Source organism: Pseudalkalibacillus sp. A8 (genome assembly GCF_045920555.1).
Lineage (GTDB): Bacteria > Bacillota > Bacilli > Bacillales > Fictibacillaceae > Pseudalkalibacillus.
Window position 1 is genome coordinate 3,574,298 of sequence record NZ_CP174509.1, and the last position, 461,373, is coordinate 4,035,670.

446 protein-coding genes, 8 tRNA genes, 1 other RNA gene, 9 pseudogenes, 1 riboswitch and 5 other annotated features (2 of these 470 only partly in view) are annotated in these 461,373 nt (G+C 40.4%); of the genes and pseudogenes, 87 read left to right on the forward strand and 377 right to left on the reverse strand.

Annotation, left to right across the window (positions count from 1 at the left end; translation table 11 throughout):
- A protein-coding gene (locus ACJROX_RS18450) for an AAA family ATPase (protein ID WP_408006672.1) crosses the window boundary here: on the reverse strand, positions 1–862 show its 5' portion. 89 nt of this gene lie to the left of the window's left edge; the window shows 862 of its 951 coding nt (coding positions 1–862); its start codon is at positions 860–862; its stop codon lies beyond the left edge, outside the window.
- Positions 837–2,057, reverse strand: a complete 1,221-nt coding sequence (locus ACJROX_RS18455; RefSeq protein WP_408006673.1) for a DNA polymerase IV — start codon at positions 2,055–2,057, stop codon at positions 837–839. The genes ACJROX_RS18450 and ACJROX_RS18455 overlap by 26 nt, the downstream gene beginning before the upstream one ends.
- Positions 2,058–2,152: 95 nt before the next feature.
- Here ACJROX_RS18455 and ACJROX_RS18460 point away from each other — a divergent pair, with 95 nt between their 5' ends.
- Entirely contained in the window at positions 2,153–2,326 is a 174-nt protein-coding gene (locus ACJROX_RS18460; protein ID WP_408006674.1) for a hypothetical protein, read from the forward strand.
- Positions 2,327–2,368: 42 nt separating this feature from the next.
- Here ACJROX_RS18460 and ACJROX_RS18465 read toward each other — a convergent pair whose 3' ends face one another.
- From ACJROX_RS18465 to ACJROX_RS18485, 5 genes are all read right to left on the reverse strand, one after another.
- Positions 2,369–2,839, reverse strand: a complete 471-nt coding sequence (locus tag ACJROX_RS18465) for a MarR family winged helix-turn-helix transcriptional regulator (RefSeq protein ID WP_408006675.1) — start codon at positions 2,837–2,839, stop codon at positions 2,369–2,371.
- Positions 2,840–3,213: 374 nt separating this feature from the next.
- A complete protein-coding gene (locus tag ACJROX_RS18470) occupies positions 3,214–4,344 on the reverse strand; it encodes a M20/M25/M40 family metallo-hydrolase (RefSeq protein WP_408006676.1) in 1,131 nt (376 codons plus the stop codon).
- A gap of 39 nt (positions 4,345–4,383) precedes the next feature.
- Positions 4,384–5,931, reverse strand: a complete 1,548-nt coding sequence (locus ACJROX_RS18475; RefSeq protein ID WP_408006678.1) for an acyl-CoA carboxylase subunit beta — start codon at positions 5,929–5,931, stop codon at positions 4,384–4,386.
- 2 nt (positions 5,932–5,933) lie between these two features.
- Positions 5,934–6,776, reverse strand: a complete 843-nt coding sequence (gene mce, locus ACJROX_RS18480; protein ID WP_408006679.1) for a methylmalonyl-CoA epimerase — start codon at positions 6,774–6,776, stop codon at positions 5,934–5,936.
- A gap of 67 nt (positions 6,777–6,843) precedes the next feature.
- Positions 6,844–8,499 carry a methylmalonyl-CoA mutase gene (locus ACJROX_RS18485; protein WP_408006680.1) on the reverse strand — a complete coding sequence of 552 codons (1,656 nt, stop codon included), beginning with the start codon at positions 8,497–8,499 and terminating at the stop codon, positions 6,844–6,846.
- Positions 8,500–8,660: 161 nt separating this feature from the next.
- Between ACJROX_RS18485 and prli42 the strand changes: the two genes are divergently transcribed.
- The 3 genes from prli42 to ACJROX_RS18500 all read left to right on the forward strand — a co-directional run bounded on the left by prli42 (position 8,661) and on the right by ACJROX_RS18500 (position 10,410).
- Positions 8,661–8,750, forward strand: a complete 90-nt coding sequence (prli42, locus tag ACJROX_RS18490) for a stressosome-associated protein Prli42 (RefSeq protein ID WP_221565450.1) — start codon at positions 8,661–8,663, stop codon at positions 8,748–8,750.
- Positions 8,751–8,950: 200 nt separating this feature from the next.
- Positions 8,951–9,553, forward strand: a complete 603-nt coding sequence (locus ACJROX_RS18495) for an IMEF encapsulin system ferritin-like cargo protein (protein ID WP_408006682.1) — start codon at positions 8,951–8,953, stop codon at positions 9,551–9,553.
- 5 nt (positions 9,554–9,558) lie between these two features.
- Positions 9,559–10,410 (forward strand): family 1 encapsulin nanocompartment shell protein, encoded by an 852-nt coding sequence (locus tag ACJROX_RS18500; protein WP_408006683.1) that lies wholly within the window; start codon positions 9,559–9,561, stop codon positions 10,408–10,410.
- 27 nt (positions 10,411–10,437) lie between these two features.
- Here the strand turns inward: ACJROX_RS18500 and ACJROX_RS18505 are convergent, their stop codons facing one another.
- Complete coding sequence (locus ACJROX_RS18505) at positions 10,438–10,908, reverse strand: hypothetical protein (protein WP_408006684.1); 471 nt, start codon at positions 10,906–10,908, stop codon at positions 10,438–10,440.
- A gap of 137 nt (positions 10,909–11,045) precedes the next feature.
- Here ACJROX_RS18505 and ACJROX_RS18510 point away from each other — a divergent pair, with 137 nt between their 5' ends.
- Entirely contained in the window at positions 11,046–11,429 is a 384-nt protein-coding gene (locus ACJROX_RS18510; protein ID WP_408006685.1) for a 2Fe-2S iron-sulfur cluster-binding protein, read from the forward strand.
- Positions 11,430–11,473: 44 nt separating this feature from the next.
- Here the strand turns inward: ACJROX_RS18510 and ACJROX_RS18515 are convergent, their stop codons facing one another.
- The 14 genes from ACJROX_RS18515 to ACJROX_RS18580 form a co-directional block, all read right to left on the reverse strand.
- The gene (locus ACJROX_RS18515; RefSeq protein ID WP_408006686.1) at positions 11,474–11,974 is read right to left on the reverse strand and encodes a L,D-transpeptidase; all 501 of its coding nucleotides are present in this window, start codon (positions 11,972–11,974) and stop codon (positions 11,474–11,476) included.
- Positions 11,975–12,037: 63 nt separating this feature from the next.
- Positions 12,038–12,991: an aromatic acid exporter family protein gene (locus tag ACJROX_RS18520; RefSeq protein WP_408006687.1), complete on the reverse strand. Its 954-nt coding sequence runs from the start codon at positions 12,989–12,991 to the stop codon at positions 12,038–12,040.
- Positions 12,992–13,717: 726 nt separating this feature from the next.
- A complete protein-coding gene (locus ACJROX_RS18525; protein WP_408006688.1) occupies positions 13,718–14,248 on the reverse strand; it encodes a nuclease-related domain-containing protein in 531 nt (176 codons plus the stop codon).
- A 96-nt stretch (positions 14,249–14,344) separates the two neighbouring features.
- Positions 14,345–14,419, reverse strand: a tRNA-Arg gene (locus ACJROX_RS18530).
- Positions 14,420–14,521: 102 nt separating this feature from the next.
- On the reverse strand, positions 14,522–14,953 hold the full coding sequence (locus ACJROX_RS18535; protein ID WP_408006689.1) for a BrxA/BrxB family bacilliredoxin: 432 nt from the start codon (positions 14,951–14,953) through the stop codon (positions 14,522–14,524).
- Between the two features lie 205 nt (positions 14,954–15,158).
- Positions 15,159–16,118, reverse strand: a complete 960-nt coding sequence (locus ACJROX_RS18540) for a metal ABC transporter solute-binding protein, Zn/Mn family (RefSeq protein WP_408006690.1) — start codon at positions 16,116–16,118, stop codon at positions 15,159–15,161.
- Between the two features lie 196 nt (positions 16,119–16,314).
- Complete coding sequence (locus ACJROX_RS18545) at positions 16,315–17,649, reverse strand: dihydrolipoamide acetyltransferase family protein (RefSeq protein ID WP_408006691.1); 1,335 nt, start codon at positions 17,647–17,649, stop codon at positions 16,315–16,317.
- Between the two features lie 20 nt (positions 17,650–17,669).
- Positions 17,670–18,653 (reverse strand): alpha-ketoacid dehydrogenase subunit beta, encoded by a 984-nt coding sequence (locus ACJROX_RS18550; protein ID WP_408006692.1) that lies wholly within the window; start codon positions 18,651–18,653, stop codon positions 17,670–17,672.
- A gap of 12 nt (positions 18,654–18,665) precedes the next feature.
- A complete protein-coding gene (locus tag ACJROX_RS18555; RefSeq protein WP_408006693.1) occupies positions 18,666–19,658 on the reverse strand; it encodes a thiamine pyrophosphate-dependent dehydrogenase E1 component subunit alpha in 993 nt (330 codons plus the stop codon).
- A 32-nt stretch (positions 19,659–19,690) separates the two neighbouring features.
- The gene (gene lpdA / locus ACJROX_RS18560) at positions 19,691–21,112 is read right to left on the reverse strand and encodes a dihydrolipoyl dehydrogenase (RefSeq protein WP_408006694.1); all 1,422 of its coding nucleotides are present in this window, start codon (positions 21,110–21,112) and stop codon (positions 19,691–19,693) included.
- An 18-nt stretch (positions 21,113–21,130) separates the two neighbouring features.
- A complete protein-coding gene (gene buk / locus ACJROX_RS18565; protein WP_408006695.1) occupies positions 21,131–22,249 on the reverse strand; it encodes a butyrate kinase in 1,119 nt (372 codons plus the stop codon).
- 375 nt (positions 22,250–22,624) lie between these two features.
- Positions 22,625–23,728 carry a branched-chain amino acid dehydrogenase gene (bcd, locus tag ACJROX_RS18570; protein ID WP_408006696.1) on the reverse strand — a complete coding sequence of 368 codons (1,104 nt, stop codon included), beginning with the start codon at positions 23,726–23,728 and terminating at the stop codon, positions 22,625–22,627.
- Positions 23,729–23,799: 71 nt separating this feature from the next.
- On the reverse strand, positions 23,800–24,693 hold the full coding sequence (gene yqiS, locus ACJROX_RS18575; RefSeq protein ID WP_408006697.1) for a phosphate butyryltransferase: 894 nt from the start codon (positions 24,691–24,693) through the stop codon (positions 23,800–23,802).
- Positions 24,694–24,849: 156 nt separating this feature from the next.
- On the reverse strand, positions 24,850–26,901 hold the full coding sequence (locus ACJROX_RS18580) for a sigma 54-interacting transcriptional regulator (protein WP_408006698.1): 2,052 nt from the start codon (positions 26,899–26,901) through the stop codon (positions 24,850–24,852).
- A 136-nt stretch (positions 26,902–27,037) separates the two neighbouring features.
- On the opposite strand from ACJROX_RS18580, the gene ACJROX_RS18585 reads away from it, so the two are divergent.
- Complete coding sequence (locus ACJROX_RS18585) at positions 27,038–27,283, forward strand: DUF2627 family protein (RefSeq protein WP_408006699.1); 246 nt, start codon at positions 27,038–27,040, stop codon at positions 27,281–27,283.
- Position 27,284: 1 nt separating this feature from the next.
- On the forward strand, positions 27,285–27,491 hold the full coding sequence (gene yvfG, locus ACJROX_RS18590; RefSeq protein WP_408006700.1) for a protein YvfG: 207 nt from the start codon (positions 27,285–27,287) through the stop codon (positions 27,489–27,491).
- A gap of 157 nt (positions 27,492–27,648) precedes the next feature.
- Here the strand turns inward: yvfG and spo0A are convergent, their stop codons facing one another.
- From spo0A to ACJROX_RS18735, 29 genes are all read right to left on the reverse strand, one after another.
- Positions 27,649–28,443 carry a sporulation transcription factor Spo0A gene (gene spo0A / locus ACJROX_RS18595; RefSeq protein ID WP_408006701.1) on the reverse strand — a complete coding sequence of 265 codons (795 nt, stop codon included), beginning with the start codon at positions 28,441–28,443 and terminating at the stop codon, positions 27,649–27,651.
- Positions 28,444–29,152: 709 nt separating this feature from the next.
- Complete coding sequence (gene spoIVB, locus ACJROX_RS18600; protein ID WP_408006702.1) at positions 29,153–30,469, reverse strand: SpoIVB peptidase; 1,317 nt, start codon at positions 30,467–30,469, stop codon at positions 29,153–29,155.
- Between the two features lie 121 nt (positions 30,470–30,590).
- Entirely contained in the window at positions 30,591–32,318 is a 1,728-nt protein-coding gene (gene recN, locus ACJROX_RS18605) for a DNA repair protein RecN (protein WP_408006703.1), read from the reverse strand.
- Between the two features lie 16 nt (positions 32,319–32,334).
- Positions 32,335–32,784, reverse strand: coding sequence for a transcriptional regulator AhrC/ArgR (ahrC, locus tag ACJROX_RS18610; RefSeq protein WP_408006704.1), 450 nt, complete (start codon positions 32,782–32,784; stop codon positions 32,335–32,337).
- A 217-nt stretch (positions 32,785–33,001) separates the two neighbouring features.
- Positions 33,002–34,438, reverse strand: a complete 1,437-nt coding sequence (locus ACJROX_RS18615; protein WP_408006705.1) for a UDP-N-acetylmuramoyl-L-alanyl-D-glutamate--2,6-diaminopimelate ligase — start codon at positions 34,436–34,438, stop codon at positions 33,002–33,004.
- 261 nt (positions 34,439–34,699) lie between these two features.
- Positions 34,700–35,524: a TlyA family RNA methyltransferase gene (locus ACJROX_RS18620; RefSeq protein ID WP_408011701.1), complete on the reverse strand. Its 825-nt coding sequence runs from the start codon at positions 35,522–35,524 to the stop codon at positions 34,700–34,702.
- The gene (dxs, locus tag ACJROX_RS18625; protein WP_408006706.1) at positions 35,524–37,416 is read right to left on the reverse strand and encodes a 1-deoxy-D-xylulose-5-phosphate synthase; all 1,893 of its coding nucleotides are present in this window, start codon (positions 37,414–37,416) and stop codon (positions 35,524–35,526) included. The genes ACJROX_RS18620 and dxs overlap by 1 nt, the downstream gene beginning before the upstream one ends.
- A gap of 9 nt (positions 37,417–37,425) precedes the next feature.
- Positions 37,426–38,040: a hypothetical protein gene (locus tag ACJROX_RS18630; RefSeq protein ID WP_408006707.1), complete on the reverse strand. Its 615-nt coding sequence runs from the start codon at positions 38,038–38,040 to the stop codon at positions 37,426–37,428.
- A gap of 815 nt (positions 38,041–38,855) precedes the next feature.
- Positions 38,856–39,743, reverse strand: coding sequence for a polyprenyl synthetase family protein (locus ACJROX_RS18635; RefSeq protein WP_408006708.1), 888 nt, complete (start codon positions 39,741–39,743; stop codon positions 38,856–38,858).
- 2 nt (positions 39,744–39,745) lie between these two features.
- On the reverse strand, positions 39,746–39,979 hold the full coding sequence (locus ACJROX_RS18640) for an exodeoxyribonuclease VII small subunit (RefSeq protein ID WP_408006709.1): 234 nt from the start codon (positions 39,977–39,979) through the stop codon (positions 39,746–39,748).
- Positions 39,979–41,331, reverse strand: a complete 1,353-nt coding sequence (gene xseA, locus ACJROX_RS18645; protein ID WP_408006710.1) for an exodeoxyribonuclease VII large subunit — start codon at positions 41,329–41,331, stop codon at positions 39,979–39,981. The genes ACJROX_RS18640 and xseA overlap by 1 nt, the downstream gene beginning before the upstream one ends.
- Complete coding sequence (gene folD / locus ACJROX_RS18650; protein WP_408006711.1) at positions 41,331–42,197, reverse strand: bifunctional methylenetetrahydrofolate dehydrogenase/methenyltetrahydrofolate cyclohydrolase FolD; 867 nt, start codon at positions 42,195–42,197, stop codon at positions 41,331–41,333. Before folD ends, xseA begins: the two co-directional genes overlap by 1 nt.
- A 14-nt stretch (positions 42,198–42,211) precedes the next feature.
- Positions 42,212–42,604, reverse strand: a complete 393-nt coding sequence (gene nusB, locus ACJROX_RS18655) for a transcription antitermination factor NusB (RefSeq protein ID WP_408006712.1) — start codon at positions 42,602–42,604, stop codon at positions 42,212–42,214.
- A gap of 185 nt (positions 42,605–42,789) precedes the next feature.
- On the reverse strand, positions 42,790–43,200 hold the full coding sequence (locus ACJROX_RS18660) for an Asp23/Gls24 family envelope stress response protein (RefSeq protein ID WP_408006713.1): 411 nt from the start codon (positions 43,198–43,200) through the stop codon (positions 42,790–42,792).
- Between the two features lies 1 nt (position 43,201).
- Positions 43,202–44,584: an acetyl-CoA carboxylase biotin carboxylase subunit gene (gene accC / locus ACJROX_RS18665; protein WP_408006714.1), complete on the reverse strand. Its 1,383-nt coding sequence runs from the start codon at positions 44,582–44,584 to the stop codon at positions 43,202–43,204.
- A gap of 10 nt (positions 44,585–44,594) precedes the next feature.
- Positions 44,595–45,092, reverse strand: a complete 498-nt coding sequence (gene accB / locus ACJROX_RS18670) for an acetyl-CoA carboxylase biotin carboxyl carrier protein (protein ID WP_408006715.1) — start codon at positions 45,090–45,092, stop codon at positions 44,595–44,597.
- A gap of 315 nt (positions 45,093–45,407) precedes the next feature.
- On the reverse strand, positions 45,408–45,941 hold the full coding sequence (locus ACJROX_RS18675) for a SpoIIIAH-like family protein (RefSeq protein WP_408006716.1): 534 nt from the start codon (positions 45,939–45,941) through the stop codon (positions 45,408–45,410).
- A 3-nt stretch (positions 45,942–45,944) separates the two neighbouring features.
- Positions 45,945–46,595: a stage III sporulation protein AG gene (gene spoIIIAG / locus ACJROX_RS18680; protein WP_408006717.1), complete on the reverse strand. Its 651-nt coding sequence runs from the start codon at positions 46,593–46,595 to the stop codon at positions 45,945–45,947.
- Positions 46,596–46,601: 6 nt separating this feature from the next.
- Positions 46,602–47,213 (reverse strand): stage III sporulation protein AF, encoded by a 612-nt coding sequence (gene spoIIIAF, locus ACJROX_RS18685; protein ID WP_408006718.1) that lies wholly within the window; start codon positions 47,211–47,213, stop codon positions 46,602–46,604.
- Between the two features lie 18 nt (positions 47,214–47,231).
- Positions 47,232–48,425: a stage III sporulation protein AE gene (gene spoIIIAE, locus ACJROX_RS18690; RefSeq protein ID WP_408011702.1), complete on the reverse strand. Its 1,194-nt coding sequence runs from the start codon at positions 48,423–48,425 to the stop codon at positions 47,232–47,234.
- A gap of 17 nt (positions 48,426–48,442) precedes the next feature.
- A complete protein-coding gene (gene spoIIIAD, locus ACJROX_RS18695; protein ID WP_408011703.1) occupies positions 48,443–48,832 on the reverse strand; it encodes a stage III sporulation protein AD in 390 nt (129 codons plus the stop codon).
- Between the two features lie 13 nt (positions 48,833–48,845).
- A complete protein-coding gene (spoIIIAC, locus tag ACJROX_RS18700; RefSeq protein ID WP_221565492.1) occupies positions 48,846–49,052 on the reverse strand; it encodes a stage III sporulation protein AC in 207 nt (68 codons plus the stop codon).
- Positions 49,053–49,071: 19 nt separating this feature from the next.
- Entirely contained in the window at positions 49,072–49,584 is a 513-nt protein-coding gene (gene spoIIIAB / locus ACJROX_RS18705; protein WP_408006719.1) for a stage III sporulation protein SpoIIIAB, read from the reverse strand.
- The gene (gene spoIIIAA / locus ACJROX_RS18710) at positions 49,581–50,528 is read right to left on the reverse strand and encodes a stage III sporulation protein AA (RefSeq protein ID WP_408006720.1); all 948 of its coding nucleotides are present in this window, start codon (positions 50,526–50,528) and stop codon (positions 49,581–49,583) included. Before spoIIIAA ends, spoIIIAB begins: the two co-directional genes overlap by 4 nt.
- A gap of 84 nt (positions 50,529–50,612) precedes the next feature.
- Positions 50,613–50,894 carry a YqhV family protein gene (locus tag ACJROX_RS18715; RefSeq protein WP_408006721.1) on the reverse strand — a complete coding sequence of 94 codons (282 nt, stop codon included), beginning with the start codon at positions 50,892–50,894 and terminating at the stop codon, positions 50,613–50,615.
- A gap of 284 nt (positions 50,895–51,178) precedes the next feature.
- Positions 51,179–51,736, reverse strand: a complete 558-nt coding sequence (efp, locus tag ACJROX_RS18720) for an elongation factor P (RefSeq protein WP_408006722.1) — start codon at positions 51,734–51,736, stop codon at positions 51,179–51,181.
- Between the two features lie 18 nt (positions 51,737–51,754).
- Positions 51,755–52,822: a M24 family metallopeptidase gene (locus ACJROX_RS18725; protein ID WP_408006723.1), complete on the reverse strand. Its 1,068-nt coding sequence runs from the start codon at positions 52,820–52,822 to the stop codon at positions 51,755–51,757.
- Positions 52,819–53,262, reverse strand: a complete 444-nt coding sequence (gene aroQ, locus ACJROX_RS18730; RefSeq protein WP_408006724.1) for a type II 3-dehydroquinate dehydratase — start codon at positions 53,260–53,262, stop codon at positions 52,819–52,821. Before aroQ ends, ACJROX_RS18725 begins: the two co-directional genes overlap by 4 nt.
- Positions 53,263–53,617: 355 nt before the next feature.
- Positions 53,618–54,148, reverse strand: a complete 531-nt coding sequence (locus ACJROX_RS18735; RefSeq protein WP_408006725.1) for a YqhR family membrane protein — start codon at positions 54,146–54,148, stop codon at positions 53,618–53,620.
- Between the two features lie 301 nt (positions 54,149–54,449).
- On the opposite strand from ACJROX_RS18735, the gene ACJROX_RS18740 reads away from it, so the two are divergent.
- Together ACJROX_RS18740 and ACJROX_RS18745 are read left to right on the forward strand one after the other, a co-directional pair.
- Positions 54,450–55,409 carry a DUF1385 domain-containing protein gene (locus ACJROX_RS18740; RefSeq protein WP_408006726.1) on the forward strand — a complete coding sequence of 320 codons (960 nt, stop codon included), beginning with the start codon at positions 54,450–54,452 and terminating at the stop codon, positions 55,407–55,409.
- Positions 55,410–55,431: 22 nt separating this feature from the next.
- Positions 55,432–55,824: an SA1362 family protein gene (locus ACJROX_RS18745; RefSeq protein WP_408006727.1), complete on the forward strand. Its 393-nt coding sequence runs from the start codon at positions 55,432–55,434 to the stop codon at positions 55,822–55,824.
- On the opposite strand, the gene ACJROX_RS18750 is transcribed toward ACJROX_RS18745, so the two are convergent.
- Together ACJROX_RS18750 and mntR are read right to left on the reverse strand one after the other, a co-directional pair.
- Positions 55,819–56,751 (reverse strand): patatin-like phospholipase family protein, encoded by a 933-nt coding sequence (locus ACJROX_RS18750; protein ID WP_408011704.1) that lies wholly within the window; start codon positions 56,749–56,751, stop codon positions 55,819–55,821. The genes ACJROX_RS18745 and ACJROX_RS18750 overlap by 6 nt on opposite strands.
- Positions 56,752–56,868: 117 nt before the next feature.
- On the reverse strand, positions 56,869–57,303 hold the full coding sequence (gene mntR, locus ACJROX_RS18755) for a transcriptional regulator MntR (protein WP_225063697.1): 435 nt from the start codon (positions 57,301–57,303) through the stop codon (positions 56,869–56,871).
- Positions 57,304–57,576: 273 nt separating this feature from the next.
- Here mntR and ACJROX_RS18760 point away from each other — a divergent pair, with 273 nt between their 5' ends.
- Positions 57,577–58,875, forward strand: coding sequence for a translocation protein TolB (locus ACJROX_RS18760; RefSeq protein ID WP_408006728.1), 1,299 nt, complete (start codon positions 57,577–57,579; stop codon positions 58,873–58,875).
- Positions 58,876–58,992: 117 nt separating this feature from the next.
- Here the strand turns inward: ACJROX_RS18760 and tnpA (ACJROX_RS18765) are convergent.
- The 3 genes and pseudogenes from tnpA (ACJROX_RS18765) to ACJROX_RS18775 form a co-directional block, all read right to left on the reverse strand.
- Positions 58,993–59,416, reverse strand: a pseudogene (tnpA, locus tag ACJROX_RS18765) (IS200/IS605 family transposase).
- A gap of 180 nt (positions 59,417–59,596) precedes the next feature.
- A complete protein-coding gene (locus tag ACJROX_RS18770) occupies positions 59,597–62,161 on the reverse strand; it encodes a vitamin B12-dependent ribonucleotide reductase (protein ID WP_408006729.1) in 2,565 nt (854 codons plus the stop codon).
- A gap of 358 nt (positions 62,162–62,519) precedes the next feature.
- Positions 62,520–63,386, reverse strand: coding sequence for a biotin/lipoate A/B protein ligase family protein (locus ACJROX_RS18775; RefSeq protein WP_408006730.1), 867 nt, complete (start codon positions 63,384–63,386; stop codon positions 62,520–62,522).
- A gap of 144 nt (positions 63,387–63,530) precedes the next feature.
- Between ACJROX_RS18775 and ACJROX_RS18780 the strand changes: the two genes are divergently transcribed.
- Positions 63,531–63,908 (forward strand): rhodanese-like domain-containing protein, encoded by a 378-nt coding sequence (locus ACJROX_RS18780; protein WP_408006731.1) that lies wholly within the window; start codon positions 63,531–63,533, stop codon positions 63,906–63,908.
- A gap of 193 nt (positions 63,909–64,101) precedes the next feature.
- Here ACJROX_RS18780 and gcvPB read toward each other — a convergent pair whose 3' ends face one another.
- The 3 genes from gcvPB to gcvT are packed head-to-tail and all read right to left on the reverse strand — an operon-like array spanning position 64,102 to position 68,019.
- On the reverse strand, positions 64,102–65,565 hold the full coding sequence (gene gcvPB / locus ACJROX_RS18785; protein ID WP_408006732.1) for an aminomethyl-transferring glycine dehydrogenase subunit GcvPB: 1,464 nt from the start codon (positions 65,563–65,565) through the stop codon (positions 64,102–64,104).
- Entirely contained in the window at positions 65,562–66,905 is a 1,344-nt protein-coding gene (gene gcvPA, locus ACJROX_RS18790; RefSeq protein ID WP_408006733.1) for an aminomethyl-transferring glycine dehydrogenase subunit GcvPA, read from the reverse strand. The genes gcvPB and gcvPA overlap by 4 nt, the downstream gene beginning before the upstream one ends.
- Before the next feature lie 19 nt (positions 66,906–66,924).
- Entirely contained in the window at positions 66,925–68,019 is a 1,095-nt protein-coding gene (gene gcvT / locus ACJROX_RS18795) for a glycine cleavage system aminomethyltransferase GcvT (RefSeq protein WP_408011705.1), read from the reverse strand.
- Between the two features lie 480 nt (positions 68,020–68,499).
- Positions 68,500–68,590: riboswitch (glycine riboswitch) on the reverse strand.
- A gap of 254 nt (positions 68,591–68,844) precedes the next feature.
- On the opposite strand from gcvT, the gene ACJROX_RS18800 reads away from it, so the two are divergent.
- Positions 68,845–70,524, forward strand: a complete 1,680-nt coding sequence (locus ACJROX_RS18800) for a DEAD/DEAH box helicase (RefSeq protein ID WP_408006734.1) — start codon at positions 68,845–68,847, stop codon at positions 70,522–70,524.
- Complete coding sequence (locus ACJROX_RS18805; protein WP_408006736.1) at positions 70,502–71,302, forward strand: YqhG family protein; 801 nt, start codon at positions 70,502–70,504, stop codon at positions 71,300–71,302. The genes ACJROX_RS18800 and ACJROX_RS18805 overlap by 23 nt, the downstream gene beginning before the upstream one ends.
- A 43-nt stretch (positions 71,303–71,345) precedes the next feature.
- Here the strand turns inward: ACJROX_RS18805 and ACJROX_RS18810 are convergent, their stop codons facing one another.
- The 11 genes and pseudogenes from ACJROX_RS18810 to ACJROX_RS18860 form a co-directional block, all read right to left on the reverse strand.
- Positions 71,346–71,522 carry a YqzE family protein gene (locus tag ACJROX_RS18810; protein WP_408006737.1) on the reverse strand — a complete coding sequence of 59 codons (177 nt, stop codon included), beginning with the start codon at positions 71,520–71,522 and terminating at the stop codon, positions 71,346–71,348.
- A gap of 27 nt (positions 71,523–71,549) precedes the next feature.
- A complete protein-coding gene (locus ACJROX_RS18815) occupies positions 71,550–72,059 on the reverse strand; it encodes a shikimate kinase (RefSeq protein ID WP_408006738.1) in 510 nt (169 codons plus the stop codon).
- Positions 72,059–72,439, reverse strand: a complete 381-nt coding sequence (gene comGG / locus ACJROX_RS18820; protein WP_408006739.1) for a competence type IV pilus minor pilin ComGG — start codon at positions 72,437–72,439, stop codon at positions 72,059–72,061. The genes ACJROX_RS18815 and comGG overlap by 1 nt, the downstream gene beginning before the upstream one ends.
- A 108-nt stretch (positions 72,440–72,547) precedes the next feature.
- A complete protein-coding gene (locus ACJROX_RS18825) occupies positions 72,548–72,805 on the reverse strand; it encodes a prepilin-type N-terminal cleavage/methylation domain-containing protein (protein WP_408006740.1) in 258 nt (85 codons plus the stop codon).
- 280 nt (positions 72,806–73,085) lie between these two features.
- Positions 73,086–73,214 (reverse strand): hypothetical protein, encoded by a 129-nt coding sequence (locus ACJROX_RS18830; protein WP_408006741.1) that lies wholly within the window; start codon positions 73,212–73,214, stop codon positions 73,086–73,088.
- A gap of 155 nt (positions 73,215–73,369) precedes the next feature.
- On the reverse strand, positions 73,370–73,534 hold the full coding sequence (locus ACJROX_RS18835; RefSeq protein WP_408006742.1) for a prepilin-type N-terminal cleavage/methylation domain-containing protein: 165 nt from the start codon (positions 73,532–73,534) through the stop codon (positions 73,370–73,372).
- On the reverse strand, positions 73,515–73,850 hold the full coding sequence (gene comGC, locus ACJROX_RS18840) for a competence type IV pilus major pilin ComGC (protein ID WP_408006743.1): 336 nt from the start codon (positions 73,848–73,850) through the stop codon (positions 73,515–73,517). Before comGC ends, ACJROX_RS18835 begins: the two co-directional genes overlap by 20 nt.
- A gap of 22 nt (positions 73,851–73,872) precedes the next feature.
- On the reverse strand, positions 73,873–74,595 hold the full coding sequence (locus ACJROX_RS18845; RefSeq protein WP_408006744.1) for a type II secretion system F family protein: 723 nt from the start codon (positions 74,593–74,595) through the stop codon (positions 73,873–73,875).
- Entirely contained in the window at positions 74,582–74,758 is a 177-nt protein-coding gene (locus tag ACJROX_RS18850) for a hypothetical protein (protein ID WP_408006745.1), read from the reverse strand. The genes ACJROX_RS18845 and ACJROX_RS18850 overlap by 14 nt, the downstream gene beginning before the upstream one ends.
- Positions 74,739–75,311, reverse strand: a pseudogene (locus ACJROX_RS18855) (ATPase, T2SS/T4P/T4SS family); the annotation flags it as partial. The gene ACJROX_RS18850 and the pseudogene ACJROX_RS18855, both read right to left, overlap by 20 nt.
- A 13-nt stretch (positions 75,312–75,324) precedes the next feature.
- The gene (locus tag ACJROX_RS18860) at positions 75,325–75,747 is read right to left on the reverse strand and encodes an ATPase, T2SS/T4P/T4SS family (RefSeq protein WP_408011706.1); all 423 of its coding nucleotides are present in this window, start codon (positions 75,745–75,747) and stop codon (positions 75,325–75,327) included.
- A gap of 199 nt (positions 75,748–75,946) precedes the next feature.
- Here ACJROX_RS18860 and ACJROX_RS18865 point away from each other — a divergent pair, with 199 nt between their 5' ends.
- Positions 75,947–76,192 carry a DUF2626 domain-containing protein gene (locus tag ACJROX_RS18865; protein WP_261129434.1) on the forward strand — a complete coding sequence of 82 codons (246 nt, stop codon included), beginning with the start codon at positions 75,947–75,949 and terminating at the stop codon, positions 76,190–76,192.
- A 38-nt stretch (positions 76,193–76,230) separates the two neighbouring features.
- Here ACJROX_RS18865 and ACJROX_RS18870 read toward each other — a convergent pair whose 3' ends face one another.
- Positions 76,231–77,337, reverse strand: a complete 1,107-nt coding sequence (locus tag ACJROX_RS18870) for an SAM-dependent methyltransferase (RefSeq protein WP_408006746.1) — start codon at positions 77,335–77,337, stop codon at positions 76,231–76,233.
- The gene (locus ACJROX_RS18875) at positions 77,334–77,975 is read right to left on the reverse strand and encodes an MBL fold metallo-hydrolase (RefSeq protein WP_408006747.1); all 642 of its coding nucleotides are present in this window, start codon (positions 77,973–77,975) and stop codon (positions 77,334–77,336) included. Before ACJROX_RS18875 ends, ACJROX_RS18870 begins: the two co-directional genes overlap by 4 nt.
- Positions 77,976–78,095: 120 nt before the next feature.
- Between ACJROX_RS18875 and ACJROX_RS18880 the strand changes: the two genes are divergently transcribed.
- Together ACJROX_RS18880 and ACJROX_RS18885 are read left to right on the forward strand one after the other, a co-directional pair.
- The gene (locus tag ACJROX_RS18880) at positions 78,096–78,572 is read left to right on the forward strand and encodes a hypothetical protein (protein WP_408006748.1); all 477 of its coding nucleotides are present in this window, start codon (positions 78,096–78,098) and stop codon (positions 78,570–78,572) included.
- Positions 78,573–78,702: 130 nt separating this feature from the next.
- Positions 78,703–78,888: a DUF2759 domain-containing protein gene (locus ACJROX_RS18885; RefSeq protein ID WP_408006749.1), complete on the forward strand. Its 186-nt coding sequence runs from the start codon at positions 78,703–78,705 to the stop codon at positions 78,886–78,888.
- Between the two features lie 53 nt (positions 78,889–78,941).
- Here ACJROX_RS18885 and ACJROX_RS18890 read toward each other — a convergent pair whose 3' ends face one another.
- Genes ACJROX_RS18890 through ACJROX_RS18900 form a run of 3 tightly spaced genes read right to left on the reverse strand, consistent with a single transcriptional unit; the run spans position 78,942 to position 80,738 of the window.
- On the reverse strand, positions 78,942–79,244 hold the full coding sequence (locus tag ACJROX_RS18890; protein WP_408006750.1) for an MTH1187 family thiamine-binding protein: 303 nt from the start codon (positions 79,242–79,244) through the stop codon (positions 78,942–78,944).
- Between the two features lie 12 nt (positions 79,245–79,256).
- The gene (locus ACJROX_RS18895) at positions 79,257–80,027 is read right to left on the reverse strand and encodes an ABC transporter permease (protein WP_408006752.1); all 771 of its coding nucleotides are present in this window, start codon (positions 80,025–80,027) and stop codon (positions 79,257–79,259) included.
- A 6-nt stretch (positions 80,028–80,033) separates the two neighbouring features.
- Positions 80,034–80,738, reverse strand: a complete 705-nt coding sequence (locus tag ACJROX_RS18900) for a phosphate ABC transporter ATP-binding protein (RefSeq protein ID WP_408006753.1) — start codon at positions 80,736–80,738, stop codon at positions 80,034–80,036.
- A gap of 215 nt (positions 80,739–80,953) precedes the next feature.
- Here ACJROX_RS18900 and ACJROX_RS18905 point away from each other — a divergent pair, with 215 nt between their 5' ends.
- Positions 80,954–82,477, forward strand: coding sequence for a BCCT family transporter (locus ACJROX_RS18905; protein WP_408006754.1), 1,524 nt, complete (start codon positions 80,954–80,956; stop codon positions 82,475–82,477).
- Positions 82,478–82,625: 148 nt separating this feature from the next.
- Here ACJROX_RS18905 and ACJROX_RS18910 read toward each other — a convergent pair whose 3' ends face one another.
- The 9 genes from ACJROX_RS18910 to ACJROX_RS18950 form a co-directional block, all read right to left on the reverse strand.
- Positions 82,626–82,754, reverse strand: a complete 129-nt coding sequence (locus ACJROX_RS18910; protein WP_408006755.1) for a hypothetical protein — start codon at positions 82,752–82,754, stop codon at positions 82,626–82,628.
- Positions 82,755–82,795: 41 nt separating this feature from the next.
- Entirely contained in the window at positions 82,796–83,038 is a 243-nt protein-coding gene (locus ACJROX_RS18915; protein ID WP_408006756.1) for a hypothetical protein, read from the reverse strand.
- A gap of 105 nt (positions 83,039–83,143) precedes the next feature.
- Positions 83,144–83,353 carry a hypothetical protein gene (locus tag ACJROX_RS18920; RefSeq protein WP_408006757.1) on the reverse strand — a complete coding sequence of 70 codons (210 nt, stop codon included), beginning with the start codon at positions 83,351–83,353 and terminating at the stop codon, positions 83,144–83,146.
- Between the two features lie 165 nt (positions 83,354–83,518).
- The gene (locus tag ACJROX_RS18925; protein ID WP_408006758.1) at positions 83,519–84,709 is read right to left on the reverse strand and encodes a M14 family metallopeptidase; all 1,191 of its coding nucleotides are present in this window, start codon (positions 84,707–84,709) and stop codon (positions 83,519–83,521) included.
- Between the two features lie 213 nt (positions 84,710–84,922).
- On the reverse strand, positions 84,923–86,797 hold the full coding sequence (locus ACJROX_RS18930) for an LTA synthase family protein (RefSeq protein ID WP_408006759.1): 1,875 nt from the start codon (positions 86,795–86,797) through the stop codon (positions 84,923–84,925).
- A gap of 496 nt (positions 86,798–87,293) precedes the next feature.
- Positions 87,294–88,262, reverse strand: a complete 969-nt coding sequence (locus tag ACJROX_RS18935; RefSeq protein WP_408006760.1) for an ROK family glucokinase — start codon at positions 88,260–88,262, stop codon at positions 87,294–87,296.
- Between the two features lie 12 nt (positions 88,263–88,274).
- The gene (locus tag ACJROX_RS18940; protein ID WP_408006761.1) at positions 88,275–88,466 is read right to left on the reverse strand and encodes a YqgQ family protein; all 192 of its coding nucleotides are present in this window, start codon (positions 88,464–88,466) and stop codon (positions 88,275–88,277) included.
- Between the two features lie 105 nt (positions 88,467–88,571).
- Complete coding sequence (locus tag ACJROX_RS18945; protein WP_408006762.1) at positions 88,572–90,032, reverse strand: spore germination protein; 1,461 nt, start codon at positions 90,030–90,032, stop codon at positions 88,572–88,574.
- Positions 90,033–90,343: 311 nt separating this feature from the next.
- The gene (locus ACJROX_RS18950; RefSeq protein WP_408006763.1) at positions 90,344–91,396 is read right to left on the reverse strand and encodes a M42 family metallopeptidase; all 1,053 of its coding nucleotides are present in this window, start codon (positions 91,394–91,396) and stop codon (positions 90,344–90,346) included.
- Between the two features lie 92 nt (positions 91,397–91,488).
- Here ACJROX_RS18950 and ACJROX_RS18955 point away from each other — a divergent pair, with 92 nt between their 5' ends.
- The gene (locus ACJROX_RS18955; protein WP_408006764.1) at positions 91,489–92,364 is read left to right on the forward strand and encodes a hypothetical protein; all 876 of its coding nucleotides are present in this window, start codon (positions 91,489–91,491) and stop codon (positions 92,362–92,364) included.
- A 70-nt stretch (positions 92,365–92,434) separates the two neighbouring features.
- Here the strand turns inward: ACJROX_RS18955 and ACJROX_RS18960 are convergent, their stop codons facing one another.
- The 11 genes from ACJROX_RS18960 to ACJROX_RS19010 all read right to left on the reverse strand — a co-directional run bounded on the left by ACJROX_RS18960 (position 92,435) and on the right by ACJROX_RS19010 (position 104,331).
- Positions 92,435–92,611 (reverse strand): hypothetical protein, encoded by a 177-nt coding sequence (locus tag ACJROX_RS18960; RefSeq protein WP_408006765.1) that lies wholly within the window; start codon positions 92,609–92,611, stop codon positions 92,435–92,437.
- Between the two features lie 150 nt (positions 92,612–92,761).
- Positions 92,762–93,865 carry a M24 family metallopeptidase gene (locus ACJROX_RS18965; RefSeq protein WP_408006766.1) on the reverse strand — a complete coding sequence of 368 codons (1,104 nt, stop codon included), beginning with the start codon at positions 93,863–93,865 and terminating at the stop codon, positions 92,762–92,764.
- Positions 93,866–94,314: 449 nt separating this feature from the next.
- The gene (locus ACJROX_RS18970) at positions 94,315–94,608 is read right to left on the reverse strand and encodes a DUF5316 domain-containing protein (protein ID WP_408006767.1); all 294 of its coding nucleotides are present in this window, start codon (positions 94,606–94,608) and stop codon (positions 94,315–94,317) included.
- Positions 94,609–94,651: 43 nt separating this feature from the next.
- Entirely contained in the window at positions 94,652–94,846 is a 195-nt protein-coding gene (locus ACJROX_RS18975; protein WP_408006768.1) for a hypothetical protein, read from the reverse strand.
- 217 nt (positions 94,847–95,063) lie between these two features.
- Entirely contained in the window at positions 95,064–96,521 is a 1,458-nt protein-coding gene (gene nhaC, locus ACJROX_RS18980; protein WP_408006769.1) for a Na+/H+ antiporter NhaC, read from the reverse strand.
- Positions 96,522–96,860: 339 nt separating this feature from the next.
- A complete protein-coding gene (locus tag ACJROX_RS18985) occupies positions 96,861–97,454 on the reverse strand; it encodes a molybdenum cofactor guanylyltransferase (protein ID WP_408006770.1) in 594 nt (197 codons plus the stop codon).
- Positions 97,455–97,471: 17 nt separating this feature from the next.
- Complete coding sequence (locus tag ACJROX_RS18990; RefSeq protein ID WP_408006771.1) at positions 97,472–98,044, reverse strand: 5-formyltetrahydrofolate cyclo-ligase; 573 nt, start codon at positions 98,042–98,044, stop codon at positions 97,472–97,474.
- A 95-nt stretch (positions 98,045–98,139) separates the two neighbouring features.
- Positions 98,140–98,289, reverse strand: coding sequence for a 50S ribosomal protein L33 (rpmG, locus tag ACJROX_RS18995; RefSeq protein ID WP_221565576.1), 150 nt, complete (start codon positions 98,287–98,289; stop codon positions 98,140–98,142).
- A 186-nt stretch (positions 98,290–98,475) separates the two neighbouring features.
- Positions 98,476–100,887 (reverse strand): sugar phosphate nucleotidyltransferase, encoded by a 2,412-nt coding sequence (locus ACJROX_RS19000; protein WP_408006772.1) that lies wholly within the window; start codon positions 100,885–100,887, stop codon positions 98,476–98,478.
- A gap of 1 nt (position 100,888) precedes the next feature.
- Entirely contained in the window at positions 100,889–103,672 is a 2,784-nt protein-coding gene (locus ACJROX_RS19005; protein WP_408006773.1) for a 1,4-alpha-glucan branching protein domain-containing protein, read from the reverse strand.
- Positions 103,673–103,683: 11 nt separating this feature from the next.
- Positions 103,684–104,331 (reverse strand): DUF4912 domain-containing protein, encoded by a 648-nt coding sequence (locus ACJROX_RS19010; protein WP_408006774.1) that lies wholly within the window; start codon positions 104,329–104,331, stop codon positions 103,684–103,686.
- Positions 104,332–104,659: 328 nt separating this feature from the next.
- On the opposite strand from ACJROX_RS19010, the gene ACJROX_RS19015 reads away from it, so the two are divergent.
- Positions 104,660–104,863: a hypothetical protein gene (locus ACJROX_RS19015; RefSeq protein WP_236311347.1), complete on the forward strand. Its 204-nt coding sequence runs from the start codon at positions 104,660–104,662 to the stop codon at positions 104,861–104,863.
- Between the two features lies 1 nt (position 104,864).
- Positions 104,865–105,350: a hypothetical protein gene (locus tag ACJROX_RS19020; protein WP_408006775.1), complete on the forward strand. Its 486-nt coding sequence runs from the start codon at positions 104,865–104,867 to the stop codon at positions 105,348–105,350.
- A 52-nt stretch (positions 105,351–105,402) separates the two neighbouring features.
- Here ACJROX_RS19020 and phoU read toward each other — a convergent pair whose 3' ends face one another.
- The 7 genes from phoU to ACJROX_RS19055 form a co-directional block, all read right to left on the reverse strand.
- Entirely contained in the window at positions 105,403–106,062 is a 660-nt protein-coding gene (phoU, locus tag ACJROX_RS19025) for a phosphate signaling complex protein PhoU (RefSeq protein WP_408006776.1), read from the reverse strand.
- Positions 106,063–106,075: 13 nt separating this feature from the next.
- Positions 106,076–106,912, reverse strand: coding sequence for a phosphate ABC transporter ATP-binding protein PstB (pstB, locus tag ACJROX_RS19030; RefSeq protein WP_408006777.1), 837 nt, complete (start codon positions 106,910–106,912; stop codon positions 106,076–106,078).
- A 17-nt stretch (positions 106,913–106,929) separates the two neighbouring features.
- Complete coding sequence (gene pstA / locus ACJROX_RS19035) at positions 106,930–107,814, reverse strand: phosphate ABC transporter permease PstA (RefSeq protein ID WP_408006778.1); 885 nt, start codon at positions 107,812–107,814, stop codon at positions 106,930–106,932.
- Between the two features lie 2 nt (positions 107,815–107,816).
- Positions 107,817–108,722, reverse strand: a complete 906-nt coding sequence (pstC, locus tag ACJROX_RS19040) for a phosphate ABC transporter permease subunit PstC (RefSeq protein ID WP_408011707.1) — start codon at positions 108,720–108,722, stop codon at positions 107,817–107,819.
- Between the two features lie 157 nt (positions 108,723–108,879).
- Positions 108,880–109,839: a PstS family phosphate ABC transporter substrate-binding protein gene (locus ACJROX_RS19045; RefSeq protein ID WP_408006779.1), complete on the reverse strand. Its 960-nt coding sequence runs from the start codon at positions 109,837–109,839 to the stop codon at positions 108,880–108,882.
- Positions 109,840–110,125: 286 nt separating this feature from the next.
- Positions 110,126–112,165, reverse strand: a complete 2,040-nt coding sequence (locus ACJROX_RS19050; RefSeq protein ID WP_408006780.1) for a peptidoglycan D,D-transpeptidase FtsI family protein — start codon at positions 112,163–112,165, stop codon at positions 110,126–110,128.
- 103 nt (positions 112,166–112,268) lie between these two features.
- Positions 112,269–113,531: an MFS transporter gene (locus tag ACJROX_RS19055; RefSeq protein ID WP_408006781.1), complete on the reverse strand. Its 1,263-nt coding sequence runs from the start codon at positions 113,529–113,531 to the stop codon at positions 112,269–112,271.
- A gap of 69 nt (positions 113,532–113,600) precedes the next feature.
- Here ACJROX_RS19055 and ACJROX_RS19060 point away from each other — a divergent pair, with 69 nt between their 5' ends.
- A complete protein-coding gene (locus tag ACJROX_RS19060) occupies positions 113,601–113,987 on the forward strand; it encodes a hypothetical protein (protein ID WP_408006782.1) in 387 nt (128 codons plus the stop codon).
- A 200-nt stretch (positions 113,988–114,187) separates the two neighbouring features.
- On the opposite strand, the gene ACJROX_RS19065 is transcribed toward ACJROX_RS19060, so the two are convergent.
- The 10 genes from ACJROX_RS19065 to ACJROX_RS19110 form a co-directional block, all read right to left on the reverse strand.
- Positions 114,188–114,799: a superoxide dismutase gene (locus ACJROX_RS19065; RefSeq protein ID WP_408006783.1), complete on the reverse strand. Its 612-nt coding sequence runs from the start codon at positions 114,797–114,799 to the stop codon at positions 114,188–114,190.
- Between the two features lie 236 nt (positions 114,800–115,035).
- Positions 115,036–115,111 (reverse strand) — tRNA-Phe (locus ACJROX_RS19070).
- An 84-nt stretch (positions 115,112–115,195) separates the two neighbouring features.
- Positions 115,196–115,272: transfer RNA gene (locus tag ACJROX_RS19075), tRNA-Met, on the reverse strand.
- Positions 115,273–115,297: 25 nt separating this feature from the next.
- Positions 115,298–115,390 (reverse strand) — tRNA-Ser (locus ACJROX_RS19080).
- Positions 115,391–115,400: 10 nt separating this feature from the next.
- Positions 115,401–115,477 (reverse strand) — tRNA-Ile (locus tag ACJROX_RS19085).
- A 28-nt stretch (positions 115,478–115,505) separates the two neighbouring features.
- Positions 115,506–115,581 (reverse strand) — tRNA-His (locus ACJROX_RS19090).
- A gap of 16 nt (positions 115,582–115,597) precedes the next feature.
- Positions 115,598–115,674: transfer RNA gene (locus ACJROX_RS19095), tRNA-Met, on the reverse strand.
- A gap of 1 nt (position 115,675) precedes the next feature.
- A tRNA-Asn gene (locus tag ACJROX_RS19100) sits at positions 115,676–115,750 on the reverse strand.
- A 135-nt stretch (positions 115,751–115,885) separates the two neighbouring features.
- Positions 115,886–116,368, reverse strand: coding sequence for a DUF456 domain-containing protein (locus ACJROX_RS19105; RefSeq protein WP_408006784.1), 483 nt, complete (start codon positions 116,366–116,368; stop codon positions 115,886–115,888).
- Between the two features lies 1 nt (position 116,369).
- Entirely contained in the window at positions 116,370–118,001 is a 1,632-nt protein-coding gene (locus tag ACJROX_RS19110; protein ID WP_408006785.1) for a Na/Pi cotransporter family protein, read from the reverse strand.
- Positions 118,002–118,212: 211 nt separating this feature from the next.
- On the opposite strand from ACJROX_RS19110, the gene ACJROX_RS19115 reads away from it, so the two are divergent.
- Positions 118,213–118,992, forward strand: a complete 780-nt coding sequence (locus ACJROX_RS19115) for a DUF1189 domain-containing protein (protein ID WP_408006786.1) — start codon at positions 118,213–118,215, stop codon at positions 118,990–118,992.
- 54 nt (positions 118,993–119,046) lie between these two features.
- Here the strand turns inward: ACJROX_RS19115 and ACJROX_RS19120 are convergent, their stop codons facing one another.
- Positions 119,047–119,913, reverse strand: a complete 867-nt coding sequence (locus ACJROX_RS19120) for a DUF1002 domain-containing protein (RefSeq protein ID WP_408006787.1) — start codon at positions 119,911–119,913, stop codon at positions 119,047–119,049.
- A gap of 282 nt (positions 119,914–120,195) precedes the next feature.
- Here ACJROX_RS19120 and ACJROX_RS19125 point away from each other — a divergent pair, with 282 nt between their 5' ends.
- The gene (locus tag ACJROX_RS19125; RefSeq protein ID WP_408006788.1) at positions 120,196–120,519 is read left to right on the forward strand and encodes a hypothetical protein; all 324 of its coding nucleotides are present in this window, start codon (positions 120,196–120,198) and stop codon (positions 120,517–120,519) included.
- Between the two features lie 100 nt (positions 120,520–120,619).
- On the forward strand, positions 120,620–121,720 hold the full coding sequence (ispG, locus tag ACJROX_RS19130; protein ID WP_408011708.1) for a flavodoxin-dependent (E)-4-hydroxy-3-methylbut-2-enyl-diphosphate synthase: 1,101 nt from the start codon (positions 120,620–120,622) through the stop codon (positions 121,718–121,720).
- Positions 121,721–122,100: 380 nt separating this feature from the next.
- On the opposite strand, the gene ACJROX_RS19135 is transcribed toward ispG, so the two are convergent.
- From ACJROX_RS19135 to ACJROX_RS19170, 8 genes are all read right to left on the reverse strand, one after another.
- On the reverse strand, positions 122,101–122,676 hold the full coding sequence (locus tag ACJROX_RS19135; protein WP_408006789.1) for a nitroreductase: 576 nt from the start codon (positions 122,674–122,676) through the stop codon (positions 122,101–122,103).
- A gap of 126 nt (positions 122,677–122,802) precedes the next feature.
- A complete protein-coding gene (locus tag ACJROX_RS19140) occupies positions 122,803–123,162 on the reverse strand; it encodes a DUF4190 domain-containing protein (protein ID WP_408006791.1) in 360 nt (119 codons plus the stop codon).
- Positions 123,163–123,363: 201 nt separating this feature from the next.
- Positions 123,364–123,576 carry a DUF1540 domain-containing protein gene (locus ACJROX_RS19145; protein ID WP_408006792.1) on the reverse strand — a complete coding sequence of 71 codons (213 nt, stop codon included), beginning with the start codon at positions 123,574–123,576 and terminating at the stop codon, positions 123,364–123,366.
- 58 nt (positions 123,577–123,634) lie between these two features.
- Positions 123,635–124,039, reverse strand: a complete 405-nt coding sequence (locus tag ACJROX_RS19150) for a Fur family transcriptional regulator (protein WP_408006793.1) — start codon at positions 124,037–124,039, stop codon at positions 123,635–123,637.
- Positions 124,036–124,902: a metal ABC transporter permease gene (locus ACJROX_RS19155; RefSeq protein WP_408006794.1), complete on the reverse strand. Its 867-nt coding sequence runs from the start codon at positions 124,900–124,902 to the stop codon at positions 124,036–124,038. Before ACJROX_RS19155 ends, ACJROX_RS19150 begins: the two co-directional genes overlap by 4 nt.
- A 16-nt stretch (positions 124,903–124,918) precedes the next feature.
- Positions 124,919–125,674, reverse strand: a complete 756-nt coding sequence (locus ACJROX_RS19160; protein ID WP_408006795.1) for a metal ABC transporter ATP-binding protein — start codon at positions 125,672–125,674, stop codon at positions 124,919–124,921.
- Positions 125,675–125,871: 197 nt separating this feature from the next.
- Positions 125,872–126,597, reverse strand: coding sequence for a lytic transglycosylase domain-containing protein (locus tag ACJROX_RS19165; protein WP_408006796.1), 726 nt, complete (start codon positions 126,595–126,597; stop codon positions 125,872–125,874).
- A 110-nt stretch (positions 126,598–126,707) separates the two neighbouring features.
- Positions 126,708–127,577: a YitT family protein gene (locus ACJROX_RS19170; RefSeq protein WP_408006797.1), complete on the reverse strand. Its 870-nt coding sequence runs from the start codon at positions 127,575–127,577 to the stop codon at positions 126,708–126,710.
- Between the two features lie 152 nt (positions 127,578–127,729).
- Between ACJROX_RS19170 and ACJROX_RS19175 the strand changes: the two genes are divergently transcribed.
- Positions 127,730–129,004, forward strand: a complete 1,275-nt coding sequence (locus ACJROX_RS19175; RefSeq protein ID WP_408006798.1) for an NCS2 family permease — start codon at positions 127,730–127,732, stop codon at positions 129,002–129,004.
- Between the two features lie 379 nt (positions 129,005–129,383).
- Here ACJROX_RS19175 and ACJROX_RS19180 read toward each other — a convergent pair whose 3' ends face one another.
- Positions 129,384–130,805 (reverse strand): two-component system sensor histidine kinase NtrB, encoded by a 1,422-nt coding sequence (locus tag ACJROX_RS19180; protein ID WP_408006799.1) that lies wholly within the window; start codon positions 130,803–130,805, stop codon positions 129,384–129,386.
- A gap of 207 nt (positions 130,806–131,012) precedes the next feature.
- On the opposite strand from ACJROX_RS19180, the gene ACJROX_RS19185 reads away from it, so the two are divergent.
- Positions 131,013–131,270 (forward strand): DUF2624 family protein, encoded by a 258-nt coding sequence (locus ACJROX_RS19185; RefSeq protein WP_408006800.1) that lies wholly within the window; start codon positions 131,013–131,015, stop codon positions 131,268–131,270.
- A gap of 131 nt (positions 131,271–131,401) precedes the next feature.
- Here the strand turns inward: ACJROX_RS19185 and ACJROX_RS19190 are convergent, their stop codons facing one another.
- Positions 131,402–132,301: a deoxyribonuclease IV gene (locus tag ACJROX_RS19190; protein WP_408006802.1), complete on the reverse strand. Its 900-nt coding sequence runs from the start codon at positions 132,299–132,301 to the stop codon at positions 131,402–131,404.
- 13 nt (positions 132,302–132,314) lie between these two features.
- Positions 132,315–133,589, reverse strand: a complete 1,275-nt coding sequence (locus ACJROX_RS19195; RefSeq protein ID WP_408006803.1) for a DEAD/DEAH box helicase — start codon at positions 133,587–133,589, stop codon at positions 132,315–132,317.
- A 192-nt stretch (positions 133,590–133,781) separates the two neighbouring features.
- Between ACJROX_RS19195 and vrrA the strand changes: the two genes are divergently transcribed.
- The gene (gene vrrA, locus ACJROX_RS19200) at positions 133,782–134,351 is read left to right on the forward strand and encodes a VrrA/YqfQ family protein (protein ID WP_408006804.1); all 570 of its coding nucleotides are present in this window, start codon (positions 133,782–133,784) and stop codon (positions 134,349–134,351) included.
- An 81-nt stretch (positions 134,352–134,432) separates the two neighbouring features.
- Positions 134,433–135,380: a 4-hydroxy-3-methylbut-2-enyl diphosphate reductase gene (locus ACJROX_RS19205; protein WP_408006805.1), complete on the forward strand. Its 948-nt coding sequence runs from the start codon at positions 134,433–134,435 to the stop codon at positions 135,378–135,380.
- Between the two features lie 274 nt (positions 135,381–135,654).
- On the opposite strand, the gene ACJROX_RS19210 is transcribed toward ACJROX_RS19205, so the two are convergent.
- From ACJROX_RS19210 to ACJROX_RS19300, 19 genes are all read right to left on the reverse strand, one after another.
- Positions 135,655–136,779 (reverse strand): Nif3-like dinuclear metal center hexameric protein, encoded by a 1,125-nt coding sequence (locus ACJROX_RS19210; protein ID WP_408006806.1) that lies wholly within the window; start codon positions 136,777–136,779, stop codon positions 135,655–135,657.
- Positions 136,776–137,468: a tRNA (adenine(22)-N(1))-methyltransferase gene (locus ACJROX_RS19215; protein WP_408006807.1), complete on the reverse strand. Its 693-nt coding sequence runs from the start codon at positions 137,466–137,468 to the stop codon at positions 136,776–136,778. Before ACJROX_RS19215 ends, ACJROX_RS19210 begins: the two co-directional genes overlap by 4 nt.
- Positions 137,469–137,670: 202 nt before the next feature.
- On the reverse strand, positions 137,671–138,030 hold the full coding sequence (gene cccA / locus ACJROX_RS19220; RefSeq protein WP_408006808.1) for a cytochrome c550: 360 nt from the start codon (positions 138,028–138,030) through the stop codon (positions 137,671–137,673).
- Between the two features lie 184 nt (positions 138,031–138,214).
- Complete coding sequence (locus ACJROX_RS19225) at positions 138,215–139,855, reverse strand: AMP-binding protein (protein WP_408006809.1); 1,641 nt, start codon at positions 139,853–139,855, stop codon at positions 138,215–138,217.
- Between the two features lie 113 nt (positions 139,856–139,968).
- A complete protein-coding gene (locus tag ACJROX_RS19230) occupies positions 139,969–141,108 on the reverse strand; it encodes an acyl-CoA dehydrogenase family protein (RefSeq protein ID WP_408006811.1) in 1,140 nt (379 codons plus the stop codon).
- A gap of 340 nt (positions 141,109–141,448) precedes the next feature.
- Positions 141,449–142,573 carry an RNA polymerase sigma factor RpoD gene (gene rpoD, locus ACJROX_RS19235; RefSeq protein WP_221565630.1) on the reverse strand — a complete coding sequence of 375 codons (1,125 nt, stop codon included), beginning with the start codon at positions 142,571–142,573 and terminating at the stop codon, positions 141,449–141,451.
- A 22-nt stretch (positions 142,574–142,595) separates the two neighbouring features.
- On the reverse strand, positions 142,596–144,419 hold the full coding sequence (dnaG, locus tag ACJROX_RS19240) for a DNA primase (protein ID WP_408006813.1): 1,824 nt from the start codon (positions 144,417–144,419) through the stop codon (positions 142,596–142,598).
- Positions 144,420–144,483: 64 nt separating this feature from the next.
- Positions 144,484–144,939, reverse strand: a complete 456-nt coding sequence (locus ACJROX_RS19245) for a DUF188 domain-containing protein (protein WP_408006814.1) — start codon at positions 144,937–144,939, stop codon at positions 144,484–144,486.
- Positions 144,940–145,364: 425 nt separating this feature from the next.
- Positions 145,365–146,186, reverse strand: a complete 822-nt coding sequence (locus ACJROX_RS19250; RefSeq protein WP_408006816.1) for a pyruvate, water dikinase regulatory protein — start codon at positions 146,184–146,186, stop codon at positions 145,365–145,367.
- 32 nt (positions 146,187–146,218) lie between these two features.
- Entirely contained in the window at positions 146,219–146,866 is a 648-nt protein-coding gene (locus tag ACJROX_RS19255; RefSeq protein WP_408006817.1) for a helix-turn-helix transcriptional regulator, read from the reverse strand.
- A gap of 208 nt (positions 146,867–147,074) precedes the next feature.
- Entirely contained in the window at positions 147,075–149,156 is a 2,082-nt protein-coding gene (gene glyS, locus ACJROX_RS19260; RefSeq protein ID WP_408006818.1) for a glycine--tRNA ligase subunit beta, read from the reverse strand.
- On the reverse strand, positions 149,149–150,033 hold the full coding sequence (gene glyQ, locus ACJROX_RS19265; RefSeq protein WP_408006819.1) for a glycine--tRNA ligase subunit alpha: 885 nt from the start codon (positions 150,031–150,033) through the stop codon (positions 149,149–149,151). The genes glyS and glyQ overlap by 8 nt, the downstream gene beginning before the upstream one ends.
- Positions 150,034–150,131: 98 nt before the next feature.
- Positions 150,132–150,355, reverse strand: a binding site (T-box leader).
- 49 nt (positions 150,356–150,404) lie between these two features.
- Positions 150,405–151,148: a DNA repair protein RecO gene (gene recO / locus ACJROX_RS19270; protein ID WP_408006820.1), complete on the reverse strand. Its 744-nt coding sequence runs from the start codon at positions 151,146–151,148 to the stop codon at positions 150,405–150,407.
- 32 nt (positions 151,149–151,180) lie between these two features.
- A complete protein-coding gene (locus ACJROX_RS19275) occupies positions 151,181–151,330 on the reverse strand; it encodes a YqzL family protein (RefSeq protein WP_225063597.1) in 150 nt (49 codons plus the stop codon).
- 476 nt (positions 151,331–151,806) lie between these two features.
- A complete protein-coding gene (era, locus tag ACJROX_RS19280) occupies positions 151,807–152,715 on the reverse strand; it encodes a GTPase Era (RefSeq protein WP_408006821.1) in 909 nt (302 codons plus the stop codon).
- The gene (locus ACJROX_RS19285; protein WP_408006822.1) at positions 152,708–153,106 is read right to left on the reverse strand and encodes a cytidine deaminase; all 399 of its coding nucleotides are present in this window, start codon (positions 153,104–153,106) and stop codon (positions 152,708–152,710) included. Before ACJROX_RS19285 ends, era begins: the two co-directional genes overlap by 8 nt.
- Positions 153,107–153,117: 11 nt before the next feature.
- Entirely contained in the window at positions 153,118–153,480 is a 363-nt protein-coding gene (locus ACJROX_RS19290; protein WP_408006823.1) for a diacylglycerol kinase family protein, read from the reverse strand.
- Positions 153,477–153,947 (reverse strand): rRNA maturation RNase YbeY, encoded by a 471-nt coding sequence (gene ybeY / locus ACJROX_RS19295; RefSeq protein ID WP_408006824.1) that lies wholly within the window; start codon positions 153,945–153,947, stop codon positions 153,477–153,479. Before ybeY ends, ACJROX_RS19290 begins: the two co-directional genes overlap by 4 nt.
- A complete protein-coding gene (locus tag ACJROX_RS19300; protein ID WP_408006825.1) occupies positions 153,947–156,148 on the reverse strand; it encodes an HD family phosphohydrolase in 2,202 nt (733 codons plus the stop codon). Before ACJROX_RS19300 ends, ybeY begins: the two co-directional genes overlap by 1 nt.
- Before the next feature lie 177 nt (positions 156,149–156,325).
- Here ACJROX_RS19300 and ACJROX_RS19305 point away from each other — a divergent pair, with 177 nt between their 5' ends.
- Positions 156,326–156,565 (forward strand): hypothetical protein, encoded by a 240-nt coding sequence (locus ACJROX_RS19305; protein WP_408006826.1) that lies wholly within the window; start codon positions 156,326–156,328, stop codon positions 156,563–156,565.
- Here the strand turns inward: ACJROX_RS19305 and ACJROX_RS19310 are convergent.
- The 8 genes from ACJROX_RS19310 to rpsU all read right to left on the reverse strand — a co-directional run bounded on the left by ACJROX_RS19310 (position 156,556) and on the right by rpsU (position 163,049).
- Positions 156,556–157,521, reverse strand: a complete 966-nt coding sequence (locus ACJROX_RS19310) for a PhoH family protein (RefSeq protein ID WP_408006827.1) — start codon at positions 157,519–157,521, stop codon at positions 156,556–156,558. The two genes, ACJROX_RS19305 and ACJROX_RS19310, sit on opposite strands and share 10 nt — an antisense overlap.
- 6 nt (positions 157,522–157,527) lie before the next feature.
- Positions 157,528–158,715, reverse strand: a complete 1,188-nt coding sequence (yqfD, locus tag ACJROX_RS19315) for a sporulation protein YqfD (protein WP_408006829.1) — start codon at positions 158,713–158,715, stop codon at positions 157,528–157,530.
- Between the two features lie 19 nt (positions 158,716–158,734).
- Positions 158,735–159,019, reverse strand: a complete 285-nt coding sequence (gene yqfC / locus ACJROX_RS19320; RefSeq protein WP_408006830.1) for a sporulation protein YqfC — start codon at positions 159,017–159,019, stop codon at positions 158,735–158,737.
- 323 nt (positions 159,020–159,342) lie between these two features.
- Positions 159,343–159,822 (reverse strand): hypothetical protein, encoded by a 480-nt coding sequence (locus ACJROX_RS19325; RefSeq protein ID WP_408006831.1) that lies wholly within the window; start codon positions 159,820–159,822, stop codon positions 159,343–159,345.
- Positions 159,822–160,829: a flotillin-like protein FloA gene (gene floA / locus ACJROX_RS19330; protein WP_408006832.1), complete on the reverse strand. Its 1,008-nt coding sequence runs from the start codon at positions 160,827–160,829 to the stop codon at positions 159,822–159,824. The genes ACJROX_RS19325 and floA overlap by 1 nt, the downstream gene beginning before the upstream one ends.
- A 2-nt stretch (positions 160,830–160,831) precedes the next feature.
- Positions 160,832–162,184: an NfeD family protein gene (locus ACJROX_RS19335; RefSeq protein ID WP_408006833.1), complete on the reverse strand. Its 1,353-nt coding sequence runs from the start codon at positions 162,182–162,184 to the stop codon at positions 160,832–160,834.
- A 229-nt stretch (positions 162,185–162,413) separates the two neighbouring features.
- Positions 162,414–162,857: a GatB/YqeY domain-containing protein gene (locus ACJROX_RS19340; protein WP_408006834.1), complete on the reverse strand. Its 444-nt coding sequence runs from the start codon at positions 162,855–162,857 to the stop codon at positions 162,414–162,416.
- A gap of 15 nt (positions 162,858–162,872) precedes the next feature.
- A complete protein-coding gene (rpsU, locus tag ACJROX_RS19345) occupies positions 162,873–163,049 on the reverse strand; it encodes a 30S ribosomal protein S21 (protein WP_221565661.1) in 177 nt (58 codons plus the stop codon).
- A gap of 175 nt (positions 163,050–163,224) precedes the next feature.
- Here rpsU and ACJROX_RS19350 point away from each other — a divergent pair, with 175 nt between their 5' ends.
- The gene (locus ACJROX_RS19350) at positions 163,225–164,163 is read left to right on the forward strand and encodes a Na/Pi symporter (protein WP_408006836.1); all 939 of its coding nucleotides are present in this window, start codon (positions 163,225–163,227) and stop codon (positions 164,161–164,163) included.
- A 222-nt stretch (positions 164,164–164,385) separates the two neighbouring features.
- Here ACJROX_RS19350 and deoC read toward each other — a convergent pair whose 3' ends face one another.
- From deoC to gpr, 12 genes are all read right to left on the reverse strand, one after another.
- Positions 164,386–165,051, reverse strand: a complete 666-nt coding sequence (gene deoC, locus ACJROX_RS19355; protein ID WP_408006837.1) for a deoxyribose-phosphate aldolase — start codon at positions 165,049–165,051, stop codon at positions 164,386–164,388.
- Between the two features lie 46 nt (positions 165,052–165,097).
- Positions 165,098–166,444, reverse strand: coding sequence for a tRNA (N(6)-L-threonylcarbamoyladenosine(37)-C(2))-methylthiotransferase MtaB (mtaB, locus tag ACJROX_RS19360; RefSeq protein ID WP_408006838.1), 1,347 nt, complete (start codon positions 166,442–166,444; stop codon positions 165,098–165,100).
- A 5-nt stretch (positions 166,445–166,449) separates the two neighbouring features.
- The gene (locus ACJROX_RS19365) at positions 166,450–167,205 is read right to left on the reverse strand and encodes a 16S rRNA (uracil(1498)-N(3))-methyltransferase (protein ID WP_408006840.1); all 756 of its coding nucleotides are present in this window, start codon (positions 167,203–167,205) and stop codon (positions 166,450–166,452) included.
- On the reverse strand, positions 167,205–168,170 hold the full coding sequence (prmA, locus tag ACJROX_RS19370; protein ID WP_408011709.1) for a 50S ribosomal protein L11 methyltransferase: 966 nt from the start codon (positions 168,168–168,170) through the stop codon (positions 167,205–167,207). The genes ACJROX_RS19365 and prmA overlap by 1 nt, the downstream gene beginning before the upstream one ends.
- A gap of 56 nt (positions 168,171–168,226) precedes the next feature.
- The gene (dnaJ, locus tag ACJROX_RS19375) at positions 168,227–169,339 is read right to left on the reverse strand and encodes a molecular chaperone DnaJ (RefSeq protein ID WP_408006841.1); all 1,113 of its coding nucleotides are present in this window, start codon (positions 169,337–169,339) and stop codon (positions 168,227–168,229) included.
- A 653-nt stretch (positions 169,340–169,992) separates the two neighbouring features.
- Positions 169,993–171,828: a molecular chaperone DnaK gene (gene dnaK, locus ACJROX_RS19380; protein WP_408006842.1), complete on the reverse strand. Its 1,836-nt coding sequence runs from the start codon at positions 171,826–171,828 to the stop codon at positions 169,993–169,995.
- Between the two features lie 70 nt (positions 171,829–171,898).
- A complete protein-coding gene (gene grpE, locus ACJROX_RS19385) occupies positions 171,899–172,480 on the reverse strand; it encodes a nucleotide exchange factor GrpE (RefSeq protein ID WP_408006843.1) in 582 nt (193 codons plus the stop codon).
- A 145-nt stretch (positions 172,481–172,625) separates the two neighbouring features.
- The gene (gene hrcA / locus ACJROX_RS19390; RefSeq protein WP_408006844.1) at positions 172,626–173,660 is read right to left on the reverse strand and encodes a heat-inducible transcriptional repressor HrcA; all 1,035 of its coding nucleotides are present in this window, start codon (positions 173,658–173,660) and stop codon (positions 172,626–172,628) included.
- Positions 173,661–173,749: 89 nt separating this feature from the next.
- Positions 173,750–174,892, reverse strand: coding sequence for a radical SAM family heme chaperone HemW (gene hemW / locus ACJROX_RS19395; RefSeq protein ID WP_408011710.1), 1,143 nt, complete (start codon positions 174,890–174,892; stop codon positions 173,750–173,752).
- A gap of 96 nt (positions 174,893–174,988) precedes the next feature.
- Positions 174,989–176,815: a translation elongation factor 4 gene (lepA, locus tag ACJROX_RS19400; protein WP_408006846.1), complete on the reverse strand. Its 1,827-nt coding sequence runs from the start codon at positions 176,813–176,815 to the stop codon at positions 174,989–174,991.
- A gap of 317 nt (positions 176,816–177,132) precedes the next feature.
- Positions 177,133–177,486 carry a DUF3679 domain-containing protein gene (locus ACJROX_RS19405; protein ID WP_408006847.1) on the reverse strand — a complete coding sequence of 118 codons (354 nt, stop codon included), beginning with the start codon at positions 177,484–177,486 and terminating at the stop codon, positions 177,133–177,135.
- 80 nt (positions 177,487–177,566) lie between these two features.
- Positions 177,567–178,670, reverse strand: a complete 1,104-nt coding sequence (gene gpr, locus ACJROX_RS19410) for a GPR endopeptidase (RefSeq protein WP_408006848.1) — start codon at positions 178,668–178,670, stop codon at positions 177,567–177,569.
- Between the two features lie 212 nt (positions 178,671–178,882).
- On the opposite strand from gpr, the gene rpsT reads away from it, so the two are divergent.
- The gene (gene rpsT, locus ACJROX_RS19415) at positions 178,883–179,149 is read left to right on the forward strand and encodes a 30S ribosomal protein S20 (RefSeq protein WP_225063571.1); all 267 of its coding nucleotides are present in this window, start codon (positions 178,883–178,885) and stop codon (positions 179,147–179,149) included.
- Between the two features lie 223 nt (positions 179,150–179,372).
- On the opposite strand, the gene holA is transcribed toward rpsT, so the two are convergent.
- On the reverse strand, positions 179,373–180,413 hold the full coding sequence (gene holA / locus ACJROX_RS19420; protein ID WP_408006850.1) for a DNA polymerase III subunit delta: 1,041 nt from the start codon (positions 180,411–180,413) through the stop codon (positions 179,373–179,375).
- Positions 180,414–180,751: 338 nt separating this feature from the next.
- On the opposite strand from holA, the gene ACJROX_RS19425 reads away from it, so the two are divergent.
- Positions 180,752–180,886, forward strand: coding sequence for a YqzM family protein (locus ACJROX_RS19425; RefSeq protein ID WP_408006851.1), 135 nt, complete (start codon positions 180,752–180,754; stop codon positions 180,884–180,886).
- Positions 180,887–181,141: 255 nt separating this feature from the next.
- Here ACJROX_RS19425 and ACJROX_RS19430 read toward each other — a convergent pair whose 3' ends face one another.
- The 5 genes from ACJROX_RS19430 to ACJROX_RS19450 form a co-directional block, all read right to left on the reverse strand.
- Positions 181,142–181,972 (reverse strand): ComEC/Rec2 family competence protein, encoded by an 831-nt coding sequence (locus ACJROX_RS19430; protein ID WP_408006852.1) that lies wholly within the window; start codon positions 181,970–181,972, stop codon positions 181,142–181,144.
- A 46-nt stretch (positions 181,973–182,018) separates the two neighbouring features.
- On the reverse strand, positions 182,019–182,945 hold the full coding sequence (locus ACJROX_RS19435) for a ComEC/Rec2 family competence protein (protein ID WP_408006853.1): 927 nt from the start codon (positions 182,943–182,945) through the stop codon (positions 182,019–182,021).
- Positions 182,945–183,256 carry a hypothetical protein gene (locus ACJROX_RS19440; RefSeq protein WP_408006854.1) on the reverse strand — a complete coding sequence of 104 codons (312 nt, stop codon included), beginning with the start codon at positions 183,254–183,256 and terminating at the stop codon, positions 182,945–182,947. The genes ACJROX_RS19435 and ACJROX_RS19440 overlap by 1 nt, the downstream gene beginning before the upstream one ends.
- A complete protein-coding gene (locus tag ACJROX_RS19445) occupies positions 183,253–183,831 on the reverse strand; it encodes a ComE operon protein 2 (protein ID WP_408006855.1) in 579 nt (192 codons plus the stop codon). Before ACJROX_RS19445 ends, ACJROX_RS19440 begins: the two co-directional genes overlap by 4 nt.
- A 61-nt stretch (positions 183,832–183,892) precedes the next feature.
- Complete coding sequence (locus tag ACJROX_RS19450; protein ID WP_408006856.1) at positions 183,893–184,309, reverse strand: helix-hairpin-helix domain-containing protein; 417 nt, start codon at positions 184,307–184,309, stop codon at positions 183,893–183,895.
- A gap of 277 nt (positions 184,310–184,586) precedes the next feature.
- Here ACJROX_RS19450 and comER point away from each other — a divergent pair, with 277 nt between their 5' ends.
- Positions 184,587–185,414, forward strand: coding sequence for a late competence protein ComER (comER, locus tag ACJROX_RS19455; protein ID WP_408006857.1), 828 nt, complete (start codon positions 184,587–184,589; stop codon positions 185,412–185,414).
- A gap of 439 nt (positions 185,415–185,853) precedes the next feature.
- Here comER and ACJROX_RS19460 read toward each other — a convergent pair whose 3' ends face one another.
- From ACJROX_RS19460 to ACJROX_RS19495, 8 genes are read right to left on the reverse strand one after another with little or no spacing between them, the layout of a single operon-like run.
- Entirely contained in the window at positions 185,854–186,603 is a 750-nt protein-coding gene (locus tag ACJROX_RS19460) for a class I SAM-dependent DNA methyltransferase (protein WP_408006858.1), read from the reverse strand.
- A 12-nt stretch (positions 186,604–186,615) separates the two neighbouring features.
- Positions 186,616–186,969, reverse strand: a complete 354-nt coding sequence (gene rsfS / locus ACJROX_RS19465) for a ribosome silencing factor (RefSeq protein WP_408006859.1) — start codon at positions 186,967–186,969, stop codon at positions 186,616–186,618.
- Entirely contained in the window at positions 186,966–187,541 is a 576-nt protein-coding gene (gene yqeK / locus ACJROX_RS19470) for a bis(5'-nucleosyl)-tetraphosphatase (symmetrical) YqeK (RefSeq protein ID WP_408006860.1), read from the reverse strand. Before yqeK ends, rsfS begins: the two co-directional genes overlap by 4 nt.
- Positions 187,528–188,112: a nicotinate-nucleotide adenylyltransferase gene (locus ACJROX_RS19475; RefSeq protein WP_408006861.1), complete on the reverse strand. Its 585-nt coding sequence runs from the start codon at positions 188,110–188,112 to the stop codon at positions 187,528–187,530. Before ACJROX_RS19475 ends, yqeK begins: the two co-directional genes overlap by 14 nt.
- 6 nt (positions 188,113–188,118) lie before the next feature.
- Positions 188,119–188,412: a ribosome assembly RNA-binding protein YhbY gene (gene yhbY / locus ACJROX_RS19480; protein WP_408006862.1), complete on the reverse strand. Its 294-nt coding sequence runs from the start codon at positions 188,410–188,412 to the stop codon at positions 188,119–188,121.
- 2 nt (positions 188,413–188,414) lie between these two features.
- A complete protein-coding gene (aroE, locus tag ACJROX_RS19485) occupies positions 188,415–189,251 on the reverse strand; it encodes a shikimate dehydrogenase (RefSeq protein ID WP_408006863.1) in 837 nt (278 codons plus the stop codon).
- Entirely contained in the window at positions 189,229–190,335 is a 1,107-nt protein-coding gene (yqeH, locus tag ACJROX_RS19490; RefSeq protein WP_408006864.1) for a ribosome biogenesis GTPase YqeH, read from the reverse strand. Before yqeH ends, aroE begins: the two co-directional genes overlap by 23 nt.
- Before the next feature lie 3 nt (positions 190,336–190,338).
- Positions 190,339–190,854 carry a YqeG family HAD IIIA-type phosphatase gene (locus ACJROX_RS19495; RefSeq protein ID WP_408006865.1) on the reverse strand — a complete coding sequence of 172 codons (516 nt, stop codon included), beginning with the start codon at positions 190,852–190,854 and terminating at the stop codon, positions 190,339–190,341.
- A 578-nt stretch (positions 190,855–191,432) separates the two neighbouring features.
- On the opposite strand from ACJROX_RS19495, the gene ACJROX_RS19500 reads away from it, so the two are divergent.
- The 8 genes from ACJROX_RS19500 to pssA all read left to right on the forward strand — a co-directional run bounded on the left by ACJROX_RS19500 (position 191,433) and on the right by pssA (position 197,976).
- Positions 191,433–191,576 carry a sporulation histidine kinase inhibitor Sda gene (locus ACJROX_RS19500; protein WP_408006866.1) on the forward strand — a complete coding sequence of 48 codons (144 nt, stop codon included), beginning with the start codon at positions 191,433–191,435 and terminating at the stop codon, positions 191,574–191,576.
- 364 nt (positions 191,577–191,940) lie between these two features.
- Positions 191,941–194,277, forward strand: coding sequence for a Na+/H+ antiporter subunit A (locus ACJROX_RS19505; protein ID WP_408006867.1), 2,337 nt, complete (start codon positions 191,941–191,943; stop codon positions 194,275–194,277).
- A gap of 2 nt (positions 194,278–194,279) precedes the next feature.
- Positions 194,280–194,618 carry a Na(+)/H(+) antiporter subunit C gene (locus tag ACJROX_RS19510; protein ID WP_408006868.1) on the forward strand — a complete coding sequence of 113 codons (339 nt, stop codon included), beginning with the start codon at positions 194,280–194,282 and terminating at the stop codon, positions 194,616–194,618.
- The gene (locus ACJROX_RS19515) at positions 194,611–196,089 is read left to right on the forward strand and encodes a Na+/H+ antiporter subunit D (RefSeq protein WP_408006869.1); all 1,479 of its coding nucleotides are present in this window, start codon (positions 194,611–194,613) and stop codon (positions 196,087–196,089) included. The genes ACJROX_RS19510 and ACJROX_RS19515 overlap by 8 nt, the downstream gene beginning before the upstream one ends.
- A 6-nt stretch (positions 196,090–196,095) precedes the next feature.
- Complete coding sequence (locus ACJROX_RS19520; RefSeq protein WP_408006870.1) at positions 196,096–196,572, forward strand: Na+/H+ antiporter subunit E; 477 nt, start codon at positions 196,096–196,098, stop codon at positions 196,570–196,572.
- Positions 196,569–196,859 carry a Na(+)/H(+) antiporter subunit F1 gene (locus ACJROX_RS19525; protein WP_225063550.1) on the forward strand — a complete coding sequence of 97 codons (291 nt, stop codon included), beginning with the start codon at positions 196,569–196,571 and terminating at the stop codon, positions 196,857–196,859. The genes ACJROX_RS19520 and ACJROX_RS19525 overlap by 4 nt, the downstream gene beginning before the upstream one ends.
- On the forward strand, positions 196,831–197,181 hold the full coding sequence (gene mnhG, locus ACJROX_RS19530; RefSeq protein ID WP_408006871.1) for a monovalent cation/H(+) antiporter subunit G: 351 nt from the start codon (positions 196,831–196,833) through the stop codon (positions 197,179–197,181). The genes ACJROX_RS19525 and mnhG overlap by 29 nt, the downstream gene beginning before the upstream one ends.
- A 255-nt stretch (positions 197,182–197,436) precedes the next feature.
- On the forward strand, positions 197,437–197,976 hold the full coding sequence (gene pssA, locus ACJROX_RS19535; protein ID WP_408006872.1) for a CDP-diacylglycerol--serine O-phosphatidyltransferase: 540 nt from the start codon (positions 197,437–197,439) through the stop codon (positions 197,974–197,976).
- A gap of 48 nt (positions 197,977–198,024) precedes the next feature.
- Here the strand turns inward: pssA and ACJROX_RS19540 are convergent, their stop codons facing one another.
- Positions 198,025–199,806 carry a M3 family oligoendopeptidase gene (locus tag ACJROX_RS19540; RefSeq protein ID WP_408006873.1) on the reverse strand — a complete coding sequence of 594 codons (1,782 nt, stop codon included), beginning with the start codon at positions 199,804–199,806 and terminating at the stop codon, positions 198,025–198,027.
- Between the two features lie 377 nt (positions 199,807–200,183).
- Entirely contained in the window at positions 200,184–200,750 is a 567-nt protein-coding gene (locus ACJROX_RS19545) for an HAD-IA family hydrolase (protein WP_408006874.1), read from the reverse strand.
- Positions 200,751–201,125: 375 nt separating this feature from the next.
- On the opposite strand from ACJROX_RS19545, the gene ACJROX_RS19550 reads away from it, so the two are divergent.
- The 4 genes from ACJROX_RS19550 (at position 201,126) to ACJROX_RS19565 (ending at position 205,007) form a co-directional block, all read left to right on the forward strand.
- Positions 201,126–202,757, forward strand: coding sequence for an amidohydrolase (locus ACJROX_RS19550; protein ID WP_408006875.1), 1,632 nt, complete (start codon positions 201,126–201,128; stop codon positions 202,755–202,757).
- Positions 202,758–202,762: 5 nt separating this feature from the next.
- Entirely contained in the window at positions 202,763–204,208 is a 1,446-nt protein-coding gene (locus ACJROX_RS19555; RefSeq protein ID WP_408006876.1) for a sodium:solute symporter, read from the forward strand.
- A gap of 120 nt (positions 204,209–204,328) precedes the next feature.
- On the forward strand, positions 204,329–204,661 hold the full coding sequence (locus tag ACJROX_RS19560) for a hypothetical protein (protein WP_408006877.1): 333 nt from the start codon (positions 204,329–204,331) through the stop codon (positions 204,659–204,661).
- A 148-nt stretch (positions 204,662–204,809) separates the two neighbouring features.
- Positions 204,810–205,007 carry a hypothetical protein gene (locus ACJROX_RS19565; protein WP_408006878.1) on the forward strand — a complete coding sequence of 66 codons (198 nt, stop codon included), beginning with the start codon at positions 204,810–204,812 and terminating at the stop codon, positions 205,005–205,007.
- On the opposite strand, the pseudogene ACJROX_RS19570 reads toward ACJROX_RS19565, so the two are convergent.
- The 6 genes and pseudogenes from ACJROX_RS19570 to ACJROX_RS19595 form a co-directional block, all read right to left on the reverse strand.
- Positions 205,008–206,671: pseudogene (locus ACJROX_RS19570) on the reverse strand (IS1182 family transposase).
- 173 nt (positions 206,672–206,844) lie between these two features.
- Positions 206,845–207,930, reverse strand: coding sequence for an AI-2E family transporter (locus tag ACJROX_RS19575; RefSeq protein ID WP_408006879.1), 1,086 nt, complete (start codon positions 207,928–207,930; stop codon positions 206,845–206,847).
- A 106-nt stretch (positions 207,931–208,036) separates the two neighbouring features.
- Positions 208,037–208,423: pseudogene (locus ACJROX_RS19580) on the reverse strand (sigma-70 family RNA polymerase sigma factor); the annotation flags it as partial.
- 27 nt (positions 208,424–208,450) lie between these two features.
- Positions 208,451–209,959, reverse strand: coding sequence for a recombinase family protein (locus ACJROX_RS19585; protein ID WP_408006880.1), 1,509 nt, complete (start codon positions 209,957–209,959; stop codon positions 208,451–208,453).
- A 724-nt stretch (positions 209,960–210,683) separates the two neighbouring features.
- The gene (locus ACJROX_RS19590) at positions 210,684–210,998 is read right to left on the reverse strand and encodes an AzlD domain-containing protein (protein ID WP_408006881.1); all 315 of its coding nucleotides are present in this window, start codon (positions 210,996–210,998) and stop codon (positions 210,684–210,686) included.
- On the reverse strand, positions 210,999–211,679 hold the full coding sequence (locus ACJROX_RS19595) for an AzlC family ABC transporter permease (RefSeq protein WP_408006882.1): 681 nt from the start codon (positions 211,677–211,679) through the stop codon (positions 210,999–211,001). It lies immediately after the preceding gene.
- Between the two features lie 185 nt (positions 211,680–211,864).
- Between ACJROX_RS19595 and ACJROX_RS19600 the strand changes: the two genes are divergently transcribed.
- Entirely contained in the window at positions 211,865–212,437 is a 573-nt protein-coding gene (locus ACJROX_RS19600) for a helix-turn-helix domain-containing protein (RefSeq protein WP_408006883.1), read from the forward strand.
- A 185-nt stretch (positions 212,438–212,622) separates the two neighbouring features.
- Here ACJROX_RS19600 and ACJROX_RS19605 read toward each other — a convergent pair whose 3' ends face one another.
- From ACJROX_RS19605 to ACJROX_RS19650, 10 genes and pseudogenes are all read right to left on the reverse strand, one after another.
- On the reverse strand, positions 212,623–212,739 hold the full coding sequence (locus tag ACJROX_RS19605; RefSeq protein WP_408006884.1) for a hypothetical protein: 117 nt from the start codon (positions 212,737–212,739) through the stop codon (positions 212,623–212,625).
- Positions 212,740–213,041: 302 nt separating this feature from the next.
- Positions 213,042–214,013 (reverse strand): NAD(P)H-dependent flavin oxidoreductase, encoded by a 972-nt coding sequence (locus ACJROX_RS19610; RefSeq protein ID WP_408006885.1) that lies wholly within the window; start codon positions 214,011–214,013, stop codon positions 213,042–213,044.
- Between the two features lie 688 nt (positions 214,014–214,701).
- Positions 214,702–214,833 (reverse strand): annotated as a pseudogene (locus ACJROX_RS19615) (epimerase); the annotation flags it as partial.
- A 293-nt stretch (positions 214,834–215,126) separates the two neighbouring features.
- A complete protein-coding gene (locus tag ACJROX_RS19620) occupies positions 215,127–215,306 on the reverse strand; it encodes a hypothetical protein (protein WP_408011846.1) in 180 nt (59 codons plus the stop codon).
- Complete coding sequence (locus tag ACJROX_RS19625) at positions 215,266–215,469, reverse strand: SRPBCC domain-containing protein (protein ID WP_408006886.1); 204 nt, start codon at positions 215,467–215,469, stop codon at positions 215,266–215,268. The genes ACJROX_RS19620 and ACJROX_RS19625 overlap by 41 nt, the downstream gene beginning before the upstream one ends.
- 240 nt (positions 215,470–215,709) lie before the next feature.
- Positions 215,710–216,969: a dihydrolipoamide acetyltransferase family protein gene (locus tag ACJROX_RS19630; RefSeq protein ID WP_408006887.1), complete on the reverse strand. Its 1,260-nt coding sequence runs from the start codon at positions 216,967–216,969 to the stop codon at positions 215,710–215,712.
- Between the two features lie 197 nt (positions 216,970–217,166).
- Positions 217,167–218,195: an alpha-ketoacid dehydrogenase subunit beta gene (locus ACJROX_RS19635; RefSeq protein ID WP_408006888.1), complete on the reverse strand. Its 1,029-nt coding sequence runs from the start codon at positions 218,193–218,195 to the stop codon at positions 217,167–217,169.
- Positions 218,195–219,205: a thiamine pyrophosphate-dependent dehydrogenase E1 component subunit alpha gene (locus ACJROX_RS19640; protein WP_408006889.1), complete on the reverse strand. Its 1,011-nt coding sequence runs from the start codon at positions 219,203–219,205 to the stop codon at positions 218,195–218,197. The genes ACJROX_RS19635 and ACJROX_RS19640 overlap by 1 nt, the downstream gene beginning before the upstream one ends.
- Positions 219,206–219,391: 186 nt before the next feature.
- Positions 219,392–221,227, reverse strand: coding sequence for a sigma-54-dependent Fis family transcriptional regulator (locus ACJROX_RS19645; protein WP_408006890.1), 1,836 nt, complete (start codon positions 221,225–221,227; stop codon positions 219,392–219,394).
- Between the two features lie 1,373 nt (positions 221,228–222,600).
- The gene (locus ACJROX_RS19650) at positions 222,601–222,801 is read right to left on the reverse strand and encodes a hypothetical protein (protein WP_408006891.1); all 201 of its coding nucleotides are present in this window, start codon (positions 222,799–222,801) and stop codon (positions 222,601–222,603) included.
- Between the two features lie 249 nt (positions 222,802–223,050).
- Between ACJROX_RS19650 and ACJROX_RS19655 the strand changes: the two genes are divergently transcribed.
- Both ACJROX_RS19655 and ACJROX_RS19660 read left to right on the forward strand, forming a co-directional pair.
- Complete coding sequence (locus tag ACJROX_RS19655) at positions 223,051–224,289, forward strand: M20 family metallopeptidase (RefSeq protein ID WP_408006892.1); 1,239 nt, start codon at positions 223,051–223,053, stop codon at positions 224,287–224,289.
- Positions 224,279–225,874: an ABC transporter substrate-binding protein gene (locus tag ACJROX_RS19660; RefSeq protein ID WP_408011711.1), complete on the forward strand. Its 1,596-nt coding sequence runs from the start codon at positions 224,279–224,281 to the stop codon at positions 225,872–225,874. The genes ACJROX_RS19655 and ACJROX_RS19660 overlap by 11 nt, the downstream gene beginning before the upstream one ends.
- A 236-nt stretch (positions 225,875–226,110) precedes the next feature.
- On the opposite strand, the gene ACJROX_RS19665 is transcribed toward ACJROX_RS19660, so the two are convergent.
- The 4 genes from ACJROX_RS19665 to ACJROX_RS19680 form a co-directional block, all read right to left on the reverse strand.
- Positions 226,111–226,662 (reverse strand): GNAT family N-acetyltransferase, encoded by a 552-nt coding sequence (locus ACJROX_RS19665; RefSeq protein WP_408006893.1) that lies wholly within the window; start codon positions 226,660–226,662, stop codon positions 226,111–226,113.
- 808 nt (positions 226,663–227,470) lie between these two features.
- On the reverse strand, positions 227,471–227,719 hold the full coding sequence (locus ACJROX_RS19670; protein WP_408006894.1) for an FIMAH domain-containing protein: 249 nt from the start codon (positions 227,717–227,719) through the stop codon (positions 227,471–227,473).
- Positions 227,720–228,384: 665 nt separating this feature from the next.
- Positions 228,385–229,614, reverse strand: coding sequence for a multidrug effflux MFS transporter (locus ACJROX_RS19675; protein ID WP_408011712.1), 1,230 nt, complete (start codon positions 229,612–229,614; stop codon positions 228,385–228,387).
- A gap of 120 nt (positions 229,615–229,734) precedes the next feature.
- On the reverse strand, positions 229,735–230,169 hold the full coding sequence (locus ACJROX_RS19680) for a MarR family winged helix-turn-helix transcriptional regulator (RefSeq protein ID WP_408006895.1): 435 nt from the start codon (positions 230,167–230,169) through the stop codon (positions 229,735–229,737).
- Between the two features lie 524 nt (positions 230,170–230,693).
- Between ACJROX_RS19680 and ACJROX_RS19685 the strand changes: the two genes are divergently transcribed.
- Positions 230,694–232,139: a PQQ-dependent sugar dehydrogenase gene (locus ACJROX_RS19685; RefSeq protein WP_408006896.1), complete on the forward strand. Its 1,446-nt coding sequence runs from the start codon at positions 230,694–230,696 to the stop codon at positions 232,137–232,139.
- Between the two features lie 331 nt (positions 232,140–232,470).
- Here the strand turns inward: ACJROX_RS19685 and ACJROX_RS19690 are convergent, their stop codons facing one another.
- From ACJROX_RS19690 to ACJROX_RS19700, 3 genes are all read right to left on the reverse strand, one after another.
- On the reverse strand, positions 232,471–233,034 hold the full coding sequence (locus ACJROX_RS19690) for a hypothetical protein (protein WP_408006897.1): 564 nt from the start codon (positions 233,032–233,034) through the stop codon (positions 232,471–232,473).
- A gap of 826 nt (positions 233,035–233,860) precedes the next feature.
- Positions 233,861–234,958: an agmatine deiminase gene (gene aguA / locus ACJROX_RS19695; RefSeq protein WP_408006898.1), complete on the reverse strand. Its 1,098-nt coding sequence runs from the start codon at positions 234,956–234,958 to the stop codon at positions 233,861–233,863.
- 314 nt (positions 234,959–235,272) lie between these two features.
- Positions 235,273–236,661, reverse strand: coding sequence for a sigma-54 interaction domain-containing protein (locus ACJROX_RS19700; RefSeq protein ID WP_408006899.1), 1,389 nt, complete (start codon positions 236,659–236,661; stop codon positions 235,273–235,275).
- A gap of 192 nt (positions 236,662–236,853) precedes the next feature.
- Here ACJROX_RS19700 and ACJROX_RS19705 point away from each other — a divergent pair, with 192 nt between their 5' ends.
- From ACJROX_RS19705 to ACJROX_RS19720, 4 genes are all read left to right on the forward strand, one after another.
- A complete protein-coding gene (locus tag ACJROX_RS19705; RefSeq protein WP_408006900.1) occupies positions 236,854–238,089 on the forward strand; it encodes a M20 family metallo-hydrolase in 1,236 nt (411 codons plus the stop codon).
- Between the two features lie 54 nt (positions 238,090–238,143).
- Entirely contained in the window at positions 238,144–239,538 is a 1,395-nt protein-coding gene (locus ACJROX_RS19710; RefSeq protein ID WP_408006902.1) for an aspartate aminotransferase family protein, read from the forward strand.
- A gap of 435 nt (positions 239,539–239,973) precedes the next feature.
- Positions 239,974–241,314 (forward strand): APC family permease, encoded by a 1,341-nt coding sequence (locus tag ACJROX_RS19715; protein ID WP_408006903.1) that lies wholly within the window; start codon positions 239,974–239,976, stop codon positions 241,312–241,314.
- A gap of 60 nt (positions 241,315–241,374) precedes the next feature.
- The gene (locus tag ACJROX_RS19720; RefSeq protein WP_408006904.1) at positions 241,375–243,177 is read left to right on the forward strand and encodes an amidohydrolase; all 1,803 of its coding nucleotides are present in this window, start codon (positions 241,375–241,377) and stop codon (positions 243,175–243,177) included.
- 235 nt (positions 243,178–243,412) lie between these two features.
- Here the strand turns inward: ACJROX_RS19720 and ACJROX_RS19725 are convergent, their stop codons facing one another.
- From ACJROX_RS19725 to ACJROX_RS19810, 18 genes are all read right to left on the reverse strand, one after another.
- Entirely contained in the window at positions 243,413–245,044 is a 1,632-nt protein-coding gene (locus ACJROX_RS19725; RefSeq protein WP_408006905.1) for an amidohydrolase, read from the reverse strand.
- Positions 245,045–245,110: 66 nt separating this feature from the next.
- Positions 245,111–246,454 (reverse strand): APC family permease, encoded by a 1,344-nt coding sequence (locus ACJROX_RS19730; protein WP_408006906.1) that lies wholly within the window; start codon positions 246,452–246,454, stop codon positions 245,111–245,113.
- A 332-nt stretch (positions 246,455–246,786) separates the two neighbouring features.
- Positions 246,787–248,379 (reverse strand): hydantoinase/oxoprolinase N-terminal domain-containing protein, encoded by a 1,593-nt coding sequence (locus ACJROX_RS19735; RefSeq protein WP_408006907.1) that lies wholly within the window; start codon positions 248,377–248,379, stop codon positions 246,787–246,789.
- A gap of 1 nt (position 248,380) precedes the next feature.
- Positions 248,381–249,472, reverse strand: coding sequence for a DUF917 domain-containing protein (locus ACJROX_RS19740; protein ID WP_408006908.1), 1,092 nt, complete (start codon positions 249,470–249,472; stop codon positions 248,381–248,383).
- A gap of 6 nt (positions 249,473–249,478) precedes the next feature.
- Positions 249,479–250,807: a cytosine permease gene (locus tag ACJROX_RS19745; RefSeq protein WP_408006909.1), complete on the reverse strand. Its 1,329-nt coding sequence runs from the start codon at positions 250,805–250,807 to the stop codon at positions 249,479–249,481.
- Positions 250,808–250,854: 47 nt separating this feature from the next.
- Positions 250,855–251,442, reverse strand: a complete 588-nt coding sequence (locus tag ACJROX_RS19750) for a TetR/AcrR family transcriptional regulator (RefSeq protein ID WP_408006910.1) — start codon at positions 251,440–251,442, stop codon at positions 250,855–250,857.
- A 297-nt stretch (positions 251,443–251,739) separates the two neighbouring features.
- Positions 251,740–252,015 carry an FAD-dependent oxidoreductase gene (locus tag ACJROX_RS19755; protein ID WP_408006911.1) on the reverse strand — a complete coding sequence of 92 codons (276 nt, stop codon included), beginning with the start codon at positions 252,013–252,015 and terminating at the stop codon, positions 251,740–251,742.
- Between the two features lie 205 nt (positions 252,016–252,220).
- Positions 252,221–253,264 (reverse strand): TRAP transporter substrate-binding protein, encoded by a 1,044-nt coding sequence (locus tag ACJROX_RS19760; RefSeq protein WP_408006912.1) that lies wholly within the window; start codon positions 253,262–253,264, stop codon positions 252,221–252,223.
- Positions 253,265–253,305: 41 nt separating this feature from the next.
- Entirely contained in the window at positions 253,306–254,340 is a 1,035-nt protein-coding gene (locus ACJROX_RS19765; RefSeq protein WP_408006913.1) for an Ldh family oxidoreductase, read from the reverse strand.
- Positions 254,337–255,224, reverse strand: a complete 888-nt coding sequence (gene dapA, locus ACJROX_RS19770) for a 4-hydroxy-tetrahydrodipicolinate synthase (RefSeq protein ID WP_408006915.1) — start codon at positions 255,222–255,224, stop codon at positions 254,337–254,339. Before dapA ends, ACJROX_RS19765 begins: the two co-directional genes overlap by 4 nt.
- On the reverse strand, positions 255,169–256,206 hold the full coding sequence (locus ACJROX_RS19775; RefSeq protein ID WP_408006916.1) for a hydroxyacid dehydrogenase: 1,038 nt from the start codon (positions 256,204–256,206) through the stop codon (positions 255,169–255,171). The genes dapA and ACJROX_RS19775 overlap by 56 nt, the downstream gene beginning before the upstream one ends.
- A gap of 22 nt (positions 256,207–256,228) precedes the next feature.
- A complete protein-coding gene (locus tag ACJROX_RS19780) occupies positions 256,229–257,527 on the reverse strand; it encodes a TRAP transporter large permease (protein WP_408006917.1) in 1,299 nt (432 codons plus the stop codon).
- Positions 257,528–258,013 carry a TRAP transporter small permease gene (locus ACJROX_RS19785; RefSeq protein ID WP_408006918.1) on the reverse strand — a complete coding sequence of 162 codons (486 nt, stop codon included), beginning with the start codon at positions 258,011–258,013 and terminating at the stop codon, positions 257,528–257,530.
- A gap of 33 nt (positions 258,014–258,046) precedes the next feature.
- Positions 258,047–258,754, reverse strand: a complete 708-nt coding sequence (locus tag ACJROX_RS19790) for a GntR family transcriptional regulator (protein WP_408006919.1) — start codon at positions 258,752–258,754, stop codon at positions 258,047–258,049.
- Positions 258,755–259,308: 554 nt separating this feature from the next.
- Entirely contained in the window at positions 259,309–260,367 is a 1,059-nt protein-coding gene (locus tag ACJROX_RS19795) for an RNA-guided endonuclease TnpB family protein (protein ID WP_408006920.1), read from the reverse strand.
- A gap of 4 nt (positions 260,368–260,371) precedes the next feature.
- Positions 260,372–260,551: a hypothetical protein gene (locus ACJROX_RS19800; RefSeq protein WP_408006921.1), complete on the reverse strand. Its 180-nt coding sequence runs from the start codon at positions 260,549–260,551 to the stop codon at positions 260,372–260,374.
- Positions 260,552–260,581: 30 nt separating this feature from the next.
- The gene (gene tnpA / locus ACJROX_RS19805) at positions 260,582–260,980 is read right to left on the reverse strand and encodes an IS200/IS605 family transposase (RefSeq protein ID WP_408006922.1); all 399 of its coding nucleotides are present in this window, start codon (positions 260,978–260,980) and stop codon (positions 260,582–260,584) included.
- A 311-nt stretch (positions 260,981–261,291) separates the two neighbouring features.
- A complete protein-coding gene (locus ACJROX_RS19810; protein ID WP_408006923.1) occupies positions 261,292–261,762 on the reverse strand; it encodes a nucleoside deaminase in 471 nt (156 codons plus the stop codon).
- A gap of 310 nt (positions 261,763–262,072) precedes the next feature.
- Between ACJROX_RS19810 and ACJROX_RS19815 the strand changes: the two genes are divergently transcribed.
- Together ACJROX_RS19815 and ACJROX_RS19820 are read left to right on the forward strand one after the other, a co-directional pair.
- Positions 262,073–263,638 carry a glutathione ABC transporter substrate-binding protein gene (locus ACJROX_RS19815; RefSeq protein ID WP_408006924.1) on the forward strand — a complete coding sequence of 522 codons (1,566 nt, stop codon included), beginning with the start codon at positions 262,073–262,075 and terminating at the stop codon, positions 263,636–263,638.
- 80 nt (positions 263,639–263,718) lie between these two features.
- Positions 263,719–264,942, forward strand: coding sequence for an amidohydrolase (locus ACJROX_RS19820; RefSeq protein WP_408006925.1), 1,224 nt, complete (start codon positions 263,719–263,721; stop codon positions 264,940–264,942).
- Positions 264,943–264,987: 45 nt separating this feature from the next.
- On the opposite strand, the gene ACJROX_RS19825 is transcribed toward ACJROX_RS19820, so the two are convergent.
- From ACJROX_RS19825 to ACJROX_RS19860, 8 genes are read right to left on the reverse strand one after another with little or no spacing between them, the layout of a single operon-like run.
- Entirely contained in the window at positions 264,988–266,436 is a 1,449-nt protein-coding gene (locus ACJROX_RS19825) for an NCS1 family nucleobase:cation symporter-1 (protein ID WP_408006926.1), read from the reverse strand.
- Positions 266,437–266,467: 31 nt separating this feature from the next.
- Complete coding sequence (locus ACJROX_RS19830; protein ID WP_408006928.1) at positions 266,468–267,763, reverse strand: hypothetical protein; 1,296 nt, start codon at positions 267,761–267,763, stop codon at positions 266,468–266,470.
- The gene (locus tag ACJROX_RS19835) at positions 267,760–268,452 is read right to left on the reverse strand and encodes a helix-turn-helix domain-containing protein (RefSeq protein ID WP_408006929.1); all 693 of its coding nucleotides are present in this window, start codon (positions 268,450–268,452) and stop codon (positions 267,760–267,762) included. Before ACJROX_RS19835 ends, ACJROX_RS19830 begins: the two co-directional genes overlap by 4 nt.
- A gap of 16 nt (positions 268,453–268,468) precedes the next feature.
- Positions 268,469–269,335, reverse strand: coding sequence for a sensor histidine kinase (locus tag ACJROX_RS19840; protein WP_408006930.1), 867 nt, complete (start codon positions 269,333–269,335; stop codon positions 268,469–268,471).
- Entirely contained in the window at positions 269,316–270,311 is a 996-nt protein-coding gene (locus ACJROX_RS19845; RefSeq protein ID WP_408006931.1) for an ABC transporter ATP-binding protein, read from the reverse strand. Before ACJROX_RS19845 ends, ACJROX_RS19840 begins: the two co-directional genes overlap by 20 nt.
- On the reverse strand, positions 270,311–271,327 hold the full coding sequence (locus tag ACJROX_RS19850; RefSeq protein WP_408006932.1) for an ABC transporter ATP-binding protein: 1,017 nt from the start codon (positions 271,325–271,327) through the stop codon (positions 270,311–270,313). The genes ACJROX_RS19845 and ACJROX_RS19850 overlap by 1 nt, the downstream gene beginning before the upstream one ends.
- 16 nt (positions 271,328–271,343) lie before the next feature.
- Positions 271,344–272,264: a nickel ABC transporter permease gene (gene nikB, locus ACJROX_RS19855; RefSeq protein ID WP_408006933.1), complete on the reverse strand. Its 921-nt coding sequence runs from the start codon at positions 272,262–272,264 to the stop codon at positions 271,344–271,346.
- 28 nt (positions 272,265–272,292) lie between these two features.
- Positions 272,293–273,195: an ABC transporter permease gene (locus tag ACJROX_RS19860; protein ID WP_408006934.1), complete on the reverse strand. Its 903-nt coding sequence runs from the start codon at positions 273,193–273,195 to the stop codon at positions 272,293–272,295.
- Positions 273,196–273,476: 281 nt separating this feature from the next.
- On the opposite strand from ACJROX_RS19860, the gene ACJROX_RS19865 reads away from it, so the two are divergent.
- The 3 genes from ACJROX_RS19865 to ACJROX_RS19875 all read left to right on the forward strand — a co-directional run bounded on the left by ACJROX_RS19865 (position 273,477) and on the right by ACJROX_RS19875 (position 277,635).
- Positions 273,477–275,054, forward strand: a complete 1,578-nt coding sequence (locus ACJROX_RS19865) for a glutathione ABC transporter substrate-binding protein (RefSeq protein WP_408006935.1) — start codon at positions 273,477–273,479, stop codon at positions 275,052–275,054.
- A gap of 102 nt (positions 275,055–275,156) precedes the next feature.
- Positions 275,157–276,395: an amidohydrolase family protein gene (locus ACJROX_RS19870; protein WP_408006936.1), complete on the forward strand. Its 1,239-nt coding sequence runs from the start codon at positions 275,157–275,159 to the stop codon at positions 276,393–276,395.
- A 19-nt stretch (positions 276,396–276,414) separates the two neighbouring features.
- A complete protein-coding gene (locus ACJROX_RS19875) occupies positions 276,415–277,635 on the forward strand; it encodes an amidohydrolase (RefSeq protein ID WP_408006937.1) in 1,221 nt (406 codons plus the stop codon).
- Positions 277,636–278,113: 478 nt separating this feature from the next.
- Here the strand turns inward: ACJROX_RS19875 and ACJROX_RS19880 are convergent, their stop codons facing one another.
- The 4 genes from ACJROX_RS19880 to nagA are packed head-to-tail and all read right to left on the reverse strand — an operon-like array spanning position 278,114 to position 281,539.
- Entirely contained in the window at positions 278,114–278,845 is a 732-nt protein-coding gene (locus tag ACJROX_RS19880; RefSeq protein WP_408006938.1) for an SIS domain-containing protein, read from the reverse strand.
- Between the two features lie 24 nt (positions 278,846–278,869).
- Positions 278,870–279,592, reverse strand: a complete 723-nt coding sequence (locus ACJROX_RS19885; protein WP_408006939.1) for a GntR family transcriptional regulator — start codon at positions 279,590–279,592, stop codon at positions 278,870–278,872.
- Between the two features lie 13 nt (positions 279,593–279,605).
- Positions 279,606–280,343, reverse strand: coding sequence for a glucosamine-6-phosphate deaminase (nagB, locus tag ACJROX_RS19890; RefSeq protein ID WP_408006940.1), 738 nt, complete (start codon positions 280,341–280,343; stop codon positions 279,606–279,608).
- Positions 280,340–281,539 (reverse strand): N-acetylglucosamine-6-phosphate deacetylase, encoded by a 1,200-nt coding sequence (gene nagA, locus ACJROX_RS19895; RefSeq protein ID WP_408006941.1) that lies wholly within the window; start codon positions 281,537–281,539, stop codon positions 280,340–280,342. Before nagA ends, nagB begins: the two co-directional genes overlap by 4 nt.
- A gap of 244 nt (positions 281,540–281,783) precedes the next feature.
- On the opposite strand from nagA, the gene nagE reads away from it, so the two are divergent.
- The gene (gene nagE / locus ACJROX_RS19900; protein WP_408006942.1) at positions 281,784–283,700 is read left to right on the forward strand and encodes an N-acetylglucosamine-specific PTS transporter subunit IIBC; all 1,917 of its coding nucleotides are present in this window, start codon (positions 281,784–281,786) and stop codon (positions 283,698–283,700) included.
- A 948-nt stretch (positions 283,701–284,648) separates the two neighbouring features.
- On the opposite strand, the gene ACJROX_RS19905 is transcribed toward nagE, so the two are convergent.
- The 16 genes from ACJROX_RS19905 to ACJROX_RS19980 form a co-directional block, all read right to left on the reverse strand.
- Positions 284,649–285,713 (reverse strand): Gfo/Idh/MocA family protein, encoded by a 1,065-nt coding sequence (locus ACJROX_RS19905; RefSeq protein WP_408006943.1) that lies wholly within the window; start codon positions 285,711–285,713, stop codon positions 284,649–284,651.
- Positions 285,714–285,733: 20 nt separating this feature from the next.
- Positions 285,734–286,600, reverse strand: coding sequence for a sugar phosphate isomerase/epimerase family protein (locus ACJROX_RS19910; protein WP_408006944.1), 867 nt, complete (start codon positions 286,598–286,600; stop codon positions 285,734–285,736).
- Positions 286,601–286,712: 112 nt separating this feature from the next.
- Entirely contained in the window at positions 286,713–286,847 is a 135-nt protein-coding gene (locus tag ACJROX_RS19915; protein ID WP_408011713.1) for a Gfo/Idh/MocA family oxidoreductase, read from the reverse strand.
- A 360-nt stretch (positions 286,848–287,207) separates the two neighbouring features.
- Positions 287,208–288,581, reverse strand: a complete 1,374-nt coding sequence (locus ACJROX_RS19920) for an alpha-L-fucosidase (protein WP_408006945.1) — start codon at positions 288,579–288,581, stop codon at positions 287,208–287,210.
- 59 nt (positions 288,582–288,640) lie between these two features.
- On the reverse strand, positions 288,641–289,513 hold the full coding sequence (locus tag ACJROX_RS19925; protein ID WP_408006946.1) for a sugar phosphate isomerase/epimerase family protein: 873 nt from the start codon (positions 289,511–289,513) through the stop codon (positions 288,641–288,643).
- Between the two features lie 26 nt (positions 289,514–289,539).
- Entirely contained in the window at positions 289,540–290,577 is a 1,038-nt protein-coding gene (locus tag ACJROX_RS19930) for a family 20 glycosylhydrolase (RefSeq protein WP_408006947.1), read from the reverse strand.
- Between the two features lie 61 nt (positions 290,578–290,638).
- Positions 290,639–291,940, reverse strand: coding sequence for a glycoside hydrolase family 125 protein (locus tag ACJROX_RS19935; RefSeq protein WP_408006948.1), 1,302 nt, complete (start codon positions 291,938–291,940; stop codon positions 290,639–290,641).
- Positions 291,941–292,029: 89 nt separating this feature from the next.
- A complete protein-coding gene (locus tag ACJROX_RS19940; RefSeq protein WP_408006949.1) occupies positions 292,030–294,744 on the reverse strand; it encodes an alpha-mannosidase in 2,715 nt (904 codons plus the stop codon).
- Between the two features lie 15 nt (positions 294,745–294,759).
- Entirely contained in the window at positions 294,760–297,897 is a 3,138-nt protein-coding gene (locus tag ACJROX_RS19945) for an alpha-mannosidase (RefSeq protein ID WP_408006950.1), read from the reverse strand.
- A gap of 28 nt (positions 297,898–297,925) precedes the next feature.
- Positions 297,926–300,232, reverse strand: a complete 2,307-nt coding sequence (locus ACJROX_RS19950; protein ID WP_408006951.1) for a glycoside hydrolase family 3 N-terminal domain-containing protein — start codon at positions 300,230–300,232, stop codon at positions 297,926–297,928.
- Between the two features lie 180 nt (positions 300,233–300,412).
- On the reverse strand, positions 300,413–301,996 hold the full coding sequence (locus tag ACJROX_RS19955; RefSeq protein WP_408006952.1) for an extracellular solute-binding protein: 1,584 nt from the start codon (positions 301,994–301,996) through the stop codon (positions 300,413–300,415).
- Between the two features lie 98 nt (positions 301,997–302,094).
- A complete protein-coding gene (locus ACJROX_RS19960; RefSeq protein ID WP_408006953.1) occupies positions 302,095–303,000 on the reverse strand; it encodes a carbohydrate ABC transporter permease in 906 nt (301 codons plus the stop codon).
- Positions 303,001–303,016: 16 nt separating this feature from the next.
- Positions 303,017–304,015, reverse strand: a complete 999-nt coding sequence (locus ACJROX_RS19965; protein WP_408006954.1) for an ABC transporter permease — start codon at positions 304,013–304,015, stop codon at positions 303,017–303,019.
- 391 nt (positions 304,016–304,406) lie between these two features.
- Positions 304,407–306,485, reverse strand: a complete 2,079-nt coding sequence (locus ACJROX_RS19970) for a helix-turn-helix domain-containing protein (protein ID WP_408006955.1) — start codon at positions 306,483–306,485, stop codon at positions 304,407–304,409.
- A 233-nt stretch (positions 306,486–306,718) separates the two neighbouring features.
- Entirely contained in the window at positions 306,719–307,333 is a 615-nt protein-coding gene (locus ACJROX_RS19975; protein ID WP_408006956.1) for a YesL family protein, read from the reverse strand.
- 646 nt (positions 307,334–307,979) lie between these two features.
- A complete protein-coding gene (locus ACJROX_RS19980) occupies positions 307,980–311,057 on the reverse strand; it encodes a beta-galactosidase (protein ID WP_408006957.1) in 3,078 nt (1,025 codons plus the stop codon).
- A gap of 871 nt (positions 311,058–311,928) precedes the next feature.
- Here ACJROX_RS19980 and hutP point away from each other — a divergent pair.
- The 4 genes from hutP (at position 311,929) to ACJROX_RS20000 (ending at position 316,136) form a co-directional block, all read left to right on the forward strand.
- Positions 311,929–312,372 (forward strand): hut operon transcriptional regulator HutP, encoded by a 444-nt coding sequence (gene hutP, locus ACJROX_RS19985; RefSeq protein ID WP_408006958.1) that lies wholly within the window; start codon positions 311,929–311,931, stop codon positions 312,370–312,372.
- A gap of 136 nt (positions 312,373–312,508) precedes the next feature.
- Positions 312,509–314,023 (forward strand): histidine ammonia-lyase, encoded by a 1,515-nt coding sequence (gene hutH, locus ACJROX_RS19990; RefSeq protein ID WP_408006959.1) that lies wholly within the window; start codon positions 312,509–312,511, stop codon positions 314,021–314,023.
- A gap of 149 nt (positions 314,024–314,172) precedes the next feature.
- A complete protein-coding gene (locus ACJROX_RS19995; protein WP_408006960.1) occupies positions 314,173–315,483 on the forward strand; it encodes a Na+/H+ antiporter family protein in 1,311 nt (436 codons plus the stop codon).
- 107 nt (positions 315,484–315,590) lie between these two features.
- Positions 315,591–316,136, forward strand: a complete 546-nt coding sequence (locus tag ACJROX_RS20000) for a PepSY domain-containing protein (RefSeq protein ID WP_408006961.1) — start codon at positions 315,591–315,593, stop codon at positions 316,134–316,136.
- Between the two features lie 106 nt (positions 316,137–316,242).
- Here ACJROX_RS20000 and ACJROX_RS20005 read toward each other — a convergent pair whose 3' ends face one another.
- Positions 316,243–316,413 (reverse strand): hypothetical protein, encoded by a 171-nt coding sequence (locus tag ACJROX_RS20005; protein ID WP_408006962.1) that lies wholly within the window; start codon positions 316,411–316,413, stop codon positions 316,243–316,245.
- Between the two features lie 46 nt (positions 316,414–316,459).
- Here ACJROX_RS20005 and ACJROX_RS20010 point away from each other — a divergent pair, with 46 nt between their 5' ends.
- On the forward strand, positions 316,460–317,764 hold the full coding sequence (locus tag ACJROX_RS20010; protein WP_408006963.1) for a PepSY-associated TM helix domain-containing protein: 1,305 nt from the start codon (positions 316,460–316,462) through the stop codon (positions 317,762–317,764).
- A gap of 377 nt (positions 317,765–318,141) precedes the next feature.
- Positions 318,142–318,285 (forward strand): annotated as a pseudogene (locus ACJROX_RS20015) (IS3 family transposase); the annotation flags it as partial.
- Here ACJROX_RS20015 and ACJROX_RS20020 read toward each other — a convergent pair.
- The 10 genes and pseudogenes from ACJROX_RS20020 to ACJROX_RS20065 all read right to left on the reverse strand — a co-directional run bounded on the left by ACJROX_RS20020 (position 318,282) and on the right by ACJROX_RS20065 (position 329,105).
- The gene (locus tag ACJROX_RS20020; protein WP_408011714.1) at positions 318,282–319,223 is read right to left on the reverse strand and encodes an IS3 family transposase; all 942 of its coding nucleotides are present in this window, start codon (positions 319,221–319,223) and stop codon (positions 318,282–318,284) included. The pseudogene ACJROX_RS20015 and the gene ACJROX_RS20020 overlap by 4 nt on opposite strands.
- Positions 319,145–319,462, reverse strand: coding sequence for a transposase (locus ACJROX_RS20025; RefSeq protein WP_408006964.1), 318 nt, complete (start codon positions 319,460–319,462; stop codon positions 319,145–319,147). The genes ACJROX_RS20020 and ACJROX_RS20025 overlap by 79 nt, the downstream gene beginning before the upstream one ends.
- A gap of 233 nt (positions 319,463–319,695) precedes the next feature.
- A complete protein-coding gene (locus ACJROX_RS20030) occupies positions 319,696–319,821 on the reverse strand; it encodes a hypothetical protein (protein ID WP_408006965.1) in 126 nt (41 codons plus the stop codon).
- A 159-nt stretch (positions 319,822–319,980) separates the two neighbouring features.
- Positions 319,981–321,315 (reverse strand): YjiH family protein, encoded by a 1,335-nt coding sequence (locus ACJROX_RS20035; protein ID WP_408006966.1) that lies wholly within the window; start codon positions 321,313–321,315, stop codon positions 319,981–319,983.
- A gap of 26 nt (positions 321,316–321,341) precedes the next feature.
- Positions 321,342–322,313 (reverse strand): agmatinase family protein, encoded by a 972-nt coding sequence (locus ACJROX_RS20040; protein WP_408006967.1) that lies wholly within the window; start codon positions 322,311–322,313, stop codon positions 321,342–321,344.
- Positions 322,314–322,317: 4 nt separating this feature from the next.
- Entirely contained in the window at positions 322,318–323,574 is a 1,257-nt protein-coding gene (gene hutI, locus ACJROX_RS20045; RefSeq protein WP_408006968.1) for an imidazolonepropionase, read from the reverse strand.
- The gene (gene hutU / locus ACJROX_RS20050; protein ID WP_408006969.1) at positions 323,574–325,250 is read right to left on the reverse strand and encodes a urocanate hydratase; all 1,677 of its coding nucleotides are present in this window, start codon (positions 325,248–325,250) and stop codon (positions 323,574–323,576) included. Before hutU ends, hutI begins: the two co-directional genes overlap by 1 nt.
- A 181-nt stretch (positions 325,251–325,431) precedes the next feature.
- Positions 325,432–326,904 (reverse strand): helix-turn-helix domain-containing protein, encoded by a 1,473-nt coding sequence (locus tag ACJROX_RS20055; protein WP_408006970.1) that lies wholly within the window; start codon positions 326,902–326,904, stop codon positions 325,432–325,434.
- A 348-nt stretch (positions 326,905–327,252) separates the two neighbouring features.
- Positions 327,253–328,373: pseudogene (locus ACJROX_RS20060) on the reverse strand (RNA-guided endonuclease InsQ/TnpB family protein).
- Positions 328,374–328,619: 246 nt separating this feature from the next.
- The gene (locus ACJROX_RS20065) at positions 328,620–329,105 is read right to left on the reverse strand and encodes an Lrp/AsnC family transcriptional regulator (protein ID WP_408006971.1); all 486 of its coding nucleotides are present in this window, start codon (positions 329,103–329,105) and stop codon (positions 328,620–328,622) included.
- Positions 329,106–329,336: 231 nt separating this feature from the next.
- On the opposite strand from ACJROX_RS20065, the gene ACJROX_RS20070 reads away from it, so the two are divergent.
- Positions 329,337–330,251, forward strand: a complete 915-nt coding sequence (locus ACJROX_RS20070) for a DMT family transporter (protein ID WP_408006972.1) — start codon at positions 329,337–329,339, stop codon at positions 330,249–330,251.
- Between the two features lie 68 nt (positions 330,252–330,319).
- Here ACJROX_RS20070 and tnpA (ACJROX_RS20075) read toward each other — a convergent pair whose 3' ends face one another.
- From tnpA (ACJROX_RS20075) to ACJROX_RS20125, 11 genes are all read right to left on the reverse strand, one after another.
- Positions 330,320–330,718 carry an IS200/IS605 family transposase gene (tnpA, locus tag ACJROX_RS20075; protein WP_408006922.1) on the reverse strand — a complete coding sequence of 133 codons (399 nt, stop codon included), beginning with the start codon at positions 330,716–330,718 and terminating at the stop codon, positions 330,320–330,322.
- Positions 330,719–331,010: 292 nt separating this feature from the next.
- Positions 331,011–332,303: an alpha-L-fucosidase gene (locus tag ACJROX_RS20080; RefSeq protein WP_408006973.1), complete on the reverse strand. Its 1,293-nt coding sequence runs from the start codon at positions 332,301–332,303 to the stop codon at positions 331,011–331,013.
- 2 nt (positions 332,304–332,305) lie between these two features.
- Positions 332,306–333,016 (reverse strand): copper homeostasis protein CutC, encoded by a 711-nt coding sequence (locus ACJROX_RS20085; protein ID WP_408006974.1) that lies wholly within the window; start codon positions 333,014–333,016, stop codon positions 332,306–332,308.
- Positions 333,006–334,382 (reverse strand): M17 family metallopeptidase, encoded by a 1,377-nt coding sequence (locus ACJROX_RS20090; protein ID WP_408006975.1) that lies wholly within the window; start codon positions 334,380–334,382, stop codon positions 333,006–333,008. The genes ACJROX_RS20085 and ACJROX_RS20090 overlap by 11 nt, the downstream gene beginning before the upstream one ends.
- 55 nt (positions 334,383–334,437) lie before the next feature.
- A complete protein-coding gene (locus tag ACJROX_RS20095) occupies positions 334,438–335,406 on the reverse strand; it encodes an ABC transporter ATP-binding protein (RefSeq protein ID WP_408006976.1) in 969 nt (322 codons plus the stop codon).
- Positions 335,403–336,395 (reverse strand): ABC transporter ATP-binding protein, encoded by a 993-nt coding sequence (locus ACJROX_RS20100; RefSeq protein ID WP_408006977.1) that lies wholly within the window; start codon positions 336,393–336,395, stop codon positions 335,403–335,405. The genes ACJROX_RS20095 and ACJROX_RS20100 overlap by 4 nt, the downstream gene beginning before the upstream one ends.
- Before the next feature lie 8 nt (positions 336,396–336,403).
- Entirely contained in the window at positions 336,404–337,300 is an 897-nt protein-coding gene (locus ACJROX_RS20105; protein WP_408006978.1) for an ABC transporter permease, read from the reverse strand.
- 232 nt (positions 337,301–337,532) lie between these two features.
- Positions 337,533–338,453, reverse strand: coding sequence for an ABC transporter permease subunit (locus ACJROX_RS20110; protein WP_225064031.1), 921 nt, complete (start codon positions 338,451–338,453; stop codon positions 337,533–337,535).
- 55 nt (positions 338,454–338,508) lie between these two features.
- On the reverse strand, positions 338,509–340,074 hold the full coding sequence (locus ACJROX_RS20115) for an ABC transporter substrate-binding protein (RefSeq protein WP_408006979.1): 1,566 nt from the start codon (positions 340,072–340,074) through the stop codon (positions 338,509–338,511).
- Between the two features lie 15 nt (positions 340,075–340,089).
- Positions 340,090–341,082 carry an asparaginase gene (locus tag ACJROX_RS20120; RefSeq protein ID WP_408006981.1) on the reverse strand — a complete coding sequence of 331 codons (993 nt, stop codon included), beginning with the start codon at positions 341,080–341,082 and terminating at the stop codon, positions 340,090–340,092.
- 3 nt (positions 341,083–341,085) lie between these two features.
- Positions 341,086–342,255 (reverse strand): ROK family transcriptional regulator, encoded by a 1,170-nt coding sequence (locus tag ACJROX_RS20125; protein WP_408006982.1) that lies wholly within the window; start codon positions 342,253–342,255, stop codon positions 341,086–341,088.
- Positions 342,256–342,556: 301 nt separating this feature from the next.
- Between ACJROX_RS20125 and ACJROX_RS20130 the strand changes: the two genes are divergently transcribed.
- Entirely contained in the window at positions 342,557–343,447 is an 891-nt protein-coding gene (locus ACJROX_RS20130; RefSeq protein WP_408006983.1) for an ROK family protein, read from the forward strand.
- A gap of 469 nt (positions 343,448–343,916) precedes the next feature.
- Here the strand turns inward: ACJROX_RS20130 and ACJROX_RS20135 are convergent, their stop codons facing one another.
- The 6 genes from ACJROX_RS20135 to ACJROX_RS20160 all read right to left on the reverse strand — a co-directional run bounded on the left by ACJROX_RS20135 (position 343,917) and on the right by ACJROX_RS20160 (position 349,802).
- A complete protein-coding gene (locus tag ACJROX_RS20135) occupies positions 343,917–345,113 on the reverse strand; it encodes a M20 family metallopeptidase (protein ID WP_408006984.1) in 1,197 nt (398 codons plus the stop codon).
- A gap of 55 nt (positions 345,114–345,168) precedes the next feature.
- The gene (locus ACJROX_RS20140) at positions 345,169–345,858 is read right to left on the reverse strand and encodes an amidohydrolase family protein (protein WP_408006985.1); all 690 of its coding nucleotides are present in this window, start codon (positions 345,856–345,858) and stop codon (positions 345,169–345,171) included.
- A 297-nt stretch (positions 345,859–346,155) separates the two neighbouring features.
- Positions 346,156–346,377: a hypothetical protein gene (locus ACJROX_RS20145; protein WP_408006986.1), complete on the reverse strand. Its 222-nt coding sequence runs from the start codon at positions 346,375–346,377 to the stop codon at positions 346,156–346,158.
- 36 nt (positions 346,378–346,413) lie between these two features.
- Positions 346,414–347,610 (reverse strand): hypothetical protein, encoded by a 1,197-nt coding sequence (locus ACJROX_RS20150; protein ID WP_408006987.1) that lies wholly within the window; start codon positions 347,608–347,610, stop codon positions 346,414–346,416.
- Between the two features lie 53 nt (positions 347,611–347,663).
- Positions 347,664–348,920 (reverse strand): amidohydrolase family protein, encoded by a 1,257-nt coding sequence (locus tag ACJROX_RS20155; protein WP_408006988.1) that lies wholly within the window; start codon positions 348,918–348,920, stop codon positions 347,664–347,666.
- A gap of 156 nt (positions 348,921–349,076) precedes the next feature.
- On the reverse strand, positions 349,077–349,802 hold the full coding sequence (locus ACJROX_RS20160) for an alanyl-tRNA editing protein (RefSeq protein WP_408006989.1): 726 nt from the start codon (positions 349,800–349,802) through the stop codon (positions 349,077–349,079).
- Positions 349,803–349,970: 168 nt separating this feature from the next.
- Between ACJROX_RS20160 and ACJROX_RS20165 the strand changes: the two genes are divergently transcribed.
- Genes ACJROX_RS20165 through ACJROX_RS20180 form a run of 4 tightly spaced genes read left to right on the forward strand, consistent with a single transcriptional unit; the run spans position 349,971 to position 353,288 of the window.
- Entirely contained in the window at positions 349,971–350,432 is a 462-nt protein-coding gene (locus ACJROX_RS20165; RefSeq protein ID WP_408006990.1) for a RidA family protein, read from the forward strand.
- A gap of 11 nt (positions 350,433–350,443) precedes the next feature.
- Complete coding sequence (locus ACJROX_RS20170) at positions 350,444–351,427, forward strand: threonine/serine dehydratase (protein WP_408006991.1); 984 nt, start codon at positions 350,444–350,446, stop codon at positions 351,425–351,427.
- A 2-nt stretch (positions 351,428–351,429) separates the two neighbouring features.
- On the forward strand, positions 351,430–352,647 hold the full coding sequence (locus ACJROX_RS20175; protein ID WP_408006992.1) for an amidohydrolase family protein: 1,218 nt from the start codon (positions 351,430–351,432) through the stop codon (positions 352,645–352,647).
- Positions 352,644–353,288, forward strand: coding sequence for a transcriptional regulator (locus ACJROX_RS20180; protein ID WP_408006993.1), 645 nt, complete (start codon positions 352,644–352,646; stop codon positions 353,286–353,288). The genes ACJROX_RS20175 and ACJROX_RS20180 overlap by 4 nt, the downstream gene beginning before the upstream one ends.
- A gap of 33 nt (positions 353,289–353,321) precedes the next feature.
- Here ACJROX_RS20180 and ACJROX_RS20185 read toward each other — a convergent pair whose 3' ends face one another.
- The 8 genes and pseudogenes from ACJROX_RS20185 to ACJROX_RS20220 form a co-directional block, all read right to left on the reverse strand.
- A complete protein-coding gene (locus tag ACJROX_RS20185) occupies positions 353,322–353,546 on the reverse strand; it encodes an ImmA/IrrE family metallo-endopeptidase (RefSeq protein WP_408006994.1) in 225 nt (74 codons plus the stop codon).
- A 13-nt stretch (positions 353,547–353,559) separates the two neighbouring features.
- Entirely contained in the window at positions 353,560–353,883 is a 324-nt protein-coding gene (locus ACJROX_RS20190) for a hypothetical protein (protein WP_408006995.1), read from the reverse strand.
- Positions 353,884–354,126: 243 nt separating this feature from the next.
- Positions 354,127–355,374: a cysteine desulfurase-like protein gene (locus ACJROX_RS20195; RefSeq protein WP_408006997.1), complete on the reverse strand. Its 1,248-nt coding sequence runs from the start codon at positions 355,372–355,374 to the stop codon at positions 354,127–354,129.
- A gap of 1,270 nt (positions 355,375–356,644) precedes the next feature.
- A pseudogene (locus ACJROX_RS20200) lies at positions 356,645–356,968 on the reverse strand (sigma-70 family RNA polymerase sigma factor); the annotation flags it as partial.
- 285 nt (positions 356,969–357,253) lie between these two features.
- Positions 357,254–358,282 (reverse strand): Gfo/Idh/MocA family protein, encoded by a 1,029-nt coding sequence (locus ACJROX_RS20205; protein ID WP_408006998.1) that lies wholly within the window; start codon positions 358,280–358,282, stop codon positions 357,254–357,256.
- 28 nt (positions 358,283–358,310) lie between these two features.
- Positions 358,311–359,033, reverse strand: a complete 723-nt coding sequence (locus tag ACJROX_RS20210) for a ThuA domain-containing protein (RefSeq protein ID WP_408006999.1) — start codon at positions 359,031–359,033, stop codon at positions 358,311–358,313.
- A gap of 274 nt (positions 359,034–359,307) precedes the next feature.
- Complete coding sequence (locus ACJROX_RS20215) at positions 359,308–360,588, reverse strand: ABC transporter substrate-binding protein (protein ID WP_408011715.1); 1,281 nt, start codon at positions 360,586–360,588, stop codon at positions 359,308–359,310.
- A 96-nt stretch (positions 360,589–360,684) separates the two neighbouring features.
- Entirely contained in the window at positions 360,685–361,668 is a 984-nt protein-coding gene (locus ACJROX_RS20220; RefSeq protein WP_408007000.1) for a LacI family DNA-binding transcriptional regulator, read from the reverse strand.
- Positions 361,669–361,921: 253 nt separating this feature from the next.
- On the opposite strand from ACJROX_RS20220, the gene ACJROX_RS20225 reads away from it, so the two are divergent.
- A complete protein-coding gene (locus tag ACJROX_RS20225) occupies positions 361,922–362,254 on the forward strand; it encodes a DUF3889 domain-containing protein (RefSeq protein ID WP_408007001.1) in 333 nt (110 codons plus the stop codon).
- 141 nt (positions 362,255–362,395) lie between these two features.
- Here ACJROX_RS20225 and ACJROX_RS20230 read toward each other — a convergent pair whose 3' ends face one another.
- The 9 genes from ACJROX_RS20230 to ACJROX_RS20270 form a co-directional block, all read right to left on the reverse strand.
- Positions 362,396–362,545 (reverse strand): hypothetical protein, encoded by a 150-nt coding sequence (locus tag ACJROX_RS20230; RefSeq protein WP_408007002.1) that lies wholly within the window; start codon positions 362,543–362,545, stop codon positions 362,396–362,398.
- 111 nt (positions 362,546–362,656) lie between these two features.
- The gene (locus ACJROX_RS20235; RefSeq protein ID WP_408007003.1) at positions 362,657–362,806 is read right to left on the reverse strand and encodes a hypothetical protein; all 150 of its coding nucleotides are present in this window, start codon (positions 362,804–362,806) and stop codon (positions 362,657–362,659) included.
- 413 nt (positions 362,807–363,219) lie between these two features.
- Positions 363,220–363,894, reverse strand: a complete 675-nt coding sequence (locus ACJROX_RS20240) for a GNAT family N-acetyltransferase (protein WP_408007004.1) — start codon at positions 363,892–363,894, stop codon at positions 363,220–363,222.
- A gap of 203 nt (positions 363,895–364,097) precedes the next feature.
- A complete protein-coding gene (locus tag ACJROX_RS20245; RefSeq protein WP_408007005.1) occupies positions 364,098–364,334 on the reverse strand; it encodes a YrhC family protein in 237 nt (78 codons plus the stop codon).
- 252 nt (positions 364,335–364,586) lie between these two features.
- Positions 364,587–365,723, reverse strand: coding sequence for a bifunctional cystathionine gamma-lyase/homocysteine desulfhydrase (locus ACJROX_RS20250; RefSeq protein ID WP_408007006.1), 1,137 nt, complete (start codon positions 365,721–365,723; stop codon positions 364,587–364,589).
- Entirely contained in the window at positions 365,724–366,647 is a 924-nt protein-coding gene (locus ACJROX_RS20255) for a PLP-dependent cysteine synthase family protein (RefSeq protein WP_408007007.1), read from the reverse strand. It abuts the gene before it with no gap.
- Positions 366,648–366,652: 5 nt separating this feature from the next.
- Complete coding sequence (locus tag ACJROX_RS20260) at positions 366,653–367,123, reverse strand: S-ribosylhomocysteine lyase (protein ID WP_408007008.1); 471 nt, start codon at positions 367,121–367,123, stop codon at positions 366,653–366,655.
- Entirely contained in the window at positions 367,116–367,820 is a 705-nt protein-coding gene (mtnN, locus tag ACJROX_RS20265) for a 5'-methylthioadenosine/S-adenosylhomocysteine nucleosidase (RefSeq protein WP_408007009.1), read from the reverse strand. Before mtnN ends, ACJROX_RS20260 begins: the two co-directional genes overlap by 8 nt.
- Before the next feature lie 12 nt (positions 367,821–367,832).
- Positions 367,833–368,477 (reverse strand): class I SAM-dependent DNA methyltransferase, encoded by a 645-nt coding sequence (locus ACJROX_RS20270; protein ID WP_408007010.1) that lies wholly within the window; start codon positions 368,475–368,477, stop codon positions 367,833–367,835.
- Positions 368,478–368,690: 213 nt separating this feature from the next.
- Here ACJROX_RS20270 and ACJROX_RS20275 point away from each other — a divergent pair, with 213 nt between their 5' ends.
- The 4 genes from ACJROX_RS20275 to ACJROX_RS20290 all read left to right on the forward strand — a co-directional run bounded on the left by ACJROX_RS20275 (position 368,691) and on the right by ACJROX_RS20290 (position 373,521).
- Positions 368,691–369,155, forward strand: a complete 465-nt coding sequence (locus tag ACJROX_RS20275; RefSeq protein ID WP_408007011.1) for a MarR family winged helix-turn-helix transcriptional regulator — start codon at positions 368,691–368,693, stop codon at positions 369,153–369,155.
- Positions 369,152–372,271, forward strand: coding sequence for an MMPL family transporter (locus tag ACJROX_RS20280; RefSeq protein WP_408007013.1), 3,120 nt, complete (start codon positions 369,152–369,154; stop codon positions 372,269–372,271). The genes ACJROX_RS20275 and ACJROX_RS20280 overlap by 4 nt, the downstream gene beginning before the upstream one ends.
- Before the next feature lie 36 nt (positions 372,272–372,307).
- Positions 372,308–372,517: a DUF2536 family protein gene (locus tag ACJROX_RS20285; protein WP_408007014.1), complete on the forward strand. Its 210-nt coding sequence runs from the start codon at positions 372,308–372,310 to the stop codon at positions 372,515–372,517.
- A 158-nt stretch (positions 372,518–372,675) separates the two neighbouring features.
- Positions 372,676–373,521, forward strand: a complete 846-nt coding sequence (locus tag ACJROX_RS20290; protein WP_408007015.1) for a DUF4097 domain-containing protein — start codon at positions 372,676–372,678, stop codon at positions 373,519–373,521.
- A gap of 239 nt (positions 373,522–373,760) precedes the next feature.
- Here the strand turns inward: ACJROX_RS20290 and ACJROX_RS20295 are convergent, their stop codons facing one another.
- Positions 373,761–374,453, reverse strand: coding sequence for a YrrS family protein (locus ACJROX_RS20295; protein WP_408007016.1), 693 nt, complete (start codon positions 374,451–374,453; stop codon positions 373,761–373,763).
- Positions 374,454–374,642: 189 nt separating this feature from the next.
- Here ACJROX_RS20295 and ACJROX_RS20300 point away from each other — a divergent pair, with 189 nt between their 5' ends.
- On the forward strand, positions 374,643–374,879 hold the full coding sequence (locus ACJROX_RS20300; protein ID WP_408007018.1) for a KTSC domain-containing protein: 237 nt from the start codon (positions 374,643–374,645) through the stop codon (positions 374,877–374,879).
- Positions 374,880–374,890: 11 nt separating this feature from the next.
- Here the strand turns inward: ACJROX_RS20300 and ACJROX_RS20305 are convergent, their stop codons facing one another.
- From ACJROX_RS20305 to cymR, 17 genes are all read right to left on the reverse strand, one after another.
- Entirely contained in the window at positions 374,891–376,657 is a 1,767-nt protein-coding gene (locus tag ACJROX_RS20305) for a penicillin-binding transpeptidase domain-containing protein (RefSeq protein WP_408007020.1), read from the reverse strand.
- Between the two features lie 300 nt (positions 376,658–376,957).
- Complete coding sequence (gene greA, locus ACJROX_RS20310) at positions 376,958–377,434, reverse strand: transcription elongation factor GreA (RefSeq protein WP_408007021.1); 477 nt, start codon at positions 377,432–377,434, stop codon at positions 376,958–376,960.
- A 154-nt stretch (positions 377,435–377,588) separates the two neighbouring features.
- The gene (udk, locus tag ACJROX_RS20315) at positions 377,589–378,230 is read right to left on the reverse strand and encodes a uridine kinase (RefSeq protein ID WP_408007023.1); all 642 of its coding nucleotides are present in this window, start codon (positions 378,228–378,230) and stop codon (positions 377,589–377,591) included.
- Positions 378,231–378,247: 17 nt separating this feature from the next.
- Entirely contained in the window at positions 378,248–378,907 is a 660-nt protein-coding gene (locus ACJROX_RS20320) for an O-methyltransferase (RefSeq protein WP_408007024.1), read from the reverse strand.
- Between the two features lie 84 nt (positions 378,908–378,991).
- On the reverse strand, positions 378,992–380,131 hold the full coding sequence (gene mltG / locus ACJROX_RS20325; protein WP_408007025.1) for an endolytic transglycosylase MltG: 1,140 nt from the start codon (positions 380,129–380,131) through the stop codon (positions 378,992–378,994).
- Positions 380,132–380,903: 772 nt separating this feature from the next.
- Positions 380,904–381,191, reverse strand: coding sequence for a DUF1292 domain-containing protein (locus ACJROX_RS20330; RefSeq protein WP_408007026.1), 288 nt, complete (start codon positions 381,189–381,191; stop codon positions 380,904–380,906).
- Between the two features lie 16 nt (positions 381,192–381,207).
- A complete protein-coding gene (gene ruvX / locus ACJROX_RS20335) occupies positions 381,208–381,627 on the reverse strand; it encodes a Holliday junction resolvase RuvX (protein WP_408007027.1) in 420 nt (139 codons plus the stop codon).
- Between the two features lie 9 nt (positions 381,628–381,636).
- A complete protein-coding gene (locus ACJROX_RS20340) occupies positions 381,637–381,909 on the reverse strand; it encodes an IreB family regulatory phosphoprotein (RefSeq protein WP_408007028.1) in 273 nt (90 codons plus the stop codon).
- A 75-nt stretch (positions 381,910–381,984) separates the two neighbouring features.
- On the reverse strand, positions 381,985–384,621 hold the full coding sequence (gene alaS, locus ACJROX_RS20345) for an alanine--tRNA ligase (RefSeq protein WP_408011716.1): 2,637 nt from the start codon (positions 384,619–384,621) through the stop codon (positions 381,985–381,987).
- A 75-nt stretch (positions 384,622–384,696) separates the two neighbouring features.
- Positions 384,697–384,906 (reverse strand) — a binding site (T-box leader).
- Between the two features lie 56 nt (positions 384,907–384,962).
- The gene (locus tag ACJROX_RS20350) at positions 384,963–386,018 is read right to left on the reverse strand and encodes an AI-2E family transporter (protein WP_408007029.1); all 1,056 of its coding nucleotides are present in this window, start codon (positions 386,016–386,018) and stop codon (positions 384,963–384,965) included.
- A gap of 720 nt (positions 386,019–386,738) precedes the next feature.
- A complete protein-coding gene (locus tag ACJROX_RS20355) occupies positions 386,739–386,888 on the reverse strand; it encodes a hypothetical protein (protein ID WP_408007030.1) in 150 nt (49 codons plus the stop codon).
- Between the two features lie 24 nt (positions 386,889–386,912).
- Complete coding sequence (locus ACJROX_RS20360; protein WP_225064065.1) at positions 386,913–387,101, reverse strand: hypothetical protein; 189 nt, start codon at positions 387,099–387,101, stop codon at positions 386,913–386,915.
- A 64-nt stretch (positions 387,102–387,165) separates the two neighbouring features.
- Positions 387,166–389,469, reverse strand: coding sequence for an ATP-dependent RecD-like DNA helicase (locus tag ACJROX_RS20365; protein ID WP_408007031.1), 2,304 nt, complete (start codon positions 389,467–389,469; stop codon positions 387,166–387,168).
- Positions 389,470–389,481: 12 nt separating this feature from the next.
- Positions 389,482–390,159 (reverse strand): tetratricopeptide repeat protein, encoded by a 678-nt coding sequence (locus ACJROX_RS20370; protein WP_408007032.1) that lies wholly within the window; start codon positions 390,157–390,159, stop codon positions 389,482–389,484.
- Between the two features lie 106 nt (positions 390,160–390,265).
- Positions 390,266–391,378, reverse strand: coding sequence for a tRNA 2-thiouridine(34) synthase MnmA (gene mnmA / locus ACJROX_RS20375; RefSeq protein ID WP_408007033.1), 1,113 nt, complete (start codon positions 391,376–391,378; stop codon positions 390,266–390,268).
- A 16-nt stretch (positions 391,379–391,394) separates the two neighbouring features.
- Positions 391,395–392,537, reverse strand: a complete 1,143-nt coding sequence (locus tag ACJROX_RS20380) for a cysteine desulfurase family protein (RefSeq protein WP_408007034.1) — start codon at positions 392,535–392,537, stop codon at positions 391,395–391,397.
- A 364-nt stretch (positions 392,538–392,901) separates the two neighbouring features.
- A complete protein-coding gene (gene cymR, locus ACJROX_RS20385) occupies positions 392,902–393,324 on the reverse strand; it encodes a cysteine metabolism transcriptional regulator CymR (protein WP_408007035.1) in 423 nt (140 codons plus the stop codon).
- Positions 393,325–393,560: 236 nt separating this feature from the next.
- Between cymR and ACJROX_RS20390 the strand changes: the two genes are divergently transcribed.
- Both ACJROX_RS20390 and ACJROX_RS20395 read left to right on the forward strand, forming a co-directional pair.
- On the forward strand, positions 393,561–394,892 hold the full coding sequence (locus ACJROX_RS20390; RefSeq protein WP_408007036.1) for an AAA family ATPase: 1,332 nt from the start codon (positions 393,561–393,563) through the stop codon (positions 394,890–394,892).
- Between the two features lie 113 nt (positions 394,893–395,005).
- Entirely contained in the window at positions 395,006–395,761 is a 756-nt protein-coding gene (locus ACJROX_RS20395) for an RsfA family transcriptional regulator (RefSeq protein WP_408007037.1), read from the forward strand.
- A 183-nt stretch (positions 395,762–395,944) separates the two neighbouring features.
- On the opposite strand, the gene ACJROX_RS20400 is transcribed toward ACJROX_RS20395, so the two are convergent.
- The 5 genes from ACJROX_RS20400 to ACJROX_RS20420 form a co-directional block, all read right to left on the reverse strand.
- Positions 395,945–396,712 (reverse strand): ThiF family adenylyltransferase, encoded by a 768-nt coding sequence (locus ACJROX_RS20400; protein ID WP_408007038.1) that lies wholly within the window; start codon positions 396,710–396,712, stop codon positions 395,945–395,947.
- A gap of 132 nt (positions 396,713–396,844) precedes the next feature.
- Positions 396,845–397,023: non-coding RNA, 6S RNA (gene ssrS / locus ACJROX_RS20405), on the reverse strand.
- Positions 397,024–397,228: 205 nt separating this feature from the next.
- Positions 397,229–399,013, reverse strand: a complete 1,785-nt coding sequence (gene aspS / locus ACJROX_RS20410) for an aspartate--tRNA ligase (RefSeq protein ID WP_408007039.1) — start codon at positions 399,011–399,013, stop codon at positions 397,229–397,231.
- Positions 399,010–400,296 (reverse strand): histidine--tRNA ligase, encoded by a 1,287-nt coding sequence (hisS, locus tag ACJROX_RS20415; RefSeq protein WP_408007040.1) that lies wholly within the window; start codon positions 400,294–400,296, stop codon positions 399,010–399,012. Before hisS ends, aspS begins: the two co-directional genes overlap by 4 nt.
- Positions 400,297–400,390: 94 nt before the next feature.
- Positions 400,391–400,626: a binding site (T-box leader), on the reverse strand.
- Positions 400,627–400,730: 104 nt separating this feature from the next.
- Complete coding sequence (locus tag ACJROX_RS20420; RefSeq protein ID WP_408007041.1) at positions 400,731–400,904, reverse strand: RNA polymerase subunit sigma-70; 174 nt, start codon at positions 400,902–400,904, stop codon at positions 400,731–400,733.
- Positions 400,905–401,059: 155 nt separating this feature from the next.
- Here ACJROX_RS20420 and ACJROX_RS20425 point away from each other — a divergent pair, with 155 nt between their 5' ends.
- The 3 genes from ACJROX_RS20425 (at position 401,060) to ACJROX_RS20435 (ending at position 402,839) form a co-directional block, all read left to right on the forward strand.
- A complete protein-coding gene (locus ACJROX_RS20425) occupies positions 401,060–401,338 on the forward strand; it encodes an SH3 domain-containing protein (RefSeq protein ID WP_408007042.1) in 279 nt (92 codons plus the stop codon).
- Positions 401,286–401,987, forward strand: a complete 702-nt coding sequence (locus ACJROX_RS20430; RefSeq protein ID WP_408007043.1) for an SH3 domain-containing protein — start codon at positions 401,286–401,288, stop codon at positions 401,985–401,987. The genes ACJROX_RS20425 and ACJROX_RS20430 overlap by 53 nt, the downstream gene beginning before the upstream one ends.
- An 81-nt stretch (positions 401,988–402,068) precedes the next feature.
- Entirely contained in the window at positions 402,069–402,839 is a 771-nt protein-coding gene (locus ACJROX_RS20435; protein WP_408011717.1) for an N-acetylmuramoyl-L-alanine amidase, read from the forward strand.
- 225 nt (positions 402,840–403,064) lie between these two features.
- Here the strand turns inward: ACJROX_RS20435 and dtd are convergent, their stop codons facing one another.
- The 9 genes from dtd to ACJROX_RS20480 all read right to left on the reverse strand — a co-directional run bounded on the left by dtd (position 403,065) and on the right by ACJROX_RS20480 (position 413,562).
- Positions 403,065–403,517, reverse strand: coding sequence for a D-aminoacyl-tRNA deacylase (gene dtd / locus ACJROX_RS20440; RefSeq protein ID WP_408007044.1), 453 nt, complete (start codon positions 403,515–403,517; stop codon positions 403,065–403,067).
- A gap of 13 nt (positions 403,518–403,530) precedes the next feature.
- Complete coding sequence (locus tag ACJROX_RS20445; RefSeq protein WP_408007045.1) at positions 403,531–405,702, reverse strand: RelA/SpoT family protein; 2,172 nt, start codon at positions 405,700–405,702, stop codon at positions 403,531–403,533.
- 258 nt (positions 405,703–405,960) lie between these two features.
- Complete coding sequence (locus ACJROX_RS20450; RefSeq protein ID WP_408007047.1) at positions 405,961–406,473, reverse strand: adenine phosphoribosyltransferase; 513 nt, start codon at positions 406,471–406,473, stop codon at positions 405,961–405,963.
- A gap of 4 nt (positions 406,474–406,477) precedes the next feature.
- Positions 406,478–408,838, reverse strand: coding sequence for a single-stranded-DNA-specific exonuclease RecJ (recJ, locus tag ACJROX_RS20455; RefSeq protein WP_408007048.1), 2,361 nt, complete (start codon positions 408,836–408,838; stop codon positions 406,478–406,480).
- Between the two features lie 65 nt (positions 408,839–408,903).
- Positions 408,904–409,248 carry a lipopolysaccharide assembly LapA domain-containing protein gene (locus ACJROX_RS20460; protein ID WP_408007049.1) on the reverse strand — a complete coding sequence of 115 codons (345 nt, stop codon included), beginning with the start codon at positions 409,246–409,248 and terminating at the stop codon, positions 408,904–408,906.
- A 2-nt stretch (positions 409,249–409,250) separates the two neighbouring features.
- A complete protein-coding gene (locus tag ACJROX_RS20465; protein WP_408007050.1) occupies positions 409,251–410,162 on the reverse strand; it encodes a cation diffusion facilitator family transporter in 912 nt (303 codons plus the stop codon).
- A gap of 220 nt (positions 410,163–410,382) precedes the next feature.
- Positions 410,383–412,629 (reverse strand): protein translocase subunit SecDF, encoded by a 2,247-nt coding sequence (gene secDF / locus ACJROX_RS20470; RefSeq protein WP_408007051.1) that lies wholly within the window; start codon positions 412,627–412,629, stop codon positions 410,383–410,385.
- Positions 412,630–412,725: 96 nt separating this feature from the next.
- Complete coding sequence (locus tag ACJROX_RS20475; RefSeq protein ID WP_408007052.1) at positions 412,726–413,022, reverse strand: post-transcriptional regulator; 297 nt, start codon at positions 413,020–413,022, stop codon at positions 412,726–412,728.
- Positions 413,023–413,076: 54 nt separating this feature from the next.
- The gene (locus ACJROX_RS20480; RefSeq protein WP_408007053.1) at positions 413,077–413,562 is read right to left on the reverse strand and encodes a COG2426 family protein; all 486 of its coding nucleotides are present in this window, start codon (positions 413,560–413,562) and stop codon (positions 413,077–413,079) included.
- 134 nt (positions 413,563–413,696) lie between these two features.
- Here ACJROX_RS20480 and spoVB point away from each other — a divergent pair, with 134 nt between their 5' ends.
- Positions 413,697–415,244, forward strand: coding sequence for a stage V sporulation protein B (gene spoVB, locus ACJROX_RS20485; RefSeq protein WP_408007054.1), 1,548 nt, complete (start codon positions 413,697–413,699; stop codon positions 415,242–415,244).
- A gap of 47 nt (positions 415,245–415,291) precedes the next feature.
- Here spoVB and ACJROX_RS20490 read toward each other — a convergent pair whose 3' ends face one another.
- Both ACJROX_RS20490 and ACJROX_RS20495 read right to left on the reverse strand, forming a co-directional pair.
- The gene (locus ACJROX_RS20490; RefSeq protein ID WP_408007055.1) at positions 415,292–415,957 is read right to left on the reverse strand and encodes a DUF421 domain-containing protein; all 666 of its coding nucleotides are present in this window, start codon (positions 415,955–415,957) and stop codon (positions 415,292–415,294) included.
- Between the two features lie 73 nt (positions 415,958–416,030).
- The gene (locus ACJROX_RS20495; RefSeq protein ID WP_408007056.1) at positions 416,031–417,320 is read right to left on the reverse strand and encodes an ArsB/NhaD family transporter; all 1,290 of its coding nucleotides are present in this window, start codon (positions 417,318–417,320) and stop codon (positions 416,031–416,033) included.
- Between the two features lie 134 nt (positions 417,321–417,454).
- Here ACJROX_RS20495 and ACJROX_RS20500 point away from each other — a divergent pair, with 134 nt between their 5' ends.
- A complete protein-coding gene (locus ACJROX_RS20500) occupies positions 417,455–417,832 on the forward strand; it encodes a TIGR04086 family membrane protein (RefSeq protein ID WP_408007057.1) in 378 nt (125 codons plus the stop codon).
- A 90-nt stretch (positions 417,833–417,922) separates the two neighbouring features.
- Here the strand turns inward: ACJROX_RS20500 and yajC are convergent, their stop codons facing one another.
- The 10 genes from yajC to safA form a co-directional block, all read right to left on the reverse strand.
- Positions 417,923–418,195 carry a preprotein translocase subunit YajC gene (gene yajC / locus ACJROX_RS20505; protein ID WP_408007058.1) on the reverse strand — a complete coding sequence of 91 codons (273 nt, stop codon included), beginning with the start codon at positions 418,193–418,195 and terminating at the stop codon, positions 417,923–417,925.
- Positions 418,196–418,228: 33 nt separating this feature from the next.
- Positions 418,229–419,368, reverse strand: a complete 1,140-nt coding sequence (gene tgt, locus ACJROX_RS20510; RefSeq protein ID WP_408007059.1) for a tRNA guanosine(34) transglycosylase Tgt — start codon at positions 419,366–419,368, stop codon at positions 418,229–418,231.
- Complete coding sequence (gene queA / locus ACJROX_RS20515) at positions 419,365–420,417, reverse strand: tRNA preQ1(34) S-adenosylmethionine ribosyltransferase-isomerase QueA (RefSeq protein ID WP_408007060.1); 1,053 nt, start codon at positions 420,415–420,417, stop codon at positions 419,365–419,367. The genes tgt and queA overlap by 4 nt, the downstream gene beginning before the upstream one ends.
- A gap of 56 nt (positions 420,418–420,473) precedes the next feature.
- On the reverse strand, positions 420,474–420,665 hold the full coding sequence (locus ACJROX_RS20520; RefSeq protein WP_221566209.1) for a DUF2905 domain-containing protein: 192 nt from the start codon (positions 420,663–420,665) through the stop codon (positions 420,474–420,476).
- Positions 420,662–421,666 carry a Holliday junction branch migration DNA helicase RuvB gene (ruvB, locus tag ACJROX_RS20525; protein WP_408007061.1) on the reverse strand — a complete coding sequence of 335 codons (1,005 nt, stop codon included), beginning with the start codon at positions 421,664–421,666 and terminating at the stop codon, positions 420,662–420,664. The genes ACJROX_RS20520 and ruvB overlap by 4 nt, the downstream gene beginning before the upstream one ends.
- A gap of 17 nt (positions 421,667–421,683) precedes the next feature.
- A complete protein-coding gene (gene ruvA / locus ACJROX_RS20530; protein ID WP_408007062.1) occupies positions 421,684–422,277 on the reverse strand; it encodes a Holliday junction branch migration protein RuvA in 594 nt (197 codons plus the stop codon).
- 318 nt (positions 422,278–422,595) lie between these two features.
- Positions 422,596–423,147 carry a BofC C-terminal domain-containing protein gene (locus tag ACJROX_RS20535; RefSeq protein WP_408007063.1) on the reverse strand — a complete coding sequence of 184 codons (552 nt, stop codon included), beginning with the start codon at positions 423,145–423,147 and terminating at the stop codon, positions 422,596–422,598.
- 101 nt (positions 423,148–423,248) lie between these two features.
- Positions 423,249–423,995: a YebC/PmpR family DNA-binding transcriptional regulator gene (locus ACJROX_RS20540; RefSeq protein ID WP_408007064.1), complete on the reverse strand. Its 747-nt coding sequence runs from the start codon at positions 423,993–423,995 to the stop codon at positions 423,249–423,251.
- 104 nt (positions 423,996–424,099) lie between these two features.
- Positions 424,100–424,666, reverse strand: a complete 567-nt coding sequence (locus tag ACJROX_RS20545; protein ID WP_408007065.1) for a YhcN/YlaJ family sporulation lipoprotein — start codon at positions 424,664–424,666, stop codon at positions 424,100–424,102.
- Between the two features lie 75 nt (positions 424,667–424,741).
- A complete protein-coding gene (gene safA / locus ACJROX_RS20550) occupies positions 424,742–426,406 on the reverse strand; it encodes a SafA/ExsA family spore coat assembly protein (RefSeq protein ID WP_408007066.1) in 1,665 nt (554 codons plus the stop codon).
- Positions 426,407–426,608: 202 nt separating this feature from the next.
- Here safA and ACJROX_RS20555 point away from each other — a divergent pair, with 202 nt between their 5' ends.
- Positions 426,609–427,154: a transcription repressor NadR gene (locus tag ACJROX_RS20555; protein WP_408007068.1), complete on the forward strand. Its 546-nt coding sequence runs from the start codon at positions 426,609–426,611 to the stop codon at positions 427,152–427,154.
- Between the two features lie 55 nt (positions 427,155–427,209).
- Here the strand turns inward: ACJROX_RS20555 and ACJROX_RS20560 are convergent, their stop codons facing one another.
- From ACJROX_RS20560 to ACJROX_RS20635, 16 genes and pseudogenes are all read right to left on the reverse strand, one after another.
- Positions 427,210–427,659: an ACT domain-containing protein gene (locus ACJROX_RS20560; protein ID WP_408007069.1), complete on the reverse strand. Its 450-nt coding sequence runs from the start codon at positions 427,657–427,659 to the stop codon at positions 427,210–427,212.
- 105 nt (positions 427,660–427,764) lie between these two features.
- Complete coding sequence (gene obgE, locus ACJROX_RS20565) at positions 427,765–429,051, reverse strand: GTPase ObgE (RefSeq protein ID WP_408007070.1); 1,287 nt, start codon at positions 429,049–429,051, stop codon at positions 427,765–427,767.
- Positions 429,052–429,072: 21 nt separating this feature from the next.
- Positions 429,073–429,606: a Spo0B C-terminal domain-containing protein gene (locus ACJROX_RS20570; RefSeq protein ID WP_408007071.1), complete on the reverse strand. Its 534-nt coding sequence runs from the start codon at positions 429,604–429,606 to the stop codon at positions 429,073–429,075.
- Between the two features lie 138 nt (positions 429,607–429,744).
- A complete protein-coding gene (rpmA, locus tag ACJROX_RS20575) occupies positions 429,745–430,035 on the reverse strand; it encodes a 50S ribosomal protein L27 (RefSeq protein WP_221566230.1) in 291 nt (96 codons plus the stop codon).
- Positions 430,036–430,055: 20 nt separating this feature from the next.
- Positions 430,056–430,379: a ribosomal-processing cysteine protease Prp gene (locus ACJROX_RS20580; protein WP_408007072.1), complete on the reverse strand. Its 324-nt coding sequence runs from the start codon at positions 430,377–430,379 to the stop codon at positions 430,056–430,058.
- Between the two features lie 2 nt (positions 430,380–430,381).
- Positions 430,382–430,690 carry a 50S ribosomal protein L21 gene (rplU, locus tag ACJROX_RS20585; protein ID WP_408007073.1) on the reverse strand — a complete coding sequence of 103 codons (309 nt, stop codon included), beginning with the start codon at positions 430,688–430,690 and terminating at the stop codon, positions 430,382–430,384.
- Between the two features lie 13 nt (positions 430,691–430,703).
- Positions 430,704–430,939: a sequence feature (ribosomal protein L21 leader region), on the reverse strand.
- Between the two features lie 53 nt (positions 430,940–430,992).
- Complete coding sequence (locus ACJROX_RS20590) at positions 430,993–432,450, reverse strand: Rne/Rng family ribonuclease (protein WP_408007074.1); 1,458 nt, start codon at positions 432,448–432,450, stop codon at positions 430,993–430,995.
- Positions 432,451–432,510: 60 nt separating this feature from the next.
- Positions 432,511–433,353 carry a M50 family metallopeptidase gene (locus tag ACJROX_RS20595; protein WP_408007075.1) on the reverse strand — a complete coding sequence of 281 codons (843 nt, stop codon included), beginning with the start codon at positions 433,351–433,353 and terminating at the stop codon, positions 432,511–432,513.
- Complete coding sequence (locus ACJROX_RS20600) at positions 433,353–434,087, reverse strand: peptidoglycan DD-metalloendopeptidase family protein (RefSeq protein WP_408007076.1); 735 nt, start codon at positions 434,085–434,087, stop codon at positions 433,353–433,355. Before ACJROX_RS20600 ends, ACJROX_RS20595 begins: the two co-directional genes overlap by 1 nt.
- A 369-nt stretch (positions 434,088–434,456) precedes the next feature.
- Positions 434,457–435,254 carry a septum site-determining protein MinD gene (minD, locus tag ACJROX_RS20605; protein ID WP_408007077.1) on the reverse strand — a complete coding sequence of 266 codons (798 nt, stop codon included), beginning with the start codon at positions 435,252–435,254 and terminating at the stop codon, positions 434,457–434,459.
- A gap of 17 nt (positions 435,255–435,271) precedes the next feature.
- A complete protein-coding gene (gene minC, locus ACJROX_RS20610; protein ID WP_408007078.1) occupies positions 435,272–435,961 on the reverse strand; it encodes a septum site-determining protein MinC in 690 nt (229 codons plus the stop codon).
- Between the two features lie 62 nt (positions 435,962–436,023).
- The gene (gene mreD / locus ACJROX_RS20615) at positions 436,024–436,542 is read right to left on the reverse strand and encodes a rod shape-determining protein MreD (RefSeq protein ID WP_408007079.1); all 519 of its coding nucleotides are present in this window, start codon (positions 436,540–436,542) and stop codon (positions 436,024–436,026) included.
- The gene (gene mreC / locus ACJROX_RS20620; protein ID WP_408007080.1) at positions 436,539–437,432 is read right to left on the reverse strand and encodes a rod shape-determining protein MreC; all 894 of its coding nucleotides are present in this window, start codon (positions 437,430–437,432) and stop codon (positions 436,539–436,541) included. Before mreC ends, mreD begins: the two co-directional genes overlap by 4 nt.
- 12 nt (positions 437,433–437,444) lie before the next feature.
- The gene (locus ACJROX_RS20625; protein WP_408007081.1) at positions 437,445–438,488 is read right to left on the reverse strand and encodes a rod shape-determining protein; all 1,044 of its coding nucleotides are present in this window, start codon (positions 438,486–438,488) and stop codon (positions 437,445–437,447) included.
- A gap of 74 nt (positions 438,489–438,562) precedes the next feature.
- Positions 438,563–439,297: pseudogene (gene radC / locus ACJROX_RS20630) on the reverse strand (DNA repair protein RadC).
- Positions 439,266–439,859, reverse strand: a complete 594-nt coding sequence (locus ACJROX_RS20635; protein ID WP_408007083.1) for a Maf family protein — start codon at positions 439,857–439,859, stop codon at positions 439,266–439,268. Before ACJROX_RS20635 ends, radC begins: the two are co-directional and overlap by 32 nt.
- 151 nt (positions 439,860–440,010) lie before the next feature.
- Here ACJROX_RS20635 and ACJROX_RS20640 point away from each other — a divergent pair, with 151 nt between their 5' ends.
- Entirely contained in the window at positions 440,011–440,208 is a 198-nt protein-coding gene (locus tag ACJROX_RS20640; RefSeq protein WP_408007084.1) for a hypothetical protein, read from the forward strand.
- 279 nt (positions 440,209–440,487) lie between these two features.
- Here ACJROX_RS20640 and ACJROX_RS20645 read toward each other — a convergent pair whose 3' ends face one another.
- The 15 genes from ACJROX_RS20645 to ACJROX_RS20715 form a co-directional block, all read right to left on the reverse strand.
- The gene (locus tag ACJROX_RS20645) at positions 440,488–441,519 is read right to left on the reverse strand and encodes a hypothetical protein (RefSeq protein ID WP_408007085.1); all 1,032 of its coding nucleotides are present in this window, start codon (positions 441,517–441,519) and stop codon (positions 440,488–440,490) included.
- Positions 441,520–441,680: 161 nt separating this feature from the next.
- Entirely contained in the window at positions 441,681–441,932 is a 252-nt protein-coding gene (locus ACJROX_RS20650; protein ID WP_408007086.1) for a hypothetical protein, read from the reverse strand.
- 98 nt (positions 441,933–442,030) lie between these two features.
- Positions 442,031–442,237: a hypothetical protein gene (locus tag ACJROX_RS20655; protein WP_408007087.1), complete on the reverse strand. Its 207-nt coding sequence runs from the start codon at positions 442,235–442,237 to the stop codon at positions 442,031–442,033.
- Complete coding sequence (locus tag ACJROX_RS20660; RefSeq protein WP_408007088.1) at positions 442,234–442,395, reverse strand: hypothetical protein; 162 nt, start codon at positions 442,393–442,395, stop codon at positions 442,234–442,236. Before ACJROX_RS20660 ends, ACJROX_RS20655 begins: the two co-directional genes overlap by 4 nt.
- 48 nt (positions 442,396–442,443) lie before the next feature.
- Positions 442,444–442,602, reverse strand: coding sequence for a hypothetical protein (locus tag ACJROX_RS20665; protein WP_408007089.1), 159 nt, complete (start codon positions 442,600–442,602; stop codon positions 442,444–442,446).
- Positions 442,603–442,632: 30 nt separating this feature from the next.
- Entirely contained in the window at positions 442,633–442,764 is a 132-nt protein-coding gene (locus tag ACJROX_RS20670; RefSeq protein ID WP_408007090.1) for a hypothetical protein, read from the reverse strand.
- An 83-nt stretch (positions 442,765–442,847) separates the two neighbouring features.
- Positions 442,848–443,504 carry a type IV pilus biogenesis protein PilM gene (pilM, locus tag ACJROX_RS20675; protein WP_408007091.1) on the reverse strand — a complete coding sequence of 219 codons (657 nt, stop codon included), beginning with the start codon at positions 443,502–443,504 and terminating at the stop codon, positions 442,848–442,850.
- A 111-nt stretch (positions 443,505–443,615) separates the two neighbouring features.
- Positions 443,616–443,801, reverse strand: a complete 186-nt coding sequence (locus ACJROX_RS20680) for a hypothetical protein (RefSeq protein WP_408007092.1) — start codon at positions 443,799–443,801, stop codon at positions 443,616–443,618.
- Positions 443,802–443,816: 15 nt separating this feature from the next.
- Positions 443,817–444,551, reverse strand: a complete 735-nt coding sequence (locus tag ACJROX_RS20685; RefSeq protein ID WP_408007093.1) for a prepilin peptidase — start codon at positions 444,549–444,551, stop codon at positions 443,817–443,819.
- A 324-nt stretch (positions 444,552–444,875) separates the two neighbouring features.
- Positions 444,876–445,040, reverse strand: coding sequence for a type IV pilin protein (locus ACJROX_RS20690; RefSeq protein WP_408007094.1), 165 nt, complete (start codon positions 445,038–445,040; stop codon positions 444,876–444,878).
- Positions 445,041–445,055: 15 nt separating this feature from the next.
- Positions 445,056–445,352, reverse strand: coding sequence for a type II secretion system F family protein (locus ACJROX_RS20695; RefSeq protein WP_408007095.1), 297 nt, complete (start codon positions 445,350–445,352; stop codon positions 445,056–445,058).
- A 232-nt stretch (positions 445,353–445,584) separates the two neighbouring features.
- Positions 445,585–446,115, reverse strand: coding sequence for a hypothetical protein (locus ACJROX_RS20700; protein ID WP_408007096.1), 531 nt, complete (start codon positions 446,113–446,115; stop codon positions 445,585–445,587).
- Between the two features lie 60 nt (positions 446,116–446,175).
- Positions 446,176–447,873 carry a sensor domain-containing diguanylate cyclase gene (locus ACJROX_RS20705; RefSeq protein WP_408007097.1) on the reverse strand — a complete coding sequence of 566 codons (1,698 nt, stop codon included), beginning with the start codon at positions 447,871–447,873 and terminating at the stop codon, positions 446,176–446,178.
- Between the two features lie 112 nt (positions 447,874–447,985).
- Positions 447,986–449,284, reverse strand: a complete 1,299-nt coding sequence (locus ACJROX_RS20710) for a bifunctional folylpolyglutamate synthase/dihydrofolate synthase (RefSeq protein ID WP_408007098.1) — start codon at positions 449,282–449,284, stop codon at positions 447,986–447,988.
- Positions 449,285–449,345: 61 nt separating this feature from the next.
- A complete protein-coding gene (locus ACJROX_RS20715; protein ID WP_408007099.1) occupies positions 449,346–451,994 on the reverse strand; it encodes a valine--tRNA ligase in 2,649 nt (882 codons plus the stop codon).
- 119 nt (positions 451,995–452,113) lie between these two features.
- Positions 452,114–452,341, reverse strand: a binding site (T-box leader).
- A 158-nt stretch (positions 452,342–452,499) separates the two neighbouring features.
- On the opposite strand from ACJROX_RS20715, the gene ACJROX_RS20720 reads away from it, so the two are divergent.
- On the forward strand, positions 452,500–452,697 hold the full coding sequence (locus tag ACJROX_RS20720; RefSeq protein ID WP_225064121.1) for a hypothetical protein: 198 nt from the start codon (positions 452,500–452,502) through the stop codon (positions 452,695–452,697).
- Positions 452,698–452,878: 181 nt separating this feature from the next.
- On the opposite strand, the gene ACJROX_RS20725 is transcribed toward ACJROX_RS20720, so the two are convergent.
- The 9 genes from ACJROX_RS20725 to hemA form a co-directional block, all read right to left on the reverse strand.
- Positions 452,879–453,880 (reverse strand): spore coat protein YsxE, encoded by a 1,002-nt coding sequence (locus ACJROX_RS20725; RefSeq protein WP_408007100.1) that lies wholly within the window; start codon positions 453,878–453,880, stop codon positions 452,879–452,881.
- Positions 453,877–454,788 (reverse strand): hypothetical protein, encoded by a 912-nt coding sequence (locus tag ACJROX_RS20730; RefSeq protein ID WP_408007101.1) that lies wholly within the window; start codon positions 454,786–454,788, stop codon positions 453,877–453,879. Before ACJROX_RS20730 ends, ACJROX_RS20725 begins: the two co-directional genes overlap by 4 nt.
- 12 nt (positions 454,789–454,800) lie before the next feature.
- Positions 454,801–455,904: a stage VI sporulation protein D gene (spoVID, locus tag ACJROX_RS20735; RefSeq protein WP_408007102.1), complete on the reverse strand. Its 1,104-nt coding sequence runs from the start codon at positions 455,902–455,904 to the stop codon at positions 454,801–454,803.
- 282 nt (positions 455,905–456,186) lie between these two features.
- On the reverse strand, positions 456,187–457,494 hold the full coding sequence (hemL, locus tag ACJROX_RS20740) for a glutamate-1-semialdehyde 2,1-aminomutase (RefSeq protein WP_408007103.1): 1,308 nt from the start codon (positions 457,492–457,494) through the stop codon (positions 456,187–456,189).
- A 20-nt stretch (positions 457,495–457,514) separates the two neighbouring features.
- Positions 457,515–458,492: a porphobilinogen synthase gene (gene hemB / locus ACJROX_RS20745; protein WP_408007104.1), complete on the reverse strand. Its 978-nt coding sequence runs from the start codon at positions 458,490–458,492 to the stop codon at positions 457,515–457,517.
- Positions 458,489–459,277 carry a uroporphyrinogen-III synthase gene (locus ACJROX_RS20750; RefSeq protein ID WP_408007105.1) on the reverse strand — a complete coding sequence of 263 codons (789 nt, stop codon included), beginning with the start codon at positions 459,275–459,277 and terminating at the stop codon, positions 458,489–458,491. Before ACJROX_RS20750 ends, hemB begins: the two co-directional genes overlap by 4 nt.
- Positions 459,277–460,212, reverse strand: a complete 936-nt coding sequence (gene hemC / locus ACJROX_RS20755) for a hydroxymethylbilane synthase (protein ID WP_408007106.1) — start codon at positions 460,210–460,212, stop codon at positions 459,277–459,279. Before hemC ends, ACJROX_RS20750 begins: the two co-directional genes overlap by 1 nt.
- Positions 460,213–460,310: 98 nt before the next feature.
- Complete coding sequence (locus tag ACJROX_RS20760; RefSeq protein WP_408007107.1) at positions 460,311–461,138, reverse strand: inner membrane protein YpjD; 828 nt, start codon at positions 461,136–461,138, stop codon at positions 460,311–460,313.
- Between the two features lie 27 nt (positions 461,139–461,165).
- Positions 461,166–461,373 carry the 3' end of a glutamyl-tRNA reductase gene (hemA, locus tag ACJROX_RS20765; RefSeq protein ID WP_408007108.1) on the reverse strand. Its footprint extends 1,163 nt past the window's final position, so the window shows 208 of its 1,371 coding nt (coding positions 1,164–1,371); its start codon lies off the right edge, out of view; the stop codon is at positions 461,166–461,168.

The following is a 461,373-nucleotide window of genomic DNA, read 5'->3' on the forward strand; positions in this document are numbered from 1 at the left end:
CCTCCATCGATAAAACGAGGCGGTGTGCCAGCACGAACGGTGCGAGCTTCTTACAATCCTCCGGAATGACATAATCTCTTCCATTGAGCCAAGAATAAGCTTGTAATGCTCTCATAAAGGCTAACGTTCCTCGCGGGCTTACACCTACTTCAATATTTTTTGATCGTCGGGTTTCAAGGATGATCCTTAGTATGTACTCCTCAATTTCCTCGGATAATCGGACTTCTTTAATCATCTTCTGCATTAATATGATTTCTTCTGTTGTAAAGACAGGCTCTAACCTTTCAATCGGCTCTTCATTCCGATAAGCCCTCATCATTTTTTGTTCCTCATGTAAAGAGGGGTAACCGACATTCAATTTTAGTAGGAATCGATCCATTTGCGCTTCAGGCAATGGGAAAGTTCCATGTGATTCGATCGGATTTTGTGTAGCTAATACGATAAATGGATCTGGGAGGCCATTCGTCACTCCATCAATTGTTACCTGTCTTTCTTCCATCACTTCTAGCAGACTCGATTGTGTCCTTGGTGTAGCACGGTTGATTTCATCAGCAAGAAGGACATTCGTCATCACAGGACCGAACCTTGTTTCGAATTCTCTCGATTTCGGGTTAAGGTATTGAATCCCCGTAATATCTGAAGGCAAAACATCTGGTGTAAATTGAATCCTGCCGAATGAGCCTGCAATCGATTTTGCGATGCTTTTCGCGAGCATCGTCTTACCGGTGCCTGGCACGTCTTCCATCAACACGTGTCCTCGCGCCAATAAAGCTACTAAGATCAATTCAACGCTTTCTTCCTTGCCGATCAATACCTTCCCGATCGACTCCTTCACTTCATTCAGTTTCATTTTCACTTCCATTACCGACATCCCCCTTTTTCTCTACACCTCTTCGAATTAATCGATTACCATACTTACGATTAAGACGGTCCAGCGTTTCGAAAAGTTGCTCATCTTTCGTATGTTCTTTATATGAAAACAAGTCCAATTGTCTGGTGGCACTGCTTTTATCAATAACCTGGGTGGCAGTGATTCCTAACAACCGGACTGGTCGTTCATCCCAATGTTCTTTGAACAGTTTATTGGCGATTTCAAATATTTCTTCTTTCTGCTGGATTGGATTAGAAAATGTCTGGCTCCGGGTGATTGTTTTGCGGTTTGCATAACGAATGGTGATTTGGATCGAGGTAGTAACGACTTTCTTTCGTTTCAATCGTTGTTCGAGTGACTGTGAAAGCTCTCTTAGAACTTTTGCAGCTTTATCGACTTGTACTATATCTTGAGGTAAAGTCGTGGACGTCCCTACTGACTTGAATTCATTTGAGGCCTCTGGGTCTACAAGTCGATCATCAATCCCTTTTGATCTGTTCCATAACTTTTCTCCATTTTTGCCAAGTTGTAATTTGACTTCTTGAAGATTCTTGGATGCAAGGTCGCCAATTGTATATATGTTCACCTTATGGAATTTTTCCATCGTCTTCTTTCCTACACCATGCATTTCTTCAATCGGTAACGGCCAAAGTTTTCTAGGCAGTTCTCTTTTTCTTAATATCGTAATTCCGAGGGGTTTCTTCATATCAGATGCCATTTTAGCTAAAAACTTATTCGGCGCGATTCCAATACTGCAGGGTAAATGCAGTTCATCCATCAACCGGCTCTGAATTTCCTTCGCCATTTCGATTGGTGAATGATCAGAATACCTTTCTGTAACATCCATATATCCTTCATCAATTGATATCGGTTCGATTAGATCGGTATACTCTAATAACAAATTGAACATCTTTCGAGATGCATTACGGTATCGTTCAAAAGATGGCGGCATAACGATCAGGTCTGGACATTTTTGTTTCGCCTCCCAAACCGTCATAGTTGTACGTACACCTTGTGCTCTTGCCTCATAACTGCTTGTAACAACGATTCCTCTTCTCTCCTCGACATTTCCAGCTATTGCAAGGGGTTTTCCACGTAAACTCGGATCAAGAGCACATTCTACTGAGGCGTAGAAACTGTTCATATCAACATGGAAGATTATTCTAGCTGTTTTTGCCTTTTTCAACATGAACCACCTCACCTCGGTACAAAACGCCGAATATTTCGAATGTTCTACAAAATAGTGATAAAAGAAGCTATAAACGGAGGGAGGAAATTTTTATGTACAATCGAATTCGACATTATTCATGTACGCCTTACCCAGCTGTTCAGTCGAAGGTTTTCGATTCTTATGAACACCTGAGGTTCCTCCATCAACGCTCCCCCACGATTTATGAGCTTTCCATCCCTGTCGGCAAATCAGTTGAACGGATCATTGATGCAATGGAGTTTTAGTGGTTAATATTCGAAGACTCTCCGTATGATCCACTATTGTCATTAACTACCCTTTTTCATCGCTTTTGCAGTCTGTTCTGTCCACTCTATGAATTCACTTCCATGGAAATGCCTATTCAATTCCCGATGAAATTTCAACAAATCTTCAACAAACTTTTTGTTTTCATTTGAATCTTCCCTGAAGTCTTCAAGATACTCGTATAATTTATACGAAAATTGCTTGGATTCTTCGTGTTTTTCTTGGCCTTTATCTGTTAATACAGCATAGGAGACCCTGCGGTCAGAACTCTTTTTGATGAGCGTGATGAGGCCTTTTTGTTTGAGACGTGTGATGACTTGCATGACAGTTGATACATCCCACAATCCAATCGTTGCGATTTTCGTTATGGTTGCTTCTTTTTCTAGGTGTACAATCCAAAGTACGTGTTGTTCTGCCTGTGTAAGTCCGATGCTTCTCGCTGATTTCTGCCACTCTTCTTCTAGTATTTTATAAGTTCCTCTCAGATAATTCATCATGATATGTAGATTAGGTATATTCACTACCAGCGCCTCGCTTTCTATATTCTATTTCATAGGCATTAAAAGGTAGTTTAATATTAACATATATTGTAAAAGCCGACACCTTTCAATGCTTATCTTACAAAATTCGCTGCTTTAGGCCTGAATTTGCCTAGAACTATGGAAGGATATAAAATAAGCTGTTAAATAGGAGAAAGTAAACTTAATACGTTTACAGTTACATCCATAGTACCCCGTTACTTTCATTATAAGCAAAGTCTGTTTTCCTTCATTGTTGATATTTACGAAATCCACTCCCAACGCCTAAGCAAAAAAAGAAGCTGACCGGAGGAGGTTTTTACTCCGTCCAGTCAACCATTATCGATGTATTACTTTGAACTGCCAACCTCTTCAATTATCCTGACGACCAACTCAGATGTTTTGACAAGCTCTTCAATCGGCATGCGTTCATTTGTCGTGTGAATCTCTTCGTATCCTACAGCTAAATTTACAGTTGGAATACCGAAGCCAGCAATAATATTTGCATCACTTCCGCCGCCGCTTTGTTGAAGCTCTGGTTTTCTCCCTACTTTTTCAACAGCTTGTTTCGCTACTTCAACGACATGGTCACCATGATCATATTTGAATCCTGGATACATGACGATTATTTCGATATGTGCTTGTCCACCCATTCTCTCGGCTGTGCTTTCGAACGCATCCTTCATCTTTTGAGCTTGAGCTTCCATTTTTTCAGGAATCAATGAGCGGGCCTCAGCTAAAATATCGACATGATCGATGACGATGTTCGTATTGGTTCCTGCACCGCCTTCAAATCTACCGATATTCGCTGTCGTTTCTTCATCAATTCGACCAAGCGGCATTTTTGCGATTGCCTTAGCAGCAATCGTGATCGCGGATACTCCTTTTTCTGGTGCAACCCCTGCATGTGCAGTTTTACCTTTAATCGTTGCCTTGATTTTAGCCTGGGTCGGTGCCGCAACGATGATATTCCCGACTTTCCCATCTGAATCAAGTGCAAATCCGTATTGAGCATCAATATGGGCCGGGTCAAGCTCCTTCGCCCCCACAAGTCCAGATTCTTCTCCGACTGTAATGATGAATTGTATCTTACCATGAGGGATTTCCTGTTCCTTTAACACTCTGATCGCTTCGAACATCGCTGCCAGTCCTGTCTTGTCATCTGCACCAAGGATTGTTGTCCCGTCACTCTTTATATATCCATCTTCAACGGATGGTTTTACCCCTTTGCCTGGAAGCACTGTGTCCATATGAGAAGTAAAATAGATCGAGTCGGCTTTTTCGTTTGTAGCTGGTAACGTGCAAATCAGATTACCAGCTCCATGGCCTGTCTTTTCTTTTGATTCATCTTCAATTACTTCTAAGCCTAGATCGGAAAATTTCTTTTTAAGAATTTTTGAGATTTCTTCTTCATGTTTTGTCTCAGAGTCGATTTGAACCAATTCTAAAAACTCCTCGACGATTCGGTCGTGGTTTATCATGTATGTCTCCTTTCGCAAGTATCCAAAATAAATCACTCTTTATAGAGGGATGTTTCCATGCTTTTTATAAGGGCGGTTCACTTTTTTGTTACGGAGCATATGTAATGCCTGTGTAAGTTTGATTCGGGTTTCTCTTGGATCGATGACATCGTCTACCATCCCTCTGGCTGCAGCGACGTAAGGATTCGCAAATTTCTCGCGGTATTCTGCGATCTTTTCCTGTCTTGTCTGCTCAGGATTTTCACTATTGTTGATTTCTCGTGCAAATATGATGTTCGCTGCTCCTTCAGGTCCCATGACAGCGATTTCCGCATTCGGCCAAGCGAACACAAGATCCGCCCCGATTGACTTGCTATTCAGCGCCACATAGGCTCCACCATATGCTTTCCGGGTGATCACGGTAATTTTCGGAACAGTAGCTTCTGAATAGGCATACAGAATTTTAGCTCCATGTCTTATGATACCGCCATGTTCCTGTTTAATGCCAGGAAAAAAACCTGTTACATCCTCAAATGTGATCAACGGAATATTGAAACTGTCACAGAAACGGATGAATCGCGCTACTTTGTCAGAAGAATCGATATCTAAACCTCCAGCCATCACCTTAGGTTGGTTACAGATCAAACCGATCGCTTCACCGTTTATTCTACCGAACCCAACAACGACATTTTTCGCAAAATCCTTGTGCACTTCCATAAACGAGTCTTCATCGACAATCTCCAGGATAACATTTCTTACATCGTAAGGGCGAATCGTCTCGAAGGGAACGACATCGGCAAGGTGTTCTCGGTAGTCGGTTTCGTTTTCCACTTGTTTCGGTTCGGGCTTCTCCTCACTGTTTTGAGGTAGATATTCAAGTAGACGACGTACTTCAATCAGTACTTCTTCTTCAGTAGGTGCTGTAAAATGGGCATTACCGCTTTTCGTCCCATGTACCTTTGCGCCTCCTAAGTCTTCCGAACTGATTTTTTCTCCTGTTACCGTTTCGATCACTTTTGGGCCAGTGATAAACATTTGGCTCGTTTTTTCGACCATGAAGACGAAATCAGTGATGGCAGGGGAATAGACGGCGCCTCCAGCACACGGCCCTAAGATGACAGAAATTTGTGGGATGACCCCAGAATAAATGGAGTTTCTATAAAAAATCTGACCATAGCCATCTAAAGAAACGACCCCCTCTTGAATTCGAGCCCCGCCTGAATCATTTAGGCCGATAAAGGGAGCGCCGTTTTCTGCCGCTAGATCCATCACCTTGGCTATTTTTTGCGCGTGCATCTCTCCGAGTGCTCCACCGAAAACGGTAAAGTCTTGTGCGAAAAGATAGACGGATCGCCCGTGTATCGTTCCATATCCTGTTACGACCCCTTCTCCTGGTGCATGGTTTTTATCCATGCCGAAATCCGAGCTGCGATGTTCTATGAACGGGTTGATCTCTACGAAGCTCCCTTTATCAAGAAGCAGGTCGATCCGTTCCCTTGCCGTCAGCTTCCCTTTTTCATGCTGCTTTTCAATTCGTTCATCGCCGCCGCCCATCTCGACCCTGCGGCGTCGATCATATAGCTCATTGATTTTATCATAGATGTCCATTCCTACAAACGCTCCTTCGATGGTTTCTCACATAACTCAAAAAGTACACCATTTGTTGATTTTGGATGCATGAATGCAATGGAGGCCCCACCTGCACCAGGCTTAGGCGTATCATGAATCATCCGGATGCCCTTTTGCTTGATTTCATCTATCCGGTCTTGAATGTTTTCTACTCCAAAAGCCACGTGATGAATTCCAACTCCGCGTTTTTCTATAAAGGATTGGATAGGACTTGTTTTTGAGGTCGGCTCCAACAACTCCAGCTTGACGTTGCCTGCATCAACAAACGCCACTTTCACTGATTCTGAAGCAACCTCCTCAATACCTTCTAACTTCAGTTGTAGTGTTTCTAAATAAAAAGGCAATGATTCGTCGAGAGACTGGACAGCTATACCTATGTGATCGACTTTTTCAATCAAATCCACAGGGTGTTCAAGAGAAATCCCATCACGTTGGCACACGACTTTCTCAATGTATTTAGCGGTTTCAATGGAAGGTGTCCCTGGCGTAAAGATTTTTTTGATACCTTGCTCCTCTAGAAACGGAATGTCTTCCCAAGGAATAACACCTCCGCCGATGACGATGATATCACCCGCCCCTTGCGCTTTCAAGCCTTTTACGATTTCAGGGAAAAGTTCATTGTGAGCACCCGATAAACAGGACAAACCAATCGCATCGACATCTTCCTGTATAGCTGAAGCGACGATCTGTTCGGGCGTTTGTCTTAACCCAGTGTAAATAACCTCCATGCCATAATCACGCAATGCCTGTGATATGATCAAAGCTCCACGGTCATGACCATCCAGACCTGGCTTTGCAATCAATACACGTATTTTCTTTTTCATCTCCACTACCTCCGTATCCCTGCGTATAATTTATTTGTGCAGGTTTAATCACAGTTGTGCACCTGTATTAAATGCCTGTAAACTCTCCGAATTCTTCACGTAAAACGCCGCAAATCTCACCGATCGTACAATAGGAACGGACACATTCCACAATATGAGGCATCAGGTTGTCTGAGCCTTGGGCGGCACTTCGGAGCCTTTCTAACTGAGCGCTCGCTCGTCGTTGATCTCGCCTGGACCGTACTTCATCCAATTTTCTTATCTGATTGGCACTTAGTTCTGGGTCAAGTCGATGAAGTTCTGGCTTCGGCTCATCATCTAATTGATATGCATTCATGCCGACGACAATCTGCTCGCCTTTTTCGATGGCCTTTTGCATTTCGTAAGCGGTATGATGTATTTCACGCTGCATATATCCTTGTTCGACAGCAGATACAGCACCGCCTAAATCGATTATTTTATCTAAATAACGGTTCGCTTCTTTCTCTAAATCATCTGTTAAAGATTCTACAAAATATGAACCAGCAAGCGGGTCTACCGTATCCGCTACACCGCTCTCATGCGCAAGGATCTGCTGTGTCCTTAAGGCTATTCTAGCAGATTCCTCTGTCGGAAGCGCGAGCGCTTCATCTCGTGAGTTCGTATGCAAGCTTTGTGTTCCCCCAAGAACCGCAGAAAGTGCTTGCACAGTGACACGGACGACATTGTTGTCTGGTTGCTGGGCAGTCAGTGTCGAGCCGCCTGTCTGTGTATGGAACCTTAGCTGCCAGCTCTTCGGGCTCTTCGCATGATACACTTCCTTCATGATTTTAGCCCACATTCTCCGGGCAGCCCGGAATTTTGCGATTTCTTCAAAAAACTCATTATGTGCATTGAAGAAGAATGCTAAACGAGGCGCAAACTGATCGATATCCAATCCGGCTTCAAGGGCTGCTTCTACGTATGCCTTCCCGTTCGCGATGGTGAAAGCTAATTCCTGAACTGCTGTCGCACCTGCCTCACGAATGTGATAGCCTGAAATACTGATCGTGTTCCATCTTGGTACGTGTTCCGCACAATAGGCGAAGATATCCGTAATCAATCTCATGGAAGGCTTCGGTGGAAAAATATACGTACCTCTAGCAATATATTCTTTTAAGATGTCATTCTGGATCGTGCCCGAGATTTTGTCTGGCGATACTCCCTGCTGTTCGGCCACAACGATGTACATCGCTAAAAGGACAGCGGCTGGAGCATTGATCGTCATTGACGTACTTACTTTATCTAACGGGATATCTTTCAACAAAGCTTCCATATCTTCCAGAGAGTCGATTGCAACACCGACTTTACCTACTTCCCCCTTTGACATGGCATGATCTGAATCGTATCCGATCTGAGTAGGAAGGTCGAACGCTACCGATAACCCAGTCTGTCCTTGATCAAGAAGGTAACGGAACCGCTTATTCGTTTCTTCAGCAGAACCGAAGCCCGCATATTGGCGCATCGTCCAATGCCTTGCACGATACATTGTAGGTTGGATCCCTCTCGTATAAGGGAATTGGCCAGGAAAACCTAACTTCTCCATATATGTTGAATCTAATTGTTCTGGGAGATATAAACGCTCTATATCAATGTTGGAAGAAGTTTGGAACGCTTCCTTCCGTTCAGGAAATCGATCCATCAACTTTTTTGTCGTATCTTGCCATTCTTTAAACAATTGTTTAAACTCATTTTCATGTTCCATTCTAGAAGCCTCCTTTTGCATACATGTTTACCATCTATTTCACTTCTCTATGAAAGCGGTTAACTCCTGCATTTTCACAAAAAAACTCGACACGCTTTGCGCTTGTACCGCCATCTGTTTCTCTGTACAATAGGATGTAAGAATCCTAGGAGGTAATATCTATGCGCAATAAATGGATGAAAATCATGATTTATTTGATGATCATCGCCATGTGTATTTCACTTCTTGCAAATGTGGCATTCATGTTTTGATACTGGTCGTTTTCAACCCTAAATCTCGACAAGGATGAAGGATAAAAAGAGATGAAATTGGAAATGATGGTTGAATATGGAGAAATCTTTAAAGAAAACGTGGCAAAGACTAGCCTTTTGCGTAGGCTGAGCCATAGATACCCTTTTTTGAAGAAAGTATTTTATACTTTCTTTAAATGTAAAAAGGAAGGTGAGAAGCAATGTCTGAAAACTTCCAAGAGTTGAAAAACATATTTTCGAGAACTGAGGATGCATTGAAAGTTTTCATGGGTATCCTTGAACCGACAATCGAAAATGCTAAAGATGAACATGAACGACTTTATTTTCATCATATTTATGAAGAAGAAGAACACCGTCAGGACCGACTGGCGATGGTGAATCCTAAGCTTGATTATTTTATCGGTAATCCTGAGGCTTCCCATTCATCCAATCATGAATTCATCAGGCTTTTACAAGATATCAGTCTTGAAAAATTCGGCCTTCATAATTTCTTAGAGCACTTGGATCTCGCTTTGTTTCAATTCAAAGATACGGAGCATGAAGCAAGCTTGAAAAGCTTACGAGATATGACGTATGAGGATTATCAAACGATCAAGGCGATGCTGAATGATTTGAATGATCAGTTCGAAGGAGTAGTGAGCACTCGGGCATCGATTCCGACTGATGAAAAGGAAGATAAAGCAGAACATTTGAAAGTGGAATTGTATACAGACCAACCTTCACACCAGAACCCAAGAAAACCATCATCACCCGCAGGACGTAATAAAAAAGGATTGACAATAGGAAGCCTTAAAGGGAGGTAAATAAAATGAACAAAATTGACGTATTTGCAGATTCCCCGTTAAGTGATCGCGATTGGCAGCAATTAGATTCGACGATTATGGACAGCATCAAACGACAGCTGATTGGCAGACGATTCATCGACATTTATGGTCCTCTAGGCCAAGGGGTACAAACGGTAACAAACGATGTATATGAAGATAAAGAAATCGGTTCAATGGGCTATCATGGTGAGAACCTCCAGCTTTCTGAACCGACCAAACGTGTCAATCTCACCATACCTTTGCTTTATAAAGACTTCATCCTCTACTGGAGAGATATCGAACAAGCGAAAACGCTGGACATACCAGTCGATTTTTCTGCAGCTGCAAATGCTGCAGCACAATCAGCTCTTCTTGAAGATGATATGATCTTTAACGGTGCAAAAAGATTCGATCTAGAAGGATTGATGAATGTAAAAGGACGGCTGACCCACATTCGTGAAGATTGGATGAAATCAGGCAATGCGTTCTCCGATGTCGTCGAGGCGAGGAACAAACTTTTGAAAATGGGACATAGCGGTCCGTACGCTTTGGTGTTATCCCCTTCCCTTTATGCGTTGATCCATCGTGTCCATGAAGGAACACACGTATTGGAAATCGAACATATCCGTGAATTAGTGACGGATGGGATCTATCAGTCACCTGTCCTCAAAGAGGATTCTGGCGTTTTGATCGCTACCGGCCGAGAAAACCTGGATCTTGCGATTGCAGAAGATTTTGATTCAGCGTTCATGGATACTGAACATATGAACTATCTTTTCCGTGTTTATGAAAGTTCAGTGCTCCGGATCAAACGTCCTTCGGCGATCTGTACACTCGATTCCCCAACCAAAAAGTAGAATCCTGAATGGGATTCTACTTTTTTACTAAGCGATTTTGAATGAATTTTTAAGCGGCTGTTTCTTCAAGTAGGTCAGTTCCGCATCCTGGTAAATGGCATCTTCACCGATATCATTGATGATGGCTGCAACCTCTTCTTCAAATATCGGTGTACAAGCACCTTCGTTAATTTCGCATAAACGTTTCAAATATTCGATCCGTTGACTTGTTTTTTGTTCTTTATAGTGGCTGTTTTTCAATTCTTTTATCGGACAATGGCGACAAGAGGCCATCATACTAATATCCTTAACGTTCACAATGTATTTCTCGCCATCATCGGTAACGAACCCGACCGAATAAAACGTCGAGCCAGAAAAATCGATGTTCGTAATGACTGGATATGTAAATTCTTCCCCAGTGCTCAAACGTATACGACTTGCTTCAATTGCTCCACCAATTTTCCGCTCATTTGTCAAAAGTGTATGCATATCAGTGAAGCCATTTACATCGTAACCCATTTGAAAAGCCTCCTATAGTAATTATGATAATCATTCTCAACGGTATTTAATTTCATTGTAAGTGAAAATGATTCTCAGGTCAATAACATTTTTGGGCGAAAATATTTGATTATTAAGAAATGGAGGATTGTTTTATTATGAAAAAGGCTTTGACTGTCGGTTCTTTGAAAGAGGATTCCGCCACATTGAAAAAAACAAGTCACGGAAAATTTCAGGCGAAGAAGTCTTCTGGCATTGATATCGAGCAAAACAAACCCACTAACATAACTAATATTTATCTTATTCAAAAAGGAAGGGCATATTCGGTAAAGCCTGAGCAAAATATGACTTTGCTCGATTCAGCGCTGAAACAAGGAAATAGACTTGATTTTAAATGTAAAAAAGGGACTTGCGGGAGATGCAAAGTCCTCGTATTAAAAGGGGGCTCCTTCCTGATCGAGCCTAACGATCAGGAAAAAGCGAAGTTTGACGGCCAGGTTGATCAAGGATTCCGTCTCGCTTGCCAGACCCAGTTTAATTAAAGACTCTTTATAGTGGTAACAAGATGTATTTATTGCAAAACGTTCTAGTCGTTTGCTATTTTATCAAACGGTTTATCAGTTGTAACGATAAGAACTTTCGTGCCAAGTGGAACATGGTCATACAGCCATCGGATGTCATCTTCATAAAAGCGGACGCAGCCTGCTGTAATGAATCGCCCAATTGCCTTTGGCGTATTCGTACCATGCAGACCGTAAGTCCGGCCATCCGTATCCTCGGCATCAAAGCCGATCCACCGTGAACCTAATGGGTTGTCTGGATCACCGCCAGGTATGTCCTTTTTACGATAATAGGGATCGACCGCTTTCACAATGATTGTGAATTCTCCTTCCGGTGTCAAATCCCTGGACTTCCCAGTTGCGACCCGCCCTATCTTTTCGATTTCACCATCATGGATATAAGCAAACGTATTATTCGACTTATTGACGATCACATAAGGGTCCCCAGGTAACGGATTCTCTCCCAGCGGCCATATCGGCGACACCACGAAAATAAAAGAAGCTAGAAACAGCGAAAATTGTCCCATACCTTGATCCTCCCTACACAAGCTTTATTCTTTAGTTTGCCAAGAGGGCCAACGGAATAATCACTAATCTCTAGCTTTGAAATATCTTTTTAAAATCAAATATTGTTCCATTTCTAGTAAAAAATAATGGAGTGAAGATCTTGTCTCAAACTCATCCCGATCCTTAGGTAAATCCATGTTTCTGAAAGCTTGCTTCATTCTTTCAAGTTCATCAAGAAATTGTTGAGCAGTATTCCCTGGGTGGATTGCCTCTGCTAAATCATCCAGAAAATCCGCAATCCGGAAGCTTTGGACGTAGGTATGATCCAACGAGGAAATGACCGGCATGACGCGCCCGAGGATTTCATACTGCTTCTCTCTCATTTTAAAATAATTGTAGTATTGGTTTTCATGTCTTGTCAGATGGTTTTCAACGTCCCGGAAAGCAAGACTCTTCGCTTCTTTTAATAGTCTGTCTACAGTGACGATTTCTTTCCCATCCCAGTCACTGTCCCCTTCCCTCAAAAATCTCGAAAATTCCTTGAGGATCTTTTCGAAATCCTCTTCAACCTCCACTTGATATTTCTTCAGTTTACGTTCCATACTCGGCATATACAGATTCATAATCAAGGCCATACCAATCCCGATCACGATAATGGCTAACTCATTCAATACGATGGATATGGAGAAATCCTGAATTACAAGAAAATGAAGGATGATGACCGCACTCGTTATGACGCCTTCCTTCAACTTTAACGCTACCAGCGTCGGTATGAAAACCAATAAAAGTAATCCGAGCACGAGCGGATGGTAGGCAATCCCTTCAAAAAAGATGAATGCAAAGCCGATCCCGATCACGCACGATGCAAACCGTTCCCAGGAGCTTATGAAGGATTTCTTTTTCGTAACTTTAATACAGAGAACAGCAAGGATACCTGCAGATATGTAAAATTCCAGCTGGAAAGCCTGGGCAATCAAAATAGCCAGAGGTGCAGCAATCGCAGTTTTCAACGTACGATATCCAAACGGAAAAGTCACTGTCTTTGCCCCCTTTCGTGGTGTATGTAGGATGTGATAAGTCATTTAAAGATCACATACGGTAATCAGAACATTCCCTATTGTAAACCATACCCCTAGTTTTCGTGAAATAAAGACACCCTATGTGGAAAAATTGCAGCTAACACAGAATGAAGGAATTGAGGTCGAGGCGGTAAACTCTTTTACTTTTTTCCCCACTATAAGAAAGACTAGCCGAGGTGAGCAATTTTTTGGTGACATTACTTGATTCTAAACTCAGGAACTTCTTTATTGAACTATTCGTAAAGTGAGGACTTATCAAGAGGGCATAATCTTTTAGAGATGCTTTATAAACGTCTTTTGAACTGAAATCACATTTTTCACATTGCCATTTCCCCCAAAGTTTCTGCATTGGAATGAAAGCACACCTTGGACACCTTATACCTAGTAACAACTCGTCTCAGCCAACATTATAACGGTGAAGTACATTTGAAATTAGTTCAGTATGCTCTGAAAGTAAAGATTTAGCTATTCTTTCTAGGTCATTATCTGTGAGATGATTTTTTGAATGGATTATTTCTAACTGGTTAATTCTTTCAATGAGATCTTCGCAATGGATAATTAGTGGAGCTCGATAATACTTAGAAGAAGTTTTTAAAATGGTTTTTGAGTTGGTGATAATAATTTGAGGTTCAATGATTCGAATCACTGGAGATGGAAAGGAGGAAAGGTTCCGAACCCTGTAACTCAAGTCCGCCAACAAAAAGAACAACTGCTTTCATGGCTTAAATATAACAACCTCCCAATACCTCCAATCATTTGATTGAAATTACCATCAAAAAATAGTGTCCCAGAGATGTTCTTAATTTCAATGAGAATAATCATTTTTAAAGAGACAAGCAAAATATCAATTTGAAAATAATCCATTTTAGAAGGCAATCTAAGGTCATGAAATATGTAGTAATCATTATGGGGGATTCGTCGCAAATAATATTCAAGCATCTTCTCTCCTTTATACCCAGCCTTACTTTTCATGAGGTTTTCAACAATGTATTGCAAACTTGGATGATTTAAGGGTGTTCTATTAACAAGCGCCATCAATTGTTCAAGATAAATGGGCAATCTTTTAGGTTTTACTTCCAAATAATCACTCTCCTTATTATTACATAAATCAGAATTCTCTACTGATACAGATATTCCTCTATATAACATAATTTTGATACGGCCAAAAAACAGTGTTATACGGCCAAATTTAAGCGTATATCGGCCAAACGACACTGCTTTGCATTTTTAGCCAAGTTCCGCACCCGCCTTACAACCCCTAAGAAAAACAAAAAACCCCACTTATGCGGAGTTTGCGGTTAAATATCAGTATGGCGCGCCCACCAGGATTCGAACCCAGAATACGAGAGCCGAAATCTCGTGTGATATCCATTTCACTATGGACGCATTTATTCGACAGGATTTTAGTTTACGACATTTCGCATTCCCTGTCAAGATTCTACCGTGTAAAAAGGAAATGTCACCGGTCATTAACCGGTGACTCTCATTCTAACAATACTCTTTGAACGCGTCTTGCAGCTTGTGCACTACTTCGATCGGTTCAGACCCTTCTATATCATGCCGCTCGACCATCGTCATCAGCTTTCCATCCTTCAGAAGGGCGAAAGACGGAGATGACGGGGGATATCCTGTAAAATAGGATCTAGCCTTTTCGGTTGCAGCTTTATCTTGACCCGCAAAGACTGTAACTGTATGATCAGGCTTTGTATCGCTCTTATGCAAGGCGTAAGCAGCAGCAGGTCGCGCGATTCCACCAGCACAACCACAAACCGAGTTCACTAGAACAAGCGTGGTACCCTCTTTACTGAATGCAGCCTCTACTTCTTCAGGAGTCGTCAATTCTGTAAATCCAGCTTCATTTGCTTCGTTACGTGCAGTGACAACCACATCATTCATGAACATGTTGAAATTCATATTCAAAACCAATCACACCTTTCCGTAATCCTGTTACATTCTATTCTATTCGAAAAATGGTAGGTATCGCAAATTATCAGATTCCCTTATGGACTCAACCAAAAAAAAAGCAAGCACGAGGCTCGCTTTAGAAAGGGGGTTAGGGGGTATAGAGGTGTTGTACTGCTTATTTACCCCTTTCCCAGAATTTAAAACTTTTTTCCATAAATTTTTAATTATCATTCAGAGCTTTTTTTAATGTCTCTAAATTCTCTTCCATGACACTAAAGTAGGTTTCGTCTGCCTCTATCTGATCTTCAGTTAGTGATTCTAAGTTGTTCAGATAAAGAATATCCGCACCCACTTCTTTTTGGATCATTTTTGCGACATTCGAGCTGATATTTTTTTCTAAGATAATATAAGAAATATTTTTTTCACGAGCATATTCAATAATCGTCTGGGCTTCTTTTTGGGAAGGTTCATGGGATGGCGATATGCCTGCAACAGAGATTTGCTTAAATCCGTATCTATCTTCCCAGTTTCCATAGGCACTATGAGCTACTATAAACTCTTTACGATCTGAATTTTCAGCAAGCTCCTTGAATTTTCCGTCCAAGTCCTCTAGATCTTTTTTCAACACATCGAAATTTTTCTCGAATTCTTCTTTCTTCTCAGGGCGTTGATTGATCATCTCGTCTTTTATCTTGTGGGACATTTCAATTGCATATAAAGGGTCCAGCCACAAATGTGGATCAATTTCACCGGATTCATGATCCCCATGCTCATGGCCATCTCCCTCATGACCTTCTTCATGCTCTTCTTCATGCTCTGACTCATCTTCTGTAATGTGAGCGGATGCATTCAAAAAGGTTACATTTTGTTTTTCCAAAGACTTTTTCGCCTTGTTGATGAATCCTTCAAAACCTGCTCCATTATAGATCAGTAGATCTGCTTCGGAAATTTTTACTAATTCTTTTGTTGTAGGTTCGTAAGTATGACCATCTGACCCTGGCGGAATGATCGATTCAACTTTTACCGAATCGCCGCCGATTCTCTCCGCAAAGTATTGTAATGGGTATATGGATGTATAGATTGTAAAGTCAGCACCCTGCTCCCCTTTTCCGTTCGACTCGCTCTGACCGCAACCTGAAAGGATTAGGGTGAACGTAAGTAAAAGTGTAAATAATCGCAATGCTGTTGCTCCTTTCGTAATGATTCCGATTTGTTTTCAGAAGCAATACTATTATATCGTAACCATTACGATTTTCAAGAATTTTATCTTATTTATATTATTAAAAACTAAAGATATTCTCATTCTTCAATGAATTGATGCCATATAAATAGGAAAAACGTGCTGCGGCGGACCACTGCACGTTTCCTCTCTCATATTAATAAATAGATGTATTTTCTTTACTGATATTCTCAACAATTTCCTTAACTCTGGATAGGAAACGTCCACAAACCAATCCATCAAGGACACGGTGGTCAAGTGACATACAAAGGTTGACCATGTCACGGACCGCAATCATGCCATTATCCATCACGACCGGTCGCTTCACGATTGATTCTACAGAAAGAATCGCTGCTTGAGGATAGTTGATGATCGGTGTAGATTGGATCGAACCGAATGAGCCGGTGTTATTGACTGTGAAAGTTCCACCCTTCATATCATCCCCGGAAAGTTTGCCGCTACGTACTTTAGAAGCGAGTTCATTGACGTCTTTAGCGATACCCTTCAGACTCTTTTCATCCGCATTTTTGATAACAGGGACGAATAAGGAATCTTCTGTAGCTACAGCGATGGAAATGTTGATCGCCTTCTTCTGGACGATCTTATCGCCAGCCCACATGGAATTGATCATCGGGAACTCTTTAAGTGCTTCAACAACTGCTTTGATGAAGAAAGGAAGGAATGTGATATTGTAACCTTCTTTTTGTTTGAAGTCACCTTTCACACTGTTCCGATACTCTACAAGATTCGTTACGTCCACTTCCATCATCATCCATGCGTGAGGTGCTTCATGCTTACTGCGGACCATGTTATCGGCAATTGCACGACGGACACCGCTTACTGGAATTTCGATATCGCCTTCTTCCACCGGGATGTTCATAGGTTTCGCTGCAGGCTTGGGCGCTGCTGCTGCAGCTTCCTGAGCTGGCTCTGGTGCTTTCTCAGGAGCAGGTGCTGCTTCTTCCTTCGACTTCTCTCCTGCTTTAGGAATGTCACCAGAATCAATCAGCTTCTGAAGATCCTTACGAGTGATACGTCCATCGCGACCCGTACCTTCCACTTGTTCAAGGTCGATATCATTCTCCTGTGCTAACCGTAAAACTGCAGGAGAATATCTAGCTTTTCCGTTTTTAGGCTGCTTAGGCCTCTCTTTCTTTGGAGCCGTTTCAGCAGGTTGATCCTCAGCGAAAGCCTCTTCTACTGGATCGACTTCAGTCGGTGCATCTTCTTTTTCTTCGACACCTGCTCCACCTTCTGTTTCAATGTAACAGACGAGCTCACCTACTTCGATCGTATCCCCTTCATCAGCTACAAGCTCTTTGATCGTTCCAGTATAGGATGAGGGGATTTCAGCGTTTACTTTGTCTGTCATGACTTCTGCGATCGGATCGTATTTTTTAACTTCGTCTCCAACTTGAACGAGCCACTTACTTATCGTTCCTTCTGTAACACTCTCACCAAGCTGGGGCATGGATATTTTTTCTGTTGCCATTTCGTTTCCCTCCTTGGAGATTAAAATTCCGCCAAATCACGCATAGCTTTTTCGACTTTATCAGGGTTGATCATGAAGTATTTTTCCATCGTCGGTGCATAAGGCATCGCTGGCACATCAGGTCCTGCGAGACGTTGGATCGGAGCATCAAGATCGAATAAGCAATGCTCACCAATGATTGCAGATACTTCGCCCATAATGCTTCCTTCTTTGTTGGCTTCAGTCACTAACAAGACTTTACCTGTTTTAGATGCTGCTTCTATGATTGCCTCTTTATCAAGTGGATAAACCGTACGCAAGTCAAGCACATGTGCGGAAATTCCGTCTTTTTCAAGCTTTTCAGCAGCCTGAAGAGCGAAGTGTACAGAAAGTCCATATGTAATGACTGTGATGTCATCTCCTTCACGCTTCACATCAGCCTTACCAATTGGAAGTGTATAATCATCCTCAGGTACTTCCCCTTTAATCAAACGATAAGCGCGCTTGTGCTCAAAGAAAAGTACTGGATCCTCATCACGGATAGCAGCTTTCAATAAACCTTTTACATCATAAGGTGTTGAAGGCATTACAATCTTAAGGCCAGGAACATTTGCAAAAAGCGCTTCAACAGATTGGGAATGATAAAGAGCTCCGTGAACCCCTCCACCATAAGGTGCGCGGATCGTGATAGGACAGTGCCAATCATTGTTTGAACGGTAACGGATTTTAGCTGCTTCAGAAACAATCTGGTTGACAGCGGGCATGATGAAGTCAGCAAACTGCATTTCAGCAACTGGTCGCATACCGTACATTGCTGCACCGATTCCTACTCCGGCAATTGCAGATTCAGCCAATGGCGTATCAATTACACGCTCTTCTCCGAATTGTTCGTAAAGGCCTGCTGTTGCACGGAACACACCTCCGCGTACTCCGACGTCTTCTCCAAGTACGAAAACTTTGTTGTCTCGTTCCATTTCTTCACGTAAAGCTTGCGTTACTGCTTCTATATATGAAATTACTGGCATTTTTTTGTCCCCCTATTCCGCATACACGTATTTGAGCGCACTTTCAGGATCTGCATACGGTGCTTCTTCAGCATAGTCCGTCGCTTCATCCACTTCTTCATCAATGCGATCAGCGATCTCTTTTGCTTTCTCTTCTGTCAGGATTCCGACTTCCTCTAAATATTTTTTAAAAGTGATGAGGGAATCCTTTTGTTTAGCTTCTTCAACTTCTTCACGCTCACGATATGCACGATCATCATCATCACTTGAGTGAGGAGTCAAGCGGTAAGAAACTGTTTCGATCAATGAAGGTCCTTCTCCGCGGCGTCCACGCTCAACAGCTTCCTTTACAGCTTCATAAACCGCTAGCGGATCGTTACCATCCACCGTTACACCTGGCATTCCGTAACCGATTGCACGATCGGATACTTTTTCACAAGCAAGCTGTTTAGAAATGGGTACTGAGATCGCGTATTTATTGTTTTCACACATGAAAATGACTGGAAGCTTATGTACTCCCGCAAAGTTTGCAGACTCATGGAAATCACCTTGGTTAGATGAACCTTCACCGAAAGTGGTTAATGTCACAAGATCTTTTCCTTCCATTTTACCTGCCAACGCGATACCAACTGCATGTCCAACTTGAGTAGTTACTGGGGAAGAACCTGTAACGATATTGTTTTTCTTTTGGCCAAAGTGACCTGGCATTTGCCGACCGCCTGAGTTCGGATCTTCCGCTTTAGCGAAACCTGAAAGCATTAGATCACGTGCAGTCATGCCGAACCAAAGTACGACACCCATATCTCTGTAGTATGGAAGTGCGTAATCCTTTTCCTTGTCGAGTGCCATAGAAGCGCCTACTTGTGCCGCCTCTTGACCTTGACATGAAATGACGAAAGGAATTTTCCCTGCACGATTCAATAGCCACATTCTTTCGTCGATTTTCCTTGCCATCAACATCGTTTCATACATTTTGATCACTTGATCATCGGATAAACCTAATCTTTCATGACGATTTTCGGCCATCATATTACCCTCCTTAAGATACCTTTATCTACTTAGTTATGAATCGCTTTACCATCAACTGCTAATGCAGCTTCCCCGATAACCTCTGACAAGGTCGGATGTGGATGGACTGAGTGAGCGATTTCCCATGGTGTTGCATCTAGGACCTTCGCAAGTCCTGCTTCCGAAATCATATCGGTTACATGAGGTCCTATCATATGGACACCAAGTAAGTCATTTGTTTCTTTATCAGCAATCAGTTTTACAAACCCGTCAGACTGACCGTAAACTAGCGCTTTACCGATTCCTTTGAATGAAAACTTGCCGATTTTGACCTCGTAGCCTTGTTCTATTGCTTCGTCCTCCGTCAAACCGACACTTGCCATTTCAGGGTTTGAGTAGATACATTTGGAAATCATCGTATAATCGATCGGGTGAGGAGCCTCGTCAGCCATATGCTCTACAGCCACGATTCCTTCATGAGATGCCACATGTGCCAGTTGTAGTCCGCCGATTACATCTCCGATTGCATAAATGTGCGAATCCTTCGTTTGATAAAATTCGTTCGTTTGGATTGCACCATTTTCGACTTGGATTTCAGTGTTTTGAAGTCCGATGTCTTCCACATTCGGCTGCCGTCCGACAGATACTAATAATTTATCTGCAGAGAAAGATTTCTCTTCTCCTTTATGCTCCGCTTTGATTGTTACACCTTCACCTTTTTCCAATGTGTCTGGAAGTACTTTGGCTCCAGTAACGATTTTCACGCCTTTCTTTTTCAAAATACGAGTCGCTTCTTTAGAGATTTCTTTATCCTCTGTCGGGACGATACGATCCGCGTATTCTAGAACGGTTACGTCAAGGCCGAAATCTATGAACATAGAAGCCCATTCGATTCCGATGACTCCCCCGCCAACAATGATGATGGAAGATGGAAGCTCTTCAAGTTCCAATGCTTCATCCGAAGTAAGGACCAATTCCCTATCGATATCAAGGTCCGGTAACGTTCTTGGACGTGATCCAGTTGATATAAGTAGGTTTTTCGGTACCAGGATGACATTTTCGTCACCATTGTTGTACTCAACTGAAACGGCCCCAGGCATCGGAGAAAAGATCGATGGACCTAATATGCGCCCGTGCCCTTCGTAAACATCGATTTTCCCTTTTTTCATCAGATGTTGGACACCCTTATGAAGTTGATCCACGATCCCCTGTTTCCTTTGCTGGACACGTTCGAAGTTCAAGGCGACGTCTTTCGCGATCACACCGAACTCTTCACCTTTTTTAGCGGTTGCAAAAACTTCTGCACTTCTTAATAACGCTTTACTTGGGATACATCCTTTATGAAGGCATGTCCCACCCAATTTTCCTTTTTCAACGATAGCGACAGATAATCCAAGCTGGGATGCTCGAATTGCTGCTACATATCCACCAGTTCCTCCACCGAGGATGACGAGATCATAATTCTCAGCCATGATTCATTCCCCTTTCAGTTAAATGCTTTGTTCGATCGGTTGATTTGGATAATCTTTCGCATCTTCTTCACCTCGAAGGACGCGTAAGCCACCTTCAGCTAAAGCTTGGAGTTCATTTTCACCTGGATGTACAATCACATCACTGATCCATTCGATCCGTTCTGTGATTTCATTTACAAAATCCTTACCGTATGCGAGACCGCCAGTTAGAACGATTGCATCGACTTTTCCATACAATACCGCACTCGCTGCACCGATTTCCTTGGCCACTTGATAAGCCATAGCTTCATAGATCAACTTTGCTTTTTCATCGCCAGCTTCAATTCTCTTTTCGACTTCTACAGCATCATTTGTGCCGAGGTAGCCTACAAAACCTGCGTTCCCAACAAGCTTTTTCATGATTTCCTCAGCATAATATTCTCCTGAAAAACACATGGAAACGAGATCACCAACCGGTACTGTACCCGCTCTTTCAGGAGAAAATGGTCCTTCTCCGTGCAAACCATTGTTTACGTCAATGACTCTTCCTTCTTGGTGTACACCGACTGTAATTCCTCCGCCCATGTGCGTAACAATCAAGCGAAGATCCTCATATGGTCTGCCTAGCTGTTTCGCTACTCTTCGTGCAACTGCTTTTTGGTTCAGGGCATGGAAAATACTTTTTCTTTGTATTTCTGGCACACCTGAGACTCTAGCAAGCGGAGCCAATTCATCAACGACTACGGGATCGACAATATAAGAAGGGATATTCAGACCGCGAGCGATCTCGTGAGCGATGATCCCGCCTAAATTCGAAGCATGTTCTCCTGAATAACCATTTCGAAGGTCCTCGAGCATCAAATCATTCACATTATATGTGCCACCTTCAATCGGACGGAGGAGACCTCCACGTCCTACGACAGCGCTTAACTTTGAGACATTGATCCCTTCATGGTCCAATGTTTCAAGAATGACGTTTTTGCGGAATTCATATTGATCGATGATATGTTCGAATTCATTTATTATTTCGCTATCATGGCGAATGGTTTTCTCGAACACAGAATGTTCATCATCAAATATTCCGATTTTTGTAGATGTTGATCCTGGATTGATTACAAGTAATCGATATTCTCTTTGTTGCAAAACGGAACCCTCCATTGATGATTCTAAAAACGATTTTTTTAAAATGAGGCCCAGTTATTCTTAATTGTTGATTTTTGCGAAATTCCCTCCCTTTCCGCGGGCAGAAGAAAAGCGGAAGCGACCGGCTTAGTTACGTAGGTCACTGGAAAACTGACGAGGAGGCTCGAACCAAACAAAGTTCGGTTCTGCGTGGGCTCACACATAAGATGTAAAATCAGTGTGTTGCCGCCTAGGAAGATTGAAGTGATCCAAGTGACTGGTCGCTGAGCTGGACATCACTTCTGCATTCAAACTGCAGGTTCTCGTCCGGCTTCCCGCAGGCGTGTCGCAAATATCGCTTAAAGATATTTTCTCTAAAAAATCAACATTAAAATTTAACAAAGCTAAAAATTATTGACCGATACGTTGGGATAAAATATGTCTGCTATTCAATAAGAATTGACTTCTTGAATTCTTGTTACGTTCGATACGTTCTTCTGCAAGACGGTCTGCAGCCATATACGTAGGGATGTTATCCCGCATGGATATTTCAAATACACTTGCAATGTTGTCATAGATTGTTTCGACCTTTTTCATTGCACGTTCACGGTTATATCCGTATAACTCATCGGCCACGTTGATGACACCACCAGCGTTGATCACGTAATCTGGTGCATAGGCAATGCCCATTTCATGAACCCTATCTCCATGTTTCGTTTCTTTCAGTTGGTTGTTTGCTGCACCGGCAATAACTTTCGCTTTCAATTGTGGAATTGTGTCATCGTTGACTGTCGCTCCAAGTGCGCATGGTGCATAGATATCACATTCAACAGAATAGATGTCGTCTGTATCCACAGCTTTTGCTCCGAAATCATCTACTGCACGCTGCACAGCTTCCTTATGGATATCTGTAACGATAAGTTGAGCACCTTCTTCATGCAGATGCTTACAAAGGTTATAAGCCACATTACCTACCCCTTGCACAGCAACTACTTTCCCTTCGAGGGAATCTGTACCGAATGCTTCTTTAGTTGCTGCCTTCATTCCTCTGTAAACTCCATATGCTGTTATCGGAGACGGGTTACCTGAGGAACCGAATGCAGGTGATACCCCGGTTACGAATTCTGTTTCTTGACGGATGAGATCCATGTCTGCAACAGTGGTTCCAACGTCCTCAGCAGTTATGTAACGTCCGTTCAAGCCTTGGATATAACGACCAAACGCGCGGAACATTTCTTCGTTTTTATCTGTTCGAGGATCACCGATAATGACTGTTTTTCCTCCGCCAAGGTTCAATCCTGCTGCCGCATTTTTATATGTCATACCTTTTGCAAGTCGAAGAGCATCTTCAATCGCTGCATCCTCCGTTTCGTATGTCCACATTCTTGTACCACCAAGTGCAGGCCCCAGCGTCGTATCATGGATACAGATGATCGCCTTTAAACCAGATTGTTTATCCTGGCAAATCACCAATTGTTCGTAATCATAAGTCTCCATATACTTGAAAATTTCCATGTTCATCTTCCTCCTTGAAATCTTATCTTTTTTTTGACGGACCGTAACCGCCTGTGTGAAGGTAAAAATCTCTATACGGCACGTACAGCAAGGGCGATCGAATACAACTTACTCTCTGCCGTATCAGCTCGGGATGTCAATACAATCGGAGCTTTTGCTCCAGCAATGACTGCACCGACTTTAGCGCGGGCAAAGTATATCAATGATTTATATAGCGCATTTCCAGTCTCGATATTAGGAACTAGGAGGATATCTGCCTGTCCAGCCACTTCCCCTCCGATACCTTTATGTTCAGCAGCTTCCTTAGAAACTGCATTATCGAGAGCAAGCGGGCCATCAACAACACAATTCTTAATTTGCCCCCTGTTATTCATTTGACTAAGAGCTGCTGCATCAAGAGTGGCTTCCATCGATGGATTGACGACCTCTACTGCAGTGATCGGTGCAACCTTTGGGGTTTCCACGCCTATCCTGACCGCCACGTCAACAGCATTTTGGACGATTTCTGCTTTTTTCTGTAAATCTGGTGCAATATTCATAGCGGCATCTGTAACGAATACCAAGCGGTCATAACCTGTCACTTCAAAAGCTGCGACATGTGAAAGTACTTTCCCAGTTCTTAGTCCGTACTCTTTATTCAGAACTGCCTTAAGAATACGAGCAGTTGGAACCATACCCTTCATCAACACATCCGCTTCGCCACTGCTCACAGCTTGAACCGCCTTCGCCGCAGCTTCATCTGGATGACTGCATGGAATCACCTTAAGATGCTCAAATACATCTAACCCTAAGGTTTGAAGGAGAGACATCGTCTTGTCTTCATCACCAAATAATCGAAAAGAAGCGATTTGTTTATCTAACGCCATTTTGACTGCTTCGATAACCTCTTTATCTTCTGCAGCGGCTACCGCAACAACTTTATTTGGCAAATGGGTTGCTTCTTCAATGAGTTTTTCTAAATGCATGACCTGAGTTCAACCCTTTCTAAAACATAATCTTTTTCCATCGTCTAACTTGTGCAAGATTCATGCCAACTTTTCATCCCTTGGTATGATAACGTTTCCAGAAATATTACTGTGCAAGTTTTTTCAATGTATGAAAAATATTGCGTGCCAATTTATTCAATATTGTATATTGTACTTATCAATTTTGTAATAGAGATTTCGTAAAGACACATCCAATCTTTTAGCAGTCTTTGTCTTATTACCGTTACATTCCTTAAGCGTTTTCTGAATCAACCCTTTTTCAAACTGTTCAACTTGCTCTTGTAACGGTTGGTCACTGGCATGTGTAGTTTGTAGTTCTGATCTAGGTTGTACTCTAGTATCCAATGAAGGTATTGATGTGACGCCAATCCAAGATTCATGGAACGAGAGATGAATGATTGCTCTCCCTAAGATATTCTCTAACTCACGGACGTTTCCGGGCCAGTGGTAATTACAAAGGTACTCGATCCCCTCCTGTGTAATCCCTTCAATGTTCCTCCCATAATCTTGGTTCAATTTCCTTATCAGATGCTCACACAGTTTGCCGATATCTTCTTTGCGTTCCCTTAAAGGAGGAATGAAGATCGGAAGCCGATTGATCCGATAATATAAATCTTCCCGAAAAGAACCCTCGATTATTCTTTTTTCAAGGTTTACATTTGTAGCAGCGATCACTCGCACCTTTATAGGGATGGATTTGGTGCCACCCACTCGAATGATTTCATTTTCCTGGAGTACTCGCAAAAGCTTAGCCTGAGTATCACTTGATAACTCTCCAATTTCATCCAGGAAAATACTTCCGCCGTTAGCTTCTTCAAAAAGCCCTCTTTTACCGCCCTTTTTCGCTCCCGAAAATGCACCTTCCTCATAGCCGAACAGTTCACTTTCAAGCAACGATTCAGAAATGGCCGCACAATTCACTCTTACGAACTTGTTGTATTTCAAGTTGCTTCCGTTATGGATAGCATGAGCGAACAATTCTTTGCCGGTTCCAGATTCTCCTCTCAAAAGCACAGTTGCTGGGGTGGAAGCTCCCAATTTTGCCTGATCAATCGCAAATTTCATTTCACTTGAATCTCCGATAATATCTGAAAATGTATATTTCGCTTCCAGTGTACGTATGATTTGCCGGGCTCTTTGCAACTCTGCTGTCAATGACTGGATTTCAGAAATGTCATGAATGACGCCGACACTCCCTTTCAATTTGCCATCAACTATGACCGGCGCAACATTCACCACTACATCCCTGCGTTTAGGTCCGACCTTAAGACGGACACCACGGACAGGTTTACGGGTCCTCAAAACTCTCATATGCATACTTTCTCCCTCGGAAATATCAGTAGTGGCCGGTTTTCCGTAAATATCTTCGGATTTCAGACCGGTCAATCGCGTATAAGCTGGATTGACCATAAGACCTTTTCCTTCTTCATCAACTACCGATATCGCTTCTTGTGAGGAATGTATGATTGCTTCGAGCATTGTCTGCACACTCTTCAAGCTTGTCACTTCTTCTGCCATTTCGACTACTTCGGTGATATCTTTGAAAACAGCAAAAGCTCCAATGATATTTCCATGGTCGTCAATCATCGGGGTACGAGTCGTGATGATTTTTCTGCCATTACTTAGTACTTGCTCTTTATTTACTTCTGTTTTACCGTTGTCGAGGATCCGAGGCAATTCACTATTAGGAATGACTTCTGTAATTTCTTTACCTATTACTTCTGCGTCTTCGAGGCCCGTCATGATCTCAGCACTTTTATTCATGATGATGATCCTGCGGTTATAATCTATGGCGATAACACCGTCATGCGATGAACTTAATACGAGATCCTGTTGTCTCGATTGCCTTGATAGTTGATTGATGAGGTTTTCTTGTTCTTCAATCAAGTTAGATACCAGAATTGCAACTGAGGGAGGGATGATCACCCATTGGCGATCTTTTATTTCTCTTAAGGAAGTGAAGGTTTCTTCATCTCCTGTCGTTTCAATGACAACATCTACCGGTTGGTCTATGTATTTTTTCCAACTCGTCCCTGTAACAATATTCTTTTCTTGTGCTAAGTGGATGCCGGGAGCATCGTGGTCTGGATCAATGACAGCCATCAAGTTCAGCGCATGGGACTTTACGATGATCTTGACGAGTGCAATCCCTACCTTGCCAGCACCAATGATAATTACGTTTTTCATTTTATCTACACCTATTTTTTACCATGCAATTTTTTTCACACTTTCATTTTACCTTTAGTTTTACACATTCGCAAACACATATAGACAGGGAACGATAAAATCGGTACAATGAGTGCGACAGAAAAGGATGATTAACATGACAAGAATTATCGCACTTTTGATATTATTGATACCTGGGATTGCCGGAGTAGTCGGGATAAAATTAATACGCGATTCCTTGTTCGGGATCGTACATCCGATTTTCCCGAATTTCATCATTGAATTGATCGCCGGAATACTAATGTTCCTGATCGGCTTCGGATTTGTAGGGGGATTTATTTTTTATAGAGATAGGAAAAGAAACAAAGTCCAACAAAGATTCCGGACCAGAAGGAGGAATTAAAATGGAACAGTTCAGTGTAGCTTTTTTCGAAGAAAACTTCAAAACATACGCAGAACAGAATGAAGATGTATTTTCCAAACAACAAGCAATGAACAGTTATTATGTATCCATGGTGTCGACAATCATCAACGACAACATCAACAAAAATTCCGAGCTTGTTAAACGTATTCGAAACTTGAATGCTGCTTATCAAAATTGTCGATCTTAAGTTATCTCATTTTAAAAATGTACAATAAAAAGACACCACTTATTGAATCCTAATAAATGGTGTCTTTATTAACTTATTAATGCAGTTTTCCTTTTATTTATGCCCATGGAGTAACAAGGATGAATCAGTCCTTCGGTACTCCAGTTTACCTACCCCTTCAGCCAGCCTTATGTTCAATACGTAATTTGTCAGCCACCATTGCAATGAATTCGCTGTTTGTCGGTTTCGCCTTCGACATACTCACCGTGTATCCGAAGAGATTGGAAATCGAATCAATGTTCCCTCGGCTCCAAGCAACCTCAATAGCATGGCGGATTGCACGTTCAACACGTGAAGCAGTTGTATTGAATTTTTTTGCGATATCAGGATAAAGGACTTTTGTAATCGAGCCGAGAAGTTCAATGTCGTTATACACCATTGTGATTGCTTCACGGAGGTACATATATCCTTTGATATGTGCAGGAACCCCGATTTCATGGATTATGCTCGTTATGCTCGCATCAAGATTTTTCGGCTTATACTCTTTCGAAAAAGATCGAGAAGTTGTAGCAGAAGAATTCTTGACAAAGGACTTTTTCGATCCACTGATCTGACGGATCTGGTTCGTCAGGTTTTCCATATCAAATGGCTTCAAAATAAAATAGGAAGCTCCAAGTTCAACAGCTTTGGTCGTTACATCTTCTTGTCCAAAGGCGGTCAACATGATGACGTTCGGTTTTGTGCTCAAATTCAAGTCATGCATATTTTCAAGAACGGCCAGGCCATCTAAGTGAGGCATAATGATATCAAGCACCAATACATCAGGCATTTCCTCTTCCAATAACTCCAGACATTCTTTTCCGTTATAAGCAACACCTACCACTTCCATGTCTTCCTGGGCTGAAATATATTCATCAAGAAGACCTACAAGTTCCCTATTATCATCGGCTAAACACACTTTAATTTTTTGCAACGCTGTTCCTCCTCATAACTAAATCATTTTTCATGATTTTCTCTTTCAAAGTCTTATGTATGATTTCCACACACAAATCACATTTCCTTTAATAATTTTAAATTTTTATCGAAAAATATTCTATACTTAACCATACTTTATTTTCCTTTAATTTTCGACCTAATATGGCATTTGACACATCATATTTTAGTGTTCTTTGTCGAATTTTCTTTATTTTATTATATCAGATGCCGTTGATTATTCCGAGAAAAAGTTAAAAACCTCAGTATTAGTCACTTTTTTCTCTCGAAATATTCATGAGAAATATACGTTATTACTAATGCAAAAAACGGCGGTTTTCAATATCTCCAATCATATTTTACTTTATTTTGTCATAGGAATAACTTTTTTGTACAAAGCTGTTTCTAAAAGTTTGTTGCTAACTGAATGCTGATAAGAAGAAGAATAAAGACCACAAGAAGTGGAAATATGCGAGACTCCTGCGGGAAAGCAAGCATAAGCGAGACCCCACAAGCGACTATATTCCAAATTGTAAAGAAAACTTGGCAAAACCAAGTTTCGGCGTAGGCTGAGCCTTGTGCGCTTATACTTAGTTTGTAAACTTTTCTGCTACGCCGAATAGTCATCCAGCTGAAAAGTTATACTTTCTTAATGTGCAAAAATATAATCTATACGAAAACAGCCTTGTACAAACAAAAAAAGGCGAGAATCAACTCGCCACTTTATCGCCATTTCTATTTTCTTCATAAATATTGATCCCGGCTTCTTGAAGCATCCATTCGATATGCACACCGTATCCTGAAGTCGGATCATTAACAAATACATGAGTCACTGCTCCGATTATTTTTCCATCCTGGATAATTGGACTACCACTCATCCCCTGTACAATTCCACCAGTAGCATCTAATAACTCGGGATCTGTAATTTTGACCACCATTCCTTTTGTTGCTGGAAACTTTTGAGGAACTGAGCTTACGATTTCAACATCGTATTTCTTTACTTCCTCTCCCTTTACTACAGTCAAGATTTCAGCATGGCCTTCTTTTACTTCATGGGATAACTTGATCGGCATTGCTTTATCCATAATACCATTACGTATCGGATCCTTCAGTTTGCCGAATATACCGTATTGCGTGTTTTTGTAGATTGAGCCGAGGATTCTTTCACCGTTGTTAAAGCGGGCCAGTTTCTCTCCAGGTCTTCCGTTTGTTCCTTTTTCAATCGAGGTGACCGTTGATTCGATAATCTGACCATCATTTACGACGATCGGTTTTTTCGTATCCATATCTGAAATAACATGTCCTAGAGCCCCATATTTACCGCTTTCTGGATGATAAAACGTCATTGTACCCACCCCGGCGGCTGAATCACGAATATATAAGCCGATTCGATATGTTGCATCAGAGCCATCTTTCACTGGTGTCAATTTTTTATGGATCGTTTGCTTATCCCTTTTGATGGTGAGGTCAAGTGATTTACCGGTTTCTCCGCTTCTCTTTACGAAAGGGCCAACATCACTTAGTTTTTGAATGGATTTCCCATTGATTTCTGTAATCATGTCTCCTACCTGGATCCCAGCCTTTTCACCAGGTGAAACATCTCCATTTGAGGTGCCGACCAAATGATGTCCTACCACTAATACACCGACTGTATTCAATCGGACACCGATATTTTGACCACCAGGAATGATTTTGAATTCAGGAAGCACCTTTACATTCACTTTTTTGACAGGTATATTCGATACCTGCATTGTAACTTCAGTGTCTCCATCCTGGTTTGCCTCTATGGAAAAGGAGTGAGGGTTGTTTTCAACACTTCCAAGCGACGACAATATCGATTCATCCTGATCGGACGAATGAACCGTAGCATTTGAATGTTTCTGATCTATTGTTAATCTCTCTCCCTGGAACACGGTTATATCAGTTGGGATACTGAGATAGTCCTGAATGGGCTTTATAAAACCCAAGCTTATTAGGAATCCAAGGAGAAGAATGCCGACTATTTGTCTGATTTTGATTCTTTTCATTCAGTCACTCTCCTCATTCCTTACCCTACAACTTTTTTAGTTGCATTTATAATTTGACCTTTAGAGAGTGTTTCTATAACCATTAGTTATAAGAAAAAGCTACCCTTAAATGGATAGCTTTTCATGAAGTGATTTTCACTTCATCCGCAAACTGGATCATTTCTTTTGCATGACGTTTGGTCAAGTCGGTCACTTCTACCCCAGAAATCATCCGGGCGATTTCTTTTACCTTCTCATCAAACGACAAAGGTTTGACGACAGTCAATGTACGATTGCCTTTGATGCTTTTTTTAATATAAAGGTGCCGATCCGCCATTGCAGCAACCTGTGGCAAATGGGTGATACAAAGGACTTGTGAACCTGTAGAAAGCTTTTGGATTTTTTCTGCAATCGCTTGTGCAACCCGACCGCTGACTCCTGTATCAACTTCATCAAAAATGATGGAGGCGACTCCTTGCTGATTGGAGAAGATCGCTTTCAATGCAAGTATGATTCTCGATAGTTCTCCGCCAGACGCAATTTTCACTAGTGGTTTTAAAGGTTCTCCTGGATTTGTTGAAATTAGGAACTCAACTTCATCCATTCCGCTTTTCGTGAAACTGATTTTGCTTCCGTCTATATCCGTAGAAACGGTGGAAATACCGGAAACCGCTTCGAATGAAACCTCGAAGGTTGTCTTTTCCATATAAAGATCTTTCAGTTGCTGGTGGATTTTTTTCTCAAGTTTTTCAGCTGCCTTCTTTCTTAGAATGCTTAACTGTTTTGCTTCTAAGTAAAAATCTTTTCCGATTTCTTCAAGATTTTCTTTTAGTAGTCTGATCCGATCATCTTTATTTGTAAAGGTATCCAATTCTTCTTCAATACGGGAACTATACTCTAAAATTTCTTCAACAGAATTTCCGTATTTCCGCTTCAATGAATTGATTTCATGCAGACGTTCCTCAATAACGTCCAAACGGCCAGGATCAAACTCCATTGCTTCGACATAATTTCTTAGTTGATGTGCGCTGTCTTCCAATGTGTAATAGGCATTCGTAACGGCTTCTTGAATCGGTATCAACTCTGAATCAAAGTCTGAAACATCTTCCAAATGGCTCATAGCGAGACCTAATACATCGATTCCTTTTTGTTCACCATATAACGCTTGATATGCATCAGTCACAGATTGGTATAACCGTTCGAAATTACTTAAACGCTGCTTTTCCTCTTGTAATTCTTCATCTTCATTAGGTTGTAGTTTAGCCCGCTCGATCTCTTCCAATTGATATTGGATCAGATCAATACGATGCGCCATCTCCTGCTCATTTTCAGTCAAGTTCTTCAGCTGTTTCTGCACCTCTATGTAACGCTTGTACAATTGCTGATACTCTTGCAGGGTCCGTTTCAAGTCAGATGAATTGTATTGATCCAACAAACTTAAATGTTTATCACTTTGCAATAAAAACTGGTGTTCATGCTGACCGTGGATATCTATGAGGGATTGGCCTATTTCACGGAGAATTGCAAGTGTTACCAATTTTCCGTTTACACGGCAAATGCTTTTACCTGAACTCGTCATGTCACGTTTTAGAACGACCATTCCATCGCTCACTTCAATCCCAAGCCCTTGTGCTTTGTCGATTACAGAGTGATCTCCCGGAATATAAAAAAGGCCCTCAATTTCCGCACGATCTGTGCCATGACGGACGTACTCTGTTGATCCGCGCCCACCGATCAACAATCCGATTGCATCAATAATGATTGATTTCCCTGCCCCTGTCTCCCCTGTCAAAACAGTCAGCCCGTCGTCAAAGGGAACAGTCACTTCTTCTATAATTGCAAAATTCCTAATTGAAATTTCGGTAAGCATATTTCCCCTCCTAACATTACAACATATCTAAAAACTGTCGTGTAATATCAGGGCTATCCTTAGGAGATCGACAAATGATCAGTATCGTATCGTCACCGCAGATTGTACCCATGATTTCTTCCCAATCAAGATTGTCAATCAAAGCACCTACTGCGTTCGCATTGCCAGGTAACGTCTTCATGACAATGAGGTGATCTGTATGATCAATATTGATGAAGCTGTCGGTCAAAGTCCGTTTCAGCTTTTGCAGGGGGTTGAATCTCTGGTCGGCAGGCAGACTGTACTTATATCGCCCATCCTGCATCGGGACTTTTACGAGATGCAATTCTTTAATATCACGGGATACAGTAGCCTGCGTGACATTGAAGCCTGCATTTTTCAACCTTTCTACAAGTTCATCCTGAGTATCAATATCGAAATTTGTTATGATTTCCCTGATTTTTATATGCCTTTGTCCTTTATTCATCTAAATCACTCCACAAGTTTGTACACACATGTATATGCCTATCATATAGGAAGTAGCTAAAATTGTACATCTTTTATGAATAAACATGAATATTGCTGTATATTGTTTTGTTCCCGTTTGGAATGAATTATATACTTTATATTTCTCTCCAAGAAAAAAGGGATCCCCCGAGAATTTGTATGACTACAACCTCTATAGGTCAATCCCCTCAATAGATTTAATTGGTTAAATACTCGATTGTTTCTGAATCTGATGAAGTCGGAAGTGAATAGCTTTGTTTATAAGTCTCATGTCCTTTCCCTGTTATCACGACCCAATCACGGGAACCGGTGATTTCAAGCGCATATTTGATCGCCTCTGTACGATCCGGGATGATGAACCCTTTTTGATTTCCGTATGTTTGATTCAAATTTTCCAGCGTTTCAATCATATCTTTTTCAGATACTTCGTTCAGGTCATCAAAGGTCAGGATATAATAATCACTATGTTCTGATGCGATTCTGATCATATCACCTCTTTTATCTGTATCTGCATCTCCTCGAAAACCGAAAACATGGATGACTTTATCAGCTCCATAATCATTTGCCGCCTTTAAACAGTGCAAGATTGCACTTGCTGTATGGGCATAGTCTATGACTACCGTAGCATCGTTATGGTGCTTATATATATTGAACCGACCTGGAACTCCAGGAAATGTTACTAGTGAAGATAAGATGTGTTCTCTTGTCAGATCAAATTGGGATGCAGCAGCATAAGCCATGACAGCATTGTACAAATTGTGCAATCCCGGCATATTGAAATCAACCTGAAAACTGGAATATTCGTCCGCTATTTGTAAGCTTGAATGTTTTATATCTTCGATGTGTAAATCAGCTTGTGAAGATTGTCCGACGGTGTAAACTTCTTCATTATTTTTCCTCACTACCTTTTCAAGCTTGACACCCCAAGGATCATCTACATTGATGATCGCCTTGCCATTTTCTTTCATTTTATAGAAGAGACTGGCCTTTGTTTCAAAATAACGCTCCATTGTACCATGGTAATTCAAGTGGTCATGAGATAAATTCGTAAATAGACAATAATCAAATGTCATACCTTCTAACCGATGTTGTGATAACCCATGTGAAGAAACCTCCAAAATCACCACTTGATCATTACTTTTATAAAGCAATTCATTTAATTTCAACACACTCGGTGTCGTATTACATGTATCAATCTCTTCTCCATTGATGATGTTTTTTATTGTGCCAAATAAACTGCAGGAAACCCCATTTGATTCTAAAACATGTTTCAGGAGATAGCTTGTAGTCGTTTTTCCGTTCGTTCCGGTAATACCGATCATGATTTTATCTTTTGCAGGATTATCATAAAACTTTTTAGAGATTGCTCCAAGCGCTATCCTGCTATTTTTCACTTTTATATAAGGTATAGAAAGGCCTGTAAGATCATCTTCCCCGATTATAGCTGCGGCACCTTTATGGATCGCGTCGTTTATAAAAGAATGTCCATCTGTTTTTTCCCCTCTAATGGCAACAAATAAAAAGCCTTGCTCAACATTCAGCGAATTGTCGGTAATCCTTTTTATTTGGGTAGGAGGCAAGTTTCTATATTGTGCATCATCAACTAAACTTTCAACTAAATACTGTAAATCCATCCGGCTTTTTGCTCCTTAATACTTTTTGGCTTTTATTTACCCTAAAAGGGGCATTTTCATCCGAAATAGTGGAAAATTAAAAGCATTGCTCTTAATTCGTGTCTAGTTATTAGTTTTTCCAGATAAATAATAAAAACCCCTAGCATAAACATTCGCAACTTTTATGTAATTTGGGTCAATAAAGAGACTTAACAGAGCTAAAAACACTAAAGAGCTAAACCTCCATCATCCTTACCGATGTTTTTGGTCAGCTCTTTTTTGTCAATCTTTTTTCGATTCATGCGCTTCATTTACTACAGTTTCCGTATTACCCGTCCATTTGATGACCGCAGACTCATTAATATCAGGTTTTCTCAAATGAAGCAGAAATTCAATGTTTCCTTCTCCCCCGCGGATTGGTGAGTACGTACAATCTAAAACATGATATCCTTTTTCATGACTGAATTTAATCATTCGATCGATAACAGCCTGATGAATTTTACGGTCACGGACGATCCCTTTTTTTCCGACTTCTTCACGTCCTGCCTCGAATTGCGGCTTGATGAGGGCAACGACTTCACCATTATGGACAAGGATTTCTTTCAATACAGGCAGAATAAGCTTCAATGATATAAACGAAACATCAATTGTGGCGACGTGTGGTAAGCCATTATCAAAATCTTCAGGTTTCGAATATCTGAAATTGGTCCGTTCCATCACCTGTACACGGGAATCATTTCTCAGCTTCCAGTCCAATTGATTGTAACCGACATCGACTGCATACACGAACTGTGCCCCATTTTGCAATGCGCAGTCGGTAAATCCCCCAGTTGATGAACCGATATCAATCATGATTTTATCCCTTACATCAAATCGAAAGGATTGCAACGCTTTTTCCAATTTCAAGCCGCCTCGGCTTACATAGGGGAGTGGATTGCCCTTCAATTCGATAGGAATGGATATATCAACCTTCTGACCAGGTTTGTCCATTCGTTCTTGTTCTGAATAGACAAGTCCAGCCATGATTGCTCTCTTGGCTTTTTCTCTCGTTTCGATCAAGCCTCGATCGACGAGAATAACATCAAGCCTTTCTTTCTTTTTCATAATTAATAAGCCCTTTGCTGTTTCTTTGGAATCATTTGCGAAACACGCTCGATGACCCCTTCTGGTGTCAATTCAATTTCTTCAAGCAATTTAGACACACTGCCGTGCTCAATGAATCGATCTGGAATACCCATACGGTCAATGACTGCATCGTGTATACCGAGGTCATGAATGAACTCTAGTACTGCACTTCCGAAACCACCTTGGAGTATCCCTTCTTCTATTGTCAAAATCGGAATACGTTTTGTTACAAGTTCGGTTATCATACCGTGGTCCAAGGGCTTAATGGAGCGGGCATTGACGACGATCGCGGAAATTCCCAGCGTCTTCAGCTTCTCTGCTGCTTTTAATGCAACAGGAATCATCGTCCCTACTGCAAGGATTACAATATCTTTACCATCCTTCAAAACTTCCCATGTACCGATTTCGATCTTTTTCAATTCCTTGTCCATAGGAACACCAAGGCCCGTCCCTCTTGGGAACCTAACTGCGATAGGTCCCTCGTTATATTCCGTTGCTGTGTAGACCATGTGCTGTAATTCGTTTTCATCTTTTGGATTAAGGACGACCATGTTAGGTAAGTGACGTAAGAAAGCAATGTCAAACACACCTTGATGCGTTTCGCCATCTGAACCTACTAATCCGGAGCGGTCCACCGCAAAGACGACATTCAGATTTTGGCGGCAGACATCGTGTACAAGTTGGTCATATGCACGCTGAAGGAAAGTGGAATAGATCGAAAGGACCGGTTTCATGCCCTGGGTGGCAAGTCCACCTGCCATGGTTGTAGCATGCTGCTCAGCTATACCAACATCATAAAGTCGATCTGGGAACTCCTCTCCAAACGCTTCAAGCTTGGAACCAACTGTCATGGCAGGAGTCAGCACGACAAGCCTTTCATCTTTACGAGCTATTGTCCTTAGTGTTTCAGAAACGACCTTGCTGTATCCTGGTCCTGCAACAGTAGGTTTTATAAAATCTCCTGACTCGATCTTGTAAGGCCCTGGACCGTGCCAAGTCCCAATCGCATCCGTTTCGGCAGGCTTATATCCTTTCCCTTTCTGCGTCAAGACATGTACAAGTACAGGTCCCTTGGTCTTTTTGGCGTACTTGATGTTTTCCATCAGGTCATCAATATTATGTCCATCTACAGGTCCCAGGTACGTAAACCCAAGTTCCTCGAAAAATATCCCTGATACAAGCAAATATTTAAGGCAATCCTTCATACGTTCAGCAGTTGAAGCAAGACGCCCACCTGCAGGAACTTTTTTGATCAATGCTTCGAATTCTTCTTTTACGCGTTTATATTTCCCTGCCGTTCTTAAACGGCCTAAAACGTTGTGAAGTGCCCCAACATTCGGGGCAATGGACATTTCATTATCATTCAAGATGACGATCAGGTCTTTTTGTTCGTGGCCGATATGGTTCAATGCTTCCAGAGCCATACCACCCGTTAGAGCCCCATCCCCTATTACTGCAATGATATCTTCATCAGTTCCTTTAAGGTCCCTTGCTGTAGCCATTCCCATTGCAGCAGAAAGGGAAGTGGAACTATGCCCGGTCTCCCAAACATCATGATCACTTTCAGAGCGTTTCGGAAATCCGCACAACCCTTTATATTGTTTTAGCGTATCGAACTGCGCTGCTCTCCCGGTTAAAATTTTATGGACATACGCTTGATGTCCTACATCCCAAATGAACTTATCTTTCGGGCTTTCAAACAGTTTATGCAGGACTAAAGTTAACTCAACTACCCCTAAATTAGGACCTAGATGCCCACCTGTTTTAGAAATCTTTTCGATTAAAAAAGTGCGAATGGTCGATGCCAACTCTTCAAGTTGTTCTCCATCTAGTTTTTTCAAAAATTTAGGATCTTTGATTGATTCCAAATTCATGGAACATCCTCACTTTCCTTTTGTATTACGTTTAAGTTTATTTTCGGCGGGCTGAGAGATCAATTGCTTTAACTTTAATCTTTCCTCAAAGAAATAGATTACTCGTCCTACCTGAAAAATAATGGAAGTGGAAAAATGAATGGCAAATGATTTACCAAACGCCTTCCCCCCAACGGTAAGCGCAGCAACTACGCTTGTAAATACAATTGATACGATATATTGAAAAGCAGTCGCGTCATCCCCACCGAAGGCATTCGTCAACTGTACAATGACTACGGCAGAAGCGGTACCGCTTATTATACCAGATATATCCCCAATGACATCGTTGCAAAAGCTTGCAACACGGTCAGCGTTACGGCTAATGGTTATCGCTTGCCGTGCGCCTTTTACTTTCTCGGACGCCATCGCATGGAATGGAACTTCATCTGCAGCCGTAGCAGCCACTCCTATAATATCAAATATAACGCCAATTAGCACAATGATAAATACAATGATTATACCGACTGCCCAATTGACGCCTTTTATGGACAAAGTTGAAACCACTGAAAAAATAGCCGCTAACACTAGCGTGATAACGGCGATTCCAGTACTCCATTTTAGGGATTTATTGAAAACTTTATTCATGGATACTCCTTTTGAATATATCTTCTACCGATCATGCATATAAAACGGCCCTTTAATAATCCTATTTAATACTAGTTATGTTATACTTAATTGTGGATTTTTACGACATCCCAAAGTCAATTGAGACTATAGAATATCCTTAATCCTCATATGTATTGTGGAGTGGTCATTCAAAGAGTAAACACTGCGGCTTAGGTCCAGTAGGTTTTCCCAGAGAGGTACCAATGCGTTGCCACACTGGAGGTTTCCCTTTAATCCTCCCTTGACGTTGTCGCCAATCGTCAGACTAGATTACCACTTAGTCCGCACTATAATCCCCTTTGAACGTCACATGGAACAGTCTAGGAGTTTTCCTCAACAGTCTTTACCATTTCCTAGCCTCTTTCGCAGAGTCGATTTCATATGGTATAGAATACTCTTCAGCGGCCAACCGAAGATTTTTCCTCTTCCATAATCCCCTCAAACACCACTCAAGGCAGGCTACGCTGCTCACCAGTAGTTTCTAGCGACCGAAAAAACCGGTGAAAACAGGTTTATAACCCCAGTTCGCAATAAGGTATTAGCACACAAATCGCAAAGTTGAGGTCCTCCGCGGCAAAAGGGTCAACGCCCACATGCCATTGTGGATCGCCCTTCAGCCTTAACTCCCAGTGCAGACCCAAAGCTGGGCGCTTCGAGCCTATACAAGGAACTTCATCGATGTGCCCTTTGGCGGATTTTTAGGCCCGCCCTCAGAAATGGGAGACTGACTAGAATACTGCACCACTCCTCATGTAATTATAATATACCACAGAAAGGGTTATGTCTCAATGTTTCTAGTGATCCCTGCTGACCATATAGTCTGTGAAATGCTCTAACCATTCATGTTTTATACTTGCTTTATATAAGTGTTGCTTTGCATCATCTACTTCCTTGAACAATTGGTCTTTTGCTCCTGTAATCGTCAATAGATGGGGGTATGTACTCTTGTTATTTTGCACATCGCTGCCAATTGGCTTTCCAATTTTCGCTTCATCACCTTCTACATCCAAAATGTCATCCTGGATCTGAAATGCAAGCCCTAGATGTTGGGCAAATTGAATAAGATGATCCAACTGCCGCTTATTTCCTCCTGCGATACGCGCGCCTGCATAAATCGCGTATCCTAAAAGTGCTCCTGTCTTTTTACGGTGGATCTGTTCTAAGTCTCCTATGGAAAGCGATCTTCCTTCTCCTTCAAGATCAGCTGCCTGGCCGTAAACCATGCCCTCTGGACCTGCAGCTTTGGAAAGATTCATGATCAAATCGACCTTCAGTTCATCATTCAAATGTTCAGAACCGGAAATCACTTCGAAAGCATAAGTCAGTAAAGCATCCCCTGCAAGTATCGCCATCGCTTCCCCATAAATTTTATGGTTGGTAAGATTGCCTCTTCTGAAATCATCATCGTCCATTGCCGGCAAATCATCGTGGATCAGGGAGTAAGTATGGATCATTTCGACAGCACACGCAGCATCCAGACCTAAGTTGCTATCCTTTTCAAAGGCTTCGATCGTCATGAGCAACAAGGTGGGTCGAAGCCGTTTGCCGCCCGCTAATATCGAATACAGCATCGCCTCTTTTAAGTTTGTATGCCCTTGGAGCCGGTCCACCTTTCCTGGTAATGTTTCATCAATTAAATTTTTCTTTTGTTGAAGAAGCTGCAAGAAAGTATTTTTGTCCAATCTCAGTCTTCCTCCTGTATCGCAAAGGGTTCTGTTTCCCCATTTTCCTTCAATAACTCATCCATCTGCTTTTCAACATCCTGTAATTTATCATGGCATAGCTTTGAAAGCTTCATCCCTTCTTGAAATAAGCGAATGGACTCTTCAAGCGGTACGTCACCTTCTTCTAACTTTCCGACGATATCTTCAAGCTCCATCATCGCTTCTTCAAAGCTCTGTTCTTTTTTCTCTTCCATTAATTCTCACTCTCCTCAAGTCCCCATACTTGGCAATCCAATTTCCCATCCTTCAAGCGAACAGTAACTTGGTCACCTGGCTGTACTTGCTTCACACTTTTAATAAGATTGTCGGTTCCCTGGTCATAAGCCAGGCTGTAACCCCGTTCCATGATACTTAATGGGCTCAAAGCGTTCAGCTTACCAATTTTGTTTTGAAAGTCTGAGCTGTTATGATCGATAAGGTTTCGCATTTCCTTTTTCAACATTCTGACCAGCACTTGATGCTTGTCTTTTGATCGGCTAAATAGCTTTTCAGGATGGTTGCGATCCAAACGGCTTTTAAGCTGATCGATTTGTTGAGCTTTCCGGTCAAAAGTTCTTGAGCGTGTTTTTTGAAGACGTTCCATTATACGATCAAGGTCTTGTTCTTTCTGTTTAACGAGCTGAAGCGGATATTTGAAGGCGTATGATTTTTGTTGATGATCCAGCTGGTTCCGCAACCTTTTCACATGCTCAGTTATGGCTCTTGTCAATCTTAGCTGTCTTTGAGTCACTCTTTCCTGTAATTCCTCAATGTGAGGTACAGCAAGTTCTGCTGCTGCTGTCGGTGTAGCCGCTCGTATATCAGCAACAAAATCAGCAATCGTAAAGTCTGTTTCGTGTCCAACCGCAGAAATAATCGGAATGATGGAGTGGAAGATACTACGAGCGACGATTTCTTCATTGAAGGCCCATAATTCTTCGATGGAACCACCTCCACGGCCTACAATCAAAACATCCCAATTCCCTTGTTCATTTGCAAAATCAATCGCTCTGGAGATGCTTGGTGCAGCATTCGGTCCTTGAACAAGGACAGGTATAACGGTTACCTTCGCGATCGGAAAACGCCGTTTGATCGTGGTCAATACATCTCGGACTGCTGCTCCTGTTGGAGAAGTAATAACCCCTATTCGTTTAGGGGTTGCTGGGATCTTCTTTTTCCGTTCAGGAGCAAATAGCCCTTCCTTATCAAGTTTCTTTTTCAACTCTTCGAATGCAAGGAACAAGTTGCCGATCCCATCTGGCTGCATCTCTTTAACATAAAGTTGGTACTGTCCATGCGGTTCATAGACTGATACCTCTCCCCGGATCAGAACTTTCATCCCTTCTTCAGGACGAAATTTCAAGAACCGGTTGTTCCCGGCAAACATGACAGAGTTGATCCGGCTGTTTTGATCTTTTACGGTAAAATACATATGCCCCCGGCTATGGTGTTTTACATTTGACAGCTCGCCTCGAAGCCAAACGTCTTGGAGCTTTCCATCCATATCGAATTTACGTTTTATATATCGAGTGAGCTCTGTGATGCTTATATATGGATTTTGTTGCATTAAAGCACACCTTCTATTTGATGACTCCACTTCGCAGAAAGGATCGTATTTCGAAGGAGCATGGTAATCGTCATTGGACCAACACCTTTTGGAACCGGAGTAATATATGATGCAACCTGCTCGGCTTCTTCAAAATTGACGTCACCTGTCAACTTTCCATCATCTTTACGGTTGATTCCAACATCTATCACAACCGCACCAGGCTTGATGTAGTCTTTTCCAACAAAGTTCATCTTGCCTACAGCAACGACTAATATGTCTGCCTGCCTTGTGATCTCCTTCATATTGGCTGTTCTGGAATGACAATATGTAACAGTAGCATTTTCATTTAAGAACAGTTGTCCAACAGGCTTTCCTACGATGTTGCTTCTTCCGATTACGACAACATGTTTTCCTTCAATGATAATATCTTTTGACTTCACCATTTCGATGATGCCATATGGTGTACATGGCAAAAACGCACGTTGTCCAGTCATCATCCTGCCGATATTGATAGGATGGAAACCATCTACATCCTTCTCTGGAGAAATAGCTTCGATAATTGCTGTTTCTGAGATATGCTCAGGTAAAGGTAATTGGACAAGGATCCCATGACATTCCTCATCGTTGTTATATTGCTTGATGATTTCTAGGAGTTTACCTTCAGAAATATCTTCAGAAAGTTCAACGAGCTTGCCCTCTATGCCTACTTGCTTACATGCTTTCGTTTTTCCTCTTACGTAGGATAAAGAAGCAGGATTATCACCAACGATAATAACGACCAAGCCAGGAATGATCCCTTTGCTTCTCAGTTTTTGTACTTCCTCTTTCATATCGTTCCTTTTTGCATCTGCAATTTCATTTCCCTTTAGAAGCTTTGCAACCAACAATAACCCCTCCACTATTGAATCGTTTTGCTTATTTTTGAAAGTACTGCGTTTACAAAGCGACCGGATTCGTCTCCTCCGAATGTTTTAGCAAGATCGATCGCCTCGTTGAAGGTAACCTTGATCGGAATGTCATCAATATATAACATTTCGTAGACAGCAAGCCGCAAGACAGAACGGTCGACATTACCGATTCGATCAAAGCTCCAGTTTTCAAGGTGTTCTTTAATGAGCGTATCAATTTCTTCCTTATGGTCTGTTGTCCCTTCGACTAACTGGACAAGGAAGTCATCACGTTCTTCACCTTCCTCAAGAACATGACCAATTGCTTCCGAACGGTCTAATTGACTTACATCTATTTGAAATAAAGACTGTAATGCCTTTTCTCTTGCATTCCTTCTTTTCATATCGTGATACTTCCTTTCATTTCTTCTCTATATGATGATAGCATAGAGACCGTTACCTTTTCAGCATACACATATTTAATATGTAATAATCGAAAAAACCGACCCAAAACCGGCAGACTCCTCTAGTTTTTCGAATAGGTGGTGGATTCGAGAAGTCTAACGCTTGTTTTGAGCCAGTTTGCCGATTAATATTCTTGATCTTCTTCAACTGCTGGATTCACTTTACCTTCAAATTGCACACCGACCACATGCACATCGACACGATTTGGTTCTAATGCTGTCATCGTGTGGAGTGTATGTCGGATGTTTTCTTGTATCTTTTCAGCCGTATCTGGAATTGATACACCGAAATTCATCGTTACAAAAACATCAATGTTGATTCCTTCCTCAGAAAGCTCGACCTTTACACCTTTACCAAGTGATTTTCTGCCGAAACGTTCAACTACCCCTGAGGCAAAGTTCCCACGCATTGCGGAAACTCCCTCTACTTCGGTAGCAGCAAGACTGGAGATTACTTCAATTACTTCTGGTGAGATTTCAACCTTGCCTAAGTTAGCATCTTTTTCTTCCATTTCAAATGTTTGATATTCGTTCATACTACTCACCTCCATTTGAAGTCCGCTTTGATGATTTTGATGTTAAATCATAGTTCTCTAAGAATTTAGTATTGAATTCACCGATATTGAATTTTTCATGATCGAGTAAGCGCAGGTGGAATGGAATGGTTGTATCCACACCTTCAATGACAAACTCACTCAATGCACGTTTCATTCGGCGGATTGCTTCTTCCCGTGTGTTTCCATAAGTGATGACTTTCGCAATCATCGAATCGTAATATGGTGGAATGAAATAACCTGGATAAGCAGCCGAATCGACACGTACACCTAGCCCGCCTGGCGGTAGATACATTTCAATCCTGCCTGCAGAAGGCATGAAGTTTTTATCAGGATTCTCCGCATTGATCCGGCATTCTATCGACCATCCTTCAAACTTGATGTCATCCTGGCTATAGGATAACCGCTCACCGCTGGCAACTCGAATTTGTTCTTTGATCAAGTCGATCCCTGTAACCATCTCTGTAACAGGATGCTCTACTTGGATCCGTGTATTCATTTCCATGAAATAGAAATCACCGGTATTGTGCTCGAAGATGAATTCTACAGTACCTGCTCCAGAATAATGTACAGCCTTGGCTGCCCGCACTGCAGCTTCTCCCATTTCTTCACGTTTTTCGGGATCGAGGGCTGGAGATGGGGTTTCTTCCAACAGCTTCTGCAAACGACGCTGAATCGAGCAATCGCGTTCACCCAAGTGGATTACATTCCCGTGATTGTCACCAAGTACTTGGATTTCAACATGGCGGAAATCTTCAATGTATTTTTCAATGTATACCCCTGGATTTCCAAATGCTGATGCAGCTTCTTGTTGAGTCATATTGATCCCTTTTACAAGCTCTTGCTCAGTGCGGGCAACACGGATTCCTTTCCCTCCGCCGCCGGCTGTTGCCTTGATGATTACGGGGTATCCCATTTCCTCGGCTAATTTTATCGCTTCCTCTTTGGTTTCGATGATCCCTTCAGAACCTGGGACGATCGGGACCCCAGCTTCCTTCATCGTCGACCTGGCAACATCCTTCGTCCCCATTCGATTGATCGCTTCTGGGCTCGGTCCAATGAACGTAATATTGCATTCCGCACAAATTTCAGCAAAATCAGCATTCTCTGCCAGGAATCCGTAACCTGGATGGATTGCATCAGCACCTGTCAATGTAGCGACACTCATGATATTTGTAAAGTTCAAATAACTTTCCTTTGCAAGGATAGGCCCAATACAATACGCTTCATCCGCTAGGCGTACATGCAATGATTCCTTATCGCCTTCAGAATATACAGCGATTGTTTCAATATTCATTTCTTTACAAGCTCGGATGATCCGGACAGCAATTTCTCCTCGGTTCGCTATAAGTACTTTTTTTATCATTGAAATCACCTTACTGTTTTTTCACAAGGAATAATGGTTGTCCATACTCGACTAGCTGTCCATTCTCTACGAGTATTTCTACTATTTCCCCATTCACTTCCGCCTCGATTTCGTTAAAGAGCTTCATCGCTTCAATGATACAGACGATCGAGTCGTTGGACACTTTGTCGCCTGGCTTTACATATGAATCTTCATCCGGTGACGGAGAAGCATAAAATGTACCGACCATAGGGGATTCGATCTTATGTAAGGATTCATCCGCTACTTTTCCTGGTTTTTCATCTTCGTCCGTTTCAGGCTTTTCTTCCACTGCTTGTGGCTTTGGTTGAGGTGCTGCTGCTTGTGCGGGTGCCTCAGCCGTTGCTTGAGGTGCCTGTTGTACTATCGGCTGTTCCCCAGCCCCTTTTTTCATGGTGATTTTCGCACCTTCTTGTTCATATTCGAATTCATTAATAGAAGATTGATCGATCAATTTGATCAATTCACGAATTTCTTGAATTTTGAGCATTATTTCCACTCCTTCAGTGTGTCTACTATTCTGTAATCATTATAGCATAATTCAGTCCTTCTAAAACTTACCACCTTACTATGTGAGCTGGTGCTAATTCGTTTATATCATAACACACTCCATTTGAGGAGGGTACCGATTATATTTTTTGGGTTTTCTTAGGACTTTAGCTATGTGCGTCAAAGCCTTTTTTCGAGTTCTCGGTTTTTCATGATTTGGTTTTTATCATTAGTTTCCGAGGATCACTATCTATGTTTAAAAACTCTCTAAATGGGAAGAAGGCAGCCCTGGGGACTGCCTTCCTTTTATGACCTATTAGTTTTTAGCGATTTGGAATTGGACGGCTACATGTTTGTTACCGATTTGTTCTTGAGCTTTGCGCATGATAGCGTTAGCTTCACTTTTACTTAGTTCTTCATCAGCGCGAACAATGATCTGAACTTCCGAATCCATGGTATTGACAAGGACATCTTCATAGCCCATTCCTTTGATCAATGTTTCTAGAGTATCTTCTTTCATAGCCAGTTCTTGTAATCCTTCCAACTGGCTAAGAGCCTGGGATTGTACTTCGGCTGAAACACTGGTAGAAGCAAGTACCTCATTGTATTTCGCTTGAAGCTCAGATCGCTTATCTTCAATTTTCATCCGGAGTTCTGTAAACATCTCGTCGCTATCAACCTCAGTGACGACTGACTCACCATTCGCTTCTGTAGCGCCTTCTTTCTTATTTTCATCCTGAGCAGCAAAGTCTGTCGGAGATTGTTCTGGTGTAGTGATATAATAGACGGATAACACGATAATCAAGCTCAACATTGTCAATAACCAAACCGTTTGTTTTTTCAATAACATTCATTATTCCCCCTTCTGCTTTTTCGGTCCTACACTCACTTTATGACTGGGTACATCAAGCACCCTCGAGACCGCTTCGATTATCCAACTTTTCACTTTCATGTTTTGAGCCCCATCAGCTAAAATAAGTACTCCCCTCACCTCCGGCTTTTCGGTAGTGACTTCAATCGGCTGTTCGCCGTTTTCACCTTGGATGATGATCACTTTTTCTTCCGTCTGAAGGTTTGTGGATTTACGCTTTCCCCCATGTTGGTCAGTTTCATCAGTCGTGGAATCTTGTTTAGATATATCCTTTTCATATATTGTCTTAGAGGTTGAATCTAGAAAGACCATTACACTGGTATCTTGAACCCCCATCATTTCGTCGAGGATTTCCTTCAGTTGGTTCCCGTAATGTTCTTCCATCTCTCTTATCGAGGAAGAATCGTCTGATTTTTTTATCGAGAATGTCGACTTAGATTCCTCGTCATCTTCTGTTGAATTCATAGCTGGAGTTGGATCTGGTGTACTTATCAGGTTTTGGACGAGCATCATGGCAATCCCGAAGCCGAGGATAAGTAAAATGTATTGGGATTTGCGGTTCAGCTTCATGCCCTCTTTTTTGGGTTTCAGAATCGATTTCAGCCAGTCATTCTGTTTCTTCTCATCAGACATTTTGCATTACGATCCTCCTTCCTCTACAAGTACGATTTGATCAGGGGACACTTCCCACTCTTTGGAAAGAAAAGCCTTGATTTCTTTCATGTCAGACGATTCCTCGTCAGGCTCCGTGATTTCCGCTGTATCGATCTTCACTTCTTGGATCGCTTCAACCGCATCTTCCTCACTCGACTGACTTTCCAAAGTGGTATGGATGAGCCACTGACTCTTTTCTGGACCAGCTTGGGATTTTTCCTGTATCACCACATCCTTTAATCGTTTTTCATATTGGTCTGCAAGCTTATCTTCTACCTTTTGTTGTAGTAGGACAGCCATTTGTTCTAAAATATATGCATCTTGTGAGGCTTGTATTTCACTTTTCTTATTTTCTATCAAATTTTTCATCTCACCATCTTTTATCACAGTTTCATCAAGCCTGAGTGATGCCAGTTCCTGATTGAGGTCTACGGAAAACATCTTGATCATCGGATTCAGGATAGCGATGATCAGGAGCAGGCCAATGACGACTTTCACGTATTTCTGGAATGCGTTCGAAGGTAGTAATAATTCAAGTATTGTCGCCAACAGGATGATAAGAATGATATTCGTCACCCATTCATACACAAATGACACCCTAACCCTCCTCCTCACTCAACGCATCATCAACGTCAGATTCCCTGCTGCAATCATCATCGTCACTGCTAGGAAAAACATGAAACAAACGATGGACAGTGCCGCAAAAATAAACATGACATTCTTGCTGATGATCGTTAAACATTGGATGATCGGGCCACCACCCAGCGGTTGTAAAACGGCAGCTGCAATTTGATAGATCAATACGAGAGACAGGATTTTCAGGGCCGGAAATGCACATAGCAGGATCAAAATGACGACCCCGGCAATTCCGATTGTGTTTTTCAATAATAAGGAGGCACTTAAGACAGTGTCTGTCGCGTCTGTGAACATCCGACCGATGACAGGGATGAAGTTCCCTGTAATAAATTTAGCGGTCCGGATTGCCACTCCATCGGCAACCGCAGCAGTTGCGCCCTGAACACTTATAACACCTAGGAAAACAGTAAAAAACACAAGCATGACACCTATCGCTACACCGCGTAATAGATTAGCCAGCTGGGTTACTTTATAATGATCGGTCAAAGTACTCACAATACTGAGCAATGCTGAAAGGAGCAGGAGCGGAAGGACAAAATGCTGGATCAACATCCCGCTCGTATTCACCAGGAAAATGATGAATGGGTGGAAAAAAGCGACTGATGCAATACTTCCTGTTGTTGCCATTAAAGCCAGTAATAAAGGAATAAGTGCGATGATGAAAGAATTCATGTTTCTGATCGCATCAATGGTATAGTTAGCTGCAACATGAAAACTATTGAGTGCAATGACGATCAACACCATGTAAACAATCCCGTAAGCGACTTTACTCACAGCCTGGTTTTCAAAGGCATTTTGCATCGTCTGAAGGAGCATGCTGAAAACCGTCAACATGATCAACATCCCAAGAAGCTTCCCGTTTGTCAGGATTTCATGGAATAGATATTTAAGAAGGCCAACCGCCCATTCCTTCAATGAAAAATCTTGATCACTCTGGATGAACTCAAGAATGCTGCCCTTTTGGCTTTCCGGTAAAAATCCGCCATATTCACTTCGGATTTTGTTCCAATATTCACGGATATCATCGAGATGTTCGTCTTCCACCTTCAAACTCATTTTGATCTGTTCTTTGTCACCCGTTTGCGCACTGGCATGACTGAGGGGTTGTCCCGCATATATAAAAAAAATGACAGCCATGACTATTCCGAACACTACTTTTATTCGCGAGTTGATTGGCATGTCATTCACTCCTAATTAGGCAGAAAATCAATAATCGTTTCTATCAAAACAGTAAGGATCGGAATCGCCATTACTAGAATCAAGACCTTTCCAGCCAATTCAATTTTTGCAGCAATCGATCCTTGTCCCGCGTCCCGTGTGATTTGAGCGCCAAATTCAGCGATATAGGCAATCCCGATGATTTTCAAGATCGTCTCGACATACACCATGTTCAGGTTGGCGTTTGTGGCTAGTCGTTCCAACATCAGGATCACAGCCTGTATTTTTCCTATCAAAAACAAGAAAACAGCAGCACCGGCAAAAAGAATGACTAGAAAAGAGAAGGCAGGTTTCTGTTCCTTAATTACGATGGTAAGAAATGTAGCGATCAAGCAGAACCCGACAATCTGGATGATTTCGATTGAAAACCCCTCCTCATCCCTGGAAGAGGAACACACCTCTTATTTGTTGGAACAGGTCATCAAGCAAGGTGATGACGATGAAAAGGACAAGGACGAACCCGATCAACGTGATCCAGTGGGCGATATCCTCTTTTCCCATCTGTTTCAACACGGTATGTAACATGGCGATTACGATACCTATTCCAGCTATTTGAAAAATGGTGTTTACATCGTAAGGCATTCTGCTTTCTCCTCTCCGACTAAATCAGCAATATGACAATCAATAATCCCACTAAAACCCCAAGACTCTTAACCATATTTTCATAGCGACGCTGTATGTCTTCTGCTTCTTTTTCTTCCCGCTCAAGGTGAACAATCGTAAGACGGATCTGCTTCTGTTGATGATCGCGGTCATGTCGGCCTAGTGTGGCTCCAAACTGCTTCAAAATTTCGATTTCGCCTTTTTGGAAGGCTGTATGCTTTTTTATGATTTCAAGACTTTCCTCCCATGCTTCTTGCACAGTACATCGACCCGTATACAAACGACCGGCTACTTCTTCAAAGAAAAGGGAGAGCGGTGCTTTCATTTGTTTGGAAAGATTGATACTTGCTTCATATATGGGGGTTAGTCCATAAACGATTTCAGCTTCAAGTGATTGGAGAGCAACCTTCAATTGTCTTAACTGTTTCGGCCGCTCTTGGAGACGCTTAGCCCATTCGAATCCTGCCCAAGTGGTTGCCAGAATGATGCAGACAGCTCCAATCACATTCATGTAGCGGCTCGTTCCTTTTCGAAGTTGATCACCTTGAATTCGCGATCTAAGATTCGCTTGATTCGACTCGGACTACTATTTTGAGACATTTCCACAAAGCGATCGAACAATTGAATGTCTAACAGCCTTTTGATGGTAGGTCGTTTCAAGACATTTTCGATGCTGTAACCATGGGCTGTCATGATCATTTGCACCCCCGCATTCATAGCTTCTAAAATAGCTTCAGAATCTTCTTGCCTGCCGATCTCGTCAACGATGATGACTTCAGGGCTGAGGCTTCTGATCATCATCATGACCCCTTCTGCTTTCGGACACGAATCAAGCACATCGATTCTCGATCCAAGATTATGTTGCGGAATACCCTTGATGCAACCGGCTATTTCAGAACGCTCATCCACGATCCCTACCTTTGATGTTGGTATGTTTCGTTCTGGCATACCTGAGCTTGCGACTCTGGCCAAGTCCCTTAAAAGAGTTGTTTTACCAGACTGCGGAGGGCCGATGATCAAGGTATTCATCCACCTTCTTCTGAAAAGAATTGGTGCAACCGGCTCTGCAATCCCAACTTTTTGTCGAGCAACCCGGATATTGAAAGAACTGACGTCTTTTATCGCTTTGACTTGTCCGTTTTCAGTAATGACTTTTCCAGCAAGCCCGACCCGATGTCCGCCTTTTATCGTGATATAACCTCTTTTCAGTTCTTCTTCAAAGGCATATAATGAAAATTGGCTCAACTTGTTCATAAGTTGGATTCCATCTTGAAATGTAACGATATACGGATCCCCTAGACTTGTTTTCGGATACTTCGGCTTCCCCCCACAAATAATCTCGAGCGGGCGATTGACTCGAACTCTCACTTCCTCGACTAACGCCCCTGGATTTTTGATAGGAGAACATATGAGATCCCTTAATGAATCTGGTAGCATCTCAAGAATTTCTTCCATGGTACATCCCCATTTCTTTTTATGGGCTTGTTCTCAATGTATGGTTGAACAAGCTCTTTTATGACACTGTCGAAGTGAGAACACTCATTTCAAAACTCCTACCAAAATCAAGAACACACCGATCCCGATCAGAGCTAATTTACTGAAAGAGAGATCCCCAGCGATCCCCATCAGGCCAAGCGCCATCGTGAAGATGAATATCACTGGCCCTACAAAGGCCAAAGAAGCATTGATCAGAACCGCCTTCTGAATTGAATTAAAATGGATCATCAGGAAAACAGCCGTAAGTTCAAAGGTGGCAGACAAAAGTCTCAATCCCGCCATATTGAGCACAGTAGGGTCAAAATGATCAAAGAGATGCTTCATAACTTCCTCCACTTTTTTGTACAACCTATGTTGGAAAAAGAAGAAGTAGACTAGTGAACTGGACCTTTTTAGGTGGGGAAAATATAAGTTGAGAGCGTATTAAAGATAATTTTCCTGTTTTAAAGATATTTTTTATTTTTAAAGTTTTTGAGGTGTTTTTTTAAGATGATTTGAAATTTTTTAAGATAGCGCAACAAATTTTAAAGATCCATAAAAAAAGACCGGCCCGAACCAAATTTGGTTCGGGCCAGTCCTTATTTTCAATACTTTTTAACTATTTAACTTTACGCTCTGGATACATATTCTCCAGAACGCGTGTCAATGATCAGAACGTCTCCTTCGTTGATGAAGAAAGGTACTTGAACCGTAAGACCCGTTTGAAGAGTAGCCGGTTTCGTACCGCCAGATGCTGTATCTCCTTTAATACCAGGTTCAGTGTCCGTCACTTCAAGTTCTACTGTATTTGGCAGTTCTACACCGATTGTCTCTCCTTGATACATTTGTACTTGTACAGTCATATTTTCAAGAAGGTACTTTAGCTCTTCTTCAATTTGAGCCGTTTGAAGTTCAAGCTGATCGTACGTTTCGTTATCCATGAACGTATGCACATCACCCGAGGAATAAAGGTATTGCATACGGCGGTTGTCGATGTGTGCCTTCGCTACTTTTTCTCCACCACGGAAAGTTTTCTCCTGGATTGCTCCAGTACGCAGGTTACGAAGCTTTGAACGTACGAAAGCAGCACCTTTACCTGGTTTCACGTGCTGGAAGTCGAGTACTGTCCAGATTCCGCCGTCTACCTCTATTGTTAATCCTGTTTTAAAATCGTTGACTGAAATCATATTGTTTCCTCCTGTTTTTTACTCACCAATGATGAATAACTCTTTTGATGAGGTTGATAATTTTTCACAGCCCGTTTCCGTTATGACAACATCGTCCTCAATTCGGACACCGCCCAGCCCAGACACATAGATTCCTGGTTCAACCGTTACCACCATGCCAGGCTTCAAAACTGTATCAACTTTAAAGGAAAGTCCTGGTCCTTCATGGACATCCAAACCGATTCCATGTCCAGTCGAATGACCAAAGTTTTCACCATACCCTCTTTCCTTGATATAATCTCTTGTCAATGCATCCGCTTCTTTACCAGTCATTCCCGGTTTCAATCCTTCTAATCCTTTCAACTGCGCATCCAAAACGATTTGATGGATCTCTTTCATTTTTCCACTCGGTTCACCGACCGCAATTGTCCGAGTAATATCTGAGCAGTACCCTTTATAAAGCGCTCCGAAATCCAATGTAACCATGTCTCCCTTTTCAATCACCTTTTCAGTTGCGACACCGTGCGGCAGGGATGAACGTACTCCAGATGCTACAATGATATCAAATGAAGATGAGGTTGCACCATTTTTCCTCATGAAAAATTCAAGTTCATTTGAAACATCAATCTCTCTCATACCTGGTTTGATAAACGCCAAGATATGTTCAAATGTTTTGTCGGCAAGTTCTGCCGCTTCTTTTAAAATATGCAATTCCTTTTCATCTTTTATTAAACGGAGCTTTTCAACTATACCTGAAACAGGTACGAGGTCACTATCAACCTTATCACTATAAGACTGATGGATCGCATATGTAAGGTAGTCTTGCTCGAATCCCAGCTTTGAGATTCCCATTTTCTTCGCCTGTATGGCAACTTCATCCGGAATCATTGCCGTATGTTTGACGATTTCGTACCCCTTCGCTTGCTCGTTTGCTTGATCGATGTAACGGAAGTCCGTGATCAACTTCGCCTCTCGATCCGAAATGAGCACAACTCCCGAAGAACCTGTAAATTGGGTGATGTACCGACGATTGCTGGCACTTGTGATCAACATTCCGTCAATTCCATGTTCACCGAACAATGCTCTTAAACGTTCAATTCGATTCAATTTTCTTCCCCCTTTAAATAGTGTAAAAGCCCTTTTAGAGCAAGTTCATATCCAATATTTCCGAAACCGGAGATCTGCCCGATTGTAACTTCAGAAATGACAGACGTATGTCTGAATGATTCACGTGCATATATATTGGATAAATGAACTTCTATTGCAGGTATGTCAACACCTGCAAGTGCATCTCTGATTGCATAGCTATAATGTGTATATGCTCCCGCGTTGAGAATCAACCCGCTGTAACCTTCGGCAGCTTCATGAATCCAATCAATTAGTTCACCTTCATGATTGGATTGGCGGGCATCAATTTCACATCCGCTTTCCCTTGCAATCGATTCAAGAGAGTTCATGATCTGTTCCAATGTTTTATGTCCGTAAATATGAGGTTCTCGTTTACCTAGACGATTTAGGTTTGGACCGTTCAACACCATCAATTTCATTATGTAATTCCCCTTTTTTGCACAATTAGGAGTCCTGTCACTGGTTATAGATATTTACGTAAAGCTTATTATTCGTGAATTTTTCCGAAATTCACTCCCTTTCCGTGGACGATCCGCAAGCCTCCTCGCTCGCTTGCACAGGAAGTTCTGACTTCGACGTTCACCATAGGACGTGGTGGTATTTAGTCGAATTTCATTATTATACTCGAAGATCCTTCGATCGCTGCGGGGTCTCGCCTGGTTGCTTATCCCGCAGGAGTGTCGCGAAATTCATTCAAATTTTCTCTAAAGCTTTACGAAAAAAAACAGAATGTTCCATGGAACATTCTATCATAGGTCTTTGTTTTTGAATAGCTCAATGCCCCTCTTGCCGCGCTTTGGTCAACTCATCATACTCGAAGGAAATCGAGAAACCGATAAACAATCCGTATAACACATATAAGCTTAAAGTGGTAGTCAATGTATTCTTCCCTAATTCCTGAATCGGCTCTAAAGTTGGAAAAATCGGTCTTAATAAGTAAAAGACGATCCCCCAGAGTACGATTCCATAAATTACTCCTGTTATCATATGCTTGAACTTTGCAAGCAGGATTTTATAGGCCATTGCCACTAACATCGACAATAAAGCGATAACGAAAATCCCGATCCAATTTCCTAACGCTTTATCTTTCCAATCTGCAACCACCCATGGGGATAAAACTAGAGCAGGCTTTATTTTCGTGAAGTTCAACAGATACAATAGGTAACCAATCAGACTCCAAAACAAACCACCTGCAAAACCGATTGTCAAAACCCTACCGGTAAAGGAAACCTGTTTCTCCTTTTGATTCTGTTCTAAAGGTTCTCTGTGATCATTTTGTTCTTGACCATTACGTTCAGATTCCATTCTTACACCTCCAAAGTTATCCTTCAGCTATCACATATTGAAAATCAATTGAAAAAATCCAGTTTAAATGTGTTAAATAGATGGAAAAAGGGAAAATATAAACTGAAAAACAAAGCCCTTCATACTTCTATAAAAGTTTTTTCAGCGGGCTCTCACTGATAATATGTTCCATTTATCAGGAAGTTATTAGCTTGAAGGAATTTGAAAATTGAATAACAAGGAGTCCACACATATAGCGGTTTCGCAGACTATCATGTAGAATAGAGTTAGAATGGTAATGCATAGATAGGTTGGTGGATGTATGTCTAAACAAAAAACTCCAGCATATGGCGGCCAGGCAGTAATGGAAGGTGTCATGTTCGCTGGAAAATACACATACGTAACAGCAATTCGGAGGAAAGACGACTCAATCGAGTACTTCGAAGTTAAAAAAAAGCATCGCCCCGTTCTTAACTCTCTAAAAAAAATACCATTGATCAGAGGGTTTGTGGCGATCATAGAAGCTAGTGCGAACGGTGTGAAGCATTTGAATTTTTCCACAGATAGATACGATGTGGCACCAGAAGATGATGAGCAAGTTCTGGCAGAAAATAAACCGTCCAAATTGACTTTGATTCTTGGAACCGCATTAATTGGTGTCCTCTCATTCCTTTTCGGTAAATTTTTGTTCACTTTGCTCCCGGCCATTGCCGCTGAAGCATTTCGACCGATCCCTATATTTTCAGGACATGTTGGACAGAATATCATTGAAGGTTTCCTTAAATTAATCTTATTGCTTTCATATTTATACTTTATATCGATGACACCATTGATTAAAAGAGTTTTCCAATATCATGGTGCTGAACATAAAGTCATAAACGCCTATGAAAACAAATTGCCTTTGACAGTCGAAAATGTTCAGGCTCAATCGAGACTACACTATCGCTGTGGCAGCAGTTTCATATTGTTCACCGTAATCATCGGGGTCTTCATTTATTTACTTGTACCATCAGAACCCTTATGGCTGAGATTGATTTCTAGAGTGGCACTGATTCCAATCGTTTTAGGAGTTTCTTATGAAGTGCTGCAAGGTACAAATAAATTGAGAAACATTCCTGTACTACGTTACCTTGGCTATCCTGGTTTATGGCTCCAGCTATTGACGACAAAGGAACCGACTGATAAACAGACTGAGGTAGCCATCGCATCATTCAATGAAATGCTTGAAAGAGATGGAAATTACGAAAAAGCAGCCACAGAAAAAACTGCTGAAGTCGTTTAATTTTTTAAGGAGGTGAGTCTTGTTGTTTCGAAAGTTCAACGTTTTAATCATGTTGATACTTGGTCTTGCAGCATTTGGCTTTGTGATAACCGTGATCACTAATCCGATGTACCTTGTGCGTATGGTTCTGATTGTCGCGGCAGTAGGTGGAATCTTTTACTTCTTGTATAAACGATTCCTCGCAAAGCGGTTTGGTGGCGGTGGCGGTAAGGATGTAAATAAATACAAGCAAGCGGCTCGCTATTCTGCACAAAAATATCAAAACCAACCAGGGAAAATTATGAAAAAACCACCAAAGATAAAGCCAAGTACAAAGGCGAAATCCTCCTTATCGAAAATGAAGAAACGTACAAATGATCATAACTTCAAAGTTATCGAAGGTAAAAAAGGGAAGAAGAAAAATCGAGCATTATAAAATGCTCGATTTTTTTGTGGAAAGCTTTGTTTGGGGTCTATAATGACGCCAATTCCTTAAAAATTTCTCGGTGCTTTGGATTCCGAAATCGGTCAATTCATCGATCACTTCTGAAGAAAGGTTAAAATTAATCATGGAAATTTGTTTTACGGGGATGAAAACTATATCAGCGATGTGGGCTTCAGAAATGTGCCTCGCATCGTGCGCATCCATCATCGTATCGAACAACCCATGGAATAAAGAGATCGCATTCTTGACATTATTCGGTCTTTGCTCGAACTGTGAAGGCTTCAGCTGAAAACCCAGCGTCGGCCACTTGATCTCCGTTTTCCCATCCTGGAATAACCAGATTGGAAAATTACTTAACACCCCGCCATCTACGATGATGTTTTTCTTACCAGTCGCATCGTACAATTTCATCGGATCGAAAAAATAAGGGATGCTCGCACTCATCCTGACAGCTTTAGCAATTTTGAAGCGTTCCGGTAAAATACCATACCTCTTCAAATCATCCGGCAAAACGATAAGACGCCCATTCGTGATATCAGAAGCAATGATTTTAAGGGAGCCTTCAGGGAGATCACCGAAAGTACTTATTCCTTTAGCCGCAAGCACCTCTTCAACCCACTGTTCCAACCGCTTCCCTTTATAAAGGCCTAACTTCCAATACAACATCAGCCACTTCATGAAAGGAAAAGCCACTGATAGCCTTCTTGGGTCGAGAAATTCTCTTATATCCACCTCATGGAGTAAAGTTTTAATTTCATCTGCTTTATATCCTGCAGCCACTACTGCCGCAAAAATAGCCCCAGCACTTGTCCCGGCAGTTCTTTTAAAAGTAATCCCTTTCCGCTCTGCTGCTTTCAAGGCTCCAATAAATGCGATTGCTCTTACACCACCGCCTGAGAATACGCCATCTACATCCATCGTTTCACCCCTCTCCATTTTATATATGACTGTATGCAGGAGAGAATTCATACAGAAAGCTTAGAAGAATTGATGTTGAAAATTGTTCGCCAATTAAAAAACAATCACAACACAAGGCTATGATTGTTCCTGTTCCTCTTCATTTTTACGTTGAATTTCCCGTAGTCCGTCAATCCGGGACGTATCTTCATCAAAATATTGAACCAGATCCCCGATCCGGTCAATCGCATTCCAGCTCAAGTGATGTTCAATTCCTTCAACATCTTCATAAATGTTTTCTTGATCAACCCCAATGACTTTCAGGAAATCTTCCAAAAGTTCATGTCGATATACAAGACGTTTTCCAAGTTTCTTACCATTCGGTGTGAGTACGAAGCCACGATATTTTTCATAAACGACATATTTGCCTTTATCCAGTTTCTGTACCATTTTCGTAACCGATGATGGGTGAACTTCCAGTGCTTCTGCAATATCTGAAACTCTTGCGTATCCTTTTTCATCAATCAACTGGTAAATACGTTCAATATAATCCTCCATACTTGGAGTTGGCATGTTCTTCCCCTCCAATACCTGCTGATTTTGTAACTGGTTACAAAATCAAAACATACTAAAAGGATACAATAATAACAGGCAAGTGACAAGCGTACTTGGCGTTTAAGTGAAGTATTCGATTCTCGTCTCAGGAAAGTATCGGTGTATATAACCCTCGATCGTCTCCCTCAATTCTTGAGCCTCATCCTTTTTTTGTGAGGTCGAGACCGATTGTTTGCACTTATGTATTAATTTGGAATTCAAACAGGAAAAAAATGCAAGAATGTATGAACTGTGGATGCAACAAAATACATAAAAGCGTTAATATCAGGAGGTAGTGATTTGAGAACATTATCGATTATCCTATCCATGCTAATAAGTCTTACCATACCTTACACAGCAAGTGGTCAAACAGATCCCTCCTTAGTCGCAGCGTTTATAAGAGATGGTGACCTTTGGATAATAAAAGGGAGCGAAGAACAGCTAGTGACAAAGAAGAAAGAAATATCCGGTCCTAGGTGGTCTGATGATGGAAAATGGCTAGCTTACTTGGAAGGGGAAGAAAAACAAAACATTTGGCTGTACAATTTAGAGTCTCGGAAAAAGGAATTGTTTTTTAAAGGTGATGCTTCCAACATACAATGGGCTCCAAAAAAAAATTCTCTTGCTTTTCAGGTAGGTGAAACACTTTATTTAAAAAACATAAACAGTGAAACAGCTAAACCAATAGCCTCCGATGTCGGAAATTACTCCTGGTTCCCAACAGGGAATGGTTTCTTAACATCCACTAATTCAGAGCTGACCCCTGACGGCTGGACTGATATAGAATTCTATAAAATAATACTTGAGAACAATCAGATAAAAAAAACAGATTTCTTCAAGTTGCCTGCTCTAACACTGGAAAATGATGAATTCGGGATCGGGACTAGCATTTTCAAATGGTCACCCGATGAAAAATGGATTTCTTTCATCAAATATCCAACAGCTTCATTATCTGCAGATGCCAACATTTTATATGTACTTTCTTCTAATGAAAAACAATTGATCAAACTCAATCAAATGCTCAATGAACCAAGCTGGTTTCGCTGGGCACCAAACCACAATTCACTTGCCTATATTGGTGGAGTTAATCGAATATCGATTATGAATAAATTCTTACAAGTCAAAGAACTTCCAGCTTCAAAACAGGGAACGTTTACACCAGATGGATATGTAGACAGGGATTTTACCTGGCATAATGATCAGTTGATTACAGTTGCAAGGTCAAAGGAAAGCGATTGGTCAAATGATCCAGCCCAACGTCCATTACCTGCTTTGTATCAGATTGACTTAAAAAACAAAGAGCAAAAAAAGATTACAAATCCTAAAAATGGTTTTGGTGATTTCACGCCTCACTATTTGCCTGGATCAAATCGACTTATTTGGGTTCGTACTAATCGAAAGAATAATAACGTGTGGATTGCTGAGGAAAATGGCAAACATGCAAAAGTGTGGATTTCTAATATTGATCAAGGCGGAAACTTTTACGAAAAATGGGATTGGAGCAATGTTTTGAGCATCTATATTCCTAAGGAAGTAAGTATCCGCCCGTAAAACGGGCGGTTTTAATTTCGCCCTATAAGGGCACTTTACCAACAATCCCCTTAAGGGGGCTTTTGAATTGACCGCCAACCGTTTATCTCTCTACCTATTTCTTGAATGGGTATATTCTCATTTAGTCATGTTGTCCCGCAAACGATCTTCAGCTTCTTGTTCTCGAATATATTTCGCTACTGTTTTTTGATTGAGTCCAACTGTACTCACATAGTATCCTTTAGCCCAAAACGTGCGATTTCCATGATTATATTTCAGGTTTGCATGTCGGTCATGTATCATCAAAGAGCTTTTTCCTTTTAAGTATCCCATGAAGTAAGATACTGACATTTTGGGTGGTATTCTGACCAACATGTGTATATGGTCTGGCATTGCATGAGCTTCAATGATCTCAACATCTTTCATATCGCATAATCTTCTTAGAATCACCAATGTCTTTTCTCAATTTCCCAAATATGATCTTCCTTCTATACTTTGGGATAAACACAATGTGATACTTACAATTCCATCGGGTATGTGATAAACTGTTGTCGCTCGACATGAGCAGATCTCTTCTCGTTAATTGAAATTGGTTTGACGGCCAGTTTCTATTATAACGAGAGGAGATTTTTCTGTTACAACCCTTAAAGGTTAATTTTCACACAGGCATAGCCTGTGGTTTAAAAAGACTTAATGAAAAAGAACCGAGTAAATTGCTTCACTCGGTTCTTCTATATACAATTTAGATTCCGCACTTCAACTGTGCATTACAATTTGTACATGTGTTACATCCACCGATTTCTTTTACTTTACCCTTACGGCAGACCGGGCATGTGTTTCCTACTTCATTTCCAATCGTGACATCCGTGGAACGAAGGTCGGAAATCGTATCGACAAGGACAACTTTCTTCTTTTCTTCTGTTTTAGACGCTACAGAATCATCATCGAAAGTATTCTCTTCGGCTTTTAGTGTCAGTACCTGTGAATCACGGCTGCCATCCACGTATACTGTTCCGCCTTTTGCTCCACCGTTATATAGACGTTCGTAAACAGCTTGTACTTGCTCAACTGAATAGCCTTTTGGAGCATTCACCGTCTTACTGATCGAACTGTCAATCCAGTTTTGGATGACACATTGTGTATCTGCATGTGCTTCTGGCTTTAGATCCATCGCAGAAACAAACCATTCAGGCAGGTTTTCAGCATCAGCTTCAGGATTTCGTGACAGGTATTCGTTCACGATATCTGCCTTGACCTCAATGAACTTTCCTAGACGCCCACTTCTAAAATAAGAGAATGAGAAGTAAGGCTCTAATCCAGTACTTACGCCAACCATCGTACCAGTGGATCCAGTAGGTGCTACAGTCAACAAGTGTGAATTGCGGATACCATGTTCCAGGATTCCCTGGCGGATATCTTCAGGCATCTTCTTCATATAACCTGTATTGATGAAGGCTTCACGTAATTCTTTTGTTTCTTCATTTGTATTTCCAACTAAAAATGGAAAGCTTCCTTTTTCTTTCGCTAATTCAATCGATTCACGATAAGCTGTAGTGGCCATCGTTTCGAAGATTTCATCAGCAAGTTTGTTTCCTTCTTCTGAACCGTAAACCGTTTCACAGTAGATAAGAAGATCATGAAGACCCATGACACCTAGTCCAACACGACGTTCTCCAAGAGCTTGTTCACGGTTCTTCTCTAAGAAGTACGGTGTCGCATCGATAACGTTATCCTGCATGCGGACCCCGGTTCTAACTGATTGTATCAACTTATCAAAATCAACACGTTTATTTTCTTTATCTGCAACATTAGCCAGATTGACAGCAGCCAAGTTACAGACGGAGTATGGTGCGAGTGGTTGTTCCCCACACGGATTGGTTGCTACTACTTTCTGTCCATATGCTTTTGCGTTGGTCATGTCATTCGCGTTGTCGATAAAGAAGATTCCTGGTTCTGCCGAATAGGTTGCGCAGATATTGATCAGATTCCACAGTTCTCTTGCTTTGATCCTTTTATAAACACGAATGCCGTAACCTTCAGCTTCCCATTCTCGAACATCTCCGTATTCATGCCACTTGGTGTTGTACTCGAGCATTTCTTCAAATGTGTAATTTTCCACATCCGGGAATCGAAGTTCGTACTCTGTATCATTTTCAACAGCTTCCATGAATTCTTTGGTCACGCATACCGAAATGTTCGCACCTGTTAAAAATTCTGGGTTGTGGACACTATAGTTGCCGCCGGTTTGCAACTTTTCTTCAGCTTCCTTGATGGCTTTATTAGTGAAACCGCCTTGTCCAGGGATAGCTTTATAGTTTACAATGCTTTGATACATATCTCGCTCGGTTTCAGTAAGTGGTGTGAATTTCAATTTATCTAAAGCTAATTGCTTTATGGTTTCATCTTCTGTATTTTCAACTAGGAACCTGAGTATCCTTGGATTCTGCATTTTTGAAATGATGAATTCGATAATGTCGGGATGCCAATCCGTAAGCATTATCATCTGCGCACCTCTGCGGGATCCGCCTTGTTCGACAAGATGTGTCAGCTTTGCGATGTCATCAAGCCACGACACCGATCCTGATGATTTTCCGTTTACGCCTTTTGCCAGTGTGTTTCTCGGTCTGAGTGTCGATCCGTTCGTACCGACTCCACCGCCCCGGCTCATGATCTCCATCACTTGTTTACGGTGGTCAGAGATTCCTTCTCTCGAATCTTGTACGAATGGCATAACATAACAGTTAAAATACGTTACATCCGTTGCGGCTCCTGCTCCATATAGCACCCGGCCTGCTGGTACGAAGTTCAAGTTTACAAGTTCATGGTAGAACTTCTCGAATGATTCCTGTCTCTTTTCTTCTGTTGTTTCTACGGAAGCTAGTCCTGTCGCATTTCGTTTAGCGATCTGCTCGTAATAGATTTCTAATGGCTTATCGATCGTATCAAGAGATCTCTTTACGATTCCTGTCTCCATTTCACCCGGCTTGTCGAGGACGCTACGGTAATCCTCATCCACTTTCACCTCTGCCGTTTTTTGTTCCCGATCTATGGAAACGATGAACCCCAAACCCCTTGCAGGAAATTTCGGATCATCTTTAACCGTCAAGATGACAAAATCTCCTTCTCGTAATGTTCTTTTCTCAGTATCCTTGAACGAATACCGATCCAACATCACCAATCTTGATACCCCTTTGTGAGTCGTATGCATGTCCGGTGTGATCGGATGCACCTGTTCGAATTTAGCAATGTCTTCATTCAACCGGTCAATGTTGATATGATGTCGTTGCTCCCCTGTTACAATCGCCATCCAGGATCCTCCTTAATAATTATTAATTTTTATAATTTTGTTGTTTGTTTTAATGTTACCCAAATCATAGCACAGCAAAACCTAAAACATCAATATATAGTGCACATTATTTTAAGATAATACAATATATTGTGTCTATGAGAACAAGTCAACTTAATCTTGTCAAAATCAAAAACATATAAAAAATGTAGAATAAGGGCGAAAAGTGTCCAATTTACACCCCAGACATTCAAAAAAGACAAATTTACAAAGTTGCGGGAAGGAGTCTTTTTTGAGCCTCTGATGACCGTTGAACTTCACAAATATCCTTCTTTTTTCCAATAAAAAGATTTAAAAACTGCGACCATTTTGGTCACAGTTAACGTCTAAATGTCCACTCATCATTCGCATATCGTCTTTTAACGATTTCATCTATATATTGATTTTGTTCTTCGGTCAATTCCAAAGGTATGAATTCGATATCGAGGCCTTTTTCGAAGCCGTCCTTAAAAGCTTTCTTAGATTCCTCGATGGTCACCCTTTCAGGTCGGAGATCATTAATCGCTACAGCCTTCTTGCTGAACGCTTTTTGCATCCGTTCTCTCACTCTCTCGTTCGTAAACTTGAAGCAATCGAACAATTTGTCTTCATCGATATCGAGTAGGATCGACCCGTGCTGTAGGATGACACCCTTTTGTCTTGTTTGGGCACTTCCCGCTACTTTTCTTCCTTCAACCACGAGTTCATACCAGGATGGTGCATCAAAACAAACGGCTGAACGAGGATTTTTAAGCCCAGCCTTTTCTTCCTCCGTTTTCGGAACTGCAAAGTATGCCTCTAATCCCAGGTTGCGGAAACCGCCTAATATTCCTTCGGAAATCACCCGATATGCTTCAGTTACAGATTGGGGCATTTTAGGATGTTCTTCCGAAACGATGACACTGTAAGTCAATTCTTTGTCATGAAGTACAGCTCTGCCGCCGGTTGGCCTGCGTACGAATCCATAGCCGTGTTTTTTCACTGCATCAAGATTGATTTCCTTTTCCACCTTTTGAAAATAACCGACTGATAGCGTAGCAGGATTCCACTCATAGAAACGGACTACGGGATGAATTTCTCCTTTACTATGCCAGTCCAACAGTGCTTCATCCAAAGCCATATTATATGCTGGTGAGCTTGCACCAGATTCAATGAAATACCATTTTTCTTTCATCTTTATGTACGCCTCTTTCCATTCGTCATCCATTCACCTTTCATAGTTTAACAGAAACCTATCAATCCATACAATTCATTGATTTTAGAAACTTAGTTTTGCGAATAAGAAAATTCCTGTATATAATGGACATGGTATCTTTATAGATATGGTAGAAAGTTTCTAGGGGGAAAAGAAATGGAATGGATTTTTTGGGCACTACCAGCAGCTATCATCGCATATATGATCATCGCTGGGCTCTATCAACGAAGACATCTGAAAACGTTGACAGAAGAAGAATTCCGCAGCGGGTATCGAAAAGCTCAACTGATAGACGTGCGGGAACAAAAAGAATTTGATAATGGACATATTCTCGGAGCACGGAATATCCCGTTGTCACAGCTCCGAATGCGTCATAAAGAAATCCGTAAAGATCAGCCTGTATATATGTACTGTGAAAGCGGAATGCGTACAGTTCGTGCAGCAGCTGTCTTAAGGAAGAAGGGCATTAAAGACCTTTATAACCTTAAAGGCGGGTTCAAGAAATGGAACGGAAAAGTAAAAAAAGGAAAATAACCTGAAGATAAGGATCATCCAAAGACTTCATTTATGAATGTTGTAAAGGTGGTCCTTTTTTATAGGTAAGACAGGGGCCATTTAAGACTGTATTTGAGAGGACAGCACACCTTATCTTTAAAACAACAAAATTATCTTAACAACGTGAAAAATCCCCTTCACCAATGGAGTGAAGGGGATTTATTATACATAATTATTGTTTTTCATAGCGAAGAATCGGTTTACGGGCTGCAGTTGTCTCATCCATACGTTTGATAACTGTATTATGAGGCGCTTGTTGAACAACCTCAGGAGATTCCTCCGCTTCTTTCGCAATCTGGATCATCGCATCGATGAATTCATCCAACGTTTCCTTTGATTCCGTCTCTGTCGGTTCGATCATCATACATTCCTCCACATTAAGAGGGAAGTAGATAGTCGGCGGGTGATAACCGAAATCAAGTAAACGTTTCGCCATATCCAATGTCCTTACGCCAAGCTTCTTCTGACGCTTACCGGAAATGACAAATTCATGTTTACAGTGCTGTTCAAATGGAAGAACAAAATACGGTGCAAGTTTACGCATCATATAATTCGCATTCAAGACAGCATAGTCACTGACCTTTTTCAATCCTTCCCGGCCCATCGTTTGGATATACGTATAGGCACGGACATTGATTCCGAAGTTTCCGTAGAACGGCTTTACTCTTCCGATTGAATCAGGACGGTTATAGTCGAACACGTATCCATCTTCTGTTTTGGCAAGGATCGGCTTCGGTAAAAATGTAATCAGATCTTTCTTGACCCCGACTGGGCCTGATCCAGGACCTCCACCACCGTGCGGGCCTGTAAACGTCTTATGAAGGTTTAAGTGAACCACATCGAATCCCATGTCTCCTGGACGTGTTCTTCCCATGATCGCATTCATGTTCGCACCGTCATAATAGAGCTTTCCACCAGCTTCATGGACAATGCGTGCCATATCGAGAATATGCTCCTCAAAAAGACCTAGGGTATTCGGGTTCGTCAGCATCAAGGCTGCCGTGTCATCCCCGACTACACGTTTCAAGTCTTCCAGGTCGACTAGGCCATTCTCATCCGATTTGACTGTAACCGAATCAAAGCCTGCTACTGTCGCTGAAGCCGGATTAGTTCCATGAGCAGAGTCAGGAACGATCACCTTCGTACGGTGATGGTCACCATTCTTTTCATGATACGCTCTGATCATCATCAAGCCTGTCCACTCACCATGGGCACCAGCAGCTGGCTGCAGGGTGACCTCATCCATACCTGTGATTTCTTCAAGAGATGTTTGCAAGTCGTACAGCATTTCCATTGCCCCTTGGACTGTATCTTCATCCTGATAAGGGTGGATATGCGCAAAACCTGGAATCCGCGCAACATCTTCATTGATTTTCGGATTATATTTCATCGTACAGGATCCAAGTGGATAGAAACCTGAATCCACACCGTGATTACGTTTAGATAATGCTGTGTAGTGGCGCATGATCTGAAGTTCGGATACTTCTGGTAATTCTGGCTCCTCGTCACGGATATATTCAGAGTCAATCAGTTCTTCAATGGGAGTTTCAGGGACATCGAGAGCTGATAAGCTATACCCTACCCGTCCAGGTTTAGACAGTTCAAAAATGAGTGCTTGATTCTTTTCGTGGCTCATTGGACTCCCCCCAATTCTTTTACAAATGTATCGATTTCTTCTTTAGTCCGTTGTTCCGTTACAGCGATCAACATATACTGATCGAGTTCAGGATAATATTGTCCGAGATCATAACCACCTACGAAGCCTTTTTCAAGAAGCGCCTTGTTCACTTCTTTTACAGGCTTTGATACTTTAACGACGAGCTCGTTAAAGAAAGCTCCTTTAAAATGGACTTCCATGCCACTTTCTTCAAGCTTTTTCTTTGCATAGTGTGCTTTTTGAAGGTTTTGCATAGCGATCTCTTTGATTCCTTTTTTACCAAGTGCTGTCATGGCCACAGAAGCAGCCAAAGCATTCAAAGCTTGGTTCGAACAGATATTGGAAGTCGCCTTGTCACGACGGATATGCTGTTCACGTGCTTGAAGTGTAAGAACGAAACCACGTTGCCCTTCTTCATCAGTCGTTTGTCCAACTAATCGGCCTGGTACTTTACGCATCAACTTCTTCGTAGTCGCGAAATAACCACAGTGCGGTCCTCCAAAAGCTGCCGGGATACCGAATGGTTGTGCATCCCCGATTGCGATATCTGCCCCGAATTTTCCTGGCGGCTTAAGCGCCCCAAGAGAAAGCGGGTTGCTGGAAACGACGAACATCGCTTTTTCTTGGTGGACGATTTCTTCAATTTCCTTCAATGGTTCGATTTGGCCATAAAAGTTAGGATATTGGACGATGACGCAAGCTGTATCGCCATCAACTGCTGCTTTCAATGCTTCCAGATCAGTAGTGCCATTCGTCGCTTCAACTTCTACTACCTCGAGATTCGGGCCTTTCGCATACGTATGGAGAACACTCAACGCTTCTGGGTGGACACTTTTCGAAACGATGACCTTCTTTTTACGAGTATGCGCTGCACTTAAGAAAGCTGCTTCTGCTAGAGCTGTTTGACCATCATACATGGAGGAGTTGGCTACTTCCATTCCAGTCAACTCACAAATCATCGTCTGGAATTCAAAAATTGCCTGAAGCTCACCTTGCGAAATTTCTGGTTGATATGGTGTGTATGCCGTATAGAATTCCGAACGTGAAATCACATGATTGACAATCGACGGGATATAGTGGTCATATACCCCTGCTCCTAGGAAGGAGGTATAGTCTTTCGTGTTTACGTTCTTCGCCGCGAGCTGCGACATCTTTTTCATCAGGTCATTTTCCGGAATCGCTTCGGTGATGTTCAAGTCCCCTTTAAATCGAACATTCTCAGGGATATCACTGAACAACTCATCGATTGAATCGATACCGATTTCTGCTAACATTTCCTTTTCATCTTGCTCTGTCATTGGTAGATAACGAAATTTCACCTTTTATTCCCCCTCTTCCTTAACGTTTATAGAAAGGTGCTTTTACGACTTCTGCTTTCAAGCGTCGTTTACGGACTTGGACTTCTACTTCGGTTCCGAGTTCCGTATACTTCGAGTCGATTAAAGCTAACCCAAGATTTTTACCAAGTGTAGGAGATTGCGTACCAGTCGTGACCTCTCCGATTTTCTCATCATTTTTGAAAACTTCATAATGGGTACGCGGTATACCTTTATCAATCATTTCAATACCGACTAACTTGCGTTTCAATCCATCTTCTTTCTGCTTGCGCAAAGCATCTTTTCCGATGAAATCAGGCTCTTTGTTCAATTTGACTGCAAAGCCGATTCCTGCTTCCAGCGGAGAAATCTCAGCAGTCAACTCTTGGCCGTATAAAGCGAGTCTCGCTTCAAAGCGTAATGTATCACGAGCTCCTAGCCCGATTGGAAGAACGCCGTCTTCTTTACCCGCATCTAAAATGGCTTTCCATAGGTGTGCAGCATCTTTACTTTCGATATAGATTTCAAAACCATCTTCTCCAGTGTAGCCCGTACGAGAAACCAGTGCTTTCTTTCCATCGATTTCTACGTCTTCTGCAAACTTGAAGAAACCGATTTCGGAAAGATCGTGTTCTGTAAGCTTCTGCAAGACTTTTTCTGCAACTGGACCTTGTAACGCTAATTGAGCAATATCCTCCGAAAGATTCTGAATTTCAACATTTCCTTGTTTATTCTTTATAAGCCAGTCATAATCTTTTTCAATGTTTGCAGCATTTACAACGAGAAGATAATCACCTTCCCCACGCTTATAGACAAGGAGATCATCTACAGTTCCACCATCTTCGTAGCACATAGCGGTGTACTGAGCACCACCATCCTTCAGCTTAGATACATCGTTGGTCATCACATATTGAAGAAAAGCTTCCGCTTCCTCACCTTTTACCGTAATCTCTCCCATGTGGGAAACATCAAACAAACCGGCTTTGGAACGTACCGTTTCGTGCTCTTCCTTAATGCTCGAAAATTGGACAGGCAATTCCCAACCACCAAAATCGATTACTTTTGCTCCGTATTCTTTGTAAAGTTCATGCAAAGGGGTTTGCTTTAGGGATGACATGAGCATCTCTCCTTCTATTTTAATTTTCTTCCAGCTACTAGATTTAGTCTTATAAAAGTTAAACGAATAATGAAACCGGCTAAAAGCGTCACGTCCTATGACAACGCCGGTCCTAGTACATCCTGTACGTCGGAGGACCGGTAAAACCAAGTAACGATCACTGCCTAAAAACGTCACATCCTGAGACAACGGCAGTACTAGCACGTCCTGTGCGTCGAAAATTCGCCGTTTATCAACGAGCAGTACTTGCATTATTTCTACGAGTTGTACCGAGGAAGCGTTCATCAAAGGTACACTCGTCGACGCAGGTACATGAGCCCTTGGATACTTTTTGAACTTCCTCCAAAAAAAGAGAGGACAAAGAAGACTTTTATAACAACAAGCCCTCTCTGTCCTCGTACCTGAAAGTTTGATCACAGAACGGTTAGTCCTGCGACTTTCCCCTTTGGTGGCTCCATAACCGAGCACTCTCCAGAGTTGCGTCAAACAAGAGTCCGTTTGCCTGAGAGATTCGCTTTCGCTTGCTCCTTCGGCGCTACCCTGAATTAGTAGACTCTCCCCTTGTTCTCACTCGCACTATATGATTGAACATCACTCACTTCATACACCATAAAGACTAAATCGGTAACAGCTATTATATTTCTCAGTTCGCTTGTTCATACTAAGTATGAATCTAGTTATATCTTATCATCGAAGAACGTATAATCGCAATTATCTTTTCTATAGAAAGCGTTCTATTTTAAATATTAACGAACATTATGAGCCGAATCATCATAATTCGTTCGATAATCAACCTAATTTTACATTCGGAAAGGGTTTTCGTCTATGACTTTTAAAATCCAGCATGATCAAACCTGGAGTTCTGATTTCATTAAGCGCCTGGATGAAGACGGTCCATGGTCAAATTGGGAACTCTATAAGCTTGCATTAGAGGCAGAAGAGAGTTTAATAATACCCGATTTTCTCGGCCTTCAGGCACCAAAGCATATCCCCCATGTCCAAATACTTCCGCATCAGATGGAGGTTGCCCGGAAAGTCATTGAGGACATGAACGGAAAAGGGATCTTAGCTGATGAAGTAGGTCTAGGAAAAACGATCGAAGCCGGTTTGATATTGAAAGAATACATGATTCGTGGTTTAGCAAAGAAAATCCTGATTCTCGTACCGGCTTCCCTTGTTTTGCAATGGACCCATGAATTGAACACAAAGTTTCTCATCCCTGCTATACCGCAAAAGAAAGCTTATGTCTGGGATCAGTATGATGTGGTCGTATCATCGATCGATACTGCGAAGAGAAGCCCTCACCGTGATATTGTTTTAGATCAAGATTATGATTTGATTATTATTGATGAAGCACACAAGCTGAAAAATAAAAAGACGAAAAACTATGAATTCGTCCAGCATTTAAAGAAAAAGTACTGTCTTCTTTTGACTGCAACACCGATCCAAAATCGGATTGAAGAGGTTTTCAACCTTGTTTCGTTATTAAAACCTGGTCATCTCGGGAATGAGGAGTATTTTGATGAAGCCTACAGGTCAGGACGATATAATGTTCAAAATGAAAAAAAGCTCAAGCAGCTGATCAATAAAGTGATGGTCCGTAACAGACGAGAAGATACAGGCTTGAAATGGCCAAAACGTATCGTGAAGACTGTGCCGATTACACTTTCACCTACAGAACGTAAACTCTATGAATCCATTACACAAGCACGATCAAATACCGATTACGAACAACAACATGCTTTTTCGACCATTACCTTGCAACGAGAAGTCTGCAGCAGCCGTGAAGCGGTATTCTTAACGTTAAAAGCAATGGCTGAAAAAGAAGGTATCAGTGATACTGCTAGGGAGACAGCAATCACCTTAATGCACGAAATCGAAAATGTCGATCGGAACTCGAAAGCTGAAAAAGCTTTAGAAATCATCCAATCCATTGATGGAAAAGTAATCATTTTCACTGAATACCGTGCTACTCAATTGTATCTGCAATGGTACCTTCAACAGCATGGCATTAGTTCTGTACCTTTCCGTGGAGGATTCAAGCGGAATAAGAAAGACTGGATGACCCAACTATTCAAAAATCATGCGAAAGTGCTGATCGCCACTGAAGCTGGTGGTGAAGGTATCAATCTGCAATTTTGTCAGCATATCATCAATTATGATTTGCCTTGGAATCCGATGCGGATCGAGCAAAGAATTGGCCGGATCCACCGAATCGGCCAGGAGCATGATGTACACATTTACAACTTTGCAACTGAAAATACGGTTGAAGAACATATCCTGCGCCTTTTATACGAAAAAATCAATTTATTTGAAAATGTGATTGGCGATTTAGACGAAATCCTTTCTCGTGTTGGGATGAAGAACATTGAACAACATATACGGGATATTTTTTACGAGTCTGATACAGAAGGAGAAATCAGGGTTAAAATGGACAATTTGACTTCGTTGTTGACTTATTCAAATGATGAGGGGGATGCTTATGCTTCAGAAGGACATTCATAATTTTCTGGACCGCTATTTTACAGCAAATGAATGTGAAATGCTCGAGCGAGAAAATCACCTTCTTCATGTCCAATTGACGATTGAACTTGATAAACTGTTGATGAACCGTCCTTTTTATTGGCATTATCAGGAGCTGACAGGTGCAGAGCCTAACCCTCTGAAGCTTAAGCTTCGGACGGAGCAGTCTGAAGAAGATAAAGATGGTGAGTTTATCCATTTCGGTTCACCAAGGTTACATCAGATTTTCCAGTCGACTCGACAGCTCGGCTCATATATCCGGCTTTTTGAAAACGTCCAGCAAAATGAAAATGCTTATGTACCACTTGTCCCATGGATCGGCTTGAACATAAAAGTGTCATATCATTGTGACCGCAAGAAGGATTTCCTTCATTCTATAGGTCTGAACCTGATAAATGGGATGATGGTTAGTGAATTCCAAGGTTTGTTAGAATCAAAAGCTCTAACGCCGAAAATTCCCGATTATTGTTATACGATGAGCTCTTTGATCAAACCTGTAAGTGGGATAAAACGCATTGAGCATTATATCGAGCAGGTCATACAAGACGATGATCCACAATGGTCGATTGATGCAAGAAAACGATGGCAGGAAGATGAAGAACTGTTGGATCATTTCTATCAGGATATTGAAGAGCTTCCAGAAAGCTATCATCTTGAAAAGCAAGCGCTGAAAGATCTGTATGAGCCGAAGGTTGTAGTACAAATCATAAATGGTGGAATGTTCTACCTATCCAATAATACTTTGATGAATTTAAGTTAATATAAAAATGAGGGACAAGCCTAAAAAGCTCATCCCTCATTTTTCATTTCCGTTTGATTAACATTGAAATCGCCATTGGCAACAATCCGAACCATTTTACTGAAAGAGGGGGTTTTTGTTGTTTACGTTCCTTCCTCTTCTCCACCCGATCTACCTTGGGCTGGTCAACATACCGTACAAATTGCTGCGTTAAAAATTTTACGAAATCATTCGTCGACACCCGAATCACCCGTTTTTATTACACATTCTAGGCAATCTCAACGGATTTTATCCATGTAAAAATTTCATCTGTAATTTGTTCGATTGTTTTTCCATCAGTCTGGATGGTTAAATCAGCGTCTTCGTAGTAAGGTTGCCTTTTTTCTGCCAATTGTTCAATTTCACTCTTGGTCTTCCCTTTTGCAAGCGGGCGCCCATCCTGTTGATACAGCCTCTCGAATATTGTTTCGACATCAGCCTCTAAATGAATGACATAACCGTGCTTTTTCATATGAGTACGATTTTCTTTCCTTAAAACAACTCCTCCGCCTGTTGTCACGATGATATCAGAGATCGGTAATTCTTGAAGGGCATTTTGCTCTTCGTCCCGAAAATAAATTTCCCCTTTTCGTTCAAAAATCGAGGGGATATCCCATGCTAGCTTCTCTTCAATGTAGTTGTCCAAATCAATGACCAGTAAATCCATTTTTTCAGCTAATGCTTTTCCTACAGATGTTTTACCAGCTGCCATGAATCCAGTTAAATAGACTGCTCTCACTACATCACCACCCATTGGATAACTTCTTTGTTAACATAATTATAATACATTAAACCTGCTCCTTTTCCAGTATCGTCTATTTGCACATTAAAATGTACAGCGTAAACTTCTTCTGAAATTTGAGTAACCAAGTAGCCCGCCGTTCCATCCTGGAATGTGAGGGATCCATCATCACCTGAACGGAGGCTGCCTGATTGTAATCCGTCGAAAACCTCACCTCGTGCCAATTCTAATGTTACATTCACCTTAAACCAAACTACGCGCTTTTTAAGAAATTTACGCTCACTATCCAAGATTCTGATATTGAATAGTGTTACAGAAATCAAGATTAAAGAGATGATGATAGAGAAAGCAGTTATATAACCGCCTTCCCTTCTCATGGATTTCTCCATTGATTGACATAGGGTTGGACAAGGAGAGTATTATGCTCGTATTCCTGGTCAATCGAATGAATAATCAGTTCGACAGAATATTGAGTGTGTATGACTTTAACCGTCCGGTTGTATCAAATACAATCGACTCCATCGGGTTTCTGCATTGATTGAGCCTTGGATTTCTTTATCAGCTTGTTCAAAAAACAAACTGATCTCTTGGTAATACAGAGATTTAAGGCTTGTTGAAAATATGACAGAAAACATCAAGGGAGTCAATGCTGCCAATGTAAGAAAAAGGGTTAAGGACAGAATCATTTCCAACAAAGTATATCCCGCCTCATGCTTCTCCACAAATTGACTTCGGTCGTCCATTTGCTCCAATCCAATCTAAACATATTTTAACATGATTATCCTGAATCTCTGTTGATCTGATGTTATATTCTATCCCATTAGCTTCTACAGCCGTATTTAGTTCTTGCAAACTTTTCGTTATTTTCCATTCCTGCAACAAGCTATGGCATTTTTCAATTGCATACTCCTCTTGTTGAATAGAAATCCTTTCTTTATAAACAGTTCCTAAGTTCAGGGGTGACCCAGAGCACAGCACATGAATATACTCATGCCGATCATTGCATCAATAAGGGTGAAACCATTACAATTTTTCAATGTAAAACCTTCCCTTCCCAAGCAGGAAGACGATTTTATATGTCTCTTTCTTTGTACGTAATAATATCGTTCCACCTTTTTGAATCGTTCCATTAGCGCCATATTCCAGTATCAAACTGATGTAAGGTCTTGAAAATAAACACCTTCTGGAAAGTTGATCGTCTTAAGTTTTTCCTTGTTCATAGAGTCCGTTTCAATGGTATATTTTTCTTCAGAATTATTGAACTTGATCTGTACTTTGGTTTTTTCGGTCAATGCATATTGTTGGGCTTAATGTAAATCAGCGGTCAACAGTTGGATGAACTGCTGCACCTCCCTGTTTTCCTTCATTGGGACCATGTTGATGACAACCATCCCGGTCATGACAACAAGAATCGAAAGAACCATTAAGAGCTCAATCATCGTATATCCTTGTTCATAGAGTTTGATCTGCATCTGGCCTGCTGACTTTTCCAGTCACGGGATCATATTCGAGAATTTGATTATCGGGGCAAATCCAAGCTTCATCTTCGATATATACTTCAGTTTTTAAAGCTTCCAGGTTAGTTGGTAATTTTGAAAATTCCACTTCATAAGCCGCTACCTGGCTTTGAATCAATTTAACCGTGGCATCACAGCTTTTGTCCTTGACGACTTCATTGATCTTCGCCGTATTCGGGACCGCAATCAATAGTAGAATTGAAATGATCAAAATGACGATCAGCATCTCGATCAACGTAAATCCATGTTCATTGGGAATCCGACCAGACATAAATATAACTCCCTTCGTATCTTTAAAGTGATTGAAAGAGTTGAAAAACCGGGATCATAGCCGATAGGAAAAGAACCAATACAATCGATCCGATGATAGCGAACAAAACTGGTTGTATTAGTGCCATCATCCGCGACAGTCCTTCTCGTAAGAAAGGGAATCGCAACCAGAAGGATATCTTGTCATGTGCGTTTCTATGCTTGAATCGAATATGGTAGACAAGAAAAAACACTAAAATCAAAGTCAAATAGATGAGTAGTGGAATGAACTCTAGGAAAGTAATCAAGTAACGTGTAAAAAGCGGAAGGGGTAAATCAACGGCATGAAAGAGCTTTGAAAACTGGGGAAATAGAAATTTGAGCATAAAAAACATCATGAGCATCAATGTGCTTAGAAGAACGGTTGGATAATGGATGGATTGCAGGAAGGATTTTTTCAGATCTTCACGCTTTTGGAGAATGGAACAGCCTACTAATAATCCAAAAGATAAATTCCCTTGTTCGGATGCGAAAAAAAGGTATCCAAGTATGTCTGGAGGTACCCTTTGACGTTCAAGTGCCTCAAATAACGGAATCCCTTTGACAAGATCTGCTTTGATCGAATCAATCGGAAAGTTTATCTGACGATTATGTTGAAGGCTGAGTAATGTAAGTGACTCTGAGATTGAATAACCTTTTTCAAGTAATGTACCGAGGCCTTTCAAAAACAGGGCTTGTTGGACATTTGTCCATCTACGTCTTCTCATAACCGATGACTTTCTCTACTCCAAATGGTCGCAATGGAGTATAAACCATCGCCATTGCGCGTATTTGATAATCATGCAATTGCGGAAACCTTTTAAAGTTGCTTTCATTTTTCTCAATAGAAGCCATAATTTCTTTCAGCAGATTACCTTGGTAACGTCTCATATATCCCCATTCTCCGATTTTTTCTCCTCAGCATGCAATAGAAAGAACAATCCGATCTGCAATAGGGACAATTAATTTCAAGTAATCTTTGGGAGACGAGGCCCAGCAATGTCTGCTTCAAATCTTCCAATTTCAATCCAAATTCAAGCAGTCTGTACAGATATCCTATCGTATCTTTCGCATGGAGTGTCGATAAGACTAGGTGACCGGTTAAAGAGGCACGTATCGCTAAATGTGCCGTCGCCTCATCCCGTATCTCCCCGATCATGATGACAACCGGGTCATGACGCAATATCGACTTGACTCCATCTAGATACGTCACACCTGCTGGCTCATTGATTTCAATTTGCAGCAAACTATCCATTCTTTTTTCAATTGGGTCTTCCAGCGTGATGATCTGTCGCTTCAAGTTATGTTGGGATTCTTTCAACAAGGAGTATAGGAGTGTGGTTTTTCCAGATCCATCCAGACCTGCGAACAAAAGCAAACCTTGTGGTTGTGAGAGGAGGTTGAAAATGTTTTTGATGGAACTGTGGAAAATGGAAAGGTCCGTGTAGGTGTTTGAATCATTTTGAGGTAAAAAAACGTATGGCTAAGGCTTCATTATAAGCAGATGGCAGGGTCGATAACCTCAAGTGGATATTACCATTGACCGGTAGGTAATGGTGGATGGAGGCGTTCTGAGGCTTACGTCTCTCTCCGATATCCATACCAGCTAAGTATTTGAAGTGGGAAATCAATCGTTCACTTTGCTTTAATGGCATCTCTTCAAGGGTGAATAGACGTTGATCGACTCTCGCTTGAATGATTGCAAACCGACGCTTCGGGATTACGTGTATGTCGGTTGCATTCATAGATAGAGCATGTAATACTAATTCTTCACTCTTTGTTTCGACACTAACTTCTATAAAACCATCTTCTTTCGGGAAGTATATGAGTAATTCGACAGAATTGAAATTTATCCTCTTTTTAACTTCAAATTCCTGTATATTTTTTCAAATTACCATTATACTATGTATAGCTTTGAAATAATTATGGCCTCGACACAAAATTGACATAGCAAATGTAATTTACTTTTTTGATTCATTTGATTTATAATACTAAAAGAGTCCATTTAATTTTGGATGGAGAATCGTTTAATCGCACTTATCTATCCGTAATGATCATTGCTACAAAGGAGGATTACATATGGCAAGAATGTACCGCATGATGGGATTTTGGACGGCAGTCATCGCTGTAATGGCTTATGTAGGTGACATGCAGGCGTTTTCCCTTCTGTTTGTAGGACAAACGGTAATGTTTGTTGCACTTGGATACCTTAACCTATCAGAAAGAATGTATATTTATATTTTTGGTGCGTACCTGACAGTCTTCTTTATCGGTTTCACATACTGGACCACTTTCATGATGACACCTGGTTCAGGCGGACATTAATTAGAGCGGAAAAAGATGGACCCTCCAGTCCATCTTTTTTAATGTTCTTTTTCTTGTACGATCACATGAAATGCATCGCTGATCCCGCCTGGTGTCACAAAGGAACGGATTGCACGATTCAACCTATGTTCTTCTGAAAACGGATCACGATTGTCATGCTCAATCAAATGATTAAACAAGCCGTTCTCCAGTAAAAAATCCCTCTGTTTGCCTAAACACCTCATCTTAAGACCTAGTTCGTCCCCTTTTTTAATCAAGGCATCCAACTGGATATGCGTCGTCAAATCCATCTGTCCAGGATGTAAGAGTGGATTCTCAATAAGTTGATGATCCAGGTATCCCCTAAGGCTTCCATTGCGTAATGATACATCCAGTAGTTCAACGTTTTTATACCCATAGTCGACTGTTACTAGTATTCCTGATTTAAGAAGTTTTGCAATATCAGAAAGCCAATCCATCATCTTCAACGGAACTTCGAATCGGTGTTTTTCGGGAAGCTCAATACCGCTCCACTCCAACCATTGTAAGATATCATCGTTAACTGCTTGCTCCAATACTTCCTTTAAAGTATCATGCCTCTCATCGAACGTAAGCTTAACTTCATATAGGACCCCTTCACGTTTCTCGACCACATGAACAGGAAAAGCATCTAACAGTTCATTTGAAAAAATAATCCCTTTAAATTCAGTCTTATTTTGTTGGAACATAGATAGGGATGAATAATACTCGACGTTTTCATGGTCCGAAAGGTTCAACTGTGCTGTTATCAAATGATCTTGACTTACATCAATGAAAGAATAGGTTAAGTCACTATATCGAACTGGCTTAGTTCTTTTCAAATAATCGAGAACTTGTTTTGTAAATGCCCCATTACCGCCTCCTATTTCACAAATATGGAACGGAAGCTCCTGATCCTTACAATATGTGTCAAAATAATCGGCAAACACCCAAGCAAATACAGGATGGATTGAGCTTGACGTATAGAAATCTCCTTTCTTCCCGATTTTCGAGTTATCTTTTTGATAATATCCTGTCTGATGATAAAGAACAGTCTCCATATAGCTGGCGTAGCTGATTCTTTGGTCATCGGTCGATTTGATCCTTTCATAAAGGACCTCTTCAATCGTTAATTGCTCATTTTTCATCGCGAAAAGCCATTCAAGAATGGGTTCGAGTTCATTTCATCGCCAATCGTTGTAGATGGACCATGTCCTGAAAGAACGAGGGTCTCTTCATCTAAGGAGAGCAATTGATTATGGATGCTTTTCAAAAGAAGTTTATGATCGCCACCAGGGAGATCTGTACGCCCGATACTGCCCATAAATAACGCATCTCCACTTACAACTAAATCACTTTCTTTGAAATAAAACGATACACTTCCTGGTGAATGTCCAGGAGTATGTAGAACTTTGAACGTAAAGGAACCTACTTCAAGATCTTGCCCGCCTTTCAATACATGATCCGCCTCGTTCATGACGACAGATTGAACCATCGGGAAAAAGCTAGAACCATTTAGATCCGGATTCCCTAACCACTTAAGTTCCTCTTTATGGAGATAGACTGGTGCCTTCCATCTAGAACGCACCTCATCCAACGCCCCGATATGGTCAAAATGGGCATGCGTCAGGAGAATCGCCACCGGTTTCAAACCTAATCCTTCTATTTCCTGATTTATACGATCCGCTTCACTTCCGGGGTCGATGATCAACGCTTCCCTTTGCCCATTCCACAGTAAATAGCAATTTGCCTGTACAGGCCCTACTGTAAGTTGTTTCCATTCCATTCGTATCGCCTCCATTGCCAATCTTCTTAATTTATTCTACACTATAAGAAATTCAAAACCGAAGTACGTATTCCATTCTAACAATACCAATTCTATTGGTATAAGGAAAGCGAGGTAACTATGCAATTTGTCTATGGCGTTGAACATCGTGATTTAAAGGCTCACTCTTCTGGTTTCTCCAGCCAATTTGTACGTAAAATTGCCGATACGGCTAATATCCTTGATCGTGACGACCGCTTGTGCATTGTCCAAACTGAATCTGAAAAACAAGCACTTCAAGATCTTTTTGAACAAGAGAATCTGTTTGAAGAGGCATTTGAGCTATACCCGCTTCAGTCACCTGTAGCTACATTCAATACGGATTATGGTTTCGTTTCATCCTCGAATCACGTTTACCTGTATAAGGAAATGACGGTCCCTTTTCGAATAGATGAGGGAAATGAAGAAGAAATCAAGATGGCCATTCTTCAAATGGAAGAACATATAATCGCAATCGATGAATCTGTAAACCCGTTCGTCTATTTTGCAGATCGACAACAGGGAGACCTCATCAAACAAATCGCTTCAGCTTATCAAGTGTCCGTCACACTTTTGTAAGGAATGGAATCTCGACAAGCAAACAAAAAACAGGTACAATAGGATAGGCAATCATTCTATTACATAGATTGTTTTCGGAAGAATAGGTTATAGTAAAACTAACAAACAACAACATAAGGGGGGAAAGTTTATGGCATTGGCAATCATCTTTGGCCTTGTAACCCTTTTCGCACTCTGGGCGTTATTTAGAGAATTTAAAAGGAAAAATATTTTTGCATTAGGTTTTGCCTTCTTGACTGTTGCAGTATTTGGATGGTTTACGGTGATGACCGTAATCGATATCTTCCATACTGGTGGTTGGGGCGGCGGACACTAATCCGTCTACATGAAGAAAGATTGACCGACACGGTCAATCTTTTTTCATTAGTTTTATAATTTTTGATCTACGGATTCTACTTTGTCTTCCATGCTCACTTGCTTGTCCCGTCGGTCATCTAAGCGGATGTTCGTTGAAACCCGTTCAACGCCGTTCTTGAATGGAACTTCGTGAATTTGCTGAATCACATCGAATAAATCAGAAAGCTCCCCTTCGATCAAGGTACTCATCGGAGTCAACTTATAAGTGACCTTGTCTGAATTCTTATCAAGGACCTTTTGGACTTCTGCTACCTCTTCACTCATACTCGGGGTTTTCGTTCCTAGCGGTACTACCGTTACATCAACTATAGCCATTGTAACCCTCCTCTAAGAATTTATATCGATTAGTTGCATTTTATCATTAAAATAAAATCTGTAAAGTAATATGGTCACCATCATCGCACAAACTGCGACAGAAACAAAAATGCTTAGTGAGATGACGATTTGATATCGGACAGCATCCATCGGTGAAACACCGCCTAGGATCAATCCAGTCATCATACCAGGTAATTGAACTAATCCGATCGTTTTCAATCCGTCGATATTCGGGATCATAGCCGCCTTCAGTGTCTTACGAACGATTTGTAACGATGCTTCCTTTGGAGTAGCACCCAGGGATAAGGCTGCCAAAACCCTCCCTTTCTCTTCTCTGAACTGATCCTGCAATCGCTCTAAAGCAAGTCCAATTGCGATCATGCTATTCCCAATCACCATTCCGCTGATAGGAATCACTTTCTCAGCAGAAAAAGGGATGTACCCGAACAATAACCATAAGGAAAGTATAAACACTTCTGCCAACGCAATGATCATGAATACAACAGGAAATACATAAGGGATGTTCTTTCCTTTTCTGGCTGCGTTTAAAGTAGCTACAACGACCATCACTGCAACCCATAAACCGATCCCTTGCCAGCTAGGCAAATCAAATAGAAAGGACAATACATAACCGATAATGAAAAGTTGCGCTACTCCACGAATGGAGGACCATATGATTGTTTTCGACAGATCCAGCGAAAACCAGTAAGAAAGGGATACTGGAATGAAGACGAAAACGATGATAAATAATAACGATAGGTTCGATATTTCAGTACCTTCCATTGAATCCTACTCCTTTAAAAACTTTTCAAAATGGTTTGTCTGCGGATGCTCGAACATTTCAGAAGTAAGCCCTCTCTCAATAAGACTCCCTTCCTCAATATATAAGGTTTGTTCTCCCATTCTTTCTGCCTGTTTGAGGTTATGAGTGACCATCAATATCGAGACTTCTTTTTCATCCCTTAAGCGGATTAGAATCTCTTCTATATGTTCCGTTGTCTTTATATCCAAAGCGCTCGTTGCTTCATCGAGCAGTAGGACAGAAGGCTTATTAGCGAAAGTCCTCGCTATAGCTACACGTTGCTGTTCCCCCCCTGATAATGATGTTACATGACGCGACTTAAAGGATTGTGGAAGTTCCACCAGATCCAGCAGGCGGTCAACATCGCACTCTTCTAATTCATCTCGTAGTTTTGGTCCATATTGAATGTTTTCTTCTGCTGTTCCATCAAATAAATAGGCCGATTGAAAGACCATCCCGATTTCACACCGCAATTGGGTGACAGCTATATCTTTGATGTTCTTACCTAAATAATAAATTTCCCCTGATGTCGGTTCTTCTAATCGGTTCAATAAAAATAACAAACTGCTTTTCCCTGCTCCTGAAGGTCCTACCACTGTTGTGATCTGTCTACGTTTAATATCAAATGAAAGGTTTTTCAAGTGATCTGTAGATACATCCTTACACGTGATGATCGATTGATTCCTGTCCATATAATTCCTACTCCAATTTTCTTTATTGTCTAATAGTCTTTACCTGAAACGCCGACTTTACAAACCCTAAGTGAAAGTTTAACACAGAATAATCAAACAGAATTTACTTTTATATAAAAAGCAACACATAGTTTATTGGACGTAAGGGAATAAGTCTTATATACTAGGTAATTCCGGCCTATTTTTAAATATTCACATTAGACAAGGAGAAATTTATGAAAAAAGTCACTTCAGTATTTTGGATTACCTTAGCCATTACGTTATTTGCAGCTGTTTGGGGTTCGTTAGCCCCTAAGAACCTCGAAGAAATTACTGGAACGATCCAAACGTATATCTCTGTTCATTTCGGCTGGTATTATCTATTGATTGTTTCTTTGTTTGTAATTTTTTGCTTATATATGATCTTCAGTCCATACGGTAAAATAATACTCGGAAAACCTGATGATGAACCTGATTATAGTTATTCAACTTGGTTTGCTATGCTCTTCAGTGCTGGTATGGGAATCGGGCTTGTTTTCTATGGGGCAGCAGCACCGATTTCGCACTATATGAAAACTCCTCCACTAGCTGAGCCTGGTACAGCATCGGCAATACAGGATGCGATGCGCATATCCTATTTCCATTACGGTGTACATGCCTGGGGGATCTATGCTATCGTTGCACTCATTCTCGCCTATTTTAAGTTCCGTCATGGAAAGCCCGGGTTGATCAGTGCAACGCTTGAACCAATCTTTGGAGATAAAATGAAAGGTCCTCTAGGTACAGCAATCGATGTTATCGCTGTATTTGCAACGATTGTAGGTGTCGCAACAACTTTAGGATTCGGTGCAGCCCAGATCAATGGTGGTCTCACTTATCTGCTTGGAATCGATCAAGAGTTTTGGATTCAACTTGTCATTATCATAGTGGTTACAATCTTGTTCATGATTTCTGCTTATACTGGATTAAGCAGAGGGATTAAGTACTTGAGTAATCTAAATATGGGTCTTGCAGTCCTTTTGTTCATCATTATTCTCATAATCGGCCCGACACTTTATATATTGAATACTTTCACAAATACTCTGGGTACTTACTTGCAAACTATAGCAACAGAAAGCTTCCGTCTATCTCCAGAGAATGGGGATGAACAACAATGGGTCATGGATTGGACTGTCTTTTTTTGGGCGTGGTGGATTGCATGGTCTCCGTTTGTTGGAATTTTTATTGCACGAGTATCAAAAGGACGTTCAATTCGCGAGTTTTTATCAGGAGTCTTACTCGTCCCTTCCCTTGTCAGTTTCTTATGGTTTTCGGCGTTTGGGATGACAGCTATCCAAACTCAAAAAAATGGTGCTGACATTGCTGGGCTTCCGGATGAACAAGTGTCATTCGGTGTGTTCGATCAGTTCTCTTTTGGTGTTGTATTATCTATTCTCGCCATGTTGTTGATCGGAACCTTCTTCATAACATCGGCCGACTCGGCTACATTTGTTCTAGGAATGCAGACGACCAACGGGGCCTTGAATCCTTCTAAAAAGGTCAAATTTGTGTGGGGGATCGCACAATCAGGGATTGCAGCTGTATTTTTATATACCGGGGGACTACAAGCCCTTCAGAATGCATTAATATCAGCAGCATTCCCATTCTCTTTAATCATGGTGCTTATGGTTTACGCATTCTTCAAGGCAATTAGAAAAGACAAAGCAGAAGTTGAGAGAAACAAACTGAAGAAATTAAGAAAAACACTCAATCGTCCCTAACTAAAAAAGGCGTGTCCTGCAGAGTGGCAGTAGACACGCCTTTTCCCATTCAGGTAGTCAAGAATTTATCCTACTTTTGTAACTCTTTGGATTTCCAGTTCAAAAATAAAGGCATAACCCCTTTAAAAGTCATGGCCCTATATATTGTCTATTCTTTTATTGCTTCATATGTAATGGTTTGGTTTGCTTTGGTTGGATATTGATCGTACTTGTAACTTGCCGATATTACGATTTCAGTAAATCCGATATTTTCAAGAATCATCCTGAACTCTTCCACTCCATACCACCTTAGGGGGAATGGTTCCAGTTCTGTTTGTATCAACGTACTTGTCTCCATTTTTCATAACGTCCATATGAAACCGTATATTGATTGACATAATCAACCTTTACTACTTTATTCTCCATAGTTATTACATCGCCGTTTTCACAATCCCAAGTTCGGGTGGAGACTTTACCAATTGGAATATCCGTTTGGAGAAAGGTATCCAGGATCAGCTTACCTCCATGATCAAGATGGTCATAACGTAAAAGATTCCATACCCGCTTCAAACAAATGTGCATCCAGGCCTCCGGCTTCACAATTTGCACGGAACTCAATGATGTCTTTTTCAGTTTTTATTCTCAACAGGCATTCCCTCCATTAAAGCATACAGTGTTACATAAGGATTAAGATCCATTATGATTATTATTTTTGCCAAACCAAGGTGCAGTTGCTTTTTCGTATGCTTCATCCTCTTGTTTCTGTTTATTTTTCTTTTTGTTCAATTCGTCACCATAAAATTCATTGGATTTAAAATTAAATCGGATCACTCCCCAAAGGAGCGCGTAGAGCAAAAAATGAATTATGCTTAAAGGGATCCAGACGCTGCTACTCATACTACCTCCCTCCACTTTTACTTACGTTTTAGATAATAGAATGTTTCGTGTGTTAAGAGCATTTACATGAAAACCCCTATTTCCAAACTAATAAGCTTATTATGAAAGCTTTCCGTTGAATTCCGATTTTGAAAAAGTAAAAAATCACACCTTTAAGTGTGATTTTTACATATATAGACTGGCAAGCATGATACCTAAAGTTTCTTGATAGATTTCATCATATTGGCTTAATGGCAGAGGGTTGACACCTTCACCGAGTTCGACGGTATATCCTGGACGTTGCCATTCTTGAATATACCAATCTTTATAGCCAGCATAACTGTCTAAATACCGAACCGCTTTATAACCGCTTACTCGTTCAAATTCATTTACAATCGTTTCTGCGTATGGTGGCTCTAACCCTTCATATCCCCAATAGATTTCTTCTCCTTGCGTATGGAAAGCGATGGTCCGGTCAAAATCCTCTCTACGTGTCAATTCTGCCATAGCAATCGTTTCGGGCTCACTTAATGGTCTTTCTCCTGGATAGTCTCTTGGAGCAGGAGCTTGTGGCTTCCTAGGTTTTTCCACCTCCCACTCAGCGGGGAACTGGTTGTTCAAGTCTACTCCTCTTATATTGGCCTTCCATCCTGAGAAATCTGTATTCCCTTGATTCAGTTCTAGCACATAATCCTTATAATACTCACATTCAGTGGGTCCATTCAGGACCAGATCGACTCCATCGGGATTTACCATGGGAACAATCGATATGGTAACCCCATCATAAAAAGGCGACATGTCCAAAGCTCGGATCATCCATTTGTTCGTTAAAGCTAGCAAATAGTCATTCAAAAAATTCATTATGACTGCTGTGGTGATCCATTCCTGAGCATGAAAAGCCCCATTCATATGGACTTTCTTTTCTCCATTCCCAATTTGGATCTCTGGAATTGACTTTCCAAGCACTGAGTTGCCAATCGATTTCGCCCTGATAAAAGGATATATCTGTCTTAAAGATCTCAAGTTTTTCATCATCGTTACCGAGTCATAATTCATTTTAGGATTCACGTAAGGAGTGACTACTCTAACAGGCAGGGTAATGATTTGTCCAATTTGAAGATTGCTTGGAGACAAATCAGGATTCATAATTGTGAGGGCATCAAGTGCCAGTTTTCTTCTTTGTGAAATCTTATAAAAGGTATCCCCTTTTTGTATGGTGTATTTTTCTGTTTTGTATGCTGGTATTTCTATGTCTGAACCTACTTGTGGACTAGATGGATTGAGCTTACGGTTTGAATCGATTACAAGGCGGAGAGGTACATTGAACAATTTGGCAAGATACCATAGTGTATCTCCTTTTCGTATTCTTACCTTCATTTTAATTCCCTCCAAATAACCATTCTCCCACCATATATATGGCTCAAATGTTCAGTTATGAATCATTTTATGTATGATTTTAAGGAAGGCTGGGTAGGGCTTGATTTTGATAGATACTTGGCAAAGACAGCCCTTTCTTAAGGGTTGAGCCTTAGTAATGTTGATCAGATAAAAAAACCGTGCCAACTTTCGGTTGACACGGTTCTGGATCATCTATTCGTCTTTAATTGTACCTGTCTTCGGATCGAAGAAACGTAGCAAGTCTCCATAAACGATACGATCAGAGTAATCAAGCTCTTTCTTCGCTTTTTCCATATATGGCTCACAAGCTGTTTTCTCTACTTTTTCACCAGACTCTTTATCGTAACAAGTGTTATCAGTATATACGTGATCTTTAGTAATAAAGCTTCCGTCACGTAATACTGCAAAGTCTTGACGTTCTTTAGAGAACAAGTCAGATCCAAATTGGATGGTATTCTTGGTATCTTTTCCTAGTAAGTGCATGATCGTTGGTCTTAGGTCGACTTGCCCCCCGACAGTATCCATCACTTTACCATTTCCATTTCCAGGAATGTGGATATACATCGGTACACGCTGCAGCTGTGTCGATTCGAATGGTGTGATTTCCTTACCAAGGTATTCTCCCATAGCTTTGTTATGGTTTTCTGAGATACCATAGTGATCTCCATAAAGTACGAAAACAGTGTCTTCGTACATGCCTTCATTCTTCAGGCTATCGAAGAACATCTTAACAGCTTCATCAGTATAACGTACCGTTGTGAAGTAACGGTTAACTGTGCCATCATTGGACGTCCACTCTGGGATGAATTCATCTTCCTCTTCCAATGTGAATGGGAAGTGGTTCGTCAATGTGATGAACTTCGTGTAGTAAGGTTCAGGCATTTCTTTCAAATGATCAACGGATTGTTGGAAGAAGAATTCGTCCTTCATGCCCCAACCGATCGATTGCTCAGGTTTAACATCATAATCCGTCAATGAATAGAACCTATCATAACCAAGTGATTTATACATGATATCACGGTTCCAGAAACTTTTGTTGTTAGCATGGAGATTTGCAGTATAATATCCATTATCCTTCAACAGCTCTGGTGTCGCTTGATATTCATTTTGTGAATGAGTGAAGAATACTGCTCCACTTGGTAAAGGATATAATGAATTATCCAATAGAAATTCTGAATCAGACGTTTTTCCTTGACCTGTTTGGTGATAGAAGTTAGGGAAATAATACGTATCCTCATCATTCTTCAAATCGTTTAGGAATGGTGTGATTTCCTTCCCTTCCACTTCGTTATCAATTACAAAATTCTGTACTGACTCAAGTGAAACCATCACTACGTTTTTACCTTTGGCTGCACCGAACATTTCTGGGTTCGGTTCTTTGTAATCAGCTTTTACGTAGTTTTCAATGTCAGCAATTTCACTCCCATCAGCAAGAGCACGTTGAGCCTTTGCTTTTGACTGAATGATCGCATCATAAGCATGATAGTTATACGTACCGATATTCTTGATCAGCATTTCACGGTCAAACGAACGTGTCAATAATTGCGGACGCTCAGTTTCAGCAATACCGACGTTTACGATAAATATAATCAAACTTGATGCGAAGACAAGTCCAATTTTTTTGGATGACAATTTAGGTGCTTCTATCTTACGTACTTTCATGTATATTGCCAGAACAATAATATCCACGAATAGTAAAAGATCATATGGATAAATTAACGATGTGATACTACTTCCTAGGTCACCCATGTTACTTGTTTGGAATAATACCGGAATCGTAATAAAATCATTAAAGAAACGGTAATACACCATATTCGCAAACAAAATGAATGACGCAATAAAATTCAATAGCAACGTAGCAATGTTTCGGGTTCTTCCTGAAAAAAACAATGCAAAAGCCATGATGAATACTACTGAACTAAGCGGATTGATAAAAAGGATTATTTCTTGAACAGCATTTTCTATTTTAAGATCGAACGAAATTTTATATACCAGATACGATTTCAACCATAGTAAAACACCTGTGATGATGATAATCTGATATTTTGATAGGGTGTTTTTCAGCATCGTATAGTTACCTCCTTGACTTGATGACTCATTATATTTTTGTTTGGATCCTCATAGTTTTCGTACTTGTAATTTCTTCACTTTTGTATTTTCTTCACATTTGTATTAACTTCACTCGTTTTTCACATGATTGTTATAATACTCCCTTTTATATATTTTTTCAAGAGAAATTTAGCCTTTTTCAATTAATTGTAAATTATATTACGCTTACGTTAAGATACCTATCCCCTATTGAAAATACCGTTAAACCTATAGACGACCAAATAAGAAAAAAGTTTTAAGTTTGTATACAATTTGCAATAATTTCACACTTTGTTCATACTTTTTATGTAAACGTCCTAGGATCATATCGCTGAATCTTCTTCCAGCCATTACTTTTCGCCTACATCAGCTATTTTCAAGCCAAGCCATTATATGAAAAAAAAGAGTCAAAAATGACCCTTTCTAGATTTGTATAGTATTCGATTATTCTAAGTACTTTACGAGGATACGAATATTAATCATTGCGTTTTAAAAATAAAAGACGAGCGGAACCGATGACTCCTGCGTCATTCCCTAAGCTCGCAATTGCAAAATCGGAACCCTCCTGGACTCTCGGCAGTGCAAACTGCCCGAATACTTTCTTCAACGGATCCATCAACTGATCACCAGCTCGTGATACACCGCCTCCAATGACAATTCGTGAAGGATTGATTACATTCGCCATGTTTGCAATCGCAAGTCCGAGATGATGAGTGATAATTTCTATCACCTTATTTGCCCATTCATCCCCTTCAGCTGCACAGGTAAACACATCTTCAGCCGACACATTCCCCTTTTCATTCAACTTTTTATGAAGCATGCTGGCAGGGTTTTCTTCCAGTCCTTCAGTAGCGATTCTTGAGATGCCTGTCGCAGATGCGATCGTTTCGAGACAGCCTGTCTTTCCGCAGTTACAAGGTGCACCATCTTCAACGATCGATGTTATATGGCCAATTTCCCCAGCCATCCCATTCGCTCCATGAAGAATTGTCCCGTTTGAAATGATGCCACCACCAATTCCAGTACCTAATGTGATACAAATCAAGTCAGATGCTTGTTTTCCTGCACCTTTCCACATTTCGCCGAGTGCAGCAATATTCGCATCATTTTCCACTACGACCTTCAGACCGGTCTTTGACTCTAAGTCATCTTTTAGTGGGTAGTTTTCCCATCCAACATTCACTGCATGATAAATAAAACCGTTTTCCATATTGATGAAACCAGGTGCCCCAATTCCGATGCCATCTATATCGTTTTGTTTCCAGCCTCTGTTTTCCACCTTTTCTTTGATCGAATCGGCAATATTTTGTGATATATTTCTACCATTATTGCTTGTATCCGTAGGTATCCCCCATTTATCTACAATATTACCATTTCGATCTACAATGGCCATTTTGATCGTTGTTCCGCCTAAATCGATTCCAATCGACATTCTATCCGTCATATAACTCATCCTTTAATTCAATTTATTCTGTTCACTTTTTATGATTAGGATTGCTTTTCTAAATTCTTCGTTGCTGATCATCCCATTTTGGAATAGTTCTTGTATTTCGGAAGAATACATTTCCAAGTCTGCACTGCGATTACCAGTATATATAAATGTGCCGAAGCGCTTCAAAAATTGTTGCACGTCCAATATTGTCTTCATAATGAATTCACCCAATCGTATTATATCATTATTATTCATTTTAAAAAGGAATGAAAATATGAAGAAAATCAAAGACAAAATAATAGAGAAGCAATAGCTGCTTCCCTAACGATCGGGGTCTTTCGGATGTAATACTGTAGGTCTTCGATTTTTGAGTGGAATCGGAGAACGGACCAGTACATCTCTGAATCCTTTATATGAAAATGGGATGAACGGCCACAAATAAGGAATGTGGAAGGATTTAAGCCGTGAGAGCAAAATGATCCATAATGTGGTCCCTATCACATAACCAGGCAGAGCGAATAGTGCTGTCAAAATCAAAAGTAACAAACGAGTCAATCGATTCGCAAGACTGAGTTCATAGGTCGGTGTAGCAAATGACCCTATAGCGGCGATTGAAATATACAGGATGACTTCATTGATGAACAACCCTACATCTACTGCCACTTGTCCAATCAGTATCGCAGCCACTATTCCTAAAGCGGTTGCTAATGAGGATGGTATATGGACAGTTGCCATCCTCATGATATCTAAACCAACCTCAATAAGGATGAGTTGGATGAACAGGGGTACATCCCCTGCTTTTTCCAGCCCGATAAAGGCGAGCTGGACAGGCATCATCTCAGGGTTGCTCGAGAACAAATACCACAGAGGCAGAGAAAAGATGGACAGTAAAACAGCGAAAAAACGAACAAATCGAAGATATGCCCCGACCACCGGTTTTTGTCGATATTCCTCCATATGCTGCAAATGGTGCCAAAAAGTTGCGGGGGTTATCAAGACACTTGGTGAACCGTCGACAAAAACGAGCACATGTCCTTCATAAAGGTGGACAGCAGCAGTATCAGGCCGTTCTGTATACCTCACTAATGGGTAAGGGTTCCAATGCTGTCCGCATATAAATTCTTCAATGGTCTTTTCCGCCATCGGAATGCCATCGGTATCGATCTTTGACAATGAGTCTTTTATCTTTTCCACAATTTTAGGATCGGCGATATCTTCTATATAGGAAATACAGATGTCTGTCTGTGACCTTCTTCCGATCTTCATATATTCCATACGTAAGGAACGGTCACGGACCCGTCTTCTTGTCAAGGAGGTATTAAAGATAATCGTCTCGACAAATCCATCCCGAGATCCACGCACAACCCTTTCCAAGTCAGGTTCCGATGGTCCCCGGACTGGATAGGTCCTTGCGTCAATCACTATCACAGTGTCTACCCCTTCAACGATCAGAAGGCTTGGTCCCCCTAGTGAGAAATCAATCGCTTTTTCAAGATCCTTCTGTTCTTCTATCTCCATGTACGGAAGGTGAGTACGCATCAACTTCGTCAAAGGATCAGGGTCAAGATCCTCAGGTTCGAGTTTTGATAGTAGCTTCATCAAATAGTGCATGATTTCATCTTTAACAAATCCATCAATCATGAAAAGACTCATGCTTTTTCCGGCATAATCCAGCTCAAGATGGATCTGGTCGAAGCTTTTGCCTATTCCAAGTTCTTCTTTAATATAAGCAATGGTTGCATTGTAATCTTTGATCTGTGGAACTTCTTTATCTCGAGTCATTTTCCCCACCCTTTCAATTACCATCATTAACCAATCATAATATTTACATACTTGGACAGGGGTTTTTTGTGGGAAAAAGAAAAAGCACTGATCAGCTCAGTGCTTTTTCCTTGGCCTTGTTATTCTTCAGTGTTGATTTCTGCAAAATTCACTCCCTTTCGGCGGGCTAAAGAAAAGCGGAAGCGACCCGCTTAGTCATGTAGGTCGCTGGAAAACTGTCGAGGAGGCTGCGCCGCCGCAGGAGTGTCTTGAATTCGGTAAAGAAAAATCGCTATTGGAAATCAACTACTGGATTTAACAACGCCTTTCCTTTAAGAATTCATATTCGATTTCAGATAGTGATAAATCAATCGTGCTGTATGTAACAGTGAAGTTTCATGAGTACGTTCGAATGCGTGGGATGCATCGATACCCGGACCGATCAAAGCATGTTTCAGATCGTAGCCGGCTCTGATAGCAGCAGAAGCGTCAGAACCATAGAAAGGATAGATGTCCATCTTGTATTCAATATGATTCTCTTTCGAAAGGTTCTCAAGGTGTTTTCTCAGCCCGAGATGATATGGTCCGCTGGAGTCTTTTGCACAAATGGATACAGTGAATTCGTCTGTTGCCTGTCCGTCTCCGATCGCCCCCATATCAACCGCCAGATACTCTTCTGTTTCACTCGGTATGTTAGAGTTACCGCCATAGCCGATTTCTTCATTATTGGAAATCAAGAAATGGGTCGTAAACGGAAGTTTAATGCCCTCTTCTTTTAAAAGCTTGATGACATGCATCAATAATGCAACACTCGCCTTATCATCAAGATGTCGGGATTTGATGAACCCGCTCTCTGTGATTTCGACACGAGGTTCGAACGACACAAAGTCCCCTACGGAAATCCCTAATTCTTTGACATCCTGTTCGGATTTTACACGCTCATCTATACGGACTTCTATATTATTTTCATCTCGTTTGGCATCGCCTGCTTCTTTGTAAACATGAACTGAAGTTTGGTGCATGAGGATTGTACCCGTAAAACGTTTGTTTTCAGCTGTCTCGATTTGACAGTATTCCCCTTCGACATGGTTCCACCTGAAACCACCGATCATCGTTAATTTCAATCTTCCGTTCGATTTGATTTCTTTAACCATCGCACCAAGCGTATCAACATGGGCAGTCAAAAACCGATGCCGATCATTATTTTCCCCAGATAAAGTTACGAGTAATCCGCCTTTATGATTTCGTTGCGTTTCCAAACCTAGCTTGTTGAAATATTCGTCTACATGCCTGATAACTTGTTCCGTATTCCCAGATGGGCTTGGGATTGATACCAAATCTTTGATCAATTCCATTATTTCATTCGTATTGACTTTCTGGCTCATATTTTCCGTTCCCCCTCAAAACTATTTCCTTCTAAACTACCGGACAAGTTCATATTTTATATGGATAGGATGTCGATGGAGGTTTAAAAGGTATGAAAAAACAAGTGCTTATCTTTCTAATTCTAGTGACGGTTACGGCAACGTCCCTCTATATGTATAATAACCAAACTTCCAAAGTAAAGGAAAGTATTATCTATTTTCCAATTGATCCATCAGTGTCTTTTACTTCAGCAGAAACAGAAGTAATCCTTCTTGAGGAAAAGGATGAAGACGAATATGAAATCAGATGGAAAGTGAATTCATCTCTTGGTAAAAAAGCTTATTTAAGGCAGGACATATCGTTACTGTATGAAGATGGGATGTTAAAAGATACGATGTCTAAATGGGAAGAAAACACCGATACACTTCAACAGAGAAAAGTTGTCACGAATGAAGACAGCGGGCATTTTGAAGCAATCAGCTTCCATCATGCAGAATTACATTACCCGAATGACATAATCAAAAGCGCACAAACCATGAGCTATGATCAACTCTATGTCATCGACACTCCGCTCCAACCGCTGGAATCATTCAAAACTCCTGAGAACGAAGAGGACCTTGACAATAAAAAAATGTTGGACCATGCCACAAACCAACAGCTAAAAGTTGTGTGGCATAACTTGATACGCTACTTCAATGTGCCTATAGAAAATTATTATGTTCTTCCTTTGACTAAACTTTATGATTATTCAATGCTTCCATTACCAGGCCTATCTAAAGAAAAAACCGACCAAGTGATCGGCGGCTTGTGGGAAGGAATTTATAAAAATTATTTTCTTGGGATTAAATTGCCTGACGGACAAATCGAATCACCAATCGGCAGTAGTTTGCCACTTATTTTGGTAAGTAAAGATATGAGTCATTTGATGTTCCTGACAGAATCAAAATCAGGAGAAAACATACAACTGATTCAATATATCAACCCTTAATGTATTGGAGATATTTAAATAAGAAGAAACTCGTTGCACAGAGAAAGACAACTAGTAACCTTTCCTCCACTTAAAACATGTCTTGTACTATTTTATCACGAACACCAGGCATTCTTAAGAATCCGCGGATTGCAAGTGTACGTAAAATTTTCATACCAAGAATCAAATTTAACAGCTTGTAGCGATTCTGATACATCAGAAATGCAGCAACAGCTAGGAGCATCCATTTCACTAAACCATATCTCATCATCCAAACCACCTTTCCTTTCATCTATACTATCTGATAATGGCAAAGGAATTATGCAATATTTTTTATGAATGTAAGCAACCCTGCTCAGTTTTGCGTTTAATCAAATTTAAAAAGAGACCAACCTTCAGAAGGTTGGTCTCTTCATCTTTATCCGCGTATGATTTGAAGTTCTTTAGGAAATTTGGTCAGTGTCTCATATCCTTTCGAAGTGACAAGAACATCATCTTCAATACGGACACCGCCAACATCAGGTAAATAAATTCCTGGTTCAATCGTGTAGGTCATACCTTCTTTTAATAGATTGTCGTTATTTTCACTCATAGACGGATATTCATGTACATCGATTCCGATACCGTGTCCGATTCTATGAGGGAAAAAGTCACCATAACCTGCATTTGTGATGATTTCTCTCGCTTTTTTATCAAGATCACCAAGACGAGTGCCCGGCTTTGAAATTTCTAATGTCTCAAGCTGGGCTTCCAAGACAATGTCATAAATCTCTTTTTGCTTATCACTGACCTCTTCAAAAGCCACAGTCCTCGTTATATCAGAACAATAGCCATCCAATACAACACCGAGGTCGAACAAGACAAAATCGCCTTTCATAAGTTTTCGATCACCGGGATTTCCGTGAGGCTGGCCCGATTTTTCACCGAATAAGACCATTGTGGAAAAAGACATTTCACGAATCCCTTTTTTCTTCAATTCATATTCAATCGTAGCAAGGACTTCCATTTCTGTGCATCCTTCTCGTAATGCGTTAATACCTGTTTCAACTCCAAAATCAGCTAATTCAGCCGCTTTACGGAGGATACCCAGCTCTTTTTCATCTTTTATAAGCCTTAGTTCGTGGAGCTTTTCCTCTGCACTTGTAAAAGATACAGAAGGATACATTTTCATAATTTGCTCTGCACGCTCATATGAAATTGTTTCTTTTTCAATGGCAACTTGATCCACTGTAGTTATGCCTCTTGTTTTAAGTGCTGATTGGATCATTTCCCATGGATTATCTGCATCACCATGTCCGATGATCTCATATTCCCACCCTGCATCTCTTGCTTGAGATACTTCCATACCGGGACAAACTAGGAATGGTTCATGTTTTGGAAAGATGAATATACCTAATAATCTTTCATGGGGTTCACAGTTGAAATTCGAGAGATAGAAAACATTGGCAGAAGAATGAACAAATGCTAAGGTTTGCTCTGTTTCTTGCAGCCAATTTGAAAACTGCTTTAAACGTTGATTCATTGTAAACCACAACCTTTTGATATTATTCTATTGAAAACATACCGCTATGTATAACGTTAGTCAACAAAGACACCCCCTATCACTATATATAATGGAATACAGAGTAAATAGGGGGCTCTATAATTGGAGAAAATGATCAACATCATAAACGGTGTCTGCGTCTAGGAAGCAGACCTCTGAAAAGTGAACGTGGAATAAATGTGACCAAACGTATTAATCCACTTATAAGTCGCATTATTTTCCTCCTTTTTTACTTTTAATACACTGGTTCACTTTTTATCATCATTTGAAACATTAGCTCCATACCCCTCATGCCCTTATCCAAAATATTCTTTAATTTAGATGAACCCGATTTTTCTACTCCGAAATTTCTCCCGTTCACTAAAAATTGTTTAGTCATATTTCTGCAAAAAAAGGCATTACTTCTGCTTTGAAGTAATACCTTAATATTAAACAGCCCATATAATCTGTATGATTGCTGCTGCAAGATTAGGTATCCCGAATACCAGGATGCAATACGCACACTTGTTTCGATTCTGTCGTTGATACCTCGTTTCGGTGTTGTAATTCGCCCGTAACTGAGTTCCGCTGATAAAGGCGCCTAAAAGGATTCCACTTAAAAGAACAGATATGAGTCCGACCGTACCGCAAAATTTATAAACAAAAGTCGGGTCATCCACTATTACACTTGTGATAACTGAAATGACCAATAAAAACAAACCTGCACAAAAAGACTTTTTCACATCTGCTCCTCCCATTACGTGGAAACTCGCCTGACTGAAATAATTATTCTTTCTCCATTTGCTCTTCCAATACCTTTTCAATTTCTTCATCAGACACGACTTCTTCCGGATATTCTTTAATTTCATAATGCTTCATAATCATATCCAGTTTAGATTTGATCAATGAAAGGCTATACAGTACATACAGGATGATAAGGAGCGGCAATAGATACAACACATACCCGAACAAAATCTCCATATGATCAGCCCTCTCTTTAAATTAGGATTTCTCACCTCATGTCTATATTTAATTTTATGAATCCAATGATTGAAAGTATTACTTTTAGAATCGGCACCCCTGGTGTTGCGTCCGAAGTGACCAACTTGTGCGCTTATACTGAAGAGTTAAATACTTTCTTACAGTGAGAAATCAACATCAACCTTTAACAACACCTTAAACAAAAAAACTGCTTGGATCAGCGTTCCAAGCAGCGAAAGAATAAAATCTTCAATCTATGTCTCACATCGTTTCCTATACCGATTCCTGAATAGCCGAGCAGAATTGTAAACAAAGGTGATAGGAAAAGGAAGAATACATAAGGCAAATAACTGAGCACGTCAATTCCTAGAGTCGAGGCAAAAAATGCACCGCTGACTCCCCATGGAATCAATGGGTTGACGAGTGTTCCAGCATCCTCTAACGTCCTCGATAAATTCCTCATATCAATTTGCTGTCTTTCAAAATGAGGTTTGAAGGATTGGCCTGGAATCAAAATCGATAAATATTGTTCACCAGTCAGTACATTCACACCAATTGAAGAGAGAGCCGTAGTTGCAATTGTGTTGCCCCGGCTTTTGATTTTTGTTTCCAGCAGACTCACGAATGCTTCAAGCATGCCAAGGGCACGAACCAGTCCTCCTAGTGCTAAGGCAATCCAAATGAGGGAAATAGACCACATCATAGACTGAATTCCACCACGATTGACAATTTCATCGACAGTTTTGTCGCCAGTCTGCATCTCAAATCCATTTTGCAGCATGTTGATAATTGCCGAACCAGACATTTGCCCCTGAACAAGCAGTATGGTGAGGATTCCTGTAATGACACCAGTCACTAATGCTGGAATTGTAGGGAACCGCATCAGGGCTAATACAATGACCACAAGAGGTGAAAGTAAGGTCCAACTACTGATGTTAAAGGATTGGGTCAGTTGTCCTTGAACATTCTCTATCGAAGTTAATGCTCCGCTCCCATCAGTTCCTGTACCCATGATGAGAAAAATAACGATTGTTACAACCAATGCAGGGATCGTCGTCCACATCAAATGCTTTATGTGGTTGAATAATGAGACACCAGCTACAGCAGGTGCAAAATTCGTTGTATCTGAGAGTGGAGACATTTTATCACCAAAACATGCTCCACAAATAATCGCTCCAGCTGCTAGGCCAGGATGGATACCTAGACTTGCTGAAAGTCCCATCAAGGCGACACCGACCGTACCGATGGTTGTAAAAGAACTGCCCGTAAAACTTGAAACGATAATCGTGACGAGTAATGCACTTATCGTAAAGAATTGTGGTGAAATGAGATCTGTCCCGTAGAATAACATTGTCGGTACAGTCCCGCTCATCATCCATGTCCCGATCAACATGCCGATCACCATCAATATAAGGACCGGTTTGATTCCAACGATGATTCCATCTATCAACCCTTTCTCCATCTCATCCCACGTGTATCCGAATCCTTTTGCAAGAAATGCAATGGACACAAGGGAAAGGAGAAGAGGGATATGTGGTTCGGTTTTTAAAATCAGCATTGAGTATAAAATAATTCCTACTAGCAAAATTAATGAAACAAGTGAAAAAGTTAAGCTTTTCTTAGATGTCATCTTTCTGTTCCTTCCTTCTTTTCCATCTATTTTTAGATTAACCATTAATCAAAGAAAAAAGCTGTCGACTTAGGCCACAGGGGCAAATTCATCGCGGTACCACCCTGCTTGACGTGTTCAACAGCATCAACTCTACATTGATAAAGGTTATGAAACCTATAAGCTCCACGAATGTAATTTCGTTCAGTCCCTTCCTTAGCTTCCACCAACCGCTAAGTCTCTGATGTTTTGAAGAAGACCAACTACTGCGTTCGCTTCAATGCTTTTATGCGTTCAAGTATGAATGTATTTCTACTATAAAACCTTTTAGACAATACGTCAAGAATTTTTCCCGATAAACAACTTAAAAAAACACTTTTACAGTGATTTCTGTAAAAGTGTTTTTCAATGGGATATTTCTGTATAATCTGACGGTGTATTCACATTTTTGAAACATGTAATCATTTCTTCCGATTTATAGGAAACGTAAATACAATCTATACTTCCGAATAAATCGGTCAGACGTCTTTTTTTATTCTTCAATAGACCAATAATGTGAGGGAGAATCGAGGATGAATATAATGCAGCTAAGGGCTGAACACAATTTTCTGTACATGGGATTACACTACATTCAGGTTTTAAGAAGGCGTGGATACTTGCCAACTGCTTAAAGATCCGTCCCTCCATGAGAGGCATATCACATGCTAGGACCAGATAGTGAGAGGCTTCATAAGCTTTCATCCCGCTATAGATTCCGGCAAGTGGACCTTCACCTTTGACCTTAGGTTCATCCATGATGATTGTGACGCCTTTTTGTACGGGTATGGATTCTCTAATTGAAGGATGGACAACAATCACCAGATGTTCGACAAATGGCTCAAGTATGTCTATTGCCTTTTTATAAAAAGGGATGCCATCAATTTCTTCCAAGGCTTTAGGTGTTCCATATCGCCTTGACTCACCACCTGCTAACACTATCCCAGCATATGTTGTTGCCATATGATCCCTCCTAAACATTATAATTCTGTATTAAGAATTTTATCGGGCATCACTAAAAGATCAACAGGTTGATCAAACGATTCTGTCGGTACCCTTTCCGTCAGTTGGACTGTATGCAAAAGCGATATGGTGGGACCATTGTAACGCTTTAAATAACGATCGAAATATCCACCGCCAAACCCGATACGATAACCGTTTGGATCGTATAATAAACCAGGAACAATCAATAAATCAATTTCGACGGGGTCAACTATTTCTGTCTTAGACACTATGGGTTCTTTAAGCCCGAAAAATACGATTTCAAGTTGGTCAAATGAGGTCAGCTTTCTAAAGTCCATCGAGTGATCATGGGAATTACATTTTGGTACAACTACCGTCTTTCTTTGTTCCCAAGCTTCTTGGATGATTGGATATGTATTGATTTCATTCCCTCTTGAAACAGTGATCCCAATCGTTGTCGCCTTCTTCCATACATCAAGCTGGAATAATTGTTCCCTGATTTTTTCTTCATTGATTTCCTTTACCGATTTCGAGAGTCCAGATAATTTTCTCTGGGTAGATTTTCTGAGCTCATTCTTCTCTGTAATCATAACTTATCCACCTTACTCGACAATTTTTGCAGGAGGTTTTTAAAAGGTTAAACCGTTAGATTGATATAGAAAAAACAGCAGGAATTCCTGCTGTTTTACTTAGTTTCACGATGTAAAGTGTGACGCTTCAATCGTGGGCTGTATTTCTTAAGCTCCATACGATCTGGATTTGTACGTTTGTTTTTAGAAGTGATGTAGTTACGGTCACCAGTTTCTGTGCAAGCTAATGTTACTTGTACGCGCATTTCGTTTCCCTCCAAACTATCTTCAATGTTCCAAGCGTATGAAACGATCATCCCAAAAAGATGACCGATCGCTTTAAATGTTTAATTTAAATACTAATTGACACCTTAAGTATCATATCAAAATTTTTCAAAACAATCAAGACGTAATGAAAGGGAATCCCCACACCATATAGGTTGTTGACAAGATTACATCTGTTGGAAAGTCTTTATTTTATGGATGAAAGATTCGGATGTTCTTCGCGCAAACTCTATATCTGGTGCTTGGGAATATACCGTGAATGTCGGATCTACGATGTCTGGAAGTATTAGGGTCCAACCACCATTCGGGTGATAAACTTTAATTCCATCTACAAGATCTGTCATCTGATCGCGAGTTTCTTCCATCAACCTTCGCATAACTCTACCTTTTACTCTTGATGGACATTCCACCTGTTCACAGATCAACTGGATATTAGGAAGCATTTTGACAAGCTGGGATAAAGGCTTCTGTTGGTTTGCCATCATATTCAGTATAGAAGTGAGAGCCAGGATTGCATCATATTGGACATTCAATACCGTCCCTCCAATTTTCATGATGGAACGCGCATCAGCCTTCGTACGGACTAATTTGCCACGCAGGGAATCAGCTAAGTGATCGAGCTCAGATGACCCGTAAACCGGGATGGCATATTCGTCAAACTTTAACTCCCCTAACGATAAGAGAACATAAAGTGAGAGCATTTGATCATCACTTAGCCACTCACCCTCCTCTGTCAATAGTTTCAGATTTTCTCCTGTTTCATCAATCCATACCCCAATATGCGCATCTGTAACATCTAATACACCATGCATCTGGGCTGCAGTCGTATTCATTGGTATTGAAACAATTTGACACTTCAGGTGCTCCAACACTCTTGATACAGCGGATTCACGTGATTTGGATGCTATATTCGTCACAATCCTGAACTCACATGCTTGAATATTCGATTGGTTGATTCTTTTAAATATAGCCTTTTCATAATCTTCGTTTTTCCCATAGACCGATTCACGTTTACCAATCCGGTCATAAGGTGAGCGGCGATAATCTTCCTGCCAAAATGCGTTTTCTATTTTTCTTTCAAAATCTGTGGAAACCGGGTATCCCTCTTCGTCATAAAATTCGATGACCGCATGTTGATGATTTTGAAAATTACCGAATCGTATGAATACTCCCCCTGCCCATTCTTCTTGTTCAACCGAATACCTTAGAACGGGGCTTAACGTAGGTGAAAGATGGACAGTGTGTATGCCAGAAGAGTGCAATCCCTGTTCAAATGATTGTAAAATCAATTGCGAGAATGGATGATTATCAGATGCGATCCCCAACTTTTTGCCCTGCATGAGGCAAGCTCCATATGCTGAAGCTACTCTAGCCGCAAAATCAGGCGTGATTTCGATGTTTGCAATACCTCTGATGCTTCTATTAGTGAATATGGACCTTGAAATTCTTTTACCCCAGATTAAAGAAGTATGAATGGTTGAGTTATCGATAATCTCTTTTTTCGGCCACACTTTGACTTCAGGTTTGACGATAACTTTTTTACCGATTTGGACTTGATTTCCAATCACACTATGTTCGTACATACTCGTTCCTTCATCAATAAATGTCCCGTTTGCAATAGTCGAGCCCCTTAATTCTGTATTTGCACCGACATATACGTCATTCCATAAGATCGATCGTTTCAAGGATGCGTTAGAAGAAATGATACTATGGGAACCGATTACGGTATAAGGATAGATTTTCGCATTTTGACGGACTGTCGTCCCGCTTCCGATATAGGCAGGTGTTTTAATCGATGCATGGTGCTCGATCACCACATTCTCCCCGATCCGAAGGCCTGGAAGGACTTCCTTGCCTGGAAGAGGCAGATTGATCTGTCCATCCAAGAAGTCCTCATGGCTTTTACGGTATTGACTCAGACTTCCTATGTCCGACCAATACCCCTCTGCCGGATATCCGTATAACGGCTTTTGCTCTTTCATCAATAACGGAAACAGATCTTTACTGAAATCCGTAGGCACTCCAGTGGTCAAGTAATTGAAAACTTCCGGTTCAAGAACATAGATACCTGTGTTGACTGTATCACTGAAAACTTCATTCCAACTTGGCTTTTCAAAGAATCTTATGATCCGCTGATCTTTATCGGTCATGATGACGCCGTATTCAAGTGGATTTTCAACCTGTTTCATGAAAATCGTTACGAGTGCTTCTTTTTCTTGATGGAAATCGATCCCCGTCTGCAAATCGAAATCAGTAAGGGCATCACCGCTTATAACGATGAATCGCTCGTCAAGAAAGCTTTCAGCGTTTTTTATACTTCCAGCTGTACCCAGTGGTGACGTCTCCTCGAAATAATGGAGATCAACCCCAAAACGGCTTCCATCACCAAAATACTGTTTGATATGTTCAGGTAAATATTGAACAGTCACTGCAATTTCAGTAATTCCATATTTCTTAAGAAGTTCGATGGTATACTCCATTACGGGTTTTTCAAGGATCGGTACCATCGGTTTTGGTAAATTGCATGTTAATGGACGTAATCGAGTTCCTTTACCGCCTGCCATAATGACTGCCTTCAATTCACTTCACTCCTGCCATTGTCGGTTTCTTTTTGTAACTGTTTAAGACTTCAACAGTTTTTGTGGAGATTTCTTTCCAGCTGTACTTCGTATGAACATCCTCTCGAGCTTGTTTGCTGATACGAGTTGCCAGTTCTGGATCTTTATATAGACGAATGATTTGATCCCGGATGCTTTGAGGATTTCCAGGATACACTTTCAATCCATTCTCCTCGTGATCGATGATATCGCCTAACCCTCCTGTGTCACTGACGATGACGGGTGTATCAGCTGCCATCCCTTCTAACGCGACTATACCGAACGGTTCATAGTGGCTAGGGAAAATGACTGCATCTGATTCGTGCAAATAATGGTTCCGTTCCTCATCGGATACAAAACCGACAAAAAACACTTGATCTTCCAAACCTTTATGTCTTGCCATATGACGGTATTCTTCAAGCATCGGTCCTTTCCCAGCGATGATGAATTTAATGTCAGGGTAATCATTTTTCAATAAGGCTGATGCTTCAATAAGTGTTTGAAAACCTTTTTCCGGCACCATCCTCCCAAGTGAAAAAACATGAAAACACGATCGCCCTCCAAAATTCTTTTTCCAATCTGCAGATTGCTTTTCCGTTTCAATCAAATCACTCTCTACTCCATTCGGAATGATCGTGATTTTGTCTCTCGGAATATGGAAGACTTCCATTAACTCTCGTTTCATATATGCGCTGCAAACAATGATATGCTTCGACTCGTACATTAATTCCCATTCTTTATGATGAATCGCCGCTTGCCTATCATTATGAATACCCTTATTCCTTCCGTATTCCGTTGCGTGGATCGTCGAATGAAGCGGGATTTGCAACTGGTGTTTCAACCCTTTGGCAGCGACACTTACGATCCAATCATGAGCATGGATGCAATCGAATGTAATTTGTGCCCCTAATTGTAATCCAAGTTCAGACATAGCTAAATTCAAGCTGCCTGCCCAATGATAAAAATCGTCATGATGAGGCTGAGCCCCTCTAACACGGTAAACATAAACACCTTGATTGATTTCATATTCCGGATAGCCATCAACCGCACAAGTAATGACGTATACTTGATGTCCTTGCTTGGCAAGCGACCTCGATAAATCGAAAACATGTCTGGACAATCCGCCAACGACCATTGGAGGGAACTCCCAGGACAACATCAAAATGTTGAGTTTATCATCGTTCGATTTAACAATTGGTTTGGAAAGAATATATTCATCGTGCGGTGAGGAATATATCGAAGCCTTCTGCCAATGGAAAAATGGATACCTTTCTTCATGTTCCTGCACAATACTCTCAAATACCTGTTTTTCGTTCAGTTCTTTCACAAGTTGATTGAATACAGATATATGCTCTTTCAATCTGTAATCGGCATATTCAGAGGCGCTTTGCTGATCCATAATGAATGTCCAGTCACTGCTCGTAGCCAGAAGCCATTCTCGATTCAATTGATCCAAAGCCCTCTGTGTAAGTGGATCAGGATTCTTATGGATCGTCATTTGTTTTATGAGTTCATGCTCCATTGCGTGAAGATGTCTGTAAATCCAGGCATTGGATTTATTCAACCAGACCTCACCGTAACCATTTCTTCCCCATGTCGAGAAGCACGTATGATGGGTCTGCAATTCTTGGTAATGACGAATGATGAATTCTTTAGGCGTTATCCATGGTATATTTGTTTTTTCAGACTTCACCAACGTTTGAAGCCATTCAGGCCCTTCAAACCACCAATGTCCAAACAGTTCAGCATCAAAAGCTGCAAGAGTCACGCTAGCTGAGCCAGTGTTACACTCTTTTATACTTTCGCAGACAGTATCGATGAAGTCTTTAGAATGTTGTTCTGCTTTTCTAAGTGCATTTTCTCTGACATATATTTCTTTAGCTTCCGTATCTCCAGTTATGCGGTAATATTTTAATCCTGTATCCACCCTGATTCCATCAGGATGGATATGAGGAGCAATATAGTCATGATCTCGGTCATACCCGACGTCCCGATAAAATTCACGGTAATCATAATCTCCTGGGTAACCCGTGGTGGCATCCCACACCTTTTTAGATGTATTCACACACCTAGGGAATAAAACGATTCCATGAGGCGAGAATACGGGTGTGTTTGGTCGTGGTGATTCTGGATCAAGCTTTCTGATCGTATCCTCGTCCACAAATACATAACGGACCCCTTCTTCATATAGCACCTTATCGACACCAGGAGAAAAGGCACATTCCGGCAGCCAGAAGCCATCCGGTTTAAAACCAAAATGATGCTCAAAGCAATTCAAGCCATATTGGATTTGTGATCGAATTCCTTGTTCGGTTTGAATATAAGGAAGGATGGCGTGTGTAGCAGATGAGGTGATGCCCTCTACTTTATTTTCAATCATGAAATATCGGTAAGCTGAAATGAGATCGCAGTTCCATTCAAGAAAAGTCTCTTTGATTTTCTTGAAACGTTCTATGTAAAATTCTACGACACTGATTTCTTCAGGCTTTGTAACATAGTCCCTTTCTTTCAACAAAAGCTCTTGAGTATTTCGAATATGGGCCAAATACCGTTCCTGAAACGTTTTGTTGGCAAGCATCTCCAGTAATGGAGGTGAAAGCGAGAGGGTATACTTCACTTCTGATGAACATGATTCCAACCCCCATAGGAGAGGAATATAGCTTTCAGAAACTGCTTCAAATAACCATCTTTCCTCAAGACGATCCGGTTCTCTATGTAAAACGAAAGGTAAATGGGCATGTAATACCAATGAAAAATAACTGTTCAAGTCGATTCGCCTCACTTTAATAAACTGTAAATCGAGTAGGTTGAGAATTGTTCATACCACTCAGGAGACTTTTGGTCACCTGACTTCCACCTGTTCACACCCTCACTGTGTCTCATAGAACCTCCTTCAGTCCGCGGTGTTTCTACTGGATCAGATCGTAATACTGTAAAGAATTCACTAGAATCAGGCTGTATTCCGAAATCAATGATAAACGTTCGATTCTCTTCCAAATCGTTGATGAACCAGTTGTCGGTCATTTCCGGTAAGCAGATATCGAAATACAAGTGACAGTTATGACCATTGAAATGTAAATCACTGATATCATAAACTCTCAATTTTTTATTCAAATCCGACCACGACTTCGTGAAATGATGAGCAACCATATTGCGGGTAATAGCTTTCAAATCCCAGTAAGCATAGATGGTGTGGGGACCTTGTGGTAAAAGTACAATGCGATCCAGTTCGTAAGAGGAAGGGATGTTTCTTGGAGAAAGAACACTGGTTACTTGAACCCGAGCCTTTTTGAATGAAGATTTTTGATCAAGTTTTTGTAATTTCCGAAGCCGGTATTGGATTTTCCCGACCGTGCTGTCCATTTCTTCAGCGATTTGTTTGATTGTAAGTCCTCTTTTCTTCAGTGCTAAAATCTCTTCAACCATGATTGCCTCCTATGACAGCAATTTTAATAGTTTTCAACATCGTATCACCGCTTGAAAACCGCATCAATAAACGTAAAATGTAGAAAATTGCGGTTCCTATGTATATCAATTTAAAAGGGGTTTTATTTTATTTTTGTAAACGTATGCAATACATAAAACGCTATTTTCTCCTTTGTTTTTCTCTCGGTTTGACTAAAAAGGTGAGATAATCGGTGGAAATTGTCGAATTTTAATAGGAATTTAGTATTAGATTTAGTAAAAAAGCTACCTCCTCGACAAAGTCTGTGATATAAAAGTATGTGAGATCATTTTTTATAGGGGGAGCAAGATGGAATTCACAATATTGGCACTATTGGTTGCTGGAATAGTCTTAATCGTTCTATCGTTTTTTAAACAGAATCGGACTCAACAAATCGAGACTCAACTTGAAAACGTATCGATTCAATTGATGAAGGAACTTTATCAAATCAATAAGAAGATCAAAGTTTTAGAAGAAGAAATGATGATCACAGACAGAAGAGAGATTAAATAGCATGAAGAACAGTGGTTTAAGGGGTTTTGGTGCGGGACTGATCGTTGCATCTGGCATCCTGGCACTTGTACATTTCCAAGGAACAGGCAATTTGGATTCCGAAGCCAAGGCAGAATCAGCTGAAGAAATTACATATGAAGAAGTAAACAAATTTCTTGAAAAAGAAGGTCTTGTAGCGATCGACCAGGGAAAACTGGATCAGCTGGAAGGTAATCAAAATACTGAAGATGAAAATACAACAGAAGAAGCTCCAGCAGAAGAAACTGAGAAAGAGCCCGTTGTCACAACAACTGTGGTGATTTCGAAAGGAACGTCTACTGGGCAGGTTATAGAGTATTTAGAGAGTGAAAAAATCATAAAAAGCAGTGATGGGCTGTTAAATTATCTCCGTTCCAACAACTTGGAAAATAAAGTGAGATTCGGAAATTATGAAGTGAACAGCAAGATGACAATAGCTGAAATCGCAAAGGTCATTACTTCACCATAATAAAAGGGACTGTCCCCTAAGCTTTAGACACTCAGGGGACAGTCCCTTTTTCTTATTCATTTAAATCATAATGTTTACCTTTTACGAGATACACGATGCTTTCGGCGATATTCGTTGCATGGTCTGCAGTACGTTCAATATAACGGCAGATGAAGCTTAGCTGGATGATCTGGTTTGTTGAATCTGGGTATTCCTTCAACTTTCCGAGAATTTCTTGAATCAATTGACCATACTTCTCATCAACATAGTCATCTTTATCGGCCATATTTTTTGCCAAAACGATATCTTCCTCTTTATAAGCTTCAATAGCCTCTGTTAGCATTGACTTCGCAGTCTCAGCTAAATCAGGGATGTCCTCTAAAGGTTTGATCAATGGTTCATTTCCGATACGGATAACGGATTTTGCGATATTTACAGCAAAGTCTGCAATCCGTTCAACATCAGAAGAAATTTTGATCGATACGATGATACGGCGAAGGTCACTTGCAACAGGTGCCTGCTTCGCGATTAGAAGAATCGCCTTATCATTGATTTCTTCTTCAAGATCATTGATACGGTAATCATTATCGATAATACGCAAGGCTTTGTCGATATCTTGATTTTTCAGAGCATCAATTGCTTCCTCCAACGCGTTCTCTGCCAGTTGCCCTAATTCAACCAACATTTCTCTTAATTCGTCCAGTTGAGTTTGAAAACTTTCCCTAACAACCATTCAAAACACTCCCCTATCCGAAACGACCTGTGATATAGTCTTCGGTTCTTTTATCCTCTGGATTAGAAAACAATGTATCTGTATCTGAGAATTCTACAACTTCACCGTTTAAGAAGAAAGCAGTCTTGTCGGAAATCCTTGCTGCTTGCTGCATGTTATGAGTAACGATGACAATACTGTAATCTTTCTTCAACTCTTGTACCAATTCCTCTACTTTCAAAGTTGAAATCGGGTCTAGGGCAGATGTAGGTTCGTCCATCAAGATGACATCCGGTTCAATCGCAAGGCAACGTGCAATACAGATACGTTGTTGTTGTCCGCCAGAAAGACCATATGCATTTTCATTCAAACGATCTTTTACTTCATCCCAAATCGCAGCTCCCCGTAAGCTTTTTTCTACAATTTGATCAAGAACTTTCTTGTTACGGATGCCATGGATACGTGGGCCATAAGCGATATTATCGTAAATGGATTTCGGGAAGGGGTTGGGTTTCTGGAAAACCATACCAACTTGGGTCCGTAATTCTTCCACACGATATTTGGGTTCAAAGATATTCTTTTCACGATATTTGATGGCACCGGATATCTTTACGATTGGTACCATTTCAACCATGCGGTTCAATGTTTTTATAAAAGTCGACTTACCACAGCCTGAAGGTCCGATGATTGCAGTCACTTCATTTTCAGGTATGGAAAGGTTAATTTCTTTTAATGCATGATCTTCACCATACCAAAGATTTAGATCTTTTGTTTCAAATACATTTTTTTTATTCATATGAGTAGCGTTGGTGGAATTATTCTTTTCTGGTTTTCGAGTGTTCTTCTTTTCTTTTACAGTAAGAGTAGTCATTTATAATACCTCCGCATTTATAATCTTCTTTGAAATTTATTCCGGATGATGATTGCTAACGAATTCATTAAGAATAGAAGCATCAGTAAAACGACAATTGCTCCTGCAGCTAAGTTCGCATATTCTTTCGTTAGAGCAGAGTCTATTGTCCAATAGTAGATCTGCAGCGGCATTACAGTGAATTTATCAAAAATACTATCCGGAAAAGGAATTAGCAACGCTGGGATTCCTAAAACAACTAGTGGAGCTGTTTCTCCTATGGCACGAGATAGAGATAAGATTACTCCAGTTAGAATTCCCGGTATTGATGCAGGTAAAACAACATTTTTTACCGTTTGCCACTTCGTAGCACCCATACCATAAGAAGCTTCTCTTAAATATTGAGGTACAGCCCGGATAGATTCTTGACTAGCTACCACCACAATCGGAAGAACTAGCAGGGACATCGTCAATCCACCAGCCAACACTACATTCCCTAAATCAAAGCCTTTTATAAACACAGTGAGACCTAATAAACCGAAGACGATGGAAGGAACACCAGCCAGGTTGGCAATATTGGTTTGGATAAGTGACTGAATGCGCCCTTTTTTGGCATACTCTTCTAGATAAATCGCCGTTCCCACCCCAAGAAACATGGTCAACGGGGCAACGACTAACATTAACCAGAAAGATCCTAACAGAGGCCCCATCACCCCGGCATTTTCGGCAAAGGTAGATAATTTACCAGTCAGGAATTGTAGATCGATCCATCCGATACCCTGTGAAAACACACGATAGATCAATACAACTAGCACAATCAATCCAAACATCGTCGATAAAAAGAATAAAGACTTGGCTAATTTATTGGTAGTAAGACGTAAATTCATCCTTTTTTGAACTTGATTCGCATCAACATATTTCATAATCAATATTCCTCCCTGAACCTACGAGAAATATACTGCGCAATTAAGTTCATAATTAAAGTGAATACAAATAACGTCATTGCAACAGCATATAAACTGTAGTAAAGAGTAGATCCTGCTGGTGCTTCTCCGCCGGTAACTTCAACGATATAAGCAGTCATCGTCTGCATCGATTGAGTAACGTCGAACGTAAAGTTTTTTGAACTTCCACTCGCGATCGTCACTATCATCGTCTCCCCAATTGCGCGCGAAATGGCGAGGACAAACGAGGCAACGATACCCGAGATCGCAGCAGGAATGACAATTTTCCAAGTAACCTCTAACCTGGTAGCTCCAAGCGCTAACGCACCTTGCCTCATTTCTGAGGGCACTGAACTCATTGCGTCCTCAGAAAGTGATGCTACCATCGGAATGATCATTACTCCCATGACAATACCAGGGCTAAGAATATTGGTTGGTTCCAATCCGGGTATGATAGACCGCAATATAGGTGTAACAAAGGTAAATGCGAAGAAACCATATACGATTGTTGGAATACCTGCAAGTATTTCTAATAAAGGTTTTAACGTTCTTCTTACCTTATCAGAAGCATATTCACTTAAAAATACAGCTGTCATCAGACCGATTGGTATCGCTACAATCATGGCAATGAGCGTAGAAATAAGGGTACCGGTTAATAACGGTAATACACCAAACTGTGCATCTGCACCTAAAGGCTTAAGTTTCGTTCCAGTAAAGAAATCAAGAAATGGGACTTCCTTGAAAAAAGCGATTGTCTCGACTAATAAGGTAGATAAAATACCAATTGTAGTAAGAATGGATATGATTGCAATTGCTAATAATATTTTCGGAACAATCTTCTCCCATATTCTTGTAAAGCTCATTGACTTTCTGTTCTCTTGGATCATTTCGTTTATATTCAATTTCTTTTCCAATTTAGGACCCCTCTCACTCTAGACATTCTATATATTAGGGAATTTCAAAGTTTACATATAAAAACAAGCCAAGAAGATGAGAAGTACAACGACCCCTCATCCTCTACTATCTTCCAATTAAGTGAATGCTTTATTTTTGTAATCCTTTTAGCTCATCAACTGTTTTCTTGTATTCTTCATCACTTAATGGGGCAAATCCAGTTTCCTTAGCAACTTCACCAGCATTTTCCATACCGTAGATAGCAAAGTCTAATACTTGTGGTTTTTCTTTCGCCTTGTCTTCGTTCAAGTATGTGAATACTGGTCGAGTGAATGGACCATATTCGCCATCTTCCTTGATTGTTTCGATTGAAGGTTCAACTGGTCCATTACCAAAGTCGATTTTTACTGCTTTCAATTTATCACTGTTACTTTCGTAGTAACCATAACCAAAGTATGCTATCGCATTTTTATCTTTTGAAACCATGTCTACAAGAGTTGAGTATTCTTGTTGAAGACTAACATCCTCTCTTATAGGTTGCTCTTCTAGAATCGTTTCGTAGAAGAATTCATAAGTTCCATGGTTTTCATTTGGGCCATAAGCCTTAATTGGTTCATCAGGGAAGTCTGAACGTACATCAGACCATTTCTTTTTATTTCCGCTAGCAAGGAAAATGTCAATTACTTCTTCTTGCGTTAGGTCGTCAATCCAATCATTCTCTTTGTTCACTACAATCGTGATTCCATCTAATGCAAGCTTTAATTCTTTATAGTTGATGCCAAGCTCTTCAGCTTTCGCTTTTTCTTCATCTTTGATTTGACGTGAAGCATTACTAAGATCTGTACCATCTTCAGTTAAAAACTTTTTGAACCCAGCACTTGAACCCGCACGTCCTACTTCAACAGAGACGTTTTCTTGTTCATTTACCATGTAATTCTCAGCTAATTTCGCCATCAATGGATATACTGTTCCGGATCCATCCACAACAACACTACCTTCAAGTTCTTCACCGCCATTAGCAGATCCGCTTTCGTCATTTCCACATGCTGTCGCAACGATTAGTAAAGCTGCCAGCATAATGAAGAATGTGCTTCTTTTAAAAGCTTTCATTTTTGAAATCCCCCTGTTTTGTATTGGTTAGTGGAGGCATTTATGAGAAAAGTATGACTCTCTTAACCTCCCTTGGGCGAACGCCCTACATTGCCTATAGTATCTTCTGCCTATTAAGCATATATAAATGGAATGTTAAGGTTTTGTAAAGATGTGTCGGAAAGTGTCTACATTCCATTCAGAGCAAATAAAAAAGATCACTCTTTGCATCCTAAATCATCATCCTCCAAGATTTTTCTCAGAAGAAACGAAGCTTCAGATAATGCAGAGCAATCTTTCTTGATTATTATTGTTCTTGAATTTTTTCGGAAGGCTTTTCATCAATGATATTTTTCTTATGGCCTTCTTTTTTAATATCAAAATAAGCATCCAGGATTCCGCGGCCGATCTTATTGTTGATACCACCTTCTTCAGCATAAGGGCTAACAACGATAAAAGCGACTTCAGGGTTATCATGTGGCGCATAACCGACTAGTGAAAGCAGGTAAGAATCACCATCATATTGGGCTGTACCTGTTTTACCAGCAGCTTCGTATCCTTCAATATTTTTAAAGTAAGAGCTGGCAGTTCCTTTAGTCGTATTCATGACCATATAAAGCCCTTTTTGAACCCTTTCAATCCATTCTTGCTTCATATCAACACGGTTTAATATATTCGGTTGGAATTCATAGATCGTATCGCCCTGCTCATCAGCGCTTACATCCGGTTTCTTAATTTCCTTTAACAAATGAGGTTGCATACGATAGCCACCATTGGCAATTGTCGAGATATATTGGATCATTTGCATCGGGGTATACGTATCAAACTGTCCAATCCCCATATCCATCAAGTTTCCAAGTGCCTGAGATCCTCCGTTATAACCATCATCTTCATATGGTAGATCAATCCCTGTAGGAACCCCTAAACCGAATTGATTAAAGTAGTATCGCATCGTCTCAAAAGCTTCCTCACGATTATTGAAACCTCTTTTGTTCTCATAATCATAACCAGCAATCCTCATTGCAATCCGGAACATGTATACGTTGGAAGATTGCTGCAAGGCTTCTAGATCGCTCACATAACCCATATTTCGATAGGATTTTTTGATCGGTGTGCCTGGTAATTTCAGGGGTGTATCATATAATACTGTGCCAGGTTCTATTACACCCGTCTGATACCCTGTCAAAACGGTAGCTCCTTTTACTGTAGAACCCATCGGATATTGATTGTAAACATTTCCAAACGGGGCATCCTTGAATTTACCATCTTCTAAAACCTTACCTACCATAGAGTAGATTTCACCCGTATGAGGATTTGCCATGACAACGTAAGAACTGTTTAATTTATTGTTGGCTGAATATTTTTGGCGAGCATCCAAGATTTCACGTTCCACAATCTCTTCGACTCTCTTTTGAAGTTCCATATCGATGGTGAGAATGATATCATGACCTCTTGAGCCCTGATCCTCTATAGGCTTTCCAATTGGATTTCCAGATTTATCAGTAACATAGTTAATTTTCGTTTTGGATCCTCGAAGGACGGATTCATATTGTTCCTCAAGAAAGCTGGTCCCTACTAAGTCGTTACGGTCATGCCCCTCTAATACATAGCCGTCGATCAATTCACTTGGAATTTGACCTACCTTCCCAAAGATCGATTTAAGAGTCCCGTCAAACGGATATGTTCTTTGGGCATCCGGTTTTATATCGATCGTTCCATCGAACTCCTCAAGATGCTCACTGATCACAGCGATTTCCTTTTGGGGCACATCTACTTTTACTCGCTGTGGAGTAAGGGAATAGCCTCTGATCATCTCACGCCAAATTGCCGCAATTTCCTCATCTTCCTCTGAAAGGTTCAGTTGATCTACTTCGAGGCGATCGATGACGAGGAGATATTGCTCTTTATCATCAAGGTCTTCCATTTCTTTTCTCGTCAAAAGCTTTTCATAAATTTTGCGCTGGTCTGCTTTATAAGATAAATAAAAGTCTTTCTTATCCCTTTCTGTAAGCTCATCTGTGCCCTTTTCAATATATCCCGATAATTTTTTAGCTATTTCATATATTTCATCTGGCTTCATATTATTCGTACGTGTAAATGTGATCGAAAACACCGGTTCGTTATCCACTACTACTCGGCCATATCGATCGTACATTTTCCCGCGTGGCGCATCCAATTTTGCAGTAACATTCTCTTGGCGTTCTGCTTCTGCTTTGAAAGAATCACCATGGACGATCTGAACTACACCTAATCTTAAAATCAGAGTCGTAAACAATAAAAAAACCGCTAAAAACAATATATTCAAGCGAAAAGGAACGTGGCTTCTCTTTTTCTTCTTCGCCTCCATATCCTCTCTCCTTTATGTAAAATAGACACCTGAATAGGTGCCTTTATATGACAATAAACGCCATTATATTGTAACGCAGTTATATATTAAAAAAAAGAATAACTTATACATTTGATCCATTTTCGTTTGATAGTACGACTGGTTCTTCTGGAATTGGGTTCAAATTGATTTTTCGGACACATAAATAGATGAGTGAATGGCCTATTCCGATGATTGGAATTAGATATGGTATGCTTTTTTGTTCATCAAATAATGTAATTGCGATGATAAACATTACAATTGAAGTAATTCGTCCATAGTTGAGATATAGTTCCCGCACGACAATATACTCGATACGCATTTCTTTAGCGTTCCAGCTTCGTCCTATGACATCGTACGTCAATGACACATAAGGTACCAGCAGTATAGGATAAGCGATGGATATGATCACCCCATATGTCAGCAGCTTTGCAAATGTCAATTCGAAGATGATCAAAGCTAAAGCGGCATATAATATGATTCCCCCGACTAATATAGCCTTTTTCCTGTAAGAGGTCTTAATATAGCGGGTAGCAATGTAATACGCTAGAAAAGATACAGCAGAGTTGATCAAACCGTAGGTCCCCAACGCCAACTCACTATTTGTAGTGATGAAGACCCATACGACAATCACAAATACGAAAGTGCCTTCACGTAAACCTTGAAAGAAATGAGCATATAAGATCCTGTTCCAGTTTGGATTCACTTTACGCTCTTTTATGATTCTCACAAAAGAATAAATCCCTTTCGCGGTCCGGCGATTAAGCATGAAACTCATGATTACAGCTACAAAAAACAGCCCTAACGATATCGCAAAAATGGTTTTATAACCGATCATCTTATCCATCCGAGTAATGATCCAACCGGCTAGAAAAGGGCCGACCATCCCTGCAAAAGAAGTAAGAAGTCCAAGAAATCCATTAAAAAAATCTCTCGTATCAGGCTCTGTGATTTCGAATGTGAGAACATTGAACGCAAGCCAATAAAACCCCATTCCAATCCCAAGCAATCCTCCAAGAAGGATGAGAAAATCCTCTGCCCTGGCACCGAGCAACAAGACGGTTAAGTAAAATATCGATAAACTGATGACACCTAATCGCAGTACAATGACTCGATCGATCCGTTTAGCTAACCGTCCAGCAAATATAAATGTAATGGGTTGGAAGATCACAATGGATAAATTGTATATTGCTATATCAATGAATTCACCCGATTGTTTCCATAGAAAAACATTGACGAATGTATTCGATAAAGCAATGCTTAATGCGTATAAACCACCGATAATCAAAAGAAACATCAAATCTTTTGTTATCTCAATATTGCCGATCATTTTTTGTAATGCCTTCATAAGAACGACTCCCCTTTGCTCACAACCCTAGTTTTCCTTAAACCGACTACGTTATTCTCAATTAAGTATTTGTATAAAGTGGGAAAATGGTGTGTAAATACAACTGGCTATGGTGAAAATGTGAAAAAAGGAGTGATGATCATATACGAATTTCTCATTTATGCTTCAAGAGATTGTTCTCGGCCAGACAAACAGCATATGATTCAGGAAATAGTGATGAAATACGCTGGAGAGAAAAATTGTGATTGTTCCGAACACCTAGCAGGGAGGGAAGTGGTCTACCGGGTCGCCAATGAAACGGTTACTGTTTTTAACAACGGCGTCCAGTATGTACTCACCTCAGATGAAGATTTCAAAGATGGGAATGGATTGTTGGATAATGTCATTGAAGGGTGTTTGAAGGAAAATCATTGGATCAAGTTAGTGCACTTGTCGGGTGTTCTGTTGAAAAATTAGAGGACATCTGTTCCTATAACTGGGTAAAAAGCTGCTGATTTTCAATGTCTAAGTAAATAAGGTCTCTGGTGTCCTCTATTTTTTTAAAAACATGAAGTTTCCTAACAAATAAGGTCTCTAGTGTCCGTTAACGGTTTACTGTGATACAAAAAGAACACCCCGCCTGCAGTACAGGTCGGGGTGTATTTTTCTGCTAAAATTTACTTAGCTTCCTGGTAACGCTTTTCAACTTCATCCCAGTTGACAACATTCCAGAATGCCGCAATGTAGTCTGGACGACGATTTTGATAATTAAGGTAGTAAGCGTGCTCCCAAACATCAAGTCCTAGGATTGGTGTTTTACCATCCATTAATGGAGTGTCTTGGTTTGGTGTGCTTGTTACTTCAAGCTCACCGTTGTTAACGACCAGCCATGCCCAGCCTGATCCAAAACGGCCAGTTGCTGCACCAGCAAACTCGTCTTGGAACTTTTCAAAGCTTCCAAATTTTGAATTGATCGCATCCGCTACTTCACCTGTAGGATTTCCTCCACCATTCGGGCTTAAAAGTTGCCAGAACAATGTGTGGTTGGCGTGTCCTCCACCATTATTACGTACAGCTGTACGGATGTTTTCAGGAACAGCGTCTAAGTTGCTGACAAGTGCATCAATCCCATTGTCTTGTAGGTCTGCATGTCCTTCAAGTGCATCATTTAGCTTTGTTACGTACGTGTTGTGGTGTTTACCATGGTGGATTTTCATTGTTTCTTCGTCGATGTGCGGTTCTAGAGCATTGAACTCATATGGTAGTGCAGGTAGTTCATGTTTTGCCAATTGAATCTCCTCCTTTAAATAGTATGTAGTTCAAAGCACGAAAACTGTGCCTTTACATCTAACAATATCAAATTTACCCTGGGGTTTCAATTTTAAAACACTGTAGATTCTTTACTTTAAGGTATAGAAGGTATAGACATTCAACTTACTACATTAAAATAATGCTCAGATTCATCCTGAGCATTTTCAGATGAAAACAAAAAAACTTCTTTAATCAAGAAGTTTACGTAAATAAATGGTGGCTCGAGACGGAATCGAACCGCCGACACGAGGATTTTCAGTCCTCTGCTCTACCGACTGAGCTATCGAGCCAATATGTAATTGGTTGCACCTCTTCAGGTACTCCATATGTTCATTGAAAGGACGATTATTCGACGTAGTACAATGAACTTAAATTGGTTGCGGGGATAGGATTTGAACCTACGACCTTCGGGTTATGAGCCCGACGAGCTACCAGACTGCTCCACCCCGCGACGATAATATGATATAAAATAAAAATGGAGGAGGTAGAGGGATTCGAACCCCCGCGGGCTGTTACACCCCTGGCGGTTTTCAAGACCGCTCCCTTCAGCCAGACTTGGGTATACCTCCATATGGTGAGTGGTGGACCCTGTAGGACTCGAACCTACGACCAATCGGTTATGAGCCGACTGCTCTGACCAACTGAGCTAAGGGTCCATGATTATGTACTTGTATATAGGGTTGATGGGGCGGCTGATGGGAATTGAACCCACGAATGCCGGAACCACAATCCGGTGCGTTAACCACTTCGCCACAACCGCCATGCGATTATTAAGTTGGTAGCGGCGGAGGGAATCGAACCCCCGACCTCACGGGTATGAACCGTACGCTCTAGCCAGCTGAGCTACACCGCCATGGCTCCACAGGCAGGACTCGAACCTGCGACCGATCGGTTAACAGCCGATAGCTCTACCACTGAGCTACTGTGGAATAAAATAAATTTAACGACAAGATTTAGAATAACACTTTTTGTGTTAGATGTCAATGTTTTTTCTCATCTTTCGACAAAAGTAAAACAGGGACAAGAAATAATATATCATGTTTTGCCCCTACATGCAATAAGTATTACAAGACTTTTACTAAGAAATAAATGACCATTCCACTTTGGATGATGAACTTTACTGCACTTCCTCCAATAAAACCTAACAAAGATCCTATACCTACTCGGACAGCCTGTTTCAAGTCACCTTTTTGGTGGATCCACTCTCCTACAATCGCACCAACAAAAGGACCGATCAGGATTCCGATGATTGGAATAATAAAAGGGCCAACAATAATACCGATCGTACTTCCCCATATTGCATGTTTACTTCCACCCCTCTTTTTCACACCGAAGTAATTACTTGCATAATCGGTGGCATATAAAAGAAGGATGAGAATTCCTTGAATGATCCAAAACCAAATACTTAAAGGGGTAAAACTGAACAGCCATCCATAGACAAGAAAACCTGCGATAAGAAAAAGAGAAGCCGGTAAAACCGGATAAATAAGTCCAATGAATGACAGGACAAATAATGATCCGATTACCAGCCAAGCAATAATTGTCATATTACTCTTCTTCTCCTAAAACATATTCCGCGATATTTACAGCGTGGTCCCCAATACGCTCAAGGTTACTGATTATATCGACGAATACGATTCCAGCAGCCCCACTGCATTTTCCTTCATTTAAGCGGAGGATGTGTTGTTTGCGTAGGGTTCTCTCCATTTTATCAATCGCGTCTTCCATTTTAACAACCTTACGAGCTTTTTCTTTATCGTCATTTTCTATTGCGTGAAATGCTTCATCAATCGTTGACATGGTCAACTGGAACATTTCCTCTAGATCGGCTTTCGCCTTTTCTGAAATGATGACTTTGTGTGTCAATTGATAATCCACTAATTCAACGATATTTTCCATGTGGTCTCCTATACGTTCAATGTCACGCACAGAGTCCATCAAAATCGAGTGTTGTTCAGAATCATGAGCAGACAACGTGTAAGATGACAGTTTTACTAGATAATCTGTTATACGTTGGTCCAAATTGTTGATTGCTTCTTCATATTGATACGCTTTTTCAGCGTTCTTTTTATTATTTGTATCTAGATATTCGAATGATTCTGTTAAGGCATTCTTTGCATATTCCGCCATTCGCATGACTTCCAGTTTAGCTTGTCCTAACGCAACTGCCGGTGAACGCTCTAGGAATATTGGATCAAGATGTTTCGCTTTATATTCAATTACTCCATCGTCGCCAGGGATGATTTTCGTAACAATATATGCGAGGGTACCTATGAACCATACTTGAATTAACGTGTTCGCCACATTAAACGATCCATGGGCAAAAGCAATTTGCATTTTCGGTTCTAACCCTAACCAAGTAGTAAGAAAATCGACATACGCTCTGAATGGAACGAGTAATAACAAGAAAATAGTTGTTCCGATCAGGTTGAAGATAACATGAGTCAATGCTGCCCTTCTTGCTGCGACACTCGCTCCGATAGCTGCAAGAACTGCCGTAATCGTCGTCCCGATGTTGTCACCGAATAAGACAGGTAAAGCTGCATCGAGAGTCAGGGATCCTTGTGAATACAATTCTTGAAGTATCCCGATCGTTGCACTTGAACTTTGAACGATGACTGTAAACAAAGTCCCGATTACAACTCCTAACAACCCGTGTTCACTCATATTTACAGTCAAGTCTTGGAATGCTTGAAGACTACGTAAAGGCTTCATTCCGTCACCCATCAGCTCGAGACCATAAAACAGGGCACCAAAACCGAACAGGATTTGTCCGATATGTTTAGCTTTTTTGGAATTAAAGAAGAAAATCATTAAGGTACCTGCTGCAATGATCGGTAATGCATATGCTCCAATATCAATACCGATGATAAAGGCAGTTACGGTAGTACCGATATTGGCACCCATGATAACCCCAATTGCTTGTCGCAGGGTCATGAATCCTGCGTTAACAAGACCAACTGTCAATACCGTGGTACCAGAACTTGATTGAATCAAGATTGTCACGATAATTCCAGCAAGAACACCCATGAATGGGTTCGATGTAAATCGATCAAGAATATCTCTTAAACGATCGCCTGCAGTGTTTTGAAGTCCTTCTCCCATATACTTGATTCCGAACAAGAAGATACCAAGTCCACCTATAAATTCAAATATCAGTTTCTGAATATCTAAATCCAAGTTTTTCAACTCCTACGCATTTATTCGACAGAATTTGCCCCATTCATTATTAACTAACTTCATTTTGTTTGTAAAGGCTTTTAATGTTATTTAATTTTTTTGTAAATTAATTCAACCCATGATGGCATTTTATCCCTTAATCGCATTTTTTATCTTGTCCGTTCAATATAGTAAAGATACAATGATTTTAGATACTTAAAGGGGGTTACCAATGAACATTTTCAAACAGTTTGTTATGAGCTTGTACTCTCCGAAAACCATAGCCATGGTCCGATTCCAAAAAATAGGCAAGACAATCGGTTATGTTTTCGTTATGATGTTGATTGCTTTTATCTTCGTAGGAACGAATATCGCATTGTCCATCACGAATGCGATCAATGAATTTGATCAAGCACTTAAAGACGACATCCCGAATTTTCAATTCCAAAATGGAGAATTGAAATCGGATATTTCTGAACCGATCATTCGTCAGGATGGGAACCAAACGATCATATTTGATACGACTGGAACGATTACTCGAGATGACTTGGATCAATACTCGGATGTCATTGCAATTTTGGAAGATCGGTTAATCATTGTAACAGCCGGAAGTGCAGATACGTTTGATTATGGAATGATGCAGGATGTAAGTTTCCAAAAGAGTGATATTGTCAATTTCTTGAACTCAGCTAATACTTTATTACCCTTAATCATCAGTGTCATAATCCTTATTTCGTATATTTTCATGACTGCGCTTAAATTCATCGGGATTACGGTCCTTGCATTGATTGGATTGATCCTTAAAAATACGATGAAGCGTAAGTTATCATACGGACAATTGTGGATTCTCTCTGCTTATTCAGTTACATTGCCAACAATATTTTTTGCAATTACAGAATCTTTAAGCATCATCATCCCTGGTCAATTTTTACTTTATTGGGCAGTAGCGATATTTTTCTTGTCACAGGTCATCAAGTTTGTACCGCTTCCAAAGCCTAAAGAAACAGAATGATTTTGCAGACACAAATCAAGAGGATGACGATAGCGTCATCCTCTTGATCAATCATTATTTGAAAAGGTTTTTCAATGCTTCGATCAATGAGATCAAGAAATCGAGAATTGTTCGAATGAATCCTTGTGTTTCTTCCTTATTCAAAAATTCACTCAAGTTGTTCCGAACATTTTCAAGGTTACTTTTCACTTGATCCCAATCAATGTTCAATTCTTTCATTCGATTGAACAGGGAAACTAGCCCATTGAGTTCTTCATCTGTCAATTGGATGCCGACATCCTCTGCAACACGTTGGATTAATGCCCGAAGGTCTTCTTCAGTCTCAACAGGGTTTTCAGCTAATTCTTCCTTGATTTTAGTCATCAGTTCAGTCGCTTTCTCAGCACCAACACGATCACCAAGCTTAACTGTTTTAACCATTTCTTCATTGGCGACTTGCTTCTTCTCTTCAGGAATTTCAACATCTGCTTTGACTTCATATGCTTTTAAGATACCTGTAAGTCCAGCTGTACCTGAAACCTCAAAAGGAGCCGTGACATAAATATCAGCATCGGTTACACCAGCGGTCGTCAGGGCGTTCGCATACATTTCTTCGGTTACCCAATTGATATTGTTCGTTTCGACATTCAATCCCGAATCTTTTTCACCGATTGTAATTTTAGTAGAAGAAATTGCTTTTGAACCGATTTGTGCTTTGGATATATATTCACCTAAATATTGATGTTCTTCCTCATTCGTTACCGTAATTGTTTCAACATCTGCCGGAACGTCCATTTCTTCTAGTAAATCTTGTTTTTGACTATCCGTTAAATCTTCCCCCAAAGTGACAATGACATCACCAGGCGCTGCATCAGCTAAAGCAACTCCTGGAACCATACAAGCTACTAAGATCATGATAGCAATCCATTTTTTGAACCTCATATTTTCTCTCCTTTGATTGAAAGAATTCCTTATACCATACGTTTTTTATTTGTTTTTCTGTAGGTACTGTTGATATTTTACAATGCACACCTCCGCATGGCTATATTTATTTATCAGGATGCCTTAATGATAATAGACGCTTCAAAGAGAGAATCGTTTCAAGCGATTTTGATAAAAATTGGCATAAACTTTGTCTTTATATGAATAGTAGAGTGGGACTGGCATATACATTTACTAGAGGGATTAATAGATTTGTTTTCTGATCCAAGGGAGGGTATGATTATGAAGAAATTCATCATCACATGTGTGGTCATTCTATTTCTTTATAGCGCCTATTTTGATTTGAAAGTCGGTACTTTGCCGACAGAAGCTAAAAATGACATGCAAGTTCAGGTGGCAAATTCTGTACCAACAGAAGAGGTAGCTTTTAAGGAAGTCCAGGTCCAACCAGGAGAGACGGTTTTGAGCATTCTTGAACAAATCCATCATGGAAGCCTTCCAGTTTCGATAGAAAAAGCAGTTGCTGAATTCGAACGGTTGAACCAGAATACTTCCGCTCATTCGATCCAGGCAAATGAGACGTATCGCTTCCCGCTGTTTCAATAAAAACACATTTCCTTGCCAAAACCTTCGATCCATTGCTAAAATGAAAGTCGGGAACAAATGTAATTTACGTCCTTAAAGGAGCGATATATACATGAGTGAAATTACTCACCGTACGAAAACAAGACCTGTAAAAGTCGGTAATCTGACAATTGGCGGGAATAATGAAGTTGTTGTTCAAAGTATGACAACAACTAAAACACATGATATTGAAGCAACAGTCAAAGAAATTCATCGATTAGAAGAAGCAGGCTGCCAGATTGTACGGGTAGCTTGTCCAGATATGAAAGCTGCAGAAGCGATTGCGGATATTAAGAAACAGATAAACATTCCATTAGTGGTCGATATCCACTTCGATTATAAATTGGCACTCAAAGCAATCGAAGGCGGAGCTGATAAAATCCGGATCAACCCAGGGAACATTGGTAGAAAAGAAAAGGTTGAAGCTGTGGTCAAAGCAGCCAAAGAAAAAGGGATTCCAATTCGGATCGGTGTAAATGCTGGCTCATTGGAGCGAAAAATCCTTGAAAAATATGGTTATCCTACTGCGGATGGTATGGTTGAAAGTGCTTTAAGCCATATTAAAATATTAGAAGACCTGGATTTCCATGATATCATCGTTTCGATGAAAGCATCTGATGTGAATCTAGCTGTAGAAGCGTATGAAAAAGCAGCGAAAGCATTTGATTATCCATTACATTTAGGAATTACTGAATCTGGCACACTTTTCGCTGGAACGGTTAAGAGCGCTGCAGGACTCGGAATTATTCTGCATAAAGGAATCGGGAACACCGTACGTATTTCCTTGAGTGCAGATCCTGTTGAAGAAGTGAAGGTTGCTCGCGAATTACTGAAAACATTCGGTTTAGCATCTAATGCGGCAACACTTATTTCTTGCCCGACATGCGGTCGTATCGAAATTGATTTAATTTCCATTGCAAATGAAGTTGAAGAATATATCTCGAAAATCAAAGCTCCCCTGAAAGTTGCCGTATTAGGATGTGCAGTCAACGGTCCCGGTGAAGCGCGTGAAGCAGATATTGGAATCGCCGGGGCACGGGGTGAAGGACTCCTTTTCCGTCACGGAGAAATCATCCGGAAGATTCCAGAAGATATTATGGTTGATGAGTTGAAAAAAGAAGTAGATAAGTTAGCTAAAGAATATCACGAAAAAAAAGCTAAGGAAGAAGAACAACAAGTTTAATCGGAAAAAAGCTGGCTGAGATTGATCGGACCAGCTTTTTCTTTATTAAAAAGGTGTTGTTAAAGGTTAATGTTGATTTCTTTCACTGTAAGAAAGTATTTAATACTTTCTTCAGTATAAGGGCAACAAAGGCTCAGCCTTCGCCAAGGCTTGGCTTTGCCAAGTTTCTTTATAGAAAATTGCTTTTAGCGAAATCCAGGACACTCCTGTGGGAAAAGCGAGCCAGGCGAGACCCCACAGGGAGGGACGAGCGAGGAGGCTTGGGGATCGCCCGTGGAAAGGGAGTGAATTTCGCAAATATAACCGAGCTATTAAAAAACTTTCAGGTTCCGTCCCGCAAAGCGTTGTCAGGTGCCTCTTATACTCAGCGCTAAAGTGATTTAACTTCCATCCCACCATTGTGTTTTTTCTGCAACCGGCCTTCGTGGAGAAGATTTCGGTTGCGCAGCAGGGTAACCCAGATATAAAAATCCGATCAGCTGACCTTTTTCAGAAACCCCGAACCTGTCTTTCATTTTCTGTGTATACGTTGGTTGACCTGTACGCCAAATGGATCCTAAACCTAGAGAATGTGCGGCTAACATCATATTCTGTGCAGCACAAGCACATGCAGCTATTTCCTCAAGCCAAACAACTTTTTCGTTATCACTTGGCTCCATTACGATGACGATGATCACAGGGGCTCTTCTTGCTTTTTTAAGGCCTTTTTCTCTCGCTTGTTCAATTTCTTCATCCATAGGATCCGTTAATGATTTCACGGCCATTTCACCGTATATTTCTCCTAATGCATCTCTACCTTCGCCCGACAAGACAATGAAATTCCACGGTTCCGTCCGATAATGACAAGGTGCCCATGTACCCGCTTCGAGGATAGATTCAATCATTTCCTTATCGGGTACTTGTTCTGTAACCTTTCCAATCGATCTTCTTGTTCTTATCGCTTTTATAACATCCATAAGGTTCACCTCTAATTGATTCTCATTATCATATGTATTTATTTTAAATGAAGAAAATACACCTTCCAAATAATATCTATAGAACCATATAAAAACGAAGGCAGGATGAAACTGCCTTCGTTACACTTAGAAAAATGGAACGAATATCAGACTTATTACAATTGAAGCGATACCAAGTCCAATTGCCCAGTTCCCAAGTGTCTGTGCTCCTCGTCGTCTTGCAAAAAATCCTACAATGATGCCCGCGGCACCTAATAAAACGGGAAGAAAGAATAAGGATAGAATCGATAAAGCAAGTGCAAATATCCCTACGCCTCGACCCTCAGTATCTTCTGGATCCGCATTTTCGTTATACGAATCTTCACGTTCTTTATCCATAACACGTTCTTGCTCAGGTAGAGGGAGAACCTCCGCTGCTGTTTCTTCCATGAAATCCTCTTCATACTCTCTGTGATTTTCGTTTTCACGATCGTATCGATTTTCCATCAGGATCCCTCTCTTTCATCAAAAGTGGAGGAGCCTTCTTATTATTGGTTACGTGTTACGGTTTCATGATGTCAATCATTGTTAACCTCTACTCCCATAACACTTGGAAATTTTTAACTTTAATTTCGCTTTTCCTTTTACAAGCAGGAGACATGTAAAAAAACCCACCCAATTATTATCTGGATGGATTTCAGAAAAGATTTAATGCTTAGCACGGAACGTGTGGCAGCAAGTTTCTGCAACGTTACTCGCCTTGTCTTTGTGGAGAGCCTCATCAACAAATTGTCCGGCCGCAGACATATCGTAATTTTCATTCGCATGTTGGTCCACTTCAACCAAAATCGTATCAGCATGACAATTGTTTCCCTCAGCCCAATATATACAGTTCGATACATTACATTTTACTTCAGGCATTTTAATCTCCTCCTTTAAGGATTAGAATGCCACATTCCTCGGTAATTCATTAATAAAATCATTGACACTCCTGGCAATAGCCGTATATCTCAAATTTATGATCGGTAATAATAAAATTATTAGGAGTTATATCTTTCATTGGACATGCTTCAATAGCGTTTGTTTTGCCACATTGAAGACAGATCATATGGTGGTGATGACCTTTTGTCGAACAAGAAAACCTGAAATGCTTTTCTCCATCAAGTTCGGTCTCTTCTACAATTCCTAACTCGGTAAAAACAGAGAGGTTACGATAAATGGTATCAAAGCTAAGACCTGGATAAGATGGTTTCATGTATTCCAATACCTCTTTTGCCGTCAAGTAGCGTCTCTCATTTGAAAAGAGCTCTAAAAACATTTCCCGCTTACTTGTATACTTGTACCCATTTTCTTTAAGGATATCGAGAGCTTCACTTACATTCATGCTTCTTCCCCCACTTTTCTGTTTGTCCCGAAAGAATACCTGAATTTTTTCCAGATAATCACAAGGACAAGAATCAGCGCTGCTAACAATACTATTGTACCACCAGGAGCTAAATCAAAATAGTAAGCTGATACCAATCCTGTTATTACGGAGGTTTCACCGAGAATGATTGCAATGATGATCGTCTGTTTAAACCCTTTCGCAATCCGGATACTTGCCGCTACAGGTAATGTAATAAGCGATGATACAAGTAAAATACCGACGATTCTCATTGAAGCTGCAATGACAAGTGCAACCATTACCATGAACATGAAATGGATGGAACGTGAGCGAATTCCAGAAACCTGTGCTTGATCTTCATCAAAGGACAGCAGAAAAAGCTCCTTATAAAAAAGAACGACCGCAATTACTACAAGGATCAATATGGAAAATACCATCCAAACATCCGATGCTCCTACCGCGATGATACTGCCGAATAAATAATTGAACAAATCAGTATTGAAGCCGTTTGCGAGTGAAATGAAAACGACACTTAATCCGATCCCGACAGATAAGATGATCGGTATAGCTAATTCTTGATAATGTTTATATTCTTTTCTCAAACGTTCGATCAATATTGAACCCGCTACAGAAAAGACCATCCCTAAGTAAACTGGATTCAACAACTTTAAAGCGGTGACCTGTTTACTCAATAACAAACTGGCTGCGATTCCTGCCAGAGTGATATGTGATAAAGCATCTGCAATCAATGCTTGCCTGCGGACGACGATGAAGACACCCAGCAACGGTGCCAAAAAGCCAATCATCAGTCCGACGAACGCAGCATTCCGTATAAAATCGTATTGTAAAAAATCTTCGATCATGTATGTGCACTCCTCATTAATGCTGGTGATCCATCATATGGACTGGATGACCATAGAAGGATGATAATTCACGGTTATCAAGGTCTTTATATTCATGTGTGTCACCGTGAAAATGCAGTTGTTTATTCAGACAAGCTACATGGGTTACCAGATTTGTTACGGGGCCAATATCGTGCGTAACAAGCATCAAGGTGATCCCTTTTTCTCGATTCAACTGCTTCAAAAGTCCATAAAAGCCTTCTACTGAAGAAGCGTCGACTCCGACAGTCGGTTCGTCTAGAATCAGTAACTGAGGATCACTTACCAATGCTCTAGCGATAAAAGTACGCTGCTGCTGACCACCTGAAAGTTCTCCGATATTTTGGTTCGTATATTCTGTTAATCCTACTGTTTCTATCGCTTCAATAACCCTTTTTTTATGATGTTTTTTCAAGAAATTGAACATCCCGACCTTGCCAAAAAGACCCATCGAGACTACTTCAAACACCGTAGCAGGAAAACCACTGTTGAAGCTGTTCGCCTTTTGGGATACATAACCGATGTTAGGCCAGTTCTTGAACTTTTTCACATTTTGGTCAAACAAAGAAATTGAACCTTTCTGTAACGGTAAAAGTCCCAAAATCATTTTGATGAGCGTCGATTTTCCCGAACCATTCGGACCTAGCAAAGCAAGAAAGGATCCTTCTGGAATTTCAAGGTTTATATTTTCAAGCACTCTGCGATCTTGATAATTAAAAGAAACGTTTTGTATGGATACGATTGACGAATTCATCGTAATCCCCTTTCAGTATTAATATTCAAATAGGAAATTAGGAATGATTCCGATTTACTTTAATAAGTATATCTCAAATAAATCATTTGTAAAGAGACGCGCTCAATATAAAAAACTCCGCAACTTGAGCTGAACTTAGTTTCGCTTACACTTTCTTTATACAAAAAAGAGGCTGATATTATTCAGCCTCTCCATAATTAACGATCTGTAACTGCTATAAGTTCTTGTTCTTTCGCTTTTTGTTGAATTTCTTCAGCATACCAGCTATTCGCATGGCCTTTTTCTTGAAGGTACTTTTCCATCCCATATATGCCTCGGTGATAAGCTGTCAGGGCTTTATCCCAATCATCATATTTAGCATCCAAATAATCTAGATAGACTATGGCTAGCTGGATGGAATAGTAAGGGTCGAATAACTGCTCTTTACTTTTGTATTCCAGCCCCGCCATTTCTGAAATCCATGGTGCTGTGTTTTCCATGAACTGAGCCATACCGTAAGCGCGGCCATATTTCGTTTGGGGTCCTACTGCTTTTGGATCAAATTGATTACCTGTTTCTATGCGTAAAAGTTCATATACGATGTAAGGATCGATATCCTTCTTTATTGATTCCCGGACGAGAAAACGTCCCCACTCTTCCTTGAACCTTCCATCACTTTCTTTTGCAAATTGTTTTGCAAGCTTTCTGGATTCCATCATCATTTTATAACCGCTTATATTCGGTTTGCCGTCTTGATATTTTTGTTTATAAAAGGTAACCATTTGCTTGAAGTCATTTCCTGCTTCGAGCATTTGGGATTGTTGTTTTTCTTTCTTCAAATCATGTTTCAATTCGCGGTTTTCAAAAAAGGTATATGAAGACGCAAGGACCAGCGTAAATATGATTGCTGAAATGATATATAACTTACGTTTGTTTTTAAACATTAAAACACCTCACTGATTTAGGTATTTAGACACACGTCTTTCATCATAGATGATGTAAGTGAGCAAAACAAGCAGTCGAGGTGTTTTATCCATCATTTTACAATTAAACCTTAATGGATTGGGGACTTGAACTTCGCCCCTTTTGTTTCTTGCGTATTCATGATCGTTATGAAGGCTTGTTTATCGATATCGTAAACAATATTTTTAAGCTTCGTTACTTCAAGCCTTGTGATAACAGCATAGATCACTTCTTTCTGGGCATCGGTATATCCACCCTTCCCCATCAGTTTCGTCGTTCCTCGTCCCAATCGGTCTAGTATAGCACTTGAGATTTCCTCATAATGGTCTGATACAATAAGAACGGCTTTTGTTTCATCAAGCCCCTGGATGACGGTGTCGATTGTCTTGTATGCGATATAGTATGTAAGAATGGAATACATCGCACGTTCTGGCCCGAATACGAATCCTGCCCACGCGAAAACAAAAATGTTTAAAAACATGACAATTTCGCCAATAGAGAAAGGAATTCTTTTTGTGATCAGGATTGAAAAAATCTCCGTACCGTCCAAAGATCCTCCATGACGGATGACAAGCCCTACGCCAACACCTAAGGTCAATCCCCCGAATACAGTCGCAAGAATCAGTTCTGTAGTAAATGGCTCAAAGTGATGAAATTGCGTCTCGAATATCGCTAAAAATACAATCCCTACCAGTGAAGAAATTGCAAACGTCTTCCCGATCTGTTTATATCCTGAAAACATGAAAGGGATATTCAAAACGATCACTAGTATAGCAAAATTAAGTGGAGTGATGTAATCCAAAATCAAAGATATCCCGATGATCCCTCCATCGATGATTTGATTCGGTATCAGAAACAGCTCAATCGAGACTGCTGCAAGACCCGCTCCTAAAATAATCATCGTGAATCGGTAAATTAAATGTGGAATGCTTTCTTTTTTATGCTGTTTAATTGTTTCCATGGTTCACTCCTCATAAATCCATTTCTTGTGCAAATCGGAATAATTATATCATGAATACTTGAAAGTCCTGAAATTTTCGCTATAATTAACAAACGTGACATCTTGTTCTGTCATGGGTGGGAGAGGGATCATTTTAGAAAGAAAGGTTATTGATGAAACAACTTATTGAAAATTGGTTCCGATTATCTGATCACGGCACAACGATGCAGAAGGAACTGATAGCGGGGATCACCTCCTTTTTCACGATAAGTTATATCATTATCGTCAATCCGTTAATTCTAGCTGATGCTGGAATCCCATACTATGGCGCTTTAATTGCAACCATTTTAGTCAGTATCATTTCTTGTATTTTCATTGGAATATACGCAAATGCGCCGATCATATTATCTCCAGGTATGGGTGTTAATGCCTTTTTCACCTATACGATTGTTCAAGGTATGGGATTGACCTGGCAAGAAGGACTTGGGGCAGTAGTGATGGCAGGAATACTTTTTTGTATTGCAGCTTTTACACCGATCAAGTCGTTATTATCTCGTTCTGTACCGGAATCGCTTAAGCATGGCATTACGGTAGGTATCGGTTTGTTCCTAGCATTCATCGGCTTACAGAAAGCTGGTATCGTAGAAAAGAGTCCGGATACTTTCGTTAAACTTGGCGATTTGAGTGAACCATCAACATTGTTGGCCCTTGTAGGGTTCTTGATCTGCTTGACGTTGTTTGTGAAAAAAGTAAAGGGAGGCTTCATACTCTCAGTCATTTTCATAACACTGTTGGCTTATATCTTTGGTCATACACCTGCGCCAAGAGAAATGAGTGAAGAATCTGCATTGATACTTTTCAGTGCTGATCTATCCAGTTGGATGACAGCGAATTTCTGGATTGCCTCATTCTCGTTAGCACTCATATTGATTGTTGAAAATATGGGGTTGTTGCATGGCATGTTGCCTGATACATCCAAATTCGATCGTTCCTTCCAATCGAGTGCTTTTTCCAGTGTGGTGTCTGGATTTTTCGGGACAAGCCCTACGATTTCAACAGCTGAAAGTGCTTCAGGGATCGCTGAAGGCGGACGGACAGGATTGACAGCGGTCATTGCCGGATTGTTATTCATACTATCAATATTCATCATACCCGTCCTTACAGGTATACCAGATGCCGCAATTGCCCCGATTCTCATCATAATTGGAGGGGTGATGATGCAATCGATCCAACATATTCCGCTTGATGACTTTACGGAAAGTTTTCCGGCATTTATGATCATCGCATTGATCCCGTTAACTTATAGCATCGTTGATGGTCTTGCATTCGGGTTCATCGTCTACCCAATCATCAAAATAGCGGTTGGACAATTTAATCAAGTGCCAAGAACCATGTATGTGATGGCTTCATTGTTCATATTGAATTTTGTATTCCATTTTTATATGTAATTATATGAATAAAAGAACAGCTGATCTTTCAGCTGTTCTTTTATGATAGGATCTGTTATACTTCATCGTTGTTATTTGGGAAATTCACTCCATTTCCGCGGGCTGAAGAAAAGCAGAAGCGACCCGCTTAGTCACTTAGGTCCCTGGAAAACTGACGAGGAGGCTCGAACCAAACAAAGACTTGGTTCTGCGTGGGCTCACACAAAAGGTGTAAATCAATGTGTCGACCACCGCAGGAAGTTTGAACTGAACCAAGTGACTGGTTGCTGAGCTGGACATCACTTCTCTGCATACTCGCAGCGGGGTCTCGCCTGGTACGCTTTTCCTGCAGGAGTATCACGATTTTCGCTAAAAGTGATTTTCTAACAAGAAATCAACATTAACCTTTAACACCTTCAGATAAAAAAGGCAAACGGAATTTGATCGTCGTTCCTTCACCAAGTTTACTGATGATATTAAATGTGCCGCCATGTTCTTCAATTATTTTTTTACATAAAGGTATGCCAATGCCGTTCCCTTTTTCTTTCGTAGTGAAGAAAGGTTTCCCGAGCTGCTCTAGGACACTTTGCTCCATGCCTGGCCCTTGGTCCTTGAAAGTAATCTCATAATAATTCCTCGTTGCTTTTCCTTGCAAATGGATTTGGCGATTATTTTGCTTATCATTGTATGCTTCTATGGAATTTCGGAGTAGATTCAGAACTACCTGCTTGATCATTGATTCATTGACCATAGTATAGCCGTACACCTCTTCCACATCCCATTCAAAGACGAGATTATGTAACAAGCATTCTGATTGAATGATGTGGATCAGAGATTTGATGATAAGATCAGGTCTCTGTTTTTGCTTTTGCATCTTCCGTCTGGAAACAGACAAGAAATCTTCGATGATTTCATTCATTCGGGCTAATTCTGACAAAACGGTATCGTAATACTTGCTGAAATCTTTCGTTACAGCTGATAATTGAATGAACCCTTGGATCACTGACAAGGGATTCCGCAATTCATGTGCCACCCCTGCTGCAAGATGAGATACCGACTCCATTTGCTTTTTGTACATTAATAGATTTTCAAATCGTTGTTGATGTGATCGATCATATAGCAAGAAACGGATGCTTTTATCAGAATCAAAATACATCCCTTTTACCTGGTATAAGCAATCATCCTCGTAATAAAACCGTTCGTTTACAATCTTCGTGTTCCGGATTTCACTAGTCATTTGACGCATTTGTGATAAGAGGGGATGCTCATAATCCAGTTGGAGGAGGTTTTGTCCTATCAACTGATTGACGGAGTCCAAATCGACAAACAATTTCATACGTTCGTTACAACAATCAATCTTATTGTCTGCTGTGATTGTCAAGATTCCGATTTCTAATTCACGAAACATGAATTTACGGAATTCATACTCTTTTTCATATTTTTCTTTATAATCGTGATCGACCAGTTCATTCTTGGTCTTTGAATCTTCGAGCACTTTTCCGAGAAGTACGATTTCATCATCGACCATTTTCCCAAGATACTTGATTTTAATCTTCTCCTCATTTAAATAATGGTTGAAAATCTTTTCAGAAGCATTCTTTGGGGTGAGCTTTTCAATGAAACCATAAACAGCTGGCTGGTCTTCTTTTAAGAATAAATTATAGAAATTTGTTTGTCTTTCACTCAAAATCGACTCCTGAGCTATACGATTGGATTCTATGATCGAGCCATTCGGCTTGATTAGCAAGTAAATGTCGTCCGTTAGATCATTCATAATATGTTGAAAGGCTGCAAAAGTGTTGTCAGATTGACAAAATTGCATAGCACGCCCCCACTTATAATTGACATGGTATATACATTATACTAAATAACCCTTCCAATACCTAGTGCAACAACCAATAAATCCCTAGACATATATCGCTAAAAAACAACAAACTCAGGCATGATTTTCATCTTCTATGCTTTATGTTCATACAAGCACATAAATTCAGCCCGCCTCATACATTATGCAAAGAGGAGGGGAACGGGGATGAATCCTTTTCTACAACAAATGATCAACCACAAACTCAACAATCTGTCCGCAGAGGAATTGACTGCACTGGCCTCACAATATAATATCCAATTGACAGATACCCAAGCAGTGCAGATCATCCGTATTCTTAGACAGGAAAAAATCGATGTTGCAGATCTACAACAAAGAGATAGAATCATCAGACAAATTGAAGCTGTTGTTGGTCCACATACTGCCCAGACCGTCAAGGTAATGTTTCAGTCGATCATCCGATGAACATATGGTAATCAGAAAAGCTGACCCCTAAATGGTCTGGCACCTCCTTTCTGAAATTGGAGGCCCAGACATAACTTTCAGGGTCAGCTCTTGTTTATAGTCGAGTGTAATAATGTTAGAAATGATCAACCCTATGCTTGTACGATTTTTTCTAATAATTGATCATCGTACTTTTTCCCGTGGAGCATCTCGATTTCAAATTTATATGGAGGTTTCTTGTTTTTCTTGTCTCCATTCACTGCTACATAAGGTGTTTCAAGGATTTTAGGAATATCCTCTAACTGGGAATGGTGTACGACATAATTCAAAGTATCAAATCCGATTTTTCCAAATCCGATATTTTCATGACGGTCCTTACAAGCACCGCATTCGTTCTTACTGTCATTGATGTGGAGGACTTTTAATCGATCCAGCCCGATGATTTTATCAAACTCATTCAAAACACCGTCAAAGTCGTTGATCAAATCATAACCCGCGTCATGAGTATGACAAGTATCAAAACATACTGAGAGCTTTTCATTATGAGTGACACCATCTATGATCGCAGCTAGTTCTTCAAACGTTCTACCGCATTCAGACCCTTTTCCTGCCATAGTTTCTAATGCAATCTGGACATCTTGTTCAGGAGTTATAACTTCATTCAAACCCTCAATGATTTTTTGAATACCTGCTTCCGCACCTGCTCCCACATGTGCACCAGGGTGGAGAACGATTTGTTTTGCCCCTATTGCTTCTGTTCTTTCAATTTCGGATCTTAAGAAGTCTACCCCTAATCGGAATGTCTGCGGTTTGGATGTATTCCCGATGTTGATGATATAAGGAGCGTGAACGACAATCTCCTCGATTCCGTTCTCTCTCATATGAGCGACGCCATTCTCGATATTAAGCTCTTCAATTGCTTTACGGCGCGTGTTCTGAGGAGCGCCAGTATATATCATGAAGGTGTTGCCTCCATACGAAACCGCTTCTTCACTTGCCCCTAATAACATCTTTTTTCCACTCATTGAAACATGAGATCCTAATTTAAGCATGTTAATTCCCCCTCTATTTATTTCTCTTACGGTTATACTGTTTCTTCTTCTCCTGAAATTTCTTCTTATACCCCGGTTTAACTTTCTTAGGTTTTGGCATGATGAACTCATTCGGATCTTTAGCTTTCTTTTTTTGGCGTGACCGTTGGACATTCACGTTCACCCATTCCTCATCTTTAAGATCCTTATGCTCGAAGGAAATCCCTTTCTTTTCAAGCTTTTCGAGTTTCTCAATTTCATCACGCTCATATAAGACCGCTGCAATTCCACTCATCCCAGCACGTCCTGTACGTCCAGACCGATGGATATAGTAATCGAGGTCGGTTGGAATTTGATAATGGATGATATGGCTTACACCCTCTACATCGATTCCTCTAGCTGCTAAATCGGTTGCGACCAGGTATTGACATTCAGCATTTGCAACACGTTTCATGACATGCTTTCGCGTACGTGGAGGAAGATCCCCGTGAAGCCGATCGACATTCAATCCTTCTTGAATCATGGTATCTGCCACTTCATCAGCATCCTTTTTCGTATTAGCAAAAATGATTGCCAAAAATGGATTGAATTTTTTTGCAATATCAATCGTCAATTGGATACGATCACGGTGTCTTACAGGAACCGCAATATGTTCGATTTCGGCAGGTGTGGTTTCTTCGGGTTTAACATGAACATACTTAGGGTTATTCATATATTTGCGTAAAAACGGGTTTAAATTTTCAGGGATAGTTGCTGAAAACACCATCATTTGCAAGTCATGCGCCATTCTCGAAGCAATCTGGTCGACATCCTCAATAAAGCCCATATCGAGCATTTGATCAGCTTCATCGACAACAAGCATATCAGCATTGAAAATCGATATGCCTTCTTCAATAACAAGATCCTTGATACGACCAGGTGTGCCTACAATCATGTGCGGTTCATTTTTCAATTGATCGACCATTCGTTTACGATCTGTACCGCCTACCACTGTCTTTACGTTAATGGGGGAATTTTCAACCAGTTTTAAGGCCTCATTATATACTTGTCTCGCAAGTTCCCTTGTAGGTGCTGTAATGACAGCCTGAACTTTCTGGGTTTCAGGGTCGATTTTCTCTAAAATTGGCAGCAAGAAGGCAAGCGTCTTACCGGAGCCTGTCTGTGACTGACCGATGACATCATTCCCTTTGATGATGCTTGGTATGAGGCGTTCCTGGATTTCAGTCGGACGATCGAAGTTCTTCTTTCTTAATGCCTCAAATAAAAACGGTTTTAATTGGAATCGTTGTTCAAACACATTATTTTTCATTTCTAATATCACCTTCAAATGTATTTCCCACTTTAAGTATTATAGAGGATAGGAGAAAAAATCTCCATGTTTTTGGGGATATACCCATTCTTTTGTTGGATGGACACCATTCATCCGAATTTCGCATATCTTGTTTATCAGAATAACCAATTTTCTGTAATGTTATCGAGAGTAGGAGAAAGGAGCATCTTAATGTACCGTATGCCTCCCGGATATGGACCCTATGGTATTGGGCCAATGTCGCCATTCGGACAAATGATGCCATTTAGAGGGGGATTTCCCGCTGCGCGATCTGCCGGTTTTTTGACTCGGTTTCTTTCACCCAACCCAGGCGGTGGACTCAATCTCATAAGTATGGTTGAAAATGCACAAAAAGTGATGAAAATGGCTGATACTTTACGACCTTTAATCCAGCAATATGGTCCGATGGTGAAGAACATACCGTCTATGCTTGAATTATTAAAAGAATACCAAAATTACTCTTCTGATTCTAATTCGACAGAAGAAAAGGACGAAGATAAAAAAGAAGAAATCAAAAATGCCGATGACAAAAAGAAAAAATTGTCTACCATCGTGAAAAAGAAGAAATCCTCTGCTGATAAAAAGAAGTCTTCAACTACCGCTAAAAAGACATCTACACCAGTTAGCAGCAGGAAGCCTTCCGTGAAACCGACTAAGAAAAAAACCATTCCAAAAGTGACGCATGCTAAACCAGTACCCCAACCAATTAAACGGGATTCAGTTCCTAAACTCTATATATAGACGGTATTTATTTGTCAACGGTATCGGTCCTCCTTTATAATAAAACGAGAAGCGTTTGTTATTAAAGGAGGACCTTTTCATATGAAGGTAATCAAAGTCTCACCTCGCGGATATTGTTATGGAGTGGTCGATGCAATGGTCATTGCAAGACAAGCTGCAAGTGATCCTAAAATACCTAGACCAATCTACATTCTTGGTATGATTGTTCATAATAAACATGTTACTGATGCCTTTGAAGAAGAAGGAATCATTACTCTGGATGGGCCTAATCGTCTGGAAATATTGAAACAGGTTGATCAAGGTACCGTCATCTTTACAGCCCATGGTGTCTCCCCAGAGGTCAGACGCATTGCCCGTGAAAAAGGGCTGCATACGATTGATGCGACTTGTCCTGATGTGACTGTGACACACGACCTTATCAAAGAGAAGAAAGAAGAAGGGTATCACGTAGCCTACATTGGGAAAAAGGGACACCCTGAACCTGAGGGGGCAATGGGGATCGCACCCGATATCGTCCACTTGATCGAAAGTGAAGAAGATGTCAAAAAGCTCGATATCAAATCAGATAAAATCTTGATAACCAATCAAACGACGATGAGTCAATGGGATGTTCAACATCTTATTAATATGATTCAAGAAAAGTACCCACAGGCTGAAGTCCATGAGGAGATCTGCAAGGCCACACAAGTTCGCCAAGAAGCAGTTGCTGTACAAGCAGTCGATGCTGATTTGCTCCTCGTAGTAGGAGATCCCCGAAGTAATAACTCTAACCGTCTAGCCCAGGTTTCTTGGGAAATTGCAGGAACCCCATCGTACAGGATTGCAGATGTTACGGAAATCAAGCTCGAGTGGTTGGAAAACGTTGAAACGGTTGCAGTTACAGCTGGAGCATCCACCCCGACTCCAATCACAAAAGAAGTTATCATGTTCCTTGACCAGTATGATCCTGAAGATGAGTCAACTTGGAAGAGAGAACGAAAGGTTAAATCCAGCAAAATCCTGCCTAAAGTAAAAGCAGCGAAAAAATAGTACAGCAGGACTGCCGAGCCGGCAGTTCTTTTTGTATATTTAGATTTACAGCCAATTTTTTAGACTTAACCCGTATACAGGGACGTGGTTACAATGATTTTTCCTTTAAAAAGAGCTGAATATGACCTAATGAAGCTATTTTGTGTGGTCAATCAGCTCTTTATATCTAAAACTCTGGAACGAAACCCGACAAATTTAAAATTATCTCTACTAATCGAAATTTATCTCTACAAGCAAAAAATCTCCACCCGTACTTAGGCTTAAGAAAAATCTCCTAAATGAATTGGAATGGGTCAGTATGTTCTTTGCAACGATAGACTTCCGTGTCGAGGTTCCTTTGGTTTAGCCAGTCTTCCAATATGTCTGCCACCCCATCAATCATGACTTTTTCGATATTGTGACCAGGGTCGATGATCGCCATGCCTTCCATCCAGGCATCATGTGCATAATGATATTTAATATCTCCTGTAATGAACACATCCGCACCTTTGAACTTCGCTTTACTGATGAAATCATTACCTTCACCGCCAGAAATGGCTATCTTTTTCACTGGCTTCTGAAGGTCGCCGACAATACGGACTCCTCCCAGATTGAAGGACTTTTTAAGCTGTTGGGCAAGGTCACCGACTGTCATTTCTACTTGAGGTTTCCCAATTCGTCCAATCCCTAGTGATTTCCCTGGATTTTCAAGTGGCAGAAGGTCGTACGCCACTTCTTCATAAGGATGCGATTTACGTAAAGCGGCTAGGACGTCTTTTTCAATACTATTAGGATATATTGTTTCAATCTTAACTTCATCAACAAACTCCATTTTTCCTTGTTCTCCGATGTGAGGTTTTGTTCCTTCATGAGGTATGAAGGTCCCTGTCCCGGGCGTATTGAAGGTACAATGACTATAGTTGCCGATAAAACCTGCTCCAGCATTGCCCAGAGCATTGCGAACGTCTTCAACATGAGTTTCAGGAACAAACACGATCAGTTTCTTCAATTGATCTTCTAGAGTCTCGACAAGAACTTCTGTATCTTCTATACCAATGACATCTGCAAGCAGGTCATTTACCCCGCCTGTGGCGATGTCAAGGTTGGTATGAGCAGCATACACCGTGATATCATGCTTTAACAGCTTTTGAATCGTGCGGCCATGGGATGTATCAGGATCAATTTTCTTTAATGGCATATAAATGAGAGGGTGATGTGCGATGATTAGATCGATATCCTCCCGGATCGCTTCATCAATGACAGGTTCTATGACATCGAGTGTAACCATGACTTTTTTTACCCGTTTTCTTAAGGAACCTACTTGAAGCCCTATTGGATCTCCTTCCATCGCCAGCCATTTAGGAGCAAGTTGTTCCATTCGTTGGATGACCTCTTGAGCGTGTGCATGTTTTTTATTCACTTTATCGCCTCCGAAACTGCAATGATTTTTTGCTTTAAAAGCTTTTTTCTTTCACTAACTTCATCAGATGGCAGAGCTTTCTCCAGTTGTAGGAGAATTTTTTCCCAGTTATCCTTTTCCCGTTTCCACTTCTTTTGGAACGTGCTGTTTTTCTGTTTCATCAATATAGGACCTAATAACTTCTCAGCCTCGTTGAAAACAACTGGTGTATTTGTTCGTTCTGCGACAAGGATTTCATAGATTTTTTCATCTTCTTCAAGGATCGACTCTTCGATCAGTTTCCAGTTATTCTTTTCAAACCATTCACGTATGAATCGAGCTCCCATATTCGGTTGAAGAATAAGCCGCTCTACTCCAGGCAATCGATCTTTTCCTCTTTCTAAAATGTTACTGATCAATTGTCCTCCCATTCCAGCAATCACCACAGTGGATACCTCGTGTGCGGAAATGACTTCAAGCCCATCCCCCAGCTTTACTTCGATTTGATTTTCTAATCCTAGTGCTTTTACTTGGTTATAGGCTGATTGGAAAGGACCCTGGTTCACCTCACCAGCGATCGCCCTGTTGATTATTCCTTTCTGGATACAGTAACACGGAAGAAAAGCATGGTCAGAGCCGATATCAGCAATGATAGAGCCCTTTGGTATGTATGTAGACACTTTTTGTAAACGGTTGGATATGGATATCATATATTTTCACCTATTCTATTATGTATAATGAAATACAGACCTACTATAGCTTTATTCTTAGTATCATTCAACTTTAATAAATGTACACTTTCAAATCACTGAACAAACACAAAAAAGGCATGACTCTTAGATGTTTGTGTTCCAGGTCCTGGAGGTGACAGACATTTTTATTGAGTCAGCCTTTACTGTTGTCTTGCTATTCTTATTCTTCTCCGCCGCCTTCTTCGCCGCCATTAACCAGGAATTCAGCAACTGCTTGTGCCTCTTCGGCACTTAATGACTGAGCTGGCATCTGGCCTTTACCATTTTGGATGATTTCAGCGATCTCTTCAGGTTTATACTTTGAACCGACATCTGTAAGATTAGGCCCCATACCACCTTCAAGGTTTTGACCATGGCAGGATGTACAGTTTTGTTGAACAAGTTGTTCAGGCGCTACTTCTTCTCCTCCGCCTGCTGCTTCTTCTTTCGCTTCATGAACCCCTACTGCAGATAAAACAATCATAATAGCAATGCCGAATACAGCAGTAATGGCGAATGGAATCAATGGATTTCTTTTCATCTCTTATCCTCCTTCTGGTGCAGGTTGATTCTGTTGTTAGTGTTTCCTACCTATGTAATAGTAAACAAGCCATTTACTATTTTACTTGAAAATCAATAGGAAGGAAAGCCTTAACTAGAGAGAGGAGATATTTGTCATGAATTGGACACGATTCTCCGCCTATACTGCTGGAAACCAATTAACTTCAAATGATTTTCACTGATTTCTCTTTCAATTCTTCTGCAAGTTTACGCAGTTTGTATTTTTGTATTTTACCTGATGCAGTCATAGGATATCCATCAACGAAAAAGATATATTCGGGGATTTTATACCGAGCGATTTTCCCTTCACAATAAGAGCGGATCTCTTCTTCCGTCACAGATTCCCCTTCCTTTATTTGCACACATGCCGCAACCTTTTCTCCATATTTTTCATCCGGTACTCCTATCACTTGCACATCGACGATCGAAGGATTCGTATATAGAAATTCCTCTATTTCCCGTGGATAAATGTTTTCACCCCCACGGATGATCATATCTTTCAATCTTCCGGTTATTTTTACATAACCTTCCTCATCAATTGTCGCTAAGTCACCAGTATGGAGCCAGCCATCAGAATCAATTGCCTTCGCTGTCGCTTCAGGCATATTATAATACCCCTTCATGACGAGGTAGCCTCTTGTGCATAGCTCTCCTGGCTCCCCTGTAGGTACTTCTTTACCTGTCACTGGGTCGACAATCTTCACCTCGACGATCGGATGCTTCTTCCCGACCGTTTCCACTCGTCTCTCGATGGGATCATCTGTCCGAGTTTGTGTGATGACAGGTGATGATTCAGTCTGGCCATATGCAATTGTGATTTCATCCATCCCCATCAGATTCATGACTTTCTTCATGACCTCGATCGGACATGGAGAACCAGCCATGATGCCAGTTCGTAGGGTAGACAGGTCATAAACATTGAAACTATCAAGATTCAATTCTGCTATGAACATGGTAGGGACCCCATGTAGACCTGTACATTTTTCCTTTTCAACTGTCTTTAAGACAAGCTCAGGATCAAATTGGATAATCGGAACCATCGTTGCTCCGACTGAAACACACGCAAGTACACCAAGCACACAGCCGAAACAATGGAAAAATGGGACCGGGATACATAGGCGGTCTTTTTCAGAAAGGTTCATCGCGGTAGCCACCTGATAGCCATTATTGACGATATTATGATGTGTCAGCATGACTCCTTTCGGAAAGCCTGTCGTCCCGCTCGTGTATTGCATATTGATCACATCATGGGGGTCCAGGGTGTTCTCACGCTCGGACAATTCATTATCGGTGATCGATTCTCCCAGTTTTATAAAACTTTCCCATGAGAGCAATCCAGTTGCTTCATTTTCCTCCATGAAAACAAGCTGCTTGAGCTTTGGAAGACTGTTTGATTTTACCTGACCGTTATTACCAGTTGTCCCCACAATGGATTGTACGATTTCAAAATAAGACGTATCTCGGAATTTATCCATCATGAATAGGATCGTCGTATCAGATTGCTTTAATAGATATTCCAATTCGCTTTTCTGATAGTTTGTATTGACTGTTACAAGCACCGCTCCCATCCGTGCGGATCCGAATTGCAATAATAACCACTCAAACCTGTTCGTCGACCAAGCTGCGATATGATCCCCTTTTTGGACACCTAAAGCCATGAGTGCTTTTGCAACTTGTCCAGTCAGCTCATAGAACTCTTCATATGTATGTCTTATACCCTCTTCACTATAGACAACTGCCTCATTACCTGATAAACGTTGTGCTTTTTCCTTCAATAATTGACCAATCGTTTGATCCAAATACATGCCAGCACCTCCGCGTTTTCCATTATGAATTTTCAAAATTATCTGTCTTTAAATGGTGTAAAAAAGGGGCAGACTCTTTACTTTGAGTATCCCCCTTATTTGTAAATCAGCTGTTAACAGCCCAGCTCTCGAGCTATAACCATTCGTTGAACTTCAGATGTACCTTCTCCGATTTCAAGAAGCCTTCCATCGCGATAAAATCTCTCAACATGGTAATCTTTCATATAACCATAACCACCATGGATTTGAATCGCCTGGGTACATACTTCCATACAGATTTCTGATGCGTAGAGTTTTGCCATTGAAGCTTCTTTAGCGAACTTACGCCCTTGATCTTTCAACCATGCAGCTTTATATACCATAGTCCTTGCGAGTTCAATCTTCATTGCCATATCCGCAAGCTTGAATTGGGTTGCCTGGAATTTTGATAGCGTCTTTCCAAATTGCTTTCTTTCTTGCGCATAAGCCAATGCTTTTTCGTATGCAGCCTGGGCTATTCCTACACCCATAGCGCCGATGCCGATTCTTCCGCCATCAAGCGTCATCAGGAATTGTCTGAATCCGTTCCCTCTCTTTCCAAGCATGTTCTCTTCTGGGACGCGGACATCCTCCATAATCAATTCAGTCGTATTCGAAGAATTCAATCCTAATTTTTCATAATTATCGATAACCTTGAAACCAGGTGACTCAGTATTTGCGATGAATGCAGTAATTTCCTTTTCTCCATCCTTGCGGTCCGTCAAAGCAGTCAGAGCCAGGTTTTTTGCATAGCTTGCATTTGTAATGAAGCATTTGCTGCCGTTGATGACCCACTCGCCGTCCTGTTGGACTGCGGTTGTTTCGGTTCCACCCGCATCTGAGCCAGCGTTCGGTTCAGTGAGACCAAAAGCACCCAGGGACTCCCCAGTACATATCGGTGTCAGATATTTTTGTTTTTGCTCTTCAGTTCCAAACATGTTTATGGGGGCTCCACCTAGCGAAATATGCGCGGAGTATGTGATCCCGGCGGATCCGCAAGCCCTGCTCAATTCCTCTACAACAATCGCGAAGCTGACGGTGTCTGCTCCCCCTCCACCGTATTCTTCGGGAAATGGAAGACCCATCATCCCGAGATCCCCAAGCTTTTTAAAGATTTCAACTGGGAATTTCTTATCTTTGTCCCGTTGCTCTGCTCCTGGGGCTACTTCCTCTTCAGCAAATTCCCTGATCATTTTGTAAATCATTTTCTGTTCATCTGTTAAATCGAAGTTCATATACTCCACTCCTGACTGTTCTTTTGTAATCCCTTTGTATACGCTTACATCAATTATACGTATAAATACAGCAATTTTTCAACAGTTAAAAAAAGTCCGAAAATATTGAGAACAGAAAATTGAATACCAAAAATTTCCGAACAAAGTTTGCAAATAACGATGAAAATAAGTAAAATAAAGGACAAAGATGAGTGATTTTTTCTAATAGATGGGAATCGAGGATTGATTGCCTTCTACGAAATCCACTCCCTTTCCGCGGGAGTGTCGCTGATTTCGTTTTAAGCAAAACAATAAAAAACGAACCATCTCATTTTCAGAGATGATTCGTGTTAAAGGAATCCTATTCTAAAAAGTCTTTCAGACGTTTGCTTCTGCTAGGGTGACGAAGCTTACGCAATGCTTTCGCTTCAATTTGACGGATACGCTCGCGTGTAACACCGAATACCTTACCTACCTCTTCGAGTGTTCTCGTACGGCCATCGTCTAGTCCGAAGCGGAGACGTAGGACGTTTTCTTCACGATCTGTCAAGGTATCTAGTACGTCCTCTAATTGTTCTTTCAATAGCTCGTAAGCAGCTGCATCGGAAGGAGCAAGTGCGTCTTGGTCTTCGATGAAGTCACCTAGGTGGGAATCATCTTCTTCACCAATCGGAGTTTCAAGCGAGACAGGTTCCTGGGCGATCTTCAGGATTTCTCTTACTTTATCAGGTGTAAGCTCCATTTCTTTCCCTATTTCTTCAGGTGTCGGTTCACGTCCGATATCTTGTAAAAGTTGACGCTGTACTCTGATCAGTTTGTTGATCGTTTCAACCATATGGACAGGGATACGGATTGTGCGTGCCTGGTCTGCAATAGCACGTGTAATCGCTTGACGAATCCACCATGTTGCATAAGTGCTGAACTTATACCCTTTACGATAGTCGAACTTTTCAACAGCTTTTATCAGACCCATGTTCCCTTCCTGGATCAAATCCAAGAACAACATTCCTCGGCCGACATAGCGCTTCGCAATGCTTACTACGAGACGAAGGTTCGCTTCAGCTAATCGACGTTTTGCTTCTTCATCGCCTTGTTCAATTCTTTGAGCAAGACTGATTTCATCATCGGCAGATAATAAATCCACACGACCGATTTCTTTCAAATACATCCTGACTGGGTCATTGATTTTTACTCCAGGAGGTACACTTAAATCGTTCAAGTCGAACTCGTCATCCCCGCTTTTCACTACCTCTTGAATATTTGGGTCATCTCCATCCTCTTCATCCACTATTTCAATACCTTGATCACCCAAATACTCATAGAAGACATCCATTTGCTCCGAGTCTTGTTCAAATGGGGCAAGTTTATTGGTTACTTCATTATAAGTGAGGACGCCTCTTTTCTTACCGAGTTCAACTAATTGTTCCTTTACTTGATCGATGGTTAATTCACCTTCCGCTTCTTGGCGATTAGGTTTCTCAGCCATACGATCCCCTCCTTCCATACTTCTAACTTCTGTTGCTGACTTTCAGAGCTTTCTTTAGCTCGACGATTTCCATCGCGATTTGTGCAGCTTCAACCATTTTTTGTTCACGTTCTGCACGTTTTTTGTCTTTCTCTTTCTCTTGTATCTGAATTAATTTAGGATATTTTTTTATTTGATTGACATAATCATATAATTCCTGATCCGATATATCCTCATTAATTGTAAGCATCGCTAATTCAGTAACGACTTGCTTCAAACGCTGATCGTCCACCCTCTCTAAGAATAAGCTGATGTCAGGTGTATGACCTTCTGCGTAAAAAGCATATAAGTAAGCAGCAATCGCACTATATTCCTCAATGTTGAAAGCGCCACCTAACAGTTCTTCTACCTTCTCTGCAAGGCTCACATCCTTCAGCATATGGGCTAACAATATCCTTTCTGCATTATGAAAAGCAGGTAACAGCCGTGAGGATTGCCCGATATATTTCTTACGGTTATTCTCCCTATTTCGACCATCATTATCCTTTTTCCTTTTTATACTTAAAAATGCTTGATATTGTTGCTGTTTCAGTGCGTCTAACGAGAGGTTGAATTCTTCGGCAATTTGCCTCAAATAGTGGTCTCTTTCAACAGCTTTAGAAAGTTTTGCAATTTCATGTAGTATCTCTTCGATATAGCGCATGCGTTCTCCTTCATCTTGGAGATTTTTTCCTCTTCGCATGAACTGCATCTTGAAAGCCATTACCGTCAAACTTGCCCCTATTACATCCTGTTTAAAACGATCCCCGCCGTGTTTTTGGATATAGTCATCAGGGTCTAGACCTTGAGGCATCTGGGCGATCCTCACATTGCAATTCACTTGTTCAAGAAGCTCTGTGGCACGGAATGTTGCAGTAATACCGGCATTATCTGAGTCATAACAAATGATGACCGTGGTGACATTCCTGCTTAAAAGTTTTGCTTGGTCCGGAGTCAGAGAAGTGCCGAGTGTGGCGACACTGTTCCAAATGCCGGCTTTCCATGCTGCAATCACATCTACATAACCTTCGAACAAGACCACTTTATCTTCTTTCCGCATGACAGGCCGAGCTAGATGATATCCATACAAAATCTTCCCTTTGTTAAAAATCTTCGTTTCTGGGCTGTTCAAATATTTCGGTTCTCCATCTCCAAGGATTCTGCCGCCAAATGCGATGTTTTTCCCCTGGCTATCCCAAATTGGGAACATGACACGGTCTCTGAACCGGTCGAAGAACTTCCCGTCGAATTCACGCTTTGCTACAAGCCCAGCCTCTTGCATGGCAGGAAGTGAATAGTTCCTTTTCTGCAGGAAAGTACTTACGAATTCCCACGAATCCGGCGCATAACCGATTTGGAAATGCTCGATCATTTCATCGGTAAATCCTCTGTTATACAAGTACTCTTTTGCTTTTTGCCCGTAATCGGTATTTGTTAAACAATGGTGATATAAACGAGCAAGCAATCCATGTCCTTCTTTCATGATTTCTTTTTCTTTACTAACCTGATCATTTTGATTGAAGGAAGATAACTCTGGTAATTCAATCCCTACCCGATCTGCAAGGTTCTTGATTGTTTCTATGAAAGTGAAACCCTCGACCTCCATAAGGAACGAGAAGACGTTTCCTCCTTTACCGCAACCAAAACACCGGAAAATCTGCTTTTCGCCAGAAACAGAGAATGAAGGGGTATTTTCGTTATGGAACGGGCATAGGCCAAAGTAGTTACGACCTTGCTTCTTAAGTTGAACATATTCTCCGACAACATCAATGATATCGTTGGATTTTTGAATTTGTTCGATTGTTTCTTCAGGAATCCGTGATCCCATGTTATCACCATTCTTTACTGTTCTATCCTACTTTAAAACAAGAAAATGAGAAGATGTCTTTAATTTAGTCTTGAGAAAAGATTTTTTCAAAGTTCTGACTGAACCTTCGGGCATCTTCCTCTGTAAATCGGGGCGGTCCTTTCGTCCGATGTCCTGATCGTCTCAGTTTACTTGAGTAATAGCGGGATTGTAATAATGAAGGCATTTCTTCCTCTGTAAAACGTTTCCCGCGCGGTGATATGACATTAACGCCTTTAGATACCAGAAGACTCGCAAGGCCATGGTCCTGGGTGATGACAACATTACCTTCTATTGAATGGTTGACGATGTACATATCCACAGATTCGGGTTCTGCATCAACCATGATCCAATCTGCGTTTTGATGTTGATCTGTAGCATGACTGTATGAGGCAATAAAAAAAACCTTGTACTCATAGAAATTCGAGATTTCAAGGATTGCCTTCTTTATTTGATTTGGACAAGCATCAGCATCAACCAACACATTTCGCGTTTTCTTCATGTACTTTTATTTCTACATCCTCTCAATAATTCCTGCCTGCAATCCAATGTTTTATATTTCAGAATATTGTCGAATTCTGCTTTTATAGTATAACCAAATTGTGGTTAGCCCATAACTAGAGTGTCAAATCGTACAAAATCCACACAATAGAGTATTATAACGTATTTTCCTTTTGTTGACTATCATAAAGATTTCGTTTATCTATACATTTCGACAAAAAATGCAAATATCCTTTTCATACTTGATGAAAGATTGAATACTTTCTTCGCAAAGGAGTTGCTTAAAACTGCCACTATGGTTAGGCTTCACAAGGTTTCAATCTTAATTCCGTAATAAGTTTCGTACTGGCAAACAGAAAAGAAGGGGCTGACAGACTACTTTTTGTCAACCCCTTCAATCTATTCATTTCATACTAGGATTATTACTTAACGATACCGGTTTTTATGGATATTCAAAATGTAGTTCGCTGTTTCCTCCACCGCTTTGTTGGAAACATCTACAACTCTGCATCCAAGACGATCGACGACTTTATCAAAGTATTCCAGTTCGTCTTTTATACGGTTCATATTCGCATAGTTGGCATGGTCATCCAATCCTAGAGCTTTTAAACGTTCCCTGCGGATATCGTTCAACTTTTCAGGACTGATACGGAGACCATAACATTTGGATGTAGATACTTGGAATAATTCTTCAGGCGGCTCCACCTCCGGGACAATCGGAACATTAGCAACCTTAAAACGTTTTAACGCTAAGTACTGTGAGAGAGGAGTCTTGGAGGTTCGCGATACACCGACTAACACGATGTCCGCTTTCAATATCCCTCGCGGGTCTCTTCCATCATCATATTTTACCGCGAATTCGATCGCTTCTACTTTTCTGAAGTACTCTTCATCTAGTTTATGGACAAGTCCTGGCTCATTTCGTGGACTTTTTTGAAAAACACTTGCCATTTGTGTGATCATTGGTCCGACAATATCAATTGCAGGTACACTTTCACTAGCAGCCAACTGTATCAGGTAGTTTTTGATTTCTGGCACAACCAGAGTGAAGCCGATGATTGCCTGGTTATCCTTTGCTAGAGCAACCACTTCTCTTACTGTTTGTTCATCCTCGACGTATGGGAAACGTCTGATTTCTATGCTGGTAGAATTGAACTGGCTTGCTGCAGCTTTTACAACTAATTCAGCTGTTTCACCCACTGAATCGGAAACGACATATACAATTGGTCGTTCTATTTTGTCTGACATAGGTACCTCCTTCATCGATATTGGTGTCATTATTATAGAATTGCGTCACTAGAAAAGTCTACTAGTGCTTTTGTTATATTCGTTTTCGTAATTCTTCCGATTACTTCATACGCATCTTCTCTTGATGTATCTTTTACAACAGGGACTGCGTCAATCTGCTTATCAATCAATTTCGCTGCTACCTCGATCAAGAGATCTTCTTTCGTACACATCGTAATATTCGGCATCCGGGTCATGATGATATTTACTGGAATTGAAGTAAGCTCTTGATTCCCCATACTGGCTCGCAATAGATCTTTACGGGATAAGACACCTGCTAATCTGCCCTCTTTATTGACGACAAACAATGTTCCTACATCTTCTAAAAACATTGTACATATAGCATCGTAAACAGTTGCTGATTCTTGGACAACAACTGGAAGTGATAAGTATTCCTTGACCTTGATCTGTCGGACCTTTTCAGTCAATAGCTGTGCACTTGTTTTTCCTGTATAAAAATATCCGACGCGAGGACGTGCATCCAAATAGCCTGCCATTGTCAAAATAGCTAGATCAGGGCGAAGTGTAGCTCTGGTCAGATCTAATTTATCTGCAATTTGTTCTCCCGTTATTGGACCGAAATCTTTAACGATTTCAACTATTCGTTCTTGTCTATTATTCAGTTCGATTGGTAACACCACCTTACTGCCCAGTATATGCTATACTCTTTTGGATACATTATATCCTATACAGAATTAAAATAGGAAGTATTTCTGAATAAATATAACCTAAATCCATCAATAGTAAAGCATATTGACATTAACCCATCCTTTTCAATTGAATGCAAGCTTTCAGGAACGGGAAAAAGAAGACCAGAAATTCGTACGGTCTTCTTTTTTCCGTTAAGACTTAAACCACTAACTGATTGAAATCCGCGAATGAGTAGATCACTTTTGATAAGTTCTTCATCTGAGCTTTGCGATTTTCCCTGATACCCTCGTCCTCGGCATTGACCATCGTATTATCGAAGTAACGATCGATCACACCAGGCAGTTCCATCAATTTAGCATAAAACACTGTTACGTCCTCAGGTTGTTGAATGTCAGCACTTTGTTTTTTACAACTTAAGTAAAGTTCATATAACGCTTTCTCTTCATCATTCTCAAATAATTCCGGATTTATTTCGCGCAATGATTCATCCAGATTTTTAGAAATATTGAGGACACGCGTCAATGAAACATTCGCATCCTTGAAGGATTGGTGTTTCAGATTTTCAGCAATCAATTCTGCCCTTTTGAGCAGAAGGTCTACACGTCCCAATTCCCCTGTCAACACAGCGTCAATGATATCATAACGGATACCTTGATCTTGCAGGATCGTTTTCAAACGGATATTGAAAAATTCAATCAGTTGATTGAAGACTTCCGATCGGTCATTCTTTAATAATCGGTTGTCTTCATAGACATCAAGAGCTGTATTCAATAATTCTTCAAGTTCAACCGGCCAACCTTTTTGAATCAAGATTTGTAAAATACCGGCTGCTTGTCTTCTTAGTGCATATGGATCCTGGGAACCTGTTGGGATGATGCCGATGCCGAAGCAACCTACAATCGTATCCAATTTATCAGAGACACTCAGTACTGAGCCGACGACCGTTCCAGGCAAAGCATCTCCAGCAAATCTAGGTTGATAATGTTCATTGACAGCTGCAGCTATGATTTCATCTTCTCCAAAAAGCTTTGCGTATTTCTCCCCCATCACACCTTGCAGTTCAGGGAACTCATACACCATTTGAGTGACAAGATCGAATTTACAGATTGAAGCAGCACGTTGGATGGAACTTTCTGAATCTGAATCTAACTGTAGTAATTCACTTGAATAGGCAGCATGGGTCTTGATACGCTCAACCTTATCAGCGATCGTGCCTAATTCTTCATGGAACACGATTGACTCAAGCTTATCCAGGTAATGCTCTATGGACTTTTTCTTGTCCTCATTGTGGAAGAATTGAGCGTCTTTCAATCGCGCCCGCAATACTTTTTCATTCCCTTTCACAACATTCGCTAGATGATTGTGATCCCCATTTCGAACTGTCACAAAATAAGGTTGCAGCTCCCCATCTTTGTTTTGCACAGGAAAATAACGCTGATGTTCTTTCATAGAAGTGATCAGTACTTCAGGCGGGAGTTCCAGGAATTCTTCATCAAATTTCCCATGTAAAGCAGTGGGATACTCTACCAGATTATTCACTTCCTCCAACAGCCCTTCATCAATCGGGATTTTCCATCCTTCTTCCTCCTGGATGTTTTCCAATTGATTTTGAATCCCTTCCTTCCGTTCTTTCGGGTCAGCAATGACAAATTGACCAAGTAAATCCGTCGGATATTGTTCAGGTGACTCGATTTCAATTTCCTCACCAAGAAAACGGTGCCCGTAAGTTTTCCGATCAGATTGGACCCCTGCGATTTCTAGTTTCGGTATTTCTGTCCCATATAAGAAGAGGATCCATTTGATCGGCCGGACGAATTTAAAGTCCCGGTCTCCCCATCTCATGTTCTTCGGAAAATGAAGGTTTTGAATCACTTTGTCCAGTTGAGGCAATAACTTCATTGTGGATACCCCAGTTGTAAACTTATTCGCAAAAACATATTCTGTATTCTTCACTTCTTTAAAGAAGAGATCTTCCGGGTTTACACCTTGACCTCTGGCAAAGCCTAATGCAGCTTTCGACCAATTCCCCACATCATCAATAGCGATTTTTTTTGCAGGTCCTCTTAGTTCTTCTTCTTGGTCCTCTTGCTTATCAGCAACTTCCGTAATTTTTACAGCTAGTCGTCTAGGTGTTGAATACGGCAATACTTCACCGAAGGGAATCCGGTTTTCCGTAAACCAGCCTGCTATTTTATCAGAAAGCTGATACATCGCATCTGTAACAAAACGTGCAGGCATTTCTTCCAGACCGATTTCCAATAAAAGATCCTGTTTACTCATCGACATTCGCCCCTTTCAACATTGGAAATCCTAATTGCTCTCTTTGCTCATAGTAAGCTTTCGCACATTTTCTAGCTAGATTTCTGACACGGCTGATATACCCTGTCCGTTCTGTTACGGATATGGAACCCTTCGCATCAAGTTGATTGAACACATGAGAACATTTCAGCACATAATCGTAACCTGGGAACACGAGCTGATCTTCAATTGCCCGTTTTGCCTCTTTTTCATAGATGTTGAATAGGTTGAACAACATATCGGTATCAGACACTTCAAATGTATATTTCGAGTGTTCATATTCAGATTGATAATAAAGATCATGATACGTTATGCCTGAGTGCCATTCCAAGTCGAATACATTCTCTTTGTCTTGTATGTAAGAAGCAAGACGTTCAATACCATAAGTGATTTCAGCAGATACAGGCTTTGCATCTAAACCGCCTACTTGTTGGAAATAAGTGAATTGGGTGATTTCCATGCCATCTAGCCATACTTCCCAACCAAGACCAGAAGCCGATAAAGTCGGCGCTTCCCAATTGTCTTCAACAAAACGAATGTCATGCTCATCCGGGTCGATACCGATTTCCTTCAAGCTTTGCAGATAAAGCTCTTGGATGTTATCCGGCGATGGCTTCATGACGACTTGGAACTGGTGATGCTGATAGAGACGGTTTGGATTTTCCCCATACCTTCCATCGACTGGTCTTCGAGACGGTTCTACATAAGCTACATTCCATGGCTCTGGTCCGATACTTCGCAGAAATGTCATCGGATTCATCGTTCCCGCACCTTTTTCTACATCGTACGCTTGCATGACAAAGCATCCTTGGTCAGCCCAATAACGCTGCAGTGTAAGAATCATATCTTGTAAATTCATAATGCACCTCCACGGTTCGAATTTTTGTTTTCTTCCTTTTTTGAGTCTGTTCATAGGTTTTCAAGCATAAAAAACTCTCGTCCCTATGTCTGACTCGACATAGGGACGAGAGTTCACCCGCGGTTCCACCCTATTTGGGATTGAGGAGGTCTGTCTCAAGAAATCATCATTGGATGAAATCAAGAGCACAAGTTTCTATCTCAATCCCCGCTTTATTGTAATGCTCCAGAGCGCCCTTCCTTACTTTTCAATCTCTAGCTCCCACCAACCTAGAGTCGCTTGAATTGAGGTTGTAAGTACTCCTCTCCATCAACGCATCGTTTTAAATTTGTTGAAAGTATCATAATCGTTTTTATCCAGTTTGTCAAATCTCATTCGAATTTCTGCAGTTGGTCAAGAAAACGTTTCGATTTTAATCGAATCCCTGTGTATTCATCGAGGTATGTAGTTAGGATTTTATTCAACGCCTGTTTCGTTTCTTCTTTTACAGAAACATTGCCTAATCTAGACAGGTCCATGTAGTAAATCAGATTCAAAAGCCTCGCCGTTTTCGGAGTTAGCCCAAGGGCCTTCGGATCAGAATATTTGCACTGAACACAGAGAAACCCTCCCTCTGCTATTGAGAAGGCAGAAATACCCTCTTTTCTTCCACAAAGGACACATCGGTCTACCTGAGGACCCACCCCTGAGAGTCGTAGCATCTTCATTTCGAATATGGCTTTCAAAATGTCAGGATCTATCCCTTCATCCAAATAAGTCAAGGATAGCTTCAAAAATTCGAATAGAGCTGGGGATGCTTGGTTATCCTCAGTCGATTTATCCAGTAGTTCCACCATATAAGCTGCATATGCCGTTTTAAAAATATCCTGCTTGATCCCTCGAAAAGTATTGATGATTTCTCCTTGGCTCAAGCTCCCTAGTCCACTTCCCTTTTGAATAAGGAAATGGCCATGAGTGAATAGCTGGGAAACAGAAGAGAGGCGACTTTTCGTTTTTTTCGCCCCTCGTGCCATAATCCCAAGTTTGCCAAAATCCTTTGTATAAACGGTTACTACTTTGTTGGATTCCCCGTAATCCGAGGTACGGATCACGATCGCTTCTGACTTGATCAACATCACGATCACCGCCTGATTTCAGTGTGATGCAATCAAAGCTCTGTTTCTAAATAATCGCCTTTCCTTTCTTCGATTTCCAATAGGTCAGATGATTGGTCATTCTCACTCTCAAGTTCTTTTAACAAGAGATACGTATCGATATTACCTGTCTCGCAAAACAATTTCCAGGTAAAGTCCCTCATGGAATGTCTCCACCTTTCGAAAGAAAATAAGCAATCCTTTTCATTAGAGTGACCTTGATTACAAATTTCATGTTATGGAATTTTTGACAATTTCACTTTAAACATCTGGCTTTTTATATTTGTTGATTTTCACGAAATGCACTCCTTTTCCGGCAGGCTAAAGAAATGCGGAAGCGACCAGCGTAGTCACATAGGTCACTGGAAGACTGACAAGGGCGCTGCCGCCGCAGGAAGTTTGAAGTGATTAAAGTGACTGGTCGCTGATCTAAACACCACTTCTCGGAACCCATTTTTTTACATTCATAGCGTAATTTGACAAGCCTCCTCGCTGTAGGGTCTTGCCTGGCTCCTTTTCCCGCTGGAGTGTCGCAAATTTTGCTTAAGGCAAAATTTTCTATAAGAAATCAACATTAAAATTTATCAAAGCCAAACATTTAAAAAATCCTAAGGAAAAAAGCTTGAGGAACAAGTCAAATTCAATATGTGTCCTCACTGAATCCAAAATCCCTCAGATTGAACGGACGATTCCGCCAATCTTTCTGAACTTTAACCCACAGTTCAAGGTAGACTTTTGACCCTAACAGATGCTCGATATCCTGACGTGCCAGAGAGCCGATCTTCTTCAGCATTCCACCTTGTTTTCCAATTAGAATCCCTTTTTGTGAAGACCGCTCTACGACAATCGTCGCGGTTATATCTACCATGTTTCCGTTCTCTCGACGTTTCATCTCATCAATGACAACCGCAACGGAATGCGGTACTTCTTCGTGTGTCAGGTGCAGAACTTTTTCTCTGATCAACTCTGCCGCTACAAATCGTTCAGGATGGTCTGTCACTTGATCTTCAGGATAATACTGCGGTCCTTCTTCCAAGTAATTTGTGAGCTGTTCCATCAAAGTTGTAACATTGTTGCCGTTAAGAGCTGAAATAGGCACGATTTCTGCAAAATCCAGTTTTTCACGATATTGTTCAATGATCGGCAGCAAATCGTCTGGATGTACTCTGTCTATCTTATTGATAACCAAAAATATAGGCCTGTTCACATTTTTAAGACGGTTCAGGATAAACTGGTCCCCTCGTCCATATCCTTCTTCCGCATTGATCAAAAATAGGATGATATCGACTTCATTCAATGTTTCTTGAGCAATCTTTGTCATGAAGTCCCCAAGTTTATGCTTCGGTTTATGGATTCCGGGTGTATCAATGAACACAATCTGTTCCTGTTCCGTAGTGTAAACGCCATGAATCTTATTGCGTGTCGTCTGCGGTTTATCACTCATGATGGCGATCTTCTGTCCAAGTACATGGTTTAACAACGTTGATTTCCCGACATTCGGACGTCCAATGATTGAAACGAAGCCTGATTTGAATCCTTCTCTACTCATTTAAATCCTCCGGTGAAAATGCTCCTGGCAGCAATTCACTTACTTTCAGTTCCTGCAGGTCACCATTCAAGTTAGTCAAATAAACTGGCATAGTCGGCTTACATAATTCTGATATAACTTGTCTGCATGCACCGCAAGGCGGAACGGGACGCTTCGTATCCGCAACGACTGCCAAAGCACTGAATGCCTTGTCCCCTTCTGAGTATGCTTTGAACAAGGCTGTCCGCTCTGCACAATTACATAGACTGTAGGCAGCGTTTTCAATATTTGCTCCACGATAAACTTTTCCATCTTCTGTAAGTAATGCGGCTCCTACCTGGAATTTAGAGTAGGGTGTATATGCAAACTTCCTTGCTTCAATTGCTTCTTGTATCAGTTCTTCTTTATTCAAATCTTTCACCTCTATAAAACGATTTCAATTATTGGTACAGCAAATAGAAGGAATCCTATTATAACAGCAATAATACTGAAAATAAAGACGGAACCTGCAGCTAAGTCTTTTGCTTTTTTCGCAATCGGGTGATATTCCTCAGTAATCAGATCCACGACTCGCTCAATGGCAGAATTCATCAATTCAAGGCCAAGTACAATCCCGATGGTAAGCAAAAGGACCAACCACTTTACGGTTGAAAAACCAAGCAGCAGAGCCATGATAACCGTAAAAACCGCAAAAATACAATGGATGCGAAAATTTCGTTCCATTCGCCAGCCTTCAATCAAGCCCTCAAACGCATAGCGAAAACTTTTCGCAATATCCCTGATCATGACCGTTTCAATCCGAAAGAGTTCAAGATGGAATCCTGTCTTGTGAACATTTTTTTCTCGTCCTCATCGTTCATATGATCATATCCTAACAAATGCAGAAATCCATGAACTGCAAGAAAACCAACTTCACGCATGAAAGTGTGGCCATATTCATCAGCCTGCTCTTTTGCCTTTTCAACTGAGATGATGATATCACCAAGCAATACCGGAGTATCGTCATCGATGATTTCCATTTCTCCCTCTACCTCATCTTCAAGAGCAAATGAGATGACATCAGTAGCACGGTCTATCCCTCTAAATTCGGAGTTGATCTCTTGGATACGCTCATTCGTCACAAATGTCACAGATAACTCTGATTCTTGGGTGATTGTCTCTTCTTTAGCAGCATACTGCAGTAAATTTTCAATTTCATTTAATATTGCTACATCCAATTGTTCAGTTTCATCATATAAATCAATGGTTAGCATTATGCTTGACTCACTTTCTTTTTATGAATTTCCTCAGGATATTCAATACGGGAATGGAACATCCCATTCAACGTCTGACAGATACTGACTGTGACGGTTTCGAGTTCCTTCAAGGTAATCGAACATTCATTGAACTGTCCATCCTCCAAACGGTCAGCTACTATTTTCCGTACTAATGATTCTATCTTAGTCGGGGTTGGCTTTGCAATGGATCGGACAGCAGCCTCTACGGAATCTGATATGCTGATGATGGCTATTTCTTTCGTTTGTGGCTTGGGTCCAGGATAACGGAAGTCCGATTCCTCGATTTGTTTATCCGATTGCTGCATCGCTTTATGATAAAAGTATTTCAATAATGTAGTTCCATGGTGCTGTTCTGCTATATCGATGATTTCAGTTGGCAGATTATATTCCGCTAGCATTTCTGCTCCGTCATAAGGATGGGCGATGATGATCGTTTTACTTAGCTGCGGCGAAATTTTATCATGTGGATTCTCGATATTCATTTGATTCTCAATGAAAAAGTGAGGCCGTTTAGTCTTCCCGAGATCATGGTAGTAAGAACCGACCCTTGCCAGCAGACCATTTGCACCGATCGATTCACAAGCCGCCTCTGCCAGGTTCGCCACCACCACACTATGATGGTAAGTTCCCGGTGTCTCCATCAGCAATTTCCTCAGTAATGGATGGTTGGGACTCGAAAGCTCGACGAGCTTCATCGAGGTCAAAATTCCGAATCCAGCTTCAAAGAATGGCAAAAGCCCAAGTGTCAATACAGCAGATAGAAAGCCAGAGAAAAGTGCATATCCAACCTGCCAAGAAAGACTGAGCAGTTCAAATTGTCCGTTCGTTAGCGATAAAATAAGCAAGACGACGATCGAATTGATTAGAGAAACGAAAAAGCCGGTTTTCAAAATCTTTGATTTTACATTTCTTTTGCCGAGGAAAAGAACACCTGCAAGTGAACTGGTAAGGACATAGATCCCTATGGCAAAATTGAATGGACTTGTTGCGTTCTCGTTAAAGATTAAACTTCCACAAATCGCAAAAACGATACTTGAAATGATCGCAGTCTGTTCGTCAATCAACATCTTGATCATCATTGTTCCAAGTGCAACTGGTACGATGAAAGCTACACTAGGATAATAGATGCTGAGCAAACTCGTTATTTTCATAAGAATAAGGGTGATTGAAAACATCAAGATATAAATGATCAAATTGATGTTTTCTTTTTTCTTTTCTCCAATCAAGTCACGTAGGAAATAAATCAAAAACGCTGTGATCAATAGGACTAATATACCGAGGCCGATATATGGATAAGGAGAAAAGCTTTCTTTCAACAAACCGACAAGCTCAAGTTTATAGAGAGCGTCACTGGTGATCTGACTTCCTTTTTCAACGATGATTTCCCCTTCACGGATCCAAACAGGGTCAGTATTCGCTACCGCCTCTTCACGCAACTTCTTAGTCGTTTCGGCATCAAAAGTATAATTGGATGTAATCGCGCTACCAGTTATATCGGCTAAAGCTGGTTTTACACTATCAGAAATAAAAGCATTTTCAATGAATGGTGCCACTTCTTTCTTCTTTCCGTTGATTTGTTCGACCGTGATTTTATCATTCATGACTGTTTTTATCGTAGAACTTGCGACGTCTTTAGCCATTGAAATATCAGCTTTTGATGCATTTAAAAATGTAATGAGTGAATCATCATTGATGCCTTTTGAGATGAATTCTGGCAATCCGTTACGAAGTTCTGCAATTTGTTGTTTAGTGGTGGTGATTGATTTATCGTCCGTTTCCGGTGTGTCTTCTTCCTTTTTTGGATCTCTCTCGGTTTTCGTTTCACTTTCTTCTGATTTTTCGCTCTGCAGCTCCAGAATTTGATTAAACAATTTTTCAATATAGACCACTTGATCTAACACGACATTTTCTTTTTCAACATATTCATCAGGAACCGAGGCAGCGGCTTGTGCTTCCTTGGCATTGGTTTCTCTTGGATTGACAACACGATACGGAGATTGAATATCATCTTCAGCGATCGAATTTAAACTGACGTCCAGCTTTTCTGGGATTACGTTACTTATCATCGTAACCACCATGACGAAAGCCAGCGATATGTAAAGGAGGAATCGACTGATTTTACTGTTCTCTATTTGATTCCATTTTGTTTTCAGTTCATTGATTACCTTGGGAGACATTCAATCTCACTCCTTTTATGCGATGGCAAGTACCGAAGTATTGTGATTTCATTCTATCACGTATTTCAAGCAATAGGGAAAGCCTCAAGAAAATTTTGTAAAAGAAAGCATACTTCTAATACCTCTTGGAAAGGAGAAAAGTTTCAATATTTAGGAAGGCACTGTTAAAGTTCATTGTTGATATATGCAAAATTCACTCCCTTTTCATGGGCGATCCGCAAGGGTCTTGCGCTCGCTTTTCCGCTTTCCCCCAGGAGTGTCGCGAATTTCGCTTTAGAAAATTTCCTGAAAAAATCAACATTACTATTTAACAAAGCCAAAAAGAAAAAGACCATCCGACACAACCTGTCAGGCGACTCTTCCCAAGTTTTCAAAAGAGATGGCCTGACAGAAGCAGGATTGGTCTATCAATCGTGATCTTCGACTTCATATGCATTTATGATTTTTTGGACAAGAGGATGTCGAACTACATCGGATTGTTGCATATGCATAATCCGTATACCTTGAATGTCTTTAAAGATTTTTTGTGCTTTTCGCAGTCCTGATTCTTTTCCGCGTGGCAAATCGATTTGGGTAATGTCTCCTGTTATGATCATCTTAGACCCAAAGCCCAGCCTCGTCAAAAACATTTTCATCTGTTCCGGAGTCGTGTTCTGAGCCTCATCCAGGATAACGAAGGCCTCGTCTAATGTGCGCCCTCGCATATACGCTAAGGGAGCTATTTCGATCGTTCCACGCTCAATAAGCCTTTCGGTATGCTCTACTCCGAAAAGGTCATGGAGAGCATCATAAAGCGGTCTCAAATATGGATCCACTTTTTCCTTCAAGTCCCCAGGAAGGAAACCTAAGCTCTCCCCGGCTTCAACTGCAGGTCGTGTTAGAATGATCCGCTTCACTTTGCCTTCTTTTAATGCTTTGACGGCCATGACGACAGCTAAAAATGTCTTACCGGTTCCTGCTGGGCCGATACCAAAGACTAGATCATTCTTTTTGATTGCATTGATATAATGCCTTTGACCGAGAGTTTTAGAACGAATTGGTCGCCCTTTGATATTTGTCGTGATCTCCTCATCAAACAATTGATCCAACTCTTCAAGAATACCCTCATGTGAAAGCTGTACTGCGTATATAACATCTCGGTCTGTGATATTGACACCTTTACGAATCAATGAAAGCAACGCGTTCAACACATCTTCTACAAGCTGTGCCGTTTCTTCCTCACCAGTAACCGCGACTCCTCCGCCACGTGTAACAATATCAACATCCAACGTTTGCTCAAGGGTTTTCAAATGGGAATCATTCGGACCAAAAAGAGCAATGCCTTCAGACGGATTTTCTATTTGTAAATTCTTTAAATTCAAGCGTTCTGACAATATGGCTCAATCTCCTCCAATTATTGGTTGTTCCTTCACGATGTTCTCAATAACTTTATAGTACATCGATACTTTTACTTTACCATTGTCCAATGTATGGTGCAAAATTTTTCCGCTTTTAATTTTTGCTTCATCATCAAGCTTGCTTTTCAGATCTTTATCAGCCATTTCCTTGGCTTTTTCAATCGCTTCTTTCTCCGTATATTTACGCAGGACACGTTCTGATTCCTGTACATCTTTTTTTAAATAAGAGATCGGTAATTCCCAGATGAACATTCTGAATGACTTGTCTTCCTCTAAAACTTGATAATTTTCATAAGGGACTTCACCAAATCCCCAAATCGGAATGTTTTTACCAAAAACGGTCAAGTAATGTTTGTGCATATTGTTCCCTGTATACGTTTCAAAGCTCGACTCCAACGGCAGTGTCACATCTCCACGATACCACACTTCACCGAACACTTTTCCTTTCGCAGCAACTGTGCGAGTGTTTTTATCTTTTCCAATATATCCTGAAACTAATAATTCTCCCTTTTGGACCATTTGATTCCTTTCAACTTTCGGCTGACCTTGTTCAATGAACATATCGGTGACGAACGCTTTCTTTTTTGCAATTAAATTTTGAGGTCCAGTCACTTTTACTTCTTCAGGTAATTCTTTCTGTACAACCTTGAATTTGAAGGTCGTCCCATCTAATGTGACACCTACCCAGGTGACCTCGTCCATTTTTTCTGTAACAAAATATTGAACCTCGCGAGGATCCGGTAATCGGAATAAAAGCTTTCCTCTTTTGATTCCAAGCTCATCAACCACTTTTCGAAGATGATGCTCTGTTTGCGGGTCAGCACCACTAACTTCGATCTTCCAAACCATATTGGAAAGGAGAAATACAATCACGAAAAAAGACAGCATTCCGATTATGAAACCGCCTCTGGAAATCATCCTCCTTATTATGAAAGGAGCACCGCTTTTCCGAACGACTCTGAATCTGCATCCCGTTTCCCTTAGAGCTTTTTTTATATGAAGAGCATCTTCTGTGAACATATGAAGCTCCAACTCTGATTCCTTCATACGCTTTATATCCCATAAATGAATATTGTGATTCAGGCAGTAGTTGAGGAAGGTTTCTGCATGCTCGCCTTCAACTCGTACAATGACAGTTCCTTTTAGGTATTTTGTCCAAAATTTTTTCATGGTCCTCCCCCTATTGGTTTTAAGAAATATTTATGTAACGCACGTCGATGATTTTACCTTCTACTAAAATTTCTTCTGGGAGAATCGTCTTCAAAACAAAGTCCTTCCCTGTTATCAATAATTCGCCCTGCTGTAAGTTTAATCTGAGTTCTTCATTGGTGAATTTCTTTACTCCTTTATGGTTCTCGATATATATGTGCAAGTGCCCGATCATCGTAATCCTGGGCAGGTCCATGACGACATCAGCTGGCAGTTCTAATGATCGGGTCATCCATTTTTTCACTTTCTGTTTCAAACGCGCCATAAACGAACCCCCTCTCATCTCATTTTTATGAATGAAGAGTCTAAACTATCACTGTGGATCCATACTTCCATCATTATATTTTTCATATTAGGATTCATGCTGGAAATATAGCGGTGAAAGTAATCAGCTCTTGAAGATATCGTTTGAACTTTGAAAGGTGCCAGAGGGAAAGTCAATTAATAATAGCCAGCTTATTTACATAATTAATCAAATACGATAATGAAACCAGAGTACGGTACGTGAAATTATATAGTGGGTTTCATTTAAAGACTTTTTTGTGCATAAAAAAAGCCATGTGCGTACTATGCACATGACTTTTAAGATTATCTTCGTTTTAATCGAGCCGTTGAATGTGGTTTTCTTGAGCGGGGAGGGCCGAGGATTTCTGCCCAGATGACACCCTGAGCTACATTGTCCGGGTTCGGCAACAGTTCACTTTGTGCAGGTCTCGGTCCTGGCTTCGTTTTTGGTCTAGGCATTATCGGCTCTCTCGGTACATATTCTCTAGATGGCTGTTCTTGGATTGTATTCTCCAAATCTTCCCGCTTTTTCTTATACATTTCTTGTAAGTCTGTCGTCAGCTTTTCTCTGCGTTCCTTCCACTGTCTCTCTGTTCGAGTCCTTTCCTCTGAAGGAGTAGTTCTCGTTTCCGCAGGACGCGGTTGCTGAGGTCTACGTCCAGATCTCTGTTGCTGTTCATTTTGCTTATCGATCTGACGCTTGAAGAAGCTGTAAATTCCACCAATGACCAATATCACAAAAAAGAGGTTTGACATCAGCAGTTCGATGATCGCTTCAAGCACTATCTAGTGCCTCCTCTAGGATTTTCGTCTTCATCTTTAGGATCTGTAGCCTTACCGATTGAGCCTCTCATATCGGTATCGGCTTTCACGTTGTTGTAGTTCATGTAATCCATTACTCCGATGTTTCCTGAACGTAATGCTTCAGCCATCGCCATAGGTACTTCAGCTTCAGCTTCCACAACTTTCGCACGCATTTCCTCAACACGCGCTTTCATCTCTTGTTCTTGTGCTACAGCCATTGCGCGGCGTTCTTCAGCCTTCGCTTGAGCGATATTCTTATCTGCTTCAGCTTGTTCGGTCTGTAGTTCCGCACCGATGTTCTTCCCGATATCCACGTCTGCGATATCAATCGAGAGGATTTCAAAAGCCGTCCCTGCGTCAAGACCTTTTGTAAGTACAGTTTGTGAAATCAAATCTGGATTTTCTAAGACTTTCTTATGGTTATCAGAGGAACCGATTGTCGATACGATCCCTTCACCTACACGCGCGATGACAGTATCTTCTCCAGCACCCCCGACGAGACGCTCGATGTTTGCACGTACCGTGATCCTAGCTTTCGCCTTCACTTCAATCCCATCCATCGCCACACCAGCGATGAACGGTGTTTCGATGACTTTCGGGTTGACACTCATTTGCACTGCTTCGAGTACGTCACGCCCAGCAAGGTCGATCGCTGCACAACGCTCAAAGCTCAATTCGATGTTCGCTCTGTGTGCTGCGATCAATGCATTGACGACACGATCCACATTACCACCAGCTAAGTAATGGCTCTCTAATTGGTTCGTACTAAGTTCAAGACCAGCTTTTACCGCCTTTATCAACGGATTGATGACTCGTGAAGGAATGACTCGTCTCAAGCGCATTCCGATAAGCGTGAAAATACTGACCCTTACACCTGCAGCTAGTGCGGAAATCCATAGTGCTACAGGAACAAACGTAAACAATACGGCGAGGGCGATGACAACTGCCCCGATTAAAATGACCATGGTTAATATGTTTGCATCCATTGTTAATTACCCCCTTGATTTTCTACTTCTTTTATTTCTCGAACAATGATCCGAGAACCTTCCGTTTTGATGATTTTAATTGGACGATTTATGGCGATGTAACTTCCTTCGGTCACGACATCAAAGCGATCGTCTCCGATCAATGCAGTACCGGATGGTCGCAATGGTGTCAGTGTCGTACCTGTCAGACCGATCAACTCGCTTCTCGTAACACTGGAAATGTAGCCTCTGTCATTCGAAGTTGAGTCAAAAAGTATGATTTTCTTTAATGGCCCATTGTATCCAAAATATTTTAAGAAAAGGATAGAGACAATGACTGTCGCTACAAGAGCGATCAGAATCGACAGCAGTATATTTCCTAGAGATCCTCCGGCAAGCACAATACCTACTAAAACGGCGATGATACCACCAATCCCGAGGATCCCTCCCGGCACGAACACTTCAGCAATAATCAGACCGATACCTACAACAAAGAGGATGAGAGACTCCAAACCAGCAAGTCCTGCTATCATATGTCCAAAGAAAAACAATAATAAAGCCCCGAGTCCTAACGTACCTGGAATTCCAAAGCCTGGTGAGTAGAGTTCCAGCACAAGACCGATGCTTCCGATCGAAAGTAAGATCGGAACAACGACCGGGTGCGTCACATAACGAGCGATCGTTTCAGCAAAGGAGACCTCAATTTCTCTTATTTCAGCATCAGGTATTTCAAGAAAGCTAAGAAGTTCGTTACGATTGTTGACAATCGCTTCAGCATAACCTACCTCTTTTGCTTGTGTCGCATTAAGCGTGAGGAATTCACCTTTTTCTACTCCTAATTCCTTTATCTCTACATCTGAATCCGCCATTGCTCTTGCATAGATTGGATCACGGTCGTTCAATTCTGCGGAAGCTTCCATGGTTGCTATCCAAGCCGACTCTGCTTTTTTTCCTGCCGCATTCCCCTGAGAATCGATTACACCAGCCGCCCCCATGGTAGTCGACGGCTTCATCACGATTTGATCGGCGTTCAAAGCGATATATGCCCCAGCAGATAAAGCATGTTTTGTGACATATGCAATGATCGGTACCTCCGATTCCCTCATGATCTTGGCGATGTTTCCAGCAGCATCTACAAGTCCGCCTGGTGTATCCAATTCAAGAACCAGATATTCAGCATTGTTTTCTTCAGCAGTTCTGATGGAACGTTTCAAGAAAGATTCTAAACCCCGTTCCACGGCATCCTGAACTGGTGCGACATAAACGACCGGTTTACCGTCTTCAGCTTGGGAAGGATTTATTTGCACGATAAGCATCGGCAATAAAATCAACATAAGATACAAAGAGATTTTTATATTTCTTTTCATCAGTTTCATATAGCCCACCCCCTTTATTCTCTACACTTTCTTACGTTTAATGATACAGTTAGGTTTCACATTTATGAAGTGAAATATTTTCTGAGTGTATTGTTTCAGGAATAACGCTTAATCTTCAGGGCATTCTGTCAGACCGTTATCACGCAGTTTTCCAGGTAATCACGCCGTTCGCAACTTTTTTAATATGAAAAAAACGCCTTGCAAATGCAAGACGTTTTTATTTCATTTATTAGGATAAGTTCTGTTGTACTAAACGGTTCACTAGACCACCATCTGCTTTTCCTTTTACCTTAGGCATGATGGCCCCCATCACCTTACCCATGTCCTGTTTAGAAGTTGCGCCAACCTGTTGAATCGTTTCTTTCACAAGTTGTTCAACTTCTTCTTCGGATAGTTGTTCTGGGAGATACTCATTGAGTATTGTAATCTCTTGGCGTAAGTTTTCTACTAAGTCGTCACGACCAGCCTTTTCGAATTCCTGGAGGGAGTCTTTCCGTTGTTTAACTTCACGTGAAAGAACCGTTAATTCCTCTTCTTCATTCAATTCGTGTCCTAACTTGATCGACTCGTTCTGAAGAGAAGCCTTTACCATACGAATGACCGTCAGTCGTTGCTTTTCCTTGTTTTTCATCGCTTGTTTCATATCTTGATTCAAACGGTCAAGTAGACTCAATTAGAACACCCTCTCTTAGTACTTACGCTTACGAGCTGCTTCAGACTTCTTCTTACGCTTTACGCTAGGCTTTTCGTAATGCTTACGCTTACGTACCTCAGCCAATGTTCCTTCTTTAGAAACGTTGCGCTTAAAACGACGAAGTGCATCTTCTATAGATTCGTTCTTACGAACACTTGTTCTAATAGACATATATTTCCCTCCCTCCAAGCTCCTTCAAAAAAATAGAAAAGGAGCGAAAAACCATATCTTTAAACATTATAATATATGCCTATTTTTTTAGTCAACTTTATTTCCGTCATTCGTGCAATTATTTCGTCATGTCCAAAACACCTCGTCCATAAAATAGACTAGGTGGTGAAGATGGATGACACAGATAATCTCATTATTCGCAGTCTTCTTGACAATATTCCTTTTCGGAATGACTGTGATGCGGCTCGGTCTGAATACTGCTTCTCAACAAAAACTCAAGGTGTTGTTACTTCGCTATACAAACAAAACCTGGAAAAGCTTTTTATTAGGGACTTTGATTACAGCTGTCGTACAGAGCAGTTCTGCTGTCATGGTCATCGTCATTGGTCTCGTAGCGGCGGGACTTATGAACTTTCGGCAATCAATCGGGATCATACTTGGCGCGAATATCGGTACTACCGTTTCAACTGAGATCATCACCCTTGAAATCGACCAGTTGATCTTACCTTTTTTATTCCTAGGGTTCATAATGATTCTATTTTCAAAAAAATGGTCGTTCTGTTGTGGATCAGCCTTGTTCGGTCTCGGTTGCATGTTTGTCGCGATGAATGGGTTTGAAGCTTTAGCCGGTCCCATCACGCAACTTACCTGGGTCCAGCATTTCTTACAATTGACGAATGAGCATATTTTATATGGACTTGGCCTGGGAACGACAATGACAGCTGTCATCCAATCCAGTACAGCCACGACTGCCATCATCATGTCACTCATGCATGAGAACATCCTATCTTTGACTTCAGGCATCGCAATCATGTTAGGCGCAAATGTGGGAACATGTGTCACTGCCATGATCGCCTCTATCGGTACGACTCGGGAAGCTAAGCTTGTCGCTTTTGCGCATATTTGGATCAATATCATCGGGGTGTTCCTGTTTTTACCGTTTCTGAAACTTTTCTCAGAGTTCGTCATTTTGCTGACTCATTTGCCAGATGTTCAAATTGCGCATGCAAGTGTTTTATTCAATGTCATTTCATCGTTATTGCTGCTGCCTTGTGCAGGACTTCTAGCTGCCATCATTACAAAGCTGCACGGAGAAAGAGTTGTTAAACTTTGATCATACAGATCGTTAGTCATCTTTTTAGGTTTTTGACTCCATTTTTAGTCGTTTAATAACTGTTTGTTTCAAATGTAATCCACCTGAAACCTTAGTGTTCATGGCAATGATAAAGCCTAGAGCTTGGTCTTCAAGCTGATTTTTCCCTACAACTGGGGGCAAAACAGCACACCTTCAAAATTATCTCTACAAAAAAGAGGCTGGCACTTAAGCCAGTCCTCCTTAATAATCAGATTGAGATGTTTCCCCTTTTACGATCGCAATACCAGAACTTGCTCCAATTCGTGTTGCTCCGGCATCGATCATTTCTTTAGCTGATTCAGGCCCTCTCACACCGCCGCTTGCTTTTACACCGATTTCTGGCCCGACGACTTTCCGCATCAATGCCACATCTTCTGGAGTCGCTCCTCCAGTTGAGAAGCCAGTTGAAGTTTTAACAAAATCAGCACCAGCTTTTACAGAGAGTTCACAAGCATGCTTCTTCTCGTCCTCAGTTAAAAGACATGTTTCAATGATAACTTTCGTAAGAGCTTTCCCTTTTGCAGCATCTACGACTGCTTTGATGTCTTTTTCAACGAGTTCATAGTTTTTGCTCTTCAATGCACCGATGTTGATGACCATATCAACTTCTGTCGCTCCATTTTCAATTGCATTCTTTGTTTCGAACGACTTCGTTTCAGGAGTTGACGCCCCTAATGGAAAGCCGATCACTGTACAAACTTTTACATCTGTATCTTTTAAAATATCATAGGCAGTTGCAACCCAGGTAGGGTTTACACAAACAGAAGCAAATGAATATTCCTTCGCTTCCTCAGCTAGTTTAACGATATCTTCTTTTGTCAATTCAGGTTTTAAAGCTGTGTGGTCAATCATTTTTGCTATATTCATACTAGCAGCTCCTGTCATTTATTTTATTTTTATTTCTGACGCTCATTCATGCAGTAGCAGTCGTTTGTTCTGGATCCATGATTCTTACGAATTGACCTTCGTTAACAGGGTATCCTGCTTCCGTGATCTTTACACGAACGAGTTTGCCGATCATGTCCTCAGTTGCTGGTATACGGACTTTCATATAGTTGGCCGTATAGCCGATATACATGTTCCTATCTGGGTGGTCCTTATCAATTTCCTCTGGGATGATATCAAGCACTTCCCCTTCGTATTGGGAGGCATATTCCTTCGCTAATTGATTAGACAGTTCAATCAAGCGATGTACTCGCTCGTTTTTAACATCTTCAGGTACTTGGTCTTCCATATTTGCTGCTGGCGTTCCAGTTCTGCGGCTGAACGGGAATACATGAAGTTCGGAAAACTTATGTTCCTTGACGAAATTATACGTTTCCATGAATTCTTCTTCTGTTTCACCTGGGAAACCAACAATCACATCCGAAGTAATCGCGAGACCTGGAAGGGCTTTTTTCAACTTATTCAATCGATCAGCGAACATCTCCATGCTGTACTTCCTTCTCATCCGCTTCAATACGGTGTCAGAACCAGACTGTAATGGGATGTGGAGATGAGGGACGACGATTTCAGAACGATCTAGCACATTAATCACTTCGTCGGTCACCTGACTCGCTTCAATTGACGATATTCGCAACCGCTTTAAGCCTTTCACCTGTTCATCGATATCAGATAAAAGCTTTGCGAAGTTATAGTCCTTCATGTCCTCACCGTAACCGGCTGTATGGATACCCGTAAGGACGATTTCTTGATATCCTGCGTCGACAAGCTGTTGGGCTTGCTCAATGACATGTTCTGGCTTTCTGGATCTTAAAAGCCCACGTGCCCAGGGAATGATGCAGAACGTACAGAAATTGTTGCACCCTTCCTGGATCTTTAAAGAAGCGCGTGTACGATCCGTGAATGCAGGTACTTCAAGCTCCTCGTACACACGGGCTTTCATGATATTCCCTACTCCATTGATCGGTTGACGTTCACGTTTATATTGCTCGATGTATTCGAGCATCTTTACTCGGTCTTGTGTACCAACGACTACATCCACACCAGGGATCGCCATGACTTCTGCCGGTGAGGTCTGTGCGTAACACCCTGTGACACAGATGACGGCATCCGGATTTTTACGTATGGCACGCCGAATGACCTGGCGACTTTTTTTATCCCCAGTATTCGTTACTGTACAGGTGTTGATTACATACACATCTGCATGCTTTTCGAAGTCGGTACGCTCGTAATTTTGGCTTTTGAATAACTGCCAAATCGCTTCAGTTTCATAATGATTCACTTTACACCCTAATGTATGAAACGCTACAGAAGGCATTTTGGTCACCTCAATAATTCTAATTGATAGGAAACAGCAGAAAGCACATAGAGTGATGCTGTTTCAGTCCGAAGGATGCGGGGTCCAAACCCGCAAACGACAAACCCGGCATCTTGAAGACGCTGGACTTCGTCTTTTGTCAAACCACCTTCAGGGCCAATGACGACGATGATGTCATCGTTTTCAATGTCCGCATTGCTAAAAAGCTTGGCTAATCGGGAAGTTTCGTTTAGTTTTGCCTGTTCTTCATATGCGACGATTTTGATCGTAAAAGATTCACTTAGAGAGATCAATTTGTTAAAGGAAACCGGCTCTGAGCATTCAGGCATACGATTCCGATGGGATTGTTCAGCAGCTTCTTTAATGATCTTCTGCAGCCGTTCGGTCTTCTTTTTGGACTTTTTCGAATCCCATTTCACAATCGACCTGGATGCTTGAAATGGGATGAATTGATTTGCACCTAACTCGGTTCCTTTTTGGACAATCATTTCTAGTTTATCATGCTTTGGCAGTCCTTGTGCAATCGTAACAGAAATTGGAAGTTCCGTTTTAGAGCTGATCCATTCGGAAATTACAAGTTGCACAGAAGTATCTGTTATTTCTGTGATCGTGCACCTGGCGACACGTCCATGATTGTCACTGCAAATCACTTGATCCCCAGTACCCATCCTCATCACTTTCGAAATGTGCTTTATATCTTCGCCGGAAATCGTTACAGTTTCATCTGTCATTTGATCAGGCTGTACAAAGTACCGTTGCATCAATGATTCTCCTGAACTTCATTTATTGAAGGCTTCCTGACAATAAAGGCAACCCAGTCTTCCATCAGTAACGTTTCATCAATCTGGAATCCAGCATCTGTGAGAGATTGCTTCACTTCATCTTTCTTACCTTTGATGATTCCTGAAACGATGAACCTTCCATCAGGTTTAAGTAATTCAAATGCATCTTTATCAAAACGAAGGATGATTTCTGCTAATATGTTAGCTACGATGACGTCATACTCACCGCTGATATTGTCCAGCAGATTGTTTTGACGGACGGTGATCTGCTCCTGGGATTTGTTCAGCTTGATGTTCAATCGTGCACTTTTCACAGCTATCTCATCCAAGTCCAGTGCAGTTACATGTTTTGCTCCGAGCTTAGCGGCAGCAATACTGAGAACACCTGAACCTGTCCCAACATCAATCACTTCATCATCAAGTCTCAAGGTCTTTTCAATCGCCTGGATACACATGACTGTCGTCGGATGTGTGCCCGTTCCGAAAGCCATCCCAGGGTCAAGTTCTACAATGAGTTCATCCGTGCTCACTTTTTCATACTCTTCCCACGTTGGGATGATTGTAATTCGTTCAGATATTTTCACCGGCTTATAATACTTCTTCCAAGCAGTGGCCCATTCTTCTTCATGGACTTCACTGATCGTGATCCTATTGTGACCCAGGTCGATATTATAAAGAAGCAATCCATTGATCGCTTCCTTTATTTCTTCAACGGTCTCTCCTAAAAAGCTGTTAACTGGCAAATAAGCTTTTACAATTACTCCTTCTTCTGGGTAATCGTCCGGATTAAGCTGATAGATCTCACCCATTGAGGTATCCCACACTTTAATCAAGTCCTGCGGGTCTTCTATCACTACTCCACTAGCTCCTGATTCATGCAGAATATTCGAAATCGGTTCAATTGCTTCCTGTGTTGTATGAATACTAATTTCAGACCATTTCATGAGATCTACCATCTTCCTTTCGTTTTCATTCATCACGATCATCCGGACCCTTTTTTTTATTCGCCTTTAAAAGCTCTTTTCACTTTACTGAACAAATTATCATGCTGTTCATCTACTGTTTCGCCACTGATTTCAGCAAACTCACGAAGCAATTGCTTTTGTCGGTCGCTCAGATTTTTCGGGGTGATCACTTTCACTTTGACATGCTGATCCCCTTGACCGTAGCCACGTACATTCTGAACACCTTTTCCACGAAGACGGAAGCTTGTTCCAGACTGTGTTCCTGAAGGGATCTTCAGCTTCACTTTACCATGAAGGGTAGGAACCTCGATTTCATCACCTAGTGTAACTTGTGTGAATGTAAGCGGCATATCGATGAAAATATCATCTCCATCACGCTTATAAAGTTCGTGTGGTGCTACACGCACAACAACATATAAATCTCCTGGAGGTCCGCCGTTCTCACCCGCTTCACCTTTTCCTGCTACACGGATTTGTTGTCCATGGTCGATTCCAGCTGGAATTTTCACATGGATTTTCTTTTGTTTACGAACCTTGCCTTTTCCACCGCATGTATTGCATTTCTCTTTGATGAATTTACCAGTACCATTACAGTGGTGGCATACACGACGGTTGACGACACGTCCAAAAGGTGTATTTTGTTCCACATTCAACTGACCGCTGCCACCGCAATGTGAGCATGTTTCAGGTTTCGTTCCAGACTTTGCTCCAGATCCGAAGCATGTATCACATTCTTCTTCTTTAGGTATTTGAATATCTGTCTCTTTACCGAAAACAGCTTCTTCGAATTTTAGAGTCATCGTATATTGCAGATCTGCCCCTTGGCGAGGAGCATTCGGATTCCTGCGTCCGCCGCCGCCTCCAAAGAACATATCGAATATATCTCCGAAACCACCGAAGTCTGCTCCACCTGCCCCAAATCCTTGGTTAGGATCGGAATGGCCGAATTGATCATAATGGGCTTTCTTCTGTGAGTCACTCAGGACATCATAGGCTTCTTTGACTTCTTTAAACTTCTCCTCAGCATCCGACGCTTTATTGACATCCGGATGATATTTTCTAGCGAGTTTTCGATAAGCTTTTTTAACTTCATCAGTCGAGGCGTTCTTATCAACGCCAAGGACTTCATAATAATCACGCTTACTCAACACTCTCACTCCCGGTTCTTTTACATAACGATTATCATATCACTATAGTCTATAACTCCGCAACATGTTGCCATGAATTCGTTTTAAGCATTATGCTCCGAATACTCCTTGTTGATTTTTCCAAAATTCACTGCCTTTCCGCGGGCTGAAGAAATGCGGAAGCGACCCGCTTAGTTACGTAGGTCACTGGAAAACTGACGAGAAGGCTGTGGCTGCCACAGGAAGTTTGAATTGATCCAAGTGACTGGTCGCTGAGCTAGGCATCGCACTTCTCTGCATCCTCGCTCACTTGCACAGGAAGTGCTGGCTTCGACGTTCACCATAGGACGTGGTGGTATTTAGTCGAAGTTCATTATTATACTCGAAGATCCGATCGCTGTGGAGTCTCGTCTGGCTCGCTTTTCCCGCTGGAGTGTCGTGAATTTTGCTAAAAGCAATTTTCTTAAGAAATCAATATTAAAAACAAATACTGAAGATGTAAGCACCCTGTCTTCCTCATGTATTTCTCTGAAGGTCGAACAATAAGGAAAAGAATGATCCAAGTGGCTAGGTGCTGGAGCTAATTAATTTCGTTGCCAAAAACGAATCCATTCTTTTCATTCATAGAAAAAGTCAAAGCCTTGAAGACTGACTTTGACTTTTCCTTATCATACTTACTTCTTCTCGTTATCGTCGTTTACTTCTTCGTAATCAGCATCTACTACATCATCATTTTGCGCTTTTTGATTGTCTCCGCCTTCTTGTGCAGCTTGAGCCTGCTGTGCAGCTTGTTCGTAAAGTTTTGTCGATAGCTCTTGGACAACCTGTTGCAATTCGTCTTTAGCAGAACGGATTGCTTCTAGATCGTCACCTTCTAGTGCTTTTTTAACTTTATCTTTTGCTTCGTTCGCTTTGGTTACTTCAGCTTCATCCACATTGCCTTCAAGATCTTTCAATGTCTTTTCGGTTGTGAAAACGAGTTGATCCGCTTCGTTACGAAGGTCTACCGCTTCACGGCGCTCTTTGTCAGCTTCTGCGTTTTCTTCCGCATCTTTAACCATCTTTTCGATTTCTTCTTCAGATAGCCCTGAAGAGGAAGTGATCGTGATGGATTGTTCTTTGTTCGTTCCAAGGTCCTTCGCTTTAACGTTTACGATACCGTTCGCATCAATATCGAATGATACTTCGATTTGTGGTACTCCTCGTGGTGCCGGCGGAATATCAGTCAATTGGAAACGTCCAAGCGTCTTATTGTCGGCAGCCATTTCACGCTCACCTTGAAGGACGTGGATATCAACGGACGGTTGATTATCAGCCGCTGTAGAGAATACCTGTGACTTGCTTGTAGGGATTGTCGTGTTACGTTCGATAAGCTTCGTATTCACTCCACCCATTGTTTCAATACCAAGAGAAAGTGGAGTTACGTCAAGTAAAACGACGTCTTTTACATCACCAGTCAATACACCCGCTTGGATCGCGGCACCTAATGCTACCACTTCATCCGGATTGACACCTTTATGAGGATCTTTTCCTGTTATTTTCTTGATTGCTTCTTGTACAGCTGGGATACGTGTAGATCCACCAACCAGTACTACTTTGTCAATTTCAGATGGTGTAAGGCCAGCATCTTTAATTGCTTGACGAGTAGGTCCCATTGTACGTTCTACTAGATCAGAAGTCATTTCATCAAACTTAGCACGGGATAAATTTACTTCCAAGTGCTTAGGACCAGATGCATCTGCTGTGATGAATGGTAATGAAATTTGTGTTTGGGTTACACCAGAAAGGTCTTTCTTCGCTTTCTCTGCAGCATCCTTCAAACGTTGAAGAGCCATTTTGTCTTGAGAAAGGTCGATTCCGTTTTCCTTTTTGAACTCATTTACGAGATAGTCGATGATTGCCTGGTCGAAGTCATCTCCACCTAGTTCGTTGTCACCAGATGTTGCTTTAACTTCGAAGAAACCGTCACCTAGTTCAAGAAGTGATACGTCGAATGTTCCTCCACCCAAGTCATAAACCAGGATCGTTTGGTCATCTTCTTTTTCAAGGCCATACGCTAGAGCAGCAGCTGTCGGCTCATTGATGATACGTTCAACTTCCAAGCCGGCGATCTTGCCAGCGTCTTTTGTGGCTTGACGTTGAGAATCATTGAAGTAAGCCGGTACTGTGATGACAGCCTTAGTAACCTTCTCACCAAGATATGCTTCAGCGTCAGATTTAAGTTTTTGAAGGATGATCGCTGAAACTTCTTGTGGTGTGTACTCTTTTCCTTCTGCTTCAACCTTATAATTCGTTCCCATATGACGCTTGATAGAAATGATGGTGTTCGGATTCGTAACCGCTTGGCGCTTGGCAACTTCTCCGACTAGACGCTCTCCATCTTTAAATGCAACGACAGATGGTGTCGTGCGGTTTCCTTCTGGATTCGGGATGACTGTTGCTTCCCCGCCTTCCATTACTGCAACACAAGAGTTAGTTGTACCTAAGTCAATACCAATTACTTTGCTCATGACAATTCCTCCTATTTTAATATGTAGCTTTGATTTTTAGTTTGGAAATTCAATTTCTTTAACTAGAACTCTACTTCGAATTCACTTTCACCATTGCAGGACGGACAACTCGGTCTTTCAATTTGAAGCCTTTTTGCAGGACTTCAACGACAGTGTTGTCTTCATAGCCGTCCTCTTGAACTTGCATGACAGCCTGATGCTGGTGAGGGTCAAAAGCTTCTCCTTCACCTGGTACTTCTTCTACACCTTCATTCTTAAGCACCTCGATCAACTGATTATAAACCATCTTCATTCCTTGATGATAAGAATCAATTTGTTCACTATCTGTCTGCACATTCAATGCACGTTCAAAATTATCAATGACTGGAAGCAACCCTTCTACAATCCCTTGAGCTCTATATTTCGCAGCCGCTTCTTTTTCTTCTCGCGTACGGCGGCGGAAATTATCATAATCAGCTTGAACACGGATCATACGATTTTTTATATCTTCGAGTTCCTTTTCTAGTTCGGTCACTCGGTTATCTTCTTCATTTTCAATCTCAATCGCTTCATCATTAGATTCTTCTGCCTTTTCTGCTGCAGCTTCCTCTTGCGATTCTTCATTTGATTCTTCCTTCTCCTGAAGATCTTGTTGTTGCTTGTTTTCTTCCATTTCATTCACCTCCCTGAACTAGTCAATGGCCTATTTTCATCAATTTGATTTTGATCGAAAACATGCTGAAAAATGGGTGATAAAGAGATCTCCCACTCTTTAAGCGTGACGTGCTATCGGTTCATCTTTAAAGCTATTACCACAATCAGTTTGAATAATACCGCTGCGTTAGCACTTTAGTCAAATCTTTTGAAAGAAGATCAAGCAATCCGATAACACGAGGATATTCCATACGAGTCGGTCCTAGGATTGCAAGGGTCCCCATGTGCTGTCCTCCAATTGAATAGCTGGCAGTGATAAGGCTGCAATTCTTCATCTCTTGGATAGAGTTTTCCGCCCCGATTTTGACGTTGACCCCATCAGTAGTTCCTTGATGAAGGAGTTGATGCACCAGCTCTTGTTTCTCTATCGCATTATAAAGAGCTTTCACTTTTTCAACATCCTGGAATTCAGGCTGGTTAAGAATGTTCGTTTTCCCGCCATAATAGACTTTATCCGATTTCTCATTCTGGAAAAGCTGTGCTAAGAAATCAAGCGTCTTTTCATAATTTTGGAGGTGTGCTTTCATTAAACCTTGAACCTCTTGATACAGCTGAATTTTAAGCCGCGAGAACGAGACTCCCTTTAATCGCTCATTCAAAATATTGACAGTGCGCTCAAGATCGGAAGCATCCATACCATCGGGTAATTCAACCGTGTATTTCTCTACATGACCAGTATCAGTGATCAATATCAGTATGGCAGTTTCAGCTGAAATAGGCACGATCTGCAAATGCTTCAGCTTTGTTTCATAAACTTCAGGCCCCAGGATGATGGATGTATAATTTGTGATTTCAGAGAGCAGATTCGCCGAATGCTCAATCAACATCTCTAGTTCAAGCATCTTTTCATGAAACAAAGAACGGATTCGCTTCATGTCCCTGTTCCTCATAGTAACAGGTGATAACAGATTATCGACATAGAAGCGGTACCCTTTTTCAGAAGGGATCCGCCCTGAAGAACTGTGAGTCTTTTCGATGAAACCCATTACCTCAAGATTAGCAAGCTCGTTCCGAATCGTTGCAGAACTGAATGAGATATCCTGACGTTTAGAGATACTTCTTGATCCGAGAGGCTCTGCATTCTGTATATATTCATCTATAAGAATCTGGAGAATTAACAGCTGACGATCCGTTAACATCGAGTCTCATCCTCCTTGTTAGCACTCGTTCTAATTGAGTGCTAATTCTAATTTATAAATTACCAAATGAGAAAATACTTTGTCAATGTTTATATTACACCGATGAACTCTTGGAAAACTTCATTGCCGAGAAAAAGCCCTCGGTTCGTCAGACGAATACTTTGAGTGTCATTGACAAGAAGACCTTGAGCTGTGAGTTTATCAATTTGTTCTGAAAAAACATCTTCAATATGAAGGTTGTATTTTTTATAGAAGGTTTCTTTGTTTACGCCATCCATTTTACGGAGCCCAAGAAAAACCTCTTCTTCCATACGATCTTTTTCTTCTAGTCTGGTTACGATTCTTTGAGGCAACGCATCTTCCCGGATTTTACGGATATAATGCGGCAGTGGCTTCACGTTTTCATAGCGTATATCGTCAAGGTATCCATGTGCCCCTGCCCCGATCCCGTAATAAGGTTCGTTCTTCCAATAGACCCTGTTATGCTTGCTTTCGTATCCCGGCTTTGCAAAATTGCTGATTTCATATTGGAAGAAACCTTTCTGTTTCAAGGTATCGATCAAGTACTCGAACATAACCGATTCTTTCTCTTCACCCGGAAGGGATAACTCGCCTTTCTTGTCACGAATGCCAAAAACGGTCTGATTCTCCACTTGAAGTGAATAGGCCGAAATATGAGGAACATTCAATTGAAGTGCTAAGCTGACGGATTCCTTGAACATCTCGAGTGTTTGGCCTGGTAAACCGAACATCAAGTCGATCGAAATGTTTTCAAACCCGATCGCTTGTGCTTCATGGATCATTCTCGCTACATCTTCACGGCGATGATTCCTGTTGAGCGCAGAAAGGAGCGTATCTTGAAAGGCTTGCACTCCAATGCTCAAGCGATTGGCACCTGCATTTTTTAATATTTGGAGTTTGTTTCTTTCAGTTACAGATGGGTTCGCTTCAACCGTAAATTCGATATTTTGATCGGTTGGCTGTAGATGTGTAGTGACGATCTCCAACATCCGCTTGAGCTGTTCATCATCAAGAGCTGTCGGTGTTCCTCCGCCAATGTAGAAGGTCTCAATCGCTTTTGCTGGATATGCTTCTAATAGTTTTTTGATTTCAAGCTCCATTGCATCCAAGTAATCATCGACCGGCTGACCTTGGATCAAAAACTTATTGAAATCACAATAATGGCAGATCTGCTCACAGAAAGGGATATGGATATAAGCCGCTTTCGTCATATTCATCACACTTTCCAAAGGAATAATCATTGTATGTTCCATGTATAAAAGAGAGGATGACTCAAACCAGCGAGCCATCCTTCAAACAGCATATTATCAATCGTCTGAATCCATACGCAATACAGACATGAAAGCTTCTTGCGGCACCTCTACGTTTCCGACTGTTTTCATTCGTTTCTTACCTTCTTTTTGCTTTTCTAACAGTTTACGTTTACGTGAGATGTCTCCCCCGTAACACTTCGCAAGCACGTTTTTACGCAATGCTCGGATGTTGGTCCTTGCAATGATCTTTTGTCCGATTGCTGCTTGGACAGGAATTTCGAATTGGTGTCGCGGAATAAGCTCTTTCAATTTATCAACCACAGCTTTCCCACGATCATAAGAGAAATCTCTGTGGACGATGACAGACAACGCATCGATTTTCTCACCATTCAAGAGAATATCCATCTTCACAAGTTTTGATTGCTTGTATCCGATCAATTCATAATCCAGCGATGCGTATCCTTTCGTACTGGACTTCAATTGGTCGAAGAAATCATAGACAATCTCGGATAGCGGAATTTCATAAATGACGTTGACCCGGATATCATCCAAGTACTCCATCGTAATGAAATTCCCACGCTTTTTTTGGCAGATTTCCATTACTGCACCGACATAGTCGTTCGGTGTCATGATCGATGCCTTCACATAAGGCTCTTCAACGTGATCGATCGTCTGTGCATCAGGCATATTAGCCGGATTATCAACGATCAACTTCTCCCCGCTTGTCAAATATACATTATAGATAACACTCGGCGCCGTCGTAATAAGATCGATTCCGAATTCTCGTTCAATACGCTCCTGGATGATTTCCATATGAAGAAGGCCAAGGAAACCGCACCGGAAACCGAATCCTAATGCTTGAGAGGTTTCAGCCTCATATTGAAGTGAGGAATCGTTCAACTCCAACCGTTCCAACGCTTCCCGGAGATCGTTGTAGTTATTTGAGTCAACAGGATATAATCCACAGAACACCATCGGATTCATTTTACGATAACCAGGAAGCGGTGTATCCGCTCCACCTTTTGCTGTCGTGATCGTATCCCCGACACGAGTATCTCCTACATTTTTAATCGATGCAGTGAGGAATCCGACATCCCCGACTGTCAATTCGTCCTTCATGACCGGTTTCGGTGTGAATACGCCTAATTCGTTCACTTCAAATTCTTTTCCGGTCGCCATCATTTTGATTTTGTCACCGACTTTTACAGTGCCTTCCGTGATCCGGATATAAGCGACCACACCACGATAGCTATCGTATAAGGAATCGAAAATCAATGCCTTTAATGGAGCTTCCGGGTCACCTTGAGGAGCAGGGACCTTTTCCACAATCTGCTCTAGAATGTCTTCGATCCCTATTCCATTTTTGGCAGAGGCCAATACCGCATCCGAAGCATCGAGCCCTATGACATCCTCAACTTCTTTACGGACACGCTCTGGTTCAGCACTTGGTAAATCGATTTTATTGATGACCGGCAAGATTTCAAGGTCATTCTCAAGTGCGAGATAGACATTCGCCAAGGTCTGTGCTTCTATCCCTTGAGCAGCATCAACGATCAATAAAGCACCCTCACAAGCTGCCAGGCTCCGGGATACTTCATATGTAAAATCGACGTGTCCAGGCGTGTCAATAAGATGGAAAATATACTCCTCTCCATCTTTTGCTTTATATGTCAATTGAACGGCATTCAACTTGATTGTAATTCCACGTTCACGTTCTAAGTCCATAGCATCAAGCATTTGCTCTTTCATTTCACGTTGTGTCAAAGCGCTTGTCTGTTCAAGAATCCGGTCTGCCAACGTTGATTTCCCGTGGTCGATATGGGCGATAATCGAAAAGTTGCGGATTCTTGATTGACGTTCTAATTTTTTCTCTTTACTCATTCTCTTCACTCCTAAGGTCGTACAACTAAGCTAGCATTGATTATAGCAATAGCACTCTGTTTATTCAATTGTTTCTGTATATATTGGTGATGTAAGGGATGGTGTGGAAAATGCGGTTATTGAGGATTACTTGGCGAAGGGGGAAATTCCTTCATAAGGTTGAACTTCAGATAAATAAGCCGATCTTAGAATTTATAAGCGGAATTTGAATTTTATGAGCCGATTTCTCAATTTTATGCGTATTTCTAACTATAAAAAGAAAAACCGACCTTCTCGTATCGAGATAAAACAGATACTGTCAAAGGCGGCTTTTCAATTTATGAGAATAAGAAGTGCAGGATCTTATCCAATACTGTTCCGATGACTGTCATGATGACGGTCAGTATTTCACTGACCAACGATGATACCATTTTACCTAATTTGGAAAATAAATTTAACGCTTCAACTTCTTCAAGCTTCTTCTGTTTTTCTTTTATATCGTGACTCGTAATTTGCGAGCCGAGTACTTCAGCTTCAATGTTCCCGCTGTCATTGACTTTCCATTCTAATGCACTATTGCTTTCAGAACCTTTCATCTTGTCCATTTGAACGCCGACTTGCTGCATTCCGATCAGAATACCGAACAAAAGGACAGATATCAGTATGAAGCTCTTCATCATGAACCGAACCATCCTACTTCCTCCTACCATTCGAAAAACGTTATAAAACCAGTGTTGGTACAAGCCTATGCGGATTGTCAATCCCTTAGAACTTAATGTGTATAGGAGCCGCTGTTCTGTTGATCGACTTGTCCATGTAATGCAGTATTCAAACCACTTGCTATCACGTTGGCCATATCTTCGATGAAAACGTCCACTTCTTTCGGTGTGACCATCAAGTTATGTCCAAGCGGTGACAAGACTTCTTTGATCAATTGTCTTTTTTGCGTGTCTTCGAGGGTTCCGATCATCCCTAGAAATGCTTGCCGATTTTCTTCATCAGGCATATCCTCATCTGTGAGGTTTTTACGTTCGCCAAATGTCATTCCTGCTGGCGTCAATGCTTTTGTCGGATCATCCTTTTCTCGCATTTCCCGTCCGAAATGCTTCAGAATGTAGTCGATTGTATCACTCGTAATCGTGACTGCGTCAACTACGGTAGGAACTCCAATAGCAATGACCGGTATTCCTAAAGTTTCTTTACTCAACTCTTTACGTTTATTCCCGACTCCTGAACCTGGATGGATACCAGTATCAGATATTTGGATAGTTGCATTGACACGTTCTACAGCTCTGGAAGCCAAGGAATCAATCGCGATGACGAAATCTGGTTTTGATTTTTCAATGACCCCTACGATGATATCGCTCGTTTCAATTCCAGTCGTCCCCATCACTCCAGGGGATAATGCGCTGACTGGACGGAACCCTTCCTCTACGTTTTCAGGTGCCAGCTCAAATAAGTGCTTCGTGACTAAAAGATTGTTAGTTGTTCGAGGGCCGAGGGCATCTGGTGTAACATTCAAATTCCCTAATCCAACTACTAGACAGCTGGCTTCTTTCGGAATCTTCAGTTCTTCAAGAAAGTTGGCAAACTCATGGGCGAAGACATCTTGAACCCGCTGCTGTAGAGCTGAATCCTTCTGACGGATTCCTTGCATCTCCATTGTCAAGTAGATACCGGGCTTTTTACCTGTCACTTTTTGACCGGCCTCTTCAATCTCTACTCTTGAAAGTTTGATTCCGTCCATATCACGTTCTTTGACGATGACGCCGTCGATCGTTTGCTTCGATTCTTGTTCCTGTTCTTTCGTGATCATCTCTTTGGATTCAATCGCCAAATCCGTTCTGACGTTATATATTTCTAGATCTTTGTCCATTGGCACATTTCACCCCTGAATTATTGTTAGCATTATCAAATAGGATAGCCGTCTTCCACTTCTTTCATTCTTTTCGTCTCGGAATTATACAAAAAAGATCTTTCAACTGATTATCTTTGTACAAAAGAGATTGCATTTATACGGACGGTTTGATAGAATATCTTGTGTTGTATTTTCCGCAATTTCGGTTGCATTCAAGGAGGTGAACGGAATTGGCAAATATTAAATCTGCTATTAAACGTGTTAAAACAAACGATAAGCGTCGTGCACATAATGCAGCGATGAAATCATCCATGCGTACTGCTATCAAGAACTTTGAAACGAAAGTAGCTAACAACGATGCTGAAGGTGCTAAAAGTGCATTCTTGGTTGCAACCAAAAAGCTTGACAAAGCTGCTGGTAAAGGAATCCTTCACAAAAACGCTGCAGCTAGACAAAAATCTCGTCTTGCAAAGCAATTAAACGGCCTTAGCGCTTAATTATAAGTGAGCAATACTGGAATCTGAAACGACCTACATATCAGGTCGTTTTTTATTTTGTTTCGGTTTGGTAGCCAGGTGATAAATTTTTGTCGAATAATGCAGTTTCGCAGATAAACATCTAATTTGGGCCGATAAAATTCAAAAATCGCTGATAAATCTCAAAAATCGCCGATAAACAAAAAACGACTCCCCGTTTCCAGAGAGTCGGCTTGAAACAATCTTAATTGGTTTGAGGCTGCCGAGTAAGGCCGGTCAGAAAAAGCTCCAGAGTCAACGTTTTGTCACGCTGGCCGGTTTTCATTTCAAAATCTGCATCTGCTGCTTTGATCAATAAAGCTTTCAGTTCGTCTTCCTGAAAAGATGCACTTTGTTTCGCCGCTATTTTTACTGCATATGGGTGTAAGGATAACGTAGATGCAATGTTTTTCTCAGTATATCCTTGCGCACGTAACTGTTTGACCTGGAGGATGATCCTGAACTGTCTGGATAGCAAAGCCATCAATTTGATTGGTTCTTCATTCTGTTTCAATAAATCATAGCAGATCCGTAAAGCAGCATCGATCCGTCGGTTCGCCACATGTTCAACCATGGTGAACACATTGCTTTCAAGGGAACGTGAGATCAATTCATCAACAGTCTGAGGATCAATTTCTTTACCTTCGCCAACATAGAGAGCCATTTTCTTGACCTCACTGATCAGAAGGGCCAAATTTTCACCTTGAAGTTGAATCAACCTTTCTGCCGCATCATTTGAAATCGACACTTTAGCTTCTTTTGCAGCAAAATCAATCCATTCTTTCTGTAGCCTTACATTCATTTTATCTGCTTGAATTGCTTCTCCTTGCTTTTTCAATGTTTTGACGATCTTTTTCCGCTCATCCAGTTTTTCATATGGTGCATTGAAAATCACGATTGCCTGTTCTGAAGGATTGTTCAGATAAGCTTCCAGTCGTTTCAAATCATGCTCCACTTTACTTTTTGTTTTTGCTCCTGTCAGAAAATATGGATTCTGTATGATAACGACTCGATAATCCCCCATAAAGGGGAGGGTTTCTGCGTCTTCAATCGCGGTATCAACGGATTGCTCTTCCATATCATAAGCGGAAAGATTAAAATCAGCCGTTCCTTCATCTAAGACAGCTTGTACAATCATTTTTTGAGTATATTCCAATATGTATTTTTCCTTGCCATATAATAAATAAATTGAAGAATATGATCTGTTCTTCAGCTTTTTTGTCAAATCCTTTATGGACAATTTCATCACCCCACTATAATATCATAAGCATATATGATAAAATTGCCAAGGTACAGGGTAAAGGAGGCTCAACCGCTAAAGTCGAACCTCCATTTATATAAACGTTAGCGGTCAAGACCCGGGAAGCTTCACCACTAACGATAAAACTCTTCCCCGTAAGCTTATTGTTATGTTATCCTATGCAGGATGAAAGTATAGGTGTCAACTCTTAGCAAAATGGGCAAGATTTTAGGAAATGAAGAAGGACATAAATCGTATAAGTTTCACTTAATCGTAAAAAATAGATATATGGATTTTTTACGCCTTATACCGTATACTTGAGATGAAACAGGAGGGTTGCGGAAATGAATGATTTTGAAAAAGATGTACAGGCAAAAACCAATGACGTTATCGACTCTGGTCTCGGTTTTGTTTACTCGTTCTTATTCTTCACCGTCATTTTCTTTACAGCAGTGATCATCAAAGCTGTTGCGTTATAAAGCACCCGGACTCTTGGGTACATATACGTTTTCAAAAAGTGGAGGCATGTCCTTCACTTTTTTATTTGCGTATGTTTTACACGGAAAACATAAAATATATAGCTCTAATTATCATCCTTTGGAAGTACTGTACTTATACGCTCGTGATCAGGTGTAATAATTACCATTATCGCACCGTTCTGATCTGTTCGATAAACTTCCGTGTTGCGCTCCTCTAACCTTTTGATGACGGTTGGTGATGGATGGTTGTATCGATTATTTTCTCCTAAAGAAATGAAAGCAGCCTCTGGATTTAATTGGTGAGGTGGATGTTTCACTTCCATGATGGGCAACTTTCAAATAATCCACCTTCAATTCAGGATAATGACCTAAAAGCCGGGCTTCGACTCCTTGGTCGATATCACCTGTGAACAAAAAGGATTGGCCATGAATTCTTACAAATAAAACAAGCGATCGATTGTTTCGGGATTCCTTCGCTTGATCTGGATTCAACGTCTGAAAAAAAGACGAACCTACTTTCCATGAGATGTTTTCTTCTAAAAAGACGGTCGGAGCATTAATTCCTTTTAAAAATTCCACCTCGGAAGCTTCTAAATGTTCCAATTTCCCATAAACGATCCGCTCGACTCTCACTTTCTCCAACAAACCATCCACACCACCGATATGATCAAGGTCACCGTGCGACAATATCAATGCATTCACCTTCCGTAGCCCACGACCTTTTAGAAATTCTGCAACTATATCTTCACCGGTATCAAATTTTCGCCTTCTTTCCATCCATTCTTCTTGTTTGAATGTAATGATCCCGCCAGTGTCAATCACATAGACTGCTCTCCGGTACGGCAACTCGATAACGATCGAATCACCCTGACCGACATCTAGAAAAGTCACATAGGCCTTAGCATTCATTTTCGGATAATAAAGTTGGACACCAATTACGAGCAATATACATAAACACGGTAAAATCACCCGTTTAGCGCCTTTTTCCCAGGCAATCACTAACAAATAAAAGGATAAACTCATTCCAAACATCATAATTACATTTAGACGCCCCAGCGTGACAACCCCTAACTGAAGATTTTCCACCCATTGCATTACAGCATGAAGGATTTTAAAACAAACACTTAGGAAATCACTGAGAACAAGGGAAAAATAAAAATAAACAGAAGGTGATCAATATACAGGGCAGAATAATGATGGTCATAAAAGGAATGAAAATCATGTTGAGAGGAAGTGACCATAGGGAAAATTCATAAAAGTTCCAAATGACTATTGGTAAGGAGGCTAATTGTGCAATGAACGAACCGTATAAAAGTTGCCTGAAAGGTGATATATCACGTAAAATCGTCTTACTTGATAAGATCAGAGAAGCTGTAATAAGAAGCTGAAAACCGATGTTGTATACAAAAGTAGGTTTATAAAGCAGTAATCCGAGTAAGATCATACATAATTGGCTGAAGGTGGTTATTTTGATACGCATCAAGGCTACCAGGCAAACGTCCGCAGCCATCAAACCTGCACGTATGACAGAGGCAGCTCCACCAGTCAGTAATATGATGAAAGGAATAAGGAGAAGAATTAGCCATAAAGCTGTTTCTTTTATGATTCCAAATCTGATAATAAGAAAATAAAAAAGCCCTAAAATCGTACCTACATGTAACCCCGAAACTGCTAAAAGATGGATGAGGCCCAGACTTTGATATTGTTCTTGTAACGATTCGTCAATCCCGCTCCTGTCACCAAAAATTAATGTATTCATCATTCCTGCGAGCTCTCTCGGGAATTCATCATTGATCATAGCTATACTGTTCTGTCGGAATCGATATAACCTTACCTGGAGACCTTTTCCTGGTGTACAATCACGTATTGATAAGGTTTCGGTTTTATATATCCAATGGATATTGTATGAACGTTCCAGATATGTGCGATAATTGAAACCGTAGAAATTGCGATTGACTGATGGTTGTTCGAGTTTTCCAGACAAGCTGCACCGATCACCATAATAAAGCTTTCTAAGTTCTTTTTGTTCAATTTCGGTTTGGATTACATAGCGGACCATTATCGTTTCTTTATGAGGTAGTTTGAAATGGAAAGTGATGCGGTTCCATCCATGACCGGGGTAGAAATGATTTTCCCATTGATAAGTACAGTATTGGAAGGTAATTGAGTTCCATGATAAGAAATATAAAATGGAGTATAAACGAGGAAAAAGAGATACGTACTGATAATGAGGATACATGCAAAAATCGAAAAACGGTGCTTATTGAAAAGAAAATAAAGGATGAGGAACGAACACAGCCACCATCGGGATGGTGAAGTGAAAATCCCGAAGATGGCTGCAATTGCAATTGTATGGATTTGTATTTTCATTTATCAAGAGGACCGTTAACTTCATATAATTTAATAAACTTTTCATTCAGACGCCCTAAAATGTTCTCATCATCTGTGTGTTTTGATAATTCCTCCAGTAATTCTGCGGCCAAATCCCGTTTTGCTAAAGAAGTCAGATCATATTGATCTTCAAGTGCTACCAGCTCTGTTTCCACGCCTGATTGTTTAAACAAATCGATCGCATATGGATGGTTTTTATAATCCGCAGCATAATAGACTTTCTTGATGCCACTCTGGATGATCGCCTTGCAACATTGAAGACATGGAAAATGAGTCACATAAATCTCAGAGCCTTCTGTCGGTACACCGAACTTAGCACATTGAAGGAGTGCATTCATTTCAGCATGGATGGTTCGTACGCAATGTCCTTCAATGACATAACACCCTTCATCCCTGCAATGGACCCCGCCGGAAATCGATCCGTTATAACCTCCAGCTATAATCCGTTTATCTCTTACGATCGTCGCACCGACCGCTAATCTCTCACATGTACTCCGTAATGCGAGCAAAGAACTTTGTGCCATAAAATATTGATTCCAAGAAATACGCCCCAAAATCGAAAGCCCCCTTCCCTTGTTCCTTTAAGTTTATCGATAGATTGTCCACTGTGCAATCCTATTTAGCTGCTGTGATATATTCTTTTAATTGTTCAAGTGTTTTTTCCCCTATACCCGGAACATTGACTAGATCATCAATAGAAGAAAACCGTCCATTTTCCTCACGATAAGCGTTGATGGCTCCTGCTTTCGATAGCCCGATTCCAGGAATCGTCTCCAGTTCTGTACGCTCTGCGTGGTTGATGTCAATCTTCCCCTCTTCTTTTTCATTGGTAACTACAGGAGGTGCTTCCTCTCCTACTCTTGCGACGTATATGACCATCTCATCGACCAGGACTTGCGCTAAGTTTACACTATTAAGATCTGCATCGTCACTGAAACCTCCAGCAAGCTGCACAACATCATTCACCCGCTGACCTGATTTCATTTCAAAAACGCCTGGTGTACGTACAGCTCCTTTTACATCAACAACCAATGTTTCTTGCTTGATGTCTTCGTCCTTTTTTCAACTTGATTATATAGTGAGCTGTCATCTGATTTTTCAAAAGAATTATCCGCGAGACAACCAAAAAACTCCTCCTATAAGAACTACAATCACTAAAATGAAAATTCTTTCCCTATTCAATAAGGAATCCCAATTCAAAGTATCACCTCGTTCACTCAATCGTGTTCATGCAGTTTGTTTTATTCATAAATAGAAATAGCCCCACATACATTTGAAGATAGAAGACGGTCAAAAGGAGGGTGTATATATGAAAGTGGGCATTATAGGGACAGGGAACATGGGGACGATACTGATCTCTGCTTTTATGGAATCGTTAGCTGTAAGGCCGTCCGATTTAATGATCATCAATCGAACTGCTCGAAAAGCGGAAGCGTTAAAAGTTCAATACCCTGGCCTGAATGTCGGAAAATCGAACAGTGAAGTCGCTTCCTTTGCAGATATCATTTTTCTCTGTGTTAAACCACTCGAGTACTATGCTTTAATAGAAACCATTGCTCCGTGTTTGACGAGCGATAAGTTGATCGTTTCGATTACAAGTCCAATATCTGTTGAACAACTGGAAGAAGTCAGTCCTTGCTCTGTTGCCAGAGTAATACCAAGTGTTACAAACAGGGCATTTTCCGGCGCGTCTCTCATGACATATGGCAAACGTTGCACACCGACACAAAAGAAAAATCTGAAAAAGTTGATGAGCAAGATTTCCTCTCCGATTGAGATCGATCAATCAATTACAAGGGTAGCTTCCGATTTATCAAGTGTAGGTCCTGCTTTTTTCAGTTACTTACTCCAAGCTTACATCGATAGTGCTGTTGAAGAGACGGCTATCTCTAAAGAACAAGCAACTCAACTTGCGAGTGAAATGATCGTGGGGATGGGTAAATTGCTAGAGAAGGAGATATATACGTTGCCTACATTACTTCAGAAGGTATGTGTCAAAGGCGGGGTAACTGGGGAAGCGTTGAAAGTGTTTGATACGGAACTCGGTCCTTTATTCAACAATGTCATTAAAAGGACCCATGAAAAATACAAGGAAGACTGTGAAGCAGTTGAACAACAATTCACAAAGCAATATTAGGATCAAGGTATAATTCTACAAAAGAGACCTTTTTCCTTTTTATATTTATAATGGCTTTGTTAAATTTTAATGTTTGTTATAAAAAATGCTTTTAGCGAAATTCGACAAAATAATGAACTTCGACTAAATACCACCACGTCCTGCGCCTGCGGTTACTCGGCGCAAAACTACAAGGATGGAATGTAAAGTCTGTGGTCTTGTGGTGAACGTCGAAGCCAGTATAAGGAAAGCTTCTAAGAATTCTCATCGCAGTTACGAAAATGATTTCATTTTTGTGTTGAGATCCATGTGCAAGTGAGGAGGGTTGCGGATCCCCGCGGAAAGAGAGTAAATTTCGAAAAAATAGCCATATAAATAAAAAACTCGAATCGATGAACCTTTAAAGGAGTCATCATTCGAGTTTTTCATATTAAAATGGATAATTTAAAATTTCACTTGATCACGCTTTTTTTCTAGCTACAAAAAACACACGCTCTGAGGTTTCCACTGGTGTGCGATCCGTAAAATCTGCTGTAAGAGCGAGAATCTCAAAACCTGCTTCATTCAATATAGATGTATATGTTTCTATAGAATAGGTTTTTTGAAAATGATTTTCATCATATCGCCGATAGACAGCATCCCCTATATGCAGGAAGAATGATAGGTCATGATAGACACTTCCCTCTTCTTCGCCTGGATGGCATTCCCATATATAACTGATTTCCTCATCATTCAACGCAAATGTATGTTCAGAGAATACCTCTCCGATCTTATATAAGGTATGAACATCGAATAAGAGCAGGCCATCATTCCTCATGGACTTGAAAACTGCTTGGAAAGTCGTCTTTACATCTTCAGTCGTCCGAAGATAATTGAGGGAATCACAAAATATAACTGCAATGTCTTGATCTGTGAATCCATTCAAATCCCTCATGTCTTGTTGATAAAAAGGGATTTCAAGGCCGTTTTGCTCTGCTTTCCCTCTTGCAACAGCAAGCATTTCTTCTGATAGATCGATCCCTGTTACGTGATATCCGATTTGGGCTAAACGAGTTGAAATCTCGCCTGTTCCACAGCCTATATCAAGTAAAGAGCTGGCAGGACCATTGCTGTATGACTCTATGGCATTGTTGACGAAGCTGACCCACATATCATAAGGCGCATCCTCCATCAATCGATCATATAATCCTGCAAAATGTTGATAGCTCATGATTTCACTCCGTTATGTCAACATTGATTCAATATTCAACGTCGGGGCGTCTCCCCATAGTTTTTCTAGGTTATAATACATGCGATCATCTTTATGGAAGATGTGGACGATGACATCCCCAAGATCAATCAGTACCCAGCGAGACTGTTCCAATCCTTCCAAACGTTTGACTGGGTACTCCTTTTCCTGAGCACGGTCCTTTACTTCACGAGCAATCGCCTCAACTTGCTTTTCTGAATTCCCATGACAAATCATAAAGTAATCTGCTACGAGTGAAATCCCTTGAACGTCCAACACGACTATATTTTCAGCTCTTTTATCATCAAGAGCTTGTACGGCCAATTCTACCAATTCATTTGATGTCATTCATTTTTTCCTCCTTGTTGACGAACAATATCGTTAAATGTGTGTAGTGTTTCAGGATAAACCAGCTGATTTCGTTTCATTAGAAATGTGATGGTATTCATCAAAGATTGTTTCACGGCATTATCGAGATTTTCCTCAGCTGTTGATCGGATATCTTCCACTCCAGGAAAATGTCTCCCCGGCTCGATATAATCAGCTAAGAATATAATCTTCTCTAAAATTGTCATCCCTGGCCTTCCTGAGGTATGACTCTTGATTGCAAGCAGGATTTCCTCATCCTCAATTCCGGCTTCTTTTTTGACAAGATAAGCACCGACTGGAGCATGCCAGAGTTCTGAGCCATAACGCAATAAATCTTCTCCAAGGTTTTGTTCAATAATGATCGATTTCATCTCATCCTTTGGCCGGAATTTAGCATAGTCGTGAAAAATGGCTGCCATCATCGCTTTTTCCGGGTCTGCCCTAAACCTTCCCGCTAATCGTATTGCTGTATCCATAACACCAATCGTATGTTGATAGCGGTGGTCAGTCAATTGTTCTTTGACAATTTTCAACGCTTCATCTTTTGTCATATAACCGATTCACCTCGACGTACTCCCTTACTTCATCAGTGACATAATATTTGGTGTTCTTATTATGACGAAACCGTTCCCTTAACATTGTAGAGGATATTCCGATCAAAGGCGTTTCTATTGCAATGATCTTATCAAGATATGGGCTTTCAAATTCATGTCCTGGCCGCTTTATGCCGATGAAGGTGATGATTTCCACCAACTGATCGATTCTATCCCATGTATGCAATGCTTCGACACTATCTCCACCGATGATAAAAAAGAATTCGATATCAGGATGCTTTTCTTTCAGCTCTTTCATCGTATCGACTGTGTATGAAGGCCCTTCTCGTTCAAACTCAATTAATGAAAGTTTGAACCCTTCAACATCATCAATCGTTCTTTTCACCATTTCTATACGGTCATTTCCGGCTGTCACCCCATTCATTTTCTTATGTGGAGGCGATGCGCTCGGCATGAACCAAACCTTATCCAATTTACATTGCTCAACCGCTTCCTGGGCCATCATAAGATGACCGATGTGAGGCGGGTCAAATGTACCTCCGAGTATTCCTATCCTTTGTTTATCCATATTAGCTCAGGAAGGCAGCTCAATCGTTTTTTTCTCTTTTGATTCTTTATATAAAACAATCGTATTCCCGATTATTTGAACGAGCTCAGCCCCTGTTTTTTCGGTCAGGTTCTCCGCTACTGTATCCTTATCTTCCTCACAGTTTTGCAGGACACTGACCTTGATCAGCTCACGAGCTTCAAGTGCATCGTTGATTTGTGAATACATATTTTCATTCGTACCGCCTTTTCCGACCTGGAATATCGGATCAAGGTGATGCGCTTTTGAGCGTAAAAAACGTTTTTGTTTTCCTGTTAGCATGTTCATTTCCCTCCAAGCTTCTGTTCTACTGTTTTTTTCATCAAACCGAGGTCGGGTTGCATCCCTGTCCAAAGTTCAAATGAAAGTGCTGCTTGATGTATAAACATTGGCACACCATTTTGGATCGTGCATCCTTTTTCCAGCCCTTGTTTCAAGAACTTCGTCATCAATGGATTATAAATGATATCGACTACTCCTGTATGGGGTTCCAAATGCTCCGTAGAAATCGGTGTTTCGTGGAGGTTTTGGATCATTCCGATCGGGGTCGTATTGATGACGATATCATATTGCCCTAGGTTCGCTTCCGCTTCCTCTAATGATAGGGCCAGCCCACTGCTTCCTTCAAGCAACTGTTGGGCTTTTCCCGGTGTCCGGTTCGTGACAGACACCTTTTCGATCCCCCGCAAAAGGAATGTCTTTACAATAGCCCTAGCCGCCCCTCCAGCACCGATCACGAGAATATTCGCTTCTTTCAGATTGAAAGGATGGACTTGAAGTAAAGATTGATAAAACCCAGGACCGTCTGTATTGTATCCTTTCAGTGAAGATCCTTCAACGACTACTGTGTTCACTGCTCCGATCGCATCAGCGAAAGGGTCGATTTCATCCAATAGTCCGATGATATCTACTTTATGAGGGATGGTCACGTTGAATCCTTTGTAACCGGATTGGATGAGGATCTCAACTTTTGATGCCAATTCCTCTTTACGAACATGGACTGCGTCGTACTTCGCATTCATTTCCATTTGGTGAAAGCATGCATTATGGATATCAGGGGACATCGATTGCGAAATCGGGTCCCCGATGACCGCATATTTAGATAAGGGCTGATCGTACATAGACACCCACCCCTTCAGGTGCATATGCTGCCACTCTTGCAGGGACAGAAGATACAGTGATCCAACCGAGACCTGAAAATACGATATCAGTCTTGTCTTCTTTAATCGTAAATTCGTGCTTTGTCAATGTTGGCAATAGTTCAACATCTTCCGGATCAGGAGGACTGAGCAGTTCACCAACCTGTTTATCATAAAGATCTGAGGCTTTTTCAAGCTTGGTGCGGTGGATCGGTAATTCGTTAGACAAGTAACAGATGAACGACTGCTTTGGGCCTGCTTCGAAGTCAAAGCGAGCAAGGCCTCCCAAAAATAAGGTTTGTCCATCATTGAGTTGGTACACCTTTGGTTTGACCTCTTTTTTAGGTGTAATCTTTTTAAGGTCTTTCTTATTAATATAGTGCGCAATCTGATGATGATTAATAATCCCTGGTGTATCATAAAGTGAACTCTTTTGGTCTAAGGGTATTTCAATGAGATCCAATGTGGTTCCAGGATAATGAGAGGTCGTTATCAATGAGGAGGTTTCCTCACTGAATTCTTTAATCAGTTGGTTGATGAATGTAGATTTTCCGACATTCGTTGCACCGACTATGTATACATCTTTGTCATTTCGATATTCTTCTATGGTCGCTGCAACCTCTTTGACCCTCATCCCCTTTTCCGCACTCATCAATTCTACATCAATTACTTTCACCCCTAACTGTTTCGCTTCATATTTCATCCAATGTTTGATTTTATTCGGTTTGACCGATTTAGGCAGGAGATCAAGCTTATTACCAATCAGCAGGATCTTGTTCTTCCCGACGAACCGATGAATCCCAGTCAACCAGCTTCCACTAAAATCAAAAATATCGACAACCTTAACAATTAAAGCATCCTTAGAACCGATGCCAGACAAAATCTTACGGTAATCATCATCTGTAAGTGATACATCTTGTATTTCATTATAATGTTTCAGACGAAAACAACGTTGGCAAATCACTTGCTCTCTATTGAGTGCTGATGGAGGAGCATATCCTAACCGATCAGTCTTTTCAGTTTGAATAGGTACTCCGCAGCCCTCACAAAAAATCGGATTACTCAACAATCATTCCTCCCAATTAATTAAGCCTTTACGTTTCATCCACTGTAATACATGACGCTCCATATATCGATTCAGCTTTGTAGCCAGCCCATCACTTTTAGCGACAGGTACGACAAGGATGGTGTATAATCCTAGTCGATTTCCGCCGAGGACATCCGTGAAGATTTGATCTCCTACGACAACAACCTCATTATGTTGCAGTTTCATATTTTTCGCAGCTCGTTTGAACGCTTTAGTCATCGGTTTACGAGCTCGGAATATAAACGGGAGATTCAAAGGATAAGAAAAACTCCGAACCCGTTCCTCATTATTATTAGAAACGATCGTAACTTGCAACCCTTTATCCTTCAGCATCGCAAACCACTTGATCAATTCAGGTGTAGCTTCCGGGCGGTCCCATTCGACCAAGGTATTATCAAGATCAGTAATGATTCCTTTTATACCTCTTTCCAATAACTCATTCGCATCTATATCATAAATAGAAGGAACATGTTCATTCGGTAATAATTGTTTAAACACTACAAAAACACCTCGTATCCAATTCTTCTTCAGTCCTACCTTATTGTATCAATATTTTACCCTTCGACAATGATTTTTCCCATTCTAATCTTTAAAGTATTTCAGAAAACCGTATTTAGAAAGATGCAAGGTAAAAATCCCTTTCCTACACAAATCCAAACATCTTTTTTCAAAGAAAAAGCTCACTTGGAAGTAAAAAAACAAAAACTTTTCGACAAAATTCGACGTTTTCAGAATATGTGGATAACTTTACTCACAATATACACATTGAAATTTAACCAATTATATACTTTATAAACATCTTACCCACAAGTTATCCACTTCTTTTTGTGGATAAGAGAACGATTGTTCCTCATTCCATTTCATGGTAAGCTAGGTTTACATCATAACATAAAAGTTTATGCCAACTTCGATTTCAATATGACTTACAAATTATCTTTTTTGAAACCCCATGCTTCCTCTAAGTTAATCAAATTCGAACTTATAACTTTCATAAAAACAAGAACTTTTTATTAAGGACCGATCCTATTAATTTCTAAATGAGTCTGGAGGTGCGAAGCCCAATTTCGGCGCTGCTTATGGAAAATCTATCTGACGAACTCTTGATCGAATCCTATCACAAAGCAAAAGAGTTGAAACTGAGCCACGAATTTATCACACTGATCAAAAAAGAGATTGACCGAAGGCATTTGTCTACCAACTTGATTTCTACGCACTTATAACCGAACCAACATTCATTGTTGGTTCTTTTTTTTACTTCTTTTCAACTCATTTAATAGAATCTGAGTAACAGGTCCATTAGATCAAAATAGTTGCTGTTAAAGTTTGGAACTTGGGTGATAATAAGATTAGTAAAGCAACTTGGCGAAATCAACCTTGGAGTAGGTTGAGCCTTGTTGTGCTTATGCTGAAGAATGTAACTTATCCTTTCTCCATGTGAAAAAATTTTCAGTAGATTGTAACAACCATAGTTTTTTAAGGTCATTTGACGTTAAAATTGTTGATAATCATGAGTTATTGTGATTACAATGGGAATGGTACATAACATTATTTGATACGGAAATCTTGATAGGAGGATCTTTTTTTATGTTGCAATATGCAGTCCTTGCTCCGTTCCTTACGGCATTGGTGGTGCCGTTTTTCTTTAGATACATACGGGCAATTCATACAGGATGGTTAATCCTCCCAATTCCTTTTGGGATCTTTGCGTATTTTTTATCACAGCTTACTAATATTTCAGAAGGCAATAATCAGCTTTCAGTGGTCCAATGGGTACCTTCGCTTGGCATGAACTTCAGTTTTTATTTGGATGGACTTAGTTTACTGTTTTCATTATTAATCAGCGGAATAGGGACACTTGTAGTTTTATATTCCATTTTTTATTTGAATAAAAACGAAAAGTTGCATAATTTCTATGTATTCTTGTACATTTTCATGGGTGCGATGCTTGGTGTCGTACTTTCCGATAACATCTATGCGTTGTATTTGTTCTGGGAGTTGACGAGTTTATCCTCCTTTCTGTTGATCGGGTATTGGTATGAGCGTCAAGCTTCCCGTTACGGTGCATTAAAATCTATGATCATCACGGTATTAGGTGGTCTTTCCATGCTCGGTGGGCTTATCCTGCTTTCAATCGTTACAGACACAACGAGTATACGGGAAATGATTGCGGCGAGCGACACAGTCCTTGAAAGTCCTTATTTCACTGGCATATTAGTGTTGATCCTATTAGGTGCGTTTACAAAATCAGCACAATTTCCTTTCCATATCTGGCTGCCAGATGCAATGGAAGCACCTACCCCGGTCAGTGCATTCCTTCACTCGGCAACGATGGTTAAAGCTGGAATCTACTTGACTGCTCGCCTTTTCTTATTGTTCGGAGGCACCGATATCTTTTTCGTTTTAGTCACAGGCTTTGGTCTATTGACCCTCTGCTGGGGATCCTATATGGCTGTCCGGCAAACTGATTTAAAAGCGATCCTTGCTTTTTCAACGATCAGTCAGCTGGGGATGATCATGACGATGCTGGGCTTTGGAACGAAGGCTGCAGTTTTCGCTGCGGTTTTCCATATTTTCAATCATGCGACTTTTAAAGGAAGTCTGTTCATGGTGGCTGGAATCGTGGACCATGAGACAGGTACTCGTGATATTCGTAAGCTTGGCGGTTTGATGACATTGATGCCGATCTCGGCGACATTAGCTTTCTTTGGCGCCTTTTCAATGGCAGGTTTTCCATTGCCGATCTTCAACGGCTTTTTAAGTAAGGAAATGTTCTTCCAAACATCATTGGAATTAGAAACCACTTCTACGTTGGTGGCTAGCGTTGCACCATTTGTGCCGGTCCTGGCTGTGTTGGGAAGCATTTTTACATTCGTCTATTCAATGTATTTCTTTTTCCATACATTTACGGGAAAGACACGTGGCGAATTGAAGAGCAAGCCACACGAAGCACCTATTGGGATGCTAATATCACCTATCTTATTGGTCGTGTTCGTTGTCGTTGTCGGCCTGCTTCCAAATCTGATCAATGACCCTATTCTAAAGCCGGCTACTGCGGCGATATTTGGTGAAATACCAGACAAGCATATTGCATTCTGGCATGGGTTTGAGCTTCCGTTATTTATGTCATTGATCGTTGTCGCTCTAGGAACAATCTTGTATCTGACACGAACGAAATGGCAGGCTGTCTATAATTGGATACCTGGTGTTTTAAGTGCGAATAAATCATACGATTACCTCTATAATATGCAATTCCGTGTTTCTGAAAAGATAACCCGGACTTATATGACTGGATCGATCAGACATTATGTGCTCTATATCCTAATTTTCATAATTGGAGCAACAGGCGTGACGCTGTTCGTTACAGATGGTTTCGTCATCGATACGAGTGACCTTGCGCCGATTTCTTGGCCGGAAGTCGTAGTCGGCTTGGTAATGGCGATTGCTGCATTTGCCACTATTTTAATGAAGAACCGGATTGCAGCCATCCTGGTTCTGGGGATTGTCGGGTATGGTCTATCCTTATTATTTGTTTTCTTCAGAGCACCAGACCTGGCCTTGACACAATTGATCGTAGAAACAGTTACGGTTGCACTGTTTCTACTGTGCTTCTATCACTTGCCGAAGCTCGATACGAAAAAACAACCTGTTGGAGCAAAAACACTCAATATCATTATCTCTGCTTCCGTAGGTGTCTTAGTGACATTGGTAGCCGTAGCATCACATAGCTCGAAGAAATTTGACACGATCGCACATTATTTCATTGAAGAATCTCACCATCTCGGGGGCGGGAATAATGTTGTGAACGTAATACTTGTAGACATGCGTGGATTGGATACCTTGTTTGAAATCACCGTACTCGGATTGGCCGCATTGGGGATCTACGCAATGATTCGACTCCGCGATAAGGAGGAGATGGATTAATCATGGAAATCATCATGTCGATACTGGCCGGCATTCTTTTTTCTACCGGTGTCTATCTATTATTGCAAAGACAAATAGTGAAGATTGTCTTTGGTACCGCTCTATTATCTCACGGGGCCCACTTGCTTATTTTGACAATGGGGAAATTGAACAGAGGTGCTCCTCCGATATTGGAAGAGGGGATCAAAGCATATACCGATCCCCTTCCCCAGGCACTGATTTTGACTTCCATCGTCATCAGCTTTGGGGTCACTTCATTTTTACTCGTGCTGGCATATAGAGCCTATAGAACGAATAAAACAGACAACATGGAGCAATTAAGGGGATCTGATCATGACTAATTTAATTTTTCTGCCAATCTTGATACCGCTCATCGCCGGTACCATGTTCGTCTTTTTCAGAAAGAGACTTCCTCTGGTCCGTGCTGGAACTCAAATTGCCACAATTCTCAACCTGGTTGTAACGGCCTTTATCACTTATTATGTTGTAGAAAATGGGACGCTCGTTTTACAAACTGGTGGCTGGATCGCTCCATATGGGATCATACTTGTAGGTGATGGCCTGGCAATGTCTCTGATCCTTACGACAAACGTCATTGCAGTCGCCGCTGCATTTTATGCACCCTATTCATTAGACAAAGGTAGAGAAGAATTTTACTTTTATACCTTTTTTCTGATCCTTATCGGAGGCGTTAGCGGAGCGTTTTTGACTGGGGACATATTCAACCTTTTCGTTTTCTTTGAAGTATTGTTGATGGCGTCATACGGTCTGATTGTCCTCGGTGGCACGAGACAACAGCTTCGTGAATCGATCAAATATGTATTGTTGAACCTATTCTCTTCAATTCTTTTCGTAACGACGGTAGCCTTCCTGTACTCCGTAACGGGTACCGTAAACATGGCTCAATTATCTGTGCGTGTAGGTTATGTCAATCAAACCGGCATCTTAACGACAATTGGTATCCTCTTTTTTATCGTTTTTGCAACAAAGGGGGCTTTGTTCCCGCTGTATTTCTGGATGCCTAATGCATATACGAAACCACCAGCGGTCATTTCTGCATTGTTTGGTGCTTTATTGACCAAAGTAGGGATTTATTCGATCATACGGATTTTTACATTGATCTTTAACGGAAATATCGATTATACCCATACTTTCTTCATCTTATTGGCCGGTTTCACGTTGATTTTCGGTGTTGCAGGAGCATTATCGACGAACAACATCAAATTGATCATTGCTTACAACATCATTCCTGCTATCGGCTTTATGATCATGGGGGTAGGGGTGTTCAGTAGTCTATCGCTCTCCGGCTCCATTTATTATTTGATCCATGACATGGTGATTAAAGCTGCCTTGTTCTTGTTAGTGGGGGCAGTTGCCATTGCAGCCGGTACATCCGATCTTCGGAAGATCAGTGGTTTAATCAAGGAATACCCATTTCTCGGTTGGATGTTCTTCATTGCTGGAGTTGTTTTAGCAGGATTACCGCCGTTCAGTGGATTCATCGGTAAATTACAGCTCTTGCAAAGTGCCTTTGAAAACGGTCACTATGTGATTGCCATTGTCGGGTTGATTACTAGTTTATTGATTTTAGTATCGGTCATGCGGATCTTCATCCTTGGATTTTGGGGTGAGGGAATGGAATTACCACAGCATACGCGTTCGATCAGACCATTGTATTTCCCAATTTCCTTTCTACTGGTTTTTTCTATCGTTTTGGGAGTTGGAGCAGAATGGTTTCTACCACATATCCAACAAATCGGTGTTGATTTGACAGAGCCTTCTGTTTATATCGACGCGGTCTTAAAGGAGTAGTTAGATATGGCATTTCAACTTTTAATCAACCTTGGAATCGGGCTGATATGGATGTTCTTGATGGAATCATACGATTTTGGCACGTTCCTGATCGGATTCATCATCGGGATTTTTCTCTTGCTCTTAATGAACAGGTTCATACCTGATACATTCTATTTAAGATATGTGTTTGCTATATGGAAGCTTATCCTTTTATTCATTAAAGAGCTTCTGATTGCGAATATAGAGGTCTTGAAAATGGTCTATAAACCAAAGATGGATATGCAACCAGGAATCGTAGCGCTTCCGATCGATTTGAAGACCAACTGGGAGATCACGCTGCTGGCTAATCTGATCACATTGACACCTGGAACATTATCAGTAGATGTTTCGGTAGATAATAAATTCCTATATATCCACGCAATGGATCTGCCTGATGTGGATGAAACGATCAATCAAATTAAGGGAACTTTCGAGAAGGCGATAAAGGATGTGACACGATGAGCTCATTACTACACAATGTCATCTGGCTATGTATGGTCATCAACTCGATTTCAATCCTCATGCTGCTCTATCGTGCCATCAAAGGTCCTTCAAATCCTGATCGAGCGGTAGCAATCGACACAATCGGGATCAACCTGATATCCATGACAGGTCTTGTTGCTATACAATTGAGTACGATCAGATTGAATGATGTAATCTTATTAATTGGTATTTTGACCTTCATCGCAACGATTGCGATTGCGAAATTCTTGGAAAAGGGTGTTATCATTGATCGAAGTCGTGATTAGTGTCCTAGTATTGATCGGTACATTCTTTGTATTTTCGAGCTCACTGGGAATCCTGCGTTTTCCGGATGTGTATTCAAGGCTTCATGCTGCCACCAAAAGTGCAACACTCGGTGTATCAGGTGTATTGGTTGCTGCATTCATCTTCTTTATTGTAGAAGAAGGTATGTTGAGTGGAAAACTGATCCTTGGAATCCTCTTCGTCTTGATGACTGCCCCAGTCGCAGGTCATATGATTTCACGAGCAGCGTATCGTACGGGTGTACCTCTTTCCGATCGTACGATAAAGGATGAACTGCAAAAGAAATATAATGAGGAATCTTAATAAAATAGAAGGCAAACAGCTGACAGGTTATCGTGTTCTGTCAGCTGTTTCATTTACCAAATGCTCTGTTTATAGACATGCATTTCCGTATAGTTAAAGAAGTGTGAACATTTTACAATAAAGTAATTTGAATTGTTAAGCATTTGTAAAATAAGGCTTTCTTATTATGAAGTTGTGGCATATAATAGTTTTAATCAGCTCAAAGGGATTGGATTTTTCATTTAAGTGAGAAGCCAATAAGGAGTGACTTGTATAATGTACTTTTTGGACCGGGTTGACCATACACTGAAGCGGATGAAGAGTCAAACCGCTAACGCAATGACACTTTTGAACATGACATTGGGTGCTATAGCCATTGTATGTATTTTAAAAGGTCAATTGGAGTTGAGCTTTTGGTTCATCTTTTTATGTGCTTTGTTTGATCGGTTTGATGGAATGATTGCGAGGAAGCTGCAAATAGAATCAGAGTTTGGTAAACAACTTGATTCCCTTTGTGATTTGATTTCTTTCGGAGTTGCGCCGGCATTCTTGATCTACCAAGCGGTCTTACATGAGTTTGGTACTCCGGGCATCGTCTTTATCATCATTTATATGCTTTGTGGTGCAATCCGTTTAGCCAGATTCAATATTACTGAATTTGACGGACATTTCAGAGGTGTTCCGATCACTGCAGCAGGATGTATCGTAGCCCTTTCCTTCTTGACAGTGAATATGATACCGAACTTTATTTTCATGTTCCTTATCCTCATCCTCTCATTCCTGATGATCAGTAATGTAAGTGTCAAAAAACGATAGTATAACAAAAAGGTGCTGTTCACTTGAACAGCACCTTTTCTATTGGTTTTATTTTGTCAATTTCAAGAATTCCTCTACATCCTCTACTGCAAGTTGGATTGCATTTTTCCAGAAGTTCGGTTTAGTAAGATCTTCTCCAAGATGTTTCTCAGCTAAATCCTCTACTGACATCGTCCCTGTGTCTTGAAGCAAGGCGATGTACTTCTCTTCAAATGCTGATCCCTGTTCTCTTGCAATCGCATAAATTCCAGCACTGAACATATATCCGAAGGTATACGGGAAGTTATAGAACGGTACGTCTGTGATATAGAAATGTAACTTGGAAGCCCAGAAATATGGGTGATATTCCCCTAAAGCATTATGATATGCGTCTCTTTGTGCTTCTTCCATCATTTCTTTCAATCTAGTAACTGGGACGAGTCCCTTTTCTCTCTCGCTGTAAAACCGTGTCTCGAAAAGGTAACGTGCATGTATGTTCATGAAGAATGCAACGGAACGCTGGATCTTATCCTCAAGGAGCACAATCCGTTCTTCTTCTGTCTTTGCTGTTTCGACAGCTGCATCTGATACAAGCATCTCTGCATAAGTAGAAGCTGTTTCTGCCACATTCATCGCATAATTTTGATTCAAGTATGGAAGTTCATCCATGACATGTTGATGATAAGCATGACCAAGCTCGTGAGCAAGTGTTGAAACATTGCTTGCAGTACCAGAGAATGTCATGAAAATCCTTGTTTCTTTGGTATTCGGAAAACTAGTACAGAACCCCCCAGGACGTTTTCCAGCTCGATCTTCTGCTTCAATCCATGCTTTTTCAAACGCTTGACGAGAAAACTCACCCATTTTAGGATTGTAGCGATTGAATTGCTCAATAATGAAGTTAGCTGCTTCATCATAAGTGACTTTCGTCTCTACTTTTCCTACTGGTGCATCAACATCAGTCCAGCCAAGCTTTTCAAGACCTAGCATTTCTGCTTTTCGATCCAAATATTTCACAAAGATGTTTTTGTGCTGTTCGATGACCTTCCACATCGTATCGAGCGTCTCTTGACTCATACGGTTGATGGTTAAAGGTTCTTTCAATACAGAGTCCCAATTACGATGTTGATACGTGTTCAATCTGAACCCTGCCAGGTGATTTAATGCCTCTGAACAAAAATCTTCTTGTTCTTCCCAAGCTTTTTCATAAGCTTCAAACGCACGGTGGCGGATTTCCGGGTTTTGACTGGACAATTTGTTATCCAACTGACCGACAGAAAGGTCTTTTTTCTCTCCATCTTCTTCAAAAGGAATGCTCATCTTTCCAACGACCAAGTCATAAAGGTTGGACCATGCGTGATAGCCGTCAACTGCCAAGTCATTAATAAGTGATTCTTGTTCGAAACTGAGCTTTTCCACAGCGTTTTTACGGCGTTCACTTAAGGCATAGTTATATGGATAAAGTTCATCGTACTGGAGTAGCGTTTTCAATTCATTATCGGTTATTTCTGTCAATTTAACATCGAATTGTGTCCACAATGAATGATATTTTGCCCCGATTTGATCGAGTTTACCTCTGATGGCTACTGCCTCTTTGTCCTTCACATCCTGTGCGACCAGGCATCCGACATACGCACTGCTTTCGTGGAGACGAGAAGATAATAGACTCATCTCTTCCACCACTTTTGCAAGATCCTCATGATTCTGTGGATTACACTCATCGATTGTATTCTTAGCTGCTACAATCTGTTCTTCAATAGATTGTATGTATGCCTTCAATTCTTGAGATGAACTGCCACCTTGAAAAATATTTTCCAAATTCCACTTCTGAGGTAACTGTGTTAATTTCATCGACATCCTCCCAACAAAATATGTAATAACTTTATTATAAAGAATATTCATGAATTTAAAAAGAGAATGCATTCGACCTGATTGTTCCCGTTTTAGAAGTAAGGCTCTTTTAGCAAAGATTGTGGTTTTTAACAATCCTATCGTAATGGAGTGGAAATATACTTGCTTTCCCAATTTTTAGAAAACATCCAAAAATAAAAAAACAGACACTTGAGGTGCCTGCTTTTTAATCGTATGCACACGCATACATGAAGTAAACGAGCATTAATATCAGGGATATATTGAATATGATTTCCATACTGCCCAAACTCACCCCTCTTCTCCGATTATTATAATGTATATTTCCACAAACCCCTACTGATTAACCTTCTTTTACTCTATTTTCTTAAAATATCATACAGTTCTTTGTATGTATGTACATAGTAATCCATACCCTCAATGGTGTCATTTTGGAAGCTGCAAGTCGCAATACCGAGTTCCTTAGCTGGAATCAAATCCAATTCACGGTCCCCGACTACAACATCGACAGAATACTCTTTCAAAATGTGTTTATAAGCTGATGTATCCGGCTTCCTCGGAAATTTATCTTCGTAGCCGATTATTTTTGTAAAATGCCCTGTCAACCCGTGATGATCCAATACATTCTTAACGACTTTTCTCGAGTTATGCGTCACGATGAAATTATAGTCGGCAAGCTCGAGTACTTTCTCCAAATCTTCAAAAGGAATGAATTCTGAAGGTTCCAGTTCATTCACCAATTTCCGTAACTTCTCTTTCAACTCTTCTGAAAAACCGTAATGTTCAAAAGCATGTGTGAAGGAAATTTTCAAATGTCTGAAAATCTCTTCTTCAGCTGTATCGTCTGCCAGTATTTTCTTAAACAGTTTTACAAATAGACGATAACTATCTACCAGTGTCCCATCAAAATCCCAAAGAATATTCATTTTTACCTCCCTTCTTCCTCTATTTTGTATATTTTTACTGCCCTCCATTCAATTAGTTCCATATATGTGTAAATTAGTCCTATTTATTTTTCAATCTCACCATACTATCATCCCTAATTTTCGCTTTAATTAGAATTATCTAATAATTACATTGACCTTGCAAGCAAATCTTGATAGGTTATTAATATCTTCAAATACTAATTTCAGGAATAACTGTTCGTCTAATCGACTTTACTGGTCAAAGTAAAGCAACTCTTTAGATGCAAAAGCCAGTTATATGTACAGGGGGTAAGTATGTCAATTTACCTGTGCTGTCCATATTCCTGGCTTTTTTTCACATATAGGCTACATAAATAAAATCAGGAGGCAGGTTTCATGAAATATGAAAATTTGATTTTCTTAAATGGCGATGTACTGACGATGAATGATGAAACCCCTACAGCTGATGCTGTGGTCGTGAAGAATGGGATCATCACCTACGTCGGTGGCGAAAAAGAAGCATTATCCTGGAGGGAAGATAATACTGAAATCATCGATTTGGACGGGCGGACCTTGATGCCGAGCTTCATCGAAAGTCACATCCACCCTTCCATATATGGACTTACGCTATTAGAAGTTGATTGTAAGCCCACCTCCACACCATCAATTGATCACCTTTTAGATAAAGTGCGTGGTAAAGTAAGCAACACGCCCAAAGGCCAATGGATTAAAGGATGGGGATGGGATGATAGTAAACTAGTAGAAAAACGTAATCCCACACGATGGGACTTGGATCAAGTGGCACCGGACCATCCTGTCGTTTTAAAGCGAACTTGTGCCCATATGTCAGTGGTCAATTCAAAAGCCCTGGAGTTAAGCGGAATTTCAGAAGATACACCAAATCCTGATGGAGGGAATCTCGAACGGGATGAACATGGAAAACTGTCTGGCTTATTACAAGAAAAAGCCCAAGGTCTGCTTGCTGCTCCAAAGTATGGCCATGCTGACATGATCGAGGGAATGAAACTTGCGCAAAAACAGTTTGCTCAATGGGGCATCACCACTGTGCATGACATGTCGACTCAAACTGCTGACCTTCAATTATATCAGTATCTGCTAGAAAAGGATGAATTGGATGTAAGAGTAAGACCATGGATATGGGCCATTGATCAGAATGGATTTGACGGATCCCTTGATGAAGTGGTCTCTGTCGGATTAAGGAGCGGTTTCGGAAACGATATGTTAAAAATCCAGGGCTTGAAATTCATGCTAGATGGAAGTGTCGGGGGCAAAACAGCTGCAGTTACGGAACCATTTGAAGGCACGAATGAGACAGGCATTCTGTATGATGACGAAAGTGAAATTTTCCCATTGATGAAAAAAGGGATCGAATCTGGCTTGCGGATCGCCATCCATGCGATTGGTGATCGTGCGATAGAGGTTGCCATCAGAGCGTATGAAAAAATCAATGAAACGAATGATTTGACCTCTATGCGCAACCGGATTGAACATTGTGCCTTACCTGCCTGGGACCATCTTCAACGTATGAAAAGACTTGGATTGGTTGCTGCTTCATCTGTAGGCTTCCTCTATCATATAGGTGATAATTATTTAAACAAGCTAGGTAAAGAGCGCATGAAAGGTGTTTTCCCACAAAAATCATTCAAAGAGTTTGGTATTGTTGCACCTGGCAACTCGGATCTACCTGTCAACGATGGAAACCCTTGGTTGGGAGTTTACGGTGCGGTAACTAGAAAATCATCCAGTGGACAAGTTCTTGATGATTCCCAAAACATTTCAGTCTGGGATGCTTTGAAAGCTTATACAAGAGATGCTGCATATAGTTCCTTTGAAGAGCAGGCTATAGGGGTCATCAAACCAATGGCCAAAGCGGATCTTATGGTCATATCAGATAATCCCTTGAAAGTTGATGTAGAAAAGTTAATAGATATGAAAGTTGAAAGAACTTACTTAGAAGGAAGATTGGTTTATTGTGACTCTACCATTTTTGAAGCCATGAAAGGATGAACGTGATGTTTAGTGAACAGCAACAGTTGATTTTAATTTCAGTCGTAGTGGTTTACTTCATATTCCTGTTCGGTTTATCCCTCTACGTAAATCGTAAAATCAAAACGTATGATGATTACAATGTAGCGAGCCGTTCGGTCTCCCTGCTCCCCCTTATCCTTACTTTTACCGGAACGGCGATCGGTGGATCGATTTTACTTGGGTACATGACGAATGGTTATCTGTTCGGAATGGGACAACAGTGGTTGGCAATCGGATTCACTTTGACATCTATCGTGATGGCGATCTTTTTATTGAAACGGATCCGTTTACTCGGAGAAAAATACAATATGGTCACGCTAGGTGACTTCACTGCTTTACGTTATGGAGAGGGTGCAAGAATACCGACTGTCATCAGTATCATGGTTGCTTATTGTGCGATAACTGGTATGCAATTCGTATCGATTGCCACCATTTTGGACCTGACTATTGGAATGAGCATGACAGCCGGCATCCTCATCAGCTGGGTCCTTTTAACTTTAAAAACGTACTTTGGAGGACTTAAGTCTGTCATCTGGCAGGATGCAATACATGGGACCATACAGACGGTTGGGGTATTCATCCTTTTTGCGGTCATTTTGTATACAGTCGGTGATTGGGGTGCAGTTGCAGAAACCGCCAGTAATACGGAAAACGGAAACATGTTGAGCATCTTCAATATTTCGACTTCAGACTTCTTAGTCTATATGCTGACGATCGGTGCTTATCAATTCGTCAGACAAGATCTTTGGCAACGTTTCTGGGCAGCAAAGGATATCAAGACAGCTAAATCTGGATATTGGGCAGCGATTATTCTAGGGTTCTTGACTGCTGCAATTGTCGTGGCGATCGGAGTTTTCACCAAGTTCGGTTTGAATATGACGAACCTAGATCCGGCATTGATTTATTATGAAGTCATAGGAGCTGTATTGCCGTTTACAATGGTCATTGTCATGCTGATCGCCTTGTTAGCGACTGTCATATCCTGTGCAGACTCGTTTTTCATAGCAGCATCTTCCTCGATCGTCAATGATATCGTCAAACCGAGGATCGGCGATATCAACAATCGAAAAATGCTCCTTTACAGTCGTCTATCAGTTGCGATCGTCTCAGTCGTATCCCTTCTTTTAGCCCTTTATATTCCGCAATTGGTCACTCTGTGGATAACAGGCTCTGCGATGCTCGTTTCAGGACTTCTTGCACCAGTGTTGTTCGGATTATTTTGGAAACGTACAACGAAAAGCGCTGGGATCATGGCAATGTGGTTCGGGCTGGTTGTTGCACTCATCTGGCAAATAGCAGGACATCCTTTCGGGCTTCACCCGGTATTCATCGGGCTCCCTGTATCAATTGCGACCATCTTGTCAGTAACATTGCTGTCACCACGGGAAAGTGAAAATATCCTGTATGAAGATTTGAAGAAAACCGTTTAAAAACTGATAGAAGAGCCCCAGCCATTGATATATTAATGGCTGGGCTTTTCTATGAAACTGTCCTATACTCTTTTTCTATGATTTATTGTAATATAGTGAATAAGGGGAGGCGTTCAACACATGAGGAAGATTTTTATTATTAATCTACTATTTGTTCTATTTGTTTCTTTAGCCTTCATAACCCCTTATCAGCAATTTGATCAACAGACCCTGACGCCTTCTGAAGAAAAAGTACTGTCCTCTTTTGGATATTTGGCTCCTTCAGAGAGCGCAGCCTTATCCACCACCATACTTATTCCGAAAGTGCATTCCAAAACACTTTTCAATGATCACTACCTATTCGCAGAATTATCCGAAAGTGTTGCTTTCGACTTGGTAAGTGGATCTCCTCACTTTTTAAATGCTGCCATTTTCATTTATGCAGTTATGTACCAGTCCAATTATCTCTCCTAAAAAGTTCTTATCAAGACCGGGTTATCCCACAAATGGATATCATGACAAACTCTTTCTGTTTTTTCACGACTCAGATAAGAGTGATTTTGTGTTGGGAAATTAATCTATCCATTCAAACTAATCGAGGAATTATAGGAGAGATGATCTAGTGAATAATAAAAAATCAAGCAAAAAAGATTCGATTGATACTATTGTAATCATGTTATCGATCAGTATTGTATTTTTCGGTGTGATGATTATGGCTGGGAAAGTGACAGGGAATGATTGGCTGACTTTATTACCTGAAGTCTCATGGGAAAACCTTATTTCGGAAAAAGCCTTGAAAGAATTGTTCTATTTAAAATGACTATAAAGCAATAAAAGGGGCTGTCCCAAAAGCCCTTTTCAATGAGTAAAAGCCACTGAGAAAATGAAAATTCTCTGTGGCTTTTTTCCTTTTTGAATCTTGTTTAGAAAACAGGCGGTTCTGTTCCGCCTGTTTCAGGAAGTTGTGGGCTATGGCGATCAGCCCGAATTCGATATTCACTTTCTCAAGGCCTCTCAGTGAAAACCGGCGGAACGATCGATTACCCTTGATATGACCAAACACACTTTCTACTTCAACTTTCCGTTGTGCGTAGATTTGTGCGCCCTCGTCAGAACAAAGGTTCTTCTTGGCTTTTTCTTTTAGTTCCTCATACACAGGATTGAAATGGACTTGCCGGTTCCCTTTTGCTTTTGTTTCTCCTTTAATGGACATTCACTACAGTCTTCACATTCGTATATCTTGAAATCTCTGGTGTATCCATATTTATCTGTTCGTTGAGAATAGTGCTTGAATAGGACTTTCCGTTGGTTGGGGCAAATATAATAATCGTCTTCGGCACAATACGCCCAGTTATTCACGTGACGCGGATCTTTTTTATAAGCTCGAGATTGTTCTTTTCGCAACGTATTGTAAGGAATCAAGGTCTTAAATTCTTCTTCCTCGGCATACACATAATTGGCCTCTCCTCCGTAGCCAGCATCTGCGACGACATATGTAGGGATCGGAAGTCCTGTAGCTTTCAGCTTTTCGATATGCGGTTCAAAACAACGCGTATCCGTTGGTCGTTGATGGATTGAGTATCCCACGATAAATTGATTTTCGGTCCCAGCTTGCACGTTATATCCAGGTTTCAATTGACCATTCTTCATGTGATCTTCTTTCATTCGCATAAACGTGGCATCGGTGTCCGTTTTCGAATAGCTGTTTCGATCGCCAAAGGTCGCTTGTTGGGTCTCATACTTCTGAAGGCGCGGGAGAAAATCTTCCTTCAGCTTTTTATGTACTTTACGTTTGGCTCGGAGGACGGATTTCTTCTCTTTTTTCTTTTCCTTATCTTTTTCCTCATCAGCTTCGGTTTCGGCTTGGATGACCTGCTTTTCCACGTGTTGCACGACTTTTTCTAACTGTTCGGAAGTCACACGTTGAACCGATTCTTCCTCCTCTGAGAGGATCTTTTCATCTAAACGGATAGCGTCTTCAATGTATTGGAAGGTTTGATGAATGTTCTGTTGAAGCTTTTCTTCGTATCGATCCGTTGCTTTTTTCCATACAAACGTGTACTTATTCGCATTCGCTTCCAGCTTCGTCCCATCCAAAAAGTAATTTTCCATTGATATGTATTTTCGATCTAATAAGAGCTTGATCAGTTCTGTAAATAGAGGTTCGATCATTTCTTTCATCCGTTCCGAACGGAAACGGTTGATTGTTCGAAAATCTGGTGTTTGTTGTCCGGCTAACCACATCATCGGAAGATGTTCTCGAAGAGACTTCGCGATTTCACGGCAGGAATAGATCTTTTGAGTATAGGCATAGAGGATCACTTTTGTCATCATTTTGGGATGATAGGAACTGCGCCCGCCTCCTGGAAAGTGAGAAAAGAAAAGGTCGTCGTTTATCTGATTAACCATAGAATTGATAACTCGTACCACATGATCTTCAGGAATTAAATCACTGTGATCCATTGGTAGAACCAATTGTCCCATGTTATAATCAATAAAAGTAGCTGAAGAGTTACTCAAAAGAATCGCCTCCGATTTTGTTTAATTGTGGGTTTGGTCGCTTACATTATAACGAATCAGGCGATTTTTTTGTATAAATAAGAGGGGCTGCCCACAAAAGTCTATGTGTAGACTTTTGGGACAGCCCCCTTTTTTGTTCAGGTAGAATTTCCATACAATTTGATAAGTCGTTTCGTATGGATCACGATTACTTTCCCGACAGCATAAGTAGGGATTGCCAGGATTAGTCCTAGCACACCGCCTATTGCGCTGGCTACAAGTAACAGCAATATAACGGTCAATGGGTGAACATCCAATCGCCTCCCCATAACCTGCGGAGAGATCAAATTGCTTTCAATTTGCTGGATGACAACAACTCCTAGTATGGCGTACAAGGCGGTCATCGGTGATTGGATCAATCCAACGATTACTCCAGGTACAGTTCCGATTATAGGGCCCACAAACGGTACGACATTCAATACCAGTGCTATCAAGGCAAGGATCAACGCATAATCCAGACCGATGATGAGGTACCAGATATATACGAACGTTCCGATAAACAAACTGACGATCAACTGCCCTTGGATGAATCCACTTAATGCTTCATCCATATCTCTTAATATCGTCATTCCTTCATCGCGGTGTTTTGCAGGTAAAAACCTAAGGATAGAACCTGGAAGCTTGTCTCCATCTTTAAGCATGTAGAAGAGAATAAACGGCAGCAGTATGAGAACGATGATGATGTTCGTCAGTATGCTTAAAAATGATATGATATAACTGCTGACAGTGGATGAAATATTGCCGATTGATTCGGATAAGCGTTCGGAGAGATTCCCTTCTTTTATCATTTCACTACCTAAAAAACGTGAAACCGCAGGGTTTTGCTTCCACTCCTCCATTTTCTTTTTGAAATCTTCCGCTAATTCCGGAGCACCATTCACCAATCCTTTCACCTGTTCTTGTAAAATTGGACCAACTGACCAGAATACCCCTGTGACAATCCCTGTAAATACCAAGTATACGATCAAGATGGCCAACACTTTAGGTATCTTCAATTTTCGAATCCATTTGACTAATGGCCGGAACAAATAGAAAAACACACCTGAAACGACGATAGGGAAGAATAAAGTCGTGATCAGGATTCCAATCGGTTTAAATAAAAAAGATATTTCGGTCCCTATCCATACGATGATAAATAATAATAAAACCCAAATGAGTGCACGAAATAATTTTGACTGTAACACCCCTCCAACCTCCTCTCTACTTTTCAATCAATACCCTTTCAGAGATGTTTTCTAACTTTTTGGACATGAGAAAAGCCCTGGCAAGTATGCCTAGGGCTGTTGTTCGCTATCCCTTCTCTTTGTCATTCCTCTGTCTGTAGAATTCATGAAACAGTTTCATCAGGGCGCGCTTTTCGATTCGAGAGACATAGCTTCTTGAGATTCCCAGGTCTTTTGCAATCTCTCGTTGGGTCCGTTCTTTCTCCATATCGAGTCCAAAGCGGCCGACGATGACTTCTTTTTCACGATCATCGAGAATATGGATGTGTTCGTAGATTTGTTTCTTTTCCATCTTTAACTGAATGGTATCGACAATGTCATCAAGGTCGGCTTTGAGGACATCGATAAGGGTGATTTCATTCCCCTCTTTATCTGTTCCGATCGGGTCGTGTAAGGAAACATCCTTCTTCGTTTTCTTGATTGCCCTCAAATGCATGAGAATTTCCATTCTAATGTCAACAGTATAGCGTTAAATAATGAATTAGAACGTATAGATTTTTATACGATCTTCATACACTCTGATCTCTTTTACAACATGTCGGATAAGGGATCTTTTATCTTCAAAGGTTAGCTCCTTTTGTCCTTTTGAAAAGTAAAATTCAGCTGCTTCCTGGAGCAACCTCTTCCCATAAATGTGTTGATCTATATTCTTTCTTGCTTTCTCCAGATCTTTTAAATCTTTCGTAAGTCGTTCTTCTTTATCTTTTAGCTCCCTTAAGGATTCCCTGATTTCTTCTTCTGAAATCTCTAATCCTTCTGAGAATAAGGTCAATAATTTTTTTCTCCCGTTTTTCATCTTATTGATTTCAGATTTTAGCCTTTCCATCTCTATCTCCTCAAAATTTGGTTTTTCTTCTTCTCCAGCTCTTTCTGAAGCAGCTGCAATTTCTTCTGGTGCATTTAGCCATTGAAGAATTGTATCCCAAACTTCTTGGTCCAATTTTTCAACTTTTATTCTACGACCACACCCGGGATGGTTAGCACCGGAATAGTTCTTATAATCTGAATAGACAAGTTCCTTTACTCCCCAATTTGAAACTTTCATACCTACCATTGTATTATTACAATTTCCACAACGAAGCAACCCACTTAACAAATAATCATGTTTTGCTTTCTTTGCCCACCTACGTCTCGACTCGTTCAACAACCTCTGCGCATGTTCAAATGTTTCGACATCGATGATCGCCGGACACTCGATTGGAATCCATTCTTCTTTGGGCCGTTCTCTCATTGGAACTCGATCTTCTTTGGATTTATACTTATTTCCAAGCATCCCCTCTGTGTTCCATCGATTTTGGTAAAATTCACCCGTGTATACACGATTCATCAATAACTGTCGAACCACTTGACGGTGCCAGACTTTTGCACCGCGTTTTGTAGGTATACCTTTGTTTGTAAGATATTTAGCGATTCCGTTGATTCCTTCAACAAGATCATTTGGTTGCGTAAAGAGGTTGAAAATAAGCCTTACAACATTTGCTTCCTCTTGATTGATGATAATTTGGGAGTTTTCCTTATCATAATCATAACCGTAAATTTGGAAGTTCCTTAATACTTTTCCTTGTCGGGCTTTCTCCCTTCTGCCACGGCTCATTCTTTCATTGATCTTCGCTTTTTCAAATTCAGCGATAGCTCCGCGCATGCTATAAAAGAGATTGCCTTCTGGTGTCTTGGTATATTCACTAGTCACAAAAACTAGCTCTACACCGCGTTTTTCAATTTCATCGGTTATAATCAACTGATTCATCAACTTACGTGAAAGTCGGTCAGGGTCTAAACATATAACTTTCGTGATCAGACCATCACGGACGTCATTCCTTAATCTTGTTAATGCGTGGCGATCTAGAATTTCCCCAGATATTCCTCGATCAACATACTCAATGACTTCACTTGAATTTGCTTTCTTCCGGCACTCCTTTAATTGATCCTCGAGGCTGAATCCCTTTTTCGCCTGTTCTTCTGTGCTCACCCTTGCATAAATCGCAATCATTGAGTTTCTCCTTCCTGTATTTTTCCTTCAGATAAGAGTAACAAGAATACCGAATCCGGTCAGTAGAACTTCCTTCAATGATTTTGACATGCATCTTGCATCACCTCTTTAAAAAGGTATGCGAATATGGCTTGCCCACTTTCTTGTATAAGCAATTGAAAAATAATTAAAAAGAGTGTATGGTTTTCTTTTTCAAAAGTATCGGGTATAATAAAATTAGAAAGTTTGAATACAATAAAAAAGACCGTCGGTGCGGGTAACACCAACGGTCAAGCAATAGCAGGTTCCCTCAAAGGGGGATCAGCGACAAAGCGGAATAATCCACCTGAGCCACTAACTCAAGGGTGGATTATTTTTTATGGTTAAACGACAGTACGACAACAATTAAAGTTGTAAACGCGCATGCGCACATCAACGCTTCAAATACCGTCATTCAGCACCACCCCCTTTCAGTTGGGAGTGTGCCGGCCACCCCTGAGAAATCCTATTCTATTGCCCGTTCATTAAACATAGATACCCTTATCATTTTGTCGTTTAAAAAGAGAATCGATGACGAAACCTGTCCAATAGATGTACGGAACATATAATTGGTAGTTATAAGTCGCTCAGAAAATGACTTATGAATCAAATAAACCGCCAGAATATTAGAGGTATATACAGGGATATCAAGTTGGCAGACACATAGTCAAATCATGCGTATGACGAAGGCAGGAAGTTCTCAATATTAACTTAAATAACGTGTTAACAATCCGATCATTGCTCCAAGAACAACAGCAGGAAGAAACATTTTTATGAATTTCATAGTAATTGCTGTGAAAAGACAGGCTATTAGAACCGAAAATGAAATAACAAGTTGTCCATCAACCGGAACTAAGATTTGTTTGATGATAAGTGCTGATATAATTCCAACTGGCACATAATTGAAATATAAACGCAAGGTAGGACTCATCTCTCGTCCTGACATTAATTCGACGCCAATGATGCGTGTCATATAAGTAGAAATTGATAGTAAAGCGATTAGAATCCAATGGTTGAACATTCAGGACCTCTTCTTCAAATAGAGACCTACTAGTGGTGCAAGAACTCCAGTAATGATGATTGTAAATTGATTGCCTGGCATGAAATATTCAAGACCAATAGCTATCACAACTGCAGCCAAGGCCGTCGCTATTACTGGTCTATCTTTAAGACTAGGGATAAGAAGAGCTACAAAAGTGACCGGGAACGCCAAGTCTAAACCCCACTTTTGTGGATCCACTTGATTGCCGATCATAGCGCCAATGAGTGAAGAGAAAAACCAAGCTATATAGAAAGTAGAAGCTACAATACCAAAATAAAGTGGATCTGAACCAAGTCTATTAAACCTTGAACTTCCCAAAACAAAAGGTTCATCTGATACCCCAAAAGATAATAGCCATCTCCATTTTTTTGCAGGTGCAAGACCTTCTGCAAGGGCGGCACCGTATAACAAATTGCGTAAATTCAACAAAGCTGAGGTGAAAAGCACACTTACAACACTTGCACCAGCTGTTAACATTGCGACAGTAACCATTTGTACAGATCCTGAAAACACCAATAACGACATTGCTACAGTACCTAATATAGTAAAATGGGCTTGACTTGCTAGTACGCCATAAGATAAGCCATATGCCGCTATAGCAATTGCTAATGGTAAAGATTCCATAAAACCAGCTCTTATTGTACTTTTTTTATCCTCCACAACTACACCTTCCTAGTAATGGCAGACGTTTTAATTTATCCTTGTGCTATAATCAAGAATGGTATAATATAATATACCACTTATTATATTATAATTTTTATGTTTTGCAAACTATAATATACTAATGATTAATTTAAATATATCGAAATTATAAATGGACTGATGGATTTAAGGAGGAATTTGAAATGAACTCAAAAACATCTTGGGAAGATGGAGATGCCGGTAAACGTATTGGAACGAATCTTCGGCAATTCCGAAAGAATAAGGGAATAAGTATTGAGGCATTGGCTAAACAAGTCGGAGTCAGTAAGTTAACATTGATTAAGATTGAAAGTGGGGAAGGCAATCCGACACTGTCAGTAATCTGGAAGATTGCAAATGGTCTAAATGTACCTATAACTACACTTTTATCTATCGAATCTGATGTCTCGGTAGCTCGGAAGGAAAAGGGGCTACAACTAGCTAGTTCAAATGAAGTTTTGGTTGCTGAGCCATTATTTCATTCTCGTGGTCTAATGGAGCTTTACCGTGGATACCTACAGCCAGACAGTGAGTATCTCTCTGAAGCACATCAGTCTGGAGTGATGGAATATGTTACAGTCATGTCAGGTCAATTAATCATAGAAGTAGACGGTGATACTTACCACTTGGAAGAACACGATTCAATTCGTTTTGCAGGCAATCGACCGCATAAGTATATCAACCCTACCGCTTCCTTATCAATCTTACACTTTGTCATTTCTTACAATAATCTTTAAATGAATTTCGTTATCATAAAAGCAGCTGAACTGTTCGAAATCGGCTGCTTCATAACTGTTGTATGTTCGTAGTTTAAAAAAATGTTTCAAGTATTATTAAAAAACACCCTAAGCTTTGGCAACCAAATCATCATGATCATCATAAATTACACAATCGGCGTGAGTAAGGTTTCTGCCTTCCTTGACTACATGTGCATGCGCGAGTAACAATCCCCTTTTGCGCCTTTTAAAAAGGTCACATTAAGATCCACTGTCACTACTTTTTGTTTACTGTTTTTATCAGCCTCTATTGTATTGCACATCGCTACATCAGCGAATGATGAGATGATACCCCCGTGTAACCCCTAAGCTATTTAAATATAGTCGTTTAATAGGTAAAACCACTTTAACACTTTTTTCGTAAATCGGACAAAGGAAGGATAGAACTATAGATGTTGATTCGAATGTTTGGGCAAGTCCATATTTGTAAGCACCTATTAAATTTTCCCATAATAAAGAAGGGTAAGATTGATATCGATCATAACGATATTATATAGACTAAGCCCTAATCTTCATTTTTCCTATATGTAATAGAGCCCGGAACATTCCAGGCTCTATTTACTACTCATGAAGAAGTTACGACCAGGCTTTCTTGTGCTTGTTCATATTCTTCCTTAAGCTCGTCGACGATTTCTGTGACGGATTGGACGTGGTGGATTTGGTTAACACCTTGTCCGGCGGACCATATATCCTTCCATGCCTTAGAATCGGATTGATTGAGAGAGGAGAGATCAACCTTCTCCTTAGATTTTAATTGTTCGATATCGATACCTGCTTTGGTGATGCTGCTTTTTAAGTAATTGGCTTTTACACCTGTGAACGTATCCGTGTAGATGAGATCATCTAACTTGGAATCAATGAGCATATCCTTATATTCGGCAGGTGCAAAGCTTTCTTTTGCAGAGATGAACCTTGTCCCCATGTAAGCCATATCCATCCCTAACGCCTGTGAAGCCAGAATATCTCGCCCGCTTGAAATACAGCCCGCCAGTATCGTAATTCCATTCCAAAACTCTCTCACCGCACCAGCGAATGCAAAACTGTTGATCGTACCTGCATGTCCTCCCGCTCCTGAGCATACGAGGATTAGTCCGTCTACCCCGGTTTTAGAAGCCTTCCGAGCATGCAGTACCGTCGCTACATCTGAAAAAACGAGCCCTCCATAGCCATGGACGATTTCTACGACAGCAGATGGATTACCTAATGACGTAATAACAATTGGTGGCTCATATTTTTTTACTAATTTAAGATCCGTTTCGTAACGTTTATTGGAACTGTGGACGATCAGATTTACTGCCCATGGGGCTACTTTTCTAGCGGGATTATTTTCTTTGGCAGATACTAATTCAAAACGAATTCTTTCCATCCATTCTTCTAAAGTCGCTTCTGTTCGGGCATTCAATGATGGAAACGAACCAATGATCCCTGCTTTACAGCTTTCAATGACAAGCTCTGGGCTAGATACGAGAAACATTGGTGCAGAAATGACAGGTAAAATAAGTTCTTTTGAAATTCGCTCAGGAAGCTTGGTAGTCAAAGGGAAAAACTCCTTCCATTATTCCTTATTCACTATTAACTTAATTACGCCATAAACGGCTGTATCTCCTTCTTGTTTAACGATCTTCTGTCTGGCAAAACGCCCACCTTTTAATTGTATTTTTATAAAAATGATTCACTCCGAGCTTATAAATCCTCTGTCTTCCCCCAAAAAAAGACACATCCTTCTTTGATTTGGATGGAGCAAATTCTTTATTGGAGTAAAACTAAATCAAATTAAGATACTAACCATCATACTTACCGAATCCTATTATTTCGTTATCCTGCCCAATTCTTCAGTAAGATAAGGGCGATCACCTTATGCAGCAATCGCCCCCTTCAAGACGCAGATATCATGATCGAGGCCAAGATGAAGGATAAGGCTGCATTAAGCCTCGTTGAAGAATTATCGACTTTACGGGGATACAAACGGGTAGATGGGGCTGTGATAAAGGTGTAGCTTTCCATTTAAAAATAAGGAGAGACTGTCATGAGGACAGTCCCTTCAATAAAATTTGAACCGATTTCGAAAACGAAGCTCCTGCTCTTTCTATAGCTATGGCTTCATATTTTTGTAACTTTGATACTTGTGTATTGCCTGCCCAGCGTATCCAGATTCGTTTGAGTAAAGCTGGTCAACGATCTCCAATTGTTCATTCATATATCCTTCTCCCTCTTCATAGAAGGAAACCTGTGGTCCCGAACTTGTTTCCTACCATGTAGATGATATTTTTTACATCTGGCAGTCCTTTCAAATGAGCTTCATTCAACAGATCAGCTGCTATGGTTACCACGCCTGCCTCCTCCAGCTCTACCATTAATGAAGAGGTATGGGTAGAGATGGGAGAAGAATTGCAAGGGAAAATGCTGGAAGCAGTTGAAGAAGCTCGCGAACATGTAGACCAAACGAATTTAACTGCAGAAAAAGATGTGCAGTAAATTAATCATTTATTTTTGTATAAGACTAAAAGAGTTTACCAAATCATCTTTGGTGCAATACGCTTAGTTTTTGGAATTTTAATCGTTTTGAAGCTTTCCTAGCAGTTCTTCAGTCGATCCAAAAGTTCAATAGTTCCTTCTGACATACCAGCTTTCATCATACCAACCCGACCTTCTACTGATTGATATACCGTAGTCTCGGTAAACTTCGCCTTGCCATCAGAAATCTCTTCGAAGAGAGTCGTGACACACCCGAAAAACCAGGGTAGCCTTCAACCTCAAAGGTATTGATCAGCTGTTCAGGAGTGCTGACTTCATGATGAACGCCATTTAAATGCATATTCGTTACCTTCAACGTCCCGATGAACGAATCGCCAAATGCCTCCTTTTTTCATGTCCATCTTTTTCACTATTGTCGTATATCTTTTCGGACCCCACCAGTCAGGAACAGTTGTTGGATCAGTATACGTATTAAATACAAGCTCCCGAGGTGCTTTGAAAAATGCGAGAAACGACAATATCTTGCGTTCCTTTTTTAGCTACAATACTTGTTTTTGACATAGTATTCGCTCCATTATTTGAAATTAGGGTTATTCTATGATCCTTTCTCAAGAGTTAAATTCTCATTCTACTGCATTACAAAAATACAATACCCCCATCAATCACTACAGACTGGCCGGTCATACCAGACCGGTTACAAGTTCCACCCTTTGATTTGGCATGACTTTCTCCCTTCTTTTATTTGAATTAGTAGTGTTTTAAACTAGCATTCTGAATGGATTTTCCAAATATCCCTTCACCCTACTTAAAAACTCACTGGCAGGAGCACCGTCAAGCACTCGATGATCAAACGTCAAACTAAGTGGAAGGATGAACCGCTTCTCAACATTTTCTCCGACAAAAACAGGGGTTGCTTCTGCCCGGCCGACACCCAGTATCCCTGCTTCAGGAGGATTAAGAACCGGCGTGAAGAAATCAACTCCGTAAGCACCAAGGCTAGTAATCGTAAAGGTGGAACCTTTCATTTCTTCTGGTGCTAGGTTCCCTTCTCTCGCTTTTTGGCTGACGGTTCGGATCTGTTGAGAGATCTGACCGATTGATAGTGTATCGGCGTTTGGAATGACCGGTACAACGAGCCCGTTCTCAAGTGCGACGGCGATTCCGAGGTGAACGTTGTCATAGGTTGTAATTTCATCGTTCTCATACGTGCTGTTCATTTGTTGGTGCTTTTGAAGGGCAAGGACGGTCGCTTTTGCGATGAAATCTGTGATCGTCAGTTTGATTCCTTCTTCCTGCAAATCTTCCTTCGCTTTTTTCTGGATTTCCATCAGCTCTGTTACATCAGCTTTCATTGTTATCGTTAGTTGTGCTGTCTGTTGCAGACTGTTGTACATTCTTTCTGCAATGACCTTGCGCATCCCGCTGACTTTTTTAGGATTGCCTTCTTTTCGTTCAGGCTTTTTCTCTGGCTGTGGAGGTGCTGCTTGCTGGACGGCAGGTTTTGGTTTGTTGGATTCTTGCTGTTCTTTGACCGCTCGTTCTACATCAGCTCGTGTTATTCTTCCATTCGGGCCTGTCCCTACTAAACGATCCACCTCGATGCCTTCATTTTTTGCCAGTTTCCTTGCAGATGGGGACAGTCGCGGTTTGTGGCGTTTATTATCAGGGGACTGTTTTGTTTTCGGCTCCTCTTTTTTTACAGGTGCTTCCACAGCTGCGGCAACTTCTTCCTGGCTTTGAGATTGGACCTGTTCAGCTTCTCCGGGGGTTACCTTCTCATCCTGTTCTCCTATATAGCCGATTGGTTTTCCGACTACGACAACGTCGTCCTGTTCTGCTGCGATTTCAATGAGAAACCCTTCACCAGGTGCCTCGATGTCTTTTTCGATTTTGTCCGAGCTGATTACGGCGACCGTTTCGCCCTTTTTTACAGGATCGCCTTTTTGCTTGAGCCATTCGACGACCGTTCCTTCTTCCATGCTCATTCCTAGCTTTGGCATGATGATTTGCACTGACATGAATGGGAGTCCTCCTTTATTGCTGTAAAATTAATGAGTTTAGAGATATGCAACTTTCTTTACTTAAAGTCTAATAGACCTCTCTGATCTTCAATGAACTGCTCCGAAACCAGAATAAACGGTCCCGAAACTCCTATTTCTACGTTGGAGCCTTTTAAATGAGCGTGCTGCCGGGGCAACACGCTATTTTAGGTTCTTTAAACCACCAGCTCTCCACCAATCAGTTCATCAACAACCTGAAGCACTTTCTCAGGTGTCGGCAGGTACAGGTCCTCTAATGCCGGGGCGAATGGTACCGGCGTATGAGGCGCTGTCACCATCTTGATTGGTGCATCCAGGAAGTCGAAACCTTTGTCAGCAACAAGTGCTGAGATGTCTGTTGCGGCACTGCAACGAGGGTTCGCTTCATCGACGATCACTAACCGGCCAGTTTTTTCAACTGAAGAAAGGATTGTATTTTCATCAAGCGGTGAAAGTGTTCTGGGGTCAACCACTTCTGTATCGATTCCTTTTTTCGCAAGTTGATCGGCTGCTTTCAGTGCCGTATGCACCTGCTTGCCAATCGCCACAATCGTAAGGTCAGTCCCTTTCCGCTTGATATCTGCTTTTCCAAATGGAATCTTGTAAATGCCCTCTTCCACTTCGCCTTTCATGTTATAAAGAGTCTTGTCCTCAAAGAAAACTACCGGATCGTCATCGAAGATCGCATGAAGCAGCAGTCCTTTACAGTCTGCAGGGGTCGATGGAACGGCGACCTTGATTCCTGGAATCGCCGTGAACATGCCGTATAAGCTCTGAGAGTGCTGGGCAGCCGCTCTGAATCCTGCTCCGTGCATTGTACGAATTGTTACCGGCACTTTCGCTTTTCCACCGAACATGTAACGAAGTTTAGCACCCTGGTTCATCACCTCATCAAGACAGCTTCCGATGAAATCGTTGAACATCAGTTCAGCGATCGGTCTTAATCCAGTCGCTGCAGCAGTAACAGACGCTCCGATATATCCCGCTTCTGCGATCGGTGTATCAAGAATCCGTTCTCTTCCAAACTCTTGAACAAGCCCTTTTGTAACGCCCATTACGCCTCCCCAGGCTTCTTCATCCTGAAGGTGGTCAACCTCCGCACCTCCCACAACATCTTCCCCCATCAAAATGACATCTTCATCTTCTCTCATCGCAAGGCGAATCGCTTCGTTAACAGCATCTGCAAAGGTAATGATTCTCGCCATTATTGATCACCTCCAGCTTCTTTATAAGACACATAAACGTCAGTCAGTAACTCTTCAGGTTGCGGTTCAGGGCTATTTCCCGCAAATTCAACTGCCTTTTGGATTGCGTCTTTTACGTTCTGATCGATTTCATCAAGCTCTTCTGCATTTACAATATTTTCAGTCGTTAAGTATTCACGGAACTTAAGAATCGCATCCAACTCGCTGAGATGCTGTTCTTTCTCCGCTCCTTTATATGTCTGGGCATCACCTTCAAAGTGTCCGTAGTTCCGATACGTCTTGCATTCGATCAATGTCGGGCCTTCGCCGTTGCGGGCACGTTCGACCGCTCGCTCGGAAGCTTCATAGACAGCAAGTATATCTTTTCCGTCGACCACTTCACCCGGGATGTTATAACCTGCCGCACGGTCAGCAATCGATGTACAGCTGGACGCATATTCGAATGGTGTTGCTTCGGCATAGCCGTTGTTTTCTGCGATAAAAATAACCGGAAGCTTCCAGATAGCGGCCAGGTTGATTCCTTCATGGAACGTACCGTGGTTGTTCGCTCCATCACCAAAGAAGCACACCGCAACCGCGCCATTTTTCTTCACTTTCGCCGTAAGCCCTGCACCTGCCGCGAGCGGGAATCCTCCGCCAACGATTCCATTTGCCCCGAGCATCCCTTTCGATACATCGGCGATATGCATCGAACCGCCTTTTCCTTTACATAGGCCTGTCGCTTTGCCGTAAATCTCTGCCATCATGCCATCGAGGTCACAGCTTTTCGCGATACAATGGCCATGTCCTCTGTGCGTGCTCGTAATGCTGTCTTTATCATCAAGATGGGAGCATACGCCTACCGCTACCGCTTCTTCCCCTGCATATAAATGTACAAATCCAGGTAACACACCAGTACTGAAGATCTCATGTACCTTGTCCTCAAAATGGCGGATCTCACACATTTTTTGGAACATCTTTTTCGCTTTTTCATGTGTCAACTTACTTTGTTCTGATTTAACAACTGCCATTGTCCATTCCTCCTCATTTATAATTTTTTGAAAAGGTGGATCCTCTTCACTATTTTTGATTGCAAGTTTCATGCCAAAAAAGAAAACGCTTACAAATAAGCGTTTTAAAAAGATTTCGTTTATGACTTGTCCAATAGAATGAGACAGTTATAGACAGTGTCCCACTTTGTCTCATTTTTTCTCATTCTAATTGAGCTGGAACTTTTTTAGCTTGCGATAGAAGGTGCTTCGCGGCATGTTCAGCTTTTTGGCCGCGAGTGAGACATTCCCATCTGTTTGTTCGAGCATCTTCATCATTTTTTCTTTTTCAATTTTTTCACGATAAGATAAATCTTGTTTTTTAACTTTTTCAAGTGTGCAGTCTGTTGGTAAATGAATGAGCAGGTTTTTCATTAATTTGTCTGGAGGAAGTTCGGCATCATATAAAATTCGCATGCGGTCTAATAAGTTAAAGAGCTCCCGGATATTACCAGGCCAGTGGTAGTTTTGAAGTTTTGTTGTGATTTCATGAGGAAACGTTACTTGCCAGTTGCTCTTCTTCTGATAAAAGTCGATGAAAGAAAGCAGGTCTTCTTTTCTTTCCCTGAGTGACGGAAGATAAATTGGGAACACAAAGATTCGGTAAAAGAGATCTTCACGCAGCTGTTTCTTGCTCATTAATTCCTGCAGATTGCGGTGTGTCGCTGTAATCACTCTAACATTGACATTGACCGGCTTTGTTCCGCCGATCGGGGTGACCTGCTTTTCCTGGAAAACACGGAGAAGTGCGACTTGCATGCTGTGAGGGATTTCTCCGATTTCATCTAAAAACAAAGTTCCGCCGTCGGCCTGCTGAATCTTTCCTTTGTAGCCGTTTTTGCTGGCACCTGTAAAAGAGCCCGCTGTATAGCCGAAAAGCTCGCTCTCCATTATCGCATCAGGAATCGCACCGCAGTTGATTGCAATAAAAGGGCCGTCTTGCCGGTCGCTGTTTTCGTGGATAGCCCGGGCGATGCTTTCTTTCCCTGTCCCGGTCTCGCCATGAATATGGACGGTCACGTCTGTTTTTGCGACCTTCTCGGCATTCCATAGCACGTTTTGGAATGATTTGCTGGTTCCAATCACACCGTCAAACTGGAACCCGGCATTTTTGCTCGGAGGACAGGTAGCTGCTTTCTCCTTTCGTTCGATCTTCATGCGGCATCCGATCACACCATTATGATCCGAAGAAGAAATCGGCATTTTTGTTTTTGCTGTATAGCCAGAATCCAGCACTTCCATCATCGTAATCCGTTCTCCAGACGGAAAAGCCTGTTTTACGTTTTTGCTCATCCAAACGATCTCGTCTTTGTTATTTACGAGGATGACGGAGGATGTAAAGTCATCATCGCTTGAAGCATACTTCAACAATTCAATCTCATCTTCTCTCACGCGTCTCTGCCATTCCTGTTCAATGGCATAAACAGTGGAAGCCACTGCTGCGAGTGCATGTTCATGCATCGATTGATCGATTGGACTTGTGACATCAAGCACGCCTACAAGCGTCCCCTCATCATCATGGATCGGGGCTGCGGAACAGACAAACGGTTGGGAAGCGACAGAATAATGCTCAGTTCCGAGGATCGTAATCGGCTCATCTATTCGAAGTGCAGTCCCGATTGCATTTGTACCTACTTTGTCTTCTGTCCATTTAACGCCTTCTTTAAAATTTATTGTCAATGCACGTTCAAGTGTATCGGAATGCCCTGTTGCCTTTAAAACATATCCATTTCGGTCTGTCAGCAGCACCATCGACTTTGCATTTCCAAACAACTTTTGGAGCTTTTCTACATACGGAAGGGCAATCTCAAGAAGGGTTTTATTATCCTTAAGCCTGCGGTCAAGCGAAGGACCTGAAAGAATCTGATCCCCTTTTCCGTTATACGGATTCACGCCCTTTCGCTGGCAAAGATACCATGACTCGGAGATTCGCTTTCGTATCCGGGCAGAATCGAGAACACCTTCCTGCATAAACCGGCTCCATACTTCTCGTTTCAAAGGCACAGCAATGTCCACCTGTTTCACCTCGTTTAACAGATTGATCCCCGGTTGTCTTACTTTTTCCGTAACTTATCAATATTAAGAACTTCTAGGTGTTTAGGTAAAAACCCTTCCTTAGATGAAGAAGGATTTTATAACCGATTCCATGCCGTTATATTTATTCTTAAAGCAAATCACTTATCATACAATCCACATTTTCATGGTTAATCACATTAGCATTAAAAACTGGTATTAAAACGTAAAAATTTTAATACGATCTTCAAATACCCTTATTTCTTTAACAACATGCCGGATAAGGGACTTTTTATCTTCAAAGGTTAGCTCTTTCTGTCCATTTGAAAAGTAAAATTCAGCAGCTTCCTGAAGCAACTTTTTTCCATACATTTGTTGATCCCTATTATTTCTGGAGCTCTCCAGTTCTTTTAAATCCTTTGTTAAGCTTTCCTCTTTTTAGGGTCTTACGAGGTGAAAGTTGTTTTCGTTTAGATATATCGGTTATAATAAAACTAAATAGTTAGCATATATTAAAAAAGACCGTCGGTTCCGTAAAACCAACGGTCATGCAATAGACGGTTCCCTTCAAGGGGGATCGGCTAAGGGTAGAATAATCCACCAGAGCCTCTAACTCAAGGGTGGATTATTTTTTATGGTTAAACGACAGCACAACTACGATTAATGTTGCAAAAGCACATGCGAACATCAATGCTTCAAATACTGTCATGGAGCACCACCCCCTTTCTGCTGGGAGTGTGCCGACCACCCTTGAGAATCCTATTCTATTGCATCATCATTATTTCATGGTGGGTTGTAATAAATACGTCGTATATTAATTTTTTATGTTATTATTTCGAGTCAAGAAAAGGTAATGTTTTCTCTAAATATTGCTCCCAGTAGTTTTCATCACCTTCTAGATCATGTATCCAATAGTACCTCATCAAAATTTCGAACTCCTGTATTCTCCCCCTAGTAAATGTCTTCTTAGGCATTTTTCTATATAGGGAATCTAAATTAAACAAGTTATTTTTTTGTTTTATATCGTAGTCATATAAAGGATGCTTTTCCCATGTTTGTTGAATCCATTCATGTATTTCATTAGAAACAAAAAAGCATCCTTTTCAACTCGTTTTTCTTGACTCATTACCCGGTGATAATCCTTTATAAATAAAAATAACATTTCAGTGTGGTCTTTTATAAAAGGTAGTTTCTTTATTAAATTTGAATAGAAGTTATATGACAATGATCGAAACTCTTTATCAGAATTATATAAAAAGAAAAATTCATCCGATTTTAAAATATTTCCTAAGCTTTTGTTTATTTGTTTGCCGTACTCTGAATAAATACCAGTCAACCAACTTATAATCTCAGGATCATAATCCCTAAGTTGTTTTCTGTACGTCCAGCTTTTCATCTTTTAAGGCTGTTTTTTCTTCAGCTTCGGTAATATTTAAGTAGTGGTTAAAATATTCAAATACATAATTAACGCACAATCTCATATTTTCATTTTGTTCATCTACATTAAGTTCATCTATTTTATCCTCTTTTTTTCTTTTAGCAACATATTCTTCGATTGTAAGCAAATCCATCACCTCACTTATATTCCAAGGATAAAATTGGAAATAAAAACTCAATAGCTTCTTATCTTCACTTAACCCTCAAAATTTAATTCATATGATTTAAATTTACCGTTCTTATAAAGTGTTTTAACACTTTGTAGGTAAAATAAATAGGAAATGATAAGGGATTTCATTTCCTATAATTTGAAATATTCTAACTACACATGTAGAATACAAACTATTATAATTTATTGAAAATTTCGATAAAGGAGAGTGGTTATAATTAAACAACTGTTTGACAAACTGCATGAGCTTTATCCTCAACTAGTAGAGATTAGGCGTGACTTACATATGTATCCTGAAGTCTCAAATAATGAGGTGGAAACACCTAAGAAAATTTCAGAGTATTTAATATCACTCGGAATTAAAGTGAAAACAGGTGTCGGAGGAAACGGCGTTGTTGGGTATTTACAAGGAGGAAAGCCCGGAAAAACAATCGCTTTACGTGCTGACTTTGATGCATTACCCATCCAAGATGAAAAAGATGTACCATATAAATCCAAAGTGCCTGGTGTTATGCATGCCTGTGGACACGATATACATACTACTGCATTACTTGGAGTAGCCCATGTGTTAAGTCGGGTAAAAGAAAACATTATAGGTACAGTTGTATTTATTCACCAATTTGCAGAAGAAGTAGCCCCTGGTGGTGCAGAATTAATGATTCGAGATGGCTGTCTGGATGGTGTAGATGAAATTTATGGAGCTCATGTCTGGTCTAATGATTCCATTGGTCAAGTATCCTTCCACGAAGGATTTACGATGGCAGCCGCAGATACATTTGAAATAACCATTACCGGAAATGGTGGACACGGGGCCATGCCGCATGAGACTGTTGACCCAGTTGTTATTGCGAGTCAACTTGTGCTTAACCTCCAGCAAATTGCCAGCAGAAAGACAGATCCACTTAAGTCTATCGTGGTTACAATCGGTTCTATAAAGAGTGGGGAAGCACTTAATGTTATTCCAGATACAGCATACATCGGTGGAACAGTACGTTCGTTTGATGAGGATGTTCGGAATGAAGCAGAAAAACTTATACGGCACATCTCCGGGTCGACCTGTCACGTCTTTGGAGCAAATACAGAAGTTAAATATAATCGAGGTCACGCTGCCCTTTATAATCATCCTAATGAGACAAAAAAACTCAAGTCTTTAACCACTGATTTTTTAGGTAAGGCCAAAGTTTTTGATAAAGAACCGATTATGTGCGCTGAAGATTTCTCTTACTACTTAAGAAAAGCACCTGGCACCTTCTTCTTTGTGGGAGGAGGAAATCCTGAAATCGATGCAGTTTTTCCCCATCACCATCCTCACTTTAATGTGGACGAACGATCGATTATTACTATTGGACAGGTGTTCTTATCACTAATTTCCCATGAGCTAATAGATAAAAAAGACACATTGGAAGTACAGCCTATGCAAAATTTGGGAGGTGCTCCTGTTGAATAAACTATCTCTTTTCTTATCCTCTATATTGTTGATTGGTTTGGTTGCATGCTCATCTGACAACACTACAAGCGGTGCTTCAACTACACCACAGGATTCATTAGTTTACGGACGGGGTGGAGATTCTGTTTCTCTTGATCCTGCAACAGTAACAGACGGAGAATCGTTTAAAGTCACTGAAAATATTTATGACACACTTGTTAAATTCGGAGATATGGACACAAAGATTCATCCCTCTCTCGCTACTGATTGGAAAATTTCTAATGATGGTTTAACATATACATTTACACTTCAAGAGGGTGTTAAATTCCACGACGGATCTTCTTTCAATGCTGATGCTGTGGTTTACAACTTTAAGAGGTGGATGGATCCTGAGGAAAGTGAGAAAGGCAAATTTGCGATGTATAGGGCAATGTTCGGTGGTTATAAAGGAGATGAAAGCCACATCATCAAAGAAGTGAAAGCAATCGATGAAAATACCGTCCAATTTACCTTGAACCGTCCCCAGGCACCATTCCTAAAAAATTTGACTATGACTTCTTTTGCCATTGCTAGTCCTAAAGCTTTGGAAAAATACGGGGAAAAATTTAATGAAAACCCGGTGGGAACAGGGCCTTTCATTTTTGAAAAATGGCAAAGGAATGACAAGATTGTGTTGAAGAAAAACGATGACTATTGGATGGATGGTTATCCAAAATTAAAAACGGTTATTTTCAAAGCGATTCCTGAGGGTTCTGCTCGTCTTAATGCATTAAAGGCTGGTGAAATCGACATGATGGACGGTGTATCCCCAAGTGATGTTTCAGGCATTGAGAAAAGCTCAGATTTAAAAACTTTCACAAGGCCCTCAATGAATATTGGGTACCTGGGTTTAAACGTTACAAGAGGTCCATTGAAGAACAAGGATGTTAGAAAAGCTTTAAATCATGCAGTTGATAAGCAAGCTATCATCGATGCCTTTTATGAGGGACAAGCAAAACCTGCAAAAAACCCAATTCCTCCTACTATTCAGGGATATAATGAAGAAATCGAGGCCTATTCGTTTGATTTAGAAAAAGCTAAAAGCTTACTCGAAAAAGCCGGATATCCTGATGGCTTTGATATGGAAATATGGGCTATGCCAGTATCTCGCCCTTATATGCCTAATGCTCAGAAAGTAGCTGAAGCTATACAATCAACATTTAAGAAAATTGGCGTAAACGCGTCGATCAAATCATATGAATGGGCAACTTATATTGAAAAAGTTATCGGTGGAGAAGCTGATTCATTCTTGTTAGGTTGGACTGTTCAAAATGGTGATGCAGATAATCTATTATACACACTATTAGACAAAACTAACGTTGGAAGCAGTAACTCTGCCCGCTATGAAAGTGAAGAGTTCCATCAGTTACTTACGGAGGCGAAAACAACTGTAGATCCAGAAAAAAGAAACGAACTTTATCACAAGGCATTAGAAACCTTTCATGAAGATGCACCTTGGATCCCTCTTGTTCATTCAACACCAGTCGTAGCAGGAAAAAAGAACATCAAAGGATTCAATCCTCATCCAAATTCCAGTGTTCTGATGACAAAGGTTGAGTTTAAATAAATAACTGTTGCTTCATAGTGTATAAGTATTTTCTAATTAAGACGTTGACCTATCTTCAATGCTCTATTTTTAAAGGCTGTTTTCAAAAGATTGTTGCTATTGTCTAAAAAAATAAAGGCGTACCCTAATTTATTTAGGTGTACGCCAATTTTAATTATATTTTGCTATTTTGTGGTATTCTATAGTGAACTTTAATCCTGCTTACCAGGGCACCTCTATCAGGTGCCCTGGAATAATTAGTATTGAAATTCTTCTTTTAATACTCCCATCACGATGGTGTCATAATATTTTCCATCTATATAAGCATCATTTCGCAAGCACCCTTCTATCACAAAACCACATTTTTCATATGAACGAATAGCTTGTAAATTTCCGCTCCATGTATCGAGTTGGACACGATTTATATTCATTGTCTTAAACAAATAGTGTAAAAGTGTCTTCATGGCATCCGTGCCAAAACCTTTACCCCAGTATTCTTTAACTCCAATTCCAATCCCAACCGTACATCGCCTTGAGACACTGCTCAGTTCACGATAACCAATTAAACCAATATGCATAGGATTTTCGCCAAGGGTATAAATAGAAAATTCTCCAACCTCACGTTTGTCAAGTTTTTTTATTGCTTTATCATAGTCATCTTCGATTTTTTCCATAGGAACAAGACTATGGCGAAAGAAACCAGCACCAGCTTCCAGCTTTGCTGTTTCTTCATCGTTACGCCAATCGTAAGTTCTTTTAAAGTCTTCTAGTGAAACAGGTCGCAGTTCTACTTTTAATCCTGTAATCATAGGTGTGATCCCATCCTTTTAATTGTTTTTCACAATGCGAAAAGAAGCGACAGATAAAATTATTAATACCCATAAGCGTCACACCTTTCTAATATCTGATACTAGGTTAAGGTAATTGATTTACCCTTTATATAATTCTTTAAGAGTTCCTAATTACCTTCATCGATTAATCTGTGTTCCTGTTAAAAGCTATGACTTCACAAGAAAAAGAGCTCGGTTTCGAGCTCTTTACTCATTTATGGACTAAGGCCTTATTGTATTAAAGCCCCCTTTTCTTGAATAACACTTTCATAACTAAAATTGTTCAATGTCGCTTATCACACTTTTCAAAACATCAATAGATTTAACAGCATCATCGTCATATTGTAAACTATGATTCGCATCTGCAATTAACTTTGAAGTCATATATGGATCTTCTAGGACTTTAGAAAATCTCTCCTCGGTGTAGTATGCATAAGAGGGTTAACAATAAAGTCTTCGGAATGTTTATATTGATTAAATTAGTAACACTCTTCTAAATTAAGCTTAAAGCGCTCCTCCAGTCTAGATGCAAGAAACACTTTCACTCCATAATCCCCAAGTTCCTTAGTTGTTTCCTCACCAGGATGCCAACCACTTTAACCTCAATGTTCGCCAAAAAGAGAATGTCCTTTTCCTATATTATATTATGCCTCCAATTTAATACCAGGATGATAATAGACAACGATTCTTTTTGTGGAGATACCTTGCTTGCCACATTTTAAAAAAGAAAACTGTTCAAAAATCGCAATAATTACGAACCTTTGATTCAGCCCTCTTTACACGTAATCTAGTTCCACTTTCCAAGTAAGTACTTAGCGTTAGCATCGAGAATTCCAAATGCCTTGTCTGAAATAAGATTTTGCTCTTTATGATTTTCAAGCAACTGTCTGAAGTTATACATGTGATGCTTGGTTTTTTCCATTTCTCCACTTTGTTCGAAATGGTTTACTGTATCCAATTGTGCTAGTAAAGATTGTGCTGCACCATTATTTTTAAACTCACCATCTGTCTTATATTGTTCTACAAGAGATACCATCTCATCTACAGTTGTAGGGATATCTTTGAAAGCGTTTTAAAATCTTGATATTTTAATGATCTCGATTTCTTAATCACAGTATAATCCGTTTTATAGTTTTTGTAAATATCAAAAAAAAGAAAATTTTCGACTATTTTAGTACTAGCCTTAACTCTTTGTACAAAAAAGAGGTAGAAAAACAAAAACTGGTTTTCTACCTCTAAACAATAAGATTATTTACTTACTTTCTATTATATTTGCGCATTTAATGTTATATCTCGTATATATTCCATCGTCTTTCTTGAAGCTTATGACGGGGATTCAATTACATTTTGTAGCCGACAATTACACGGATGTAAAAAATTGAAAAAAATACATTAAAAGCAATGTGGATAATGACTCCTCCTACTTTTTGATACATGTTTTAACAACCATATTTTATAATTCTCCTAATTGCAGCGTCTTCTGGAGAACGGATGATAGCTCCCTATCATAGATCAAAGAAAAAATTCTCCTAATTGCAGCGTCTTCTGGAGAACGGATGATAGCTCCCTATCATAGATCAAAGAAAAAATGCTCCTAATTTTAGGAAGCATTTTACTATGACGCGCCTATTTAAAAAACGACCTCTTATGAAGGGACCCCTATAATGGAAGATCGTAATTAAAACGATCCCGTTAGATTGATTACATTTTACTGTTTGTACACGTTACCGTTTGTACACGTAATGACGCTCTTTTAACTAATCCAAAATAAGAAAGCAGAGCTAATAAACTTGTCGATAAAATGACAACACCCATTGGAATCGCTGTAAATTCTCCTGCTGCCCCTACAAGTGGAGCAGTTACTGAGCCAAGTAAAAATGGTAATAGCCCTAATAATGCAGAAGCACTTCCAGCAATATGTCCTTGTGTTTCAATTGCTAATGCAAATGAAGTTGTCGCAATAATACCAATGGAAGCTACTAAAAAGAAGATTGGAATGGCAACCACTAATAGTGGTGCTTTTAACAGAAGAGCCGTTAGTAAGACACTACCTGCTGTGGTAGAAAGAAATAAACCGATCTTCAAGAAGGTTCTCTCTGAAATGACATCTGTTAAGCGCCCAACCGACTGGGTTCCAATAATTAAAGCAATCCCATTTACTCCAAATAGTAGACTGAATATTTGAGGTGACACACCATAAATATTTTGATAAACAAAAGGGATACCTGATACGTAGGCAAAGATGCCTGCAATGATAAAACCTTGTGTCAGTGCATACCCTAAAAACTCACGATTTCTGAATAAAGACCTAAAATTCTTCAATACTTGAATGAGGTTACTTGGTACTCGATTTTCCTCCGGTAATGTTTCTTCAAGCTTTGATGAAACGGTCAGAAATAGTATCAAGCCCACTACGGCTAACACAATAAAAACACCATTCCAACCAGTAAAAGCAAGGACACCACCACCAACAATTGGTGCAACAATAGGTCCAAGATTCCCAACCAGCATTAATAAAGAAAAAAACTTCGTCAGTTCCTTTCCACTATACACATCACGAACAATCGCTCTCGAAATAACAAGTCCACCTGCTGCAGCAAACCCTTGCATTAGACGAGCAATAATAAAGATATAAATGGATGGTGAAATCGCACAAATAACGGAAGCTACTAAATACATGATAAGAAAAGTTAGCAATGGTTTACGACGACCTTGAACATCACTCATTGGACCAATAATCAATTGGCCCAATCCTAGTCCTATTAGACATGTCGTCAAACTAATTTGTACCAAAGAAGCATTGGTCTGATAATCCTCTACAATCGTAGGGAATGAAGGCAAATACATATCGATGGTAAACGGACCTAAAAGCCCAAGTGACCCTAATAGTAATGCTAGCTGTAATCGTTTCTTTCCTGTAAAGTTATTCAAGATGTTCTCGCCCCTCTGTATAAATGCATGCACATGCATACAAATTAGCATATTAAAAAAAACACCGTCAAGCTAAAGAACTCAATAAAAAGATGGTTGCCAGTGACTTAACTTGTCCCATCATTCATTTATTTGATGAATTAAACGTTCTAGCTCTTCTTGAATCAGTTCATTAGAAAATGCCTTTTTAAGAGTCTCATTAAACGTAACGAACGCCTTATTCAACTTTTCTTCTCCTTCCGCTGTTAAGGAAGTATAAATCGCTCTACGGTCGTCTCCGCAAATGTGTCTTCTTAAGGTTCCACAGCCCTTTGCTTCAAACCGGCTAACAAGTCTCGACATCGCACTTTGACTTAAACCGACCATATTCTGTAGCTGCTGTAATTTTAATTTCTTTTCAGGAGCTTGGGATAAATATAACAGGACGTAAAATTCATTTAATGCCAATTGATGATGCTGTTGGAGTACGCTTTCTAACTCATTTGAAATATTCATTTGTATAGTAGATAAAGTCAACCAATTTGTTATCAGTTGTCGATTTTGATTTAATTCCATGTTCCACCTACTCTATTTCTTCCTGTCTTTAGTATCCATAACAGCAACACCTATTATAATTGCACCTAACGTAACAAGTAAATGAATTTTTCGTCAAATTCTATAATACTCTTTTCACTCAGAAATAACTCATCACGGTTCTTCTCCCTCTACTCCAATATCACCTGTTTAATCCATTGAATTTCATAAAATGTTTCCATCTTGAAACAGCTCCTTTCTTGGATTGAAAAGAAAGGAATTTTTGTGAAAACGAATGTAGAAGGATGTGAAAGCATCAAGTGGGAAGTTACGGAAAGTACAAAATCCAGCGACTTACCCCAGCGTATAAAGGTGCTATAAATATTAAAACCATGCCCTTTCACTACTCTGTCATTGCGGTTACCCTGACGGTTCATACGCAAAGAAGTCGATTGCTGCGCAATCCACTTCGTAGCACCCTTGCATACAGTCCTAATTTGGTACTTATAGAACAGTTCTAATCATATTCTTATAAAAGAAAACAATTAGAAGGGGTGTAAAGTGAGTTGATAAAAGTTAAGGTTAGTTTACGTCCCATTGTAAATAGGATAAATTTACCCACTGTTTTGAAAACAACTATACTTCCGGGTGACTCAATCGAAAGATTATTCATTGTAACCCAGGTAGGAGAAATCTTTTACATAGGGAACGGGGATATTAGGACTTTTTTAGATATTCGACCGCGAATCTTAAAACTAGGTGGTCCTGGTGGTGGATATGATGAGCGGGGATTGCTAGGACTAGCGTTTCATCCCCAATTTTATTATAACGGTTTGTTTTATCTTCATTATTCAGGTGCTGGAACACAAGGTCCAGGTGCTCTTCCTAATTCAGAATCTGCAAGACAAGGTCTTCCTGAATTTTTTAATCCTAACCCGTGTGATCCTAAAACTTTAAACCTAAGGTGGACAAATAGAGATACTCAATATGATCATATTGATACAGTTGAAGAATGGATTTTACAATCGAATGGTCAACCTCAAAAACGACGGACATTACTTAACTTGAGAAGACCATTTTTTAATCATAATGGTGTTAATAGCTTAAACTTTTCACCTGAAACAGGAAAACTTGTATTAACAACCGGAGATGGTGGATCAGGCTATGATCCATTTAATTTAAGCCAGGATGGGATGGAAATCGCGGGTAAAATAATTGAAATTGATGTAGTTAAAAATACAGCTATCTATAATCCACCCGTAGTCACACGTTTTAATGAACTACCCGCACCTATTCAGGAAACACTTACGGTAATTGCCAAAGGGGTTCGCAATATACCAGGAATTTCATTTCAAAGGTATTCTAATCAGTATATTAAATATGTGGGGAATGTCGGACAGGATTTGGTAGAGTCGATTTTTTCATTCGTTCAATATAAACCAATACCGGTTACTCAGCTTATTCAAGCTTCTTTAATGAAATCTGAACCTAACCAAGAAGGATTTGTTAACTTTGGTTGGCGAGGGTGGGAAGGTGCTTTTCCTACTTCGATTATGAGAAGCTGCTCTACACATCCGAATTTGGATGAGAAAACGATTGCTTATTACGATGAAGCAATTAAAACTTCAGTGAGGCGGATTCAGCCTTTAACTAGTTATTTCCATAAAGATCCCCGACCCGATAAGTTTGGGGGAACTGCACTTACAGGGGTACAACCATATATGGGGAAAGGAATCCCCGCTTTAACGGGAAGCATTGTGTTCACCGATATTGCCCGGAAGGAACAATCTCAAACTCTGGTTAAAGGGGTTTTAGCTTATACTAAGGTAAGACCAGATTGTAAACTAAGTGATTTTAGTGTAATTGAAACCGATTATGATTTCGGGTCTCAATCTGCTTATTATGTTAGTCTGGGAACGAATCTAGACCAAACCAGATTATATTTAGGGGGTTATGGCTCTTTGAAAGTGACTGATTTTAACCAAGGCACTGTTTTTGAAATAGTTCCATGAATCATAACTATAAAATTCTACTTAATCTTGATAAATCTCTTACATGGATTTAATTGAATCCTAAATAACAACCAAGGGAGCAATCAGGCTCCCTTGGTTGTTATTTGCCTGAGGATTAAGAAATCCTTTCAGGCTAAAGTTTGATAAGCAATATCGTTTATTTTGCGGGAATCACTGGATTGATGTCCGGGCTAGTCGGCTTGTTGAGAATTATCCTGACGAATTTCGATACATTTAGCAAACAAAATGAAATGTACATCACCTACTTTGGAATCTTTAAACCACCTGAAAAAAATGGGTGTAGTTCCTGAGACCGGGGTGATTTGTAGGATCACTTAATTATAATCATTTTTAATCTTTTAAAAATGATTAAAGCAATTTCAACCCATAACCAGCTATAAAGAAAAGCAAATAAAAAGATACTTCCAGTTGTAAGAAATGAAAAGGAATCAGAGACGGCTGGACCTAAAACTGGAAAGTGAAAAATAAATAGTAGACTCATAATTCCTAACATTAAAAGAATTGTACCAGTAGCAATAATACTTAATCTTTTCCTAAAAAAGTAAAAAGACGCCCCTATGCCAAGTCCTAACAATCCTGTTGTAAAAGGAAATACAATTAGTTCAGTTGGCTGTAGGATGAATAACAACATAATTGTCAGAAAATAGGACATTACTCCAAATGGAATGGAAAACATGGAACATAACAGAATAGGTGCAGTGGCAAGCGGACTTAAAAAATATCCTATACCTGGTAAATAGCCACCAGCAGCCTGTAGAATAGCAGCCATACAGGCAAATATAGACCCTAAAATGAGCTTCATCGTTTTTTTATGTCTATTGAATATTAATTGAGATAAACGAACCTCATCAGAAATAGGTTCAAAAAAATACACCTTTACACCTCATTCTAAATGATTTATACGTTACCATACATTATATTTATATTTATTAGAGATTGAACTATTATTAATAATCCAAACGTCAATATCCTGTGTAATCGCTGCCAACAGTTTTGGCAGCCTTAAGGAATGTGTTCTGTGCCGTCCCTGGGGCTGTAAAACCTATTGCCAGATTCTACGGAAGCCTCAAAACGACAGATCGATTTCCTGAATTATTGAATGTCCCTTTCAAGGAAGATAAAACAATTTGCTTTTTATAACAATGAAAAACTCCATGATTTTCTTCACGGAGTTTTGCTATTGCCTTTATTATGTTTGTTCATGATAAAAGGGGGCTTTCCATTTCCCATTCATGGACATCTAGACCTATCCTATAGCCCTTGGAGAACATATGGACCATTCTCTGCTATATTCATCGCTTCTTCCAGTGAGGGAGCTATAAATATAACCTGTCCCGTCTAAAAAACGCCCTTTTACGTACACCCTTCCTTATTCCTGTTGTTCATCAGGATATTCCTAATGTTGAGGACGGTAACGACTACCTCTTTCCTAATCTTTCATAGGTAAGATGCGGCTAGATATATCATAGTCCCCCTCATCTTTAACTGGTATGAATATTTGAAAACGGTCTTATTATCTTTTAATATGTTTATTTCATTTTGTCTTCCTTTATAAAAATAACACTACTAGTGGTGTTGAATGGTAGATACCAGATGTAAAAATGATTCTTATCAACTTTGCTGGATCCTGATACAAATAATTCTCCTACTTCAAATGAGCCACCCCTTTTTCCTTACTTTAACTCTCTAGGCTTTGATTGTTAAGGAAGAGGCTGCTGTTGAGTGATACAGTGTATATTTCCCCCGCCAACTGAAATTTCCCGTGTGTTGATAGGAAAAATTTCTCGGTCTGGAAACATGTTCTTAAAAGCTTCAATTGCATATTCATCCTGTGGGTCATTGAAGGTCGGTAAAATGACTGCCCCATTACATAGGTAACAGTTAATATAGGTTGAAATGAAGGTTACCTCAGGCGAACGTTCAAAACTGTAACAAGAGTAATCAATTTCTAGACTTTCTGTTTCACTCAAGGTAATTTGATTGGGTAAGTGAATTTTATTGATCTTCAACTTCCTCCCCTTGGCATCCGTAACTTTCTCCAATCGTTGGTAGGCATCCTGAAGCACAGCATATTGTGGATGGCCAGGGTCATCTGTCCAACTCAATGCTACCTCACCCGGTCGAACGAAAAACACTACCTCGTCCACATGACCATCGGTTTCATCACCCACCAAGCCATCCTTTAACCAGATAACCTTTTGGATATTTAAATATTGGAGGAGTTTATCTTCAACTTCTTCCTTTGTTATGTTGTTATTTCGATTAGGATTCAATAGGCATTGCTCTGTAGTTATGAGTGTGCCTTCACCGTCTACCGTTATTGCCCCGCCTTCAGTAATAAAGTCAGTAGCATCATAGCGGCTGATTCGTTCGATTTCCAGTACCTTTTGTTTGACCAGTAGATCGAGATCCCAAGGGAAATACAACCCTTCTTTTATTCCTCCCCAAGCGTTGAAACCCCAATCGATCCCTCGAACCTCACCTTTATCGTTTTTAACAAAGGTTGGACCAATATCACGCATCCAAGCATCATTGGATGAAATTTCAACAATTCGTATATCATGTGGCAAAAGTGCACGGGCATTTTCGAATTGTTCCGCCCGCACGCACATGGTCACAGGCTCAAATTTTGATATCGCTTTAGCAACCTCCACATAAACTCTTTGGGCTGGCTTAGCACCAGCTCTCCACGTATCGGTTCTCGTCGGCCAAAGCATCCATGTACCTTTGTGTTTTTCAAATTCTCCAGGCATTCTGAACCCGTCTTTTCTCGGTGTACTATTTATGGTTAAAACCATTTCTTATCCCCCCAAACACATAAAAACTCATATCGACAACATAGTGATAAGATTCCAATATAATAGAGTTCTTTTATGAAAAATCCCTCCCTAATGTGTAGTTGCTAACTAGTAATGCAACTTTCATGCCATCTTTTATTTTTCTGAAATCAAAATTTGATTTTCTTAGGGGTTTTCGGGCTTTACCATCGTTCTGATTCTCATTTAAAAGAATAGTAATACCAAATTTATTTAAAAAACATCATTTCTGTTTTATTGTTTGAACCGAAATCGATTCAGCTAAGTGTTAAGTTCTGCATCCGCATCGTACTATATTAGAGATTGTATTTTTTCAACCTTCTCATGAATGACGATTGGGTTAATCCTAACGATTCAGCTGCTTTTCTTGTTGATGGATGGTTATTTTTCGCTTCAGTAATCATTTTTTTTTCGATTTGCCCTAAATATTCTGGAAGGCTTTGATCATTTAAACTGGAAAATGAAGCCTCTATCTGTTGTATTTCCTGCAATACTTTATCTGGAAGATCTGACTTCTCAATAACATTTGCTTTCGTCGTAACAATCAAACGTTCAACCATGTTTTCTAACTCACGGATATTACCCGGCCAGCTATAGTTTTGAAGGTAGTCAAGCAGTTCCTTACTCAACGTCGAATTATTTCTATACTTGGCCTTATATAAATCAAAGTAATGGTATATCAGAGGAAGGATATCATCTTTTCTTTCTCTCAAAGCAGGGATTTGGATAGAAACAACATTGAGTCTGTAGTACAAATCCTCCCGAAATCGTTTTTCCTTCACCATCTGTAGAAGGTCTTGATTGGTTGCCGTTATGATCCGGATATCCACCTTTTTTAAATCGGTAGCACCAATTGGGATAAATGACTTGTTTTGTACCAATTGGAGAAGTTTCGGTTGAAGGGAAATTGGCAATTCTCCGACTTCATCTAAGAAAAGTGTGCCTCCATTCGCTCTTTCAACCAATCCTATTTTTCCCCTGTTGTTCGCTCCCGTGAATGCTCCTCTCTTATAGCCGAACAGCTCCGATTCGAGTAGCGTTTCTGGTATAGCACCACAGTTTATCTGAACAAAAGGCTTATCAGGTCTTTCACTGTTTTTATGGATTTCCTCTGCAATCATACTTTTTCCGACACCGGTCTCACCATTTAACAAAATGGTCGCATCTACTGTAGCAACTCTGCTTATCAGATCCATCATTTCTTCATGTTTCTTGCTCTTGCCGATTACGGCCTGCCTATGGCCTTTTTCCGTTTCCTTCATCTTCAACTGCTGGAGTTCATTCCAATACTTCTTAAGCAGTGATTCAGCCTTCTCAAGTTTAAATGAGGCTCTAACCGTTTCTGTAATGTCCTTTACCTGGACCAATACATATTCAGTGTCATCCTTTTGAACTTCAACTAAATGTCCAGTAGCCAGATACTGCCGTCCTTTTGATGTCTGGACCTTCGTAACCGTCTCCCGTTTTTCTAATACGATCTTTGTTACTGATGGAGTGAATAGTCCATTATTTTCTAACTCCGTAACGCTTTTACCGATTATTTTGGACCGAGGTGCCCCCAATTGTTTTGTACTTGTATCATTGATCCAAAGGGCAACCCCGTTATTATCAGCTATAAAAATTCCATCCTTCAAATGGTTAAAAATCGTATTAAAATGCTTGTCCTTAAAAAATCCTTTATTCATTGAGTCGAACCTCCCTAGAACAATTATACAAACGCGAATTGAGTCGAAATCGAATCAGATCGATTCGAAATCGATTCAAATTTTCATTATATATTACCAATTTTCAGAATAAAAGGCTACTTTTTTAGTAAATTTACAGAATTTATTTTTTGGCATGGAACTTGCATTTATAAAATTACGAGGAGGAGACATATGAAATCATTACTACTAGGAGTAAATAAAAAGCGTCTACTTGAAACGATTAAAGTGAGCTCTTCTATTGGCTCTTCTGAAAAAGGAGGTCTAAATCGTCTAGCCCTGACGCAAGAAGACAAAATGATGAGAGATGTATTTGTTCAATGGCTGTATGAAGAAGGGCTGGATGTCAGGTTTGATGATTTTGGAAACATATATGGAAGGAGGAAAGGTAGGATAATCGATGGCCCTGCCGTTGCTGTTGGATCTCACTTAGATACTCAACCATGTGGCGGACGCTATGATGGTATTCTAGGCGTTCTTACAGCATTAGAAGTGATCCGGGTATTAAATGAAAATAATATAGAAACCGACTACCCGATCGAAATCATTAATTTTACGAATGAAGAAGGAGCTCGTTTTGCTCCACCGATGCTTGGTTCCGGGGGGGTTGCTGAGGAATTTACAAAAGACTTCATCTACAGCACGAGGGACGATAATGAAATATCCTTCCAAGAAGCTTTAAGAGAAATCGGATATTTAGGAGATAGAAGAAATCGATTAAAGAATGTCAGAAGTTTCATTGAACTCCATATCGAACAAGGACCTATTTTAGTAAATGAAAATAAATCAATTGGGATTGTCGAAGGCATCCAAGGTATGAGCTGGTTCAGCGTTAAGGTAACAGGCGAGACAAACCATGCCGGTCCTACACCGATGGAAAATCGGAAAGATGCCCTCGTTCCATCTGCGAAGATGATTTCAAAGGTGAACGAAATCACGAAAAAGATTGATGGCTTGAAAACAACGGTAGGTAAAGTGAATGTCAAACCGAATGTGGCGAATGTGATTCCAGGTGAAGTGGAGTTCATGATTGATATTCGACATAAGGATGATGAGATCCGTTCATATGCTATTGAAAGATTGAAAGAACAGTTGAGTACCATTGCGTTGATGAATGACATGGAGGTAACGATCACGACAGATTGGCACTCTGATGCTGTCAGATTTTCACCTGTAGTGACGGATGCTATCAAGGAAGCAGCTGACAAATGGGGCTATTCTTCAATAAAGCTTTTCAGTGGTCCTGGCCATGATGCAAAATATATGAACAAGATGGCTGGGAGCGGTATGATTTTTCTGCCAAGTATCAACGGCATCAGCCATAACGAAGATGAACTTACGTTAGATGATGACATCGAAAAAGGAGCCAACGTCCTTCTTTATGTAATCCGAAAACTAGCAAATAACTAAATGATCAATTGACCGTTTTATTATTATTAAAATTTTTGATCAGGAGTGATGAATATGAGTCAAATGAAACTAGTCGATCATGCGAATGGCGAATCATTGCCAGCTGAATTATCTGTGTCAGACCGTAAACACCTTCTTCATCCATCTACGAATCCTAAAGCCCAGGTAGAATTCGGCCCGAAGATCATTTTTAAAGGCGGAAAAGGCATCCACCTGAAAGATCTCAAAGGCAATACGTATATTGACGGTGTTTCGATGCTATGGAATGTCAACCTTGGGCACGGGAACAAGGAATTGGCAGATGCTTCGTATCAACAAATGACAGAACTCGCCTATGCATCAACTTTCTACGGATATGCCAATGAGCCGACCGTCCGTCTGGCTGAAAAGATTGCATCTTTGACCCCAGGAGATTTGAATACCGTTTTCTTCACGTCTGGCGGCTCAGAGTCCAATGATACGGCATTCAAGTTGTCAAGATTTTATTGGCAGCTGCAAGGTTACAAGGAAAAAAGGAAGATCATTTCTTTACGTAGAGGCTACCATGGTGTAACCGTAGCGGCACAAAGAGCGACAGGAATCGATGTTTACCGTGAGTTTTCTGGTTCGACGGACCCTGACATTGTCAATGCAAAGGCTCACGTTACCGACTGTGAGCTAGGTGATAAAAGCCATCCAGACTATGAGGGCAGTATTAGAAGCATCATAGAAAAAGAAGGAAAAGATAAGATTGCTGCCGTCATTGTGGAACCGATCCAAGGGGCTGGTGGGGTTCATATTCCTCCAGAAGGGTACCTGCACGCTATCCGAAACCTTTGTAATGAATTTGATATCCACTTGATTGCCGACGAAGTGATCTGCGGCTTTGGGCGGACTGGAAAAATGTTCGGTGTTGATCACTGGGGGATTGTCCCCGACTTCATGTCGGTCGCAAAAGGGATCACAAGCGGGTATGCTCAGCTTGGCGGTGTAGTCATGAGAGAACATATCAGGGATGCTATTAATGAGTATGATGCTATGCTGGCTCATGGATTCACCTATAGTGGTCATCCTACAGCTTGTGCGGTCGGATTAAAAAATATTGAAATCATAGAACGGGACGGTCTTGTCGAAAATGCAAGTCTACTAGGAAACGTGTTAGAAAAAGGACTCCATGATTTAGAAGACAAATACCCCTTTTTTACAAAAGGTAGAGCCAAAGGCTTGCTAGCTGGATTCGATTTAATGAAGGATCCCGAGGAAAATGTTCCTTTTGATGAATCTGTAAAAGCTGCCGCCACCATCGTAGAAGAATGCTATCAGCGAGGTTTGCTGATCAGACCGTTCGATTTTGAACCAGGAATGAATATAGTAGCGATTGCCCCCCCTCTTATCATCAATAAAGATGAAATGGAAAGGATTATTACGATTATAGATGATTCCCTAGCTGTCTTTTCTAAAAGAATTTAGGGCTGGCTACCGGTATATACAAATATCACCTCTTAGTCCAAATATACGGACCTTATTATGGCCAGGCAGAAGGACTTTGGACGGAAAATCTGAAACATGCTCATCCTATATTACGAACCGACTATAACCTCACGGATGAGGCATCATCTTTTGAAGGATTAAGGAATCTAGCTACGTCCGAAAAATAAGATCTTACTCTTTAGATAATTAAATAGTTTGTAAATAAACCTAGATTAATAATTCATACCTGACAATCTTCTACATATAAAGAGGATTGTTAGGTAAGATTTACTATTATTCCATTCAAATCTTATATCCCCTTTTCTCTTCAGATGGTAACACATGACCCCTGATTGTAAGCGGATACATCAGAATGGTAATAAAAGATGTCTAATCATTTTCCTCAAGTAAAAAAAGATTGGAAGGAATGGTTCTATGAATCAATCAAATCAATTGAAACGAAGGTTAAAGTTGTTTCATGTAGTAGCAATAGGAATTGCGTATATGTCACCCTTTGCTGTTTTTGATACTTTCGGAATCGCATCGGATGTATCTTCAGGACATGTGCCTGCAGCATATATTGTAGTTTTTCTCGCAATTCTTTTCACCGCTTTAAGTTATGGAAAATTGGTAAAAAGATATCCTGCTGCTGGCTCTGTCTACACATATACTAAAAACATTTTGAATCCATATGTCGGTATTCTGGTGGGATGGGTTACTTTTATAGCCTACTTAGCCCTTCCCATGATCAACGCCTTACTTGCTGAAATTTACCTTTCAGCAGCATTACCTGGCGTTCCTAGCTGGGTCTGGGTTGTTGGTCTAATTGTTATTATTAGCTTTTTGAATATCTTTGGTGTCAAACTCGCAGCTTCGGTGAATTTGTTGCTTGTCGCATTTCAATTTTTGGTTGGAACAGTCTTCATTTACCTTAATGTTCGTTCCATTACAAAAGGACCTGAGCATTTTAATTCGTTGAACGAGCTATTTCCTTCCAACATGGAGTTTTCAGGGCTATTTGGGGCAGCAGCTTTATTAGCTTTATCCTTTATAGGGTTTGATGCAATAACAACCCTTTCTGAAGAAACCGTTGAACCTAAAAAAAATATTCCTCGAGCTATTTTACTAGTTGCATCAATAGGGGGGATCTTTTTCTTCACTGTCACCTACTTTATGCAGTCCCTATTCCCTGATGTATCTGTGCTTAATGATATTGAAGGTGCCTCACCTGAAATTGCTTATATCATAGGTGGAAACTTATTCCTCTCTATTTTCACCGCCGGAGCCTTATTTTCCGTATTTGCTTCAGGTTTGGCAGCACAAGTTAGTGCTTCTCGCTTGTTATATGCCATGGGAAGAGATGAAGTATTGCCTAAGCGTTTCTTTGGGTATTTACATCCTAAACATAATTCACCTGTTCCAAATATTCTCTTAATCGGTGTATTAGCATCATCCGCACTTTTGTTAGATTTACGCGGAGCAACATCTCTCATTAATGTTGGTGCATTCACTGCTTTTTCATTTGTTAATATATGTGTGATTGTAACCTACTTAAAGACTAAGGAGTCACGCTCTCTATTATATACCTTAGGTCATTTGATTGCCCCTCTTATTGGTCTGCTCTTTATTGTGTATCTATGGAGTAACCTTGATTTGTTTTCGATTACGATTGGTTTAATATGGGCCTTGATCGGTTTCCTGTATTTGACATTATCTACAAACTTTTTCAAAAAAGAACCACCTCAAATTGATTTTGATGAACTTGAGGTGTCGTAAAAATTGAAATCTATAAAGAGCTTTAAATTTAAAAGGAACCTAATTAAGGGAGTGAATGTTATGAATAGTAGATTACCTTTTCCTAATCTATCATTTTTGGTAGTAATATTTTTGCCAGTCTTACTGCTGTTAACTGCCTGCACCCAACAAACAATAGAAAAGGATACGGAGGTATCTAAAGAACCCACCCAGAAGTCTGAAGGAAAAGCCACCCTAGTTCTTAAAAACGGAAGTGTATATACCATGGAAGAAGATCAGCACACTGCTGAAGCGATAGCTATCAATGATGACCAAATCATCTTTGTTGGCAGCAATACTGGTGTGGAAAAGTATATAAGCGATGACACTCAAGTGATTGATCTGAAAGGGAAGATGGTCTCCCCAGGCTTTATGGATGGACATACCCATCCACCGGGCCAATGGACTACTAAGCTTTTTCAAGTAGACCTTACGAATGTTAAAAGTCATGAAGAATACATCCAGGCTATTGCCGATTTTAGGAAGGACCATCCTGATGTGAAAATAATCACTGGCCGTGGTTGGAAAAATGGATCGTATGAACAAGCAGATGGTACAAACCCAGGTCCTAAGAAAGAGGATATAGATGCGGTGGTTTCCGATATTCCAGTAATCCTCAACTCCATTGATGGCCACTCTGTATGGGTAAACTCCAAAGCACTTGCAATGGCCGGGATATCCAAGGAAACAAAGGCTCCGAAAGGCGGTATGATTGAACGTAACCCTGACGGTTCCCCTCGCGGTGTTCTCCGTGAAGGTGCAACCGATTTACTAACAGATGTACAAGCTTTGTTTGATCTAACTGGGGAGCAGTATAAAAAGGCTTTCTTGAAATATCAAGATGAAGCAAACAGCTTTGGTATAACCGGAATTCTGAACATGTCTGGCAGTACTGAAAACATGAGTTTACTGCATGATCTGGAAAAGGAAGGGAAGTTGACGATGCGAATTGCCAACGCCTTCAAATTTGACCCAGGCACCAATCCAGACGAAGCGGTTAAAACGGTGCTTGATTCTCGTGAAAAGTATAGTTCAGATTATCTTCAAATTAATACTGCTAAACTATTTGCTGATGGAGTAACTGAAGGCAAAACCGCCGTTTTCCTTGAGCCCTACACTGAGAATGCCGGAATGGGTGAGCACTATCATGGTGACGCAAATTGGAAAGTTGAGGATTTTAATAAAATGGTTACCTCTCTGGATAAGGACAGTGTTCAGTTGCATATTCATGCTATCGGTGATGGAGCTGTCCACGCAAGTCTTAATGCGTTTGAAAAAGCACGTAAAGCTAACGGAGAACGTGATTCCCGTCATACCATAACCCACATTTCCGCTATTAATGATAATGATATCACACGAATGGCTAAAATGAACGTCATTGCAAGTTTGCAACCATTCTGGTTTTACAAGGATCAGTACTATGAATTGGAAAAGGCAATGATTGGAGAGGGCCGTGCGCTGGACATGTACCCTGCCCGCAAGATGTGGGATGAGGGAGTGACTATTGCTAGTAGCAGCGACTATCCTCCAACCCCTGACTACCGACCCCTTAACGGTATAGAGATTGGAGTTACTCGAAATAGTCCTTATCCGGATGAACAGGAAACGAATATGATCCGTAATGATGCTTACGCGCTAACTGTAAAGGAAATGCTCCAGTCATTCACAAAAAACGTTGCTTATCAATTATTCCGGGAAGATGATTTAGGCTCCCTGAAGGTTGGTAAGAAGGCAGACATGGTAGTTCTTGATCTAGATATCATCAATTCCGACCCTAAAGACATCTCAGAAACAAAGGTGGTCTACACAATTGTTGGCGGGAAGATTGTTTACGAGGGAAAATAAAAAAATGAACTTTAACAAAACTGATACCAAAATGACGTTTCTCTGACTGAATTGTCAAGAACAGGTATTACTCTTCCAAAGTGTCACGTTTAAAAATAAACCAGGCGGATTCTACGAATCCGCCTGGTGTTTGTCTTTATATATTTTCTTTTTGAACGATAGCTTCATCTTACAAGTTAAGATATGTTGATGACAATAATAAAATCTACCGCTTCCGCACTCGGTAATTTTTCCTTTAATTTGACAACAGGGTATATTTCTCTTCGAAGACAACATCTCCGTTCATAATTGTCATCAACACCTTCGTTTCCCTTATCTTTTCCGCAGGAATCGAAAATAAGTCTTTATCTAAAACAACGATATCAGCTAGCTTCCCAGGTTCTAATGTCCCAAGTTCATGATCTCTAAAGACACTATGGGCAGCACCTGAAGTATACGCTTTTAAAGCAGAAGCAAGCGGAATCCGTTCTTGTTCATTCCAAACTCTTGTGCCACTGTAATCCATCCTGTTTACTGCATAATAGATTTCCTTGATTGGATCCAATGGAGATATTGGAAAATCAGTTCCAAATGCTAGATTTCCAGCCGCTTCGTATAATGATTTACACGTATAAGCATATTTATCTTTTTCTTCACCAATCCTTGACGTATGATTTTCACTTGGCATAAGTGCTAAATGAGACGGCTGGATGGAGGGGATCACTCCCAAAGTTTCAAACCGTTTTATATCCTCTGGATGTATGACTTCAATATGTTCCAGGGCGTGCCTTGAATCCCTATTCCCATTAATGTTCTGAGCTTCTTCAAACGCATCTAGACCTAACCTGACCGCCCCGTCACCAATTGCATGGAAACGAATCTGAAACCCTTCTTTATCGGCTTCAACAACCCATTTTTTAATTTGTCCTGGTGAAAAAGCTGTCTCCCCTTTAGTTTCTGGGCGGTCTTTATATGGGTCCAACATAAAGGCTGTATAGCCCGTAATGACTCCATCTATAAATTGCTTCAATCCTGTAAACTTCAATTTTTGTGAATTGTATCTCTTTCTAAGATTTTTCACACGTTCAAAATCCCCATCCAGTGCCGGGTATAGGTGAACACGTACAGTCAAATTCTCTTGATCCTCAAACTCCTTATAAAACTCATAATCTTCTATACCAGCTAGCGCCCTACTGGCGTATAAGTCATTGACAGATGTTACACCACATTTTGCTGCGTGTTTTAGAAAACTTTCCATCAATTCATATTGCCGTTCTCTCGGAAACAACAATGCTTTATCCGATACTAATGATACAGCTGTTTCAAGCAGTACGCCTGTCAACTCTCCATTGTCATCCTTCTGAATATCTCCATAGGGCGGGTTTGAAGTTTCTCGGGTAATATTTGCAATTTCCAACGCCTTGCTGTTCACCCAAGCATAGTGTCCTTCAGCATGAAATAAAATCACTGGAGAATCAGGAACATGCCGATCAAGTATCTTCCGATTTGGAGGGACACTCACGTCCTCCCAGCTTCCTTCATCCCATCCATTTCCAATGATCCATTCGCCATCATCTTTACTACGCGAAAATTCTTTTACCTTCTGTACAACTTCCTCAGAGGAAGTGGCAGTCGATAAATCGATCGAAAAATCAGTGAATAAACTTCCGAGCATCAAATGTAGATGTGCATCATGAAAACCAGGCATGATCAATTGATTTTTAAAGTCATAAACTTTGGTCGATGTCCCTATATATTGATCTCCATTACCGTCCTTTTCTACCGCTGTAATTTGGTTATCCTTTATCGCAATGAACCCTGACATCGGCTCATCTTCCACCCCTGTGAATATCACATTACCCCGGAGTAAAATATCAGCTGTATTCATCATATCTCTCCTCATAAATAAATTTTTATTTTCTAAAAAATTTTAAAAGCAGCTGTTTAAGGTAAGTCATGAAATATTTTCTTCATATTGAATTTCTGGGAGTCTGGTCCGGAATCCTTTCGTCAAAAACAACAGATATACAACACCTAACACGAACCAAACGCTTCCTAGAATCAAAGAATACTTGTCAAGATTAATAAGGAGCCACAAGTCAAGTAATGCACCGATTAAAGGAACGACGACATATAATGCAATTCCTTTAAAGGACCTCTCTTTTTTCCTTCGGAAGAACAAAAAGATGACTGAAATATTTACAAAAATAAACGCTAGAAATGCTCCAAAGTTAATGAATGATGCCACCAAAGTGAGACTTAAAAATAGCGCTGACAAGGATAAACAAGATATCAAAAGGATGTTGTTGACGGGGGTCTTATATTTCTTATGCAGCTTCCCAAAAAATTTCTCAGGAAGCTGTCCATCCCTTCCCATTGCAAACAACACACGGGAAGCACTTGCTAATGATGCTGTTGCGGAACCAAAAACTACAAAAGCGGTTACTACTAAAAATGTCGTGCTCAGGACATTTCCTCCGACTAGTCCAATGATTTCATATGCGGCTGAGTCAGGGTTACTAAAACTCATATAATCCGGCCATAGATTGTGTGATAAATAGGAAACTACAATAAAAATAAAGCCGCCGATCAGCGTTACCAAAATAAGACTGCGGGGAATATTCTTTTTGGGGTTGACGGTCTCCTCGGCAAATGCCGTTACTGAATCAAATCCTAAAAATGAAAAACAAAGCAACGCAGCTCCGGCAACGATCAGAGAAAATGTTTCATCAGGATTAAAAAACGGTTCGATATTGAATAGGGTCCCTGTACCTGTCCCTTGTAGAATTGATTTAATAGATAGAATACAGAAGATCAGTAAAAACAATACCGAGAACACAATAACAATCATGTTTGCTCCTGCTGCGAGTTTAACTCCCCTTATGTTTACAAGGGTGACGAGGATTAATAATCCAGTGATCCAAACCTGAGGCGGAACCCCTGGTATTGCTGCAGAGAAGAAAATACCAAATAACAAATAGTTGACCATCGGTATGAAAAGATAGTCCATTAAAATTGACCACCCGACCAAAAATCCGACAAAAGGATTGATCGCTTTCTGTGCGTAAGTATATGCTGATCCGGAAATGGGATATTCTTTCGCCATTTGTCCATAACTATATGCAGTAAAGAGCATTACGATCAGAGCAAGGATATACGACCCTGCTACCATGCCATGTGATAGCTGCGAAGCAATACCATATGTACTAAAGACAGTGGTTAAAGCCATAAAAGCCAAGCCGAATACAACAACAGAAGATAATGATAGAGACCTTGAAAGTTGTGTGTCATATTTCAAATTTAATTCCCTCCTTAAATTTTAGTTATTATTTATATTGCAATTTCTATGCCAATTAGGAATTTTTAGATTATTAACAATATTCCCCTCCATTTTCCTATTGCATGAAACAGCTCTCTTCAACACCCCTAGAGATGCCATGCAATATCGCATAATCTATGAGTCTATGCATAATCTAATTGATAACATGACCCCTGCTTTAATGTGAATGAGAGTCAGCTTGCTCTTCTTTATTAAAAGGGTGAAGGTAGATCTTGTTAAACACATAAAAAGTGAAGCGATCTGATTCCAAGTATTTGGAAAATTAGATCGCTTCAAGTAAAAGTTTTTGTTTATTTTACGGTACCTGTATACTCTTCCTTACGTGTTTTCAATAATGTGCCGGCTGCTTTCACTCGGATTTTTGTTGCGTTACCAGGTACGTAAGACAATGGTACATCTTCAAGATCGACTATTGTTAGGTCAGAAGGATCGGCGCCGGCTTTGATTGCCTCCTCACGTGCCATATCCTTCGCCTGCTCAAGAGTTTTCTCCCTGCCAAGCTCATCCATGGAAAAGATTCTTTCCACTTGCCCGCTTACTTGGGAGATCGCTGCCCCCATTGCGTTCGCAACTCCGAAATGATTCGGTTTCAACACTTCTGATGCTCCTTTTAGATCGTTCGGGAACAGGATACTTCCTCCGCCTACTAGAACGACTGGAACAGGCTCTGAACTTGTTTTCATTTTATCGATTGCTTCTTCCAGCATTTCAACCATTTTTGCGTACACTCTTTGTAATAAATCTTGATCTAAATGAGAGACTTTTTCTCGATCGCCTAGATCAGCGATGCCTAATGCAACGGCTACATCCGTTGTCGTAAGAGTCTCACCGCCGAAGATCAAGCTCTTCTCAGGCAATCGATGGCCAACACTTTCAGGCCCGACCTTTATTTCCCCTTCGTCCAATACCTCGATGATCGTCCCGCCGCCTAAACCGATTGAAACGATATCAGGCATGCGGAAATTGGTCCTCACTCCGCCGACTTCTACAGCGAGTGAGGATTGACGTGGAAACTTGCTTATCAGGACACCGATGTCGGTTGTCGTTCCACCGACGTCTACCACCAACGCATCCGAATGGTCCGTGAGATAGGAGGCACCTCTCAAACTGTTTGTAGGTCCGCACGCAATTGTTAGAATTGGATATTTCACCGTGTATTCAACAGACATTAAGGTTCCGTCATTTTGCCCGAAGAATACCTTTGCGTCAACCCCTTCCCTTTTTAACGCCTGCGTGAATCCATTCGCTGTCGCCCTTGCCACATCAACCACAGATGCATTCAAGATCGTCGCATTTTCACGTTCGATAAGTCCAACACTGCCGATTTCGCTCGATAACGAAAGAGGGATTTCATCACCAAGCACCTCTGTCAAAATCTCTACAACCCGTAACTCATGTTGATTGGATACGGGTGAAAAGACGGACGTGATCGCAACCGAGTTCACTTTTCCTTTGATCTCATGAGCAATTTTGTAGATTTCAGCTTCATCCAGTTCAACGATTTCACGGCCATCGAACTCATGTCCGCCTTTGACAATATACGTATTTTGGTCGAGGATCGCTCTTAAATCATCCGGCACTCCGACCATTGGTTTTATCGCTAATGTTGCAGGAGCTCCAATACGGATAACCGCAACTTTGTTCAATCTTTTCCGTTCCACAATCGCATTCGTGCAGTGTGTCGTACCGAGCATCGCGTAATGAATGTCCTCCACAGCGACACCTGACCCCCGGATCACTTTTTTCAATGCTTCATAGATCCCAGTACTTACATCCTCTGTTGTCGGGTGTTTCACCTCGGAAACGACATGATAGTTTTCATCCAAAATGACCGCATCTGTATGGGTTCCACCTACGTCTATTCCAATCCGATAACTGCACATTTCATTTCACGCCCCCTTCTACTAGCTCCTCGATCGGTGTATATTCGACATCGTAGCCGAAGTACCCAGGACCCGTCGTTTCAATCCCTTTCGGCGTCCTCCATTTCGGATCACACGGCATACCGATAACGACACAACGCGCACCGTATCGCAATCCTTCTGTCGTGATCGGGATTCCCGTTTCTGCATCTAATACCGCAATCAAGTCGGGGGTTACACATTTTACGTGATCCTTCGTACGGGCCAGTAAATGTTCATTTTGAAATTGAAGGTACAGCTCATTATCCTTATTTTCATCAAGGCCATGAATCGTAGCCGTCCCACGAGCAAATCCTGATTCCGTCTTCCGGTTGATATCCATCACTTTTCCTGTAAAAAGATTATAACCTTTCGTTACATCAAGGATTTCTTCAATCGGGTTTTTGTTGGCTTGTTTGGCTTCGCGAATCCTACGGCCGATTTCCTCTTCCAATGTCAAAATGTTGAGGATCGATGCTTGCTTCACTGTCTTTCCTTGCATCGGATAGATCGAAAGCATGACCGACCCACCCATTTCTACAGTAGCAGATCGAGCAATTCGTTCCGCCCATACGTTATTGATCGTATTCAATACGGTATTGTTGCCCTTTTCATCGGCTAAAACCATAGGAGTCGCCGAAATACCATCTAGATAAAAGGTCACCATTTGAAGTTCAGGAAACGCTCTTCCCATTCCGTCCGCGTCAATGACAGGCAGACCCAATCTCGCTGCCAAAGCAAAAGGGATCATCGAGTTGACCCCGCCCGCTTCAATCGGCATCGTCGCAAATATTTCTTTTCCTAAGTAATTTTTTAACGCTTCAAATGCCCCGATCGCTTCCTCACCACTTGGCACTTTTTCAATCATGACGGTAGGAGCGCCCATCATTGCGGAAGGAACGATCAAGGCGTCATCCGGAACTTCATCCACACTGATCAACTTGACCGGGCCATATTCCTCGATCGCCTGGAGTGCCATCAGCTTACCGATATACGGATCACCTCCGCCGCCCGTCCCTAAAAGAGCAGCTCCAACGGCGATATCCTCGATTTCCTGCTTGCCAATAAGTCTCATAATCTCTTAACCTACCTCTCTATATTCATTTCGTTTAATTTGTTTGTTCTTTAAAATGGTCGAAACTATCAATTGTAAGCCAAATGCCACGATGAAAGCATCCAATCCTGAAGCCCCCGTCAGAGTGAATAAACCGAATCCATTTGGAGCAGGTGTTGTCATGAAAGCAAATAGTGCTGACAAAATCCATACAATCGAGCTCGTTACATTCACGTTTTTCATCTGACCGATATATTGAAAGTCATATTTTTTCGGATTGACGAAGTAATCGCCGACATAGATCCCCCCGATTGGCGGAATCAATGCACTTAAAAAGATCAAAAACGGGATGAAGTTATCATAAATACCGCCGAGGGCCATCATGGTCCCGACGAATCCAGCAATGATCGTCAATACGAATTTCGGTGCTTTACTGAAAATGACAGAGAACCCAAGTGCTGAGGAATATAGGTTGTTATCATTCGTTGTCCACTGAGCTAAAATCAGGATGGCCATCGCTGCAGCTCCCCAGCCCAGCCCGAGCATGATCTCGACGATGTCTGCCTTGGAGGTCGCTTTTGCTAGAATGACCGCAATGATCAACACGACACTGAAACCGGCAAAAAATCCGACAAAGGATGAGATGACAGCATCTTTCGTAGATCTTGCATACCTTGAGATGTCTGGACCGATGATCGCACCGATTGCAAGAGACCCGATAATCAGGGAAATCGACAGTCCGACCGTCAATGGGTCCCCACTTAAAGGGGTATCGATAATCGAAGAAAAGGATCGGTTGTCCATAACTTTTGCAAGGGATGCCACAAGCAATAGGCCAAGTAAAGGCACCGCGAGAAAACTTAGCTTTTCTATTGCGTTATAACCGATAACAGCAGTCGTCGTCATCAAGATCCCGCCTAATATGACCAATGCTTTCGCTGGAACATCAACCGAAAAAACTTCCAGCAGTATATAGCGTAAACTCGAACCGAATAAATCGAGCTGGACACCGAACCACCCGAATAATGCAATCGCTATGATGACCGATACAGCATAAGAACCGTATCTACCCAACGCGAACCTTGATACTAAGGAAGTGGAGAGTCCTGTCTTGGCTCCGACAACTCCACACAATGCACTTAAAACTGCCAATACGAATGTTCCGACGAAGGTGGCTAGAATACTCTTGCCAAACGATAAACCACCGCCAAGTGTTCCGCCTAGAACAATTGCGGATAATGCAATGATTGCTCCCAACCAAACAATCGATAACGCAAACCAGCCTTTCCGCTTTTCCTGTGGCACTGGTTTCCTTTCATAATCATTGACAAATTTCTTTTCTGATCCCTCAACCATAACATTTCCCCTCCTTTTGATTGATCTATTTTTTAATAAAAAATAGGCTACCAATAATCTGGTATCTGATTGATGATGTTTTCGATCATTTCTTTACCTAGTTCCAGTTGGATAAAAAAGTTTTCTTCCTTGTACACATTGAATGACCAGAACACTCCGTTCGCGATGAGGATGAATTTTTTTATGATTTTATCCATCTCTTCCTCTGAAATATGGGGATAATCCCGGTTCAGATTTGAATATAGAGCATCTACCAGCCATTCATTAAAAGAAAGCATATTGTTTTGCAAATACATCTGTATCTCTGGAATCGGCGCTGTAACCAATGATATATATGCCTTCGTTTCCCGCGGGTTTGCCCTATGATAGGCAATCGAGCCATCGATCAATGAAGTGAAGATCACCTTGATATGGCAATTTTCGACCTCTTTCATGATTTTTTTCATCTCAGTAAAATGGTTGTCCAGCAGCTGCTGAAACGCATCGATGAACAAGCTTTCCTTGTTTTTGTAATAGAAATATATCGAGGCCGGCTTGATCCCCAATTCCTTAGCGATTTTCTGTAAAGTAGCCCCTTGATAACCGTTCAATGAGTACTGGTTGATCGCTGCGTCAATCACTTCCTGTTTCCCCAAAAAATCACCACCTAACGTTTATTAGGTTATTTTATAGAAAAGTAGTACAAAAAGCAATAATTTTCAGAAAAAATTTTTATTTTCATCTAGATGCCGTAGTCAAAGACTAAGAACAATTGCTCTTCAAACAAAAAAACTCCATGATTTTCTCTTCATGGAGCTTTACTATTACCTTTATTTTGTTTGTTCATGATAAAAGGGGGCTATCTATCTCTCATTCATGGACCTCAACATCTCTCTTAAAGATTCTATAAAAGAAATTGATAGCTATAATGTTTTTTCAGGGTTTCCAGCAAGTTATTTTACACTTTCTACAAAACGATTCGGACTTAAGTGATTTATAGGGTAACTCGTTTTTCCATCTATTAATAATTCTGTGGTAATTTTTCCGATAACAGGTGACATTTTAAACCCATGTCCTGAGAATCCACTTGCAATCAGAACGTTTTCCATACCTGGTACAGAACCTATAACAGAATGATCCTCGGGTGAATAGCTATCCATATAAACACTTGCCCGGACTGGATCAGGTTGTAGGCCAGGAATCAATTCCCTGACATTTTTATCGTACAATGGAACATCTGCGCCATTTTAAGTATGTTTTGTGAGAAAATAGATTACATGGGTTGAGTGAAAAAGTTAGATGTACCCCTAGATTATAAATTAGTTGACTGAAAAAGGGCCTACCTCTTATGTACTAAGAGATTAACCCCTTTTCGTTTATCCTAGTAGAGCGTCGAACGCGTTTAAATAAATAATCAAGAATAAGATACTATTTTTATTTAGCCTCATCAATAGCTTGTAACATTTCATCTACAAGCCCTTCATCAATTTTGCTTTCTAAATATTCTGACACTTGTCCGATTACTACGTCCTGAAAGGCCTTAAATTGCTCTGGGGTTAATTCTGTAACTTCTACTCCAGCATCTAAGATTGTTTGCATATCTTTTTCTGTATTTTCAGTAACATGGTCAAGTAATGCTTGGGTAGCTGCTGCTTCAGCTTTTATAACAATCTGTTGGTCAGCTTCACTTAAGTTATCAAAAAAATTTTTATTTATTAAGGATACGGCTGTATTCATAACATGTTTATCTAAAGTGAAATATTTCGTTACTTCTTGTAATTTAACCATTAACATAGTATATGGTGCTTGCTCATGTCCATCGACCACACCAGTTTGAAGTGCTGAGTATAACTCTTCAAAAGCTATTACCTGTGGAGTTGCTCCTAAAGCTTTTACCATTTCTTGATGAACTGGTACTTCCATTACACGTATCGTTAACCCTTTTAAATCATCTGGAGAAGTAATAGGATGTTTATTATTCCCAAAGTTTCTAAATGACGACGGGATGAAAGACATAAGCTTCATATTACTTGAATCAGCTATACCGTCTTTAAGCTTTTGTCCAAAATCACCATTTAGTACAGCTTGTCCTACTTCAAGTGTTTCAAAAGCATACGGCAAATCAAGTACTTGAATGTTAGGATTATACGTGGCTAGTGTTCCAGTGTTTTGTCCTGCGGTCATTTCCAAGTTTCCATTATTAACTTGATCCTTCATCGAATCCAAATTTCCGAGTTGTGAGTTAGGAAAAACCTGAAGCTTGATTCTACCATCGGACTCTTCTTCTAATACTTCACTAAGTTTTTCGGAATAAGTATTATAAGGGTCTGATTCTAATCCATTTCCAGCATGACCAAGTCTTATTGTAATTTCTTCACTTTCCCCCTCATTATTACTTGTAGATTCACTAGAACAAGCAACTAGACTTAGCATCAACAAGGTCAGAAAGAGGACATTGACTAATTTGAAATTAAACATAATTATCTCTCCCATAATTTTAATTTTATTAAAGCCCTTAATTAGCTAAAGTAGTTATCAATAGAAATCTCTAAATCAAGTGTTAATTTCTCGATCTCTTTATACAAATTCTCATTTATTAATATCCCGTCTTGTTCGCGTTCTTTCTTTTTTAAGTATTCGATTTCTCCTGGAAGATAAATCGTATTATTCTCATTTCCCTTCTTCGTACTTTTCACCATTGAAATTAAGCTATCAAGTCTTTTATTAAATATTTCTTTTGGCATTATTTGATCAACATCCATTGCCATCATAACGAATCCTATATCGGAATGTCCCACATTTTTACCATAACCGGAGCCAGTTAAAACCCCAGCTAGAATATCCATTATTAATGCCAAACCATACCCTTTATGATTTGCAATTGGTAATAAAGTTCCTCCACCTTCATAACCCTCATTGGGGTCTGTGGTTGGATTCCCTTCTTTATCTAATGCCCATCCTTCAGGAATTATCTCATTTTTTTGGTTTACAAGTATTAACTTTCCTGCAGCAACAACAGATGATGCAATATCGAGAATAACTGGATCTTCATTTTGACGTGGGATAGAAAAAGATATTGGATTGTTACCCAATATTCTTTCTGCTCCACCAGTTGGAGCCATTAAAGGCATTGTATTTGTAGTAGTAAATCCAATCATTTTATGCTTAGCAGCTAATTCCGTATAATAACCTGATGCACCATAGTGAGTGGCATTCTTCACTAAGACAAGACCTAGTGATTTCTCCTTTGCTATTTTTATTGCCTCCCGCATAGCTAAATGTCCCATAAAGTGCCCCATACCATGGTCACCATCAAGTACAGAAATAATCTCACTTTTTTTGTCCCATTTGTAGTTTGGATTCTTACGAATGATTTTTTTGTTAATTCTATCAATATAAGTATTTAATAAAATTAAACCATGAGAATCAATTCCTCTTACATCTGCATAATTCATTATTTCACTTGCCATCTGTGCTTGTTCGCTTGTTAGTCCAATTTTCGTTAGGACATCTACAATTAGTTCAATATGTTTTTCTTTTTGAATTCTAATCAACCGTGGACAGCCCCCGTGGTAGTCTCAATCCTTTTTAAAACTGATTTGGTGTTTTTAGATGGTATTATTAATGGTAAATTTAGATTACTACTTGTTAATCCCTTCATTTCAAGTAATGTTTTTAAAGGTCCTGGATTACCCTCCATAAAAATCGCCTTGAAAACTGAGTAATATTTTTTGTTGGTTTCAATCGCCTTTTCTGTTTCACCTTTACGGATAAGGTCATAAAGCTTGACCCATAATGCAGGCATCACATTCGCACTAGCCATTACAGAACCCTTTGCTCCAAATATCATTGAGGCTACTGCTGCAAACTCTTCTCCTGCAAGAACTGTAATCTTATCGCTTACAAGGTTAATTAATTCAACCATTTGACCAAAGTTTTCTGTACACTCTTTCACACCGACAATATTAGAAGTTTCATTAACTATAGTTTCAACTGTAGTTGGCAGCATGTTTACACCTGTTTTATGAGGTATGTTGTATAATAATATAGACATGTCTAAAGTTTGATCTAATTTCTTATAATAATTGATTAAACCTTGTTGAGTTGGTTTAACGTAATAAGGAGTTACGATCATCAGCGCATTAACTCCAGCATCTTTAGCATATAGGCCCAAATCAATCGTATTGCCGATACCTGGATCAATGAGACCTATAACAACTGGTACTCTTCCATTTACTATTTTTAACGCCAAATCAATTACTTCTTTTTTCTGTACAATACTCAAGGATGTATACTCACCTGTCCCACCTAAGAATAGTAAACTATGAACTCCACTTTCGATTTGAAAATTAATTAAATCTCGAAATTTAGCTTTATCCACTTCATTTTGATTCGTTAATGGTGTTACTAACGCTGTCATAATGCCTTCGTAATTCATTTTTTCCCCTCCCTAAAATTTTAGATGTTGTAAATACTTCTTTATTTACAATGTTTTTAGAAACTTTTCCACCTAATACAATAGCAACTTCTTCAGATAAGATCTTAGAACACCGATCTTTGGCTTCTTTTGTATCCCCAGCAATATGAGGGGTAAAGATTACATTTTCCAATTTGAAAATGGGATCATTGGGATCAGGGGGTTCTTTATCTAAAACATCTAATTGTACACCTGCAATTTTATTTTGCTGAAGTGTATACAATAATGCTTTCTGATCAACAATTTGACCACGACTTACATTGATTAAATAGGATTCTTCTTTCATATGATTGAATTCCTCTTCAGAGATCATTTTTTCTGTACTTTTCATTAAAGGGAGATGTAATGTTGTATAATCTGCTATTTTTAAGCCTGCAATCAAAGAGTCTACGACTGTTACCTCATCACCTCCTGCTGTAATATATGGGTCGTAAATAAATACTTTCATATTGAATGCATTTGCTAATTTTGCAACTCTTCGTCCTATATTTCCAAAACCGATAATAAATAAATTTTTATCTGCAATCTCAGAAGGTAGAACCTGGTCTCTGAAATCCCAGTTATTTTTTTTCACTTCCTTATGATTACGAACTAAGTTTTTACTGAGAGCCAATATAGACATCATTGTATGTTCTGCTACAGAGACAAAATTAGCATCCGGTACATTAATGACACAGACACCTTCTTCTGTTGCTACTGAAACATCAATGTTATTAACACCCACACCATGTTGTCCTATTACTTCTAGTGAAGGACAGCTACGTATTAAATTTGCAGTTATCGTTTCAGTCCTTGTAATAAGAGCATGAATTTCATTTTCATTTATCATTTTTATTAAAGTTTTTTCTTTACCATTTGAAGCATAAAAGGTACTAAATTTATTAGATAAATAATCAACTCCTATCGGTCTTATTGTTGGTTCAATAAACAACACATTCTTCATACTATTCAACTCCTAAATTTAATTACATAGCACCAAATAATTTAGGTAGGAATAAGGAAATTCCTGGAACCAAGGTGATGAGTAGCAATATTAGAAGACATGCTACCAAAAACGGTAGTCCTTCTTTTACGATGGCGGTTAATTTTGAATCACTAATCGCGGAAGCCAGATACAAGGCAGTACCATATGGTGGAGTTATCATACTTATCATTACATTTACTACCATGATAATCCCAAAGTGAATCGGATCTACTCCCAATCCTATAAATATTGGTGTAAAAATTGGAGCAAATAATAGTAACTGTGCTACATCAGAAAGCCACATACCATTGATCAAGAAAAATACATTAACTAAAAGTAATAAGACAACAGGTGACAAATTTGCATCTGACATAAAACTATTAATCATACCAGGAACTCTTTCAATAGATAGTATCCAACTTATCACCCCTGTAAAGGCTATAATTAGGAAAATAGAACCTGTTACTCGTGCTGTATTAATCAATGCCTGCGAAAAATTTTTTATCGTTAAATTTCTATAGACAAATGCAGTAATTATAAATGAATATGCAGCAGCTATAGCAGCCGCCTCTGTTGCAGTAAATAAACCAGATAACATACCTCCAAGAATTATCACAGGTAAAAACAAAGCATATAACGAGGCAACTGTATCACTTAATGCTTGTTTCCACGTAACCTTTTCATAGTTCTTTGGAAAGTTTCTTTTCTTTGCCATAAAAAATACCACGATCATTTGTACAAGCCCCAGTAAAATACCAGGGATAATTCCACCTAGAAATAAAGCTCCTACGGAAACATTTGTTAAACTAGCAAATATTACAAAAGGAATACTAGGGGGTATAATCGGACCTTGCAAAGCTGATGTGGCTGTTAAGGCAGCTGCAAACTCCCTTTTGTAACCATCTTTTTCCATCATTCTAACTTGAATAGGTCCTAAGGCAGAAACATCTGCAAGTCCCGAACCTGATACTCCTCCAAATAACATACTCCCTAATATATTCACGTAGGCAAGTCCACCCCTTAATCCACCTACTAAAAGCTGACAAAATCGAACCAACTTATCCATCATTCCTCCAATATTCATTAACTCTCCTGTTAGAATAAAAAGAGGTATTGCAAGGAACACAAAGCTGTCCATACCAGTATAAAAATTGTGGACGAGTATATTCATAGAATCAAACATTCCAGGCTTAACCAAAAAATAAACCATTCCTGATGTACCGATCGCTAAAACTACTGGAGCTCCAATAAATAAAAGTGTCACTAACGTTAGAATTACGATAATTAAAGCTACTGACATTTATCGAACCTCCTTAATACTTACAATGTTATTAACAATTTTATAGAGATATTGATATAACATTAATGTAGTCCCTAAAGGAATAGAAAGATATGCATAAAACCATGAAATACCTAGTGTTGGCGTAGTTTTGTTAGCGCTTTCAATTGCTTGAATCCAACCATAATATGTCATAACGAGAAGTAAAAGAATAAATACAAATTGATACACTACATTTCGAATTTTTTTGAAATTTTCAGATAATAAATGATCAAAAAAATCTACATTTATCATCTCATTCTCTTTTATTAGTACATTTGCTATAATCATTACTGCCCATATAACAGAAAAGGTTGAAAACTCAATGGACCAAGCTAACCCAGAATCAAAAAATGTTCTTAGAATTACTTGAACCACTAATACTATGGTTAGAGCTGCTATAAAAATACTAGCTAATATTTTAGAAATCCATGAGATAGTATTACTTATTATAGTTAGAATGTTCATGACTCTCAGCCCCTTTTAGTAATCAACTTCTTGTTATCCTTCAAACCTTATTTTGTATTTCCATACGTCTGTTCTTACGTGATAAATGTTTAAATCAATTAGATTTCCATTATGATAAGAAAACCTTTTGATCTCTAATAAGGGAAATCGAATTGGCACATTTAACCGTTTAGAAAGATTTTCATTTGCTACAACTGCTTCCATTTCCTCTTCAATGTGGGAAAATTCAATGTTTAATTCTTCTTTTATCAATTTACCTACCGCTGAAACAAAGTTATAGTCTTTTTCAAAAACAGAAATAGGGACAACTGGTTTTATATAATGTTCCATATATACAAGCGGTTCGCCATTAAAATACCTTATTCGACTTAAATGGATTATATTTGAATCAGTTGGTAAATTTAGTTCTCTGGCATACTCTTTGGATTGAATATACCCTAGGGAGAGAGTTTTAGCAGATATTTTCCTCCACTCTTTTGAATATTGACTTCCGAAACCTGTTGTCATGGTCCAACGCTCTGTTTCAGAAATATTTGAAACAAAACTTCCTTTCCCCTGCAAGCGATATATATACCCATCATTTTCAAGTTTTTTTAAAGCTTGCCTTACCGGTGTTCTACTAGCCTTATACATTTGTTCCAATTCCATCTCTGAAGGAAGTAAATCACCTGTTGTATAAGTACCATCCTGTATTTTCAAATAAATATCATCATAAATTACTTTATAAAGTGCTTTTTTCATTTTTTACCTCTCTTATTTGATCTTGGTATACTTATAATACTAAGTGTTATAAATAATATACTATAAAAAACATTCAGAGTAAATATTATTTTCTGAATTTTCTATAAGGTGACTCGCATAATTTAATACAAGGGAGGAAAAAGATATCTACACCATTTTAATGTGCTTTCATCACAATGTGCTGCTTTATACATGAGGGTGATAACAGGTAAAAAAAAACAAAAATCCTGGAATTCGTTAACAAAAATGAATTCCAGGATTTTTAATATATGATCAGTGAAAGCATATAAACGGTTGAACTTTTTTCTAAACGGTACGACTTTCTTTCAAATCAACATAATGAAAGACTGCTAATTATAAGAAAATTCATTTGAGACTCCCACGGCTAAAGCCGCAAGCCCTACACCTTACGGTGTGAGGGGTGGGATTCTTGAATGACTAAGCGTTCGCAGTCCATTTCTGTTTTGAACAGCCTCCAAGATGAGGGTATCTCATTACCCCGTCCCATGCAGTTAAAATGTACCCACATGGGCGGCATACCTATTACCAGTATGCTAGGCTACTAAACCCGAAATCGCTTTCGATATATTAATGGCTCCATTGAGGTCAGCATGACAGGTGTAGCCACATTCTCTACATTGAAAATGGAGACCGTTTCGATTTTCTTTCGCTTGATGACCACATTTGCAAGTTTGACTGGTGTATTCTGGATTCACCAATTCAAAACGGATCCCTATCATCTCAGCTTTGTATTTGATGAACTCTTTAAGTTGGTAGAACGACCATGAATGCAGGCTCCTACCTTGGTCGTTTTTCTTTGATTTGGTAGTATTTCGAATATCCGTCAAGTCTTCCATGCGAATCACTCCAACACCGTTGGCGAGTGCAAGGTTAACGATTTGACGGCTGATTTTATGGTTCTGGTCTTTCATCCAACGAGACTCTTTGCCTTTGGAATTCTTAATGGCTTGTAGTTTTTTCGCTTTTCCTAGTCTCCTTCTTCTTGCCGAGAAGTGTCTACGAGTATATGCGACTTTTGAGCCTTTAAAGAAGAAAGACTTTGTTCCAATACTGGCAACTGCGAGATATCGAAGTCCCAAGTCAATCCCCATGACTTTTTTACCTTGTGATGATTCCACATTCCAAGTGATTGAAATGGCAAGATACCATTTCTTTTTCTTTTGATAAAGCTTTCCAGTCCCTATCTTTACGCTTCCACTGATCATTTGATCAAGCCACTTTATTTGAAATGGTTTTGCTATTACTGGAACCCCTATACGTTTTGCAAGTGTAGGAAAAGAAACGGTGTATAATTTACTCTTCTTTTCTATTTTTAAGTTTTGATTATTAAAGCAGCACCACATTTTACGGAAGGTCTTTGCTTTCTGATTTTTCTTTTGAAATTTTACTTCTCTAATGGTTTGATTAATGACTGCGGATGGAAATTTCTCTGCTGAAAACTCCTTAAAGATTCGACTGGTTGCCTGATTTATGTCTGGATGAAGCAATAACCAGTTCGCAAATCCTGTATTTGTCTCTGCCATTCGTTTATACATCTGTTGTTTGGCAAGAGTCGGTTTATGTAGCTCTAAGCGTAGCGTGATTGTCGGCATATATTCACCCCCATTTCTTTAAAATTTTGTTGGAATAGATCTCATGAGATGTATTTTCTATAAAGTCATGTAGAGTTTGGTCGATTTCGATTTCCAAATCTTCGTTTAATTCGTTTCCATCTTCATCATATAGCTGGAAGTGTTCGTGTTTCCATTCATGAAACTTGTCTTGCAACAAGTCCATTAAGTGTGATTTCCTGTTTATCCAAAACGCTCACCCCCTTGTTTTTTGTTGTTCAACATAACGCTTAATGGTTGCACTCGATACATTTCCTGCGGTCGATACAAAATAGGAACGTGTCCAAAGACTCGGCAGATGTTGAAGATGAGGAAATTCCTCTCTTAACTTTCTAGAAGTCACTCCTTTGATTTTTGCCATAATATCAGCAGGACTAAGTGTTGGTAGTGTGTTTAGGAACATGTGGGTATGGTCTTTGTCGCACTCTAAAGCAACAATGACAATTTCTAATTCTTCACATATTTCCTGTACTAACTGTTTAAATCGTTCCTCTACATCAGTACGGAGAAATATTTTCCTTCTGTATCGAGGACAAAAAACGAAATGATAGTTGATTAATGATACGGTTTTGTTTGTTCTTCTGTATTCGTTCATATTCACAATGTATCAGTTTTGTTTATAAACTACAACAGTTATACAACAAAAAGAGAGTGAAATTTTCGGATACTTGAAGTACCACAAAACCTTTCCGATTTTAGCGGTGCTCCGTATCCGTTCTCACTCTCATCCCATCCCTAAAGGCGGGCTATGCCCTGCATGGGCTTTCCCTTTCGGAAAATCTGTAAAGAAATATAAAATACTGAGAAAGAGAAAAACTATAAAACTGTATCCGCAACCTCTCTTCCTGATGCTACAGAGATTTTCTTTTCTGATTTCTCCTCATAAACACCGTCCCTTATTTCTGATTAGTAATGTGTTTTATCTTTTGATTTTTCCCATGTTTTAAACGGTAATTCATATTGATTTGGAGAAATTTGTTTCATAGTAATATTACGCTGGTCAATTGGAAGGGAAAGCTGTTCATAAATAAACTGATCGTCGAAACCTATTTTCGCCGCATCTTCCTTCGTACATGCATAATAAACAGCTTTTGGTCTCGCCCAATAGATTGCTCCAATACACATCGGACAAGGTTCACAGCTCGTATAGATCTCACAATCGATAAGCTGGAAGTCATTTAAATATTGGCAAGCTGCCCTTATGGCCTGCACCTCAGCATGTGCAGTTGGATCATTTGATGCTGTTACTTCATTTCGGCCGGTACCGATTATTTTACCGTCTTTAACAACAATGGCCCCAAATGGTCCACCTTGGTTGGACATGACATTTTCTAAAGCCAATTCAATTGCTTTTTCCATAAAAGAGTAACCTTTCATACAACCACTCCTCGGTTCATCGTGCATTTATGCTAATATTAACAGGTATGTTGTTAATACCTTCAACAATTTGAGCTTCCCAAATGGATACCCATCTACCATTATGTACAAATAACCTCTAAAAGCAGAGTAAACATTTATTAAATTTAATTAATCCATCTCCCTCTAATTCAAATAAACACTTTTATATAAAATCGTGGATTCGATAAAGAAGTAAAGATATTAAAAAATAAAGTAAAAATTCCAAAACAAAATTATCTGAATATTTTTTATAATTAGACAAACATTAAATTTTTGGAGGTTATAGTCTATGAAAGTAAAACGGGGGTTAGGAAGATTTTTTCTAGTCATGTTGATGCTGTTTGTGGTTACCGGATGTTCAACAAATAAGGATGTCAGTAAAGCTGAGGATGACAAGGGCAAAGCATCTAAGGATGGCGGTAGTTTAGTTATTACTCGCTTATCAGATGCTGAGAACTTGGATCACCATTTTATGTCGACAATCAATGCTGCAAGTGTTACCCATGGCAAAATTTATGAGGGCTTAGTAGGGAGAGATAAAAACGCCGAAATACAACCCTTGTTGGCAGAAGAATGGCAGCAACTGGATGAGACAACATGGGAATTCAAGCTTAGAAAAAAAATAAAATTCCATGATGGAACAGATTTTAATGCTCATGCAGTAAAAGCGACCTTCGATAGACTCTTAGATCCGAATGTTGCTTCACCTAGAGCAGTTGTATTTAAAATGGTAGAAGAAGTAAAGGTGGTTGATGACTATACTGTTCAATTTATTTTATCAGAGCCGTTTTCTCCACTACTTTCGATTTTAGCCAGTCATGAGGGCGGTATTATCAGTCCAAAAACAATTGAAAAATACGGCAAGAACATTATTCAAGAACCCAATGGAACGGGTCCATTTGCCTTTGAGTCGTGGACGCCCGGTCAGGAAATTGTATTAAATAAAAACAATCATTATTGGGGTACTAAAGCAAAAGTAGATAAAGTTATTTTTAAGGTAGTCCCAGAAGAAACGACAAGAATCTCGATGCTGGAAACGGGTGAAGCCCATATCGCTGAACCGCTTTCTGTTTCCATGAAGAATACGGTAGAAGCTTCGTCAGCGGTCGAAGTCTACCGTAGCGAAGGATATGGTACAGAGTATATCGGCTTTAATGTTCAAAAGAAACCATTTAATGATGTCCGGGTTCGTAAAGCAATCGCTCATGCCGTTGAAATGGATTCGATTATTAAAGGGGTTTATAATAATGTCGGAAAAAAAGCCAATTCAACATTAGGATCAAAGGTTTTCGGATATCATGAAGACATGAAGGCCTATGAATATAATTTAAATGAAGCAAAGAAATTATTGGCTGAAGCGGGTTATCCAGATGGTTTTGAAACTACACTAAAAACAATGGACAGCAAAGAAAGAATAAATTTAGCAGAGGTCGTTCAATCACAGTTAAAAGGGATTGGCATTAAAGTAAATATAGAAGTCTTGGAGTATGGGACCTTTGTCGAGCAAGCAAACAGTGGTAACTCCGAAATGTTTATCCTTAGCTGGAGGAATGCTACTGGAGACGCTGATTATAATCAATATAATCTTTTCCATACGGACTCACAAGGAGCTGCAGGAAATACCTTCTTCTACAGCAATAAAGAGGTCGATAGCTTAATAGAAGCTGCCCGTCGTGAAAAAGATCAAGAAAAACGTAAAGAACTATATGCACAGGCGCAGGAATTGGAAATGGAAGATGCGGTATATATTCCTGTTCGTGTAATTGAAAATCTAGCTGCTATTTCAAGAGATATAAAAGGTTTTTCAATCAGTCCATCAGGCTATTTAGAAATTAATGATGTCTCAATAAAATAATCTATTAGAGATGAGAGGGATATTCATATTTGAATACCCCCTTTTATCTTTGTTTTTAAGTAAAAGAAAGGGTGAATAAGTTGACACGGAGTTACTGGTTGAAGAATACACAATTAGAATTTGGTTATAAAAAGGAGGATGGAAAAGTAGTAGGAACATTAACCGAGCTGTATCATTTATTAATAAAAGATGGGAAAATTACGAAGATCATAAAAGCTAAAGAGCCTCTTTCTGATAACTTGCCTGTCAGAGATGCAAAAAGATTGTTGCTACTACCTTCCTTTGTTGAAAAGCATGTTCATTTAGATAAGACCTACATGAGCGAGGATTGGAGAGCTTGTATTCCTGCTTCAAGTGTGGTTGAACGGTGCGAAATTGAAAAAAATATCCTGGCAACTATCCAATCGAGTACAAGAGACCGGGCTGAAGCTTTGCTCGAGATTTTATTGTCTTTCGGTTCTACTCACATAAGATCTCATGTCGATATTTACCCTGAAGTGGGGTTAAAAAATTTAGAAGGTGTTTTACAAGCATTAGAAACATATTCTAATAAACTAAGCTCAGAAATTGTTGCATTTGCCCAGCATGGCTTGTTGCGCTCAGGAACTGTAACCCTTTTAAGAGATGCTTTGAGAAACGGTGCAGGGATCGTTGGTGCCGTGGATCCCGCAACGGTAGATAATAATATTGAAGCATCTTTAGTACAGTTAATGGATTTGGCAGTTGATGGGAATGCAGATATTGATTTGCATTTACATGACCCTGGTCACCTCGGGACTTTTACGATGAAGAGGCTTGCCTATTTAACGAAACAAGCTGGCTGGGAAGGAAGAGTTGCAGTCAGCCATGCCTTTGGACTCGGAGATGTTTCGACAGAAGAAGCAAGTGAAATGGCTCATATATTGAGAGATGCAGGTATTTCAATCGTGACTAGCCTTCCAACCGGCCGAAACGTTCCTCCTCTTGATCTATTAGACGATATCGGCGTGGATGTTGCAGTAGGAAACGATAATATCTATGACTCGTGGTGGCCTACAGGGAACGGTGATGTACTGGAAAGAGTAGCTCGTTTAGTGGAGCGTTACCGCTGGACAGATGAAGTCTCGCTCTCGCAAACTCTAAAATATATTACCGGTGGTATCACTCCATTAGACAAAGGCGGTAATCAAGCTTGGCCAAAACCAGGCGATGACGCTAATATGGTTCTTGTTGATGCTAGCTGTTCTGCGGAAGCCGTTGCAAGACGGTCGGAGCGTAAGGCTGTCGTTTACAAAGGAAATATGGTTTCCGGCTTTTTAAACTAGAAAACTCAATCAATTAAAATGCAATTTTTTAGAGGATGAAAAAATTCATCCTCTTTTTGTTATTCCGGATTTTAACAGTTTACCGATATAAAAAAATGAAAGGTAAAGAAGGATTGCTAATAAAATTCCGGTAAACCAAGAAATACTGTAGAAAGGTTCAAGGAAAGGTATAAAGTTACCTAATAAACTAAATAACCCTGCCAATAGAGTTGCAAGTATTGCAGGCATGTTCACCCTGCTTGATCGATGGGCCTTACTGCCTGAATAATATAACTCTTGTATATTAATTTCTCTTTTACAGATGACAAAATAATGTATCAGCATCACTCCGATAACAGGACTCAACAATCCACCAACCATATTCAAAAAGGCAAAAATACTTGTGGAATTCTCCATTAACTTCCATGGCATAATGACTATTCCAATAATAGTGGCGATCAGAGCACCTGATTTAAAGTTTAGTCTTTTCGGAAAAAGAGAGGTCAACTGATAACCGGCAGGAATGATATTAGCGACAATATTAACGGATAATGTAGATAAACAGATCGTAAGTAAAGAAAGTACAATGGCAAATTTGTTATCAAATCGGTCTACTACATCGAGAACATTCCAGATTGGAACACCAAATGCAATTTCTGACCCGACTATGATCGTAATGCTCACTACGGAAAATAATAAATAAGTAATGATAAGTCCTGAGATTTGTCCGATAGACTGGTCCCTATTGGAACTCGAGAACCTTGTTACATCAGAAACACTTAAAATTTGTGCGACCCAGGTGGCTAAAATGGCAGAAACACAGGCCAGGAAAATGAGAAAACTATTCCCTTCTACACCTTTCGCACTATAGTTCAAAATCGGGGAAATTCCGCCAGCCAGATTGATTGTCCAAACCGACATTCCTCCGAAAACAACAAAAACTAAAGGTGTAACCAGTTTTGTCAATTTCCCTAATGAATCCATTCCGGTATAAATAAAAAAAACATTGATGATCCAGAATAGGAGAAAGGAAAGAAGACTAGATAAGTTTAACCCAAAAAAACTCCAATTTCCGCCTAATGATAAATAATCCGGCCAAAATTCCCCAATTAAAATGGATAATGCGAAACTACCTGCATATGTTTGAAGACCAAACCACATAATCGCTGCAATAACCCCCCTCATCACCCCTGGAACAATCGCTCCTTTTGTACCATAGCTCTTACTGAGCAGGATAGAGAAAGGGATTCCGTACTTGGTTCCAGCATGACCATTCAACACCATCATGATCGCAAGTAGAATGGAGGAAATCGTAATGATGAAAAATACTTGCCAAATGGATAACCCAATCGCAAAGAACCCGCCAATTGTAACATAAGATGGTATGTTATGGACGGAACCTATCCAAATAGTGAAAAAGTGTCCAAACTTCCATGTTCTAGCATCTGGTTTGGTTGGTAATAAATCAGAGTTATAGGTCGATTTATTTTCAAGCAGTGCCTGTTTTTTTCCCAATGTTTCTTCCCTCCATATTTCCTCTATATCTTCAGCTTGCTAGATATTCTTTTATAAATAAAGACAGGCAAATAAAACCAGAGATGGAAAAACTAACCCAAATAGCTTTTAAATCATTGGTCAATGGTGATGATAAATAACCTCCTATGACACCAATCAACGATGAAAAAGGAATGATGGCAGGAAGGTTTTTTTTACTGAGAATGATATATAACATCGGCACAATGATGGAAGCGTATATATTCCCAAAGAAAAATAATAACTCGAGAGGATTTGGCGTGAGAATACTTGCGATTACAAGTAGTAATGCGCATACCCCCCCAGAAAAAGTATAGGTATATCTCCATTTATCACGATCAGTTAGAGGACGAAACACTGCCATGACATTTTTTACGAACAAGGTTGTCGTAGCATGCAGTTCTGCACTTATGGCAGATGAAATCGCACTAAAGCAAAATAAAACAAATAAGATGATCAGCATTGTCGTTTGAATTTTGTCGACTAGTTCAAACAACAGTGAATAAATATTTTCAAAGCTTCTTTCAAAGATAATGATCATCAATAAAGATGATAATGCAAGAGGAATGGTTGCCCATATCAATCCAGCTAAAGTAAAGGTCATTTGTACCTTTTCTTTTTGAATGATAAAGATTCTCTGCCAAGTGGCTCGATCAGTTATGACTTGTCCACAACCAATTAAAACAGCTGTAAAAATAAACCAAATCGCTTCTGTATTCTTAAAGAACAATATATAGGGATGATAAAGCTTAATTCCCTCGTATACAGGATGAACACCTTCTTGAATATAGAAATAGACAGGAATTACGATGACAGCCCCAAAAATCAATACGACATTTACGCCAGAAAGCTGATGGAGCCGATACAAACCACCAACTCCACCGACTAAATAGCAAAATCCTAAAAGCAACAACATCCCGAAAAAAACAGGAATCGGGAAAATTATGTGTATAAGAATTCCTGCTCCCATTGCCTGTATAAATAAGGAATATAAGCTCGTCAAAAATAGAACAGAGATCATATACCAATATCCACTGGCTGTCAACTTTTGTTTTAATACATCTCCAATCGTCTGTTGATCAGGAAACTTTTCACGGATTTTTTTAGCTATAAAGCCAAAAAAAATGAGAGCGAAAGCCCCCATTAGGGAATAGCCAATTCCACCGGTGAGGCTGTATTTTATTAACGTTTCAGGAGCGGAAAGAATGGTGTTTCCTGTCACCCATCGTGCCAACAAACTGACAATACCAAAGCCAATCCCAAGTTTGGCGGCACCACTTATATAAAATTGATAATCATATCTTTTCAACGGTGTGTCTCCTTTATTCGATAGTCACGAGGAGATTGCCCTGTCATTTTCCGGAAGATTTGGCTGAAATAATGCTGGCTGTTAAATCCACATCTTTCTGAGATGGTACATATATTTAAATCGGGATAATCAATTAGCATTTTTTGAGCTTCCTTTAAACGATAATCATTTAAGTATTCAGAAAAGCCCATCCCTACTTCTTCCTGAAATTTTCTACTTAAATAGGCAGGGTTGATATGAATTTTAGAAGCTAAATAATTTAAAGTTAATTTTTCGCTATACTCATGATGAATAATGTGCAAAGCGTTCATGACCTGGTCTGAATAACGTCCCAGCCTTTCATACCTAATTAATACTGCCATCAGCTCTTCTTCAATGACGGGTTTCGTAACGTAATCTATCACCCCGATCCTGATGGAGGTTTTAGCATATTCAAAATTTTGAAAAGCCGTAACTATGATAATGTCCATTGTATATGAATCCGTTAGTTCCTTTGCTAATTCTAATCCTGTTTTTCCGGGTAGTTGAATATCTAGCAATGCAAGAAAGATGTCATGTTGTTTCACGATTTGAATCGCTTTTGATGCATCTTGTGCCTTAAAAATTGACCAGGTCGGGAACCTTTTTTGAATTAAATATTCAAGTTGTTCTAATTCAAGTAATTCATCGTCTACTAGCAGAACATTCATAATGAATGGGCACCTCCTAAATCTCTGACTTTAGTACAAACGGAAAAATAGCTAAAACGCTCGTACCATCTTCGGTTTTCGTTAATTGTACAGATCTGTGATCTGTTGGAAATAGAAGCTTAAGCCTTTTTGTAATATTCTCTAACCCGAGTCCACCTTTATAAGGTGGCCCCTCAGAGGTTTCATAAGCGTTGTTCCAAACCGTTACATGGACTTCCTTTTCCTTTTTTTCAATGATTATTTTCAGAAAGGCTTCATCGATCGATTTTTCGAATGAGTGTTTAAAAGCATTTTCGACAAATGTTTGAATTAAAAAAGGGATGATGATGGCCTGATTAACCTTTGGATCTGTTGTAATTTCATAATAAAGTTTATCTCGAAACCGAATTTTTTGTATTTCCAAATAATGATTTACATAGGATAATTCCTCTTCAATGGTTATGAACGTATTGTTTGTTTTGTATTTATATTTAAGGAGTTTTGATAAAGCTTCAATGGAACGAATTAATTCTGTTTTTCGGTCCAGCCTGGCTAAGCTTAAAATGGAATTTAACGTATTAAAAAAGAAATGTGGCTGGATTTCTTGGTTTAATTGATTATAAAGTGCAGTTTGCAGCTCTTTTTCTAAAGCAATTTCCCGTGTTTGCTTTTCTAGCAGATCAATTCGTTTTTCAAAAATAAATAAAAATAGTAATGTAAAAGCGCCTAACAAAGGGGCTAACACACAGAACATAATATAAATGGAGAAAGCTTCTATTGTCAGCATTAGGTAAGTATCTCCTTTAGATGTAGAAAAAGGGAGGCTGTGTAACCCCCTTTTAATATAAATACTAAACAATTCACTATTTTTTGAAAATGGTTTTTTATACCAATTCCTCTGCAAAGTGACAGCTTACAAAATGATTCTCGCCCAATTCTCTTAATTCAGGTTCCTCTTCTTTACACTTTTTTGTCACAAATGGACAGCGTGTATGAAAACGGCATCCTCTAGGCGGATCAATTGGGGATGGCACATCTCCTTTTAGAATAACGCGCTCCTTTTTTAACGTTGGATAAGGAACAGGAATTGATGATAATAATGCTTTAGTATATGGATGGAGCGGTGAACCGAACAATGCTTTTTTCTCCGCAATTTCAACTACTTTTCCTAAATACATCACCATTACCCGGTCAGAAATATGTCGAACGACACTCAAATCGTGTGAAATAAAGAGAAAGGTAAGTTGAAACTGTTTTTGCAGATTTTTTAATAGATTAAGGATTTGTGCTTGGATGGAAACATCCAATGCTGATACCGCTTCGTCACAAATAATTAATTTCGGATTAACAGCAAGTGCTCTAGCAATCCCAATTCGCTGCCGCTGCCCGCCGCTAAATTCGTGTGGGTGGCGCTCTAGTGCTTCTGGTGGAAGTCCCACATAGCCGAGTAATTCTAGCATTCTATCCATTCTTTTTGATTTTTCGACGACTTTTTGAATGGCCATTGCTTCATTAAGTATTTGCTTTACTGTTTGCCTTGGGTTAAGAGAGGCAAAAGGATCTTGAAAAATAACCTGTAAATCTCCCCTAAGTTTTCCCATCTCTTTTTTATTAAGGTTTAAAATGTTTTTCCCCGAATAATAGACTTTTCCATCCGTTGGTTCATCTAGTCTTAAAATCGCACGCCCGGTTGTAGATTTACCACATCCTGATTCGCCGACAATACTTAATGTCTCACCTTCAAAAAGATGGAATGATACATCGTCAACTGCTTTTACATATGTTTTAGGTTTAAAAGTGGAGTCTTTTTTAACTGGGAAATATTGCTTCAAATGATCCACTTGTAACAATACTTTTTTTTCTGTCGCAGCTTGTATCATTATAGAACCTCCTCTTTTTCAATTTGACCTGTCCATCGATCGGTATACATCCAACAACGTACCTTTGCACCATCACTTTGTTCAATTAACTTCGGATGTTCTTGGTGACACATTGGTTCTTGTAAAGGGCATCTTGAGGCGTAACGACACCCAGTCGGCATATTATATGGACTTGGTACTGTACCTTCAATCGTACGTAATTCTTCCTGATCCTCATGAATTTTAGGTAATGAATCGAGTAAGCCTCGGGTGTATGGATGTTTTGGATTGGTGAAAATCATTTCAGTAGGTGCCTGTTCGACAATATTGCCAGCATACATGACCGCAACCGTATCACATGTTTCAGCAACAACCCCTAAATCATGAGTAATCATGATGACGCCCATGCCTAGCTTTGTTTGCAAATCTTTAATTAACTCTAGTATTTGTGCTTGAATAGTTACATCCAATGCAGTTGTTGGTTCGTCAGCAATTAAGACTTCTGGAGTACAGGCAAGTGCCATTGCAATCATTACACGCTGCCTCATTCCACCGCTTAACTGAAATGGCTCCTGTTTCGCTCTTTTTTCGGGAGAAGGTATTCCAACCAGCTTAAGCAATTCAACTGCTTTATCCCAGGCTACCTTTCTCCCCATTTTTTGATGCAGCCTTATAGCTTCTGCAATTTGTTCCCCGGCAGGGATCACAGGATTTAACGAGGTCATGGGCTCCTGGAAAATCATTGAGATTTCATTTCCACGAATTTTCCTCATTTCGTCCTCTGGAACCACCACTAAATCTTTTCCTTTAAAAAGTACCTGCCCACCTGTAATTTTACCAGGAGGAGAGGGAATTAACCGCAGGATGGAAAGAGATGTTATACTTTTTCCACAGCCGGATTCACCTACAATACCTAGAGTTTCGCCCTTTTGCAGTGTAAAATCAATGCCATCGACCACTTTACTTACACCGTGTTTTGTATAGAAATATGTTTTTAACCCTTTTACTTCTAAAATGTTTCTGTTATTCTCAGTCACTACTCTTCACCACCCTTTAATGTAATTCAATCCGTTTATTGAAGAATCGATACAAAATATCAACAAATAAATTCACAATGACGAAGACTAGGGAGGCAACTAATACTCCGCCTTGAACCATTGGCAGATCTCGCATACGAATCGCATCAACAATCATTCTCCCAAGCCCGTTAATGGCAAATATCGATTCAACCAGGACAGTTCCTCCAAGCAAGGCACCAAACTGTAATCCGACAACCGTAATAACGGGAATTAATGCATTTCGTAGCGCGTGCTTATAAATAATCACTCGTTCGCGTAGTCCTTTAGCACGTGCTGTCCGGATATAATCCTGCCGAATGACCTCGAGCATACTGGATCTAGTCATCCGAGCCACGATTGCCGCCCCCCCTGCCCCTAATGTTAGGGCTGGAAGGATAATATGCAGGATGCTATCCCATCCTGTAACAGGAAGAATTTGCAGCTTTACTGAGAAGAAAAACATCAGCATCAAGCCAAACCAAAAACTTGGTAATGAAATACCGAATAAGGCAACTAACATCACAATTGTATCAGTGAGGGAATAAGGTTTAACGGCTGAAATAATCCCTGCTGTCATCCCTAAAATGACAGTGATAATAGTACTAAAAAGAGCGAGCTCTATAGTGATTGGTAATCTTACCAATATTTCATCAAGGACAGGCTGGCTATTCTTCAATGAAACGCCCAAATCGCCTCGGAATATGTTTGCTAAATAGTCGAAATATTGAACAAATAATGGGCGGTTTAACCCCAACTGCTCACGGATTGCTTCAATAGTTTCTTTTGAAGCTCCTTCACCTGCAAGCAATACAGCAGGATCACCGGGCACAAGCTGCATGATGAAGAAAACAACAAATGTTACCCCAATAATAACCGGGATGGTTTCCATAAGTCGTCGAATAACAAACATTAACATTGGTCGTAACCTCCTCTAATACTATGATTTATTTTTTCATACGTGGATCAAACGCATCGCGAAGTCCATCTCCAAAAATATTAAAGCCTAAAACAAGAATCGAAATCGCCAAACCTGGAAATAAGGCGATATAAGGTGCTGAGAATAAGAATTCTCTACCGTTACTTAACATCGTCCCCCATTCAGGAGACGGAGGTTGGGCTCCAAGGCCAAGAAACGATAAGCCGGCAGCGGAAAGAATTGCTGTGGCGAGACGTAAAGTTCCTTGGACAATAATTGGTGAAAGAATGTTCGGAAGAACATGTTTGAAAATAATTGTTAAATCATTTGCACCGAGGCAGCGGATCGCATCAATATACTCCAAACGTTTCACCTCTAAGGTAGACCCACGGACAATTCGGGCAAATAATGGAACGGAAAAAGCACCAACGGCAATTGTAACGTTAATCAGACTTGGTCCTAGGGCACTTATGATAGCTAATGCAAGTAAAATTCCTGGAAAGGCAAGCATGACATCCATCATTCTCATAATGATTGAATCAATCCATTTGCCATAATAGCCGGAAACTAGTCCCAAAATAATCCCAAAAAATGCGCCAAACATTACAGCTGCAAATCCGACTCCCATTGAAAGTCTTGAACCATATAAAATTCGACTTAAAATATCTCTTCCCTTATCATCTGTTCCCATCCAGTGATCGGCAGATGGAGGCATCAACTTATTTTCCAATTTGATTTCATATGGATCGTACGGAGCAATTAGCGGCGCGAATAAAACGATAAAGATATAAAAAAGGATAATGATCGCCCCAACCATCGCCGCTTTATTTAATATTAAAATAGAAAAGAAATCTTTTAGTTTAGATTGTTTTGGTTGAGTAATAGTTTGTGTGATAACAAATGGTTGTTCTTTTTTTGCTTCTAGTGACATATATAACCCTCCTTATTATTTTTTCTAAGAAATATGGAGTAATGCTAGTTGTCATGGTCCCCCTTCGTAAATTTCATTGTTTTTTATTGATTATGTATCAACATTCAGTTAAAAGTGAATATTTTTTTAACCAGTTGTCAAAATATTTAAATTTTTAGTAAATATTCTGTAAATGTTCAAGTTCATCATTTTTTATAATACAGATAAGCAATTGACGGAGGATGGTGAATAAGTTCTAAAATCAAGGAATTTTGAAAACACAACAAAGGAGACAGAGAATAATGCAGAGAAGAAAACGCGGAATAAGAAGTGTAATTCTATTTGTTTTGATTGGCCTAATGATATTGTTTGCTCAGGCGTGCTCAACAAAATCAACTACTTCAAACGAAACTGCAAACAAAAAAGAAACGACAAAAGATGGTGGTACATTAACAGTTGTTCGGCTTTCCGATGCAACAAAGCTAGATCCCCATTTCATTACCGATATTCCTTCTGCGAATATCGTTTATCAAAAGGTCTATGAGGGACTAGTTGAACCAGACAAAGATTTCAAAATTAAACCGCTGTTGGCGAAAGAATGGAAAGTTGTAAATGATACGACTTGGGAATTCAAGTTAGAAGAAGGTGTTACATTTCATGATGGAGAGCCTTTTAATGCTGAATCAGTAAAAGCAACCTTTGACCGTTTGCTCGATCCAAACACTAGTTCACCGCAGCGTGAGAAATTTGCAATGATTAAAGAAGTGAAAGTTATTGATGAGTATACAGTCCAATTATTGCTTGAATATCCATACGCCCCGCTTCTATCTATTTTGGCAAGTAATGAAGGAAGTATTATTAGCCCAAAAGTATTAGCTGAAAACCCCGAGAAATTATCAGAGCATCCGGTTGGTACAGGTCCATTTGTTTTTGAATCTTGGAAGACCGGTCAAGAAATTTCATTAAAGAAAAATGATAACTACTGGGGCAAGAAACCTAACATTGATCGTGTCATATTCAAAGTCGTTCCTGAAGATGCAACTCGTCTTGCAATGATTGAAACAGGTGAAGCTCATATTAACGACCAAGTACCTGTAACTGAAATTGAGCGAATTGAAGCTTCCGATTCTATGGGGCTTTATCGTACAAAAGGACTAGCTGTTGAATATGTAGGTTTCAACATAAAGAAAAAGCCTCTCGATGATGTTAAGGTTCGAAGAGCAATCAGCCATGCGATTGAAAGGGAAGCAATCATTAAAGGTGTCTATAATAATGTTGGAACCCTAGCAAACTCAGCAATGAGCCCGATGGTGTTCGGTCATAGTGACAAGGTAAAGCCATATGACTATGACTTGAACGAAGCAAAGAAATTACTGAAAGAAGCAGGCTATGAAAATGGACTTGAGCTCACATTATTAACAAGTGATCGCAAAGAACGTATTAACATGGCAGAAGTTATTCAATCTCAATTAAAAGGGATTGGAGTGGATGTGAAAATACAAGTGATGGAGTATGGTGCTTATATTGATATCATCGACAAAGGCGATCATGACATGTTTATCGGTGGTTGGGGAAATGCAACAGGCGATGGGGACTACAATCAATACAACTTATTCCATTCGGCATCACAAGGAGCTCCAGGCAACCATTTCTATTATAGTAATCCAGAGGTAGATAAATTAATTGAAGCAGCACGTAAAGAAACAGATGAGGCAAAACGTTTAAAACTATATGAACAAGTAATGCAAATGGAAATTGAGGATACTGTTTATATTCCAATCCGTAACTACGAGCATATGGCTGCACATAGCAAAAACGTTAGTGGTTTTTGGCTGAATGCTGCAAACTACCTAATGATTGATGATGTGGTGATTAAGTAAAAAAGTTGTTTGTTACTTGAACTTGTAATTGCAAATGATCGAGGAAAAGTACTTTTGTTTGAAAAGGTACTTTTCCCAATTTTATGAATTGGAGGAATCGGCATGACAGATTTATGGATAACAAATGTCCGTTTAGAAAAGGGTTTTATTTACGACAATGATCGTATTGCCGCAACGGAGACGGAAATTTGCCACTTGAAAATAGAAGATGGAAGAATAACAGAAATCACTCACATAGCTCCAGAATCAGATGATCAGCAGTTTGATGCAAATTACCAGCTTCTACTCCCCTCTTTAAGGGATATGCATATTCATATCGATAAAACCTACTACGGTGGGCCATGGAAGGCATGTACTCCGATAACCAAAGGGATTTTCACAAGATTAGAAGAGGAACGAGAACTGTTGCCAAAGCTTTTACCAACGGCCCAAGAACGTGCAGAGAAAATGATTGAATTATACTTAAAACATGGTCATACCCATATTCGTACCCATTGTAATGTCGACCCAATCATTGGTCTGAAAAATCTTGAGGCAACCGTAAATGCCTTGAAAAAATATGAAGATGTTCTTACCTACGAAATTGTTGCTTTTCCACAGCATGGGTTGCTTAGAAGTGACTCTGTTCAACTCATCCGTGATGCAATGAAAAATGGGGCAACACTTGTTGGTGGAGTTGATCCTGCGACAGTTGATCGAAATATAGAAAAATCATTAGCGACAATTTTTGAAATAGCCGTTGAGAACAATAAAGGTGTAGATATTCATCTCCATGACCCTAACACCCTTGGTGCTTTTACGTTTGAAAGAATGGCTCATTATACGAAAGAATCTGGTCTTAAAGGAAGAGCAACGATCAGTCATGGTATTGCTTTAGGAGATCTGCAAGGTGAAGCCCTTTATGAAATGGCTGCTATTTTAAAGGACCAGGAGATTGATGTCACTACGACCGTTCCGATTAACCGCGCTACGATTCCGATTCCAACCCTTGATAAATTGGGGTTTCCTGTATCCGTCGGTCATGATAGCATTACCGATCATTGGTCACCCTTCGGAACTGGGAATACGATTCAAAAGTTAGGAATTCTCGCAGAACGATTCCGAATGATTAACGAATACTCACTGGCTTCTGCTTTAAAATATGCAACAGGAGGAATAACTCCATTAAATGAAAAGGGAGAACGCGTCTGGCCAAAGGTTGGCGATGAGGCAACGATGATACTGGTCAATGCTTCTTGTTCAGCTGAAGTAATAGCAAGACGGGCAGAAGTGCAATCATTATTTTTTAAAGGAAAAAAGGTTGAAACCAAGCTAATAGAACCAAATAAAGTAAATATTTAAACTTATATGGAGGAAAAAAATGACTACTGAATATTGGTTAAAGAACGTTCGGTTAGAGACTGGCTATTTACAGGACGAAAAGGGAGTCTATGAAACAGAGACAGGGCTTTTCCATTTAAAAATTAAGGATGGCAAAATTGTAGAAAAACGTAATTCTACCTATGTGATTCCTCATGAAGAAAAAACAGTTGATGGGAAGGGATTTTTAGCGATCCCTACCTTTAAAGAAATGCATAATCATTTAGATAAAACCTATCTTTCTCTCGATTGGAAGGCTTGTAAACCCGTCAAAAACCTAGAAGAACGCTTACATTATGAAGCGATGGAGCTTGAAGAGCTTGGTCCGACAACGAAGCAGCGTGCAAGTAAAATGATTGAATTGATTCTTTCAAACGGATCAACACATATACGCACCCATGTGAACATCGATCCATATATCGGTTTAAAAAATTTAGAAGGTGTGAAAGCAGCACTTGAGGATTATTCTGATAAACTAACCTATGAAATTGTAGCCTTCCCGCAGCATGGACTGTTAAGAGAACATGTCATTCCTCTAATGAAAGAAGCGATGAGGTCAGGTGCTCATATTGTTGGTGGATTAGACCCTGCTGGAATCGACAAAAATATCGAAAAATCGCTCTATGAAGTAATGAATCTTGCAGCTGAATTTGATGCCGAGGTTGATATCCATTTACATGACAGTGGGCATGTAGGATATTATACCGTTGATATATTAGCAGAAATGGTTGAAGAAGCGAAATGGCATAATCGTGTTGCAGTAAGCCATGCTTTTTGTTTAGGAGAGGTTCCATTTCCTCAACAGGAAGTGATTACCGACAAATTAAGTGAACTGGGAATGTCAGTTATGTCAACCATTCCAATTACAAAAACACTGCCGCCAGTTGCTCTACTAGATCGTAAAGGAGTAAACGTTTATCTAGGATGTGATGGCTTCTATGACTCCTGGGGTCCATTTGGAACTGGTGATGTATTAGAAAAGGTAACCACTTATGGTGAACTTTATCGGAAAAGTGATGAACGTTCATTAGCCCAATCACTAAAATGGGCGACAGGCGGAAAAACACCATTAACGAAAGAGGGTGAAATTGCCTGGCCACTAGAGGGCGATGAGGCAAACCTCGTTCTTGTAAATACATCTTGTACAGCTGAAGCGGTCGCAAGAACACCAAAACGAGAGGCTGTTATTTTTAAAGGTAAAGTAGTAGCTGGGCAAATTTAAGGATTGAAATTCTTCGTCCTCCCATGTTGAGGACGAGGATTTTTTTATGAGGAACTAGTAATGGAGGTTCAATCCTTCAGCAGAAACCTAATTTATACTTTTAGCAGCTGTTAAGCAGCTTTAAAGATGGCGTAAAAAGCGCTGATTATAAAGATGCTGAAGGTCGTACGGCTTTAATATCTGCTACACTGCCGTAGTAAAAAGATACCTTTCTTTTTCAAGTAGAAGCTTATCGCTTCCCATATTGTAAATTTCCTTTTGACAAACCAGGTCTTGATAGCATTTACCTAAGTCTAGTTCTGCTGCCACATATAATGAATATGAAATATATTGCGAATAGGCTATGTAAATAATCATAAAAAAGTGTTGCTGTTGACCATATATTCATGAACATAATCAAATAGATTAAGGGATAGGAACCTTACCTCCTACCCCTACATTTGACGTAAAACCAAAAAAGCGAAGATTTCCGTACACTTTAAAACAAAGGAATTCTACCTTTATATTTTTGAACCAGACTTTGATTATAATCATCAGCGTTATCAAGGTTGCCGCTTTTGAATATAGGAGGTTCATATCCATTTTCAAGCATGATCTCAATGGCCTCTACGATAATTGCGTTCAAAATAGCGGCTCCTACAACCGTTGAGCTTGGACCAAATCGTTCAGTCGTCATTTCGTGTGACATGAGTGCATCACCTTTTACACAATGATTATCAATATACAGATCAACGGAGTTTACCAAATGCTTACCACTTACATGTTTTGAGGGTTGACTTTTTGAGTATTCAATTGAAGTCAGACCAATGACATAGGCGCCTTTTTCTTTTGCTAACAATGCAACATCAATCGGGACTGGATTTCTTCCCGAAGTTGAGATAACAATGACAATGTCCTCAGGCTGAATCGATACATCTTTCATAAATGATTTTGCATAATCATTTTGCCGCTCGAGTTCCGTGGACCGAATAGCTCCTTTGTGGAGCATTATCTCTTCAATTAATATCGGATATATGGAAGCTAAGCCTCCTGCCCTATAAAAAACCTCTTCCGTTAGAATATGCGAATGACCAGAGCCAAATAAATATATAATGCCTTCATTTTGAATACATGTCGCAATTTTTTTTCCTGCGAACTCTAATTTTTCTTTTTCCACTTTTTCAACTAACTCCAATTGAGCTTTAATTTTATCTAGATAATCATGTAGCATCTTTTCCTCCAATACACTGAAACGTTATCTTTTAATATTAATTGTGAATTTATACCGGTCAGCACGATAAGCTGATTTCACCATTTCAAATGGAACGCCATTTTTCAGATACGTATTACGTCGAATAAATAAAATAGGAGCCCCCTTCTCAATGGCCAAAGCATCACTTTCCTTTTGTCCTGCAATAGAAGACTCGATTATTTGCGTTGAATAATCAATTGTTAGTTGTTGTTTTTCCTCAATATATTGATACAGAGACTGGGAAACGATTTCCTCGGTTAACCCCTTTATGAGATTAGCGGATATATAATTTGTCTCCAACGCCATCGGGACGTTGTCAGCAAGCCGAATGCGCCGAATTTCATATACGGGAGCATATTCTTTTATACCAAGTTGTTTCGCTACCTGGATATTCGCAGGAATGATTTCAAAATGGAGTAATCGGCTGCTCGGCTCCATTCCCCTTGCTCGCATATCTTCAGTAAAGCTTGTTAAGCCAATCAGTTTTTGCTCGATTTTTTGCTCGCTAACGAAAGATCCCTTTCCTTTTCTACGATATAGATAGCCTTCTTTAACGAGATTATTAATTGCTTGTCGGACGGTCATTCGACTTATATCGTATTTTTCCGCGTATTCTCGTTCAGATGGAAGAGAATCTTCGGGCTTTAACTCCCCTTTTTCTATTAAGCTTTTAATGTGCTCCTCTAACTGGTGGTAGAGCGGCAGCGGAGAGTTTTTATCCATCATCTTCTTACTCCTTTCAAGGGCTGACCAAACAGCTCGATATCGCTTTTTTGTCCGCTATTATTGTAACATTATTATGCTTCTTTAACACTGAGGCTGGAAAGCTTTCACTAATTTCTCCATGCTGTAACCTTTGCATGGCCTCTGCTTTATCCTCACCGGAAACGAGAAGTAAAATTTCTTTACTTTTAAGAATCGATGCAATTCCCATTGTGATTGCATGAGTAGGAACATTGTCAAATCTGTTAAAATAGCGGGCATTAGCTTTCCTTGTCGAAGGAGCAAGTTCAACGATATGTGTTTTTGAATTAAATGGAGTCTGTGGTTCATTAAATCCGATATGTCCGTTTCTGCCAATCCCTAAAATCTGAAGGTCAACTCCACCTAATTGATCAATTACATAGTCATAACTACGACATTCCTCTTGAAGATTTGTTGCTGCACCATTCGGAATGTGAATATTCTCAAAATCAATATCAATATGGTTAAAAAGGTGCTCATTCATATAATGGCGATAACTGTTTGGATCAGTTGCTCCTAACCCTATATATTCGTCTAAATTAACCGTTTTAACGTGTTGGTATGTTGTTTGGTTTTTCTGGTGATTTTCAATTAGGTGTTGATATGTTCCTTCAGGTGTCCCCCCCGTAGCTAATCCGAGGGTAATCTTGGGATTGTTGACAACTTTATTTATAATGATTTCTGCTGCCTTTTGGCTCATCTCTTCATAATTTTCAACTTTTATCAAGTTCATTCATCATTCTCTCCTTGTTTATACGCCAATTTTCCACGACAAAACGTCATGACCACATCAAGATTCTCGTTAAGAATGACGAGATCGGCATCTTTTCCGGTTGCAATACTACCTTTATGTTCAAATACGTTTAATTGTTTTGCGGGATTAACCGCTGTGATTTGGATAAGGTCACGAATTGTACAAGAAGTATAAGAAGAAAAGTTTCGGAGAGCGTCTTTCATTTTTAAAATACTTCCTGCTAATGTGCCGTTTTCAAGTGTTGCCTTTGTTTCACTTACGTTTACTTCCTGTCCACCTAAATCATACCTTCCTTGCTTTAAACATTTCGCCCTGATGGAATCTGTGATTAGGATAACTTTATCTTTTGTTTTTTGCTGAAAAGCTAACCGTATCATTTCCGGTCGGATATGAATTCCGTCAGCAATAATTTCTACAAATAATTCATCCCGTAATAATGCCGCGCCTGCAACGCCTGGTTCCCGGTGATGTAAACCTCTCATTCCATTAAAAAGATGCGTTACATGCGTTGCCCCTGATTCAATAGCTTGATCGACTTCTGCATAGGTCGCATTTGAATGGCCAATAGAAGGGACAACCTCTGTTTCTTTCAGATGGCTGATCAGCTCTAAACCTCCAGGTTCTTCTGGTGCCAATGTCACCATTTTAATGTTACCTTGTGCAAGCTTTTGCCACTTTTTAAAGACGTTTACATCCGGTTCTGTAATATGATCCAACGGTTGTGCCCCAGCTCTTTTGTCAGAAATAAATGGACCTTCGAGATGAATCCCTAAGATTTCGGATTTTCCGATTGTTTGAGTCTTACCCATGTAATCAGCTACATTTATCAATGCCTTTTCAATTGCTTCATGCGATTGAGTTATTGTTGTGGCTAAAAAGCTTGTCGTTCCTTCATTTGGTAAAGTTTGAGCCATTGTTTCCAATGCTTCTGTTGTTGCATCCATCGTATCGGCTCCTGCCACACCATGGATATGAACGTCAATCATCCCAGGAATTAAGCAATGGTCCTCCGGCATTATAATTACTTCATATTGCTCATTATGCTCAGATAGGGTATTAAGATCCCCTACTTCCACGATCTTCCCATCGACGACCTTCACATACCCTTTTTCGCAAACTGTATTTTCGTTATAAATTTTTAGGTTTGTAATGATAAAAGGTTGGTGCATTCCCATTCATCCCCGCTCCCTTTCAGTTGGTTCACAAAAATCATATCATCATACTAGGATAGTTGTCTATACCACTAATTTTCAACTCAAAAATCGGGAAACATATGAATATAGTTTGATTATTAGCTTTTCAATATGTCATGACAATGTATATCCAATTATTTCTGGTATAGACAACTATATAATTCATGTTATTATTAGAGGGCGAAAACGCTCTCATAATATAAGTAAAATTAAAGGAGTTGGAATAATGCTTGGTTTTCTTCAAAAAATAGGTAAATCATTAATGCTTCCAATTGCTGTACTGCCAGCTGCAGCCTTATTGTTAAGACTAGGACAAGACGACCTACTTGATATTCCTTTTATAGCAAATTCAGGTGATGCAATCTTTGCTAACCTAGCACTTATTTTTGCGATTGGAGTTGCAATTGGATTTTCGAAAGACAGTAATGGTGCTGCAGGATTAGCGGGTGCAATCGGATTTTTAGTATTAACCAACGGAACGCAAGCCATTAATAAAGAGATCGATATGGGAGTTTTGGGCGGTATTTTATCGGGTATCATCGCCGGCCTTCTCTATAATCGTTACCACGAAGTTAAGTTACCTCAATGGTTAGGTTTTTTCAGCGGAAAACGATTTGTACCAATCGTTACCGCTGCGACCATGGTCGTATTAGCCTTCATATTTGGTTTCGCTTGGCCCCCAGTTCAGGAAGGTATTAATTCGATTGGTCAATGGATTATTGATGCCGGCGCACTTGGAGTCGGAGTATATGGATTTTTAAATCGACTTCTTATTCCAGTTGGCCTACATCACGTTATAAATAGTCTTGTCTGGTTTGTGTTTGGAGATTTTAACGGCGCTACAGGCGACTTAAATCGCTTCTTCGCACACGATCCAGATGCTGGTATTTTCATGGCTGGTTTCTTTCCGATCATGATGTTCGGTTTACCAGCAGCATCATTAGCCATGATTGCTGCTGCAAAGGCAAACCGTCGTAAAGAGGTTGCAGGATTGTTAATCGGTATGGCGTTTACCTCTTTCTTAACAGGGATTACTGAACCAATTGAGTTTTCGTTTATGTTTCTATCACCTTTACTTTATGGTGTACATGCCTTGTTAACAGCGAGTTCATTTGTAATTACCTATGTACTTGATATCCATCATGGATTTGGCTTCTCAGCTGGAGCCATTGACTATATCTTGAACTTTGGTATTGCCCAGAGAGCTTTGCTCTTGCTTGGAATAGGACTTATATACGGCGCGGTTTATTTTGTGATTTTCTATTTCCTTATTAAGAAATTTAACCTTAAGACTCCAGGACGTGAAGATGAAGAAGAGCTTGATGAAGAGGAAGACAGTAATGAAGAGCGGCAGATTGTCGGTTCTGGAGACAAATATGATGAAATGGCCTCTCACTTTCTAAATGACTTAGGTGGAAGAGAGAATATCACATCTTTAGATAATTGTGCGACGAGACTCCGGATGACGGTAAAGGATATGTCCACAGTAAATGAAACAAAATTAAAAAGACATGGGGCAAGAGGGGTTATGAAGCTCAACAAAACCAATTTGCAGGTTATTGTGGGTACTGACGTTGAATTTGTTTCGACTGCCATGAAGAAACAAATAAGCCAGAAATCAACACCAGCAATCAAGGAAGAAAGCATCTCAGATCAATCAGAAGTAGATCAAAAGCTTGCTCCACTTAATGGTGAAGATTTTGCGGCACCTATTGGTGGAAAGTTGATTTCCTTGACAGAAGTACCTGATGAAGTGTTCTCACAAAAAATGATGGGTGACGGATTAGCGATTGAACCAACCGATAACACGGTCGTCGCGCCTGCAGACGGAGAAATTATTAACATATTCCCGACAAAACATGCGATTGGATTAAGATTAGAGCAAGGGTATGAACTATTAATTCACTTCGGGCTAGATACCGTAAAGTTAGATGGAAAAGGTTTTGAGGCATTTGTTACGGAAGGAACGAAAGTGAAAAAAGGGCAGGAACTTATTAAAGTCGATTTAGACTATGTTAAGCAAAATGTCCCTTCGATCATAACACCGATAGTTTTTACCAACTTACCTGAAGGAACATCAGTAAACCTTGAAAAGACGGGCATTGTCCGAAAAGGTACGGATGGTATCATAACAGTGAGCTAAAAGAAATGTGAAAATTCTTCTTTATAGGAATGTAATACATCCTTTGACCTTAGGCTATTTCTTTATAAAGTAGAAGTTAAGATTAGGCCGACACCTATTTGGGATCGAATCCGTATATAATACCGACTTCTTCGCTATCGTTTTTGAGCCTACACGACTTACATTGTGCATAAAGAAACCTTGACGCCCTCCTTATCATACGTTCTTAAGAACGACTCCTTTCAAGGGGGATCAGTCAAAGGCTGAATAATCCACCCAAGCTGACCAAGTCAGGGTGGATTATTTTTTAAGGTTAAACGACAGTACTATAACGATTAAAGTTGCAAACACGTGAACAACACTTTAAAGACTATCATGTGGCACCACCCCCTTTCTGCTGGGAGTGTACCGACCACCATTGAAAAATCCTAATTAATTTGTCGTTTACTTCTCCTTATATTATTAATGCTGAATATTATATATTTTGGGGACAACATTATTACTAAAAGGAAATTTTGGATTGTTTACATATGTACAAAGGGGAATTCATAAGTTGTTTCACTGTTTGAAGTGTTAACAAAATATTAGGTTGTTTTCTAAAAGATTGTTATCATTTTGGGGAAAAGGAATATACCACATATGTAATTACGTACCTTTCTAGGTTTACAATACGGACTAATGCTAAGGGAAGGCTTGTTTTAGCGGACGATATAAATAAATAGAACCCATTTTGAAAAAATATTGATCAAAATGGGTGTCTCCAATTGGTTTAAGTTTGATGATTTTCCAGCTGTATTTATATATCCATAATAACATCACATAAAATTTTTTATGTTTTTTCATCGAATTTAATTTATATGTGTCGATTTTTCAATATATGCGTTAATCTCAGTTGTTATTCCCAAATAATAGCTGCTGAAACTTTTTTCAACAGCTATAATCTGTTTCTTTACTTGAGATTTCCATCTGTTATTCGAAGTTAATCTCTGTTCCTCTTTCACTAGATTCATATATACCAAGCAATATCTTCATCATTTCTACGCCGTCTTGAACAGGACTGATTGTTTCTGTTTCACCTTTAACACAAGATATAAAATGATCAATTTCATTTTGGAATCCTTGATTAAAATCAAAAGATAAAGAATCTATTTGTGGAGTAGAATTTAAAATCGTATTATTTTTTTCTGTTATAATTTGAAGTTTAGGTTCGATTTCTGCGCCACCTTTGTCTCCAAACACACTAATAGCGATAGATTCTTCCTTTGCATGGAGAGTAAAACTGACATCTACCATTAAAGAAGCACCATTTTCAAACCGGATAATGGCATTGGCCAAGTCCTCAACCGAATTCTTGTCAGGGTCATAATCTGCTGCTTTGTAGAATGATTTGTTTACAATATTTGAGCGGTTACCTAATTTATTGTACGTGTTTCCGCTGATTGATTTGACCTTCGGTTTCCCCATTAAATACCAGCACAGATCAATAACGTGGACTCCTAAATCGATTAAAGGCCCGCCACCTGATCTTTCCTTATCAGTAAACCACCCCCCAGGATTACCTAAAGCTCGGATGCAGGATGCTTTTGCATAATAAATTTCACCAAGATCTCCTGAATTAATAAAACTCTTTAATACTTGGGTATTTGTGCCAAAGCGGCGAACGAAGCCAACCTGAAGTACTTTTCCGCTATTATCCATTGCAGCTTTTTCTATCTCGTACGCTTCTTCAACTGTTTTACATAATGGTTTTTCAACTAAAACATGTTTCCCTGCATTTAATGCAGCAATTGATATTTCCGCATGTGAGTTATTCCATGTGCAAATACTGACTATATCAACCTCTGAATCTGATAGTAAATCCTGATAGTTTTTATAATATTTTTGGGCACCATATTTCTCTGCTTTTTCTTGTGCTCTTTGTTCATTCATATCACAAACAGCATAGATTTCAACATCGTTATTATTTTTATAGGATTCAAAATGCATTTGGGAAATAGAGCCTGCTCCAATTACACCAACTTTTAGTTTCCCCATTTTATGTTAACTCCTTTACCTTATAGTTCTTCCCAAATTCTCCTAACATTATCTAAGCCTATCTTAGATCCTCGTTTACACTCTTCTAATCCTTCAAACTCGATGGAAATATACCCATCATAGCCAGATTGTTTAATAACGTGTAGAACATCATATAAATGAATATCACCATGACCGATAATTGCCCCTCTTAAATAATTACCTGAAGCAGATTGGAACCAACCTTCACCAGGATAATAAGAAGAAGCAGGTCGGTAGTAAAAGTCTTTCATATGAACCATTGATGCATAGGCAATATTTTTCTTCACTGCTGCAATTGGACATTCATCCACACATAGGAAATTTCCTGTATCAAGTGTCGTTTTAAAATTAGGTCGGGATACATTCTGGATTAATCGCTGGATCCTTTCACTAGCCTGAACATAGAAACCGTGATTTTCCACACTTGTCACTATGTCATATTGTGCTGCATAATTAGCGATTCTTTGGCAAGCTTCTGTTAATCTAGGTAAATCCAGTTCGAATTGTTTAATGGTTGCCACTTGAGCGGGCTTAAATGCTACATCATGTCTCATTAGCTTTACACCTAATAGATTTGCAATGTCAACTTCTTTCTTTACTCTTACAATTTCTTGTTCAAATGCTTCCCTATTACCCTTCAGAAAGTCAGCACCAATTGCATAGTTTGAAATTTCAATACCTGCTTCTTCCGTCTTTTGAAGAATCTCTTCTATTAACCCTGGATTATCCGTCAAGCTATAACTCATTGGAACAAGCTCAATATGTTCTCCGCCCTGATCAGCCGTCCATTGGATAGCATCCAAAATCGTCATTTCCCCTGAGTTAATTGCTCCTGCTAAACTGTAGGAACTCATACCAAGCTTCATTAATAGTCCTCCATTTAACTAAAATTACTCACTAACTATTCATTCTCATTACGTTTTAAAGAACAGTTTACCGCAGTAACTTAACCGATTTTTCCATATTAAATGATATCTTTCACGTTTTGGATAGCCGGGACTGGATAGGCCACTTGTAAAAAATAACACCATTTTTTTCGCAAGTAATAATCATTGCTGTAGCATCTTCGACTTCAGTAGCAATCGGTTTTTCACATAAAATTTGTTTGTTTATAGCTTGCCAATTTCAACACATGTTCTTAATGATTCACATTTTCAGAACACATGATTACTGCGTTAATGTCAGTCTTTAGTAATCCATCCAGATCCACAAAAGTCTCAAAGATACACGATTGGATATCTTTTACAGAAGGGCTTTAAAACGAAAAGTGCAGAAAAAAGCCATCATCGCAGTTGCGCATCTAATAATCCGAATCATTTACTACATGTTAAAAACAGATACACCCTATCAAGAAATGGGCGATAATATGGTAGATAACCGGTGCAAAGGCATTTTTCTTGCGATTTTTAACTAAAAGATTGTAATTTTCGTAAAAATAACTACGATTTTCAGCCTTGCTAAAATAATGATCAATTAGGTTAGCCTAAATACGTGAGCGATCGGAGTATCTCCTTCCTTTTCCACTATTTTTGGCATTCTTACAGATACTCCTCCTTCCGCCTGATTAAATACAAGATATTCTTCACCGCAAAGCATATCTATACGAGAAACCTTTTCATTATAAGGAATGTAAACATATTCATCCCTATAACGATCATCTTTGTCTTGATATAATCGGAAGCAATAAATTGTTTCACCCTTTCTTGTAAAAGCAAAATTGTCTTTAAAATATGGTGCACAAATACGAGTGCCATAGATAGCCTCACCGTAAACTTTCAGCCAAGCTCCAAGCTCTTTCATCCTTTTTATTGCTCCCTCAGGTAAGCGCCCATCAGGTTGTGGTGGAACATTTAGAGCAAGATTTCCACCTTTAGATATGACTTCAATCAATGTGTGTACAATTGCTCGTGTAGACTTATACTTATCTTCATATTTAAAAGAAAAAGAGGTCCCTATTGTAATACAGCTTTCCCATGGCACATTCATCGGACTGTCAGGAATTGTCTGTTCAGGGGTAATGTAGTTTTCAAACTCCCCACCTATAGTACGATCAGCTGTAATTAACCAAGGCTGTACTTCACGTGCTCTTTCCACCACTTCTGCAAGACGAATATCTTGTTTTCCTTTACCAACCCAGCCTGCATCTAACCACAATACGTCAATTCGACCGTATTTGGACATTAGTTCCATAATTTGATTATGTGTAAAGGCCACAAACTCTTCCCACAACCATGGATATTCATCTGGATCATAAGAGGGCCCGCGCCACATCTCCTTGCCCCGAGCCATGCCAGGAGCCCAATAGTAAGGTGTATGCCAATCTGCCTTAGAAAAATATGCTGCAATACTCAAGCCCTTCTCACGAAAAGCATCAAAAACATGCTTACATATATCAGCATACTTATGACTGTGAAAAGAACAATCTGAAGAAGTAATACGATAATCCGTTTCTTTCGTGTCCCACATACTAAAGCCATCATGATGTTTCGTCGTGAAAATTAAATATCTGAAACCACCTTCTGCCGCTAAATCAGCCCAAACTTCTGGTTGAAATCGAACAGGGTTAAAGGTTTTATTTAGATTAAAATATTGTCTCTTGAATTCCTCACCATCTTTTTCCCAGTCAATATCTGTACGAGACCAATCAGAATCTTTATCACTTAGAGCCCATGATTCCACAATACCAAGCTGAGAATATGGCCCCCAGTGCATCATCAAGGCTAATTTTTGGTCCTTAAACCATTCCAAACGTTCCAATATCACGAGATCTTTCGGTTTCATCCATTTCTCTTCTGCACTATAATTATGGATACCGTGATTTACTTCCTGGTCTTTCAATATTTTCATTCCTTTCTAATTCATCGGTTCTATGAATATCTTAATCTCCTGAAATTACTTTTTAAGAATTAAGCTTCCTCCCAAAATCGCCTCAGATTATCCATTCCAATTTTACAAGCTTCTCTACATTCTTCCATTCCTTCAAATTCAAGTGTGATATAACCGTCATAACCGTAATCTTTAATCAATTTTACAATTTCTCTTATTTCAATATCACCTTGTCCAACAATTGCACCTCTTAAAAAATTACCGTTAGATGTTTTAAACCATTTTCCTGCACCAGGGTCTTCATAGTAAGGGCGGAAATAAAAATCCTTAAAATGAACAAGAGATGCATAAGGTAGATTCTTCTTTACACCTATAATGGAGTTTTCATCCACACACATGAAATTTCCTACATCCAATGTTGTTTTAAAGTTAGGTCTATCCACTGCTTGGAGGACTCGTTGGACACGATCACTATGTTGTACAGCAATACCATGGTTTTCAATTGTCGTTGTTATGTCGAATTTTGCTGCATAGTCAGCGATGCGACAGCTTCCTTCAATAATTTGCGGTAAGCTGTTTTCAAAGTATTTAATTGTTGTTTTCTCAGGTGGTAATGTAAATGCAGTCACATCATGACGCATATGTTTAATACCCATACGGTCTAAAAGATCTACATGTTCCTTTAGCCGTGCAACCTCTGCTTCAAATTCTTCCTCGGTATCCTGGACAAAATTTGCTGGCATTGAATAGTTTGATAGTTCAATGCCAACGTCTTTTGCTTTTTCTTGCACTTTATCTGCAAGTTCCACGTTATCTACTAAAGTAAATCCATAAGGGACAATTTCCATATGCTCTCCACCATTAGTAGCAATCCATTCAATAACATCTAAAACATCCATTTCTCCCGCTTTAATTGCATCTAACAGACTATACGTACTTAATCCTAATTTCATCTCACATTACCTCTTATTTAGTAGATTTACATTCTATTCGATAGATTTTTCGTTATTATTTCTATTGTTCGATATAACTCGTCAAGCTCTTCTAATTTTTCATCACTTCCGAAAGGATTAGGTGGCATAGTGATAAATCTTTCAAAAGATTCTTTATCCCAGTTGTTCCATGATGTTACTATCATGCCGGGCATTTTATCTCTCGCCCTTTTTTCTTTTGCCTGATGTCTACTTTCGTTTAATAAATTTATAGCGGCATCTGTTTTGAACCAACAGGCAGGAATAACGGTAAAGCCTTTTTCAATAAAATTTCCAATTGAAGGATACGAATCCAATCGTTCATAATGCCAATCCATCATCACAATATCTTTAGGGATAAGATCAATTGCTTTATGTGTACCAAACGTGTCCCCTTCCCATTGGTCATAGCCCATTTTTTCACTTTCGTTTAACCGATCTCCCCACATAAACATTTCAACGCCGCGATCTTTAACTAAATGCCCATGCATATCATTGACGGCCTTTGCAAACAAATCAGCTCGATCCTTTCCTTTGCAGCGAGGACAGTTATCATCTGCTATTTCATATACTTCATCCATCCCAACATGAAATGCATCAGCATCAAAAGCTTCAATAAGTTCATCCATTAGCTCAAATACAAGTTGATTCACGTCTGGATGTTCCGGACACCAGCTTCTACAGAAAATCTCCGGCCACTTTGCATCCAATGGCACATACGGTGTTTCATCAAATTCAGGATACGCTTTCAATATTGAATTAGGCGCCCCACCCCAACCTTGGTGCCCAAGACATTGGAATAATGGGATAAGTCGTATCCCGTTATTTTTACATACTGCTGCTATTTCCCTTGCATCCTGCTTTGTTAATGTTCCGCCAGTGATTTCTGGGTGAGACTCAAATACAAAAGATGTATTACACTCCAAAAGCAAATGGTTTATTCCTTTTGGCGCCAATACTTTTTCGATAAATTCCTTAAATAGCTCAACCAAGTCATGTGATCCAAACCTTAAATGAAACGCGCGTACAGGATCTATTACATTCACTTTTCGTACACTCCCTATTAAACTTTTACTATTTAAATGAAGTTTCTTTATCACATACCTGTTACTTTGCTAAAGCACTGCCTTTCACAAACAGATTACATTGACTTAGTAAAAATTCACTAAACATCGAATTGGCCCATGAAAACCATGGTCTCGTAAATTTTTCAGGTTCATCAACATGGAATCCTTCGTGCATAAAGTTTGTATTTGCATCGGTGTTTTTAAACAGATCAAGAATATCTTCTTTCTCCTCACTTGTTAATGCTGTCATCCCCTGAATCGCAAGAGCAATATGCCAAATATACTGCTCAGGTGTATGTGGACTGCCAATCCCTTTCGCCACCTTCCCCTGATAGTAATAAGGGTTTTCTGAGCTTAAAATGAAATTTCTTGTGTTTTGATAAACTTGATCCTCCACATCACAATATCCTAAGTAAGGAAGCGCGAGAAGACTTGGCACATTCGCATCATCCATGAGGTTATAATTTCCAAGGCCATCTGTCTCGTAGGCGTAAATTGTTCCATAGACTGGATGTTCTACCTTACCAAAATCTTGAATCCCCTGATCAATTTCATTTGCCAATTCAATTGCTGTTTTCGTAAGATTTTTATCATTAAGGACTTTTTCAGCAATTTCCTTTAATTGTTTCAAAACAACTACAGCAAACATATTGGCAGGGATTAAGTAGCCATACTGACAAGCGTCATCACTAGGACGGAAACCACTCCAGGTCATTCCTGTGTAGCCTACAGGAGCCCCTTTTCCTTCATGTGATAATGTATCCTGTATAGGGCAGTTATCCCTTTTAAACAAGTAGTTGGACTTGTCTTCATGGTTTTGCTCCGTCTTCCAGGTTTCAATTATTTTTGCAACAGCTTCCCGGAACATTGCATTAAAATGAGATGTTCTTCCCGTTGATCTCCAAAATAAATAAGACAGCTGAATTGGATAGCAAAGTGAATCAATTTCATATTTTCGTTCCCATAGAAGAGGGGTCATCTCCGTCTTGTCGTCATGAAAACGGTTTCCATTTGCTTCTTCGTTAAACGCATTTGCATATGGATCATGGATAATGAAGGAGAATTGTTTATTTATAACACCTTCAATCATGTCGGCCATTTTCTCATCATATTCAGAAAGTATTAAATACGGACGAACCTGTGCAGCTGAATCCCGCAGCCACATTGCAGGTATGTCACCGGTAATTACAAACGTCGTTCCATCACCTTGAGGTCGAATTGTTGTTTCATACGTATTTGAAAAACAGTTTTCAAACATCGCTTGTACTTTTTGATCATGAGTAAATGCTGTTTTCACTTCATCTATTAATGCTTTCATTGATCGTGGTAACTGTCCTTGCATAAAGTACCTACTTCCTTTTTTAGTGTTCTTAGGTTTAAAAAGCTGCCCATTTTTCTTGCTGTACACTTTTCGAACGCTTATTTACGGATTCATTTTTCAAATCCAACTGTAACGATTTCATACTTACGAACCGGGACTTGAACACCTTCATTGCCATCTGCATGTAATGATTTCCCTTTTCCTTCAATCACATTACTTATATAAGCATCATGAAAAGGTGCTGAAGACTTAACTATAAGAGTATCGCTTTCATCAGCCATATTAAACCAGCGCACCATGACATCACCAGACTGTTCAGATACTTTCATAGAAGAGAAAGCTAGATTTGAAGATTCCCACTGGAGAAATGAATGCACAGGTAGTAACTCCCCATCATGAAGACCTGTCTGTTTCAATGACCACGGTACCTGGTATTGATATGCATCTTGATATGCCTTCGTTGTATCAGCTTTTCCCTCATGTGGATAAATACGAAATGAAACAGAATGTTCTCCTAAACACTGTGCCTCAGGTGTCGCGAAGTAGCCCCAATCACCAAGCTCACCTACAGAACGCAGCAAGGTTACCGCGATCGTATTCCGCCCATCACGGATGATTTCATACTCATTTAATCCGAGATTAGCAATCGTTAAGCCTTCGATATCATTCCTTACATCTACAAATGCTTGTTGATGCTGTGAATGATCCGGGTTTGCCCATTCCTGTGAAGGCTCGTTGGCACGTTTTGCTATTTCAAAGATTGAATCAGCATAATGTACGTCTGTTTGAATATCCGTCGGAAATAATGCTCTAAGACGGTGATCTTTCGCTTGGTTGTTGTAAGATGTTTTTACATTTATACCTTTACTGTTCTTTTCTAACGTTACGACCGTTTTTATTACAAATGGGACCGTTTCCTCCGTTCGTTCAGACGTCCTGCCAGTAAACCAGACAAGTTCCTTTTGTTCTTTTTCCAGTATATCTGCTGCGCTTTTAGGGATTTCCCATTCATGGACAATCTCATATGCGGCCTGGAATGGTGTATCTTCAATAATGTTTACTTTTGCAATTAAATCTTTTGTTGTAAGGGCCTTTTCATTATTTGGTTGCTTATACATATATTCGTTTCCAATATCTCCTGTATCTTCATACACACATAATTCTTCAAATGTACGTCTATTTGCTTTATCAGTTACAGTTAAGGAACCATTTTCATTTATTTTTACATTTACAAATTTATTTTCCATTTCATTTTCATTTACGATCAATGAACTAGGATCCTTATGTTTTGCAGCTGAAACCCATGCGTATGTCTTATACCCTAATGCAGGAACTTTTTTTGCTTCAAATGTAAGGCGAATCCTTCTCGCCATGTACGGTTGACGGAATTTCTCTTCCGGCAGATCATAATCAAAAAATATTCCTAAATCTTCCGCTTTATATTGATATTCAGTGCCTGTATCATCAACTAATGTTCTTTCCCCTAATGGAAATTCTTTAAGCTCTTGTTTGTTTACTCCTGTTGCGAAGTAATCCCTTCTTATATCAAGTGTAATTGAAACTACTCCAGTACGATTCCATCCAGTCGTATTATATACAGTAAATGGAAGGGCATCATCACCCCATTTTTCAAAAATAGCTGTACTAATTTTTTCGGAAATGGACTCGAGACTTTCATCAATTATCATCTCAGCTACATGTTTACTCTTCTCGAATCGTGTAACCATTTCACGGTGAACCTCATCGACACTACAGCCGCAAATACTGTCATGCGGGTGATTTTGCATTAATGTCTTCCATGCGTATTCAATTAAGTGATGCTGGTAATCTTCTCCTTGTAAGTATGCGAATACAGACAAAGGTTCTGCCACTTTCTCAAGGAGTGCCTGATTAAGTTGATTCATTTGTTTTATATATACACGCGCTGATGCTGTATTAACGAGAGTTCCCCATCCGTCCGTTTGCTGACTTCGTAGCTCTCCATCAATTACTTTTAAATTTTCTGGTCGTGTTGCTGCAAGTTTGTCCACATAATCATTAAAGTTTGAATGAACAAATTCGATATTCGGATATAGCTTTTCAGCCGTTCGAATCGCTTCTGGTAAATCGGTTTGTATAGGCTGATGATCACAGCCATTCAACATGAGCATGTGTGGAGTTGCAGCATATTTTTCTAAGGATGCAATATGGTGATCCCAATATTTCTGTGCTTGTATTTCATTTGTTGGAACTTCATTTCCATTACAGTACCAATTGGCAAATAAAATACCGAGAACAGATGACCCATCTGGGGAGCGCCAGAGCATTTCTGAATATGGTGATTCAAAATTTTCTGCTTCACTGACGGCATTATTAAATCCTGTTGGCTTCACACCTCTTCCAAAGACAGCATTGTTAATTCCAGCCTGGCTTAAGATTTGTGGAGCCTGACCAATATTTCCAAATGAATCCGGAAAATAGCCTATCTTTGCAACGCCTCCCCATCGTGCTGCATCTTTCATCCCGTATTGAAGATTACGGATGTTAGCCTCACTACTGGTCAAAAATTCATCCTGCAAAATATACCAAGGGCCGATATGAAGTCTTTCCTCTTTGACGAACGTTTGAAGCTTTTCTCTCGTATCAGGGTAAATTTGTAAATAATCATCTAAAATGATTGTTTGTCCATCAAGATGAAAGCTTTTAAAATCAGGATTGCTTTCCAATGTTTCCAGCAGCCTATCCATCAGCTTCGTTAAGAGGACATGGTGTTTCTCATATGGCAAGTACCATTCCCTGTCCCAGTGGGTATGTGAAATAATGTGGATAACCTTTTTATCTTCCAATTTAAACCTCCAAAACTACTTCATAATGTGATATGTACTAATCTCGTATGGATGAAATTTCCGACTGATTTGCCTGTCTTTCATAGACAATTTAGTCACAGGTTGCTCAAGTAAATTCGTTTCATTTATAGCCTTTATCGTTTGTCCAAATTGCAAAATAGCAGAAGTTTCACTTCCTTTAGATTCATACATTCTCAAAATAATCCCATCTTTATTTTCAGCTTGTTTAATTGAATCAACGATTACACTCTCACTCTTTGTGTTTATAAATGCCATCAAATCTGGTAATTTACCCGAATGTACAGATGTCATAGCAACAGTAATTGGAGAATTTAACTCTTGGCCTTTTTTAACTGTATCTCCGTTTCTCCAATCCCCTTCATGAGGAAATAAGGAATAAGTAAATTCATGCTTCATTAGATCTGCTTGGGTATCAGGCCATTTTGGAGCACGCAAAAGTGAAAGTCTTATTTTATTTCCTTTTATGTCATAACCATATTTACAATCATTTAATAAACTTACACCATAATTCCCCTCTGAAAGGTCTGCCCATCGTTGTCCACATACTTCATATTGAGCTTGTTCCCAACTCGTATTATTATGAGTAGCACGTTCAATCGAACCAAACGGAATCTCATAAGTCGCTTTAGAGCTATAAATATTTACTGGGAATGCAACCTTTAAAAGTTTATGTTTCTCTAACCAATCTACTGTTGTTTTAAAATCTATTTTTTTACTGTTATGGTAAAAGGTAATTTCTTGCGTAACCAATGAATGATTCACTTTCCAAATGAATTCTAATTTATCAGAAATTGACCCTTTATAAATTACTTTAGAGTCCATTAAATGGGGATTTATTGCACGCTGCTTTTCAAAGTTCGGATCTATGTCCCAAGCATCCCAATCGGTTGGTAAGTCATCGAATATTTGCAACTCATTCGCATATTCTCCATTTTTAATAATCTCTTTATCAGCTTCCTTATCATATAATCGACTAATCCAACCATTATCCGTAAATTCTACTTTATAAACAGGGGTCTCCCAATGATCACTGAATTCCTTAGAAAGTGCGACTTCTTGTTGATCAGCATCCTCTAACCACACTGTTTTATAACCCATTTCAGGAATACGATCGATGTATGTATTGAGTGTTACACTTTCATTATCACTTACGATAAAATCTGTTTTATAGCTATTCCCCTGTTTATCAATAATTTTTTTAGTTAATAGTTCTTTTCCTCCGGTAATCGTTACCATTTCATCACGAGTCCAGCTAAGGCTGTTTAGTAGAATAATTGGTTGACCAGGTCCCTCAGTGTTAATCGATTGAGTAATATACTTAACTGCTTCCTCTTTTAATCTTGTTCCTTTTTCAAATAACTCATTATATTGTTTTTCTGATAAATCATATACAGGTGAAATGGATGTACCTGGTACAATATCATGGAACTGATTGATCATGATTAGCTGCCAACCTTTGTTTATTTCCTCCAGCGGATATGCAGTACCTAAAGTGATGTGGGCTAAGCTATTCCAAATCTCTAGTTCACGATAAAGAGACTCTGCTTTTCTATTATTCTTTTTCGTTTTTGCATGAGTAGTATAAGTACCACGGTGGAGTTCTAAATATAAATCTCCATACCAGTTAGGTAATTGCGGCTTTTTCAAATCTATTCTGTCAAAAAAGTCATGCACCTTATCAAATTTTACATCTGGAAGGCCTGGAAGATTGCTAGACCGTTCCAAATACTCAATCATTTCCCTTGTGACACCACCGCCTCCATCACCATAGCCATATACCAACATTCTCTCAGGAAATTCGTTCTTTTGGTTATAATCCTCCCATGTACGATGAATATCTGCTGGTTCTGTTTGCTGGCCAAGAATATTATGCAAGTAAGATAGTATCTTAGTACCATCAATTCCTTCCCAATTAAATAGATCATATGGGAAACGATTGGTATCATTCCAATTTAGTTTTGTTGTCATAAAATAGTCTGTTCCAGCTTTTTTTAGTATTTGTGGTAAAGATGCACAATAGCCAAATGTATCTGGTAACCACTCTACTCGGGGTTCTACACCAAATTCATCTTTGAAAAACTTTTTTCCATAAAGTAGTTGTCGGACAAGTGATTCTCCTGAAGGAATATTCAAGTCAGGTTCTACCCACATACCACCAATAATTTCAAACCGGCCTTCTGCAACTTTTTCCTTCACTCGTTCATAAACTTTGGGTTGATATTCTTTTAAGAAAGAAAATAACTGAGGTTGACTTTGAGAAAATTCAAAATCGTTATACTCTTCTAATAATGTACAAACACTAGAAAATGTACGAGAGCCTTTTCGAATTGTTTCTTTAATAGGCCACAACCATGCAATATCAATATGCGATTGACCAATGGCTCGAATTGTCCCTTCTCTAAAACCTGATAAATCATTAACTGTTTGATTTAATCCTGCCTCCATCTTTCTAAGTAAATTCTGGTCAAGGAGTGTTTCTTTACTTGGCATACCAAGCTCATCAACTACCTGCCCCATAGCTTTGTGGAGTAAATGGTAGCGGGTATCACTTTTATCTAATAATTTAGCGGTCTTATAACAAACTTCCAATGTGTATAAAAGACTTTGAACTTCTTTATTTATCAGAACCAAACTACTCTGTTCTAAATACCCTGGTGGTGGATCTGTTTCTAGACCTGCAACTAGGTTAAATCCACGGAGATGATCTTTAGGAATCCCAACTGGGTTAAATACTTCAACTTGTATATGCAACATTTTGTTTCCTGTCTTTTCAGGAGGAATTATTACTAGATCACGATTTCGATCCAGACCTTGTGTTGGTATTCCTTGTATTGAGATAAGGCTTTCACAATAAGATTGCATTCCATTACCATTTACTTTAAATAAAATCCCTATAGTATCATTTTGCCAATTTCTAGGGATCTCTACTTCTTTGTCAAGAAAAGTTGTAGTACCAGAATCCGCAACTAAATCACCAATATTTATCAGTAAACCTTCTAAGTTTTCTTTATGGTAGGAATACTCTCCAGGATTAACATATTGAGCTTTTTTTGATGTCCAACCTTGAATTTCAAGTAAATCCTTATATTGATGAGCCTGAAAGATCCGTATTAAACGTTGAATACGCCGCATTCATTTTTCCTCCCTATTCTGCTTTTGTCTAATGATGTGAGCGATCCTTTATGATTAAGTCTTTTTCGATCACGTTATTAGAAGACCCACCTACCATAAGCTTTACTAATCCAGGTTCAACTTTAAAATTCATCTTAATATCCCATATAGCTAGCTCCTCAAAACCAAGAGAAAAAGTAACAGTCTTGGTTTCGTTTGCTTTTAGCCATACTTTTTGAAATCCTTTTAGTTCTTTATTCCGTTGTGTCACTGTAGCTTCTACATCTTTTATATAAAGTTGGACTACTTCATAACCATCTTTATCCCCAGTATTTGCGACTTCTACAAATAGCTTAACTGGCTTGGAATTCTGAAGCTCCATTAAGGTGATCGTTTCATTTTCTTCAGAAAGAAAACGATATGTAAAAGATGTATAACTCAAACCATGACCAAAAGGATATAATGCCTTGCCACTCATATCAATGTAATCTTCTTTAGCACCACTATCCTTGTAGTTATAATAAACCGGTAATTGCATTGACGAACGAGGAATAGAAACAGGGAGCTTGCCATTTGGATTAACATCACCAAATAGAACTTCAGCTATAGCTCTCCCACCCTGTTGACCTGGATACCATCCTATTAAAATAGCATCACAATATTGGGTTAGCATTGGAATTGAATAAGGACGTCCTTGAATAAGAACAGAAATGATTGGCGTTCCAGTTGAACGAATTTCTTTCATTAGCTCATGTTGTACTCCACCAAGTTCTAAACTAGCTACATCAACATTTTCTCCACAATCCATTTCTGTTTCATTGGTTTCCTTGACAGCACCGTTATTTTCAAATTCCATTCCAAACTCTCTAGCACTCGTTCCCCCTAAAGCTAATACTACAATATCAGCTTCCTTAGCCATCTGCTTTGCAGTGGCAAACTCGGATTTATCATTCCTCCTGATTCCACACCCTTTTGCATACAATACATCTGTATTCTTGCCGACGATCGATTTTATACCATCAAGGATTGTGACAACATATTCTCTTCGCTGTGGTGGTGTATAGTCTCCGAGTAAATTGTATATATTGTCAGCATTAGGGCCAATAACCGCTATTTTCTTTATCTCATTACTAATTGGTAATAGATTATTCTTGTTTTCAACTAATACAATAGACTGTCGAGCCATTTCTAAATTCGTTTCGATGGCGTTATTATTTCTTATAACAGTTGAAGGCTTTTCTTTATTTATAGTTGGTATGTCATCAAAAAGTTTTAACTTGAATTTCAAATACAATACTCTTGAAACTGCTTGATCAACAAGTTGTTCTTCGATTTTCCCACTTTCCACACCAGCTTCGATCGCCATATAAACATCATCCCATAGACTTAAATCTACTCCCGCTTTTAAGCCATATGCAGCTGCTAATTCCTTGTCTCCAGTTAGCAATAGCAACCTGTCAAGTGCAGTACCATCTGCCATTACAATTCCTTTGTAATTCCACTCTTGTCGAAGAATCTTAGTTAATAGATGATGGTTTGCGTGACAAGGAACACCATCAATCTCATTATAAGCAGCCATACAAGCTAGAACTCCAGACTGTACCCCTGCTTTCATTGGAGGTAAAAAAATCTCACGCAATTCTCTTTCACCAATTAATGCTGGCCCTGCATTGTGCCCTCCAACTCCTGCCCCTTGTGCAGCAAAATGTTTTAGCACTGGGAGAACTTTTGGTGTACCTTCTTTCTCTCCTTGCATTCCACGGACTACAGCCTCCGTCATTTTCAAAGATAAATAGGGATCTTCACTAAAACATTCTTCAGTTCTTCCCCACCTAGGATCACGAACAATGTCTAGAGTGGAGACTAAACCTAAGTGCCCACCCCTGGCTTGCAACTCATCCGCTACTTGTTGTGAAACCTTTTGCTGTAGCTCTGGATTCCAAGAGGCTCCAGACCCAATATGTGTCGGAAATATGGTGCTTTCCAATGCTTGATGCCCATGTGGACATTCTTCAGAAAATAGCACAGGTATACCTAATCTTGTATTTTCTTCCACATACGTTTGGATCATCTTAGTCACAACTGTACTATCTTCTACATTAATACCATTTGAAAAATTAACCTTTGACCACGGATCTGCTCGAAACAAACCATATAAAGCACCCATACTATTAAATTTGGCCACTTGTTCTTTGAAAGCTTTTGTTAATTTATAGCCGTTTTCTGTTTTTCTATAGGCATCCCATCCGTACATTTTCTGATTTAATTGACCTATTTTTTCTTTTAAAGTCATTTGGTTTATTAAACTTTTCATTCTTTCTTGTATGGGATAATTATGATTTTTGTATTTTTCCATATGTATTCCTCCAAAATAATAGCTGCTAGGATTAAACATCCAAGTAGTAACTTTCATAGCACACTATTTTTAAATATAACGATGAATCGTACACCTACTTTATTTAGTTATACGATTCATCTTCTATTATCATATGAACCTACCAATATACCGTAATGTTAAGAATTTTCAGTCTAATAATTAGCTGTCTTTCCAACGATCGTAAGCATCTTGATAAACTTGAACATATTGTTCAATATTCATATTTTCAATCGTTTTTACGTATTTATCCCAGTTAGATAATGGTTCAACCCCAGTGATGAATTTAGCTTCCATTTGTTCTACGTAAGATTGTAAATCCACTTCAATGGTATTTACTGTAGATTGTTCTTCATTTGTTAAATACATAAGTGGAATTGGCACTTCTGCATAAGGATCAATTTTCGCTTTCGTTTCATCCTCAATAAATTTATCAAATTCTGTTAGTTCCACACCTTCAATTCTAGCCGTTACAGTTGGTGCAGTAATTCCATATGCAGGTGTTAATGTTCCTCGATAATCTTCTCTACTATCAAAACCTTCAGGTACCTCTAAATATTTTCTTGCACCATTTTCACCTTTTTCCCAAAGATATCCTTCAGGTCCATCATTTAAGTATTCACGACCTTCTTTTGAATAAAAATAATCAATCCATCGAATTGAAGCTTCTGGATGTTCATTGTTACTTGTGATAGCGAACGCACCTCTATTAATTCCAGGACTACGAGGAAACAATAACTCATCTGAAACTGAACTGGTTAACGGATGAAACATAGGATTGTTTATTGCTTCTTCTTCTGATTCACCAGTAGTAAAGAATGAGAAATAATCTGGGAATAATCCAAGACGGTTTGCTTGTCCTTTTGCTTTTTTCTGTTCATCAGATTGCGAAAATGTCTCTGAATCTAATAACCCTTCTTCATAAAGTTTATTCATGTAAGTTAAGTATTCTTTATAGTTTTCTGTAATCGGAGTATACCTGACAGTTCCATCAACCTCATCAATACCCCATTCTTTCAACCCAAAAGCACCGAGTAACCATGGACGTGTGCTATCCATTTTCACATCAATTAATGGAATTTCATCTGCTTCTCCATTCCCATTAGGATCTTCTGTTTTAAAACGCACTAATAAATCATAAAGTTCATCAGTTGTCTTAGGTAGTTCTTTCACACCCAATGCATCTAGCCATTGACCGTTGAACCACATTGGCCCTCTATACCAACCAGATGTTGGGTGCATATTAATTGCGGGTAATGAATAGATGTGTCCATCAACTGTTGTAATGGATTTTTTAATTTCAGGGTTTTCTTCAAATATTTTTTGAATATTTGGAGCATGTTCTTCAATAAGGTCTTCTAAAGGTACCAATACTCCTTGTTTTCCATAATCCACTTCCATACCAGCAGTCAAATTAGATGATCCTGCTGCATAAATAATATCTGCTATATCTCCACTGGCAAAGGCTAAATTTAATTTTGTCTGAAAATCACTCATTGGTGGAGTGATATATTTAAAATTAATATTTGTCTTCTCTGAATACTCTTTTAAAGTAGGCATGTCTTTCCATTCTGCCAAACCAGTACCAGGTGCCATCATTGTTAAGTTTATTTCTTCATCTACAATGGGAAAGCCCTCTTTATTCACTTCAACCTCTTTAGAAGGTTCTTTACTTGCCTCTTCTTTTGAAATGCATCCTGTAAGTACTAAAATAACGGTTAAGAGCAGTGTTATTATTTTTTTCATCCTGCATCTCCTTTTCATTTTTTTTCCCTTAAATTGACGCTTTTTTCTTTTTTGAATGATCACCCCCCATAATTATCAATTTAGTGAAGACAAACTACTTACCCTTTCAGTGAGCCTATCATCACACCTTTAACAAAGTATCGTTGTAAAAACGGATAGACAATAATAATTGGAAGTGTAGATACAATCATTACACCATACTTAATAATCGCGGCAAGTTGTTGCTTACTATGTATCGCCTCAGCCATACTGCCTGTAAGATTCGAGCTTTGTGCTGACATTTCTTGCAATACAAGTATTTCTCTTAAAACTAATTGAAGCGGAAACATGTCTTTGTCAGATAAGTAGATTAATGCATTAAAATACCCATTCCAATGGCCAACCCCATAGAATAATGCCATAACAGCTATAATTGGTGCTGATAAAGGTAGAATAATTTTAATAAACATTTTAAAATTTGAGGCACCATCAATGATTGCTGCCTCTTCTAATTCTTTTGGTATAGCAGTTTGGAAAAATACACGGGCAATAACGATGTTCCATACTGCAGCTGCATTCGGTAAAACCATCGCCCAAATTGTGTCAATAAGTCCTAAATTTTTTACTACTAAGTAAGTTGGAATTAAACCGCCACTAAAGAACATTGTCAGAACAAACATACCCATGAGAAGATTTCTACCAGCAAAATCCTTACGAGACAGTGCGTAAGCTGCCGGGATCGTAACTGCTAAGTTTATGAATGTCCCTAATGCTGTATAAAAAATTGTATTGAGATACCCCCTCCAAATAGCGCCATTTTCAAAGATTAGCTTGTAACCATCAAATGTAATATCAATAGGATAAAGCCACATTTTCCCCGAGTTTACAGCTGACGGATTACTTATGGATGCACTAATAATATAAATCAATGGATAGAGTACGATCACTAGTGCGCCTGTAAGAAAAATATAAACAAATACCTTAAACATTTTGTCCGTTTTTGTTTCATGTATCGAAGTATTCATCTTTTTATACCTCCTCTTACCATAGACTTGTTTCACTCGTTTTTTTCGCGATTTTGTTTACAACTATTAGGAGAATCGCATTAATAACAGCGTTAAACAATCCAACGGCTGACGCAAAACTATACTGTGCGTCTAATAAACCTGCTTTATAAACGAATGTCGCAATTACATTCGAAGACTCAAGATTAAGTGGATTTTGCAAAAGTAAAATCTTCTCAAAGCTCAGCGCCATAATGCTGCCTACGTTCAAAATTAATAATATAATCATTGCTGGAACAATTGCCGGAATGTTTATATGCCAAATACGCTGAAAACGTGTCGCACCATCTACAATTGCGGCCTCATGATGCTGTGGATCAACACCTGAAAGAGCTGCGAGATAAATAATAGTCCCCCATCCTGTACTTTGCCATACACCAGATAATACATATACCGTTTTAAACCAATCAGGATCACTCAAAAAAGCAATCGGTTCAAAACCCAAAAATTGAATACCATGATTTATTATTCCTGTCGCTGGAGACAAAAATGCTATGATCATCCCAGACATAACAACAACTGAAATAAAATGAGGGGCATATGTCACTGTCTGTACAGTACGCTTAAAAAAACTGTCTTTTACTTCATTTAATGCCAACGCTAAAATGATCGGCAATGGAAAACCTACAATTAATTCGTAGACGCTAATTCCTAATGTATTCTTTAATAAATCCCAAAAATAATATGATTGAAAAAATCGAGTGAAATGATCAAATCCTACCCATTCGCTTCCCCATATCCCTAAAGTTGGATTGAAATTCTTAAATGCAATTTGCACCCCGTACATAGGAATATAATGAAAAATAAAAAAGTATAAAAATGCTGGTAGGACAAATATGTAAAGCTGCCAGTTTTGTAGAATCTTCCTTCTCTTCTTCAATTTTCGTGGCTTTTCTTGCTTTAATTTATGATATGTAGAACCTCTATTAATTTCTTCTTCCTTTTGTAATGGGGAAGTTGCCGTACTTGAACTCATTGAATGACCCCTCCTTCTATTTTTCTTTGAAACTACCTCTATGTTAGTGTTTTTTTGAAAATGTAATCAATATGTCGTTTTTATTAAGCATTGTCAACTCGATAACTACACTACTGTATCCGCTTTCATTTATAGACTTCTCAACGCTGGAAATATGTCATAATTGTTTTACTATGTAACCCTTTACAATTTATTAGAATGGCTTTATAGCGGTACTTAAAGGGTTAAAAAGAATAATATAGCAAAGCTTCCACCTGTTGTATTTGCTTATGGTTAATCGGCGATACTCCTTTTTCTGAATAGTTTAAACAGACACAAACATTCATAAAAATAACCTAAACTGAAAAAAGCTATGATTTATAAAAATCACAGCTTAAGTAAAATGATTCTATTACTTGTTTAAATTACGATATTGTCCAGGTGTTACACCTACTAGTTTCTTAAACTTACGGGTGAAATTCGCAACATCCAAATATCCTACTTGAACGACGATATCTTTAATTGCCTTATCAGTTTCCTTTAACTGCCTCTTTACATCTTCCATACGGAGATCCTGTAAATATTGCGAAAATGTAACACCTGTTTGTCCTTTTATAAAGCGGCTAACATAAGATACCGATAGTTGAAATTTAATCGCTAAACTTTCCAAAGATAGTTCATAATTATTGTAGTTTTGTCTAATATGCTCCAAAATTTCATTTTTCAGTTTATCATTATGACTTTCTTTCTTATCCTCAACCTCTTTACATATTATTAATACTAACGTTTCGAGTTGTTTATGCAATCGTTCAATTGAATGAAAATCTACTATGCTATTAAAATCCTTAATATAATTACTCATTCCAATTTCAGAGGTTGTTTTCACTATCGTATTGATAATATCAAAGCAAATACATTTTATTGTCTGGATAGACAAATCTTTCTCAGCCAGATTTGTAAACATGTTGCGTAATGTTTCAGCAGCAACAATATGATCCCCTTGTTTTAAACTTTGGACAAGCTTTATTTGTTCTTCTTTCGGATATCCAAGTGACTGTTCAGGCTGTATCACGATTTCCTCAAAATAGATCATACTTCCTTGTGGTTTCGTAAATTTATATTCCAATGTTGTAAGAGCTTCAATATATGATCGGTTTATCCGGGCTTTTTCATGATAAAGCCCACCTACCCCAATGGTAGAATCCAAATGACAATTTTTTTTAATATACTGCTGAATGAATGGGACAAGCTTTTGACGCTCTTTGTTAGCATCTTCATTCATTCGATCCATACTTACAATTAAGGCTATTGCATCATTATATATCAAATCCACACCATGTGCTGAGGCGTTTTTCAGCGTAATATTCGATAGGATGTTAAAAACCTTTTCCCGTTCTTCTAAATTATCCTCTATAAATGTACCTTTTTCAAAATAAATAATCGCCACAAAGTAGTGCCCATCCTTCATTTGAATATTTAACGTATGCAGTAATGAATTTATTTCATTTCCATCGCTTAAATCACCTTTTAATAGTTTCACTAAAAATTGATCTCTTACAAAAGGCTTTTGCATATACATTGTTTCATTCAAAATTTGATGGTCTTCAAACACATGAGTAATCGTTTGGCGAATGGTCTCTAGTTCATTTCTGCCTTCCAGGTTAACAGTTTCCTTTCCATTTCTGTTTGTTATTTCAAACAGATTTTGAATCGGCTTGTACTGATTTTTCCCAAGGAATACAGCCAATACAAAGCCAACAATTAAAAGAACAATTAATACCGCAATAATTAATATTGTTGTATTATCTAACCGTTTGAAAAATTGATCGGCATCCATCAACGTTATAAATTTCAAGCCACTTAACTCCGATTTAACAGACACAAGTGAATAATCTTTTCCATTTAATTCAACATTATCGACCCCGTAATGATCAATAGAAAGAGAAGCTAATTGTTCTGTACTAATTGATTCATCATTAATGGCAGATGCAATAACCTGATTATTTTCATAGACTATATATACATTGCCTTCAGATTCACCTAGTATGTTTTGAATCAGATCTGTGATCGTGGATTCCTCTATAAAATACATTACTGTACCATAAGGATTGAGATTATTTGGAGCTATCGGAAATAAATAAGCAATCATATTCTTATATTTATCATTGTTTTCATTTTTAATAACTACATTTTTAACAGGCTTTATCAATGGTGTTTTCGTATACAAATCACTAATGAGATCCTCTTTTTGCCATTCACCAAACCGATATTTTTTTTGCATTAAGGCGTCTATAGTATACGAACCACTGGTAGAATATATTGTCTCATCATCATGATAATAGACAAATAGTTCCTCAATGATCGAACTGTTTGCTTTATATTTCTTTAATTCCTCAATTGCTTCTCTACTGTAATAACCATGACTGATCATATAAGGCGTCAGTCTTGGATCATATGAGATTCTTGCTGCTAGTGTTGCTAATTCTTTCATACGTTCATTTGTTAGATTTTCTACCTGTTCTAATTTATTTATGTTTGAATGTTCAATTTCCTTCCGAAGGCTTGATACAGAATGATAATAAACAATAGTGCTCATTATAAGAAAAGGAACAAGAAAAACAAGTAGATAGGAGACGATATATTTATATAATAGTCGAGATTTGATCCTATTACGCAACACACTCCCCCCTCTAAATCTCTGAAAATATAGAATCAATATTTAGGTTAATTTTTTCCCTCTATTTGAACAAACGCTCGAAATGCAAACCAAGCAAGCGGATAAGCAATAATGGAAGATCCTGCAAAAAATAGAAGAATAGGTAGAAAACGAAATAGATAAAATAATAGAAAGAGACAAATGATCATTGCGACCGTTTCCAGCGGGCGAGCTAGTGCGACATAAAACGATTGTTTAAAATACAAGAAAAACTTGAGCTCATAACGTACAAATACAGGAAAGAAATACAGAATTGTAAGCATATACAAGAAAATTATTATTAATAGAAAGAGATGAACATAAAACGACTTGATATATTGTTGTGAAATGTTCATATCTACATATAAAAATATCCCTAAACCAATCAAAATAAATCCTAAACTATTCGATTTTAAAAAATCGGATTTATATACAGAATAGAAATTCTTAAATATTGGAATGTCAAAGTCTTCTTCTAACCACTTATGTATAACTGAGAATAGTGCAGCCGTTGCTGGTGATATTCCGAATACTCCCAAACCCAGCAATGTAAATATCAACCAAAGAAAATGAAGATACATTACTTTAGCCAACCAATTCCCCATATCATACACCCATTTAAATAGACCATTTATAATTGTCATTTCAGCCCCCCGAACCGAAAACAATTCCATTTTTTCTATAATAAAAGACGATAGTAGGATAAAAGAAACCGACTTATCTGCCGATTTCTTTTACCAGCCGCTAATATTATTTTTAAGCTATATACGCCAACTAACATATTGATGCTTGGTTGGTCACCTAAAAGATGAACTTCACCTCGAAGGATTTATTTTTACACCATCTTTTTTGGCTCTTTAACCGTATCGCATCATTCTAAAAGCATCTGGGTCTAAGTTTAAAGAAAGCATTTCTAAGTCTTTGAGTTCGTACTTAGCGGAGTGGACTGGAGAACCGAGCAAGCCCTCAATTGACTCCACCTTCGAAATCCCCAGACGTTTTTAAGACTCCACTCACCAGCTCACGGAGCGGAAAAGGATCACTTCTTGTAGAACTCAACTAGCTGTATGTGTAAATCTTTTTTTTCGCCCATAGTGCAGGCTTATTTGCCATGTTTTTTTACAAACACCATGAATATAACTATGATTTTGTTATTTCGTCAGAATATTTAGCAAATTTATTGCAAAACGAATTTGACTACCCCTTTATTCCGGGATTCTATGATTTATTTTAGCATAGTTTTGGTTTTTTCTGCACTTTTTGTCTGATTATTATGACAAATAAATCTTCTCAGGATATAATTTCAACCTCATTAGGACGGTAAACAGATATAACATTCCCCTTTTTATCTGTGGCAAACATAACCGCTCTTTCAGCCTCAAGGAGAAATGAATAAGATCTATTTAATACAGGATCCTTAATTTTAACAGATGTGTCTCCAGCAAACTCGGACACAAAAATAAATAAAGAGCCATTTTCAAAAGAGAGTTTTCTCCCGTAATTGCCTGGTATATCACCTTTTTGCCAATCCAGCTGCTTATTGACTCCTGCTTTCTTTATTGCATATTCGTATAATGCTATTATCGACTCACTTCTTTCATTTAGTTCAATGGGCAATGAACACCAGATCATTTCACCTTTCCCATATGAAATTTCCTTTATTCCCATTGGATTTTGCTCAAATTGCAAAACCTCTTTCAGTGCTTCTGCAATTCGTTCTCCACCAAATGAAACTGGATAATGTTTTTCATTGATTTTAAGCATTTCCTCACGAAGGATATTTTTAATGCTAGTTGAACCAATGATATCGTTCATTCGTCCTGTAGCGTGCCAATATTCATCTAAGTTTATAGGTCCTGTAAATAATAGTGTTATACCTTGTTCTTTTACAACTTCCAAAATGGTAGTCAGTGCACTGCTGCTAAAATTGTGCGGACTTGGAATAACAACTAGTTTTGGCAGTTTGTTTTTTAATTCATCAAGATGATATTCACTTAATGCACGAAATGGCGTGTTCATCTCATATGCCAATGTTCTTGTAAGCTTCATTGTTGCATCCAAGGCTAGTCTGCGATTTGAGAAATCATTTGAATATGGGAAAACTACGGCTATTTCTTCTAGTTTCCGGCCTTTGAATAAATCACGTGTCTCTTTAATAAACGCACCAAAATCATAAGAAACATTTGTTTCTGGCTTTTCGGTACCGTCAGCACGAATTGCCCCGATATTTGATTCATTAATATTATCCATAAAGTAATTTGTATTCCATAGCCATTGCACAGCGCCAGCCCCACCGGTCGAAAAGGAATAAGCATATTTTCTTTCAAGTATGTTGCGTAATTCTTCTTCACTTCTTTTCGCTTGATTATTTGGATTTTCTACGTACATAATTCCCGTTTCCTGGATCAGATTTGGCTTTGTAGGAGTTTTCGTGAAAATTCCATTCCAGACTAATTGATCCAGCAACCACCATGTGTGGTTCGTTGTATAATTAACCTCATCACAGTAAAATAACGGCGATGGCCGCTGTGAGCCTAGTGCCTCATCCTGTCCAACCGTAACAGGTTGATCTGGTGCTAATCGCTTAATGGTTTCTGTAAGTTTTTTTGCCCATTTGTTATGCATATCCATCGTATACAACGTATAATCTAACCATTTTAACCCCTTTTTTCCAAAGAGCATGTCTTTGATTCCGAAGTTGATCTCACTCGGTTCAGGTGGTTCAATCACATCAAAGGATGGTAATTCCTGTTCGGTCATGTTCCATTTTTCCTGAAGTTCACGAATGGTGGTATGACGCTCTTTAAGCCATTCTCTATATGCTCTACGATCATACTTATCATGAAGTGATCTGGGGCCTGAGAACGTACGACTTGGATCAAATATTGAAGGCTCATTGATTAGATCCCAATTTATATTTGTTGTTTCTGTATGTCTTGAAACGATCGTCGTAATAAAACGTTTTTGCGCCTCAATACTTCGGGGATCAAGATATGGGTTTTCTCCTTCCCATGCTTCTGGTGTAAAGGAAAAGAAAGTAAATGTTACTTCAAGATCATGTTTTTTCGCGCACAAGATAAAAGCGTCGATGGAACGTAACACATTCTCATTAACATGACCTTCGACAAACATCATGTTACGCCAAGCTGTCCAAATTCCTGTGCGAATATAATTTATACCAGCACGCTTCATTTGTTCCATATCCCGATCCCAAATATAAGGGTTGGGTAAGAAAAGAAAATAACGAGCAACATCCGACGTCATATACGTCATTCCCACAATTGGCATCGGGCGTCCATCCTTTTGGAAATAGTCCCGATCACATGTCAATTTATCCCCTATTGTTAAAAGCTTCTTATCCATTCCCCAGAAACCTTGGTGAAGTATTCGTTTTTCCCCGAAACTTGATATAGCAAGACAAGTAAGATCATATAATCCTGATTTAATATCGATTGGGATAATAAATGAAAGGGTATTAAATTGCTCCGAAGCTTCTATTGCATCTGTTTTAGAAAAGACTTCATTTTCATTTTTTGTAACAATAAATTTCAATGTCCATTCCGTAGTCTTGTTTTTAAACGACTGTAATTGATAGGTTACTTTTGGACGTTCTCCTTCATCGTAGGTAGCATAGTTTGTTTTCAGCCACATTTCGGTTACTCCATTTGTTACAAACAAAGCTAATTCCTGCATAGTCTTTGCGCCTTTTACTGTCCAAAATTGTTTATTCACCTTTTGATTAATAAAGAGCCATCGTCCTCCAGTGAATTCCCCTTTCGTATTTTCAATTAAGACACTAGGAGCGGCTACTTCACGACCACCTTTCGAAACACCTTTAAGCAACGGATAAATATGTGCATCCATGGGACCCATTGAACCCATTTCGGCTTCAATTGTACTAGATTTCGTAACATGTAGCACAAAGTTCCAAGTATCCGAAATTTGAAATAGGTCTTCTTTACCAGCGAACACAGGAATACCCTTATTATGCTGTAAAGAAGCGATCGGTTCGGAATTAACATGCAAAGCCTCATGAATATTTAATTGTTGATGGTAAGCCGTTTGCGCACGTTCCCTTTCCCAATTTCCATTCGCCATATAGCATGGAACTCGAAATGGAATACCGCCAATATGTACGATTCCTTTACCACTTTTAAGGTGATCATATATTGCTTGCCAAGCCTTTTTTGGAAAATAAGGACCATGAAAATTTATAAAACAGTCCACCTCATTATTTGATAAAATTTCTTTTAAAGAAATAGCATCTGCAATGATTATTTCATTGCTGAAGTTTTCAAAAAATGAACTGTCCGGTCTATGGCCATCTATTGGAAAATGAGAATCATAGAAAATGACGATGTTACTCATGATTAATAACCTCCATTTTTTATTAAATTTCAATCATTTGTTTTTTGATAAAATTTGGTGGAAGACAAAAATAAAATTGACGATAAAAGAATATGGGTTACATAAAGTTGGACACTCTCCTTTTGGTTCAAGATTGTGTGTGGCAACCACAATTTTCACCAATAAGGTAGAGATGTCCTTTTTTTATTTTCAGAATCCGACAAAGTTTCAAGGCAAATACTCAATTAGACAAAATTCTTCATGACATGTTTTTTGCAAAGAATCAAGTTATCTTATAGTACTAACGCGACTCGTTTAAAACCATAAAATCTTTTTTACGTTAGAAGTTGAAATATAATTATAATTTTCTAATCACCTATTTTCCTTTAATTGGGAAGGAACTTTTCAAATTGTATCGAAACATTACATCAGCATAATAAGGATACACAACTATATAGATTGGTCTTAAGTTTTACTAAATAATTTGGGAGGATTTTCATACATGACACGTCGAATAGTTAATTACCTTTAATGCTAAATTTAGATGGACTCGGGAAATCATTGCTTGGAATTTGGCCATCAACACTACCTCCGTTAGGGGTGAGCTATTCCAAAACAACATATACTTTGGCAGCAGTTGACGAATAAAGCAAAAAGATTTTGTCGAAAATACCTTCCTCGAGGTAAAAAAATACGAAAACGGCGAAAATGATCATATTTTGTTTGAAGATGAAAGTATGATTCGCGATTATCAGCTGGTGAAGTACACAGTGGTTTCGGAATACCATTGCTTGGTATCACTTACCAGTTTGACACTTTCGAAAATTTGCACTAAAATTAAATCAGTGATTAGTCATTAGAAAAGATAAATTCAAATAGTGAGTTGTAGATAATGTCATTAAATAAGGAACATCGCATCGGGCGTCATGCTGCTTTATTAGTACTAGCTGACGACAAAAGTGAACAGCAAGAGGTAACGAATAAATTCAATTGGAAAAGTTGCTATGGCAAAGTCGGTTCAATGGAATCACAAAAGGTAGTTGCAGCAATTGAAACGGCTGCAAAACAGCAAGGAATCATCAAAAATGATGTTTACCGGGAAACCCATTCTTTATATCACGCCATTATGGAAGCGCTTCAAGGCATCACCCGCGGTCAGATGCAATTAGGTTCGATCATGCGTACCGTCGGTTTACGTTTTGCCGTTGTACGCGGCAATCCATATACGGATGACAAAGAGGGCGAGTGGTTGGCCGTTGCGATTTACGGGACGATCGGAGCACCGGTCAAAGGATTGGAACACGAAACGTTAGGTCTTGGCATCAATCATATTTAAATAGCTTACTAGTTTTTAGCCCAGAGTATTTAGTCAATAGGGGGCTGTACTGAAGAATTTACGTGATTTCTTCAGTATGGTCCCCTATTTTCTTTTTGCTTTATCAAATTAAAGTACAAAGGAAGAAGGTGGCGTCATGGTCGTTTTAACAGGCCAATCATTAAAGTTGGAAGAGATGAAGAACGTTCTTTATGATTTTGAAAAAGTAAGCGCTTCTGAGGAAAGCTGGAAACGTGTTGAAGCAAGCCGTGAAGCGGTTGAACAAATCGTCAAAGAAAACCGGGTCGTTTATGGAATCACGACCGGGTTCGGAAAATTCAGTGATGTGCTGATCAACCCTGATGACGTTAGTGCATTGCAATGGAATTTGATTCAGTCACATGCATGCGGGGTTGGCGAGCCGTTTCCAGAACTTGTTTCAAGAGCAATGTTAGTGCTAAGGGCAAATGCATTATTGAAGGGTTTTTCAGGAGTAAGGAAAGTTGTGATCGAGCGGCTGCTTCAGTTTGTCAATGCAAGGATTCACCCTGTCGTTCCACAGCAAGGCTCTCTCGGAGCAAGTGGTGATTTAGCCCCATTATCGCATCTTGTTCTCCCGCTGCTTGGCGAAGGTGAGGTCTTTTATAAAGGGGAATGTATGAATGCGCTAGAAGCGATGACGAAAGAGGGTATATTCCCGATTTCGTTGACTGCTAAAGAAGGGCTTGCATTGATCAATGGAACGCAAGCGATGACGGCAATGGGGGTTTTGACCTATTTGGAGGCTGAGAAGCTAGCTTATCAGTCGGAAGCGATTTCATCGATAACGATCGAGGGACTGAAAGGAATCATCGATGCTTTTGATGAGGAAGTTCATATTGTACGTGGTTATCCTGAACAGATCGAAGTCGCCCAACGAATGCGGCGATTTTTGAAAGACAGCAAACTGACGACAAAACAAGGTGAAATCCGTGTGCAAGATGCCTATTCACTTCGTTGTATTCCCCAGGTTCACGGTGCAACGTGGCAGACGCTGAACTACGTAAAAGAAAAGCTTGAGATCGAAATGAATGCTGCAACCGATAATCCACTGATTTTTGACGGAGGGAAAAAAGTGATCTCTGGCGGGAACTTCCATGGGCAGCCGATTGCACTTGCAATGGATTTTCTCGGTATTGCAATCGCGGAATTGGCGAACATTTCCGAGCGTCGGATCGAACGGCTTGTGAACCCGCAGCTGAATGACTTGCCTGCTTTCTTAAGCGCCGATCCGGGACTTCAATCCGGAGCGATGATCATGCAATACTGTGCAGCTTCACTTGTATCAGAAAATAAAACGCTCGCCCATCCAGCAAGCGTCGATTCAATCCCGTCTTCAGCAAACCAGGAAGACCATGTCAGTATGGGAACAATCGGTTCACGGCATGCCTATCAAATTGTCTCCAACACAAGACGGGTACTTGCGATTGAATCGATTTGCGCGATGCAGGCAGTTGAGATCAGAGGGACAGATAAGATGTCACCTGCGACAAAAAACATACTGGACAAAGGACGAAAGAGAATTCCATTCATTGAGAAAGACCGAGTATTCTCAAAAGATATTATGGAAGCCGAGAATTGGCTGAAGTATGGATTTTCCATCGAAGAGATGAAAACACCTGCCACTTTTTAATCACAGTTGAAAAGACTTGTAAGTAAATATTTAATTATGGGAACAGCAAATTTGAGGTTTTAATCGATCCCCTCTGGTACTGTTCCCATTGCATCTAAAATTTACTGAAAGTTTCATATTTTCAAATTAAAGGTAGAAAGGAAGATCTTATGTTCAATGCAGTAGTAGTATCAGTTATCGTCCTAGCAGTATTGAGCCTTTTAAGGGTCAATGTCATTCTAGCAATTTTACTTGCAGCAGGTGTTGCAGGGTTGATGGAGGGCATCTCACTAACCGAAACGACGAATATGCTCATTTCCGGGATGGGTGGACAAACAAATACGGCGCTAAGTTATATCCTGCTTGGTATATTCGCTGTCATGATTGGTTACTCAGGCATTACAGGATTTCTTGTAAAAAGACTCGTGAAGGTTTTAAAAGGAAAACGATCAATCATGTTATTGACGATTGCGGGTGTTGCTTGTTTATCGCAAAACGCCGTTCCTATCCATATTGCGTTCATTCCGATCCTGATTCCACCTTTACTTAATTTGTTCGATAAAATGAAGGTAGACCGGAGAGGCGTCGCTACAGCACTTACGTTTGGATTAAAAGCACCTTATATCATGATTCCGGCAGGGTTCGGGTTGATATTCCACGGAATCATCGCTGATGAAATGAAAGCGAACGGAATGGAAATCACTCTTTCTTCCATCCCATATGCAATGTTACTGCCAGGGCTTGGAATGATTGTCGGGTTGTTATTTGCCATTTTCATTTCTTATCGTAAAGATCGGAACCTATCCGATCTTGATCAGGATGCCGGTCATGAGGTAGCAGCATCAGAAGAGGTCGAATTGTCTTTCACAAAGCGCCACCTGTTCACGATCATTGCGATCATAGGGGCACTTATCGTACAACTTACCACTGGTACTCTTGTTTTGGGAGCGCTTACAGGAGTCATTCTCATGTTCTTGTTCACGATCGTGCCGTTTAAACAAGGAGAAAAGGTTGTTCATGATGGAATTACAATGATGGGTATGATTGCATTCGTCATGTTGATCGCTTCCGGTTATGCAACGATTTTGAAAGAAACTGGCGCCGTTGAAAGTCTCGTACAATCAGCAACGGGGATCTTAAGTGATAGTAAGCCGGTCATTGCAGTCGTATTGCTTCTAGTCGGTCTTCTGATCACAATGGGGATCGGCTCCTCATTCGGTACGATTCCGATTCTTGCAGCATTGTTCGTTCCACTCTGTGCAGCAGCCGGTTTTTCCCCATTAGCGACAGCTTCATTGATCGGCACAGCTGGAGCACTTGGGGATGCAGGCTCACCGGCATCAGACAGTACACTTGGCCCGACATCAGGGTTGAATGCTGATGGAAAGCACCATCATATTTGGGACACATGTGTACCGACGTTTTTGCATTATAATATCCCTCTTATTGTCTTCGGCGTCATTGCAGCCCTTGTTTTGTAATTAAAAACACACTGAAGCGCGGCTTCCTGTATAAGGGAGCCATTCTATTCCTATTAAACTATTTTCCTAATGTGTTTATAAAATTAAAAGAAAAGGATTGATAATACGTGTCAAGATCTGTTAAATTATACCAACTAAGCCGAAAGGTCCACAAATGGACCGGTTTAATTTTATCTGTCGTTTTTATGTTCATGGCTGTGACGGGCCTCTTACTTGTTTATATGATTCCACTCGGATTGGCCGATGAGTTGAGGATGGGAAAGGAGGCGAGTCCAAGTGAATCGATATCCATGGAAAAAGTGGTATCCATTGCGACTTCTCAAGATCTACCTGGTGCAACATCGGTAGAAGATATCTTTAGAATTGAATTAAGGCCGAGCGCGAATGTTTACCAAGTTCGCTTTAACAACAGTCAAGATGTTCAAATCGATGCAAGTACAGGGGAAGTTCTATCTACAGATCCAGATTACTCAACCTATCTTATTACTTTACATGATGGATCCTTTCTTGGAAATTGGTATCGATACAGTGTGTTGACAATGGCAGGTTTATCCTTAATCCTCCTATCATTCTCAGGATACTATATGTTTGGATTTTCCCTTTATAAGCGACTAATGGCAAGAAAAAAGACAAAAGGGAATTTGCAAATTTAAGAAGATAAATCTGCAACATTTAGTACCAATTATCCCGTTCAAATCAATGTGATTTTATTCGCATATATGATATCGAATAAAACTTGAATTCCTTGAGAGTTATTTTTCACAGGTAGCGGACTACGATTGGTGATGGACTAGGCATTGTGTTTACTTGACTTTCACCTAAATCCACAACATATTGATTTACTGGTATTTCTAAGTAAAAAGCCAAGATTGCAACTAATGCAATTACAGAGATGATAGTCTTGAAGAATGACTTCTTCAGAATAGACATCCACCGAAAATTTTTAATATTTCCACAAAAAAGGATGTGGAAAATAATGAAAAATAGTAATGACGACAATAAAAGCCGTAACTCTCTTTCACAAGCAATTTGGCGGTGGCATTTTTATGCAGGCATGATTTTCGCCCCTTTCCTGCTTATATTGGCTATTACTGGAGGTATTTATCTGTTTAAGCCTCAGATTGAGTCATTCATATACAAGGAACACTACTACATACAAGATAAAGGACAGAAGATGTTACCTTCCGAACAACTTGAAGAGGTAAAGAATACCTACCCGCAAAGTGAGATTACACGATTTAGGCCAGGGGTTGAAACCAATCGTTCATCGGAGGTGGGGGTTCTTGTCGATGACCAATCCTCAACCGTTTATGTAAATCCCTACAATGGGGATATCGTTGGAAAACTGGCTGACGAAGATCGATTTATGGTTCAGGTTGAGAGGTTACATGGTGAATTGATGGCAGGTATATTTGGGGATTTATTGGTGGAACTCGCAGTGTGTTGGGGTTTAATTCTTCTTATCACCGGTATGTATATCTGGTGGCCGCGACATCGAAAAGGTGTAATACGTAGAATAAGACTTCGACTGAATCGAGGTAAGCGTTCCTTCTGGCGGGATATACATTCGGTGACTGCCTTTTGCATGTCAATAGGTATCGCTTTTTTGATTTTAACTGGTTTACCTTGGACTGGGTTTTGGGGCCAGCAACTACAAAAAATAGGGGTAATCACCGACACGGGGATTCCGGCGGCCGTATGGGGTGAAAAACCAACCTCAATTGTACCTGACGAGCCGACAGATGGCAAAGTTTCGCCGATTTCCATCGATGAGGTAGTACAGATTGCTGATTCCCGTGATGTAAATCCTGGATACGATGTATATTTCCCTGAAGGTCCTAAGGGAGTCTACACAGTACAGGTTTTCCTTCCTAAATCCGTAAATGAAACCACACTTCACATCGATCAATACAATGGGGAAGTTCTAGGCGATTATCGATACCAAGAGTATGGTCTTTTAGGAAAGGGTATTACCACTGGATATACCCTTCACATAGGATCTGAGTTTGGCTTGATAAATCAAGTCCTAGGGCTTATTGTCTGTATGGGCATAGTGGTTATCGTTATTACAGGATTAATCATGTGGTGGAAACGAAAACCTAGCAATACATTGGGGGCACCTCCTCAACCTAAGAATGTCAAGATTGTAAAGGGAGTAATCGTTATAGTTGTTATATTAAGCATTCTCTTCCCGTTAGTTGGTGCCTCTTTACTCCTTGTTTTACTTTTGGATTGGTTAGTGATGCGAAGGATTCCCCGAGTAAAGCATTGGGTTGGGTAAAGGATTTCTCCTGAACCGAAGAAAAGTTGTGGTTAGAAAGGGGGAAGTTCGAAAAATGTCAGGAAATGAACCTCCCCTCCCTATCGCTTCGCGCTTGAGGAAGGGGTTTCCTGTTTGAAGTTCACAAGACCAAAAGCCGCCCCGAATGGAACAGGTGTCCGCAATACCGCCTTTGTTCTTGGAACCAAACATCCCTTTCAGGATAGTGGTCTTCACGTTTCGTGTCTCTCGACACCCTATCTATTTGTCTTGTGTAAAAGATGGGAGGACAAGACGAGAAATTTTAGTCTACTCATTACCAACATCCTTAGGGATAATACCCCTGCAGAATCATTCTTTGGCCATATGAAGGATAAGATGCATCCAGTTGTAAGACAAAAGAGGATTTACAAAATAAAGTAGAAGATATCATAGACTACTACAATTCCTCAAGGTATCAATGGGGAATAAAAAAGGTGACCCCGGAACAGTGGACTTACCCCTGTCAAGTAGACACGGTTAAACTAGGTGCTTTTCATTAAGCAACCTTAGTTCTAAATTCAATACGACTAAGGTTGTTTAGTCTTTTTTGAAATCGTTTATTATTGTAATATCTCATATATCTTCTTATGGCTTTAATAACTTGTTCTTTCTCGAGAAACTCATATCTATAAAAACATTCTGTCTTAAGGTGGCTAAAGAAGCTCTCTATACAAGCGTTATCATAACAATTACCCTTTCTAGACATACTTACATTCATCTTGTGTTTGTCTAGAAGCTGGTTATATTTTTTTGAAGTATATTGGTACCCTTGATCACTATGTAGTATTGTTCCCTGAACATTTCTTTTTCTTATGGCTTTCTTTATTGTGTCTAGTACTAATCTTAAGTTGTTTCTTTCACTTATTTTATAAGCTACAACTTCATTATTGTAAAGATCCATTATGGCAGACAGATATAAGCGCTTTCCGTTAAAAGTAAGATAGGTAATATCTGTAACCCATTTTTCATTTGGTTTATCCGTTGAGAATTCTCGGTTTAAATGATTATCTGATACAACACATTGTTCCTTTAAGCCAAAGTGTTTCCACTTTTTCTTCCGAATCTTAGCTTGTATCCCCATTTTCTTCATTAAACGATATACTCTTTTATGGTTGATCTGTAAACCATATGTTCTTATAAGCCATCTACGAACTCTCGGATAACCAAAACTACCATTAATATCGGAATCTTGTTCGCATTCCAGTATTTTAGACATAATAAATATGTCTTCCTTGTCCTTTTGAGATGGATTCCTTTTTCTTTTTTCCCATTTATAATATCCACTTCTTGACACCCCAGCAATTTCACATAGTAACACAATAGGGAAATTCTGCTTTAATGAATAAATAATACCAAACTCTATTGATCTGTCTCTTTTGACCTCATCTCCCTTTTCGCAGCTAAGAGCTTTTTTAAGTATTCGTTCTCCGCTTCTAATCGTTTTATTCTGTCGTCCTTATTAAGCTTATTTGAACCTGTATTTTGTCGTGATTTTCCTCGTTTTTCTTGTAGGCCTAGAATACCCTCATCCTTATAGTTTTTAATCCACCTATCAATTACGGAATACGTAACTCCTAATTCTCTTCCGATTAGTTTACTACCCATACCTTTGTGTAAATACATTTCAATAGCCTTCATTTTAAAATCAACAGTAAAAGTTCTTCTTTTTTTCCCCATAAAAAATCCCCTCCAGAATAAACAGTAAAGTAACTTTCTTTGTACTGTCTACTAGAAGGGGATAATACCACAGTTCCGAGGTCACCTCTTAGCTGCATAGGACCTTTTATTAAACTGTCTCATTTTCAAGGGTACATGTCACTCAGTCATAGGCAAGGAGTTTTTTAACTCTAACAGATAGTTGGGCTTTTTGGTTCCATTCATTTAGATGGTTCTGAATAAGAATCACTTTACTAATAAATCACCTCGGTAAGGATCTTATGGCCTTGAATTCTTTTAAATGCCGCGGTCGCTTCCTTTTCAGTGTCAAATTCGAACATTTTGATGTTATTGTTCAAATGGACTGTGATGATCCACACAACGAAATCCCTCCTATTATTGGTTCGCTGCTAGACTAAGATTTATCTGAGATTAATCTATTTTATATGAAACAAGGCTACTTTATGTTTTCGTCTAAAGGATGTAATAGAATTGTCACCACACGAAAACATTAGAGATATTATCAGGTTTCTGTAATGTCAAAGTAATAAATACGCAAGTGGTGTCACAAGTATGAGAGTAAGAATAACGCGTTCAATCCAAATAATGATAAGCGTTGGAACGGAAATTGGAATTTCAGTCGAAACAATACATGGAACGAGCGCCGAGAAAAAGATGATCGCCGAAACTGAAACGACACCAATGACGAATTTCACGACCAGAGAAGACTTTGCCACCAACAGAGCAGGCAAGAACATTTCAGCAATACTGACAGCACTTGCTTTCGCCACAAGCATTGGTTCGGGTAATTGCAGTGCGGAAGTGAACGGATAGAAAATGTAACCAATCCAATTAAATACTGGCGTATATTCTGCCAAAACCAACCCTAAGAGTCCAATGGATAAAATAGATGGAAGAATCGCCATTGCCATAAGCAGCCCGTCTTTTATATTCATCCAAATGTTATCAATTAAACGAGGTGATCGATCCAATGTAGCTTTCGCCTCATCCCATGCTTTCCTAAGTAGACTTCCACTGATTTCAGCTTCTGGTTGAGGAGTCGATCCCTCATAATAGTCGTCATTGATTTTGGATAATGGCCAAATTCGTACCGTGATTGCTGTAACTAAGAACGTGACAATTAGCGTTGACCAAAAATACATGTTCCACATTTCCATTAAACCTAATGTTTTCGCAACAATCACCATGAACGTAGCTGAAACTGTAGAAAAGCCTGTTGCAATGATGCTGGCTTCTTTCGCCGTGTATTTTCCTTCTTTATATACCCGATTCGTGATAAGAAGGCCGATAGAATAGCTGCCGACGAATGATGCCACAGCATCAATCGCTGAACGTCCTGGCGTCTTCCAAATTGGACGCATGATCGGCCTTGTCAATACACCAATGAATTCAAGTAAGCCATATCCTACTAATAGTGCCAGAAAAACAGCTCCAATCGGAACCAACAGGCCGACAGGAATAACAAGTTTATTGAATAAAAACGGTCCCATATTCGGGTCAAACAACCAGGCAGGTCCAATATTCAGTATAAGCATTAATCCAACCATCAGACCGAGTATTTTAAAAATTGAAAAAATAAGGTTGACAGTTGTTTTTTTCCATGTTCCTGATAGAAATGGATAAACGGCACCTGCTGAAATGATCAGTAACGCATAATAAGGTAAAACAGGTTTTGTGTGTGATTGAATATACGAGACAATATGATCGAGCATGATAGTGCTTTTTTGTTCAATCGTAATCGGTACAAAGAAAATGAAAATACCGATAAAGCTGTATACAAAAAACTTCCACGTTTGGGCAGGTTCGAGGTTTTTTTCAACAGTTGTTTGGTGCTCTTGTACCTTTTGGTTCATCCCTATCCAATCCCCCTGATTCTACATTAGTTTTGTAACACGCAACCCGTGATGAATTGTAGCCATGCGTATACCCCAGTCTTGACAGTGTCGGCAGTCGACGAATCTTTGCTTGGATCCAGACAAACAAAATCAATATGTCGGACCATCGGGTGCTGACCGATTTCTAGCAAAATATCGAACAGCTCAGTCGATGTCATGCCGCCGGGTGTGGAAGCGGGTACACCCGGGGCAACAGCAATATCGAGTACATCCATGTCGACTGTGACATAGATGCGGTCAACTTTTGCTGAAAGTTTATCGAGGGCATCCTGAACCGTATTGATAAGGCCCTGCTTTCGGGCCTGCTTTAATGTTACCATCTGAATGCCATGTTCTTTCGCATAATCAATGAGTGGTTTCGCATTAAAATAGCCATGTAAACCGATATTGATGACATCCTTTCCTTTTACGGTGTTGCCATCAATCAATTGCCGGATCGGTGTTCCGTTTGCAGGGCCTAATTCTGCCGGATCCCGTACATCAAGGTGTGTATCGAGCTGCAAGATTCCAATCGATTCATTCTGGTGAACGTCTTTAATCCCCCGGACAGCACAGGCTGTAGTAGAATGATCACCGCCAATCATACACGTAACGGTTTGCGGAAACCGTTTTACAAGATAGGCCGTCGACTCCTGTATACGGTGATGGGATAAAAGAATATCGGTTGTATGCATGGCAACATCACCGGCATCTGCCACATTAAAGGAAGTCAGATCGACATCTTCATCAAGATTGTACGTGGCAAAACCCTTCCACATTGTGCGAAATTCCGCCGGATATAAGGAAGCTCCGGACACACTGATTGAAGAACGGGAAATCGGAGCCCCGTATAGGATCATGTCGGGTGTATTTTCATTCTCGTCAAGTGGCTGAATCCAATGATGGACATACGTCGGCTCGTATTGAAATGTATTGTTCCAAGACCATACAGGGGCTTGAAGCCAATGTTCACTCATATCATTACACCACCTTTACACCCTTTTTCCATACCGATTTCACATGATTGACCCCGAACAAATATTGCAGTTCCTGATAATTTTTTACGTTCCACATAACAATATCAGCCTGCTTACCGACTTCGAGTGACCCCACATTTTCCTGTCGATTAATTGCACAAGCAGCATTGTATGTCGCAGCTGTCAACGCTTCAGCTGGAGTAAGACGCATTGAGATACATGCCAGATTCATGACAAGAGGCATCGAAGTCGTTGGTGACGACCCGGGATTACAATCGGTGGAAATGGCTACGCTCACACCCTCGTCGATCATACGTCTTCCTGCAGCTGCTTCTTCCCGTAGATACAGTGCTGTTGCTGGTAGCAGGCAGGCAATCGTACCAGATTCCGCCATAGCCTTGATTCCTTCAGCAGAGGCTTTCAATAAATGTTCTGCTGATATGGCTCCTACTTTTGCAGCTAATTCTGCTCCGCCATAAGGTTCAATTTCATCTGCATGGATTTTCGGTGTCAATCCGAAGCGCTTTCCTGCTTCAAGAATCCTTTCTGATTGTTCTGGTGTATAAACGCCTTTCTCACAAAAAACATCGTTGAACTCGGCCAATTTTTCCTCTGCTACTACTGGCAGCATTTCATCAATTAATTGATTGACAAACTCATCTTCACGCCCCTTGAAATCCGGTGGTACAGCATGGGCGCCCATAAATGTCGGAACGATGTCGATCGCATGTTGCTCCTGCAGCTTCTTCATTACTCGCAACTGCTTCAACTCGGTTTCCAGGTTCATTCCGTAACCACTTTTTCCTTCGATTGTTGTTACACCCTGAGAAAAAAACGAATCAAGACGCCGCTTTGTTTGGTCAATCAGCTCTTCTTCTGTTGCCTCCCGTGTCATACGGGTGGTCGCATGAATCCCTCCACCCGCATTCATAATGTCCATATAAGATGTACCTTCAAGACGCATTTCAAATTCACGTTCCCTGCTTCCTCCATACACAACATGTGTATGAGGATCGACAAGTCCCGGAGTAACTAAATGGTTGGAAGCATCGACGATTTCTGCTTCATGCACCTTGTCTGCAAAGCGTTCTTCAAGCTCTTTCGTTGTACCGACAGCTTGGACTATCCCATCTTCAATCCATACGCTGCCGTCTTCAATCAAACCAAGTTCAGACATTTTCTCTTTAGAGCGCGGACCTTTTACTTCTGAAGCAAGTGTAGCCAACTGGGCTGTATGTTTAATCCAAATCGGTTTTGTCATCACTGATCAGTCCCTTTATCAAGCATTGGAATATTGATTCCTTTTTCTCGTGCTGTTTTTTCCGCTATTTCATATCCGGCATCCACATGACGGGCTACACCCATACCTGGGTCAGTTGTTAGCACTCTTTCAATTCGTGCTTCCGCCTCTTTCGTACCATCTGCAACAATGACGACACCGGCATGTAAAGAGTAACCCATTCCGACACCGCCTCCGTGGTGTACAGATACCCATGTAGCACCGCCAACTGCATTTACCATCGCATTTAAAATCGGCCAGTCTGCTACAACATCTGATCCATCTTTCATTGCTTCCGTTTCACGGTTTGGTGAAGCGACAGAGCCGGAATCCAGGTGATCGCGCCCGATAACGATCGGTGCTTTCAGTTCACCACTTGCAACCATGTCGTTCAGGATTTTTCCAAAACGAGCACGCTCTCCATATCCAAGCCAGCAAATTCGGGAAGGCAGACCTTGGAACTGGATTTTATCCTGTGCCATACGAATCCAGTTGCACAAGTGCTCGTTATCACTGAATTCGCGTAAAATAGCTTGGTCAGTTTTGTAAATGTCTTCAGGATCCCCTGATAGAGCCACCCAACGGAAAGGTCCTTTTCCTTCACAGAATTGGGGACGGATATATGCCGGAACAAATCCCGGGAAGTTGAACGCTTTTTCTAAACCTTCATCTTTTGCGACCTGGCGGATGTTGTTTCCGTAGTCGAACGTCACTGCGCCTTTTTCCATCATCGTAAGCATCGCGTCTACATGCTTTGCCATCGAAGCCTTGGAACGTTTCACATACTCTTCAGGATTGGATTTTCGCAGTTCTCCTGCCTCTTCAAGCGACATTCCTGATGGGATATACCCGTTCAGCGGATCGTGAGCTGATGTTTGGTCCGTCAATGCATCCGGGATGAAGTTCCTCGCAATCATTTCAGGAAGAAGATCCGATGCGTTACCTAATAAACCGATCGATAAGGCTTTGCCGGCATTTTTCGCATCCTCAGCTAACTTTATGGCCTCTTCAAGTGTATAGGCCTTCACATCTGTGTATCGAGTTTCTATTCTTCGATCGATTCTGGATTCATCGATTTCAATAGCGATGCACACACCGCCATTCATCGTCACTGCAAGCGGCTGTGCACCACCCATTCCGCCTAGGCCCGCCGTTACGGTTATGGTTCCTTTAAGTGTATTATTGAAATGTTGTTTCGCCAGCTCCGCAAAAGTTTCATATGTGCCTTGGACAATTCCCTGTGAACCGATATAAATCCAGCTCCCTGCTGTCATTTGTCCATACATCATCAACCCTTTTTTATCGAGCTCATGAAATGTATCCCAATTTGCATAAGCGGGTACAATGTTCGAGTTTGCAATAAGGACGCGTGGTGCATCCGCATGTGTTTTAAAAATGACCACAGGCTTGCCTGATTGAACAAGTAAGGTTTCATCGTTTGCCAGTTCTTTCAAGGATTTAACAATAGCATCGAAAGATTCCCAGTTACGTGCCGCTTTTCCAATTCCTCCGTAAACTACAAGGTCTTCAGGGCGTTCTGCTACGTCTGGATCTAAATTATTCATCAACATACGAAGCACTGCTTCTTGCTGCCAGCCTTTCGTATTCAATTCTGTACCTTGATAACGTTTGACTCTGTTCTGTGTAATCGCATTCATTTGTTTCTCCTCCTTGCTTTGATACGTTCATTCTATTATAAAAATTCAAATATTTATATATAAAATAATGATATATTTATAATTTATCTCATTTTATTTCTTTATTTTGACCATTTTTATAAATAATTTCAATGCTGCTCAACATACAATTAAAAAAGACGATCCAGTAACTGAATCGCCATTATTTCAATCCGGACCGATACACCGTCGGGGTACATGCTTCAAACTGTTTGAATTTAGCATTAAAATAAGTTTGGTGGGAATAGCCTGTTAAACGTGCGATTTCCTCCAAAGATAAATCCGTTTCCTTCAATAGACGTTTCGCCTCCCGAATCCGTACTTGATGAAGTGTTTTCCCGAATGACTGGCCTGATTCTGCTGCAAACCGGCGACTGAGGGTGCTTTTATTGATGCGAAGCGCATCAGCGCATTGCGCTAAATTCCAGCTGGCATCCCAATAGTTGGACTCAATCAACTCCTTTGTTTTTTCCACGAGTGTACGAGCCCCTTCCTGTAATTGATCTTTTCCCTCCAAAAGTAAACGAGTTGTAAAAGCAAGCAGTTCTTGAACAATTTGATAGATGACTGGCTGATGCACGATAGTCTGAAAAACTTCATGATAGTTTGTTTCCCAAGAAACGCTTTTTATATTGTATGACTTCATATGCCTGCGAATCTGTGCAAGCACACTTGTAAGGCGAACACGAACAATTTCAGGGTCGGGGTACGGCTGCTGAAAAGTCAGGAATTCGCGCTCCACCCAATCACGGATGGCTTTTGTGTCCCTTTTTTCAAGCATTTCTATCCACTGGCGCTGTTCAAAGGGGGTAAGGAATGGATCCATTTCTTTCGATGCCATTTGTTCGTCATCCGCCAAAATAATATCATATCCTTCGAAAAAAATTCGCCTCGTCAATTGACGGGTTTGCTGATAGATTCTTTTTAATGAATCTCCGGAAGAACCTTTTTGGATTACAATGGCAAGAGGCTCATCCATCCTCCTTTTCCAGTTTGCGAGAAATGCGTGGTATTCCTCACGTATCAATTCGCTCTTTTGTATTTCCTGTACACATAGAATTAAATTGGATAAAGCAAATATTCGAATCTTTCCAGTAAAAGAAAAACGCTGTAAAGCGTCATATACAAGAGGAAGCGCTTCTGATTGAGGGGTCAAAAATGCAACCATGGTCAACGGGTTGACGTGTTTACGTTCCGTTAAAAACAGATCAGGGTAATCAATGTCGAATGAACCCATTTCTTCAGGTGCTCTATTTGTAACGTAACGTTTATCATTCCGTAATTTGTAACGGGTCTGTTGAATTAATCTGATCAAGTCTTCTTGGGAAAACGGGCGAAATAATACATCTTCTGCACGATACCGAAGTGCACGATATGCAGTTTGAAAGATTCGTTCAGACGATAACCCTAGCCATCGAATACTATGTTGCCGTAACCACTCGCCGAATCTTTCACTGTCATGCTTCCATCCATCCATGTCCAATATGACAAGTTCAGGTATCTTACTCTTTACACCCTTTTCAAACTCCCCCAATGTTTTCCATAGAATCAAGTGGACTCCCGTAAAATGCGATTCTACGACCCATCGGATTCCCTGAGTTTCTAATTCATCTTTAGCAACTAAATGAATTTCCATTCTGCTACACCTTTCTTGTTGCCTATGCACGGATTATACTAAGGCACTTTTCCCTCATCTATTTTATTATGTTCCGAATTCTCTCTCCGCAATTCGGGTGTTTGAGCGAAGAAGGGTTTCCGTTCTTTGAAGGTCAGGATCCCTACAAAGATCAACCTAATAGTTCATAAAAAAGCATCAAGCCTTTAGGTGAATGACCCCTCCTTAACACCCTTTCGGGATATTTAAAGAAGGGGCTTCCTGTTTCGCAGACCGTTGCGTAGAGGGGTTTCCCACTACGTCTTACATAATCTCCACAGGCGTAGATTATACTGTTCGGACACAACCTTGCCCTACAGTTCGTATGATTCAGTTTGTCACAAGTAATTCTTCTAATGCTTTTTGTAGGATGTTTAATGCTGCGTTTTGGTCTCTATCCAACACTGTTCCGCATTTTGTACAAATATGAGTACGAATAGAAAGTGACTTCTTTACACGATTCCCACAATAGGAACAGTCTTGAGAAGTGTATTTTGGTTCTACTTTTTTCAGTAGTCCTCCATGCTTTTCGCATTTATACAAAAGCATGTTTCGGAACATTCCCCAACCTGCATCCGAAATGGATTTCGATAACTTTCTATTTCTGACCATGCCGCAGATATTTAGATTTTCTACAGCGACAACAGAATAATCTTTTGACAGGTTGTAACTTAGCTTGTGAAGAAAATCTCTGCGCTGGTTTGCGACTTTCTCGTGTAAAGAACGAACCTTTTGTACTTGTTTGATGTAGTTGAGAGAGCCTTTTTTCTTCTTAGAAAGAGTACGCTGTGCCTTCTTTAGTTGTTTCTCTTTCTTACGAAGAAATCTTGGGTTTTTAATCTCTAACCCATTAGAAAGGACCGCATACTTATTAAGTCCAACGTCAATTCCTATTGCACGATTCGTATCAATAGAAGGTGGTAATGCTTGTCTTTCGACACAAAAAATCGCATACCATTTCTTTCCTTGACGTTTGATAATAAGTTGTTTAATTGTTCCTTCTAATGGTCTATGAAGCAAGATATCTATTTAACCTAGCTTTTTATTGTATAACTTACCATTATCAGAAAAGGACATAGCATAACGATGTATTCCATTTGGTTTGAAACCGAACTGAGGGAAAGTCATACTATTATAATTTTTATACTTTTTCTGTTTTGGATATTTTGCATCTTTACGAAAGAAGCTTTCAAACGCTTTTTGTAGACGTACAAAGACTTCCTGTAAAGGCTGGGAAGGTACTTCTTTTAGAAAAGGATATTTCTTTTTATCTAGTGTTTGTTGGTTTTGCATATCATAACGACTGTAATTTTTTTTGTGTTTTGTTTATATTTCCGTTCTTTATCTAAAAGAGCAGAATTGTAGGTTTGACGACAATATTGTAACCAACGTTCTAGTATTTCTTTTTGTTCTTCTGTTGGATAGACTTTATATTTTTGATTTAGCAACATTGTCACCACCTCCAATGGTTTATGTGGATAATTATACCAAGAAGAGATTATGGGAACAAGCGTTTGGATTACAGCAACCGAAATTCATCCCCTCCCTATCCTTGGGCTACGCCCTTCACAGGCTTGAGGAAGGGGAATTCTTTCGGAATTTGTTAAAAAAGGACGATCAAAATTTTCTATTGATTGCCCCTTTTCCTATTGTTGATTACTGGCATTCATTTTAAATAAACACTATTGTGTATTCAATTACTTTTCTTCTTTCCAAATAGGTAAAACTGTAGAATATTTAATTTCCCTTAGGGATAAGCTAGTTTGAATACGTGTGATTCCAAGCTTATTTAATTTTCTAATAAAGCTCTCCAGTTCCTTCCTATCTTTGTTCGCTACCTTTAATAAATAATCATACTCTCCAGTTAAGAGGTGACATTCTAACACTTCGGGCATTGCTACTAATGCCTTTTCTAAAACATTAAGTTTTTCTTCCTGATGAATATTCGTGCTTATGAAAATAAAAGATAGTAAATCAAAACCCAACTTCTCTTGGTTTAAAATTGAAACTTGTTGATTTATATAACCTTCCACTTCTAATCGTTTTATCCTTGTATGTGTTGCAGGCGGAGACAAATTTACACGTTTGGCAATTTCAGAATTGCTTACCTGAGCTCCTTTTTGCAGTATGTCTAATATTTGAATGTCAATATCATCGAGTACTTTACTTACTAAAGATTCCACCTATCTCCACTCCCTTACATTTCTTCTAAAACCAAAAAGGTTTAAACTTTAAAATCGAATTAAATTTCGAAAAAACTAACCTTAACTTAATTTTATTTCAAGTTAATCAAATTATACAATAAAATATATTGTGTTAACAGGTTAAATGTTAAAATTATTAATGACAACAAATATTATGTACATATAGATTCAAAGATATAACATTTGAACAGTTTAAAAGGAGATAAGAATATGCCTTACAGATATTTTTTGTTACTACTTTTAACAAGTTTATTATGGGCAGGAAATTTTATCGTTGGAAAATCTCTTGTCGAACACGCTTCACCAATGACCTTGACAACCATACGGTGGGCTATTGCTGTTTTTTGCCTTTTCCCTCTTGTATGGTGGAAGGAAAAAAGGATACTACCCCCACGAAGTGCCATTTTTCCTTTAATTTTAATGGGAATAACCGGTGCTGTTTTATTTAATCTCTTTCAATTTTTTGCACTAGAGTATACAACCGCGACGAATGTTGGGTTAATTTCAACATTAAATATGTTTTCAATTGCTGTTTTTTCATTCGTTTTTCTTAAAGAAAGAGTGAGTATGCTACAAATAATTTCTATGTTGTTTTCACTTTTTGGAGTGATTCTGGTTTTGTCGAAAGGAAACATAGACCTCATCCTTTCATTACATTTTAATACCGGTGATTTATGGATGCTTGCTGCTGTATATGTATGGGGGATTTATTCTGTTTGCAGCAAATGGGCATTGACCAAGACATCGCCAATGATGTCAATTTTATATTCTGCTATTTTTGGACTTATGTCACTTATACCTTTTAATGTTACTGATTTTACTGTTATCAATATAACTTCTTCTTTCATAGGATCGATTTTGTTTACAGGCGTTATCTCAACAGTTGTATGTATGGTCCTTTGGAATATTGGTATCCAAAAAATAGGTGCAACAACATCAGGAATCTTTTTGAATTTCAATCCAATTTTCACCTCAATTTTAGCTTTTATAATATTAGGCGAACAAATGACATGGATTCAAGGAGTCGGCAGCTGCATTGTGATTATAGGATGTTATTTATTCTCGCACTTTAAAACAAAAGTGATTCCAGTCAGAAATGTAGTGAATCCAAGCTTTCAACGTTGATGAATTTATTTATGTATTATTGTTATTATAGAGATAATAAAGGTATTGGACCTGTTTATCCAAAACGCTCACCCCCTTGTTTTTTGTTGTTCAACATAACGCTTAATGGTTGCACTCGATACATTTCCTGCGGTCGATACAAAATAGGAACGTGTCCAAAGACTCGGCAGATGTTGAAGATGAGGAAATTCCTCTCTTAACTTTCTAGAAGTCACTCCTTTGATTTTTGCCATAATATCAGCAGGACTAAGTGTTGGTAGTGTGTTTAGGAACATGTGGGTATGGTCTTTGTCGCACTCTAAAGCAACAATGACAATTTCTAATTCTTCACATATTTCCTGTACTAACTGTTTAAATCGTTCCTCTACATCAGTACGGAGAAATATTTTCCTTCTGTATCGAGGACAAAAAACGAAATGATAGTTGATTAATGATACGGTTTTGTTTGTTCTTCTGTATTCGTTCATATTCACAATGTATCAGTTTTGTTTATAAACTACAACAGTTATACAACAAAAAGAGAGTGAAATTTTCGGATACTTGAAGTACCACAAAACCTTTCCGATTTTAGCGGTGCTCCGTATCCGTTCTCACTCTCATCCCATCCCTAAAGGCGGGCTATGCCCTGCAAAGACTTTCCCGTTCGGAAAATCTGTAATAAAAGATCAACCCTCACTCTAAAAGTTTATTTTAATTATAGATCATTAGATAAGTCGAAACTCTTATTATAGAATCGGAAAATGTTAGGTACCTATTTCCTCATTCCAAACTAAGCTCAATCACAGGTACTACATGGTCTGGCTTAATAACTGGTAGCTCTAGGACTGTTTCATTATTCCCGATAACCGGTATGTCGTGATGAAAGACATCCGATTCTTCAAAGGTTTTGACTGGTATTTCGGAATAGTCATGAAGAAATCTCGCATATTTCACTTTTTGCGAAAAATTCTTCAAGTGGATCGTTCTGAAAGGCCATGAAAAGATATGTATAAATACCTTCTCCCCTTTTTGCGTGAGTCTACAATCTTGCGGACATTCAAACGAACTTGATCCAGCACCGTAGATCGCTTCACTGTGGAAGTTTATCCACCCCTCTATTTCTTCAAGTACTTCCAGCGTCCTTGTATCGAAATTTCCTCTTGCAGTCGGACCGCAATTCAATAAGAGATTTCCATCATTTGAAACGGTATCAATTAACAACTTGATCAGCATCTCCGATGATTTCCAATGAAGATTGTTCGGATTATAACACCATGTTCCATTCAGCGTCTGACAAGCTTCCCAAATTCTTTTTGCTCCTTCGGGTGTATAAAGTGGTTCTGCCGGCTGGTACTGCTCCGGTGTATAAACTCCTCGATCCAACCCTAACCGATTATTGAGCAGTATATGCGGCTGATGGGTCAGGATCAGTTGTTCAAGGTCTTCCGATTTCCAGTCATCAGGTCCTTTCCCTTTTGACCATCCCCAATCTCGATCTCCGTAGGAAAAGTCGAACCAGAAGTAATCAATCTTCCCATATCGGGTTACAAGCTCTTCTACTTGATCAAATAAATATTGTTGGTAAATGGACATGTCCCGCTGCTCATTCCTTGCATTCTCATCTTCCCGCTGAGGATGGAGACCGTCGATTGTAAAATGTTCGTGGGACCAGTCGATGACAGAATGATAGAAGCCGATTTTCATCCCTTCCTGACGACATGCTTCCACAAACTCACGAAGAAGATCTTTTCCATAAGCGGTATTTGTAATTTTACAATCGGTATACTCACTGTCCCATAAAGCGAATCCTTCATGATGTTTTGTCGTAAAAACGATGTATTTCATTCCGCTTTTCTTCGCTTGCTTCACCCATTTTTCCGGTTTAACAAGATCTGGATTGAATTGTTGCAGATACATATCATATTCAGTTTTTGAAATTTTATCCTGCGTCATGATCCATTCATCTTTTGCTTTTAACGAGTAAAGCCCCCAATGAATAAACATACCAAACCGGTTATGTAGGAACCAGGTTGGATCCCCGTATTTTTCCGGCCAGTCATATAACCCACTCATGTTCAACTTCCTCCCCTTAAGGTTTTCTGAATAAGCTTGACGACGTCCTCATCAAAGGTATTCCTAAAAGAATGATCGATCCTGACAGCTTTACCAAAATGGTATTGATTTGCATTTACGGTTTCATGGATTCCTTGAATATTATCGAGTGTCAAGCCTGCACCAGGCATTATGTCAGGTCCGTTCATTTTTTTTGTAATATGGACAAGTTTCCTGAGCTTCCATTTCCCTTCAATACAGCTTTTTTCCCCGCCTGAAGTGAGGATCCGTTTCACATTCATTTTGTATTTGATCAGCGATTCGTAGGCTTCATCCAAAGAATGAACCTCATCGAAAGCTCTGTGAAACGTAATGTCCAATTGTGGATAGGTTCCGATGATTGTCTCTAAGATTTGTTCATCGATCCTGTTATCTTCAGTGAGTGCCCCAAAAACGATCCTGGCCCCCCCAAGTGATAACACCTTTCGGATATCTTCCCGAATGATTTTCAAATCGCCATCCGTGTAACAATAGTGGTAGCTGTGGGGACGGATCATCACCTGGACCGGTATCGACACGCTTTCCAATACTTGTTTTATCGTTCCATAGCTTGGTGTCAATCCACCTTCCTGGATGGCTGATACCAATTCGATTCTGTCCGCACCTAGTTTTTCTGCTTGTACTGCCTCCTGACCATTTTGAACAATAACCTCTAACACCATTTCACTCTTCAACCTCCATATGAATCAGTTCGGCCAATAATCGAACACCATAGCCTGATGCACCCGGAACATGATAGCCTTGTACTTTCCATGGTCGTACGGTATTTGCCATATCAATGTGTACCCATTTCCGCTCCGCTACTACGAAGTGATTTAAAAATACAGCAGCCGTGATCGCACCTCCGAAAAGTGAGGAACCGACATTATTCAAATCCGCACAATCACTTTCTAAATACGTTTCATAATCGTGGATCAAAGGCATTGGCCATACGTGATCGCCGGTATGATCGCCTAGTTCCTTATAGGACCACAAATCTTCTTCAGGATTGCTGAAGATGCCTGCTGCTTTCAATCCAAGCGCTTGACCGATCGTCCCGGTCAATGTTGCGATATCAATAATTGTCGTTGCACCTAATTCTTGCGCATGTAAAAGACCTTCTGCTAGGATCAATCTTCCCTCACCATCGGTATTACCAACCTCGACAGTTGTTCCATTTTTGTACTTGATCACATCTGAAGGAAGAAAAGCATCCCTTCCTGCAACATTTGTAACTAACGGTAAAACGGCAGTTACGTGAACAGGACTATTCAAGTCTGCCAGTAATTTCATTGCCCCGACTACCGCGGCAGAACCACCCATATCCATCTTCATTTCACCGATATCACTTGCTGTCTTGACATTTACACCGCCTGAATCGAACGTTACACCTTTTCCGACAAGCGCAATATGTTTTCGGTCACTATTTTTCAATGTTAATACAGCTAGTTTCGGCGGATAACCACTTCCATTCCCGACCATCGCAGTCGCTTCGAATCCTCTTTCCTTTAACTCTTCTGATTCGATGATCTCGACTTTTACTTTTGATTGATGGAAGATACGTTTCAACCGATCTGCATATAATGCTGGTGTCAATTTGTTCGCGGGCTCATTACATAAATCACGTGCCAGGTTCACTGCATTGGCACGGATTTGTGCGATCTTGATGTATACATCATATTGATCAGTGTTTAACTTAAAGGTCGGGTACTGTTTGTTCTCCTCTTTTTTATAGGCCAAAAACTGATACCCGCCTAAATACAAGCCCTCCATGAAAGCTGCAACGATCTCTTCTTCTGAAAGTCCTTCACAATGTGGTATGAGTTTTTGAAAATCGATCGTTACTTCTTCACATGGATACTCCTGGATTGCTTTAATCGTCTCGCCGCCGAGAAAACGAATATCCTCTATCGATTTTCGTTCTTTCTTAAACCCTATTAGTAGATAAAGTTGCTTTTTCATTTGTATAACATTTGTTTTTCCGAAATCAATCATGTGTCTATGGATGACAAGATCTTCATTTTCATCAACCTCTTCAATCGCAATTACTTTTATATTCACCTATCTATCTCCTCGTACGTATGCATTACTGACCCTTTGGGAACAACGTCTTTAATCAATATAAATGACATGCTGTATATTGTTCTCTACCTAGTTGCTTGAGTTCCGGTACTATTTTCCTGCAGATCTCCATCGCAGCCGGACATCTTGTATGGAACTTACATCCGCTGGGAGGGTTTGCTGCACTTGGAATCTCCCCGGTTAGTACAATCGTTTCACGTTTCTTTTTTGGATCTGGTTGGGGGATGGATGACAATAACGCTTGTGTATAAGGATGTTTCGGATCTTCGAATATTTGTCGTTTCCTAGCGATTTCGACCAGATTCCCTAAGTACATCACGCCGACTCGATCGCTGATGTGTTCAACTACACTTAGATCATGAGAAATGAATAGATACGTAAGACCGAATTCTTCTTGCAGATCTTTCATCAGATTCAAAATTTGTGATTGGATAGATACATCTAAGGCCGAAACTGGTTCGTCTGCAATGATCAGTTCAGGTCGTAAAATCAACGAACGGGCAATTCCGATTCTCTGCCGTTGTCCACCGCTGAACTCATGTGGGTATTTTTCCAAATGGAATTCGCTAATTCCGCATTTATCCATAAGCTCTGTTATAAGCTTTTTCTTCTCATCATTTGGCATTTTGGGATAGTGGATCTTCAATGGTTCCAATAAAATATCTTTGACCTTCATACGTGGACTAAGAGACGCATATGGATCCTGGAAAACCATTTGCATAGGTTTGCGGTATTTCTTCCAATCTTTTTCAGAAATATTCGCGAGGTTCTTTCCTTTAAAGTTGATCTCGCCTGAGTCTGCTTTTATCAAACCATTGATCAAACGTCCTGTGGTTGATTTGCCACAGCCTGATTCTCCGACCAATCCGAACGTTTCCCCTTTTTTGATGGAAAATGAAACCCCATCCACTGCCTTTACATACTTCTTTTCAGCAAACCACTTTTTTGAAAGTGGAAAATGTTTTTTAACGTCTTTTATGTCGATCAATACTTCATCCTTCATTCGGTCATCGCCCCCTGCCTTTGGTCTTGATAAAGCCAACACCGGCATGAATGTCCGTCTTCTTCGATTAAACCTGGTTCTTCCGTATGACAAAAATCCATCACATCTTTACATCTCGGTGCGAATTTGCATCCTGTCGGCATATTTGTCGGGCTCGGAACTGTACCTGGGATTGAATGGAGCCTCTTGCTGCCTGATCCGATTTTTGGAACGGAGGCAATCAACCCTTTTGTATACGGGTGTTTCGGATTTTCAAATAATAATTCTACAGTCGTTTCCTCGACAACTCTTCCCGCATACATGACGATAACACGATTGCAAACTTCAGCAACGACCCCTAAATCATGTGTGATCATCAAGATCCCCATGTCATTTTCCTTTTGAATCTCTTTCATCAAACTCAATATTTGTGCTTGAATCGTAACGTCCAATGCCGTTGTCGGTTCATCCGCAATCAACAAAGATGGTTTACATGAAATCGCCATCGCAATCATGACCCGTTGTCTCATACCGCCTGATAATTGATGCGGGTATTCATCCATAATGTCTTTCGCCCGCGGTATACCGACAGACTCCAGTACTTTTACCGCATGTTCAGCCGCATCTGCCTTTGACATCTTCAAATGGAGCTGGATCGGTTCTCTCAGCTGTTTACCGATTTTTAGGACTGGATTCAAGGATGTCATCGGTTCTTGAAAGATCATCGCCAATTCTTTCCCGCGATAACCTTTCATACTCGATTCGGGTAATCGAAGTAAATCATAATCGTTATAATTGACTTGCCCTCCTGTTATTTTCCCAGGTGTATCATGTAAAAGTCTCATAATGGATAGGGAGGTTACACTTTTCCCACACCCGGATTCCCCGACGATCCCGACGATTTCACCTTTATCAACATGAAAGCTGATCCCATGTACGACAGTTTGCATCCCTTTATCAGTTTTGAAGGCTGTTTGTAGATTGTTTACTTGGAGTAAGTGATTCATCATTTCCCTCCTTAGTCTTTTGTTTTAGGGTCTAACACATCTCTCAACCCGTCACCTAATAAATTGAACGCTAAAACGGTCAGGAAAATAATCAACCCGGGAAAGAAGACGAGGTGAAAGGATGAATCGATGTAATCTCTAGATTTACTTAGCATCGCACCCCAGTCTGGAGATGATGGTTCTGCACCTAATCCTAGAAAACTCAAACTCGCTGCAGCTAATATGGCTGTTCCTACTTTCATCGTAAAGTACACTATGATGGTCGGTACGGTTTCAGGAAAAATATGTTTCCAAATGATACGTCGATTGCTTGCCCCGATTGATCTTGTTGCCTCAACAAAAAGCATTTCTTTCGTCTCTAACGTGGCACTGCGGACGATTCGTGCAAATGATGGAATACTGAAAAAAGAAACCGCAATGATGACATTTCTTAAACCAGGTCCCAAAATCGCAACAATACCGATTGCCAAAATCAAGTCAGGGAATGCAAATAACACATCACAAACCCTCATGATCGACCGATCCAGCAACTTCCCGAAAAAACCGCTGATCAATCCAAGAATCGTACCGAAAACCGCACCCAGCAATACTGCTGAAATACTGACCGATAACGTTAATCTCGCTCCTACTGCCAATCTGCTTAATATGTCTCTGCCAAATTCATCCGTACCGAAGAAATGCTCGAGGGTAGGAGACTCAAGAACTCGATTATAATCAGGTTTTGCAGGATCATATGGAACGACAGACGGACCGATGATCATGATGAGAATCAGGAAGAGAATGAAGAAAAGGGAAATGAGTGCAGGCTTTTTCTTACGGAACTCTTTCCAGAATTGATGAAAGTGTGTCTCTTTTCGTTCATTCACAATTCGGTCCGTGGTAACAACTTCAGGTTGTATGTTACTCATATTAAACCTCCATACAAACTTTTTTAATAAGTTTTTTATGCACAGATGTAATGTCTAGCTCCACCGCCTTGGTGATCGAGGTCGCTTCGATTCTTCCGCAAACACAAACAGCGTGTTATCTCCAGTACTTGCACTCCAAGGATAAGTGAAACTTAAGTAAGCTACTTCGCTATGCTCGGCGCTGACTTAGTTTTCTTTATCGAACCTGATCAAGTCGCTTCCGTTTTTCTATTTATTGGTAGCGTATTTTCGGATTTAAAAAGCTGTAAACGATATCGACAAGCAGGTTCACTAAAATGAATTGTAATGAAAAAAGTAAAATTTCCGCTTGGACCACCGGGTAATCTCTCATTTGAATCGAATCGATCAATAGTCTTCCGAGTCCCGGAAAGCTGAAAACGGTTTCAACGACTACTGAACCTCCTAATAGAAAACCAAACTGAAGCCCTGCAATCGTTACGACAGGAATCAATGAATTCTTCAAAGCATGTCCAAAGACAATTGCATTACCACCAAGCCCTTTTGCTCGACCAGTACGTATATACTCTTGCTTCATCGTGTTCACGAGCGAAGATCGCATAAATCGTGCAATCATCGCCATAATGCCTGCTCCTAAAGCGAACGAAGGCATCAGGTAGCTTTTCCACCCCTCAGCACCCCCAGTCGGCAACAACCCCAATTGGACAGAAAATAGTTGAATCAATACAAGACCTACCCAAAAGTTTGGAAGGGATATACCGGATACAGCCGTCAACATACCGAGATGATCCGGCCACTTGTTTCGAAACACGGCAGAAATGACTCCAAGTAAAATACCGACAACGAGTGCCCAACCGATACTCATGAAGGTCAGTCCAAGTGTGGGCATGATTCGTTCACCGATCAACTTGCTGACAGGTGCACCGGATTGGATCGAATATCCCAAATTACCAGAAAGTAAATCTTTTAAATAGAGTAGATATTGTTCGATTAAAGGTTTATCCAGACCGAGATTTTCCCGGATTGCTTGTACTTCCTCTAACGTTGCTTTTTTACCAGCTATCAATCTAGCTGCATCTCCAGGGATTAGATGAATGAACATGAAAATTACGAATGACACAACAAGTAAGAGAGGTATTAGACCAAGAACACGTTTCAATATGTACTGCCACATTTCGTTCAGCACCTCCAAAAAAGGGGAGCTAATCGTGATCAGCTCCCACAGGATCTTATTTTAATTGCGCCTCTTTAATGCTGACGGATCCATCAGGTAATACGTAAACACCTTCTAAATGATCGTGATACCCTGATAATATCGTATCTGATGCTAAGAAAATCCATGGTGCATCATCATAGACTTCGCTTTGGATCTTCGCGTAAATGTCCTCTTGAGCCTTTGTATCGGATGTTTCATTAGCTGCATCGATCCATACATCTACTTGACTATTATTATAGTAAGCTGTATTCGCTCCATTCGGTGGGAAGTGCTCACTGCTGAATAGAGAGCGGGTTGCTCCATCCGCATCACCTGATGAAGGAGACCAGCTTACATACCACATTTGAACCTTTGCCTCTTCTGGAGTTTTTGGTGTGTAGATCTCATCAGATAATGTCCCCTCTTCCATCGACTTGATTGTGACATCAATTCCGATTTGTGCGAGCTGCTGCTTTATGAGTTCCATCCCTTTTAAGGTTTCAGAGCTCGTATTACCCCAGATTTCGGCTTCAAATCCATCTTCGTATCCTGCTTCATTCATTAATTCCTTCGCTTTTTCCAAGTTGAATGTATATGGTTCCTGATTTGAATAATATTGTGTTTCAGAAGACATGGTTGAACCCAGTATTTTTCCATATCCATTTTTGACAACTTTTATATATGCCTCTTTATTTACAGCATAGTTCATTGCCTTACGAACTTTTTCATTAGTGAATGGTTCTTTGAATGTATTGATCGATACATACCTTGCGATTGTTGAAGGCGTTTGTTCGATAACGACGCCATCTACATTTTCCAGTTCTTTAACATCTTGTTGAGGAACCGGATAAACGAAATCAGCTTCCCCCGTTTTCAACATGGCAGCCCGTGCCCCATTTTCCGGGACCGGCTTGAACGTAACTTTTTCGACATTGGTTGATTCAGGATTCCAGTATTCATTAAAACTTTCAACAACGAGTGAATCACCTTGATTCCATTCTTTAAATTTAAATGGCCCTGTCCCTACAGGATTCAAACGAATATCTTTGCTGTTGTCATCAATTGCTTTAGGGCTGATCATTGGGACCATGGCAAATTTGTTCAGCATAGCACTAAATGGCTGATTAAGGACAAATTTAACCTCATAATCATTTGCGATTTCGAGACGATCGACGTACTGAAAATTCCGTTTTGCACGAAGATCATCATTTTCATCCATGATCCGATCAAAGTTTGCCTTTACAGCAGCAGCATTAAACGGCTCACCATCATGGAAAGTAACACCTTCTCTAAGTTTGAATGTATAGGTCAACGCATCTTCACTTACGGAGTAATCCTCTGCCAAAACAGGTACTACGTTCATATTTTTGTCAAACCCGACAAGCCCTTCATACATAGCCCTTGTACCAAAAATTGAAACCGTATCTCCAGCGTTATGTGGATCAAGTGTTACAAAGTTTTGATCGATGGCAATCGTGATTTCCTTGTTATTACTTTTAGCAGCTCCATCGGTACCTGAAGTAGAATCAGATGAACAAGCCGAGATTACCAGCAGGACGGTGCTCAGCAAAAATAGTTGACCTAGCAATCGTTTTTTCATCTTTATTCCCCTTTGTCATAGTAAAATTTTTGTTTCACCTATGTCTTTCCCATTGTCATTTTGTATGTTGTAGGATCGTAATTGTAATAAACGATCAATCGTTTCTGTATTGCTGTAATTCAACGTTTTCAATAATTCGGCAACCAATACCGGCCAAACGAGTTCAGATCCGCTTAATACTTTTAATGCGATGCTGATTTTCTCCTTTTTCAACGCGAAACAGTAAACCCCCTGTGCACCTCCTTTTGCAATGATATTTGGATCTTCAAGCAATACCGTGCAGATGAAGTGATGCGATGCAACGATTTCTGGTTGTGCATTCATTACATTGGCGATATTTTTAACCGCAGTGGCTGTTTGTGTATCTTTAATAAGATCCGGGACAACAAATTTCAAAAACGAAATCGCGATATTCTTCAAAGGAACACCATGCACTGGGACACCGCATCCATCAATCGCAGTATTTATTTGGTTTACAGGTGTTTCAGACAGTTCAGCTACATCACGGAGAATTTCTTGCTGCAAAGGGTGGTCGAGCTGTTCATATCTAGTTAACTCATAACCTCTGTCCCTCGCATATGCCAAAAACCCTAGATGTTTGCCAGCACAATTATGTAATAGTTTACGTTTTGGCTTATGGTCCCAAATGTATTGCTGTCTCGGTATTTCGTTCAGCGGATAGCTGTGATTGCAGACTAGAAGTTCTTCTGACAGCCCAAGTTTATTCATCAGACTTTCTAATGCAGCCTGGTGATAGTGTTCTCCTCGCTGTGAAGCGGTAAATAAAGCAGCCTCGTGATCATCAAGATGATACTTCTCGATGACATTTGTCCGAAACACTGGTATTGCTTGAATCGGTTTCATTGCAGATCGATAAAATACTGGATGATCCGATCCCCCCTTCTCATAGACGATTTCTTTTTTATCATTAAGAACACAAATTACTCCCTGGTGCGTATTTTCCAAACTTCCTCCCCTGTGTTCTTCAGCAACTATTGGAAATGTCATCATTTATACCTCTCTATTAAAATAAATCGTTTTAATGAAATGGCGCTGGACACTCATTGCTGCTCCTACTACAACCCCATCCACCCCTGTTTTTGTCTTTCTTAATTGGAAGGTTTGGGTGACAGGAGTCCAAATTTGATTTTTACACTTTTCTAGAATTCGTTCTGTTACTTCCGGATAATCCTCGATCAGACAACCAGCCAGGACAACCGTATCTGGATTGTACATACAAACGACATTATTGATCGTAATTGCTGCGTAGGTTATCGCTTTGTCCAATATGTTCACTGCCCATTTTTCTTCCTTTTTGTATGCCGTAAACAATTGATCCATACTGTTAACCGGCATTGTTTTGGACGCCTCTTCCAAAAGAAACTTCTCTGCGATATACGTTTGCAAGCATCCGAAATTACCACAAGGGCAATAAATACCATAAGGATCCACGATCGTATGACCGATCTCTCCTGAAAAATTCCCTTCCCCACGGTAGATTTCACCTTTCGTAATCAATGCAGACCCGACACCGCTCCCAAATCCAATCATCGCCATCGTTTCATGTTCAGGATCAGCTTCCATGTTATATTCAGCCAGCGCTTTCAATTTCAATTCATTATCCACAAATACCTGAAAACCTGATTGTTCTTGTAACAGTTCCTTTAATGGAACCTGCTTCCAATCGAATTGTGCAGATAATTTTATATTCCCCGTTTCATTTTGAATAAGACCAGGCAAACCTACACAAACACCAACTATCCTTTCCAACGTGATATTTTCCCGCTCAATGATTTCACGAATGTTATTGGAGATGAATCGTACCGTTTCACCCGGATCAGTAGGCTCGTAATCAATATGTTCTAACACGATCAACTTTCCAACAAAATTCATAAACCCGATACGAATATCCTTTTGGTCAATCTCTACACCGATCGATAAAACAGAATTTTCATTTGGAATAAAATATGTTGCCTTTCTCCCAATCCCTTCACTCATTAAATTGACTTCACGAATTAGATCCTCATCTAATAGAGAAGCTACAATCCTCGAAGCGGATGTCGGGCTCATCAGCGTCCGTTTCGCAATTTTAGCGCGGGAGATTGGTCCATCATTTAGGATCATTTCCAGTACTAGACTTTGATTTTCCCGTTTCAAAAAATCTTGGTTTTTGATTTTCATTCGATCACCTTATTAACATTATGTTATTTATTATTCTTAATTTTTATTATATACTAGTAAAAAAATGAATAATAAGACTTATTTGGTCGCTTTTTTACTTTATTTTCTCCTGTGGAGTTATTAAGTAGTATAAAGTAGCAGGAAATGTCCGTCAATAGATTTTTGAAAATTTCAATGTTTCAGAAAGGTGTGTGGGTTTTCTTGTGAATTGAAATCTAAAGTATAGATAGAAGACACTGATCACTTCCGATTATGGATTTATGCAGGATATCGATTTTTTATTGTAAAGGAGACTGTTTACGTGTTTAGAATAGGGATAGATATCGGTGGTACGAAAATAAAATGTGGATTATTTAGTCAACGAAATCAACTTTTGTACATTGAAGAGATTCAGACCCCGAAACATGCGATTGTGGAACAAATCATCTCGACTCTTAAAACACTCATTGCTGGAAAACAGATACTTGGTATTGGAGTTGCTTCGGCTGGAATTGTAGATTTTAAACAAGGGATGATTACGAGTGCAACAAATCTTCCATCACTGGAAAAAGTGCCATTAAAAGATTTATTAGAAATGACTTTTCATGTCCCTGTCATTGTAGATAATGATGCAAACTGTGCTGCATTGGCCGAGGGTGTTGCGGGGAGAGCAAGATCAGTAAGTAACTATATTTGCATTACGCTTGGGACAGGAATAGGCGGAGGAATTATACATAATAAGAGATTGGTGCATGGGAAGAATGGTTTTTCTGGAGAAGTAGGTCACATGTCGATTTTTCCTGATGGCATCCCTTGTAACTGTGGTAAAAAAGGTTGTTGGGAAAAATATGCATCCGGAAAAGCATTGGAAAGAATGATACAATCCGATCCACACCTGGTTTCGAAAAAGTTTACCCCGAAGCAAGTGTTCGAAAGATACGTAGAGGATGGTGCAAGTAGAAAAATCATCGACCAATTTATTGAATATTTATCTATCGGGATTGTCAACCTTCAATATTTAATTGACCCTGAAATGATCGTAGTCGGAGGCGGGGTTATAAATTCAAGTGAACAATGGTGGGACGCTTTACTTAAAAAGGTTGCAAACACTTCATCTATTCCAGTCAATTTACAACAAGCAGAATTGAAGAATGATGCCAGTATGATCGGTGCAAACCTGTTGATAAATAATGATTTAGTTGTCAGCAATTGATAATGAACAATAGGCTGTAGTCCTTCATACTGTTCGTTATTATTTTGTATTTTTTGCAAAATAACATTTTAAAGATTTGACAGGGTTCAGTTTTGCCTCTGTCCCATATATTGAAAACACGTAAGGAAGAGTTTACAGGTACTGTAAAATAAACGAATACTTTCACCTGAATCCTTGAAATTCATCGTTTTTACCTCATTTTTAAATTATTCACATGTGTAACCAGGTTAGTAATGGTACTAGAATCAAACCTACGATATACATTGATATGCAGCCCCCCAAGAGTAGAGTACTCCCTAACTAAAGAAGGAGTAAATCTAGTACAAAAACTAGAATCCCCGGCATATTAGGGTAAACATATGCAAAATAAATAACACATTTAGATATGAACTGGATACATAGTAGAACACTAGTTATGTAATTAAAACCGGCTTGGGAAATCCGATCCCAGCCGGCTTTTTGTGATTCTTTATCGTTCCACAGGAACTTGAGATTGTTTCCTCGCGTATTCAATCACTGCTTTTCCAAGCGTTTTTGCTGCTACCAACATCGCTTTTTCATTAACCTTAAATTTAGGATGGTGGTGAGGATATGTTTCCTCCCATTCCGGATCTCCTGCTCCTGTGAAGAAGAACGTTCCTTTTACATGCTGGAGATAGTAAGAGAAGTCTTCTCCGCCCATTTGCGGAGCAGTTTCATATACATTTGTCACTCCTGGAACTGATTCAGCAATCTCTGCTACGAATTCTGTTTCTTCTGGATGGTTTACACATGCCGGATAACCTCGAACAAACTTATACTTATAATCAGCGTCTGCAGAAAGGCACGCTCCTTTTACGATACGCTCGATTTCCGCTTCTACTAAATAACGCACATCCTCTTTAAAAGTCCTTGCTGTTCCTGTTAGCTCCACTGAATCCGCGATAACGTTAAACGCATTTTTTGCAACAAAATTCCCAACGGAAACAACCGCTGATTCCAGTGGATCAACGCGGCGCGCAACGATTTGCTGAAGGTTGGTTACAACCTGGGAAGCGATCACAACAGAGTCTTTGGTTAAATGAGGCTGGGCACCGTGGCCACCTTTCCCCTGAATAGTAATATGGAATCGGTCTGCCGCTGCCATCGCTGGTCCCGAACGGAATCCTATTTCTCCAACATGTGCGTTAGCCCACAAATGAGTACCAAAGATAACTTCAACGCCTTCGAGGCAACCGTCTTCTATCATCGCGATTGCGCCGCCAGGCTGATACTCCTCTGCATGTTGATGGATGAATACAATTGTTCCTTCAAGCTCGTTTTGTATACGATTAAGAGCTTTTGCAAGGATAAGCAGTTCTGCAGTATGGCCGTCATGGCCACATGCATGCATAACGCCATCGACTTTAGACTTGTGAGGAAGATCGGTTTCTTCCTGAATCGGCAGCGCGTCAAAATCAGCTCGGAGAGCGATCGTCGGACCTGGTTTCGCCCCTTTTAGTTTAGCAACAACGCCACGACCCCCGACCCCTGTACGAACCTCATGGCCTAACGCCGTATGGTAACTGGCAATATACTTAGGAGTTTCTACTTCTTCAAAAGAAAGTTCAGGGTGCATATGAAGATGACGGAAAACCTCCACCATTTCAGGGTACAATTGATCAAGCTGCTGGAATAACTTTTCCATACAAATGACACCATCCTAATTGTTTATTTAATGAAATGATACGACTTATAGAAATCTATATACTTACTACTGCTTGCTCCTTTACGTTATTAGAAAAGTAGCATTGGCCTTCTTTAAATACTTTGGCAACCTTGCGTAAAACTGAGATGTCATCAAGTGGATTTCCCGGGACAAGCAGCAAGTCCGCCACCTTTCCTGCTTCAACAGTGCCTGTTTTATCATCTAGTTTCATCGCCTCTGCTGCTATCTTTGTCGCTGAACGAAGGACATCATAATGGTTCATACCGTTCTTTGCCATCAGCTCAAGCTCTGTCACAAAGTCACCGTGTCTGTTAAAAGGTGTTCCGGCATCGGTTCCTGCCGCAATTTTTACACCTTTCTGGTAAGCTTTATAAAAGCTCTTTTGATGGTCTTCCATTACTCGCTCCGATTTTTGTACGGCATGTGCCGGTATTCCAGCTTCGAGTCCATGTTCAACGATATTAAATGGTGCTGCAAGTGTTGGCACTAGGAATGTACCTCGCTCAAGCATCATGTCGATCGCTTCGTCATCTAGGTAAATGCCGTGTTCAACTGTTGTAATTCCAGCACGGATTGCATTTTTGATCCCTTCCATGCCCTGTGCATGAGCAGCAGTTGTTTTTCCTGCATTAGTGGCCTCTGTACAGGCGCATCTTAACTCATCTTCATCCAGCTGTTGAGAGTTTGGATCTACTCCCGGAGTCATCACTCCGCCCGTGGCCATTAACTTTAGAAGGTCAGCCCCTTTTTCAACTGTGTACAAGCAGCTTTTCGGACTTCATCGACACCGTCTGCTTCAATCGCCATCGAGTGTCCATGGCCACCTGTCATTACGATTGGTTCTCCTGAAGCAACGATACGGGGGCCTTTTACGACCCCTTTCTCAATCGCTTTCTTAGCGCTATATCCACGTTGTCTTTCGAGCCCACATTACGGACTGTCACAACACCGCTTTCGATTTGCTTTTGAGCGTTGCGGTATGCTTTATAAGCATCATCGGCTTCTGTATTTCCAAGGCTATCTACAAAGGATCTGCATTTCCGTCCATTGTTAGATGAACGTGGCAGTCGATCAAGCCAGGTAAACAGGTTAGGCCTTTACCATCGATCACGTCATCTGCATCCGCATCTTTCACATTCTCTCCGATACCGATGATTGCTTTTTCATCGAAAAGGATCGTGGTTTCTACTAAATTAGAACTTGTCCCATCAAACAGCTGAATATTCGTTATTTTTGTCCTCATACGTTCCTCCATCAAACTTAAAGTTTAATCGGTTAGTTATGAAAAAGTGCTCATTAGAATACTCGCAATTAAAATAGAGGCGGTGGTAACTGTTGTAAACCCTCCTACAAGCATCGGGGATAAAATTTCGTTAAAAATATAATCCTCCTCATCTTTGTTTTCCCCAACACTTCGGGCCACTTCTTCACATACAAGATAATCACCCGGGAAGCCGTACATCGCTGTTAATGCAACCGGAATCCCTTTGTTAATATCCCACTTTACAAGCTTTGCTCCAAGGATCCCTCCAAGGATAATACCAACAGCTCCAATTAGTAAGATCGTGAATACTGCAGGTATGTTTTGTATAAATAAGCCAAATGTTACTTGATTCATAGAAGGAATAATAACAAAGATTACACCGACCATTCCCACCCCGAAGGAATTCGCCCGTTCCATCATTTTGTCACGGTAGAAACCACCCAGTGTTCCTACCAAACCAATCACAAGTGCCCAGATACTGTAGTGAATGCCAGTAAGGTTTCCTACTAAAACCGCTATTGACCCACCAAGGAACAGTTGGAAAAGCAAGATAGAAGGCGTCGCATAACGGTCTGGAATCCAGTTTTTCTTAGTAGCTTTTTCAACTTCTGTTTCAACCGATTTATGCTGAACAGGCGCTTCAGCAGTAGCAGCAACGAATGGCTTGCTACCCATTCCCTCTTTAACTTTTACCGCATATTTACGAAGGAAGTAAGTAGTTAACGGAAGACCTATTAAACTCTGAAGAGAAAGGATAAGAACCGGAATTGTAACCAGTGCTGTCAGACCGAGAGCCTGTAACTTTTCAGATGTGACAACATAAGCGATGATTCCACCGGTTAACGGGCCAGTTCCTGCGGCAGCTGTCTTATAACCGAAAATCGGAGAAACAATTAATAGAATTGTCGTAGCAGCAATAACGATTCCGATCAACGCAATGATAACCGACTTATACTGCTGCCTGATTATTTTCATAGGGATAAGCGTACCCATATGAACGATTAACGGAGCAATTAATACCGCCCCAACAGTTGAGAATGTAGAGTTCGCAACAAGATCTTGCGGAAATACTCCGACCCAAAGTAAGACTAGATATCCTAACAAAACAACTAATAACATTGGTACCCTTGCCCTGGTTTTGATGGAAACCACTTCTCCAACCGCAATCAAAGCAAGAATGATCATTGTGGCAATAACCGGTTCATTTAACAAAGATATCCCTTCCCCTCAATCATTTTCACATTACGTTTTCCCCTTTTTATATACTAGATGAGTTCAACTTCTTTCTTTACAGCCTCACCATTTTTATAACGTTTTCCACCGACGTATACTTGTTTGATGTTATTTGTGTCTAAAAGAACAGATATATCCTCGGCCGGGTTTCCGTCTACAATGATTAAATCAGCAAGCTTCCCTTTTTCAATAGTTCCAATTTCATCTCCAAGCCCGATGGCCTCAGCTGAAGTTTTTGTTCCCGAAACGATTGCCTCCATCGGTGTAACACCAACATCGTTTACGAGCAACTCGAGCTCTAAAGCATTCCCGCCATGAGCGACAGGATCACAGCCTGCAAAGTCAGTACCAGCGGCGATTTTCACACCAGCTGCATAGGCTTTTTTCATGTTTTGGATGTGAAGGTCATAATAAGTGCGTGCTTTCCTAAGTCCAAATTCCGGAACGCCGTATTGGTCTCCAACATCTACAATTCGTTTCACGATGGCTAACGTAGGAACGAGGTAGGCTTCGTTTTCAAGCATCAATTCGATTCCTTCCTCATCAATCAAAATTCCGTGCTCAATGGTTTTTACGCCGGCTTTAAGTGCATTAATAATACCCTGGGTGCTCTGGGCATGGGAAGCAACGTAAGAGCCTACTGCTTCCGCTTCATAAACAATCGCCGAAATTTCCTCTACAGTCAGCTGTGGAGAACGCGGATCGTCTTTTTCAGAAAGAACGCCCCCTGATGAGCAAATCTTAATGAAGTCTGCACCGGCACGGAATTGTTCACGCGCTGCTTTACGGCAATCGTCAACCCCGTCACACGTACGGTTCATATTGAATTCTGGAGGGAGCATATGGATGTCACCATGTCCGCCTGTTTGTCCCAAAATTTTGTATGAAGTCTTCACGCGTGGCCCTTCATAGACCCCATCCTTAATCAAGTTTCTTATGTGGAGGGCTACTGGACTTCCGACATCACGGATTGCGGTCACGCCTGCGTCAATAAGTTTTGGCAAATCTTTTAAAGCTCGTCCCATCTGAATTTCTGTCGGTTCGAGTACCGCCAGCATTAGATTAAGGTTTTTGACGCCGATCAAATGAACGTGGGCATCGACTAGACCTGGCATTATCACCTTGCCTTCCACATCTACTATTTCGACATTTTCGGGAACTGGGATTAGATCAACCGGGCCAACCGCAGTTATTCTCTCTCCGTGATTTAAAACACCTGCGTTTTCAATGACACCACCGCCATTTCCATCAATTAACAAGCCACCTTTTAATAAAACTTGATTAGCCATCACTTACTCCTTTCAAAATTATTAAAATTTTCTGTAAGTTTATCTTATTAAAATTGCATAGTCAATGCTTTACATTAAAAAATTTTTTATATTCTAAAAATTTGGCATAAATTAAAAAGGACGGAATATTATCCATCCTTTTGCAAGTCGTCATTATTATATTGGTGAGACTGTAGTAGTTCTAACCTCTAATCGGGTTCCACCTTTCCCTTTGTTTTTCACTTTATCTAAGACTACTCCTCCGATTTCTTTCGTTTGACCAACGTGTGTACCGCCACATGCCTGTTCATCAATATCACCGATTTTTACGAGGCGTATTTCCTTTACAAAAGAAGGAATGAGATTAACCACTGTTTTAATCGCACCTGAGATTTGTTTCGCTTCTTCACGCGGCAGCACTCTTGAGCTGATAAGATGGTTAGCCTGGATTTCCCTGTTCGCCTGTTCTACGATTCGGTCAAAATCCTCTTTTCCCAGTGAATGGATTTCTGTTAAATCAATACGTGCCCGGTCTGAATAAATCTGGTTACCGGTACATAACGAGCCATATACTGTATTGAACACACTTGCAAGAACATGGAGCAGGGAGTGATGTTTCATAAGGCTGTAGCGTCGATTCCAATCAATGATTGCAGTTACTTCTCTTTCTTCCAATCCCTCGGGATCTTTTACATAGTGGACAATATCGCCATTTTCCTTTTTCACCTTTTTTACTTCATATTCCCGTCCGTTTTGTAAGAGGTGACCTGTATCATGCTCCTGCCCGCCACCTGTTGGATAAAAAACCGTTTGATCCAGTTTCACTTTGTTCCCTTCCACTTCAACTATATTTGCCTGACATTCCTTAAGGTAACTGTCTTCTAAAAATAGTTCTACTGCCATTGCTCTCCTACCTTCCCCTTCATTCCATTCAAATTTAAAACTAGGGTAACATAATTCACTCATAAGTTAACAAAAAATTGTTATAATTATAAAAATTTTGTTGTTTATATTGAATTTTTAGAATATTTAGTTATAATTAGTTTACTATCTAACAAGGAGGCCTTTTATTTGCTGATCGAAGACAAACTTAAAGATCTTGGCTATGAATTTCCTGATTCCCCTCCCCCATTAGCCAATTATGTGACGGTTAGAAGAAGTGGGAACCGGATCTATACCTCAGGTTCAGGTCCAATCGTTGACGGAATTCCCAGTATCCAGGGTAGGGTCGGGAGTGAGGTTACCCTTGAGGAAGCCTATGAAGCAGCGAGCTTAACAGCAGTAAATTTATTAAGCATGCTGAAATCCGAAGTCAGTGATCTCAGTCGAATCCGAGTGATTAAGCTTTTAGGTTTTGTAAACAGCAGTCCCGATTTCTTTCGACAGGCAGAAGTAATCAATGGTGCATCAGACCTTTTTGTAGAAGTGCTTGGTGAAAATGGCAAACATGCAAGATCTGCAATCGGAACAAGTATGCTGCCTTTTAATATTCCAGTAGAAATCGAAATGATCGCAGAAGTAATCGATAAATAGGAGGAAATAAAATGATCGTCAGTTTAAATGAAATTAGACAAGCCCGCTCGAACCTAGCTGGTGTTATTAATAAAACCCCTCTTCAATACACCAAAACTTTCTCAGACATCTCTGACAATGAAATCTATCTAAAACCTGAAAACCTTCAAAAAACAGGATCTTTTAAAATTCGTGGTGCCTACAATAAAATCGCTAATTTAAGTGAAGAAGAAAAAAACAACGGTGTTGTAGCCTTTTCCGCCGGAAACCACGGAGCAGGAACTGCTTATGCCGCTCAACAGGCTGGAATCAAAGCAACGGTCATTATGCCAGAAAATCCAGTACCGAGTAAGAAAAACGCGATTACGCAACTATACTGTGCTGAAGCGATCGAATATGGTACTGATTCGATTGCGATGTTCAACAAAGCACTTCAGATCAAAGAAGAAGAAGGACGAGCTATGATCCACCCATTTGATGATCCGTTTACAATCGCAGGCCAGGGGACAATCGGATTAGAAGTTTTAGAAGAACTTCCGGAAGCAGATGCGATCATTGTCCCTGTAAGCGGAGGAGGCTTGATCTCTGGAATCGCTGCAGCCGTTAAAGAAATTAAGCCAACCATAAAGGTTATCGGCGTTAATACAGAGGGTGCTACTGCGATGTATACTTCCCGTAAAATGGGAGTACCAACAGAAGTAGAAGTCAACACGATCGCTGACGGTCTCATGGCCAAAAAGCCGGGGGATTTAACGTTCGCTCATACCCAGAAATACGTAGATGACCTCGTTCTTGTTTCTGAAGAAGAGATCGCCAACTCTGTAGCTTTTCTTGCAGAAAGAGCGAAGCTGGTCGTAGAACCATCAGGTGCAGCGGCTATCTCGGCAGTGCTGCATCACCATACGAGTCTTTCAGACAAAAAAGTTATAGTAATGGTAAGCGGGGGCAATATCAGCTTCGAACTCTTCCAGGACCTCATTCAAAAATACAATGAGAAAATTTATGCGGGTGTTTGACGATGAAGACAAAGATTAGGAATATCAGGTTGGTTACGTGTGCTGGTGATGAAGTTATCGAAAAAGGAGACATACTGTTCGATGAGTCAGGAATTCTCGATTATGGCCCAGACATCGAAACGGGAACTGGTTTAGAGGTAATTAACGGAGAGGGACTCACTGCTCTACCAGGTCTTATTGACTGTCATGTTCACCTTGGCATGGACTGTTCTCCTGATCCATTTAAACAAATTGCACAGGATGATGAATCCCAGACTTCCCACCTAGCCCGTAAACAGGGACAAGAATTTTTAGAAGCCGGAATTACAACCGTTCGCAATCTTGGTACCCGGTACAATGCAGATATTAAGTACCGTAATGCGATTAAGGCAGGCCATGCGACGGGTCCTCGTATTTTTGCAGCAGGAAGGCCGATTGTAATGACCGGCGGCCATGGTCATGTGATGGCGATAGAAGCTGACGGAGAAGCAGAAATAAGAAAGGCAGCAAGAACACAGTTGAAGGAAGGTGCTGATCTGTTAAAGCTGATGGCGACCGGTGGAGTATTAACAGAAGGGAATGAACCTGGTTCCACGCAGTTAAGCGAGTATGAATTAAGCTGTGCCTGTCAGGAAGCACAAAACGCTAACAAGACAACTGCCGCCCACGCTATCGGAAACGAAGGAATCAAGAATGCGATTAGGGCTGGCGTTACAACAATTGAACATGCTTATCTGCTCGACGACGAAGCCGTAGCATTAATGAAAGAGAAAGGTACCTTTGTGGTGCCTACTTTAATTGCACCTACTCTTATTCTGGATCATACGCAAGGCATCCCATCTTACATGATTGATCAGGTTACGGAACTGATCGAAGAACACCGGATAAGCTTCAAAATGGCTCGTGCTGCAGGCATTCCGATTGCATCAGGAACAGACGCCGGTACTCCTTACAACTATCCAGGATTACTGGCAGATGAACTAGCATTGTACATTCTTGAAGGAATGACAAACTTGGAAGCAATCCAGTCTGCGACCATTACAGCTGCAAAAACCATTAAATCTGACCATATTCTCGGATCTTTAGAAAAAGGAAAAAAAGCCGATATCATTCTTGTAGAGGGTAACCCCTTAGAAAACATCCTGGCATTAAAAGAAGTAAGAACTGTTTTCCTTGGAGGAAAATCTGTCTATCAAAAAGAAAAATCGTTATCAACACTACGAGTGGGGTTAAGCACATGATTACTGAAAAACAAAGCATGAATCCTTTGTTAAAACCATATATCTCAGTCGCCGAAGGAATCGCAAAGACTTTTGGAGAATTCTGCGAGGTTGTTCTTCATGATTTAACAGATTATTCATCCTCGATTATTGCCATTTTTAACGGCCATGTTACAGGAAGGAAAGTCGGTTCCCCGATCACAAATCTCGGATTAGAAATTATTAAAAAAGGGTTGGATGGCGAGGATAATCTAATAAATTATTCCAATACCTCTCTTCAACAAAAGTCTATAAAATCAAGCTCGATGATTATCCGAGATGAGGCTGGTAATATAATTGGGTGTTTATGTATTAATATTGATACCGCTTACTTAAAAATGGCAAAGTCGTTTATTGAAAACTTGATCTCTAATGAACCGGATAACCATAAAAAAGAAGAATTCTCCCCGTCGATTAATGATTTAAAAGGACAACTAATCAATGAAGCGGTCGAAAGAATAGGGAAACCGATTCCGCTTATGAACAAAGTTGAAAAAGAAAAATTTATTTCTTACTTAGATAATAAAGGCCTGTTCTTAATCAAAGGGGCTATTCAAACGGTTGCTGATTTACTAGGTATTTCTAAGTATACGATGTATAACTATTTAGATAAGAACTGCTAAACAAACAATAAAATTTTTGTAAGTTTCTAAGTCTTAACTGTATTTTCCTGTGTCATAGCCGAAATGATGGAAAACCACATACGCCACAACTTCAGCCTGCGCTTCTTTGATTCGGCTTTCTTCCTGTTTGAATTTCGCCTCCTTTGAATGGAGTAAATTATCCGCATATTCATGGATCAGCGTCTTTAATTGCTGCTTCGGGTTCCGTTCTTTATAAATGGCGATAAAATTTTCTTTTAGGTGAAAGTACCTGTTCACTTCTCCGGTGTTTTCAATTTGAACGGGGATCCTTTCGTGAAGAAGGCTTTTTTTTCGGTTTCTCCCCCATCTTCCAGCATTTCAACGGCGGAATCGGGAAGATTTTTTCCATCCGTTTAACTGCAACGAAGATATTCACATACCGGAATCCGGAAAACTCCTTTTTCTCCTTGTCGTCGTCCTCCTTGTCCTTCTTCTTCCGGATCAGTGGCCCTAAGATTTTGATCGCCTTTTCCCCCTTTCTTGACGTATCGTCCATCCTTCTTCCATTCATTGAATCCCTTGACAAGCGTAGTTTTCCGGCTTCTACATAAAAATAAGAATCGTATTGGAACATCAGTTAGTTTTTTCAACGATCCAAAAGGGTAGACATAAAAAATGAACTCATAATTCCTGTACCAATGAAAATTAAAATCCCAGTCTTTCATGATAGTATAAATGAGAAATGGGAATTTATTTTAAAAATATCTTTACATTGCAAAGCTGCGTTTTACTGGTGGTACCCCAAGTAGGTAAAGAATTGTTTTTCATAAAGTAGCTTAAAAAGATTCTTTAACTATTAATAAAAAATTAATAAATTTTAACTTTTTATTTCTTTTTTAATATTTGATGCAACATAATTTTTAATTGCTTGAATTAAACGGTCTGTTTCATTTTCGGTATTATAGGGAGCAAAGCCAGCACGGATCCATCCGCCAGTTTCATTGATTCCTAGTTTATCGGCAAGGGTAGATGCATAAAAGTCACCACTTGCGATGAAAATCGCATGTTTTTCTGCAAACCATTTACAAAAATCATTAGACTTAACTCCATTGATAGTAAATGCGATTGTTGGTGTCTTTGTAACATGATCTGGTGCTTGATATAAAGTGACTTCAGGGATGCTTGCTAGTTCATGGCGAAATTTACATGCCAAATTATTTTCATGTTCCTCAATAATTTGAAAAGCATTATGAATTCTTTCCCTCCGGTTCGAACCGATTCCTAAGCTTGCAATAAAGTTAACCACAGCCTCGATGGATGAAATTGCTTCATGGTTTTGTGTACCCGTTTCTAACTTATCTGGAAAATAGCTTGGAGCTGGTTTTACTTTGTATACAGGAATATGTTTGAATACATCTTCTTTAATCACTGCAATACCAATATGAGGACCAAAAAATTTGTAGGCAGAGCATAATAAAATATCAACATCTATTTGATCACGATCAATAAAAAAGTGTGGAACAGCATGAACAGCATCCACAGCTATTAGAGCACCCACTTCACGGGCTCGTTTAACAATGGCTGTCACATCTACTATGGTACCGATGACATTTGATGCAAGTGAAACGGCTACAAGCTTTGTATTTTCATCAATTAACTGATGTAGCTGAGATAAATCAAGTGTTAATGTCTCTGTGTTTACAGGAATATAGCGGATCTCTGTATCAGAATCTTGTGCTGCGGTTGACCATGAGTCCACATTTGCGCGATGATCTATTTCAGTCACTACAATATTATCTTGAGAAGTCCATGTTTTTGACAAGCTACGTGAAATGGAAAACATTAATGAAGTAGAGTTTTGACCGAAAGCAACTTCGTTTGGTTTGGCACCAACAAGATCCGCTATTGCTTTTCTAGCATTTTCAAAGTGCATCTCTGTTTCTTTGCTTGTGGGAAATTCTCCATGAAGGTTAGCCCCGCCTTTTGACATATACGAAACCATAGCATCTATTACACTTTCAACAACTTGTGATCCTCCAGGTCCATCTAGATAGACAACCTGTTTACCATTATAATGACGGCTCAACGCAGGGAATTGCTGACGGATTTCTTCAATTGGAAACATGCGATCTACTCCTTTTATAAAATAAATTGATATTTTAAAAAAAATTGACCGAATATCATTAGCAAAGCCGTAAAAAGTTCCCATCTATTAATTTTTCTATCTCATTTCCCTATATCCTCTCCTTAATTTTTCTCATGATAGATCAGTAGATTATTTAGGTCGAAGTAAGACCGATCAAAAAAGAGAAGGACAAGAATTGGCTTTTCCTGTTGGGAGAAATCCTCCTGTACGACATGGATTTATATCTTTGATTTCGGAAGGCCCTGTATTTCGAAAAATGGATCGACATTGGAATGTCCTGGGACAATTAACAGCCCAATCCATGCGCTTAATCGTACCAGGATTGTTGTGAAAAAGTAGAAATTGGTCTCGATAATCTTGGGGACCATACCTCATGAATTGAGTTTTGATGTACCCCACCAAGGCTAGGAAACCAGACATAAAAGATCCGATTCATTGCGTCCAAAAAGCAAGTTTGTTTGAGGATAATGAGGTGAGTAGTATTGGTTTATAGATTTCAATATTTACTTTTTTAAGAGCATTTTGATAGCCAAAAGTTCGAGATTATTGGGGGATTATTTTACTAGCAAAAAATTTATTGTAGAATTATTCATCCTTTAACCAGTATCCTTGATAGTCCATAAAATAAATTTTCAAATAACCCTTTCTTTGGTATTCATAGCAAGTTTTTAATTTTGGTTATAATTCATTGTGCAGCCTCCTAGTATTGTTGTTCTTTTTGCTGGCCAGCTCAAAGACAATCATACCAAGGGGCTTATTTTTTTCTCAAATCGGATTTACTTTATAACAGGAATGCTGCCCTTTTCTGGAATAACTAGTAATTCAATATTACCTCTTTAAACCCCTTTTCACAATCAACTTTGAAATAAAGAAAGGAATGCTTGATTATTAATCGGATATTTACAATATAAGGAATTAGAACAGGAGGTGCTTTGTTATAAGGAAAAATGAAATAGAAGAAGGAATTTCTCGTGTTATATTTTTAACAAAAATTATCTGTAGTTGTTACCTATACAGGATCTTCATGAGTTTCTTCAAGAAATTAAAGAAATAAGTACAACTGTAGAATTTAAAGATGTTGAAGAATTTGCAAGTATTGTGGTCAAAAAACTCCTCCAAAGAGGTTTAGTTTAATAAACAATGAAAAAGAAGGGAACTTGGATCCCCTTCTTGAAGTTTAAATACATAACCAGTCCAAATTAAAATGATTCACATTTTAAAATCCCAGAAATGCTGTCATAGAGCAATTCTTCCTATGCACTAGTAATGACATTAGATTCTCGTTTTCTATGCAACGTGCAGCATAAGTTGCCAGCTTCGTCCCTTTCCCCCTTGAGTAACTCTCGATCGCCTTGATCAAGCCGATCGTACCGATGGAGATTAGATCTTCTGTGTCCTCCCCTGTATTCTCGAATTTTTTACATATATGTGCGACGAGTCTCAAGTTATGTTCAATCAAGCGATTCCGGGCGTCTTCACTGCCTTCCGCCATTTCTTTCAGATATTTTGTTTCTTCTTTAGGCGACAATGGCTGTGGGAACGCATTATTCTTCACGTAAGAAACGAAGAACATGACTTCTTTGAAAAAATAAGCCAGTGCTGCGATGATGCTTGACACACCCTCACCTCCATAGGCTGCTATCACACATACTTAATCCTATGTAAGACTGGGCTTGGGTGTGTCTGTACCAATTTATTATTACGATAATCAAAGGAATATGAAAATATAAATGTTACGGATGAGTATTAGGTTCTCTAACCAAAATAGGTGTTGTGACAGGGTTGAAATAGATCATATCGTTTCACACTACCGTCACAAAACGTCTCAATGTGCCCAGTTTTTTGATGTATACCGTCATTAAAAAAGGCGTACGATTTTTTTCTTTTCATTTGACTCAAGGGCGGAAAGAATGATCTGTAAGGATCTCAAGCCTTCCTCTCCACTAACAGGGGACTTTGTATCTTTTACGATACAATCTACAAACTTTTCGATCACATGTGTATTCGTTTGGCCCCCTGATTCATTTGATTGTATACCGGACAGTTCATATTTCACTACTTCGCCATTCTGGAATTGCGCAATTAAAGAATTAACAGGGTCATCTTCCAATCTCAAAATCGCTTTTTCACCATAAATGATAGTGGAGTTGTCTTCTTTTGACACGTATGACCAACTTGCCGTTAATGTACCAACTATGCCACTGCGTGTTTTCAGTACACAAACCGCATTATCATCAACATCGATATTATCTTTTGCACTCGTTTCAACAAAAGCCCCAACTTCGACTATTTCTTCTCCTAGTAAATAGCGAATCAAATCTGCTTTGTGTACACCTAAATCTCCCATGGCACCAATATGGGATTTTTCCTTTTGGAAAAACCAGCTGTCCTTCCCATCTATACTCCAGCCTTCTGGCCCACCGTGTCCAAAAGTTGTCCTGAAGCTATACACCTTGCCTATTTTCCCATTTTCTATCAGCTGCTTTGCTTTTACATGGGAAGGTACAAATCGTTGGTTATGGGCAATCATAAGTTTCTTATTATTTTGGATAGCTGCTGTGATCATTTCCTCTGCTTCCTTTTTTGAAACGGCCATTGGTTTCTCACAAAGGACATGTTTTCCTGCTTGAAGAGCGGCAACGGATACTGGAGCATGCAAGTAATTCGGTGTACATACACTGACTGCATCGATTTCGTCGTTGTTGACTAATTCCTCATAATCGATATACGCCCTTGCACCGTATTTTTGAGCTGTTTCATTTACTCGATGTTCAACAATATCACATACAGCTATAATTTCTGCATGTTCATTCGCCGCATACTCTGGAAGGTGGCGCCTTCTTGCGATGTTTCCGCACCCTATGACCCCGATTTTCAATTTTTTCATTCAACACTCCTCCTAATATCTGATAAAGTTATTTTTTCGTAATCTTCTCCAAGGGCTTCGCATTACCATATACAGGTGTTGGACGTTCGGTCGGCTTGGACCAATGAACCGCATTTATAATGACTCTTTGAATTTCCTTATTAAAGTATGTCGGGTATGTTTCATGTCCTGGACGGAAGTAGAATATCTTACCCTTTCCTCGTCGATATGTACATCCGCTTCGGAATACCTCTCCACCCTCAAACCAGCTCACAAATATTAGCTCATCTGGTGCAGGAATATCGAAGTGTTCACCATACATTTCTTCCTTTTCAAGGTCAATATACTCTCCAACCCCTTCTACGATCGGATGGCTAGGTTCAACAACCCAAAGCCGCTCTTTGTCATCTGCTTCACGCCATTTCAAATCACAAGATGTACCCATCAGCTTCTTGAAAATTTTTGAAAAATGACCAGAATGCAAGATGATCAGCCCCATTCCGTCTAATACACGCTGGTGCACTTTCTCGACCACTTCGTCGCTGACTTCTGCATGGGCAATATGTCCCCACCATATAAGAACATCCGTTTCGTTTAAACGTTCATCTGATAATCCATGCTCGGGTTCCTCAAGAGTTGCTGTTTGCACCTCAAAATCTGCTTTCTCGAGAAATTCCCCAATCGCACTATGAATGCCTTCTGGGTATATTTCCCGAACCTTTGGATTTTTTTGCTCATGACGGTTTTCGTTCCATACGGTTACTTTCACCATTGAATTTGTCCTCCTTTTTAAACTCTTACTCTTATTCTTTTACCGATCCTGCTGTCAGTCCTCCGACGTAAAGCGCAGGCCACTAATATATAACCAATTGTCCTTTTAGACATTTTCTTCTTAATTTTTTTGGGTTCTGTTTTTATCTGGGTAATTCCCTTTGGCCTGATGTTTCCAGATCATTTCCTTTCACACATTTTATAAAGAAAAATGCTCCACTTTCAGAAAATACATAGCCTCCAGTTACGAAGGCTAATGATTTTCCTGTTTCATATTACTTGACTAGGTTTGCTTCTATTTCAGTTTGCATATTTTCTACAGCTTCATCAGCAGTTATATCTCCAGCAATAGCTTTAGAGACTTGTATTTGAATAATCTCAGATATTTCAGCATAGTTTGGTGCGACAGGACGTGAAACCGCTGCATTCAGTGCTTCCTGAAAACCTTCATTACCAAAGAACGGATTTGCTTCAATGATCTCCTCATCTTCATATAAAGCTGGTATTGTTGGTGCATGTCCACCGATGATTGCATCGATTTTTTGTCCTTCAGGACCTGTCATGAACTTCAAGAACTCCCAAGCTTCTTTTGGATGTTCAGAATGTTTATTAATGGCTGCTAACCACCCGCCGAGTGCTGCTGCTGAGCCTGCGTCACCTTCCGGAAGTGGGGCTACTTGGACTTTATCAACGATTTCCGATTGTTCCGGGTCATTTGCCAGTGCATACTGATATGGCCAGTTTCGAATGAATGGTGACTGTCCTTCAATAAAAGAGGTATGAGATTCTGGTTCGGTAAATGTTATGATATTATTCGGGACGAAATCAGAATTCGCAATTTCAACTAGCTTTTTTATTCCTTGGATACTATCTTCACTATTGATAACTACTTCGCCATTATCATTAATAATTTCACCGCCATAGGCGGCTATGAACTCTACTGCGTTACAAACTAATCCTTCATACTGCTTTGCTTGCATCAAATAACCGAATTTAGTCCCTTCCTGTCCCTTCAATTCTTTAGCCTGGGTGATCAAATCATCCCAAGTTTCAGGTACTTCTTCTACAATGTCCGTACGATAAAATAACATTCCAGCATCAATGAATTTCGGCATTGCCCATAGCTTTCCGTTAAACGTTGCTGCAGATATCGGTCCTTGATTGTAATCCTCAAGATTGATTCCATCTTGTTGAATGAAACGGTCGAGTGGTAATACATAGTCAGCCTGAGCGAATTCTGCCGGCCATATGACATCCATCTCAAAGACATCGATTTCAGAAGATCCTGCATTTAAAGCTGTTACATATGCATCATGTTGAGCACCGGTATCAGTTGGCATCTCACGATATTCTACATTGATGTTCGGATGCGTCTTTTCAAACGCTTCAATCTGTTTGTGCGGTGATCCTGTCGGGTCTTTTCCTGCTGCATACACAATAGTCACTTTTTCCTGTCCTTCAGAATCTTCCTTTTTATTCCCTTCTTCATCTGTAGATGTATCTGTTGAATTTGAATTACATGCTGCAAGAAGGAACAAAAGAGTTAAGATGACCATAGCCAGCTTACTGGTTTTTATACTTTTCACTATTAAATCCTCCTTTGTTATTAAAGATTGAAATCGATTTCAGAATGCGATGGAAAAGGTTGTCCCTCAAGTGGACTCTCTCACAATCAGTTTTAAAGTTAATCCCTTTAGATTAGTATCGATTTTCTGTTGATGCAAAACAGCAACCATTGTTTCCATCGCCTTTTCTCCAATCTCTTCACTTGGCTGATCGATCGTCGTAAGCCTCGGTTCAATCAGCTCAGCAATAGGTTGATTATCAAACCCTATGACAGCTAAATCATCAGGAACCTTCAACCCTAGTTCTTTCGATTCTTTAATAATACCTGCTGCTACCTCGTCACTATTCGTGAATATGGCTGTCGGACGATCCTCCATTGCAGTGATTTCTTTCATAAGCTCTCGACCGTCCTCTATGCTGTGCCTTTTGTGGAAAATCCTATTTGGATTTAACGAAAGCCCTGCTTCTTCTAATGCTTTTTTGAGGCCGTTTTTCCGATCCTTTGATAGTCCGCTGGTGCCTCCGCCGCAATATCCAATTTTTCGATGGCCTCTATCAATCAAGTGTCTTGCCCCTATGTAACTGCCTTCATATTGATTGAGCCGAATCATTGGTACAGTGGCATTATCATAATACTCATTACATAGTATGATGGGGCCGTAATCTACATAAGGACTGAATTGTTCCCAATCGTTTTCAAGTGAGGTCAATATAATTCCATCCACTTGTTTTGTCCTCAATAGTGTAAAATAGTTCAGTTCTTTTTGCTTATCTGACTTTGTTTGACAAATCAATAACTGGAGTCCACTTTCAGTAGCAATCTTTTCAATACCTTCTATGATGTTTATGAAAAATGGATTTGTAAGCCTTGGGACCAATACCGCAATTATGTTTGTTTTTTGGTTTCTTAACCTTTGGGCAGAAGAATTGGGGTAATATCCCAATTCATCCATAGCATTACGTACTAGCTTTTTCTTTTCCTCTGAAACATACGGACGATTATTAATTACACGTGAAACGGTAGCCCTTGATAATCCTGCATGATTAGCTACATCTGCTATAGTGATCATACGATCCCTCCTAAACTATAAAAATTTCCTCCTTTCAGAAGCTTATGAAAACGATTTCTGAAAACGATTACAATTATGATTCTAATTTAGGGCGTTTAAAAAATCAAGAATTAATTTTGAATTTTCTAAAATTTTTTACGTAAATAAACCCAGTTATAGCAGCATTCTTTCGGCCATCTCCAGTTGATCCTCAATTCTGAATAGAAAATGATAATTAAAAAATACTATTAAAAAAGTGTAAGGTGGTGAAACGATGAAAAAATTGATCAATATCAAGATGATAATTGTACTCTTACTATTGTCCTGTTTTGGTCTTTCCAATGACAGTTATGGCCAACAACCCGACTATGCAAAATGGGGGAAATCGGCTGTACAGGAAACGATGAAACAATATCCAAACTTCAAGATCGTCAATTATGAGTATGATGGAAAAGTAATCATTTCTGATGAGAGGAGCCAATACAATTTCGAGTTCACCCTTGAACAGGATGAAAAAGAGAAAAAAGTAAATGTTTATGTATTGGTAAATCCAAAAACCAACCAATTAATTGATATCCACTTTGATGAAATTGAAGATTTAAGTTAACTCCAATTAGGTGACGGATAAAAGTATTCTATTACAAAGCCTATAAATCACTTATTTAAACAATGTCATACGGAATCGATAAGCTCAGGATTTTTATAGTTCAAAAAAGCAAGCGGTGGCGATCCCCGCTTGCTCTTCATGTTACATCATATTCATATATTGAGCTGTTTTATCATGTGCTGCATCCATTAAAGACTGGACGCGTGCATTGTGTTCGATCAAATGTGAATCAGTTTCATCAGTCCGTACTTTTTTAATGATCGCTAAAATGAATAATTGAAATGGCATCATATCGTATCCCTCCCGTCATCATGAATTTCCTTTCAGGTCGTATCTTTCTCTGTAATCATCCAATCAAGAAAAACCTTTCCTCTTATCATTGTTTTCAACCTCCTCTATTTTTTACATCATGGAAATGTAATAGAATGCTTTTTCACGTGTTTGGTTATACAAGTCTTCAGCTTGCTTTTGTTTACTGTAATCATCATAAGTCATTTCTGATTTCAATATTTTCTGGATAATCGTCAGTAAAAATAAATTTACCGGCATCATAGCGGATCCCTCCTTTCTATGAGTGCTTTTAGTCCCGGGGATTACCTCGCTCTAGCCAATGTTCTTTTCCTGCTGTCTCAATCCACATTCCGTCTGCCTCCTTTCATTTGATCCATTAAAAAATGCCACAGGAGTAACTCCCTGTGGCATTTTAGACCCATCTAGACATACTTATACTGTCTAAAAAAGTCATAGAAAAGCCACAGGTAGTCGCCGACCTGTGGCGTTTTTTAACGTGTTTGAATAACGGTTAAAATTACGCTTGTTTCACCGGTCGAACTTTTGAATTATTCAATTGTGCTGTATTGCCTTTTCCAATTGCGAATACGATCATCATATCGCTCGACCTCCTTTAGTAAATTTAACCTTCAGAGTAAATTATAATCATTTAGCTAAGAAAAGTAAACTAATTTTCAGAAAAAATGTTTTCTTTTTTCTAAAAATGGGTTCTTCCACTCCATCAATACCCCAAAATCATCTGATTCTGGATCATCCAAGTAATTGGGCAGAAGCTTTATCGGGGAACGTCCAGCTTTCATTAAAAAAGAAACGACCGGGTCGTTATGTTCGCCGGTAATGATTCCTTCAAAATATTTTTGTGGACTCATTTGATTTTTAACTTTTTCATAACCAGGCATGCGGCTTCCACCTAAAACTGCTTCAAGTTGCAAGTGTACAACTAAGTGATAAAGAGATTGCATGAGCAATTTGCCCATACCCGTTTTCCGGTACTTATGGCGAACACTGATATCCACGACATACAAAACGTTTCCGTTTGGATCATGTGTACCGATCGATCCGTTATCTGTAACTTCTTCCCACGTGTGGTCTTCCCCATGATTGTCCGCGATTAAAGTAGTGATTGACCCAGCTAACTCACCCTCCACTTCCGCACAGATCGCTCCATCAGGAAAAATATGAACGTGGTTTGCCAATTGGTCTTTCGTCCACCAAAGGTCAGATGGAAAAGGTGGTGGGAAGCATTCTTTTTGAATATCGATAAGCTGATTGAAGTCAGACGCATTGTAGTTCCTGATCGTTGTTTTGAACGGTTTATCATCCTGGTACAGATATTGCGAGTAAAGCATTTCGATCGGGGTCTCCTTTTTATGTATTCATAACAGTATTAGCTTCTTTTAAGGAAAATCCTGCTTTTTTTATGAAAATCAGGTAAGTAGTCGACAAACCATAGGAGTTCTATAAAATTGCATAACTTCAGAGAGTAATTGAAACGACTCGAATATCAAACCAAATAAAAAAGAAAGGACTCCAACCGTCCTTTCTAATAAGTCTATGACTCTTCTTTCAATAGTTTCTTCCATTTTGAAATTTTTCGATAAAATAACAGAGCGATTCCGATTGATATATAGCTTGTACTCAATAACACGAGCTGATCGGTTGTCTCTTTGCCTTCAAATGGGATAATACTCCCAATATATAAAAATACACTTAACGATAGGAGTACAAAGCTGAAACGTTTGAAATCCGCAATTTTATCTTCAGTATCCTTTACCATTTCCTTTGACATACTCCCACCCCTACTTGTATCATCATCGTAACATGATTCCTTTGAGAGGATAAGAGATTATCAGAAGATTCCTTAAGTTACCAGGTCCTTTCGAAGTTCATTATTATACTCGAAGATCCTTAAATCGCTGTGGGGTCTCGCCTGGCTCGCTTTTCCCACAGGAGTGTCGTGAATTTCGCTTAAAGGAATATACTAAAAAACAAGCAACATAGAAAAAAGACCCACCTCCAGTGAGGACAGGTCTTCTGGTTATCAATGTTCCAACGCTTGCTTCAAGTCGTCGATCAGGTCTTCTGCATCTTCAATTCCTACTGAGATCCGCAGCAAACCGTCAGTAATTCCAAGTTCTTCACGGCGATCTTTTGGGATTGACGCATGTGTCATCCGTGCTGGTGCGGAAATCAAGCTTTCAACCGCTCCAAGGCTTTCTGCAAGTGTAAAGTAACGCGTTTTGCTCAACACCTGGTCGGCACGTTCTTGGCTTCCGACATCAAACGAAATCATTCCTCCGAATCCACCTGCTTGACGCTTAGATAAGTCATGACCAGGATGGGATTTCAATCCAGGATAGAAAATTTTCTCTACAGCCGGATGGGACTCAAGGAATTCTGCTATCTTCTTCGTATTGCTTTCGGTCGCTTCCATACGGAGACCGAGTGTTTTGATACCGCGGATCAACAGCCATGAATCCTGTGGTCCGAGAACTGCTCCAGCTGAGTTTTGGATAAAATGTAGTTCTTCAGCCAACTCCTTCGTGTTCACGACAGCAAGACCTGCGACAACATCACTGTGCCCACCGATGTATTTTGTCGCACTGTGCAGTACGATATCTGCACCGTGTTTGATAGGAGTCTGCCAATATGGGGTATTGAACGTGTTATCTACGATCATCAAGAGATCACGATTTTTTGCGATTTTAGATGCTCCAGCAATATCCGTCACTTTCAATAACGGATTCGTCGGCGTTTCTACATAGATCGCTTTCGTGTTGTCTTGGATTGCTGCTTCAATATTATCAAGGTTGCTCGTATCTACAAACGTAGATTCCAATCCTAAACGGTTCAGTACCTTCGAAACGAGGCGGTATGTTCCGCCGTATACATCATCCGTAAATACGACATGGTCCCCTGTGTTGAACAGCATCATAATCGAGTTGATCGCGGCCATGCCTGAACCGAATGCAAATCCTGCTTCACCCTCTTCAAGGTCCTTGATCAATTCTTCGAGTGCATGGCGAGTCGGGTTTCCTGTACGGGAATACTCATACCCTTTAAAGTTTCCGACACTTTCTTGTTTATAAGTGCTCACCTGATAGATCGGCGTGGTTACTGCACCTGTATGCTCATCACCGAAGATACCAGCGTGGATCATTTTCGTTTTCGGCTTCATCTAAATGCCTCCTTGGTAGATCTTTTTACTTAAATAACGTTCACTGCTGTCTGGAAAGACCGTAACGATATGGCTTCCAGGCTTAGCTTGTTCTGCCTCGATCAATGCCGCATGCATTGCAGCTCCTGAGGAACTTCCAACGAGTAAACCTTCTTTTGAGGCGAGCTCCTTTACCTGTTCAAAGGCATCTACATCTTCAATTGTATGGATTGCATCAAAGTAGCTCGTGTCCATATAATCGGGCAAGAATTCCATGCCGATCCCTTCAGCCTTATGAGGACCTGGTTCTCCTCCATTCAGGATCGATCCTTCTGGTTCAACAATGACCGTTTTGACATCTTTGCTTTGCTCTTTCAAATATCGGGCTGTGCCCATGAAAGTACCACCAGTTCCTGCTCCTGCAAGGAATACATCGATTTTTCCTTCAAGTGCTTCCCAGATTTCAGGTCCTAGTGTTTTATAATACGTATTGGGATTTTCTGGATTTGCAAATTGTGCAGGATAGTAGGAGTTCTCGATTTCCTTCTCGAGCTCCTTTGCCTTTTCAATTGCCCCACGCATCCCTTTTTCGGTTTCAGTATTGACGATTTGGGCACCTAATGCCCGCATCAATTCTTGCTTCTCGACGCTGAATTTTTCAGGCACAACGAAAATAACGTTGATCCCCTTGTTGACAGCAGCTAAGGCAATCCCAATACCTGTATTCCCGGCAGTCGGCTCTATGACCGTCCCACCAGGCTTAAGTTTACCGCTTATGAACGCTTCTTCAAGCAGTTCTTTTCCTAGCCGATCTTTGATACTTCCACCAGGATTATAAAACTCAAGTTTTGCGAAAAGCCGTACACTGTTAGGGAGATTAAAGTTGGATATCTCCACTAACGGTGTATGACCAATCAGCTCTTGAACGTTCTTAAAATACCTCATGCAAGTTATTCCTCTCCAAATACATCTTTCCATTCGCTTCGTTTTTCAAGCATTTCACTAGCTATCTCTTTTGCCCCTTCAAGGCTGTGGTTCGCAGCCCAGCCACACTGCACTTCGTTACATGCCGGAACTTCATCTGCATTAAGGACATCATTCAATGTTTTTTCCAACACATCCATGATTTCCTCTTGGTCGGACTGGTTCAATACAGACAGGTAGAAACCAGTTTGGCAACCCATCGGACCAATATCGATGACACGGTCATGATGATTCCGTATATTCTCAGCCATCAAATGTTCAATAGAATGAAGTCCTGGCATATCCATATGCGCCTTGTTAGGTTGTTTGAAACGGATATCATACTTGGAAATCTCATCTCCATGTTGACCTTTCGTTACCCCTACTAGTCGTACATACGGTGCACGCACTTTTGTATGGTCCAGATTGAAACTTTCCACATTCATTTTTTTAGCCATGTTTCTTCAGCTCCTTTACCATTTTTAAAATCAATTCAGCGGAATTCTTTGCCGCTACTTTCAAAAACTGATCGAATGACATCGGTGCATCCTTACCTGCGATATCGGATAAAGAGCGAATCACGACAAACGGTACTTTGAATTGATGACAAACCTGGGCGATAGCGGCAGCTTCCATTTCGGCAGCAAATAATTCTGGGAACTTGCCTCGGATATCTTTTACTCGATCAGCATCGTTCATGAATGAATCACCAGATGCAATCAAACCTTTGACGATCTGCATATCGGTAACGTCCTTCGCGCTTTCTTCCGCAATCTGTACCAACAATGGGTCTGGCATATAAAATGCTGGTAATTGCGGGACCTGCCCGTACTCATATCCAAATGCCGTCACGTCGACGTCGTGATGCCGTATTTCCGTTGAAATGACGACATCTCCGACATTCAAGTCAGGGTTGAAACCTCCTGCTGATCCTGTGTTGATCACATAATCAGGCTTATATAACTGGTTCAATAGTGTTGTCGCAATTGCCGCATTCACTTTCCCGATTCCTGATTTCAATAGGATGATATCTTGGCCGTACAGTTTTCCGGTATAGAAGGTGCAGCCGGCCATCGTTTCCGTTTTGCACTCTTCAATCAACTCTTGCATCAAAATGACTTCTTCGTCCATTGCTCCGATAATAGCGACTTTCATATCCACATTCCTTTACGTATCTTTTTTTACAGCATGAATCAACCACACATACCTGTTGAGACGCTCAAAGCTTACATCGAAACCATTTTTGTCGAAGATCTCTGTTAGTACGCCAAGCGTAGTGTAGTACTCCGTCAGCAGATCATGAAGTAAGTTTTTATAGCCTTGATTCCTAACCCGTTCATGAATTTCTTTTTTAGCGTCTTCATGTTCGTACACGGTATCTGCAAATACAATTTTACCATTGTTGCCAAGGAGCTTTCCATAATTACGAATGGCTTGTTCCTTTTCCTTATCTGTCAAGTGGTGGAATGCATACGTACTGACAATGGTATCGATTGTCTCATCAAAATCAGGAAAAGATAAGAAATCACCATCGACTACATTCAATTCCGGAAAGCGCTCTGCTGTCTTTTCTCTCATGACAGGCGATGGCTCCACACCGATCACATTCAGCTTTTTATTGATCAAAACATTCGTCAAATTACCGGTCCCCACCCCGAACTCAAGAACGGTACCGTACGATTCATTCGCAACACGATCAAGAATTTCTTCATATTGGTTAAATACCTCATGATATTCGTTATCTTTGCTTGAAACAGTCTCATCATAAGATTCTGCCCACTGGTCAAAGAGATCGATAAACTCTCTTCCCACGTTACTCACACTCCTATTATTAAACTTTATTATTCCTATCTTTATAGTATGAATTAAGATCAATATGGCTACAACATACCACATTCCTTATTATCTAGCAATATTGAAACCATTCTAAAAACTTTACCTCTTGACATAGAACCCTTCCAGATAGTATAGTTAGGCTCGTTAATAGTTAGAGTGTCTAATCATTATATGCTTGGAGGTCTTTTTATGGACAGTACTTTAATGAATGAAATCATAAGGCGTTATGAAAATGTTTCTTTTTCTGTACAGAAAAAAGCGGAAACATTGATCAAAGAAGAGATAAGTGAAGATTTGACGAGCGATCAGCATTTCGTTTTGAGATACATACACTCAAAAGAAGAATGCACATCTACAGAGCTCGCTGAGGTCTTTCATGTCAAAAAAAGCTCTGTTACAGCCATCATCAATAGGCTTGTGAACAGGGGATTGATCGAGCGGAGGCGTGATAAGGATGACCGTCGAATCGTCTATCTATCCCTTTCTGCAAGTGGTGAAGAACTATTTCAACTCTCCCAAGAAAAAGTTCATCAGCTTGTCGCTTCGTTCATTCAAAAATTTGAAAAAGAAGAAATCATGCAGTTCATCAATACTTATGAAAAATTGGATGGTTACCTTGATGACCTGATCAAAGGCAAGGAGGAAGAAAAGTGAGATTTATCGTTAAGGCGAGATGGTTCATCATCGGGTTATGGATTCTAACAATTTTCGCTTTAGTTTTCACGTCTCCAGATATGGAAGACTTAGTCCGGGATAAAGGGCAAATCCGCGTTCCGGATGGATATACTTCCACCCAAGCGGATGAAATACTGGAAGAGGCGGCTGGTGAAGATGAGAACGGATCTCGTGTAGCCCTCGTTTTTCATAATGATCAGGGACTTACAGATGAAGAATTAGCAGAAGCAGAACGAAGTGTAGGGGAAATAAAAGAACAACAAGAGAAATTAGGTATTACGGAAATCACAACGCATTTCGATGCGCCTGATTTGGAAGAACAACTCGTTGCAAACGATGGAAAGACGATCCTTGTAGGTATTGATGTCAACTTCAAGGATCGTACACCAGCGGAAACACGCGATGACCTTTATCAAGCGATTGATTCAGCGAAGGTAGAGCATTATTATACGAGCAGTTGGATGATTGATGAAGATTTGATTTCAAGTTCACAAGAAGGGCTTAAGAAGACGGAGGGCATTACAATCGTCTTTATTTTATTGGTGCTCTTTCTAGTTTTCAGGTCACTCGCCGCGCCGATCATTCCATTGTTGACGGTAGGGGTAACTTATATCACCTCACAATCCATCGTCGGATTTCTCGTTGATCAGTTTGACTTTCCACTATCAAATTTCACTCAGATCTTTTTAGTAGCCATCTTGTTTGGAATTGGAACAGACTACTGTATTTTGCTTTTGAGCCGATTTAAAGAAGAAATCCCCCATCATGACACGGTTGATGGAGCAATCATTTCAACCTATAAGAATGCAGGACGGACAGTTATTTTCAGTGCTTTGGTCGTTATGATCGGATTCTCATCGATCGGGCTTTCGACCTTTAAATTATATCAATCAGCAGCTGCCGTGGCAGTAGGCGTCGGAGTGTTGATCCTCGCCTTGCTCACGATTGTTCCATTCTTTTTAAAATTGTTCGGAGCAAAGTTATTCTGGCCAGCTAAGGGAAATCTTGAACATAAACAGAGTCGTTTATGGGGCTGGGCTGGGCGTTTTACGTTTGCCCGTCCGATGATTTCCTTATTGATCGTCGGTTTGCTCACCTTGCCGTTCCTTCTTACGTATGATGGGAAACTTTCTTTCAATTCATTGAATGAGATTGGAAATGATTACGACTCTGTAAAAGCATTTGATGTCATTTCAGATAGTTTTGGGCCTGGGGAATCATTACCGACAAAAGTGGTACTCAAACATGATGAAAAACTTGATTCAAAAGTATATTTACCGATTATAGAAGAGATCACCCGATCAATTGGCAGGATTGAAGGAATTGAGACAGTTCGGAGTGCAACTCAACCAAAGGGAACACAGATTGAAGACTTCTTAGTTTCAAGCCAGGCCGAACAATTGAATAATGGACTTGGTGAGGGGAAAGATGGACTGAATCAGATCGAGAACGGTTTATCCAAAGCGACTACTAACCTGAAACAATCAGAGCCGGAACTGACAGAAGCAACTTCTGGTATCAATGATCTCATAACTGGGACTCAAGACTTACAATCCGGTGTCAATCAACTAGGCGGCTCCTTAGAGAAAATTGAAGAAGGACTACGGAGTGGATCGGCAGGTACAGGTGAACTGCAAAAAGCGGTCGATGACGCACAAGCTGGTACGCAATTATTGATCGAGAAGCAAAAAGAATTACTTGAAGGGTATCAACAACTCTCCCATGGTGTGTCAACCCTGCACAATGAGTACAAGACTATTCAAGAGAATTTGAACGGTCTGTCTCAAGCTCTATCTTCCCTGCAGGGTGACTTGGAAATACTTGCTGAAGATCATCCAGAATTAAAAACTGATAAAACATATCTAGCAGCTGTGGAAAAGACTAAACAATCAAGGGGAGCTGCAAAACAGCTTGGAGATGGAATGGATACGTTGAATCAAAACTTAGAAGGTATGAATACGAAGTTCCAACACGCTGACAATGGCTTTGATAAGCTAATTACTAAACAAGTGGAACTTGCAAACGGCCTCGGTCAAATTTCAAAACATCTTGGAGAATTGGAAAATGGCTTGAATCAAACGGCGGAAGGACAGCGAGAGGTCATTGATCATATTCCTGTCCTTTCCAACGGTTTAAGTTCTGTGAATAGCGGCCAACAACAACTTCTCGACGGATTCAAGGGCTTCAACACTCAAATTAATACATTGACGAATGGATTAGACCAGAGTGTAAATGGCCTAGATGAAATATCGAATGGATTGACTTCAGCACAAGATTATTTATCTTCATTGAGTAGGTCCGGCAATCAACAAGCGACAGGTTGGTACATTCCTGATGAGGCTTTAGAAAGTAATGAATTCCAACAATCTATTGATGCCTATATGACCAAGGAACGCACAGTTACGACGTTCGATGTAATCTTTACGGATAATCCCTATTCAACCGATTCGATGGATAAAGTGGCTGAAATTGAAGAGGCCATCGAGCGTTCGACTGAAGGTACAGCCCTTGAAGGAATTGATTATGGCATTGGTGGTGTGACAAGCATAAACCATGACCTGGAAGGAATATCGAACGCTGATTATAGTCGTACAGTACTATTTATGCTGATTGGAATCTCAATCATCTTGATTATTTTACTCAGATCTATCGTCATGCCGATCTACCTGGTTGCTTCACTGATACTTACCTATTTCACTTCAATGGGGATGACAGAAGCGATATTCGTCAACATTTTGGGCTATCCAGGCATCAACTGGACGGTACCGTTTTTCGGGTTCGTCATTCTCGTAGCCTTAGGTGTGGACTATAGCATCTTTCTAATGGACCGCTTTAATGAATACAAGGAGCTGTCGGTAAAAGAGGCGATGATCCTATCGATGAAAAATATGGGTACGGTGATCTTATCTGCTGCTGTGATCCTTGGCGGTACATTCGCTGCCATGTATCCTTCAGGCGTCCTGTCACTCTTGCAAATCGCGACAGTAGTTTTAACCGGTCTGTTCCTTTATGCACTCGTGCTCCTACCCTTGTTCGTCCCAGTCATGGTAAAATTATTTGGGGAGGCTAACTGGCTGCCTTTCAAAAGAAACTAGCCCTATGTTTAGTTTTTTACCAGGAGTGTGAAAAAAATGGAACTTCATCTTGATTTCATCGAAGATAAAGTCGAGTTCTTCGAAGCTAGTGAACTTTCAAAACTGGAAGCGATTATCCAAGAAAAAATCGAACAGAACAAAGCCTTGTTACTTCGAATCCATCATGTATCACACCAGGTGAACATCGATCCTTCAAGTGGCAAGCGTTTATATTCAGCCGTCGTTCATTTCAGATACAAAGGCTGAATAGTGATTAGGGGTCGACATAAACATGTCGGCTCCTTTTTTCTACGTCTCAAGTCTTATTTTTAAATAATGCCGAGGTTCGTTGTTCCATTTACGTAACTCTCTTAATCTATAAACAATAAATAAATTGACAATCATCAATGAAAGTAGGTTTTATTATGAAAATGCTATTTGCAATATTAATCATCGTAATAGGAGTGTATCTTTTATTTACCGAAACGAAATTCACATGGTTCGGTTTTGCTAATGACAAGACCTTTTCGGAAAAAGTGGAAAATACAGAGCTGATCGATATCGATGTGTCTGGTGTAAATACAGAAATCGTACCCGAAAAGCGAGATGACTTAAAGGTAGAGCTGAAAGGTAAAGGAAAAGTAGCTGTTGATAGACGCAGAGATGATATCAATGTAAAAGTAAGAAGAGGCTGGTTTCATTGGTTTGGATTTGATCGCTCCAAATTGACTATTTACGTACCTGAAAATTACGATCAAAAAATGAATCTGGATAACGGTTCGGGGAATCTCGCATTTGTGGGCCCCTCCAATCCCATGAAATTGACATCGTTAGAAATCGATATGAATTCAGGTAATCTTAATCTTAAAAATATCCATACAGGAAAGTTTTCACATGATGGCTCCTCTGGAAATGTAGATATCAGCAATATGAAGACTGAATCAGCTTCTTTCGATAGCAGCTCTGGAAATGTAAAGATCAAGAAATATTCTGGCGCATTGACTGCTGATCTGTCATCAGGGAATTTAAACGTACAGATGGATGAATTGACCGGGGATATCGAGGTCGAGATCAATTCAGGTTCTGCAAATCTGGACCTGCCGAAAGATGCAGACTTTAAGTTGAAAGGAAAAACGAGCAGCGGTTCCATCCATTGTAACTTTCCTTTGAAAAACCAGTCATCGGATCGAAAAGGTATTGAAGGCACATACGGTTCAGGCGAACATCTCATTGATCTTTCGGTTTCAAGCGGGAATATTAAGGTGCATTAGCACATTTATTATAAAGGCTTTGTAAAATTCATTGTTGAAATATGCAAAAATCACTCCCTTTCCGCGGGCGAACCGTGAGCCGCCTCGCTGCGGGGTCTCACCTGGCTCGCTTTTCCTGCTGGAGTATAGCGAATTCGCTTTAGAAAATTTCAGCAAAAATCAACAATACTATTTAACAAAGCCATTATTTAAAAATGACCCAAAGGAATCCATCCTTTGGGTCATTCTTTTCTTATCCATTAGTTTGCCGCTCCAGGCTCGCGTGTGACAGAAGTCGGCTTCCAGCCTTCTCCTTCCACCCATTCCAGCATGACAACATAAGGATTGTCTTTCTCTTCAGCCGTACTTACGATACCTTTTGCAGTCGTCGGCGATCCACCGTTTCCGATCCACCAGTATTCGATTTCATCAGGTGATAAACCAGTCGCATATTGAAGTGCTTTTTCTTTTTCGTTCCAATCGGTTGTCCCTTTTTCAAAACTGGATTGATGTTCGCCTTCCTGGACTGTTCCTACCGGTTGCCAATCTCCATCTGGTCCAGCGGTTTCATCTTCATATGTTTTATAGCCTTCACTATCTTCGTTACTTGAATCAGATGAATCCTCTTCTTTTACGGATGTTTCATCTTCCTTGGATTCGCTGTCAGTGTTTTCTTCATTCTCCTTACTCTCTTCATCCACTGATGCTTGTTCGTCTGCGTTTTCGTCATTGCTTGATTCGTCAGACTGTTCATTTGAATCTGATACAGAAGCAGTATTTTCATTATTTGATTGTTTTTCAGTTGCGGATTCATTATCACCTAAAAGCATAGAAGCTCCGACGGCAAGGATCCCGATGAAGACGATACCGATCAATATATTCAATATAAGCGTTTGCTTTTTATTTTTTTGTGTTCGCTCATATCTCGAGCTGGGTGAAAAATTATCTTTCATGGTCTCCCCTCCAATTCTACATATTATTCTACCACTCTACATAGATTCGATGAAGTATTAATTTTTGTACCGTACAAGAAAATTTTGCATAAATAATTATGTGAATATTTGTAATTTTAAAACTAATTTTGTCGTTAAAGAGGATTTTCGTCACATCATGACCAATATAAATAATAAGGAGGGGTATGTATGCAGTTTACAACTTTTCATTCAGAAGAATGGAATCTTAAGACGTTTCATACGATTGGCTATCAAAAAGATACGCAAACGTTACATGTCTGTTTACATGATGGTTCCACACTTGAAGTACATGATGTATCTGAACAAAGGCTCTTTGAATTCATCCTGGCGCCTTACAAAGAACAACATCTTCAGGACCATGTTCTCCCCAACCATGAAGTGAAAGTCGTCCAAACCAAAGCATAACATATACTTGATCAGTCTGGTTGTTGTTGCCTTTCATACAGCTGTTGGACAATCTGCACAAATGTCTTGTTCGTAGCAGTTTCTGTTTCTACTGCATCCAAGTCAACAACGACCAGCACATACTTTGGAGCATCAGCCGGAAAATAACCTGCAAACCACTTGTTGTATACTTTCTGATCCTTGTCCCCTTTTTCAGCTGTCCCGGATTTCCCTGCTACAGTCCAGGGTAATTGGTCAAATGATGCATGTCCTGTGCCATTTGGATCCGTAACGACTCCTTTTAATAACTCCTGGAGTTTTTTGACGGTATAGCGAGATAAAGTTTCACCATCCATTTCTTTTTCCTCGAAATCGGCAAGTGTCGTCCCGTTCTTATATAAAACAGAATGGGCTGAGCGCACTTGTTTTTTTGTGCCTCCTCTTGCTATTGTAGCCATCATATTTGCAACAGAGAGAGGGGAAACACGCACATTCAATTGTCCGATGGCGGTTTGGGCAATTGCACGAGAAACATGTTTGTCCTTTTCGTTATCCCATATTTCAGTTCGGTGCTCCCCGGGAAAGTGGGTGAAGTCCTCCATATGGAACACATCGCCTTTCCATCCAGCATAATCCGCAATTCCTAATTTTCCTACATATTCTTCTACAATGTCCTGATCCTGTTCCATCATTTCGGTAAGCAACGTTGCAAATGTGTTGTTGCAACTCTGGAAAAAGCTCTCTTCGAAAGAGAGATTGCCTAAATCACGTTGCCCTTCACCGTCATTATACGTGTTTTGACTACAATCGAAGGTTCGGTCCGGATCGTTTACAAGATGTTCCTCTTCAATCGCCGCTGCTGCTGTAACTATTTTAAAAACAGAGCCTGGAAAATGGGGGGAGAGCATCTGATTTTCCGTTCCTTCAGCAAGCGGATTGTGTTTAGGCGGTAACGGTCGGCTTACCATGGCCAAGACGTCACTTGACTCTACATCTAACAAAACGGCGCCGCCTTTCGTGATCCTGGATTGATCGATTGCATTTTCAAGAATTTGCTGCGCCACCGGGTCCAATGTAGTCTTTAAAGATACCGGATAAAACGGATTCGAGGGCGCGGTATATTTAACGTCAAATCCAAAGAGCGGTTTTCCAGATTGTTCAACATGGTAAATAAGCTTCGATTCCCCTTCTGAAATCAAGAAAGGATCGAAGGCTTCCTGTACACCATTGACACCGACTTTAGTTGATTGGCTTATCAGTCCTTTCTCAACTCGTTCAGGGTACTTTTTTCGTATTGTTTCAGGACTCTCTCGAATAGAACCGATAAAATGCCTCGCAAACGTACTCTCCTCATTTGTTGAAAGCATTTGGCCGAAAGCACCCTGGATCATCAATTCATTAACTTCATCAACTATTTCGCCAGTTATGTCTTTATTTTTTATTACAAGGGGATCTTTTCGGTTCTCCAATTTGCTTTTCAATTCAAAGGTGGATCGATTAATAATCTCACCAATCTTCTTAAGGGCTTCCTCATCCTCTTTTAAAAATGGAAAAAGGATGATGGAAGGCTCATGTACTTCCACTAAAAGATTCCCGTAGCGGTCCTCCATCTTCCCTCTTCCATCGTCTAAAGCGATTGAGTGAATCCGTTGCTCCACACTTTCTTCAACCAGGTTTACCTGGTGTTTTGAAAAAGAGTGTGTATCAATCAATTGGATATAAGCAAGCCTGCCGATCAAGACCATTAATGAAATATTACATAAAATCAAAATATGATAAAGCCGTTTTGGATTGTTCATATGAGTTCCACCTCATCAACATTTTCACCCTAAACAGCTTTTTTAAAACAAGTTTTATTTTGTGATTGGATTATTCACTGATGTTCATTTCAATAATCCGCTATTTGTATTTTAGATGCCCATTTCCAATGATTTATGGGTATATAAATTCTCTGGTGTCCACTAAAATCATGGAAATGGTATTTTTCGATGTAATAAGGTCTCTGGTGTCCGCTAACGTTTTTAAGTCAGAGCCCCTCTTTTTAATGCTGAATTCATTATAAAACCCGTTCATCTAACGATAAACGGGTCAATCAATTATTAGCTTACTTCTACGATACGTACGTTCATTTCTCCGCCTGGCGTTTGGACGGCTACTTCATCGCCGACTGTACGGCCTAACAGGCTTTTAGCCATTGGCGAATCATTAGAGATTTTTCCATCGAATGGATCCGCTTCTGCACTGCCGACAATGGTATAAGATTCTTCTTCCCCGTCAGGTAATTCGATGAACTTCACTGACTTACCAATAGAGACGACGTTAGGGTTTTGATTTTGCTCTTCAATGATTTCTGCATTACGGATCATCTTTTCAAGCTGTTGGATACGCGCTTCTACGAAAGCCTGTTCATCTTTAGCTGCATCGTACTCGGAGTTCTCTGATAAATCTCCGAAACTTCTCGCGACTTTAATTCGTTCAACAACCTCTTTACGTTTTTCTGTTTTTAAGTACTCTAATTCGTTTTCGATTTTCAGCTTTCCCTCTTCTGTCATATAGTGTTTCTTTTCTTCTGCCATTATGTGCTCACTCCTCTAAAACCTTCTCGTTACCGACTAGTATATGCATATAAACTAAAGACGTATTAATAAAAAATGTAAGCGTAAACATTGTACAATACGATATGAAGATCTTCACCTCATATATTGAAAACAGAGGTAATCTTACCCCCTGTCACGGTTTTAATATTTCTTTAGTCTCCAGAATAGTATTGATTTTCGTCACCATCAGATCGATCGCTACTCTATTTTGACCACCCTCAGGAATAATGATATCAGCATAACGCTTCGTCGGTTCAATGAATTGATTATGCATCGGACGAACTACCGTTGTATATTGATCGATTACAGAGTCGATGGTACGTCCCCGTTCGTTGATATCTCGAAGTAGACGTCTAATGATCCGGACGTCTGCATCAGTATCAACGAACAATTTAATATCCATCAAATCGCGTAACCGCTCGTCCTCTAAAATAAGGATACCTTCTAATATGATAACATCTTTTGGTTCAATTGGGATTATTTTATCACTTCTTGTGTGTGCTGTATAGTCATAAACCGGTTTTTCAATGGACTGTTTGTTTCTAAGCTGTTCGATATTCTTGATCAACAAATCATTATCGAATGCAAGCGGATGATCGTAATTTGTTTCAAATCTCTCTTCCATTGATTTATCGGATTGATCCTTATAGTATGCATCTTGTTCAAGGATTAATATCGATTGATCAGCGAACTGTCTGAAAATCTCTTTTGCTACTGTCGTCTTTCCAGAGCCTGAACCTCCGGCAACACCTATTACAACTGGTTTCTTACCCATGCTTCTTCCCCTTTATCTTATTTCTTTTCTTTATCTTTCATAATACTAACCGCCATTCCGTCACCAACTGGAAGGATTGTTGTATGGAAGTTAGATTGATCCATCAAAAATTCATTGTAGTTCCGAATTTTATCAGTCAACTTCCGAAATCTTCTCGACTTGATTTCCTCATTTCCTTTCGTGACGAAACCTCTGAACAATACATTATCGCTTACAATGACCCCGCCAGGGACAAGCATGTTCTCAAACTCCTGGAAAAAACGTTGGTACTGCCCTTTTGCAGCATCTATAAAAATAAAATCATATGGTCCTGCCTCTTCAATTTCCGAGATCTTTTCAAGTGCATCTCCTTCAATTACATGTATTGAATCTTGTAATCCCATTCCAGTTGTGTTGTCCATGGCTTGACTAAACCGCTCTGGATCACGTTCAACTGTAATGACTCGGCTGTCCGGGACGGCTTGTACCATTCGGATTGCCGAATAGCCGATCGCAGTGCCGATTTCTAAAATTCGTTTTGGTTTATGAAGTCGAATGACTTGTAAAAGAGCTTCCATTCCGATCAAATCCATGATTGGAACGTTCCCTTCCTGAGCCTGTTGCTCCATATGTAGAATTTCTTGTTGTCTATCAGGGATCAGTCCCTCTAAATAAAGTTTCATTTCTTCAGAAATCATGTGGAAGCCTCCTCTTAACCCGGTCTATTTTAACATAAGAAAAGAGGGAATGCGAGTCAATCCCATCCCCTCTAATTTCCAATATTATTCTTTATCTTTATTTGCCAGGTCACGCCACTCCTGGATATACTTTTCCTTAATCTTATTATGTTCATCCAACGTTTTTGCGTAAAGGACTTCGCCATTCGGCCGTGCAAAGAAGTAGTAATTCGGATTCGGCTCCGGGTTAACCGCGGCATTGATCGCTGATTCTCCAGGTGCGGAAATCGGTCCGATAGGTAAACCGGACTCATGATACGTATTATATGGTGATTCGAATTCTGTATCCTTGTAGGTAACTGTGATTTTTGATTGTTGTTGTGCGTAAGTTACCGTTACATCGGATTGGAGAGGCATCCCTTCTGCGAGTCGGTTATAGAAGACCCCTGACACTTTAAAACGGTCTTCCTTTTCTTTTGCCTCTTCCTCAATGATTGACGCCAAGGTCAGGATCTGATGGGTGTTATACCCTGAATCTTGAATGTCTGCCTGGTAGGACATGACGATTTTATTCATCTTTTGGACCATGGATTCAATGATAAATTCCAATGATGGGTCTTTTTCATAAAATTCATAGGTTGCTGGGAAGAGATACCCTTCAAGCGGCCAGATCACTTTCTCTTCCAATATTTTTTCATTCAAGATTGGATATTTCTTCATCAATGATTCTATGAATTCTTTGTCTTTCATTTTTTCTTGGACTTCTTCTTCTGTGTAATCCGTTTGTGCGGCAATTCTTTCTGCCACTTCGTTTATACGTAATCCTTCTGGAATCCGGACAGTCATTTCAGCTTGTTTATATACTTTTCCGTCCTTCAAGGAATTGATGATATCTTTCATTTCCATAGATTGGGTCAATTCATAATTCCCAGCTTGAAAATCATCTTCATTTTTATATTTGACATAATACTTGAATACTAGGGCACTTTTGATGACGCCGCTCTCTTCTAATTTTTTTGCGATTGCCTCTGTTGAAGTTCCGATCGGTATTTCTACTTCTACTGGTTTATCATTGGAAGCATCCACTGGTTCCAAAGCACCATTAATATATACATAGCCACCGATCCCAACGCCTACGACCGAAAAAACAAGAAGCGTGAGCACGATGAAGACAACACGTCTTACAATCTTTGCTTCCTGATTGCGGCGAACGATCGTTTCTTGATCAAGATTTGGTTGAAGCACCTAAATATCCCCCCTTAATACATCTGTTCTATTATACTATAAGTTAGTACTAATTCGGCTTAAATTCGTCAATTTTTTTAGAATTTGTCAAAATAAGGGTATGGGTTAAAGGTCATGTTCTGTGTAAAAAGAAATCTCTGTTATTCTTCATTGTGGATTTCAGCGAAATTCACTCCCTTTCCGCGGGCTTAAGAAAAAACGGAAGCGACACGTATAGTCACGTAAGTCATTGGAAGACTGACGAGGAGGCTCGAACCAAACAAAGTTTGTTTCTACGTGGGCTCACACATAAGATGTTAAATCAGTGTGTTACCGCCGCAGGAAAGTGATCCAAGTGACTGGTCGCTGAGCTAGACATTACTTCTCTGAATTAGCCTAATTCCGCAAGCCTCGTTCACTTGCACAGGATCTCAACACAAAAATGAAATCATTTCCGTGTCTGCGATGAGAATTCTTAGAAGCTTTCCTTATGCTAACTTCGATGTTCACCACAAGACCACGGACATAAATTCCACCCTTGTAGTTTTGCGCCGAGTGAGTAACCGCAGGCGCAGGACGTACTTGTACAGGATGTACTGACTTCGACGTTCACCATAGGACGTGGTGGTTTTTAGTCGAAGATCCTCTAAAGCGCGGGGTCTCACCTGGCTCGGTTTTCCCGCAGGAGTGTCACGAATTTCGCTAAAAGAATTTTATCTCAACATTTAAATTTAACAAAGCCAAAAGAAAAAAAGACCGACCACATTTGTGGTCAGCCCTGTTATCGTTTTGTTTATAATTCTTCGGATTCTTGGAAAGTGTTCAACATTTCTTCAACCATATCCCATTCTTGATCGGTTTCGATCGGAAAGAGCTCAATATCGTCATCTTTTTCGCCTTTATCCTCATATCGGAAAGCGAAAACTTCAACATCCTCTTCATTCTCACCAGTTTCCGCTGGAACAAGTACCATATAGGAGTGTTCTGTTTCGTCGACATCAAATGTAAAGAGAACTTCAAATAAGTGTTCTTCTCCATTTTCATCTGGGATAATGATACGCTCTTTTTCTTCCTCTGGCATTTTTAGCACCTCTTTCTTAGTTAGCGGCTGGACTGTCTAGAAAGCTCTGTAATATGAGCACAGCTGCCATTTTGTCAATGACCCCTTTTCGCTTTTTACGACTGACATCTGCTTCAATAAGCATCCGTTCCGCCGCAGCCGTGGTCAACCGTTCATCCCACAGCACAGTGGATATTTTTAATGTGTCCTCAATATGCCTTGCGAATTCTTGACACATTTCTCCACTTGGGCCAATTGTTCCATTCATATTCTTCGGAAGACCAACCACGATTGTATCGACTTCATATTTTTCTGCCAGTTGCTTCAAATACTGCATCTCCTGGTCGATGTCTCCCGTCCGCCGGTATGTTTCGATTCCTTGTGCCGTCCATCCTAACGCATCGCTTACCGCAATGCCGATTGTTTTTGTACCGACGTCTAATCCTAATTTTCGCATAAGCTGTAATTATCGCTCACTTTCTTGGTGTTGTGCCAAATAGGATTTTACGAGTTCCTCAATCAATTCATCTCGTTCAAGTTTTCGGATTTTACTTCTAGCATCATTATGACGAGGAATATAAGCTGGATCACCTGATAAAAGGTACCCTACGATCTGGTTGATCGGATTGTATCCTTTTTCTTGCAATGAGTCGTAAACTGATAACAACACATGCTTGACGTTGGCATCCATCGAGTCGTCTTGAAAATTGAACTTTACCGTCTTGTCAAATGAGCTCATCTTGACACCTCTCTTTAGCGTTTGATTGGGAAACCCCCGCTTTTTCTACCTTCATTGTACAATACACATACAGGTTTAGGAAATGGATTTGACGAATTCGTAAACATAATTTAATGCGTCATCGAGTTTTTCGGGTTGTTTTCCGCCAGCTTGAGCCATGTCTGGACGTCCACCTCCACCGCCTCCACATCGGGTAGCGACTTCCTTTACGATTTTACCTGCATGATAGCCTTCTTTCGTTAAATTATCCGTAACTCCTGCAACAATATTCACTTTTTCATTTTGAGCCGATCCAAGAACGACAACGCCACTACCGATCTTGTTCTTTAAATCATCTACGATTGAACGGAGATTATTCATATCACTTGCGGAAACTTTTCTAGCCAATACTTTTACCCCATTGATTTCTTCAGCATGATCGATCAATGAGCCTGCTTCAATGTTCGCGAGTTTACCTTTCAGTGATTCATTTTCCCGCTGCAGCTCTTTGATTTGTGATTGCATTGCCCCGACTTTTGCTGGTACATCATTCAAGTTGGCTTTTAAAGCTTCAGCTGTATCCTTCAGTATTTGAACTTGTCCTGTCATATGGCGGTATGCACCTTCACTTGTGACTGCTTCGATCCTGCGTGTCCCAGCACCGATGCCTGATTCGGCTACGATTTTGAACAACCCGATTTCTGCAGTATTTGCAACGTGGCAACCCCCACAAAGCTCAAGACTGTAATCTCCTACTTTTACGACACGTACTTCACTACCGTATTTTTCACCGAAAAGTGCCATAGCACCCATCGCTTTAGCTTCTTCAATAGGCTTGATCATTTTTTCTACAGGAATTGTACTCCAGATTTTTTCATTGACGATTGATTCGATCTTTTCCAATTCCTCTGGACTGATCTGATTGAAGTGTGAGAAGTCGAACCGCAAACGATTCGGTGTTACCAGCGAACCAGCTTGATTTACATGCTTACCTAGGACATCTTTAAGAGCCTGGTGAAGCAGGTGAGTTGCGGTATGGTTTTTGATGACACCGGCACGGCTTATTTCATTGACTTTTGATTCAACCGTATCATCCAATTTCAATTCACCTTTTTCAATATAGACCGTATGGAGGTTTTGCCCATTCGGTGCTTTTTGGACATCTTTCACGACAGCAAACACATTGTCATTTTCCAACGTTCCTTTATCAGCGATCTGTCCACCGCTCTCTGCATAAAACGGCGTATGATCAAGAATGACAAGAACTTCTTCACCAGCTTTGGCTTCACTGGCTACATCGCTTCCTTTGACAATTACACTGACCTTAGAGACTCCATGAAGTTGATCATAACCGATGAATTCACTCGCTGTTTTGATATCACTTAGAACCCCTGTCTGTACTTGCATGGATCCTGTGTCTTGACGAGCCGAACGTGCCCGCTCCCGCTGAGCTTCCATTTCCACCTCGAATTGTTCTCGATTGACTGTCAAACCTTCTTCTTCTACATATTCTTCAGTCAATTCGAAAGGAAATCCATACGTATCATATAGTTTGAATGCATCTGATCCTGAAAGTTCATTCCTCCCGCTCTCTTTTGCTTGTTTCATCATTTGGGATAAAATCGCTAAGCCTTCGTTGATGGTTTCATGGAACCGTTCTTCCTCATTCTTAACAACTTTTTGGATGAAATCGGAGTTTTCAAGAACATTCGGATAGAAATCCTTCATGACTTCTGCCACAACAGGTACAAGCTCAAACATGAACGGCTTACTGATGTTCAACTGTTTAGCGAAGCGGATCGCTCTGCGGATAAGACGGCGTAATACATAGCCCCGTCCTTCATTTGAAGGTAATGCCCCGTCTGCTACTGCAAATGTGACTGTACGGATATGGTCAGCAATCACTTTGAAGGCAGTATCAATCTCTGGATTCTTCCCATAATCGATGCCTGAAATTTTTTCTGTCGCTTCAATCATTGGCATGAACAGATCTGTTTCATAGTTTGTCGGAGCGTCCTGTAAGGCACAAATGACGCGTTCAAGCCCCATTCCAGTATCGATGTTTTTCTTAGGCAGCGGTGTATAGCTTCCATCAGGATTATGGTTATATTGGGAAAATACAAGGTTCCAGATTTCTAAGTGACGTTCGTTTTCACCACCTGGAAAAAGTTCAGGATCATTTGGATCATTTCCATATTTCTCACCGCGATCATAAAAGATTTCCGTATTCGGTCCACTCGGTCCTTCACCGATATCCCAGAAATTTTCCTCTAAACGGATGATCTTTTCCTTCGGAAGGCCAATTTCGTTATGCCAGATGTCATGTGCTTCATCGTCTTCAGGGTGAATCGTGACTGCAAGTTTTTCAGCATCGATCCCGAGCCATTTATCGTCGGTTAAGAATTCCCAAGCCCAATGGATCGCTTCTTTTTTGAAATAATCCCCGATTGAAAAGTTTCCGAGCATTTCAAAGAAGGTGTGATGCCGGGCAGTTTTCCCTACATTCTCGATATCATTCGTACGGATTGATTTTTGTGCATTAACGATACGTGGATTTTCTGGCACCACACGACCGTCGAAGTATTTCTTCAAGGTTGCAACCCCGCTGTTGATCCATAGTAGTGTAGGATCTTCATGTGGCACAAGGGATGCACTTGGTTCGACCTTATGACCTTTTTCTTTGAAAAAATCCAAATACATTTGTCTTACATCAGCTGAAGTAAGTGTTTTCATCATTGATTCCCTCCTATTTTCGTTTATTGAGATCCAATAAGTTTTTTTAGCAAACAAAAAAACTCTCATCCTCAAAACAGGGACGAGAGTTATCACGCGGTACCACCCTGGTTATGAATACAAACGCGCATTCATCACCTCGACACATTAACGGTGTGCGCCGGCAGGGTTTGCCTGCATTCCGGATCAGCGTTCAGTCAATCTTCATCCAGAACCTCTTTCAGCCAGGGAGGTTCTTCTCTGAAAGGAAGGGCTTTGACTTACTCATTCCATCATCATTTTACATATTCATGTTCTGCTGTCGTTAATTATAGACTTTAATTTTCAGCATTGTCAACATTTCAGAAATACTCTCTTGCATTTTGTAAGATGACTTTCCCTATTGCGAACAAAGGTACAGCAAGCAATAACCCGACGATCCCTCCGATTTCCCCCCCGATCAATAGTGCAAATATGATTCCAATAGGATGAATGTGCAATGTTTTTCCGACGATCAACGGCCCAAGGATATTTCCTTCGATAAATTGAAGGACAATTACTATTCCTATGACGATCAATAGTTTATTTACTGATATCGTAGCGGCAATCAAGGCAACTGGGACCGCCCCAAGAATCGGCCCGAAATAGGGTATGAAATCAGTGACACCGATGATGATACCGAGAATTATTGGATAAGGTATTCCTGCTATCCAGAACGCGGCGATTGCAAGGACAGCCAATACACAAGCCACTGTCAACTGGCCTCGTATATAGTTACCCAGCGATACATCAATATCATCAATGATCTTCTTTCCCGGCTCCTGCCACTTTTTCGGCGTGATGTTCCACATACCCCTCATAATTCTTTTAAAATCCTTAAGCATATAAAAAACGAGGAATGGAATAACGACCCATGCAAATAGATTACGCCAAAACCCTTTTATAGTCCCGAGAATACCAGCAATCAACCCTTTCAAGTACTTTTCAACCGAGTTCAGCGTCTTTTCAAACTCTATATGAACTGCTTCCGGAAGATTGTCGGTATGTTCGTAAAATTCCCTGACCCATGTGCTATAGGTTTCAGATAAATAAGGTAATTGGTCACTCAGATCTTTCAGTTGGGAGATCAGATACGGGACACTTTTAACAATCAGGTATCCTGTACCGCCGAAAAAGGTAAGATAGATGATAAGTATAGCGATCGAACGCGGAATCCCCCTCCTATGAATCCACTCTACAATTGGATGTAAGAGATATGTGATGAAGATCGCAACGAAAAAAGGCAGGAATACTGCCATGAGCGTATCAAGGATCGGATCCCAAAACGGTTTCAGTTTCATAAGAACGAAGGCACATAATAAAGTCAATAAGACCATACCAAGCCTTACCAGTGCTTCAATTGTAAATAGTTTTTTCATAAGCGCCACCGGTTCTCTTCACATTTTCTCGTATCTTTAACGTGTGCTTAAACAGACCGGCTATTCATTTCTTTTTGAATAGCTTTATCATACTTAACCGTTGGTTTTTGCGAAAATCACTCCCTTTCCGCGGGCTTAAGAAAAGCGGAAGCGACCACGCTTAGTCACATAGGTCACTGGAAGACTGACGAGGAGGCTCGAACCAAACAAAGTTCGGTTCTGCGTGGGCTCACACATAAGATGTTAAATCAGTGTGTTACCGCCGCAGGAAAGTGATCCAAGTGACTGGTCGCTGAGCTAGACATTACTTCTCTGAATTAGCCTAATTCCGCAAGCCTCGGTCACTTGCACAGGATCACAACACAAAAATGAAATCATTTCCGTGTCTGAGTTGAGAATTCTTAGAAGCTTTCCTTATGCTGGCTTCAACGTTCACCACAAGACCACAGCGGACTTAAATTTCATCCTTGTAGTTTTGCGCCGAGTAACCGCAGGCGCAGGACGTGGTGGTATTTAGTCGAAGTTCATTATTACACTCGAAGATCCTTAGGTCGATGTAGGGTCTCGCCTGGATCGATTTTTCCGCAGGAGTGTCGTGATTTTCGCTTAAAGTAATGTTCTATAAAAATCCTGCATTAAAATTTAACAAAACCTTCTGAATAACTAGCAGGTTGTCGTAAAAAGCAAAAGAACTGACATTCACATGAACGTCAGTCCTGATCAAGAAATCGCTTTTGCAATTCTTTTGCGAATCCGTTTCATTCTCTTACCCGAAAACAAACGATTTCGCCTCATATCTTTTCCGTATAAAGATTTGATAAGATAGGCACCGGCACAGGTCGTTGCTATAGTCATGATAGTACGATTCATATTTAACACCATCCCAGTTTGAAGTTACATTGAAATACTTAGATCGTCATCATCGAACAAATCATCCAAAGAAGTCAAACTGCCATCTTCCTCTACTTGATTGAGAGCCAGTTTGCCATCAACAGCCGTCAGTTCGATGAAACATCCCCAACAGTAATATTGGTCAACCCCGATTTTGCCAAGATCTTTGCATTGGCAGTTGGGACATCTCATGTTCGTTCCTCCTCTTGAATAAATCAAAAAGTGCTACGAATAGGATGTCCCGTTTCCTCTTAGTTTATACGCTCTCACTTTTAGTCCCGTTTATAAGGGAGGTTTCAACTGTATCTCTTAGTTTTCTACTGAGATGGGAGTTGCGAGTCCCTGAATCATTTTGCTGCACCGCTCTTTCCAGCGCATCCATTTCGCCGCAAAGAATCAAATACTCTTTGCTTCTCGTTACTGCAGTGTAAATCAAATTACGGCGCAGCATCCGATAATATCCTTTTACAATCGGTAATACGACAATCGGAAACTCGCTTCCTTGCGATTTATGGATGGAACAGCAATAAGCATGGGTGATCTGGTTGAGATCTGTCTTTTTGAAGGTCACTTCAATTCCGTCAAAGGAAACCACAATCTGTTCTTCTTTATCGGCCGTTTCTTTTGCATAGATGATCGAAACGATTTCTCCTATATCCCCATTGAAGATCTGCTCTTCTGGTACATTGACTAGCTGGAGAACTTTATCACCTACACGGTAGACCGTTTGAAAATACTCGATTTCTTTCTTTTGGTCATGAGAAGGATTGAACATTGACTGCAATTCTTTGTTAAGTTCATCTATTCCAGCGCGTCCGCGGTACATCGGTGCTAAAACTTGGACATCCCTGGCTGTATATCCTTTTGTCATGGCACTTTTACAAACTTGAAGGACCGCTTTTGTAACTTGATCTTGCGAACATGGAAAAAAACGGCGATCGTGTTGAGGATCCTTGAGATCCTGTGGCAAACCGCCTTTTTTCATTTCATGAGCCAACTGTACAATGGTCGACCCTTTTGCTTGTCGATAAATTTCATCAAGCCGCACGGTCGGTATTACTTTTGAACTGATAAAATCCTTCAAGACCTGTCCTGGGCTTACAGATGGAAGCTGATCTTCATCTCCTACCATAATCACCTGGATCTCTTCAGGTAAAGCATCAAATAAACGATAAGCAAGTCGTACATCGACCATGGACATTTCATCAATGATCAGAAGCCGCCCGGCAATCGGATTTTCTTCATGATATTCAAATCCACTGCCACCTTTCCAGCCGAGCAAGCGATGTATCGTTACTGCTGGAAGTCCGGTAGATTCACTCATCCGTTTGGCGGCACGACCGGTCGGCGCGACGAGTAAGAATGGGAAATCGTCATCCTTGTAATTATGGATATCCAACGAAAGCCCATGAATTTCGGCGTACGTTTCAATGATTCCTTTGATGACTGTGGTTTTCCCAGTACCAGGACCCCCTGTCAAAATCATCATAGGGGAAGTGAGCGCCTTATAGATTGCATCCTTCTGGGCCTCAGCATATTCGATTCCCTGGGTTTCTTCAAGCGTCCCGAGTGCATTGTAGAAGTCAGACAGTTCTATCCGGTCATATTCGTCTTGTTTCAATAAACGTTCAAGCTTTTGGAGAAGACCATATTCAGCAAAATAAAGAGAAGGCAGATACGCGTTTTCATCCTTGATGATCACTTTCCCGGCACCGTGTAAGGAGACGATCTCGCTGTAAAAATCCATTTCAAAGTCCAGCGGCTTGGTAAAGAGCAGTTCTTTTGTTTCTTCAATCAGTTCATCAACTTCTATATATGTATGTCCGTGCTGGTTGCAGAGTTCTTTCAGGTTATAAAGAAGACCTGCTTGAACACGCTCGGATGATGTTTCCTCAATCCCTAAAGCATTTCCGAGCTCATCCGCTCTGCGAAAACCGATCCCGTCAATATCATAAATCAGTTGATATGGATTCGACTGGATGATAGAAATGGCTTCGTCTTTATAAGACTGGTAGATTTTCATCGCAATGGCAGGCCCGATCCCGTATCGATGCAAGGTACTCAAAAGCTGTTCAAGACCTTGGTGTTCCATCAACGTTTCATAAATGGTCCTTGCGCGTTCTTCCGACAAATCCTTGACCTCATTCAAAACATCGGGATCTTCGATGATTTTTGAAAAAGCATCTTCACCAAGTGTACGAATGACCTTTTCCGCCGTCTTTTTCCCAATTCCGTTGAACAAATCACTGGAAAGGTATTGAACCATGCCATCTTCAGTCCGAGGGAGATCTTTTCTGTAAAATTCCACGACAAACTGTTTCCCGTATTTTGGATGGTCTTTCACATCCCCCCAGAAAATATACGTCTCTTCTTCCATCAACACAGGGAATGTGCCTACCATGATCATTTCTTTTTCTATTCCGGCTAAATTGGATTCTTTTGTGGATACCTTCAATACAGAATAAAAGGTTTCATTATTTTGATAGATGACATGAAGAACTGAACCTTTCACATATCGTTTTTCATCTGTTTTTAAATCAAAATGGCTTTGTAACTCCATTATTTCGCCCCGCTACTCTTTGGTTTCAGTGGACTCTTGTAATTCATTGATTTTCTTGATCCCATTATGTGCAAGTAAATGATCGTTTTGACATTCAATCGCTTTGTTGAACATCCCTTTTGCTTTACGGAGATTTCCTTTGTACAAATACGCAACACCAAGGTTATAGTAAGCGTCTGCATGGGTTGCATCGAGCTCGATGACATTCTCCAATGCTGTGATAGCTTGTTCGAACAAATTCAGCTTCCCTAGTGTCATTCCATATTGGAACCATGCCTCGGCGTCATGTTTGTTCTTCTCAGCTGCTGATTGGAAGTGAGGAAGTGCACGCTTGATGTCTCCCAATTGTGAGAAACTCATCCCTAGCATGAAGTGTGAATCTCCATCGGAAAGACCTCTCTTGATGGCCTCCTGGAAAAGGTCAAGAGCATCATCATACTGCTCAAGCTTATAAAAAACGACACCTGCCCCATAATAGGCGGTAGCCATTGTCTCATCCAGAGAGATTGCTTTATCGAAAAAGCCCATCGCTTTTTCATATTCTCCTACAATTTCCAACAAGTTTCCAAAGTTCACATAAATGACTGGATCGTCCGGCTGTTCTTCAAGAGCACTATGGAAAGCCTTCGCTGCTTCTTCGTATTTTCCTTCTTTCATCAATTCAATTCCGATTTTATTCTTATCAGACATCGTAAGCCTCCTTTTAAAAATGGCTCAGAACTATTATATCAAAAGACAAATGGAAAGGACCTTTCAAACATTCATTTGAAAAGGTCCACTTCTGTCCATGTACATTTTACAAGTATGATATTGCTTCCTCTTTTTTATAGACTTTATCGATTGTGCCTCCGCCAAGGCATACATCTCCATCATAAAAGACGACAGCTTGGCCAGGTGTGATCGCACGTTGTGGTTCATCAAAAATCACATCATACGTCCCGTCTTCAGTCTTACGGACAGTCACATCACGATCCGGTTGACGGTAACGAAACTTCGCCGTGCACTTGATTTCGTCTGGCATCTCTTTTCCAGTCATCCAGCTAACCTTCGTTGCATTTAGCTTATCCGAGTAAAGGAGCTCATTATGGAACCCTTGTTCAACAAACAACACATTCCTCTCTAAATCTTTTCCGACAACGAACCAAGGGTCACCATCCCCGCCTATACCAAGTCCATGTCGCTGACCGATCGTATAATACATGAGGCCGTCATGCTTCCCTTTCACTTCACCAGATAACGTCTGCATCTCACCAGGCTGAGCTGGAAGATATTGACTGAGGAATTCCTTGAAGTTCCGCTCTCCGATAAAGCAGATGCCTGTGCTGTCTTTTTTCTTCGCGGTCGCCAGGTTCGCTTTTTGAGCCATTTCCCTGATTTCCGGCTTTTTATATTCACCTATCGGGAACATCACTTTTGAAATTTGATCCTGGCTGAGTTGATTCAAGAAATACGTTTGATCTTTGTTTTCATCTACACCACGTAGCATAACCTTCTCACCATTACGTTCTCCAATTCTCGCATAATGCCCAGTTGCAACATAATCAGCTCCAAGGCTCATCGCATGATCGAGGAAAGCCTTGAACTTGATTTCTTTGTTACACATGACATCAGGGTTCGGTGTACGGCCTGCTTTATATTCTTCCAGGAAATACGAGAATACCTTATCCCAATATTGCTTTTCGAAGTTAACCGCATAGTAAGGAATGTCGAGTTGGTTACAGACCCGGATAACATCTTCATAATCCTCAGTAGCCGTACATACTCCATTTTCATCCGTGTCGTCCCAGTTTTTCATAAAAATCCCGATCACATCATACCGTTGTTCTTTTAAAAGCAATGCCGCTACTGAAGAGTCGACACCACCTGACATACCAACAACGACACGTGTATCTTCAGGTCTTTTATCCATCTTTCTCACCTCTATCTCACATTGATGTCAATCTATTGACGATACGGATCGTCTCTTTTGCTGCCCGTTCGATTTCATCCATCGTATTCCCATAACCGAAGCTGAAACGGATTGCAGAGGTCATGCGCTCATGATCATCAAACATGGCCGCCAGTACATGGGAGGGCTCGATCGAACCTGCTGTACAGGCAGACCCGCTAGATGCAGCGATTCCACCTAAATCAAGGTTGACGAGCATAGCTTCAACATTCGTTCCAGGAAAACTCACATTCAATACATGAGGAAGCGAATTACTGATTGATCCGTTCAGCACATATTCAATGTCTTCCTCTTTAAAAATTCCAAGCATCCTCTTTTTCATATTTAGAAGCTGCTCATGACGATCGACCTTCTCTGCCTGAATCAATTCCACCGCTTTTTTCATGCCCATGATGCCCGGGACATTTTCTGTACCCGCTCTTCTTTTGCGTTCCTGCTCGCCCCCGAACGCTCTCGGCTCCAGCCATAGACCTTCACGGGCATATAAGAAGCCATTCCCTTTAGGGCCATTGATTTTATGGGCAGATACAGATAAAAGATCAATCTCCATATGCTTCACATCAATCACGACACTCCCATATGCCTGAACCGCATCCGTATGGAAGAGTACTTCTTTTTCACTCGTAATCTTTCCGATCTCTTGAATTGGTTGAAGGGTACCCACTTCGTTATTTCCATACATGATCGTAACGAGGATCGTGTCTTCACGGATAGCATCCTCAACTTGCTGAGGTTCGATTCTCCCCTCTTCATCGACAGGCAGATACGTCACCTCAAATCCTTTCTCTTCTAAATATTGAACTGCGTGTAAAACGGCATGATGTTCAACCTTCGATGTAATGATATGCTTGCCTTTCTCTTGAAGCGCGAAAGCAGCTCCGAGGATCGCCATGTTATCGGATTCGGTACCACCGCTTGTAAAGATTATTTCCTTGAAGTTGGCATTGATGCTCGAAGCGATCACTCTTCTTGCTTCATCTAACGCTTGTCTCGTATTCCGGCCGAATTGATGGATGCTCGAAGGGTTCCCATATTGTGTTGTAAAGTATGGAATCATTGCCTCAACGACTTCCTCACGCGTTGGAGAAGTTGCAGCATGATCCAAATAAATCCCACTCATAAAATCACCTTTATTGAATTGTCCAACCCTTGTTGAACATTTTTTATTTTAATTAGTTGGTTTTTGCGAAATTTAAAATACCTGCCCCGAAAATTCGTAGTTTTTTATTCAAGCATATCTAATTCTAATCAATTCAAAATGAACGATTCAGAAACGAGTAATTCAATGCACGAAAGCTTTGAGACCGGATAATGACACCGGCTAAAACCGTCACGTCCTGTGACAACGCCGATCCTGGTACATCCTGTACGTCGGAGGACCGCTAAAACTGAACAACGCAACGAGCACAACATGCATAAAGCTACGAGTTGTACCGAGGAAGCTTTCTTCAAAGGTACACTTGTAGACGCATGTACATGGACTTTTAAATGTAGAACATGTAAGACTCTTGATCATCCTCACCACCACTATAAGAAGCCAACTCCTCAAGAGTGGTGCTATCAAGGACTTCTTTCACAGCATCGCGGATTTTGATCCAGAGGTCTCTTTTTGCTGGTTCTTCGTCGTCCATGATTTCAACTGGGGTGATCGGACCCTCGAGTACACGGATGATATCTCCTGCTGTTATATTTTCCGGATTACGGGCCAAAGTATACCCGCCGTATGCTCCACGTACACTTTTAACTAACCCTGCATTACGGAGCGGACCTACCAACTGTTCGAGATAGTGCTCGGATAATTCGTGGTCTTTTGCGATTGATTTCAGAGAGATTGGTCCTTCACCATGTTTTTTTGCCAATGCCATCATGATGGTCAATCCGTAACGTCCCTTGGTTGAAATTTTCATAATATCCTCCTCAATTGACAACTCAACTACACCTAAAAGATCTATTATAACTAATATCATATCCTATACTTCCATTATTTAACTTAAGCTGTTTCGGTTTCTTCTTATCTGAATTTTTTACCTATGACATTATAGCACGAAAAAGGTTCTTCTTGCATTGAATCGAGTCGTATAGTATCGTTCAGTTGAATTGATACAATATTTAGAAGAGATTGTCCCTGAAAGGACGTGGAAATATGGATCTATTCGATATGTCGATGGAGGATGGACCAAAAGGGAAACCTCTCGCAGACCGGATGAGGCCAAGGAATCTGGATGAGTTCATCGGGCAGGAGCATATTGTCGGAAAAGGGAAGCTGCTCCGGCGGGCAATTGAAGCCGATCAGTTATCAGCAATGATTTTTTTCGGACCCCCTGGGACCGGGAAAACAACCCTTTCAAAAATCATAGCCAATACGACAGCAGCCCATTTTGAACAAATCAACGCGGTCACCTCTGGCGTAGCAGACATCCGTACCATAACGACCCAGGCAAGTGAACGTCTGAAGATGGAAGACCAAAAAACCTTATTATTCATAGATGAAATCCACCGATTCAACAAGAGTCAACAAGATGCCCTTTTACCGTATGTGGAGGATGGAACGATCATTCTGATTGGTGCGACGACAGAAAGTCCAATGTTCGAGATCAATAGGGCTCTATTATCCCGTTCAAGATTGTTCCGTTTCGAACCATTGACAGAAGAGCACACGAAAAAAGTATTAGAAACAGCGATCAAGGATCCTGATAGAGGGTTCGGAAATCATTCGATCCAGGCGGACGAAGACGCACTTGACCATTTGGTTGATGTGGCGGGCGGGGATGCGCGTACAGCATTGAATGCCCTTGAACTCGCTGTTCTCACGACGCCACCAGATTCTGAAGGTGTCATCCACATTTCCTTAGAAATTGCGGAAGAATCGATTCAACAGCGTGTCCTGCAATATGATAAACAAGGTGATAACCATTATGATACGATTTCAGCCTTTATCAAAAGCATCCGGGGTTCGGATCCTGATGCTACTCTCTACTGGCTGGCAAAAATGATCTATGCAGGGGAAGATCCGAAGTTCATCGCACGAAGGCTTTATGTACATGCGGCAGAAGATGTCGGGTTAGCAGACCCGAATGCATTGCTCATCGCTCAAGCTGCCGCCCAAGCAGTTGATTTCATCGGAATGCCTGAAGCCCGTATCCCACTAGCTGAGGCAGCTCTATATATCGCAACTGCGCCTAAAAGCAATGCGGTGATCACAGGGATCGATCGAGCATTGAACACGGTGAAAAATGAAAAAGCCGGGCAAGTGCCGACCCATTTAAGAGATGCCCACTACAGCGGCGCAAAGGAATTAGGGTCAGGAGTAGGGTATAAATATCCCCATGATTACAAAGATGGTTACGTGCCGCAACAGTATCTTCCAGACCACCTCAAGCATAAATCGTTCTACCATCCGAGTGAACGAGGGTATGAAAAGACGGTTACCAGAAGGCTTGATTATTATAAAGGGCGCGATGAAAAAGGTGAATAACCTATCAATCAATCTTTTATCACAAAAATAATATAGTAATCTTGTATAGTTTCTCTCTTTTTTGTCCAAGATAAGGCTAAAAACCTTCTGGGATAAAAAGGAGAGAATTTTTCATGTCAAATCAGAGACAAGATGCATGGTCAGAAGAAGATGATCTATTATTGGCCGAAACGGTGTTAAGACACGTTCGGGAAGGAAGTACTCAACTGCAAGCGTTTGAAGAGGTCGGAGACAAACTGGACCGCACATCCGCTGCTGTCGGTTTCAGATGGAATGCCATCGTACGAAAAAAATATGAGCAAGCACTGAAAATCGCTCGTAGACAACGTAAAGAACGTAAACGTGCAGTAGCTTCGAGCAATTCACAAAAAACGAAACAACCGGAAAAAACGACTACTTATCAAACTCGCTTTGATGATACTATGGATTTTGAAAACTATCATCCTCTTTCTGAACGTAAGCATAGAAACTATACAGCCGAAGAAAAACCAGAAATGACTCCGGCGCAGCCCATAACACCAGAGCAACCTGTATACAAGCAACAGGATGGACCACAATCAGTCGATCTTGATGCAGTTATTCAATTCCTGAATCAATTGAAGAACGACAATACTGGTTCTCAATCGGTAAAAGAAAGAAATGAGCGTTTAGAACAAGAATGTGAAATGCTCAAAAAGCAAAATAAAGAGTATGAGGCTGAATTGAAAGAACTGAAGGATAACTTCGCATCATTGAAAGATGATTATCAGGCACTCCTTCAAATCATGGATCGTGCAAGGCGTATGGTCCTGCTTCAAGACCAAGAAGAAATTTCAGCATCCAAATTCAAAATGGATAAAAACGGAAACCTGGAAAAAGTAGCAAAGTAAATACCAATAGACGCAGACAGAAGAGCTTGAAATTCAAGCTCTTTTTCTGCTTCTTATTGAAGTGGACAACAGAAACCTTATTAACTCAAAAATCACAAAAAAGAACCCTTCAACTTGGTACTTTGAAACCATAATAAAAAAGTGCAGTCCCTTTACGGTCCGCACTTTCCACATTCCGAATCTTCATCTGATCCGTTCTATTTCAATGTTATTTTTGTCCAGGAGGCTATTGATTACATGCCCTGCCATCAGCAATCCTGAAATCGATGGAACAAAAGCGTTTGATGAAGGCGGCATTTTCGCTTTACGGATTTTTGCATTTTCATCAGGAACAATGCTTTTACGGATCTCCTCACGGATTTGTACGGGTTTTTCATCAGAATAGACAACATCGATTCCTTTATGGATGCCCTCCTTCCGTAAACGTGTACGAATGACTTTAGCTATCGGATCGTAGCTGGTTTTCGAAATATCTTCGATTCGCAGGCGTGTCGGATCCATCTTATTCGCTACACCCATACTTGAGATGATCGGGATTTCCCGTCTTAAGCACTCCTTCATCAAATGGATTTTATAAGAAATCGTATCAGAGGCATCGATCACGAAATCAAGCGGATAACTGAAGAACTGCTCGTATGTTTCTTCTGTATAGAACATCTTGAGCGCTTCTATTTTACAGTCTGGATTGATGTCTGCAATACGATCTTTCATCAGATCAACCTTTGGCTGACCGACTGTAGATAATAATGCATGAAGCTGTCTGTTGACGTTTGTTATATCTACATCATCTTTATCGACCAGGATCAGCCGCCCGACACCTGATCGAGCCAGCGCTTCTGCTGAAAAGGAGCCAACGCCCCCAACTCCCAATACTGCAACGGTTGAACCTCTAAGTACATCCAACCCTTCTTTTCCTATTGCTAATTCATTACGTGAAAACTGATGTAACATGTTGTATATTCCTCCAGTACTCCAAACAAATGTCCATAATAGCATATACGATTGCTTATCTTGATTGCAATAGCTCAAGGCAAATTAAAAAGCAACCAGTTTCACCTGATTGCTCCAGTGGTTGAACTTTGTAAGAGTCCCATATGTGCCGTCGAAATCCTTCTGTGTTGAACCTGCCTGAAAAGGTGGGTGTCCTGTTACAATTTTTATGCGTCCTTTCACTGAAGGCTTGCACGCAAATCATAAACTCAGACTCCCATTTAAAAAGTGTTGGCTCAAACGTTCGGCAGAAACGTACACCCCAGGACTCTTTTATTATAGTTATAGAATAGCATAGAAATTTTCCGCTTTCAATTCATTTATCATTGTTTTCTAATAAATCAGACTTCTTTACTAAGTAGTGTGCTGATGTGTTAAACGGCTTCAGTTTCTCAGGTTTACCTCGCCATGACTAGGAAGCCATATAATGATATTCCATCAAAAAAGCCACCCTCCAAAAGGAAGGTGACCATGGACTCATGATTTGTTACTTGTTGTCTTTTCTTGTACTTTCAGTTGGAGTTCCTCAAGCTGTTGGTCACTGACTTTGTTTGGTGCATTCGTCAACAAGTCGCTGGCGCTTGCTGTCTTCGGAAAAGCAATCGTATCCCGGAGATTGTTTCGGCCTGCAATCAACATGACGAGACGGTCGAGGCCAAGCGCGATTCCACCATGTGGAGGTGTGCCATATTCGAATGCTTCTAACAGAAATCCGAACTCTTCATAAGCTTGCTCTAATGAAAATCCAAGCGCTTTAAACATCCGTTCTTGAACCTCTTTCTGATAGATACGCTGCGATCCGCCCCCGACTTCATAACCGTTCAACACCAAGTCATATGCTTGTGCCTTAACCCTCACCGGGTCTTCTTCGAGTAAATGTAGGTCTTCTACTTTCGGCATGGTGAATGGATGGTGTGCTGCAACATAACGATTAGCATCTTCATCAAATTCCAAGAGCGGGAAGTCCACAACCCACAAGAAATTAAATTTTTCTTTATCGATTAAATCTAATTCTTTTCCAAGCTTCAAACGCAAAGCGCCTAAGCTTTCCGCAACCACCTTTGGCTTATCGGCTACAAACAGCAGCAAGTCACCAGCTTTTGCACCGAATGCCCCGATCATTTCTTTTTGCAATTCTTCACCAAAGAATTTAGCGATTGGTCCTTTAAGACTTTCCTCTTCGACCTTCAACCATGCAAGACCTTTTGCACCATATACTTTTACGAAGTCAGTCAGTTGATCGATATCTTTTCTTGAAAATTGGTCAGCTTGACCACTTACATTGATCCCTTTTACAAATCCGCCTCTTTCAACAGTGGAGGCAAATACTTTGAAGTCTGATCCTTCTACTAGGGATGAAACATTTACAAGTTCCATTCCAAAACGTGTGTCAGGTTTATCAGAACCATATCGATCCATCGCTTCATCATATGTCATTCGTGGAATCGGAGTTTCAAGCGCAATTCCTTTCGTCTCCTGCATGATTTTACTCATCATTTCTTCGGTCATCTTGAAAAGGTCCTCTTTATCCATGAATGAAGTTTCGATATCCACCTGTGTAAATTCTGGCTGTCGGTCTGCACGAAGGTCTTCATCCCTGAAACAGCGGACAATTTGGAAATAACGTTCGAACCCAGATACCATCAACAGCTGCTTGAAAATTTGTGGTGACTGTGGCAACGCATAAAAATGACCTGGATGGACCCGGCTTGGCACGAGATAGTCACGTGCTCCTTCCGGTGTACTCTTCGTTAGCATCGGGGTTTCCATCTCAAGGAATTCATAACTGTCAAGGAAGTTCCGGATTTCTTTCGTCACTTTACTTCTGATCTTGAGTGTCTCCTGCATGAGCGGACGACGGAGATCCAGATAACGATACCTCAATCGAACATCTTCAGTTATTTCTACCTTATCTGAAATGACAAAAGGTGGGGTCTTAGCAGCATTGAGAATCTCCACTTTTTCCGCACGGATTTCAATTTTACCCGTCGCGATATTATCGTTGATCGTCGCTTCATCACGTGCTACTACTGTACCTTTGACATCAAGTACATATTCGTTACGGACACGTTCTGCTAGTTCAGCCGCTTCCTTGGAGTTTTCAGGATTGAAAACGACCTGTACAATACCAGATCGATCACGAAGGTCGATGAAGATAAGGCCCCCTAAGTCTCTTCGCTTTTGGACCCATCCTTTCAACTGTACTTCTGATCCGATTTCTTGTTCTGTCAGTTTCCCGCAATGATGTGTTCTTCCAATCATGACTGTGATCCTCCCTCAAGTTGTTTCAATATATAGTCTTTTGCTTCTGTAATTTGTACTTCTATTTGTTCGCCAGTGGCCATATCTTTTACATTGATGATCCCTTTGTCGAGTTCATCATCTCCTAAAATAAGGACGTATTTGGCATTCAAGCGATCTGCTGCTTTAAACTGCGCCTTCATCTTCTTGTCTAAGAAATCTTTGTCCGCTGTCAATCCGGCACTTCGAAGTTCATTCAGGATTGACATACTGCGTTTTTTCGGTGCTTCTCCTAATGACACAAGATAGCAGTCAATTCCTTTTTGAACAGGCAATTCGATTTGTTCAGCTTCTAATGCGACCAGAAAACGCTCCAGGCTCATCGCAAAACCGATACCTGGTGTTTCAGGACCACCGATTTCTTCGACTAGACCATTGTAACGTCCTCCACCGCTTAACGTCGTGATTGCCCCGAAACCTGGTGCCTCGCTCATGATTTCAAAAGCAGTGTGGTTATAATAATCCAATCCTCTAACCAATGTCGGGTCCACTTCATACTGGACACCTAGTTCATCCAGATAAGCTTTCACATGTTCAAAATATGTCCGGGATGAATCATTCAAATAATCGAGGATGGAAGGTGCTGTCTGCATTTTCGGATGATTACGATCTTTTTTACAATCCAAGATCCGGAGCGGATTCGTATTGATCCGATTCTGACAGTCTCCACAAAGTTCCTCCACTACCGGTTTGAAGTGATCTACCAGCGCTTCCCTGTGAGCTGTACGGCTGTTGTTATCACCAAGTGAATTGATGATCAGCTTGAGATGTTTCAAACCAAGCTCCTGATAAAGCTCCATCGCTAGCGCCATTACTTCTGCGTCAATCGCTGGATCATTACTTCCCAACGCTTCGATTCCGAACTGTACAAATTGTCTTGTACGCCCTTTCTGAGGCCGCTCATAACGGAACATCGGGCCGATGTAATAAAGTTTCGTCGGTTGCTGGGCTTCGCCGAATAGTTTGTTTTGTACAAAAGAACGGACAACGGAAGCCGTACCTTCTGGACGTAACGTCAAACTGCGGTCTCCCCGATCCTTGAACGTATACATCTCCTTCTGCACAATATCAGTCGTATCTCCAACACCACGTTGAAACAGCTCCGTATATTCGAAAATCGGTGTGCGAATTTCATGGTAATTATATTTCCGGCAAAGCTCTTTCGCTTTTTCTTCGATCAGCTGCCATTTCTCAACTTCCCCTGGTAAAATATCCTGGGTTCCTCTAGGAATTTGAAAACTCATCCCATTTCACTCCTCATGTTTTTTGAAACGATTCAAAATCTGTTACGGTTCTTTAGTTAAAAATTAAAAAACTCCCGCCCCTAATAAATAAATTAGAAGGGACGAGAGTATTTACCCGTGGTACCACCCTAGTTGAAGCAAAGTACGCTTCCACTCAAGCTGCAGTTAACGCCTGCCTACGTTTGATCCCTACTGCAAGAGTATGTATGGTTCGGGATAAAACCTACGGAGTGTCTTTCATCCAGGCTCTCTGTAGAAATGCTTTCAGCCAACGGCATTTCCTCTCTAAACATGAGTTTCTGAAGTACTTTTCTCCATCAATGGTTGTTTTCGTATCATTTGAATTGATTACTATCATACGGACCTTTATTCCTGATGTCAAGCCTATTTTTCATTTTTAATAATCCTTACCTTAAACCCATTTAAAACAGCGGTTATCTGTTCAATCGCTGCTTTAACTTTTTAACAGCTTCCAGACTGACACCGAACTCGTCGGCTAACTCGTAATTGGTCATCATATGTTCTTTTTCAATGAATTTATGAAAATCCATACCGAACAATGTATTTGAACGATGATCCAGCGCATCATGTTTTAAACTTTTTCTCATCCTCTTCGGCCACCTGATTTTTATATTTACTAACTATCATTGCCTTTTTACCTGAATTTTTTACATATTGGAAAGGTATTTTCATGAAATTGGAGAAACCCATATATCAAAACCACCGATAAAAGAAATAGAGATCAAGTCATGGAGGTGTATAGGTGAAAAGGTTTGGGAATGTTTTTATCATAAGTTTGCTCGTTTTCACAGCCGCAATCCCTGCTACTAGTTCAGTATCGGCAGCAAATCAGGGATATGCAAAAATCAACGTCGATACATTGAATGTACGGTCAGGTCCGGGGCTCGGAAACTCTATTGTCGCCCAAGTACATAGGAATAGGGAATACCCGATTCTTTCCGAAAAAGGAGATTGGCTGCAAATCCAGATTGGCAGCGAAAAAAGGCTGGATTGCCGGGTGGTTTGCGATAAAAATCAGTAAATCCTCCAATGGCTCCACTGGTAGCTCAAGCAGTCCAACAGGTCAGTGGGTCTCGTCAAAAGTCGATGGATTGAATGTACGTTCTGGTCCTGACACTTCCTTTTCGATACTTGGACAGATTTATCCCCATGAAAAGTTCCAAACAATTGAGGCCAAAGAATCGTGGATAAAAATCAATTACAAAAATTCAACTGGTTGGCTGGATTCATGGCTGATCGAATCTACAAGTAAACCTTCAAGCAGTCAAAATCCAACTTCGACAGAACGTTCTGTCGTCAATGCAACAAGCCTTAACGTACGGAGTGGTCCTGGAACAAATTACAATGTAATTGGATCGGTCAGTAAAGGTGATGTTGTAGAAATAATGAATATACAGAACAGCTGGTATGAGATCAACCTGAAACAAGGGAAAGGATGGGTTGCCGGCAAATATGTAACAAAGGGTCAGAACTCAGACAGTTCTTCAGGGATACCCTCTGCTTTATCACCAACTGTCAAAGCAAAAGTGACTGCCTCGATTTTGACTGTAAGAGATAAAGGATCCCTGAATGGAAAAGTAATCGGTCAGCTGACGAAAAATTCCCAAGTCAATATCGTAAAAAAAGAAAACGATTGGGCATACATTGAGAATGGAAAAACGAAGGGCTAGGCAGCGGCGTGGTATCTAGAAGAGATTAAATTATCAACAACACCCCCTGGAGCTGATGATAATTTATCAAATGAACCTTCGATATCATTACTTTATGATGGTACTAACCTTAGGAGCGGACCATCGACAAGTCATAAAGTCGTGGCTCGCGGAAATAAAAGAGATCAGTTTCCGATTCTCTCCAAACAAGGCGATTGGTATAAAATTAAGCTTTCAAACCAGAAAGAAGCTTATGTTGCCGGATGGATCGTTTCGTTGAACGGGGCTTCACTGCCTGAAGTGACTCACCCGAGTGTAGGGGATCACCTGACAGGGAAAACCATAGTCGTTGATGCAGGTCATGGCGGACATTACGGAGGAGCAGTAGGTACTACATACGGAACAATTGAAAGAGATTTGAATTTAAGTGTTGCTAAAACGGTATCTTCAAAATTACAAGCAGCAGGTGCAAAAGTGGTTTTGACCAGAAATGATAATCAATATGTAAGTTTGCCTTATAGAGTTTATTTGACTTATTCGAATAGTGCAGATGCGTTCATCAGCTTACATTTCAATTCATCCATTTTCCCAAGCGCGAAAGGTATCAATTCGTTTTATTATTCAAAATCGAAAGATGCACGACTTGCAAGTTCTTTACAGGACGAGCTTGTAAGACAGACCGGATTATCGAATCGTGGAATCGCATACGGGGGTTTCCATGTATTGAGGAGTAATCGTCAGCCTGCAGCACTATTGGAGCTTGGCTTCCTAACCAACTCACAGGAAGAACATTATATACGAACCGCGAACTATAAAGATAAAGCTGGACATGCGATTTACAGGGGTCTTGCAAAGTATTTTTCAACTAAATAATATATTTTTGTGAACGAGCTTGTTGATCAAGTTCGTTTTTTACTGGATTTTCTTTTATATAAACAACTTTCAAATTATATTGACATCATTTCGATTTATTGAACATTATACAGATTATATGGACATCTTTCTTGATTTACCAACATTCGACAATGTTCGGTACCTTTGGAAAACAACTTAAAAAAGCATGTGACCTTCCTCCTAAGGCTACATGCTTTTTCCTGATTATTTCTTCATTTCATCAGTATCTAAAATCAAGGTGACCGGTCCATCGTTGTGGATCCGGACATCCATCATGGTACCGAACTTACCTGTTTCAACCTGGATACCTTTATCTCGTATCCTTTTATTGAATTCTTCATAATGTTCTTCAGCTTTATCCGGTTTAGCCGCACTCATGAAATTTGGCCGTCTCCCTTTCCTGCAATCCCCGTAAAGTGTGAATTGCGAAACAGAAAGGATCGACCCTCCAATATCAAATAGGGAGAGATTCATCTTTCCTTCTCCATCTTCAAAAATCCGCAGGTTTGGTATTTTTTCAGCTAAGAATTCAACATCCTCTGTTGTATCCTTATGTGTAACACCAACAAGCAGGACAAGTCCCTGTTCAATTTGACCGACTGTTTGGTCTTTCACAAGGACCTCTCCGCTCGTCACCCGCTGTATGACTACTCGCATTACGTGTAACCTCCTACTGCATGACTCTTCGAACAGCGTATACATCAGGAATACGCTTGATCCTTTCGACTACCTTTTGTAGATGACTGACATTATGAATTGAGATCGTCATATTGATTGTGGCCATCTTATTCCTGTCTGAACGCCCCGAGACTGCACTGATGTTGGTTTTTGTTTCAGCAACAGCCTGGAGCACTTCATTCAATAAACCTCTACGATCAAATCCATTGATTTCAATATCCACGCTATAATTTTTCGATAAGTCCGTATTGCCTTCCCATTCAACTGGTAAGAAACGGCTCTCATCGTCTTCAATGCGGATATTCGGGCAATCTTTACGATGAATCGAAACACCTCGCCCTTTTGTTATATAGCCGACAATGTCATCACCTGGCACTGGATTACAGCATTTTGATAGACGGATCAGAAGGTTGTCAATTCCTTTGACCTGGACGCCGACCTCCGTTTTCCTTTTTGGCGGAGGACTCTTCGTTTCATTGATCGAATGGAGCAGGCTTTCGGTTTCTTGATCCTTCTTCTTTCGTATTTTATCGGCAAGACGGGTTGCAATCTGTGAAGCAGTAATCCCGCTATATCCGACTGCTGCGTACATATCTTCAATGTTTGAAAAATTATACTTTTGGGCGACCCTGTTCAAGTTTTCTTGCGTAAGGACCTCTTTCAATTCATAGCCATCGTTTTTGATCTCTTTTTCGACCAAGTCTTTCCCTTTGGCTACATTCTCATCCCTTTTTTCTTTCTTGAACCATTGGCGGATCTTATTTTTAGCATGCGAACTTTGTGTCAACTTCAACCAATCCTGGCTCGGACCATAGGAATGCTTGGATGTTAACACTTCGACGATATCTCCGGTTTTCAGCTTATAATCAAGAGGTACCATTTTTCCATTGATTTTCGCTCCGATACATTTGTTCCCGATTTCTGTGTGAATCCGGTATGCAAAATCAAGCGGTACAGACCCTGAAGGAAGTTCGATGACATCTCCTTTAGGTGTAAAGACGAAAACCATATCGGAGAAAAGATCGACTTTGAGGGATTCCATGAATTCTTCAGCATCTGTCGCATCATTCTGCCATTCAAGAATTTCACGGAACCAGGTAAGCTTTTCTTCAAATGTTTGGTTCCGATTGTTAATACCTTCTTTATACGCCCAGTGCGCTGCAATCCCATATTCTGCAACCCGATGCATCTCCTCTGTGCGGATTTGTACTTCCAACGGGTCACCTTTTGGTCCGATGACGGTCGTATGCAAGGATTGATACATATTGGCTTTAGGCATCGCGATATAGTCTTTGAATCGGCCAGGCATCGGTTTCCAGCATGTATGGATGATTCCGAGGACGGCATAACAATCTCGGATATTATCGACAATCACACGTACAGCAAGCAAATCATAGATTTCGTTGAATTGCTTATTCTGTTTCGTCATTTTGCGATAGATGCTGTAAATATGCTTGGGTCTTCCCCAAATATCCGCATCTATGTTCACTTCACTCAATTTGGCCTGGATATCATCTATGACTTCTTGGACGTACTGCTCCCGCTCATTCCGTTTCTGCTTCATCAAGTTTACGATCCGATAATATTGCTGCGGATTCAAATACCGTAACGCAACATCTTCAAGCTCCCACTTGATTGTTGAAATACCCAGTCGATGGGCAAGCGGTGCAAATATTTCAAGTGTTTCATTAGCCTTTTGGATTTGTTTCTCCTTCGGCATATGCTTTAACGTACGCATATTATGAAGACGGTCTGCAAGCTTGATCAGGATACAACGGATATCCTGAGCCATCGCGACAAACATCTTGCGGTGATTTTCAGCTTGTTGTTCTTCTTTTGATTTGAATTTGATTTTCTTAAGCTTTGTGACTCCATCGACCAACATGGCGACTTCTTCTGTAAAAGCTTCAGTCAGTTCTTCAAGGGTGACGTCTGTATCCTCCACGACATCATGAAGAAACCCTGCTGCAATCGTAGGGGCATCCATCTCCAGGTTCACAAGGATGTACGCTACTTCAACAGGATGGTCAATATAAGGGTCGCCCGATTTCCGAAATTGCCCTTCATGAGCATCTCTGGCAAACTCGTACGCCCTCTGCAAAAAATCTATATCTTCTTTCGGCAAATAGGTTGCCGCTTTATTAATTACATCTTGAATGGCCATGCAATCACCTATCATATGTTGATTGGTATATAAATTCTATTATCGTTAAAATTTAACTTCCTGTAAAGCGAAAAGAGAAATTTGTCGAATCATTTCTTCTGTCAATTTTTTCTAACGACTGTAAAAATCCTTCTTAAAGGTTTTCAATGCATTCCAAAAAATAGGCTCTGATTTCTGCGAAATTCACTCCCTCGCGTTCTATAAGCCAAAAAAGAAGTACAAAAAACGAGCCCGTCTTAGAGCTCGTTTAAATTTCCATTAATATTGCATCAGTGTAAAGATATCATACCCATCCAACTTATCGCGACCGTTCAGATATGTCAGTTCTATCATGAATGCGATTCCAACTACGATCCCTCCAAGCTTTTCTACTAACTGGATCGTTGCTTCAATCGTCCCGCCTGTTGCAAGGAGATCATCTGTAATCAAAACACGTTGGCCTGGTTTGATCGCATCCTTATGGATCGTCAATACATCTTTTCCGTACTCTTTCCCGTAGTCGACTTTAACAACTTCACGGGGTAATTTTCCTTCTTTACGAATCGGTACGAATCCGACTTCCATCGCATAAGCAACTGGACATCCCACGATGAATCCGCGTGCCTCAGGTCCGACGACCACATCAATTTGCTTTTCCTTTGCGTATGTAACGATATCATCCATCGCTTTTTTGTAGATTTGACCTTCTTGCATAAGCGTAGATATATCCTTGAAACGAATTCCTTTGTGAGGGAAATCTTCTACAACTTCGATATATTGTTTGTAATCCATCTTTCTAGTAAGCCTCCTCAAATCGAACAGCATCTTTTTCGTTCTCAAAAAACCAACGCTTTAAATCACGATAGGAGGAGTAACATAAGTCGTTCTCTAGACTTGCCTGCTCTTGCTTTCTCCTATACGTCATAGATTCAGTAAGCGGTCGTTTCATTGGTTGATCTGTTACTGAAATAACACCATTGTCTATTGTAACAAATTCAAGTTCAAAAAACACCTGTGACATAAAATAGACAGACTCTTTCTGCCAACCTTTATAAGCTGCTAGTTCCTCTGCACGTCTCTTATAGTCAAACGTACCTTGCTTCTTCAAAAAGGCATAATACCATTTGAAAGAATCCCTTGTCGGAATCGGATTGAAATAATGATCTTCTTCATGGTGGAAAACCGTATAAACACGTTCTGCTGATGAACCATAGGACATTAGTTGCTTCAATTGATCCTTACTTGAAGGCAAGTCCAGAATAATCAAATATCGGCCACCAAGTTCAAGGGTTTCAAGCGAAACATCCTCTGAAATTCGTATTATATGATCCTCCCAATCCTTCAAGCTTAATGACCTTATCGTTTCTTCTTTAAAAGAAAGCAACTGGACCTTGCTCCGATTAAGGAGCTCCAATCTACTCGCAAGATTTTTGATTCCACGGTAGTCAAAAAGCTGCTTTTCTTTGACCGCGATATCTTGAAGCATCAATTGAGGCTTTCTAAATCCATTCCATTCATTGATCGACAGCTCGCCTACGACTGAAATTGAAGCGTTCGGTGTGATTTCTTCGAACACCTCTCCGAAATGAAAACCGATCACATCCAGATTAGAACGTTCCCCTAAAAGCGTTAGTTTCAAGTGCTTGGAATCACTCCCTATCCTACGAATCTCTTTTAACCGACATTGGTCGATGAGAAATCTGGGCTTAGGATTGTCAACGCCGAATGGCTCCAATGCTTGAAGTTCTTCAATGACATCAAGTGAGATGTCATCAACAGAACATCGAAGATCTATGGAGGTTATCGGAGAAAAATCTTCCTCTGTCAATTTTTCTTCCGCCTGTCGATTGAGCCTTTCCCTCAACGTATCAAGGTATTGAAGCTGTAGTGTCATACCTGCTGCCATTGGATGTCCGCCAAAATGCGGTAAAATATCACGGCATTCTGATAAATTCTCAAACATATCAAATCCAGCGATACTTCGAGCGGAACCCTTTGCGACACCTTTTTCCGGATCGATACTCAAAATGATCGTAGGCCGATAGAATTTTTCTACGATACGAGATGCGACTATGCCAATCACACCAGGATTCCAACCCTCCTTCGCAATGACCAATACGGAATTTTTTTCAGGTGGATATTTGCTTTCTACAATTTCCACGGCTTCTTTCGTAATTCCATTGACCAAGCTTTGCCTTTCTTTATTCATTGCATCAATTTCTTGAGCTATCATCTCGGCTTTCTCTGGATCGGAGGTCGTAAACAAATCAACAGCAGGATCAGCGGAGTCCAGTCTTCCAGCTGCATTGACACGTGGACCGATTCCAAATCCGATGTGTTCAGATGAAAGTTGTTTTTCTTCTAATCCACAGACTTTCAATAAGGCTTGTAAACCAGGCTTTGAAGTCGTTTCTAGTTTTTCGATCCCGATTTTTACAATCAATCGGTTCTCATCTACCAGTGGGACTAGATCGGCAATCGTTCCGATACAAGCAATATCAAGCAAATGCAGCGGAGCCTCTCCTAAAAGCGCATGAGATACCTTGATCGCCACACCTACCCCTGCTAGTCCTTTAAATGGATAAGGACATCCAGGTTTCTTCGGATTGATCGTTGCAAATGTATTCGGCAGCTCGGGCTGAGGCTCATGATGATCCGTTATGATTAGATCAATCCCAATTTCCTTTGCTACTTCTGCCTCATGAATGGCAGAAATGCCTGTATCTACCGTAACGATCAACGTATATCCTTGCTCCTGTGCCCATCTGAAAGCGGCTTCGTTAGGACCATATCCTTCAGTGAAACGATTAGGAATATAGTAGTCAAATTCTGCTCCAAGTTCGCGTAAGGTATAAATCATGACCGATGTACTGCTTACACCATCTGCATCATAATCTCCAAAAATCAAGATTTTTTCTTGTTGCTTAATTGCTTTCTTAATCCGTTCAACCGCTGAATCCATTCCATCCATCAGGAAAGGGTCGTGAAAATCAACATTCTCCGTATGTAAAAAGTTCTTCACTTCATCTATGTCTTGCTTACCTCTATTGACTAACAATCCCGCTACAAGCGGTGATAGACCAAGGCTGTTCACCAGTTCATCCGTTTTTGACTGGTCTACTTCCGTGACACACCAACGTGTCCTCGAATTCAACATAAAACCACCTCTTAACTCACTCATTATACAAGAGTGCTTCAAGAGGTGGCAAATTGTAATTTTGATTATGACATTGAATTATCGGCAGAATTTGTAGGCTGAGCCGTATTCTTTTTTGATACACGGTCTTTTTTAGTTTTGTTGTCAGTACTTCTATGATTATTGATCAAATGTTCATTCCTTTTACGTAAGGACCTTATTTCTTTTTTCATGGAATATAGTCGTGCTGATCCAGCAAAGCCGACAGTCAATGCACCTAACAGAGCAGACCCCAATATTACAAGGACTAATGGCCACTGAGCTGTTCCGAATAAATAATCCACTTCCACAGCATCTACATTTATGACAGCGAATACAGCGACAATAATTGAAAAGAGCAAAACAATGATGAAGCTCCATTCTCTTCTCACCTTCACTCACCATCCTTTTCTTCTTGATACGGATTAATATGAACAAAAACGTCCCGGACAAACGGTTGTTCAATTAGCCGTCGTTTCACCTCTTTCCCGATGTCATGTCCCCGTTGCACTGAAATCTCAGGATCCACCGCGATTTTAATATCAATGATGACATAGTACCCATGTTCCCTGGCTAGAAATTCATCGAGGTTCAAGACACCTTCAACACTTTCAACGATCTCTTTCATTTCTACTGTGTCTTCGTCGTGCAGAACATGGTCAAGCGTATTATGGATCGATTCTGCTCCAAGCTTCCATGCAATCCGTAGGACAAGAAGAGAAACAGCTAATCCAGCTATCGGATCGGCATATTCCAGCCAACTGATGCCTAAATTTCCTCCGAGGACAGCTGCGCCGATACCAATAAGTGCGGCTATGGAAGAAAAGACATCAGACCGATGTTCATATGCATTTGTAATGATAGCATCACTTTTTATTCTTTTACCCAGACGATACTTATATTGAAACATCAATTCTTTTGATATGATCGAGAATATGACTGCATAAATCGCCCAGATCTTAGGTGCTTCAATCGGGTGGAAGAAGGATTCCACGGATGAATACCCTATTTCAAGACCGACGATGAATAAAAGGACAGCTACGATTATTGCAGCGATGGATTCAGCTTTCCCGTGTCCATATGGATGATCACGGTCAGGAGGAAGCTTAGCAGCCCTTAGGCCCAGCAATACCGCAAATGACCCTGCCACATCCGAGGCAGAATGCACAGCATCAGCAATCAATGCACGACTGTTCGAGATAAAACCGACCACACCTTTTATGACTGCCAAGACAAGATTTCCGACAATGCCTACCCAGGCAGCGAATTCTCCTTGCCGGAACCGTTCTTTGTTCTGATTGTCCATGATATCCACTCCAAACAACAATCTCCATAATAAGTTACGCTACCGTAATTGTTTTTAAACATATATTAATTCACGAAAAAAGCCATATTTTTATTTGTTGATTTTTGCGAAATTTCTATATGAAAACACCATTAAAATTTTACTAAATCCACCAAAACACAAAGCCTTTTGGAAATAAAAAGGTTGACCGAAGAGTTCAATCTGGTCAACCTTTTATCATTTAATCAGTAGATTGCGCTGGTTTCACGCGTTTCTTTTTCAGTTGCTTCCCTTTTAAAACCAGCCAAATTTGAGCGGCAATGAAAAGAGAAGAATAAGTACCTGCAATCAATCCGATCAATAAGGCAAATGAGAAATTCGTGATTGCCGGGCTTCCGAAAATCATAAGGGCTAAAGCTGCAAAAACCGTACTGAGAACCGTATTGATTGATCGTCCAAAGGTTTGCACGAGACTGACGTTTACAATCTTAGATAAGTCATCGAACGTCTTAACCTTACCATATTTCATATTTTCTCTGATCCTGTCGAAGGTAACGATCGTATCGTTGATCGAGTAACCGACGATGGTCAATACAGCAGCTATGAAAGGAAGATCCACCTCAAGCCTCAATAGGCTGAAGACTGCTACGATGAAAAATGCATCATGTAACAATGCAATGATCGACGATAATGCCATCAACCATTCGAAACGGATCGTCACATAGATGATGATCCCAATTGAGGCAATCGCAATTGCATAAAGGGCATTCTTTGCTAGTTCCCTTCCGACTGTAGGGTCGACTGTACTTACGTTCGGTTCTTGCCCATATTTTTCATTGTAGTATGACTTCAATTCACCAATTTGATCTTGTTTCAAAACACCTACGTATCTTGCTACGGCAATATTTTGATTTTCCCCTGAAATGATGACTTCTTCTGCCTCTAAACCTAAAGAGGCGAGCTGATCATCAATCGTTTCTTTATCAAGAGCCTCATCAGCAGTGATTTCAACACGGCTTCCACTCTCAAAATCAATGCCCAGGTTCAGCTGGAAGATGACAAGGGACAGCAAACCAAGTCCGAGCAATACGCCTGATAGTGTAAAGAATTTCTTGCGATGCTTTACAAAATTGATGTTCTTGAACTTGTTTTTAGAAATATCAAGACGGTCCGTATCATCCAGATCACTGATTTGCTCTTCTTTAACTCCGAACAGTCTCGGCTTCTTATTGAGGATACGGCTGTTCACCCATAAACCAAGGAAAAGTCGTGATCCATATACAGCAGTCAAAAAGCTCGTCAAGATACTTATGATCAACACAAGGGCAAATCCTTTGACTGCACTGGTTCCAAAAATGAACAGGACAGTTGCTGCTAATATGGTTGTAATGTTCGCATCAAGAATCGTCGATAAGGAACGTTTATTTCCTGCCTTGAATGCAGACATGACCGACTTCCCTGAACGTAATTCTTCTTTGATCCGTTCATATGTGATGATGTTCGCATCTACTGCCATACCGACGCCGAGAATCAAGGCTGCAATACCAGGGAGTGTGAGCACACCCTCCATCCATTCAAAAATGAGCAGGATCAGATAGACATAGGTGGATAAAGTGACAACTGCAATGATTCCTGGCACCCGATAGAATAAAATCATGAACAGGAAGATGATCGCGATACCAATTGCACCTGCAGTCACTGTCTTATCAAGAGAGTCTTGTCCAAATTTCGCACCTACTGAAGTCGAATAGACTTCTGTCAATTTGACTGGAAGTGAACCAGCGTTCAGAAGATCAGCTAAGTTTTGTGCTTCTTCAACAGATTCGATCCCTTCGATTTGAACATTTTTTGTCGATAATGTTCTAGTGACGGAAGGAGCGGAGATATATTTCGGATCTTCCCCGCTATTTTCTTTCTTCACTTCTTCTTTGAAAGAATCGCCTTCTTCATAATCGAGCCAGATGACAAGACGGTTTTCACCTGGGGGCATCTGGGAAATGTCACGAGTGACTTCCGCAAATTTATTTGCATCATTCAATGTGAGAGAGACGACAGGCTGGTTCGTCTGTTGCATGAATTCTACCTTAGCGCCGCCTTCTTTCAGATCCGATCCTTTTAGACGCACTTTATCATTCACATCACGGAAAGTGAGCTCCGCTTGTGTAGACAATAATTCACGTGCTTTATTCTGATCGTCAACACCTGCTAGCTGTACACGGATCCGTTCACCTTCGATTTGAATGTTAGGTTCAGAGACCCCGAGTACGTTCACCCTCTTATTCAATGCACTTACTGTATTATTCAATAATTGCTTGTCTACTTCTTGACCTTCATTTGTTGGTTCGACATCATACAGAACTTCGAATCCACCTTGTAAATCAAGACCAAGTTTGACGTCCTTGACGATGTCCTTCGTCGTCCCCCCGATCGCTCCAGCAATCAAGATGACAAGAAGGAAAAAGGCGACGATCCGTCCTCTTTTAACCATATGTATTTTCCTCCCCTTATGCCGACAATCTGGATGTCCGTCCTTATGTTATGTAATGACAATACATCCTATTATATCCATCGGATGAAATGTGTGTCAATTTTCCTTCAGAGTATCAAATGAATACCATTTATCATCGGTGACTGCTTGTACAGTCAGCCAGTTCATAAAATCATTCGTCGATAGTGTCAAAATTTTGTTGACCACCTGGTGGATCATCCACTCATCATCTTTCATTTTTTTTGCTCGGGAGATAACGCATTTCCAGATCTCTTCCTCTGTCACACTCTCATACCCCATGAAATGTATCTCTTCTTTTTTGCTGACAAGGGCAGGCTTTACTTCTGGGAGCCAATCTTCAAGTATCCTTATCTCACCTGTTGCTTCGGTCATACTGATCTATCTCCTTTCTGTTTAGGGTTATAAGTGAATCAGATTTTTTAATCTTTAAAAAATAGAATAAATGGCGAGACCGACTCCTAATCCAGCGATCAAAACACCTGTCGCCACTGCTAGAAACGCATAATGGAAACGAATGTTGAAAAGTGCAGCGGCTACACAAGCACTATATGCTCCGGTTGTAGGAAGAGGTACGGCCGTAAATAGGATCAAGCCGATCGCACCGAATCGCTCGACGTTTTTGCTGTTTTTCAATGTTCGTTCATATAACCAATCATAAAATCGTTTATACCATCGATATCGCATTAAAAATGTACTTAAAGGGCGGAATAGAATCAATAATGGGATAATCGGCAGCAAATTGCCAAGTATCGCCAAGCCGAAAGCCGTCCAAAAATCAAACCCGAAACCATAGGCAAGCGGGAGTCCGCCACGTAATTCCAAGATAGGCATCGCAGATACAATGACCACAATCAATTCATTCGGCAGAAAACTGAGATTCTCTACCAAAAACTGCTTGATATCTTCCTTCAATGTCTACACCTCAAAAATTTATACTTGTCATGCTTGGCCTACTTTTCTGCATATACATGAAAAAGAAAGTATGAATCAGTCATCATTTACCACTATGTATTTAATATGCAGTAAAAGAAGGCAGGGGCGAATTCATGTCAAAACAAACGTTCATACAAGGGACAGTGATATTGATTGTTGCTGGATTGATTACGAAAGTGTTGGGATTCATCAATCGAATCGTCATCGCCCGGATCATGGGCCCTGAAGGCGTAGGATTATACATGATGGCAGTCCCCACCTTGTTGCTTACGATCGCTCTTACCCGTCTTGGTCTTCCTGTGGCGATTTCGAAATTAGTAGCTGAAGCGGAAGCCCAAAAGAATCCAAAAAAAATCAAACAAATCCTTGTCGTTTCGTTAACGATAACAGGAATTCTAAGTATTATCTTTACCATAGCGCTGATTGCACTTGCACCTATTTTATCACGAACCTTATTAACTGACCACAGAACTTATTACCCGCTGATCGCGATTGCACCGGTCGTGCCTATTGTCGCCCTTTCATCTGTCTTACGGGGGTACTTCCAAGGAAGACAGAACATGAAGCCTTCAGCATATTCCCAAGTGATCGAACAAGTGGTACGAATAACGCTTGTAGCTTTGCTGACAAGTGCATTGCTGCCATATGGCGTTGAATATGCAGCGGCAGGCGCAATGATATCAGTCGTCATCGGTGAGCTGGCATCCCTTCTTTATATGTTTTCGGCATTCAAACTCCAAAAGCGTATCCGTATACGAAAAGGATTTTTCAATTATGTGACAAAAGGGAAAGAAACGTTCAATCAATTGATGAGAATTTCATTGCCTACCACAGCCAGTCAATTGGTCGGATCTGTTTCCTATTTTTTTGAACCGATTGTCGTAGCAAACAGTTTGCTTCTAGCTGGTATAAGTGTAACCCTAGCTACGCAGCAGTATGGAGCTTTGGCCGGGTATGTCATTCCATTTTTAACACTACCGATGTTCATCACCTATTCTTTATCCGTCTCCCTCGTACCGGCCATTAGTGAAGCTGCTGCACAACATAAGCATCACGTCGTCGAATACAGGCTTAACCAGGCACTAAGGATATCCATGCTTTCGGGTGGTGTGTCAGTCGTCATCACATATGTTCTAGCTGCCCCCTTAATGGATTTGATGTATAACACACCTGAAGTTGCAGTTTATGTTAAATTGATGGCCCCATTTTTCTTCTTCCTCTATTTTCAGGGGCCTCTTCAAGCTGTTCTCCAGGCCCTGGATTTAGCAAAAGCGGCAATGATCAACAGTATCATCGGAGCTATCATCAAAATGGTAGCCATCTTCCTCCTCGCCTCAAGGCCTGATTTAGGGATAATAGGTGTCGCGCTTGCCATTGTCATCAATGTCGTTCTTGTGACCATGCTCCATTTCGCTACGATCGTGAAAGCAATCAGTTACACGATTGTCGTCAAAGATTATTTGAAGGGAATCCTGGCTATTGCAATCACGGCTGTAGCCGTTACAGGTTTTTATCAAATGTTGGACCAGGGCTTGCTTCTCCGGACATTACTGTCAATTGCTTTTACTCTTTTATTGTACTTGATCCTTGTGATCGGCCTTAAATTAGTCAAAAAGGAGGATGTCCAGTACATCCCAATTTTGAAGAAAATCGTACGATAAACGTCCAATAAAAAATCAACCCGATTTTGATTCCAGGGTTGATTTTTTCAATCGTTATCCCCGAGGTCGATGAAAAAGATTCCATCGGACTCTAATGAACAGAATGAAATCTTTTTTAAATCTCGGAAACCTAATTTTTTAAGCTCTTGACGTAACCAAAATTCGGTTTTACCTAACCTCTTCAAATGATCTTCCTGTATTTTTCCATCCATAATCAATGGTAGTGGAAAGAGATTGCTGCCAGGGTCTTCCTCTTTTTCTTCTTCTTCCTTTTTGATTACTGAAAGTTTGCCCGTCGGCTCAAGAATCGCAAACTCGACATCGGAAACTTTATTGACTCCATTTTCGCGCAATTGTATTAATAAATCATCGAAGTTGTATCGTTGTTTTTTCATTTGTGTCTCATCAATCTGGCCGCGATCGATGATCACTGAAGGCTTCCCATCGATAATATGTCTCAGCCTTTCACTTTTTAAGGACACATAGGCAAAAAACACCTGTAGAATCAACAAGACGCCGATTCCGAGCAGTGAATGCATCATCGGTTTTTCCGGACTTTCAATCGATATGACCGCCATTTCCGCAATCATGATGGAGACGACAAAGTCTACAATCGAAAGCTGTCCGATTTCACGCTTCCCCATAAAACGGAAAACAACGATGATGATAAGATAAATGAATAGGGTCCGAAACATTATAATCCCGATTTCCATGGAAGTCTTCTCCTTTCATTACATAGTCTCACCGACTAAGGAGAAGATATGAAAAGTTCTAAATGGTAAAATTTTAGAAGTAAGCCAGCAAATAACGTAAAACTAAATAGATCGTAGAAATGATCAATGAAACGATCACAACTGGAAATCCGATCAATAAGAAATGTATAAAACTGAACGACTGTTTAGACTTTGAGGCTAATCCTGCAACGATGACATTCGCTGAAGCACCGATCAATGTTGCATTTCCACCTAAACACGAACCTAATGCAAGGGCCCACCAGAGCGGGTCCAGATTTTGAATCCCGTATTCCTCGAACTCCATGATGACAGGTATCATAGCCGCGACAAACGGGATATTATCGACAAAACCAGAAAGCAAGCCAGATCCCCAAAGGATGATGATCGCTGTCTTAGGAATATCCCCTTCTGTCCAAGACAATATCCCTCTGGCCATTTCATCGATGATTCCCACTTCGATCAAACCGCCCACCAGGATGAACAATCCTATAAAGAAAAAGAGCGTTACCCATTCAATTGAACGAAAAACCTCTTCGATTTCTTGTTCTTTCGTTGTTATCAGTAATAATAATAACGCACCGCTCATGGCTACAGTCGTCAAATCCAGATGAAGGATAGGGTGAAGCAGAAAACCGAAAATCGTCAATAACAGGACAGAGACTGACTTATAAAGCATCGGTCCTTTCTTCAAAAATTCCTTTGGGTCGAGCTGCATCAACTGTAATCGTTTTTCACTAGAAATAAACAATGTGCGCCGATAAAAGAGAGAGATTCCTCCGATGACAATGATGTAGATAAGAAAGACTACTGGTCCAAGGTTCAATATAAAATCATTGAAATCCAAATGATCAACAGCCTGGCCAATCATAATGTTTGGAGGGTCACCAATCAACGTCGCTGTCCCCCCGATATTCGCAAATAATATTGCACTGATCAGATAGGGGGTACTTGAAACATTCAGCATATTCGTCAATGTAATGATGATTGGTACTAACAGCAAGACTGTTGTTACATTATCTAAAAACGCAGAGCCGATAGCCGTAATCGTGGACATGACGATCAATAACGGTATCGGTTTTCCTTTAACTTGTTGTGCCAACAAGATGGCTATGTATTCAAAAACTCCATTCTGACTCGTAATTGAGACAAGAATCATCATTGAGAATAACAATGCGATCGTGTTCCAATCGACATGCTCGAAAAAAGCCTGCTCGACCTCTAGAAGACCTAGAATAAGCATTATCACGCCACCTGCGCAGGCTACAAGCGCACGATTGATTTTTTCGGTCATAATTCCGATATAACTAGCTAAAAAAATGATAAACGCTAAAGTTACGCTCACATTTCCCATCCTCTACTTGTCCGTAATAGTACATGGTATGTCAGAGATTAGGTAAACATGTTCGACTTCTAATTTATCTTGAGGCTGAATAAGTTGTACTAAAGAATATACATGCCTATAAGGGGTGAGGAAATGTGTCCAGACGTATGATTTCAGCAATGGGGTTCGGGCTTATAGTCGTATTAGCGATCATCATGTCCAGCAGCTTCATACTTTCAATGATCCTTCGGTTTTCCAGTTTGACGGAACAATCTTTTACATGGGTGATTCTTGGACTTTCGATCATAGCTTTATTCATAGGAGGGATTGTATCAGGAAAAAAAGGCAAGGAAAAAGGCTGGCTGCTTGGGGCTGGTACAGGACTGCTGTTCACGATTGTAGTCTTTCTTGTCCAATACCTTGGATATCAGATCAAATTCGATCCTCAGCAATACCTTCATCATCTCGGTTATTTGCTTGCATCCGCTTTAGGGGGGATGATGGGAGTAAATCTCTCATCTCATAAACATTAAGGAGCTTTACCGAAAAATGCAATAAAAAAAGAGACTGATTCATCGTGTGCCTGGCTTCAGACATACGTTCTGTTTCAGCCTCTTTTTAGATTACTGATTGTTATCGATCACTTCACGAATTGCAGAGCGATCGTATGTAAGTTTCGATCCATCTCCTGCACGAAGGACGACTGAGTTGTTTTCCTCATCAATCGCTTCGATCGTAGCGTGAAATCCACCAATCGTAATGACGCGGTTTCCCTTCTCGAGACTCGCCTGCATTTGAGCCGTCTTTTTCTGACGCTTTTGTTGAGGTCTGATCAAGATGAAGTAGAAAATCACAAACATTAGAATAATTGGTATTAATCCACCTAAACCTTCCATTTGTTGTTCACCCCTTTCAAGTCATAATGTATCTTAAAAGTTTTTTGCATCCGGTTTATTGAAACCATATTGTTCAAAAAACTCTTCCCGGAAATCAAGCAATCGATCCTCTCGTATCGCCTGTCTGACCCGCTCCATCAATTTTAACAGAAAATAAAGATTATGATAAGTCGTGAGACGGAAGCCGAATGTTTCACTGCTTTTCACCAGATGCCGGATATAAGCTCTGGAATAGTTACGGCATGTGTAACAGTCGCAATTTTCATCCAGAGGACGGAAATCCCGACTATATTTCGCATTCCGGACAACCAATCTTCCTTCGCTAGTCATACATGTTCCATTACGTGCGATCCTCGTAGGGAGCACACAATCAAACATGTCTATGCCCCTTACCGCCCCATCGATCAGAGAATCAGGCGACCCGACCCCCATCAAATATCTTGGCTTATCATCTGGAAGCCACGGTGTTGTAAATTCCAATACCCGATTCATGACATCCTTCGGTTCACCGACAGACAATCCGCCGACTGCATATCCAGGGAAGTCAAGCGATACAAGGTCTTTCGCACTTTGTTTTCGAAGTTCTTCATATTCTCCACCTTGGACGATTCCGAACAAGCCTTGTTCTCCGGGTCTTTGATGGGCTTCCAGGCATCGCCCTGCCCAGCGGCTTGTCCGCTCTACGGACTGCTTCATATAAGAGTATTCTGCTGGATATGGCGGACATTCATCGAATGCCATCATTATATCTGAGCCAAGAGCATTTTGAATATCCATTGCACCTTCTGGGGTAAGGAACAATTTTTCCCCGCTGAGATGGTTCCTGAAGTGGACGCCTTCTTCAGTAATTTTTCTTAAATCACTTAAGCTGAATACTTGGAATCCGCCGGAGTCAGTAAGAATAGCACCGTCCCAATTCATGAATTTATGAAGGCCGCCCGCCTCTCTGACTATATCGTGTCCTGGCCTTAGCCATAAATGATACGTATTACTGAGAATGATGCCAGCACCCATTTCATCAAGTTCCTCAGGACTCATCGTTTTGACAGTCGCCAGGGTCCCGACTGGCATGAATACAGGTGTTTCAAACATACCATGCGGCGTATGGACCTTCCCTAGCCGTGCTCCCGATTGTTTACATGTTTTGATATGTTCATAGCGTATTGCACTCATCGATGACTGATACTCCCTTCTAGAATGAGCATCGCATCCCCGAAGCTGAAGAAACGGTACTCAGCATTCACAGCTTCTTTATAAGCCCTCATGATTAAATCTTTTCCTGCGAATGCACTAACTAACATGATCAATGTCGATTGTGGCAGATGGAAGTTTGTAATCAGTCCATCAATCCCCTTAAATTCATATCCGGGATAAATGAAAATATCTGTCCAACCTGATTGCTCTTCAAATCCTTTAGGGCTATTATTGGCTACAGTTTCAAGAGTCCGGGCAGATGTGGTGCCGACCCCAATGATACGACCGCCATCTTCCCTTACTTGATTCAATAAATTCGCTGTGCCTTTGGAAATTTGATAGTATTCCCCGTGCATTTCGTGTTCTTCTACCGTCTCCACTGAAACTGGCCGAAACGTTCCCAACCCAACATGTAAGGTAATATAAGCAACATGGATCCCTTGGTTTTGAAGCTTCTCAAGCAACTCTTCTGTAAAATGAAGACCAGCAGTCGGTGCAGCCACTGATCCGATGTGCTTAGAGAAGACCGTCTGATACCGTTCTTTATCATTCAACTGCTCCCTGATATAAGGTGGGAGAGGCATTTCCCCGAGTTGGTCGAGGATTTCATAAAAGGTACCACCCTCATAAGCAAAGCTTAGTAAACGCTCCCCTTGATCACCTACTTCAAGACAGGTTGCTTTCAACCGGCCTTCTCCGAAGGAAAGACTGGTTCCAGATTTTACACGTTTGGCTGGTTTTACAAGGGTTTTCCATGTATCGTTTTCTTCTTCTTTCAGAAGTAATACCTCAACCTTTGCTCCAGTCTCAGTTTTCACACCATACAATCGTGCCGGTAAAACACGTGTATCATTCAAGACCAGGCAATCTCCAGGCTCCAAATACTTCTGAATATCACTGAATGCGTTATGTTCAATACCGCCTGATCCCGGGTCTACGACCAACATCCTTGATTTCGTTCGATCCTTAAGCGGTGTCTGCGCAATCAAATGCTCCGGCAGATCAAAGTCAAATTCATTTACTTTCATATTCCTTCACCTTATTTATCAGCTTTTTTGTTTTTCATAGTTGTTAAGAGAGAGAACTATCTGAATCGTCCGATCAAATAAAAGATCAACGAAAGGACAATGCTCACGACGATCGAGGTAACAATCGGAAAATAAAAGGTCGTATTCCCTTTTTTGAAAACGATGTCTCCTGGCAGTTTACCGATGAAACTACCGATGATACCAAAAAGAATAAATACGATCCCTATTACGATGAAAATTTTACTCATGGTCTTTTCGGTTCCTCCAAGTCAAAATGCTTGTAGGCAAGTCCCGTGGTCATACGTCCCCTTGGAGTACGTTGAATGAATCCAATTTGAAGCAAGTAAGGTTCATATACATCCTCAATGGTCTGAGGCTCTTCCCCTATTGTTGCAGCGATGGTATTCAAACCGACAGGACCGCCTTTGTAATTTTCAATGATCCCTCTTAACAATTTATAGTCAATGTTGTCCAATCCTAAACGGTCCACCTGCAGTCTTTCGAGTGCTTGGACCGCAATATCCTTTGTTATGATCCCGTCACCTTGTACCTGTGCGAAATCACGGACCCTTTTCAGAAGTCGGTTTACAATACGCGGTGTTCCTCTTGCCCTTCGCCCTAACTCTTCGGCAGCATCGGGCTTTACTTGTATCTCGAAGAAATCCCCTGTACGGATGACGATTTCCGTCAAATCTTCCAATTCATAATAATCAAGCCTGCTATGGACACCAAAACGGTCGCGAAGAGGCGCTGATAATAGTCCAGCACGGGTAGTCGCACCTACCAATGTAAACGGTGGGAGGTCCAAGCGTACAGATCTTGCAGTTTCACCTTTTCCAATGACAATGTCAAGGCAAAAATCTTCCATTGCGGGATATAACACTTCTTCTACGGAACGATGAAGTCTATGAATTTCATCAATAAAAAGGACATCGCCAGGTTCTAGTGCAGTCAAAATCGCTGCTAGATCACCCGGCCGCTCAATGGCAGGACCGCTGGTCGTCCGTATACTCACACCCATTTCATTCGCGATGATACAGGAGAGAGTCGTCTTTCCCAATCCAGGTGGCCCATATAGAAGCACGTGATCGAGCGGTTCATTGCGCATTTTCGCAGCTTCTATGAATACTTGAAGATTCTCCTTCACTTTTTGTTGTCCGATATATTGCTGGAGATACTGCGGCCGCAGACTGAATTCCAGTGGTCCATCTTCCTGATTGAGTTCATTCGATATAATACGTTCTTCCATCTCACACCCACCTCAGGTTAATTCAATAATAATTGTAAAGCTTTCTTGATGTATTGATCGGTTGTCAATTCACCTTCACCTTCTAGCTGAGGTCCAATCTTTTTGATTTCTTTTTGACCATATCCAAGGGCCTCAAGCGCTTCAAATGCATCTTGTAAACCGTCTTGAGACACTTCTATCCTTGGTTTTTCTTCTATCTTCACTTCAGTCCAGTTCGTCAATTTCCCTTTTAAATCTAAAATCATCTGTCTAGCTGTCTTTTTTCCGACTCCAGGAAAACGTGTCAAGAACTTTTCATCCTCAGTTTCAATCGCAGAAACAACTTGATCCGGCTTACCTGAAGCTAAAATGGCAAGTGCTCCCTTTGGACCGATTCCAGAAACTTGGATCAATTTCATGAAAAGATCGCGTTCATCCAAATTTTCAAAGCCATATAACGCAAGAATATCTTCGCGGACATGCTGATATGTATAAATTGTTGTGGTGTTTCCGATTTGCCTTTGATAAACGAAAGGATTGGGACAATTTATTTTATAACCGATGTTTCCGCATTCAATTACGACATGATCTGTATGTATGTATTTTACTGGACCAGTAATATAATCAATCAATTGTAGTAACCTTCTCCCATATATGTATTGCGTACGATCTCTATATTATTGAAAATACGAACGTTTCTTCTTATTTTTTTATTGTAGCATATCAGTTGAAGAAAAGTCGATGGAATATAGACCTGGGTGAAGGTGGATTCTCTTGAGTAGATATAGCTGTGAATGTATAGGTTATCGCGCATATCAATTGATTCATCGCTCGTATCCTGCTGTTTTCGATCATATCCAATAGTTTATAGATTTACGAACATGGTCCCATTGAAGTTAAAAAGACCTACTGCGAAGAGGCAGTAGGTCACTATCCAGCTGATAGACCATTTATTTTTTGATGGCATAAGGTTTATATTGATTGATCACTTCTTGATAATTCGTTTTTGTCTCAACTCGTATACCTTCTTTTAATTTTTTCAGAAGATTGCTTTCAAGCTTCTGAACGTCGATTTGGTAAAACGATTGGATGACTTGGTCCTCATGAGGTCTCCCGTTGAAGATTGTAAGGATACCATCTTCACTCAATCCGAAATATCCGTTCACTTTCAAGAGTGGGGAAATATCGTCTATTTCCTGTTCAAATATGATACGACTCAAGTCTTGGTCAACCAATTGCCAGTCTGCATATGCTGCCCAAAAATCATCCATTGACCAAATTGTTTCATAGATGACTTCTTGACTGCTTTCCCCGTCTAAATAAGTTCGCTGCAGAAGAACTTCGACAGTGAGTGGACCAGAAACAGTTTGTGCTTCTGGACTTTCTGTCTGAACCTGTGAAGGTAGATTTGCTTTTACCTCATCCTCAAACGAATGAAACAAGAGCACATAAACTGCCCCTAATACGGTCACAACTAATGGAAACATCCATGCTGTTTTCATGGGGAAGGCTTTCACCAACTATCACCTCTCGTTGTCCTCTTCAGACAATTATACATTCAGTAATAGTTTTACCGTATTAGGATAATTTATCCATCCTCTGATCAAGATAAGTGCGCCTCGTATTCTTCTTCATCTATTTCCAGGTTATGATATACCTCTTGTACATCATCAAGATCCTCTAACGCATCAATCAAATTGAACATCCTTTTAGCATCATCACTTTCAAGCTTTGTAAGTGTTTGAGGGATCATCGTAATTTCTGTAGTAGTTGGTGTATAACCTTTTGCCAGCAGTTCTTCTTTTACACTGGTAAAGTTCTCTGCATCCGTATAAATCTCATAGGCGCCTTCATTTACTTCATACTCTTCTGCACCCACTTCAATGATTTCCAGCATGAATTCATCTTCGGATAAGGAAACATCTTCTTGAGGGATGATGATCAATCCTTTTCGATCAAACATGAAAGCGACACATCCGGATTCTCCAAGGTTTCCTCCATTTTTAGAAAACGCATGTCTCACTTCAGCTGCTGTCCGGTTTTTATTATCAGTCAACACTTCTACCATCACTGCTGTTCCACCGACACCATATCCTATTTCTTCGTAATTGGCACCCTCTAAATTGCCAGTAGCCTTGTTAATGGCTCGGCCGATGTTTTCATAAGGCATATTAGCTGATTTGGCTTTATCAACAGCTATTCGCAGGGATGGGTTCGTTTCCGGATCGCCGCCTCCCTCTTTTGCTGCTATGAAAATTTCTTTTGCAAGCTTCATGAATACTTTTCCGCGTTTTGCATCCTGTGCATTTTTCCGTCGTTGTATATTTTTCCATTTAGAATGTCCTGCCATAATGTTTCTCCCCTTTTCAAGCACTTCTATTTCAAAATAGCACATATCAATTCCAGTAAAAAGAAAATGGGAGCTGACACATTGGTGCCAACCCCCCAGTTTGATTAACCATTATTTTCAAAAGGACGTCGCCTTGCATCTCCAAGATCGTTCATAATTTCATTGACATCTGAACGTACCTCCGCGAAACCATTACCTTCCCTTAAATCATCATCGACATTTCTGATTCTTGTAAACATATCTTCGTCCGTGGTGACACGAACATTTTTATCTGTCATTTTTTGCACAGTGTTTTTGACTTTTTCTCTGATCGCTTGATCATTACGATCGTTAGTATCGATACCTACCAGAACAGTATCACCATTTACGACGACGCGTGCATCTTCAACGTTTTTCATCCCTTTGACTCTATCACGGATTCGCGTTGCGAGATCTCCACCGTTATAATCATCTGCATAATTGATTTCCGTTCTATCCAAGTCATTACGGTTACGGTCACGATCAGCCATCTCAGTTAGAGGTCCTTCACCATCAGCGTTATTAGAGTAGTACCCGATTGGCCTTGTGTCATTGTTGTACCGGGTATCCATTGTCTCATTACCATCTGCGTTACATGCTGCCAGCGTACTTGTCAGCATTAGTGCCGAAGTCAATATCATTAATTTTTTCATAAATAAACCTCCTTTCACCATTTAGAATGGCAATCAGAGGTTAAAAATAATCTCAATTAACATGGAAATGATTAACTATTTTTCCTTAGACTCTTTTTTCTTTTCTTTCCGTGGCTGCATCTGGATGTCGATGTCCCAATAGGGATCTCTCCCCGTAGTTTGCCCCATATATGGAAGCTGACCCGTTCCGCCTTGGTCTTGCTGCATCCAAGGTAACTGGCCTGCTCCTGCTTGATCTTGACCCATCATCGGGAGCTGACCCATCCCTGCTTGCCCTTGCTGCATCCATGGCATTTGGCCTGCTCCTGCTTGATCTTGACCCATCATCGGGAGCTGACCCATCCCTGCTTGCCCTTGCTGCATCCATGGCATTTGGCCTGCTCCTGCTTGATCTTGACCCATCATCGGGAGCTGACCCATCCCTGCTTGACCTTGCTGCATCCATGGTATTTGGCCTGCTCCTGCTTGTTCTTGACCCATCATCGGGAGCTGACCCATCCCTGCTTGACCTTGCTGCATCCATGGTATTTGGCCTGCTCCTGCTTGTTCTTGACCCATCATCGGGAGCTGACCCATCCCTGCTTGACCTTGCTGCATCCATGGCATTTGGCCTGCTCCTGCTTGATCTTGACCCATCCCTGCTTGCCCTTGCTGCATCCATGGCATTTGGCCTGAGCCTTGCTGGCCTTGACCCATCATCGGTAGTTGACCCATGCCGGCTTGGTCCTGGCTTAACCAAGGATTTTGCGCTTCATTATTTTGCCCTTGTTGCATCCACGGCATCTGGCCCATTCCCTCTTGCCCTTGTTGCATCCACGGCATCTGACCCATTCCTTCTTGGCCCTGTTGCATCCACGGCATCTGGCCCATTCCCTCTTGCCCCTGTTGCATCCACGGCATCTGGCCCATCCCCTCTTGGCCCTGTTGCATCCAAGGCATTTGGCCCATTCCGCCTTGATCTTGACTCATCCATTGATAATCATCTGAATCCATTTCTTCCATGCCATACATTCCTTGATGCGACATATAATCCATAGGCATTTCCCCATAATGACCCATATGACCATACATAGAATATCCACCCATTTGATGTGGGGTATATCCGTATGGTTGCATCATCGGGTCACAACAAGGATCCATCATGTTGTATGAACCGTAGTATCCCCATGGACCTGCACAAGGATCTGGCGTGCAACAATCGTCATATGGAACACATTCAACTGGAGGACAAGGCTCTATAGGTTTTGGTTTAGGCATTTCATATGTGGTCGTTTTTTCTTCTTGTTGGATCCCTAATGTAATTTGAAACTCTTCCTCTGTGATTGGTGCTTTAGGCTTTTTAGGAACCGGTTTCTCTTTTACGATCGGTTTTTCCTTCACAATCGGCTTTTCCTTAATCGGTTTTTCTTTTATTGGCATCTCTTTTTTAATCGGCATTTGAATAGGCATCTCTTTTTTCGGTTTAGGTTTCGGCATTTCTTTTTTCGGTTTAGGTTTCGGCATTTCTTTTGCAATTGGCTTTTCTTTCATTTTCATATTCATGTGAGGCTTTATCTGGTTATTCGGAGTACCTGTTTTTCCGTGCGGATTACTTGTCGGCACTTTAACTTTAGCACCTGGATAAATGGTATCAGGTGTCTTGATTTGGGGATTTGCTTTGATGACATCTTGTAACTCAACACCGTACATTTTAGATATTTTCCAAAGTGTATCCCCTTTTTTCACAATGTGTATTTTCAAAACGATCTCCTCCCTGCCTAATTCATTACACAGTATATGAGAGATTGGGCATCTTGCTACAATTTTACAAACGCGCTGATCACCATAATAAATATATGATGCACTTAAAATACATATTCATTTTGCCTGCGAAAGGCTCGTGATTCCTATTAGAGTTATGGTATCCTAAAAACGAAACTGTTGTTCTAGGAGGATATGTACGATGAAAGAAAGAGGAGACAAGGTCTTAGGAGAAGAACGGAGGGACCTTTTGCTTCAATGGCTGAAACAAAGTGCTTCTCCGCTGACCGGGAGTTATCTAGCAAAGAAGACAAATGTGAGCAGGCAAGTGATCGTTCAAGATATCTCGTTGTTGAAGGCTAGAAATGAACCAATTATGGCAACTGCACATGGATACCTATACTTTCAAACAGTTCCTTCAAATAAAAAATATTCAAGAATCATCGCATGCCAGCATTCTTCTGAAGAAACAATAGATGAACTGAATACAATCGTAGATTTTGGTGTAACTGTAAAAGATGTGACGATTGAACATCCTGTTTATGGAGATTTGACAGGAGCGATCATGCTCAAAAATCGTCATGATGTTGAACAATTCAAAAATAAGGTACAGGAGACGAACGCTTCGTATCTGCTTGAACTGACCGATGGAGTCCACTTGCACACTATAGAAGCAGATTCAGAAGTTCAGCTTGATCAAGTATGCCTCGCATTAGAAAATAAAGGCTATTTGTTGCCTCGTTCATAATTTCTCCATGAATAAAGGGGTGTTTCCAACGGACAAATGTCCAATTGAATCACCCCTAAGCTCCGGATCCGATTATACTGACTTGTCTCACATGTTCCAGCTTCTCAAGCGATTTAAGAATACCATTTATGTCTTCCTTGGAAGAGGCTGTTTCAATCGACATGGTGACATTCGCTCTTCCTTGCAGAGGAATGGTCTGGTGAATCGTCAATATATTACAACCTAACCCAGCAAGGATCCTCAATAAGGACGACAATGACCCAGAACGGTCTTCTAAGTGAATGGAAATCGATACGATTTTCTTTTGGACCATCGTTTCAAAAGGAAAAATCCGGTCACGATATTTATAGAATGCACTTCTGCTTAAATCTACAGCTCGCACCGCTTCATTGATTGTACTTACTTTCCCCGTTTCCAATAGCATTTTCGCTTCAAGAGTTTTAGTCATGGCTTCTGAGAGGACATCTTCCCTTACCAGATAAAAACGTTCACCCTTATGATCCATCTTAAAGCCTCCTGTTAGGAATTATTAACTCAGTATATAAGGATTAGCATTCGTTAGCAAATGTATAGTATTACAAGGTTAAAAAAAGACTGTCATTGCGACAGCCTATTCGATAAATTCAAATTCATAATCCATTATCCGGACTGTGTCCCCATCCTCTGCACCGCGTTTTCTGAGCGCTTCATCAATTCCCATCCTTCTCATTTGTTGAGCAAATCGTCGAACCGATTCATCTCTGGAGAAATCTGTCATTTTGAAGAGACGTTCAATTTTCGGACCGGAGATGACAAAAGTTCCATCATCCTCTCTCGAAAGTTCAAACGGCTGCTCTTCACGTTGATGCTTGTAAAGGACTCTTTCATCCTCTTCTTCCTCATCCTCAATCAATGGAAACTCTGGAGTCGTTTCTAACTTATTCGCAATTTCAAATAACAGATCCCTGACCCCATCCTTTGTAATAGCAGAGATTGGGAAGACCGGGTATTCATCACCAACCTGCTCTTTGAACAATTCCAGGTTTTCTTGTGCATCCGGCATGTCCATTTTGTTTGAAACAATAAGCTGCGGCCGTTCGGTCAACCGTAAATTATATTGTCTAAGCTCTTCATTGATTTTCAAAAAGTCTTCGTAAGGATCTCTACCTTCCATCCCAGACATATCAAGGACATGTACGATGACTCGTGTCCTCTCAATATGCCTTAAAAATTGATGTCCCAGGCCTACCCCTTCGTGTGCACCTTCAATCAATCCTGGCAAATCAGCCATGACAAAGCTCCGGTTATCATCTGTTTCAACAACACCGAGATTCGGGCTCAAAGTTGTAAAATGATACTCTGCTATCTTGGGTTTAGCTGCTGAAACAACGGATAAAAACGTGGATTTTCCAACACTCGGAAAGCCTACAAGCCCGACGTCTGCAAGCAGTTTCAATTCTAACGTGACTTCTCTTTCTTCACCTGGCTCACCATTTTCAGCCAATTCTGGGGCTGGGTTTTTAGGTGTTGCAAAGCGTGTATTGCCACGACCTCCACGACCGCCTTTTGCAATTACTGCTTGTTGGCCATGATCGACGAGATCAGCAATAACCTTTCCCGTCTTAGCTTCAGTTACGACTGTTCCTGGGGGAACTTTAACAATCATATTCTCTGCATTGCGGCCATGCATGTTTTTAGACATCCCATTTTCACCACGAGGAGCTTTGAAATGACGATTGTAACGAAAATCCATCAATGTCCTTAATCCTTCTTCAACTTGGAAAATGACATCTCCGCCTTTTCCCCCGTCTCCACCAGCCGGACCACCATCTGGTACATATTTCTCTCTTCGGAAAGCGACCATTCCATTACCGCCGTCCCCAGATTTTATAAAAACCGTTACCTGATCGACAAACATGATATTTCTCACCTCACCTTTTTATCCTAGCTCTAGGATATACAACAGTTCATTTTCCTGACAGTAGCTTTCGACGATTCTGATTGAATTATGTAAAGTATTCAGTGAATCTAACGTCTTACCATGTTCCAGATTGATCTTTCCAGCGAAATCATATGTAATTCTTGTTCGGTCATGGACCAATTGGATTGTAATCATCAAATGGGGTTCTCTGTCAGCATCCACCAAATTGTCGAGATGCCTTATGAATTCTTTTGTCCAATCATATATGGCATCGTCAAGCAAGGAAAGATCCTTTTCTTCACCAATCACTTCATAATCAATTCGATAAGTATTTTGCTGCCAATTATATGTCAATAAAAATTCGGCCATTTTGGGCATTCGAAGATTAGAAACTTTCGCTGCGTTTTTCGCTTCACGGACAACCTTTTCAATTATTTCTTTAGCTCGGTCAGTACGGTCCAGTGCCAAGTTCCCTTTTATCAATTGAAGATGGTTCAGCCAATCATGCCGAGCATGACGTAATAGACTTACAGGATCCCATTTTTCCTTCATATCAGCACTCCCAAACATTATAGTTTCCCAACCGGTCTTTGAAAGTCATGCTGTGTAAATCAATAAACTAACAAGCTTCATGATCAAAAACTGTGTAAGAAGAAAAAAACTCTAACCAGTCCGGTTAGAGTTTAAGTGTTACGCTTCTTTGGCTACTGGGTAAACACTTACTTGCTTACGGTTACGGCCAAGACGTTCAAAACGAACGACACCGTCTACCTTAGCGAATAAAGTGTCATCTCCGCCGCGGCCAACGTTCTTACCAGGGTAGATCTTTGTTCCGCGTTGACGGAAAAGAATTGACCCACCAGTAACAGTTTGTCCGTCAGCTCTCTTAGCTCCTAGACGCTTAGAGATTGAGTCACGACCGTTCTTTGTACTACCAACACCCTTTTTGGATGCAAAATATTGCAGGTTTAATTTAAGCATGAGATGCACCTCCTTAAAACCTAATTGATTTTGATATATTGTCCATATTCACGTTCGATTGACTTCAATGCAACCAGCATACCTTCAAGTAAAAGCTGTATTTTCTCTGATGTTTGTTCACTTACAGAGGAAGGTGTTTTAAATGTAAAATAGCCGCCATCCTCACGAGTCTCCACTTCAGGTTCAACCTCGCAGAGCTCTTCAATTGCATTAACGGCTCCAAAGGAAACAGCTGTAACAGCTGCGCAGACTAGATCATGGCCATATGGACCAGATTCTGCATGCCCCGTTATGCTGAACGACACGATTTTACGCTGATCACGATTAATATTGACCCTTAACATGATTATACGTTAATTTTGTCAATAACAACTTTTGTGTATGGTTGGCGATGTCCTTGTTTACGTCGATAATTCTTTTTAGGCTTGAACTTATAAACAACGATTTTTTTTGCACGGCCTTGCTTGTCGACTTTAGCCGTTACAGTCGCTCCGTCAACTAGTGGGCTTCCGACTTTAACGTCATCTCCACCTACCATCAATACACGGTCGAATGTAATTGTGTCGCCTGCTTCTGCATTCACTTTCTCAATGTAAAGCTCTTGTCCTTCTTGCACACGGGTTTGTTTTCCGCCAGCTTCAATAATTGCGTACATCATATGCACCTCCTGTTTTACTCAGACTCGCCATTGCAGGTGCTTCTGAATGAATAAAGCCGCCGTATTTCTTCGTTGCGTCGTTACTGCGGTCCTCAAATAGGAATTCCTATTATCCGGTCCTCATAAACTTCCGCGCCTAGAACTACTCGACTCTATTGCTTCAACTTTCACATAAATTGAGCAGCGAATTGCTCCTTTTATCTGAATCTAAGCTTGAAAACCTGCTTTGTGCGGTTGGAGCATGAGGCTCCAAAAACTAACGAAAAAATCATACCATAAAATTAAAGGTATTGTCAACGCTATTCCTTATTTATACGTGTTTCAATCTCCTCGTATCGGCCAATTTGACGAAGGTTGAAATAAGGATGCTCCACATCAGTTTTTTCCGTTATATACAGTTTAGCAGATACCAGGCTCGAGAGTCTATCTTCCCAGCTTTCTTCTGGATCTTTAATAAAAAGCAGTAATGGTTTCGATACTTCGACCCAAATTCCTTCCTCATCTGTATTTCGATATTGGAATAATTCCCGTTCAAAAGCATAATAGACTGATTCCGTCGACAGTTGTCTATGGCTTGCTTTACAAAGAGCACACTTTTCGGTCATCAGTGCTGAGAGGCTGTCTTTCACCTTCTGCCGGGTGAGTTCCAATAAGCCGAGTGCTGTAAATCCATGTATTCTAGTTCGAATTGGATCTTGTATAAGCCGATCTTCAAGACGTTGAAGGACTTTCATTTGATGTTCCTTATTGTTCATCCGGATGAAATCGATGACGATCATCCCGCTGATATTACGAAGCCTCAACTGTTTCGCGGCCTCTTCAGCTGCGTAAAGATTCGTCTCCAATATTGATTGGCTGCGGTCTTGTTTACCGGTGTATTTTCCAGTGTTCACATCTATTACAGTTAAAGCTTCTGTCGGATCGATGTTGATATGCCCGCCATTTTTCAGCCAGACAACTGACTGCAGTGCTTTATGTATCGACTGCTCGATATTATGATGATTAAAGATGTTTTCCGAACCTTTATATAGATGAGTCTGTTTTGAGAAGTCTGGATAACTTCGTTTAAAGGATTGATACTGGTTGAAATCATCAAAGATATACTCCGCCTGCTCGTTCGATGTATGTGCTAAAGCGCGCTCAATCAGCGTATTACCTTCAAACAGCAGCGAGATCCGTTTCAAATTTTCCGCTTTTCCTGACAATGAGGCCCATTGCCCCCTGAGTCTCGATACTTCTTGCTCCAAAATGTCAAAAGATGCTTCTGTGCTTGATGTCCGCATAATCACCCCTTCTTGACCGGTTAGAAGACTTGTTCCAACGTCTTTCATACGCTTTGTCTCTTCAACTGAGAGCTTTTTAGAAACCGCTGTGTAGTTTCCAAACGGCAAATAAACAAGGTTGTCCCCAGGCAGTGTGAGGTTTTCCGTAAGGAGAGGTCCCTTGCTTTTTGAAGCTTCCTTTTTAACTTGCACAATGATCCATTGCCCTTCATGAATCTTTTCAGAAATAGAGTTATTTTTCTTTTCTTTATTATTATCAACCAGATCAGTGTCATGGATGAATCCATTTTGCTCAAAACCAACATCTATAAATGCCGCTTGTATGCCAGGCAATACTTTTACGACACGGCCCAAATAAATATTCCCGGCTTTCGGATAGGTATTTGGCCGTTCAAAGATCACTTCAATCAATTTGCCATCCTCGACAATCGCAGCTCTCTTTTCAGATGTTGTTACATTAAATAAAATCTGCATCAATTTGCTTCCTCACTTCTTAATGTCAACCATTAGTTGAAATATGAACCTCCCTATATTTTAACGAAAAAGATCCTTGATTGCACATGTACCAGCACTCTGCTTGAAGTAAGCCGTCAATATATCCTTTTCTTTGCACATGTAAGGAGGAGCAGATTTTATTAATATATCATGATTGCAGCCTTTATATAATCCGGACAGCACATTCTCGACAGTTGTTGTCGGCTGTACGGTGATAATCTTGTTTCGCTTGGCTTTTTCCTTACCAGTCATCCGTTCAAGCAAAAAGCGGATATACATATACGGCTGGTGTTTCCATTCAACATAATGGGCATAAAGCAAGAAGGATAAAATGATGAGCAGGTTCAAGTGAACAGAAAACCAAATAAAAGATACCACTGCAAAAATAAGAAGAAATCCACAAGAGAGCATCAACATGGATTTCTTTGCTTTTTTATAAGGGGAAAACAAGGTAAGCAATAGAAATAGGAGCTTCCCGCCATCCAGCGGCCAGATCGGAAGAAGGTTGAATAATAATATCATCCAATTCATCGCTATAATAAGTTCAAGTAAATAAGGATCGCCTATACCAGATGACAAACCGGTAATACCTAAAGCGATCATCCAGACATGCTGGATTGGACCTGCTACTGTGACAATGACCTCCTCATGATAAGGACGATTTCCGTATTCGTCCATTTCTGCTACCCCGCCAAAGGGTAGCAATTCGACTTTAACTAATCGCCACTTAAAAAAGATCGCTGCTAAAGCGTGGCCGAGCTCGTGAATGAGAATTACGAGAAAAAAGATGAGGAATTCACGAAAGTGACCGGTTACGACGCCAATCAAGGCAATCAGCCATAGAAGCGGGTTTATTCGAATTAAAGTGAAAACCTTCATCATTACTCGGTAGACAGTACTTTCAAGGGATCTACAAATCCACCATCATCTTTGATTGCAAAATAAAACATACCCGCCTCTGATCCTTCTTCCTTTGTTACTTTTCCGAGATTCGCGCCTAAGTCGATGTAATTATAAAGTTTGATGCCATCATCAATCCTATCGAGCTTTCCATACCACGATTCACTGCCGTCAAAATGCTGGACAACAACAGTTTTACCTAATTGATCCTTTTCTCCAACAAAAATGACAAAGCCTTCCTTAATGGCCGAGACATGGGATTGATTCCCTGTCTCCAACAATATACCTTGTCCGTTGTCTTCAAACGTTTGAAGGACTTTCGTGTTTGCTGGCAATGCATAATCTTGCATCTTCTTACTCGTATTGGCCACATCCTTATCCTTACTTTCAGTCGGGAACAATGCAATCGGTTTACCGAATTTATCTTCGTACCATCCGGCAATAGAAGCAAATTGAAATTCCTGCTCAAATGAATTATGGACAAAAGTACGTAAAGGATCAAGGTTATCGGATGGGTTCTTAAACACAATTCCTACAATCAAAAATAAGCAAACGGCTGCCATCATTCGAAAAAGGAACCCTTGAGAAGAAAATAAAGGATGTTCCCCGTTATTTGGACCTTTGTCATATTTTGGAAAGGAATGATCGGAACCAGGCTTTTGGCTTTTTATATGGTTGTGATACCTTTTCCGTATCTCATCTGCTCTGCTTTTCATAAACACCCATCCTCTACATCAAGTTTGTACATGTTTATGACTTGTCCTGAGTGTTTATGACAGGTTAAGTAGACAATATCGTTCAGGACAGAATAAGGCTCCAACCTAATCCAAAACAATTATCAATATTTAGTAGGGGTTGATTTTTAGCTGTAAATTACTTTGGCAAGCTCATTCTTTTGTTTTTCATATGGAAAACCTCTCAAACCGCTTTAAAGTAATGGCCACAAAGCTTAATTTGCACCATTGGGTATACTGTTCATCTTCCCCTTCAAAAAAGCAAATGAAGATGAAAGCAAAGTAGCCTCTGATGACACAAAATACAAAAAGCCGAATCCAACAGGTTATCCTGAAGGATCCGGCTTCGGTTTATGCTCTCATTCCGAAGAATTGCTTCACTTTTTTCAATAGACCTTTATCTTCCTCTAATGACATTAACGGTACGGATTCCCCAAGAATCCTGCGTGCGATGTTCCGGTAGGCCTGTGAGGCTTTCGTATCAGGATTCAACGCAATCGGTTCACCGCGGTTTGAAGCACGAATGACAAGTTCATCATCCGTTACGATTCCCAACAATTCCACTGCTAAAATCGATACGATTTCATCGACATCCAAGGAGTCACCGCTTTCCATCATATGTGCCTTCAATCGGTTGACGATCAGCTTAGGAGGTTCGATATCTTCCTGTTCCAATAGACCAATGATTCGATCAGCATCCCGGACTGAAGAGGTTTCAGGATTTGTCACGACAATTGACTTATCAGCGCCCGCAATTGCATTCTTGAATCCCTGTTCAATACCTGCAGGACAATCGATGATGACATAATCATAATCCTGCTTAAGTTCCGTTACCATTTTCTTCATTTGCTCAGGTTTGACGGCACTTTTATCCTTTGTCTGAGCTGCCGGTAATAGGTACAGACACTCAAATCTCTTATCTTTTATTAAAGCTTGATGTAACTTACAACGGTCATGGGCAACATCTACCAAATCGTAGATAATACGATTTTCAAGGCCCATGATCACATCCAGGTTTCGAAGGCCGATGTCTGTATCGATCAAACAAACCTTCTTTCCAAGAAGTGCAAGTGATGTCCCAATGTTGGCTGTGGTTGTGGTTTTTCCAACTCCGCCTTTTCCAGATGTAATAACGATAGCTTCACCCACAAAACATTCCCCTTTCCCTACAATCGGTTTAAACCGGGTCTAATCTGGTGTAGTATGTGCATACGATCGAATTTGATGGTATTGTCTTCTTCATCTAAATAAGCACACTCACCAGAATACGCTTGTTCATTTTCTTCATCATTTATAAATTGATCTGCTATACGAATTAAGGTTGGATTCAATACAGAGGCTGCTACAACGGCTGATTTACGTCCTTCACAGCCTGCATGTACATTTCCTTTCAAGGTTCCCATCACGAATATATTTCCAGTAGCTGCGACGGTACCACCAGGATTCACATCACCCACTAATAGTAAGTCGCCCTGGACCTTCAATATCTGACCAGAGCGTATCATTCGGCTTACAGAAGTGATTTCATTCTCTTTTTTCATGAACTCTGCTTCTTCACGCGTAATGACATCTGATTCAATCATATCGACGATCAGGTTCTTCTTTTGATAAATGATATTTCTCAAGATCTCTTCTTGAGTTTCATTCAAATATCGTTTACCTACTTTCACTTTCACCGTAATTTTCGGGCTCTCTGAAGAATCCTCGGTTCCAGGATGGATCAGCTTCGTTTCGAGCTCTTCCAAAAGTTGATCAAAGGAGCAAGTATCATCGAGATGAAGAATAAGTCCTTCTTTCGTCCCCTTTATTGTTACGTAATGAGTATTTGATTTTTTTTGTCTTTGTTTCTGTGCCATTACCCTGTTCACCTCAACATACACAAATTCGACAATGTCAAATGGGATTCCTTTTTTCCACTCTATTTTTCTTGCAGTTCCATGGCTATATCAAGCAGCCATTTCCGGAGTGGGTAATAGACCAAAACGACGAATACACCATTTAGGATCAAGGTCGGAAGATAACGCTGATAGATAAAGGTTTCCAACATAACTTTCGATACACCTATTAAGCTATATAAACCATAAATCAAAAATTCAAATGCAGAAAGGCCTATAATCATGATGAATAATGTCACAAATATGTTTGTATGAAAGTACCTGGCTATGAAAGCCGTCACATATGCCGTCAATCCCATTGAAAACATATACACACCAATCAAATCAGTGAAAATCACATCGTATAACAGTCCGAAAGCAATCCCATAAACAACACCCCGAATTGGTGAAATATACATGGCACTAAAGCAAACCATGACCACGACGAAACGCGGTATAAGAATTGTTTCATTATCACTATGCTGTGGGGTGAACACTTGCATGATCGTACTTTCGCTTATAAAAACAAGGTATGTAACAAAAGGAAGAAGAAATCGGATCATGGCGTTTCTTCCTCCTCTATTTGATCGGAATCATCAAGTTCTACATCCACTTCTTCCATCTTCCGCTTGACGACCATCACATGATCGATATCATATAGATCTGCAGCAGGCTCTATGTAGGCAGTTTGCGTAGGTTCCACCTTATCAGGTATAACTTCGACGACCTTCCCGATCTCCAGGCCTTTTGGAAAGATACCTCCAAGACCAGATGTTGTCACAGTTTGTCCTTCTTTCAATTCCTTATCGATCGGAATCATCTTCATCAAAAGAACTTTCTTCTTATCATCAAACCCTTGGATAAGACCGTGTACTCTCCCTTTTTCACCATTCACAACCGCCGAGATACGGCTATTAGGATCATGGCTGCTTACCAATTCGACACTTGAATGGAAGGCTGAAACCTTATCAATCTTGCCAATCAACCCTTTTGAAGTGATTACAGGCATATCCGGTTCAATTCCAGCTTTCTTCCCTTTATTGATATTGACGGATTGATACCATCTCTCTGGTGACCTTCCGACAATTGTGGCCTGCCAAATTGTATAATCTGTCAGGCTGTCTTCTTTCTTTATTGTATCTCTTAAAGTTTCATTTTCTTTCTTCAAATCCTTCACACGACTTGCGAGGTTATCATACTCATTCAACTGTAACTTCAGGACTCTGTTTTGTTCATAGATTTCTTTCATCTCTACTACATTCCCAAAGAAACCCGCTACAAAGTGTGCGGGTTTATAAAAGACAGATTGGGTCCATCCAACGGTATCATGCAAAAATTGTTCCGGCCATGAAATGTTTTCCCTTTCTTTCATCGAAAAACCGATCATAGCCACTAGAACAATCATACTTACTAGTAGAATAATCAATCGTTTATTAGAGAAAAACTGCGGCACGACTCACACCTCTTACGATTTTGATTTAGATCGGCCGCCGCCAAATCCTGGTTTACTGCTGATTTGTTGGTAGTTTTCGATTGCGCGACCAGTACCAATCGCAACGCAGTCCAAAGCATTTTCAGCTACGATGACAGGCATTTTTGTTTCTTCACTGATGACGCGGTCAAGGTTACGAAGAAGTGCACCTCCACCAGTCAACACAATTCCACGATCCATGATATCGGCAGCAAGCTCAGGTGGAGTCTTTTCCAGTGCCAGCTTGACCGCATCCATGATCGTATCGACTGTATCCTTCAATGCCCCTGCTACTTCTTCTCCAGAAATCGTAATCGTCTTCGGCAATCCTGTTAAGAGATCACGTCCACGGATGTCCATTTCTTCAATACCATCAGAAACATCTGCAGAGCCGATGTCCAGTTTGATCGTTTCGGCTGTACGTTCACCGATGATGACATTATATGTCTTTTTGATGTACTGGATGATGGCGTCATCCATTTCGTCACCAGCAACACGGATCGATTGCTTTTCGACGATCCCACCGAGTGAGATGATTGCGACTTCCGTTGTTCCTCCACCGATATCTACCACCATACTTCCAGTAGGCTCCCAAACTGGCAGATCAGCGCCGATAGCAGCTGCAAGAGGTTCTTCGATGGTTTCGACCTCACGAGCTCCTGCTTGCTTTGTCGCTTCTTTTACCGCGCGCTCTTCCACATGAGTGATTCCAGATGGTACACAAACCATGACGAATGGCTTTCTTGAAAAGACCGAACGATTCCTCTGGGCTTGTTGAATATAGTACTTCATCATTGTTGCAGTCGTGTCATAATCTGCAATGACACCGTCTTTCATCGGACGCCTAGCAACGATGTTTCCAGGTGTACGTCCAATCATGTTCTTTGCAGCATTACCAACAGCTTCAATGTCCCCACTTTTCGTGTTGATTGCAACAACGGAAGGTTCACGTACGACTACACCCTTCCCTTTCACATATACAAGCGTATTCGCTGTACCTAAATCAATTCCCATATCTCTTGAAAATCCACCAAACATTTATGTAAATCTCCCTTCATTACAAGCAAAACTCATAACTTTGATTATACTCCAAACAGTAAAGCTTGAACAGTCTAAACGTAGCCTTTTTCTTTAAGACTTACGAATTTTTGATCACCGATGATGATATGGTCCAATAAATCGATTCCGATGATTTTCCCGCACTCTGACAATCGCTGAGTCACTTCAATATCTTCACGACTTGGATTCGGATCACCGCTCGGATGGTTATGGAAGCAGATGATTGAAGCCGCTGAACGGCGCATCGCTTCTTTAAATACTTCTCTCGGGTGTACAATCGATGCATTCAAACTTCCGATAAAAACTGTTTGTTTATGCAGCACTTGATTCTTCGTGTTCAAATAAATACATATAAAATGCTTTTGTGACAAGAAACGCATTTCATCCATTACATACTTGGCTCCATCATCAGGTGAACGAATGATATATCGATCATCTATCTGAAGCCTGTTCACTCGTTTTCCAAGTTCAAGGGACGCCAGAATTTCTACCGCTTTCGCATTTCCTATGCCTTAGACGGCAATAAGTTCATCGATCGTGGCATCCTTTAAAAGGTTCAATCCTTCAAACTGGTGGATCAATCTATGTGAGAGTTGAAGAACAGATACTTCTTTTGTTCCTGAACGTAATATGATAGCGAGCAGCTCTTGATTGGAGAGGACGCTGGCCCCTTCTTTCAACATACGCTCTCTTGGCCTTTCATTCAATGGAAAATCACGGATTGTAAGGGGTTTGATTCCCAAATATACATCCTCCTTAGGATTTATTCCGTGACTGACTAAGATCATTGGTTATTCCGAATTTTTTCAATTCACGCACTGTCCGTGCTAATGGCAAACCGACTACATTGTAATAATCTCCCTTGATTTCTTTGACCAAGGTTGAACCATAGCCTTGAATCCCATATGCTCCTGCCTTATCCGAGCTTTCTCCAGTACTTACGTATTCTTCTATTTCCTCAGAAGTAAGATTCCAAAACTTCACTTCGGTTACTCCATGAAAAATTTCCTCTTTTTCTTCACAAATAATCGCAGTGCCAGTGAATACATAATGCAATTGGCCTGATAACATTGTCAGCATGTCGAAAGCCTCTTTGTCGTTTTCAGGTTTCCCTAAAATCTGATTATTGAACACGACAACAGTATCCGCCCCTAATACAACCTGAGACGAGTTTTTCCTGTAGATGTCTTGAGCTTTATGTAGAGCTAGTTGTTCGACAAATTGTGCCGGAGAGAAGTCGCCGCTTATGTTTTCGGATACAGAACTTTTTTGGACAGTAAAAGATAGGTGGGCAATTTCGAGTAATTCTTTACGTCGAGGTGAGCCTGAGGCTAAGATGAGGCTTTTCATGCAATCACCCTTTACGTCTAGAGTAGAGGTTATGATTGTCATTCCACTACTTTTGAAGGGATTATTTACAGAATATCAAATCCCTTCCAGTAAGACAACCAAAAATAGTCATTTCCCTCCTTTAGTATGATTCGTAAAGGAGGGTCGCTTTATGACTATATTTTTGTCGAATTATAGAAAAAATTTGGAGGTAATATTTCACAGTGCATTGAAGTTCTTTTTTGAGGATTCTATTATGGTGATTTTCGCGAAATTCACTCCCTTTCCGCGGGCGATCCGCAAGCCTCCTCGCTCACTTGCACAGGATGTACTGGCTTCGACGTTCACCACAGGACGTGGTGGTATTTAGTCGAAGTTCATTATTATGGTCGAAGTGCATTATTATACTCGAAGATCCTTAAATCGCTGCGGGGTATCGCCTGGCTCGCTTTTCCCGTAGGAGTGGCGTGAATATCGCTTAAAGAATCTCTAAAGAAAACCTGGCAAAGCAATACTTTGGCGAAGGCAGAAACATAGGTCCTCGAGAAACAAATGCACCCCTTGGTGTTGAGTGTTTCTTTCGAAGCCACCAGCTTCTACACTTATATACAGGAAGTAGTTATACTAATTTTGAGGGTAAACAAACCTATTAAAAGCTGTTTATCAATGATTTGTAATGGATCACAGCATCCAGCTTCGCCTGCTGTAAATCCCATTTGTCATCCGTATTTTCAGATATTGTCGAAAGAGCGTTGATGAATGCTACGGACTTTTCCTGTTGTTCCGTTGAGAGGACAGAAACGGAACCGAGAGATTCGTTCTTCCACCCTAGCATTTCAGACTGCATGCCATTGATTTCTTCCGCATCGGCTGCCAACACTTTTTCAAATAATACCTTTCCTGACTCAACCCATTGAAGCTGATTTTCGTCATTCACAACTATCTCTTCTCCAGAAACCGTCCATCCTTTCGAATACGCATCAGATATGATGGTCTGATAATCAGGAAGGAGGGCACTTAAATCTTCAGAATTACCTACCCCAAGGAGAACACGGTTGTCCCCCGGATCGAATACAGCTGCAAATCCTCCAGCTTTCACTTGGTCGACGACTTCTTGAGCACTTTCGCTGGACGTAAAGACGCCACCTTGGATGATATTCGTTTCAATCGAAACATCAATAGAAGCCGCTTCACTAGCTGTACCAGTCGATTCTGCCGTTGGTCCTGCAGGACTTTCCTGAACGATCCCTGCTGATTGTGATTCTGATTGCGATTGGAACCCTTCTCCAGTGAAAATCATCAAAACGACCAATCCGATCATACATCCGATGATAACCGCCCCCCCAATCGGAAGCAGCATGCGCTTCGGAAATTGGAAAGGCACTTTCGGAGTCGGAAGCTGCCCTTTAAAAGACATACGCTGTTTCTTTCTATGAATCGGCAGACCTGGTTTACGGTCATAGGAAATCGGCACGTAATCTTCCAATTGCTTTTCACTACGGTTTTGATGAAAAAAATAAGCATTCGAGGATTGTTTATCCTTTGGGAGAACCCATTCAAATGGAGTATCAATGGATTCTCGATCAATTGCTGCTGCTACTTCCGGCTCGTCCTTTATCTCGGTCACTGGCCTATCCTTCCCGTTCACTTTGATCGATATTTTGTTCGGATCATTCTGCATCCCTATCAACTCCTTCTATACTCAATGTATTCTATGTACAAAGGTCCCCTGTTAGAACCCGAATGGTAGAGTAGTAGGGTGAATATACCATAACGGAACTAAAAAAGAACAAGACCTCTGTCGTCTTGTCCTTGAAAGCGTTCGAGTTATTTTGACAAATATTATTTTTGATAGTAAGTTCTAATTTCCATTTGATAGGTCAACGGTTTAGCATCCTCTTCCCCACTCGTAGTCTCCATAGATAGAATTTTGTAGAACCGCTCCGATTGTTCAAATGTATCAATAAACGTTTTAATAGAATCTACGTTTGGGGACTTTACAAGGACAGAAAACGTATACGATTGTAATACCGATAAAAGTTCTTGTCCGTCACCACTGACATTATCACTTGATTCATTGTTTTCTTGTTGCATGAGGACTTCTTGGATTTCGCTTTTAGATTCAGCTTCCGCTTTCCTGAGATCAAGGACAATCTGATCTGTTTTTTTGCCCTCTGGAGCTGTATGTTGGCTTACTTCTTCATGATCGTCATTTTGTTCGTTTGTCTTTTTTTCAGCGGTTTCAATAAAGGTTTTTTCATCCTCAATCCGGATTTCAACGTATTGATCGGGTCGAGAGAAGGATAGACGATGAATAGGTAGCCTGCAAGCAGAAGCAGAACAGCAATGATGGATAAAAGAGTCGTCAACCTTTTTGGTGAAGGAACGTTCTGCATCATTCTCCCCCTCCTTTTCCAGTGAATATCTCTCGCTGGAAAGAAACTTGGAGGTCAGCAAAAAATTCTTTGCCAGCTTCAGGCGTTTCTTGATTTTGCTCAGAGTCGCGATCGATCACCTCCGCGATTCGCTCATTTTTTGAAACCCGAGCGATTGCCACCTCTGTAATTCCATCAGATTCTAGCAAATCACGTTGATAGGCTGCAATCTAATCTAATTGAGAAAACTTTGTCACGATGGTCAATACACCATTTTCGTTATAGCTGATACTCATAACTGATCCATTTTTCATTGGTCCTATCATTTCATCAATCACTTCAGTTGTAGCAACCCTAGTCGAGATGAGCTGATTCAGTTCCTTGGCCATCTCACGGTTATCTTCGGAACTTGGGTTTTGTTACGCTTCAATCTTGCTGCGGTCGTCTTGAAGTGCCTCCACTTGTTTTTCCACTTCAGAGATTTCCAAAATTGCCAGGACTTTTGAAGTCGTAATACCCACAATTCCTGCAAGGAATATAGCGAGTAGCATACATCATTTTCCGACCTATGGAATCGGAAGTCTTTTTTTACGGGAGTAGATTGATATCAACTTGCATGCCCATCATATCCCTTTCAACCCGAGTCCGACGGTTGTATGAAACATTCTTGGAACCTGGAGGCCTCTCTCAAGAACCACTTTTTCCTCCGGAATTTCAATAAGAGCTTACCAAAATAAGAAGTCGATTGCTTTGAAAATTGTTCCCCTTGAGGATGGTCACCCGTTATGATGAACGCATCGAACGTATTAGACTCTTCAGATAATGAAAATTGATAAAAACTCATGACCCGGTCGATCTCCGTCACAAGTTCATTCCATCTCTCCTCAATATCGAAAGGTGGTGTCATCACACGGTCGATGGAAGCTTCATCAGCAGCTGCAGGTGATAACATCGGGATGTACCGTGTGAAAAGAGGCACATGTCGATGAAAAGCGGTCGCGTTGATCCCCATTCGGTTCAGATGAAGGCATAGATAATGATGATGGTCATCAACCAAATCCAGCTCGTAAAAAAGACGGTAACTTGAGAGTGAGGCTAGTTCGACTTCTACAGGCTTCAACTTCACCTCTTCCAACACGGTTACATACTCTTTCATTACATCCTCTTGAGCTGCAAAAAGGAGATACTCAACCTTTTCTTCCTTTCTCTGAAGCTTATGTACATCGAATATCGGCTTTTCAAATGGTATGTGAATCGATGCTCCAAGCTCTACCTGGATATATCCCTTCAATTCATCGTCCGGGATTGTAGAGGAACAGGTACCTTACGAATAACGGAAATCGAATCAGGTATCACGATCCTGACTTTCTTGCCTTTGATTTTCCATTCCTGTACACACTTGTTAAGCAGTTGGATAAGGAGCTCCGGATTCACAATCTTCCCTTCTTGTATGACCCCGGATGGGATGATTTTCTCCCCAACCTTCTGGACGATCAATGGAGCGGCTTTTCAATTTTACATATCGAATACAATCATCCTGGAATACAAGAAAGATCGGGTATTTCTTTTTAAAAGGTAACCATGTCATGATGAATAAACTCCTTTAGCCTAAATACCAACGTAAAATCGGTTCTCCCCAAAACAACGTCACGATTGCTGCAGCTACAATGAACGGACCGAACGGGATATGCTGTTTCCGTTTGACCTTCTTCGTCGCGAAAAGGCTGATGCCAACGATTGAACCGAAAAGCGATGCCAGAAATAATACGAGCAATATGCTTTTCCAACCGAACATCAAACCCAATAGCGCAAATAGTTTGATGTCACCGCCGCCCATACCGCCCTTACTGATGACAGCAATCAAAAATAACAGGCTGAATCCTATTAAACTACCTATCCAAGCATCCCACCACGGGTCAGTCGGAATCCATACCCGATATAGAATAATGAAAGGTGCAAAAAATAGCAGGATCTTATTCGGAATCAGCATAAAAAAGAGATCACTGACAAAAATGATCAACAAAAGTGAAAGTAAAATGAGACTTCCGAACAGCATCGATGACAAGCCGAATTGATGGTAACTGAACATAAACAGAAGTCCAGTAGTCAATTCGATAACTGGATAGATGACAGAGACCTGTTTTTTGCAATAACGGCATCTCCCTCGTGTGAAGAGATAAGATAAAAGAGGGACTAGATCGATCGGTTTCAACGGTTTAAGACAATGGACACAATGCGAGCCAGGCTGGACGATCGATTTCTTTTTCGGGACCCTCAGGCCGACAACGTTAAAGAATGACCCCATAACTAATCCTAAAATAAAAAAACATATGTACATTTGAATCTACTCCGTTAATGGGATTAACCCTCTCAGACAGAGAGGGTTATGTTCACAATTCTTCACTTATAATTTATTCGGTACTTAAGTTGTCTTCTGCAGTCTCATTAAATTATGGAGTGCCAGTAGAATCATATAGCGTAATGAGAGAAATGTAATTACCTCCATTATTTTCTACTTTCATAAAACTATTACCCTTATACTTCTTATCTTTTCCTGGCTCTTTTGGTACTGCTTTTAAATAGCCATTTGATACTAACTGATTTAGTTTTATCTCCCCATTGCTGGGAGCGCCTTCAGATAACACCATTAATCTAGTTGATTCTATAATTTGCTGAGCTTTGCAACGTGAGCATCTTGTTTTGTATTTTCAATCAGCTTCCCGATCGATGGTACTGCGATCGCAGCATTGATCCCCAGGATGCCGATGGTTGCTAGTAATTCGACTAGCGTAAATCCTCTCTCTGACTTTACCATACTTTCTTTCATTTCATGTCTCTCCCCTTAAAAATTGATATTATCGTACAGATCAAACATCGGTAACACGACTGACAACACAATGACACCAACAACGACGGACAGGATCAAAATTAATATTGGCTCGAGTAACGTTCGAAGACGATCCGTGATATGTTCAACCTCTGCTTCATAGAAACTAGCAATCTTATGCAGCATTTCATCGAGGTTACCCGTTTGTTCTCCGATAGAAATCATATGTAGGACTAAAGGCGGGAATACCCAGCTGTTCTGTATTAGAACCGTCATCGACTTTCCTTCTTCTACAGCATCGATCCGATGCATCCACTATTTTTTATAGACTGTGTTGTTAAGGACATTCTTGGTGATGGACATGGATTGCAGGATGGGGACTGAACTGGTGAATAAGGAACTGAGTGTTCTAGCGTACTCGATAATTAACGTTTTTTGTTAAATCGAGCCTATTATTGGTACTTTCATGTCCAATACCGTTGCTGGTGCAATGTCCGTTCTCACCGCTGTTTCCGTTATCACCATCAGCCATATTATATGTATGTCAGAAATCTTGGAATAACATCCACAGTGTCTCTCCATCCCTTTTTTCAATCAGTACTTCGCCATTCGCGACGGTTTCTTCTGATGTCATCTTATGTTCATAAAAGTAGGGTTCATTGGAGTTTTTCTTTTGGTCTTGATTAAGATCGCCTGCAATCGCTTTAATGACGACCGTATATCCCCCCGTATGATTTTCCAATTGTTCACGAGTCAATTGATTTCCTTCGCTATCTTCTACGTATTGATACAGATCCAGCTTGTTGTCACTAACGTCCATAGTTAATGGGTTATCAAGCGTGTATCGATTCTTAGTGAGATACTCCACTTTTGATAAGTTATCCTGTCGCTTGAAAGTTTCCATGGCACTCACTGATAAATTGACTGCTTGCTTCTGATGGAGGATACGGTTCTCATTCAGAAATAACTTGTTGTACCAACTATAACCGGCAGGAACTAGAATTCCTAGAACCATGATCACCATCAGTACAATTACAAGCGTACTTCCATTATTAGATTTCAAAATCCGATACATATGACCACCCTTAACATCCAAAGCTATGAAAAAAGCATCCGTTTGTTCGAATGCTTTTTCCTATCCGATATAGCTTGCGACTTTATTTCTTCCTTGTTGCTTTGCCCCTGTATACATCGCTCTGTCAGCATTTCTGATCAATGTTAATGGATCTTCCCCTTGTAAAGGAGCAGTCGATACACCAATGCTGACCGTTAGACGGATCCGTTTATTACGCAGGTCTCCAAGGTCATTTTTAATGGTGAAAGGTGTTGTTGAAATGTCTTCCCTGATGGCCTCGGCCAAGTCCAGGCTCTCTGCATGATCCATATTAGGCAGGACGATGACAAATTCCTCTCCTCCATACCTGGCAACAGTACCGTGTTTACCTATGATTTCAACAAGCCTGTCCGCCACCTTGCATAACACGATGTTTCCTGACTGGTGGCCATACGTATCATTGACACGTTTGAAATGATCGATATCCAGCAATATGAGTGAAAAGGGTTTATGTGACTTTTCATAATTCAAGTACATTTTAGATAGAATGTCTTCAAAATATCGGTAATTGTATATATTTGTCAGGTGACACCGCTCACTTTTATTTTTTGTTGCTTCATAATTCTTTGCCTTGTCGATCGCGACTGCAAGATAGTTTGATAATATTTCAAGTATCATAGCATGAGCTTTGTCATAAGCCTTCTTTTGATTCGAAGCAAACGTGATGACACCTACGACCTTATGATTACGGATCATCGGTACGGACAACACTGATTGAGAAGTTATGGGAAGGAACCCTTTTGAATATTTCCGCCATTGATGACGCGCAGTAAACCGTAGACTGTGACCGCTCTCCCGTACCTTCCCGCTTATTCCCTCACCTTTGAACAAGTAAGGAAGATTTAGATTTTGTGCTTTCTTCGACTCATACTTACGAATGACCCTAAGCTGTGTAGTATCCTTGATACCCAAAATGTAAGCATAATCCACTTTCAACATTCTTGTAATCCGATTCAAATAGATATCCAGTATTTCATCCACTTGTAAACTTTCCGTCAATTCTTGACCGATTTTACTTGTAAACTTCAACAGATGATTGATTTTTTGGCTAGAATGATACATATTCATGAATAGTGATATAATGACAAATGGGATACCGACGAATAGAATTGCAGTTGTACCAAGCTGTGAATAAAGAATATAGAAGGTGATCCCTACAGGAAGGATGAAAGATTCCATGAACATTTCCCAGAGGAAATCTTTATCAAACAATGAACTCGATTCTTTGTATATGTATCTTCGTAATAAATAAAGAATGATATGATTAGTAAGGATGGCAGTAAGTGAGTAACCGATAACCGGCAAAATTTTGGGATACTCGTTCATACCCAGTCCGCCGACCTCTCCACCAAGCAAGTAATAAACCAATGCAGCAGACGCAGAGACCATCATGAACATGATGGAACTTGTTCCAATCCGATAAAGAGGATATTTAAGTCGGATCATCGAAGCAACAATCGTAACCTGTACGAGGACTAATTCAACTAATAATCCGAAATGCAGGAATACGGCGAGGGAAATTCCTTGTATCAAGGATATGTTTGTCCCCTTCACATGGATCTGGAACAAAGCGACGACGACCATCATGATCAACATGCCGATGATATCTAACCAATAACCTTCCAACGAAGGTACCGAGAAGGAAAAGAATGACCAAAGTACAATGACCCACGCTAACGTACAGACTATAATGAGAACTTGTTTTGCACCTTTCGCCATGCTTATCCCCCCTTCGCCTTAATCCCATACATCCCACTTGAGTCTAACGTACTATTTAACCTTAATCATATTTTATCAAAAGTTCTCTGGAAATGTAATTAAAATATTCTATTTATTTCATATTTTTCAAAATTTCCCTTGCCATTGATATGAAATACAAGGAACCGGTTATGATCAGGACGTCCTTCCTTTCCATTCGGTCCATTTCTTTCCACAATGCGGTTTCAAAATCTTCCTCTAGGTCTTTCGAATCATAAAGGCATTTATCATATAAAGTTGATGCAGAACTTGCGCGCGGAAAGTCGAACGAGGTAAACATGATGTGATCGATACAATCGTAAAGTTCTGAGAGCATCTCATTGACCGGTTTGTCTGATAATGCACTGAAGATGATTCTTTTTCTACGTTCAGGGTAATGGCTGATCAAGGTTTGCCTCAAACTTGCAATCCCTTCTTTATTGTGAGCGCCATCCAATATGATCAATGGACAATCATACACCTTTTCGAATCGACCTGGCCATTCGGCTTGAAGCAAACCCTCATAAATATGTTTGTGGTGGATTTCAAAGTTTGACTGTTCTTTCAGTACCTCGATCATGGCGATCGCCATTGCTGCATTTTTAACTTGATGGAAGCCGTTCATTTTGATGTGGAGATCTTCATAGGTCCGATTTTGGGTCAAAAGCGTAAACGATTCCCCCTCTTCCAACACCTCATGTCCTTTTATGAAATAATCCTTATTTAGCATGGTGACAGGGATATCTTTCTCCTTCGCCTTTTCTTCAACGACTTGAATTACTTCCGTTTGATCGACACCTGTCACTAAAGGGGCGCCCTTTTTGATGATGCCGCTTTTCTCGTACGCGATTTCTGTTAATGTATTTCCTAAAATCGCTGTGTGGTCATACCCTACATTTGTGATTCCTGTTAGAATCGGTTGGATCACATTTGTCGAGTCTAACCTGCCTCCAAGTCCTGTTTCGAATAGGATGATATCCGCTTTCCGATACCTAGCGAAATAAACGATCGAGAGGATGGTGACTACTTCGAATTCCGTTGGTGTCCCTAAATCAGTAGCAGCTAGCTTTTCCGCTACCGGCCTGACTTCATTGGAAACCATAACAAGTTCTTCATCTGTCATCGGTTCACCGTTATAAGAAATCCGTTCATTGAATCGCTCGATATAAGGGGAGGTGAACGTGCCCACTATATATCCAGACTCTTGTAATATACATCTCAGGTAGGTAAGGGTAGATCCTTTTCCATTGGTCCCTGCAAGATGGATGGACGTCAGTTCTTTTTCCGGATGGCCAAGTTCTTTCAGCATCCATTCCATTCTCAACAGCCCCGGTTTCATACCGAATGCCAGGAGTTCATGAATCCAATGCAATGTCTCTTCATATGTTTTCATTTCCGTTTCTCCTTGTAACTATGAAGAAGACGAATCAATATGATCCGCCTCCCTCACTCGATTAGTTCTTCAATTCTTTGATCCGTTCTTCAACCTTTTGTCGATTATCGAGATACGTTTTTTCTTTTTGCCGTTCTTCTTCAACGACTTTTTCAGGTGCTTTTTTGATGAATCCTTCATTACTCAATTTTTTCTGTACACGCTGAACTTCTGAATCCCATTTCTTATATTCATTTTCCAACCGCTTGATTTCTTCTTCAATATCGATCAATCCTTCTAGCGGCAAGAAGATTTCTACGCCACTTACGATAGAGGTCATAGCCTTTTCTGGAGCCTCAAGTCCAAGTCCCATAGTCAATGGCTCTGGGTTACAGAAACGATCCAGATATAAACGATTTTTCTCAAGCTGATTGAGAACTTCCTCGTTATGGGGCTTCAGCTGGATTTCGATCGGTTTGCTTGGTGGTACGTTCATTTCTGAACGCGTATTACGAACCGAACGGATGATTTCAGTAAGAATCTTCATTTCTTTCGCTGATTCTTCAAAGTGAAGATCTTCACGTATTTCCGGCCAAGATGCGACTGTAATTGAATCGCCCTTATGCGGAATATGCTGCCATATTTCTTCTGTGATGAATGGCATGAATGGGTGAAGCAAACGCAAAGTCTGATCGAGGACATAAGCAAGAACAGATCTGGTCGTTTTCTTTCTTCCTTCATCTTCACCATACAGCGGAAGCTTTGCCATTTCGATATACCAATCACAGAAATCATCCCAGATGAAGTTGTACAGTACTCTGCCAACTTCTCCGAACTCGTACGCATCAATCAATTGCGTAACGGAGTCGATGGTTTCATTCAGACGGGTCAGGATCCATTCATCAGCAAGTGATTTTTCGCCACTCAAATCAATTTCATCCGCTGTCATCCCGTCCATGTTCATCAATGCAAATCGGGAGGCGTTCCAAATCTTGTTCCCGAAATTCCAAGTCGACTCAACCTTCTCCCAGTAAAATCGAAGATCATTTCCTGGTGAACTTCCTGTAGAAAGGAAGAAACGTAATGAGTCAGCACCATATTTATCAATGACATCCATCGGATCAACACCGTTACCGAGTGATTTACTCATCTTGCGTCCTTCAGAATCCCGGACCAATCCGTGGATCAAAACATCTTTAAATGGACGCTCTCCAGTGAATTCAAGACCTTGGAAAATCATGCGCGCAACCCAGAAGAAGATGATATCGTAACCTGTCACTAATACATCTGTTGAATAATAACGTTTGAAATCAGCAGCGTTTTCATCCGGCCAACCCATCGTCGAAAATGGCCAAAGGGCTGAACTGAACCATGTATCAAGTACATCTTCATCTTGATCCCAGTTTTCCAGATCATCAGGTGCTGTACAACCAACGTAAATTTCACCAGTTTCCTTATGGTACCAGGCTGGAATTCGATGTCCCCACCATAATTGACGACTGATACACCAATCACGGATATTTTCAATCCAATGCATATAGGTCTTTTCAAAGCGATTCGGAACGAAATGAACCTTGTTTTCTTCCTTCTGAAGCTGGATTGCTTGATCAGCTAATGGTTGCATTTTTACAAACCATTGTGTTGATAGATAAGGTTCTACAACAGCTCCACTTCTCTCCGAATGTCCTACGGAATGCATGTGCTCTTCAATTTTGAACAGGACTCCTTGATCTTGAAGGTCCTTGACGATCTGCTTTCGACATTCAAAGCGATCCAACCCTTGATAAGGTCCTGCTTCTTCATTCATCGTGCCCCCTTCATCCATGACAAGGATTCTTTGAAGGTTATGTCGGTTTCCGATTTCGAAGTCGTTCGGGTCATGGGCTGGCGTAATTTTGACAGCCCCAGAACCGAATTCCATATCAACATAATCATCCGCTACAATCTCGATTTCACGGTTCGTAATCGGAAGTTTGACCTTTTTACCGATCAAGTCCTTGTATCGTCCATCATTAGGATGGACAGCTACAGCGGTATCTCCAAGCATCGTTTCTGGACGGGTAGTCGCTACCTCAATATGCCCGCTCCCATCCGCTAGTGGGTATTTCATGTGGTAAAGAGCGCCTTGTACGTCCTTGTAAATAACCTCGATGTCTGATAAAGCTGTCTTTGTTTTAGGATCCCAGTTGATGATGTACTCGCCACGGTAAATAAGATCCTTTTCGTACAGAGAAACGAAAACCTCTTTAACCGCGTCCGATAATCCTTCATCAAGCGTGAAACGTTCGCGGGAATAATCGAGGGACAGCCCTAATTTCGACCATTGCATACGGATGAAATCAGCATATTCATGCTTCCATTCCCAAGATACTTCCATGAATTTTTCACGCCCGAGTTCGTATCTGGAAGTGCCTTCTTCCTTCAGTTTTCCTTCTACCTTCGCCTGCGTTGCGATCCCGGCATGATCCATCCCAGGCAACCATAATGCATCGTAGCCCTGCATACGCTTGGTACGGATCATGATATCTTGTAGTGTCGTATCCCAGGCATGCCCTAGGTGTAGTTTACCTGTTACGTTCGGGGGTGGAATTACAATGGTGTACGGCTTCTTGTCCTCACCGCCCTTAGCTTCGAAAAACTTTCCATCCAACCAATACTGATACCATTTTTCTTCAGTCCTTTGTGGATCATATTTGGTCGGCATCGATATTTCTTGTTCTTGCTTAGCCATTTCTTACTCCTCCTTAAAACGTTTTATACATTGCTCCGTTAATAACTTTTTTTGGATAGATTTGTTTATGGACAACTAATTTATCAGTGATATAAAATAAAAAAACCTCTTTCGCATCCTCAAAGGACGAAAGAAGTTCGCGGTACCACCTTTGTTTGCAGCACAAATCACATCAGGCTGCACACCTCAAATCGATAACGGTTTCAAATCCGACTCCTCTTACTTGAATTGGTTCAGAGAAGTTGCTCAAGGGCGACGTTCGACTGCTACCTCCTGAGAAATCTTTCAGCTGATGATTTCCCTCTCTTTAGGTTTCACAATTTACTCTTCCCTATCGAAGCTTATTATTCATATAGGACCTATTAGTAGTATATAGTTTACCTTTTGAATTGTCTTATCGTCAATAGGCTTTCCACAAATTTTCTGTTTTAAACGAAAATGGGTACGGAAAATGGGTACGTGTCATACCATATAGTATACCACTAACAGAGAAAGGAGCACTCTCATGAGGAAACGTCGCGGATTTAACAAATATCGTTTTCAATATCATCTACGACAGTTCCGGAGCATTTGTGAACAATTTGTCTTTCCATTATTGATTTTTCAGGCGATCCGGACCCTCTTATTTCCTTCTGCATTCGATATCATCCTTGTGGTTATCCTTCTAGCGCTCCATTTGGCGATTTATTATGAATTCTGGTGATAGGCACTTAATTTGTCCATAGCGGAATTCCTTTTATTAAACATGTTCTCGGATTTATGGACAAAAAACCGATTTTACATTTTTTTGATGTTATGAACATCTTTTTTTTCAACATTCGGCACGTTCCGACAAACTTATTTATCTTTATAGACACCAAAAAACCCTGCTATAAGCAGAGTTATTAATTTGGTATCGTATGAAGAAATTGATCGGTAAAACGATCGAGTGACTTCATCACATTTAGTTTCCGATCCAATTTGCGGACAAGTTCAAGCTGGGAGATGTCAGAAGAACCTTGGTACATCTGGATTGTCGAGAATACTGGTTCAGGGAACTTCAAATAACTTGCAAGTAAGATCTTTTCTTCCGGCAGCAGGGGGAGATGGGATTCATAACGCCCCAGCCACTCCAATGCCATATGCTCACTCCATTCAGGGTACTGTGCTGCGGTCCTGAAAAAATACGCCAAGTCCCTAACCGGAGTATCCAATATCGCCCGCTCAAAATTTATGAGGCTTCCCTCGCCAAGTTGGTCCTGGACGACATGCCCTCGGAACGGACGGCCATGGCATAAGACGCTTCGATAGCGTTTATGCTCTTCACAGCCTTTATACCATTCTGAGACCTTTTGTTTCGCCTCTTCGGCAATCCGCATCATTTTATGGAACTGAGAAAGATATCGAAGTTCAAACGGAGAAATATACGTTTGCCGCTCGGCTAGTTCCGTGAACCTCTCCATTTCAAGCTGCCGTTGTTCAAAACGTTTTGCTAGTCCGTTGAATGAATCCTTGATCACTTCTTCAGAAAATGACTGTGCTTTTACCGTATTGGCATGTAGTTTTCCGAGCTCATCAATAATGAAATCCTCATACGGGAAGTTCGACCGTGAGTCATTTTCATACCACTTGGTCACATAAAAATAGCGGTTCTTCGCAATTACATATGGGTCACCATATTTGGTCATGGTCAATGGGACGACATGGTCGTATCCAATCTCATTAAGACGATCCATACAATGCAAAAACCAATCCATTTGCTCTTTGTTCATTGCCGTTTCTTTGAGAGCGAAAGTCCCCCGTTTTGTCGTGATACGCTGAACTCGACCATAAGACTCGATCTTTTCAGGGAACAGATCATAATAATATAGGATGATGCCGTCTACTGACATTGATGCCGCCTTCATCGTACCACCTTCTTTGCCCTGTGTTCTATCCAGCGACAAACTTCTTCAACGAGGGTCCGATTCGATTCCCATTCCCTTTCAAACTGATCCAAAATTTCACTAGCAGATTGACCATCTGTGGATTCGAGCCGTTGCACACACCTCTGGACTTCTCGCGGTGCAATTAGATCAGCAGCCAACAATTGGTCATAGCCGCCTTCAAGAGGGAAGTGATCATGAATGGCATCCAATAATTTATACATAGATTGTGTATCAGTGGCTAATCGCCAATCTGAAAGAAAATCGCATAGACCGTGCATGCTGCGTTCAGGAGGTTCATTACCACCTTGCCAAAACAACCTTCCATGGACACGCTTCCCCTGATAAGTCAGGATAGAAGGCTCCAAGGATGGGATTTTCAAATGTCTATATCGATTTCTGATCGTTTCAACGGTCCTGAGTCGTCTCTTCGCCTCAGGTAAGCTTCGGTTAAGGATCGGCATGTTCAGGTCTGAGCGATCCAGACCATATTGCTGCACCATTTGCTCCCTTGTTTCAGAAAAATCCTCGTTTTCATACACGGGGTGTTCAATACCCTGGGCCAATAATTTCCCAAGTAACATGCCCCATGTTTGTTCATGGTTATGCTTCGGATAAGGTTCATACCGCTCATCATGGAGGGTCAGGAATTGGTCTTCAAAAGGGAGGAACCAGTTCGCATCCAATGTCCGTATCATACGGTCTGTCAACACTGTATTGCTCTCCAGTCGCTCCCTCCAATTAAAATGCCAGGTCATTGTCCTCTCATCTGTCCAAACACGAACTCTTTTCGTACCAGCATCAGTTTCAAGAACTTCATTCTTATGTTTCCAATGTAATGGCTTTAATGGGTAGTGTTTTTCGATGAGCTCCAATATATCCATGCTCATAACGACACCATCCTATCGTGCGGAGACTGGTATATATAAAATTTGTCCTTCTTCAATCTCTTCGGTCTCTAGACGATTGACCCGCATAAGTTGACTTGCCGGGACATCATATCTTCCAGCGATTGAATCCAATGAATCTCCTGCTTGGATGATACACATTTTCATTTTCGTAAGCTCTTCATCATCCCTTGTCAGCATTTTTGTTAAATAAAGAGCGTTCTCTTCACGCGGCGGACGGTTGGAGGTGCTCTCTACTTCCCCTTGTTCTTCATATTCTTCTTCAGATTCTTCCTCGTGGTAATACGCATCGTCATTTTCTTCATACTCATACTCTTCCGTGCGATAAAGTTCTTCCTCTTCGTACTCATCCTCGTAATCAGCAGTATCCGAGTTCCGCATATCACTGAGGTGGCCATATGCGTCAGAATCGTAACGCTCTTCATTTCTGCTTAAAAATTCTACTTGAGGCTCTCTTCTTATGGCCTTATACTCCGTTTCTTCTTCGTGATCGTAATTTTCAGGAGATCGGCGTGATTCGAACTCTAAAATTGGAAATGGATTCGATCCACCTTCATATAATTCATGATCGTCCTTGTCATCTTCTTCACGAGTCACATAAACTTCATCATTCTGGTAAACTAATTCTTGTTCCTCGAACTCTTCACTGGCAGATCCTTGATTTTCATAAACACCCGATACACTGATGGCAGCAGAAACTTCAAGACACGAAGGAGTCGGCATTTCATAATCAAAATTATCAACGGTGACGAAAAGGTCATCCTTATTAAGAACGCGATTTTTTGGCAGGGTGATATCAACCGGGAAACGGTGGTCCAATTTCACTACATCATCGGAAACATCATTCAATTGGGAAAATGAACGATAACCAAGGAAGGTAGATTCCTCTGAAGTATTCTCTTCCTCAGATTGATCCGCACACCTGTATTCACCCGTTAAGCAGAGATGGCCTTTGATACAAATCTGATCATCCACCTCTTCAACCGTAACTTCCGGATTCAAATCTACCGTGTAAAATTCCTCAACCTCCTGTCCCTTATTGAGCCATACTGATTCCTCTATTGAAAACTCTAACTTAGACTGATTGCGCTCCGTCAAAGCAAGCTCCCCCTCTCAACACAATTATTCCTATACAATACAGGTGTATGTCTGAGCCAAGATTTTATACCTAAAAATGAAATGGAGAAGCGTGATTGGAAAGATTTGTCCCTTTGATTTTTCAATTAAGTGAATAGGTGAAAAAGGAGGAACTCATGAGAGCTTAAGAAACCCTTGATTGCTAGTCTCTTAAATCTATTGACATGGACAGGAATGCGAAAATTCCAGGGGAAAAAAGCAGGCAAGATATCACGGATATCCTGCCTGCTGTATTTTTAGTATTTACTTTTTCAGAAATTCCGCGACTGCTTTAAAGGCATTTTCGCTTGCTTGAATCGTACGTTCGATATCTTTATCTGAGTGTTTTGTAGATAAGAATAAACCCTCATACTGCGAAGGAGGAATCGAGATACCTTGATTGATCATCGACTTAAAGTAGACGGTGAATGCTTCAAGATCCGATGAACTAGCTGTTTCATAGTTGATGACTTCATTGTCAGTGAAGAACAGTCCTATCATTGAACCAGCACGGTTGATATGATGTGGAATTCCGTATTTTTTTGCAGTTTCTGAAAGACCCTGTTCTAGACGATCTGCTTTTTTTCCAAATTCGGTATAAGAGTCTTCTGTCAATTGACGTAGAGTTTCGTAGCCGGCAGTCATCGCCAATGGATTTCCTGATAGCGTTCCAGCCTGGTAGATCGGTCCGCTGGGTGCAATTTGATCCATAATTTCTTTTTTACCTCCATACGCTCCAACTGGAAGACCGCCACCAATTACCTTTCCGAGGCAGGTCAAATCAGGTGTCACATCAAAATGGCCTTGCGCACATTGATAACCGACACGGAATCCAGTCATCACTTCATCAAAAATCAATAGGGTTCCGTGGTCCGTGGTGATTTCTCGTAAGAATTCCAAGAAACCATCTTTAGGAGGAACAACGCCCATATTCCCTGCTACAGGTTCAACGATAACCCCAGCGATATCATCACCGTATTGCTCAAAAGCATATCTTACGCTTTCTTGATCATTGTAAGGGACTGTAATCGTATTCTGTGCAATCGACTCAGGTACACCCGGGCTATCCGGCAATCCGAGTGTTGCTACTCCAGAGCCAGCCTTGATGAGGAGGGAATCTCCATGGCCATGGTAACAGCCTTCAAATTTCAAAATTTTATTTCGACCTGTATAGCCGCGTGCAAGACGTAGGGCACTCATCGTCGCTTCGGTTCCTGAGTTCACCATTCTTACTACGTCAATAGATGGAACCCGTTCAATCACCAATTCAGCCAATTTCGTCTCCATTTCATGTGGAGCACCGAAGCTCGTTCCTAACTCAGTCGCTTTTTTCAATGCTTCCACAACATGATCGTCGGCATGACCGAGGATCAAAGGTCCCCAGCTCAACACATAATCGATGTATTCATTATCATCCAAGTCATAGATTTTCGAACCTTTTCCGCGTTTCATATAAATTGGATCCATATCAACAGACTTGAAGGCACGAACCGGACTGTTCACTCCTCCTGGCATAAGTGGTGTCGCTTTAGAAAATGCTTCCTTTGATTTTTCGAATGTACGATTATTCATCTTAACACCCTTCCTATCAATTATCTTTCATCAATGTATCGCGCTGCGTCTTTTGCAAAATAGGTGATGATCAAGTCTGCGCCTGCCCGCTTCATTCCTGTAAGTTTTTCAAGTACAATTTCTTTTTCATCGATCCAGCCATTTTGTGAAGCTGCTTTGATCATCGAGTACTCACCGCTGACATTGTAAGCTACAAGAGGAAGCGGGAAACGATCCTTCAATTCTCTTAGAATATCGAGATATGCGAGGGCTGGCTTGACCATTAAAAAGTCTGCCCCTTCTTCATAATCCGATTGAGCTTCGCGTATCGCTTCGAGACGATTAGACGGGTCCATCTGATAGGTTTTACGGTCACCGAACTGTGGTGAACTATGTGCAGCATCACGGAATGGACCGTAGAATGAAGACGCATATTTGACTGCATAGGACATGATCGGGATATCTTCAAAGCCGGCTTCATCTAGTCCTGCACGTATGGCTGCCACGAAACCATCCATCATATTGGAGGGTGCAATGATATCCGCTCCAGCCCTGGCTTGTGAAATCGCTGTCTGTGTCAACAATTCTAACGACTGGTCATTCAATACATCACCCTCATGGATGACACCGCAATGGCCGTGATCTGTGTACTGACAGAGGCATGTATCTGCAATCACTGTCAATGAAGGACCGTTTTCCTTGATAAAAGCGATGGAGCGTTGTACGATTCCATTTGCTTCGTAAGCAGAAGTACCACGTTCATCTTTGTGCTTTGGTACCCCGAAAACGATAACGGATTGAAGACCCACGCCTGTAATCTCATCGAGTTCTTCGTGGAGACGATCCAAGGAATAATGGAAAACGCCAGGCATTGAACTGACCTCTTCTTTCACCCCTTCACCTTCTACAATAAATAGCGGGTAAATCATATCTTCTTTTCGTAAAAATGTTTCGCGTACAAGTGAACGCATACTTGCTGTCCTTCTTAATCGGCGATGTCGTTGAAAAGCATTGTTCATCGTCGTTCCTCCTTTTCCAAATAAGACTCGATCGAAGCAACCAAGCCTTCAGTTGTATATTCGTCTGCGACAATATCTGCAGTTACTCCATATCCTTTAAGTGTTTCAGCTGTAATCGGTCCGATACAAGCCCATATCCAATCCTTCAGGATGACCTTTTCTTCTGCCAATCGAAAGAAAAAATGAACGGTTGATGAACTAGTGAAAGTAAGTATATCAATATCATTACTTCTTAACGTCTGTTGTAAATCTTCTCGAATATCAAAATTCGGCACGGTTTCATAGGCGATGACGGCTTCGACGTTCCTTCCCGCTTCACCCAGTTTATCAATAATGATGCTTCGAGCTAGATTCCCATGTGGAAGCAAGATTCGGTCCTCATTTTTCGTATGATTGATGAATTCATCTATAAAAATCTCTGCTACAAATTTTGAAGGAACAAAGTCGACCTCTATGCCGAACCTTTCTAAAAGCTCCACGGTTTTCTTCCCTATCGCCGCTATTTTCAGTGTGTGCAGAAGATCAAACGAACGTCCTTCTTTCTCAATTTGATTCATGAAAAACCGGACCGTGTTCTGACTTGTAAAAACGACCCACTGGAATTGTTCAATCTCGTGGATCGCTCTTCTTAATGCTGTATTATCATCTGGAGTCTGAAAAGTAAGAAGGGGAATCACGACAGCCTCCCCTCCTCTTTGTTCAATTGAATGGACAAGCGGAAGAGCCTGTTCTTCAGATCTTGTTATCAATATTTTATGACCTGAATACGGCAATGCTTTATCCATTACTGATCAAGCTCCTTTTTTACTTGATCTAAAATATCCTTGGCACCCCGTTCACCGAGTCTCTTAGCTAGGTCGACGCCGATTTCTTCCGGATTGATGCCTTGAATGGTATCTTTAATGATCGTTTTTCCCTCTGGTGTTGAAACGAACCCTGTCAGGGTAATGGCTCTTGAGTCCTGTTCCAGTTCTGCAAGTCCGCCGATCGGTACCTGGCATCCACCTTCAAGTGTACGTAAGAACGCTCTCTCAGCACGAACTGTATCGAAGGTATCAGGACAATTGATTTTTTCCAACCAATCTTTCAATTCGTGATCACTTTCTCGGCATTCGATGGCAAGAGAACCTTGCCCGACAGCAGGGATACAAACATCCTTTTCCAAATATTCAGTGACCACGTCATCTGACCATCCCATACGCTTCAACCCAGCAGCTGCTAACACAATGGCATCGTAATCTTCATTCTGAAGCTTCGCAAGCCTTGTATCAATGTTTCCACGTATCCATTTTATAGACAGATCCGGACGTTTCGCAAGCAATTGTGCTCCTCTTCTCAAACTGCTCGTTCCTACGATTGCACCCTCTGGTAATTTTTCAAAAGGAACATGATTCTCTGAAATGAGAGCATCGCGATAATCCTCCCTCGGTGGCGTGCAAGCTAATTCAAGTCCTTCCGGAAGAACGGATGGCATGTCTTTCATACTGTGGACAGCGAAATCAATCTCTTTATCCATCATCGCTTGTTCAATTTCCTTGACGAATAGACCTTTCCCTCCGACTTTTGAAAGGGTGACGTTCAAGATCTGATCTCCCTTTGTTACAATCTCTTTGATTTTAAACTCGAATGGTGCCCCCGCTTTTTTCAATTGATCGATTACCCAACGTGTTTGGGTGAGAGCAAGTTTACTTCTTCGAGAACCGATGACGATCTTGCGCATAATTGACCTCCAGACATAGATTCAAATTTCTGACGGTGCCAGGCATGGCAGTTTGGCCCTTGTGCATCAAGCGTTTCAGAAAAGTGTCAGGCACTTTTCTAGTACCATAGATGAAACTCCGTAAGCGTGGCAGCTAAAAAGTAATTGATAAGGATGATGAGAAGACCGGCGACATTCCAATAGGCCAGCTGCCTCCCGTACGCCTCTTTCCCTACCTTCAGATACAAATAGATTCCGTATACGGATAAAACAATAAACGAACTGATCACTTTTGCATCGACTAAGATCGCTAGTGTCATGTATACTTTATACCCATAAATCAAGCCTAATACCAGGCTAAGAAATAGGATCGGGACACCGATCATATTCAATATGAAAGGCAACCTTTCAAGACGTGTAAGACTTTCGAAACGCCATAACCGTTTCCCCACTTTTTTCTTTTTCAACATGTTGTATTGCACCAGATACATGATCGATAGAATACTTGAAACCGTGAAAGCGCCATACGCTATGAATGCCATTGTAATATGTATGATCGCTAATTCGTTGATCAGTTGATTTGAAAATGCTTCAGAAACCTGATTGTTCGGAGCAAACCAACTGACAGCCATGAGAATGAATCCGATGATATTCGTAAAAAACACGAAGAAATGTACTCTGAAAAACCAGTTGATCAAAAGTGAAAGCGTTACAATAACCCAGGAATAAAAAAATAACCCTTCCGTAGGCGTGAGTATCGGAAAACGGTTGGCTTCAAAAATCCGTAATATTAAAACGAATGATTGCAATACCCAGACAATAGAAAGCAACCAGAAGGCAATTCGGTTCGCCTTCCGGTTGTTTTGCAGGAAATCCATGAAATATCCTAATACACTGAGTGCGTATAAAATGATTGTTATATCGTAAACCCACCTGATACTACTCACGATACAACTCCTCTCCTGGGAGCAAGACTAATTTGTCGCTGGGTTGGAGATAGTTTGAAATGACTTCTCTCCTTCTGCCTCAGGCAACTTTTGTTCGCGAGCAAGACGCTCCTCTTTTAATACATGTTCCAACTCTTCTTCAATTCCGAACAGCTGTGTGAAAAGCTCCAGTTGCTTATTGGAATCAGGTTCAGCTGCCAACTCTTTCACGCGCGTGATCGGATCACGAAGCAGT

Coding starts and splice junctions, on each gene's coding strand:
- ACJROX_RS18460 (WP_408006674.1), top strand. CDS start 2,153: ATGTACAATCGAATTCGACATTATTCATGTACGCCTTACCCAGCTGTT.
- ACJROX_RS18465 (WP_408006675.1), bottom strand. CDS start 2,839: ATGAATTATCTGAGAGGAACTTATAAAATACTAGAAGAAGAGTGGCAG.
- ACJROX_RS18470 (WP_408006676.1), bottom strand. CDS start 4,344: ATGATAAACCACGACCGAATCGTCGAGGAGTTTTTAGAATTGGTTCAA.
- ACJROX_RS18475 (WP_408006678.1), bottom strand. CDS start 5,931: ATGGACATCTATGATAAAATCAATGAGCTATATGATCGACGCCGCAGG.
- mce (WP_408006679.1), bottom strand. CDS start 6,776: ATGAAAAAGAAAATACGTGTATTGATTGCAAAGCCAGGTCTGGATGGT.
- ACJROX_RS18485 (WP_408006680.1), bottom strand. CDS start 8,499: ATGGAACATGAAAATGAGTTTAAACAATTGTTTAAAGAATGGCAAGAT.
- prli42 (WP_221565450.1), top strand. CDS start 8,661: ATGCGCAATAAATGGATGAAAATCATGATTTATTTGATGATCATCGCC.
- ACJROX_RS18495 (WP_408006682.1), top strand. CDS start 8,951: ATGTCTGAAAACTTCCAAGAGTTGAAAAACATATTTTCGAGAACTGAG.
- ACJROX_RS18500 (WP_408006683.1), top strand. CDS start 9,559: ATGAACAAAATTGACGTATTTGCAGATTCCCCGTTAAGTGATCGCGAT.
- ACJROX_RS18505 (WP_408006684.1), bottom strand. CDS start 10,908: ATGGGTTACGATGTAAATGGCTTCACTGATATGCATACACTTTTGACA.
- ACJROX_RS18510 (WP_408006685.1), top strand. CDS start 11,046: ATGAAAAAGGCTTTGACTGTCGGTTCTTTGAAAGAGGATTCCGCCACA.
- ACJROX_RS18515 (WP_408006686.1), bottom strand. CDS start 11,974: ATGGGACAATTTTCGCTGTTTCTAGCTTCTTTTATTTTCGTGGTGTCG.
- ACJROX_RS18545 (WP_408006691.1), bottom strand. CDS start 17,649: ATGGCAACAGAAAAAATATCCATGCCCCAGCTTGGTGAGAGTGTTACA.
- ACJROX_RS18550 (WP_408006692.1), bottom strand. CDS start 18,653: ATGCCAGTAATTTCATATATAGAAGCAGTAACGCAAGCTTTACGTGAA.
- ACJROX_RS18555 (WP_408006693.1), bottom strand. CDS start 19,658: ATGGCCGAAAATCGTCATGAAAGATTAGGTTTATCCGATGATCAAGTG.
- lpdA (WP_408006694.1), bottom strand. CDS start 21,112: ATGGCTGAGAATTATGATCTCGTCATCCTCGGTGGAGGAACTGGTGGA.
- buk (WP_408006695.1), bottom strand. CDS start 22,249: ATGGAGGGTTCCGTTTTGCAACAAAGAGAATATCGATTACTTGTAATC.
- bcd (WP_408006696.1), bottom strand. CDS start 23,728: ATGGAAATTTTCAAGTATATGGAGACTTATGATTACGAACAATTGGTG.
- yqiS (WP_408006697.1), bottom strand. CDS start 24,693: ATGCATTTAGAAAAACTCATTGAAGAAGCAACCCATTTGCCAAATAAA.
- ACJROX_RS18580 (WP_408006698.1), bottom strand. CDS start 26,901: ATGAAAAACGTAATTATCATTGGTGCTGGCAAGGTAGGGATTGCACTC.
- ACJROX_RS18585 (WP_408006699.1), top strand. CDS start 27,038: ATGACAAGAATTATCGCACTTTTGATATTATTGATACCTGGGATTGCC.
- yvfG (WP_408006700.1), top strand. CDS start 27,285: ATGGAACAGTTCAGTGTAGCTTTTTTCGAAGAAAACTTCAAAACATAC.
- spoIVB (WP_408006702.1), bottom strand. CDS start 30,469: ATGAAAAGAATCAAAATCAGACAAATAGTCGGCATTCTTCTCCTTGGA.
- recN (WP_408006703.1), bottom strand. CDS start 32,318: ATGCTTACCGAAATTTCAATTAGGAATTTTGCAATTATAGAAGAAGTG.
- ahrC (WP_408006704.1), bottom strand. CDS start 32,784: ATGAATAAAGGACAAAGGCATATAAAAATCAGGGAAATCATAACAAAT.
- ACJROX_RS18615 (WP_408006705.1), bottom strand. CDS start 34,438: ATGGATTTACAGTATTTAGTTGAAAGTTTAGTTGATGATGCACAATAT.
- dxs (WP_408006706.1), bottom strand. CDS start 37,416: ATGAATTTGGAATCAATCAAAGATCCTAAATTTTTGAAAAAACTAGAT.
- ACJROX_RS18630 (WP_408006707.1), bottom strand. CDS start 38,040: ATGAATAAAGTTTTCAATAAATCCCTAAAATGGAGTACTGGAATCGCC.
- ACJROX_RS18640 (WP_408006709.1), bottom strand. CDS start 39,979: ATGGAAGAGAAAAAAGAACAGAGCTTTGAAGAAGCGATGATGGAGCTT.
- xseA (WP_408006710.1), bottom strand. CDS start 41,331: ATGCAACAAAATCCATATATAAGCATCACAGAGCTCACTCGATATATA.
- nusB (WP_408006712.1), bottom strand. CDS start 42,604: ATGAAAAGAAGGAATGCAAGAGAAAAGGCATTACAGTCTTTATTTCAA.
- ACJROX_RS18660 (WP_408006713.1), bottom strand. CDS start 43,200: ATGAACGAATATCAAACATTTGAAATGGAAGAAAAAGATGCTAACTTA.
- accC (WP_408006714.1), bottom strand. CDS start 44,584: ATGATAAAAAAAGTACTTATAGCGAACCGAGGAGAAATTGCTGTCCGG.
- accB (WP_408006715.1), bottom strand. CDS start 45,092: ATGCTCAAAATTCAAGAAATTCGTGAATTGATCAAATTGATCGATCAA.
- ACJROX_RS18675 (WP_408006716.1), bottom strand. CDS start 45,941: ATGTTATTGAAAAAACAAACGGTTTGGTTATTGACAATGTTGAGCTTG.
- spoIIIAG (WP_408006717.1), bottom strand. CDS start 46,595: ATGTCTGATGAGAAGAAACAGAATGACTGGCTGAAATCGATTCTGAAA.
- spoIIIAC (WP_221565492.1), bottom strand. CDS start 49,052: ATGCCTTACGATGTAAACACCATTTTTCAAATAGCTGGAATAGGTATC.
- spoIIIAB (WP_408006719.1), bottom strand. CDS start 49,584: ATGAATGTGATTGGAGCTGTCTGCATCATTCTGGCAACCACTTGGGCA.
- spoIIIAA (WP_408006720.1), bottom strand. CDS start 50,528: ATGGAAGAAATTCTTGAGATGCTACCAGATTCATTAAGGGATCTCATA.
- ACJROX_RS18715 (WP_408006721.1), bottom strand. CDS start 50,894: ATGAAGCATCTCTTTGATCATTTTGACCCTACTGTGCTCAATATGGCG.
- efp (WP_408006722.1), bottom strand. CDS start 51,736: ATGATTTCAGTCAACGATTTTAAAACAGGATTAACAATAGAGGTAGAC.
- aroQ (WP_408006724.1), bottom strand. CDS start 53,262: ATGAAATTGATGGTGTTGAACGGTCCAAACCTAAATCGTCTAGGTAAA.
- ACJROX_RS18735 (WP_408006725.1), bottom strand. CDS start 54,148: ATGGAATCTGAACGTAATGGTCAAGAACAAAATGATCACAGAGAACCT.
- ACJROX_RS18740 (WP_408006726.1), top strand. CDS start 54,450: ATGTCTAAACAAAAAACTCCAGCATATGGCGGCCAGGCAGTAATGGAA.
- ACJROX_RS18750 (WP_408011704.1), bottom strand. CDS start 56,751: ATGGATGTAGATGGCGTATTCTCAGGCGGTGGTGTAAGAGCAATCGCA.
- mntR (WP_225063697.1), bottom strand. CDS start 57,303: ATGCCAACTCCAAGTATGGAGGATTATATTGAACGTATTTACCAGTTG.
- ACJROX_RS18770 (WP_408006729.1), bottom strand. CDS start 62,161: ATGGCGATTGTAACAGGGGAGCAACGACATCATATCAACATTGACCGG.
- ACJROX_RS18775 (WP_408006730.1), bottom strand. CDS start 63,386: ATGGATGACGAATGGAAAGAGGCGTACATAAAGATGAAAGAAAAATGG.
- ACJROX_RS18780 (WP_408006731.1), top strand. CDS start 63,531: ATGGAATGGATTTTTTGGGCACTACCAGCAGCTATCATCGCATATATG.
- gcvPB (WP_408006732.1), bottom strand. CDS start 65,565: ATGAGCCACGAAAAGAATCAAGCACTCATTTTTGAACTGTCTAAACCT.
- gcvT (WP_408011705.1), bottom strand. CDS start 68,019: ATGTCATCCCTAAAGCAAACCCCTTTGCATGAACTTTACAAAGAATAC.
- ACJROX_RS18800 (WP_408006734.1), top strand. CDS start 68,845: ATGACTTTTAAAATCCAGCATGATCAAACCTGGAGTTCTGATTTCATT.
- ACJROX_RS18805 (WP_408006736.1), top strand. CDS start 70,502: ATGCTTCAGAAGGACATTCATAATTTTCTGGACCGCTATTTTACAGCA.
- comGG (WP_408006739.1), bottom strand. CDS start 72,439: ATGAGAAGGGAAGGCGGTTATATAACTGCTTTCTCTATCATCATCTCT.
- ACJROX_RS18825 (WP_408006740.1), bottom strand. CDS start 72,805: ATGGACGACCGAAGTCAATTTGTGGAGAAGCATGAGGCGGGATATACT.
- ACJROX_RS18835 (WP_408006742.1), bottom strand. CDS start 73,534: ATGCAGATCAAACTCTATGAACAAGGATATACGATGATTGAGCTCTTA.
- comGC (WP_408006743.1), bottom strand. CDS start 73,850: ATGTCTGGTCGGATTCCCAATGAACATGGATTTACGTTGATCGAGATG.
- ACJROX_RS18845 (WP_408006744.1), bottom strand. CDS start 74,595: ATGAGAAGACGTAGATGGACAAATGTCCAACAAGCCCTGTTTTTGAAA.
- ACJROX_RS18850 (WP_408006745.1), bottom strand. CDS start 74,758: ATGAGACGTTACCAAGGTAATCTGCTGAAAGAAATTATGGCTTCTATT.
- ACJROX_RS18865 (WP_261129434.1), top strand. CDS start 75,947: ATGGCAAGAATGTACCGCATGATGGGATTTTGGACGGCAGTCATCGCT.
- ACJROX_RS18870 (WP_408006746.1), bottom strand. CDS start 77,337: ATGAAAAATGAGCAATTAACGATTGAAGAGGTCCTTTATGAAAGGATC.
- ACJROX_RS18875 (WP_408006747.1), bottom strand. CDS start 77,975: ATGGAATGGAAACAACTTACAGTAGGGCCTGTACAGGCAAATTGCTAT.
- ACJROX_RS18880 (WP_408006748.1), top strand. CDS start 78,096: ATGCAATTTGTCTATGGCGTTGAACATCGTGATTTAAAGGCTCACTCT.
- ACJROX_RS18885 (WP_408006749.1), top strand. CDS start 78,703: ATGGCATTGGCAATCATCTTTGGCCTTGTAACCCTTTTCGCACTCTGG.
- ACJROX_RS18890 (WP_408006750.1), bottom strand. CDS start 79,244: ATGGCTATAGTTGATGTAACGGTAGTACCGCTAGGAACGAAAACCCCG.
- ACJROX_RS18895 (WP_408006752.1), bottom strand. CDS start 80,027: ATGGAAGGTACTGAAATATCGAACCTATCGTTATTATTTATCATCGTT.
- ACJROX_RS18900 (WP_408006753.1), bottom strand. CDS start 80,738: ATGGACAGGAATCAATCGATCATCACGTGTAAGGATGTATCTACAGAT.
- ACJROX_RS18905 (WP_408006754.1), top strand. CDS start 80,954: ATGAAAAAAGTCACTTCAGTATTTTGGATTACCTTAGCCATTACGTTA.
- ACJROX_RS18915 (WP_408006756.1), bottom strand. CDS start 83,038: ATGCACATTTGTTTGAAGCGGGTATGGAATCTTTTACGTTATGACCAT.
- ACJROX_RS18920 (WP_408006757.1), bottom strand. CDS start 83,353: ATGAGTAGCAGCGTCTGGATCCCTTTAAGCATAATTCATTTTTTGCTC.
- ACJROX_RS18925 (WP_408006758.1), bottom strand. CDS start 84,709: ATGAAGGTAAGAATACGAAAAGGAGATACACTATGGTATCTTGCCAAA.
- ACJROX_RS18930 (WP_408006759.1), bottom strand. CDS start 86,797: ATGCTGAAAAACACCCTATCAAAATATCAGATTATCATCATCACAGGT.
- ACJROX_RS18935 (WP_408006760.1), bottom strand. CDS start 88,262: ATGACGGATAGAATGTCGATTGGAATCGATTTAGGCGGAACAACGATC.
- ACJROX_RS18940 (WP_408006761.1), bottom strand. CDS start 88,466: ATGAAGACAATATTGGACGTGCAACAATTTTTGAAGCGCTTCGGCACA.
- ACJROX_RS18945 (WP_408006762.1), bottom strand. CDS start 90,032: ATGACTCGAGATAAAGAAGTTCCACAGATCAAAGATTACAATGCAACC.
- ACJROX_RS18950 (WP_408006763.1), bottom strand. CDS start 91,396: ATGAGCCAGAAAGTCAATACGAATGAAATAATGGAATTGATCAAAGAT.
- ACJROX_RS18955 (WP_408006764.1), top strand. CDS start 91,489: ATGAAAAAACAAGTGCTTATCTTTCTAATTCTAGTGACGGTTACGGCA.
- ACJROX_RS18960 (WP_408006765.1), bottom strand. CDS start 92,611: ATGAGATATGGTTTAGTGAAATGGATGCTCCTAGCTGTTGCTGCATTT.
- ACJROX_RS18965 (WP_408006766.1), bottom strand. CDS start 93,865: ATGAATCAACGTTTAAAGCAGTTTTCAAATTGGCTGCAAGAAACAGAG.
- ACJROX_RS18975 (WP_408006768.1), bottom strand. CDS start 94,846: ATGGAGATTTTGTTCGGGTATGTGTTGTATCTATTGCCGCTCCTTATC.
- nhaC (WP_408006769.1), bottom strand. CDS start 96,521: ATGGTTAATCTAAAAATAGATGGAAAAGAAGGAAGGAACAGAAAGATG.
- ACJROX_RS18985 (WP_408006770.1), bottom strand. CDS start 97,454: ATGGCAACAACATATGCTGGGATAGTGTTAGCAGGTGGTGAGTCAAGG.
- ACJROX_RS18990 (WP_408006771.1), bottom strand. CDS start 98,044: ATGATTACAGAGAAGAATGAGCTCAGAAAATCTACCCAGAGAAAATTA.
- rpmG (WP_221565576.1), bottom strand. CDS start 98,289: ATGCGCGTACAAGTAACATTAGCTTGCACAGAAACTGGTGACCGTAAC.
- ACJROX_RS19010 (WP_408006774.1), bottom strand. CDS start 104,331: ATGGTTGAAGAGATTTTAGCACTGAAGAAAAGAGGACTTACAATCAAA.
- ACJROX_RS19015 (WP_236311347.1), top strand. CDS start 104,660: ATGGAATTCACAATATTGGCACTATTGGTTGCTGGAATAGTCTTAATC.
- ACJROX_RS19020 (WP_408006775.1), top strand. CDS start 104,865: ATGAAGAACAGTGGTTTAAGGGGTTTTGGTGCGGGACTGATCGTTGCA.
- phoU (WP_408006776.1), bottom strand. CDS start 106,062: ATGGTTGTTAGGGAAAGTTTTCAAACTCAACTGGACGAATTAAGAGAA.
- pstB (WP_408006777.1), bottom strand. CDS start 106,912: ATGACTACTCTTACTGTAAAAGAAAAGAAGAACACTCGAAAACCAGAA.
- pstA (WP_408006778.1), bottom strand. CDS start 107,814: ATGAAATATGTTGATGCGAATCAAGTTCAAAAAAGGATGAATTTACGT.
- pstC (WP_408011707.1), bottom strand. CDS start 108,722: ATGATCCAAGAGAACAGAAAGTCAATGAGCTTTACAAGAATATGGGAG.
- ACJROX_RS19045 (WP_408006779.1), bottom strand. CDS start 109,839: ATGAAAGCTTTTAAAAGAAGCACATTCTTCATTATGCTGGCAGCTTTA.
- ACJROX_RS19050 (WP_408006780.1), bottom strand. CDS start 112,165: ATGGAGGCGAAGAAGAAAAAGAGAAGCCACGTTCCTTTTCGCTTGAAT.
- ACJROX_RS19055 (WP_408006781.1), bottom strand. CDS start 113,531: ATGAAGGCATTACAAAAAATGATCGGCAATATTGAGATAACAAAAGAT.
- ACJROX_RS19105 (WP_408006784.1), bottom strand. CDS start 116,368: ATGACAATTATTGCTTGGCTGGTAATCGGATCATTATTTGTCCTGTCA.
- ACJROX_RS19115 (WP_408006786.1), top strand. CDS start 118,213: ATGAACATTTTCAAACAGTTTGTTATGAGCTTGTACTCTCCGAAAACC.
- ACJROX_RS19120 (WP_408006787.1), bottom strand. CDS start 119,913: ATGAGGTTCAAAAAATGGATTGCTATCATGATCTTAGTAGCTTGTATG.
- ACJROX_RS19125 (WP_408006788.1), top strand. CDS start 120,196: ATGAAGAAATTCATCATCACATGTGTGGTCATTCTATTTCTTTATAGC.
- ACJROX_RS19135 (WP_408006789.1), bottom strand. CDS start 122,676: ATGGATGTTATAAAAGCGATAAGAACAAGAAGATCGATTGGAAAGGTT.
- ACJROX_RS19140 (WP_408006791.1), bottom strand. CDS start 123,162: ATGGAAAATCGATACGATCGTGAAAACGAAAATCACAGAGAGTATGAA.
- ACJROX_RS19145 (WP_408006792.1), bottom strand. CDS start 123,576: ATGCCTGAAGTAAAATGTAATGTATCGAACTGTATATATTGGGCTGAG.
- ACJROX_RS19150 (WP_408006793.1), bottom strand. CDS start 124,039: ATGAATGTAAGTGAAGCTCTCGATATCCTTAAAGAAAATGGGTACAAG.
- ACJROX_RS19155 (WP_408006794.1), bottom strand. CDS start 124,902: ATGATCGAAGATTTTTTACAATACGATTTTATACGGAATGCTGCGTTC.
- ACJROX_RS19160 (WP_408006795.1), bottom strand. CDS start 125,674: ATGAATTCGTCAATCGTATCCATACAAAACGTTTCTTTTAATTATCAA.
- ACJROX_RS19165 (WP_408006796.1), bottom strand. CDS start 126,597: ATGTTTAAAAACAAACGTAAGTTATATATCATTTCAGCAATCATATTT.
- ACJROX_RS19170 (WP_408006797.1), bottom strand. CDS start 127,577: ATGGAAACAATTAAACAGCATAAAAAAGAAAGCATTCCACATTTAATT.
- ACJROX_RS19175 (WP_408006798.1), top strand. CDS start 127,730: ATGAAACAACTTATTGAAAATTGGTTCCGATTATCTGATCACGGCACA.
- ACJROX_RS19180 (WP_408006799.1), bottom strand. CDS start 130,805: ATGCAATTTTGTCAATCTGACAACACTTTTGCAGCCTTTCAACATATT.
- ACJROX_RS19185 (WP_408006800.1), top strand. CDS start 131,013: ATGAATCCTTTTCTACAACAAATGATCAACCACAAACTCAACAATCTG.
- ACJROX_RS19190 (WP_408006802.1), bottom strand. CDS start 132,301: ATGCTTAAATTAGGATCTCATGTTTCAATGAGTGGAAAAAAGATGTTA.
- ACJROX_RS19195 (WP_408006803.1), bottom strand. CDS start 133,589: ATGAAAAATAATGTGTTTGAACAACGATTCCAATTAAAACCGTTTTTA.
- vrrA (WP_408006804.1), top strand. CDS start 133,782: ATGTACCGTATGCCTCCCGGATATGGACCCTATGGTATTGGGCCAATG.
- ACJROX_RS19205 (WP_408006805.1), top strand. CDS start 134,433: ATGAAGGTAATCAAAGTCTCACCTCGCGGATATTGTTATGGAGTGGTC.
- ACJROX_RS19215 (WP_408006807.1), bottom strand. CDS start 137,468: ATGATATCCATATCCAACCGTTTACAAAAAGTGTCTACATACATACCA.
- cccA (WP_408006808.1), bottom strand. CDS start 138,030: ATGAAAAGAAATCCATTGATTCCATTCGCCATTACTGCTGTATTCGGC.
- ACJROX_RS19225 (WP_408006809.1), bottom strand. CDS start 139,855: ATGTATTTGGATCAAACGATTGGTCAATTATTGAAGGAAAAAGCACAA.
- ACJROX_RS19230 (WP_408006811.1), bottom strand. CDS start 141,108: ATGAACTTCGATTTAACAGATGAACAGAAAATGATTTACAAAATGATC.
- rpoD (WP_221565630.1), bottom strand. CDS start 142,573: ATGGCTGAGAAACCTAATCGCCAAGAAGCGGAAGGTGAATTAACCATC.
- dnaG (WP_408006813.1), bottom strand. CDS start 144,419: ATGGGATCACGGATTCCTGAAGAAACAATCGAACAAATTCAAAAATCC.
- ACJROX_RS19245 (WP_408006814.1), bottom strand. CDS start 144,939: ATGAAGAAAACGCGAAATGTGTTGGTTGATGCTGATGCTTGTCCAAAT.
- ACJROX_RS19250 (WP_408006816.1), bottom strand. CDS start 146,186: ATGTCAGACAAAATAGAACGACCAATTGTATATGTCGTTTCCGATTCA.
- glyS (WP_408006818.1), bottom strand. CDS start 149,156: ATGAGTAAACAGGATCTTTTATTGGAAATCGGTCTGGAAGAAATGCCT.
- glyQ (WP_408006819.1), bottom strand. CDS start 150,033: ATGAATTTACAAGATATGATTCTTACACTGCAGCGTTATTGGGCTGAC.
- recO (WP_408006820.1), bottom strand. CDS start 151,148: ATGTTGATCAAGTCAGAAGCGATCGTGATCCGTACCTCGGATTACGGG.
- ACJROX_RS19275 (WP_225063597.1), bottom strand. CDS start 151,330: ATGAGGGACTTTACCTGGAAATTGTTTTGCGAGACAGGTAATATCGAT.
- era (WP_408006821.1), bottom strand. CDS start 152,715: ATGAGTAGAGAAGGATTCAAATCAGGCTTCGTTTCAATCATTGGACGT.
- ACJROX_RS19290 (WP_408006823.1), bottom strand. CDS start 153,480: ATGATCAGGGATATTGCGAAAAGTTTTCGCTATGCGTTTGAGGGCTTG.
- ybeY (WP_408006824.1), bottom strand. CDS start 153,947: ATGCTAACCATTGATTTATATGATGAAACTGAACAATTGGATGTAGCA.
- ACJROX_RS19300 (WP_408006825.1), bottom strand. CDS start 156,148: ATGTCTCCCAAGGTAATCAATGAACTGAAAACAAAATGGAATCAAATA.
- yqfD (WP_408006829.1), bottom strand. CDS start 158,715: ATGAAAAAATTTTGGACAAAATACCTAAAAGGAACTGTCATTGTACGA.
- yqfC (WP_408006830.1), bottom strand. CDS start 159,019: ATGGCGCGTTTGAAACAGAAAGTGAAAAAATGGATGACCCGATCATTA.
- floA (WP_408006832.1), bottom strand. CDS start 160,829: ATGGATGCAAACATATTAACCATGGTCATTTTAATCGGGGCAGTTGTC.
- ACJROX_RS19335 (WP_408006833.1), bottom strand. CDS start 162,184: ATGAAACTGATGAAAAGAAATATAAAAATCTCTTTGTATCTTATGTTG.
- rpsU (WP_221565661.1), bottom strand. CDS start 163,049: ATGTCTATTAGAACAAGTGTTCGTAAGAACGAATCTATAGAAGATGCA.
- ACJROX_RS19350 (WP_408006836.1), top strand. CDS start 163,225: ATGACACAGATAATCTCATTATTCGCAGTCTTCTTGACAATATTCCTT.
- deoC (WP_408006837.1), bottom strand. CDS start 165,051: ATGAATATAGCAAAAATGATTGACCACACAGCTTTAAAACCTGAATTG.
- mtaB (WP_408006838.1), bottom strand. CDS start 166,444: ATGCCTTCTGTAGCGTTTCATACATTAGGGTGTAAAGTGAATCATTAT.
- ACJROX_RS19365 (WP_408006840.1), bottom strand. CDS start 167,205: ATGCAACGGTACTTTGTACAGCCTGATCAAATGACAGATGAAACTGTA.
- prmA (WP_408011709.1), bottom strand. CDS start 168,170: ATGAAATGGTCTGAAATTAGTATTCATACAACACAGGAAGCAATTGAA.
- dnaK (WP_408006842.1), bottom strand. CDS start 171,828: ATGAGCAAAGTAATTGGTATTGACTTAGGTACAACTAACTCTTGTGTT.
- grpE (WP_408006843.1), bottom strand. CDS start 172,480: ATGGAAGAAAACAAGCAACAACAAGATCTTCAGGAGAAGGAAGAATCA.
- hrcA (WP_408006844.1), bottom strand. CDS start 173,660: ATGTTAACGGATCGTCAGCTGTTAATTCTCCAGATTCTTATAGATGAA.
- hemW (WP_408011710.1), bottom strand. CDS start 174,892: ATGACGAAAGCGGCTTATATCCATATCCCTTTCTGTGAGCAGATCTGC.
- lepA (WP_408006846.1), bottom strand. CDS start 176,815: ATGAGTAAAGAGAAAAAATTAGAACGTCAATCAAGAATCCGCAACTTT.
- ACJROX_RS19405 (WP_408006847.1), bottom strand. CDS start 177,486: ATGGTTCGGTTCATGATGAAGAGCTTCATACTGATATCTGTCCTTTTG.
- gpr (WP_408006848.1), bottom strand. CDS start 178,670: ATGGACAAAGATCTAGAAATATATAACGTCAGAACGGATTTGGCGATT.
- holA (WP_408006850.1), bottom strand. CDS start 180,413: ATGAAATTGTCCATAAAGGATTTGACAAAAAAGCTGAAGAACAGATCA.
- ACJROX_RS19425 (WP_408006851.1), top strand. CDS start 180,752: ATGAATGATTTTGAAAAAGATGTACAGGCAAAAACCAATGACGTTATC.
- ACJROX_RS19435 (WP_408006853.1), bottom strand. CDS start 182,945: ATGGTCCGCTATGTAATCCAAACCGAAATTGAACAAAAAGAACTTAGA.
- ACJROX_RS19440 (WP_408006854.1), bottom strand. CDS start 183,256: ATGAAAATACAAATCCATACAATTGCAATTGCAGCCATCTTCGGGATT.
- comER (WP_408006857.1), top strand. CDS start 184,587: ATGAAAGTGGGCATTATAGGGACAGGGAACATGGGGACGATACTGATC.
- ACJROX_RS19460 (WP_408006858.1), bottom strand. CDS start 186,603: ATGAGCTATCAACATTTTGCAGGATTATATGATCGATTGATGGAGGAT.
- rsfS (WP_408006859.1), bottom strand. CDS start 186,969: ATGACATCAAATGAATTGGTAGAATTGGCCGTACAAGCTCTTGATGAT.
- yqeK (WP_408006860.1), bottom strand. CDS start 187,541: ATGACAAAAGATGAAGCGTTGAAAATTGTCAAAGAACAATTGACTGAC.
- ACJROX_RS19475 (WP_408006861.1), bottom strand. CDS start 188,112: ATGGATAAACAAAGGATAGGAATACTCGGAGGTACATTTGACCCGCCT.
- yhbY (WP_408006862.1), bottom strand. CDS start 188,412: ATGCTAACAGGAAAACAAAAACGTTTTTTACGCTCAAAAGCGCATCAC.
- aroE (WP_408006863.1), bottom strand. CDS start 189,251: ATGTACGATCAGCCCTTATCTAAATATGCGGTCATCGGGGACCCGATT.
- ACJROX_RS19500 (WP_408006866.1), top strand. CDS start 191,433: ATGGAAAATCTATCTGACGAACTCTTGATCGAATCCTATCACAAAGCA.
- ACJROX_RS19505 (WP_408006867.1), top strand. CDS start 191,941: ATGTTGCAATATGCAGTCCTTGCTCCGTTCCTTACGGCATTGGTGGTG.
- ACJROX_RS19510 (WP_408006868.1), top strand. CDS start 194,280: ATGGAAATCATCATGTCGATACTGGCCGGCATTCTTTTTTCTACCGGT.
- ACJROX_RS19515 (WP_408006869.1), top strand. CDS start 194,611: ATGACTAATTTAATTTTTCTGCCAATCTTGATACCGCTCATCGCCGGT.
- ACJROX_RS19520 (WP_408006870.1), top strand. CDS start 196,096: ATGGCATTTCAACTTTTAATCAACCTTGGAATCGGGCTGATATGGATG.
- ACJROX_RS19525 (WP_225063550.1), top strand. CDS start 196,569: ATGAGCTCATTACTACACAATGTCATCTGGCTATGTATGGTCATCAAC.
- pssA (WP_408006872.1), top strand. CDS start 197,437: ATGTACTTTTTGGACCGGGTTGACCATACACTGAAGCGGATGAAGAGT.
- ACJROX_RS19540 (WP_408006873.1), bottom strand. CDS start 199,806: ATGAAATTAACACAGTTACCTCAGAAGTGGAATTTGGAAAATATTTTT.
- ACJROX_RS19545 (WP_408006874.1), bottom strand. CDS start 200,750: ATGAATATTCTTTGGGATTTTGATGGGACACTGGTAGATAGTTATCGT.
- ACJROX_RS19550 (WP_408006875.1), top strand. CDS start 201,126: ATGAAATATGAAAATTTGATTTTCTTAAATGGCGATGTACTGACGATG.
- ACJROX_RS19555 (WP_408006876.1), top strand. CDS start 202,763: ATGTTTAGTGAACAGCAACAGTTGATTTTAATTTCAGTCGTAGTGGTT.
- ACJROX_RS19560 (WP_408006877.1), top strand. CDS start 204,329: ATGAGGAAGATTTTTATTATTAATCTACTATTTGTTCTATTTGTTTCT.
- ACJROX_RS19585 (WP_408006880.1), bottom strand. CDS start 209,959: ATGATTGCGATTTATGCAAGGGTGAGCACAGAAGAACAGGCGAAAAAG.
- ACJROX_RS19590 (WP_408006881.1), bottom strand. CDS start 210,998: ATGTTCAACCATTGGATTCTAATCGCTTTACTATCAATTTCTACTTAT.
- ACJROX_RS19600 (WP_408006883.1), top strand. CDS start 211,865: ATGAACTCAAAAACATCTTGGGAAGATGGAGATGCCGGTAAACGTATT.
- ACJROX_RS19605 (WP_408006884.1), bottom strand. CDS start 212,739: ATGTGCAATACAATAGAGGCTGATAAAAACAGTAAACAAAAAGTAGTG.
- ACJROX_RS19630 (WP_408006887.1), bottom strand. CDS start 216,969: ATGTCAGTGCAAATCATCATGCCAAAGCTAGGAATGAGCATGGAAGAA.
- ACJROX_RS19635 (WP_408006888.1), bottom strand. CDS start 218,195: ATGGCGAGAATCATTACCTTTGCAGATGCTGTTAACGAAGCGATTCGC.
- ACJROX_RS19640 (WP_408006889.1), bottom strand. CDS start 219,205: ATGGCAGTTGTTAAATCAGAACAAAGTAAGTTGACACATGAAAAAGCG.
- ACJROX_RS19665 (WP_408006893.1), bottom strand. CDS start 226,662: ATGATTACAGGATTAAAAGTAGAACTGCGACCTGTTTCACTAGAAGAC.
- ACJROX_RS19670 (WP_408006894.1), bottom strand. CDS start 227,719: ATGGTATCTCTTGTAGAACAATATAAGACAGATGGTGAGTTTAAAAAT.
- ACJROX_RS19680 (WP_408006895.1), bottom strand. CDS start 230,169: ATGGAATTAAATCAAAATCGACAACTGATAACAAATTGGTTGACTTTA.
- aguA (WP_408006898.1), bottom strand. CDS start 234,958: ATGGTTTTAACCATAAATAGTACACCGAGAAAAGACGGGTTCAGAATG.
- ACJROX_RS19700 (WP_408006899.1), bottom strand. CDS start 236,661: ATGAATAAAGGATTTTTTAAGGACAAGCATTTTAATACGATTTTTAAC.
- ACJROX_RS19705 (WP_408006900.1), top strand. CDS start 236,854: ATGAAATCATTACTACTAGGAGTAAATAAAAAGCGTCTACTTGAAACG.
- ACJROX_RS19710 (WP_408006902.1), top strand. CDS start 238,144: ATGAGTCAAATGAAACTAGTCGATCATGCGAATGGCGAATCATTGCCA.
- ACJROX_RS19715 (WP_408006903.1), top strand. CDS start 239,974: ATGAATCAATCAAATCAATTGAAACGAAGGTTAAAGTTGTTTCATGTA.
- ACJROX_RS19720 (WP_408006904.1), top strand. CDS start 241,375: ATGAATAGTAGATTACCTTTTCCTAATCTATCATTTTTGGTAGTAATA.
- ACJROX_RS19725 (WP_408006905.1), bottom strand. CDS start 245,044: ATGAATACAGCTGATATTTTACTCCGGGGTAATGTGATATTCACAGGG.
- ACJROX_RS19735 (WP_408006907.1), bottom strand. CDS start 248,379: ATGTGCAGTTATCGGATTGGAATAGACGTAGGTGGAACCCATACAGAT.
- ACJROX_RS19740 (WP_408006908.1), bottom strand. CDS start 249,472: ATGAGACTTATTGGCAAGCAGGAAATCGAGGATATCGCCGTTGGAGCT.
- ACJROX_RS19745 (WP_408006909.1), bottom strand. CDS start 250,807: ATGGTTGAGGGATCAGAAAAGAAATTTGTCAATGATTATGAAAGGAAA.
- ACJROX_RS19760 (WP_408006912.1), bottom strand. CDS start 253,264: ATGTTTAATTTCAAATTAGTCAATGTCCTCTTTCTGACCTTGTTGATG.
- dapA (WP_408006915.1), bottom strand. CDS start 255,224: ATGAATTACGAAGGCATTATGACAGCGTTAGTAACACCATTAACGAAT.
- ACJROX_RS19775 (WP_408006916.1), bottom strand. CDS start 256,206: ATGAAGAATGTGTTGTTTATTGAACCAACAATAAGACCGATAGGAGTT.
- ACJROX_RS19780 (WP_408006917.1), bottom strand. CDS start 257,527: ATGTCAGTAGCTTTAATTATCGTAATTCTAACGTTAGTGACACTTTTA.
- ACJROX_RS19785 (WP_408006918.1), bottom strand. CDS start 258,013: ATGAACATTCTAACTATAATAAGTAATACTATCTCATGGATTTCTAAA.
- ACJROX_RS19790 (WP_408006919.1), bottom strand. CDS start 258,754: ATGAAAAAAGCACTTTATAAAGTAATTTATGATGATATTTATTTGAAA.
- ACJROX_RS19795 (WP_408006920.1), bottom strand. CDS start 260,367: ATGCCGACAATCACGCTACGCTTAGAGCTACATAAACCGACTCTTGCC.
- ACJROX_RS19800 (WP_408006921.1), bottom strand. CDS start 260,551: ATGGACTTGTTGCAAGACAAGTTTCATGAATGGAAACACGAACACTTC.
- tnpA (WP_408006922.1), bottom strand. CDS start 260,980: ATGAACGAATACAGAAGAACAAACAAAACCGTATCATTAATCAACTAT.
- ACJROX_RS19810 (WP_408006923.1), bottom strand. CDS start 261,762: ATGAAAGGTTACTCTTTTATGGAAAAAGCAATTGAATTGGCTTTAGAA.
- ACJROX_RS19815 (WP_408006924.1), top strand. CDS start 262,073: ATGAAAGTAAAACGGGGGTTAGGAAGATTTTTTCTAGTCATGTTGATG.
- ACJROX_RS19835 (WP_408006929.1), bottom strand. CDS start 268,452: ATGAATGTTCTGCTAGTAGACGATGAATTACTTGAATTAGAACAACTT.
- ACJROX_RS19845 (WP_408006931.1), bottom strand. CDS start 270,311: ATGATACAAGCTGCGACAGAAAAAAAAGTATTGTTACAAGTGGATCAT.
- nikB (WP_408006933.1), bottom strand. CDS start 272,264: ATGTTAATGTTTGTTATTCGACGACTTATGGAAACCATCCCGGTTATT.
- ACJROX_RS19860 (WP_408006934.1), bottom strand. CDS start 273,195: ATGTCACTAGAAGCAAAAAAAGAACAACCATTTGTTATCACACAAACT.
- ACJROX_RS19865 (WP_408006935.1), top strand. CDS start 273,477: ATGCAGAGAAGAAAACGCGGAATAAGAAGTGTAATTCTATTTGTTTTG.
- ACJROX_RS19870 (WP_408006936.1), top strand. CDS start 275,157: ATGACAGATTTATGGATAACAAATGTCCGTTTAGAAAAGGGTTTTATT.
- ACJROX_RS19875 (WP_408006937.1), top strand. CDS start 276,415: ATGACTACTGAATATTGGTTAAAGAACGTTCGGTTAGAGACTGGCTAT.
- ACJROX_RS19880 (WP_408006938.1), bottom strand. CDS start 278,845: ATGCTACATGATTATCTAGATAAAATTAAAGCTCAATTGGAGTTAGTT.
- ACJROX_RS19885 (WP_408006939.1), bottom strand. CDS start 279,592: ATGATGGATAAAAACTCTCCGCTGCCGCTCTACCACCAGTTAGAGGAG.
- nagB (WP_408006940.1), bottom strand. CDS start 280,343: ATGAACTTGATAAAAGTTGAAAATTATGAAGAGATGAGCCAAAAGGCA.
- nagA (WP_408006941.1), bottom strand. CDS start 281,539: ATGGGAATGCACCAACCTTTTATCATTACAAACCTAAAAATTTATAAC.
- nagE (WP_408006942.1), top strand. CDS start 281,784: ATGCTTGGTTTTCTTCAAAAAATAGGTAAATCATTAATGCTTCCAATT.
- ACJROX_RS19905 (WP_408006943.1), bottom strand. CDS start 285,713: ATGGGGAAACTAAAAGTTGGTGTAATTGGAGCAGGCTCTATTTCCCAA.
- ACJROX_RS19910 (WP_408006944.1), bottom strand. CDS start 286,600: ATGAAGCTTGGTATGAGTTCCTACAGTTTAGCAGGAGCAATTAACTCA.
- ACJROX_RS19920 (WP_408006945.1), bottom strand. CDS start 288,581: ATGAAAATATTGAAAGACCAGGAAGTAAATCACGGTATCCATAATTAT.
- ACJROX_RS19925 (WP_408006946.1), bottom strand. CDS start 289,513: ATGAAATTAGGATTAAGTACGTATAGTCTGTTAGATGCAATTAAAGCG.
- ACJROX_RS19935 (WP_408006948.1), bottom strand. CDS start 291,940: ATGCAAGGACAGTTACCACGATCAATGAAAGCATTAATAGATGAAGTG.
- ACJROX_RS19945 (WP_408006950.1), bottom strand. CDS start 297,897: ATGCGGCGTATTCAACGTTTAATACGGATCTTTCAGGCTCATCAATAT.
- ACJROX_RS19950 (WP_408006951.1), bottom strand. CDS start 300,232: ATGGAAAAATACAAAAATCATAATTATCCCATACAAGAAAGAATGAAA.
- ACJROX_RS19955 (WP_408006952.1), bottom strand. CDS start 301,996: ATGAAAAAAATAATAACACTGCTCTTAACCGTTATTTTAGTACTTACA.
- ACJROX_RS19960 (WP_408006953.1), bottom strand. CDS start 303,000: ATGAATACTTCGATACATGAAACAAAAACGGACAAAATGTTTAAGGTA.
- ACJROX_RS19965 (WP_408006954.1), bottom strand. CDS start 304,015: ATGAGTTCAAGTACGGCAACTTCCCCATTACAAAAGGAAGAAGAAATT.
- ACJROX_RS19970 (WP_408006955.1), bottom strand. CDS start 306,485: ATGAAAGAATTAGCAACACTAGCAGCAAGAATCTCATATGATCCAAGA.
- ACJROX_RS19975 (WP_408006956.1), bottom strand. CDS start 307,333: ATGACAATTATAAATGGTCTATTTAAATGGGTGTATGATATGGGGAAT.
- ACJROX_RS19980 (WP_408006957.1), bottom strand. CDS start 311,057: ATGAGTAACATCGTCATTTTCTATGATTCTCATTTTCCAATAGATGGC.
- hutP (WP_408006958.1), top strand. CDS start 311,929: ATGTCATTAAATAAGGAACATCGCATCGGGCGTCATGCTGCTTTATTA.
- hutH (WP_408006959.1), top strand. CDS start 312,509: ATGGTCGTTTTAACAGGCCAATCATTAAAGTTGGAAGAGATGAAGAAC.
- ACJROX_RS19995 (WP_408006960.1), top strand. CDS start 314,173: ATGTTCAATGCAGTAGTAGTATCAGTTATCGTCCTAGCAGTATTGAGC.
- ACJROX_RS20005 (WP_408006962.1), bottom strand. CDS start 316,413: ATGTCTATTCTGAAGAAGTCATTCTTCAAGACTATCATCTCTGTAATT.
- ACJROX_RS20010 (WP_408006963.1), top strand. CDS start 316,460: ATGAAAAATAGTAATGACGACAATAAAAGCCGTAACTCTCTTTCACAA.
- ACJROX_RS20025 (WP_408006964.1), bottom strand. CDS start 319,462: ATGGGGAAAAAAAGAAGAACTTTTACTGTTGATTTTAAAATGAAGGCT.
- ACJROX_RS20035 (WP_408006966.1), bottom strand. CDS start 321,315: ATGAACCAAAAGGTACAAGAGCACCAAACAACTGTTGAAAAAAACCTC.
- ACJROX_RS20040 (WP_408006967.1), bottom strand. CDS start 322,313: ATGAGTGAACATTGGCTTCAAGCCCCTGTATGGTCTTGGAACAATACA.
- hutI (WP_408006968.1), bottom strand. CDS start 323,574: ATGACAAAACCGATTTGGATTAAACATACAGCCCAGTTGGCTACACTT.
- hutU (WP_408006969.1), bottom strand. CDS start 325,250: ATGAATGCGATTACACAGAACAGAGTCAAACGTTATCAAGGTACAGAA.
- ACJROX_RS20055 (WP_408006970.1), bottom strand. CDS start 326,904: ATGGAAATTCATTTAGTTGCTAAAGATGAATTAGAAACTCAGGGAATC.
- ACJROX_RS20070 (WP_408006972.1), top strand. CDS start 329,337: ATGCCTTACAGATATTTTTTGTTACTACTTTTAACAAGTTTATTATGG.
- tnpA (WP_408006922.1), bottom strand. CDS start 330,718: ATGAACGAATACAGAAGAACAAACAAAACCGTATCATTAATCAACTAT.
- ACJROX_RS20080 (WP_408006973.1), bottom strand. CDS start 332,303: ATGAGTGGGTTATATGACTGGCCGGAAAAATACGGGGATCCAACCTGG.
- ACJROX_RS20095 (WP_408006976.1), bottom strand. CDS start 335,406: ATGAAGGATGAAGTATTGATCGACATAAAAGACGTTAAAAAACATTTT.
- ACJROX_RS20100 (WP_408006977.1), bottom strand. CDS start 336,395: ATGATGAATCACTTACTCCAAGTAAACAATCTACAAACAGCCTTCAAA.
- ACJROX_RS20105 (WP_408006978.1), bottom strand. CDS start 337,300: ATGAGTAACATACAACCTGAAGTTGTTACCACGGACCGAATTGTGAAT.
- ACJROX_RS20110 (WP_225064031.1), bottom strand. CDS start 338,453: ATGTGGCAGTACATATTGAAACGTGTTCTTGGTCTAATACCTCTCTTA.
- ACJROX_RS20115 (WP_408006979.1), bottom strand. CDS start 340,074: ATGAAAAAACGATTGCTAGGTCAACTATTTTTGCTGAGCACCGTCCTG.
- ACJROX_RS20120 (WP_408006981.1), bottom strand. CDS start 341,082: ATGACATTTCCAATAGTTGCTGAAGAACACAGGGGAGGAAGTTTGGAA.
- ACJROX_RS20125 (WP_408006982.1), bottom strand. CDS start 342,255: ATGAAAATCAAAAACCAAGATTTTTTGAAACGGGAAAATCAAAGTCTA.
- ACJROX_RS20135 (WP_408006984.1), bottom strand. CDS start 345,113: ATGGAAAAGTTATTCCAGCAGCTTGATCAATTGTACCCTGAAATGGTG.
- ACJROX_RS20140 (WP_408006985.1), bottom strand. CDS start 345,858: ATGGCCACGGGCGGAGTGATGACTCCGGGAGTAGATCCAAACTCTCAA.
- ACJROX_RS20145 (WP_408006986.1), bottom strand. CDS start 346,377: ATGAGGACAAAAATAACGAATATTCAGCTGTTTGATGGGACAAGTTCT.
- ACJROX_RS20155 (WP_408006988.1), bottom strand. CDS start 348,920: ATGGCTAATCAAGTTTTATTAAAAGGTGGCTTGTTAATTGATGGAAAT.
- ACJROX_RS20160 (WP_408006989.1), bottom strand. CDS start 349,802: ATGGCAGTAGAACTATTTTTAGAAGACAGTTACCTTAAGGAATGTCAG.
- ACJROX_RS20170 (WP_408006991.1), top strand. CDS start 350,444: ATGATCGTCAGTTTAAATGAAATTAGACAAGCCCGCTCGAACCTAGCT.
- ACJROX_RS20175 (WP_408006992.1), top strand. CDS start 351,430: ATGAAGACAAAGATTAGGAATATCAGGTTGGTTACGTGTGCTGGTGAT.
- ACJROX_RS20180 (WP_408006993.1), top strand. CDS start 352,644: ATGATTACTGAAAAACAAAGCATGAATCCTTTGTTAAAACCATATATC.
- ACJROX_RS20190 (WP_408006995.1), bottom strand. CDS start 353,883: ATGTTCCAATACGATTCTTATTTTTATGTAGAAGCCGGAAAACTACGC.
- ACJROX_RS20195 (WP_408006997.1), bottom strand. CDS start 355,374: ATGTTTCCAATTGAAGAAATCCGTCAGCAATTCCCTGCGTTGAGCCGT.
- ACJROX_RS20205 (WP_408006998.1), bottom strand. CDS start 358,282: ATGAAAAAATTGAAAATCGGGGTCATAGGGTGCGGAAACATCGCAAGA.
- ACJROX_RS20210 (WP_408006999.1), bottom strand. CDS start 359,033: ATGGTGAAAGTAACCGTATGGAACGAAAACCGTCATGAGCAAAAAAAT.
- ACJROX_RS20215 (WP_408011715.1), bottom strand. CDS start 360,588: ATGGTCATCTTAACTCTTTTGTTCCTTCTTGCAGCATGTAATTCAAAT.
- ACJROX_RS20220 (WP_408007000.1), bottom strand. CDS start 361,668: ATGATCACTATAGCAGATGTAGCTAATCATGCAGGATTATCAAGGGCT.
- ACJROX_RS20225 (WP_408007001.1), top strand. CDS start 361,922: ATGAAAAAATTGATCAATATCAAGATGATAATTGTACTCTTACTATTG.
- ACJROX_RS20230 (WP_408007002.1), bottom strand. CDS start 362,545: ATGATGCCATTTCAATTATTCATTTTAGCGATCATTAAAAAAGTACGG.
- ACJROX_RS20235 (WP_408007003.1), bottom strand. CDS start 362,806: ATGATGCCGGTAAATTTATTTTTACTGACGATTATCCAGAAAATATTG.
- ACJROX_RS20240 (WP_408007004.1), bottom strand. CDS start 363,894: ATGCTTTACTCGCAATATCTGTACCAGGATGATAAACCGTTCAAAACA.
- ACJROX_RS20245 (WP_408007005.1), bottom strand. CDS start 364,334: ATGTCAAAGGAAATGGTAAAGGATACTGAAGATAAAATTGCGGATTTC.
- ACJROX_RS20250 (WP_408007006.1), bottom strand. CDS start 365,723: ATGAAGCCGAAAACGAAAATGATCCACGCTGGTATCTTCGGTGATGAG.
- ACJROX_RS20255 (WP_408007007.1), bottom strand. CDS start 366,647: ATGAGGTATTTTAAGAACGTTCAAGAGCTGATTGGTCATACACCGTTA.
- ACJROX_RS20260 (WP_408007008.1), bottom strand. CDS start 367,123: ATGGCTAAAAAAATGAATGTGGAAAGTTTCAATCTGGACCATACAAAA.
- mtnN (WP_408007009.1), bottom strand. CDS start 367,820: ATGAAAGTCGCTATTATCGGAGCAATGGACGAAGAAGTCATTTTGATG.
- ACJROX_RS20275 (WP_408007011.1), top strand. CDS start 368,691: ATGGACAGTACTTTAATGAATGAAATCATAAGGCGTTATGAAAATGTT.
- ACJROX_RS20285 (WP_408007014.1), top strand. CDS start 372,308: ATGGAACTTCATCTTGATTTCATCGAAGATAAAGTCGAGTTCTTCGAA.
- ACJROX_RS20290 (WP_408007015.1), top strand. CDS start 372,676: ATGAAAATGCTATTTGCAATATTAATCATCGTAATAGGAGTGTATCTT.
- ACJROX_RS20295 (WP_408007016.1), bottom strand. CDS start 374,453: ATGAAAGATAATTTTTCACCCAGCTCGAGATATGAGCGAACACAAAAA.
- ACJROX_RS20300 (WP_408007018.1), top strand. CDS start 374,643: ATGCAGTTTACAACTTTTCATTCAGAAGAATGGAATCTTAAGACGTTT.
- ACJROX_RS20305 (WP_408007020.1), bottom strand. CDS start 376,657: ATGAACAATCCAAAACGGCTTTATCATATTTTGATTTTATGTAATATT.
- greA (WP_408007021.1), bottom strand. CDS start 377,434: ATGGCAGAAGAAAAGAAACACTATATGACAGAAGAGGGAAAGCTGAAA.
- udk (WP_408007023.1), bottom strand. CDS start 378,230: ATGGGTAAGAAACCAGTTGTAATAGGTGTTGCCGGAGGTTCAGGCTCT.
- ACJROX_RS20320 (WP_408007024.1), bottom strand. CDS start 378,907: ATGATTTCTGAAGAAATGAAACTTTATTTAGAGGGACTGATCCCTGAT.
- ACJROX_RS20330 (WP_408007026.1), bottom strand. CDS start 381,191: ATGCCAGAGGAAGAAAAAGAGCGTATCATTATCCCAGATGAAAATGGA.
- ruvX (WP_408007027.1), bottom strand. CDS start 381,627: ATGCGAAAATTAGGATTAGACGTCGGTACAAAAACAATCGGCATTGCG.
- ACJROX_RS20340 (WP_408007028.1), bottom strand. CDS start 381,909: ATGAGCTCATTTGACAAGACGGTAAAGTTCAATTTTCAAGACGACTCG.
- alaS (WP_408011716.1), bottom strand. CDS start 384,621: ATGAAAACACTTACTTCAGCTGATGTAAGACAAATGTATTTGGATTTT.
- ACJROX_RS20350 (WP_408007029.1), bottom strand. CDS start 386,018: ATGAAAAAACTATTTACAATTGAAGCACTGGTAAGGCTTGGTATGGTC.
- ACJROX_RS20355 (WP_408007030.1), bottom strand. CDS start 386,888: ATGAATCGTACTATCATGACTATAGCAACGACCTGTGCCGGTGCCTAT.
- ACJROX_RS20360 (WP_225064065.1), bottom strand. CDS start 387,101: ATGAGATGTCCCAACTGCCAATGCAAAGATCTTGGCAAAATCGGGGTT.
- ACJROX_RS20365 (WP_408007031.1), bottom strand. CDS start 389,469: ATGGAGTTACAAAGCCATTTTGATTTAAAAACAGATGAAAAACGATAT.
- ACJROX_RS20370 (WP_408007032.1), bottom strand. CDS start 390,159: ATGTCTGATAAGAATAAAATCGGAATTGAATTGATGAAAGAAGGAAAA.
- mnmA (WP_408007033.1), bottom strand. CDS start 391,378: ATGGATAAAAGACCTGAAGATACACGTGTCGTTGTTGGTATGTCAGGT.
- ACJROX_RS20380 (WP_408007034.1), bottom strand. CDS start 392,537: ATGAGTGGGATTTATTTGGATCATGCTGCAACTTCTCCAACGCGTGAG.
- cymR (WP_408007035.1), bottom strand. CDS start 393,324: ATGAAAATTTCAACCAAGGGACGTTACGGATTGACCATCATGATGGCA.
- ACJROX_RS20390 (WP_408007036.1), top strand. CDS start 393,561: ATGGATCTATTCGATATGTCGATGGAGGATGGACCAAAAGGGAAACCT.
- ACJROX_RS20395 (WP_408007037.1), top strand. CDS start 395,006: ATGTCAAATCAGAGACAAGATGCATGGTCAGAAGAAGATGATCTATTA.
- ACJROX_RS20400 (WP_408007038.1), bottom strand. CDS start 396,712: ATGTTACATCAGTTTTCACGTAATGAATTAGCAATAGGAAAAGAAGGG.
- aspS (WP_408007039.1), bottom strand. CDS start 399,013: ATGATTGGAAGAACACATCATTGCGGGAAACTGACAGAACAAGAAATC.
- hisS (WP_408007040.1), bottom strand. CDS start 400,296: ATGAGTTTTCAAATTCCTAGAGGAACCCAGGATATTTTACCAGGGGAA.
- ACJROX_RS20420 (WP_408007041.1), bottom strand. CDS start 400,904: ATGAGAAAAAGTTTAAAACATGATGCGCTGGATCATCGTTCAAATACA.
- dtd (WP_408007044.1), bottom strand. CDS start 403,517: ATGCGAGTAGTCATACAGCGGGTGACGAGCGGAGAGGTCCTTGTGAAA.
- ACJROX_RS20445 (WP_408007045.1), bottom strand. CDS start 405,702: ATGGCCATTCAAGATGTAATTAATAAAGCGGCAACCTATTTGCCGAAA.
- ACJROX_RS20450 (WP_408007047.1), bottom strand. CDS start 406,473: ATGGATTACAAACAATATATCGAAGTTGTAGAAGATTTCCCTCACAAA.
- recJ (WP_408007048.1), bottom strand. CDS start 408,838: ATGTTGAATTCGAGGACACGTTGGTGTGTCACGGAAGTAGACCAGTCA.
- ACJROX_RS20465 (WP_408007050.1), bottom strand. CDS start 410,162: ATGGACAATCAGAACAAAGAACGGTTCCGGCAAGGAGAATTCGCTGCC.
- secDF (WP_408007051.1), bottom strand. CDS start 412,629: ATGGTTAAAAGAGGACGGATCGTCGCCTTTTTCCTTCTTGTCATCTTG.
- ACJROX_RS20475 (WP_408007052.1), bottom strand. CDS start 413,022: ATGACCGAAGCAACAGGTGAGATAAGGATACTTGAAGATTGGCTCCCA.
- spoVB (WP_408007054.1), top strand. CDS start 413,697: ATGTCAAAACAAACGTTCATACAAGGGACAGTGATATTGATTGTTGCT.
- ACJROX_RS20490 (WP_408007055.1), bottom strand. CDS start 415,957: ATGGAAATCGGGATTATAATGTTTCGGACCCTATTCATTTATCTTATC.
- yajC (WP_408007058.1), bottom strand. CDS start 418,195: ATGGAAGGTTTAGGTGGATTAATACCAATTATTCTAATGTTTGTGATT.
- tgt (WP_408007059.1), bottom strand. CDS start 419,368: ATGAGTGCAATACGCTATGAACATATCAAAACATGTAAACAATCGGGA.
- queA (WP_408007060.1), bottom strand. CDS start 420,417: ATGAAAGTAAATGAATTTGACTTTGATCTGCCGGAGCATTTGATTGCG.
- ACJROX_RS20520 (WP_221566209.1), bottom strand. CDS start 420,665: ATGAGTAAAATTTTCATCGTAATAGGGATCGTATTTATTCTTTTTGGT.
- ruvB (WP_408007061.1), bottom strand. CDS start 421,666: ATGGAAGAACGTATTATATCGAATGAACTCAATCAGGAAGATGGACCA.
- ACJROX_RS20535 (WP_408007063.1), bottom strand. CDS start 423,147: ATGAAAACAGCATGGATGTTTCCATTAGTTGTGACCGTATTAGGGGCA.
- ACJROX_RS20540 (WP_408007064.1), bottom strand. CDS start 423,995: ATGGCAGGACATTCTAAATGGAAAAATATACAACGACGGAAAAATGCA.
- ACJROX_RS20545 (WP_408007065.1), bottom strand. CDS start 424,666: ATGAAAAAATTAATGATATTGACTTCGGCACTAATGCTGACAAGTACG.
- ACJROX_RS20555 (WP_408007068.1), top strand. CDS start 426,609: ATGAAAGAAAGAGGAGACAAGGTCTTAGGAGAAGAACGGAGGGACCTT.
- ACJROX_RS20560 (WP_408007069.1), bottom strand. CDS start 427,659: ATGGATCATAAGGGTGAACGTTTTTATCTGGTAAGGGAAGATGTCCTC.
- obgE (WP_408007070.1), bottom strand. CDS start 429,051: ATGTTTGTCGATCAGGTAACGGTTTTTATAAAATCTGGGGACGGCGGT.
- ACJROX_RS20570 (WP_408007071.1), bottom strand. CDS start 429,606: ATGAAGGAAAAATGGGATCCTGTAAGTCTATTACGTCATGCTCGGCAT.
- rpmA (WP_221566230.1), bottom strand. CDS start 430,035: ATGCTTAAATTAAACCTGCAATATTTTGCATCCAAAAAGGGTGTTGGT.
- ACJROX_RS20580 (WP_408007072.1), bottom strand. CDS start 430,379: ATGTTAAGGGTCAATATTAATCGTGATCAGCGTAAAATCGTGTCGTTC.
- rplU (WP_408007073.1), bottom strand. CDS start 430,690: ATGTACGCAATTATTGAAGCTGGCGGAAAACAAACCCGTGTGCAAGAA.
- ACJROX_RS20590 (WP_408007074.1), bottom strand. CDS start 432,450: ATGCAGATTTTATTTAATGTAACAACATCTGAAAAGAGAGCTGCGATT.
- ACJROX_RS20595 (WP_408007075.1), bottom strand. CDS start 433,353: ATGATGAAGGTTTTCACTTTAATTCGAATAAACCCGCTTCTATGGCTG.
- ACJROX_RS20600 (WP_408007076.1), bottom strand. CDS start 434,087: ATGAAAAGCAGAGCAGATGAGATACGGAAAAGGTATCACAACCATATA.
- minC (WP_408007078.1), bottom strand. CDS start 435,961: ATGGCACAGAAACAAAGACAAAAAAAATCAAATACTCATTACGTAACA.
- mreD (WP_408007079.1), bottom strand. CDS start 436,542: ATGATCCGATTTCTTCTTCCTTTTGTTACATACCTTGTTTTTATAAGC.
- ACJROX_RS20625 (WP_408007081.1), bottom strand. CDS start 438,488: ATGTTTGGTGGATTTTCAAGAGATATGGGAATTGATTTAGGTACAGCG.
- ACJROX_RS20635 (WP_408007083.1), bottom strand. CDS start 439,859: ATGAAAAGCCTCATCTTAGCCTCAGGCTCACCTCGACGTAAAGAATTA.
- ACJROX_RS20640 (WP_408007084.1), top strand. CDS start 440,011: ATGACTATATTTTTGTCGAATTATAGAAAAAATTTGGAGGTAATATTT.
- ACJROX_RS20645 (WP_408007085.1), bottom strand. CDS start 441,519: ATGCAGAATGATCCGAACAAAATATCGATCAAAGTGAACGGGAAGGAT.
- ACJROX_RS20650 (WP_408007086.1), bottom strand. CDS start 441,932: ATGCAACAAGAAAACAATGAATCAAGTGATAATGTCAGTGGTGACGGA.
- ACJROX_RS20655 (WP_408007087.1), bottom strand. CDS start 442,237: ATGATGCAGAACGTTCCTTCACCAAAAAGGTTGACGACTCTTTTATCC.
- ACJROX_RS20665 (WP_408007089.1), bottom strand. CDS start 442,602: ATGGCCAAGGAACTGAATCAGCTCATCTCGACTAGGGTTGCTACAACT.
- ACJROX_RS20670 (WP_408007090.1), bottom strand. CDS start 442,764: ATGCTACTCGCTATATTCCTTGCAGGAATTGTGGGTATTACGACTTCA.
- ACJROX_RS20680 (WP_408007092.1), bottom strand. CDS start 443,801: ATGACATGGTTACCTTTTAAAAAGAAATACCCGATCTTTCTTGTATTC.
- ACJROX_RS20685 (WP_408007093.1), bottom strand. CDS start 444,551: ATGTACATATGTTTTTTTATTTTAGGATTAGTTATGGGGTCATTCTTT.
- ACJROX_RS20690 (WP_408007094.1), bottom strand. CDS start 445,040: ATGAAAGAAAGTATGGTAAAGTCAGAGAGAGGATTTACGCTAGTCGAA.
- ACJROX_RS20695 (WP_408007095.1), bottom strand. CDS start 445,352: ATGCATCGGATCGATGCTGTAGAAGAAGGAAAGTCGATGACGGTTCTA.
- ACJROX_RS20700 (WP_408007096.1), bottom strand. CDS start 446,115: ATGTATCGGATTTTGAAATCTAATAATGGAAGTACGCTTGTAATTGTA.
- ACJROX_RS20705 (WP_408007097.1), bottom strand. CDS start 447,873: ATGGCGAAAGGTGCAAAACAAGTTCTCATTATAGTCTGTACGTTAGCG.
- ACJROX_RS20710 (WP_408007098.1), bottom strand. CDS start 449,284: ATGAAAACATATGAAGAGACATTGCATTGGATTCATGAACTCCTGGCA.
- ACJROX_RS20715 (WP_408007099.1), bottom strand. CDS start 451,994: ATGGCTAAGCAAGAACAAGAAATATCGATGCCGACCAAATATGATCCA.
- ACJROX_RS20720 (WP_225064121.1), top strand. CDS start 452,500: ATGAGGAAACGTCGCGGATTTAACAAATATCGTTTTCAATATCATCTA.
- ACJROX_RS20725 (WP_408007100.1), bottom strand. CDS start 453,880: ATGAAGGCGGCATCAATGTCAGTAGACGGCATCATCCTATATTATTAT.
- ACJROX_RS20730 (WP_408007101.1), bottom strand. CDS start 454,788: ATGAGCATGGATATATTGGAGCTCATCGAAAAACACTACCCATTAAAG.
- hemL (WP_408007103.1), bottom strand. CDS start 457,494: ATGAATAATCGTACATTCGAAAAATCAAAGGAAGCATTTTCTAAAGCG.
- hemB (WP_408007104.1), bottom strand. CDS start 458,492: ATGAACAATGCTTTTCAACGACATCGCCGATTAAGAAGGACAGCAAGT.
- ACJROX_RS20750 (WP_408007105.1), bottom strand. CDS start 459,277: ATGGATAAAGCATTGCCGTATTCAGGTCATAAAATATTGATAACAAGA.
- hemC (WP_408007106.1), bottom strand. CDS start 460,212: ATGCGCAAGATCGTCATCGGTTCTCGAAGAAGTAAACTTGCTCTCACC.